At 66.3% G+C, this 461,373-nt stretch carries 400 protein-coding genes, 3 tRNA genes, 2 other RNA genes, 3 pseudogenes and 2 riboswitches (2 of these 410 cut by a window edge); of the genes and pseudogenes, 243 read left to right on the plus strand and 165 right to left on the minus strand.

Annotation, left to right across the window (positions count from 1 at the left end):
- The 12 genes from ACEN98_RS23105 to ACEN98_RS23160 form a co-directional block, all read right to left on the minus strand.
- Nucleotides 1–1,021 carry the 5' portion of a tetratricopeptide repeat protein gene (locus tag ACEN98_RS23105; protein ID WP_413387279.1) on the minus strand. It extends 278 nt beyond the left edge of the window, so the window shows 1,021 of its 1,299 coding nt (coding positions 1–1,021); its start codon is at nt 1,019–1,021; its stop codon lies off the left edge, out of view.
- Between the two features lie 186 nt (nt 1,022–1,207).
- A complete protein-coding gene (locus ACEN98_RS23110; RefSeq protein WP_413387280.1) occupies nt 1,208–2,692 on the minus strand; it encodes a glycoside hydrolase family 3 protein in 1,485 nt (494 codons plus the stop codon).
- A gap of 9 nt (nt 2,693–2,701) precedes the next feature.
- Nucleotides 2,702–3,712 (minus strand): SIS domain-containing protein, encoded by a 1,011-nt coding sequence (locus ACEN98_RS23115; RefSeq protein ID WP_413389072.1) that lies wholly within the window; start codon nt 3,710–3,712, stop codon nt 2,702–2,704.
- Complete coding sequence (gene nagA / locus ACEN98_RS23120; RefSeq protein ID WP_413387281.1) at nt 3,705–4,814, minus strand: N-acetylglucosamine-6-phosphate deacetylase; 1,110 nt, start codon at nt 4,812–4,814, stop codon at nt 3,705–3,707. Before nagA ends, ACEN98_RS23115 begins: the two co-directional genes overlap by 8 nt.
- Nucleotides 4,815–4,825: 11 nt before the next feature.
- Nucleotides 4,826–5,701 (minus strand): BadF/BadG/BcrA/BcrD ATPase family protein, encoded by an 876-nt coding sequence (locus ACEN98_RS23125; RefSeq protein ID WP_413387282.1) that lies wholly within the window; start codon nt 5,699–5,701, stop codon nt 4,826–4,828.
- A gap of 64 nt (nt 5,702–5,765) precedes the next feature.
- Nucleotides 5,766–6,884, minus strand: coding sequence for an AI-2E family transporter (locus ACEN98_RS23130; protein WP_413387283.1), 1,119 nt, complete (start codon nt 6,882–6,884; stop codon nt 5,766–5,768).
- Nucleotides 6,881–7,750, minus strand: a complete 870-nt coding sequence (gene htpX, locus ACEN98_RS23135) for a protease HtpX (protein WP_413387284.1) — start codon at nt 7,748–7,750, stop codon at nt 6,881–6,883. Before htpX ends, ACEN98_RS23130 begins: the two co-directional genes overlap by 4 nt.
- A gap of 123 nt (nt 7,751–7,873) precedes the next feature.
- A complete protein-coding gene (locus ACEN98_RS23140) occupies nt 7,874–8,119 on the minus strand; it encodes a hypothetical protein (RefSeq protein ID WP_413387285.1) in 246 nt (81 codons plus the stop codon).
- Nucleotides 8,120–8,127: 8 nt separating this feature from the next.
- Nucleotides 8,128–10,056 carry a CocE/NonD family hydrolase gene (locus ACEN98_RS23145; protein ID WP_413387287.1) on the minus strand — a complete coding sequence of 643 codons (1,929 nt, stop codon included), beginning with the start codon at nt 10,054–10,056 and terminating at the stop codon, nt 8,128–8,130.
- A gap of 58 nt (nt 10,057–10,114) precedes the next feature.
- Complete coding sequence (locus tag ACEN98_RS23150) at nt 10,115–10,501, minus strand: hypothetical protein (RefSeq protein WP_413387288.1); 387 nt, start codon at nt 10,499–10,501, stop codon at nt 10,115–10,117.
- 10 nt (nt 10,502–10,511) lie between these two features.
- A complete protein-coding gene (locus ACEN98_RS23155; RefSeq protein ID WP_413387289.1) occupies nt 10,512–11,873 on the minus strand; it encodes a GIN domain-containing protein in 1,362 nt (453 codons plus the stop codon).
- 229 nt (nt 11,874–12,102) lie between these two features.
- Nucleotides 12,103–13,071, minus strand: a complete 969-nt coding sequence (locus tag ACEN98_RS23160; protein WP_413387290.1) for a hypothetical protein — start codon at nt 13,069–13,071, stop codon at nt 12,103–12,105.
- 184 nt (nt 13,072–13,255) lie between these two features.
- Here ACEN98_RS23160 and ACEN98_RS23165 point away from each other — a divergent pair, with 184 nt between their 5' ends.
- From ACEN98_RS23165 to ACEN98_RS23200, 8 genes are all read left to right on the plus strand, one after another.
- Nucleotides 13,256–13,441, plus strand: coding sequence for a hypothetical protein (locus tag ACEN98_RS23165; RefSeq protein WP_036238481.1), 186 nt, complete (start codon nt 13,256–13,258; stop codon nt 13,439–13,441).
- Nucleotides 13,423–13,908: a hypothetical protein gene (locus tag ACEN98_RS23170; RefSeq protein ID WP_413387291.1), complete on the plus strand. Its 486-nt coding sequence runs from the start codon at nt 13,423–13,425 to the stop codon at nt 13,906–13,908. The genes ACEN98_RS23165 and ACEN98_RS23170 overlap by 19 nt, the downstream gene beginning before the upstream one ends.
- Before the next feature lie 15 nt (nt 13,909–13,923).
- Nucleotides 13,924–15,513, plus strand: a complete 1,590-nt coding sequence (locus ACEN98_RS23175; RefSeq protein ID WP_413387292.1) for an AAA family ATPase — start codon at nt 13,924–13,926, stop codon at nt 15,511–15,513.
- Between the two features lies 1 nt (nt 15,514).
- Complete coding sequence (locus tag ACEN98_RS23180) at nt 15,515–16,246, plus strand: general secretion pathway protein GspB (RefSeq protein WP_413387293.1); 732 nt, start codon at nt 15,515–15,517, stop codon at nt 16,244–16,246.
- Nucleotides 16,233–16,769 carry a molybdopterin-guanine dinucleotide biosynthesis protein B gene (gene mobB, locus ACEN98_RS23185; protein WP_413387294.1) on the plus strand — a complete coding sequence of 179 codons (537 nt, stop codon included), beginning with the start codon at nt 16,233–16,235 and terminating at the stop codon, nt 16,767–16,769. Before ACEN98_RS23180 ends, mobB begins: the two co-directional genes overlap by 14 nt.
- Before the next feature lie 93 nt (nt 16,770–16,862).
- The gene (locus ACEN98_RS23190) at nt 16,863–17,063 is read left to right on the plus strand and encodes a YjfB family protein (RefSeq protein WP_413345589.1); all 201 of its coding nucleotides are present in this window, start codon (nt 16,863–16,865) and stop codon (nt 17,061–17,063) included.
- A gap of 237 nt (nt 17,064–17,300) precedes the next feature.
- Nucleotides 17,301–17,570, plus strand: coding sequence for a DUF2282 domain-containing protein (locus ACEN98_RS23195; protein ID WP_413387295.1), 270 nt, complete (start codon nt 17,301–17,303; stop codon nt 17,568–17,570).
- Nucleotides 17,571–17,578: 8 nt separating this feature from the next.
- Nucleotides 17,579–19,234, plus strand: coding sequence for a DUF692 family multinuclear iron-containing protein (locus ACEN98_RS23200; protein ID WP_413387296.1), 1,656 nt, complete (start codon nt 17,579–17,581; stop codon nt 19,232–19,234).
- Here the strand turns inward: ACEN98_RS23200 and ACEN98_RS23205 are convergent.
- The 3 genes from ACEN98_RS23205 to fumC all read right to left on the minus strand — a co-directional run bounded on the left by ACEN98_RS23205 (nt 19,225) and on the right by fumC (nt 21,383).
- Nucleotides 19,225–19,488: a DUF883 family protein gene (locus tag ACEN98_RS23205; protein WP_413345057.1), complete on the minus strand. Its 264-nt coding sequence runs from the start codon at nt 19,486–19,488 to the stop codon at nt 19,225–19,227. The genes ACEN98_RS23200 and ACEN98_RS23205 overlap by 10 nt on opposite strands.
- Before the next feature lie 170 nt (nt 19,489–19,658).
- Nucleotides 19,659–19,871 carry an RNA-binding S4 domain-containing protein gene (locus ACEN98_RS23210; RefSeq protein WP_036238457.1) on the minus strand — a complete coding sequence of 71 codons (213 nt, stop codon included), beginning with the start codon at nt 19,869–19,871 and terminating at the stop codon, nt 19,659–19,661.
- 117 nt (nt 19,872–19,988) lie between these two features.
- A complete protein-coding gene (fumC, locus tag ACEN98_RS23215; RefSeq protein ID WP_413387297.1) occupies nt 19,989–21,383 on the minus strand; it encodes a class II fumarate hydratase in 1,395 nt (464 codons plus the stop codon).
- Nucleotides 21,384–21,469: 86 nt separating this feature from the next.
- Here fumC and ACEN98_RS23220 point away from each other — a divergent pair, with 86 nt between their 5' ends.
- Together ACEN98_RS23220 and ACEN98_RS23225 are read left to right on the plus strand one after the other, a co-directional pair.
- The gene (locus ACEN98_RS23220; RefSeq protein WP_413387298.1) at nt 21,470–22,513 is read left to right on the plus strand and encodes a hypothetical protein; all 1,044 of its coding nucleotides are present in this window, start codon (nt 21,470–21,472) and stop codon (nt 22,511–22,513) included.
- A 355-nt stretch (nt 22,514–22,868) separates the two neighbouring features.
- A complete protein-coding gene (locus tag ACEN98_RS23225; protein ID WP_413387299.1) occupies nt 22,869–23,264 on the plus strand; it encodes a winged helix-turn-helix transcriptional regulator in 396 nt (131 codons plus the stop codon).
- A 6-nt stretch (nt 23,265–23,270) separates the two neighbouring features.
- On the opposite strand, the gene ACEN98_RS23230 is transcribed toward ACEN98_RS23225, so the two are convergent.
- Nucleotides 23,271–23,555: a flagellar protein FliT gene (locus ACEN98_RS23230; RefSeq protein WP_091659394.1), complete on the minus strand. Its 285-nt coding sequence runs from the start codon at nt 23,553–23,555 to the stop codon at nt 23,271–23,273.
- Between the two features lie 125 nt (nt 23,556–23,680).
- On the opposite strand from ACEN98_RS23230, the gene ACEN98_RS23235 reads away from it, so the two are divergent.
- The 3 genes from ACEN98_RS23235 (at nt 23,681) to ACEN98_RS23245 (ending at nt 26,828) form a co-directional block, all read left to right on the plus strand.
- Nucleotides 23,681–25,759, plus strand: a complete 2,079-nt coding sequence (locus tag ACEN98_RS23235; RefSeq protein WP_413387300.1) for a M13 family metallopeptidase — start codon at nt 23,681–23,683, stop codon at nt 25,757–25,759.
- A 160-nt stretch (nt 25,760–25,919) separates the two neighbouring features.
- Entirely contained in the window at nt 25,920–26,546 is a 627-nt protein-coding gene (locus ACEN98_RS23240) for a class I SAM-dependent methyltransferase (RefSeq protein WP_413389073.1), read from the plus strand.
- Nucleotides 26,547–26,648: 102 nt separating this feature from the next.
- On the plus strand, nt 26,649–26,828 hold the full coding sequence (locus ACEN98_RS23245; protein WP_413387301.1) for a CsbD family protein: 180 nt from the start codon (nt 26,649–26,651) through the stop codon (nt 26,826–26,828).
- Between the two features lie 51 nt (nt 26,829–26,879).
- Here the strand turns inward: ACEN98_RS23245 and ACEN98_RS23250 are convergent, their stop codons facing one another.
- Entirely contained in the window at nt 26,880–27,947 is a 1,068-nt protein-coding gene (locus ACEN98_RS23250) for an AI-2E family transporter (protein WP_413387302.1), read from the minus strand.
- A 121-nt stretch (nt 27,948–28,068) separates the two neighbouring features.
- Between ACEN98_RS23250 and ACEN98_RS23255 the strand changes: the two genes are divergently transcribed.
- Nucleotides 28,069–28,248, plus strand: coding sequence for a CsbD family protein (locus ACEN98_RS23255; RefSeq protein WP_036237358.1), 180 nt, complete (start codon nt 28,069–28,071; stop codon nt 28,246–28,248).
- Between the two features lie 59 nt (nt 28,249–28,307).
- On the opposite strand, the gene ACEN98_RS23260 is transcribed toward ACEN98_RS23255, so the two are convergent.
- The 3 genes from ACEN98_RS23260 to ACEN98_RS23270 all read right to left on the minus strand — a co-directional run bounded on the left by ACEN98_RS23260 (nt 28,308) and on the right by ACEN98_RS23270 (nt 33,402).
- Entirely contained in the window at nt 28,308–30,527 is a 2,220-nt protein-coding gene (locus ACEN98_RS23260; RefSeq protein WP_413387303.1) for an alpha/beta fold hydrolase, read from the minus strand.
- Between the two features lie 413 nt (nt 30,528–30,940).
- Nucleotides 30,941–32,347 carry an MATE family efflux transporter gene (locus ACEN98_RS23265; protein WP_413387304.1) on the minus strand — a complete coding sequence of 469 codons (1,407 nt, stop codon included), beginning with the start codon at nt 32,345–32,347 and terminating at the stop codon, nt 30,941–30,943.
- Between the two features lie 149 nt (nt 32,348–32,496).
- Nucleotides 32,497–33,402: a c-type cytochrome gene (locus ACEN98_RS23270; protein WP_413387305.1), complete on the minus strand. Its 906-nt coding sequence runs from the start codon at nt 33,400–33,402 to the stop codon at nt 32,497–32,499.
- Between the two features lie 106 nt (nt 33,403–33,508).
- On the opposite strand from ACEN98_RS23270, the gene ACEN98_RS23275 reads away from it, so the two are divergent.
- The 9 genes from ACEN98_RS23275 (at nt 33,509) to ACEN98_RS23315 (ending at nt 48,826) form a co-directional block, all read left to right on the plus strand.
- Nucleotides 33,509–33,853, plus strand: a complete 345-nt coding sequence (locus ACEN98_RS23275) for a hypothetical protein (RefSeq protein ID WP_413387306.1) — start codon at nt 33,509–33,511, stop codon at nt 33,851–33,853.
- 124 nt (nt 33,854–33,977) lie between these two features.
- Complete coding sequence (locus tag ACEN98_RS23280; RefSeq protein ID WP_413387307.1) at nt 33,978–34,916, plus strand: DnaJ C-terminal domain-containing protein; 939 nt, start codon at nt 33,978–33,980, stop codon at nt 34,914–34,916.
- A gap of 3 nt (nt 34,917–34,919) precedes the next feature.
- Entirely contained in the window at nt 34,920–35,228 is a 309-nt protein-coding gene (locus ACEN98_RS23285) for a chaperone modulator CbpM (RefSeq protein WP_258850413.1), read from the plus strand.
- A gap of 86 nt (nt 35,229–35,314) precedes the next feature.
- Complete coding sequence (locus tag ACEN98_RS23290; RefSeq protein WP_413387309.1) at nt 35,315–36,646, plus strand: Nramp family divalent metal transporter; 1,332 nt, start codon at nt 35,315–35,317, stop codon at nt 36,644–36,646.
- 79 nt (nt 36,647–36,725) lie between these two features.
- A complete protein-coding gene (locus tag ACEN98_RS23295) occupies nt 36,726–37,313 on the plus strand; it encodes a type 1 glutamine amidotransferase domain-containing protein (RefSeq protein ID WP_056129148.1) in 588 nt (195 codons plus the stop codon).
- 77 nt (nt 37,314–37,390) lie between these two features.
- Nucleotides 37,391–37,969, plus strand: a complete 579-nt coding sequence (locus ACEN98_RS23300; RefSeq protein WP_413387310.1) for a helix-turn-helix domain-containing protein — start codon at nt 37,391–37,393, stop codon at nt 37,967–37,969.
- Between the two features lie 2 nt (nt 37,970–37,971).
- Nucleotides 37,972–38,487, plus strand: coding sequence for an N-acetyltransferase family protein (locus ACEN98_RS23305; RefSeq protein WP_413387311.1), 516 nt, complete (start codon nt 37,972–37,974; stop codon nt 38,485–38,487).
- 309 nt (nt 38,488–38,796) lie between these two features.
- Nucleotides 38,797–43,158, plus strand: a complete 4,362-nt coding sequence (locus ACEN98_RS23310; RefSeq protein ID WP_413387312.1) for an EAL domain-containing protein — start codon at nt 38,797–38,799, stop codon at nt 43,156–43,158.
- 367 nt (nt 43,159–43,525) lie between these two features.
- Nucleotides 43,526–48,826 (plus strand): hypothetical protein, encoded by a 5,301-nt coding sequence (locus ACEN98_RS23315; protein ID WP_413387313.1) that lies wholly within the window; start codon nt 43,526–43,528, stop codon nt 48,824–48,826.
- Here the strand turns inward: ACEN98_RS23315 and ACEN98_RS23320 are convergent.
- From ACEN98_RS23320 to ompA, 6 genes are all read right to left on the minus strand, one after another.
- Complete coding sequence (locus ACEN98_RS23320; RefSeq protein WP_413387314.1) at nt 48,728–49,396, minus strand: Arm DNA-binding domain-containing protein; 669 nt, start codon at nt 49,394–49,396, stop codon at nt 48,728–48,730. The two genes, ACEN98_RS23315 and ACEN98_RS23320, sit on opposite strands and share 99 nt — an antisense overlap.
- A gap of 209 nt (nt 49,397–49,605) precedes the next feature.
- Nucleotides 49,606–49,964, minus strand: a transfer-messenger RNA (tmRNA) gene (gene ssrA / locus ACEN98_RS23325).
- A 105-nt stretch (nt 49,965–50,069) separates the two neighbouring features.
- A complete protein-coding gene (locus ACEN98_RS23330) occupies nt 50,070–50,660 on the minus strand; it encodes a glycine zipper 2TM domain-containing protein (protein ID WP_413387315.1) in 591 nt (196 codons plus the stop codon).
- A 247-nt stretch (nt 50,661–50,907) separates the two neighbouring features.
- Nucleotides 50,908–51,606: an HAD family hydrolase gene (locus ACEN98_RS23335; protein ID WP_413387316.1), complete on the minus strand. Its 699-nt coding sequence runs from the start codon at nt 51,604–51,606 to the stop codon at nt 50,908–50,910.
- Between the two features lie 10 nt (nt 51,607–51,616).
- On the minus strand, nt 51,617–52,324 hold the full coding sequence (gene ubiG, locus ACEN98_RS23340; protein WP_056129533.1) for a bifunctional 2-polyprenyl-6-hydroxyphenol methylase/3-demethylubiquinol 3-O-methyltransferase UbiG: 708 nt from the start codon (nt 52,322–52,324) through the stop codon (nt 51,617–51,619).
- A 107-nt stretch (nt 52,325–52,431) separates the two neighbouring features.
- Entirely contained in the window at nt 52,432–53,145 is a 714-nt protein-coding gene (gene ompA / locus ACEN98_RS23345) for an outer membrane protein OmpA (protein ID WP_371764796.1), read from the minus strand.
- 395 nt (nt 53,146–53,540) lie between these two features.
- On the opposite strand from ompA, the gene gyrA reads away from it, so the two are divergent.
- The 17 genes from gyrA to cysM all read left to right on the plus strand — a co-directional run bounded on the left by gyrA (nt 53,541) and on the right by cysM (nt 73,756).
- A complete protein-coding gene (gene gyrA / locus ACEN98_RS23350) occupies nt 53,541–56,156 on the plus strand; it encodes a DNA gyrase subunit A (protein ID WP_371764795.1) in 2,616 nt (871 codons plus the stop codon).
- A gap of 278 nt (nt 56,157–56,434) precedes the next feature.
- Nucleotides 56,435–56,986 carry a DUF2059 domain-containing protein gene (locus ACEN98_RS23355; RefSeq protein ID WP_413339425.1) on the plus strand — a complete coding sequence of 184 codons (552 nt, stop codon included), beginning with the start codon at nt 56,435–56,437 and terminating at the stop codon, nt 56,984–56,986.
- A 10-nt stretch (nt 56,987–56,996) separates the two neighbouring features.
- Nucleotides 56,997–58,085 (plus strand): 3-phosphoserine/phosphohydroxythreonine transaminase, encoded by a 1,089-nt coding sequence (gene serC, locus ACEN98_RS23360; protein WP_413387317.1) that lies wholly within the window; start codon nt 56,997–56,999, stop codon nt 58,083–58,085.
- 128 nt (nt 58,086–58,213) lie between these two features.
- Nucleotides 58,214–59,284: a prephenate dehydratase gene (gene pheA / locus ACEN98_RS23365; RefSeq protein WP_413387318.1), complete on the plus strand. Its 1,071-nt coding sequence runs from the start codon at nt 58,214–58,216 to the stop codon at nt 59,282–59,284.
- Between the two features lie 28 nt (nt 59,285–59,312).
- Nucleotides 59,313–60,416 carry a histidinol-phosphate transaminase gene (hisC, locus tag ACEN98_RS23370; RefSeq protein WP_413387320.1) on the plus strand — a complete coding sequence of 368 codons (1,104 nt, stop codon included), beginning with the start codon at nt 59,313–59,315 and terminating at the stop codon, nt 60,414–60,416.
- Nucleotides 60,416–61,324, plus strand: coding sequence for a prephenate dehydrogenase (locus ACEN98_RS23375; protein WP_413387321.1), 909 nt, complete (start codon nt 60,416–60,418; stop codon nt 61,322–61,324). Before hisC ends, ACEN98_RS23375 begins: the two co-directional genes overlap by 1 nt.
- Nucleotides 61,321–62,652, plus strand: coding sequence for a 3-phosphoshikimate 1-carboxyvinyltransferase (gene aroA, locus ACEN98_RS23380; RefSeq protein WP_413387322.1), 1,332 nt, complete (start codon nt 61,321–61,323; stop codon nt 62,650–62,652). Before ACEN98_RS23375 ends, aroA begins: the two co-directional genes overlap by 4 nt.
- 118 nt (nt 62,653–62,770) lie before the next feature.
- Nucleotides 62,771–63,433, plus strand: a complete 663-nt coding sequence (gene cmk, locus ACEN98_RS23385; RefSeq protein WP_413387323.1) for a (d)CMP kinase — start codon at nt 62,771–62,773, stop codon at nt 63,431–63,433.
- A 137-nt stretch (nt 63,434–63,570) separates the two neighbouring features.
- Nucleotides 63,571–65,277 carry a 30S ribosomal protein S1 gene (rpsA, locus tag ACEN98_RS23390; RefSeq protein ID WP_413387324.1) on the plus strand — a complete coding sequence of 569 codons (1,707 nt, stop codon included), beginning with the start codon at nt 63,571–63,573 and terminating at the stop codon, nt 65,275–65,277.
- An 18-nt stretch (nt 65,278–65,295) separates the two neighbouring features.
- The gene (locus ACEN98_RS23395; RefSeq protein ID WP_056450593.1) at nt 65,296–65,601 is read left to right on the plus strand and encodes an integration host factor subunit beta; all 306 of its coding nucleotides are present in this window, start codon (nt 65,296–65,298) and stop codon (nt 65,599–65,601) included.
- Nucleotides 65,602–65,719: 118 nt separating this feature from the next.
- Complete coding sequence (locus tag ACEN98_RS23400; RefSeq protein WP_413387325.1) at nt 65,720–68,134, plus strand: patatin-like protein; 2,415 nt, start codon at nt 65,720–65,722, stop codon at nt 68,132–68,134.
- 165 nt (nt 68,135–68,299) lie between these two features.
- Nucleotides 68,300–68,605 (plus strand): lipopolysaccharide assembly LapA domain-containing protein, encoded by a 306-nt coding sequence (locus ACEN98_RS23405; protein WP_056129565.1) that lies wholly within the window; start codon nt 68,300–68,302, stop codon nt 68,603–68,605.
- A gap of 30 nt (nt 68,606–68,635) precedes the next feature.
- Nucleotides 68,636–69,811, plus strand: a complete 1,176-nt coding sequence (gene lapB / locus ACEN98_RS23410) for a lipopolysaccharide assembly protein LapB (RefSeq protein WP_413344619.1) — start codon at nt 68,636–68,638, stop codon at nt 69,809–69,811.
- Nucleotides 69,812–69,824: 13 nt separating this feature from the next.
- On the plus strand, nt 69,825–71,195 hold the full coding sequence (locus tag ACEN98_RS23415; RefSeq protein WP_413387326.1) for a UDP-glucose dehydrogenase family protein: 1,371 nt from the start codon (nt 69,825–69,827) through the stop codon (nt 71,193–71,195).
- Nucleotides 71,196–71,202: 7 nt separating this feature from the next.
- On the plus strand, nt 71,203–72,204 hold the full coding sequence (rfaE1, locus tag ACEN98_RS23420) for a D-glycero-beta-D-manno-heptose-7-phosphate kinase (protein ID WP_413387327.1): 1,002 nt from the start codon (nt 71,203–71,205) through the stop codon (nt 72,202–72,204).
- A 108-nt stretch (nt 72,205–72,312) separates the two neighbouring features.
- The gene (locus ACEN98_RS23425) at nt 72,313–72,717 is read left to right on the plus strand and encodes a helix-hairpin-helix domain-containing protein (RefSeq protein WP_413387328.1); all 405 of its coding nucleotides are present in this window, start codon (nt 72,313–72,315) and stop codon (nt 72,715–72,717) included.
- Between the two features lie 136 nt (nt 72,718–72,853).
- Nucleotides 72,854–73,756: a cysteine synthase CysM gene (cysM, locus tag ACEN98_RS23430; RefSeq protein ID WP_413343973.1), complete on the plus strand. Its 903-nt coding sequence runs from the start codon at nt 72,854–72,856 to the stop codon at nt 73,754–73,756.
- A 166-nt stretch (nt 73,757–73,922) separates the two neighbouring features.
- Here cysM and ACEN98_RS23435 read toward each other — a convergent pair whose 3' ends face one another.
- The 5 genes from ACEN98_RS23435 to ACEN98_RS23455 form a co-directional block, all read right to left on the minus strand.
- Complete coding sequence (locus ACEN98_RS23435; protein WP_371764786.1) at nt 73,923–74,264, minus strand: hypothetical protein; 342 nt, start codon at nt 74,262–74,264, stop codon at nt 73,923–73,925.
- 445 nt (nt 74,265–74,709) lie between these two features.
- Nucleotides 74,710–75,870 (minus strand): lytic murein transglycosylase B, encoded by a 1,161-nt coding sequence (mltB, locus tag ACEN98_RS23440; protein WP_413387329.1) that lies wholly within the window; start codon nt 75,868–75,870, stop codon nt 74,710–74,712.
- Nucleotides 75,867–77,846: a DUF3488 and DUF4129 domain-containing transglutaminase family protein gene (locus ACEN98_RS23445; protein WP_413387330.1), complete on the minus strand. Its 1,980-nt coding sequence runs from the start codon at nt 77,844–77,846 to the stop codon at nt 75,867–75,869. Before ACEN98_RS23445 ends, mltB begins: the two co-directional genes overlap by 4 nt.
- Nucleotides 77,843–78,838 (minus strand): DUF58 domain-containing protein, encoded by a 996-nt coding sequence (locus ACEN98_RS23450; RefSeq protein WP_413387331.1) that lies wholly within the window; start codon nt 78,836–78,838, stop codon nt 77,843–77,845. The genes ACEN98_RS23445 and ACEN98_RS23450 overlap by 4 nt, the downstream gene beginning before the upstream one ends.
- Before the next feature lie 23 nt (nt 78,839–78,861).
- Nucleotides 78,862–79,782, minus strand: coding sequence for an AAA family ATPase (locus tag ACEN98_RS23455; RefSeq protein ID WP_413387332.1), 921 nt, complete (start codon nt 79,780–79,782; stop codon nt 78,862–78,864).
- 153 nt (nt 79,783–79,935) lie between these two features.
- Between ACEN98_RS23455 and ACEN98_RS23460 the strand changes: the two genes are divergently transcribed.
- Nucleotides 79,936–80,868, plus strand: coding sequence for a histone deacetylase family protein (locus tag ACEN98_RS23460; RefSeq protein WP_413387333.1), 933 nt, complete (start codon nt 79,936–79,938; stop codon nt 80,866–80,868).
- 119 nt (nt 80,869–80,987) lie between these two features.
- Nucleotides 80,988–81,935 carry a ribosome biogenesis GTPase YlqF gene (gene ylqF, locus ACEN98_RS23465; RefSeq protein WP_413344120.1) on the plus strand — a complete coding sequence of 316 codons (948 nt, stop codon included), beginning with the start codon at nt 80,988–80,990 and terminating at the stop codon, nt 81,933–81,935.
- Nucleotides 81,936–82,165: 230 nt separating this feature from the next.
- On the opposite strand, the gene ACEN98_RS23470 is transcribed toward ylqF, so the two are convergent.
- The 4 genes from ACEN98_RS23470 to ACEN98_RS23485 all read right to left on the minus strand — a co-directional run bounded on the left by ACEN98_RS23470 (nt 82,166) and on the right by ACEN98_RS23485 (nt 86,455).
- Entirely contained in the window at nt 82,166–82,438 is a 273-nt protein-coding gene (locus ACEN98_RS23470; RefSeq protein ID WP_413387334.1) for a hypothetical protein, read from the minus strand.
- A gap of 122 nt (nt 82,439–82,560) precedes the next feature.
- Entirely contained in the window at nt 82,561–83,376 is an 816-nt protein-coding gene (locus ACEN98_RS23475; RefSeq protein ID WP_413387335.1) for a DODA-type extradiol aromatic ring-opening family dioxygenase, read from the minus strand.
- 62 nt (nt 83,377–83,438) lie between these two features.
- Nucleotides 83,439–84,335, minus strand: coding sequence for a hypothetical protein (locus ACEN98_RS23480; RefSeq protein ID WP_413387336.1), 897 nt, complete (start codon nt 84,333–84,335; stop codon nt 83,439–83,441).
- A complete protein-coding gene (locus ACEN98_RS23485) occupies nt 84,332–86,455 on the minus strand; it encodes a M1 family metallopeptidase (RefSeq protein WP_413387338.1) in 2,124 nt (707 codons plus the stop codon). Before ACEN98_RS23485 ends, ACEN98_RS23480 begins: the two co-directional genes overlap by 4 nt.
- Nucleotides 86,456–86,501: 46 nt before the next feature.
- Nucleotides 86,502–86,728, plus strand: a riboswitch (cobalamin riboswitch).
- Nucleotides 86,729–86,798: 70 nt separating this feature from the next.
- On the opposite strand from ACEN98_RS23485, the gene ACEN98_RS23490 reads away from it, so the two are divergent.
- The 4 genes from ACEN98_RS23490 to ACEN98_RS23505 all read left to right on the plus strand — a co-directional run bounded on the left by ACEN98_RS23490 (nt 86,799) and on the right by ACEN98_RS23505 (nt 90,683).
- Entirely contained in the window at nt 86,799–88,781 is a 1,983-nt protein-coding gene (locus tag ACEN98_RS23490) for a TonB-dependent receptor (protein ID WP_413387339.1), read from the plus strand.
- 167 nt (nt 88,782–88,948) lie between these two features.
- Nucleotides 88,949–89,611 carry a thiol:disulfide interchange protein DsbA/DsbL gene (locus ACEN98_RS23495; RefSeq protein ID WP_371764772.1) on the plus strand — a complete coding sequence of 221 codons (663 nt, stop codon included), beginning with the start codon at nt 88,949–88,951 and terminating at the stop codon, nt 89,609–89,611.
- Between the two features lie 18 nt (nt 89,612–89,629).
- The gene (locus tag ACEN98_RS23500; protein WP_413387340.1) at nt 89,630–89,962 is read left to right on the plus strand and encodes a hypothetical protein; all 333 of its coding nucleotides are present in this window, start codon (nt 89,630–89,632) and stop codon (nt 89,960–89,962) included.
- 52 nt (nt 89,963–90,014) lie between these two features.
- Nucleotides 90,015–90,683, plus strand: coding sequence for a thiol:disulfide interchange protein DsbA/DsbL (locus tag ACEN98_RS23505; protein WP_413387341.1), 669 nt, complete (start codon nt 90,015–90,017; stop codon nt 90,681–90,683).
- On the opposite strand, the gene ACEN98_RS23510 is transcribed toward ACEN98_RS23505, so the two are convergent.
- Complete coding sequence (locus ACEN98_RS23510; RefSeq protein ID WP_413387342.1) at nt 90,684–92,000, minus strand: ATP-binding protein; 1,317 nt, start codon at nt 91,998–92,000, stop codon at nt 90,684–90,686.
- Between the two features lie 398 nt (nt 92,001–92,398).
- Here ACEN98_RS23510 and ACEN98_RS23515 point away from each other — a divergent pair, with 398 nt between their 5' ends.
- The 4 genes from ACEN98_RS23515 (at nt 92,399) to ACEN98_RS23530 (ending at nt 96,058) form a co-directional block, all read left to right on the plus strand.
- Nucleotides 92,399–93,622, plus strand: a complete 1,224-nt coding sequence (locus ACEN98_RS23515; RefSeq protein WP_413387343.1) for a hypothetical protein — start codon at nt 92,399–92,401, stop codon at nt 93,620–93,622.
- A gap of 73 nt (nt 93,623–93,695) precedes the next feature.
- Nucleotides 93,696–94,556, plus strand: coding sequence for a MipA/OmpV family protein (locus ACEN98_RS23520; protein ID WP_413387344.1), 861 nt, complete (start codon nt 93,696–93,698; stop codon nt 94,554–94,556).
- Between the two features lie 2 nt (nt 94,557–94,558).
- Complete coding sequence (locus ACEN98_RS23525) at nt 94,559–95,272, plus strand: hypothetical protein (RefSeq protein ID WP_413387345.1); 714 nt, start codon at nt 94,559–94,561, stop codon at nt 95,270–95,272.
- A gap of 39 nt (nt 95,273–95,311) precedes the next feature.
- Complete coding sequence (locus ACEN98_RS23530; RefSeq protein WP_413387346.1) at nt 95,312–96,058, plus strand: SDR family oxidoreductase; 747 nt, start codon at nt 95,312–95,314, stop codon at nt 96,056–96,058.
- A 110-nt stretch (nt 96,059–96,168) separates the two neighbouring features.
- Here ACEN98_RS23530 and ACEN98_RS23535 read toward each other — a convergent pair whose 3' ends face one another.
- From ACEN98_RS23535 to xseA, 3 genes are all read right to left on the minus strand, one after another.
- Nucleotides 96,169–96,855: a response regulator gene (locus ACEN98_RS23535; RefSeq protein WP_413339682.1), complete on the minus strand. Its 687-nt coding sequence runs from the start codon at nt 96,853–96,855 to the stop codon at nt 96,169–96,171.
- A gap of 175 nt (nt 96,856–97,030) precedes the next feature.
- Nucleotides 97,031–97,609 (minus strand): superoxide dismutase, encoded by a 579-nt coding sequence (locus ACEN98_RS23540; protein WP_413387347.1) that lies wholly within the window; start codon nt 97,607–97,609, stop codon nt 97,031–97,033.
- A 224-nt stretch (nt 97,610–97,833) separates the two neighbouring features.
- Nucleotides 97,834–99,195 carry an exodeoxyribonuclease VII large subunit gene (gene xseA / locus ACEN98_RS23545; RefSeq protein ID WP_413387348.1) on the minus strand — a complete coding sequence of 454 codons (1,362 nt, stop codon included), beginning with the start codon at nt 99,193–99,195 and terminating at the stop codon, nt 97,834–97,836.
- A 1,187-nt stretch (nt 99,196–100,382) separates the two neighbouring features.
- Here xseA and ACEN98_RS23550 point away from each other — a divergent pair.
- The 7 genes from ACEN98_RS23550 (at nt 100,383) to ACEN98_RS23580 (ending at nt 106,769) form a co-directional block, all read left to right on the plus strand.
- On the plus strand, nt 100,383–100,988 hold the full coding sequence (locus tag ACEN98_RS23550) for a MotA/TolQ/ExbB proton channel family protein (RefSeq protein WP_056127000.1): 606 nt from the start codon (nt 100,383–100,385) through the stop codon (nt 100,986–100,988).
- Nucleotides 100,988–101,440, plus strand: coding sequence for an ExbD/TolR family protein (locus ACEN98_RS23555; RefSeq protein ID WP_056128306.1), 453 nt, complete (start codon nt 100,988–100,990; stop codon nt 101,438–101,440). The genes ACEN98_RS23550 and ACEN98_RS23555 overlap by 1 nt, the downstream gene beginning before the upstream one ends.
- Before the next feature lie 108 nt (nt 101,441–101,548).
- Nucleotides 101,549–102,577 (plus strand): tetraacyldisaccharide 4'-kinase, encoded by a 1,029-nt coding sequence (lpxK, locus tag ACEN98_RS23560; RefSeq protein ID WP_413387349.1) that lies wholly within the window; start codon nt 101,549–101,551, stop codon nt 102,575–102,577.
- Nucleotides 102,558–102,731, plus strand: coding sequence for a Trm112 family protein (locus ACEN98_RS23565; RefSeq protein ID WP_081984107.1), 174 nt, complete (start codon nt 102,558–102,560; stop codon nt 102,729–102,731). The genes lpxK and ACEN98_RS23565 overlap by 20 nt, the downstream gene beginning before the upstream one ends.
- A gap of 16 nt (nt 102,732–102,747) precedes the next feature.
- Nucleotides 102,748–103,500 carry a 3-deoxy-manno-octulosonate cytidylyltransferase gene (kdsB, locus tag ACEN98_RS23570; RefSeq protein ID WP_413387351.1) on the plus strand — a complete coding sequence of 251 codons (753 nt, stop codon included), beginning with the start codon at nt 102,748–102,750 and terminating at the stop codon, nt 103,498–103,500.
- 192 nt (nt 103,501–103,692) lie between these two features.
- Entirely contained in the window at nt 103,693–104,349 is a 657-nt protein-coding gene (gene adk / locus ACEN98_RS23575) for an adenylate kinase (protein ID WP_371758608.1), read from the plus strand.
- Nucleotides 104,350–104,582: 233 nt separating this feature from the next.
- On the plus strand, nt 104,583–106,769 hold the full coding sequence (locus ACEN98_RS23580) for a sodium-translocating pyrophosphatase (RefSeq protein WP_413387352.1): 2,187 nt from the start codon (nt 104,583–104,585) through the stop codon (nt 106,767–106,769).
- On the opposite strand, the gene ACEN98_RS23585 is transcribed toward ACEN98_RS23580, so the two are convergent.
- On the minus strand, nt 106,706–107,230 hold the full coding sequence (locus ACEN98_RS23585; RefSeq protein ID WP_413387353.1) for a DsbA family protein: 525 nt from the start codon (nt 107,228–107,230) through the stop codon (nt 106,706–106,708). The genes ACEN98_RS23580 and ACEN98_RS23585 overlap by 64 nt on opposite strands.
- A 198-nt stretch (nt 107,231–107,428) precedes the next feature.
- Here ACEN98_RS23585 and ACEN98_RS23590 point away from each other — a divergent pair, with 198 nt between their 5' ends.
- A complete protein-coding gene (locus tag ACEN98_RS23590) occupies nt 107,429–107,626 on the plus strand; it encodes a hypothetical protein (protein ID WP_413338446.1) in 198 nt (65 codons plus the stop codon).
- A 50-nt stretch (nt 107,627–107,676) separates the two neighbouring features.
- Here ACEN98_RS23590 and ACEN98_RS23595 read toward each other — a convergent pair whose 3' ends face one another.
- Nucleotides 107,677–108,975, minus strand: coding sequence for an acetyl-CoA hydrolase/transferase family protein (locus ACEN98_RS23595; RefSeq protein WP_413387354.1), 1,299 nt, complete (start codon nt 108,973–108,975; stop codon nt 107,677–107,679).
- Between the two features lie 156 nt (nt 108,976–109,131).
- Here ACEN98_RS23595 and ACEN98_RS23600 point away from each other — a divergent pair, with 156 nt between their 5' ends.
- The 7 genes from ACEN98_RS23600 to ACEN98_RS23630 all read left to right on the plus strand — a co-directional run bounded on the left by ACEN98_RS23600 (nt 109,132) and on the right by ACEN98_RS23630 (nt 121,452).
- Entirely contained in the window at nt 109,132–109,734 is a 603-nt protein-coding gene (locus ACEN98_RS23600; protein WP_413387355.1) for a hypothetical protein, read from the plus strand.
- 105 nt (nt 109,735–109,839) lie between these two features.
- A complete protein-coding gene (locus tag ACEN98_RS23605; RefSeq protein WP_413387356.1) occupies nt 109,840–110,616 on the plus strand; it encodes a 3-hydroxyacyl-CoA dehydrogenase in 777 nt (258 codons plus the stop codon).
- 52 nt (nt 110,617–110,668) lie between these two features.
- Nucleotides 110,669–112,477, plus strand: coding sequence for a gamma-glutamyltransferase (gene ggt / locus ACEN98_RS23610; protein WP_413387357.1), 1,809 nt, complete (start codon nt 110,669–110,671; stop codon nt 112,475–112,477).
- Nucleotides 112,478–112,797: 320 nt separating this feature from the next.
- On the plus strand, nt 112,798–113,943 hold the full coding sequence (locus tag ACEN98_RS23615; protein ID WP_413387358.1) for a patatin-like phospholipase family protein: 1,146 nt from the start codon (nt 112,798–112,800) through the stop codon (nt 113,941–113,943).
- On the plus strand, nt 113,940–118,160 hold the full coding sequence (locus ACEN98_RS23620; RefSeq protein ID WP_413387359.1) for a two-component regulator propeller domain-containing protein: 4,221 nt from the start codon (nt 113,940–113,942) through the stop codon (nt 118,158–118,160). The genes ACEN98_RS23615 and ACEN98_RS23620 overlap by 4 nt, the downstream gene beginning before the upstream one ends.
- A 63-nt stretch (nt 118,161–118,223) precedes the next feature.
- Nucleotides 118,224–118,919 carry a response regulator transcription factor gene (locus tag ACEN98_RS23625; protein WP_413387360.1) on the plus strand — a complete coding sequence of 232 codons (696 nt, stop codon included), beginning with the start codon at nt 118,224–118,226 and terminating at the stop codon, nt 118,917–118,919.
- Between the two features lie 436 nt (nt 118,920–119,355).
- A complete protein-coding gene (locus ACEN98_RS23630; RefSeq protein WP_413387361.1) occupies nt 119,356–121,452 on the plus strand; it encodes an ATP-binding protein in 2,097 nt (698 codons plus the stop codon).
- A gap of 57 nt (nt 121,453–121,509) precedes the next feature.
- On the opposite strand, the gene ACEN98_RS23635 is transcribed toward ACEN98_RS23630, so the two are convergent.
- Nucleotides 121,510–123,708 carry a bifunctional SulP family inorganic anion transporter/carbonic anhydrase gene (locus tag ACEN98_RS23635; protein WP_413387362.1) on the minus strand — a complete coding sequence of 733 codons (2,199 nt, stop codon included), beginning with the start codon at nt 123,706–123,708 and terminating at the stop codon, nt 121,510–121,512.
- Between the two features lie 431 nt (nt 123,709–124,139).
- Between ACEN98_RS23635 and ACEN98_RS23640 the strand changes: the two genes are divergently transcribed.
- From ACEN98_RS23640 to ACEN98_RS23810, 35 genes are all read left to right on the plus strand, one after another.
- Nucleotides 124,140–124,214, plus strand: a tRNA-Arg gene (locus ACEN98_RS23640).
- A gap of 107 nt (nt 124,215–124,321) precedes the next feature.
- On the plus strand, nt 124,322–126,232 hold the full coding sequence (locus ACEN98_RS23645; RefSeq protein ID WP_413387363.1) for an ATP-binding cassette domain-containing protein: 1,911 nt from the start codon (nt 124,322–124,324) through the stop codon (nt 126,230–126,232).
- Nucleotides 126,233–126,286: 54 nt separating this feature from the next.
- Complete coding sequence (locus tag ACEN98_RS23650) at nt 126,287–127,012, plus strand: CAAX prenyl protease-related protein (RefSeq protein ID WP_413387364.1); 726 nt, start codon at nt 126,287–126,289, stop codon at nt 127,010–127,012.
- Between the two features lie 38 nt (nt 127,013–127,050).
- On the plus strand, nt 127,051–128,247 hold the full coding sequence (gene epsL / locus ACEN98_RS23655) for an XrtB/PEP-CTERM-associated polysaccharide biosynthesis outer membrane protein EpsL (protein ID WP_413387365.1): 1,197 nt from the start codon (nt 127,051–127,053) through the stop codon (nt 128,245–128,247).
- Between the two features lie 8 nt (nt 128,248–128,255).
- Nucleotides 128,256–129,635 (plus strand): undecaprenyl-phosphate glucose phosphotransferase, encoded by a 1,380-nt coding sequence (locus tag ACEN98_RS23660; RefSeq protein WP_413387366.1) that lies wholly within the window; start codon nt 128,256–128,258, stop codon nt 129,633–129,635.
- 152 nt (nt 129,636–129,787) lie between these two features.
- Nucleotides 129,788–130,903 (plus strand): GDP-mannose 4,6-dehydratase, encoded by a 1,116-nt coding sequence (gmd, locus tag ACEN98_RS23665; RefSeq protein WP_413337533.1) that lies wholly within the window; start codon nt 129,788–129,790, stop codon nt 130,901–130,903.
- A gap of 3 nt (nt 130,904–130,906) precedes the next feature.
- Nucleotides 130,907–131,887: a GDP-L-fucose synthase gene (fcl, locus tag ACEN98_RS23670; protein WP_413387367.1), complete on the plus strand. Its 981-nt coding sequence runs from the start codon at nt 130,907–130,909 to the stop codon at nt 131,885–131,887.
- Nucleotides 131,888–132,004: 117 nt separating this feature from the next.
- A complete protein-coding gene (locus ACEN98_RS23675) occupies nt 132,005–133,030 on the plus strand; it encodes an EpsD family peptidyl-prolyl cis-trans isomerase (protein WP_413387368.1) in 1,026 nt (341 codons plus the stop codon).
- 34 nt (nt 133,031–133,064) lie between these two features.
- Nucleotides 133,065–133,853, plus strand: coding sequence for a polysaccharide export protein EpsE (gene epsE, locus ACEN98_RS23680; protein ID WP_413387369.1), 789 nt, complete (start codon nt 133,065–133,067; stop codon nt 133,851–133,853).
- Between the two features lie 247 nt (nt 133,854–134,100).
- Complete coding sequence (gene epsF, locus ACEN98_RS23685) at nt 134,101–135,510, plus strand: chain length determinant protein EpsF (protein WP_413387370.1); 1,410 nt, start codon at nt 134,101–134,103, stop codon at nt 135,508–135,510.
- 14 nt (nt 135,511–135,524) lie between these two features.
- Complete coding sequence (epsG, locus tag ACEN98_RS23690; protein WP_413387371.1) at nt 135,525–136,409, plus strand: chain length determinant protein tyrosine kinase EpsG; 885 nt, start codon at nt 135,525–135,527, stop codon at nt 136,407–136,409.
- Between the two features lies 1 nt (nt 136,410).
- Nucleotides 136,411–137,310 carry an exosortase B gene (gene xrtB / locus ACEN98_RS23695; protein WP_413387372.1) on the plus strand — a complete coding sequence of 300 codons (900 nt, stop codon included), beginning with the start codon at nt 136,411–136,413 and terminating at the stop codon, nt 137,308–137,310.
- Nucleotides 137,307–137,999: an exosortase-associated protein EpsI, B-type gene (gene epsI / locus ACEN98_RS23700; protein WP_413387373.1), complete on the plus strand. Its 693-nt coding sequence runs from the start codon at nt 137,307–137,309 to the stop codon at nt 137,997–137,999. The genes xrtB and epsI overlap by 4 nt, the downstream gene beginning before the upstream one ends.
- 6 nt (nt 138,000–138,005) lie before the next feature.
- Nucleotides 138,006–139,472, plus strand: a complete 1,467-nt coding sequence (locus ACEN98_RS23705; protein ID WP_413387374.1) for an O-antigen ligase family protein — start codon at nt 138,006–138,008, stop codon at nt 139,470–139,472.
- Entirely contained in the window at nt 139,469–140,986 is a 1,518-nt protein-coding gene (locus ACEN98_RS23710; RefSeq protein WP_413387375.1) for an oligosaccharide flippase family protein, read from the plus strand. Before ACEN98_RS23705 ends, ACEN98_RS23710 begins: the two co-directional genes overlap by 4 nt.
- Nucleotides 140,983–142,194: a glycosyltransferase family 4 protein gene (locus ACEN98_RS23715; RefSeq protein WP_413387376.1), complete on the plus strand. Its 1,212-nt coding sequence runs from the start codon at nt 140,983–140,985 to the stop codon at nt 142,192–142,194. Before ACEN98_RS23710 ends, ACEN98_RS23715 begins: the two co-directional genes overlap by 4 nt.
- 4 nt (nt 142,195–142,198) lie before the next feature.
- Complete coding sequence (locus ACEN98_RS23720) at nt 142,199–142,975, plus strand: glycosyltransferase family 2 protein (protein ID WP_413387377.1); 777 nt, start codon at nt 142,199–142,201, stop codon at nt 142,973–142,975.
- 366 nt (nt 142,976–143,341) lie between these two features.
- A complete protein-coding gene (locus ACEN98_RS23725; protein ID WP_413387378.1) occupies nt 143,342–145,573 on the plus strand; it encodes a heparinase II/III family protein in 2,232 nt (743 codons plus the stop codon).
- 170 nt (nt 145,574–145,743) lie between these two features.
- A complete protein-coding gene (locus ACEN98_RS23730) occupies nt 145,744–146,601 on the plus strand; it encodes a beta-1,6-N-acetylglucosaminyltransferase (protein ID WP_413387379.1) in 858 nt (285 codons plus the stop codon).
- Nucleotides 146,602–146,925: 324 nt separating this feature from the next.
- On the plus strand, nt 146,926–147,567 hold the full coding sequence (locus tag ACEN98_RS23735; protein WP_413387380.1) for a YidC/Oxa1 family membrane protein insertase: 642 nt from the start codon (nt 146,926–146,928) through the stop codon (nt 147,565–147,567).
- A gap of 118 nt (nt 147,568–147,685) precedes the next feature.
- Nucleotides 147,686–148,894 carry a glycosyltransferase gene (locus tag ACEN98_RS23740; protein WP_413387381.1) on the plus strand — a complete coding sequence of 403 codons (1,209 nt, stop codon included), beginning with the start codon at nt 147,686–147,688 and terminating at the stop codon, nt 148,892–148,894.
- A gap of 3 nt (nt 148,895–148,897) precedes the next feature.
- Entirely contained in the window at nt 148,898–150,184 is a 1,287-nt protein-coding gene (locus ACEN98_RS23745; RefSeq protein ID WP_413387382.1) for a phenylacetate--CoA ligase family protein, read from the plus strand.
- A gap of 86 nt (nt 150,185–150,270) precedes the next feature.
- Nucleotides 150,271–151,359 carry a glycosyltransferase family 4 protein gene (locus ACEN98_RS23750; protein ID WP_413387383.1) on the plus strand — a complete coding sequence of 363 codons (1,089 nt, stop codon included), beginning with the start codon at nt 150,271–150,273 and terminating at the stop codon, nt 151,357–151,359.
- Nucleotides 151,359–153,317: an alginate lyase family protein gene (locus tag ACEN98_RS23755; RefSeq protein WP_413387384.1), complete on the plus strand. Its 1,959-nt coding sequence runs from the start codon at nt 151,359–151,361 to the stop codon at nt 153,315–153,317. The genes ACEN98_RS23750 and ACEN98_RS23755 overlap by 1 nt, the downstream gene beginning before the upstream one ends.
- Before the next feature lie 43 nt (nt 153,318–153,360).
- On the plus strand, nt 153,361–154,491 hold the full coding sequence (gene wecB / locus ACEN98_RS23760) for a non-hydrolyzing UDP-N-acetylglucosamine 2-epimerase (RefSeq protein WP_413387385.1): 1,131 nt from the start codon (nt 153,361–153,363) through the stop codon (nt 154,489–154,491).
- A 13-nt stretch (nt 154,492–154,504) separates the two neighbouring features.
- Nucleotides 154,505–155,254, plus strand: coding sequence for a WecB/TagA/CpsF family glycosyltransferase (locus ACEN98_RS23765; protein ID WP_413337487.1), 750 nt, complete (start codon nt 154,505–154,507; stop codon nt 155,252–155,254).
- A gap of 138 nt (nt 155,255–155,392) precedes the next feature.
- Nucleotides 155,393–156,391, plus strand: coding sequence for a UDP-glucose 4-epimerase GalE (gene galE, locus ACEN98_RS23770; RefSeq protein WP_413337488.1), 999 nt, complete (start codon nt 155,393–155,395; stop codon nt 156,389–156,391).
- 18 nt (nt 156,392–156,409) lie between these two features.
- Nucleotides 156,410–157,576: a sugar phosphate nucleotidyltransferase gene (locus ACEN98_RS23775; RefSeq protein ID WP_413337489.1), complete on the plus strand. Its 1,167-nt coding sequence runs from the start codon at nt 156,410–156,412 to the stop codon at nt 157,574–157,576.
- Nucleotides 157,573–158,991 carry a mannose-1-phosphate guanylyltransferase/mannose-6-phosphate isomerase gene (locus tag ACEN98_RS23780; protein WP_413387386.1) on the plus strand — a complete coding sequence of 473 codons (1,419 nt, stop codon included), beginning with the start codon at nt 157,573–157,575 and terminating at the stop codon, nt 158,989–158,991. The genes ACEN98_RS23775 and ACEN98_RS23780 overlap by 4 nt, the downstream gene beginning before the upstream one ends.
- 127 nt (nt 158,992–159,118) lie before the next feature.
- Nucleotides 159,119–159,823, plus strand: coding sequence for a PEP_CTERM-anchored TLD domain-containing protein (locus tag ACEN98_RS23785; protein ID WP_413387387.1), 705 nt, complete (start codon nt 159,119–159,121; stop codon nt 159,821–159,823).
- 132 nt (nt 159,824–159,955) lie between these two features.
- Nucleotides 159,956–160,984, plus strand: coding sequence for a TIGR03790 family protein (locus ACEN98_RS23790; RefSeq protein ID WP_413387388.1), 1,029 nt, complete (start codon nt 159,956–159,958; stop codon nt 160,982–160,984).
- A 102-nt stretch (nt 160,985–161,086) separates the two neighbouring features.
- Nucleotides 161,087–164,074, plus strand: a complete 2,988-nt coding sequence (locus ACEN98_RS23795; protein ID WP_413387389.1) for an ExeM/NucH family extracellular endonuclease — start codon at nt 161,087–161,089, stop codon at nt 164,072–164,074.
- 14 nt (nt 164,075–164,088) lie between these two features.
- Complete coding sequence (locus ACEN98_RS23800) at nt 164,089–164,649, plus strand: NF038129 family PEP-CTERM protein (protein WP_413387390.1); 561 nt, start codon at nt 164,089–164,091, stop codon at nt 164,647–164,649.
- 192 nt (nt 164,650–164,841) lie between these two features.
- Nucleotides 164,842–165,525 (plus strand): winged helix-turn-helix domain-containing protein, encoded by a 684-nt coding sequence (locus tag ACEN98_RS23805; protein ID WP_413387391.1) that lies wholly within the window; start codon nt 164,842–164,844, stop codon nt 165,523–165,525.
- A gap of 2 nt (nt 165,526–165,527) precedes the next feature.
- The gene (locus ACEN98_RS23810) at nt 165,528–166,292 is read left to right on the plus strand and encodes a LuxR C-terminal-related transcriptional regulator (protein WP_413387392.1); all 765 of its coding nucleotides are present in this window, start codon (nt 165,528–165,530) and stop codon (nt 166,290–166,292) included.
- Here the strand turns inward: ACEN98_RS23810 and ACEN98_RS23815 are convergent.
- Nucleotides 166,247–166,507: a hypothetical protein gene (locus tag ACEN98_RS23815; RefSeq protein WP_413387393.1), complete on the minus strand. Its 261-nt coding sequence runs from the start codon at nt 166,505–166,507 to the stop codon at nt 166,247–166,249. The genes ACEN98_RS23810 and ACEN98_RS23815 overlap by 46 nt on opposite strands.
- 472 nt (nt 166,508–166,979) lie before the next feature.
- Between ACEN98_RS23815 and gspG the strand changes: the two genes are divergently transcribed.
- Genes gspG through ACEN98_RS23880 form a run of 13 tightly spaced genes read left to right on the plus strand, consistent with a single transcriptional unit; the run spans nt 166,980 to nt 176,584 of the window.
- Complete coding sequence (gene gspG, locus ACEN98_RS23820) at nt 166,980–167,423, plus strand: type II secretion system major pseudopilin GspG (protein WP_413387394.1); 444 nt, start codon at nt 166,980–166,982, stop codon at nt 167,421–167,423.
- A gap of 20 nt (nt 167,424–167,443) precedes the next feature.
- Entirely contained in the window at nt 167,444–168,631 is a 1,188-nt protein-coding gene (locus ACEN98_RS23825) for a type II secretion system F family protein (protein WP_413387395.1), read from the plus strand.
- On the plus strand, nt 168,628–170,328 hold the full coding sequence (locus tag ACEN98_RS23830; protein WP_413387396.1) for a GspE/PulE family protein: 1,701 nt from the start codon (nt 168,628–168,630) through the stop codon (nt 170,326–170,328). Before ACEN98_RS23825 ends, ACEN98_RS23830 begins: the two co-directional genes overlap by 4 nt.
- Nucleotides 170,321–171,142: a hypothetical protein gene (locus ACEN98_RS23835; RefSeq protein ID WP_413387397.1), complete on the plus strand. Its 822-nt coding sequence runs from the start codon at nt 170,321–170,323 to the stop codon at nt 171,140–171,142. Before ACEN98_RS23830 ends, ACEN98_RS23835 begins: the two co-directional genes overlap by 8 nt.
- On the plus strand, nt 171,139–171,690 hold the full coding sequence (locus ACEN98_RS23840) for a PilN domain-containing protein (RefSeq protein ID WP_413387398.1): 552 nt from the start codon (nt 171,139–171,141) through the stop codon (nt 171,688–171,690). Before ACEN98_RS23835 ends, ACEN98_RS23840 begins: the two co-directional genes overlap by 4 nt.
- A complete protein-coding gene (locus ACEN98_RS23845; RefSeq protein WP_413387399.1) occupies nt 171,687–172,268 on the plus strand; it encodes a hypothetical protein in 582 nt (193 codons plus the stop codon). The genes ACEN98_RS23840 and ACEN98_RS23845 overlap by 4 nt, the downstream gene beginning before the upstream one ends.
- Nucleotides 172,265–172,525 (plus strand): hypothetical protein, encoded by a 261-nt coding sequence (locus ACEN98_RS23850; protein WP_413387401.1) that lies wholly within the window; start codon nt 172,265–172,267, stop codon nt 172,523–172,525. Before ACEN98_RS23845 ends, ACEN98_RS23850 begins: the two co-directional genes overlap by 4 nt.
- Nucleotides 172,507–172,869, plus strand: a complete 363-nt coding sequence (locus ACEN98_RS23855) for a hypothetical protein (protein WP_413387402.1) — start codon at nt 172,507–172,509, stop codon at nt 172,867–172,869. Before ACEN98_RS23850 ends, ACEN98_RS23855 begins: the two co-directional genes overlap by 19 nt.
- Complete coding sequence (locus ACEN98_RS23860; protein ID WP_413387403.1) at nt 172,866–174,200, plus strand: secretin N-terminal domain-containing protein; 1,335 nt, start codon at nt 172,866–172,868, stop codon at nt 174,198–174,200. The genes ACEN98_RS23855 and ACEN98_RS23860 overlap by 4 nt, the downstream gene beginning before the upstream one ends.
- Nucleotides 174,098–174,997, plus strand: a complete 900-nt coding sequence (locus ACEN98_RS23865) for a type II secretion system protein GspD (protein ID WP_413387404.1) — start codon at nt 174,098–174,100, stop codon at nt 174,995–174,997. The genes ACEN98_RS23860 and ACEN98_RS23865 overlap by 103 nt, the downstream gene beginning before the upstream one ends.
- Nucleotides 174,998–175,004: 7 nt before the next feature.
- Nucleotides 175,005–175,484: a type II secretion system protein gene (locus ACEN98_RS23870; RefSeq protein ID WP_413387405.1), complete on the plus strand. Its 480-nt coding sequence runs from the start codon at nt 175,005–175,007 to the stop codon at nt 175,482–175,484.
- 4 nt (nt 175,485–175,488) lie between these two features.
- Nucleotides 175,489–175,869: a type II secretion system protein gene (locus ACEN98_RS23875; protein ID WP_413346053.1), complete on the plus strand. Its 381-nt coding sequence runs from the start codon at nt 175,489–175,491 to the stop codon at nt 175,867–175,869.
- Nucleotides 175,856–176,584 (plus strand): type II secretion system protein, encoded by a 729-nt coding sequence (locus ACEN98_RS23880; RefSeq protein WP_413387406.1) that lies wholly within the window; start codon nt 175,856–175,858, stop codon nt 176,582–176,584. Before ACEN98_RS23875 ends, ACEN98_RS23880 begins: the two co-directional genes overlap by 14 nt.
- Here ACEN98_RS23880 and murJ read toward each other — a convergent pair.
- A complete protein-coding gene (murJ, locus tag ACEN98_RS23885; RefSeq protein ID WP_413387407.1) occupies nt 176,577–178,121 on the minus strand; it encodes a murein biosynthesis integral membrane protein MurJ in 1,545 nt (514 codons plus the stop codon). The two genes, ACEN98_RS23880 and murJ, sit on opposite strands and share 8 nt — an antisense overlap.
- Before the next feature lie 178 nt (nt 178,122–178,299).
- Between murJ and rpsT the strand changes: the two genes are divergently transcribed.
- On the plus strand, nt 178,300–178,566 hold the full coding sequence (gene rpsT, locus ACEN98_RS23890) for a 30S ribosomal protein S20 (RefSeq protein ID WP_036237481.1): 267 nt from the start codon (nt 178,300–178,302) through the stop codon (nt 178,564–178,566).
- 219 nt (nt 178,567–178,785) lie between these two features.
- On the opposite strand, the gene ACEN98_RS23895 is transcribed toward rpsT, so the two are convergent.
- A complete protein-coding gene (locus tag ACEN98_RS23895; protein ID WP_413387408.1) occupies nt 178,786–178,992 on the minus strand; it encodes a hypothetical protein in 207 nt (68 codons plus the stop codon).
- Between the two features lie 134 nt (nt 178,993–179,126).
- Entirely contained in the window at nt 179,127–179,693 is a 567-nt protein-coding gene (locus tag ACEN98_RS23900) for a pseudouridine synthase (protein ID WP_413387409.1), read from the minus strand.
- Between the two features lie 173 nt (nt 179,694–179,866).
- On the opposite strand from ACEN98_RS23900, the gene icd reads away from it, so the two are divergent.
- On the plus strand, nt 179,867–181,120 hold the full coding sequence (icd, locus tag ACEN98_RS23905; protein WP_413389074.1) for an NADP-dependent isocitrate dehydrogenase: 1,254 nt from the start codon (nt 179,867–179,869) through the stop codon (nt 181,118–181,120).
- A 134-nt stretch (nt 181,121–181,254) separates the two neighbouring features.
- Here the strand turns inward: icd and ACEN98_RS23910 are convergent, their stop codons facing one another.
- Nucleotides 181,255–181,458 (minus strand): cold-shock protein, encoded by a 204-nt coding sequence (locus ACEN98_RS23910; RefSeq protein ID WP_036165387.1) that lies wholly within the window; start codon nt 181,456–181,458, stop codon nt 181,255–181,257.
- Nucleotides 181,459–181,784: 326 nt separating this feature from the next.
- Here ACEN98_RS23910 and clpS point away from each other — a divergent pair, with 326 nt between their 5' ends.
- The 4 genes from clpS (at nt 181,785) to ACEN98_RS23930 (ending at nt 187,592) form a co-directional block, all read left to right on the plus strand.
- A complete protein-coding gene (gene clpS, locus ACEN98_RS23915) occupies nt 181,785–182,087 on the plus strand; it encodes an ATP-dependent Clp protease adapter ClpS (RefSeq protein ID WP_027864722.1) in 303 nt (100 codons plus the stop codon).
- A complete protein-coding gene (gene clpA / locus ACEN98_RS23920) occupies nt 182,084–184,384 on the plus strand; it encodes an ATP-dependent Clp protease ATP-binding subunit ClpA (protein ID WP_056127106.1) in 2,301 nt (766 codons plus the stop codon). Before clpS ends, clpA begins: the two co-directional genes overlap by 4 nt.
- A 114-nt stretch (nt 184,385–184,498) precedes the next feature.
- Nucleotides 184,499–185,824 (plus strand): IS4 family transposase, encoded by a 1,326-nt coding sequence (locus ACEN98_RS23925; protein WP_413380582.1) that lies wholly within the window; start codon nt 184,499–184,501, stop codon nt 185,822–185,824.
- 142 nt (nt 185,825–185,966) lie between these two features.
- The gene (locus ACEN98_RS23930; protein WP_413387410.1) at nt 185,967–187,592 is read left to right on the plus strand and encodes a methyl-accepting chemotaxis protein; all 1,626 of its coding nucleotides are present in this window, start codon (nt 185,967–185,969) and stop codon (nt 187,590–187,592) included.
- A 60-nt stretch (nt 187,593–187,652) separates the two neighbouring features.
- Here ACEN98_RS23930 and ACEN98_RS23935 read toward each other — a convergent pair whose 3' ends face one another.
- The 3 genes from ACEN98_RS23935 to prpR all read right to left on the minus strand — a co-directional run bounded on the left by ACEN98_RS23935 (nt 187,653) and on the right by prpR (nt 191,983).
- Nucleotides 187,653–188,837, minus strand: a complete 1,185-nt coding sequence (locus tag ACEN98_RS23935) for a trans-sulfuration enzyme family protein (protein ID WP_413387411.1) — start codon at nt 188,835–188,837, stop codon at nt 187,653–187,655.
- Nucleotides 188,834–190,210: a pyridoxal-phosphate dependent enzyme gene (locus ACEN98_RS23940; RefSeq protein WP_413387412.1), complete on the minus strand. Its 1,377-nt coding sequence runs from the start codon at nt 190,208–190,210 to the stop codon at nt 188,834–188,836. The genes ACEN98_RS23935 and ACEN98_RS23940 overlap by 4 nt, the downstream gene beginning before the upstream one ends.
- 150 nt (nt 190,211–190,360) lie before the next feature.
- Nucleotides 190,361–191,983 carry a propionate catabolism operon regulatory protein PrpR gene (prpR, locus tag ACEN98_RS23945; protein ID WP_413387413.1) on the minus strand — a complete coding sequence of 541 codons (1,623 nt, stop codon included), beginning with the start codon at nt 191,981–191,983 and terminating at the stop codon, nt 190,361–190,363.
- 168 nt (nt 191,984–192,151) lie between these two features.
- Between prpR and ACEN98_RS23950 the strand changes: the two genes are divergently transcribed.
- Together ACEN98_RS23950 and ACEN98_RS23955 are read left to right on the plus strand one after the other, a co-directional pair.
- A complete protein-coding gene (locus ACEN98_RS23950) occupies nt 192,152–192,481 on the plus strand; it encodes a DUF485 domain-containing protein (protein WP_413340671.1) in 330 nt (109 codons plus the stop codon).
- Complete coding sequence (locus ACEN98_RS23955; RefSeq protein ID WP_413340669.1) at nt 192,478–194,145, plus strand: cation acetate symporter; 1,668 nt, start codon at nt 192,478–192,480, stop codon at nt 194,143–194,145. The genes ACEN98_RS23950 and ACEN98_RS23955 overlap by 4 nt, the downstream gene beginning before the upstream one ends.
- A 51-nt stretch (nt 194,146–194,196) precedes the next feature.
- Here ACEN98_RS23955 and ACEN98_RS23960 read toward each other — a convergent pair whose 3' ends face one another.
- Nucleotides 194,197–195,315: an alpha/beta hydrolase gene (locus ACEN98_RS23960; RefSeq protein WP_413387414.1), complete on the minus strand. Its 1,119-nt coding sequence runs from the start codon at nt 195,313–195,315 to the stop codon at nt 194,197–194,199.
- 205 nt (nt 195,316–195,520) lie between these two features.
- Here ACEN98_RS23960 and prpB point away from each other — a divergent pair, with 205 nt between their 5' ends.
- From prpB to ACEN98_RS23985, 5 genes are all read left to right on the plus strand, one after another.
- A complete protein-coding gene (prpB, locus tag ACEN98_RS23965) occupies nt 195,521–196,426 on the plus strand; it encodes a methylisocitrate lyase (protein ID WP_413387415.1) in 906 nt (301 codons plus the stop codon).
- Nucleotides 196,423–197,583, plus strand: a complete 1,161-nt coding sequence (gene prpC / locus ACEN98_RS23970; RefSeq protein WP_413387416.1) for a 2-methylcitrate synthase — start codon at nt 196,423–196,425, stop codon at nt 197,581–197,583. The genes prpB and prpC overlap by 4 nt, the downstream gene beginning before the upstream one ends.
- 134 nt (nt 197,584–197,717) lie before the next feature.
- On the plus strand, nt 197,718–200,318 hold the full coding sequence (gene acnD, locus ACEN98_RS23975) for a Fe/S-dependent 2-methylisocitrate dehydratase AcnD (protein WP_413387417.1): 2,601 nt from the start codon (nt 197,718–197,720) through the stop codon (nt 200,316–200,318).
- 107 nt (nt 200,319–200,425) lie between these two features.
- Nucleotides 200,426–201,616 carry a 2-methylaconitate cis-trans isomerase PrpF gene (gene prpF, locus ACEN98_RS23980; protein WP_413387418.1) on the plus strand — a complete coding sequence of 397 codons (1,191 nt, stop codon included), beginning with the start codon at nt 200,426–200,428 and terminating at the stop codon, nt 201,614–201,616.
- 139 nt (nt 201,617–201,755) lie between these two features.
- Nucleotides 201,756–204,599 (plus strand): EAL domain-containing protein, encoded by a 2,844-nt coding sequence (locus ACEN98_RS23985; protein ID WP_413387419.1) that lies wholly within the window; start codon nt 201,756–201,758, stop codon nt 204,597–204,599.
- Between the two features lie 11 nt (nt 204,600–204,610).
- On the opposite strand, the gene xth is transcribed toward ACEN98_RS23985, so the two are convergent.
- Nucleotides 204,611–205,375, minus strand: a complete 765-nt coding sequence (gene xth, locus ACEN98_RS23990; RefSeq protein WP_413387420.1) for an exodeoxyribonuclease III — start codon at nt 205,373–205,375, stop codon at nt 204,611–204,613.
- A gap of 447 nt (nt 205,376–205,822) precedes the next feature.
- Here xth and ACEN98_RS23995 point away from each other — a divergent pair, with 447 nt between their 5' ends.
- The 3 genes from ACEN98_RS23995 (at nt 205,823) to ACEN98_RS24005 (ending at nt 206,948) form a co-directional block, all read left to right on the plus strand.
- A complete protein-coding gene (locus ACEN98_RS23995; protein ID WP_413387421.1) occupies nt 205,823–206,173 on the plus strand; it encodes a hypothetical protein in 351 nt (116 codons plus the stop codon).
- Nucleotides 206,173–206,379 (plus strand): DUF1653 domain-containing protein, encoded by a 207-nt coding sequence (locus ACEN98_RS24000; protein WP_413341063.1) that lies wholly within the window; start codon nt 206,173–206,175, stop codon nt 206,377–206,379. The genes ACEN98_RS23995 and ACEN98_RS24000 overlap by 1 nt, the downstream gene beginning before the upstream one ends.
- A 101-nt stretch (nt 206,380–206,480) precedes the next feature.
- Complete coding sequence (locus ACEN98_RS24005; protein WP_413387422.1) at nt 206,481–206,948, plus strand: hypothetical protein; 468 nt, start codon at nt 206,481–206,483, stop codon at nt 206,946–206,948.
- Between the two features lie 58 nt (nt 206,949–207,006).
- Here the strand turns inward: ACEN98_RS24005 and ACEN98_RS24010 are convergent, their stop codons facing one another.
- Nucleotides 207,007–208,503, minus strand: coding sequence for a leucyl aminopeptidase (locus ACEN98_RS24010; protein WP_413387423.1), 1,497 nt, complete (start codon nt 208,501–208,503; stop codon nt 207,007–207,009).
- A gap of 112 nt (nt 208,504–208,615) precedes the next feature.
- Between ACEN98_RS24010 and lptF the strand changes: the two genes are divergently transcribed.
- The 3 genes from lptF to ACEN98_RS24025 are packed head-to-tail and all read left to right on the plus strand — an operon-like array spanning nt 208,616 to nt 211,319.
- A complete protein-coding gene (gene lptF, locus ACEN98_RS24015) occupies nt 208,616–209,767 on the plus strand; it encodes an LPS export ABC transporter permease LptF (protein ID WP_413387424.1) in 1,152 nt (383 codons plus the stop codon).
- The gene (lptG, locus tag ACEN98_RS24020; protein ID WP_413387425.1) at nt 209,764–210,948 is read left to right on the plus strand and encodes an LPS export ABC transporter permease LptG; all 1,185 of its coding nucleotides are present in this window, start codon (nt 209,764–209,766) and stop codon (nt 210,946–210,948) included. Before lptF ends, lptG begins: the two co-directional genes overlap by 4 nt.
- Nucleotides 210,948–211,319: a sirohydrochlorin chelatase gene (locus tag ACEN98_RS24025; protein WP_413387426.1), complete on the plus strand. Its 372-nt coding sequence runs from the start codon at nt 210,948–210,950 to the stop codon at nt 211,317–211,319. Before lptG ends, ACEN98_RS24025 begins: the two co-directional genes overlap by 1 nt.
- Before the next feature lie 3 nt (nt 211,320–211,322).
- Here ACEN98_RS24025 and ACEN98_RS24030 read toward each other — a convergent pair whose 3' ends face one another.
- Nucleotides 211,323–212,957, minus strand: a complete 1,635-nt coding sequence (locus tag ACEN98_RS24030; RefSeq protein ID WP_413387427.1) for a hypothetical protein — start codon at nt 212,955–212,957, stop codon at nt 211,323–211,325.
- Nucleotides 212,958–213,298: 341 nt separating this feature from the next.
- On the opposite strand from ACEN98_RS24030, the gene ACEN98_RS24035 reads away from it, so the two are divergent.
- Nucleotides 213,299–216,544, plus strand: coding sequence for a DUF4214 domain-containing protein (locus ACEN98_RS24035; protein ID WP_413387428.1), 3,246 nt, complete (start codon nt 213,299–213,301; stop codon nt 216,542–216,544).
- Nucleotides 216,545–216,603: 59 nt separating this feature from the next.
- Nucleotides 216,604–217,017 (plus strand): hypothetical protein, encoded by a 414-nt coding sequence (locus tag ACEN98_RS24040; protein ID WP_413387429.1) that lies wholly within the window; start codon nt 216,604–216,606, stop codon nt 217,015–217,017.
- A gap of 124 nt (nt 217,018–217,141) precedes the next feature.
- Here the strand turns inward: ACEN98_RS24040 and cobA are convergent, their stop codons facing one another.
- The 6 genes and pseudogenes from cobA to ACEN98_RS24070 all read right to left on the minus strand — a co-directional run bounded on the left by cobA (nt 217,142) and on the right by ACEN98_RS24070 (nt 223,336).
- Nucleotides 217,142–217,861: a uroporphyrinogen-III C-methyltransferase gene (gene cobA, locus ACEN98_RS24045; protein ID WP_413387430.1), complete on the minus strand. Its 720-nt coding sequence runs from the start codon at nt 217,859–217,861 to the stop codon at nt 217,142–217,144.
- A gap of 171 nt (nt 217,862–218,032) precedes the next feature.
- Complete coding sequence (locus ACEN98_RS24050; RefSeq protein WP_413387431.1) at nt 218,033–219,367, minus strand: sulfate adenylyltransferase subunit 1; 1,335 nt, start codon at nt 219,365–219,367, stop codon at nt 218,033–218,035.
- Nucleotides 219,367–220,305 carry a sulfate adenylyltransferase subunit CysD gene (cysD, locus tag ACEN98_RS24055; RefSeq protein ID WP_413387432.1) on the minus strand — a complete coding sequence of 313 codons (939 nt, stop codon included), beginning with the start codon at nt 220,303–220,305 and terminating at the stop codon, nt 219,367–219,369. Before cysD ends, ACEN98_RS24050 begins: the two co-directional genes overlap by 1 nt.
- 32 nt (nt 220,306–220,337) lie before the next feature.
- Nucleotides 220,338–221,108: pseudogene (locus ACEN98_RS24060) on the minus strand (phosphoadenylyl-sulfate reductase); the annotation flags it as partial.
- Nucleotides 221,077–221,655 (minus strand): DUF934 domain-containing protein, encoded by a 579-nt coding sequence (locus ACEN98_RS24065; protein WP_413387433.1) that lies wholly within the window; start codon nt 221,653–221,655, stop codon nt 221,077–221,079. The pseudogene ACEN98_RS24060 and the gene ACEN98_RS24065, both read right to left, overlap by 32 nt.
- A complete protein-coding gene (locus ACEN98_RS24070; protein ID WP_413387434.1) occupies nt 221,648–223,336 on the minus strand; it encodes a nitrite/sulfite reductase in 1,689 nt (562 codons plus the stop codon). The genes ACEN98_RS24065 and ACEN98_RS24070 overlap by 8 nt, the downstream gene beginning before the upstream one ends.
- A gap of 161 nt (nt 223,337–223,497) precedes the next feature.
- Here ACEN98_RS24070 and ACEN98_RS24075 point away from each other — a divergent pair, with 161 nt between their 5' ends.
- Together ACEN98_RS24075 and ACEN98_RS24080 are read left to right on the plus strand one after the other, a co-directional pair.
- On the plus strand, nt 223,498–224,439 hold the full coding sequence (locus tag ACEN98_RS24075) for a CysB family HTH-type transcriptional regulator (protein ID WP_413387435.1): 942 nt from the start codon (nt 223,498–223,500) through the stop codon (nt 224,437–224,439).
- 4 nt (nt 224,440–224,443) lie between these two features.
- Nucleotides 224,444–225,100 carry a class I SAM-dependent methyltransferase gene (locus tag ACEN98_RS24080; protein ID WP_413387436.1) on the plus strand — a complete coding sequence of 219 codons (657 nt, stop codon included), beginning with the start codon at nt 224,444–224,446 and terminating at the stop codon, nt 225,098–225,100.
- 37 nt (nt 225,101–225,137) lie between these two features.
- Here the strand turns inward: ACEN98_RS24080 and ACEN98_RS24085 are convergent, their stop codons facing one another.
- From ACEN98_RS24085 to ACEN98_RS24100, 4 genes are all read right to left on the minus strand, one after another.
- Nucleotides 225,138–226,160: a porin gene (locus tag ACEN98_RS24085; RefSeq protein WP_371762845.1), complete on the minus strand. Its 1,023-nt coding sequence runs from the start codon at nt 226,158–226,160 to the stop codon at nt 225,138–225,140.
- Between the two features lie 164 nt (nt 226,161–226,324).
- A complete protein-coding gene (locus tag ACEN98_RS24090) occupies nt 226,325–227,476 on the minus strand; it encodes a PAS domain-containing sensor histidine kinase (protein ID WP_413387437.1) in 1,152 nt (383 codons plus the stop codon).
- Nucleotides 227,477–227,554: 78 nt separating this feature from the next.
- Nucleotides 227,555–228,334, minus strand: coding sequence for a LytR/AlgR family response regulator transcription factor (locus ACEN98_RS24095; RefSeq protein WP_413340583.1), 780 nt, complete (start codon nt 228,332–228,334; stop codon nt 227,555–227,557).
- A gap of 70 nt (nt 228,335–228,404) precedes the next feature.
- Entirely contained in the window at nt 228,405–229,802 is a 1,398-nt protein-coding gene (locus ACEN98_RS24100; RefSeq protein WP_413387438.1) for a sensor histidine kinase, read from the minus strand.
- 222 nt (nt 229,803–230,024) lie between these two features.
- Here ACEN98_RS24100 and ACEN98_RS24105 point away from each other — a divergent pair, with 222 nt between their 5' ends.
- Complete coding sequence (locus ACEN98_RS24105) at nt 230,025–230,963, plus strand: exopolyphosphatase (protein WP_413387439.1); 939 nt, start codon at nt 230,025–230,027, stop codon at nt 230,961–230,963.
- A gap of 43 nt (nt 230,964–231,006) precedes the next feature.
- On the opposite strand, the gene ACEN98_RS24110 is transcribed toward ACEN98_RS24105, so the two are convergent.
- The 3 genes from ACEN98_RS24110 to ACEN98_RS24120 all read right to left on the minus strand — a co-directional run bounded on the left by ACEN98_RS24110 (nt 231,007) and on the right by ACEN98_RS24120 (nt 235,386).
- The gene (locus tag ACEN98_RS24110; protein ID WP_413387440.1) at nt 231,007–233,400 is read right to left on the minus strand and encodes an EAL domain-containing protein; all 2,394 of its coding nucleotides are present in this window, start codon (nt 233,398–233,400) and stop codon (nt 231,007–231,009) included.
- 106 nt (nt 233,401–233,506) lie between these two features.
- Complete coding sequence (locus ACEN98_RS24115) at nt 233,507–234,772, minus strand: nitronate monooxygenase (RefSeq protein WP_413387441.1); 1,266 nt, start codon at nt 234,770–234,772, stop codon at nt 233,507–233,509.
- 128 nt (nt 234,773–234,900) lie between these two features.
- The gene (locus tag ACEN98_RS24120) at nt 234,901–235,386 is read right to left on the minus strand and encodes a YajQ family cyclic di-GMP-binding protein (protein ID WP_056127174.1); all 486 of its coding nucleotides are present in this window, start codon (nt 235,384–235,386) and stop codon (nt 234,901–234,903) included.
- Between the two features lie 76 nt (nt 235,387–235,462).
- Between ACEN98_RS24120 and murB the strand changes: the two genes are divergently transcribed.
- Nucleotides 235,463–236,488, plus strand: coding sequence for a UDP-N-acetylmuramate dehydrogenase (gene murB, locus ACEN98_RS24125; protein ID WP_413387442.1), 1,026 nt, complete (start codon nt 235,463–235,465; stop codon nt 236,486–236,488).
- Between the two features lie 3 nt (nt 236,489–236,491).
- Here the strand turns inward: murB and cheB are convergent, their stop codons facing one another.
- The 6 genes from cheB to ACEN98_RS24155 form a co-directional block, all read right to left on the minus strand.
- Nucleotides 236,492–238,543: a chemotaxis-specific protein-glutamate methyltransferase CheB gene (gene cheB, locus ACEN98_RS24130; RefSeq protein ID WP_413387443.1), complete on the minus strand. Its 2,052-nt coding sequence runs from the start codon at nt 238,541–238,543 to the stop codon at nt 236,492–236,494.
- A complete protein-coding gene (locus ACEN98_RS24135; protein WP_413387444.1) occupies nt 238,540–240,732 on the minus strand; it encodes a hybrid sensor histidine kinase/response regulator in 2,193 nt (730 codons plus the stop codon). The genes cheB and ACEN98_RS24135 overlap by 4 nt, the downstream gene beginning before the upstream one ends.
- A 17-nt stretch (nt 240,733–240,749) precedes the next feature.
- Nucleotides 240,750–242,576, minus strand: a complete 1,827-nt coding sequence (locus tag ACEN98_RS24140) for a CheR family methyltransferase (RefSeq protein WP_413387445.1) — start codon at nt 242,574–242,576, stop codon at nt 240,750–240,752.
- The gene (locus tag ACEN98_RS24145; RefSeq protein ID WP_413387446.1) at nt 242,573–243,016 is read right to left on the minus strand and encodes a chemotaxis protein CheW; all 444 of its coding nucleotides are present in this window, start codon (nt 243,014–243,016) and stop codon (nt 242,573–242,575) included. Before ACEN98_RS24145 ends, ACEN98_RS24140 begins: the two co-directional genes overlap by 4 nt.
- Nucleotides 243,013–244,818, minus strand: a complete 1,806-nt coding sequence (locus tag ACEN98_RS24150) for a methyl-accepting chemotaxis protein (protein ID WP_413387448.1) — start codon at nt 244,816–244,818, stop codon at nt 243,013–243,015. The genes ACEN98_RS24145 and ACEN98_RS24150 overlap by 4 nt, the downstream gene beginning before the upstream one ends.
- Before the next feature lie 91 nt (nt 244,819–244,909).
- Nucleotides 244,910–245,224, minus strand: a complete 315-nt coding sequence (locus ACEN98_RS24155; RefSeq protein WP_413387449.1) for a YkgJ family cysteine cluster protein — start codon at nt 245,222–245,224, stop codon at nt 244,910–244,912.
- Nucleotides 245,225–245,401: 177 nt separating this feature from the next.
- Between ACEN98_RS24155 and ACEN98_RS24160 the strand changes: the two genes are divergently transcribed.
- On the plus strand, nt 245,402–247,708 hold the full coding sequence (locus ACEN98_RS24160) for a catecholate siderophore receptor Fiu (RefSeq protein WP_413387451.1): 2,307 nt from the start codon (nt 245,402–245,404) through the stop codon (nt 247,706–247,708).
- A gap of 294 nt (nt 247,709–248,002) precedes the next feature.
- On the opposite strand, the gene ACEN98_RS24165 is transcribed toward ACEN98_RS24160, so the two are convergent.
- The 5 genes from ACEN98_RS24165 to ACEN98_RS24185 form a co-directional block, all read right to left on the minus strand.
- Nucleotides 248,003–249,235 carry an argininosuccinate synthase gene (locus tag ACEN98_RS24165; RefSeq protein WP_413387452.1) on the minus strand — a complete coding sequence of 411 codons (1,233 nt, stop codon included), beginning with the start codon at nt 249,233–249,235 and terminating at the stop codon, nt 248,003–248,005.
- A gap of 92 nt (nt 249,236–249,327) precedes the next feature.
- Complete coding sequence (gene argF, locus ACEN98_RS24170; protein WP_413342953.1) at nt 249,328–250,260, minus strand: ornithine carbamoyltransferase; 933 nt, start codon at nt 250,258–250,260, stop codon at nt 249,328–249,330.
- A 90-nt stretch (nt 250,261–250,350) separates the two neighbouring features.
- Nucleotides 250,351–251,247: a ribosome small subunit-dependent GTPase A gene (gene rsgA / locus ACEN98_RS24175; protein ID WP_413387453.1), complete on the minus strand. Its 897-nt coding sequence runs from the start codon at nt 251,245–251,247 to the stop codon at nt 250,351–250,353.
- Nucleotides 251,244–251,576 carry a 4a-hydroxytetrahydrobiopterin dehydratase gene (locus ACEN98_RS24180; RefSeq protein ID WP_413387454.1) on the minus strand — a complete coding sequence of 111 codons (333 nt, stop codon included), beginning with the start codon at nt 251,574–251,576 and terminating at the stop codon, nt 251,244–251,246. Before ACEN98_RS24180 ends, rsgA begins: the two co-directional genes overlap by 4 nt.
- Nucleotides 251,573–252,838, minus strand: coding sequence for a M48 family metallopeptidase (locus tag ACEN98_RS24185; protein WP_413387455.1), 1,266 nt, complete (start codon nt 252,836–252,838; stop codon nt 251,573–251,575). The genes ACEN98_RS24180 and ACEN98_RS24185 overlap by 4 nt, the downstream gene beginning before the upstream one ends.
- A 152-nt stretch (nt 252,839–252,990) precedes the next feature.
- Between ACEN98_RS24185 and orn the strand changes: the two genes are divergently transcribed.
- Nucleotides 252,991–253,569, plus strand: coding sequence for an oligoribonuclease (orn, locus tag ACEN98_RS24190; RefSeq protein ID WP_413387456.1), 579 nt, complete (start codon nt 252,991–252,993; stop codon nt 253,567–253,569).
- A 73-nt stretch (nt 253,570–253,642) separates the two neighbouring features.
- Nucleotides 253,643–256,186, plus strand: a complete 2,544-nt coding sequence (locus tag ACEN98_RS24195) for an ATP-binding protein (protein WP_413387457.1) — start codon at nt 253,643–253,645, stop codon at nt 256,184–256,186.
- Between the two features lie 32 nt (nt 256,187–256,218).
- Here ACEN98_RS24195 and ACEN98_RS24200 read toward each other — a convergent pair whose 3' ends face one another.
- The 3 genes from ACEN98_RS24200 to ACEN98_RS24210 form a co-directional block, all read right to left on the minus strand.
- A complete protein-coding gene (locus tag ACEN98_RS24200; RefSeq protein ID WP_413387458.1) occupies nt 256,219–257,169 on the minus strand; it encodes an MBL fold metallo-hydrolase in 951 nt (316 codons plus the stop codon).
- Between the two features lie 93 nt (nt 257,170–257,262).
- The gene (locus ACEN98_RS24205; protein WP_413387459.1) at nt 257,263–259,023 is read right to left on the minus strand and encodes a chloride channel protein; all 1,761 of its coding nucleotides are present in this window, start codon (nt 259,021–259,023) and stop codon (nt 257,263–257,265) included.
- Nucleotides 259,024–259,027: 4 nt separating this feature from the next.
- The gene (locus ACEN98_RS24210) at nt 259,028–259,372 is read right to left on the minus strand and encodes a MarR family winged helix-turn-helix transcriptional regulator (protein WP_156403887.1); all 345 of its coding nucleotides are present in this window, start codon (nt 259,370–259,372) and stop codon (nt 259,028–259,030) included.
- A gap of 260 nt (nt 259,373–259,632) precedes the next feature.
- Here ACEN98_RS24210 and ACEN98_RS24215 point away from each other — a divergent pair, with 260 nt between their 5' ends.
- Complete coding sequence (locus ACEN98_RS24215; protein ID WP_413387460.1) at nt 259,633–260,748, plus strand: HPP family protein; 1,116 nt, start codon at nt 259,633–259,635, stop codon at nt 260,746–260,748.
- A gap of 71 nt (nt 260,749–260,819) precedes the next feature.
- On the opposite strand, the gene ACEN98_RS24220 is transcribed toward ACEN98_RS24215, so the two are convergent.
- Nucleotides 260,820–261,506 carry a UPF0149 family protein gene (locus ACEN98_RS24220; protein ID WP_413387461.1) on the minus strand — a complete coding sequence of 229 codons (687 nt, stop codon included), beginning with the start codon at nt 261,504–261,506 and terminating at the stop codon, nt 260,820–260,822.
- A 78-nt stretch (nt 261,507–261,584) separates the two neighbouring features.
- On the opposite strand from ACEN98_RS24220, the gene ACEN98_RS24225 reads away from it, so the two are divergent.
- Nucleotides 261,585–262,586 (plus strand): serine/threonine protein kinase, encoded by a 1,002-nt coding sequence (locus tag ACEN98_RS24225; protein ID WP_413387462.1) that lies wholly within the window; start codon nt 261,585–261,587, stop codon nt 262,584–262,586.
- A 114-nt stretch (nt 262,587–262,700) separates the two neighbouring features.
- Complete coding sequence (locus tag ACEN98_RS24230; protein WP_413387463.1) at nt 262,701–265,229, plus strand: hypothetical protein; 2,529 nt, start codon at nt 262,701–262,703, stop codon at nt 265,227–265,229.
- Between the two features lie 100 nt (nt 265,230–265,329).
- Here the strand turns inward: ACEN98_RS24230 and ACEN98_RS24235 are convergent, their stop codons facing one another.
- The 4 genes from ACEN98_RS24235 to ACEN98_RS24250 all read right to left on the minus strand — a co-directional run bounded on the left by ACEN98_RS24235 (nt 265,330) and on the right by ACEN98_RS24250 (nt 269,079).
- Entirely contained in the window at nt 265,330–266,832 is a 1,503-nt protein-coding gene (locus ACEN98_RS24235) for a tryptophan halogenase family protein (RefSeq protein ID WP_413387464.1), read from the minus strand.
- A gap of 111 nt (nt 266,833–266,943) precedes the next feature.
- Nucleotides 266,944–267,348, minus strand: coding sequence for a hypothetical protein (locus ACEN98_RS24240; protein WP_413387465.1), 405 nt, complete (start codon nt 267,346–267,348; stop codon nt 266,944–266,946).
- An 82-nt stretch (nt 267,349–267,430) separates the two neighbouring features.
- The gene (locus ACEN98_RS24245) at nt 267,431–268,006 is read right to left on the minus strand and encodes a TerD family protein (RefSeq protein ID WP_259452037.1); all 576 of its coding nucleotides are present in this window, start codon (nt 268,004–268,006) and stop codon (nt 267,431–267,433) included.
- Between the two features lie 32 nt (nt 268,007–268,038).
- Nucleotides 268,039–269,079, minus strand: coding sequence for a DUF475 domain-containing protein (locus tag ACEN98_RS24250; protein WP_413387466.1), 1,041 nt, complete (start codon nt 269,077–269,079; stop codon nt 268,039–268,041).
- 175 nt (nt 269,080–269,254) lie between these two features.
- Here ACEN98_RS24250 and ACEN98_RS24255 point away from each other — a divergent pair, with 175 nt between their 5' ends.
- The 3 genes from ACEN98_RS24255 (at nt 269,255) to ACEN98_RS24265 (ending at nt 274,395) form a co-directional block, all read left to right on the plus strand.
- On the plus strand, nt 269,255–269,674 hold the full coding sequence (locus tag ACEN98_RS24255) for a divergent PAP2 family protein (RefSeq protein WP_413387467.1): 420 nt from the start codon (nt 269,255–269,257) through the stop codon (nt 269,672–269,674).
- Between the two features lie 314 nt (nt 269,675–269,988).
- Complete coding sequence (locus ACEN98_RS24260) at nt 269,989–271,179, plus strand: efflux RND transporter periplasmic adaptor subunit (RefSeq protein WP_413387468.1); 1,191 nt, start codon at nt 269,989–269,991, stop codon at nt 271,177–271,179.
- A gap of 15 nt (nt 271,180–271,194) precedes the next feature.
- The gene (locus ACEN98_RS24265; protein ID WP_413387469.1) at nt 271,195–274,395 is read left to right on the plus strand and encodes an efflux RND transporter permease subunit; all 3,201 of its coding nucleotides are present in this window, start codon (nt 271,195–271,197) and stop codon (nt 274,393–274,395) included.
- A 184-nt stretch (nt 274,396–274,579) separates the two neighbouring features.
- Here the strand turns inward: ACEN98_RS24265 and ACEN98_RS24270 are convergent, their stop codons facing one another.
- The 4 genes from ACEN98_RS24270 to ACEN98_RS24285 all read right to left on the minus strand — a co-directional run bounded on the left by ACEN98_RS24270 (nt 274,580) and on the right by ACEN98_RS24285 (nt 278,603).
- Entirely contained in the window at nt 274,580–275,017 is a 438-nt protein-coding gene (locus ACEN98_RS24270; RefSeq protein WP_413387470.1) for a hypothetical protein, read from the minus strand.
- Nucleotides 275,018–275,308: 291 nt separating this feature from the next.
- Nucleotides 275,309–276,286 carry an NAD(P)H-hydrate dehydratase gene (locus ACEN98_RS24275; protein WP_413387471.1) on the minus strand — a complete coding sequence of 326 codons (978 nt, stop codon included), beginning with the start codon at nt 276,284–276,286 and terminating at the stop codon, nt 275,309–275,311.
- Nucleotides 276,287–276,295: 9 nt separating this feature from the next.
- Nucleotides 276,296–277,060: a histidine phosphatase family protein gene (locus ACEN98_RS24280; RefSeq protein ID WP_413389075.1), complete on the minus strand. Its 765-nt coding sequence runs from the start codon at nt 277,058–277,060 to the stop codon at nt 276,296–276,298.
- A gap of 142 nt (nt 277,061–277,202) precedes the next feature.
- Nucleotides 277,203–278,603, minus strand: coding sequence for an L-cystine transporter (locus ACEN98_RS24285; RefSeq protein WP_413387472.1), 1,401 nt, complete (start codon nt 278,601–278,603; stop codon nt 277,203–277,205).
- Between the two features lie 162 nt (nt 278,604–278,765).
- Between ACEN98_RS24285 and ACEN98_RS24290 the strand changes: the two genes are divergently transcribed.
- On the plus strand, nt 278,766–284,486 hold the full coding sequence (locus ACEN98_RS24290) for an alpha-2-macroglobulin family protein (protein ID WP_413387473.1): 5,721 nt from the start codon (nt 278,766–278,768) through the stop codon (nt 284,484–284,486).
- A complete protein-coding gene (gene pbpC, locus ACEN98_RS24295) occupies nt 284,486–286,675 on the plus strand; it encodes a penicillin-binding protein 1C (protein WP_413387474.1) in 2,190 nt (729 codons plus the stop codon). Before ACEN98_RS24290 ends, pbpC begins: the two co-directional genes overlap by 1 nt.
- Here pbpC and ACEN98_RS24300 read toward each other — a convergent pair.
- Entirely contained in the window at nt 286,585–287,598 is a 1,014-nt protein-coding gene (locus ACEN98_RS24300) for a 5'-nucleotidase (RefSeq protein ID WP_413387475.1), read from the minus strand. The two genes, pbpC and ACEN98_RS24300, sit on opposite strands and share 91 nt — an antisense overlap.
- Before the next feature lie 170 nt (nt 287,599–287,768).
- On the opposite strand from ACEN98_RS24300, the gene ACEN98_RS24305 reads away from it, so the two are divergent.
- Complete coding sequence (locus tag ACEN98_RS24305; RefSeq protein WP_413387476.1) at nt 287,769–288,287, plus strand: lytic transglycosylase domain-containing protein; 519 nt, start codon at nt 287,769–287,771, stop codon at nt 288,285–288,287.
- Here the strand turns inward: ACEN98_RS24305 and ACEN98_RS24310 are convergent.
- The 11 genes from ACEN98_RS24310 to ACEN98_RS24360 form a co-directional block, all read right to left on the minus strand.
- Nucleotides 288,284–288,985, minus strand: coding sequence for a penicillin-insensitive murein endopeptidase (locus ACEN98_RS24310; protein ID WP_413387477.1), 702 nt, complete (start codon nt 288,983–288,985; stop codon nt 288,284–288,286). The two genes, ACEN98_RS24305 and ACEN98_RS24310, sit on opposite strands and share 4 nt — an antisense overlap.
- A gap of 73 nt (nt 288,986–289,058) precedes the next feature.
- A complete protein-coding gene (locus ACEN98_RS24315; RefSeq protein ID WP_413387478.1) occupies nt 289,059–289,310 on the minus strand; it encodes a hypothetical protein in 252 nt (83 codons plus the stop codon).
- A gap of 471 nt (nt 289,311–289,781) precedes the next feature.
- Nucleotides 289,782–289,857, minus strand: a tRNA-Lys gene (locus ACEN98_RS24320).
- A gap of 46 nt (nt 289,858–289,903) precedes the next feature.
- Entirely contained in the window at nt 289,904–290,665 is a 762-nt protein-coding gene (gene ybgF / locus ACEN98_RS24325; RefSeq protein WP_413389076.1) for a tol-pal system protein YbgF, read from the minus strand.
- 250 nt (nt 290,666–290,915) lie between these two features.
- Nucleotides 290,916–291,443 (minus strand): peptidoglycan-associated lipoprotein Pal, encoded by a 528-nt coding sequence (gene pal / locus ACEN98_RS24330; protein WP_371767975.1) that lies wholly within the window; start codon nt 291,441–291,443, stop codon nt 290,916–290,918.
- Between the two features lie 24 nt (nt 291,444–291,467).
- Nucleotides 291,468–292,733, minus strand: a complete 1,266-nt coding sequence (gene tolB, locus ACEN98_RS24335; protein WP_413387479.1) for a Tol-Pal system beta propeller repeat protein TolB — start codon at nt 292,731–292,733, stop codon at nt 291,468–291,470.
- A gap of 34 nt (nt 292,734–292,767) precedes the next feature.
- Nucleotides 292,768–293,760, minus strand: a complete 993-nt coding sequence (tolA, locus tag ACEN98_RS24340) for a cell envelope integrity protein TolA (protein ID WP_413387481.1) — start codon at nt 293,758–293,760, stop codon at nt 292,768–292,770.
- Nucleotides 293,761–293,770: 10 nt separating this feature from the next.
- Nucleotides 293,771–294,199 (minus strand): biopolymer transporter ExbD, encoded by a 429-nt coding sequence (locus ACEN98_RS24345; RefSeq protein ID WP_056127297.1) that lies wholly within the window; start codon nt 294,197–294,199, stop codon nt 293,771–293,773.
- Between the two features lie 21 nt (nt 294,200–294,220).
- Nucleotides 294,221–294,904, minus strand: coding sequence for a protein TolQ (gene tolQ / locus ACEN98_RS24350; protein ID WP_036237603.1), 684 nt, complete (start codon nt 294,902–294,904; stop codon nt 294,221–294,223).
- Between the two features lie 27 nt (nt 294,905–294,931).
- A complete protein-coding gene (ybgC, locus tag ACEN98_RS24355) occupies nt 294,932–295,336 on the minus strand; it encodes a tol-pal system-associated acyl-CoA thioesterase (RefSeq protein WP_413387482.1) in 405 nt (134 codons plus the stop codon).
- A gap of 217 nt (nt 295,337–295,553) precedes the next feature.
- Nucleotides 295,554–296,303: an SDR family oxidoreductase gene (locus ACEN98_RS24360; protein WP_413387483.1), complete on the minus strand. Its 750-nt coding sequence runs from the start codon at nt 296,301–296,303 to the stop codon at nt 295,554–295,556.
- 142 nt (nt 296,304–296,445) lie between these two features.
- A riboswitch (ZMP/ZTP riboswitch) is annotated at nt 296,446–296,579 on the plus strand.
- Nucleotides 296,580–296,680: 101 nt separating this feature from the next.
- Here ACEN98_RS24360 and glyA point away from each other — a divergent pair.
- The 10 genes from glyA (at nt 296,681) to ACEN98_RS24410 (ending at nt 305,720) form a co-directional block, all read left to right on the plus strand.
- Nucleotides 296,681–297,928 carry a serine hydroxymethyltransferase gene (glyA, locus tag ACEN98_RS24365; RefSeq protein ID WP_413387484.1) on the plus strand — a complete coding sequence of 416 codons (1,248 nt, stop codon included), beginning with the start codon at nt 296,681–296,683 and terminating at the stop codon, nt 297,926–297,928.
- 42 nt (nt 297,929–297,970) lie between these two features.
- The gene (gene nrdR, locus ACEN98_RS24370) at nt 297,971–298,429 is read left to right on the plus strand and encodes a transcriptional regulator NrdR (RefSeq protein WP_056127307.1); all 459 of its coding nucleotides are present in this window, start codon (nt 297,971–297,973) and stop codon (nt 298,427–298,429) included.
- A 127-nt stretch (nt 298,430–298,556) separates the two neighbouring features.
- Nucleotides 298,557–299,108 carry a type IV pilus modification protein PilV gene (gene pilV / locus ACEN98_RS24375; RefSeq protein ID WP_413387485.1) on the plus strand — a complete coding sequence of 184 codons (552 nt, stop codon included), beginning with the start codon at nt 298,557–298,559 and terminating at the stop codon, nt 299,106–299,108.
- Nucleotides 299,105–300,001 carry a PilW family protein gene (locus ACEN98_RS24380; protein WP_413387486.1) on the plus strand — a complete coding sequence of 299 codons (897 nt, stop codon included), beginning with the start codon at nt 299,105–299,107 and terminating at the stop codon, nt 299,999–300,001. Before pilV ends, ACEN98_RS24380 begins: the two co-directional genes overlap by 4 nt.
- Nucleotides 299,998–300,768 carry a PilX N-terminal domain-containing pilus assembly protein gene (locus tag ACEN98_RS24385; protein WP_413387487.1) on the plus strand — a complete coding sequence of 257 codons (771 nt, stop codon included), beginning with the start codon at nt 299,998–300,000 and terminating at the stop codon, nt 300,766–300,768. Before ACEN98_RS24380 ends, ACEN98_RS24385 begins: the two co-directional genes overlap by 4 nt.
- The gene (locus ACEN98_RS24390; RefSeq protein WP_413389077.1) at nt 300,665–301,201 is read left to right on the plus strand and encodes a type IV pilin protein; all 537 of its coding nucleotides are present in this window, start codon (nt 300,665–300,667) and stop codon (nt 301,199–301,201) included. Before ACEN98_RS24385 ends, ACEN98_RS24390 begins: the two co-directional genes overlap by 104 nt.
- Nucleotides 301,189–301,776 (plus strand): GspH/FimT family pseudopilin, encoded by a 588-nt coding sequence (locus tag ACEN98_RS24395; RefSeq protein WP_413387488.1) that lies wholly within the window; start codon nt 301,189–301,191, stop codon nt 301,774–301,776. Before ACEN98_RS24390 ends, ACEN98_RS24395 begins: the two co-directional genes overlap by 13 nt.
- 96 nt (nt 301,777–301,872) lie before the next feature.
- A complete protein-coding gene (gene ribD, locus ACEN98_RS24400) occupies nt 301,873–302,991 on the plus strand; it encodes a bifunctional diaminohydroxyphosphoribosylaminopyrimidine deaminase/5-amino-6-(5-phosphoribosylamino)uracil reductase RibD (protein WP_413387489.1) in 1,119 nt (372 codons plus the stop codon).
- Between the two features lie 36 nt (nt 302,992–303,027).
- Entirely contained in the window at nt 303,028–303,657 is a 630-nt protein-coding gene (locus ACEN98_RS24405) for a riboflavin synthase (RefSeq protein ID WP_413387490.1), read from the plus strand.
- A gap of 92 nt (nt 303,658–303,749) precedes the next feature.
- Nucleotides 303,750–305,720 carry a prolyl oligopeptidase family serine peptidase gene (locus tag ACEN98_RS24410; RefSeq protein WP_413387491.1) on the plus strand — a complete coding sequence of 657 codons (1,971 nt, stop codon included), beginning with the start codon at nt 303,750–303,752 and terminating at the stop codon, nt 305,718–305,720.
- A gap of 77 nt (nt 305,721–305,797) precedes the next feature.
- On the opposite strand, the gene ACEN98_RS24415 is transcribed toward ACEN98_RS24410, so the two are convergent.
- On the minus strand, nt 305,798–308,674 hold the full coding sequence (locus ACEN98_RS24415; protein WP_413387492.1) for a M16 family metallopeptidase: 2,877 nt from the start codon (nt 308,672–308,674) through the stop codon (nt 305,798–305,800).
- Nucleotides 308,675–308,924: 250 nt separating this feature from the next.
- On the opposite strand from ACEN98_RS24415, the gene ribBA reads away from it, so the two are divergent.
- From ribBA to ACEN98_RS24435, 4 genes are all read left to right on the plus strand, one after another.
- A complete protein-coding gene (gene ribBA, locus ACEN98_RS24420; RefSeq protein ID WP_413339117.1) occupies nt 308,925–310,040 on the plus strand; it encodes a bifunctional 3,4-dihydroxy-2-butanone-4-phosphate synthase/GTP cyclohydrolase II in 1,116 nt (371 codons plus the stop codon).
- A gap of 61 nt (nt 310,041–310,101) precedes the next feature.
- Entirely contained in the window at nt 310,102–310,581 is a 480-nt protein-coding gene (gene ribH / locus ACEN98_RS24425) for a 6,7-dimethyl-8-ribityllumazine synthase (RefSeq protein WP_413387493.1), read from the plus strand.
- Nucleotides 310,582–310,594: 13 nt separating this feature from the next.
- Complete coding sequence (nusB, locus tag ACEN98_RS24430; protein ID WP_413339119.1) at nt 310,595–311,065, plus strand: transcription antitermination factor NusB; 471 nt, start codon at nt 310,595–310,597, stop codon at nt 311,063–311,065.
- Between the two features lie 165 nt (nt 311,066–311,230).
- Entirely contained in the window at nt 311,231–313,399 is a 2,169-nt protein-coding gene (locus ACEN98_RS24435) for a cellulase family glycosylhydrolase (RefSeq protein ID WP_413387494.1), read from the plus strand.
- Nucleotides 313,400–313,471: 72 nt separating this feature from the next.
- Here the strand turns inward: ACEN98_RS24435 and ACEN98_RS24440 are convergent, their stop codons facing one another.
- On the minus strand, nt 313,472–314,245 hold the full coding sequence (locus ACEN98_RS24440) for a transglycosylase SLT domain-containing protein (protein ID WP_413387495.1): 774 nt from the start codon (nt 314,243–314,245) through the stop codon (nt 313,472–313,474).
- Between the two features lie 620 nt (nt 314,246–314,865).
- Between ACEN98_RS24440 and ubiD the strand changes: the two genes are divergently transcribed.
- The 9 genes from ubiD to ACEN98_RS24485 all read left to right on the plus strand — a co-directional run bounded on the left by ubiD (nt 314,866) and on the right by ACEN98_RS24485 (nt 325,655).
- Complete coding sequence (gene ubiD, locus ACEN98_RS24445) at nt 314,866–316,365, plus strand: 4-hydroxy-3-polyprenylbenzoate decarboxylase (protein ID WP_413387496.1); 1,500 nt, start codon at nt 314,866–314,868, stop codon at nt 316,363–316,365.
- 93 nt (nt 316,366–316,458) lie between these two features.
- Nucleotides 316,459–316,557, plus strand: an RNA gene (gene ffs, locus ACEN98_RS24450) — signal recognition particle sRNA small type.
- A 226-nt stretch (nt 316,558–316,783) separates the two neighbouring features.
- Nucleotides 316,784–318,934: a DNA polymerase III subunit gamma/tau gene (locus tag ACEN98_RS24455; protein ID WP_413387497.1), complete on the plus strand. Its 2,151-nt coding sequence runs from the start codon at nt 316,784–316,786 to the stop codon at nt 318,932–318,934.
- A gap of 72 nt (nt 318,935–319,006) precedes the next feature.
- Entirely contained in the window at nt 319,007–319,333 is a 327-nt protein-coding gene (locus ACEN98_RS24460) for a YbaB/EbfC family nucleoid-associated protein (protein ID WP_413344741.1), read from the plus strand.
- A complete protein-coding gene (locus ACEN98_RS24465) occupies nt 319,333–319,623 on the plus strand; it encodes a YciI family protein (protein WP_413387498.1) in 291 nt (96 codons plus the stop codon). Before ACEN98_RS24460 ends, ACEN98_RS24465 begins: the two co-directional genes overlap by 1 nt.
- Nucleotides 319,624–319,666: 43 nt before the next feature.
- Complete coding sequence (gene recR / locus ACEN98_RS24470) at nt 319,667–320,257, plus strand: recombination mediator RecR (RefSeq protein ID WP_413344738.1); 591 nt, start codon at nt 319,667–319,669, stop codon at nt 320,255–320,257.
- A gap of 184 nt (nt 320,258–320,441) precedes the next feature.
- Entirely contained in the window at nt 320,442–321,605 is a 1,164-nt protein-coding gene (locus ACEN98_RS24475; RefSeq protein WP_413387499.1) for a glycosyltransferase, read from the plus strand.
- Complete coding sequence (locus tag ACEN98_RS24480) at nt 321,592–322,896, plus strand: DUF2334 domain-containing protein (protein WP_413387500.1); 1,305 nt, start codon at nt 321,592–321,594, stop codon at nt 322,894–322,896. The genes ACEN98_RS24475 and ACEN98_RS24480 overlap by 14 nt, the downstream gene beginning before the upstream one ends.
- 353 nt (nt 322,897–323,249) lie before the next feature.
- Entirely contained in the window at nt 323,250–325,655 is a 2,406-nt protein-coding gene (locus ACEN98_RS24485; RefSeq protein ID WP_413387502.1) for a penicillin acylase family protein, read from the plus strand.
- Between the two features lie 98 nt (nt 325,656–325,753).
- Here the strand turns inward: ACEN98_RS24485 and ACEN98_RS24490 are convergent, their stop codons facing one another.
- The 4 genes from ACEN98_RS24490 to ACEN98_RS24505 all read right to left on the minus strand — a co-directional run bounded on the left by ACEN98_RS24490 (nt 325,754) and on the right by ACEN98_RS24505 (nt 333,223).
- A complete protein-coding gene (locus tag ACEN98_RS24490; protein WP_413387503.1) occupies nt 325,754–327,892 on the minus strand; it encodes a putative bifunctional diguanylate cyclase/phosphodiesterase in 2,139 nt (712 codons plus the stop codon).
- Between the two features lies 1 nt (nt 327,893).
- A complete protein-coding gene (locus ACEN98_RS24495) occupies nt 327,894–330,731 on the minus strand; it encodes a response regulator (protein ID WP_413387504.1) in 2,838 nt (945 codons plus the stop codon).
- A gap of 219 nt (nt 330,732–330,950) precedes the next feature.
- The gene (locus tag ACEN98_RS24500; RefSeq protein WP_413343761.1) at nt 330,951–331,148 is read right to left on the minus strand and encodes a YbdD/YjiX family protein; all 198 of its coding nucleotides are present in this window, start codon (nt 331,146–331,148) and stop codon (nt 330,951–330,953) included.
- Nucleotides 331,148–333,223, minus strand: a complete 2,076-nt coding sequence (locus tag ACEN98_RS24505) for a carbon starvation CstA family protein (protein ID WP_413387505.1) — start codon at nt 333,221–333,223, stop codon at nt 331,148–331,150. The genes ACEN98_RS24500 and ACEN98_RS24505 overlap by 1 nt, the downstream gene beginning before the upstream one ends.
- Nucleotides 333,224–333,516: 293 nt before the next feature.
- Here ACEN98_RS24505 and ACEN98_RS24510 point away from each other — a divergent pair, with 293 nt between their 5' ends.
- The 8 genes from ACEN98_RS24510 (at nt 333,517) to ACEN98_RS24545 (ending at nt 341,452) form a co-directional block, all read left to right on the plus strand.
- Entirely contained in the window at nt 333,517–334,875 is a 1,359-nt protein-coding gene (locus ACEN98_RS24510; protein ID WP_413387506.1) for a cache domain-containing protein, read from the plus strand.
- Nucleotides 334,876–335,514, plus strand: a complete 639-nt coding sequence (locus ACEN98_RS24515) for a response regulator (protein ID WP_413387507.1) — start codon at nt 334,876–334,878, stop codon at nt 335,512–335,514.
- Between the two features lie 99 nt (nt 335,515–335,613).
- The gene (locus tag ACEN98_RS24520) at nt 335,614–336,774 is read left to right on the plus strand and encodes an EAL and HDOD domain-containing protein (protein WP_413387508.1); all 1,161 of its coding nucleotides are present in this window, start codon (nt 335,614–335,616) and stop codon (nt 336,772–336,774) included.
- Between the two features lies 1 nt (nt 336,775).
- Entirely contained in the window at nt 336,776–338,851 is a 2,076-nt protein-coding gene (locus ACEN98_RS24525; RefSeq protein WP_413389078.1) for a putative bifunctional diguanylate cyclase/phosphodiesterase, read from the plus strand.
- A gap of 24 nt (nt 338,852–338,875) precedes the next feature.
- Nucleotides 338,876–338,965 (plus strand) — tRNA-Ser (locus tag ACEN98_RS24530).
- A 266-nt stretch (nt 338,966–339,231) separates the two neighbouring features.
- The gene (locus ACEN98_RS24535; RefSeq protein WP_413389079.1) at nt 339,232–339,363 is read left to right on the plus strand and encodes a hypothetical protein; all 132 of its coding nucleotides are present in this window, start codon (nt 339,232–339,234) and stop codon (nt 339,361–339,363) included.
- Nucleotides 339,364–339,537: 174 nt separating this feature from the next.
- Nucleotides 339,538–340,086, plus strand: a complete 549-nt coding sequence (locus ACEN98_RS24540; protein ID WP_413387510.1) for an NINE protein — start codon at nt 339,538–339,540, stop codon at nt 340,084–340,086.
- 91 nt (nt 340,087–340,177) lie between these two features.
- The gene (locus tag ACEN98_RS24545) at nt 340,178–341,452 is read left to right on the plus strand and encodes a hypothetical protein (RefSeq protein ID WP_413387511.1); all 1,275 of its coding nucleotides are present in this window, start codon (nt 340,178–340,180) and stop codon (nt 341,450–341,452) included.
- A gap of 14 nt (nt 341,453–341,466) precedes the next feature.
- Here the strand turns inward: ACEN98_RS24545 and ACEN98_RS24550 are convergent, their stop codons facing one another.
- On the minus strand, nt 341,467–342,963 hold the full coding sequence (locus tag ACEN98_RS24550; RefSeq protein ID WP_413387512.1) for an amidase: 1,497 nt from the start codon (nt 342,961–342,963) through the stop codon (nt 341,467–341,469).
- A gap of 131 nt (nt 342,964–343,094) precedes the next feature.
- On the opposite strand from ACEN98_RS24550, the gene ACEN98_RS24555 reads away from it, so the two are divergent.
- Nucleotides 343,095–343,826: a helix-turn-helix domain-containing protein gene (locus tag ACEN98_RS24555; RefSeq protein ID WP_413387513.1), complete on the plus strand. Its 732-nt coding sequence runs from the start codon at nt 343,095–343,097 to the stop codon at nt 343,824–343,826.
- An 8-nt stretch (nt 343,827–343,834) separates the two neighbouring features.
- Here the strand turns inward: ACEN98_RS24555 and ACEN98_RS24560 are convergent, their stop codons facing one another.
- Nucleotides 343,835–345,064, minus strand: coding sequence for an alpha-amylase family glycosyl hydrolase (locus ACEN98_RS24560; RefSeq protein ID WP_413387514.1), 1,230 nt, complete (start codon nt 345,062–345,064; stop codon nt 343,835–343,837).
- Between the two features lie 289 nt (nt 345,065–345,353).
- Between ACEN98_RS24560 and ACEN98_RS24565 the strand changes: the two genes are divergently transcribed.
- The 3 genes from ACEN98_RS24565 (at nt 345,354) to ACEN98_RS24575 (ending at nt 348,405) form a co-directional block, all read left to right on the plus strand.
- A complete protein-coding gene (locus ACEN98_RS24565; protein WP_413387515.1) occupies nt 345,354–346,361 on the plus strand; it encodes a porin in 1,008 nt (335 codons plus the stop codon).
- A 91-nt stretch (nt 346,362–346,452) separates the two neighbouring features.
- On the plus strand, nt 346,453–346,890 hold the full coding sequence (locus tag ACEN98_RS24570) for a hypothetical protein (RefSeq protein ID WP_413340154.1): 438 nt from the start codon (nt 346,453–346,455) through the stop codon (nt 346,888–346,890).
- A gap of 189 nt (nt 346,891–347,079) precedes the next feature.
- Complete coding sequence (locus ACEN98_RS24575) at nt 347,080–348,405, plus strand: ISNCY family transposase (RefSeq protein WP_413382907.1); 1,326 nt, start codon at nt 347,080–347,082, stop codon at nt 348,403–348,405.
- A gap of 76 nt (nt 348,406–348,481) precedes the next feature.
- On the opposite strand, the gene ACEN98_RS24580 is transcribed toward ACEN98_RS24575, so the two are convergent.
- From ACEN98_RS24580 to ACEN98_RS24590, 3 genes are all read right to left on the minus strand, one after another.
- On the minus strand, nt 348,482–349,519 hold the full coding sequence (locus ACEN98_RS24580) for an SDR family oxidoreductase (RefSeq protein ID WP_413387516.1): 1,038 nt from the start codon (nt 349,517–349,519) through the stop codon (nt 348,482–348,484).
- Between the two features lie 9 nt (nt 349,520–349,528).
- A complete protein-coding gene (locus tag ACEN98_RS24585) occupies nt 349,529–350,602 on the minus strand; it encodes an SDR family oxidoreductase (RefSeq protein ID WP_413387517.1) in 1,074 nt (357 codons plus the stop codon).
- 148 nt (nt 350,603–350,750) lie between these two features.
- The gene (locus ACEN98_RS24590) at nt 350,751–351,674 is read right to left on the minus strand and encodes a LysR substrate-binding domain-containing protein (protein WP_413387518.1); all 924 of its coding nucleotides are present in this window, start codon (nt 351,672–351,674) and stop codon (nt 350,751–350,753) included.
- A 109-nt stretch (nt 351,675–351,783) separates the two neighbouring features.
- Here ACEN98_RS24590 and ACEN98_RS24595 point away from each other — a divergent pair, with 109 nt between their 5' ends.
- Together ACEN98_RS24595 and ACEN98_RS24600 are read left to right on the plus strand one after the other, a co-directional pair.
- A complete protein-coding gene (locus ACEN98_RS24595) occupies nt 351,784–352,188 on the plus strand; it encodes a RidA family protein (protein ID WP_413387519.1) in 405 nt (134 codons plus the stop codon).
- A complete protein-coding gene (locus ACEN98_RS24600; protein ID WP_413387520.1) occupies nt 352,178–353,305 on the plus strand; it encodes an NADH:flavin oxidoreductase in 1,128 nt (375 codons plus the stop codon). Before ACEN98_RS24595 ends, ACEN98_RS24600 begins: the two co-directional genes overlap by 11 nt.
- 123 nt (nt 353,306–353,428) lie before the next feature.
- Here the strand turns inward: ACEN98_RS24600 and ACEN98_RS24605 are convergent.
- The 3 genes and pseudogenes from ACEN98_RS24605 to ACEN98_RS24615 form a co-directional block, all read right to left on the minus strand.
- Nucleotides 353,429–353,717, minus strand: a pseudogene (locus ACEN98_RS24605) (sulfate transporter subunit); the annotation flags it as partial.
- A 150-nt stretch (nt 353,718–353,867) separates the two neighbouring features.
- The gene (locus ACEN98_RS24610) at nt 353,868–354,920 is read right to left on the minus strand and encodes an RNA-guided endonuclease InsQ/TnpB family protein (protein ID WP_413340165.1); all 1,053 of its coding nucleotides are present in this window, start codon (nt 354,918–354,920) and stop codon (nt 353,868–353,870) included.
- 111 nt (nt 354,921–355,031) lie between these two features.
- On the minus strand, nt 355,032–355,244 hold the full coding sequence (locus ACEN98_RS24615) for a hypothetical protein (protein WP_413387521.1): 213 nt from the start codon (nt 355,242–355,244) through the stop codon (nt 355,032–355,034).
- Nucleotides 355,245–355,408: 164 nt separating this feature from the next.
- On the opposite strand from ACEN98_RS24615, the gene ACEN98_RS24620 reads away from it, so the two are divergent.
- From ACEN98_RS24620 to ACEN98_RS24630, 3 genes are read left to right on the plus strand one after another with little or no spacing between them, the layout of a single operon-like run.
- Entirely contained in the window at nt 355,409–356,173 is a 765-nt protein-coding gene (locus ACEN98_RS24620) for a phosphatase PAP2 family protein (RefSeq protein ID WP_413387522.1), read from the plus strand.
- On the plus strand, nt 356,170–357,084 hold the full coding sequence (locus tag ACEN98_RS24625; protein WP_413387523.1) for a diacylglycerol/lipid kinase family protein: 915 nt from the start codon (nt 356,170–356,172) through the stop codon (nt 357,082–357,084). Before ACEN98_RS24620 ends, ACEN98_RS24625 begins: the two co-directional genes overlap by 4 nt.
- Nucleotides 357,085–357,100: 16 nt before the next feature.
- Nucleotides 357,101–357,937, plus strand: a complete 837-nt coding sequence (locus ACEN98_RS24630) for a metallophosphoesterase family protein (RefSeq protein ID WP_413341576.1) — start codon at nt 357,101–357,103, stop codon at nt 357,935–357,937.
- Between the two features lie 102 nt (nt 357,938–358,039).
- Here ACEN98_RS24630 and cls read toward each other — a convergent pair whose 3' ends face one another.
- Both cls and ACEN98_RS24640 read right to left on the minus strand, forming a co-directional pair.
- Entirely contained in the window at nt 358,040–359,443 is a 1,404-nt protein-coding gene (gene cls, locus ACEN98_RS24635) for a cardiolipin synthase (protein WP_413387524.1), read from the minus strand.
- Nucleotides 359,440–361,560, minus strand: a complete 2,121-nt coding sequence (locus ACEN98_RS24640; RefSeq protein ID WP_413387525.1) for a site-specific recombinase — start codon at nt 361,558–361,560, stop codon at nt 359,440–359,442. The genes cls and ACEN98_RS24640 overlap by 4 nt, the downstream gene beginning before the upstream one ends.
- Before the next feature lie 124 nt (nt 361,561–361,684).
- Between ACEN98_RS24640 and ACEN98_RS24645 the strand changes: the two genes are divergently transcribed.
- Nucleotides 361,685–362,521 carry a branched-chain amino acid aminotransferase gene (locus ACEN98_RS24645; protein WP_413387526.1) on the plus strand — a complete coding sequence of 279 codons (837 nt, stop codon included), beginning with the start codon at nt 361,685–361,687 and terminating at the stop codon, nt 362,519–362,521.
- A 158-nt stretch (nt 362,522–362,679) separates the two neighbouring features.
- Here ACEN98_RS24645 and ACEN98_RS24650 read toward each other — a convergent pair whose 3' ends face one another.
- The 6 genes from ACEN98_RS24650 to ACEN98_RS24675 form a co-directional block, all read right to left on the minus strand.
- Nucleotides 362,680–363,240 (minus strand): DUF3617 domain-containing protein, encoded by a 561-nt coding sequence (locus ACEN98_RS24650; RefSeq protein WP_413387527.1) that lies wholly within the window; start codon nt 363,238–363,240, stop codon nt 362,680–362,682.
- A 32-nt stretch (nt 363,241–363,272) separates the two neighbouring features.
- Nucleotides 363,273–363,869, minus strand: a complete 597-nt coding sequence (locus ACEN98_RS24655; RefSeq protein WP_413387528.1) for an NUDIX domain-containing protein — start codon at nt 363,867–363,869, stop codon at nt 363,273–363,275.
- Between the two features lie 72 nt (nt 363,870–363,941).
- Nucleotides 363,942–364,613, minus strand: a complete 672-nt coding sequence (locus ACEN98_RS24660; protein ID WP_413387529.1) for an OmpA family protein — start codon at nt 364,611–364,613, stop codon at nt 363,942–363,944.
- A gap of 131 nt (nt 364,614–364,744) precedes the next feature.
- Nucleotides 364,745–364,891, minus strand: coding sequence for a lmo0937 family membrane protein (locus ACEN98_RS24665; protein WP_105378160.1), 147 nt, complete (start codon nt 364,889–364,891; stop codon nt 364,745–364,747).
- 87 nt (nt 364,892–364,978) lie between these two features.
- Complete coding sequence (locus tag ACEN98_RS24670; RefSeq protein ID WP_413387530.1) at nt 364,979–365,209, minus strand: hypothetical protein; 231 nt, start codon at nt 365,207–365,209, stop codon at nt 364,979–364,981.
- A 216-nt stretch (nt 365,210–365,425) separates the two neighbouring features.
- Nucleotides 365,426–366,259, minus strand: coding sequence for a glycine zipper 2TM domain-containing protein (locus ACEN98_RS24675; protein ID WP_413387531.1), 834 nt, complete (start codon nt 366,257–366,259; stop codon nt 365,426–365,428).
- Nucleotides 366,260–366,484: 225 nt separating this feature from the next.
- Here ACEN98_RS24675 and ACEN98_RS24680 point away from each other — a divergent pair, with 225 nt between their 5' ends.
- Entirely contained in the window at nt 366,485–367,216 is a 732-nt protein-coding gene (locus tag ACEN98_RS24680) for a Crp/Fnr family transcriptional regulator (protein WP_413387532.1), read from the plus strand.
- Nucleotides 367,217–367,279: 63 nt separating this feature from the next.
- Here ACEN98_RS24680 and ACEN98_RS24685 read toward each other — a convergent pair whose 3' ends face one another.
- The 3 genes from ACEN98_RS24685 to ACEN98_RS24695 form a co-directional block, all read right to left on the minus strand.
- Nucleotides 367,280–367,501 (minus strand): glycine zipper 2TM domain-containing protein, encoded by a 222-nt coding sequence (locus ACEN98_RS24685; protein WP_036237051.1) that lies wholly within the window; start codon nt 367,499–367,501, stop codon nt 367,280–367,282.
- 28 nt (nt 367,502–367,529) lie between these two features.
- Nucleotides 367,530–367,862, minus strand: a complete 333-nt coding sequence (locus ACEN98_RS24690; protein ID WP_413387533.1) for a BON domain-containing protein — start codon at nt 367,860–367,862, stop codon at nt 367,530–367,532.
- A gap of 125 nt (nt 367,863–367,987) precedes the next feature.
- Entirely contained in the window at nt 367,988–370,048 is a 2,061-nt protein-coding gene (locus ACEN98_RS24695; RefSeq protein ID WP_413387534.1) for an AsmA family protein, read from the minus strand.
- A gap of 186 nt (nt 370,049–370,234) precedes the next feature.
- Between ACEN98_RS24695 and ACEN98_RS24700 the strand changes: the two genes are divergently transcribed.
- Genes ACEN98_RS24700 through ACEN98_RS24725 form a run of 6 tightly spaced genes read left to right on the plus strand, consistent with a single transcriptional unit; the run spans nt 370,235 to nt 373,346 of the window.
- On the plus strand, nt 370,235–370,630 hold the full coding sequence (locus ACEN98_RS24700) for a DUF4398 domain-containing protein (RefSeq protein ID WP_413387535.1): 396 nt from the start codon (nt 370,235–370,237) through the stop codon (nt 370,628–370,630).
- A gap of 40 nt (nt 370,631–370,670) precedes the next feature.
- Nucleotides 370,671–371,588, plus strand: coding sequence for an OmpA family protein (locus tag ACEN98_RS24705; RefSeq protein WP_371762989.1), 918 nt, complete (start codon nt 370,671–370,673; stop codon nt 371,586–371,588).
- A gap of 59 nt (nt 371,589–371,647) precedes the next feature.
- A complete protein-coding gene (locus ACEN98_RS24710) occupies nt 371,648–372,184 on the plus strand; it encodes a ferritin-like domain-containing protein (protein ID WP_413345245.1) in 537 nt (178 codons plus the stop codon).
- A 37-nt stretch (nt 372,185–372,221) separates the two neighbouring features.
- Nucleotides 372,222–372,560 carry a DUF883 family protein gene (locus ACEN98_RS24715; RefSeq protein ID WP_413345247.1) on the plus strand — a complete coding sequence of 113 codons (339 nt, stop codon included), beginning with the start codon at nt 372,222–372,224 and terminating at the stop codon, nt 372,558–372,560.
- Between the two features lie 18 nt (nt 372,561–372,578).
- The gene (locus ACEN98_RS24720) at nt 372,579–372,965 is read left to right on the plus strand and encodes a phage holin family protein (RefSeq protein ID WP_056127481.1); all 387 of its coding nucleotides are present in this window, start codon (nt 372,579–372,581) and stop codon (nt 372,963–372,965) included.
- Between the two features lie 15 nt (nt 372,966–372,980).
- On the plus strand, nt 372,981–373,346 hold the full coding sequence (locus ACEN98_RS24725; RefSeq protein WP_413387536.1) for a hypothetical protein: 366 nt from the start codon (nt 372,981–372,983) through the stop codon (nt 373,344–373,346).
- A gap of 165 nt (nt 373,347–373,511) precedes the next feature.
- On the opposite strand, the gene ACEN98_RS24730 is transcribed toward ACEN98_RS24725, so the two are convergent.
- Entirely contained in the window at nt 373,512–373,988 is a 477-nt protein-coding gene (locus tag ACEN98_RS24730; protein ID WP_413387537.1) for a glycine zipper 2TM domain-containing protein, read from the minus strand.
- Between the two features lie 205 nt (nt 373,989–374,193).
- On the opposite strand from ACEN98_RS24730, the gene ACEN98_RS24735 reads away from it, so the two are divergent.
- From ACEN98_RS24735 to ACEN98_RS24745, 3 genes are all read left to right on the plus strand, one after another.
- Nucleotides 374,194–374,742 (plus strand): hypothetical protein, encoded by a 549-nt coding sequence (locus ACEN98_RS24735; protein WP_413344246.1) that lies wholly within the window; start codon nt 374,194–374,196, stop codon nt 374,740–374,742.
- 67 nt (nt 374,743–374,809) lie between these two features.
- Entirely contained in the window at nt 374,810–375,124 is a 315-nt protein-coding gene (locus ACEN98_RS24740) for a BON domain-containing protein (protein WP_056127494.1), read from the plus strand.
- A gap of 128 nt (nt 375,125–375,252) precedes the next feature.
- Entirely contained in the window at nt 375,253–376,530 is a 1,278-nt protein-coding gene (locus ACEN98_RS24745; protein WP_413387538.1) for an AI-2E family transporter, read from the plus strand.
- 37 nt (nt 376,531–376,567) lie between these two features.
- Here the strand turns inward: ACEN98_RS24745 and ACEN98_RS24750 are convergent, their stop codons facing one another.
- Complete coding sequence (locus ACEN98_RS24750) at nt 376,568–377,488, minus strand: YihY/virulence factor BrkB family protein (RefSeq protein ID WP_413387539.1); 921 nt, start codon at nt 377,486–377,488, stop codon at nt 376,568–376,570.
- Nucleotides 377,489–377,579: 91 nt separating this feature from the next.
- The gene (locus ACEN98_RS24755; protein WP_413387540.1) at nt 377,580–378,626 is read right to left on the minus strand and encodes an OmpA family protein; all 1,047 of its coding nucleotides are present in this window, start codon (nt 378,624–378,626) and stop codon (nt 377,580–377,582) included.
- A gap of 550 nt (nt 378,627–379,176) precedes the next feature.
- On the opposite strand from ACEN98_RS24755, the gene ACEN98_RS24760 reads away from it, so the two are divergent.
- From ACEN98_RS24760 to ACEN98_RS24790, 7 genes are all read left to right on the plus strand, one after another.
- On the plus strand, nt 379,177–379,791 hold the full coding sequence (locus tag ACEN98_RS24760) for a winged helix-turn-helix domain-containing protein (protein WP_198119214.1): 615 nt from the start codon (nt 379,177–379,179) through the stop codon (nt 379,789–379,791).
- A 168-nt stretch (nt 379,792–379,959) separates the two neighbouring features.
- A complete protein-coding gene (locus ACEN98_RS24765; protein WP_413387541.1) occupies nt 379,960–380,718 on the plus strand; it encodes a glutathione peroxidase in 759 nt (252 codons plus the stop codon).
- A gap of 21 nt (nt 380,719–380,739) precedes the next feature.
- On the plus strand, nt 380,740–381,606 hold the full coding sequence (locus tag ACEN98_RS24770) for a zinc-dependent peptidase (RefSeq protein WP_413387542.1): 867 nt from the start codon (nt 380,740–380,742) through the stop codon (nt 381,604–381,606).
- An 84-nt stretch (nt 381,607–381,690) separates the two neighbouring features.
- On the plus strand, nt 381,691–382,245 hold the full coding sequence (locus tag ACEN98_RS24775) for a hypothetical protein (protein WP_413387543.1): 555 nt from the start codon (nt 381,691–381,693) through the stop codon (nt 382,243–382,245).
- 117 nt (nt 382,246–382,362) lie between these two features.
- Nucleotides 382,363–383,109 carry an acetoacetyl-CoA reductase gene (phbB, locus tag ACEN98_RS24780; protein ID WP_413387544.1) on the plus strand — a complete coding sequence of 249 codons (747 nt, stop codon included), beginning with the start codon at nt 382,363–382,365 and terminating at the stop codon, nt 383,107–383,109.
- Between the two features lie 58 nt (nt 383,110–383,167).
- A complete protein-coding gene (locus ACEN98_RS24785; protein WP_413387545.1) occupies nt 383,168–383,572 on the plus strand; it encodes a hypothetical protein in 405 nt (134 codons plus the stop codon).
- Complete coding sequence (locus ACEN98_RS24790; protein WP_413387546.1) at nt 383,569–384,114, plus strand: MerR family transcriptional regulator; 546 nt, start codon at nt 383,569–383,571, stop codon at nt 384,112–384,114. The genes ACEN98_RS24785 and ACEN98_RS24790 overlap by 4 nt, the downstream gene beginning before the upstream one ends.
- Here ACEN98_RS24790 and ACEN98_RS24795 read toward each other — a convergent pair.
- The 8 genes from ACEN98_RS24795 to ACEN98_RS24830 all read right to left on the minus strand — a co-directional run bounded on the left by ACEN98_RS24795 (nt 384,111) and on the right by ACEN98_RS24830 (nt 391,592).
- Complete coding sequence (locus ACEN98_RS24795) at nt 384,111–384,467, minus strand: TraR/DksA family transcriptional regulator (protein WP_413387547.1); 357 nt, start codon at nt 384,465–384,467, stop codon at nt 384,111–384,113. The two genes, ACEN98_RS24790 and ACEN98_RS24795, sit on opposite strands and share 4 nt — an antisense overlap.
- Before the next feature lie 158 nt (nt 384,468–384,625).
- Nucleotides 384,626–385,147, minus strand: a complete 522-nt coding sequence (locus ACEN98_RS24800) for a hypothetical protein (protein ID WP_413387548.1) — start codon at nt 385,145–385,147, stop codon at nt 384,626–384,628.
- A 17-nt stretch (nt 385,148–385,164) separates the two neighbouring features.
- A complete protein-coding gene (locus ACEN98_RS24805; RefSeq protein WP_056127517.1) occupies nt 385,165–386,016 on the minus strand; it encodes a hypothetical protein in 852 nt (283 codons plus the stop codon).
- A gap of 79 nt (nt 386,017–386,095) precedes the next feature.
- The gene (gene otnI, locus ACEN98_RS24810) at nt 386,096–386,872 is read right to left on the minus strand and encodes a 2-oxo-tetronate isomerase (protein ID WP_413387549.1); all 777 of its coding nucleotides are present in this window, start codon (nt 386,870–386,872) and stop codon (nt 386,096–386,098) included.
- A gap of 35 nt (nt 386,873–386,907) precedes the next feature.
- Nucleotides 386,908–388,185 carry an MFS transporter gene (locus ACEN98_RS24815; protein WP_413387550.1) on the minus strand — a complete coding sequence of 426 codons (1,278 nt, stop codon included), beginning with the start codon at nt 388,183–388,185 and terminating at the stop codon, nt 386,908–386,910.
- 74 nt (nt 388,186–388,259) lie between these two features.
- On the minus strand, nt 388,260–388,694 hold the full coding sequence (locus tag ACEN98_RS24820; protein WP_413387551.1) for a MarR family winged helix-turn-helix transcriptional regulator: 435 nt from the start codon (nt 388,692–388,694) through the stop codon (nt 388,260–388,262).
- Nucleotides 388,695–389,024: 330 nt separating this feature from the next.
- Entirely contained in the window at nt 389,025–390,458 is a 1,434-nt protein-coding gene (locus tag ACEN98_RS24825) for a DEAD/DEAH box helicase (protein WP_413387552.1), read from the minus strand.
- A gap of 354 nt (nt 390,459–390,812) precedes the next feature.
- Entirely contained in the window at nt 390,813–391,592 is a 780-nt protein-coding gene (locus ACEN98_RS24830) for an inositol monophosphatase family protein (RefSeq protein ID WP_413345182.1), read from the minus strand.
- Nucleotides 391,593–391,762: 170 nt separating this feature from the next.
- Here ACEN98_RS24830 and ACEN98_RS24835 point away from each other — a divergent pair, with 170 nt between their 5' ends.
- The 7 genes from ACEN98_RS24835 (at nt 391,763) to ACEN98_RS24865 (ending at nt 398,052) form a co-directional block, all read left to right on the plus strand.
- Nucleotides 391,763–392,527, plus strand: a complete 765-nt coding sequence (locus ACEN98_RS24835) for an RNA methyltransferase (RefSeq protein WP_413387553.1) — start codon at nt 391,763–391,765, stop codon at nt 392,525–392,527.
- A 78-nt stretch (nt 392,528–392,605) separates the two neighbouring features.
- Nucleotides 392,606–393,127, plus strand: coding sequence for a twin-arginine translocation signal domain-containing protein (locus ACEN98_RS24840; protein ID WP_413387554.1), 522 nt, complete (start codon nt 392,606–392,608; stop codon nt 393,125–393,127).
- On the plus strand, nt 393,124–394,755 hold the full coding sequence (locus ACEN98_RS24845; RefSeq protein WP_413387555.1) for a GMC family oxidoreductase N-terminal domain-containing protein: 1,632 nt from the start codon (nt 393,124–393,126) through the stop codon (nt 394,753–394,755). Before ACEN98_RS24840 ends, ACEN98_RS24845 begins: the two co-directional genes overlap by 4 nt.
- Before the next feature lie 3 nt (nt 394,756–394,758).
- Nucleotides 394,759–395,682 carry a lipase family alpha/beta hydrolase gene (locus ACEN98_RS24850; protein WP_413387556.1) on the plus strand — a complete coding sequence of 308 codons (924 nt, stop codon included), beginning with the start codon at nt 394,759–394,761 and terminating at the stop codon, nt 395,680–395,682.
- Nucleotides 395,683–395,732: 50 nt separating this feature from the next.
- Complete coding sequence (locus ACEN98_RS24855) at nt 395,733–396,410, plus strand: TetR/AcrR family transcriptional regulator (RefSeq protein WP_413343225.1); 678 nt, start codon at nt 395,733–395,735, stop codon at nt 396,408–396,410.
- Entirely contained in the window at nt 396,407–396,946 is a 540-nt protein-coding gene (locus tag ACEN98_RS24860) for a TIGR00730 family Rossman fold protein (protein ID WP_413343227.1), read from the plus strand. The genes ACEN98_RS24855 and ACEN98_RS24860 overlap by 4 nt, the downstream gene beginning before the upstream one ends.
- A gap of 251 nt (nt 396,947–397,197) precedes the next feature.
- The gene (locus ACEN98_RS24865; protein ID WP_413387557.1) at nt 397,198–398,052 is read left to right on the plus strand and encodes a DeoR/GlpR family DNA-binding transcription regulator; all 855 of its coding nucleotides are present in this window, start codon (nt 397,198–397,200) and stop codon (nt 398,050–398,052) included.
- On the opposite strand, the gene ACEN98_RS24870 is transcribed toward ACEN98_RS24865, so the two are convergent.
- Nucleotides 398,049–400,163, minus strand: coding sequence for a hypothetical protein (locus ACEN98_RS24870; protein ID WP_413387558.1), 2,115 nt, complete (start codon nt 400,161–400,163; stop codon nt 398,049–398,051). The genes ACEN98_RS24865 and ACEN98_RS24870 overlap by 4 nt on opposite strands.
- A 171-nt stretch (nt 400,164–400,334) precedes the next feature.
- Here ACEN98_RS24870 and ACEN98_RS24875 point away from each other — a divergent pair, with 171 nt between their 5' ends.
- Genes ACEN98_RS24875 through ACEN98_RS24885 form a run of 3 tightly spaced genes read left to right on the plus strand, consistent with a single transcriptional unit; the run spans nt 400,335 to nt 406,485 of the window.
- The gene (locus ACEN98_RS24875; RefSeq protein WP_413387559.1) at nt 400,335–403,394 is read left to right on the plus strand and encodes a TonB-dependent receptor domain-containing protein; all 3,060 of its coding nucleotides are present in this window, start codon (nt 400,335–400,337) and stop codon (nt 403,392–403,394) included.
- Between the two features lie 14 nt (nt 403,395–403,408).
- Nucleotides 403,409–404,887 carry a glycoside hydrolase family 28 protein gene (locus ACEN98_RS24880; protein WP_413387560.1) on the plus strand — a complete coding sequence of 493 codons (1,479 nt, stop codon included), beginning with the start codon at nt 403,409–403,411 and terminating at the stop codon, nt 404,885–404,887.
- Nucleotides 404,884–406,485 carry a glycoside hydrolase 43 family protein gene (locus ACEN98_RS24885; protein ID WP_413387561.1) on the plus strand — a complete coding sequence of 534 codons (1,602 nt, stop codon included), beginning with the start codon at nt 404,884–404,886 and terminating at the stop codon, nt 406,483–406,485. Before ACEN98_RS24880 ends, ACEN98_RS24885 begins: the two co-directional genes overlap by 4 nt.
- A gap of 5 nt (nt 406,486–406,490) precedes the next feature.
- Here the strand turns inward: ACEN98_RS24885 and ACEN98_RS24890 are convergent, their stop codons facing one another.
- The 7 genes from ACEN98_RS24890 to ACEN98_RS24920 form a co-directional block, all read right to left on the minus strand.
- Nucleotides 406,491–407,585 carry a diguanylate cyclase domain-containing protein gene (locus tag ACEN98_RS24890; protein ID WP_413389080.1) on the minus strand — a complete coding sequence of 365 codons (1,095 nt, stop codon included), beginning with the start codon at nt 407,583–407,585 and terminating at the stop codon, nt 406,491–406,493.
- A 2-nt stretch (nt 407,586–407,587) separates the two neighbouring features.
- On the minus strand, nt 407,588–410,332 hold the full coding sequence (locus ACEN98_RS24895) for an EAL domain-containing protein (RefSeq protein WP_413387562.1): 2,745 nt from the start codon (nt 410,330–410,332) through the stop codon (nt 407,588–407,590).
- Nucleotides 410,332–410,772: a phosphate ABC transporter substrate-binding protein gene (locus ACEN98_RS24900; RefSeq protein ID WP_413343305.1), complete on the minus strand. Its 441-nt coding sequence runs from the start codon at nt 410,770–410,772 to the stop codon at nt 410,332–410,334. Before ACEN98_RS24900 ends, ACEN98_RS24895 begins: the two co-directional genes overlap by 1 nt.
- Nucleotide 410,773: 1 nt before the next feature.
- Nucleotides 410,774–412,012 carry a porin gene (locus tag ACEN98_RS24905; protein WP_413387563.1) on the minus strand — a complete coding sequence of 413 codons (1,239 nt, stop codon included), beginning with the start codon at nt 412,010–412,012 and terminating at the stop codon, nt 410,774–410,776.
- Between the two features lie 234 nt (nt 412,013–412,246).
- On the minus strand, nt 412,247–412,765 hold the full coding sequence (locus tag ACEN98_RS24910) for a M48 family metallopeptidase (protein WP_413343735.1): 519 nt from the start codon (nt 412,763–412,765) through the stop codon (nt 412,247–412,249).
- 124 nt (nt 412,766–412,889) lie between these two features.
- The gene (locus ACEN98_RS24915) at nt 412,890–413,252 is read right to left on the minus strand and encodes a KGG domain-containing protein (RefSeq protein WP_056127576.1); all 363 of its coding nucleotides are present in this window, start codon (nt 413,250–413,252) and stop codon (nt 412,890–412,892) included.
- Nucleotides 413,253–413,352: 100 nt separating this feature from the next.
- On the minus strand, nt 413,353–414,378 hold the full coding sequence (locus ACEN98_RS24920; RefSeq protein WP_413387564.1) for an NADP-dependent oxidoreductase: 1,026 nt from the start codon (nt 414,376–414,378) through the stop codon (nt 413,353–413,355).
- Nucleotides 414,379–414,504: 126 nt separating this feature from the next.
- Here ACEN98_RS24920 and purU point away from each other — a divergent pair, with 126 nt between their 5' ends.
- The 6 genes from purU to ACEN98_RS24950 all read left to right on the plus strand — a co-directional run bounded on the left by purU (nt 414,505) and on the right by ACEN98_RS24950 (nt 419,615).
- The gene (purU, locus tag ACEN98_RS24925) at nt 414,505–415,371 is read left to right on the plus strand and encodes a formyltetrahydrofolate deformylase (protein ID WP_056127582.1); all 867 of its coding nucleotides are present in this window, start codon (nt 414,505–414,507) and stop codon (nt 415,369–415,371) included.
- 25 nt (nt 415,372–415,396) lie between these two features.
- Nucleotides 415,397–415,939, plus strand: a complete 543-nt coding sequence (locus ACEN98_RS24930; RefSeq protein WP_371766214.1) for a YaeQ family protein — start codon at nt 415,397–415,399, stop codon at nt 415,937–415,939.
- Between the two features lie 91 nt (nt 415,940–416,030).
- On the plus strand, nt 416,031–416,405 hold the full coding sequence (locus ACEN98_RS24935; RefSeq protein WP_413387566.1) for a DUF2946 domain-containing protein: 375 nt from the start codon (nt 416,031–416,033) through the stop codon (nt 416,403–416,405).
- A 37-nt stretch (nt 416,406–416,442) separates the two neighbouring features.
- A complete protein-coding gene (locus ACEN98_RS24940) occupies nt 416,443–416,886 on the plus strand; it encodes a copper chaperone PCu(A)C (RefSeq protein WP_413387567.1) in 444 nt (147 codons plus the stop codon).
- A 10-nt stretch (nt 416,887–416,896) separates the two neighbouring features.
- Entirely contained in the window at nt 416,897–417,337 is a 441-nt protein-coding gene (locus ACEN98_RS24945) for a YcnI family protein (protein WP_413387568.1), read from the plus strand.
- 7 nt (nt 417,338–417,344) lie between these two features.
- Nucleotides 417,345–419,615, plus strand: coding sequence for a TonB-dependent receptor (locus ACEN98_RS24950; protein ID WP_413387569.1), 2,271 nt, complete (start codon nt 417,345–417,347; stop codon nt 419,613–419,615).
- Between the two features lie 68 nt (nt 419,616–419,683).
- Here ACEN98_RS24950 and ACEN98_RS24955 read toward each other — a convergent pair whose 3' ends face one another.
- Together ACEN98_RS24955 and ACEN98_RS24960 are read right to left on the minus strand one after the other, a co-directional pair.
- Nucleotides 419,684–420,454, minus strand: coding sequence for a head GIN domain-containing protein (locus ACEN98_RS24955; RefSeq protein WP_413338624.1), 771 nt, complete (start codon nt 420,452–420,454; stop codon nt 419,684–419,686).
- A gap of 230 nt (nt 420,455–420,684) precedes the next feature.
- Nucleotides 420,685–423,282 carry a glycoside hydrolase family 3 C-terminal domain-containing protein gene (locus ACEN98_RS24960; RefSeq protein ID WP_413387570.1) on the minus strand — a complete coding sequence of 866 codons (2,598 nt, stop codon included), beginning with the start codon at nt 423,280–423,282 and terminating at the stop codon, nt 420,685–420,687.
- A gap of 195 nt (nt 423,283–423,477) precedes the next feature.
- Between ACEN98_RS24960 and ACEN98_RS24965 the strand changes: the two genes are divergently transcribed.
- From ACEN98_RS24965 to ACEN98_RS24980, 4 genes and pseudogenes are all read left to right on the plus strand, one after another.
- On the plus strand, nt 423,478–424,599 hold the full coding sequence (locus ACEN98_RS24965) for a type IV pilus twitching motility protein PilT (RefSeq protein WP_413389081.1): 1,122 nt from the start codon (nt 423,478–423,480) through the stop codon (nt 424,597–424,599).
- A 215-nt stretch (nt 424,600–424,814) separates the two neighbouring features.
- Complete coding sequence (locus tag ACEN98_RS24970; RefSeq protein ID WP_413387571.1) at nt 424,815–425,924, plus strand: FIST signal transduction protein; 1,110 nt, start codon at nt 424,815–424,817, stop codon at nt 425,922–425,924.
- A gap of 7 nt (nt 425,925–425,931) precedes the next feature.
- The gene (locus ACEN98_RS24975; RefSeq protein ID WP_413387572.1) at nt 425,932–427,650 is read left to right on the plus strand and encodes an ATP-binding protein; all 1,719 of its coding nucleotides are present in this window, start codon (nt 425,932–425,934) and stop codon (nt 427,648–427,650) included.
- 99 nt (nt 427,651–427,749) lie between these two features.
- A pseudogene (locus tag ACEN98_RS24980) lies at nt 427,750–429,819 on the plus strand (ATP-binding protein); the annotation flags it as partial.
- 45 nt (nt 429,820–429,864) lie between these two features.
- Here the strand turns inward: ACEN98_RS24980 and ACEN98_RS24985 are convergent.
- Complete coding sequence (locus ACEN98_RS24985; RefSeq protein WP_413387573.1) at nt 429,865–430,722, minus strand: LysR substrate-binding domain-containing protein; 858 nt, start codon at nt 430,720–430,722, stop codon at nt 429,865–429,867.
- 102 nt (nt 430,723–430,824) lie between these two features.
- On the opposite strand from ACEN98_RS24985, the gene ACEN98_RS24990 reads away from it, so the two are divergent.
- From ACEN98_RS24990 to ACEN98_RS25000, 3 genes are read left to right on the plus strand one after another with little or no spacing between them, the layout of a single operon-like run.
- Nucleotides 430,825–431,136, plus strand: coding sequence for a carboxymuconolactone decarboxylase family protein (locus ACEN98_RS24990; protein ID WP_413338608.1), 312 nt, complete (start codon nt 430,825–430,827; stop codon nt 431,134–431,136).
- Nucleotides 431,137–431,146: 10 nt separating this feature from the next.
- The gene (locus ACEN98_RS24995) at nt 431,147–431,542 is read left to right on the plus strand and encodes a tautomerase family protein (RefSeq protein ID WP_413387574.1); all 396 of its coding nucleotides are present in this window, start codon (nt 431,147–431,149) and stop codon (nt 431,540–431,542) included.
- On the plus strand, nt 431,539–432,075 hold the full coding sequence (locus ACEN98_RS25000; protein WP_413387575.1) for a DUF4865 family protein: 537 nt from the start codon (nt 431,539–431,541) through the stop codon (nt 432,073–432,075). The genes ACEN98_RS24995 and ACEN98_RS25000 overlap by 4 nt, the downstream gene beginning before the upstream one ends.
- Here ACEN98_RS25000 and ACEN98_RS25005 read toward each other — a convergent pair.
- From ACEN98_RS25005 to ACEN98_RS25035, 7 genes are all read right to left on the minus strand, one after another.
- Nucleotides 432,065–432,280 (minus strand): hypothetical protein, encoded by a 216-nt coding sequence (locus tag ACEN98_RS25005; RefSeq protein WP_371769966.1) that lies wholly within the window; start codon nt 432,278–432,280, stop codon nt 432,065–432,067. The two genes, ACEN98_RS25000 and ACEN98_RS25005, sit on opposite strands and share 11 nt — an antisense overlap.
- 21 nt (nt 432,281–432,301) lie before the next feature.
- Nucleotides 432,302–433,312: a DUF3667 domain-containing protein gene (locus ACEN98_RS25010; protein ID WP_413387576.1), complete on the minus strand. Its 1,011-nt coding sequence runs from the start codon at nt 433,310–433,312 to the stop codon at nt 432,302–432,304.
- 85 nt (nt 433,313–433,397) lie between these two features.
- Nucleotides 433,398–434,669, minus strand: a complete 1,272-nt coding sequence (locus tag ACEN98_RS25015) for a cytochrome c (RefSeq protein ID WP_413387577.1) — start codon at nt 434,667–434,669, stop codon at nt 433,398–433,400.
- Nucleotides 434,666–435,394, minus strand: a complete 729-nt coding sequence (locus ACEN98_RS25020) for a c-type cytochrome (protein ID WP_413387578.1) — start codon at nt 435,392–435,394, stop codon at nt 434,666–434,668. Before ACEN98_RS25020 ends, ACEN98_RS25015 begins: the two co-directional genes overlap by 4 nt.
- An 83-nt stretch (nt 435,395–435,477) precedes the next feature.
- Nucleotides 435,478–435,855 carry a c-type cytochrome gene (locus tag ACEN98_RS25025; protein ID WP_413387579.1) on the minus strand — a complete coding sequence of 126 codons (378 nt, stop codon included), beginning with the start codon at nt 435,853–435,855 and terminating at the stop codon, nt 435,478–435,480.
- 2 nt (nt 435,856–435,857) lie between these two features.
- Nucleotides 435,858–436,535 (minus strand): 3'-5' exonuclease, encoded by a 678-nt coding sequence (locus ACEN98_RS25030; protein WP_413387580.1) that lies wholly within the window; start codon nt 436,533–436,535, stop codon nt 435,858–435,860.
- Between the two features lie 13 nt (nt 436,536–436,548).
- The gene (locus tag ACEN98_RS25035) at nt 436,549–437,052 is read right to left on the minus strand and encodes a ProQ/FINO family protein (protein ID WP_413389082.1); all 504 of its coding nucleotides are present in this window, start codon (nt 437,050–437,052) and stop codon (nt 436,549–436,551) included.
- A gap of 588 nt (nt 437,053–437,640) precedes the next feature.
- On the opposite strand from ACEN98_RS25035, the gene rpoD reads away from it, so the two are divergent.
- A complete protein-coding gene (gene rpoD, locus ACEN98_RS25040) occupies nt 437,641–440,361 on the plus strand; it encodes an RNA polymerase sigma factor RpoD (protein WP_413387581.1) in 2,721 nt (906 codons plus the stop codon).
- Here the strand turns inward: rpoD and ACEN98_RS25045 are convergent.
- Nucleotides 440,336–440,668, minus strand: coding sequence for a hypothetical protein (locus ACEN98_RS25045; RefSeq protein WP_413387582.1), 333 nt, complete (start codon nt 440,666–440,668; stop codon nt 440,336–440,338). The two genes, rpoD and ACEN98_RS25045, sit on opposite strands and share 26 nt — an antisense overlap.
- Complete coding sequence (locus tag ACEN98_RS25050; RefSeq protein WP_413387583.1) at nt 440,629–440,955, minus strand: hypothetical protein; 327 nt, start codon at nt 440,953–440,955, stop codon at nt 440,629–440,631. The genes ACEN98_RS25045 and ACEN98_RS25050 overlap by 40 nt, the downstream gene beginning before the upstream one ends.
- A gap of 104 nt (nt 440,956–441,059) precedes the next feature.
- Between ACEN98_RS25050 and ACEN98_RS25055 the strand changes: the two genes are divergently transcribed.
- Nucleotides 441,060–441,221: a hypothetical protein gene (locus ACEN98_RS25055; protein WP_413387584.1), complete on the plus strand. Its 162-nt coding sequence runs from the start codon at nt 441,060–441,062 to the stop codon at nt 441,219–441,221.
- Here ACEN98_RS25055 and ACEN98_RS25060 read toward each other — a convergent pair whose 3' ends face one another.
- A complete protein-coding gene (locus ACEN98_RS25060; protein ID WP_413389083.1) occupies nt 441,222–441,722 on the minus strand; it encodes a MarR family winged helix-turn-helix transcriptional regulator in 501 nt (166 codons plus the stop codon).
- Nucleotides 441,723–441,821: 99 nt separating this feature from the next.
- Here ACEN98_RS25060 and ACEN98_RS25065 point away from each other — a divergent pair, with 99 nt between their 5' ends.
- The 4 genes from ACEN98_RS25065 to ACEN98_RS25080 all read left to right on the plus strand — a co-directional run bounded on the left by ACEN98_RS25065 (nt 441,822) and on the right by ACEN98_RS25080 (nt 445,187).
- The gene (locus ACEN98_RS25065; RefSeq protein ID WP_413389084.1) at nt 441,822–442,988 is read left to right on the plus strand and encodes an MFS transporter; all 1,167 of its coding nucleotides are present in this window, start codon (nt 441,822–441,824) and stop codon (nt 442,986–442,988) included.
- 157 nt (nt 442,989–443,145) lie between these two features.
- Nucleotides 443,146–443,922: a transporter gene (locus ACEN98_RS25070; RefSeq protein WP_413387585.1), complete on the plus strand. Its 777-nt coding sequence runs from the start codon at nt 443,146–443,148 to the stop codon at nt 443,920–443,922.
- An 11-nt stretch (nt 443,923–443,933) separates the two neighbouring features.
- On the plus strand, nt 443,934–444,368 hold the full coding sequence (locus ACEN98_RS25075) for a hypothetical protein (RefSeq protein WP_413387586.1): 435 nt from the start codon (nt 443,934–443,936) through the stop codon (nt 444,366–444,368).
- Nucleotides 444,369–444,410: 42 nt separating this feature from the next.
- Nucleotides 444,411–445,187: a transporter gene (locus tag ACEN98_RS25080; RefSeq protein ID WP_413387587.1), complete on the plus strand. Its 777-nt coding sequence runs from the start codon at nt 444,411–444,413 to the stop codon at nt 445,185–445,187.
- An 18-nt stretch (nt 445,188–445,205) separates the two neighbouring features.
- Here ACEN98_RS25080 and ACEN98_RS25085 read toward each other — a convergent pair whose 3' ends face one another.
- The 4 genes from ACEN98_RS25085 to ACEN98_RS25100 form a co-directional block, all read right to left on the minus strand.
- Complete coding sequence (locus tag ACEN98_RS25085) at nt 445,206–445,475, minus strand: PAAR domain-containing protein (RefSeq protein WP_413338270.1); 270 nt, start codon at nt 445,473–445,475, stop codon at nt 445,206–445,208.
- A 30-nt stretch (nt 445,476–445,505) separates the two neighbouring features.
- Entirely contained in the window at nt 445,506–447,137 is a 1,632-nt protein-coding gene (locus tag ACEN98_RS25090) for a DUF2875 family protein (RefSeq protein ID WP_413387588.1), read from the minus strand.
- Nucleotides 447,138–447,265: 128 nt separating this feature from the next.
- A complete protein-coding gene (locus tag ACEN98_RS25095) occupies nt 447,266–449,635 on the minus strand; it encodes a DUF3274 domain-containing protein (RefSeq protein ID WP_413387589.1) in 2,370 nt (789 codons plus the stop codon).
- A complete protein-coding gene (locus tag ACEN98_RS25100) occupies nt 449,632–452,457 on the minus strand; it encodes a type VI secretion system Vgr family protein (protein WP_413387590.1) in 2,826 nt (941 codons plus the stop codon). Before ACEN98_RS25100 ends, ACEN98_RS25095 begins: the two co-directional genes overlap by 4 nt.
- 69 nt (nt 452,458–452,526) lie before the next feature.
- Between ACEN98_RS25100 and ACEN98_RS25105 the strand changes: the two genes are divergently transcribed.
- Nucleotides 452,527–452,787 (plus strand): hypothetical protein, encoded by a 261-nt coding sequence (locus ACEN98_RS25105; RefSeq protein WP_413387591.1) that lies wholly within the window; start codon nt 452,527–452,529, stop codon nt 452,785–452,787.
- Nucleotides 452,788–452,811: 24 nt separating this feature from the next.
- Here the strand turns inward: ACEN98_RS25105 and ACEN98_RS25110 are convergent, their stop codons facing one another.
- Nucleotides 452,812–453,813 (minus strand): zinc-dependent alcohol dehydrogenase family protein, encoded by a 1,002-nt coding sequence (locus tag ACEN98_RS25110; RefSeq protein WP_413387592.1) that lies wholly within the window; start codon nt 453,811–453,813, stop codon nt 452,812–452,814.
- 183 nt (nt 453,814–453,996) lie between these two features.
- Here ACEN98_RS25110 and ACEN98_RS25115 point away from each other — a divergent pair, with 183 nt between their 5' ends.
- On the plus strand, nt 453,997–454,908 hold the full coding sequence (locus ACEN98_RS25115) for a LysR substrate-binding domain-containing protein (RefSeq protein WP_413387593.1): 912 nt from the start codon (nt 453,997–453,999) through the stop codon (nt 454,906–454,908).
- Between the two features lie 27 nt (nt 454,909–454,935).
- Here the strand turns inward: ACEN98_RS25115 and ppc are convergent, their stop codons facing one another.
- Nucleotides 454,936–457,851, minus strand: coding sequence for a phosphoenolpyruvate carboxylase (gene ppc / locus ACEN98_RS25120; protein ID WP_413387594.1), 2,916 nt, complete (start codon nt 457,849–457,851; stop codon nt 454,936–454,938).
- A gap of 77 nt (nt 457,852–457,928) precedes the next feature.
- Here ppc and hemC point away from each other — a divergent pair, with 77 nt between their 5' ends.
- The 4 genes in view from hemC to ACEN98_RS25140 are tightly spaced (at most 17 nt apart) and all read left to right on the plus strand, a layout consistent with a single transcriptional unit that may run on beyond the window.
- Entirely contained in the window at nt 457,929–458,906 is a 978-nt protein-coding gene (gene hemC, locus ACEN98_RS25125; RefSeq protein ID WP_413387595.1) for a hydroxymethylbilane synthase, read from the plus strand.
- Nucleotides 458,899–459,669 (plus strand): uroporphyrinogen-III synthase, encoded by a 771-nt coding sequence (locus tag ACEN98_RS25130; protein ID WP_413387596.1) that lies wholly within the window; start codon nt 458,899–458,901, stop codon nt 459,667–459,669. The genes hemC and ACEN98_RS25130 overlap by 8 nt, the downstream gene beginning before the upstream one ends.
- The gene (locus ACEN98_RS25135; RefSeq protein WP_413387597.1) at nt 459,666–460,817 is read left to right on the plus strand and encodes a uroporphyrinogen-III C-methyltransferase; all 1,152 of its coding nucleotides are present in this window, start codon (nt 459,666–459,668) and stop codon (nt 460,815–460,817) included. Before ACEN98_RS25130 ends, ACEN98_RS25135 begins: the two co-directional genes overlap by 4 nt.
- Before the next feature lie 17 nt (nt 460,818–460,834).
- On the plus strand, nt 460,835–461,373 hold the beginning of the coding sequence (locus ACEN98_RS25140; RefSeq protein WP_413387599.1) for a heme biosynthesis protein HemY. 658 nt of this gene lie beyond the right edge of the window; the window shows 539 of its 1,197 coding nt (coding positions 1–539); the start codon lies at nt 460,835–460,837; its stop codon lies off the right edge, out of view.

Consider the following 461,373-nt stretch of genomic DNA (forward strand, 5'->3'; position numbering starts at 1 on the left):
TGGCCTTGGCGGCGCCCGCTTCGCCCGCGGCGATGTTTTTCGCATCGCTTGCGGCTTCCTTGGTGGCGCGGTCGCGCAGGTGGCGGTCCTTGGCGGCGCCGCTGCCCGTGCCCAGCACGCCGGCGGCGAAGCCCGCGTCGACGACCTTCTTCGCTTCGGTCGGGAAGCCATCCTTCATGGCCAGCTCGGCCAGTTCCGTGTAGGCGTCCGACGACATCTGCTTGACGGCCGCGAATTCGAGACGCAGCACGTCAGGGATGTTGGCGTCCTGGAAGCCCGGCTTGCGCACGATGCCGCGGCTGATCAGGTCGGTCCAGAAATCGTCGGTCGGGTAGTAGGCGGCGAGCTTTTCCAGGCCGCGCAGGTAGGCGGCGTCATCCTTGACCTTGTTCGCGGCCGACGCGTACAGGCGCAGGTCTTCCTGGGTCGGGGTCTTGCCGGCCTGTTCCGCTGCCTGCAGCACCGGTTCCTGGGCTTTCAGCGCCGACGCGTAGTCGCCGCTCAGGTAGTACGCGCGGATCAGCGCCGAGTTGATCTGGTCAGTCGACTTGCCCGATGCCTGGATCTGCTTGTACAGCTCGATCGCCTTCGGATAATTCTTGGCGTTGTAGTACATCGTGGCCAGCGCCTGCGTGAAGTTGCCCTTGTCCGCGTCCGGCAGCTTGCCCGACGCCAGGATCGCTTCCAGCGCGCCGATCGCCATCTGGTCGTCACCCGTCGACGTACCCAGCGACAACTTCATACGGTTCAGCACATAGGTCTCGTACGGCGTCTTGTCCGGGAACGCTTCGGCCTGGGTGATGCGGTTCTTCACCTCGCCATAGTTCTTTGCGTCCATCAGCGGCTTGATCTGCGCCGGGTCGAGCAGCTTGTACAGTTCCGGGCGGACGGAATCAGGCTTCGGCGCGGGCGCCTCGGCTTTCTTGTCCTGCGCCGACGCGCTGTGCATCAGGGCCGGCGCGGCGTTCAGGCCAAGGGCGGCCAGCATCATGGCAAGGCGGGCGAAACGGAATTGGGACATTGAAAAATCCTCTCTTAATGACGATAAAGTTGCACCTATCAGAGACTGCAAATACATACGCCGACGGTGCCGGGTGCCGATCTCGGACAAAGCGTGCATTGTCCCACAAACTGCTGACGGGCGTGGCAATTGTGCCCCAGCGGTGCGAGGTCGGTATGGGGCGTTACAATGCGTTACCGCCCGAGGTCAGAAGCCGGGCACCGGGCACTGTCCCGCCGCCTCGATCCCGCCCGCCAGCCAGGCCCGGACCGCATCCAGCGCGGGCGGTGCGAAGCCATAGGTCATCAGCGCGGGCGCGGCGAAGTCGAGGGCCTGGTACGGATTCCACAACGCGAGGTGCAGGTCCGGCGTCCACGTGCCACGTGCGTGCGGGCCGTAGCGGCGGCGCGAGGTCGACGCGAGGATCGTGAAGCGGCCGTCGTCCGGCAGCGCGTTCCAGTCGAACGTCTCGGCATCGGCGAACGTCACGAGGTCCACGTCGAACAGCGTCGCCAGCATCGCCGCGATGGCGCTGGCCGGCACGCCCGCTTCCGACACGCCGTCGCTGACGACGTCCTGCCGCGCCACGAGGCGCACCTTGCTGCCCGGTGCGGGACGCCGCGGCTTGCCGCGCGCCGTGAGCGCCCGGCGCCATGCGTCCGCCATCAGCGCGCGGTCCGCGTCTTCCGTCGCATACCGCACGGCGCCCGCCGGATGTGCGCGCGCGAGGCGGTCAAGGCGTGCCAGGCGCGCATGCACGTCGGCCAGCGGCAGGCGGCCGTCCTCGATGGCGGCGGCGATCGCCGCGATCGTGCGTTCCTGTGTGTCGCGGCTGCCGATGGCCATCACCATGTCCGCGCCCGCCATCAACGCATTCACGGCGGCGTCGCCGGCGTCGTACCGGTGCGCGATCGCGTGCATGTCCATGCCGTCCGTGATGATCACGCCGTCGTAATTCCATTGCGTGCGCAGCAGGTCATGCAGGATCGCGCGCGACATCGTGGCCGGATTGTCGGCGTCGAGGGCGGGGTAGACGATGTGCGCCGTCATCACCGCCGGCGCGTGCGGCGCGGCCGCGCGGAACGGCGCGAATTCGAAGCGCTCCAGTTCCGGCAAGGGTTTGTCGACGGTGGGCAGGTCGCGGTGCGAGTCGACGTGCGTGTCGCCGTGGCCGGGGAAATGCTTGACGCAGCAGGCCACGCCTTCGCTGTCGCTGCCCGCCATCCACGCGAGCGCGAGGGCCGTGGCGCGATCCGGATCGGCGCCGAACGAGCGTTCCGCGATGACGGGATTGCGCGGGTTATTGTTCAGGTCCAGCACGGGCGCGAAGTTCCAGTTGAAGCCCAGCGCGCGGATCGCGCGCGCCACGGCCGCGCCCACGTCGCGCGCGAGCGGTTCGTCGCCCGCCGCGCCGAGCGCCATCGCGGACGGCGGCGGCGGCACCCACAGCGCGCGCACGACGGCGCCGCCTTCCTGGTCGAGCGCGATCAGGGCGTGCTCGCCCATCGCATCCTTCAAGTCGCTCGTGAAGCGCGTGAGCTGCGCGGCGTCCGTCATGTTCTGGCGGAACAGGCACGCGCCGCGGATGCGGTTGGCGCGGATGAAGTCGGCCGTGTCGGCGTCGAGTGCCGTGCCGAACAGCCGGATCATGATCAGGCGCCCGGCAAGTTGGCGCAAATCGTTCGTGTGCATCAGTGCGGCTCAGTGTGTTTTTGTGACTTTGTTCAGGTGGCGCGGCTTGTCCGGATCGAACCCGCGCGCTTTCGACAGGTGCGCCGCCATCACGTAGAACGCGTTGATCGCGACGATCGGGTCGAGGTCCGCGCAGGTCGATACGGGCAGGTCGAGATCGCGCGAGGCGATGTCGGTCGGCGCCGCCAGCAGCACGCGCGCGCCGCGGCCGCGCATCTCGTCGGCCAGCGCGACGAGGCCCGCTTGCGTCGGGCCGCGCGTCGCGAAGATCAGCAGCGGATAGCCCTCGTCGATCAACGCCATCGGGCCGTGCTTGATCTCGGCGCCGGAGAACGCTTCCGCCTGCAGCGAGGACGTCTCCTTGAATTTCAGCGCCGCCTCCAGCGCGATGGGGAAGCTGATGCCGCGGCCCACGACCATGATGTTGCGCGCCGGCGCCAGCACCTCGAGTGCCGCCGACCAGTCGGTCCGCGCGGCCTGGCGCAGCGCGTCCGGCAGGGCGGCCAGGCCGTCCTTCAACTCTGCATCCTGCTGCCATTCCGCGACGAGGCGCGCGCCGGCCGTCAGGCTCGCGATGAAGCTCTTCGTCGCGGCGACGCTCTGCTCCTTCCCGGCGCGCAGCGGCAGCGCCCATTCGGCCGCGCGTGCGAGCGGCGAATCGATGTCGTTCACGAGCGCTACCGTCGTCGCGCCGCCCTGGCGGAAGTAGCGGACCGGTTCGACGACGTCCGGGCTCTGGCCCGATTGCGAGATCGATATGGCCAGCGTGCCGGACGCCTGCAGCGGCGCCTTGTACAACGTGACGAGCGACATCGGCAGCGACGTCACGAGACGGCCCATGCGCGCCATGATCAAATAGGCGAGGTAGCTGGACGCGTGGTCCGAGCTGCCGCGCGCCACCGTCACCGCGTTATGGAAGGAGGCGCCCCGCAGGTGGTGGCCCAGCGCGGCGTAGCGGTCGGCGTCGTTTGCCAGCTGCAGGGCGACGCAGTCGGCCGCGGACACGGCTTCTTCAAGCATCAGCGAGGTCACACTGTTCTCCTTCGATATGAACGGTTTTCAGATTCAGGTCGCGGTCGAGCACGACGAGGTCGGCGAAGCAGCCCGGCGCGATGCGGCCGCGGCGCGTTTCGCCCAGGTAGTCGGCGGCGTTCGTCGACACGCGACGCGCGGCGTCGGCGAGATCGAGGCCGATCGAGACGAGGTTGCGCAGCGCCTGGTCCATCGTCAGCGTGCTGCCGGCCAGCGTGCCGTCCGCGAGGCGCACGCCGCCCATGCATTTGTGGACGACCTGGCGGCCCAGCATGTACTGGCCGTCCGGCATGCCGGCGGCGGCCGTGGAATCCGTCACGCAGTACAGGTGCGGGATGCAGCGCAGCGCCGTGCGGATCGCGCCCGGATGCACGTGCAACAGGTCGGGGATGATTTCCGCGTACTGCGCATGCGCCAGCGCGGCGCCGACCATGCCGGGATCGCGGTGGTGCAGGCCCGGCATCGCGTTGAACAAATGCGTGAAGCCGGCCGCGCCGTGTTCCAGCGCGCGCACGCCGTCGTCGTAGTTGCCGTTCGTGTGGCCGATCTGCACGCGGATGCCCGCGTCGGCCAGCTGGCGCACGAGCGCGAGGTGGCCGTCGATCTCGGGCGCCACGGTGATCAGCCGCATCGGTGCCTGCGCGTTGAATCGCTCCACTTCCGCCATCGTCGCTTCGCGTGCGAACGGCGGCTGCGCGCCCAGCTTGCCCGAGTTGATGTACGGGCCTTCCAGGTGCACGCCGAGGATGCGCGCTTCGCCCTTGCCCCGTTCCGCGCACGCAGTGCCGATGGCGGTGAGCGCCCGGTCGATATCGTCCAGCGGCGCCGTCATCGTCGTGGCCAGCAGGCTCGTCGTGCCGTGCCGCGCGTGCAGGCGGGCGATCACGTGCGGCGCGTCGCCGCCTTCCATCATGTCGCGTCCCGCGCCCCCGTGCACGTGCAGGTCGATGAAGCCGGGCAGGATGTAGTCGTCGTTGTTCGATGCCGGGTCGGCCGTGTCGCCTTCGATGGCGGCGATCGTCGCCGTGCCGTCTTCGATGACGATGCGGCCGAGGATCCAGCCGTCCGGAGTCAGGATATTGCCTTGCATGGTGGGCCCTTTCATGCCGCGACGTGCAGCTCGATCATCCGTAGTGCGCCGCGTGCGGAATCGCCTTCGGGCGCGCGGGCGCGGGCCGCGAGCGCGGGCGGGAGCCAGTCGCGCAGGGCGCTCCCCAGGCCGCCGCACAGCGCGAGGGGGAGACGCCCGTCCGGGTCGAGCGCGCGGGCGATGGCGGCAGCTTCCTCGCCGGCCTTCGCCAGGATGGCGCGCGCGGCCGGATCGTCCGCGTGCTGCAGCACGAGGGGCGCGAGCGTGGCGTACGTCGTCTGCGTGGCCTGGCCGAGCCAGACCTGGATCGCGGCGCGGTTGCCGCCGCATGCGTCGACGACGGCGTCGGCGAAGGCGCCGCCGGGCCGGCGTCCGTCGAGCACCTGTTCGATATGGTTGATGGCGGCGAGGCCGATCCACCCGCCGCTCGCTTCGTCGCCGGCGGGGAAGCCCCAGCCGCCCACTTCGCGCCGCGTGCCGTCGGGTTGCAGCACTTCGCCGACGCTGCCCGTGCCGATGGCGACGATGGCGCCGGGACGGCCACCGTGCGCGCCCAAAAGGGTAGAAAAAGCATCGGTTTCGAGACGCAGCGCGGCGTAGCCGGGATCCGCTTGCTCGAACGCCTGGGCCCACTGGCGATTGTGCACGCCGGCGAGGCCCAGGCCGATGGCGATGCGGTCAAGCGAAGGTTGTTCGATGCCGGCCGCGGCGAAGGCCTGGGCGACTGCGTCCTGGACGGAAGCCCAGGCGCGGGCGATGCCCAGGCCGAGGCCGGACGGGCCGCTGGCGCCCTGGGCCAGTTCGACGACACCGTGGGGAGAAAAGCGCGCAAGGCGCACGCGGGTGCCGGTGCCGCCGCCGTCGACGCCGATGAGATAGTCGATCATATGAGTGCTGTGCCGGGAAGGTCAGGGCACTATAGGCAGCACTGATAGGCTTGTCAACAGGTATTTAATTGGTATTGTCGCGCCGGTCGGAAGAGACAAGATTGGTCTCGTCCTCTCTGCTGGAGGCATCCATGTCGAAGGGCGAATTGGTATTGAAAGCGGTATTGTCGCGCAGCCACTCGAACAGGATCGCCATCAGGAACGGACCGACGAACAGGCCGAGCACGCCCAGGGTCGAGACGCCGCCGAGAAGGCCGAACAGCACGGCGAGGAACGGCAGGTTGACGCGCCGGCCGATCAGCTTCGGGCGGATGAATTTATCGACGAGGAACAGCTCGAACGCGCCCCAGCAGAACAGGCCCAGCGCGGCACCGGAATGACCCTGGCCCAGCAGCAGCAGCGAGACGAGCGAGAACGACAGCGGCGCGCCGCCCGGCACGAGCGCGAGATAGCCCGTGAGCACGCCCAGCAGCGCCGGCGCCGGCGCGCCCGCGATGGCGTAGGCGACGCCGAGCACGCAGCCCTCGAGGATGGCGACGGAGACGAGGCCCAGCGCGGTGCCGCGCACGGACAGGGGGAACACGCGGCGCAGCATCGGATACTGGCGCGGCAGCGCGCGCATGCCGGCCGTGTCGACGTGGCGGATGGCGGCGGGGCCGTGCAGGTACAGCACGAACAGGGTGAGCAGGGCGAGGAACAGGTACAGCGCATTCGCGAGGATCGTCGAGCCCCACAGGCGCGCGGCGCCCGTCAGGTGCGGAGCGAAGTCGCCGGCCGCGCTGCCGACGAGGCGGTTCAAGCCGCCGGGCAGGGCAAGGTGTTCGTTCCACCACTGGACCGCGTGTTCGGCCACCATCGGCAGGTGCGCGATCCAGGCGGGGACGGGGATGCCCGTCTCGTTGGCGCGGGCCAGGAGGCGCTGCACGCCGGCCAGTTCGCCGCCCAGCGTATTCAGCAACACGATGGATGGGCCGACGAAACCGAGGATCAGCAGGCCCACGAGGCAGGCCGCGCTGGCGGCGGGCGGCCAGCCGCGGCGCTGCAGGTGGACGTGCGCGGGCCAGGTGATCACGGCGAGCAGGCCGGCCCAGGCCAGCGCGCCGAGGAAGTGCTGCAGGAGGACGCCCAGCGCCAGCGCGAACAGCGCCGGCACGAGAAGCCTGGACGCGCGCCGGTCCGTCATGCCTGCTGCAAGGCCGCGATGCGGTCCTCGCACGACGGGTGGCTGCTGAACAGGGCCAGCACGCCGCCGCCGGCGATGCCCGACGCGGCCAGGTTCTTCGGCAGGTCGGCGTGATCCAGGCCGCCCAGGCGACGGAGCGCGGCGATCATCGGACGGGGCGTGCCCATGATCTGCGCGGCGCCGCGGTCGGCGCGGTATTCGCGCTGGCGCGAGAACCAGGCCACGATGATGCTGGCCACGAGGCCGAACAGCAGGTCGCACACGACGGACGTGATCGTGAACGCGATGCCGGGGCCGCGCTCCTCGCCGTCGCGGCGCAGGAACTGGTCGACGGCGTATGCGACGACGCGCGCCAGGAAGATCACGAACGTGTTCACGACGCCCTGGATCAGCGTGAGCGTCACCATGTCGCCGTTCGCGACGTGCGCCACTTCGTGCGCCAGCACCGCTTCCACTTCATCGTGCGTCATCGACGTCAGCAGGCCCGTCGACACGGCGACGAGCGACGCGTTCTTCGTCGCGCCGGTCGCGAATGCGTTCGGCGCGCCTTCGTAGATCGCGACTTCCGGCATCGCGACGCCGGCCTTCTGCGCCTGGCGCGCGACGGTGTCGAGCAGCCAGCGCTCGGTGGGGTTGGACGGCTGCGCGATCACGCGCGCACCGGTCGACCATTTTGCGATGGGCTTCGACAGCCACAGCGAAATGAACGCGCCGCCGAAGCCCATCAGGCCGGCGAAGACGAGCAGGGCGCCCAGGTTCAGGCCCTTGGCCGTCAGGTAATGGTTAACGCCCAGCAGGCTCGCCGTGATGCCAAGCACGAGCATGATGGCGACGTTGGTGGCAAGGAAAAGCAGGATGCGTTTCATGGTCGTATCTCTCATCAATAACAAGAATCGCGGCGCAAGCGGCCGTGGTCAAGGCGAAGGATAGGACAAGGAGGCATCTTGGAAAAGCGAAGTAAACAGAAGGATTTCTTCGAAAAAATGGAATTATAACTGACGCACGTCGACGGGCGGGTTGTCCCAGTCGTCATTGCGGCCGTTCAGGTACGTGACGGGCAGCGTCGCGCGTGCGTCGGCCGCCAGGTCGTCCAGGCAGTGCACGCTGACCGCGACGTAGTCTCCCCAGCGCGGCGACGTGCCCGTGCCGAACGGCCGGATGCCGCACGTGGCGCAGAACAGGTGGCGCTCCGTGCGCACCGCGCCGCAGTGGCAGCTGCCGTGCCAGGTGCGCACGCCGCCCGTCATTGCGCCGCTTTCACGAGCGGCAGTTCGACGTAGCTGCTGTGGTAGACGCGCTGCGTGGCCTTGCGGTAGTCGCCCGGCTGGGCGAAGAAGATGTTCGGCACGAACGTCTGCGGATTGCGGTCGTACAGCGGGAACCAGCTCGATTGCACCTGCACCATGATGCGGTGGCCGGGCAGGAACACGTGGTTCGCCGTCGGCAGGCCGAAGCGGTACGCCAGCGCCTTGTTCGGCGCCAGCGCTTTCGGCTTGTCGAAGCCTTCGCGGTAGCGGCCGCGGAAGATGTCGCCGGCCACCATCAGCTGGTAGCCGCCCATCGCCGGCTGCGACCCCACCTGGTCCGGGTACACGTCGATCAGCTTCACGACCCAGTCGGAATCCGTGCCGCTCGTCGACGCGACGAGGTGCGCGACCGGCTCGCCGCTGATTTTCACGGGCGCCGTCAGGACGTCGGACACGAACGTCGCGACGTCCGTGCGGCCCGACGCCTCGCGCTGGTCGTCGACGAGCCAGCGCGGCCACGTCTGTCCCTTCGCTTCGTCGTAGCCGTATGGCGGAATCGGACGCTGGCGGAACGGCACGGGCTTGGCCGGGTCGGACACGTATTCGTCGTAGCCCTTCGCATCGGCCGCGCCGCCCAACTGGGCCTTCTGGTTCGCGGCCAGGCGCAGCGCGACGGGTTCGATGGCGCCGCCCGGCCACGCGGGCAGGTTGCGCCACTTGTTCGTGCCCGTTTCGAACGCGGTCACCGTCGGAATATCGGGTACACTCGCATCGCCTTTCAGGTAGCGCGCGAGGAACGGTTTCAAGACCTGCTGGCGCCAGTACAGCGCCGTGTCGCTGCCGAATTTCAGGGTGCCGAGCGTGGCGCCGTCGCCGATCGCGCCGCCGTGCGACCACGGGCCCAGCGACAGGAATACCTTGTTCTCCGTGTCGTGCGGCTTGATGGCCTTCCACACGGCGATGGCGCCGTAGATGTCTTCCGCGTCCCAGTAACTGTGCACGAGGAGCGTCGGCACCGTGACGGGCTGACGCGCGAGGATGCCGTCCATCGCCTGCTGCCGCCAGAACGCGTCGTACGCCGGATGCGCGACGACCTTGTTCCAGAAGCCGCTCTGTTCCAGGCCCCGCTCGCGGCCCAGCGCGCCCGCGGAACCGGCGCGCAGGTACATGTCGTAGTCGTCGTAGTTCGTGATGGGCCACTTGGCCGTGTTAGCGCGCGTGACGACCTGTTCGAGCATGTACGACATATTGATCTGCCGGAAGGCGCCGTTGTGGAACCAGTCGTCGCCCTTCCAGCCGTCCACCATCGGATTCATCGGCACCGCGACCTTCAGCGCCGGGTGCGGGTTCACGAGCGCCATCAGCGGCAGGAAGCCGTCGTACGAAATGCCGATGATGCCCACGCGCCCGTTCGTCTCCGCCACGTTCTTCGTCAGCCATTCGATCGTGTCGTACGTGTCGGTCGAGTGGTCGACGGGCGTCGGGTTCAGCGGGCCATGCAGCGGGCGGTTCATCACGTAGTCGCCTTCGGACCCGTACTTGCCGCGCACGTCCTGCACGACGCGGATATAGCCTTCCCCGGCGATGACGTCGGCCGCGTTGTCGTAGCCCGTCAGGATCGTCTCCAGGTCCGAGCTGTCCGCGTGGTTCACGAGGCTGGACGCATCGTACGGCGTGCGCGTGAGCAGGATGGGTGCGTCGTGCACGCCCTTCGGCACGATGATGATGGTGTTCAGCTTCGTCCCGTCGCGCATCGGGATCATGACCGTGCGCTTCACGTAGTTGAAGCCGGCGTCGGGTGGCCTGAATTCGGCCGGGGTCTCGGACGGGAGTTCCGTATACTGCGGCGCCGTCTGCGCGTGCGCGAAACCGGCGAGCGCCACCGCACCGATGAGCGGCGCGAGGCGGACTGGGCATGACGTCATCGATATCCTTGGGCGTGTCGTGGGTGGCGCCCGCTACATTAGCACAAGGACCAGGCGTTCAGCCGTGGGCGGCACGTTGCCTGGCGTGCGGATGGTCGAGCTGGACTTCGCGCAGCGCGGCCTCGAACAGCACCACGCGGCGCGCGCGCGGCAGCGCTTCCCACCACGCGAGCGGGAAGGTGAGGCGGCGGTCGGCCATGCGCACGAAGGCGTCGAAGCCGGGCCGCGTCTCGACGAGCACGATAGCCTCGTCGAGATGCGCGGCGCGCACCTCGATGCGCAGGCCGTCCTCGTTCGCATAGGCCAGCACGCGGCTCACGTCTTCCCACGGCACGACGGTATCGCCGGCGGCGAAGCAGTCCGGGAACACGCGCACGGCGGGGGCAAGCGCCGGCACGAGACGGCGTTTCAGGCGGGCGAGTATAGGCGACATCGTGGACAGCATGGCGACGTCCTTACCGGGCCGTGTGCGAACCGCTGCGGTCGACGAGCAGCAGCTGGCCGCGCGCGCCGGTCTTCGTGTCCGCGCGGTCGGGCTGAGAGACGACGTTGACCGACGCGGTGCCCGGTCCGTGCACGACGATGTCCGCATGGGCGGCCGTCAGGCCATGGCCATCGAGGCTGCCCGAGCCGGCGATCTGGGCGTCGACCTGCGCGACGTTGCCGTCGATGCGGGCGTCGCCCGGACCGTTCATGCGCAACAGCAGGCGCTTGCCGGACATGCTCGCCTTGAGGCCGCCGGAGCCCGACAGGGCCGCGTCCAGCGTATCGCCCACGTTCGCCAGCGTGACGCCGCCGGGGCCGCGGGCACGCACCGTCGCCTTGCCCGCCTTGAGGCCGGCCGCATCGAGATCGCCCGAGCCGGCCAGTTCCACGTCCAGGTCGCCCACCGTGCCGGCCAGCGCGACGTTGCCCGGCCCGTTCATGCGCAGCTGCGCCGTCCCGGCCTGCAGGCCGCGCACGGCCAGTTCGCCCGAGCCGTCCACTTCGCCGTCGAACTTGCGGATGGCGCCCGCGAGGCACGCATTGCCCGGTCCCCGCTGCACGCTGCGCGCGCCGCCGTCGACGCGCAGGTCGCAGCCTTCGAAATCGCCCGAGCCGGACATCTCCAGGTCCAGTTCGTGCGCGCTGCCCGACAGCTTGACGTTGCCCGGCCCGCGCATGCGTGCCGTCACCTTGCTCGCGCGCAGGCCGTCCGCTTCCACGTCGCCGGAGCCGCCGGCCTGCACGGACAGCGTGCCGCTCACGTCGGCCAGTTCCACGTCGCCCGGACCGTTCAGCGCCAGGTCGACGTCGCCGGCTTTCAGGTGCTGCAGCTCGAGGTCGCCGCTGCCGCTGGACGTCACGGTCAGCTGGCGCACGGTGCCGCTCGCGTGGACGTCGCCCGGGCCGTTGCCGGCCAATGTGAAGCGCTCGGCGTTGATGCGGTCGATCTCGACGTCGCCGCTGCCGGCCACCGTCAGGCGTTTCAGGGCAGACGCGCCGATGCGGACGGTGACCGTCTCGCGGCGCTTGCCGAAGTTGAAGAAGAAACCGTTGCGCTGCACGGGCCGCACGACGAGCGTGTCGCCACGCACGACGGTCTCGATCTCGGCCAGCTGCTTGCGTTCGCCGCTCAGTTCCAGCGACGGCTGCGCCTGCGCGTCGATCACGACGTGGTACGGGCCCGCCAGCTCGATCGCGCTGAATGCCGTGACGGCACGCCGTTCCGTGGCATTGCCGGTCTCCTGCGGCTGGGCGAACGAGGCGGGCATCGTGACGAAGGCGCCGGCCGCGAGCGCGGCGGCCAGGACGGTGAGCTTGAGGGCGTTTTTCATGGTGTCGTCGTGGTTGTCTGCGGCAGCGCCGGGAGACTGCACGATACGGCAGGCAGAACGCCGATGCAGCCGGCTTTCGACGAATGCGCGAAAACGGGGGACAGGCTGCGTAAAACAAGGAGTGGATGGCCCGTACCTCGTCGTTCCCGCGCAGGTGGGATAGTTGCGTGCTTTTCGGTAGTGCTACATTGGGCCGCTGCCTTCGCAGGGGCGACGGTCTTCAGGGCGGCTATTTGATCGGCGTAACCGAGAATCCAGCCTGTGCGAGATCGTCCAGCAGCCCGCCGCAATCCGCGTCGTCATGCCGCGCCGCGAACAGGTTGCGCACGGGGACCACGTAGAAATGCGTGCGGCCGTCCGCCACCTTCGCCATGCGTGCGATCCAGGCGCGGTTGCGCGCACACACGAGGCCCGCGTCGAGCGGCGCCAGCCTGGTCAGCGGACTCCCGTCGGACGGCGCGCGGCCGTGCAGCAGGGCGTCGAAGTCGCGCGTGAGGCGCGCCGTGGCCGCCGGGGAGGGCGGCGCACTGTCCACGACGTCCAGCATCATCATCGTGCGGCGCGGGCCGGCGGCGCAGTAGGCGTGCATCATGCCCGTGCGGTAATCGATGTCGTGCACGGGGAGGTCCGGCCGTGCGCGCACGAGGGCTTCGGCGACGGTGCCGCCTTTGTTGTGGTCTGGCGCGGCGGACGCGAGCGCGGCCACCTGCATGCGCGCGAACTGCAGCAGCGTGAATTCGTCGCTCATCTCGACCAGGCGCGCCCAGGACTGCGCCTGCGTGTCCGGATCGGGCGCCTTCGCGAGCGCCTTGACGTCGAGCGCGTCGCGCCGGGCCATGTCGGCCTGCAGCGCGAGCGTGAGGATGCGCTGGCGCGCGTCGTTCAGCATGGCGATGCCTTGCTCGTCGAGCTGGCGCAGGTCGCATCCGGGTGCCGTGGGGCCTTCCTCGCCATCGCCGACGCCCTCGACCGCCAGCGTGGCGGACGCGCGCAGCGCCGGCAGCACGGCGCGCGTGTAATAGGCGTCGAATTCGGCCGGCAGGCCGGCGGGCGTCGCGGCGAGTACGTACAGCGTGGTCGTGCCATGGCCTTCGACCGCATGCGAGGCTTTCCAGAGACGCGGCGTGGCGGCATGCGCCGTACCGGCCGCCAGGGCGAGCAGGCACGCGAAGATGCGAGGGAGGAGGGCGGTCGTCATGCCGGAATTATAGCTACGGATTGCTTGGCAGCATGAAACCGCGACCTGCTGCAGATGTGGCTGGAGCGCAACGACGGCGCCTGCCGGGCCATTGCGCGGCCCCCATCCCGACGCACGCCTGGTGCCCGGCCGTGGCCGGAACGGAGGGCGAATGTCATAATGGGTGCTCGTCAAGGAGATCATCGTGATTCGCTACATGGGCACCCGCAAGAATGCGGAAGGTGCCTCCGTCTATATATTCATCGTCAACGGCATGGAAAAGGAAGTGCGCGAGCACGCGCTCAAGCAGCATCCAGGCTGTTACGAGGCGCTGCCGGCCTCGGTGAAGGCGAAGATCGCCGCCAACCGCGCATGGTTGGGAAAATTGTAGGCCTGCTGGCTGCCGCACTGGCGCTCGCCGGGCCCGTGCACGCGCAGACCCAGGACAAGCCGCCGTCCACGTTCGGCCCCGTCATCGGCGCGGCCCTGCTGTGCCACGACCATCTCGACAACAAGTATTTCTATACCTGGCTGAAGACCCATTTCGGGCCCGCGTACAAGCACGAGGGCGGCGCGTACTGGTTCCGCACGGGCGAGACGACCCTGTGGGGCGCGCCCGTCACCGAGGTGATGGTCAGCGACGACACGAGCGAATGGGTGTTCGTGGGCGCCGTCGCCGACGTGGCGCCGGACGAACTGGAGCAGGCCGTCCGCAAGGCGGCGGGCGTGCGCCACCTGGCGGCGGATGCGTCGCCTTACCCTTTGCGCGTATCCGTCCCCGGCAGCACGATCGCTTACTACAATGCCAAAAGCAAAATATACTGCGCGAAGTTCAAACCGCTGCCCCCGCGCCGGTAAGCTTTTGGTATTGACATGTACACAAACTACTTCCACTTAAAACAGGCGCCGTTTTCCATCGCGCCCGATCCGCGGTACCTGTTCATGAGCGAACGCCATCGCGAGGCGCTCGCGCACCTGCTGTATGGGATAGGCAGCGGCGGGGGCTTCGTGCTGCTCACGGGCGAGATCGGCGCCGGCAAGACGACGGTGTGCCGCTGCTTCATCGAGCAGGTGCCGGACGACTGCCGCCTGGCCTATATCTTCAACCCGAAGCTGACGGTCGAGGAATTGCTGCAGACGATCTGCGACGAATTCCGCATCGCCGTGTCGTCCGCGGCGGGGGTGAAAGCCTATGTGGACGCGATCAACGCCTACCTGCTCGACAGCCACGCGCAAGGCCACAACAACGTGCTCGTGATCGACGAGGCGCAGAACCTGTCGGCCCAGGTGCTGGAGCAGCTGCGCCTCCTGACGAACCTGGAGACCAGCGAGCGCAAGCTCCTGCAGATCATCTTGATCGGCCAGCCGGAACTGCGCACGATGCTCGCGCGGCCGGAACTGGAGCAGCTGGCCCAGCGCGTCATCGCCCGCTACCATCTCGGTCCGTTGTCCGCCGAGGAGACGAGCGCCTATGTCGCGCACCGCCTGGCCGTCGCGGGCGTGCAGGCGGCGACGCCGGTTCCCGCCGCGCTGGCGCCATTGATCCACCGCCTGACGGACGGCGTCCCGCGCCGCATCAACCTGTTGTGCGACCGCGCGCTGCTTGGCGCCTATGTCGAGAACAGCCGCGACGTCACGCCGGCGATCCTGCGCCGTGCCGCACGTGAAGTATTTTCCGGCGACGATGCGAGCGCCGGCGGCGCGCCGCGCAAGCCGCTGCGCTGGCCGCTCGTGGCCGGCGGCGTGCTGGCCGGCGCCGCCATCAGCGCGGCGGCGTGGCAGGCGGTGCCGCATCGTCCGGCGCCTGCGCCGGTTGCGCCCGTGGCCGTGAAAGCGCAGCCCGCGCCCGCGAAGGCGGGCATGCAGCCCAAGCCGCTGGCGCTGTCCACGCAGGACGACGCGCTGCGCGAACTGGGCGCGCTGTGGGGCCAGCAACTGCCGGCCGCCGCCGCGTGCGACGCCGCGCCGCGCGCCGGCCTGCGCTGCTACCAGGGCCGCGGCGGCCTGTACGAACTGCGCCTGCTCGACCGGCCGGCCATCGTCGGCCTGCACGACGGCGCCCGGGTGGGCTACGCCGTGCTGACCGGCATGGACGACGACACGGCCACGCTCGCGATCAACGGCCGGCGCCACACGGTGAGCCTGGGGCTGCTCGCGACCCGCATCGATGGCGATTACACGACCTTGTGGAAGGTGCCGCGCGGTTTCCGCGACCAGGTGGGGCCGGGCGACAGCGGGCCGGACGTCGACTGGATCGCTGCCCGCCTCGCCGAACTGGACGGCCGGCGCGCCGCGCCGCCGGCCGGGCAGGTCCTGGACGAGCCCACGCGGCGCCTGCTGCGCGCGTTCCAGGTCAAGCAGAACCTGAAGGCGGACGGCCTGGCCGGTCCGCGCACCTACATGCGCCTGAACCAGCTGTCGGGCGTCGACGAACCGCGCCTGCTGGCAGCCACCGGGAAGTGATATGTCGTACATCCTCGAAGCTTTGAAGAAGGCCCAGGCCGAACGCCAGCTCGGCAACGCGCCGACGATTCACGCGCCGCAGGCCGCGGCGCCCGCGCCGGCGGCCGCCGGGGCGAGCCGCAAGCCGCTCCTCGTCGGCCTCGGCGCCGGTGCGCTCGTCGTCGTCGCGGGGGTGCTGGTACTGTGGCGGCCGGCGCCGGCGCCTGCGCCGCAGACCGTCACGCAGCGCGCGCCCGCGCCGGCAGCACCTGCGCCGGAGCCGCTGGTGGTGAGCGCGCCGCCCGCGCCGCCGCCCGTGACCGTGCGCGAACGCGCGCCCGCGCCGCCGCCCGTGACCGTGCGCGAACGCGCGCCTGCGCCCACGCCCGTGACCGTGCGCGAACGCGCGCCTGCGCCGCCGCCCGTGACCGTGCGCGAAATCGTACCCGCGCCCACGCCCGCGCCATCCCGCCCGGCTCCGGTGCCGGCCGCGCCGGCGCCCGTCGCGAAGGCGGCGCCGGAAGACAGCCTGCCGTTCCTGCAGCAGCTGCCCGACGCCCAGCAGCGCGACATCCCGCGCGTCACGTTCGGCGGCTACATGTATTCCGCCAACGCGGCCGACCGCCTGCTGATCGTCGACAAGGCGCTGCGCCACGAAGGCGAGGAAGTCGCGCCGGGCCTCGTGCTGGAAAAGCTGCTGCCCAAGGCGGCCGTCATGAACTTCCGGGGAATCCGCTACCGTGTCGCCTACTGATTTCGCCGGCCGCGGGCCCGTGCTGGGCGTCATCGGCTGGTCGGGCAGCGGCAAGACGACGCTGCTGGAACTCCTCGTCGCGCGGCTGGCGGCGTCCGGCCTGCGCGTCAACGTCGTCAAGCACAGCCACCACGACGTCATGCTGGAACCGCCGCACAAGGACAGCGCCCGCATGCGCGCGGCCGGCGCGGCCGAGGTCATGATCGCGTCGCCGTACCGCGTGGCCATCATGCGCGAGCTGCGCGGCGCCGCGGAGCCGTCGCTGGCCGAACACCTGGCACGCCTCGCGCCGGCCGACCTGACCCTGGTGGAAGGCTATAAATGGGAGGCGCTGCCCAAGCTGGAGGTCTACCGGCCGGAGGTCGGCAAGCCGCCGATGTTTCCGGGCGACCCGCACATCGTGGCCGTCGCGTCCACGATGGCGCGCCCGGAAGGGCTGGCGCCGCACGTGGCGTGGCTCGACCTGCTCGACCCGGACGCGGTCTTGCGCTGGGTCAGGCAATTTAATGGTTTGCCCGCCTAAAGTTCCTGCGCGCCCTGTCGATAACAGGGGATAAGCGGCAGTGCGGGCGACCGCCGTGCTGCCCGACTGTCGACACACCCACCAGGAGCGCATATGGACGCCTTAGGTATCGCCAAGCTTGCCACCAGCATCGCCGACACCGGCACCCGCCAGGACGTCGCCGTCGCCGTGCTGAAAAAGACGCAGGACATCCAGGCTGCGGCAGCCACCCAGCTGCTGGAAGCCGTGCAGTCCGCCGCGCCGGCGTCGAACCTGCCGCCGCACCTGGGCAACCACATCAACACGACGGCCTGACGCGCGCGCGTCAACGGAATTCCCGCCGCCCGCGTTATCGGCCCAGTACCCGGCGCGACGGGGGCGGCCACACAATACCATCCGCTCAGCCGCCACCATCGGGCTGCCGCCAGCGACGACAACGTCCGGCGCGCAGCCGACAACGGCCGCCCCGGCCGGGTTACTTTTCCCCTCAGCACGTTCCGACCGGGATAGAATGCCTCCCGCGGTACGTACGCGTATTTTTGGAGAATGCTCATGAACAAACGACAAGCCCTGATCGCCGCCGCGCTCGCGAGCGTCTGCGCCACCCAGGCCACGGCCGGCGGCCAGATGGATGCGCAATCCGGCAACGAAGAAAAATGCTACGGCGTCGCCAAGGCCGGCCAGAACGATTGCGGCACCGCGACCCACGGTTGCGCCGGCATGGCGACGGCCGACAAGGACCCGGGCGAATGGAAATTCGTCCCGAAGGGCACCTGCGAAAAAGCCGGCGGCAAACTCAATCCGCCGAAGCCGGGTAAATAAGCACGACCATGGCCGCCGGCATCGGTCTGCGCGCGCCGCATTACCGCGATTTCCTCGACCGCCGGCCCGACGTTGGCTGGGTCGAGGTCCACACGGAAAACTTTCTCGCGCGCGCGGGCCACGACTGGCGCGTGCTGTCCGCGGTGCGCCGCGACTATCAAGTCAGCCTGCACGGCGTGGGCCTCGGCCTCGGGTCCGTGCACGGCTTTTCCGATGACCACCTGGCCCGCGTGGCCGCCCTCGTGCGTACACTCCAGCCGGTCCTCGTCTCCGAACACTTGTCCTGGGGCGCGCTGCGCGACCGCCAGCTGAACGACCTGCTGCCCCTGCGGCTGGACCATGAGGCGCTCGGCCTCGTCGCCGCGCGCATCCAGCGCGTGCAGGACGTGCTGGCACGGCGCATCCTCGTCGAAAACGTCTCCACCTACGTGCGCTTCGCGGGCGACGCGATGAGCGAAGCGGACTTCCTCGCCGAACTCGCGCGCCGCACGGGTTGCGGCGTGCTGCTGGACGTGAACAACCTGTACGTCAACGAGCGCAATCACGGCGAGGATCCGCATGCCGCCATCGCCGCGCTGCCGGCCGGCTGCGTGGGCGAGATCCACCTGGGCGGCCATCTCGTCACGGCCGATGGCCTCATCGACCACCACGGCGCCCGGGTCGCGCCGCCCGTGTGGGACCTGTACCGCGCGGCGCTGGCGCGCTTCGGCGCCGTGCCCACGCTCGTCGAATGGGACACGGACCTGCCGCCGCTCGACGTGCTGCTCGACGAGGCGGCGCGGGCGGACGCGATGGCGGCGACGGCGGGGCAGGGCATCATCGCCGACAGCGCCGACAGCGCCGCCGCGCCCATCGATCCGGCGCCGGCCGCCGGCCTGGAGGCACTCCAGCAAACGTTCGGCGCGGCGCTGTTCGACAGCACGCACGACGCCGCATTGTCTCCGCTGCTGAAAGGCGATCCGCGTCGCGTCGGCATCTACCGGGGCAACCTGCACGCGCACTGGACGCGCGCGCTGGCGTCGGCATACCCCGTGCTGCGCCAGCTCGTGGGCGGGGAGTTTTTCGACGCGCTCGCCCGGGTCTACGGCCAGGCGTATCCGGCGCGCGATCCGGACCTCAATCGCTTCGGCGCCGCGCTGCCGGACTTCCTCGCCGGTTTTACGCCGGCGGCCGATCATCCTTACCTGCCCGACGTCGCGCGCCTCGAATGGTGTGTGCACGAGGCGTGGTACGCGCCCGATGCGGATGTGGCACCCGCGAGCATCGCCGGCCTCGCGCCCGACGCATTCGAAGCGGCGCGCGCCGTGCTGCATCCGGCGCTGCGCCTGCATGCGTCGCCGTGGGCCACGGTGGCGCTGTGGCGCGCGCACCAGGCGGACGGTCCGGGCTTCCCGGATAAATTGCAGGCGCCCACGCACGCGCTGGTGCTGCGGCCCCGGCTCGACGTGGAAGTGGAAGCCATCGGCGCGGCGGAACATGCGGCGCTGGCGTGCCTGGCGCGCGGCGAATCGTTCGGCGCGGCGCTCGATGCGGCATTCGATGTGGACGAGGACTTCGACGTGGCCATGCACCTGCGGCGCTGGCTTGATCGGGGAATGGTGGCGGGAGTGAAAAGCGGGGCAAACGCGGCGCCGTGGACGGTGGCGCCGCGCGCTCAGTGGTAGAAGGCGCGCAGGATGCGTTCTTCTCCGGTCCTGTCGTGGTGCAGCTCGTTGGCCGCACGCGTCGCTTCCATCATCCGGTTCAACTGGTCCTCTTCGAAGCGGGCCAGTTCCTCATTGGCGGCATTGAGCGCGACGGCCAGCTTGGCGCGGGCGTTCTGGTACACGACACCGGTGTAGTGATCGGTATTCTTGAGCAGCTCTTCCGCGTTTTCGATGACGAGACGCAGGTCGCCGATCAAGCGCTGCTGCGTCATGGGGCTTGATTCTGGGGTTTCCATCTTCCTCACCTTTGGGCCGAATGTTACGACTTCAATATAGAGAAGGGGGACTGCCCAAGTTTGTCAGCGCGCAAACGTCAACCCTACCGTCGGGGACGGCTCGCGGGGTGCAACCGCGGGGCGCGCGCGGTGCGCCTCAGCTCATTTCAGCGTACCTGAATGCGGATATCGCCCAGCGTCACGACCTGGCCGGCACGGATCTTGGCCGTCTTGCGCAGTTCCTTCTTCCCATCGACCGACACGTCGCCGCTTGCCACCACGTGCTTGCCGGCGCCGCCGCTGTCCACCACGCCGACCAGCTTCAGCAGCTGGTTCAGCTCGATGAACTCGGAAGTCAGTTCAAAAGTTGTTGTTTGCATTTTATCCTCTGTTAAAAATGGGCGTCGTATTGTTGTGTTCGTTTAGAAAACACTTTTCAAAAAAACAACGTCGCCTCCACGCGAGCGGGGCGACGTCATGTATCCGATGCGGTACCGTCAGGCCGGGCTGGGCCGCGTCATCTCGATCGGCACGATCCACTGGTCGAACTGCGTCTCGTCGACGAAGCCCGATTGCAGGGCTGCCTGGCGCAAGGTCAGGCCGTTGTGCTGGGCCGTCTTGGCGATTTGCGCGGCGCGATCATACCCGATATGCGGGGCCAGCGCGGTCACCAGCATCAGCGACTGCTCCATCAACTCGCCGATGCGCTTGCGATTCGGTTCGATGCCCTGCGCGCAATGCTCGTCGAACGAGCGCATGCCGTCCGCCAGCAGGCGCGCGCTCTGCAGGAAGTTGTGGGCGATCATCGGCTTGAACACGTTCAGTTCGAAATTGCCCTGCGCGCCGCCGACCGTGATCGCGACGTCGTTGCCGAACACCTGGCAACACAGCATCGTCAGCGCCTCGCACTGGGTCGGGTTCACCTTGCCCGGCATGATCGAGCTGCCCGGCTCGTTTTCCGGGATCGTGATCTCGCCCAGGCCGGAGCGGGGGCCGGACGCCATCCAGCGCACATCGTTGGCGATCTTCATCAGCGCCGTGGCCAGCGTCTTGAACGCGCCGTGCGCCAGCACCATCGCGTCATGGCCGGCCAGCGCCATGAACTTGTTCGGCGCCGACTTGAATTGCAGGCCGGTGCGCGACGAGATCTCGGCCGCGATGCGGTTGGCGAATTCCGGATGCGCGTTCAGGCCCGTGCCCACCGCGGTGCCGCCGGCGGCCAGCAGCAGCAGGCCCGGCAACGTGTTCTTGATCGCGTGCTCGGCGAATTCGAGTTGCGCCACGTAGCCGGAGAATTCCTGGCCCAAGGTGAGCGGCGTCGCATCCTGCAGGTGCGTGCGGCCGATCTTGACGATGTCGGCGAAGTCGCGCGACTTCACTTCCAGCGTGCCGCGCAGCTTCGCCAGCGCCGGCAGCACGTCCCTGGCGACGGCCAGCGCGGCCGCCACGTGCATCGCGGTGGGGAACATGTCGTTCGACGACTGGCCCATGTTGACGTGGTCGTTCGGATGCAGCAGGCGCGCCTCGCCCCGCTCGCCGCCCAGCAGTTCCGAGGCGCGGTTCGCGAGCACCTCGTTCATGTTCATGTTGCTCTGGGTGCCGGAGCCGGTCTGCCACACGGACAGCGGGAATTCGGACGGATGACGGCCTTCCAGCACTTCGTCGGCCGCGCGGATGATGGCGTCGGCCTTGTCTTGCGGGAGCTTGCCGAGCGAGCGGTTGACGGCGGCGGCCGCGCGCTTCACCTGCGCCAGTGCGGCGACCAGTTCCGGCGCCATCTTCTCGCTCGAAATGTGGAAGTGGTGCAGCGAACGCTGGGTCTGCGCACCCCACAGCTGATCGTTCGGTACGTCGATCGGGCCGAAGCTGTCCTTCTCAATCCGGTTTTCCATGGATGCATCCTGTTGGTTTGACAATGGAATTAAAGAGTGTACCGCAACGGCCGTTAACCACGTTGTAGCCCCCATTTTTCCACGCCATGGCCCGCCGCACCCGCCTTCTTCTCTCCAGCCTCGCTCTCGCCGCGCTTGCATCCGCCCACGCGGCCGAGCTGGGCGACCCGCGCGTGTCGTCGCACATCGGCCAGCCGCTCGTGGCCGACGTCGAGCTGACGATGCTCGACGATGCCGCCACGCCCGTGCAGGTGCGCGTGGCCAGCCCGGAGGTCTACAACGGTGCGGGCATCGCCGTCCCGCCCGTGCTGTCCAGCCTGAATTTGTCGGTGATGCGGCGCGACGGCCGCCAGTTCCTGCACGTGACGTCGCCGCGTGCCGTCGACGCGGACCATGTGCACCTGTACCTGGAACTCGTCGACAAGGGCCAGCGTGCCGTGCGCCTGGCCACGCTGTGGCTGACGCCGGATCCGAATCCCGCGCCGCCGCCCGCGCCCGCGCCCGTGCGCGTGGCGGCACCTGCGCCGGCGCCGGTGCCGCCGGCCAACCCCGACGCGGTATTGCTCGCGCAGGTCGAACGGGCCCGCGTGGCGCACGCGGCGCCGGTGGTCCGGCGCGAAGCCGCAAAACCGGTAACGCCGCCGCCCAGGCCGGTGATGCGCCGTCCGCCGCCGGCGCCCGTCGCCAGGCCGGAGGTCCCGCCGCCCGCCTGTGCGCCTCGGGCCGAGGAAGTGCAGGCCTGCGCGGCCCTCGGCGCGAAGAACGACGAGTTGCGTTCCCGCCTCGGCCAGGTCGAGGACCGGATGAAGAAGCTGCAGGTGTCGCTGGCCGCACCGGCCGTGGCGCACGAGGCGCACGAGGCGCCGAAGCCCGAGGCCAAGCCGGAGAGCAAGCCGGAGAGCAAGCCGGCGCCGCCTCCGCCGAAACCCGCCGGCCCGCGCCCGATCTCGTCGATCAAGCCGCTCGTGCCGCACAAGCCGAAGGCGCCGCCGCCGGACGAACGCTTGCCGTGGGGCTGGATCGGCGCCGCCATCGGCGTGCTGGCGCTGGGTGGGGCGGGGGCATATGCCGTCCGTCGCCGCAAGGCGCCGCCCGCGGCAGGCGGGACCGCCGAGCCGACGCTGGAGTAGTGTTCAAAATCTTCGCTCGAGTCGTCTACACAAGTGCGGATTTTGCGTTATACTCAATCCAGAAGTACACGGATCAGGGTCCGCCGCAGCCACCACCGATAGCGTGGCGCGGGGTCGGACGATCGCTGAGGAAGCGCCTGATGCCGGAAGCGGTTCGCTGCCAACAGTGGCAGACGGACGCCGGAGGCAACCGGCAAGAGGCGACGCCAGGGGATGCCTGGTAGTCGCGCTCCCCATTCCCGGAAACCGCGCTGATGACCCACGTCGCTGCGCGGTTTTTGTTTGCGCGGCGCGCGTTGGCCTCTCGCTCGGGTTATCGCTACCATAGGGGCAGATCATCGATCGAGGAGGGGGCATGAACGAGCTGGTACGCGCGGATTTATTCTCCGAATACTGCCCGTCGCGTGAAGTGCTGAAACATGTGACGAGCCGCTGGGGCGTGCTGCTGCTCGTCGCGTTGACGGATGGCACGCACCGCTTCGGCGAACTGCGCCGCAAGGTGGGCGGCATCAGCGAAAAAATGCTGGCCCAGACGCTGTATTGGCTCGAGCAGGACGGCTTCGTGCAGCGCATCGCCCATCCCGTCGTCCCGCCTCACGTGGAATACCGGCTGACGCCGCTCGGCGAGCAGATCGGGCACAAGCTTGGCGACCTCGCCGCATGGATCGAAGGGAACATGGATGGCATCCTGGCCGCGCAGAAAGCAAAAAGCCCCTTGGACGGCAAGTCGAAGGGGCTGCAGGCGGGGTAGGGCGGATCAGTGGGCCGGGCTCAGTGCGCGGTCCAGCTGGCCCATCCACGGCTCGGTGATGTCGCGCACGGCGCGGTCGTTGGCCATGATCTGCTTGAGCAGGTCGATCTTGCGCTTGCGGGCGGCGCCATCCAGCGGCGGGACGCCGCTCTTCGCCGCGCTCGACTGCAGGGCGCACTGCGTTTCCAGGCGTGCCAGGCCGTCCCAATCCCCTTCGCGCGCAGCGACAGCCATGCGGCTGCTGAGGGCGGCGATGTTTTCGTACATTGCGAGGACTTCGTTGGACGTCATGACTGCGCTCCACCAATGAGGCAAACTCCGGCCGGATTGCCGGTTGTCTGCCTTTTACGGCAGCGTTTTGGAGAACTTTAGGGTTGTCGAAAGATTTTTTTTGAAATTTTTTTAGGAGAGGCACCATGAACATCAGCTGGACTCCGGTCAGGACCGTCATCGTCCTCGCGATGTGCGGTACCGCGCTCGTTACCACGGGCGCGGCGGCATCCGGGCAGACCCCGCCCGCGGCCAGGGAGGACGTCAATGCGGCCGGGACGGCCCAGGCCACCTTGCGGCCGGGCGACGATTTCTTTGCCTGGGCCAACAAGGATTGGCTTGCCAAAACGACCATCCCCGAGGACCGCAGCCGCTGGGGCGCGATGGACAACCTGGCGGAAGACACCAACCAGCGCATCGTCAAGCTGATCGAAGGCGTCGACTCCAACAAGAAAGCGGGACCGGAAGCGCGCAAGGTTGCCGATTACTACAACGCCTACATGGACGAGCCCGCGATCGAGGCGCGCGGCACCGCCCCGCTGAAGCCGCTGCTGGCGCAGGTCGGCGCCATCAAGGACAAGGCGGGCCTCATGCGCGCGCTTGGCGCGTCCGTGCGCGCGGACGTCGACCCGCTGAACAATACGCATTTTGCGACCGAGAACATCTTCGGCGTCTGGATCTCGCCCGGGCTGCACGATCCGGCCCACAACTGGCCGTACCTGCTGCAGGGCGGCCTGGGCATGCCGGACCGCGCCTATTATCTGGACAACAACGAGCGCATGGCCGGCCTGCGCAGCCAGTACCAGAAGCACATCGCCGCGATGCTGAAACTGGCGGGTTATGCGGCGACCGATGCGGACGCCGACGCCCGCGCCGCGAAAATCTTCGCGCTCGAAGTCGACATCGCCAACACCCACGGCACCCGCGCCGACTCGGCCGACGTGCTGAAGGCCGACAACACATGGACCCGCAAGGACTTCGCCGCCAACGCGCCGGGCCTGGACTGGGATGCGTTCTTCAAGGCCGCGCGCCTGGGCGGCCAGGACAAGTTCATCGTCTGGCATCCGTCCGCAGTCAAAGGCGAGGCGGCGCTCGTCGACAAGATCGACCTCGCGACCTGGAAGGATTATCTCGCCTTCCACACCATCAACCGCATGGCCAACGTGCTGCCGAAGGCCTTCGTCGACCAGCGCTTCGCGTTCTACGGCAAGGCGCTGTCGGGCACGCCGCAGCAATCGATGCGCTGGAAGCGGGCGCTGGGTGCGACGAACGAGGCGATGGACGAGGCGGTCGGCAAGCTGTACGTCGCCAAATACTTCCCGGCCGAGAACAAGGCGCAGCTGCAGAAGATGGTCGCGAACATCGTCGCGGCGTTCGGCAAGCGCGTCGACAAGCTCGACTGGATGGCGCCCGCCACCCGCGCCCAGGCGAAGGAAAAACTGAAGACCCTGTACGTGGGCGTCGGCTATCCGGACCGGTGGAAATCGTACGCTGGCCTGAAGGTCGATGCCAAGGATGCGTTCGGCAACGCGCTGCGCGCCGAGGCGTTCCACACGGACCAGGAATTCGCGAAGCTGCATGCGAAGCCGGACCGCACGGACTGGTCGATGCCGCCGCAGCTCGTCAATGCCGTCAACCTGCCGCTGCAGAACGCGCTGAACTTCCCGGCCGCGATCCTGCAGCCGCCGTTCTTCGACCCGAAGGCGCCGGATGCCGTCAACTACGGCGCGATCGGCGCCATCATCGGCCACGAGATCAGCCACAGCTTCGACGACCAGGGTTCGCAGTTCGACGCCCAGGGCCGCCTGCGCGACTGGTGGACGAAGGAGGACATGGAGCACTTCAAGGCCGCGTCCCGGAAGCTCGTCGAGCAGTACAACGCCTATAAACCGTACCCGGACCTCGCCGTCAATGGCCAGCTGACCCTGTCCGAAAACCTCGCCGACCTGGCGGGCCTGGAAGCGTCGTATGATGCCTACCGCGCCGCCGCCGGCAAGAACGCGTCGGAGGAGAGCGACCGCCAGTTCTTCACGGGCTATGCGCAGAGCTGGCGCACGAAGGCGCGCGAGGCGGCCGAGCGGCGCGGTATCCTGACGGACGGCCACGCTCCGCCGCAATACCGCACGGCCACCGTGCGCAACCTGGACGCCTGGTACAAGGCGTTCGACGTGCAGCCGGGGCAGGCGCTGTACCTGCCGCCGGACGAGCGCGTACGCGTTTGGTAAGCCGGCGATTTATGTCTGACGGGTAAGCTGCGCCGGTCGGAAAGAGCCCCGGACTAGAATGGTCCGGGCATCTTTCAGCGTGGTTATTGCTTTTGAGACAGCACTTATGAAGCAACAATTTATCGACGTCGACCGGCGCATCATCCATCACTTTGCACCTATGATCGAAGACGACGACTACGAAGACATCACGCGGCGCACGCTGCACCATTACGACGACAACGCGCGCCGGTTCTTCGCCGGCACCATCGACCACGACGTCAGCCAGAACATCGATGCGCTGCTGAGTTCGATCGAGGCGCCGGCCCCGTACACCATTCTCGACTTCGGCTGCGGGCCGGGCCGTGATTTGAAGACGTTCACGGCGCTGGGTCACCACGCCATCGGCCTGGACGGCAGCGAACGATTCGTCGAGATGGCGCGCGACTACAGCGGCGGCGAGGTGTGGCACCAGAATTTCATCGACCTGGACTTGCCGGACGCCATGTTCGACGGCATCTTCGCGAACGCGTCGCTGTTCCACGTGCCGCGCGAGCTGCTGCCGAAGGTGCTGAGGGAATTGTGCGCGGCGCTGAAGCCGGGCGGCGTGCTGTTCAGCTCGAATCCACGCGGCCATAACGAAGAAGGGTGGAACGGGCCGCGCTACGGCTGCTTCCACGACTACGCCGCTTGGGAGCGCTACGTCGTCGAGGCCGGCTTCGTGCCGCTGCGCCACTATTACCGTCCGGAAGGATTGCCGCGCGAGCAGCAGCCCTGGCTGGCCAGCGTGTGGCGCAAGGCAAGTTAATGGTTTGTTAGTTTGCGTACAGAATGAAGGTCGCCATCCAATTATCCTGAATGCATCCCGCTTGATTCGCAAGCGGTCTTACTCATCAAGGAGGATTCCGACATGAACGACGACCAAATCAAAGGTAAAGCCAAGGATATCGGCGGCAAGATTCAGGAGGATGTCGGCAAGGCTGTCGGCAGCAGCGAACAGCAGGCCAAGGGCCTGTCGAAGCAGGTCGAAGGCAAGGTGCAGGAAAAAGCCGGTGATCTGCGTGACGCGATCAACAAGGGCAACCGCTGATACGCGGACCCTGTCCACCTGACCAACGGCCGCCGCGTGCGGCCGTTTTACTTATTCGGCCTGCCGGTCGCCGAGGATGTCTTCCACGTACAGCTTGTCGACGAGCACCACCAACATGGCCGTCAACGGCGTCGCCAGGGCGATGCCCGCGAAACCGAACAGCGTGCCGAACACGAGCTGCATGACGATGGTGAGCGCAGGCGGAATCTCGACCGCGCGCGCCTCGACGAGCGGCTGCAGCACATAGCCTTCGACCGTCTGGATGCCGAGGAACAGCAGCACCGTGTACAGCGCCAGGTCGGGACTGATCGACAGCGCGATCAATACCGCCGGTACGCCCGCCATGATCGGGCCGATGTAGGGAATGAAGTCGAGCAGCCCGGCGATGATGCCGAGGATCAGACCCAGTGGCACGCCCAGCAGCGTGAGCCCGCCCGCCGTCGCGGCGCCGACGATCAGCATCGACAGCGATTTGCCGATCAGCCAGCGCGCCAGCGTGTCGCCGATGTCGTCCATCACCTGCACGGCGCGCTCGCGCTTGCCCTGCGGTACGAGCTTCACGACGCCTTGCTTGTACTGGCGCGGCGACAGCGCAAAATAAATGCCGACGAACACGATGATAACGACGTTGCCGAGCGCGCCGAGCACGCCGCCGAAGAACAGGCCCGCGTTCGGCACGAACTGCTGCATCGATCCGATCAGTTGCTTGGCATCCGGCAGGTCGGCGGCGATGCGCGCGAGCAGCGGCTGGTTCTCCACCATCTGGCGCAGGCGCTGCAGCGATTGCGGAATCTGCTGCGCCAGTTCGGTCGATTGTTCGGCAATCTGCGGCGCCATCGCCCACCCGCCGAGCCCGATGATGAGCAGCAGCGCCAGCACGACGACGACGAGCGCGAGCTTGCGGTTCCAGCCGAAGCGCCGGCACAGGATCGCGCTCAGCTCGTACAACAGCACGGCAAACAGGACGCAGGCAAAGAGCAGCAGCAGCGCGTCGATGGCCAGCACGACGGCCGCGACGAGCGCGAGGAACAGCACCGCGATGCCGTCGACAAGGACGAAGCGGCGCATCAGTTTGCGCTGGGCCGGCTTGACGGCGGGGGAGGTGGACGTGTCGTTCATGACAGAATGCTATCAGCGGCGCCGCGGGGCCGTCGCGCGCGTGGCAATGTGCGTGCGCTAACTGAGCCATACGGGCGCGGGCGCTACGATGGTGTCGAACTTTGAACGAAAGGAGAACACCATGAATTCGGACCAGATCAACGGCAAACTGCAAGACATCGGCGGCAAGATCCAGGAGGAGGCCGGCAAGATCGTCGGCAGCCCGGAGCAGCAGGTGAAAGGCTTGCAGAACCAGGTCGAAGGCAAGACCCAGGAAAAGCTGGGCGACCTGAAGGAAAAAATCCACGACGCCACCAAATAAGCTGGCGCCAAGAAAAATCGGCCGCACTTGCGACCGATTTTTTTATTGGGAAACGAATCTTACTTCGGCGCGGTCCCGCCCAGGTTCTTCTTGAAGAACGCCTCGATCAGGCCATACACGTGACGTTGCCCCGCGCGCGACGAAATGCCGTGCTTGGCACCCGGATACGTCATCAACTCGAAGCGCACGTTGCGGTTGACGAGCGCGTCGATCAGGCGTGTCGAGTTCGTGAACAGCACGTTGTCGTCGGCCATGCCGTGTACCAGCAGCAGCGGCGACTTCAGGCCGTCCAGGTGCGCGAACACGCCGCTGCGCTCGTACGCGGCCGGATCCGCCTGCGGCGTCGCGCCCACGAACTGCTCGGTGTAGTGCGTGTCGTACAGCGCCCAGTCCGTCACGGGCGCCACCGACACGCCCATCGCGATCTTGTCCGAGCCAGCCTCCAGCAGGCGCAGGGTCATGAAGCCGCCATAGCTCCAGCCGAACACGCCCACGCGCTTCGGATCGACGAAGCGTTGTTGCGCCAGCCAGTCGATGCCCGTCAGCTGGTCTTCGACTTCATGCGCGCCGAGGTTGCCGTAGATGACGTCGGTGAACGCGCGCTCGCGGCGCGACGAACCGCGGTTGTCCAGCACGAACACGACGAAGCCCTGCTGGGCCATGTACTGGTTGAACAGGTTGCCCCACTGGCGCGTGACGCGCTGCGAATGCGGGCCGCCGTACGTGAACAGGAAGACCGGGTAGCGCTTCGTGGCGTCGAAGTTGGCCGGCTTGATCATCGAGTAGTACAGTGTCTGGCCGTCGTGCGCCTTGATGCTGCCGTATTCCGTTGGCAGGTGATCCTTCGCGTAGTTCGCGTACGGGTGCTGGGCGTTCAGCTCGTTGTGTTCGAGCCACTCGACCATGCTGCCGTCCGCGCGGCGGATCGACACTTGCGGCGGCGTGTCCGGATCGGAGAACGTGTCCACGAAAATCTTGCCATTGCGGGCGAACACGTCTTCGTGCCAGCCGTCCTGCTTCGTCAGGCGGACCGGCTTGTTCGCATTGCTGCCGTCGAGGTTCAGCACATACGTCTGCTTGTCGATGACGGCATCCTTGTTCGACGCGATATAGACCTTGCCGGCCTGCTCGTCGACGGCGAGGATGTTGTCGACGCCCCATTCGCCGCTCGAGATCGGGTGCAGCAGCTTGCCCGACAGGTCGTACAGGTACAGGTGCTTGCGGCCGCTGCGCTCGGAGGCCCAGATGAAGGCCTTCTGGCGGCCGAGGAAGCGCAGGTCGTCGTGGATGCTGACCCAGGTTTTCGACGTTTCCGTCAGCAGCGGGCGCTGGGTCAGCGTGGCCGCGTCGACGGCGACGAGATCGAGACGCTTCTGGTCGCGCGACTGGCGCTGGTAGACGAGGGTCCTGGCATCCGCGCTCCAGTCGGCGCGCACGAGGTAGATGTCATTCTCGGGACCGAGGTCGACCTTCTTCTGCGCGCCCGTCGCCGGGTTCACGATCATCAGGTCGATCTCGACGTTCTTCGCGCCGGCGGCGGGGTAGCGCTGGTCGATGACTTCCGTGCGGTCCGCGAAGATCTCGAAGCGGCGCGCGACGGGCACCTGCGCCTCGTCGTAGCGGCGGTAGGCGATGGCCGAATCGTCCGGGGCCCAGTAATAGCCCGTGTGCTGGTCCATCTCTTCCTGCGCGACGAATTCCGCTTCGCCGTTGTGCACGGTGTCCTTGCCGTCCGTCGTCAGCTGGCGCTCCTGGCCCGTCGTGAGGTCGATGACGAACAGGTTCTGGTCGCGCACGTACGAGACGTAGCGGCCCTTCGGCGAAATCTTCGGATCGCCGACATTGCCGGACGCGACCTTGCGTGCGCCTTCCGGCCGGTTCACGTCGACGAGGTACAGGTCGCCCGCGATCGGCACGAGCAGCTGCTTGCCGTCCGGCGACCAGCTATAGCTCAGGATGCCGGACAGGCTGGCCGTGCGGGCACGCTCGCGCCTTGCCTTTTCTTCCAGCGACAGGTTTTCGTTCGGGACCAGCTGCTTGGAGTCGACCAGGCGGTGCGTGGTCTTGTCCTTCATGTTGAATTCCCACAGGTCCAGCTGGAACTGGTTGTCGGTGCGTCCGCGCAGGAAGGTCACGCGTTCGCCGTCGGGCGAGACGCGCAGGCTGCGGACGCCTGGACCGGCCAACGCCGGGTCGGCGTGGATACGGTCCAGCGTCAGCCGTTCCGCCGATGCGGGAACGACCGACAATGCGGCTAAAAGGCAGAGAAAAAGGCGCATGGGGGCTCTTGGGTAAAGAATTAAGAAATTATTCTTGTGCAACGGCGGAACGATACCAGAGTCGTCCGCGAAACGCTGTAAAGACGGCGGGCGGGAAGGAAGGGATGATGGACGAACTGTAATGTTTGCATCTGCTGCAATGCACTATGATCATTTCGTCGGCACCCCAATGCCGACAATAGGATGAAACTCTCTCCTAGGGTTACGCCGATGGATTCCCCGTCCATCGGCTTTTTTTTGCTTTAGATTCGGGGTCAGAGCACATTTTCGATCAATGTGTCGCTGGACAAAATCGCTGCGAGGACACCCGGCGCTTGCAACAGGAAGTGCAAGCGGGCTTGGGCCACCATTAAAGCTTGCTTCAAGGATTGTGCACAAAAAAGTGCTCTGACCCCGAATTTATGACCCCGAGTTTATGCGTGGTCGCGGATGCGCAGCTTGGAAAGTTGATTCAGCGACCATGCCAGCAACACGGCGGCCACGGTCAGGCCCAGCACGAGGCCGATCCAGAAGCCGGTCGCGGCCATCGGCTTGCCCGGCGACCACGGGAACCAGTCCGGCGCGAGGCCCAGGATCCAGCCGACGGGCAGGGCCACGCCCCAGAACGCGATCATCTGGATCACCATCGGCGAGCGCGTCACCTTGTAGCCGCGGATGGCCGAGGCGGCCGCGACCTGCGTGGAATCGGACAGCTGGAACAGCGCGGCGAACAGCAGCAGCATCACGCACGTGGCCTGGACGGCCGCGTCGGACGTGTACATCGCCGCGATCTGCCAGCGGAAGAGGGCGATGCCGATGGCCGACATCAGGCCGAACGCGATGCACATGCCCGTACCCACCCAGGCGACGAAACGCGCGCGCACCGGATTGCCTTCACCCATCGCCTGGCCCACGCGCGTGAGCGCGCCGATGCCGAAGCTCAGCGGCACCATGAACACGAGCGACACGAAGTTCAGCGCGATCTGGTGCGCCGACACCTCGATCACGCCGAAGCGCGCCACGAGCAGGCTGATGATGCCGAACGCGCTGACCTCGGCGAAGTGCGTGACGCCGATCGGCAGGCCCAGGCGCAGCATGCTGCCGATCTCTTTCCAGTTCGGGCCTTCCCAGTGCGCGAACGGATACGTCTGCCGGTACGCGCTGGACAACCTGATCCACACGACCATCGCGCCCAGCATCAGCCACATGCCGCTGGCCGTCGACACGGCACAGCCCAGCGCGCCCAGTTTCGGCAAGCCGAACTCGCCGAAGATGAACAGCCAGTTCATGCCGATGTTGTACAGGAGGCCGCAGAGCGCGATGATCATGATCGGCTTGGTCTGGTTGATGCTCGTCGTATAGCCGTACAGCGCGCGGTAGCAGGCGAACGCGGGCATGCCGAGGCTGATGATGTGCAGGAAGCTTGAGGCGCGGTCCGCGACGGCCTGGTCCAGGCCGATGTGATCGAACACGAGCGTGCACAGGTTTGCCGCGAGACAGCCCGCGACGCCGACGCCGAGACCCATCCACAGCGATTCGCGCACGGAGTGGGAAATGCGGTCGAAGCGGGCGGCGCCCATCTCGTGCGAGACGACCGAGTTCACGGCCATCATGATGCCCATGACGGTGACGAGGATGATCGACCACACGGACGTGCCGAGCGACACTGCGGCGAGCTCTTCAGCGCTGACGTGGCCCGTCATGGCGACGTCCGCCACGCCCATGCCGACGGTCGCGAGCTGGCCCACGAGCATGGGCCACGAGAGCCGCCACAAGGTGGCGATCTCGGTGCGGACGGGATGCGGTGCAAGGGCGCCGGCGCTGGACAGGTTGGACGTCATGGATCGGTTTGCTGGGGAAACCGATCATTTTACTTCCAACCCGTCATTCCCGCGCAGGCGGGAATCCAAGCTGAGTTTCCGAAGTCGGCTCAGGTTGCACTGACTAACATGTACAGAATTTTGTTGCTCAGCATGGGCGGGAACGACAACTAGCGCTGCGCCAGGGTCGTCCCCGGTACCGATTTCAGGTAGGCATACAGCGCCCGCATGTCCGTCTCGTTCATCTGCCGGAACGACCCAAACGGCATCACGGGACTGATCGCGCTGCCGTCCGGCCGGTGGCCCGTCCGCAGCATGGCCATGAACGCGTCCGCCGTCGGATAGCGGTTCATCGCGCTGCCCTTGCCGGGTGCCAGCCGCGCGGCGGGCGGCCAGGACGGCGGGGCGCCGGGGACGCGGCCGCCGGCCAGGTCCGCGCCGTGGCAGCCGGTGCACGTGGCGGCGACATAGGCGCCATACGCCGGCGTGACGGCGGCCGGCACGGCCTGCGGCGGCGCGAGGGCGTGGTCGATCTTTTCGGACGCATCCTTGATCACGCCGAACGCGTACAGCGCCTTCACGGGCACCGGCACGTCGATGACGGCCTTCGCGCCGGACACGGGCCGCATCTGTTCCAGGAAGGCGACGAGGGCGGCCATGTCTTCGTCGCTGAGGCGGCTGTAATCCTCGCTGGGCATGATCATGACGGGATTGCCGTTCGGCTTGACGCCATGGCGCACGGTGCGCACCCAGTCGATCACGCGGTAGCGTGCCGTGGTGCCGTTCGGGCCCGCCGTGATGTTGGGGGCGACGACGAGCATGGCGCCGTCGCGCACGACCGTCCTGCCGGCGCCGTCCGCGCCATGGCACTCGGCGCAGCCGCGCGTGTTGTACAGGTAGCGGCCGTGGTCGACGCGGGCGACGTCGGGTACGACGTCGAGCGGACGCGCCTGCAACGCGATGCTGCGCGCCATCTTGCGTTCCCCCAGCACCTTGCCGACGCCAGCCGTGGCGACCCCCAGCAGGGCGAGTGCCGCCAATGCGATGCTCGTGCGCTTGACCCATTTGCTCACCATGACTCTCTCCTTGTTGGACGAACGGCAACACGAGGAATCTAGCACTGCCGTTTTTGGCCGGATACTGGTTGAAATGCTAAGCACGGCCAGAGGGACGTGATGAGGCATGCATCAAGCATGCGTCATTGATTTATTGGGTAGTGAAGTCGCGGCACAACTAAAACATTCGCTTTTTTTGGGTGAGGTGGCCGTGGATCATTCGATAGGCAATCTGGTCAATTCTCCTCGAGTCGTGAATCAGGTCGACCGCCGCAAAGCCTTGGAGGAACTGGGTTTTATTTGTCCGCCCGAGACCGATACACCGTGTTGCTACGACGGAAGTGCAAAATCGATCATCGTGAGCGCGGATCGAAAAGGCACGACAAGATTCGTCACTAAAGTGCATATTCAAGCACTGTTGAGCGATCGTGTGGTTAAGGTGGAGAGCCACATTTCAAAAACTGATTTTTAAGGGAGGCATGCCGGGATACCGAGCTTCTTGTCATCCCGCGCCAGGAAGAGGCGTAGTTGAAAAGCAAGCCCCCCGCCACAACTTACGGGACATTCAACTATCCAACCGATCCAGGAGCAAGCTCGTGGAATACAAGGACTATTACCAGACGCTTGGTGTCGAGAAAACGGCGACCCAGGACGACATCAAGAAGGCTTACCGCAAGCTGGTGCGGCAGTACCACCCCGACGTCAGCAAGCACAAGGACGCGGACGCGAAGACCAAGGAAATCAACGAGGCCTACGACGTGCTGGGCGACGCCGAAAAGCGTGCGGCCTACGACGAACTGGGCCGCGGGCACCGTCCCGGCCAGGGCTTCCAGCCGCCGCCGGACTGGGGCACGCAGTTCGATTTCGGCGGTGCCGGCGGGGACGATTTCTTCAACGACCTGTTCGCCCACGTGGGCCGGCGCTCGCGCGCGGGCGGGGGCGCGCACGCGGGCGGCGGCGGGTTCCAGATGCCCGGCGAGGACATCCATGCGGCGATTTCCATCGACCTGCGCGACGCCTACCAGGGCGCCACGCGCACGGTCAGCCTGCGCGTTCCGCAGCACGATGCACAGGGCCGCACGACGATGCAGGACAAGACCCTCAGCGTGAACATCCCGAAAGGCGTCACGCCGGGCCAGCAGCTGCGCATGCGGGGGCAGGGGCATCCGGGATTCGGCGGCGGGCCGGCCGGCGACCTGTATCTGGAAATCCAGCTGAACCCCGACCCGCGCTATCGCGTCGAAGGGACACACGTGTACCAGGACGTGCCGGTGGCGCCGTGGGAAGCGGCGCTCGGTGCGAGCATCTCGGTGCCCACGCCGTCCGGCACGGTCGAGGTGACGGTGCCGCCGGGGTCGCAGAGCGGACGCAAGCTGCGTTTGAAAGGACGCGGCATTCCGGCCAGGACGCCGGGCGATCTGTACCTGATGCTGAACGTGGTGCTGCCGCCCGCCACCAGCGACCGTGCGCGCGAGCTGTACGAGGCGATGGCGCGCGACCTTGCCTTCAATCCACGCGAACGCATAGGAGCCTGAACGATGCATGACGATATTCTCACCGGCGTGCTGCTGGACGACGTGGCGCTGACGCTCGACGAACTGGCGCGCGCCTGCAACGTGGAGACCGACTGGGTCGTGCGCCACGTGCAGGCGGGCGTGCTGGGCGGCGAGACCAGCGTGCAGGTGACGAGCTGGCGTTTCCGCAGCGGCGACCTGGCACGGGCCCGGCGCCTGCTGCGCGTCGAACGCGACTTCGACGCCAACGAGGACCTCGCCGCGCTCGTGGTCGACATGGCCGACGAGATCCGCCGCCTGCGCGCCCGCATGCGCGTGCTCGGCATCGACTGAAGGTCCGGCCGCCTGCGGGCACCGGCCTTATGGCGGGCGCGGCGGGACACGGTGTGCGCCAGACTCACCGTGCTATCTTGCCCGCTATGCTCAAACTACCGACCAACGCCACCGCACCGTTCTGCCCATCGGAAGTCTCCGGCACCGTCAGCGTGCCCGAGAACGATCCGCTGTGGAAAAAGATCCTGCGCTATGCGGGCCCCGGCCTGCTGGTGTCGGTCGGCTACATGGACCCGGGCAACTGGGCGACCGCCATCCAAGGCGGCTCGCAATTCGGCTACGACCTGCTGTTCGTCGTCGTTCTGTCCAGCCTGGCGGCCATCGTGCTGCAATGCCTGAGCATGCGGCTCGGCATCGTCACGGGCAAGGATCTCGCCGTACATTGCCGCGAACAATATTCGCCGGTGCACGCGAAAGGCTTGTGGGCGTTCGCCGAACTGTCGATCATCGCGTGCGACCTGGCTGAAGTGCTCGGCTGCGCGCTCGCGTTCCATCTGCTGCTGGGCGTGTCGCTGCCCGTCGGCGTGGCACTGACTGCCCTCGACACCATCATCGTGCTGGGCCTGAAAGGGAAGGGCTTCCGTCAACTGGAAGCCATCGTGCTGGGCCTCATCGCGACGATCGCCATCTGCCTGTTCACGGAGCTGTTCCTCGTCGACCCGGACCCGCGCGCCGTCCTGGCGGGCCTCGTGCCGTCGCTGGAAAAGGTGGGCCAGCGCGACGCGCTGTACCTCGCCATCGGCATCCTCGGCGCCACCGTCATGCCGCACAACCTGTACCTGCACTCGTCCGTCGTGCAGACGCGCGTCCTGCGCCACGACCTCAACCAGGACGGCGCCCACCTGGCCGAAGCGATCAAGCTGTCGCGCATCGACACGGTCGTGTCGCTGCTGCTGGCGCTGTTCATCAACGGCGCCATCCTCGTGCTGGCCGCGGCCGCGTTCCATAAACCGGGCGGCGGCAATGTGATGGACATCGACCAGGCCTATTACCTGCTGGCCCCCGTCGCCGGCACGGCGGCCGCGGCGATCCTGTTCGGCCTGGCGCTGCTGGCGTCCGGCCAGAGCTCGACGTTCACCGGCACCATCGCCGGCCAGGTCATCATGGAAGGCTTCCTGAAACTCAGGATTCCCTGCTGGCAGCGCCGCCTGATCACGCGCGGCCTGGCGCTGGGGCCGGCGATGATCGGCGTGCTCACGCTGGGCGACCACGCCATCGGCAAGATGCTCGTCGGCAGCCAGGTCGTGCTGAGCCTGCAGCTGCCGTTCGCCATGTACCCGCTGATCCGCCTGACGGGCCGCCGCGACCTGATGGGGCAGTTCGGCAACAAGTGGTGGACCACGGTGCTGTCGTGGTTCCTGTTCGTCGTGATTTCCTCCGCCAACGCATGGATGGTGTGGCAGGCGCTGTCCGCCTGATTCGCCGCGTGCGACGCGCCCCGCCAGCCCTGCCTAGAATGGTCGATCGTCCTCATACGTTCGACCAAAAGGAGTTTATATGGAACAAGTTGCCAACAAGCCTTTGCAAGGCAAGCGCGTCGCCATGCTCATGACGGATGGCGTGGAACAGATCGAGTACACGAGCCCGCGCTCTTTCCTGGAAGAGCAGGGCGCCACCGTCGTGTTGCTGTCGCCGAAGGCCGCCGGCGACGAAGTGCAGGGTTTTAATCACATGCAGCCGGCCGACCGCTTCAAGGTCGAGATGAACGTGCGCGACGCGAAACCGGCGGACTTCGACGGGCTCGTGCTGCCGGGCGGCGTCGCCAATCCGGATCAACTGCGCCTCAGCAAGGAAGCCATCGATTTCATCCGCGACTTCGATGCCGAGGACAAGATGGTCGCGGCCATCTGCCACGGTCCGTGGACGCTGATCGACGCGGGCATCGCCACCGGCAAGCATCTCACCAGCTGGCCCAGCCTGAAGCGCGACCTGATGAATGCAGGCGCCGAGTGGTCGGATGAGGAAGTCGTGCTGGATGCCCGGCTGGTTACGAGCCGCAAGCCGGATGATCTGCCCGCCTTCAACGACATGTTGTTGAAGGAATTGCTCGTGGCGCCAGGGACGGACCCTGGGCCGACGTCGTAGTCGATGTATCCAATAAACTGGAGAACTAATCCAGAATAGTTGACGTCTTATCTTTCATATTGGAGAATACATCCACTATGAAAGATGACTCTACCGTTAACGAACGCATCGCCCAGCAGGTGCGCCTCCTCCGCAGCGAGCGCGGCCTGTCGCTCGATGCCTTGTCGACCCAGTGCGGCGTGAGCCGTTCGATGCTGTCGTTGATCGAGCGGGGCGAGACGAGCCCGACGGCCGTCGTGCTCGACAAGCTCGCGGCCGGCCTCGGCGTGCCGCTCGCATCGCTGTTCGACGACCCGGCGCGCAAAGCCGAGCCTGTCTCACGCCATGCCGACCAGGTCACGTGGCGGGATCCGCATTCCGGCTATCTGCGCCGCAATGTATCGCCCGAAGGATTCCAGTCGCCGACACGCATCGTCGACGTGGAGTTTCCGCCGCGGACGCGCGTGACGTACGAGGCCGGTCCCCGCACGCCCGCCGTGCTGCAACAGATCTGGATCCTCGAAGGCCGCATGCAGATCACGTACGGCAGCGAATCCTGGCTGCTGGAGACGGGCGACTGCCTCGTCATTCCCCTCGACGCACCGAATTCCTTCCACAACCCCGGGGACGTGCCGGCGCGCTACGCCGTCGTCCTTACCACGCTTGGCAGGAGCTGATCATGAGTTGCCGCGTACGCCGTATCCATTCGCTGACCGATCCCGACATCGAAGGCCTGGCGGCCGTTCTCTTCGACTGTGTCGAGGGTGGAGCGTCCGTCGGGTTCATGCAGCCATACACGCTGGGGCAGGCGCTCGGCTGGTGGCGCGGGCTCGCGGCCGACGTCGAGTCTGGCCGGCGCGCGCTGCTCGTCGCCGAGGACGAGCACGGCATCGTGGGCACCGTCCACCTCGTGCTGGCGATGCCGGACAACCAGCCGCATCGGGCGGACCTGTGCAAGATGCTCGTCATGCGGCGGGCGCGCAAGCAGGGCGTCGGCGCGGCGCTGATGGATGCGGCGGAGCGGGAAGCGCGGTCGCTCGGCAAGACGCTGCTGGTGCTGGATACGGCCAGCGCCGAGGCGGAGCGCCTGTACGCGCGCATGGGGTGGACGCGGTTGGGTGTCGTGCCCGGCTTTGCGTTGCTGCCGGAAGGCGGGCTGTGCGATACGACGTTTTTTTATCGCGAGCTCGTCTGAGTGGAGCGGGTGTCTCCCCAGCGGTTTCATCCTTTGCAAGAATAATATTGAGCATAAATGCGACATTTTTTCTTCTTCGTGGAAAGGCATTTATGTTTCCCGTGGGAATCTATGTAAAATGTAAGCCGTGGTTTTGGCGGGCAATGTGCTGTTGTTGACGATATGACGTGGTCGGAAATGCCATGCAAGATGTCCGTGACTGGACTGCGCCGCCGCCGTCCTGGATAGCGCCGGTCCAATCAAAGGCTATCTAACGGTATCGCGCGGTCGTTGCGCCGGCGATGCCCTTCCGGATAAGAAGGTCGCTGAGTGAGCTCCAAATCGATCGGCCTGCCATTGCAGGTTTTTTCCCGACTTCCGTTGCCTGGACAGCTCGCCCTCATTGCGGCAGTTATCTTGCCTTGCCTGTGGGCCGTCGTGATCGCGTCGTTACACGGCACCTATGAGAAAACCTTGGCCGAGGCCGCCAAGGACAGCAATAACATTGCGCGTCTGTTCGCTGAAGAAGTCAATTCTTCCATCAACATGATCGACCTGGCGGCGATCGACCTGCGCGAACGATGGCTCGACGACCCGGACAGGTTTGATGACCACGTGCGCAAGCGTCAGGCGATTCTCGAAAAACCCGTGGCATTTCAAGTAAGTATCATCGACGCCACAGGGCACCTGGCATATTCGAGCGTGGACCGCTCGGCGCCGCGGCTCGATTTGAGCGACCGCGAGCACTTTCGCACCCATCTGGCCGGGATCGACAAGCTGTTCGTCAGCCGCCCGGTGAAGGGCCGGGTGTCGGGACGGGGAAGTATCCAGTTCACCCGTCCATTGCTGGCCGGCGGGAAGCGTTTCGCAGGCGTGATCGTGTTGTCGGTGGCACCGGAGTACTTCACCCGGTTTTCGGGGAAGCTGCAACTTGGCGCGCACGGGACAGTCGCCCTGGTTCGCTCTGACGGTACAATTGTCGCGCGCGAGCCGGCGGTGTCGTCCGAGCCGCGCAACGTACTGAGGACCATGCCGGACTTCGGCGTGATGGGCACGGAAACACTGATGTATTCACGCGCCTCGCAGATCGACGGTGTCGTTCGACTCTATGCCTGGCGTGTATTGCCGAAGAAGGCCTTGGCCGTGGCGGTCGGCCGTAGCCGCGATGAAATCCTCGAATCGTATGTCCGGCAGCGGAACCTGGTGTTGGGCGGCGCCTGTGGGCTGTCCATCCTGATTGTCCTGATCGGTTACAGCGTGTTGTCCGGAATGCGCGACCGTGCCCGCGCCCGGGCCGCGCTCGAGGAGAGCGAGTTTCGCTGGAAATATGCGCTCGAAGGCGCGGGCGATGGTGTCTGGGATTGGGACGGCCGGACCGATACGGTGTACTTTTCACACCGCTGGCGCGAGATGCTCGGCTATGGTGACGCCGAGATCCGGACCGGGAAACAATGGGAAAGCCTGATCCACCCGGAGGACCGTGGACGGGTTCTCGACGCCACGGCGAGGTTGGTGGCCGGGCTGGTGCCGACCTACGCGATGGAATACCGCATGCGGGCGAAGGATGGTAGCTGGCGCTGGATCTTCAGTCGCGGCATGGCCGTCGGTACCGATGCGGGCGGACAGGCGGCGCGGGTGATCGGGACCCATACTGACTTGACCGATCGTAAGCTGCGGGAAGAGACGCTCCTTCAGATGGAGCAGATGCACGCCGCGCAGGCCCTGTTTCAAAGCGAACAGCGTTTTCACCAGCTTGCCGATGCGATGCCGCAAATCGTATGGACTGCCGACCCTGATGGTGCGATCGATTACGCCAACAGTTGGGTGCATGCCTACACGGGACTGGTCGAGAAGATCGATGCCGACAACTGGGTCACGATACTGCACCCGGACGACGTTGCGCCGACGCTGCGCATCTGGGAGGCGTCGCTCGTCTCGGGCGCCATCTTCGAGACCGAATACCGCGTGTTTCGCAGCGCCGACCAGAGCTATCGCTGGCATCAGGTGCGTGCCATACCGATCCGGGACGAACACGGTACGATCGTAAAATGGTACGGCACCACCACCGACAACCATGACACGCGGTTGGCGAACGACGAAATCCGCAGGCTCGCACACCGGCTCGGCACCACGCTCGAAAGCATCACGGAGGCATTCCTCACAGTCGATCTGGACTGGAGATTTACGTACGTCAATAAGGAAACCGAGCGCCTGCTTCAGCGTGATCGCCAGCAATTGCTTGGACGAATGTTATGGCAGGAATATCCGGCGCTCGTCGGCGGCATCGCCGATACCGAATTTCGAAGGGCCATGCATGAACATTGCACGGTCGAATTCGATATTTACTTCCCGCCGCTGAATCGCTGGTTCAAGGTTCGTGCCTATCCTTCATCGGAAGGGCTTGCCGTATATTGCCGCGACATCAGCGCGAGCCGGCGTCTGCAGAAGTTCAAGAACGAGCAGATGAAATTGCTGGAACGGATGGCACTGGGGGCGCCGTTGCCGGAGCTCCTGGAACTTGCCACGCACATTGTCGAGTCGTCCGGAAATGCAATGCACTGTGCCGTGATGTTGCTGGGTGCGGACGGCGCCGCCTTCGAACACGTTGTCGCGCCAAGTCTTCCGGCTTCGCTACGAGGCATCCTGAACGAATTCGACGTCGATGAGGTATTGCCACCGGACCGACGCGCACGGCTGCAAGCCGGGCCGGTCTTCGTTGCCGACGTGGGGGAAGATCCGGGCTGGACTGGCGCGCACGATGCGGCCGCACTGCATGCGGATCGTGCCTGCTGGTGGTATGGCATTCGCTCCGGGCAGGACCGGCTGCTCGGTACACTCGCGGTGTTCACCGAAGCCGGACGCGTGCCCGATCAGGGCGAAATGGAGATCCTTGGCCTGTGCGCCCACACGGTCAGCATCGCGGTCGAACGACTTCACATTGAACGCAAGGCACGCGCCAGCGAGGACCAGCTTGCATATCAGTCGAATTACGACACCCTGACGGGACTTGCCAACCGTAATCTGCTTTGCGATAGGACAAGTCAAACGATGGCACGGGCCCTGAGCCGGGGCGAACAGGCCTGGCTTGTCTGTATCGATCTCGACCGCTTCGCCCTGGTCAACGAAACGCTGGGCCACGAAGCCGGCGACCTGGTCCTGCAAGAGACAGCGGCGCGCCTGAGAACGGCACTGGGGCCGAACGATACGGCCGCGCGCACCGGTGGCGATGAATTTGTGCTGGTGCTCGCCGATACACCCGACGAGCACGCCGCGATCAATACCGTCCAGCGCGTCATGGCCGCGCTGCGCGATCCGATCAAGGTCGGGGAGCACGAGCATTTCCTGAGCTGCACGTCCGGGTTGTCGGTATTTCCGGCCGACGGCGACACGGCGAACGCCTTGATCAAGAATGCCCACATCGCGATGCAGCGTGCCAAGGAAGCAGGCGGTGGCGAGCTGCAGTTTTATACGGCGTCGATGAAAGCGCGCGCGATGGAACGCCTGCGGCTCGAGGGCGACCTGCGGCATGCCGTCCAGCGGGGCGAATTGCTGTTGCATTACCAGCCACAAGTCGACGTGCGCACCGGTCGGATCGTTGGCGTGGAAGCGCTGCTGCGCTGGGCGCATCCCGAACTCGGCATGATGTCGCCCGACCGGTTCATCGACCTGGCGGAACAAACCGGGCTCATCGTCCCGATCGGCACGTGGGTATTGCGGACCGCGTGCGCGGACGCCAGGCGTTGGCATGATGCCGGCTGGGAGGGCCTGCGCGTGGGCGTCAACCTGTCGGGCAAGCAATTCTACCAGCCGGATCTGATCGAGGTCGTGACAGGGGTCCTGGCGGAATCAGGGCTCGCGGCACGCTACCTGGACATCGAGCTGACGGAAGGCCTGGTCATGACCGACATCGACCACGCACTCGCCACCATGAATACGCTCAAGGGGCTCGGCGTACAACTGTCGCTGGACGACTTCGGCACCGGCTACTCCAGCCTGTCGTACCTGAAGCGCTTCCCGATCGATGTGCTGAAGATCGACAAGTCGTTCGTCAGGGACATTACCACCGATCCGGACGCGGCGGCGATCGCGCGGTCCATCATTTCGCTTGCCCAAAGCCTGCAATTGCAAGTCATCGCGGAAGGCGTGGAAACCCAGGAACAGCTCAGCTATCTGACCACGTACCGTTGCGACCAGATCCAGGGCTATTATTTCAGCCGTCCGGTTCCGGCCGCGGCATTCGAGCAGTTGCTGCGCGAGGAGCGGGCGCTGCCGGTGGCGTGTCCTGACGAACAGGTGCGGACGCTGCTGCTCGTTGACGACGACCCTGGCGTCAGCGCGGCATTGCGCCGGCTTCTGCGCCGCCAGGGCTATCGGGTACTGCACGCGGCAAGCGGAGAGGAAGGTTTGAGCCTGCTTGCCTTGAACGACGTCCAGGTCGTCATCTCCGACCAGCGCATGCCCGGCATGATGGGTATCGAATTCCTGTCGCGCGTCAAGCAGATTCACCCGAAGGTTATCCGGATCATGTTGTCGGGCTACACGGCGGTCGACGCGATCATCGAAGCGACCAATAGCGGCGCCGTATTCCGGTTCCACACGAAGCCTTGGGATGACGAGGCCTTATGTGCGAGTATCGCCGACGCATTCCGTTATCACTGGCTGATGCGCAATGCGGAAACTGCGGAGGCGTGAGGAGCCGGTATCGCATAGAACAAAAGCCCCACCGGCTTGCGCCGGCGGGGCTTTTATTTGAATACCGGTGGAGGCGGAGTCTACCGAACCGTGGCGCGGCAGCGTCTATGAAAACAAGGGGGTAAGTCGGTACAACGATGTTCAAGATACCGCCAAAAATACCACCAAGATCGACTAGCTCGGCCTGTCGGTCGGCCACGACGATCATCGCGCCAAGCAGCGCGACCGGCCACTGTACCCCATGACGGGAACAGTATCGTGCTCACGTGACGCCATCGACGCTACAATTGCCAAAAGTAAACTGGTGCGCGCCAAATGAACCTGACACTGTTGGCGAGCGACATAATAATGACACACGAACATTGCGATGCCCGTGACCAAGTCCTCGAAGCCCGCCCCCAAGAGCAAGAGAACCGCCGCCGAGAAGTCAGGAGCAACTGGGGCCAGGCGTAAGCGGACACCCCGCCGCGCCGATGATGCGCCCGTCGTTGCCAGTCCGGCAGCAACTGGGCCTTCCGGTGCTCTGCTAGAGGGGCATGTCGGCGCGCAGTACCTGCTGCCGCTGCTGTCGGGCGGGGAAGCGCGCGGGCTTCCGGGCGTCGTGGTTACGCGCGTGGCGTTCCAACGGGCCAGCCTTAACAACCCAATGGACGACGTCATCGTCACCGGACACGACCGCCAAGGCCAGCCCGCCACGCTCGAACTGCAGGCGAAGCGCACGATCGACTTCACAGCGAGCGACAAGATTTTCGCGGACGTGGTCGCGCTGGCCTGCAGGGCTGCGGCCAAGCCCGAATTCGCGGCAACGTCGCGCTATGAGCTTGCGGTGGCGATTGCACGCACCAGCACCAAGATCGAGCAGCACATCCAGGAGGTGCTGAAGTGGTCGCGCGAATACAAGGACGCGGAAGGCTTCTTCGGTCGGCTGAACCAGCCAGGTGCCGCGCACCAGGCGATGCGCGAGTTCGTCGCAGCCTTCCGTGGTCACATGCGCACAGCTGGCGCGGAGCACGACGACGCGTCCGTGCTGCGGCTGCTGTCTCGCTTCCAGGTGCTTGCCTTTGACTTCGAGCAGCCGGGCTCGGTCTGCTCGCAGTACGCCCGCGAGCGTTGCGCGCTGCAACTTGCGCCGCAGGACGCAGGGCGAGCGGGCGCACTGTGGGACTCGCTGCAGCAGATCGCATTTCAGGTTAATGCTGCTGGCGGTGATTTGGACGCCACGGCGTTGCGTGAGCGACTTACAGGCGAGCGCAGTTACCGGCTCGCGGGGGACCAGCGATTACATGTCGCGCGCGAGCGGCTGGCCGAGCTCGCGGAGGGCGTGCTGACCACCATTCGCACCAGCGTGCATGGCGTGACGCTTGACCGTGGCGGTCGTGTTGCCGCAGCTCTCTCGGCCCTTGAGCAGGGCAGATACCTCGAGATTCGCGGTGCCGGTGGCGTAGGCAAGTCAGGGGTGCTGAAGGACCTCGCAGGGCGCATTGGCGGCGAGTCCCGCGTCGTCGTCATCGCACCGCACCACGTTCCCGGTGGTGGCTGGGGCGCGTTTGCGGCACAGCTCGGCTGTGAGGTGTCGGCCCGCCAGTTCCTGACCGACTTGGCGGGCGACGGTGGCGGCACGCTGTTCATCGACGGCATCGATCGGTTTGACGATCTCGGTCAGCGAGTCACGGTCGCGGATTTGATCCGTGCGGCGGCGCAGGTGCGTGGATTCAGTGTCGTGGTCACCGCACGCTTGGACTTTGATTCCGACGCGCGCGCGTGGTTGCCTGCTCAAGCGCTGCAGGATCTTGGCCATGCACCGCCGCTGGTTATCGAGGAGCTCGGCGACGACGAGGTGGCTCACCTGCGGGATGCGAACTCTGCGCTCGCTGCGCTGCTGCGGCCCGGACATCCTGCCGAGAAACTGGTGCGCAATCTGTACCGGCTACATCGGCTGGCGCGAGGTGTGGCGGCAGACGTCGCAGCGCCGTTCAGCGAAGCGCAGATGGCGTGGCATTGGTGGTCGAAAGGGGACGCTGCAGATGCGACAGATGCGGCAGCTCAACTAGAGCGGTGCCGGGTGCTTCGGTCGTTGGCGGTGCATTCGCTGGCCTCGGCCGCTCCAATGGACACTGACATCTTGCCAGCGAGGGCGATCACTGCTCTGACCGAGAGTGGCTCGCTGCGTCCACTAAGTTCCGTTCGCGCCGAGCCCTCGCACGACGTGCTTCGCGACTGGGCGATCGGATGCCTCCTGTATGAAGATCCAAAGTACTTCACTGAGTTGGCGTTGGAAGCACCAGCGCCGGTACGTCTGGTGCGCGGCGTGGAGTTCACCGCGCGGTTATACGCGGAGGGCGACAGCGACGTTTTGGGATGGAAGGAACTCCTGGATCGGGTGAGCGCGCCCGGCGCGCATGGCTCGTGGCGTCGCGCCGTACTACTGGCCCTCGCGCGCACGGAGCGGGCGGACGAGGCACTAAATCGGTGTCTGCCAGTACTCGTTACGAACAACGCCGAGTTGCTTGCCGATCTGGTCCGGGCGGCCATCACCATCGATTCCAAACCAGCTGCGCCACTCTGGGCGGCGCTTGGCGCCGACACGAGCAAGCTTACCGATAACTTTGTCGCGCCGCGCGGTCCGGCGTGGGTCAACTTGATTGTCTGGTCGTTCGCAATCGGGGAACGCCTGCCTCACGCTGCCGTGCCGCAGTTCGTCGACCTCTATAACCGCTGGTGCAGCGCGTTTGCGGGCAAAGACGCGTTGTCGCCTCTGCTGGTAGCGCGCCTGTACGCCTGGTTGGTCGAGGTTGAGGCGAAAAAACACCCGGAGGCGTCAGGCTTCAAAGCGCGGATGGCCGCCAAGGAGGCGTCTGGATTAGCGATGACGAAGGCGCAGGAGAGCGACCTTCGCACGGCTTTCCTTCAGTGGTGCAAGCTCTGTCCGGCCGAAGCGGAGTCATACCTGCACGGCGTAGCCACCCATCCGCATCGACACATAGTATTCCGAGAGTTACTGTCGTTCGTTGGCACCGCGCCGTACGCTGCGCCGCGTGCTATGGCCGACCTGTTCCTGCAAGTGTTAGTTGAAGGAGATGATGCAGGGGATGACCGACGGTCGCGGATACGGAACTTGTTTTCGACATGGGACCGGGAGTATTTCCCCGCGTCGCCGGCACGCCCGCCGTTCCTCGCTCTGCTGCAGGCGAACAAGGAGCAGGGGCTGCGGCTGGTGCGCGGTGTCGTCGCGCACGCTGTACGGCGACGCTCTGGCGGCCGTGATCCAGGCGACAACTGCATCGATGTTTCGTTTCTCAACGGTCGACGCTCTTTCCCCTGGTGTGAGTCCTACATGTGGTCCCGCTCGCAGGACAGCCAAATCGCCGCGTCCGCTCTGATGGCCTTGGAAGCGTGGGCGCACCTACGTATCGAGCATGGAGAGCCCGTGTCTGCAGTGATCGAAGACGTTCTCGGCCCCGAAGGAGCTCCAACGGCCTACCTACTCGTCGCGGTCGACGTCATGCTGTCACACTGGTCAAAAGCGCGGGAATGTTTGTGGCCGTTTGCAGCATCGGCCGCATTGCTGGCTTTGGATCGTGACCGGTTTGCCTACGACATCGTGAACAGCAATGACACGGACCCCGGCTGGGTGCGCCCAGAGCCCGCTGGTGCTGTCAGGCTGGACGGCCTGCGGTATCGGCCTTCGCGCCGCACACCGCTTGACGCCGTGCTCACCGAATATGGGCTATATGGGCCTGCCGATGTGCGCGAAATGATGCAGGAGGCGCTGCGGGGTGATGCGGCACGTTTCGGCGCACCGGATGGCGAGAGCCGCGGCATGGCCGATCCAAGATTTGCCGCAATGAGCGCGTTGAACCAGCTCGATCCCGAGAACTACGTGCCGCGAGGCACGGATGAGGGAGGGAGGTCGACCGCCGAGTACGTATCTCCTGCCGAAGAGGCGCGGCTGCGCGCGGAGTTCCAGAGCAAAGGGCAGAGCGGCAGCGTCGAGGCAGGGATTCGTGTGCAACTCTTACAAGCGCTCACGAAACCGTGCTGTGCCGCAGAGCTTCTCGAAGAAGGCGTGCGTTGGGCGATGCGCGATGTGTCAACATTGTTGACCGAACAGGACGAGGACGAACAGGAATGGATCGAGCGCACGCGGTTCATCGTGGCCGCGCTGATTATGCGCGATGGTTCGCCGGAGTTGAAAGCTGTACACGGTGATTGGGCGCGTGCCCAACTGTCACAGGCGGCCATGCGCAAACCGGACGATACTGGGCTCCCGAAGCAATTGCGATATAACGCGGCCGGGATCGCGGCAGTAGGGTTCCTGGCCGCGAATCGGAACGATCCCGAGCGTGCGGACTTGTCGAGTCTCCTTAACTTGGCGGCTAGGCGCGATACCGCCATGGCATCGGTGCTGCGCGTTGAGATGGCAGCGCAGCGGTCGTTGCCCCCAGAACTCACTCGATCGCTGGTTCGACTTGGCTTGGCATCTGCCGTCTATGCCGTACGGCAATACGACGACGACTTTGATAACATCGACGACTATCGTACGCGCCAGCAAGCGGCAGAGACAGCGCGCATGGAGGCCCAGCAATCGAGGCTACAAAGCGCGGTGGCGGCAGAACTGCACTGGCTTGCAGGCGATGGCGCAGAACCGGGCTGGCCTGAGCTGCCCGATCCACGCCCGCCGAAGGGGCGACGAAGGATCACGCGCGGCGGGTTGCAGCGGCGGCATAAGCGATCCGATGTACCGTCGCGTGTCTTCGCGCTGGACGCGATTGCGGCGGCGCAGTGGTTGTCGCTCGCGGGCGAACTCTGGCGTGCGGCTCGCCCTGATCTGTTGTGCGCGTTGGTGCGTCATTGCTGGGCCTGGACCGCCGGAGCCAATGGCGTGGGTTGTGACCCCGATGAGGAGCCTGGCGAGTTGGCGTTTGAATGGAACGATGCCTATTTCACAGCCGCGCTCGCAGCGGCGGTCTCGATCGGCGACGGGGGCATTGAACAGTATGTGCTCGATCCCCTCACTCAATTGCCGGAAGAGCGGTTCCTTGATGCCGTGGAGGCTGTGCTGCATGCGTTGGATCCGCTGTGGCTGAACGACGCCGTGGTAGCGGACAGCACAGCCGTGTCGATCCGCGAGAAGCTGGTGCAACTGCTCGTGGCGACCCGGGCATGGCGTCGCTTGGCGCACAAGCGCTCCTCGAGCACGGAAATTCATCTTGCCGGAGCGGTTGCCGCGATGTTCATAGGGCAGCACAACATCGGACGAGGGCCGCGCTGCTACGTTCATCTCCTCGGGGCCGCGCGTACTGCCTCGCTTCTACCCTTGCTCACGCAATTGACGGAGCAGGCAGCCGGATCCATGTTTGTCGCTTTCGCCTTCCTCGGCCTGCTGGAGGTCGAGCCACACCCGGATCGGCTGATGTTCATGGCCCGTGCAGTGGTGGCGTGGTGGCGAGTGCAGGGCGCGAACGCCGAGTTCTGGATCGATCACGGGATCGCGCAGCGCCTGTGCAACTGGATCGACAAGGCGGTACTCGACGGGCCTGTCTCGCCGACAGTGCTTGACAGGCCGGAACTAAAAGCCATCGTCGACATCCTGGCGCAATGCGGTACGCCGTTGGCGAGGGTGCTCGAAGAACGCCTCGCGGCACGCGGGGCGTGCTGGTGCCAATGATGGTGCCGCGATCGCTTTGTTGCCGTAATGGGCGATGTGGTCGTGGACATACAGAACCCGTTGTTGCCTAGCAGAGCGTGTTCGATGTGCGGGATGGTGATGCAGGCTTTCCGGGAGAAGCACGATGTTGATCCGTACGTTTATGCTGGCGTGTGCGTCGCGCGCGAACGCGCGGGCCGACTTGACGTAGTGCAGGGGACCCCCTTCCTTCCTCTTCCTGGCGAGCCATTCGATGGCAACGACGCCGAACGTCTGGGTCACGGCAGCCGCGCCTTCGGCCCGGCGCAGGCGGCGCTCGCTCACGGGATCCTTGTGCTGGCGGAGCTGCGCCTTGACCTGTTCCAGTTCGGCGCGCGCAGTCGCCAGCGAGATGTCAGGATAGGGACCAGGCGAATAGGTCTTTTCTTTGCCGTCCAGGTGGTACTTGATGCGCCACACCGGGTTGCCTGCCCGCGTGATGAACAAATACAAGCCGCCGCCATCGGTCCGCTTTTTCTGTTTGTTCGACTCTGACTTCGCAATGAAGCCCTTAATCGCCTTGTCCGTTAACAGCCCGATACCCCCAGCCATGGTTCCCCTCCCGGTTGTTATCTGCCTGATGCCACAAATGACACCCCCAAAATTCTCGGCAGCGTAGGGATTGCGTGAGGACAACGTTGGACGACACCTGTTGACTTTATTCGGGTATCGTGCAGAGGGAAAAGCCAAAGAAAAAGCCGTCACGTGGACGGCTTTTCGGATACTTCGGAAGACCTTGGACGACTTCCGAAAAAAAGGTTTGGTGGAGGCGGAGGGAATCGAACCCTCGTCCGCAAGCACTCTACAGACAGTTCTACATACTTAGCACTGTCTTTTAATTTAACCTGGTTGACGGGGACGTGCACCCTGCAGCCAAGCGAGTTACCTAAAGTTTCGGAAGCAACCAGGTAACCCGGTTGAGTCCTAGCCTCTGTAAATGACTCTACTTGCCTTGCGGCACACCCCAGAGGCGAGGTGGTGTAGAGCTAGCAGCGATTAGGCTGCGAGTGCGTACGAGTTATCGTTTGCAGTTATTGATTTCTGGATGTATTTACGAGGTAACCAGTCCTCGGTATGCCCTGTTCTGCTTTGCAACCCACGTCGAAACCAGGTCGCCCCCAGATAGGAATGCTCATTGTACCGCAATCGGCCTCCGAGCGGAGAGCCCTGTAGTGCCCTCACACCCGATATGGGTGCGAGGTGCGGAGAATCAAGGCCCGGGGGATTAACGGCCCTGGTTCTGGTTGGCGATCTGGTTGCCCAGCATGCCGCCGCCGATGATGCCGGCGACCGTCGCCAGTTTGCGGCCGTTGCCGCTGCCCACCTGGTTGCCCAGCAGGCCGCCCACGACGGCGCCCGTGCCGATGGCGACGTAGTTCGGTTGCGCCGGCTGCGGAGCCGGGCGCGGTGCCGGCTCGCGATACGACGGCGCATCGTTGTGGGCGTAGCTCGTGTGGTGCGTCGTGTGGCGCGGGGCCGGTTTCGCCGGGACTTCCTTGATGATCGTTTCCTTGATCACCGTGGGTGCCGGGGCCGGCTGGGCGCTGGCGACGGCCGGCTGTGCATAGGCGCCCTGGACCGGCTGCAGGCCTTGCGGTGCCGTCGCATCCGCAGCCATCGGCAGGGCCGGTGCGGCGGTCGGCGCAGCGGCGTAGGCCGGGTTCACCTGGCTCGGAGCAGCCTCGGGAGCGCTGTGCGAGCTCGGCAGGAGGCCGGTGATCGCGGCCGTGCCAGCGAGGCTGACGACGATGACGGACACCGCGGCAGCTGCAACCAGCGGGTGGATACGGGAGGTGGCGGTCTTGATCGTTTCCATTTTGTATGCTCCTGAGACGTTGTTGTCGTATGGCTGTAGATTACCCAGAGGCATTGTCGAGAGATAGACGTATCCCTGTATCAATCGTAAAGATATGTAAATGACGAGCTGACCGATCGGGATCGCGATCTAACGAAGACGAAGACGAGAGCGTGATATCTGCAACTAACCGACGCGCGCCGCGACAATACAACCGCGCCGCCGGGGCAGGCGGCACGGCCAGGATGAAGCAATGATGAACGCCGGATCAGGCAGTCGTTACAGCAGCGCCCGCCAGCTCGCGCAGCGTGTCCAGCAAATGGCGCGGCGTGTCCAGCTGGTAGTGAGCACCCCACGTCGCCGGATCGACGGCACCGCAATAGCCCCAGTTGCAGGCCACGGTGACCATGCCGGCCGCGCGGCCCGCTTCGATGTCGCGCAGGTCGTCGCCCACGTACCAGCAGTGGGTCGGGTCGATGTCCAGGCGGCGCGCCGCTTCCAGCAGCGGGGCGGGGTGGGGTTTGGCGTGCGGGGTCGTGTCGCCCGAGATCACGCAGCCGGCGTGCGCCAGGCCGATCAGCGGGACGAGCGGGTCCGTGAAGCGGGCCGGTTTGTTGGTGACGATGCCCCAGGCCATGCCGGCCGCCGTCAGGCCGTCCAGCAGGTCGGGGATACCGTCGAACAGCGTGCTGTGCACGGCCATGTTGGACTGGTAGCGTTCGAACCATTCGAGACGCATCTCTTCATAGCCCTCGTCCCCCGGCGCCAGGCCGAAGGCGGCGCCGATCATGCCGCGGGCGCCGGCCGATGCGGTCGGGCGGAGGATGGCGTACGGCGTCGGTTCCAGGCCGCGTTCCGTGCGCATCCAGTTGACGGCCGCCGCGAGGTCGGGCGCGGTGTCGGCCAGGGTGCCGTCGAGGTCGAACAGGACGGCGCGCGGCGCGGACAGGGAAGAAGAAAAGGTCATGAGTCGGTACTTAGAGCGGCTTACTGCAGGCAACCATGTAGTTGACGTCGGTGTCCTGGTTCAGCGAGTAGATCTTGGTCAGCGGATTGTAGGTCAGGCCTTTCAATCCGTCGACGATGAGGCCGGCGTCGCGCACGAAGTTCGACAACTCGGCCGGCGTGATGAATTTGGCGTAATCGTGGGTGCCGCGCGGCAGCATGCGCAACACGTATTCCGCGCCGACGACGGCGAACAGATACGATTTGACATTGCGGTTCAGCGTGGAAAAGAACACGCGGCCGCCCGGTTTGACGAGCGCCGCCGCGGCGCGCACGATGGAAGCCGGGTCCGGCACGTGCTCGAGCATCTCCATGCAGGTGACGACGTCGAACTGGCCCGGCTCTTCCGCAGCCATGTCCTCGGCCGCGATCAGTTTATAGCGCACCTCCACGCCCGATTCCAGGCTGTGCAGGTCGGCCACCTTCAGTGCCTTTTTCGACAGGTCGATGCCCGTGACCTTGGCGCCCTTGCGTGCCATCGATTCGGCCAGGATACCGCCGCCGCAGCCGATGTCGATGACGTTTTTACCGGCCAGCGGCACGCGCGCGTTGATCCATTCCAGGCGCAACGGGTTGATGTCGTGCAGCGGACGGAATTCGGACGTCGGGTCCCACCAGCGGTGGGCCAGTTCACTGAACTTCTGGATCTCTAAGGGATCGGCATTGGTCGTCGTAGTCATAGGACGGAATGATAGCGGAAATGGGTAGCGGTACGGATGGGATCGTGAAAAAAACCGGGCCATAAAAAAACCCCGCCGCAGCGGGGTTGTTCAGGCGTTAAGCCAGATTACTGCTTGTTGCCGCGGGTACCGACGACTTCGATTTCCACGCGGCGGTTCTTCGCACGGCCGGCGGCGGTCTTGTTGTCGGCGACCGGCTGCTTCTCGCCTTTGCCTTCGGTGTAGACGCGGTTCGATTCGACGCCCTTGCTCTGCAGATAGGCCTTGACGGCTTCGGCGCGGCGGACGGACAGCTTCTGGTTGTACTCATCGGTGCCGACCGAGTCGGTATGGCCGACGGCGATGATGACTTCCAGGTTGATGTCTTTCAGCTTCGAGACCAGGTCGTCCAGCGACGCTTTGCCGGCCGGCTTCAGGACGGCCTTGTCGAAGTCGAAGAAGGCGTCAGCCGAGTAGCTCACTTTTTCCGAGGTCGGGACCGGAGCCGGTGCCGGGGCCGGAGCCGGGGTTGCAGGTGCCGGAGCGGCGACCGGCGGCGGCGGCGGAGCGACGCACTTGCCGTTTTCCAGACGCTCGGGTTCCACGCACAGCGGTGCGTCGCAGCCCGGGACCGCGTCGGCCGGGGTCCAGTAGCCCGTGCGCCAGCACAGGCCGAACGGATTACGGGCGATGACACCACGGGCATCCTGCACGTAAGCGCTGTACGGCGTCGGCGCCTTGATATCGGTGGTCAGCGGCGCATACGGAGGCGCACTTTGCGCGGATGCGCTGCCCGCCATCGCGGCCGTAGCTGCGAATACGAGGGTTGCCAATTTGTTCATATTTTTTCTTCCTTTCGGTAAAATCTTCTAGCGGCGAAACTGCCCCAGGGCAATAAGACGTGAGCATAATATTAACACTCGAGACAGCACGTCAGTTCCGCATTGTGAAACAAGCAATTAACGTCTCGGCCATTTTGCCACATACGCCACATCCGCACGACCGACCGGCGACCAATTGCCGTGCATGCTATTTGTCGCGTTGTTTCTGCGCAACAAGGTGTCGGAAGTCGCACGCAAGCTTGACGAAGGTTTATGACAAGCATGTGTCAAAGGGCTAATTGTGCTTGTTTGCTATCGGCGCCGCTTGCCGTTGAAATCGGTTATTGATAGGGCTGCCGTGGTAAAATCATGGGCTTGGAATATCACTTATCAGCCTGAAGGCGCCGACCCGCACAATGGATCAATTCGCAAAAGAAACAGTTCCAATTTCCCTGGAAGAAGAGATGCGCAAGAGCTACCTCGATTACGCCATGAGCGTGATCGTGGGCCGTGCTCTGCCGGACGTGCGCGACGGCTTGAAGCCCGTGCACCGCCGCGTGCTCTACGCGATGCACGAGATGAACAACGTGTGGAACCGTCCTTACCTGAAGTGTGCGCGCGTGGTCGGCGACACGATGGGTAAGTACCACCCGCACGGCGACGCGTCGATCTACGACACCCTGGTCCGCATGGCCCAGGACTTCTCGCTGCGCTACACGCTCGTGGACGGGCAGGGCAACTTCGGCTCGATCGACGGCGACTCCGCCGCGGCGATGCGCTACACCGAGTGCCGCCTGGACAAGATCTCGAACGAGCTGCTGGCCGACATCGACAAGGACACCGTCGACTTCCAGCCGAACTATGACGGCAAGGAAAAAGAGCCGACCGTCCTCCCGACGAAGATCCCGAACCTGCTGATCAACGGCTCGTCCGGTATCGCGGTCGGCATGGCGACGAACATCCCGCCGCACAACCTGTCCGAAGTGATCAGCGGCGCGATGCACGTCCTCCGCAACCCGGATTGCACGATCGACGAGCTGATCGAGCTGATCCCGGCGCCGGACTTCCCGACGGCCGGCATCATCTACGGCGTCTCGGGCGTGCGCGACGGCTATCGCACGGGCCGCGGCCGCGTCGTGATGCGCGCCAAGACCCACTTCGAGGAATACGGCAAGGACGGCGGCCGCATCGCGATCATCGTCGACGAGCTGCCGTACCAGGTCAACAAGAAATCGCTGCTGGAGCGCATCGCCGAAAACGTGCGCGACAAGAAGCTGGAAGGCATTTCCGACATCCGCGACGAGTCCGACAAGTCGGGCATGCGCGTCGTCATCGAGCTCAAGCGCGGCGAAGTGCCGGAAGTCGTGCTGAACAACCTGTACAAGCAGACCCAGCTGCAGGACACGTTCGGCATGAACATGGTGGCCCTCGTCAACGGCCAGCCGAAGCTGCTGAACCTGAAGCAGATGCTGGAGTGCTTCCTGTCGCACCGCCGCGAAGTGGTCACGCGCCGCACCGTGTTCGAGCTGCGCAAGGCACGCGAACGCGGCCACATGCTGGAAGGCCTCGCGGTCGCGCTGGCGAACATCGACGATTTCATTGCCATCATCAAGGCCGCGCCGACGCCGCCGGTCGCGAAGACGGAACTGATGTCGCGCGCGTGGGATTCGTCCCTCGTGCGCGAAATGCTGAGCCGCACCGAACTCGGCGCGTCCGGCGGCATCGAGGCGTTCCGTCCGGAGCACCTGCCGAAGCACTACGGCATGCAGCAGGACGGCCTCTACAAGCTGTCGGACGAGCAGGCCCAGGAAATCCTGCAGATGCGCCTGCAGCGCCTGACCGGCCTGGAGCAGGACAAGATCGTCAACGAGTACAAGGAAGTGATGCTGCACATCGCCGACCTGCTCGACATCCTGGCCCGCCCGGAGCGCGTCACGAGCATCATCGTCGACGAGATGGCGCAGATCAAATCGGACTACGCGGACAACGGCAAGGACACCCGCCGTTCGGCCATCGAGCACAATGCGTCCGACCTGGAAACGGAAGACCTGATCACGCCGCAGGACATGGTCGTGACCCTGTCGCACACGGGCTACATGAAGTCGCAGCCGATTTCCGAATACCGCGCGCAGAAGCGCGGCGGCCGCGGCAAGCAGGCGATGGCGACGAAGGACGAGGACTGGATCGACCAGCTGTTCATCGCGAACACGCACGACTACATGCTGTGCTTCAGCAACCGCGGCCGGATGTACTGGCTGAAGGTGTGGGAGGTGCCGCAGGGTTCGCGCAACTCGCGCGGCAAGCCGATCGTGAACATGTTCCCGCTGCAGGATGGCGAGAAGATCACCGTGATCCTGCCGCTGTCGGGCGAGAACTCGACGTTCCCGGAAGACCATTATGTGTTCATGTCGACGAGCCTCGGCACGGTCAAGAAGACGCCGCTGCGCGACTTCAGCAATCCGCGCAAGGCCGGCATCATCGCGGTCGACCTGGACGACGGCGACTTCCTGATCGGCGCCGCGCTCACGGACGGCAAGCACGACGTGATGCTGTTCTCGGACGCCGGCAAGGCCGTGCGCTTCGACGAGAACGACGTGCGTCCGATGGGCCGGACGGCGCGCGGCGTGCGCGGCATGAACCTGGAAGAGGGCCAGAACGTGATCGCGCTGCTGGTCGCCGAGAACGAGCAGCAGTCCGTGCTGACCGCGACGGAAAACGGCTTCGGCAAACGTACCCCGATCACGGAGTACACGCGCCACGGCCGCGGCACGAAGGGCATGATCGCGATCCAGACGTCCGAGCGTAACGGCAAGGTCGTCGCCGCGACGCTGGTCGACGAGACGGACGAGATCATGCTGATCACGACCGGCGGCGTGCTGATCCGCACCCGCGTGGCCGAGATCCGCGAGATGGGCCGCGCCACCCAGGGCGTCACCCTGATCGCGGTGGAAGACGGCACCAGGCTGTCCGGCCTGCAGCGCGTGGTAGAGACCGACCTCGAGGAAACGGAACTGGAGCCGGCGCCGGAATAAGCCGGATAGCCAGCGACAAAGCCGCCCTGACGCTCGCGTCTCGGCGGCTTTTTTTGCCCTCGGCATGATGATGACCGTCGTTCCCGCGCAGGCGGGAACCCAATTTCGAGCAGCCTGGATGCAAAACTTGGGCCCCCGCCTGCGCGGGGCGACGTGTCATATGCCGTCGAAATGGGACCTGTTGAGGATTTTTTGCAAGTTTCGTGCGAAAATCGAGGAACCCGCATTGTCATGCCGGGATTGCAAGCCCCCCGCACCAGCCATCATCAAGGACATCCGTGAAGAAAACTCTCGTCGCCATCGCCTCCGCCCTCGTCATTTGCTCTCCTGCCGCGTTCGCCGCGACGCCGGTGCCGTCAGCCGATCCGGCCGTCGTCGCCGCCACCAAGCAGATGCTGGCGTCGATGAAGATCCGCGACGTGATGCAGGCGTCGCTGAAGCAGGCGGACCAGCAGATGCCGGCCCAGATCAGCGCGTCGATGAATGCGATGATCGACAGCGACGCCACGCTCTCCGCGGAGAAGAAGGCCGAGGCGCACAAGAAGCTGCAGGAAGCGCTGCCCACGCTGACCGCGCAGATGCACGGCGTATTCAGCGACCCGACCCTCGTCGACGACATGCTGGCCGAAATGGTGCCGCTGTACGCCGAGACCTATACGCTGGACGAGATCCGCCAGCTGTCCGCGTTCTACGCGTCGCCGCTGGGCCAGAAGATGCTGGCAAACATGCCGACGCTGATGACCCGCAGCATGGAGATCAGCAACCGCGTGATGATGCCGCGCGTACAGAAGATGATGGCGCAGAGCGCGCAAAGCATCGTCGGCAAGTAAGGAGGAGACGATGACCCAGGTGTACAACTTCTCCGCCGGCCCGGCCGTCCTGCCGAAAGAAGTGCTGCGCCAGGCGGCCGACGAGATGCTCGACTGGCACGGCAGCGGCATGTCCGTGATGGAGATGAGCCATCGCGGCCCCGAGTTCATTTCGATCGCGAAGCAGGCCGAAGCCGACTTCCGCGAACTGCTGGGCGTCCCGGACAACTACAAGGTCCTGTTCCTGCAGGGCGGTGGCCTGGGCCAGAACGCGATCATCCCGCTGAACATGGTGGGCCGCAAACCCCAGCCCGCGACCATCGATTTCGTCCACACGGGTTCGTGGTCCGGCAAGTCGATCAAGGAAGCGAAGCGCTACGCGAACGTGAACGTGGCCGCATCGGGCGAAGCGAGCCGCTTCACTACCGTGCCGCCGCAGGAGACGTGGAAGCTGAGCGCCGACGCGGCCTACCTGCACCTGTGCACGAACGAGACCATCGACGGCGTCGAGATCGGTTACGTCCCGACCGTGCAAGGCGATACGCCGCTCGTCGTCGACATGTCCTCGCACATCCTGTCGCGCCAGGTCGACGTGTCGAAGTACGGCGTGATCTTCGCCGGCGCGCAAAAGAACATCGGCCCGGCGGGTCTGACGATCACGATCGTGCGCGAGGACCTGCTCGACCACGCCTTGCCGATCTGCCCGGGTGTGTTCAACTGGCGCGCGGTGGCGGAGGCGGAGTCGATGCTGAACACGCCGCCGACGTACGGGATCTATATCGCGGGCCTCGTGTTCGCGCACCTGAAAAAACAGGGCGGCGTGGCCGAGATGGAACGCCGCAACATCGAAAAAGCGCGCCTGTTGTACGCGGCGCTGGACGCCGACGACTTCTACCAGAATCGTGTGGCGCCCGAATATCGCTCGCGCATGAACGTACCGTTCTACCTGCGCGATGAGTCGTTGAACGAACAATTCCTGGCCGGCGCCAAAGCGCGCGGCCTGCTGCAACTGAAGGGCCACAAGTCCGTCGGCGGTATGCGGGCATCGATCTACAACGCGATGCCGATCGAGGGTGTGCAAGCCCTGGTCGATTATTTGAACGAGTTCGCGGGCCGATAACCCGGCCTCTCTCGTTGGGTGGGCACCCCGTGCCCACGCGGATGTTCGTGTCACGCATACGTGACGCGTGGGCACAGGGGTGCCCACCCAACGGACCCAAGGTGCGAACGGCACATCAAGAGCAGACAATGACAGACAAACTCAAACCCCTGCGCGAACAGATCGATGCGATCGACGCGCAAATCCTCGAACTCCTTTCACGCCGCGGCAGGGTCGCGCAGGAAGTCGGCCACGTGAAGGCCGAGACGAACGCCCCCGTGTTCCGCCCCGAGCGCGAAGCGCAGGTGCTGCGCGGCGTCGCCGAGCGCAACCCCGGTCCGCTGAAGAACCAGGACGTGCAGACCATCTTCCGCGAGATCATGTCGTCCTGCCGCGCGCTGGAAAAGCGCGTGACGGTCGCGTTCCTCGGCCCCACCGGCACGTTCAGCGAACAGGCCGTGTTCCAGCAGTTCGGCAGCGCCGTCGAAGGCCTGCCGTGCGTGTCGATCGACGAAGTGTTCCGCGCCACCGAGGCCGGCACCGCCGACTATGGCGTCGTCCCGGTCGAGAACTCGTCCGAGGGCGCCATCAACCGCACGCTCGACCTGATGCTCGCGACCACGACGATCATCAGCGGCGAAGTGTCGATCCCCGTGCACCACAGCCTCATGACGAAGACGGGCAGCATGGACGGCGTGAAGGTCGTGTGCGCGCATTCGCAGGCGCTGGCCCAGTGCCAGGTCTGGCTCAACCTGCACCACCCCGGCATCGAGCGCCGCGCCGTCGCGTCGAACGCGGAAGCGGCCGTGCTGGCGAGCCAGGATCCGGCGATCGCCGCGATCGCGAGCGAGATGGCGGGAGAACAGTACAAGCTGGGCGTCGTGCAGGCGCACATCCAGGACGACCCGCACAACCGCACGCGCTTCCTGATCATCGGCAGCCAGGCCACGGGCCCGTCGGGCAAGGACCGCACGTCGATCGTGCTGGCCGTGCCGAACAAGGCCGGCGCCGTCTACGGCCTGCTCGCGCCGCTCGCGAAGCACGGCGTGTCGATGACGCGTTTCGAATCGCGTCCCGCGCGCATCGGCACGTGGGAGTACTACTTCTACGTCGACGTCGAAGGCCACATCGCCGATGCCGCCGTCGGCCGCGCGCTCGAAGAACTCAAGGACAACGCCGCCTTCTTCAAGGTATTGGGATCCTATCCCGTCGGCCTCTGAATCACACCACTACAGCCAAGAGAATCCCATGTCGCAATTCGGTCCCGATTACGTCCGCGCCATCGCCCCTTACCAGGCCGGCAAACCCATTTCCGAAGTCGCCCGCGAGTTCGGCCTCGATGAAGCCAATATCGTCAAGCTGGCGTCCAACGAAAACCCGTTCGGCGTTCCCGAATCGGCCAAGGCCGCGATGCTTGCTGCCGCCACTGAACTCGGCCGTTACCCGGACGCCAACGGCTTCGAGTTGAAGGCCGCGTTGGCCAAGCGCTACGACGTGCCGGCCGACTGGATCACGCTCGGCAACGGCTCCAACGACATCCTCGAGATCGCGGCGCACGCGTTCGTGCAGAAGGGCCAGGCCGTCGTCTATGCGCAGTACTCGTTCGCCGTGTACGCGCTGGCCACGCAGGGCGTCGGCGCGCGCGGCATCGTCGTCCCGGCGAAAAACTACGGACACGACCTCGACGCGATGGCCGCCGCCATCGATGCCGACACGCGTCTCGTCTACATCGCCAACCCGAACAACCCGACCGGCACGTTCATCTCCGCACCGGAGATCGAAGCGTTCCTGGCCAAGGTGCCGGCGTCCGTCGTCGTCGTGCTGGACGAGGCCTATAACGAATACCTCGAGCAGAAGGACCAGTTCGAATCGACGCAGTGGGTCCGCAAATACCCGAACCTCATCGTCTCGCGCACGTTCTCGAAAGCGTATGGCCTCGCGGGCCTGCGCGTCGGTTTCGCCATCGCCCAGCCGGCCGTGACGGACCTGATGAACCGCATCCGCCAGCCGTTCAACGTGAACTCGCTCGCGCAGGCCGCCGCCATCGCGGCGCTGAACGACAAGGAATTCCTGCGCAAGGGTGCCGAGAACAACCGCGCCGGCTACCAGCAGCTGACGAAGGCGTTCGAAGAACTCGGCCTGGAATACGTCCCGTCGTACGGCAACTTCGTGCTCGTGAAAGTGGGCGACGACGACGGTGCCGGTGCGCGCGTGAACGTGGCATTGCTGAAGCAGGGCGTGATCGTGCGTCCGGTCGGCGCGTACGGCCTGCCGCAATGGCTGCGCATCTCGATCGGCCTGCCGGAAGAGAATGCGAAGTTCGTCGAAGCGCTGAAGAAGGCCCTCGGTTGATGTTCACGAAAGTCGTCATCGTCGGCGTCGGCTTGATCGGCGGCTCGTTCGCGCTGGGCCTGAAGGCGGCCGGCGCCGCGGGCCATATCGTGGGCCTGGGACGCTCCGCGCAGGCGCTGGCGCGTGCGCGCGAACTCGGGATCATCGACGAAGCGGCGGCATCGCCAGAAGTCGCGCTGCGCGGTGCGGACCTCGTGCTGCTGGCGGCGCCCGTCGCGCAGACGGGGACCATCCTCGCATCGCTGCTGCCGCACCTGGAGCCGCAGACGATCGTCACGGACGCGGGCAGCACCAAGTCCGACGTCGTGGCGGCCGCGCGTGCCGCGCTGGGCGATCGCGTCCACCAGTTCGTGCCGGGCCACCCGATCGCCGGCCGTGAATCGAACGGTCCGGACGCGGCGATCCCCGACCTGTACCGCGGCAAGAAGGCCGTGCTCGCGCCGCTGCCGGAAAATGCCCCGCAAGCCGTCGAGAAAGTGGCCGCCGCGTGGCGCACGTGCGGCGCCATCATCCACATGCTCACGCCGCAGGAACACGACAAGGTGTTCGCCGCCGTCAGCCACCTGCCGCACCTCCTCGCGTACGCGCTTGTCGACGACATCGCCAACAAGCCGCACGCGGACCTGCTGTTCCAGTATGCCGCCAGCGGCTTCCGCGACTTCACCCGCATCGCGGGCTCGTCGCCGGAAATGTGGCGCGACATCAGCCTCGCGAACCGCGACGCGCTGCTCGGCGAACTGGACGCCTATCTCGCTCAATTGACACACCTTCGCGCGCGGCTCGCCGCCAGTGACGGACCCGCGCTGGAGGCGACCTACGCCAACGCCCAGCGCGCCCGCCGCGCGTGGACCGAAGCGATCGAAGCCGCGGAAAAACCGCCGGCGCCCGATCAGGAATCTGGAAAATGACACAAGCTAAAATCTATCCCCAGCACATCGACCTCGAACCCGTGATGCGCGTGCAGGGCACCGTACGCCTGCCCGGCTCGAAGAGCATCTCGAACCGCACGTTGCTGCTGGCCGCACTGTCCGAAGGCACGACGACCATCCACGACCTGCTCGCATCGGACGACACGTCCGTCATGCTGGACGCCCTCAGGAAGCTCGGCATCCGGTGGGAAGAAGTCGACGAGCGCACGCACGTCGTCCACGGCGCCGGCGGCAAGCTGCCCGTCGGCCAGGCCGACCTCTTCATGGGGAATGCGGGCACCGCGATCCGTCCGCTGACGGCGGCGCTGGCCGTGATCGGCGGCGATTACACGCTGCACGGCGTCGAGCGCATGCACGAACGTCCGATCGGCGACCTGGTCGACGCGCTGAATGCGGTCGGCGCCAGCATCGACTACACCGGCAATCCGGGCTACCCGCCGCTGCACATCCGCGCGGGCAAGGTCCAGCCGGACCGCATCGCCGTGCGCGGCAACGTGTCGAGCCAGTTCCTGACGGCCCTCCTGATGGCCGCGCCGCTGATGGCGGTTGACAAGCCGGTCACGATCGACGTGGTGGGCGAGCTCATTTCGAAGCCGTACATCGAGATCACGCTGAACCTGATGCGCCGCTTCGGCGTGACGGTCGGCCAGGACGGATGGGCGTCGTTCACCGTGCAGCCGGGCCAGATCTACCAGAGTCCGGGCAGCATCCACGTCGAGGGAGATGCGTCGTCGGCGTCGTACTTCCTGGCCGCGGGCGCCATCGCCGGCGGTCCGGTGCGCGTGGAAGGCGTGGGCAAGGATTCCATCCAGGGCGACGTGCGCTTCGCCGACGCGCTGGAGCAGATGGGCGCGACGATCACGAAGGGCGACAACTGGATCGAGGCGAAGTCGAACGGCGTGCTGAAAGCGATCGACGCCGACTTCAACCACATCCCGGACGCCGCGATGACGATCGCCGTCGCCGCACTGTACGCGGACGGCACGAGCACGCTGCGCAACATCGCCAGCTGGCGCGTGAAGGAAACCGACCGCCTGGCCGCGATGGCGACGGAACTGCGCAAGGTCGGCGCGACGGTGGAGGAGGGCCCGGACTACATCCGCGTGACGCCGCCCGACACGCTGTCGCATGCGACGATCGACACCTATGACGACCACCGGATGGCGATGTGTTTCTCGCTGGCGTCGCTGGATGGCGCCGCGCGCCGCGGCAACGCGATGCGCATTAACGATCCGAAGTGCGTGGCCAAGACGTTCCCGGATTATTTCGAAACGTTTTCCGGAATCGCCCAGGACACCGTATCCTGATGGTTTGATTTTCGGTGGGCACGGGGTGCCCACCCTACGTCCGACGATTGCCGTAGGGTGGGCACCCCGTGCCCGCCATCATGCGAGCATCCCGTCGGCATTTTGGTAACAAATTCACATGCCGAACTCGAATATTCCCGTCATTACGATTGACGGCCCGACCGCCTCGGGCAAGGGCACGGTTGCCCACAAGGTCGCCGACCGCCTGGGCTTCCACCTGCTGGATTCCGGCGCCCTGTACCGCCTGACCGCATTGTCCGCGCTGCGCCGCGGCACCGACCTGCGCGACGAGCACGCGCTCGCCAAGGTCGCCGAACACCTGCCCGTCCGCTTCAACGCCGGCCACATCTATCTCGGCACGGAAGAGGTGAGCAACGCCATCCGCCAGGAAGAAGTCGGCAATACCGCGTCGAAGATCGCCGCGCTGCCGGCCGTGCGCCAGGCGTTGTATGGCTTGCAACTGAGCTTCCGCGAAACGCCCGGGCTCGTGGCCGACGGCCGCGACATGGGCACGGTGATCTTTCCCGGCGCCCAGCTGAAGGTGTTCCTGACCGCAAGTGTTGAGGCACGTGCGCAACGCCGGTATAAGCAATTGATTGACAAAGGGTTTTCTGCTAATATGGACGATCTGCTGGCGGATTTGCAGGCCCGCGACGCGCGCGATACCCAGCGCGCCGTGGCCCCGCTGGTGCCGGCGGAAGGGGCGCACATCCTCGATACCTCGCAGATGACGGCGGACGAAGCCGTCGAACAGGTACTGGCCTGGTACGCGCATCCCTGAACAAGAATTCGTTCCTGAAGGCGTAGGAACTGCCGTGAGAGCGGCGTTTTTTGGTGCCCGGGATGTCCCGGGTGTGGTTCAACTTGACCCAGTTCAGATCGCATATAGCCGATCTGCTGGCTAACATCTCAAAACTTATGGCTACTGCAGCAAATCAAGATACCGGTATGGAAAGCTTCGCAGCACTCTTCGAAGAGTCGCTGGCGCGTCAAGACATGCGTTCGGGCGAAGTCATCTCCGCCGAAGTCGTGCGTCTGGATCACAACTTCGTGATCGTCAACGCCGGCCTGAAATCGGAAGCTTTCATCCCCATCGAAGAATTCAAGAATGACCAGGGCGAACTGGAAGTCAACGTGGGTGACTTCGTTTCCGTGGCCATCGAATCGCTGGAAAACGGTTTCGGCGATACCATCCTGTCGCGCGACAAGGCCAAGCGCCTGGCATCGTGGCTGGCTCTGGAAAAAGCAATGGAATCGGGCGAGATCGTCACCGGTACCGTGAACGGCAAAGTCAAGGGCGGCCTGACCGTCCTGACCAACGGCATCCGCGCATTCCTGCCGGGTTCGCTGGTCGACACCCGTCCGGTCAAGGACACGACCCCGTTCGAAGGCAAGACCCTGGAATTCAAGGTCATCAAGCTGGACCGCAAGCGTAACAACGTCGTGCTGTCGCGTCGCGCCGTCATCGAAGCATCGATGGGCGAAGAGCGTGCGAAGCTGATGGAAACGCTGAAGGAAGGCACCGTCGTCACCGGCGTCGTCAAGAACATCACCGACTACGGCGCGTTCGTCGACCTGGGCGGCATCGACGGCCTGCTGCACATCACCGACCTGGCATGGCGCCGTGTGCGTCACCCGTCGGAAGTCCTGTCGGTTGGTCAAGAGATCACCGCTAAGGTCCTCAAGTACGATCAGGAAAAGAACCGCGTCTCGCTGGGCGTCAAGCAACTGGGCGACGATCCGTGGACCGGCCTGTCGCGTCGCTACCCGCAAGGCACCCGCCTGTTCGGCAAGGTCACGAACCTGACCGACTACGGTGCGTTCGTGGAAGTCGAGCAGGGCATCGAAGGCCTGGTGCACGTCTCGGAAATGGACTGGACCAACAAGAACGTGGCGCCGAACAAGGTTGTCCAGCTGGGCGACGAAGTCGAAGTCATGGTCCTGGAAATCGACGAAGAGCGTCGTCGTATCTCGCTGGGCATGAAGCAGTGCAAGGCGAATCCGTGGGACGACTTCGGCATGACCCACAAGAAGGGCGACAAGGTCAAGGGCCTGATCAAGTCGATCACCGACTTCGGCGTGTTCATCGGCCTGCCGGGCAACATCGACGGCCTGGTGCACCTGTCCGACCTGTCGTGGACCGAGCCGGGCGAAGAAGCTGTCCGCCGCTTCAAGAAGGGCGACGAGCTGGAAGCCGTCGTTCTGGCGATCGACGTCGAGCGCGAGCGTGTCTCGCTGGGCGTCAAGCAGCTGGAAGGCGACCCGTTCAACAACTTCGCTTCGCTGAATGACAAGGGCACCCTGGTCACCGGCACCGTGAAGTCGGTCGAGCCGAAAGGCGCCGTGATCGCCCTGAACGACGAAGTCGAAGGCTACCTGCGCGCTTCGGAAATCTCGCGCGACCGCGTGGAAGATGCCGGCACCCACCTGAAAGTGGGCGACAAGGTCGAAGCCCTGGTCATCAACATCGACCGCAAGGCACGCAGCATCCAGCTGTCGATCAAGGCCAAGGACAACGCCGAGACCCAGGAAGCCATGCAGAAGCTGGCTTCGGACAACAGCGCAGCAACCGGCACCACCTCGCTGGGCGCCCTGCTGAAGGCCAAGTTCGATAACAAAGGTTAATCACCTGAGAATGAGCAGATGACCAAGTCCGAGCTGATCAACCGCCTGGCCGAGCGCTATTCTCAGCTGGTGGCAAAAGACGCCGAGTTCGCCGTCAAGACCATCCTCGATGCGATGACGGGCGCTCTCGCGAGCGGCCAGCGCATCGAGATCCGGGGTTTCGGCAGCTTTGCCCTGAACAGCCGGCCGCCCCGTATCGGCCGCAACCCGAAGTCCGGCGACAAAGTGATGGTGCCCGAAAAACGGGTGCCCCACTTCAAACCGGGCAAACAGTTGCGCGAGCGGGTGGATGCGATGGTCGGGCAACCGATCATCGAAGACTGATTCGTCTGTAACAGGCTCACAAGACGGCGTCCGCAAGGGCGCCGTTTTTTTTTGCGGCCTGGAACCCATGGGAATACAATGAACGTGCCATCTCTCATGCGTTGCGCAGACCTCGGCCATGAAACAGAAAGAATTACGGCTGGCAATCGTATTCTTCGGCGGCGTGTCGCTGGCCGTCTACCAGCATGGCATCAACCGCGAAATCCTCAACCTCGTGCGCGCGTCGAAATGGTATCGCCGGCACGACGGCCCCGCCTCCATGCACGACCACTATCCCGACGAGCCGGAACACTCGACGGGCGACGTTTATCTGCAGTTCCTCGAAACGGTCGGCAAGCAACTCGATTTGCAGGTGATCGTCGACGTGGTGTCCGGGGCCTCGGCCGGTGCGATGAATGGCGTTGCGCTGGGCAGGGCGCTCGCGCACGATCTCAGCCTGGCGCCGTTGACGGACATGTGGCTGGCCGACGCAGATATCGGACAATTGCTGCACGCCGACGCCAGGGCCAGGCGCTGGAGCAAATGGTTTTTCTGGCCCTTCGTCCGGCCCCTGCTGTCCCGGTTGAAACGCGAAGGCCTCATCATCGGACCCATCGATCGCGAAATGCAGGAACGGGCGTCGATGTTCCTCCGTTCGCGGTGGTTCAAGCCGCCGCTTGACGGCTGCCGCCTCGCCAGCCTGATCCTCGACGGCCTCACGGCCATGGAACGTGCCGGTGCAGCCGGCGAATCGCTGCTGCCTCCCGGCACGCGGCTCGACCTGCTGGTCACGGCGACGGATTTCCGCGGCCTCGATCGCGCGATCTTCATCCATGACCCGCCCGTGCTCACCGAGCGCGAGCACAGGCGTCCATTCCACTTTCAGCTCTATCATGAAAAAAGCGGGCACCTGCGCAGCGACTTCGATCTCGACAATGTCCCGTCGCTCGCGTTCGCCGCACGCGCATCCGCATCGTATCCCGGGGCGTTTCCGCCGGCCCGGATTCGCGAAGTGGACGACCTGCTGGCCGCGCGCCACCGGCCATGGCCGACCCGTGCCCAATTCATCAAACACAACTTTGGCGGCTATCGTGACCAGCGCAAGGATCCCGAGGATGCCGTGCTGGTCGACGGGAGCATCCTCGACAACAAGCCGATCAAGGCGACGCTGGACGCGATCCGCACCCACAGCGCGTTCCGCGAGGTCGATCGCCGGCTGATCTTCATCGACCCGCACTCCCAGCTCGACAAGCCGCCGCCCGGAACAGACGTGCCGGGTTTCTTCGCGACCTTGCGTGGGGCATTGTCCGACCTGCCGCGCACCGACCCGACCTACAAGGAACTGGCGGACGTCGGGCGCTACAACAAGCAGGTGCGACGCCTGAAGCAGGCGATCGCCTACGCCCGGCCGCAGGTCGCGAAACTGGTTGACGAGGTCACCGAAGGCAAGGCCAGGGGCCGGTACACCGTCAGCGATCTCCGCCATTGGCGTCTCAGCTCGACCAACGCGCTGTCCACCACGCCGATCGTCTACGATTCGTTCGTCCGGACGCTGGTGTTGGAGGCGCTGGATTTTCTCGCCGAACTGATCGCCGGTGCGTGCGGCTTTGCCCGCGAATCGACGGCATCGCACCGCGTGCAGGAGGCGATCGAACTGTGGGCCGCACGGCATGCCATTCTCCTTGCCGACTCCTACACGGCGGCGGAAAACGCCTATGAAAACGTCGACATGCCCCCGTGGGCCAAGATGACGATCGACTTTGGCGTCGTGTACAAGAAACGCCGCCTGAATTTCGTACTGCACGAGATCAGCGACCTGTATGACGCGACGGCTGCGGAAGACCTCGATCTCATCAAGATCCAGGTCCACAAACTCATCGATGCCTTATCGACGTACGACAATGCCGATTTCCTCAGCGAGCGCGCGGTCGCCATGTGCCGCACGCTGTTCGTGCCCGAGACTCCCAACCGGATGGATGTCGAGCAGTTCGTCGCCGGCCGGGACGCCGAGCTGACCGCACTGGTACGGCGGCTGGGCATCGAATGCGACCTCCCGGGCAAGAACGACGACGCCGACACGCTGTTGTCGTCCGGGCTGGTGCAGAACCTGGAACCGCACTACCGCGCGGCGATCCTCACCGGCTATCTCGGCTATTTTTATTGGGACGTCATCCTTCACCCAGTCGTCACCGCACTGGCGCTGGAAACCGGACCGATCGAAGAGATCCTGGTCGATCGCATCAGCCCCGACGACGCGCCCGGCCTCGCCCCGCCGGGCAACCCGCGCGTCCTGCTGGGCGGGACGTTTGCCGGTTTCGGCGGCTTTCTCAATCGTGCGACGCGCGAAAACGACTATCTGTGGGGGCGGCTGCATGCAGTCGACCGGCTGTTCGATATCTTGTCCAGTACGTTGCCGAACCAGATCCGGAACACGATCGACCTGCATGCCATGAAGAAGGCGGGATTCGAATGCGTGATGGCGGAGGAGGCCGGACGGCTCCATCTGGTGCCGGACCTGGTGTCCCGGCTACGCGCCGCGATCGCCGCGTTCTGACGCCAGGATGGTCAAAATGTAAGCGCGCATTGCAGGGGCGATGCCGTTCGTGCAACCCACGTATAATCACGCCGCATGCGCACAACGGCAGGGCCAGCCGTCCTAGGAATATCGTTACAAATATGCGACACTGCGCATTTGCCGTCTTTTCTTCGGGACCTGCTGATGAAACTCGTCTCCACCATCGTCGGATGCCTGCTGTTCGTCCTGTTCTTCAGTTTCGCCCTGAAGAACACGCATCAGGTCGACCTGCATTTCTTCCTGAATTACGAGGTGCGGGGACCGCTGGTGCTGATGCTGCTCGCGTTTTTCATCGCCGGCGCCTTCCTCGGCATCCTGGCCGTGACGCCGACCGTGTTCCGGCACCGCCGCGAAAGCTCGCAGCACAAGCACACGATCCAGGCCCTGCAGAGCGCGGCCGGTACCGCCGCCAATGCGCCGCAGCCGGACAGCGTCGCGCCGCGCGCCTGACCGTAACTCAGTCATCAATAAGAACAACATATGGAATTTGAAATCTGGTGGCTGCTCGGCATCCCCGTCTTTTTTGCCCTCGGCTGGATCGCCGCCCGCGTCGACATCAAGCAGCTCGTCTCCGAATCGCGCAGCCTCCCGCGCGGCTATTTCAAGGGCCTGAATTTCCTCCTCAACGAACAGCCGGACAAGGCCATCGACGCGTTCATCGAGATCGTCAAGCTCGATCCCGAAACGGCCGACATGCACTTTGCGCTGGGTAACCTGTTCCGCCGCCGCGGCGAGACGGAGCGCGCGATCCGCGTCCACCAGAACCTGCTGTCGCGTCCCGACCTGCCGATCGAGCAGCAGGTGCACGCGCAGTACGAACTCGGCATGGATTACCTGAAGGCCGGTCTGCTGGACCGCGCCGAAGAGACGTTCAACCTGCTCGTCGACACGCAGTACGGCGTGCAGGCCCGCCGCGCGCTGCTGGAGATCTTCCAGCGCGAAAAGGAATGGCGCCGCGCGATCGCCGCCGCGGAAGGCCTGATGGAATCCGGCGCCGGCGCGCACCACAAGGAAATCGCGCAGTTCTATTGCGAGCTGGCGCAGGACGCCCTCGTGCACATGCAGTCCGAGGAAGCGAAGGCGCTGCTGGACAAGGCGCTGCAGGCCGACCGCAAGAACGTGCGCGCGACGATGCTGTGCGGCGATGCGCTCAAGGCCGAAGGCGACATCGAGGGCGCGCTGAAGACGTGGCGCCGCGTGGAGCAGCAAAGCGTGCCGCACGTGGCCCTCGTCGCCGCGCGCCTGATGGATGGCTACCGCACCGTCGGCCGCCCGCAGGAAGGCGTCAACCTGCTGCGCTCCTACCTGGAAGAAGCGTCGTCGATTGATCTGATCGAGGTGGTCTTCAAGGCCGTCATTGAACTCAACGGCGTGGAAGCTGCCAAACAGCTGGTGGTGGAAGAGCTGCGCCGCAATCCGACCCTGCTCGGTCTCGACAAGCTGCTGGAAGCGCGCCTGATGGATGCGCCGGCGAACGTGTGGGAAGAGCTGTCGATGGTGAAGAACCTGGTGCACGGGTACACGCAGAAGCTGGCGCGCTACCAGTGCAGCCATTGTGGTTTCAAGGCGCGCCAGTATTACTGGCAATGCCCGGGGTGCAGCAAGTGGGAGACTTACCCGCCGCGCCGCACCGAAGAACTGAACGTGATGAACTAAGCTAAAGCGAACCATGAAGATTACGATTATCGGCACCGGCTACGTCGGCCTCGTGACCGGCGCCTGCCTGGCGGAACTCGGCAACGACGTCTTTTGCCTCGACGTCGACCAACGCAAGATCGACCTGCTGAACAACGGCGGCATCCCGATCCACGAGCCGGGCCTGGAAGAAGTCGTCGCGCGCAACCGCGCCAGCGGCCGCCTGCAGTTCTCGACCGACGTCGCCGCCAGCGTCGCGCATGGCCAGCTCCAGTTCATCGCCGTCGGTACCCCGCCGGACGAAGACGGTTCCGCCGACCTGCAGTACGTGCTGGCCGCCGCCCGCAACATCGGCCGCCACATGGACGGCTACAAGGTCATCGTCGACAAGTCCACGGTGCCCGTCGGCACGGCCGACCGCGTCGCCGCCGCCCTGCGCGAAGAGCTGCGTGCGCGTGGTGAAGAAAGCATGGAATTCGCCGTCGTGTCGAACCCGGAATTCCTGAAGGAAGGCGCCGCCGTCGACGACTTCATGCGCCCGGACCGGATCGTCATCGGCCACGACGACAGCCCCGCGGGCCAGCGCGCGCGCGACCTCATGAAGCTGCTGTACGCCCCGTTCAACCGCAACCACGAACGCGTCTACTGGATGGACGTGCGCTCGGCCGAGTTCACGAAGTACGCGGCCAACGCGATGCTCGCGACCCGCATCTCGTTCATGAACGAACTGGCCAACCTCGCCGACCAGGTGGGCGCCGACATCGAAGCCGTCCGCCACGGCATCGGCTCCGACCCGCGCATCGGCCACAGCTTCCTGTACGCGGGCGCCGGCTACGGCGGCTCGTGCTTCCCGAAAGACGTGCAGGCGCTCGAGCGCACCGCGCGCCAGTACGACCAGGAACTCCTGATCCTGCGCGCCGTGGAAGCCGTCAACGACCGCCAGAAGCAGGTGCTGGGCCGCAAGGTCGTGCAGCGCTTCGGCGACGACCTGGCGGGCATGACCTTCGCCGTCTGGGGCCTCGCATTCAAGCCGAACACGGACGACATGCGCGAAGCGCCGTCGCGCGTGCTGCTGAAGGAATTGATCGAGCGGGGCGCCAGCGTCGCCGTGCACGATCCGGTCGCGATCGAAGAAGCGCGGCGCGTGCTGGCGCTGGACCTCTCCGAAGCGCAACTCGCGCGCGTCGACTTCAAAAAGACGCCGATGGAAGCGCTGGACGGCGCCGAAGCCCTGGTGATCGTCACCGAATGGAAGGCGTTCCGCAGCCCGGACTTCGAGCAGATCAAGGCGCGCCTGAAGCACCCGGTGATCATCGACGGCCGCAACCTGTTCGAGCCGCCGCTGATGACGGGCCTGGGCATCGAGTACCACGGCATCGGCCGTTCGGTCCTGACGGGCAAGTGAGGCACGCATGACCGCTACGATCCCCAGCCGCCTGCTGCCGACCGACAGCTACCGCCAGGCCGAAGCGCCCCAACTGGAGAGCGTGCGCCTGCTCGTCGTCGGCGACGTCATGCTCGACCGCTACTGGTTCGGCGACGTCTCGCGCATTTCGCCGGAAGCGCCGGTGCCCGTCGTGCGCATCGAGCGCCGCGAGGAGCGCCTGGGCGGCGCCGCCAACGTGGCGCGCAACGCCGCGGCCCTCGGCACGCATTGCGGCCTGCTGGGCGTCGTCGGAGCCGACGAGGCGGGCGACCACGTCGAACGCATCCTGCGCGAATCGAGCATCCACAGCTACCTGAAGCGCGACGAGGCGATCTCCACGATCATCAAGCTGCGCGTGATCGGCCGCCAGCAGCAGATGGTGCGCATCGACTTCGAGGACGCGCCCACCGAAACGACACTGCGCGACAAGCTCACGCAGTTCAAGGCGCTGCTGCCGGACTACGACGTGATCATCCTGTCCGACTACAACAAGGGCAGCCTCGTCAACGTGGCCGAGATGATCCGCGCCGCGCGCGCGGCCGGCAAGACCGTCATGGTCGACCCGAAGGGCGACGATTTCACGCCGTACGCGGGCGCCACGGTGCTCACGCCGAACAAGTCGGAACTGAAACGCATCGTCGGCAGCTGGAAGACGGAAGAGCAGCTGACGGAAAAGGCGCAGAAGCTGCGTGAGGACCTCGGCCTGGAAGCGCTGCTGCTCACGCGCTCGGAAGAGGGCATGAGCCTGTACACGGCGAACGAGGTCCTGCACGTGCAAGCGGACGCGCGCGAGGTGTTCGACGTCTCCGGCGCCGGCGACACCGTCATCGCGACGATGGCCGCCATGCTGGGTGCCGGCGTATCGCTGCCGGAAGCGCTGGCGACGGCGAACCGCGCGGGCGGCATCGTCGTCGGCAAGCTGGGTACGGCGACCGTCACGCGCGACGAGCTGTTCGCGCAACGCCGCAAGGACGACGGCCACGCGTGATTGCGTGGTCGCAAACCAGGACGTCAACCCATCGCCGTATTTATCCGTTAAGGCAACAGGCGGCCATCCCCGGCCGCCAACCAAGCCAACGATAACGGAGAATACGAGATGATCAAGAAGCTGATGCTTGCAGTCGCCACGCTGGTGGCGTCGATGGGCTTTGCATTCGCCCAGGTGGACGTCAACAAGGCCGATGCCGCCGCGCTGGATTCGGTCAAGGGCGTCGGTCCGGCCATGTCGAAGGCAATCATCGACGAGCGCACCAAGGCCGGTCCGTTCAAGGACTGGGCCGATTTCCAGAAGCGCGTGAAAGGTGTGGCCGACAAGCGCGCCGCCCAGCTGTCGAAGGCCGGCCTGCAGGTCAATGGCCAGGCCAGGGACGGCGCGCCGATGGCCGCCGCACCGGCTGACAAGACCGCCAAGACCGCCAAGCCCGCCAAAGCCGGCGCCAAGCCGGCCGACGCGAAGGCCAAGCCGGAAGCCAAACCCGAGGCCGCCAAATCGGCGACCTGATCCGGCTCCTGCCGCATGAGAACCCCGCCCCGCGCGGGGTTTTGTGTTTGTACAAAAGTATTTCGCTTGCCGGTCCCATACGCGCCCCGTCAACTCGGATTAGAATGTCGGTTTCGCGTTCGCAAAAGAGTAGGCAATGGCATACAAGACCATCGAAGACACGATCGGTAATACCCCGCTGGTGCAGCTGGTGCGCATCCCCGGGCCGGAAGCGGCGGCCCGCAACAACGTCATCCTCGGCAAACTGGAAGGCAACAACCCGGCGGGTTCCGTGAAGGACCGCGCGGCGATGTCGATGCTGCGCGGGGCCGAGGCACGCGGCCAGATCAAGCCCGGCGACACGCTGATCGAAGCGACGAGCGGCAACACGGGCATCGCGCTGTCGATGGCGGCCGCGATCCGCGGCTACAAGATGGTGCTGGTCATGCCGGACAACCTGTCCATCGAGCGCCGCCAGAGCATGGCCGCGTACGGCGCCCAGATCATCCTGACGCCGAAGACGGGCGGCATGGAATACGCGCGCGACCTGGCCGAGCAGATGCAGAAGGATGGCCAGGGCATCATCCTCGACCAGTTCGGCAACCAGGACAACCCGCGCGCCCATTACGAAACGACGGGTCCGGAGATCTGGCGCGACACGGAAGGCCGCGTCACCCACTTCGTCAGCGCGATGGGCACGACCGGCACCATCATGGGCGTGTCGCACTACCTGAAGGAACGGAACGAAGCGATCCGCATCATCGGCGCGCAGCCGGAGGAGGGATCGTCGATCCCCGGCATTCGTAAATGGCCGGAAGCCTATATGCCGAAGATCTTCGATAAATCGCGCATCGACCAGGTCGAGAATGTGACCCAGGCCGCGGCGGAACAGATGGCACGCCGCCTGGCGGCCGAAGAGGGTATTTTCTGCGGTATTTCCGCGGCCGGCGCGTGCGAAATCGCCTTGCGTATCTCGCAAACGGTGGAGAATGCGACGATCGTGTTCATCGTCTGCGACCGCGGTGATCGTTATCTGTCGACGGGTGTGTTCCCCGCCTGATTGCTTGCTTGCCCGGCGCGGGTTCCCGGCGCTGGGTCTTCCCCATCCCGCATCCGCTGCGGGGAAATACTATCCCTGACCCGGCAATCCGATCATTCGGGAGGCCGGCAGAGTCGGGCGGTGCGGCGGCATCAATGGCCGCCGTCCGGTCCGGTGCGTGCCATTATTACTCGCTGCCGCCCGCGTTGCTGTCCTTGTCTTTCGGCTTGAACTGCTTGTCGCTGATGCGGAACTTGGCACGGCGGTCGCCCATCAGGTAACGCAGGTCGCGGATCGACAGATCGGAGACTTCGTGCATGCGGATCAGCAGCGAAGCGCCGACCGGCAGACGGTGGTGGCGGATTTTCGAGATCACCGGCGGCGCAACTTCCAGGGCGCGCGACAGTGCGGCGTCGTTCTTCAGGCGCAGGTTCTCGATCAGGGTGTCGAGCAGGCGATTCGGGTTGTATTGCAGCAGTTCGTCGTTTTCCGAATCGCTGTTCATATCGATACCGACTTGGTTCGTCATGATTCACTATTCCTATGAGGGTTTGTCAGAGCTCGCGGCGGAACTTCCACTCCTGTAAGGATATGAAAGTTTCTACTAAATTATACAACTAATTTCCAATTTAGTACTTAAGAGCAATAAGGATCAGTGGCTTTCGTTGAGTTCGTTGTCCCATCGCAACAATAGCCGCAATGCAATTCTCTCACAAACTCACTGAGAATATCATTGTTTTTTATTTAAACTTAAGTGTAGAGCAATTAACGATGCGCTGCCGCACAATTAGGAATTGAGTAGTGGAATGACAACTTGAGAGGGGGTATCGGGGAGGATGCTATGTTTCTCAGGAGAACTGTCTAGAAGAAATAAGCATACCCCCGGGGAGTATAAGGTTGTCACGACTGCATGACTCAGCCGTACTTATGACAATCCTGTTACAAACTGATACAAAGTTGTTGGTTGGAGGACACTAGATTCCGCGCGCCAACCGCACCGCACGGCCTAATTCGATCACGGACATGGCATAGAAATAACTGCGATTGTATTTAGTGATAGCAAAAAAGTTAGCGTTCGCTACCCAATACTCCGTCGGGTCCGCCCCGTTTTGTAAATCGACGAGGCCGTACAGGCGGCCGTCCGGCAGGGCCGTGCGCGTCGCGACGCCGGCACCGTCCAGCTCGCCCGGACGGTAGCGCGCTTCCAGGCCGCCCAGCAGCCCTTGCCAGGCGAGACTGGGGGCCACGTTGGCCGGGAACACGGCCGGCCCCGTGTTGTTGCGATCCCAGCCGTGCTCGACGAGGAAGTTGGCCACGCTGCCGATCGCATCGGCGGCCGAGCCGCGCAGGTCGACGATGCCGTCGCCGTCGAAGTCCACGCCATATTTCAGGATATTGCCTGGCATGAATTGCGGCATGCCGACGGCGCCCGCGAACGAGCCCAGCAGCGAGAACGGGTCGATGTTTTCCTTGCGCGCGAGCAGCAGCGTGTGTTCCAGCTCGCTGCGGAAGAACGCCATGCGGTTGGCGCGGTTCGGCGCTTCCGGATAGGCGAAGGCGAGGGTGGTCAGCACGTCGACGACGCGGAAGCGGCCCGTGTCGCGGCCATAGATCGTTTCCACGCCGAGGATGCCGACGATGATTTCGGCCGGCACGCCATACGTCGCCTCCGCGCGGGAGAGGAGGTCGGCGTTCTCGTTCCAGAAGCGCACGCCCGCGTTGATGCGGATCGGCTCGATGAAGCGGTCGCTGTACGCCTGCCAGTTCTTCGGCTTGCCGGGCGGCGCCGGTTTTACGAGCTGGACGGCGGAATCGATGAAGCGTGCGCGTTTGATCACATCCTCGATCTGCGCGCGCTCGAATCCGTTGCGGGCGACGATGTCGTCCTCGAAATCGCGCACGGCCTGCCAGTCGCTGAAATTGACGGCCTCGCCGTCGTAATCGATGGCGGGGCGGGCGGGGGCGGCGGCTTGCGCCTTCCTGCCGGCCTTTCGCCCCGCCTTGGCGGCCTTGGCGGCCTTGGCCGTGGTCTTGGCCGTGGTCTTGGTGTGATGGAGCGAGGATGCGGCGAGGGCATCCGCCGCCGGCCCGGCGCCGATGGCCAGGGCAAGCAGCAGGGGAGCGAAGGATTTCATCGAACTCGGGACAGCAAATCTCTCAGGATGGGAACGAGGCCGGTGCCCGGACTCTGCGGTCCGTAGCGGTAAGCGCTGTAGCGGCGCAGGAATTCCGTCGCGGCCGCGCCAGTCTCGGGAGCCAGGTCGGCGGCGGCGAGGCGCTGCGCGTACGCGGTCGGCCCTTCGTCCGGCGCACGCGGCACGCCAAGCTGGCCGAGGCGCTGGCACAGGAGCGAGTATAGCGCATCGGCGGGGTCGGCTTTCCGCCTCTGCGAGAATTTTTTTACCAGGAACAACATGGCGCAGAGCATGGCAATGAGCGCCAGGCTTTGCCAATGGGACAATCCTTCTTGTAAGCGTTGCACGAGATGCCGCTGGCGTTGCGGCGTGTAATTCAGCACCCACTGGTTCCAGCCATTGTTGACGGCGCCGAACATGTACCGGATGCGGCCGGGGAGCGAATCCGGATCGGGCTGCAGCAGCCGGCCCAGGCCCTCGAGGCCGAACGGCGCCGGCGGCGGCAGCGCGCGCGCCAGGCTGCGCTGCACGCGCTCCGGCGCCACGGCGGCCGTCGGGTCGATACGTACCCAGCCGCGCCGCGGCAGCCACACCTCGGCCCACGCATGCGCGTCCGATTGGCGCACGGTGAGGTAGCCGTCGATCGGGTTCATTTCTCCGCCCTGGTAGCCCGTGACGACGCGCGCCGGCACGCCCGCCGCGCGCATCAGGAACACGAAGGCGCCCGCGTAATGCTCGCAAAAGCCCGCGCGCGTGCCGTACAGGAAATCGTCGATCGAATCGCGGCCGGGCAGCAGCGGCGGCTGCAGCGTGTAGACGAAACCGCCTTCCGCAAACAGGCGCAGCACGGCCGCCACGCGGCGCGCCGGATCGGGCTCGGACGCCAGCGCCTGGCCGGCCGCGCGCGTGCGCGGATTCAGGCCGTAGGGCAGCATCAGCCATTGCCCGTCGACGGGCGACGCATCCGTCTGCAGGCTGTAGTGCACGAAGGAGACGAGGTCGTAGCGCACGCGCTCGCCGATCGGGTCGAGCGACCGGAATTCCAGTTCGCCGGACAGCGTCACGCCATGCCCCGGCAGCTCGGGGATGGCGCGCGGCATCTCGAGGGCGAACAGCCAGCGCGTGTTCGACGGTTCCAGCGTGACCTGGTAGCCGACCGGTGTGCCGCCCACGGACAGCGACAGCGCCTGCGGGCGCGTGTGGCGGGAGGGGTGCACGCGCGTCCAGGTGCGGCCGTCGTAGCTGCCCAGCACGGGGCCGCGCCAGTACAGTTGCGGCTGCGCGGGCACGGGGCCGTCGAATTTCACGCGGAACGCGACGTCTTCCGACTGCGCCAGGTTCGACATCTGGCCGGGCGCCATCGTGTCGGACAGGCCGCTCTGCGCGCTGTGCGACGCGTCCGGCATGCCCCACAGCGGTCCTTCGACGCGCGGGAACAGGACGAACGCGGCGCCCGCCAGCGGCAGCGCCAGCCCGAGCAGTTTCGCGCCCATCCACAGGCGCGTGCGCAGCGGGGGCACGGCGCCCGTCAGCTGGAACGACAACTGCGTGGCCAGCAGCGCGACGAGCGAGGCCAGCATCAGCAGGGCCGTCGGGATCGTCTGCGAATAAAAGAAATTGGTGAGCACCAGGAAGTAGCACAGGAACACGACGACGAACAGGTCGCGCCGCGCATGCATCTCCAGCATCTTGAAGGCGACGAGGAGGACGAGCATGGCGACGCCCGCATCGCGCCCCAGCAGGGTGTGATAGCTCTGCAGCACGCCGAACATCGCGGCCGCCGCGATCGGCACGAGGAGCGCGTTCGACGGCATGCGCCGGCCCAGCAGCGTGACCGCGGCGCGCCATGCCAGCGTGGCGCCGCACAGCAGGCTCACCCACACGGGCAGGTGGGCCGCGTGCGGTACCAGCACGAGCAGGCTGCTGGCGATCAGCAGCAATGTATCCTGCTTGTCCCGTGACAGGAGGATCTTCACGCCGGCTCCTCCGGCAAGCCGTACAGCGCCAGCGCGCGCAGGCACGCCGCCTGGTGCGCCGTGCCGAGCGCCACGGGGTAACGGATGTGGCCGAGGATAAAGCCATAGGGCAGGGCGCGCTGCTCCGCTTCCAGCACCCAGCGGGCCATGCGCGCGAGGCGCACTTCGACGTCGAGTTGGGCGGGCAGCGCGCCGAAGTCGAGCACGAGTTTGTCGACCGTGCCGCCCTCGAAATGCTTGGTGACGAGCTGGCCGCCCAGTTCCGGATCGAGGCGCGCGATCTGGCGCCACGCGAGGTGGCGCAGCGGGTCGCCCGGCTGGTAGCTGCGCACGCCGGCGAAATCATCGCTGCCCGTGCTGCCCGCGCCGTCGGGGCTGGGACGGCCCAGCATCGGCAGCGGCGGCGCGTCCTGCTCGGGGAACGGGTAGACGAGGGCGCGGCTGTCCGGCTGCCACCAGCTCCACGCGCGGAACAGGCCGAGCGGGAAGTGCGTGGCCAGGCGCACGCGCGGCGGACGCATCCACCCGCGCGTGCGCGTGGCCGTGCGCAGCGCGAGCGCCGTGCTGCCGCCGGCCGGCACGTCGATGGCCTGCCGCGGTTCGGGCATGTGCTCGAAATCGATCCAGACGGCGTAGCGGGCCAGGCGCGTCGGGTTCTCGACGCGCAGCTCGAACGGCGCGTCCTCGCCCGCGTGCACGTCCGGCGCGCGGCCGGGGCTGAGCACGAGGCCGGCCAGGTTGCGCGTCGTCTGCACCATGTCGACGATGGCGCAGGCGCCGGCGACGAACGTGAGGCCGAAGCCGAGGCCCAGGTTGTAGTTGATCGAACCGATCAGGAGGACGAGCAGCAGCGCGCAAAACGCGAGGCCCGCGCGCGTGGGCAGGATGTAGACGCGCCGCTGGTTCAGCAGCACGCTGCCCGTGTCGCGGGCCGTCGTCTTCGTGCGCCACTGTGCGCGCTTGCGGTTCAGCCAGCCATCGGGTCGTGCCATCGCTGGATCGGCTGCCGGGGGCATCAGACCGGGACCGATTTCTGCAACTGCAGAACGAGGTCGCGGCTGGCCATCGCCACGCCCTGCGCGGAACGCAGCGGCCGCAACCGGTGCGCGCATACGGGCACGAGCAGGGCCTGCACGTCTTCCGGGATCACGTGGTCGCGGCCTTCCAGCGCGGCCCACGCGCGCGCGGCCTGCAGCAGCGCGAGCGTGGCGCGCGGCGACAGGCCTTCCGCGAACAGCTTGCCGGAGCGCGATGCCAGTGCGAGCGCCTGCAGGTAGTCGATGAGCTTGTCGGAGGCGTGGATCGCGCGCAGCGAGCGCTGGGCGTCGAGCAGATCTTCCGGCCGCATCACGGGCTCGATGGTTTTCAGCATCGCGCGCCGGTCCTCGCCCATCAGCAGGGCGCGCTCGGCGGCGGCGTCCGGATAACCGAGCGACAGGCACATCAGGAAGCGGTCGAGCTGGGATTCCGGCAGGGGGAACGTGCCGACCTGGTGCGCGGGATTTTGCGTCGCGATGACGAAGAAGGGTTCCGGCAGCGCGCGGGTGACGCCGTCGGCCGTGACCTGGCGCTCTTCCATCGCTTCCAGCAGGCCCGACTGCGTCTTGGGCGTGGCGCGGTTGATCTCGTCCGCGAGCAGCACCTGGGTGAAGATCGGGCCGGGGTGGAAGACGAAGCCGTTCTTTTCGCGCTCGTAGACGGAGATGCCGGCGACGTCGGCCGGCAGCAGGTCGCTCGTGAACTGGACGCGGTTGAACTTCAGGCCCAGCGCCAGCGCGAGCGCATGGGCGAGGGTCGTCTTGCCGACGCCGGGCACGTCGTCGATGAGCAGGTGGCCGCCGGCCAGCAGGCAGGTCAGCGCGAGGCGGACCTGCTGGTCCTTGCCGACCACGATCTGGTTGACCTGGCGGGCGGCGGCGTGCAATTGATTGAACATGGATGGCTTCCGATGGTCGTTCCGGGCGGCGGGGCACCCGGGCGTGGTAGATTAACGCTGTTAGCAATCCTGATATGCCTGCGGTTGCCTTTCGCATCGATTCTATGCGAGAACGGAGGGACTTGCGGTATCGATGAGCATCAACCAGGAATCATGAGTACAGCCATTTACAGCCACCCGGACTGCACCTTGCACCAGATGGGCAGCTGGCATCCCGAAGCCCCCGAGCGCCTGCGTGCCATCGAGGACCAGCTGATCCTCGCGCGCCTGGAGGGGCTCGTCGAGCAGGTGAGCGCCCCGCTGGCCGACGAAGCCGACATCCTGCGCAACCACACGCAGGGTGCGCTCGACCTCGTGCGCGACAACCTGCCGCAGGCAGCAGGCGAGTTCTATCCGCTCGACGGCGACACCCTGCTGTGCAAGGACAGCTACCGCGCCGCCCTGCGCGCGGCCGGCGCCGCCGTGGCCGCGACGGATGCCGTCATCGCCGGCACCGTCGACAATGCCTTCTGCGCCGTCCGCCCGCCGGGCCATCACGCGCGGCCGACGGTGCCCATGGGCTTCTGCCTCTTCAACAACGTGGCCATCGCCGCGCGCCGCGCGCTCGACGTGCATGGGCTGGAGCGCGTCGCCATCGTCGACTTCGACGTCCACCACGGCAACGGCACGGCGGAGTCGTTCAAGGACGACCCGCGCGTATTGATGGCCAGCTTCTTCCAGCATCCGTTCTATCCGTACACGGAGCCGGAACCGATCACGCCGACCTGCGTCAACGTACCGGTCCCCGCGTACTCGGGCGGCGACGTCGTGCGCAAGCTCGTCGCCGAACAATGGCTGCCCGCGCTGCACGCGTTCCGCCCGCAGATGATCTTCATCTCGGCCGGCTTCGACGCCCACAAGGAAGACGACATGGGCGGCATGGCCCTCGTCGAGGCGGATTACGCCTGGATCACGCACCAGGTCGCCGACATCGCCCGCCGGTACGCGGGCGGGCGCATCGTCAGCTGCCTGGAGGGCGGCTACGCGCTGTCGGCGCTGGGACGCAGTGTCGTGGCCCACGTCAAGGCCCTCGCGGAACTCGACTGAAGCGCCGTCGACAGGAGGGCAGTCGACCCGGACGGCCCTGCGGCACCGTCCTGGCTGTCGTCGATTTGCGTGGACTAGGGTAAAATAGCCGGTTGCACGCAAATTTTTGAAGGTAGAGCATGTCGATTCAATGGTTCCCGGGCCACATGGCCGCCGCCCGCAAGCAGGCCGCGGAGCAGATGGAAAACACCGATGTGGTCATCGAGGTCCTGGACGCCCGCCTGCCGCAGGCGAGCAGCAACCCGATGGTCGAAGAGTTGCGCAAGTTCCGCCAGCGTCCCTGCCTGAAGGTGCTGAACAAGACCGACCTCGCCGACCCCGCCGCCACCGCGGCCTGGGCCGCGTGGTATGACGCCCAGGAGGGCGTGACCGCGTACCCGATGACGACCAAGAAGCCGTCGGACGTGGCGCGGATCCCCGACCTGTGCAAGGCGCTGGCCCCGCACCGCGGCGTGCCGACGAAGCCGCTGCGCATCATGATCATGGGCATCCCGAACGTGGGCAAGTCGACGCTGATGAACGCGCTGCTGAAAAAGCGCGTGGCCAAGGTCGGCGACGAACCGGCCGTCACGAAGTCCCAGCAAAAGCTCTACCTGGACAAGTTCACGGTGCTGGTCGACACCCCGGGCATGCTGTGGCCGAAGATCGCGATGGAAAGCGACGGCCTGATGCTGGCCGCCAGCCACGCGATCGGCACGAACGCCGTGATCGAGGAAGAAGTGGCGGAATACCTGGGCGGCCTGCTGCTGCAGCGCTATCCGCAACTGTTGACGGCGCGCTACGGCATCAAGACGGACGGGCTGGACGGCTTCGGCGTGATCGAAGGCGTCGCCCAGCGCCGCGCGTTCCGCGTGCGCGGCGGCGACTACGACTACGAAAAGGCGGCCCACGTGCTGCTGCAGGATTACCGCCAGGGCGCGCTGGGCCGCATCAGCCTGGAAACCCCGCAGACCCGCGCCGAGGCGCTGGAGCGCCACCGCATCGAGATGGAAGAAAAGGCGCGCATCGCGGCCGAGAAGGCGGCGCGCAAGGCGGAAGAGGCGGCGCGCGGGAAGCGCGGGTCTTAGTGAGTGTAGACAAAATCGTCTACACCTTGTTAGGGCGCCTGACAAAAAGATGAGTGGGCAGGCAGGCGGCGGAACGCCTGATGAATGTCTGCTCGTCGCTCATGCCGGATGCATCGCAGTCCGCGATAAGTGGAGCGCACAAACGTTCGCTGGGTCCGCTTCTGGCCGGCTCCTGTCCTTCAGCTTGGGCGGCTTTCGACCTGGGACAATCGCTGGTGACGAGGGGCAAGCTATTCACTGCGCGGCGCTGGCTCGGACGACAAGTAGCGCATAAACTCAATGAGTGAAAGCCGGACCTCGTTGGCGACAGGATCGAAATTCAGCTCGTCTTCGATCAGGACGGTATCGCTGACGAAATCAAGGGTAATATCAAAGCGGTTGAAATTGAAATAAGTTTGCTCCCGCGCGGGATTTGATTCGCGCTCACGTACCGCTTCCAGAATAAGCCCGCGAACATAAGGTGTCGCCTCCTCCCTGGCGAACTGCTCAAGTAATGAAGCCATCAGGTCACCTTTCGTCTGCCAGGTCGTGAGGGAGGAACGAAATACGTTAATGAAGATCGACTTGCGTTCTTAAAATCGAGTGCTGGCAACCGGTGCCGGTTCGACGCCGGCTCCGGGCACCATCATGAGGCGTTTGGCCCGCCAAACCTGAAACTCGACACCGTCAACGCCCCAAAGAAACTCTCCTCGTGATACACGCACGCGGCCGCCTCCTGCTCGGCCGCACCCAGCGCCACCCACAGCGGCACGAGGTGATCCTCGCGCGGATGCGCCATGCGCGCATACGGCGCCTCGCTCCAGTGCAGCAGCGCCTGCTCGCGGTCGGCGGGCGATAATTCCAGCAGCACGTGCTGCAGCCACGTATCGAACGCGTTCGACGCCAGCGCGCCGCCCGCGCCGAACTGGCGCAGGTTGTGGAACGACAGGCCGCTGCCCAGGATCAGCACGCCCTCGTCGCGCAGCGGGGCCAGCGCGCGGCCGGCCGCCAGGTGCACCGCCGGGTCGTAGCCGTGGCGGATCGACAGCTGTACGACCGGCATGTCGGCCTCGGGATAGATCGGCGCCAGCATCGAGAACGTGCCGTGGTCGAAGCCGCGTTCCGCATCCAGGCGGGCAGGCTGGCCGGCATCGTTCAGCAGTTGCGCGACGCGCGCCGCCAGCTGCGGCTCGCCCGGCGCCGGATAACGGATCTGGTACGTGTGCGGCGGGAAACCGCCGTAGTCGTAGATCATGCCGGGGGCCGTGCCGGACGATACGGTGAAATCGTCCGTCTCCCAGTGGCTCGTCACGACGAGCACGGCCTTCGGACGCACGCCGACCTGGCGCTTGATGTCGACCAGCGACGCTTCCAGCTCGGCATATGTGGGGCCGTACTGGTCCTTCATCCACGGCCACGGGCCGCCTCCGTGCGAGACGAAATAAGTGGGCAAACGGGACATGGCGGCTCCTTCAGACGGCAATCGAAGCGTTCATGGTAGCCGATCCACAGTGATTGCGTGGATCAGCGCAGCAGCGCCACCAGCGCGAACAGGCGCGCCATCCGCATCCACCCGAGCACGAGCACGACGAGCTGGGCCAGCACGACGGCGCCGACGGTGCCGGCCGTCCCCAGCGCGGGCACGTGCACGCGCGCGAACGCGAGCACGGCCGCGAGCGCGAGACCCGCCGCGGTGATGCCCAGATAGGTGCCCAGCAGCGCGAGCGGCCGGCGTGCCAGCTGCCCGCAGCCGCGCCACCACGCGCCGATGGCGGACGTACGGCGGCGGTCGGCGGCCAGCATGGCGCGGCCGATGTCGACCGTCGCGTGGGCCAGCACGAGCAGCACGACGGTCGCGAGCGTGGCCAGGTGCGCCGCGCGTTCGGCGTCGGTTTCCAGCCGCGCCGTCTCGGCGATCCGACCGGCCAGATGGTGGGCCGAGCTGCCGATCAGTCCCGCCACGCCCAGCGGGACGACCGACCACGCGAGCATGCGCGCGAGGCGCGGGTAGCACTGCGCGCCGGCGGTCAGCAACGCGCCCGACGCCAGCGGTTCCGGCGCGCGCGCGGCGGCGAGCGCCATGCCGGCCAGCAGCGGCGACAGCAGCAACGTCAGCGCCAGGGCGACGAGGCTGCCCGCGCCCAGCGCCGGCGCGTACTGGTCGCGCGCGGCGTGCAGGATGTCGGCGTACGCGATCATGTCGAGGCGTTCCGCCAGACGTCCCGCGTACACCGAGTGATCGAGGCTGGCGGCCAGCAGCTCCCACACCGGCAGCGCGGCGACGACGGTCGGCAGCAGCAGGAGCACGGCCCACCACAGCAGCAAGCGCCATTGCAGCGCGGCGCGCGCCGCGTGCAGTACGCCGTGCGGGCCGGCCGCGCGCGGCGCGAGCGAAGGGGGCGTGAGCGTTTCGGTCGTCATAAGGTGGCGATCAGGGCAAGGAGGTAGTTGACGACGGCCGCGAACTCGAAGCCCCAGCGGTGCGAGGCGCGCGCATCCGGTGCGAGCGTGCGGCTGTCGTCGAGCTTGTTCACGTCCAGGTAGTGCAGGCGCTGCGGATCGAGTTCGGCGGAGACGGCCTTCGCCGGCTTCGTCCAGGTGAACTTGTGCCAGCGTTCGTCGGCATCCCAGCGCGCGGTCTCGGTGCTGCCGTCGGCGAATTTCACGACGAGCGTCTGCGGCACGGGCGCGCCGTGGCGGCGGACCGTGACATCGGTGCGGTACGGGTACGGCCCGGTGCCGCCCGGATGCGTCTTGCGCCATGCCGCGCGCGCCGCGTCGATGCGCTTGTCGACGGCGGACTGGCTGGCGTGCGCGCCGGGGAGCGGCACCAGTTCCGTGCTCGTGAGGTCGGCGATGCCGTCGTCGACGCGGGAGACGGCGTAGACCTGGCGCTCGAACGCGTCCTCGATGACGGCGCGCTGGCCCGTCACCTCGGCGAGCGTTGCGCGCAGGTCGGCGGTGCTCGGGTGGCGGAATTTCCAGCGCCGGTAGTATTCCTTGAACGCGCGCTCCATCGGTGCGCGGCCGATGCGCGCTTCCAGGTCGCGCATCAGGATCGCCGTGCGCGTGTAGACGGGGCCGATGTCCTGCAGGCGGTGCCACGCGTTGGCGCCGGGCGGGTCGGCCGGGTCGTGGCGCGGCGTCGCGGTGCGTTCGGCGTCGAAGGTCGGATAGCCCGGCGCGAAGCCGAGACGGGCGAGCAGCGGGGTCGCGATGTACGCGAGCTGGCCCTGGTCGCGCATCATGCGGTTGTCCCAGTATTCGTTGAGGCCTTCGTCCAGCAGCGGTTCCTCGAATTCGTTCGACGCGAGCAGGCCGTAGAAATAGCCGTGGCCGAATTCGTGGATCGTGACGAAGGCGAGGGCGAACTGGTTCGCGGTGCGCGGTTCGACGGTCCGGTAGGCTTCGGCCGTGAAGAACGTCGGGTATTCCATGCCGCCCGCTTCCTCCGCGTTGTAGGGCGGGATCACGATGGTCAGCGTCCGGTACGGGTACGGACCCAGCGTGTTCGAGAAGTACGTCAGCGATGCTTTTGCCGCCTTCAGCGCGGGCGCCGCGCTGGCGGCGAATTCGGGCGGGTACAGCACGGTCACCGTCACGGTCGGGCTGCCCGGGCCGGTCCACGTGTCGACGAGCGGCCTGGCTGTCTGGTTGTCCGCCGTCCAGGCGAAGTCGTGGACGTCGCCCTGCACGAAGCGCCACGTGCGCATGCCGTCCTTGTCGACGGGGGCGCCTTGCGGTTCGCCCGTCGCGCCCACCGTGTAGTCGCGCGGGACGGTGAGCTTCACGTCGTAGCTGCCGAAGTCCGCATAGAACTCGGAATTCAGGTGGTACTCGTGCACGTTCCAGCGCGGGGACGTCGCCCCCCGTTCGCCCGGCAGTTCCAGCACGCCGATCTTCGGGAACCACTGCGCGACGAGGTGGAACGTGCCGAAGTAGCCGGCGCGCGCGACGACGCGCGGCGACTGCGTGACGAAGTCGATGTCGAGCGTCGTCGATGCGCCCGGCGCCACGGCCTGCGGCAGGTCGAAGCGCACGACCGTATGGTCCGTCGCCGGGCCGTTGTCCGGATGGACGAACGTCCACGGCACGTTGGCGCCGCCTTGCGCGACGCGGCGCAGGGCGATGTGGCCCCACGCATCCTTGATGTCGACGCCGGAGCGGAAGGTGCCGTCGCGCTCGCGCCGCTCGGTGAAATACGTGCTGCCCGCGCTCTCGAACGCGTTCATGTACAGGTGCAGGTAGACCCTGCTGACGGCGACGTTGCTGCGGTTGCGCCACGTGAGCCGCTCGCGGCCCGTGACCGTGTGTTTGACCGGGTCGAGCGTGGCGGCGATGTCGTAATGGACGACGCGGTCCGACAGCGTGGATTCGCGGCCCGTGCGCGGGCCGCCCCAGGCATCCGCGCTGCTGGGCACGCGCACGGCGGCGGCATCCGGCGGGGCGAGGGCGATGCCGTCGGATGCAGGTGCGGCGACCACCGCGCCCGCCAGCAGCAGCGCGGCGAGGGCGAGGTGAAATCGGAAACGAGGAAGCATGCGGGATCCCGGCGTGGCTGTTATTTTTGTGCCTACACTATACAGGTTATAATCTCGGGGTTCTGGTGCCCGCATGCGCGTCTGCGCGTGCAGTTAAACGGGAAACACGAAGCGGCGTCGCCTACGGCGGCGTGCCAACGTGTGCTGCCCCCGCAACGGTAAACAAGCGTCGCCGCATGGCGACAGGCCGCCCCGACAGCCACTGTGCTTGCATAGGAAGGTGGGACGGTCCGTCTTGGAGCCCGGAGACCGGCCAGACAGGGGAAGCCGGCGTTACGCCGCGCTTTTGTGTAAGCCGGCGTGCGGGGACGCTTGCCGGCGCCAAACGAACACTGAACATCCAATGCATACTGCCGCCTCCACCCGCGGCGCGCCGGCTATCAAGCCGCTCGCGCTGGCCTGTGCCATCGTCCTGTCCTTCTCCACCGGCGCCGTGCGCGCCCAGGACGGCAACCCATCGACCGTCGTCATCACCGGGGCCCGTTTCCCGAGCGTGGAAACCCTGCGTCCGATCGGCGCCACCGTCATCACGCAGGACGACATCCGCCGCGCCGGCGTCAACGACGTCAATAGCGCGATCCGCAAGATCGGCGGCGTGTTCGGCCGCCAGAGCCTGGATTCGTCGCCCGACTTCGCGCTCGACCTGCGGGGCTTCGGCACCAACAGCGCGCAGAACATGGTGATCATGGTCGACGGCGTGCGCCTGAACGAGAACGAACTGGCGAACACCGTGCTGTCGACGATCCCGATCGACACGGTCGAACGCATCGAGATCACCCGTGGCGGCGGCAGCGTGCTGTATGGCGAAGGCGCCACCGGCGGCATCATCCAGATCACGACGCGCCGCAACGTGGCCGGCGGCCTGCACGGTTCCGTGTTTGCGGAAGGCGGCTCGTTCCACGAGCACGACGTGCGCGCGCAGCTGTCGCAGACGGCGGGCAACGTCAGCGCCGACATCGCCGTCGCGCGCCAGGGTTCGAATAACTACCGCCGCAACAGCGATTTCGACCAGACGACCGCCTCGCTGAACCTGCAGACCCGCTTCACGGGCGGCCGCGCCGGCATCCACGTCGAAAGCGCGCGCCAGGACTCGCGCCTTCCCGGCGCGCTGTCGCTGGCCCAGTTCGACGCGGACCCGCGCCTGGCCGCGACGCCGAACGACTTCGGCTCGCTGAACACGGACCGCGCGAACGTCTTCGCCGAATACCGCCTGGGCACAGTCGACCTGGCGGCCGACCTGTCGCACCGCGAGCGCAACGTGCGCTCGAACTACCTGTCCTTCGGCTCGAACAATGCGTACGACGGCCGCCAGGACCAGTTCTCGCCGCGCGCCCGCTGGCTGTCCGACGTCGGCGGCATGCTCAATGAACTGGTGGGCGGCGTTGACCTCACGCGCTGGAAGCGCAAGACGACGGCCTCGTTCTCGAGCGCCGACGCGAGCCAGTCGTCGAAAGCCGTGTACCTGCGCGACGAGCTGCGCTTCGATTCGGCCCACGACGGCCGCATCGCCCTGGGCGCGCGCCACGAGAACTTCGACAAGAACGTCGTGGACGTCGTGGGCGGCGTCGCGCCGGAATACCGTTCGCAATCGCAGAACGCGTGGGAAGCGCAGGCCAGCTACCGCGTGCACCCGCTCGTCGAGGTGTACGCGAAGGCGGGCCAGAGCTACCGCGTGGCCAACGTCGACGAGAACGGCTACCGTGCAAGCAGAGACATCCTGAAGGCGCAGACGTCGCACGACCTGGAACTCGGTACGACCCTGCGCCATGCGCCGGGCGACGACAGCCGCACATTGACGGCGCGCGTATTCCGCCATCGCCTGGACAACGAGATTTTCTATGATCCGACGCTGAACGGCGGCTGGGGTGCGAACACGAACCTCGATCCGACCGAGCGCAAGGGCTTCGAGATCGACGCCGAGGCGGCGCTGGCCGCAGGCTGGCGTGCGAGTGCGCATCTGCAGCACGTGATCGCGCACTTCACGGATGGCCCGAACACCGGCCGCGAACTGGCGCTCGTGCCGAAGAACGTCGTGACGGCGCGCCTGGCATGGGTGCCGGCCAACGGCCAGTCGGCCGACGTGGGCGTGCAATGGGTCGACCGCCAGCGCTACGGCGGCGACTTCAGCAACACCTGCGGCGCACGGATCCCGTCTTACACGACGCTCGACGCGCGCTACAGCATCAAGGTGGGCGCATGGGACGTCGCCGCGACGGGCCTGAACCTGGCGGACCGTCGTTACTTCAGCAATGCGTTCTCGTGCAAGGGCGGCATCTACCCGAGCGACGGACGTCAACTGAAATTGTCGGCCCGGTACGACTTCTGACAAACCGGGGTCAGAGCCCTTAATTTGGAAATTGCCCAAAATCGGGCTCTGACCCCGGTGTTGGTTACGGCGGTAACCAATTGCAAGAAATAAGCCCTGGCTAAGGTTCGCGACCGAAAAAGTGGTAATCTCGCGTCGTTTGCTTAACCAACCCTAGAAGGAAAACTATGCGTTCCCTGCGTTTTGCCCTGCTCGCCACCGTCCTCGCCGCCAGCACCGCGTTCGCGTCGCCGACCGACCCGAAGAGCGGTGTCGAGTACGTGACGCTCGCTCAGCCGCAACCGGTGCAGGCCACGGGTAAAAAGGTCGAGGTGATCGAGTTCTTCATGTACCACTGCCCGCACTGCAACGCGCTGGAACCGCAGCTCGAACAGTGGGTCAAAAAGCAGGGCGACAACATCGTGTTCAAGCGCGTCCACCTGCCGTCGTCGGGGCCGAACGATCCGGAAGCGCACCTGCGCCTGACGCTGGAAGCGCTGGGCAAGGCCGAAGAGTTCCAGCCGAAGGTCTTCAAGGCCTGGCACGTCGATCGCCTGCGCCTGAACACGGACGCGGCCATCATCGACTGGGCCTCGAAGAATGGTCTCGACCGTAACAAGTTCCTGGACGCGTGGAACTCGTTCGGCGTGACGACCAAGCTGCGCCGCCTGCCGCAGATCACCAGCGACTACAAGGTCGACAGCGTGCCGACCATCGTCATCGACGGCAAGTACCAGACGTCGCCGGCATTGGTCTACAATTCGGTCAAGACCCAGAACGAGCCGGCCCTGTTCGGAGCCACGCTGCAAGTAATGGATGCCCTGGTCGCGAAAGCCGCCAAGTCGAAATAAAAAGGTAGAAACAGCGCAATGAGTGATGCCGAAGGCAAGATCCTGAAGATGTACGACAAGTCCAAGCCGGACGAGGAGCATCTGTTCGATTCGAGTAACTGGAATCACGCGGCCTGGATCCTCGTGATCGTGCTCGCAGGTCTTGCATTCTGGCTCGCCATTGCGCTCGTGAACGCCGAAAACCAGCGCAATGCGCTGGTGACGAATCAATGCGCGGACCCCGTGTTCAAGGGCGAGATCGACCGGCAATGCCTGCTGACCGTGCATTCGCGCGAGCACTGGTGGGACCACCTGTTCTATGCCATGCGCCACGTGAAGCCGGAACGCCCGGCGCCGGTCGGACGTCGATAATTCCTTAAGGAAATGGTAACCTTCAGGTTTTCCACGACCTGAAGGATTGTCCATGCCGCTCCTGCGTGCCGCCGCCCTCGGCCTGCTGCTGTCCCTGTCGCTGTCTCTCGCGCATGCGTCGCCCGCTGTTCCGCAGAATGGCGTCGACTATGCCACGCTTGCCCGTTCGCAGCCCGTGCAGGCGAACGGCGACAAGGTCGAGGTCATCGAATTCTTCATGTACCACTGCCCGGTGTGCAATGCACTGGAACCGTTACTGGAGGAGTGGGTCAGGAAGGAAGGCGACCGCATCACGGTGCGCCGCATCCATTACCCGTCGACGGGACGGGCCGATCCGGAAGCGCATTTGTTCCTGACGCTCGAAGCACTGGGCCGGCTGGGCGACATGCACGCGAAAGTGTTCAAGGCGGTGCACACGGACCATATCCGTTTGAATAAAGACGACGTCATCATCGACTGGGCGGCGAAGAACGGCATCGACCGCGCGGCCTTCCTCGACGCGTGGAATTCGTTCGGCGTGACGACGCGCCTGCGCCAGCTCGACAAGGTCGCGGCCAACTACCAGGTCGATTCCGCACCCACGCTCATCGTCGGCGGCCGCTTCCTGACGAACCCCGGCCTGCTGTCGCGCCAGATGGAAGGCGCCGACCGCGCCGACGTGTTCAAGGCCACGCTGCAGGTGGCGGACAAGCTCGTCGACAAGGCCGCGCAGGCGAAGTAATCAGGCCGACAGCACGCCGTCCGGCAGGCTGATCACGAAGCGGGCGCCGCCCAGCGTCGACTGCTCGACTTTCAGGTTGCCGCCATGCAGGGCGATCGCCTTGTGCGCGATCGACAGGCCGAGGCCGAAGCCGCCGGTGGCGCGGTCGCGGCTGCGGTCGAGGCGGTAGAACGGCTCGAAGATGCGTTCCCGTTCTTCTTCGGGAATGCCGGGGCCGTCGTCCTCGACGGCGATCTCGATGCGGCAATCGTCGCGCCGCACGCGCAGCGCGACCTCGTGCGCCGCGTACTTCTGCGCATTCCGCAGCAGGTTGCCGATGGCGCGGCCGAGCAGGCGGCGGTCGCCGTCCACGCTGCCCAGGCGCTCGCCCAGGTCCACGTGCAGGCGCTGAGGCCGCGGATGCAGGCCGTCCGTGCATTCGCGCAGCAGCGGCTCCAGCTCGAACAGGGCGCGCTGCGGACCCTGCGCGTTGTCCAGCTTGCTCATCGACAGCAGTTCGTTGACGAGATCGTTCAACTCGGTCAGGTCGCCTTCCATCGCCGCGATGCGCTTGGTCAGCGCGGGGTCGCCCGCGCGCTCGGCCAGCAGTTCCAGCGCGAATTCGAGCCGCGCGATCGGCGTGCGGAGTTCGTGCGACACGGAGTGGAGCAGGTTCTTCTGCGCTTCCAGCAAGCCCTGGATGCGCTCGGCCATCGCATTGATGCGTTCGGCCAGCGGAAACACGGCGTCCGCCGGTTTCAGGTGCGCCCGTGCGGTCAGCTGCCCGGCACCGAATTCATCCGCCACGCGCGACAGCGTCTGCAATGCCTGCCAGTGCGAGCGCGACCACAGCGCGATCGGCACGAGCAGCGCCAGCGCCACGACGACGTAGCGCACCACCTCCATCGCGAGCGCCTGGCCGAGGTCGATCGGCAGGTTGTACGCGCGGATCACTTCCTCGTTGCTGCCGATGTAGCGGTCGCCTTGCAGGTCGACGCGCCGGAAGAATGCCTTGTGCTGCGGATCCAGCACGACGTCGCCCCGCTCCAGCGCCTCATGCTGGCGGGCAGGCAGGGCGGCGCGCGCCTGGTCCAGCGGGATCAGGTCGAAATGGGCTTCGGACACCTCGCGCACCTTGTTCAGGCGGCCGAGCCACTCGTCGGCCGGCGCCCGGTCGACATATTGTTCGAGCAGGAAGATCTGCGCCGACGCCTGGCGCCGCGCGATGTCGTCCAGCGGATCGCCGAACAGCCGGGCGAACACGAAATAGATGACGAACGTCGCCGCCGTGATCGACAGCATCACGAGCACGAAGAAGCGGAAAAACAGGCGATTCACGCCGCCGTCCTCCGGTCGTGGGCACTGTCTGGGGCTGAATTTGTCTTACACATCTCGAAATTGTATAGGAGCAATGATCTAAAAAACCATCCCTTACAAATTGAGGACAAATGCTGGACAGTCCGCGGATGAAGTTCTTGACCGGACTGCGTACGATGTCTACACGTCAGGACACGTCGAAAACCGTCGCGAGCGGCAGCGGTGCCGTTCGAGAGGCGCTGCTGTGCGTGAGTACAGTGAGCATCGCAGGACGGCAATGCAACGCGCAGCAGGTTTTCGACCTGTCCTCATTGGGTTTTCCGTTTGGGTCCGTCCGATGCGCGAGAGAAGGCGGACCCTTTTTTTATTCGGGATGCGTGCCGGGCACACGGCGCCATCGTTTCCAGGAGAGGGAGAGTATGAGCATGTTTGGACGCGTGATGACGCCGCTGGGCGCCATGATCGTCGGCGCGGCACTGGCCGCCTGCGGTGGAGGAAGCACGATGCATGACCAGCAAGCCAGCCCGGGAATCGCGGTCGGCGAGCCGCACCCGGCCGTCCTGGCCACCGCCCCGTTCGTCGAGATGGCGCGCACTGCCGCCTGCAGCGAGACGAAGAACCGTTTGTTCGTCATCGACGGCAAGCAAGTGTTCTGGGACCATGCCGGTCGCTGCGCGGACGCGTCCTATGAGCAAGTCCTGTTCGGCAACAAGCCGGAAGCCCGCCTGTGCTCGTACGGCGACACGATCGCCGGACCGAAGACCTATTGCCAGGACGAGAGCGCCCGCGCGCTGTTCGAGACGATCGTCAAGCATGCCGACCAGCCGGACCTGGGCCTGGGCAGCAGCCACAAGGTCGAACAACTGGCCTTCCTGCCGGCGGCCGGCACGGCGGTCACGTTCGAAACCGTCGCGAAGGACACGTTCTCGGGCGTGACGGCGCCGCAAACCGTCGTCATCAAGGACCAGGCGGCCTGGGACAAGCTGTGGGCCCAGCACACCGCCGGCCGCACCTCGGTCCCGGCCCAGCCGAAAGTGGATTTCACGCGCAAGATGCTCCTCGCCGTGTTCGCGGGCGAATACGCCAGCGGTTGCCGCAGCATGGTCGTCGGCCGCGTGGCGGCGGGCGCCAGCAAGCTCGAAGTCGAGATCGACGAGCGCGACGTGACCACGGTCGCCATCTGCCTGCCGGTCGTGACCCAGCCGATGCAGGTCGTGGCCGTGGATCGCGTGGATGCCGACGTCGCGTTCAACAAGGTGGCCGCCGCGGACATCTTCTTCCAGACCGCGGATGCGACGAGCCTGTCGGGCGTCCACGACGAACGCACGGTCGTCGTCAAGGACGAGGCTGCCTGGACCCGCCTGTGGAACGAACACGCGCCGGGCCGCGCCAGGCCCGCCGTCGATTTCGCGTCGCAGATGGTCGTCGGCGTCTTCATGGGCAGCGGCGCCAACAGCTGCTACTCGACTGCCATCGACGGCATCCTGCGTGCGGGCGACAGGATCCTCGTGCGTGAGGTGCGCTCGGTGCCGGGACCGGACATCATGTGCGCCATGCACGTGACGACCCCCGCGCACCTGGCCGTGATCCCGCGCAGCGATCTGCCGGTGGTATTTTCGACTGAAGTGGCAACGAGGCATTAAAGCAGGAAAGGATATGGGAGGAAGGAAGACAAGGACGTAGAATGTTGTCTTCCCGAATCTTTCAACCCCGAACATGAACAAGCTTCTCTTCCTCGCGCTGGGCGCTGCCTGCGGTACGGCGTGGGCCCAGACGCCGGCGACCAACCCCATGCCCGACGGCAGCCGCGACATGTACGTGGGCCTCGGCGTGCAGTCGGCGCCGCGCTGGGACGGGACGGGAAGCCGCAAGGTATCAGCGTTGCCGGTGCTCCAGGTTCAATGGAGCAACGGCCTTTTTATTTCCGGCATGAGCGCCGGCATGCACCTGACGGACAGCCCGACGTTCGAATACGGCCCGCTGGTGGCCGTGCAGCCCGGCCGCGACGAGTCCGGCACCGGCCAGACCGTCGACGGCGCCAGCGCATGGGGTACGACCCTGATTGGCCCGGTCCCGGATCCGATCGACAAGCGCCACATGGTCGCCACGCGTCTCGAGGGCATGGACAAGATCGGCGCCCGCTTGCAGGGCGGCGTCTTCGCGAACTATTACCTGACGCCGCAATGGCGCCTGACGAGCAGCGTGCTGTACGGCGCCGGCAACGACCACGACGGCGCGCGCCTGGACCTGGGCGTGCAGCGGCTCGCGTTCGAGCTGGGCAGCCAGCACCGCGTGTCGGTGTCGGCGGGCGTGTCCATCGTCAACCGCAACTATAACCAGACGTATTTCGGCATCTCGCGGGAAGAAGCGTCGCGTAGCCGCTTTTCGTATTACGACGCGGGCGGCGGCCTGCAGGAGGCGCACGTCGGCGTGCGCTGGAACTGGGCCCTGTCGCCCTCGTGGATGCTGACGTCGAACCTGCAGGCCAAGGGCCTGCTGGGCAATGCCGCCAAGAGCCCGCTCGTCGAGCGGTCCACCAACCTGACGGTTTCGACCGCCTTCGCCTACCGGTTCTGACGATGCGCGCATCCCGCCACCTCATCGCTGCCTTTGTCGCGCTGCTCGCGGCCGCTCCAGCCGTCGTGCAGGCGCAGGCACAGGCCGGCGAATGGGTGAGCTACCGGGATGCGTACCGGGCGATGGTCCAGTTCGAGAAATACGGCGGTCCGAAGAACCTGCTGCAAAGCCAGCTGCAGGTGCAGGCGCGCGACCACGCCGGACTGGGCGAGGGCGCCCAGCTCACGCTGACGGGCAAGACGACGCAGCTGAACCTGCCGCTGGACGCCCTCGGCCGCACGGTGTTTCCGCTGACGAAGGCGGCGTACGACGAGAACGCGGCGCTCGTCCTGAACCGCAAGGGCATGCCCTTCGTGCTGCGCCCGCAGGTGACGATCGCGCCGCGCGCCGACGGCCAGTACGATGCCGCCGACCTGCGCACGGCCTGCGCCCAGGCGCTCGGCTTCGTGCGCTACGTGGATGCGTCGCAGCGCGCGCGCCAGTGTGCCGGCGTGCGCTTCGTGTTCCCACGGAAGGGATCGCCCGAAACGGCCGGTGCCCGCCTGCGCCACGCGGACGGCGGCGAGCAGGCGTTGCCTGTCACGTCCGGCGCCGCCTTCGCGGGCGATCCCGACGAAGGCTTCCCCATCGTGACCTGGCGCTTCGCCACGGCGCCCGGACGGGCCCAGGTCGTCACCTACAATGCGCCGCTCGCGATCGTCCCGATCTTCGAATAACTTGGTATGCTCGTCCGGTTGCATACAACGAGGACGAGCATGGACAAGACAATCCTGATCACGGGCGCCAGCCGCGGCATCGGCGCCGCCTGCGCACTGCTGGCCGGGCGACGCGGCTATACGGTCTGCGTGAATTACCGGGAGAATGAAGCGGCGGCAAACGATGTCGTGCGCGCCATCGAAGCGGCCGGCGGCCACGCGTTCGCGGTGGCGGCCGACGTGGCAGACGAAGGCGACGTGGCGCGCCTGTTCGCCGCCATCGATGCGCGCTGCGGCCGGCTCGACGCCCTCGTCAACAATGCCGGCATCCTCGCGCGCCAGTCGCGGGTCGAACACATGGACGCCGCCCGCATCAACAGCATCCTCGCCACCAACGTCACAGGCAGCTTCCTGTGCGCGCGCGAAGCCGTGCGGCGCATGTCCACGAAGCACGGCGGCAACGGCGGGGCGATCGTGAATCTGTCGTCGCGCGCGGCCGTGCTCGGATCGGCCAACGAGTACGTCGATTACGCCGCGTCGAAGGCGGCCGTGGATGCGCTGACGATCGGGTTGGCCAAGGAAGTGGCGCAGGAGGGCATCCGCGTGAACGGCGTGCGGCCGGGGCTGATCGATACGGACATGCACGCCAGCGGCGGCGAGCCGGGGCGCATCCAGCGCCTGCAATCGTCCGTGCCGATGGCGCGGGGCGGCACGGCGGAAGAAGTCGCGGCTGCCGTGCTGTGGCTGCTGTCGGACGAGGCGTCGTATGCGACCGGCACGTTCATCGACGTGTCGGGCGGCCGCTGAGACGCCGGTTGGGCTTGCATTGACCGTCATTCCCGCGAAGGCGGGAATCCAAGTGCTGCATGCGTCGCGTTAACGCGTAAAGTGGGTCTCCGCCTCCGCGGGGACGACGTTCAGTTCCAGGCCGAGGGCGAGAACAGGTAACCCTCGCCCCATACCGTCTTGATTTTCTCGGACAGGTTGTCGTCGAACTTGCGGCGCAGCTTGGAGATGCAGTTGTCGATGCTGCGGTCGAGGCCGTCGAATTCGATGCCGCGCATCTTCTTGAGCAGTTCGTCGCGCGACAGCACGCGCCCGGCGGCCTCGGCCAGCACGAGCAGCAGCTTGTATTCGGTGTTGCTGAGCACGCACGGCTGGCCGCGCCACGTGACGCTGCGGTCGCTCGTCATGATGCGCAGCGCGCCGAACTCGAGCACGCGGGAATCCGTCGTCGTCTTCGTCTGCGTACGGCGCAGCAAGGCGCGCAGGCGCGCCAGCAGCACGCGCGGCTGCACGGGCTTGTTGACGAAGTCGTCCGCACCCTGTTCCAGGCCCGAGACTTCATCATAGGTATCTTCGCGCGCCGTGAGGATCAGGATCGGCACGTCCGATACGTCCCGGATCTGGCGGCACACGACCATGCCGTCCATGCCGGGGAGCATGAGGTCGAGCACGACGATGTCCGGCGCGGCCGTCTTGAAATGTTCCAGCGCGGCGTCGCCGCGCGTGACGAGGTCGACCGAGAATTCATAGCCGGACAGATATTCCGTCACCAGTTCCGCGAGGCGCGGATCGTCTTCCACCAACAGTACGCGATACATGATGTTCTCCTTGAGCCCGACATTTTATAAGAGTGGGCAAGGTTGGAGCATGTTTGGTGGGTCGTCATGACAAAAACGTACAGTTTCGCGACAAAGCTGTCGGCGACAGGCAAAAAAAGATCCGCCGCAGCGGATCCTTGCGCGCATGGCGGAGCAGGCTCCGCCAAGCAGGACATTACGCGAAGTTCTTGTTCACGAAGTCCCAGTTGACGACGTTCCACCATGCCTCGACGAACTTCGGACGGGCATTGCGGTAGTCGATGTAATAGGCGTGTTCCCAGACGTCGCAGGTCAGCAGGGCCACGTTCTCGGTGGTCAGCGGGGTGCCGGCGTTCGAGGTGTTGACGATGTCGACGGTGCCGTCGGTTTTCTTGACCAGCCAGGTCCAGCCCGAACCGAAGTTGCCGACGGCCGACTTCTGGAATTCTTCCTTGAACTTGTCGAACGAACCCCACTTGGCGTTGATCGCATCGGCGACCGGGCCGGTCGGCGCGCCGCCAGCGTTCGGAGCCATGCAGTTCCAGAAGAAGGTGTGGTTCCACACCTGGGCCGAGTTGTTGAAAATGCCGCCCTGCGATTTCTTGATGATCTCTTCCAGCGACAGGTTTTCGAACTCGGTGCCCTTGATCAGGTTGTTCAGGTTCGTGACGTAAGCCTGATGGTGCTTGCCGTAGTGGTATTCCAGCGTCTCGGCCGAGATGTGCGGCTGCAGGGCGTCCTTAGCGTACGGCAGTGGGGGCAGGGTATGTTCCATGTCTTGTTCCTTGGTAAGTTGACGGGAGAGCTCGATAAACCTGCTGCGCGTTGCATTGTTGGCCTGCGATGCTCGCTGTACATCACGTACAGCTGCGCTTCTCGGCCAACACTGCTGCCGCTCACTACGGTTTCTCGAGGTCTCGGTTTTGCTGCAATTCGGGCGCTTATTCTAAACCGGTTAGCTAAACGTTGCAGATATGACTTTGCGAATACACCAGATTGTCATTCGAGTAAGGCCTGTACGCCGGCGACACTGACCTCGGCACTGCCTTCCGCCAGGCGGATATGCAACACGTCGCGCGGCTTGATCTGGCCCGGCGCATGTAGAACTTTGCCTTTCGCGTTGCTGACGATCGCATAGCCGCGCTCCAGCGTCCGCTGCGGGTTCAGCAGTTCCAGTTGCGCCGCCAGGGCGTTCAATGCCTCGCGCCGCGCGCGCAACTGGTTGCCGACGCTGGCCACAAGATGGCGCCGGTCGGATTCCAGCCGCGTGCGCAGGCCGCTCCAGTCGGGGCGATGGCGGGCCCAGCGCTGCTGCAACTGCGCCAGCAGCACGCCGTGACGGTTCACCGGCGCGCGGACGGCATGCGTGAGACTGCTGGCCATGCCGAGAAGTTTCAGGCGCTGGTGCTGGATCTGGCTCGATGGGCTCAACAGGCGGCGCGACAGGTTGTCGAGGCCCTGGCTGGCGTCGGACAGGACGCGGTCCATCGCGCGGCGTAGGTCGCCCGCGTCCGCCTGCAGCGATGCGACCCAGTCCGCGCGCGCGGTGGCGGCGAGCTCGGCGGCGGCCGTCGGCGTGGCGGCGCGCAGGTCGGCGGCGAAGTCGGCGATGGTGAAATCCGTCTCGTGGCCCACGCCCGAGATCACGGGCATGCTGCACGCCGCGATCGCGCGCGCGACCGCTTCCTCGTTGAAGCTCCACAGGTCTTCGATCGAGCCGCCGCCGCGGCACACGATCAGCACGTCCACTTCGCGCCGGTGCGACGCGACCGCGATGGCTTCCGCGATCTTCTGCGCCGCCAGCTGGCCCTGCACGGGCGCCGGATACAGCACGATGTGCACGTGCGGCACGCGCCGCCTGAGGGCCGTCAGCACGTCGCGCAGCGCGGCCGCCTGCGGGCTCGTGACGATGCCCACCGTGCGCGCGAACAGCGGCAGCGGACGCTTGCGGCCTTCGTCGAACAGGCCCTCGGCCCCCAGCTTTTCCTTCAGGCGCATGAACGCTTCGTACAGCGCGCCCACGCCCGCGCGGCGGATCGCCTCCACGTTGATCTGGTAATCGCCGCGCGCGCCGTACAGCGTGACGAGGGCGCGCACCTCGACCTTATCGCCTTCGCGCGGGGTGAAGCCCGCGTACTGGGCACGGCCGCGGAACATGACGGCGCGCACCTGGGCCGCGTCGTCCTTCAAGGTGAAATACCAGTGGCCGCTGGCCGCGCGCGTGAAATTCGAGATCTCGCCGCCGATCCAGACGAGGGGAAAGGTGCGCTCCAGCAGGCGTGCCACCTGCTGGTTGAGGGCCGTGACGGTCAGTACGGGCGGGGCGGCGTAGGCGGGATCGGCGTCTTCGGTGGGGAACATAGGGTTGGGCTCGTTTGAACTGTCCACAAAAACATGGCTGCGCGAAGTGTAAGACACATCTGCTGTAAAACAACAGGTAGTTTTTGTAAACACCTGATTTTTATAGTAAAACGATGCTGCCTGATTTCGATGCAGCAACCAAATTACCTTACGGATCAATGGCTTGGGTGCATCTTGGGATACTTGGCCACAATCTTATCCACAGTTTATGTGTGAAAGTGGACAAGTCGGCGGTGCTTAAATATTCAGCTTGGATACATTTTTCCAAAGCAATCAAACACTTAGGGCGCTGTCCGAGGCCTTGCTCACACCGTTTTCCACAGTTTATGTGAACAGCCGCCCTTCGCGGCGCGTCGCGGGACCGGTTTTCCACTGCTTAAAAAATCTGCACGGCAAAAATACTGTTTAAATTCAAGGACTTTGTTTGCGATCAAGGATCTTGCTCACAATCTTTTCCACAAAATGTGTGAAGAAGACCGGTTGCGCCTGGACGCGACGATAACCTGGTGGCTGCGCGCAGGGAATAGCCGGCCGTCGAAGCGGTTTGCTGTGCACAAGTCGAAGATGCCTAAAAATTGGGCTTGGCTAAGAATGATGAGAAAAATCAAATAGTTAATAACCGATCGATGCGCTTGCTCACATCTTTTTCCACAGTTTGTGTGAAAAATCCTGCGGTTGGCGGTCGTGGCATGTGGACAAGCACCTGCTTAAAAAGCGGGCGACAGTTCTTTTCGTTTAAGAATCAAAGGCTTAAGGTTCGGTCTGTGCGCTTGCGCACAATTTTGTCCACAAAAAATGTGCAGAACGGCAGGGTAGAGCTAGACCTGTAGTCAAGCACAACCGTGCCTATTTTTTGGACTCGGGAATTTCTCTGATTAAAATCAAATACTTACCGTTGGGAAAGCTGATTCCTCACAAATTTATCCACAGAAATTGTGGGCAACTACATGCGTACAGACTCCTCGCTGGCCTGGCAAGTTCCTTCCGGGATACGCGCTCCGACCCTGCCAAGTTTTTATGCACGGAAAAATATCCCTTAAGAATCAAGCCACTTAGCGTCACTGGACGGTCTTGCGCACACTTTTATCCACAGAAAGTGTGCAGAACTCTACTTGCCGCAATCCGGGCAACACGTTACATTGCGCAACTAACTTGTTTCATTGTTTTTTACTTATCCAGGAGTTCCCTTGCTCGCCATTCTTCAAGCCGCCGGCTGGCCCATCTGGCTGTTGCTGATCGCCTCGATCATTGCCCTGGCCCTGATCATCGAGCGCCTGATCTACCTGCGCCGCGAAAAGATCCTGCCGCGCCAGCTGCTCGATGAAGTCATCCAGGTCTATCGCAGCGGCAAGGTCACTCCGGATATCGTCGACAAGCTACAAACGAATTCCCCGCTCGGCACGGTGCTGGCCGCCGCGCTGCGCAATGTCGACGCGCCGCGCGACGTGATGAAGGAATCGATCGAGGAAGCGGGCAGGGGCGTGGCCCACGTGCTGGAACGCTTCCTGACGACACTCGGCACGATCGCGTCGCTGGCACCGCTGATGGGCCTGTTCGGCACCGTGGTCGGCATGATCGAGATCTTCGGCGCGCAGAACGCGAGCGGCACCAATCCCGCCCAGCTGGCGCACGGTATCTCGGTGGCGCTGTACAACACGGGCTTCGGCCTGGCGATCGCGATGCCGGCCCTCGTGTTCTACCGCCACTTCCGCGCGCTGGTCGACAGCTTCATCATCGACATGGAACTGCAGGCCGTGAAATTCGTCGACGTCGTCCACGGTGCCCGCAAATGATCGACTTCCGCCGCGGCCGCAAACGCGAGGATCCGGAAATCAACCTGATCCCGTTCATCGACGTGCTGCTGGTCGTGCTGATCTTCCTGATGGTGACGACCACGTACAGCAAGTTCACCGAACTGCAGATCACGCTGCCGACGGCCGATGCCGAGAAGGCGATCGAGAAGCCGTTCGAGATCAACGTCACGGTCGACGCCAAGGGCAACTACACGGTGAACAACGTGCCGGTCGCGTTCCACGGCGTGGCGAGCCTCGCCGACGACCTGAAACGTGCGGCCAGCACCGGTCCGAACGGCCAGCCGCTGGCGGCGCCCGTGAAGGATCCCGTCATCATCGTCAACGCCGACCAGTTCGCGATGCACCAGATGGTCATCAACGTGCTGGAAGCGGCGCGCATGGCGGGGTACGACAAGCTGACGTTTGCGGCGCAGACGGGCGGGCAGAAGTAAGCAGAAAGCAGCGTCGCCCCCGCGCAGGCGCGGGCCTAATTTTGCCGGCGTATCGACAGCGCATGCAGAACTTGGGTCCCCGCCTTCGCGGGGACGACGGATCATCATATGGCATCTTCCCTCGAATCGACACTCACCCGCGCCTGGCTCCGGCGCGGGCCGCTCGCCATCGCCCTGTTGCCGCTCGCGCTGCTGCTGCGCGTGCTGGTTGCGTTGCGCGTCGCCCTGTACCGCATCGGCGTGCTGAAGGCCGGACGCCTGCCCGTGCCCGTCATCGTCGTCGGCAATATCTTCATCGGCGGCACGGGCAAGACCCCGCTGACGATCTGGCTGGCGCAGCAACTGCGCGCGGCCGGTATGCGGCCCGGCGTGATCTCGCGCGGCCACGGCGGAGCCGAAGAGGCACCCCGTGAAGTGCTGGCGGCGTCGCGTGCGCAGGATGTCGGCGACGAGCCCCTGCTGATCGCGGCGCGTGCCGGCTGCCCGGTCGTCGTCGGCCGCAAGCGCGTGGAAGCGGGGCGCCGTCTGCTGGACCTGCACCCCGACGTGGACGTGCTGATCACCGACGACGGCCTGCAACACTATGCGCTCGCGCGCGACGTGGAAATCATCCTGTTCGACGGCCGCGGCACCGGCAACGGCTGGACCCTGCCGGCCGGCCCGCTGCGCGAACCGCCGTCGCGCCGGCGCGATGTCACGGTCGTCAACGCGCCTGAGATCACGCCGGCGCTGGCCGCCGCGGTGGGCGGCGATCCCTGGCAGATGCGCCTCGCGGGCGACCACGCCGAGCGCCTGATGAACGCCGGTGAGCGCGTGCCGCTGGCTGCGCTGCGCGGGAAACGTGTGCTGGCGGCGGCCGGCATCGGCAATCCGGGGCGCTTTTTCGCGCTGCTGCGCGCCGCCGGCCTGGACGTCGCCGAGCTGCCGCTGCCCGACCATCACGACTTCCTCGACGACCCGTTCCGCGCCATCGACGCCGACGTCATCCTGGTGACGGAGAAGGATGCAGTAAAATGTCGGCAACTTGAAACAATCAACAACGACCCGCGCGTGTGGGTCGTGCCGGTCGGCGCGCAGATCGATGCCGCGCTGGCTGCCCAAATCGTGGAGAAATGTCGTGGACGCCCGACTGCTTGATATCCTGGTCTGCCCGCTGTGCAAGGGACCGCTCGAATATGACAAGAAAGCGCAGGAACTGATCTGCCGCCCGGACCGCCTCGCGTATCCGATCCGCGACGGCATTCCGATCATGTGGGCCGAAGAGGCGCGCAAGGTCGAGCCCGCGCTTTGACGCATTGGCTATTCCTGTGAGTTTCGTTGTCATCATCCCGGCACGCCTGGCGTCGACGCGGCTGCCGAACAAGCCGCTCGCGGACCTGGGCGGCAAGCCGATGGTCGTGCGCGTGGCCGAACGCGCACAGCAGTCGGGCGCGTCCCGCATCATCGTCGCCACCGACCACGCCGACATCGCCGCCGCCTGCGCCGCGCATGGCGTGGAAGCCTGCATGACGCGTTCGGATCACCCGTCCGGCACGGACCGCATCGCGGAAGTGGCGCACCTGCTCGGCCTCGCGCCGGATGCCGTCGTCGTCAACCTGCAGGGCGACGAACCGCTGATCGACCCCGCGCTGCTGGCCGCCTGCGCCGCGCGCATCGAAGCAAGCGTGCCGATGGCCACCTGCGCCCATCCGCTCTCCGACATCGCCGACGCCTTCAACCCGAACGTGGTGAAGGTCGTGCTGGACAAGCTCGGGCGCGCGCTGTACTTCTCGCGCGCCACGATCCCCTGGCACCGCGACGGCTTTGCCGCCACCCGCGAGCAACTGCCTGCTGGCTACGTACCCCTGCGCCACATCGGCCTGTATGCGTACAGCAATGCGTTCCTGCAACGCTACCCACAGCTGGAACCGTCGCCGCTCGAATCCATCGAAGCCCTGGAACAATTGCGCGTGCTGTGGCACGGCGTGCCGATCGCCGTGCACGTGACGGCCGAGGCGCCCCATGCGGGCGTCGACACGCCGGCCGACCTGGAGCGCGTGCGACTTTTCTACACGTCTTGATCCGCGTAGAAACTACTCTTCAGGCTGCTTGCGCCAGGTCAAACGGCTGAGAGATCGGCCGCCGTCAGTGGCGTTTGATGCTGCTTTTGTGGTAAGTTTCGTATCAGCTAGTCAGACATGCATCAATGCGGTTATCTGTTCCCAAACTAACCGCATCTACAAGAATTATTAAATACCTTTAGGAATCCCTTCATGCGTCTCATTTTGTTAGGAGCCCCCGGCGCCGGTAAAGGCACCCAGGCGAACTTCATCAAAGAAAAATACAACATCCCCCAAATCTCTACCGGCGACATGCTGCGTGCGGCCATCAAGGCCGGCACCGAGCTGGGCCTGGCTGCGAAAAAAGTGATGGATGCGGGCCAGCTGGTGTCGGACGACATCATCATCGGCCTGGTGAAGGAGCGCCTGAAGGAATCCGACTGCGCCAACGGCTACCTGTTCGACGGCTTCCCGCGCACGATCGCGCAGGCCGACGCCATGAAGGACAGCGGTGTGAAGATCGATTACGTGCTGGAAATCGACGTGCCCGACGAACTGATCGTCGAACGCATGAGCGGTCGCCGCAGCCACCCGGCATCGGGCCGCGTCTACCACGTGAAGTTCAACCCGCCGAAGGTCGAAGGCAAGGATGACGTGACGGGCGAACCGCTGGTCCAGCGCGACGACGACACGGAAGAAACGGTCAAGAAACGCCTGGCCGTGTACCACAACCAGACCGAAGTCCTGCTCGGCTATTACAACAAGTGGGCCGAATCGGGCCTGCCGGGCGCGCCGAAGTACCGCAAGATCTCGGGCGTCGGCCCGGTCGAACAGGTGCGCGACGCCGCATTCGCGGCACTCGCAGGCTGAGCGCCAGGGCGGCGCAAGCCGCTCTTTTTGGCTCCGGATGACTAATGCCATCCGTCCAGGTTTTTAGATCAAAGTTTTGTCGCACGCTTGTGCGGCGAATGCAGCAAGGTTGGCCGTACCGCAGATCAGCTCAACGTAGCTCAACGTAGCTCAACGTAGCTCAACGTAGCTCAACTAAGCGCACGCGGCCTTTCGACTCTGTGGTGGTTTGATCGAAGAACGAGGGGGACGACATGGCATCCGCGCAGCTCATCTTCGCCGTCGCGTGCGGCGTCATCGCGGTATTCTACGGCTTGTGGTCGCGCAGTTGGGTCCTGCACCAGGATCCCGGCAACGGCCGCATGCAGGAAATCTCGCTGGCCATCCAGCAGGGGGCGTCGGCCTACCTGGCGCGCCAGTACCGCACCATCGGCATCGTGGGCGTCGTCCTGCTGATCGCCATCTACTTCCTGCTCGGCGCGGCCACCGCGGGCGGCTTCCTGGCCGGCGCGGTGCTGTCCGGGGCCTGCGGCTTCATTGGCATGAACGTGTCCGTCCGCGCCAACGTGCGCACGGCGCAGGCGGCGGCGACCGGGCTCGACCAGGCGCTGAACGTCGCCTTCCGCGGCGGTGCGATCACGGGCATGCTCGTGGTCGGGCTGGGCCTGCTGGGTGTGGCGCTGTTCTATTGGATCCTGATGCTGCGCGCCGACGCTGCCCTCACGCAGCATGAGGTCATCCAGCCGCTCGTGGGCCTCGCATTCGGCGCGTCGCTCATTTCGATTTTCGCACGCCTGGGCGGCGGCATTTTCACGAAGGGCGCGGACGTCGGCGCCGACCTCGTCGGCAAGGTCGAGGCCGGCATTCCCGAGGACGATCCGCGCAATCCCGCCGTCATCGCCGACAACGTGGGCGACAACGTCGGCGATTGCGCCGGCATGGCGGCCGACCTGTTCGAAACGTACGTCGTCACGCTGGTCGCCACGATGCTGCTCGGTGCGCTGGTGATCCCCGGGATGGGCGGCACCGGCACCGTGTATCCGCTGCTGCTGGGCGGGATCTCCATCCTCGCGTCCATCGTCGGCTGCTCGCTCGTGAAGAACCATCCGGGCCACAAGATCATGTACGCGCTGTACACGGGGCTGTGGTGGTCGGCCGCGCTGTCGCTGATCGGGTTCGCCGCCGTCACGTGGCTCGTGTGGCCGGACGATGCGATGCGCTGGCGCATGCTGGGCTGCGCCACGGTCGGCATCGCGCTCACGGGCCTGATGGTCTACATCACCGAGTACTACACGGCCACGGAGTTCGCCCCCGTGCGGCACATCGCGGAAGCGTCGACGACGGGCCACGGCACCAACATCATCGCGGGGCTGGGCGTGTCGATGAAGTCCACCGCGTATCCCGTGCTGGTCGTGTGCATCGCCATCCTCGTCGCGTTCCAGCTGGGCGGCCTGTACGGCATCGCGATCGCGGCCACCGCCATGCTGTCGATGGCCGGCATCATCGTCGCGCTGGATGCCTACGGCCCGATCACCGACAACGCCGGCGGCATCGCCGAGATGAGCGGCATGCCGGACCAGGTGCGCGCCGTGACCGACCCGCTGGACGCCGTGGGCAACACGACGAAGGCCGTCACCAAGGGGTACGCCATCGGCTCCGCGGGGCTGGCGGCCCTCGTGCTGTTCGCCGACTACACGCATGCGCTGGAGGCGCACGGCACACATATCGCGTTCGAGCTGTCGAATCCGATGGTGATCGTGGGCCTGTTCATCGGCGGCCTCGTGCCCTATCTGTTCGGCGCGCTGGCGATGGAAGCGGTGGGGCGGGCGGCGGGCGCCGTCGTGATCGAGGTGCGGCGCCAGTTCCGCGACATCGTCGGCATCATGACGGGCGCCGGCAAGCCGGAATACGACAAGGCCGTCGACATGCTGACGGCGTCCGCGATCCGCGAAATGGTGCTGCCGTCCCTGCTGCCCGTGATCGTGCCGATCCTCGTCGGCATGCTGCTGGGGCCCGCGGCGCTGGGCGGCATGCTGATGGGGACGATCGTGACCGGACTCTTCGTCGCGATCTCGATGACGACGGGCGGCGGTGCCTGGGACAACGCCAAGAAATATATCGAGGACAACCACTACGGTGGCAAGGGCTCCGATGCGCACAAGGCGGCCGTCACGGGCGACACGGTGGGCGATCCGTACAAGGACACGGCCGGGCCGGCCGTGAATCCGCTCATCAAGATCATCAACATCGTGGCGCTGCTGCTCGTGCCGCTGTTGCCGGCCGGCGGCTGGCTGGCCGTGTCGGAACCGCAGGCGCTGTACGGCAAACCCGCCGCGACCGTGCAGGCACCCGCAGGGGCAGCCTCGAAAGCAGCGGTTCAGCGCCCGAGTGCTTCGCTGAGCGCACTTTCCAGCGATGCGCGGTCCGAATCGCCGCGGTAGCGTACGCCGTTGATGAACAAGGTCGGGGTGCCGGTCGCGCCGTCGTGGTGGGCGCGTTCGGCATCCGCTTGCACGCGTGCGCGGTGGCGGCGCTCCAGGACCTCGGTGCGGAAGCGCTCGATGTCGAGATCGAGGCTTTCCGCCAGCACGGCGAGATCCTGCTTGTCGAACACCTGGCGCTGCTGTTCGTACAGCGCGTCGTGCATGTCCCAGAACCGGTCCTGGCTGCTGGCGGCCTCGGCCGCTTCCGCCGCCAGTTCGGCGAGCGGGTGCAGGTGCGCCAGCGGCAGGTGGCGGTAGACCAGGCGGATGCCGCCGAACCGCTCGTCCAGGTCGCGCAGCGCGACGTGGGCGCGCGCGCTGTACGGGCACTGGAAGTCCGCGTATTCGATCACCGTCAGCGCCGCATCCGCCGGGCCGCGCACGTGTTCGTCGTTGCCGATCTCGTCAACTCGTTTCATACATGTCTCCTGGTCGCGTCGAGGCGCCATCATGCCACGGCATGGGGGATTGTGTAGTAAATTTTCACCCGGAAAGAAGATAGGTGTAAAAACAAAACAGATGGCGACGAGTTAGCCTCCGTTGCGGTACAGTAGCGTCATCAGCGGTTTTGTTTATTGAACAAGCCGCGCCAGCTTACTAACCAAATGGAGAAAACCATGACGACCAATCTGCGAGGAAAGGGCGTAACCGACGCCCTCGGCCTTGAGCCCACCGACGCACCGCGCCAGGACAGCATGCAGCAGGCCGACGTTGCCGAACGCGCCGAACTGCAGCGCGCGCTGCTGGTCTACGGCATGGCCGGCGCGCTCGGCGCCGGGCAGGCCCGCGGCGCCATCGGCGAACTGCCCAACTGACCGGTAACGCCGGTCACACGAACGGGACCCGCGCGGTCCCGTTTTTCATTTCAGAACACGCACATGCGGTCCGCTTCCTCGCGCAGCCACGGCCGGAAGTCCGGATGGGCGATCCCGATCAGCGCCTGCGCGCGCTGCTTCGCCGACTTGCCGCGCAATTGCGCCACGCCCCATTCCGTGACGACATAGTTGACGTCGTTCTTGCTGGTGGTGGCGTGCGTGCCGGGCGACAGGGTCGGCACGATGCGCGAGACCGTGCCGTCCTTCGCCGTGGACGGCAGCACGATGAACGACTTGCCGCCGCGCGAACGGTTCGCGGCGCGCACGAAATCGACCTGGCCGCCCGTGCCGGAATAGGGCAGGTGCCCGATGCTTTCGCTGCCGCACTGGCCGAGCAGGTCGACCTGCAGGCTGGCGTTGATCGACACGAGCTTGTCGTTCTGCCCCGCGACATACGGATCGTTCGTGAAGTTCGACGGATGCATCTCCAGCATCGGATTGTGGTGCATAAATTCGTACAGGCGGCGCGAGCCGAGCGCGAACGTCGCTACCATCTTGCCCGGCAACAGGGTCTTGCGGCGGTTGTTGACGGCGCCCGCTTCCACGAGCCGTAAAATGCCGTCGCCGATCATCTCCGTGTGGATGCCGAGGTCGCGCTTGTCGGTCAACTGCATGACGACGGCGTCCGGAATGCCGCCGTAGCCGATCTGCAGGGTGGAACCGTCTTCGATGTGCTCGGCCACGAGACGGCCGATCGCTTCCTGCACGGGACCGATGTGGGGCAGGCCCACTTCCATGATCGGGTCTTCGCTTTCGACCAGCGCCGTCACCTGCGAGATGTGCACGTGGCACTGGCCGTGCGTGAACGGGACGTGCGGATTCACTTCCAGCACGACGGCGCGCGCCCTGGCGACGGCGGCCATCGTGTAATCGGTGCCGAGACTGAGGGCGAAGTTGCCGGAGGCGCTCATCGGCGACGCCATCGCGAACACGACGTCGGATGGCATCAGGCCCCGTTCGATCAGCATCGGGATCTCGGAAAAATAATTCGGGATGAAGTCGCACCAGCCGCCCTGGCCGCCCGCGCGCGACGCGCCGCCGAAGAACAGCGCCGCGTGGCGCACGTGCGGCCGGCATTCGGGCGCGAAGTAGCCGTATTTGCGCATCGCGAGGATCTGCGCCACCTGGACGTCGTGGAAGCCCCGGCATTCCTGCGACAGCGCGTGCAGCAGGGTGGGCGGTTCGCCGACGCCGGTCGGGACGACGATCATGTCGCCATCACGGACGTGGTTGAGGGCATCGAAGGCACTGCCGCGTTTGGCGCGATACATCTCCTGCAGGGTCTGCATGGTCGTCTCCTGTCGTTTTTGTTTGAAAAACATGCATCGTGGCAGCTTGACAGCGTGGCGCAGGAAACTGACGCTCACCTGACACCCATCCGACGCACAGCAGCGCGCCGGCAAGGCGCCGTGCGGCCGATAATGGAACGCGAGGAGCGACCCATCATGGAACCGAAACGATATGTACTGACTGCATGCGTGCTGCTGGCGTGGTCGTGCATGGCGCACGCGCAGAACCAGGTCCAGCGTACGGAGCAGGCCAACCGCGACGCCGCCGTGGCCGATGAAGCGAGCACGGCCAAGCCGGCGCGCACGCCGCCGCCGGCGCCGCTGAGCTATGGCCCCGTGCTGAATCCGCGTGCGCAGCAGGGCGCCGACGCCGTCCGCAAGGACCCGGCCGAGGTGCACGACGAAGCGGATACGCTGGCCCGCCAGGCCCAGCCGCAAGACAAGCAACTCACCGACAAGCAGATCGAGGAATTGCGCCGCCGCGCCGCGCGCCGCCACCCGGCCTGGCAGGGAGAAGGCGCGATGGCGCCGCGGCCGCTGCGGTCCGGCGCGACACCGCCCGCGACGGCCTCCGTACCGATTCCGCCGCCCGCGACGGCGCCGCAGCCCACCGTGCCCAGCACCAGCGTCATCCGCGGCTGCCAAGGCATCGTTTGCACGGATGGGGCCGGCAATACCTTCAACGCGGGCGGCAATGCCGGCGTCAGCAGCACGGGCCGCGCTTGTGCGCGGAACGGGACCACCGTCACATGTTTTTGACGTGTTTGCCCAACCCCGCTAGAATCCGCTGGTTGACGTTTACGTAAACGGAAATAAGCGGAAAATAAGCGGAAATTAACGCGGAACATATCGAAAGGGAGACAGATGCAAATCCAGAATAACGTGTTCATCGTGACGGGCGGCGCCTCGGGCCTGGGCGCGGCCACCGCGCGCACCATCGTCGAGGCGGGCGGCAAGGTCGTGCTGGCCGACGTGCAACAGGAAGCCGGCGCGGCGCTGGCCGCCGAGCTCGGTGCTCGGTTTCCCGGTTCTGCACGTTTCGTGGCATGCGACGTGACGTCGGAAGCGGACGGCCAGGCCGTCGTGGCGGCGGCGCTCGAACTGGGCAGCCTGCGCGGCCTCGTCAACTGCGCCGGCGTCGCACCGGCCATCAAGACGGTCGGCAAGGACGGCCCGCATCCGCTGGACGCGTTCCAGCGCGCCATCAACATCAACCTCGTCGGCACCTTCAACATGTGCCGCCTGGCGGCCGATGCGATGGGCAAGGAAGAGGGGCTGGAACACGGCGAGCGCGGCGTGATCGTCAACACGGCGTCCGTCGCCGCGTTCGACGGCCAGATCGGCCAGGCGGCATACGGCGCATCGAAGGCGGGTGTGGCCGGCATGACCTTGCCGATGGCGCGCGACCTGTCGCGCAGCGGCATCCGCGTGATGACGATCGCACCGGGCATCTTCGAGACGCCGATGCTGATGGGCATGCCGCAGGAAGTGCGCGATTCGCTGGGCAAGATGGTCCCGTTCCCGCCGCGCCTCGGCATGCCGCGCGAGTACGCGCACCTGGCGAAGACCATCATCGAGAACGTCATGCTGAATGGCGAGACGATCCGCCTGGACGGCGCCATCCGCATGCAGCCGAAGTGAGCCCTTGAGCGATTTCGGGTACGATGCCCTCTGGTATTCCCGGAGAAATCGTATGACGAAGAAGTTGCTCGCCCCGAAGTTAATAGCTCTCCTTCTGGGCGGTGTGTTGACCGCCGCCCTGAACCCCGTCGCTGCATTCGCCCAGGATGCTTCGGCGCTGCAGCAGTCCCCCGAGGCCGCCAGCGGCTATACCGAGAAGGCCGGCTGGACCGCCCGCAAGTACATGGTGGCGGCGGCGAATCCGCTGGCCGTCGAAGCGGGCTACGAGATGCTGAAACAGGGCGGCACGGCGATCGACGCCGCCATCGCGACGCAGCTGGTGCTCACGCTCGTCGAGCCGCAATCGTCCGGCATCGGCGGCGGCGCGTTCCTGATGTATTACGACGGCAAGAAGGTGCAGGCGTTCGACGGCCGCGAGACGGCGCCGTCGAAGGCGGACGAGCATCTGTTCCAGCATGCGGACGGTACGCCGATGTCGCGGGCCGAAGGCATCGTGGGCGGCCGTTCGACGGGTGCGCCGGGCGTGCTGCGCATGCTGGCGCTGGCCCATCGCCAGCACGGCAAGCTGGCGTGGAAGACGCTGTTCCAGCCCGCGATCCGCCTGTCCGAGCAAGGCTTCGCGGTGAGCCCGCGCCTGAACAGCCTGCTGGCCGAGGACCGCTATCTGCGCAAGGATCCGACCGCGCGCGCCTACTTCTATGCGCCGGACGGCAAGCCCTGGCCCGTCGGCCACGTGCTGAAGAATCCCGAGCTGGCGCGCACCCTGCGCGAACTGGCCGCCGGCGGCGCCGAGGTGTTTTATACGGGCCGCATCGCGCGCGATATCGAGGCGAAGGTCAAGAGCCACCCGACCAATCCCGGCCTGCTGACCGCAGCCGACATCGCCGCGTATCAGCCCAAGCTGCGCGAGCCGGTCTGCAACGACTACCGCGCGTACACGGTGTGCGGCATGCCGCCGCCGTCGTCGGGCGGGATCGCCGTCGCGCAGATGCTCGGCATGTTCGAGACGCGCGACATGAAGGCGCTGGCGCCCGCGAACGGCATCCCGGGCGCGGACGCCGTGCACGTGTTCTCGGAAGTGGGCCGCCTCGCGTATGCGGATCGCGACCGCTACGCCGCCGACACGGATTTCGTCCCGCTGCCGGGCCGCGGCATCCCCGCGCTGCTCGACAAGGCCTATCTGTCGCAGCGCGCGAGCCTCGTCAAGCAGCGGTCGATGGGCAAGGCGCAAGCCGGCCATCCGCCGGGCGTGGAGACGGCGTGGCACTGGGGCCTGGACAATTCGATCGAGGCGCATTCGACGTCGCACATCGTCGCCGTCGATCCGTATGGCGCGGGCCTGTCGATGACGACGAGCGTCGAGGACGCGTTCGGCTCGCGCCAGATGGTCGACGGCTTCATCCTCAACAACCAGCTCACCGATTTCTCGTTCGATTCGCGCGATGCGAACGGGCCGATCGCCAACCGCGTGGAACCTGGCAAGCGCCCGCGCAGCGCGATGAGCCCCACGATCGTGTTCGACAAGAAGACGGGCAGATTCGTCGAGGCGGTCGGTTCGCCGGGCGGTCCGCTGATCATCAATTACGTGGCCAAGGTCCTCGTCGGCACGCTCGACTGGGGCCTCGACATGCAGCAGGCGATCTCGCTGCCGAACTTCGGCAGCCGCAACGGCCCGACCGAGCTGGAGGCCGGGCGCTTCCCGCTGTCCGAGGTGAAGGCCCTTCAAGCGCGCGGCCATGACGTGCGCGTGTTCGAGCAGACGTCCGGCCTGCAGGGCATTGCACGCATGGAGATCCACGGCGTTCCCTTGTGGTTTGGCGGTGCCGACCCACGCAGGGAAGGTGTGGCAAAAGGCGATTGAACGTTCGCGTGGGCGGGGGCCGCCCACCCTACGATGATTGCGTTTGCCGTGGGGTGTGGGCACCCGTGTCCACGCGAACCACGATGATTGCGTTTGCCGTGGGGCGGGCACCCGTGTCCACGCGAGCGCCAGCAGTTGCCGTAGGGTGGGCACCCCGTGCCCACGCGAGCGCCAGCAGCGAGCGCCAGCCGGTTGTGGAACGTTTTGATTGTTTGTCGAGGCCGCAAAACAACGAAGTGTTTGTCGAAGTGCTATTTATTCAACGCAAGTTAAGCAGAGTTTGCTAATCTTGCTCTGTGGATATTGAATGTAAAACGGGTTTGATCCTCAGCGGTGGCGGCGCGCGTGCGGCCTACCAGGCGGGGGTCCTGCAGGCGATCTCCCGCATCCTGGGGGAGGCGGGGTGGCCCGCTGCGCGCAATCCGTTTGCGATCATCTGCGGCACGTCCGCCGGCGCGCTCAACGCGGCCGGCCTGGCCTGCCGCGCCGACGACTTCGGCGACGCCGTCGACCAGTTGGCGGACGTGTGGGAGGGCATCGATGTCACGCAGGTCTACCGCGCCGATTCGCTGGGCGTGCTGCGCTCCGGCGCGCGCTGGCTGTCGCTGCTGTCGTTCGGCTGGATGCTGCGCCAGTGGCACGCCGCGCCGCCGACGTCGCTGCTCGACAACACGCCGCTCGTGGGCCTGCTGCACCGCATGCTCGACCTGCCGCGCCTGGACGCGGCGCTGGCCAGCGGCTGCCTGGACGCCTTCGCGGTCACCGCATCGTCGTACAGCGGCGGCCAGCACGTCACGTTCTACCAGAGCGAACGCGAGATCGCACCGTGGAAGCGGCACCAGCGCCTCGCCCTGCAGGGACAGATCGGCGTCGAGCACCTGCTCGCGTCGAGCGCCTTGCCGTTCATCTTCCCGGCCGTGCCGTTGTATTTCGACGGCCATCTGGAATACTGCGGCGACGGTTCGATGCGCCAGCTGGCGCCGATCGCGCCCGCGATCCACCTGGGCGCGCGCCGCGTGCTCGTCGTGGGGGCGGGGCGCATGAACGAGACCGTGAACCACCTGCCGGCGCACGTGCGCTATCCGAGCCTGGCGCAGATCGCCGGCCACGCGCTGTCGTCGATCTTCCTGGACGGCCTCGCGATGGATATCGAGCGCCTGCAGCGCGTCAACGAGACGCTGTCCATGCTGCCGGAGGAGGCGCTGGCGAAGACGCCGCTGCGCCGCATCGACCTGCTCGCGATCGTGCCGTCGGAACGCCTGGACGACATCGCGGCGCGCCACGCGGTCAACCTGCCGGGGCCCGTGCGCACGCTGCTGGGCGGGATCGGGGCGATCGAGGCGCGCGGCGCCTCGCTGGCGTCCTATTTGCTGTTCGAAGGCGGCTATACGCGCGAACTGATGGCGCTGGGCCAGCGCGACACCTATGCCCGGCGCCGCGACGTACTGGAGTTTTTCGAAGCATGAAACGATGCCTGTTCCTGGTCCTCGCGCTGTTGTGGGCCGTTGTCGCCCATGCGGCGCCGACCCCGACCCTGCGCTTCGAGCACCTGTCGGTGGACGACGGCCTCGCGCAGGAATCCGTGCTGTCGATCGTCCAGGACCCGGACGGCTTCATGTGGTTCGGCACCCAGTCCGGCCTGTCGCGCTACGACGGCTACCGCTTCACGAATTTCCGCAACGTCGTCGGCGATCCGAAGACGCTCGCCAACAACTGGGTGCGCGTGCTGTACGCCGACCGCAAGGGCCGGCTGTGGATCGGCACGGACGGCGGGCTCGATCGCTACGAACCGAAGACCGGCACGTTCAGCCATTTCGTGCCCGACGAACCGGCCAAGCGGGGCAACGGCAACCGCCACATCCGCGCCATCCTCGACGACGGCAAGGAAGGCCTGTGGCTCGCGACGGCCGACGGCCTGCAGCACTTCGACATCCCGACCGGCCGCTTCGACACGTGGCACCACGTGCCGGGCGTGCCGGACAGCCTCGCGTCCGACAAGCTGACGGCCCTCGCGCGCGGGCGCGACGGCCGCCTGTGGATCGGCACCGCGGCGGGCCTCGACAGCCTCGACCCGGAGCGGATGCACTTCCGCCACCACCCGTCGCCGCGCGGCGGCAAGTACGACTTCGTGCAGACGCTGATGGTCGACGCGGGCCAGGGCCTGTGGGTCGGCAGCATGGGCGGCCTGGAACGCCTGTCGCTCGGGCCGAAGGGCGACGTGCGCACGTTCGGGCTTGACGACGGCATGCCGCCCGGCGAGATCAGCGTGTTGTACGAGGACGCCGAGCGCCAGGTCTGGGTCGGCTCGCACGACCGCGGCCTGTACCGCTGGCTGCCCGCGCTGGGCCGCTTCGAGCGCCATCCGCACCGCATCACCGACAGCTACAGCCTCGGCGACAACCAGGTCACGGCGCTGTACGGCGACCGCGTGGGCACGTTCTGGGTCGGCACGTGGTACGGCGGCGTGTCGCGCGCGGACATGGGCAGCGGCGGCTTCGCGCGCATCGTGCGCGGCGACGACACGCCGCTCGCGCTCGAAGACAACAAGGTGCGCGGCATCGCCGGCGACGGCGGCGGGAAGCTGTGGCTCGCCACGAACGGCGGCCTGCACCTGTTCGATCCGGCGACCGGCGCGGACCAGGCATGGCGCCTCGCGCCCGTCGAAGCGGGGCTGACGGGCGACGCGATGGCGACGTCGGTGGCGCGCGGCCGCGACGGCACGGTGTGGCTCGGCACGCGCAACGGCCTCGCGCACTTCGATCCGAAGACCGGGCGCATCACGCGGCGTCCGCTGTCCACCGACGACGTCGATGCCAACTACGTGCGCAACGTGCACGTCACGCGCGACGGCACCTTGTGGGCCGCGACCCGCGGCGGCCTGCACCGCATCGACCCGGACGGCAAGCAGACGACGTACCAGCACGATCCGACCGCGGCCGCGAGCCTGGCCGACAACATCGTGCGGCCGATGCTGGAAGACCGCCACGGCCGGTTCTGGGTCGGCACGTTCGACGGCCTGGACCTGCTCGACCGCGCCACCGGCAAGTTCCGCCACTTCCGCCACGATCCCGACGATCCCACGAGCCTGTCGCACGACGAGGTGCATTACCTGCTGGAAGACCGGCGCGGCGACCTGTGGGTCGGCACGGCCGTGGGCCTGAACCGCATGGTGATCGGCAGCGACGGCACGCCGCGCTTCCAGCGCTACACGGTGCGCGACGGCATGGCGGACGACGTCGTGGCCGCGATGCAGGAAGACCTCGACGGCTTCATCTGGGTCTCCAGCTCGAGCGGCCTGCACCGGCTCGACCCGACCAGCGGCGCCTGGCGCAACTACAACGCGACCGACGGCACGATCGAAGGGGCGTACTTCGACGCCTCCGCGCTGCGCGTGGCCGACGGCACGCTCTACTTCGGTGGCAACAACGGCATCACCGCATTCAATCCGCGCGCGCTGCACGACAACCTGATCGCGCCGCGCGCCGTCATCACGGGCCTGCAGATCTTCGGCCAGCCGTGGCAGGACGTCCGGCCGGGCATGCTGCCGGGGCCCATCGAACGGCTGTCCGGCATCACGCTCACGCCGCAGGATTCCGTGTTCTCGCTGGAGTTCTCGGCGCTGCACTTCGCCGCGCCGGGCCGCAACCGCTTCGCCTACCGCCTCGTCGGCTTCGACCAGGACTGGATCGGCGTCGACGCCAGCAAGCGCTTCGCCACCTACACGAACCTCGATCCGGGCAGCTACACGTTCCAGGTGCGCGCGGCGAACAAGGACGGCGTGTGGAGCGATGCCGCCGCCACGCTGGAAGTGACCGTGCTGCCGCCGTACTGGAAGACATGGTGGTTCCGCACCCTGTGCGCGCTGGTGGTGATCGGCTGCGGCTACGGCGCCTACCGGATCCGCGTGGACGTCCTGCGCCGCCAGAAGGCCATGCTGGAACAGCAGGTCAGCGCGCGCACGGAACGCATCGAGCAGCAGAACCGCCTGCTGGAACGCCAGACCGAGGAACTGCGCGAGCAGGAACGGCAGGTGCGGCGCCGCACGAACGAGCTGGCGCTCGCCAACGGCGCGCTGCAGGAAAACGAGGAACGGCTGTACCAGGCCAAGCAGCGCGCGGAAGACGCGACGCGCCAGAAGTCCGAATTCCTCGCCAACATGAGCCACGAGATGCGCACGCCGCTGGCCGGCGTGATCGGCATGCTGGGCTTCGCGCTGCGCGACACGGCGCTGCGCGACTGCACGCGCGAGCAGATCCTGCGCGGCCAGGCGAATGCCCAGTCGCTGCTGGCGATCATCAACGACCTGCTCGACTTTTCCAAGATCGAGGCGGGCAAGCTGACCATCGAGAACATCGACTTCGCGCTCGACGAATCGATTTCGCACGTCGGCACGCTGTTCGAGGAGCAGGCCGGCGCGCACAGCGTGGGCTTCGCCGTGCGCCTCGATCCGGACCTGCCGCGCTTCGTCGTGGGCGACCCGACCCGGCTGCGCCAGATCCTCGTGAACCTCGTCGGCAACGCCTTCAAGTTCACCGAGAGCGGTTCCATCACCGTGCGCGTCGAGCGCCGTCCGGAAGACCAGCACGACCGCGCGGGCCGCAACATGATCCGCTTTTCAGTCGAAGACACGGGCATCGGCATCGCGCCGGACGCCTTGCCGCGCCTGTTCCAGAAATTCGAGCAGGCCGACGCGACGACGACGCGCCGCTACGGCGGCACTGGCCTGGGCCTGGCGATCTGCCGCCAGCTCGTCGAACTGATGGGCGGCACGATCGGCGTCGCCAGCACGCCCGGCGTGGGCTCCACGTTCAGCTTCGTGTTGCCGCTGGCGGACGGCGTGCAGCCGCACTCCGTCGTCGACCAGCCGCGCGCGCCGCACACGCACCGCCTGCGCGTGCTGTGCGCGGAAGACTATCCGACCAACCAGATCATCGTGCGCATGATGCTGGAGGAGCTGGGCCACCAGGTCGACGTCGTCGAGAACGGCGTGCTGGCCGTGGCGGCCTGCGCGCGCACGCGCTACGACCTGATCCTGATGGACGGCCGCATGCCCGAGATGGACGGCGCCTCGGCCACGCGCCTGATCCGCGCCGGCGGTCCGCTGGAAGCGCCCGTGCTGGACCAGCACCTGATGATCGTCGCGCTCACCGCCAACGTCAGCGAGGAAGACCGGACGCGCTACCTGGCCTGCGGCATGGATGCCTTCATCACCAAGCCCATCGACGACTCGCAGCTGCACTACCACCTCACGCGCGCCATCGAGCGCCAGCTGCAGCGCGGCATCGAACTCGCACCGATGCCGGAGCCGGCCGCGCGCGCGCCGTCGACGGCCGAGCTGGACGCGATGTTCGACGTGCCGGGCGACGCCGTTGCTCCCGCCGCGCCGCCGCCGCCGATCCTGCGCGCGAGCGACCTGAAGGACCGCCTGCGCGGCGCCTTCCTGGCCGACCTGCCGCGCCGCCGCATCGAACTGGACAAGGCGTTGGCGACGGGCGACCGCGACACGGCCGGACGCGTCCTGCACGGCATGAAGGGCAGCGCCGGCTACCTGGGCGAGGATGGGCTGCGCGCGCTGTGCGCCGAACTCGAGGCCCTGGCGGACGCGGGCCAGCTCGACGCCGTGCGCGCCGGCCTGCCGCGCCTGTGGGACCTGCTGGCCCGCTTCGAGGCGGCGACTGCCTGAATCGTGCGCGCGTCTCACAGCTGTATAATTGCCATTTAACAATTGCGACACAATGGGGCAGGGATGAAGGTTTTGATAGTCGACGATGACGTGGTGTCGCGCATGATGCTGATGCACATGATCGACAGCACCGCGAGCGGCGTGTTCGACGTGCTGGAAGCGGAGGATGGCGAAGACGCCTGGGCGCAGTTGGATGCCGGCGCGAACCCCGCGCTGCTGTTCTGCGACCTGCGCATGCCGCGCCTGTCCGGCATGGAATTGCTGGCGCGCGTGAAAGCGGACGCCCGTTTCGCCGGCCTGCCGTTCGTCCTCGTCTCGGCCGCGGCCGACGGCGCGACGATGGAGCAGGCGCTGTCGCTGGGCGCCGCCGGTTACATCGTCAAGCCGTTCGACGCCGCGCGCGTCGCGCACCACCTGCAACCGCTGATGCGTGCGCCGGACGAGCAGCCCGACGCCACCCTGCGCCGCCTCGGCATCGACGCCACGCGCCTGCTGCTGTATCTCGGCGGCCTGCAGCGCCAGCTCGTCAGCGCGGGCACCGACCTGGCCGCGCTGCTGGCGACGAGCCAGCTCGACGCCGCCCGCGCCCACCTCGCGCGCCTGTGCGAAGGGTGCCGCACGCTGGGCCTGTACGGTGCCGCGAACGGCTTCGACGCCTTGCGCTCCGCCCCCGACGGCGCCGCCCTGGCGCGCGAACTGGAAGCCGCACACCGCGCCGTGCTGCGCCAGACCAACGCCACCCGGCACCTGGCGATGTAAGGTTGCGCGCCTGTCCGCAACGTTAAATTCCTGCTGGAAAACGCGAAAAATTGTTGTCGAAAATGTTGTAAATCACCCCTCCACACGGCAGCGGAATCCGGCATACTGATCCTTTGCCGTGGCCGGCATGCAGCACCTCCCAGGCAGAACGGCAACTTGTCGGGCGTCTTTTTTGCCCCGTACGGACCGCGCCAAGCGCGCGCCGTCCGTCATGAGCTTGTCATTAAAATAGTCGACTTTTTCGGGCACGTCGCAAACCTGCTGCGCGTTGCAGCTTCGGCGGGGACGCCGAGTCCTGTGATGCTCGCTGTACTCTCGTACAGCTGCGCGTCTCGGCCAAATCTGCGGCCGCTCGTGACGGTTTGCGAGGTACCCTTTCACGGCAGCGCAGACTGCTGGGACGGAGCTTTGACCAGGGATTGCATGAGCGAGGACTATGAAGACCACGGTTTCCCCCAGCCTGACCTTCCTTACCGGCGGCGGCCAGATGGCCGCGCATATCGCCGCCCATGACTGGCACATCACGCCCCTCGGCCCCGTCGAGGACTGGCCCGCCGCACTGCGCACGGCACTGAGCCTGGCGCTGAATTCCCGGTTCCCCACCTGGCTGTGCTGGGGCGCCGACCTGATCAGCTTTCCTAATGACGCCTGCATGCCGTTGCTCGGCGACAAGGCCGCGCTGGGCCGGCCGTTGCGCACGGTCTGGCCGGACATGTGGGACACCATCGGGCCGATCGCGACGAAAGCCTATGCGGGCGAAGCCTGCCACCACGAAGACATGCCCGTGCCGATGGCGCGCCACGGCTATCCGGAACAGGCCTGGTTCACGTTTTCGTACAGCCCCGTGCGCGACGACGACGGCACCGTCGGCGGCATCCTGTGCACGGCCGTCGAGACGACGGACAAGATGCGCGCGCTGGAGTCCCTGCGCCGCCTGAACGGGGCGCTGACGCACCAGGTGGCGTCGCACGCGAGCGACCGCGAACGCCTGTGGCGCATCTCGCCCGACGTGATGGCCGCGGCGTCGCTGGCGACGGGGCGCTTCCTGACCGTGAACCCCGCGTTCACCGCGTGCTTCGGGTGGAGTGCCGAGGAAGCGACCACGCGCCCGTTCATGGACATGGTGTACCCGGACGACCGCGAGGACGTGCTGCGGAAAATGCAGATCCTGGCCGAGGGAACGCCGCTCGTCGGCTACGAGACGCGCGTGCTGCACAAGGACGGCTCGTACCGCTGGGTGTCGTGGACGATCTCCCCGGAAGGCGAGCTGCTGTACGGCGTCGCGCGCGACATCACGGCGGAAAAACACCAGGCCGACGCGCTGCGCCAGGCCGAGGAAGCGCTGCGCCAGTCGCAGAAGATGGAAGCCGTGGGCCAGCTCACGGGTGGCCTCGCGCACGACTTCAACAACATGCTGGCGGGAGTCACGGGCCACCTGGAACTGATGAAGCTGCGCCTGCGCATGGGCCAGAGCGGCGACCTGCTGACGCGCATCGACGCGGCCCTCGGCGTGACCCAGCGCGCGGCCGCCCTGACGCACCGCCTGCTCGCGTTCTCGCGCCGCCAGGCCCTCGATCCGAAGCCGACCAGCGTCAACGCGCTCGTGATGTCGATGACGGACCTGATCGAGCGCGCGGCCGGCCCGTCGATCGCCGTGCGCACGCGTCTCGCGGCCACGCTGTGGACCACCCTGTGCGACCCGAACCAGCTGGAAAGCGCGCTGTTGAACCTCGCGAACAATGCGCGCGACGCGATGCCGGAAGGCGGCCTGCTCGTCATCGAGACGGAGAACGTCACGCTGACCGCCGCCCAGGCGCGCCGCCACGGCGACCTGCGGGCTGGAGAATATGTGCAGGTGAGCGTGCGCGACAACGGCGCCGGCATGGCGCCCGACGTCGTCGCGCGCGCGTTCGACCCGTTCTTCACGACGAAGCCGATGGGGCAGGGGACCGGCCTGGGCCTGTCGATGGTGTACGGCTTCGCGCACCAGTCGGGCGGCAACGTGCGCATCGAATCGCGGCCGGGACAGGGGACCGAAGTGCGCCTGCTGCTGCCGCGCCACCTCGTGGAGACGCAGCCCGCCGCGGGACCGGACGTCGAACCGCCGCTGGAAGCAGGCACGCGCAAGGGTGTCGTGATGGTCGTCGACGACGAGGCGGACATCCGCGCCGTGATGACCGAGGTGCTCGAATTGCAGGGCTACACGGTGCTCGTCGCCTGCGATGCGCCGCAGGCCCTGCGCCTGTTGAAGGACACGCGGCCGGACATGCTCGTGACGGACGTCGGCCTGCCCAACGGCATGAACGGCCGCCAGCTGGCCGACCACGTGCGCGTGCAATGGCCGCAGCTGCCCGTGCTGATGGTGACGGGCTATGCGGAAAGCACGGTCATGAAGAACGAGAAGCTGCCCGCGCAGATGGAGATCCTGACCAAGCCTTTTGCCATGAACGCGCTGGTGGACAAGGTCGGGTGCATGCTGGCGCAGAGTATGGGTACTGAGGTGAATGCGGAGACGGGGGCCGAAGCCGCGTAGGGTGTGGGCACGGCGTGCCCACACGTGATATTTGCGATATGTTGGCGTTACCGGCCATCAGGCGGCCAGGTCGTTCCGGCCGTCGTCCAGCGTGACCAGTTCCCCGAAGTGCACGGTGCGCGTGGCGATGTCGTGGTACGCGCCCACGAGTCCCATCTCGCCGCGCGCGATGCGCTCGCGCAGGAAGGCGCTGCCGGCGATGATCTCGTCCAGCGAGTTCTCGATGTTGCGGCGCGTGACCGCCTCGAGCATTGCCTTGCCCTCGGGCGGATGATGGGCGCCGCACTTGCACTGGTCGACCGCCTTGCGGATCTTGCCCGTGATCGCCCCCATGCTGTGCGCGCCTTCATTCTGCAGCGCGAGGCCGATCGCGCCGCAACTCGAGTGGCCTTTCACGACGATCAGTTTCGCGCCCAGTTTATGGGCGATCTCCAAACTGCCGATGATCTCGCGGCTGATCACGTTGCCCGCGATGCGGATCGTCAGCAGGTCGCCCAGGCCGGCATCGAAGATGATTTCCGGCGACGTGCGCGAGTCGATGCAGTTGACGACGACGGCCATCGGGTGCTGCCCGCCCGCCGTCGCCTCGACCTGGTGCAGATAGTATTTCTTCGTCGTGCGGCCGGCACGGAAGCGCTCGTTGCCGTCGCGCAGCAACTGCAGCACGTCTTCCGGAGCCAGCCTGGTCTGCGTGTCCTTGTCGAGGGCGGGGACGAACTGGATCGGATCGTGCAGGCTGTACTTGTCGCGCAGGCCCACGACGTTCAGCTTGACGTTGCGTTCCGCCGCGACGACGCGGTAGTCGTTGATGACTTCCAGCACGTCGTGGTCGATGTAATCCGAGTTGGCCGCGTCGATCAGCACGTTCGCGTTCTCCGGGATTTCCCACAGCGCGCTCTTGATCGTGGCCTTGTTCAGGAACGACACCTGGTTCGGCAATTCCATCTTGACGACCTCGCCGATGTGCAGGCGGTACTGTTCCATCGAGAACGGATTCTTGAAGTGGCTGCGCATCAGGTAGAACAGGCTGGCGGCCAGGCCGATCAGTACGCCGGTCAGCAGGTCCGTCAGCACGATGGCGGCCACGGTGACGGCGAACGGCACGAATTGCGACCAGCCCTTCTGGTACATGTCGCGGAACAGCGAGACCTTGGCCAGCTTGTAGCCCGTCACGATGAGGATCGCGGCCAGCGCGGCCAGCGGAATCAGGTTCAGCATGGGCGCCAGCACGAGCACGCTGGCCAGCAGCAGCACGCCGTGGAGGATGGTCGAGGCCTTGGTCCGGTTGTCGTTCTGGATGTTGACGGAGCTGCGCACGATGACGGACGTGACGGGCAGGCCGCCCAGCAGGCCGGCGCAGATGTTGCCGACGCCCTGCGCGACGAGTTCGCGGTTCGTGGGCGTTTCGCGCTTGTGCGGATCGAGCTTGTCGACCGCTTCCACGTTCAGCAGCGTTTCCAGCGACGCGACGATGGCGATCGTGAAGCCGACGATCCAGACGTCGTGGTTCGTGAAATGGGCGAGATCCGGGACATTCAGGTAAGCACCGAGGTTACCGATATCGAGGGGCGGAATATCGACGAGATGTTCCGGATCGATACTCAGTGCGGGAAAGAAACGATCGAATGTCACATTCAGTGCAACACCCAATGCCACGACGAACAATGGCGCCGGCAGCAATTTGATGTTCTTGAATGGCGTCCTGTCCCAATACACGAGAATCAGCATCGACAGGAGACCAATGATCATGGCGCCGGGCGTGATCGCATTGAATGCATGCGCAATGGCGGAAAACGTATTTTCTCCATTGGCCTGGATGAACGACGTATCATCGGCCGGATTGGCGTCATAACCGATCGCATGGGGAATCTGTTTGAGAATCAGCAGAATGCCGATCGCGGCGAGTAATCCCTTGATGACGTTCGAGGGAATGTAATTGGCGATAAAGCCGCCACGGGCGACACCCATGGCCAATTGCATTACGCCGGCAATCAATATGGCCGCGAGCAGGATTTCGAAGGCGCCGAGTTTCGTGATCGAGGCGAGGACGACGGCCGCCAGCCCGGCCGCGGGGCCGCTGACGCTCGTATGGGAACCGCTGATGGCACCCACGACGATGCCGCCGATAATGCCGGAAATAATCCCTGAAAACAAAGGCGCGCCGGAGGCGAGGGCAATACCGAGACACAGGGGCAAGGCGACAAGAAACACTACTATGCCGGCCGGCAAATCGTACTTGAGGGTATTCGTATGCATGGGAATCTCACGGAAGAACGATGGTTGTCAGTCAGAATGCGCTTGTTTATTTTGCGCATGGCGATATAACGATTTACATCGGTTGATAGCCGATGAACCGGATTCATGAACGTTTGATTTGGATTGAACCAAAACGGTGCAATGCACCGTTTCGATGCATTTTCAGGAGCGTCGATTGTTAAAGCGACGGGGAAAAAATATAACATGCAGTTTGCAAATGCGTCCAGCATGCACGGTCAACCGTTACAATTCTTTCGCGCGAAATAGATTTGAATAAAAGCGGTTTTAATCGGGTTATTTTTATTGCCTTGAATAACACCGAATTACGAATCTGATAAACGTGCGGATGAGGTCGTATAGACGTCCGGCGGCGCCGAACATTGTGGGAGGAGCTCGCGTCCTGTAGAATAGCTGGCTGCAGTACGCAGAGTGTCGCCATAGTACAATGGATAGTACAAGGTCCTCCTAAGACTTAGATGCAGGTTCGATTCCTGCTGGCGACACCAGTTTCACCATCCCCCAGCCGCATCAGGCCGTCCCCCTTCGGTACAATGCCTGCTTTCTCACACTCTTACCGATATCCGCGCCGACAAGCGTCGCGGCCGCTCACACCATGGCTGTCATTTCCCTCTCTTCCGCGCAACTGGCTTTCGGCCACGTCGCGCTGCTCGACCATGCCGATTTCTCGCTGGAAGCCGGCGAACGCGTCGGCCTCATCGGCCGTAACGGCACCGGCAAATCCTCGCTGCTGAAAATCATTTCCGGCCGCTCGAAGCTGGACGACGGCCTGCTCGTGATGCAGCAGAGCGTCAAGATCGCGTACGTCGAGCAGGAGCCCGTGTTCGATCCGGAGATGACCGTGTTCGACGCGGTCGCCGCCGGCATGGGCGACCAGCAGGCGATGCTGGCCGAGTACGAATCCCTGACCGGGCAATTTGGTCACGGCAACGATGACGCGATCATGGAGCGCATGCACGATCTGCAAGTGAAACTCGATGCGACGGATGCCTGGAACCTCGGCAACCGGGTCGAGACCACGCTGGGCCGCCTGGGCCTCGCGGGCGCTGCGAAGATGGGCACGTTGTCGGGCGGTATGCAGAAGCGCGTGGCGCTGGCTGTCGCGCTCGTGTCCGGCCCCGACGTGCTGCTGCTGGACGAACCGACGAACCACCTGGACTTCACGTCGATCCAGTGGCTGGAAGGCCTGCTGCGCGAATTCCGCGGCTCCGTGCTGTTCATCACCCACGACCGCCGCTTCCTCGACAACGTCGCCACGCGCATCGTCGAACTGGACCGCGGCCGCCTGCTCTCGTTCCCCGGCAATTTCAGCAAGTACCAGGAACGCAAGAAAGAACTGCTCGCGATCGAAGAGGTCGAGAACGCCAAGTTCGACAAGGTGCTTGCACAGGAAGAAGTGTGGATCCGCAAGGGCGTGGAAGCGCGCCGCACCCGCAACGAAGGCCGCGTGCGCCGGCTGGAAGACCTGCGCCTGCAGCGTTCCGCGCGCCGCGACCAGCAGGGCCAGGTCCGCATCGACGTCGCGACCGGCGAGCGCTCGGGCAAGATCGTCGCGGAACTGGAAAACATTTCGAAGTCGTATGGCGACAAGGTGATCGTGCAGGACTTCACCGGCACGATCATGCGTGGCGACAAGGTCGGCCTGATCGGGCCGAACGGCGCCGGCAAGACAACGCTGCTGAAAATCATCCTCGGCGAAGAGACGGTGGACAGCGGCAACGTCAAGCTGGGCACGCGTTTGAACGTCGCGTACTTCGACCAGATGCGCGCGCAACTGAACGAAGAAGCGACGCTGGCCGACACGATCGCGCCGGGCAGCGACTGGGTCGAGATCAACGGCCAGCGCAAGCACGTGATGAGCTACCTGGGCGACTTCCTGTTCGCGCCCGAGCGCGCGCGCTCGCCCGTGAAATCGCTGTCCGGCGGCGAGCGCAACCGCCTGCTGCTGGCGCGCCTGTTCGCCAAGCCGGCCAACTGCCTCGTGCTCGACGAGCCGACCAACGACCTCGACATCGAGACGCTCGAACTGCTCGAAGAACTGCTGACGGATTACTCGGGCACCGTGTTCCTCGTCAGCCACGACCGCACGTTCCTCGACAACGTCGTTACCCAGGTCATCGTTTCCGAAGGGCAGGGGACGTGGCGCGAATACGTCGGCGGCTACAGCGACTGGGAGCGCGTGAAAGCGGCGCCCGCGCCCGCGGTAGCACAAAAGGCCGCGCCGGCGAAAGCGCAGGATATGTCATCCAACGCACAGAACGCGTCGGGCAAGAAGGTAAAGTTGAGCTACAAGGAACAGCGAGAGCTGGAGGAGTTGCCGCAGCTTATCGCCAGCCTTGAAGACGAGCAGTCGGCCATCACGGCACAGCTGAATGCGCCCGACTTCTACAAGACCAATCCCGCTGACGCGCGCCGGATCAATGCGCGTTACGCGGAAATCGAGGAGCTTCTGCTCGACGCCCTGGAGCGTTGGGAAGTCCTCGAAGCGCGCTCGCGGGGAGAATAGCCCATGCGTTAGCGCATCGCTGAGCGCGGGCCAGGCGCCCGCTGACGGAGAGACATGACTGAGCATGACGACCGCTACGCCGTGCCCGCCACGGCAGCCATCCCCGCCGACGCTCCCATGTTCAACCGCGCGGCCTGGCTCCGCATCCTGCCCTTCGCCGCCTACCTGGCCTTCATCGTCATCGGCGACGTGCTGCAACGCCTGGGTGTCCCGCAGGACGCCCTGCGCTGGCTGTACCCCGCCAAGATCGCCCTCGTGGCCCTGTTGCTGGCGCTGTCCTGGCGCCAGTACAAAGAACTTTCCCGCTTTCATCTCGCACCGTTGCACGCGTTGACCGCGCTTGCGACGGGCGTGCTCGTGCTCGTCCTATGGATCAGCCTGGACGCCGGCTGGATGGTGTTCGGTTCCCCGTCCGGCTTCGATCCGCGCGTCGGCGGCCGTGTCGACTGGCTGCTCGTGGCGATCCGCATCGCCGGCGCCGCGCTCGTCGTGCCCGTCATGGAAGAGTTGTTCTGGCGCTCTTTCCTGATGCGGTGGGTGGATGCGCCCGACTTCGAGTCGGTTGAGCCCTCTCAACTCTCCATCAAAAGCTTCGTCATCACTGTCGTGCTGTTCGGTGTCGAACATAACCTCTGGCTTGCGGGGATCGTCGCGGGCGCGGCCTACAGCCTGCTGTACATGCGTCACCGCAACCTGTGGTCGCCGATCCTGGCACATGCCGTCACCAACGGCCTGCTGGGCGTGTGGGTGGTTCGGACCGGCAGCTGGTCTTACTGGTAAGCCGTCCGCCATTAACTTCAAGAAAAAGACAAACCATCATGCTGAATTTCCGCGTGCGTCCCCTTGCCCTGTTGCTCTGCACCCTGTTCACGCTGCCGGCCGGCGCCGGCCCCAGCGATGCGCTCCACCTGTATGCCGGCGTCGGCTACGGCCACGACGACAACCTGCTGCGCGTACCGGAGGGCCAGCCCGCGTTCGACGGCACCCGGGCCGATTCGTGGTGGATGCGGGAGGGAGGATTGATCTTCGATAAGACCTATAGCCGCCAGCGGATTTCCATCGTGGCCAAGCTGTCGAAGTACGACTTCGACCACTTCAAACAGCTGAATTACGATGGCAAGGACTTGCAGGCAACCTGGTTCTGGCAACTCGGCAACCACCTCGAAGGCAAGGCCGGCACCACCTATCAACAAGTGCTGGCGCCGTACACCGATTTCCAGAGCAACGAGCGCAACCTGCGCCGCAGCCGCAGCCACTTCGCGGAAGGCGCGTGGCGCTTTCACTCGTCCTGGCGCGTGCGCACGGGCTTCCAGCGCGACAAGTACGACTACGAGCTGTTCGCCCAGCGCTACAACAACCGCACGGAAGATTCGAGCGAGGTCGAACTCGATTACCTGCCCAGCAGCGGCAGCACGGTCGGCCTCGTGGCGCGGCGGGTCAAGGGCAAGTATCCGTATCCGCGCCCCGTCGGTCCGAATCTTCTCAACGACAACTTCACGCAGGACGAACTGAAGGCGCGCGTACTGTGGATAGCGACGGGTTCCACGACGTTCGATGCACTGGTCGGCTACACGCGGCGCGACCAGCCGTCGTTCGGCACGGGCAAGACGAGCGGCGTGGCCGGCAAGATCAAGGCCACGTACCAGCCGCGCGGCAAGATGACGTACCGGGCCGCCGTCTGGCGCGACTTCGCGCCGCTGGAAAGCACGGTCGTGAGCTATACGCTGAACAAGGGCGCCAGCGTCGGCGCGCAATGGGATGCGACGGCCAAGATCAAGGTGAATGCCGACGCCGTCTACGAACGGCGCAACTACAACGCGCGCGCGTCGTTCGCCAGCGCGGGCGACATCCGCGATTCCATCCGCACGCAGAGCCTGTCCGCGACGTGGACGCCCCGGCCGACCATCCAGGTGTCGGCGGGGCTGGCGCACCAGGCGCGCAGCGGATCGCCCGTGCTCGGTACGGGCAGCTTCAAGTCGAACAGCGTGTCGCTGTCGGCCAATGCGCAGTTCTGAATGCTTTTATGACGGTCAACGACATACCGCTGATCTCGTTCTTCCAGCGCGTACTCGATCCCCTGATCATCATGGGCACGCTGTACCTGTCGGCGGTGCTGTTCCATGAACCGTTCTCGGGCTACCTGCTGGTATTGATGGTGTTGGCCTTCTTCATTTCGTCGGCCGTGTACCAGCACGTCGATCCGTACCGCACGTGGCGCAGCGGGCGCATGTGGGCCTATGCGCGCGACACCGTGTTCGGCTGGTGCGTGACGATCGCCGTGCTGATGTTCCTCGGCTCGTCCAGCGGCCTCAAATACTATTACGACGAGCGCGTGCTGCTGGCCTGGGCCGTCGCCACGCCGCTCATCCTGCTGGGCAGCCACATTGCCGTACGCATTGCGAACCGGCCCGGCAAGAGCAAGGAAGTGCGCTCGGTCGTCGTGGTCGGCGTCAACGACGTGGGCCTGAAATTCGCCGGCATCTGCGACCGCCATCCGAACCTGTTCATGCAGGTGCGCGGCTTCTTCGACGACCGCGACGGCGAACGGCACCCGGCCGAGCTGCCGCATCCGATGCTGGGCAAGACGAGCGAGCTGGTGCAGTACGTGCGCGACAACGGCATCAAGATGATCTTCATCAGCCAGCCGATCTCCGCGCAGCCGCGCATCCGCAAGCTCATCGACGAGTTGCAGGACACGACCGCGTCCGTCTATTTCCTGCCGGACGTCTACATCTTCGACCTGATGCAGGCGCGCTTCGACAACGTGGGCGGCATGCCCGTGATCGCGATCTGCGAGACCCCGTTCATGGGCCTGAACAGCACCATCAAGCGCGGTTCCGACATCGTGCTGTCGAGCCTGATCCTGCTGTTGCTGGCGCCGCTGATGCTCGTGATCGCCGCGGTCGTCAGGATGAGTTCGCCTGGCCCCGTGATCTTCCGCCAGCGCCGCTACGGCCTGTATGGCGAAGAGATCATCGTCTACAAGTTCCGTTCGATGAAGGTGATGGAGAACGGCGATGCCGTCGTGCAGGCGCGCAAGGAAGACGACCGCGTGACGCCCATCGGCCGCTTCCTGCGCCGCACGTCGCTCGACGAGTTGCCGCAGTTCGTCAACGTGCTGCAGGGCAGGATGAGCATCGTCGGGCCGCGTCCGCACGCGGTCGCGCACAACGAGCAATATCGCAAGCTGATCAAGGGATACATGCTGCGCCATAAGGTCAAACCGGGCATCACCGGTTGGGCGCAGGTCAACGGGCTGCGTGGTGAAACTGCCACGCTGGACAAGATGGAAGCGCGCATCCAGTACGACCTCGATTACCTGCGCAACTGGTCGCTGTGGCTGGACCTGTGGATCGTTCTCAAGACCGTGAAAGTCGTGCTCACGCGCGAGAACGCGTTTTGAAACGCGCGCACATGTGGGGTCGCTTAGCTTCCGCTTAAAGACGCCGATTCAATCGGATCGGCGCTTGCGGCGCCCGACGGGCTGCGTGAAAATAATTGCTGAGATTGCAATTTTTTATTGATTTTGCATAACATTCGCCAGGACAACTGCCAATGAAGAAAGCGTTGATCACGGGTGTCACCGGCCAGGACGGTTCCTATCTCGCGGAACTGCTGCTGGCCAAGGGTTACGAAGTGCATGGCATCAAGCGGCGCGCCTCGCTCTTCAATACCGAGCGGATCGATCACATCTACCAGGATCCGCACGTCGAGGACAATCACTTCCACTTGCATTACGGCGACCTGTCCGACACGTCGAACCTCAACCGCATCCTGTGCGAAGTCCGGCCGGACGAAGTCTACAACCTCGGTGCGATGAGCCACGTGGCCGTGTCGTTCGAATCGCCGGAATATACGGCCGACGTCGACGGCCTCGGCACCCTGCGCCTGCTGGAAGCGATCCGTTTCCTCGGCATGGAAAAGACGACGCGCTTCTACCAGGCGTCGACGTCCGAACTGTACGGCCTCGTCCAGGAAACCCCGCAGCGCGAGACGACCCCGTTCTACCCGCGCAGCCCGTATGCCGTCGCGAAGCTGTACGCCTACTGGATCACCGTGAATTACCGTGAGGCGTATGGCATGTACGCGTGCAACGGCATCCTGTTCAACCACGAGTCGCCGCGCCGCGGCGAGACCTTTGTCACGCGCAAGATCACGCGCGGCCTCGCGAACATCTCGCAAGGCCTGGAGCAGCAACTGTTCCTGGGCAACCTCGACGCGCTGCGCGACTGGGGGCATGCGCGCGACTATGTCGAGATGCAATGGCTGATGCTGCAGCAGGACACGCCCGAGGATTACGTCATCGCGACGGGCCGCCAGTATTCCGTGCGGCATTTCGTCGAAGTTGCGGCACGCGAGCTGGGCATCGAGATCGCGTGGCAGGGCGAGGGCGTGCACGAACGCGGCGTGATCGCCGCGATCCATGGCGACAAGGCGCCCGGCGTCGTGGTGGGCCAACCGATCGTCGCCGTCGACCCGCAATACTTCCGTCCGACGGAAGTCGATACGCTGCTCGGCGACCCGGGCAAGGCGCGCCGCCGGCTGGGCTGGGAGCCGCGGACCTCTTTCGAAGCGATGGTGCAGGAGATGGTGGCGCACGACCTCGAGACGGCGCGTCGCCACAAGCTTCTCGCCTCGCATGGCTACAACGTTGCAATTTCATTGGAGTGAACGTTGAATACACAACCCCGCATCTATGTGGCCGGCCATAACGGGCTGGTCGGCTCGGCCATCGTGCGCGTGTTGCGCGCGCAAGGCCACACGAACATCGTCACGCGCAGCCACGCGGAACTCGAACTGACCGACCAGGCCCAGGTCCGCGAGTTCTTCCGCAACGAGCGCATCGACCAGGTCTACCTGGCCGCCGCCAAGGTCGGCGGCATCCATGCGAACAACACGTATCCGGCCGACTTCATCTACGACAACATGATGGTGCAGGCGAACGTCGTGCACGAAGCGTGGCGCAACGGGGTGAACAAGCTGCTGTTCCTCGGCTCCTCGTGCATCTATCCGCGCCTGGCCCAGCAGCCGATCAAGGAAGAGTACTTGATGAGCGGCATGCTGGAGCCGACGAACGAGCCGTATGCGATGGCAAAGATTGCCGGTATCAAACTGTGCGAAAGCTATAACCGCCAGTACGGCACGGATTACCGCAGCGTGATGCCGACGAATCTGTACGGTCCCGGGGACAACTATCACCCGGAAAACAGCCACGTGATCCCCGCGCTGATGCGGCGCTTCCACGAAGCGAAGCTCGCCGGCGCGCCCGAAGTCGTGATCTGGGGCAGCGGCAAGCCGATGCGCGAATTCCTGTACGTCGACGACATGGCGGAAGCGAGCGTGTACGTGATGAACCTCGACCATGCCACGTATGCGTCGTACACCGACCCGATGCATTCGCACATCAACGTGGGCACGGGCGAGGACGTCACGATCGCGGAGCTCGCGCGGCTCGTCGGCGAGACCGTCGGCTACCGTGGCCGCATCGCGTTCGATCCCACCAAGCCGGACGGCACGCCGCGCAAGCTGCTCGACGTGTCCAAGCTGAAATCCCTCGGCTGGCAGGCGCGCACGCCGTTGCCGGAAGGATTGCGGCGCGCTTACGCGGCCTTCGTCGACCTGGTGGCGGACCAGGAAAAGCGGGCCGCCGCCTGAGCGGTCGCGGCGGGAGCCGTACGGCAGAGTGTTAATTGACGAACAGAGTCCGAGTCGTGCGGCTCCCAGAATGAGCAGGCTATAACAAGAGTTCCACCCCATCCCCAAGGAAACCCATTGAACAACAACCACGTGGCTGCCAACATGAACACATCCTCTCCTACGACTCCGAAGCGCGTGCTGTGCGCCGCGCTGATCCTGGTTGCGGCAACCTTGAGCGCGTGCGGCGACAAGGCGAAAGAAAAGAAACCCGGCCAGGCGCTGGCGAGCGTGAATGGGGAAGAGGTTACGGTACTCCAGCTCAACGAGGAGCTGCAGCGCGCAGGCGTCTCCGCCGCCCAGCAGGATGCCGCCAGCAAGCAGTTGCTGCAGGTTCTCATCGACCGCCAGTTGCTGCAGGAAGCGGCCGCCAAGGAAAACCTCGACCGCGATCCCAAGGTCATGCAGGCGATCGACCGCGCCAAATCGCTGATCGTCGCCCAGGCCTATCTGCAAAAGCGCGTCGGCAACGTGGCGAAGCCGACGCCGGCGGAAGTCGAGGACTACTACAACAAGCATCCCGAATTCTTTTCCAACCGTAAGCAGTTCAGCATGAACGAACTCGTGATCTCCGCCAACGACCTGACGCCCGAGGTGCGCAGCGCGGCCGACAGCGCCAAGTCGCTGGAAGAGGTCGCCGTGTGGCTGGACACGCACAAGATCAAATACGGCCGCAACCAGGTCACGCGCTCGACGGCCGACGTGCCGCCGCAGCTGTCCTCGAAGTTGCTGGGCATGCCCAAGGGGCAGCTGTTCGTCGTCAAGGAAGGGCCGCGCGCGATGTTCATTTCCGTCGCCGAAGTCAAGGATGCACCGGTCTCGCTGCAGGTCGCCTCGAACCAGATCGAGCAATTCCTCGTGAACCGCAAGAACAAGGAACTGGCCGCGGCCGAGCTGCAGCGCCTGCGTTCCACCGCAAAGATCGAGTACCTGAACAAATCGATGGTGCCCGATCCCAAGGCCGCGCCGGCGAGCGCCGTGGCGAATGCCGATCCCGCCGCGGCGGCACCCGCCGCCATGCCCGCGGCCGACAACGCACCAGCCGACAACGCATCCGGCGCCGACAAGGCAGCGCTGGACCGCGGCGTCGCCGGACTGAAGTAATCCCAACATTGACGACCCATAAGGAGTGAAGAAGATGAAACGACTCGTACACTGGATGGTTGCGGCAGTCCTCATGCTCGGCGCGGGCGTGGCGGGTGCGGCGGAAATCCTGCTGGGCCCGGGCGACGTGGTCAAGGCATCGGTCTACGGCAGCCCCGACCTTGCAATCGAGACGCGCGTCTCGGAAGGCGGCACCATGACGTTCCCGCTGCTGGGCGAAGTGCAGGTCGGTGGCCTGACGACGCAACAGGCGGAAAAGAAAATCGGCGGCCTGCTCGAAAAGGGCGGCTACCTCAAGAAGGCCCAGGTCAACCTCCTGATCACCACGCTCGCGAGCCAGCAGGTGTCGGTGCTGGGCCAGGTCAACCGTCCGGGCCGCTACCCGGTCGACGGCCCGCGCAAGGTGCTCGATCTGCTGGCGCTGGCCGGCGGCATCGGCCCGGAAGGCGGCGACATGGTCAGCCTCGTGCGCACCCGCAACGGCGTCACCACGCGCGAAACCATCGACGTCGTCGACATGGTGCGCAAGGGTGAACTGAACCGCGATTACGAAGTCGCCGGCGGCGACATCATCTTCGTCGAGCGTGCGCCGCGTGCCTACATCACGGGCGAAGTGCAGCGTCCGGGACCGTTCCGCCTGGAACGCGCGATGACCGTCCAGCAGGCGCTGTCGGCCGGCGGCGGCCTGACCCAGCGCGGCACGCAGCGCGGCCTGCGCATCACGCGCCGCGACGCGAACGGCGCGGCGCACACGATCGAAGCGAAGGCCGACGACCTCGTGCAAGTGGACGACGTCATCACCGTAAAAGAAAGCTGGTTCTGATGGTGGGGACCTTGATAAACCTACTGCGCGTCGCATGGCGGCGGGGGCGCCGAGCCCTGCGGTGTTCCGCTACGGCGGACCGGCCGTACCGTAAGTACGGCTGCGCTTCTCGGCCAGCTCTGCTTCCGCTCGCTACGGTTTCTCAAGGTCCCGATATGGCAGTGGTATGCAAAGAGTTTTTGAGGTTGTCTTGAAGTACTGATTGCGGCTTTTGGGTTTTTGTTCCACTCCGTTTTAAAGGTTCATCATGAACGTTCATCAATTCCTGCTGATCTTGCTTGCACGGAAGAAGATCATCCTGACGACCCTGCTGGTCACGGTCGCGCTGGCCCTCGGGTTCAGCCTGATTCAGGCCAAGACGTACAAGGCAACGGCATCCGTTCTGTTGAACTACAAAGGCGTGGATCCATTGACCGGGCTGACGATGCCGGGGCAACTGCTGCCGGGCTACATGGCGACGCAAATCGACATCATCAGCAGCAAGAACGTGGCGCTGCGGGTCGTCGACGCGCTGCACCTGGCGAATAGCCCGGCCGTCGTCGAACAGTTCAAGGATGCAACGGAGGGCAAGGGTTCGGTGCGCGACTGGCTGGCCGACCTGCTGCTGAAGAAACTGGAGATCGTCCCGTCGCGCGAATCGTCCGTCGTCGAGATCAGCTTCAAGGGCGCGGACCCCGCGTTCGCGGCCGCGGTGGCGAATGCGTTCGCCGACGAGTACCAGAAGATCACCGTCCAGCTGAAGACCGATCCGGCCAAGAAAACGGCGTCGTACTTCAACGAACAGACCAAGCAGTTGCGCGACAACGTCGAGGCCGCGCAGGCCCGCCTGTCCAAGTACCAGCAGGAGAAGGGCATCGTCAGCCTCGACAACAACCGCGTCGACGTCGAACTGGCGCGCCTGAACGACCTGTCCGCGCAGCTGGTCGCGGCGCAGACGGCCGCGATGGAAGGAAACTCGCGCCAGGCTGCCGCCGGCTCCGCGCTGACGTCGCCGGACGTCGCCAACAACGCCCTGATCCAGACGATGCGCGCCAACGTCGCCCAGGCGCGCGGCAAGTTCGCCGACACGTCGCAGCGCTACGGCAAGAACCACCCGCAATACCAGGCCGCCAAGGCCGAGCTCGACAAAGTCCAGGCCGAGCTGAATGCCGCGCTGGGCACCGTCTCGCGCAGCGTGGGCGCGAATGCCCAGGTGCTGCGCCAGCGCGAGGCGGAACTGCGTGAAGCGGTGGCCCAGCAAAAAGCGAAAGTGCTGGAAATGAACCGCGCCCGCGACGAACTGGGCGTGCTGCTGAAAGACCTCGACAGCGCCCAGCGCGCGTTCGATTCCGCGTCGCAGCGCTTCTCGCAGACGCGCATCGAGGCGCAGTCCGAGCAATCCGATATCTCCCTGCTGAACCCGGCCGTGGCGCCGACCCAGCCGTCGGGCCCGCGCGTGCTGCTGAACACGCTGATCGCGTTCTTGCTGGGCACGATCCTCGGTGTCGGCCTGGCGCTGCTGCTGGAACTGCTGAACCGTCCGGTGCGTTCGGCCAGCGACGTCAAGGACATGCTGGGCATCCCCGTGCTGGGCACGATCGAATGGAAGTCGCCGCGTGGACGGACGGGGGGCATCCGCTCGCTGATGACGCCGCGCCGCCTGCTCCGTCTTAACTGATCCTGGATTCCACCATGAACTCTCCGATATTCAACACGCTGCCCGCCGATCATGGGCTTGAACGTCTGGGTCCCGAGACCAGCATGGGTGCCTTGCTGCTCGACTCGGGCAAGCTCAAGCCTGAAGACGCCGAACGCGTGCTGCGCATGCAAAAGGAGACCGGCATCCGCTTCGGCGAAGCGGCCGTGCGGCTGGGCCTGGTCAGCGAGGACGACATCCAGCAGGTGCTGGCGCGCCAGTTCTCGTACCCGTATCTGCAGAAGGGCCAGGCCGGCCTGTCGCCGAAGCTGCTCGCCGCGTACGATCCGTTCTGCCCGCAGGTCGAATCGCTGCGCGCGATCCGCAGCCAGCTGATGCTGCGCTGGTTCGCGCGCGGGCGCCGCGCGCTGGCCATCGTCGGCGTGGATCCGGAAGACGGATCCGCGCTGTTCGCGTCGAACCTGGCGATCGTGTTTTCCCAGCTGGGCGAGCAGACCCTGCTCGTGGACGCGAACCTGCGCGCCCCGCGCCAGCAGGACGCGTTCGCGCTCAAGCCGCGCCAGGGCCTGTCCGACCTGCTGGCCGGCCGCGCCGACCTCGACGTGATCGCGCGGGTGCCGGCGTTCATCGAGCTGTCGATCATGCCGGCCGGGACGCTCCCGCCGAACCCGGGCGAACTGCTGGCACGCGAAGGCTTCCGCAACCTCAACACGCAGCTGGAAAGCCGCTACGACGTCGTGCTGTACGACGTGCCGCCATTCCAGCTCGGCATGGATTCCGTCGCGGTGGCGAGCCGCGCGGGCGGCGCGCTGCTCGTCACGCGCAAGAACTACACGCGGATCTCGCACATCGGCCGCGCCGCCGAGCAACTCGTCGATGCCGGCTGCGAAGTCCTCGGCTCCGTGGTGATGGAGTTCTGACATGGACACCGGAGCACGCGCCAGCACCGTGCGGCAGCATGCACCGGACCTGCGTGCGCTGCGCGGCGTCCTGCCCGAATGGTGGCCGGTCTTCCTGGGCCTGGCCATCCTGTTCGTCCCCACGTTCTACGACCTGTTCACCGGCGCCTGGGTCGGCGAGGAGCAGGGCCACGGGCCGATCATCTTCGGCCTCGCGCTGTGGCTCATCTACCGCAAATGGCCGGACGTGCTCGAGGCGACGACACCCCCGCGCGCCAGCTGGGCCGGCTGGCCCATCCTCGCCATCGGCCTGGTCGCCCACCTGCTGGGCCGGTCGCAGAACATCCTGATGCTGCAGATCGTCGCGATCATCCTCGTGATGGCGGCCGTGCTGCTCGTCAAGCGGGGCGGCCGCGCCCTCCGGGTGCTGTGGTTCCCGTTCTTCTTCATGCTGTTCATGGTGCCGCTGCCCAGCGAATTCGTCGCCGCGGTGACGATGCCGATGAAGATGGCCGTGTCGTGGGCGACGGAACACCTGCTGTTCGCGTTCGGCTACCCGATCAGCCGCTCCGGCGTGATCCTGCAGATCGGCCAGTACCAGCTGCTCGTGGCGGACGCGTGCGCCGGCCTGCAGACCCTGCTGACCCTGGAAGCGCTGGGCCTGTTCTACCTGAACCTGATGCGCCACCCGTCCGCGTTCCGCAACATCGGCCTCGCCCTGTTCATCGTCCCGATCTCGTTTTCCGCCAACGTCATCCGCGTCGTCGTGCTCACATTGATCACGTATTACTTCGGCGACGCGGCGGGGCAGGGTTTCCTGCATGGGTTCGCCGGCATGGTCCTGTTCGTCACGGCGCTCGTGCTGATCCTGTCCATCGACTCCGCGCTGCAATGGTGGGCGCGGCGCAGGGAGGTGGCATGAACCGCAGATTCATGGCCAGCGTGGTCCTGGGCGTGGCAATGGCGGGCACGTCCGCGCTGACGGGCGCACTCACGCCGAAGCAGAAGGTGGCCGCCGTGCAGGAGCGGTTCGACCTCGAGGCGATGATCCCGAAACGGTTCGGCAACTGGACGGTCGACAACACCGTCGTGCCGCTCACGCCCGACGAGACGCAGAAGGAACTCATCGCCACGCTGTATGACCAGACCCTGGCGCGCACCTACGTCAACGATGCGGGCCAGCGCGTGATGCTTTCGATCGCATACGGCGGCGACCAGAGCAAGCAGCTGCAGCTGCACCTGCCCGAAGTCTGCTACGTGGCGCAGGGCTTCGACATGGTGCAGGATCACAAGGCCGAGCTCGCCACGCACTACGGCAGCGTCCCCGTGAAACGCCTCGTCGCGCGCCAGAACGCGCGCAACGAACCGATCACGTACTGGGTGACGGTCGGCGACAAGGCCGTGATGTCCGGCCTGGGCCAGAAATACCAGCGCTTCCTGTACGGCCTGACGGGCAAGATCCCCGACGGCATGCTCGTGCGCGTGTCGACCATCGAGGCCGACGAACACAGCGCCTACCGCGTGCAGGACCGCTTCGTGAACCAGATGCTGGATGCCATGTCCCCGCACGACCGCACCAAGCTGCTGGGCGCGGCCACCAACAAGGGCTGACGGGACATGCAGAACTTCCTCCTGGTCTTCTATACCTCGCTGCCGTTCATCGCCGTCGTGGTGCTGGCCATCATGGCCGTGGCCGGGATGGGCGTCGGAATGGTGTGGCCGCGCTTCCTCGCGTACGTGTACATCGCCGTGTTCTTCTTCAAGAATTCGACGAGCTACGGTTCGCTGGCGACCGCCGCCGCGCCAGGCATCTACAGCCGTGGCTCCGGGGTACTGTTCTTCCCGCTGCTGCTGTGGTGCATGGCGGGGGCGTGGTGCTGCGCGCGCGTGTCGGCCGGCTTCCAGCGCTATCCGGCCCCGCCGTGCAACCTGCGGCCGTGGTTCCTCGCCTGGAGCCTGCTGCTGGGTGGCCACGTCGCGGTGGCGCTGTTCTCCAACGTGACCCTGGCGGAAGCGCTGGCCCCGTCCGGCTTTTCCAACATCATCTGGATGGCGCCGCTCGTTTCGCTGATGCTGCTGGCGTTCCGTACCCGCGAGCACGCGATCGAACTGTCGCGCTTCATCATGCTGGCGGGCCTCGGGCGCGCCCTGTTCGGCCTTGCGCGCTGGGCCTTCCTCGGCGGCGACCCGAACAACGTGTATGCGAACATGAACGCCATCAAGATCAAGCTGACGTTCTTCGACATCAACGACAGCCTGCTGTGCACGATCGCGTTCGCCATCGCCGCCGTCAACCTGTTCCAGGTGGTGAAAAACAGGCGCTCGCTGTTCTGGACCGCGATCGACTGGTCGACCCTGCTCGCGACGGCCGCGTGCATCGTGCTGTCGTACCGCCGCAGCGCGTGGATCGGCTTCGTGCTGGCCTTCCTGATCATCATGATGCGTTTCCCGCTGCAGCGCCGCATCCACATGATGGCGCTCGGCGCGCCCGTCCTCGGCGCCGGCCTGCTGTACGCGGCGTTCAAGCGCCTGGGCCATACGAAGGGCGCGGGCGGCGGATTCTCGAGCCTGTTCTACGACATGGAATCGAAGCGCTTCGGCGCCGAAAGCGAGCGGGTGCTGGAATTGAAATTCGCGCTGGCCGATTTCATCTCGCACCCGCTCACCGGCATCGGCACGTGGGGGCGCTACACGGGCTACCAGCACATCTCGTGGCAGGCGGGGCAGGACGGCGGCCTGTTCCTGCACAGCGGCGTGCTGCACATCGCCCTGAAGGCCGGGCTGCCCGGCCTGATCCTGCTGGGCGGCACGATCTGGGCGTTCACCCGGCTCGCGCGCCGCGCCCTGCGCACGTTGCCGCCCGACCTGCTGGGCCTGGCGACGGCCGGCGCCGCGGGCCTCGCGTTCATGCTGCCCGACCTGCTCGTCGGCACGCCGTTCCCGCAGGTGCGGACGACGCAGATGCTGGCGATCTGCCTCGCGCTGCCTTACGTGGCGATGGCCGTGGCCAGCGCGCAACCGGCCGTGCAGCCCGTCGAGTCCCGCAAGCGCCGCCACGTCAACCTGGTGCCGGCGCACGTATGAACCTCAGCCTCGTCCGCAATGCCTTCTCGAACCTGCTGGGCGCCGTGATCCCCGCGCTGGTGGCGCTGGGCACCGTGCCGCTCGTCGTGCAAGGGCTGGGCGACGCGAACTATGGCGTGTACTCGCTCGTGACGGCGATCGTCGGCTATTTCGCCGTCATCGACATCAATGTCACGGCCGGCTCCGTGAAATACATCGCGGAATTCAACGCCCACAAGGATCAGGAACGCATAGCCGAGACCCTTTTCTTCGGCCTGTCCGTGTACTCGCTGCTGGGCCTCGTCGGCGGGCTGGGCCTGTTCTTCGGCGCCCACTTCTTCGTCACCCGCGTGTTTTCCGTGCCGGCGGCGCTGGAGCACGAAGCGGTCGCGACACTCCAACTGGCCGCGCTCGGCTTCTTCCTCGGCCAGTTGCAGAGCTATCTGCAAAGCGTGCCCCAATCGCTGATGCGCTACGACATTGCGAGCCGCATCGAAATGCTGTTCGGCACCGGCGTGCCGCTGTTGACGGTGGCCGTGCTGATGCTGGGCTATGGCTTGTTTGAAGTAATCCTGCTGCGCGTCATCATGAGCGCGATCAATTGCGCCGTACTGTGGCGCAGCATCCGCCGCCTGCTGCCGGACCTGCGCTACCGTAAGCCGGGCGCGGCGATCCGCAAGGAATTGCTGGGCTTTTCCGCGTACTCGTTCCTGAGCCGCTTCGCCACCTTGTCCTACGCATATGCCGACAAGCTCATCATCGGCGCGCTGGTCGGCGTGACGGGGCTCGCCTACTTCACCGTCGCGTCCACGCTCGCGAACCGTATCCTCAGCCTCACGTACCGCCTGTCCGGCGTGTTCTTCCCGGCCGCGAGCGCGCTGGCGGCCCGTGGCGAGCTCGAGCGTTTGAACCAGTTGTACCTGAAGGCGAGCCGCTACGTCGTGTTCATCAACGCGTCCGTGCTCGTGCTCGTCGCCGTGTTTTCGTACCAGATCCTGTTCTACTGGATGAACCCGCAGTTCGCCCGCGCGGGGCAGGTCGTGCTGGCCGTGATGGCGCTGTCGCAATTCATCGATTCGCTGACGAGCCTGCCCTCACTGGTGAACGACGGCATGGGCCATCCGCGCTTTTCCGGCATGTTCGCGCTGGCGCGCGCCCTGTTCGGCCTGCTGGTCGTCTACGTGGGCGTCGCGGGCTGGGGCATCGACGGCGCCGCGTGGGGCCATCTGATCGCGTCGATGCTGCTGACGTGCGCCTTCCTCGTCGCCGTGCACGGCCGCACGGTGCCCGCGCGGCTTGGCGAGCTCGTCCGTAAAGCCTATCTGCCCAGCGTGGCGGGCGTGGCCGTCGTCGCGGCCGTCGCCAGCGCGGGCAACCGCCTGTTCGACGGCGGCCCGGTCGATCTGCTCCTGCTCGTGCTGCTGACGGCGGGCCTGCTGCTCGCGTACGGCAGCCTGTTCGTGATCGACCGCGACGACAAGAACCTGGCATGGACGCGGGTGAAGGGGTTGTTATCGATGAGGAAAGCGGCTTGAAAGTCTTGATGGTGTCGGAAGACTTGCCGGGCACGCAGGTGGGCGGCCTGGGCAAGCATGTCGTGACGTTGTCGAACGCGCTGCTCGAGCTGGGGCACGAGGTCGACATCATGGGACGCAGCGACCGGTTCCACGGTGGCAGCGCGGCCGAGATCGGCTTCAAGGGACGCGTGCTGCCCGGCTTCGATTTTTCCCGGCCGGGGTGGAAAGAGTCGCAGCTGGGTTTCTTCAATCCCGTCAAGCGGCCATGGTTTGCGCGCAGCATCGCGCGCGCGCTCTTGCGCGAGGCGGGCAAGTACGACGTCGTGCACTACCACGGCCACTTGCCGATGGCGGGGCGCTACGTGCCGCGCAGCGTCAACTTCGTGCAGACGCGCCACGACCAGGGCAGCGAATGCGTGATCCATTTGCGCTTCAGGCAGGAACACGTGTGCACGACGCTCGACGCGCGCGACTGCGCCGCCTGCATCCACCCGGCGCCGAACGCGGTGCGGCGCGAGATGTCCGGGCTGGCCGTGCGCCGCTACCGGTCGGAGACGGCGGAAGCGTTCTCGCGCCACAAGACGATCTTCGTGTCCGACTTCCTGCGCCAGGCATTCCTGCGCGCCGTGCCGGACGCGGACCTGTCGCGCGCGCGCGTGATCCACAACTTCATCCGCTACCCGTACCTGCGCGAGCGCGCGGCGCGGCCCGACGAGGTGAGGGCGGGGGAGGTCCTGCTCGTCGGCCGCATCGATGCCGGCAAGGGCTTCGGCGAATTCCTCGCGCAGGTGCAGGGCTGGCTGCCGAAGCATGCGCGCGTCACCATCATCGGCGACGGTCCGCTGCGGGGCCAGCTGGAGCGCCGCCATGCGAACGGGCAGGTGCGCTTCCTCGGCTGGCTGCCCTACGACGAGGTGATCCGCATGTCGGCGCGCAGCCACGTGCTCGTGATCCCGTCCGTGTGGGAAGAACCGTGCGGCACCACCGTGCTGGAAGCGCTGGCCCTCGGCAAGCAGTGTCTCGCGCTGGCACGCGGCGGCACGCCGGAGCTGGCCGCGTACCAGTATTACGACGGCCAGCTGCAACTGGCCGAGACCATGCCGCGGCTCGTGGAGCGGCTGGCCCACATCCTGGGCCGTGCGCCGGTGACGGTGCCGCTGCCCGATGCCTTCCCGATGGACGTGTTCCACGCCGTCCCCCAGATCCTGGACTTCTATCACGAGTGATCCCATGAACAAACCGACCTTTTCGATCGTCACGTGCACCTGGAACAGCGCCGCCACCCTGGCCGACACCCTCGCATCCGTCCAGCGGCAGACCTGCCAGGACGTCGAGCACATCTTCGTCGACGGCGGTTCCACCGACGGCACGCTGGAGATGATCGCGGCGTACCCGGGCCGCAAGCGCGTGCTGCGCGACGTGGGCGGCGGCATCAGCCGCGCCATGAACCAGGGCATCGAGGCGGCCACCGGCGAGTACGTGGCGCACCTGCATTCGGACGATTACTACGCCAGCGACGACGTGCTGGAACTCGTCGCCGAGCGCTTCGCCAGCGAGCGCGTGGACTGGGTGTTCGGCACCGTGCAGGTGTTGAAGGATGGCCAGCTGATTCCGCCGTACCGCATGGTGCCGTTCAGCTACCACGCGTTCGCGGCGGGCCGCGCGTCGGTGCCGCATCCGGCCGTCTTCATCCGCCGCAGCGCGTTCGGTCGCGTGGGCATGTTCGACGAAACGCTGAAATACGCGATGGACATCGACCTCTGGCTGCGCCTGGGCAAGGTGGCGCGGCCGGCCACGATAGCCCGGCCCTTGACCGTGTTCCGCGACCATGCGGGCAGCGTCTCGTCCGCCAACAAGATCAAGGCGCGCCAGGAGGAGTTCCAGGTCCGGCGCCGCTACCTGAAGGAGGCGCCGCTCGCGTTCGGCATCTATTGCCTGCGCTACGCCAGGCGCATGCGCGCTCTGCGCGCCGAGGCGCATGCCGGCGTACCGGTAATGCAATCGTAATGTCTGTTCCAGATCAGATAAATAACATGATTGTCGAAGTGATTAAATCGATGGCGAATTCATAAACTTTGCCGAAATAGCCGCACAGTTTTCAAAAAGTCTTTTCTGTAAAAAAACGGCTTTTAGCTGCCTGGAAATATTACCGTTAATAAGGGGTCTACAGGGTCGTCCGATTTGTGGGGTATACGAGAAAAATCTTTGATTTCTAAGGGAATTTTTCCGCGAGAAAATTTATTTGCGGTACTATTTCTCGTATCGAACAGCGCTCATTTGCATCAGCAGAGCGCTTCAAGCAAATCGGGCCCTGGCTTCCTGCCGACGGGCTGACCCTCTAGTCGTCCAGTTAATATTTCTCGGAGCAAGCACATGAAATTTCACCGGAAGGGCGTTGTCGCCGTCGCCGCACTGTCGTCGCTGTTGATGTCGTTCAGCGCGCGCGCCGACTGGGCCCAATCCACCGATCCCCTGGTCGTCCAGCCCGCGCCGGCCAATGGCGCCGTGCAGGCACAGAACCCGCCGGGTTTCGCCTGGGCGCGTCATCCGACCGGCCCGGCCAGCTACGAGATCGAGATCACCCCGTCGGGCGGCTCGCCGGTGAAGGCGACGGTCGAGCGCAACTGGTACCTGCCGACCAAGGCGCTGGCACTGGGCAATTACACGTGGCGCGTGCGCGCGGCCGGTTCGACGGAATGGTCGACCCCGCGCGCGTTCGCGATCACGAGCAAGTCGACCGTGTTCGAAGTGCCCGACAACGCCACGCTGCGTTCGCGCATCCTGAACAAGGCGCGCCCCCGTTCGCTGGCCCCGTCCTTCACCGCGTACTCGACGTGGAGCTCGGCCAAGAAGGCCGACCTGGATCCGTACGTCAGCCGCCTGATCAACGAAGTCAAGCTGCAGATGACGGCGCTGCCCGAGCTGTCGGATTCGCGCTGGCCGATCGTGATCGCGTCGCCGCTGACGGCGCAGATGGCGTCGCAGCAGACCGACGTGCGCAACCGCATCAACGAATCGTCGCGCCAGCTGGAAGCGGCCGCGGTGCTGTGGCGCCTGAAGAAGGACCCGGTCCACCTGGCCGAAGCGCTCAAGCGCGGCGACCAGCTGGCCGCGCTGAATCCGGCCGGCCCCACCAGCTACGCCAACCAGGACCAGGCCACGCGCCAGATCGCGCTGTCGCTGCTGAAGGGCATGGACCTGCTGGCCGGTGACCTGGACGCGACCCGCAAGGCCAGGTGGCTCGCCGTCGTCAAGACGCGCGTGACGGAAATGTACGGCAACATCGCAGGCGACAACGGCCGCCTCGACCAGTACCCGTTCGATTCGCACGGCAATACGCTGATGATCTACATGGCGCTGATCTCGACCCTGGCGCTGGGCGACATCCCGGAAGCGCAGACGTGGTTCGACTTCACGTTCCGCTCGTACGTGAACACCCCGTCGCCGTGGTCGGGCGCGGAAGGCGGCTACGCCAACGGCACCGCCTACGCCGAGTACGCGGCGGGCTACATGACGGCGCTGTGGGACCCGATCGTCCAGGCGACCGGCGTGAACCTGTACGCCAAGCCGTGGACCTTGGGCTTCCTCGATTTCGCGACGCAGTTCACGCCGCCGGGCTCGAAAGTCCACGCCTTCGGCGACGGTTCCGAGACGAAGCCGGACCCGCGCGTGTTCCGCGCCTTCGCCAACCGCATGGTGTCGCCGCGCGCCGCCTGGTACGTGGCGAACCTGCCGGGCCTCGAGGATTCGCTGTCCGTGGTCGAAGCGCCGTATCCCATGCCGGTGACCGGCACGACGCTGAAGATCCCGCCGTCGAACTCGGCCTACTACCCGAGCACCGGCTGGGTGGCGATGCACAGCGACATCGGCTCGACGGGCCGCACGTCGTTCTACTTCAAGTCCAGCCCGTACGGCTCGTTCAACCACAGCCACGGCGACCAGAACGGCCTGCTGCTGTCGGTCGCCGGCCAGCCGCTGCTGGTGAAGGCCGGCTGGTACGACTGGTATGGTTCGCCGCTGTGGACCGACTGGTACCACCAGACCAGGTCGCAGAACGCGGTCACGTTCGACGGCGGCAAGGGCCAGGTAGTCACCGGCTACCGCGAACAGCTGCAGCGCAACGGCCGCGTCACCGGCTTCTCGGCCCAGTCGACCTACGACTACGCCGAAGGCGACGCGACCCCGTCGTACGGCGGCCAGTTGACGATGGCCAAGCGCCAGATCTGGTACCTGCACGGCCAGAACGCGATGGTGGTGCGCGACAGGATGCAGGCGGTCGTCGCCCACACGTACGAGTGGAACTTCCACGCGCCGGTGGCGATGACGGTCGAAAGCCCGTCGAGCGTCAAGATCGCGGCGGGCGGCCAGTCGGTGTGCCTGCGCGACCTGAACGGTAATGCGCCGTTCGCCAAGTGGAGCGGCCCGGCGCCCAAGTCCGGCGTGACGGAAGACCACGGCGCGTTCTACCTGAAGAACGACGGCAAGTCGGCGGCCGAGTTCCTCGTGCTGATCGACGTCGGCTGCAAGCGTCCCACCACCAAGGTCGCCACGTCGGGCACGACCCGCACGCTGACGGTCGGTACGCAGTCGGTGAACCTGAACTAATTGGAACCTCGAGAAACCGTCGCGAGCGGCAGCAATGGCGTCTGAGAAGCGGAGCTGTACGCGAGTACAGCGAGCATCGCAGGACGACGTTGCAACGCGCAGCAGGTTTATCGACGTTCCAAACTCAGGCGTCACGTGGTGTCGTAACGCGCCGTGCTAGACTCGGCGCGATGACGACACAGGTATTCCTGATCCAGGCACACAAGGACCTGGACCAGCTCAATGCGCTGGTCGAGCAACTGCGCGACGACGAGTTTCGCGTGGTCGTGAACCTCGACCGCAAGTGCGCGCTCGACCCGGCCGCCGTGCACCCGTTCGCGCGGCTCGTGCGCGACCGCGTCGACGTCCACTGGGGCACGTTCAGCCAGGTGCAGGCGGTGCTCAACGCCCTCGCACAGATCGTGGCCGAGGTGCCCGATTTCGACAAGGTCGTCTTCCTGTCCGCCCAGGACTTCCCGTTGCTGTCGAATGCGCGCCTGAAAGAAGCGCTCGCGCGCCACGCCCACCAGGAACTGCTGGACACCGTCGCCATCGGCACCGGACCGGGCCAGTGGGCGGCCGGCTTCCGCTACCAGTATTTTTACTGCGACGACGGCCCGCGCCTGCTGCGCACCGCCTGCCGCATCGCCAACCGCGCGATGCGCGCGACGGGGATCGTGCGCCGCCTGCCGGGCGGCATGCGGCCGTACGGCGGCTCGTCGTGGTGGGCGCTGTCGCGCGCCTGCGTGCAGGACATCCTCGCGCGCGTCGCGCGCGACCCCGGCCTCGTGCGCTTCTTCCGCCGCTGCGCGTGTCCGGACGAGATGTTCTTCCAGACCCTCGTGATGAATTCGCCGTTCGCATCCCGCGTGCTGGGCCAGAACTTCCGCTACGTCCAGTGGCCCGAACACGGCGCCCGCAACCCGAAAATCCTCGACGAAGGCGACTTCGAGCGCATCGCCGCGTCGCGCGCCCACTTCTGCCGCAAGATCGACAGCGAGGCCAGCGCCGCGCTGCTGCCGCGCCTGCTCGCGCTCAGGGCGGCTTGATATCCACGGGTCACCGACCCGACAGTCCAACGATGCGCGGGGGGCGCATCCCGGCCAGCGCCAGCGCCGCATCGAACGCGTCCAAGCGACGTCTGGCCCGGGCCTGCGTGGCGGGCACATCGTCGACTCCTCGCACGTGGCGCGGCCCGCCTGCCGCCTGAACATGGCCCGCGTCGCAGTGTTACGCGTTCTTTCCGACCTCTGCCATGCTGCGGAAAAACTGAACTCAACGTCCCAGAAATCCTGAGAATACGGATCGTTTTGATCTTTATAATTCTGGCCAGATTTCGAACGATTATTGGTTTCGGCTTATTGAGGACGTATATGGATAAATTTCTTGACGGGCTGATGTCCGCGCTTGCTTCACTCTTCGAGGGCAATATGGGATGGGCTATTTTGGTGCTCGCCCTTACGGTACGGTTGGCCCTGCTGCCTCTGACGCTGCACCTGTCCCGCAAAATGCTCGTCAACCAACGAAAAATCCGCGACCTCCAGCCCCAGGTCGACGCGATCAGGGAACGCATGAAGCACGATCCGCAGGCGATGTTCGCCGCGGTTTCAAAGCTGTACAGGCAGAACGGCGCGCACGTGATCGACCGCTCCAGCATCCTCGGCGCATTCGTGCAGTTGCCAGTCTTCGGCTTGCTCTACAAAACGGTCAGCAACGCAAGCGCGGCAGGCGGATCCTTTCTCTGGATGAGGAACCTGGCGTCGTTTGACGCGGTGCTGACAGCTGTCGTGCTGGTGCTCACCGGCATCGCAGCGTACTACCTGCCGTCCGGCTCGAACGCCCCGTCGACCGTGATGGTTGCGGTGCAAATCGCCATCACGGCCATCTTTCTGTGGAAGATGTCGGCCGGCCTGGGCCTGTACTGGGTAGCATCGTCCGGTGTCAGCATCGTCCAGAATGTCGTACTGCGCCGCGAACAGAAACGCGTCCCGCAGTCGTCCGTTTCCGACCGATGACGGACGCTCGACAAGTTCCAGCCACGCGTACCAGCATGCCTTAAGACTCGCGCAATTGTGCGCAGTGACGAGTAAGCTAGAATCGGATTCCATGCGTTGTTCATAAGGCAAGGAATCCATGCGCTCCATCCTCTTTGTCGTCCGCGATCCATTGCCCCCCATCCGCGCCGACGTGCGCACCCTGTTCGGCACCGAGATGCCCCGCTATGGCGTGGCGACGGAACTGGTGGGGCAGGGCGGCAGCGGCGACGCGTCGCCGTGGCCGGCCGGCGGCATGCACGTCGTCGGCTCGCTGCGCAGCCGCTTCGCCAGCGTGTGCGCGCCGCTGTGGGACCTGCTGGGCCTCGTGCGCGCGCTGCGTCACGGCCGGCCCGACTGCATCCAGGTGCGCGACAAGATCGCCAGCGGCGTGCTGGGCCGCATCGTGGCCGCGCTGCTGCGCGTGCCGTTCCTTTACTGGATGTCGTTTCCCATCGTCGAAGGCTTCGAGGTCCGGCGCGACGATATCGGCCGCTCGGGCCGCGGTTTGACATGGATGGGGCATGCGCTGCGCGCGTGGGCATCGCGCGTGGTCATCTACCGCTTCGTGCTGCCCGGCGCGCGCCACGTGTTCGTGCAGAGCGATGCGATGGCCGACTGGCTCGCCGCGAAAGGTTTCGACCGGTCGACCATGACGGCCGTGCCGATGGGCGTGGACGCCCAGTTGTTCGACCGCGCCAATGTCGACCCGGTCGACGATCCGCGCCTGGATAACCGCCGCGTCGTGCTGTACCTGGGCCGCATCGCCCGTTCGCGCCGGTCCGACTTCCTGCTCGACGTGGCGGACAAGTTGCGCGAGAAAAAACCCGACGTGCTGCTCGTGATCGCCGGCGACGCCCCCTCCGACGACGAGATGGCGTGGATGCGCCGCGAAATCAAGCGGCGCCGCCTCGACGACCATGTGTTGCTGACGGGCTGGCTGCCGCAGCGCACGGCGCTCGGCTATGCCGTGCGGGCCGAGGTGGGCCTGTCGCCGATCCCGCGCGGCACCCTGTTCGACGTGTCGTCGCCCACGAAGCTCGTCGAATACCTGGCGCTCGGCATCCCCAGCGTCGCCAACGATATTCCCGACCAGAAACTTGTCATCGACGAGAGCGGTGCCGGCCTGTGCGTGACGATGGAGCCGGTGCCGTTCGCCGATGCTGTGCTGCAATTGTTAAATGACGCAACGCTTGCTGCCGAGTTCGCATTACGTGGGCCACCGTACGTAACAAGCCATCGAACCTATGATATTCTCGGTAACAATGTTGCAAAAATTTATAGGAAAATCCTGGCGGAGTCGACCTAAACCATGTCGATGTGGACCTACTCGCTGAAGTGCTCGCTGCGTTCGCTCGTGCGCGAAGTGGTCCGCAACGTCTGGGGCAGGGCGTTCGTCTATCCTGGCCTCGCCGCGAACGAACGCTCGCGCGAGGCGCTCGCCGCCTACGTCGCGCGGCGCGCCCGGCAGGTCGGCGTGCCGCTGGACGGCGACGGCACGTCGCTGCCGCGGCTGTCTCCCGGCAGCGCCATGCTGACCAAGGCCGACGTGCGCCAGCGCCCGGAACAGCTCGTGCGCCCGCGCGGCCCCGGCTCCTGGGTCCGCACGACCATCAAGACGAGCGGCACGTCCGGCTCGCCGCTGACCATCGTGCAGTCGCTCGGCAACCTCGTGCGCGAAGAGGGTTTCGTGCACCGCCAGCTGCAATGGATAGGCTGGCGCAAGGGCCAGCCGCGCGCGTGGATCCGCGGCGACATCGTCTGCCCCGACCATCCCGCGGACGGCCGCTACTGGTGCCGCGACTGGGTGGGCAATATGCTCATGATGTCGTCGTACCATTTGTCGAACGAGACGATCGGCCGCTACATCGCCGAACTGGAACGCTTCGATCCCGTCGTGATCCACGCGTACCCGTCGTCGATCGCGGCGCTGGCCGCGTGGCTCAACGCGGCCGGTAGAAGCTATCGCGGACGCGCGTTGCGCGGCGTGATGACGTCGTCCGAGACGCTGGAACCAGGCGTGCGCGCGGCCGTCGAGCAGGCGTTCGGCGTGAAGGTGTTCGACTGGTACGGCCAGGCCGAGCGCGTGGCCGCCATCGGCACGTGCGAGGAGGGCCGTTACCACGTGCTCACGGATTATTCCGGCGTCGCCCTGCTCGAGACCGAGGGCGGTGCCTGCGAGCTGGTCGGCACGTCGCTGAACAATGCCGCGATGCCGCTCGTGCGCTACCGCACGGGCGACACCGTGATCCCGGACGGAGCGCCTTGCCCGTGCGGCCGGGTGTTCCCGACGATCAAGGCCGTGATCGGGCGCCAGGAAAGGATCGTGACCCTGCCGGACGGCCGCATCATCGCCCGGCTCGACCGCGTTTTCCAGGGCCATGACCGGCACCTCGTCGAAGGGCAGGTGCTGTACCGCGGCGACGGCGAGTTCGTGCTGCGCGTCGTGACGGCCGACGGTTTTTCCGATGCGGACGAGCGGGCGCTGGCCGACAAGTTCCTGCTGCGCGTGCCCGGCGTGAAGGTGCGCGTCGAGCGGGTGGCGGCGATTCCGCGTGGGCCGAACGGCAAGTTCGAGTTCGTCGCGATCGAGAGTTGAAGCGTGCGCACGGCCGAAAAATCATGATGTACTATCGAAATATTGTCCATTTTATAAGGGCTTGAGCGTTGGAACGACCAGCACAGATGCGGACGAAGGCCCCGCCACGGGTCCTGATGGTCGGCACCGCGCTCGAAGGCAGGGGCGGGGTGGCGGCGGTGGTGTCCGTGCTGCGCCGTCATGGCCTGTTCGAGCGCGAAGCGGTGCGCTACGTGGCCACCCACCGCGACGGTTCGCCCCTGGTGAAGGCGCAGGGCGCGCTGGCCGGGTTCTGGCACACGCTCGTCGCCTGCCTGGTGCGGCATCCGGCCGTCGTCCACGTGCACGCGGCGTCGCACGCGAGCTTCCTGCGCAAGTCGGTCGTGCTGCTGATCGCGCGCCTGGCCGGTTGCAAGACCATTTTCCACTTGCACGGTGGCGGCTTCCGCACCTTTGCCACCGAAGAGTCGGGCACGCTGCTGCGGCGCTGGATCCGCCACACGCTGGAAGCGAGCTCGCTCGTGATCACCCTGTCCGAAGGCTGGGCCCAGTTCGTGCACGCGTTCGCGCCGCGCGCCCGCGTGGCCGTCGTGCCGAATGCCGTGCCGCTGCCGGTGCTGCCATCCCGCGACGCCGCCGTGCCCGGCCGCATCCTGTTCCTCGGCCGGCTGGAAACCGCGAAGGGCGTCCATGAATTGCTGGAAGCGGGCGCCCGTATCGTGCGCGAGGCGTCCGGTCCGACGCCGCTGCGTCTCGTGTTCGGCGGCGAAGGCGATGCGCAAGGGGTGCGCCGGCGCGCGGCCGAGCTGGGCATCGCCGAACGCATCGAGCTGCTGGGCTGGGTCGGCCCGGAGGCGCGCGACGCCGAGCTGGCGAAGGCCAGCGTGTTCTGCCTGCCTTCCCACGCGGAAGGCTTGCCGATGTCGATGCTGGAAGCGATGGCGGCACGCAAGGCCGTCGTGGCGACGCACGTCGGCGGCATTCCCGAAACCCTGCGCGACGGCGACAACGGCCTGCTGGTGCCGCCGCGCGACGAACGGGCGCTCGCCAGGGCGCTGGCACGACTCCTGGGCGATACCGCCCTGCGCGACCGGCTGGCCGACCGTGCGCGCGCAACCATCGAACAACAATACTCAACCGAGGTGGTGTGCGGGCAATTGTCCGCTATCTACCGTGAACTGGCGGGGACACGATGATGAGCGAAGCGACAGGGATGGTCTGGCTGGTCAACCGATTGCGCTGCATGTCCGTGGCCGAGGTCGGCTATCGGATCCAGCAGGCGGCGCTCACGCGCGTGGCGAAACGCATGCGCGCCCGCGCCGCGCCGCCGCTGCCCCGGGCCCGCACGTTCAGTGTCCACGGTGCCCCGACCCTGTCCCAGGCCGAGCGCGACGCGCTGCTGGCGGACGCCGACAGCATCTGCGCCGGCCACGTCGTCCTGTTCGCCAACCGCCGGTTCGACGTCGGCATGCCGCCCGTGTGGAACCGCGATCCGGACACCGGCGTCGTGGGGCCGAGCATCTACGCGGGCGACATCACGATCACGAACCGCGAACAGGTCGGCGACATCAAGCACGTGTGGGAACTGAACCGCCACCTGCACCTCGTGCGCCTCGCGCAGGCGTGGGCCGTGACGAACGACGTCGCCTGGCTGCACGCGCTGCAGACGCAGCTGCGCAGCTGGCTCGACCAGTGCCCGCCGCTCGTCGGCCCCAACTGGACGAGCTCGCTGGAACTGGGCATCCGCCTCATCAACTGGGGCCTCGTGTGGCAAATGATCGGCGGCGAAGGCAGCGGCCTGTTCGCAGGCGAGGAGGGCCAGCGCCTGCGCGCCGACTGGCTGGACAGCATTCACGCCCATTGCAGCGCGATCGCACGGCACCTGTCCCGCCATTCGTCGGCGAACAATCATTTGATCGGCGAACTGGCCGGCCTGTACGTGGGCGCGTCGATCTGGCCGTGCTGGAAGTCGTCGGGCGCGTGGCTGGAACAGGCGCGGCGCGAACTGGAGCACGAAGCGCAGGCGCAGTTCTCGCGCGACGGCGTGAACCGCGAGCAGGCGTTCGCGTACCACATCTTTTCCTCCGAATTCCTGTTCGTGGCGGGCCTCGTCGGCCAGGCCTGCGACCACCCGTTCTCGCGCGCCTACTGGACCGCCTTGCTGCGCGCGCTGCGTTTCCTGCGCTCCGTGCGCGACCTGAAAGGCAACGTGCCAATGGTCGGCGATGCGGACGACGGCATCGTGTTCCGGCTGGATTCTCCCGCCAACGACCGCGCCGAACAATTGCTCGCGCTGGGCGACGCTGTGCTGCGCCGCATGCCGCCCACGCACCCCGGCGTGCGCTGGCTGCTGCACACCTTGCCCGGCAAGCGGCCGGAAGCGGATCCGCACGAATCGGAGACGGGCTGGGCGTTCCCGGACGGGGGTTATTTGCTGTTCGGGTCGCACTTCGGCGAGCCGAACGAAATCAAGGGCATGGTCGATTGCGGCCCGCTGGGCTATCTCGGCATCGCCGCGCACGGCCACGCGGACGCGCTGGCGCTGACCCTGTCCATCGGCGGCGAAGAGTGCCTCGTCGATCCCGGCACGTATTCGTACTGGCAGGAACCCAAGTGGCGCGATTACTTCCGCGGCACGTCGGCGCACAACACGGTGCGGATCGACGGGCTCGACCAGTCGGTCTCGGGCGGACGCTTCATGTGGCTGAAAAAGGCGCGGGCCTCGATCGAGCGCATGCCGCAATCGCCGCACGAATTCGATTTCCGCGGTTCGCACGACGGTTACGAGCGCCTCGCGGATCCCGTCCGGCACATGCGCAGCGTCCGGTTCGACGCGGCGAGCGCAACTCTGGTGGTGCGCGACGAGATCGCCGCCAAGAAACATCACCAGGTCGAGCTGTTCTGGCATTTCGCGCCCGGCCTGGACGTGCGCCTGAACAGCGCCGGCCTGCACGTGCGGGGCAAGCGCTTCGCGCTGCAGATGCATGCGCACGGCGCGGACCTGAAGCTGGAACTGGTGCGCGGCAACGAAAACCCGCCGCTCGGCTGGTACTCGCGCTGCTATGAAAGCAGGCAGCCATGCGACGTTCTGAAGGTCAGCACCGTATCGTCCGCCGTTCCGGTCGAGTGCAAGTTTACAATAACGTTTTTCTAACAGCGTTTTTCCATAATTTCCATAACTAAAGGGATTGTTTCAAATGCTCATCTATCTGGTCGCAGGTGCCCGCCCGAACTTCATGAAAATCGCGCCGATCGTGCGCGCGCTGCAGGCACGCGCGGATGCGCCGGCGTTCAAGATCATCCACACGGGGCAGCACTACGACCGCGAGATGAACGACGTGTTCTTCGAAGAACTGGGCATCCCGCAGCCGGACGTGTTCATGGCGGCAGGCGGCGGCAGCCACGCCCAGCAGACGGCCAAGATCATGATCGGCTTCGAAGAGCTGTGCCAGGGCGAGCGCCCGGACGCCGTGCTCGTCGTGGGCGACGTGAACTCGACGCTCGCGTGCTCGATCGTCGCCAAGAAACTCAATATCCCGGTCGCCCACGTCGAGGCCGGCCTGCGCAGCGGCGACATGGCGATGCCGGAGGAAATCAACCGTCTCGTCACCGACAGCATCTCCGACTGGTTCTTCGTCACGGAACCGTCGGCCGTGGAACACCTGCGCCGCGAAGGCAAGAAGGACGGCGCGATCCACTACGTCGGCCACGTGATGGTCGACAACGTGCTGTACCAGGCCGAGAAATTGAGCAGCGCGGACACGTCCGCATTCGAGACGAGCAAGTGGAAGGCCGAACGCAAAAAAGGGGGCAACGGCGCAGGCGAGCGCTACGGCGTGGTGACCCTGCATCGTCCGAGCAACGTCGACGATGCGGCCACGTTCACGCGCATCGCCGGCGCGCTGAAGGAGATCGCGGCCGACCTGCCGCTGATCTTCCCCGTGCACCCGCGCACCCGCGCGAACCTCGAGAAATTCGGCATCGACCTGGGCCCGAACGTCACGCTGGCGGGCCCGCAGGCGTACATGGCCTTCCTGAACCTGTGGAAGGACGCGGCCGTCGTGCTGACGGACAGCGGCGGCCTGCAGGAAGAAACGACGGCGCTGGGCGTGCCCTGCGTCACGATCCGCGAGAACACGGAACGTCCCGTGACCGTGGACGAAGGTTCGAACGTGCTGGCCGGCACCGACCCGGCCGCGATCCTCCTCGAGGCGCGCAAGATCCTGCGCGGCGAGGGCAAGCAGGGCCGCCGGCCGCATCTGTGGGACGGCCGTGCGGCGGAACGCATCGTGGACGTCCTGACGAAGGAAATCCGCGGGCAAAGTTAATCATGAGGTAGACATGAACGAGCGCATCACGCTGATGGGGTGCTCCATCGACAACCTGACGATGGAAGAGACATTGCAGACGGTCGAGGGGTTCATCCATACAGGACGGCCCCATCAACACGTGGTGGTCAACGTCGACAAGCTGGTCAAGGCCAGCCGCGATCCGGAACTGCGCCGGATCATCAACGATTGCGCGCTCGTGAATGTCGATGGCATGCCGGTCGTGTGGGCGTCGCGCCTGCTGGGCCGGCCGCTGAAGGAACGGGTCGCGGGCTGCGACCTGTTCGAGGCGCTGATGCGGCGCGCGGGCGAGAAGGGCTGGCGCGTGTTCCTGCTCGGCGCCAGGGAAGACGTGGTGGGCAAGGTGGCGTCCACGTACCGGCACAGATATCCGAACCTGGTGCTGGCCGGCTACCGCAACGGTTACTGGAAGGGCGAGGCGGAAGAGGCGGACGTGGTCGAACAGATCCGCGCCGCGCGCCCCGACCTGTTGTTCGTGGCGATCAGTTCGCCGAAAAAAGAGCAGTTCCTCGGCCGCTGGCAGGCCGAGATGAAGGTGCCGTTCGCCATGGGCGTCGGTGGTACCTTCGACGTGGCGATCGGACACGTGAAGCGCGCGCCGCTCTGGATGCAGAAATCCGGGCTGGAATGGTTCTACCGTTTCCTGCAGGAGCCGCGCCGTATGTTCCGTAGATATTTTATCGAGGACATGGCCTTCATCTGGCTGTTCCTCAAGGAGTTGAAGTTGAAGGGCGCACGATAGCGTCCACGAGGTTGTAGTACACCAAAACACCAGACAGGGATGGCGCGGGGGACTCTTTCCGCGCCGACAACATAACGATGCGCGCCGGCTCCAGCAAGAGCACGGCGGCAGCAACACTTTTACGAAAGAAGAGCATTCATGAAGATTCTCGTTACTGGCGGCATGGGTTACATCGGTTCGCACACCGTCGTGGAACTGCAGAACGCCGGCCACGACGTGGTCGTGTACGACAACCTGTACAACGCGGTGCGTTCCGTGCAAGACCGCGTGCAAAAGATCACCGGCAAGCCGTTCGTCTTCGTCGAAGGCGACATCCGCGACCGCGCGGCCATGGAAGCCGTGTTCGGTGCCCACAAGATCGATGCCGTGATCCACTTCGCCGGCCTGAAGGCGGTCGGCGAATCGGTGGCGCAGCCGCTGCGCTACTACGACAACAACGTCTACGGCAGCGTCGCGCTGTTCGAGACGATGGCCAAGTTCGGCTGCAAGACGCTCGTGTTCTCGTCGTCGGCCACCGTGTACGGCGATCCGGCCTCGGTGCCGATCAAGGAGGACTTCCCGCTGTCGGCCACCAATCCGTATGGCCGCAGCAAGCTGATGATCGAAGACATCCTGCGCGACGTGTTCAAGGCCGAGCCGGACTGGCGCATCGCCCTGCTGCGCTATTTCAACCCGGTGGGCGCCCATGAAAGCGGCCTGATCGGCGAGGAGCCGAACGGCATCCCCAACAACCTGGTGCCGTACATCGCCCAGGTCGCCAACGGCCAGCGCGAAAAACTGTCCGTGTTCGGCGGCGACTACCCGACGCCGGACGGCACCGGCATGCGCGACTACATCCACGTCGTCGACTTGGCCATCGGCCACGTCAAGACCCTGGACAAGCTGGCACAGGGTGCCGGCCTGCACACGTACAACCTCGGCACCGGCAACGGCAATAGCGTGCTGGAAATGGTGCATGCCTTCGAGAAGGCCTGCGGCAAACCGATTGCCTACCAGATCGTTGACCGTCGCCCCGGCGACATTGCCAAGTGCTACGCCGACCCGACGAAAGCGCGCGAGGAACTCGGTTGGACCGCGCAGCGTGACATCGCTCAGATGTGCGCTGATTCCTGGCGCTACCAGACTACTCCAAAATAAACGTATGAGGACCGAACCATGAAAGCGATGATTCTTGCAGCAGGCAAAGGTACGCGTGTACGTCCGTTGACCTATGACCTGCCGAAACCGATGATCCCCGTGCTGGGCAAGCCCGTGATGGCCTACCTGATCGAGCACCTGCGCAAGCACGGCGTGACCGAGATCATGGTGAACGTCAGCCACCTGCACGAAAAGATCGAGGAATACTTCGGCGAGGGCGAGCAGTACGGCGTCCAGATCGGCTATTCCTTCGAAGGCTACACGAAGGAAGATGGCGAAGTCGTTGCCGTGCCGATCGGTTCGGCCGGCGGCATGAAGAAGATCCAGGAATTCGGCGGCTTCTTCGACGACACGACCATCGTCCTGTGCGGCGACGCGCTGATCGACCTGGACCTCAAGGCTGCCCTGGCGGAGCATCGCCGCAAGGGCGCCGTGGCGTCCGTCATCACGAAGGAAGTCCCGTGGGACAAGGTGTCGAGCTATGGCGTCGTCGTGACCGACCAGAATGGCCGCATCACCCAGTTCCAGGAAAAGCCGAAGCAGGAAGAGGCGCTGTCGAACTTCATCAGCACCGGCATCTACATCTTCGAGCCGGAAGTGATCGACCTGATCCCGTCGGGCGTGGAGTTCGACATCGGTTCCCAGCTGTTCCCGCTGCTGGCCGAAAAGGGCATGCCGTTCTATGCCCAGGGCCGTCCGTTCAACTGGCTGGACATCGGCAGCGTGAGCGATTACTGGGAAGTGCTGCAGAACGTGCTGACTGGTGAGGTCAACCATATGGATGTGCCGGGCATCCAGATCGAGCCGGGCCTGTGGACCGGCCTGAACACGAGCATCGACTGGCGGGGCACGACGATCAAGGGCCCCGTCTACATCGGTTCCGGCGTCAAGATCGAGGCCGGCGCCACGATCATCGGCCCCACGTGGATCGGCCATGGCAGCCACATCTGCGAGGGTGCCGAGGTCGTCCGTAGTGTGCTTTTCGAGTACACTCGCGTGCTGAACGACGTGACTTTACATGAAATGATCGTTTTCAAAGACTACAGCATCGACCGTGCCGGGGAGATGAAGCATTCCTCCGAGTACAGCTCGTCGGAGTGGCTGAACGCGCGCGACCGTCGCCGCAGCCGGCGCAAAGAGCAGGCCGAAGAAACAGACAAGACATTAGAGAAAGCCAACGCATGAAAATTTACCCAGTCATCCTCTCCGGCGGTGCCGGTACCCGTTTGTGGCCGCTGTCGCGGGCAGTGATGCCCAAGCAGCTGCTGCCGCTGGTGACGGACAAGACGATGCTGCAGGAAACCGCGCTGCGGGTCCGCGGCTGGCCGGGGTTGATGGCGCCGCTGGTGGTTTGCGGCAATGAGCACCGCTTCCTCGTGGCCGAGCAGCTGCGCGGCGTCGGCATCACGCCGCACGGCATCCTGCTCGAGCCGGCGGGCCGCAACACGGCCCCGGCCGTGGCAGCTGCGGCCGCCTTCCTGAAAGCGCAGGATCCGGACGCCGTGATGCTCGTGCTGCCGGCCGACCACGTGATCGAAAAGAACGAAGCGTTCCGCCTCGCGGTGGAACGTGCCGCGGTCCAGGTGGAGCAGGGCGCGCTGGCCACGTTCGGCATCGTGCCGAGCGCCCCGGAAACGGGCTATGGCTACATCCGCCGCGGCGAACCGCTGCCGGGCTGCGACGATTGCTACAAGATCGAGCGCTTCGTCGAAAAGCCCGACCGCAACACGGCCGAAGGCTTCGTCGCCGACGGCGGCTTTTACTGGAACAGCGGCATGTTCATGTTCCGTGCCGACCGCTTCCTGGCCGAGATCGGGAAGCACGCGCCGACGATCGCCGAGGCCGCCGGCGCCGCCGTGCAGTCGGCGTACCGCGACCTGGACTTCTGCCGCCTGGACGAAGCCGCGTTCGCCGCGAGCCCGTCCGATTCGATCGACTACGCGGTGATGGAACATACGCGCGACGGCGTCGTCGTCGCGGCCGACATCGGCTGGAGCGACGTCGGTTCCTGGTCGGCGCTGGCCGACGTGCAGGACAAGGATGCCAACGGCAATGCGATCCGCGGCGACGTCTACCTCGACAGCACGAGCAACACGCTCGTGCGCGCCGAGAGCCGCATCGTGGCCGTCGTGGGCGTGAAGGACCTCGTCGTCGTCGAGACGAACGATGCCGTGCTCGTCGCGCACAAGGACCAGGTCCAGCGCGTGAAGAACGTCGTCGACCACCTCAAGGGCAACGAGCGCACGGAACACCTGTATCACACGAAGGTGTACCGTCCGTGGGGCTATTACGAAGGCATCGACGCGGGCGAGCGCTTCCAGGTCAAGCGCATCTGCGTGAAGCCGGGCGAAAAGCTGTCGCTGCAGATGCACCACCACCGCGCCGAGCACTGGATCGTCGTGTCCGGCACGGCCCGCGTCACGTGCGGCGACAACGTCACCCTGCTGTCCGAGAACGAGTCCACGTATATCCCGATCGGCATGACGCACCGCCTGGAAAACCCGGGCAAGCTGCCGCTGCACCTGATCGAAGTGCAGTCCGGCAGCTACCTCGGCGAGGACGACATCGTCCGCTTCGAGGACATCTACAAGCGGGCGTAAGCCCACATCCCCGCGTCCGCATTTCTCGTGCGGACGCGTCTTTTCCTTTAGTTCCGTAGCGCTACAGTGCGTATGGCCGCGCGCATGCGGCATACAATGCATCGTCGAAACCCATCGGGGGAACATCATGAAGATGAAGACGATCATCGCGGCATGCGCGCTCGCCGGCGTCGGCGGCACGGCGGCGGCAGGCGATATCATCGGCGGATCTGCTCTGCTGGACGCGGACAGCCACGCCCAACTCGAACGCTGGCTCGGCGCCGGCGAATTCAACCTCAACAATGTGTACACCCTGCGTCCCGGCGATACGTCGGACGCCTTCCACGCCGGCGCGGACGGGAAGGGCGCGACCTTCACCCTGTTCGACGTGACGAACGACGCCGGCGCCAGCTACCTCGTGGGCGGCTACAACCCGCAGGGCTGGGCGTCCGATGAAGGCTGGCACGAGACCCAGCGCGACTGGCAGCGCACGGCCTTCCTGTTCAACATGACGACCCCGGCCGTGTACCGCCAGGTCCTGACGGACTACGTGCTGCCGAGCCAGGGCTTGCGCCAGACCTATAACGAGGCCGGCTACGGTCCCATTTTCGGTTCCGGACCGGACCTGTACGTCAACGACGCGTTGACGGCGGCCACGTCGTGGCAACTGAGCTATGGAAATCCGGCAAACGAAGGCTACAGCATCATCGACGGCAGCCTGCACGGCGAGATCGTCAAGTTGAATGCAATGGAAGTGTTCGCGATTTCGCCGGTGCCGGAGCCCGGGAACGTCGCGATGCTGCTGGCCGGCATCTGCATCCTGGGGACCACGGTGCGCAGGCGCGCACGGTAGGGTGGGCGGCCCCCGCCCACGCGTCACGCCAACACGTCACCTGCGTCACGCGTGGGCACGTACTTGATGCCCCCGGTATCAATTACCCCACCCCACCGTTGTCTTCGTTGCAAGTTGTGGCATGATGTGTTCATGATCTGGATCCCAAGACTCTGCCTATCCCTGTTTTTCGCTGTCTTCCTTGCGGCACCTTCTCATGCCCAGTTCGTCAGCGCCTCCCACCTCCAGCCGGATCAACTGGCGATCGTCATCAATGATGCCGAACCGAACAGCGTCAAGGTCGGCGAGTATTACCGCAAGCGGCGCGGCATCCCGGCGGCCAATGTCGTGCACGTGCGCATACCCGGCAAGCCGCACGAGATCAGCCCGGAACGCTTCGCGCAACTGAAGGAAGAGATCGACGCGCACCTGCGGCCCGAGGTGCAGGCGGTGCTGATGGTGTGGACCGCGCCGTACAAGGTCGCGTGCAATTCGATCACGGGCGCGTACAGCCTCGGGTTCGATCCCGACCAGTGCATCAAGACGTGTTTGCCGGGGCGGCCGAGCCCGTACTTCAATTCCAGTTCCCCCCGTCCGTACACCGACCTGAACATCCGCATCTCGATGCTGCTGCCGACGGAATCCGTGGAGCAGGCGAAGGCCCTGATCGACCGCGGCGCCGGTGCGGGCTTCCGGATCGTGCCGGCCACCGCCTACTTCCTGGCAACGTCGGAAAAGGTGCGCAATTCCCGCGCCCAGTTCTTCCCGCCGGCCGGCAGGATCGCCGCGCGCAAGCTGGCGACGAAGACGATGCAGGCCGACGTGCTGGAGGGCGCGCAGGACGTCATGGTCTACGAGACGGGCATGGCCGAGGTCGCCAAACTGGACACGCTGCACTTCCTGCCCGGCGCGCTGGCCGATCACCTGACGTCGCTGGGCGGCGACCTGCTCGGCGGCGAGCAGATGAGCAGCCTGCGCTGGCTGGAGGCGGGCGCGACCGCGAGCTATGGCACCGTCAGCGAGCCCTGCAACCACTGGCAGAAATTCCCGAATCCGGCGGTGCTGCTCAAGCACTATGTGCAGGGCAATAGCGCAATCGAGGCCTACTGGAAAAGCGTCGCCTGGCCCACGCAGGGGCTGTTCATCGGGGAGCCGTTGGCTGCGCCTTACCGCAAGCGCTGAATTGGTCCGTTCGGACTAATCCGTGGTCATGATGTTGTCAATTTGTGCATTTAATATACATTTGTTAAGTGTTGCATTGACAAATCATTTCCAGGATAACCCATGACACATTTGCATTCTCCAGGACGCATGACCGTGCTGGCCGCGCTGCTGGCCGGCTTGTCGGCACCCGTGTTCGCCGCGCCGGGCGGCGTCGTCATCAGCCAGGTCTACGGCGGCGGCGGCAATTCAGGCGCCACCTACAAGAACGATTACATCGAGCTGCTGAACACGGGCGACACGGCCGTCACCCTGACGAACTGGAGCGTGCAATACGCATCGGCCACCGGAACGAGCTGGCAGGTGACGAAGCTGCCCGCCAGCGTCACGCTGGCCGCCGGCCAGTACTACCTCGTGCATGAGGCGCTGGGCAGCGGCGGCACGGACGCGCTGACGCCGGATGCCACCGGCACCATCACGATGAGTGCGACGGCCGGCAAGGTCGCGCTCGTCAACTCGGTGACGGCCCTGGCCGGCGGCAAGCCCGTCGACAACGTCGTCGACCTCGTCGGCTTCGGCACCACCGCCGGCTATTACGAAGGCTCGGGCGCGACGCCGGCGCCGTCGAACACGCTGGCCGTGTTGCGCAAGAACAATGGCTGCCTGGACTCGGACGACAACAGCAGCGACTTCGTCACCGGCGCAGCAAGCCCGCGCAACACGTCCAGCGACCGCGTGTCGTGCAGCGGCGCGCCGCTGCCGCAGCCGATCGTGCTGGCGTGCCCGGGCAGCGTCGGCATCGAAGTCGGCACCGGCACGACCGCGCCGCTGCAGGCGAGCGACGCCGACAGCCTCGTCAACAGCGCCGTCATCAGCAAGGGCGCCGTGGCCGGCATCAGCCTGACGGGCTTCACGCCGGCCACTGCCGACAACCGCACGGCGACCGCGAACCTCGTCGTCGCCGCGAGCCTGCCGGCCGGCACGTATCCGGTCGAGATCACGTTCGCCAACGACGCGAGCCAGAGCGCGAGCTGCACCGTCAACGTGGCTGTCAGCGGCCTCGTCAAGATCCCGCAGATGCAGGGCCGCGGCCTGGCGAGCCCGTACGTGAACACGGTGCAGACGACGTCCGGCGTCGTCACGAAGAAACTGGGCAGCGGCTTTTACATCCAGGACCCGCAGGGCGACGGCGATCCGGACACGTCCGACGCGATCTTCGTGTTCGGGGCCACCGCGGCAGCCGCCGTCAAGGAAGGCGATCTCGTGCGCGTGACGGGCACCGTGACGGAGTTCACGCCGAACGGTGCGAAACGCTCGTACACGGAACTGAAGGACGTCAGCGCCGCCACGGTCCTCGGCAGCGGCAACACGATAGTCCCCGTCAACATCGACCTGCCGACCGAGCTGAGCCACTACGAAGGCATGCTCGTGCGCTTCACGAATCCGCTGACCGTCAACGGCAACAGCTATCTGGGCGACCGCGGCGAGCTGGTGCTGGCCAACGGCCGCCGCGAGACGCCGACGAACCGCTACCGCGCCGGCACGGCGGAGGCAAACGCGCTGATCGCCGCCAACGCGCAGAACATGGTGATCCTGGACGACGGCATCTTCACCGTGCCGCCGCACATCCCTTATCTTGCGGCGGACAAGACCGTGCGCGCGGGCGACACGGTGACGGACCTCGTCGGTGTGCTCGACTTCGGCGCCATCGGCGGTGGCGGGGGCTGGTACAAGCTGCAGCCGACCGAGACCCCCGTGTTCAGCCGCACGAACGCGCGCGACGATGCGCCGACCGTCGTCGCGGGCAATGTCCGCGTGGCCAGCGCCAACGTGCTGAACTTCTTCACGACGTTCACGGACGGCACCGACGCGTGGGGCCGCACGGGGCAGGGCTGCACGATCGGCTCGTCCGCACCGTCCAGGCGCAATTGCCGCGGCGCCGACAATCTCGCCGAGTTCAACCGCCAGCGCGACAAGATCGTCAATGAGCTGAAGGCGATGAACGCGGATGCCGTCGGCCTGATGGAAATCCAGAACAACGGCGACATCACGGTGAGCTACCTCGTCGACGCGCTGAACCAGGCGATCGGCACGCCGACGCCAACGTACGCCTACGTGGCGAAGCCGGCCGCGACGGGCACGGACGCGATCCGCGTGGCGATGATCTACAAACCGGCCGTGCTGACGCCGGTGGGCGGCGCGCTGTCCGACGGCGACGCCGTCAACAACCGTCCGCCGATGGCCCAGACGTTCAAGGTCAACGCGAACGGCGCGAAGTTCTCGCTGATCGTCAACCACCTGAAGTCGAAAGGCAGCTGCGGCGGCGCCGGTGCCGGCGACACGGACAGCGGCGACGGCCAGGGTTGCTGGACCGCGACCCGCGTGCTGCAGGCCCAACGGTTGTTCACCGACTTCATCCCGACCGTCGTGGCGGCCGCGGGCGATCCGGACGTGCTGGCCGTGGGCGACTTCAACGCATACGGCCATGAGGACCCGATCGCGTACCTGACGGACAACGGCATGGTCAACGAACTGGAGCGCTTCGTGCGGCCGAACGGTACGCCGTATTCGTACGTGTTCGACGGCCAGAGCGGCTACCTCGACCACGCGCTGGCCAGCAGCGCCCTCGACCCGCAGGTGGCCGGCGTGACCGAGTGGCACAACAACGCGGACGAGCCGGACGCGATCGACTACAACCTCGGCGACACGGCCGACGACCCGTACGTGAACAATCCGTTCCGCGCGTCCGACCACGATCCGGTCGTCGTGAGCCTGAACCTGGCGCCGGCCTACGCCGACGTCACGGCCAGCGTGAAGATCGTGCCGGGCACGCTCGGCTACAACCGCGTCACCGGCAAATTCAGCGGCAACGTGACGTTCACGAACACGAGCGGCGGCGCACTGTCCGGCCCGCTGCGATACGTGCTGCAGGGCCTGCCGGCCGGCGTCACGCTCGACAACAGGAGTGGCGCTTTCAATGGCGCGCCCTACGTGACCCTGCCGGGCACGACCCTCGCACCGGGCGCGACCGTGACCGTGGCGCTGACGTTCACGAACCCGTCGAAGACGAACATCACGTTCACGTCCAAACTGTATTCCGGCACCTTTTGATTGAGAGATCGCACATGATGAACCTGAAAACCTTCTTCTCCCGCGCGCTGCTGGCGCTGTCCCTGCTGGCCGGCGCCGCGAGCGCGACCCCGGTCTACCACGTGGCCCTCGACACGACGGGTACGAGCGGCGACGGCTATATGCAGATCGACTTCCTGCCGTTCGCCACGAGCGCGGTGCTGACGGCGACGATCAGCGGCCTGGACGGCGCCTTCACGGGCACGCCGTCGCTCGACAACGTGGTGCGGTCGGGCGGTTCGTACACGTTCTCGAGCGACGCGTTCTCGGAGTTCTTCCAGTCGATCACGTTGGGTGGAAAATTCGGCTTCGACGTGACGTTCGGCGGCGCGCCGACGGACGGCGGCAGCATCGGGCTGTCCGTCAGCCTGCTGGACAGCGTGGGCGACTACCTGTCGTTCCAGGCGGCGCAGATCAGCCTGGTGGCGGGCGAGCCGGCGGCGATTGCCGTCGATCCCGGCTTCGCGACCGTGAATCCGGTGCCGGAGCCGGCGGACTGGCTGGTCGTCGCGACGGGTCTCGTCTTGCTGGGGGCGATGCAGCGGCGCCGGGCCTGAACGTCATCCCCGCGCACGCGGGGATCCATGCTGAGCGTGTTAAGCCAGCCCGGCATGGGTTCCCGCTTCCGCGGGAACGACGGGGTGTCGATTTATTCGATAAACATATGAATTTCCAATAGAAATCATATTGTTCAGAGGACTTTGCTTAGTGCATATTCGATCCTGTTGTCGCCGAGACAAGGATCTTATATGCGCGCACATGTCCTCGCGGCGGACCCCGACCCGGCCGTCCGCCAGCTGCTCGAACTGAACCTGACCCGTGCCGGCCACGACGTGCGCCTGTGCGCGGACGCCGAGTCGGCGCTCGTCCTGCTCGACGATGCCGTCCCCGACATGCTGCTGCTGGAGTGGGACATGCCCGGCCAGTCGGGCGAAGCGCTGATCCGGCGCCTGCACGCGCAGGCGCGCACGCGCGGGATCGCCATCATCATGGTCTCCGCGCGGGCAGGGGAGCACGACAAGATCCTCGCGCTGGAAGCCGGCGCCGACGATTACCTGACGAAACCGTTCAACCCGCGCGAACTGCTGGCCCGCATGCAGGCCGTGCTGCGCCGGCGCGCGCCGCATGCGTCCGTCGATGCCGTGCAGATGGCCGGCCTGCACCTGGATCCGTACACGCAGCGCGTGGTGGCCGGCGCGAGCACCGTCGCGCTGGGACCCGTCGAATTTCGTTTACTAAACTTCCTCATGCACCATCCGGAGCGGGTGCACACGCGCTCGCAATTGCTGGACAAGGTCTGGGGCCGGCACGCCGTGCTGGAGGAGCGCACGGTCGACGCCCACGTGGGCCGCCTGCGCCACGCGCTGCAGCCGAGCGGTCACCAGGAGCATATCGAGACGGTGCGCGGCACCGGCTACCGCTTCGTCGCCTGACCGTGGACCCCGTCGTCATCCTCAGCCGCCAGGAGCAGGAATACCTGCTGTGCGCCATCGAGTCCGGCCTGCGCGTGGCCGGCCCGCACCAGTTCTTCCTGTGGACCCAGGGCCAGGTGCAGGCGCTGCTGCCGCACCGGGTGCTCGTGTGCCTGCAATTCGGCCATGGCGGTGTCCTCACACGGGTGGACTGCCTGCACGGCACCGTGCTGGCGCCGGGGGTGCGGCAGGCGTTGACGGATCTGGCGCTGCGCATCGCGCGGGGTGGACGGCTAACGGTCGCGATCGATGCGCGCGCGGCGCCGGACGGCCTGGGCGACGAGATCCTGCGGCTGGGGTTCGACAATGTGCTCGCGCACGGCACGGGGCCGACGAGCGCCGGGGGCAGCGTGTTTCTGCTGTTCGGCCTGGCGGTGCGGCCGACGACGCGTCACGCGTATTTCCTGGAATTGTTGCTGCCGCACCTGCACCTGGCGCTGGGGCGCCTGCCGGCGGCGCGGACGGCCGTGGACGGGGCGCCGGCACGTGCGCTCTCCGCGCGCGAGACCGAGATCATCGGCTGGCTGCGGGCGGGGAAGAGCAATGACGAGATGGGAAGGCTGCTGGGGATCAGCGCGCTGACCGTCAAGAACCATTTGCAGCGGATCTACCGCACGCTCGGCGTCAACAACCGGGCGCATGCGCTGGCGCGCTGCATGGATTTACGGCTGCTGGGGGACGATCAGGACTGCGGTGCGTCGGCCGCCGCGCGGCGCATGGCTTCGTAGCGGTAGGCTTCGGCGTTCGCGTCGATGATGCGCAGGCCCTTGCAGCCATCGGCCGCGCAATCCGGCGCGGGCGAATTGGCCGAGGCGACCTGGGCGGCGCTGCCCGTCATCGCGGCGGTCTGGACCGGCTGGTCGATCTGGGCGCCACTGCCGCAGGCGGCGAGCATGGCGGCGAGGGTGACGGCGATAGCGGTACGGAAAGCGGAGATTTTCATGATTCAAGGCAACGCAAAACTGATCGATGCGTCACTGTAACGGCAGTTTTTCCGTAGCTCAATATTTTTGTTGTTAATTTCGTGCAAATATTATCATTTCGAAAGATTTTCGTACGGAAATAAGCGAAGATAAGCGATGATGTTGGGAAATATCCTCACGGAAACTTTAAATGAAAGTGAGAAAAATTCGCGCGAAAACGACACAAATCCTTCCCCCATTAACGAAAAAACATAAAGGATTTCACACAGATAACGAGGTATGCTAGGTATTCCGTCACCCCTGACCCGAGGGATGGGCGAACAATTGCGCAACAGTGTTCAGGCGAGCAGAACAAGGTTAGAATTTTGCGAACAAGAAATCCGTTTGCGAATTTGACCGACGATCGATGCAGGAAAATGATTTGTCGCCATGACGGGGCCATGGTAGCCTTCATGCATGGCTTTACACTAAAGCAATAGAGGAGTCGGTTGGATGTATCGTGTGCAGAACCAGGACACCGCCGCGCGGGTCCGTCAGGCTGGTTTTACCCTGCTTGAACTCTTGGTAGTTATCGTTATCATCGGTTTGCTGGCGGCTTACGTCGGCCCGAAATATTTCTCCCAACTGGGCAAATCCGAGGTCACCGTGGCCAAGGCCCAGATCGAAGCGTTCGAAAAATCGCTGGACACGTACCGCCTCGACGTCGGCCGCTATCCGACGACGGAAGAGGGCCTGGCCGCGCTGCTCACGGCGCCGTCGACGGCGTCCGGCAAGTGGAACGGCCCGTACCTGAAGAAGGGTGTCCCGCTCGATCCGTGGGGCCATGCCTACCAGTACCGCGCGCCCGGCACGAAGGGCGAGTATGAAGTACTCTCGCTCGGCAAGGACGGCCAGCCGGGCGGCGAAGGCGAGAACGCCGACATCAGCTCCCAATAACGCTCCGGCCTGTCGCTCCCATGCAGTTCGCGGTTCGCACCCTTGCGCCCGACATGCGCATCGCCAGCGTGCTCGTCGACGCCCTCGACGAGGCGGACGCGCGCCGCCAGGTCGAGGCGCGCGGGCTGTTCGTCAGCGCGATCGAACCCGTGCAGGCGCCGCTGCTGCGGCGCCAGCGCGGCGGCAAGCTGTCGCTCGTGCTGTTCAGCCAGGAGCTGCTCGCGCTGCTGACCGCGGGCCTGGGCATCGTCGAAGGCCTGGAAGCGCTGCTGGAAAAGGAAGCCAGTCCCGCCACGCGCAGCGTGCTGGAACGGCTACTGGCCGGCCTGCGCGAAGGCAAGCGCCTGTCCACCGTGATGGCCGCGCAGCCCGCGCTGTTCCCGCCGCTGTACGTGGGCATCGTGCGCGCGGCCGAGGGAACCAGCGACCTGCCGCGCGCGCTCGAACGCTATATCGAATACCAGCAGCGCATCGACACCGTGCGCGCCAAGGTCGTCAGCGCGTCGATCTACCCCGCGATCCTGCTGCTCGTGGGCGGCGGCGTGTCGATCTTCCTGATGTCGTACGTGGTGCCGCGCTTCGCCGAGGTGTACCAGGGCGCGGGCCGCAACCTGCCGTGGATGTCGCGCCTGATGCTGGACTGGGGCCAGTTCGCGGGCCGGCATGCGGGAGGACTCTTCATCGGCTTCGCGGCGTTCGTCGCACTGGCCGCGTGGGCCATCCGGCGCGCGCTGAAACAGGGCGGCGCCGCGCGCCTGCTGGCGAAGCTGCCCGGCATCGGCGAGCGCGCCCGCATCTATGAACTCTCGCGCCTCTACCTCACGCTGGGCATGCTCAACGAAGGCGGCATCACGCTCGTGAACGCGATCGACACCGTGCAGGGCATGGTGTCGCCCGGTATCGCCGGCGGCCTGAAAGCGGCGCGCGCCGCGATCGAGGCGGGACGGCCGATGTCCGACGCGTTCGAGGCGAACGGCCTGACGACGCCGATCTCGCTGCGCATGCTGCGCGTGGGCGAGCGCACGGGCTCGATGGGTACGATGCTCACGCGCTCGGCCGCGTTCTACGACGGCGAGATCGGCCGCTGGATCGACCGCTTCACCCGTACTTTCGAACCCCTGCTGATGGCGGCCATCGGCCTCGTCGTCGGCGCCATCGTCGTGCTGTTGTACATGCCCATTTTCGACCTCGCCGGAGACATGTCGTGAACGCGCCGGAAGCAATCCTGGATGCCGCATTGCTGGCGCGCGCCCGCGCCCAGAGCCGGCAATCGCGCCGTTCCCTCGTCGAAGAGCTGCAGGGCCTGTCGGGCCGGGAGCCGCGCGAGATCGTACGCCTGCTCGCCGAGCCGTTCGGCCTCGCCACGATGGAAACGCCGGAGATGTTCGGCCAGCAGCCGGCGTTCGACCTGCTGCCGCTGGCGCAGGCGCTCGCGCGTCACTGCGTGCTGCTGCGCGACGATGCGAAACACCTGACGGGCGTGATCGCGGACCCGTTCGACCTCGACCTGCAGACCTGGCTGCAGGCGCAGGCCGGCGCGACGGCGGCGGCGCCGCTCCACCTGCGCCTCGCGCTGCAATCGGACATCCAGGCGTACCTCGGCAAGCAGGAGGAATCCGCGCGCGCCGTCGACACGCTCGCCGGCGACAGCGGCGCGAATTTGCATGATCGCCGCGACGGCAAGAGCGCGACGGTGCTGTCGTTCGCGTCGGTGTCCGAAGCCGCGAGCCCCGCCGTCAAGCTCGTGAACTCGACCCTGTACGACGCCTTGAAAGCGGGTGCTTCCGACATCCACCTGGAAAGCACGGCGGGCGGTCTCGCCGTCAAGTACCGCGTGGACGGCGTGCTCGATCACGCGGCGTCCGTCGGCGGCATCGAACTGGCGGAGCACATCATCTCGCGTTTGAAGGTGCTGGCGGAGCTGGACATCGCCGAGCGCCGCATCCCGCAGGACGGCAGCTTCCGCGTCGAATCGGCCGGGCGCGAGATCGACCTGCGCGTGTCGATCATGCCGAGCATCCACGGCGAGGATGCCGTCATCCGTATCCTCGACAAGCGCGCGATGATCGAAGCGTACGGCTCGCTCACGCTGGAAGCGCTGGGCTTCGACGCGCCGTCGCTGGCGACGCTGCGCATGCTCGCGCAGGAGGCGTACGGCATGCTGCTCGTGACGGGGCCGACGGGCTCCGGCAAGACGACGACCTTGTACGCGGCCCTGACCGAAATCCACAACGGCCGCGAAAAGATCATCACGATCGAGGACCCCGTCGAATACCAGCTGCCGGGCATCCTGCAGATTCCCGTCAACGAAAAGAAGGGCCTGTCGTTCGCGAAGGGCCTGCGCTCGATCCTGCGCCACGACCCGGACAAGATCATGGTCGGCGAGATCCGCGACCGCGAGACGGCGGAGATCGCGGTGCAGTCGGCGCTGACGGGCCACCTCGTGCTGACGACGGTCCACGCCAACAACGTGTTCGACGTGTTCGGCCGCTTCACGCACATGGGCATCGACCCGTACGCGTTCGTGTCGGCGCTGAACGGCATCTGGGCCCAGCGCCTGATCCGCATGAACTGCCCGCGCTGCCTGGTCCAGTACACGCCGTCCGACGACGAGCTGGCGTCCGCGCACCTGACGCGCGCCGACGTCCACGATTACCAGTTCATGCACGGCCTGGGGTGCGGCGATTGCCGCGGCACCGGCTACAAGGGCCGCCGCTCGATCGCCGAGATCCTGACCTTGAACGACGAGATCCGCGAGCTGATCGTCGACAAGCAGCCGATTCGCCGCATCAAGGCCGCCGCCGCCGCCAACGGCACGCGCAGCCTGCGCCTCGCGGCGCTGGATCTCGTGAAGCGCGGGGCCACCACCATCGAGGAAATCCGGAGGGTCACGCTGCATGCTTAATGGTTTCAAGTCGAGCTTCGGCCAGTCGCTGCGCATCGGCATCGCGCCCGACGCGCTGGCGCTCGTGCGCACCAGCATCTGGCCGCACGAGCGCGCGCGCCTGCTCGGCCAGGTGGCGGCGACGGGCGCCGATCCGGTGTCGCTCGGCGCGGCGCTGGGCATGCTGCTGGGCGAGCATGACGTGGCCGGCCTGCCGGTGACGGTGGTGCTGGCCGACGACCTCGCGCGCCTGTGGCAGGTGACGCCGCCGGAAGGCGCGACGCGCCTCGCCGACCTCGAAGCGGCGGCCATGCTGCGCTACCAGGCGCTGTTCGGCGGCGGCGTGTCCGGTTGGAGCATCAGCGCGGACTGGGATGCGGCGCGCCCGTTCCTCGCGGCCGCGGTGCCCCTGTCCCTGCTCGAACAACTGACGACGGCAGCGATCTCCCAGCGTTTCAGGCTGGTCGAGATCGTGCCGCAATTCGTCGCCGCACTGAACCAGCACCGCCGGGTGCGCCGCGCGGGCGCGTGGTTCGGCGTCGTGCACGGCGGCGTGTTGAGTATTGCCGCGTTCGACGGCGACCTGCTCGCGGCCGTGCGCACGGCGCCGATCCCGGCCGGCGCGGACCGCGACTGGCTCGAGGGCCACGTGGCGCGCGAGGCGCTGCGGGTGGGCCTGTCGCGGCCGGAGCGCCTGCAGATCTGCGGCCCGGCGCCGAAAGGCTGGGCGAGCAGCGCGGGCCGGCTGAAATTCGCCTGCACGCTGTTCGAGGACGAAACCGATCCGCTGTGGCCCGATTGCGCCCGGCTCGCGCTGACGGGGAGGGCGCCATGAAGAAGGTCCGCATCGATTTCGCGCCGCCCAGCCTCGCGCGCACGTGGCACCGGGCGCCGCGCGGGACGTGGAGCCTGTTGATCGCCGCTCTGGCACTGGCGGGGCCGCTCGCGAGCACTGTCGCGCAATACCGCGGCCTGCAGCGCGTGGAAGCGGAGCGGACGGCGCAGGTCGCGCAGGCGCAGGCACGCGCCGTCGCGCGCGCGCCCGTCGCCGCACCGGCGCGCACGGTGCCGCCCGCGCAGGCCGGTGCCGTGAACGCGTCCGTGCAGCAGCTGAACCTCCCGTGGCGCGGCCTGCACGACGCCGTCCAGGCGGCGACGCCCGCCACCATCGCGCTGCTGGCGCTGGAACCGGACGCCAGGAAGAGCAGCGTGCGCATCACTGCGGAAGCGAAGACCAGCGACGACATGATCGCCTACGTCGAGGCGCTGCAGCGCGTCGAGTGGTTCACGACCGTCCTGCTGGCGCGCCACGAGATCAACGAACAGGACGCGAACCGGCCGATCCGCTTCCAGATCGATGCGCAGTGGAGGTCTCCGCGATGAAGACGACCTTGACGTCGCCCCTGCTGCGCCTGCGCCTGGTGCTGCTGCGCGCGAATCCGCTCGTGGCGGCGGCCGGCATCCTCGTGTTCGTGATGGCCGGCGCGCTGGCGTGGACGCTGCATGCCGTGTGGGCGATGGAACGGGCGCAGGAGGCACGCGCCGCGCAGGCGAAGCAGAAGGCGCAGGTGGCCACCGCACCCGCATCCGCGCCGGCACCCGTGCCTCCGCAGGCTCCGGACAACCTCGCCGCCTTCTACGGCGCACTGGGCGTGCGCGGCAGCGCCGAGCAGCAGGTCAAGACGCTGTTCGACCTCGCGGCCAGGTCGGGCCTCGTGCTGCGCCAGGGCGAGTACAAGCCGGGTTATGACCGTAATGCGAAGGTGTACACGTACCAGGTCAACCTGCCGGTGAAAGGCAGCTACGCGGCGATCTGGCAGTTCGCGATGGCGGCGCTGCGCGCGATTCCGTTCGCGTCGCTGGACGAGATCACCTTCCACCGCGACGCCATCGGCGACGCGACGGTGGACGCGCGCCTGAAGCTGACCTTGTACCTGCGCGACGGGACGGATCCGTCATGAAGAAGGCCGACATCAAGCCGCGCCACGCGATCCTCGCGCTGGCCCTCGTCGGCGCCGCGCTGCTGGCCGCGTTCGGCGACCGGGCGCCGCAAGGCGACATCGCCGAGCCGGTCGAGCGTCCCGTCGCGAAGGCGGCGCTCGTGCGCACGGCCGCGCCGGCGCCGGCGCCGGCGCCGGTGCCCGTCGTGCCCGCGGCCAAGGCCGGCGATGCGCCCGCGGACAGCCGATCCTCGCGCTGGTGCCGCGCGACACGCTGATCGGGGACGGCGATGCCGCGTTCGGCCAGGGGCAGAATGGCGCCGGTCCGTTCGGGCGCCATGACTGGACGCCGCCACCCCCGCCGCCGCCGCCGCCGCAACCCGCGCCGCCGCCACCGCCGCCCACCGCGCCGCCGCTGCCGTTCACCTTCATCGGCAAGTCGGTCGGCGACGGCGCCTGGGAAGTCTACCTGGCGCGCGGCGACCGCACGTACGTCGTGCGCGAGAAGGGGGCCGTGATCGACGGGACGTACCGCGTCGAGTCCATCGCGCCGCCGGTCCTGACCCTGACCTACTTGCCGCTGAACCAGGTTCAGCAGCTTAATATTGGAGTATTCGATTGATTGCTCGCCCAACTCTGGCCCGGCGCCTGCTCCCGGCGCTGCTCGCCATCCTGCTGTCCGGCTGCGCGGCCCAAATGGCCTACCGCGAAGGGAACGAGCTCGTGGCCCAGGACAAGGTCGAGGCCGGGCTTACCAAATACCAGGAAGCGCTGGCCGCCGATCCGACCAACGTCCAGTACAAGTCCGCGTACCTGCGCGCCCGCGACGCCGCCACGAACCGCCTGCTGCCGCAGGCCGACCGTGAACTGGCCGACGGCAAGGTCGACCTGGCCGTGGCGGACTACCGGCGCGTGCTGGCGATCGATCCGCTCAACGACCGCGCCCGCGCCGGCCTGCGCCAGGTGGATGCCGACCGCCGTCACGGTGTGTTGATGGGAGAAGCGCGCGCCGCGCTGGAGCGCAAGGATTACGACACGGCGAAAACGAAGCTGACCGCCATCCTGACGGAGCGCCCGACGCACGAACCGGCGCGTCAATTGCTGGCCGAAGTGAACGACAAGATCGCGGCGAACTCCCCCGAGGCGGCGCTGGCGGCCGCGTTCCGCACGCCCATCAACCTGGAATTCCGCGACGCGCCGATCAAGCAGATCTTCGAAGTCATCGCGCGCCACTCGGGCCTGAACTTCCTGTTCGACAAGGACGTCAAGACGGACCAGCGCGCGTCGGTCTTCCTGAAGAACAGCACGGTGGAAGCGGCCGTGTACTATCTCCTGATGACGAACCAGCTGGAGCGCCAGGTCATGGACGGCAACACGATCCTGATCTACCCGAACATCGCGGCCAAGCAGAAGGAATACCAGGAGATGACGGTAAAGACCTTCTACCTGGCCAATGCGGAAGCGAAGTCGATCGGCAACACGCTCAAGACGATCCTGAAATCGAAGGACGTCGTCGTGGACGAGAAGCTCAACCTCGTGATCCTGCGCGACACGCCGGAGGCCGTGAAGCTGGCGTCGCAGCTCGTGGCGCTGCAGGACGTGCCGGAGGCCGAGGTGATGCTGGACGTCGAGGTGCTGGAAGTGCAGCGCAACCGCCTGCTCGACCTGGGCATCGACTGGCCCACGAGCCTGTCGTTCGCGCCGCTGACGACGGCGGCCGGCGGCGCGATCACGATCGACCAGCTGCATCACCTGGACAGCACGACGATCGGCGTGACCGGTGTCGCCGGTTCGATCACGGCCAGCAAGACGGACGGCGATTCCGACACGTTGGCCGCGCCCGCATCCGCGTGCGCAACAAGGAAAAGGCCAAGGTCGTCATCGGCGACAAGCTGCCGACCATCACGACGACCATCTCGTCGGGCGTGGGCGGCTTCGCGTCGGAGTCCGTGAACTACGTCGACGTGGGCCTGAAGCTGGATGTCGAGCCCACGATCTACCTGAACAACGAAGTGGGCATCCGTATCTCGCTGGAAGTCAGCAACCTGGTCGACACGGTCACGACGAAGGGCGGCACGACGGCATACCGCATCGGCACGCGCTCGGCCTCCACGATGCTGCAGCTGAAGGATGGCGAGAACCAGGTGCTGGCGGGCCTGATCAAGAACGAAGACCGCTCCAGCAGCACGAAGCTGCCGGGCATCGGCGACCTGCCGATACTGGGCCGCCTGTTCGGCAGCCAGCAGGACACGCGTAACAAGACCGAGGTCGTGCTGTCGATCACGCCGCACCTGATCCGCACCCTGCAGCGCCCGCCGGCATCGAGCTCCGAATTCAGCGCCGGCACGGAGGCCAGCTTCCGGCGCCGTCCCGACACGAATGTGCGCACGCCGGTGCAGATTCCGGCGCAGGGTGCGCGCGCGGCGCCGGCCGCTGCGCCCGCGCGCCCGCCGGTGCCGCCCGCGGGCGCCGTGCAGCCGCCCGCCGCGCAGCCGCAAGCGCAGTCGCCGGCGCCGTTGCCCACGCCGTTGCCCGTGATTGGCGAAACCGGCATGGTGCCGGCCACCAGCGTCGGCAGGACCGGCACGCTGCCGCCCGCGCCGGCCTCCAGCTCGCCGTCGGAACTGCCGGCCGCGCCCGCGATCGACATCACGCCGCTGCCGCAGCCGGAGGTGACGCCGGTGCAGCCCGGGCAGCCGGCGGCCAACCGCGTGCCGGCGTCGCAGGCCGCGTTCCCGAACCAGAAGTAAGCGTGCGATGAGCACCCGGCGCCGGCGCGGCTTTACCCTGATCGAGCTGCTCGTCACGCTCGCGATCCTGGCGCTGCTCGGCACGTTGGTGGTGCCGACCGCGCAGATCGCGCTGCAGCGCCGCCACGAACAGGAATTGCGCGTGGCGCTGCGCGAGATCCGTGCCGCCCTCGACGCCTACAAGAAGGCCGGCGACGAAGGCCGCGTGGCCCGCCAGGCCGGCGCCAGCGGTTATCCGCCGAAGCTGGAAGTGCTGGTCGAGGGCGTGCCGGACCAGCGCAGCCCGAAGAAGGCGAAGATTTATTTTCTGCGCCGCCTGCCGCGCGACCCGTTCAACGGCGACCCCGACCTGAAGGATGCCGAGACGTGGGGCAAGCGCAGCTACGCCAGCGAGCCGGACGAGCCGAAAGAGGGCGACGACGTGTACGACGTCTACTCGACCTCGGGCAAGGTCGGGCTGAACGGCATCCCTTACAACCGCTGGTGAAGACATGAACCTCGAACGACAACGGGGTTTTACCCTGATCGAACTGCTGGTGGTGCTGGGCATCGTGGCGCTGCTGCTCACGCTCGCGGCGCCGCGTTTCTTCCCGAAGGTCGACAGCACCAAGGAGACCATCCTCGCCGAGAACCTGCGCAACACGCGTGCCGTCATCGACCAGTTTTACGAGGACACGGGGCGCTACCCGGATTCGCTGCAGCAGCTCGTCGAGAAAAAATACCTGCCGGCGCTGCCGTTCGATCCGATCGCGGACAGCGATTCGGCCTGGACGGTTGTCCCGCCCGAAGATGGCGACAAGGGCGGCATCCACGACATCCACAGCGGCGCGCCGGGCACGGGCCGCAACGGCAAGCCGTATGCGGAATGGTAGGACGCCGCGGCGCGAGGGCGGTTTTACTTACCTCGGCCTCATCATCCTCGTGACCGTGATCGGCCTCGTCGGCGCGGCCACGCTGAAGGTCGACGCGCTGCTGCGGCGCGCGGCCGCCGAGGAAGAACTGCTGGACATCGGTGCCGCGTTCGGCGAAGCGCTGCGCACGTACGCCGAAGCGACGCCGAAGGGCCAGCCGGCGCAGCCGCCGTCGCTGCAGGAACTGCTGAAGGATCCGCGTTTTCCCGGCGTGCGCCGGCATCTGCGCAAGATCTTCGTCGACCCGCTGACGGGCAAGGCCGAGTGGGGCATCGTGTGGGCCAATCCCGGCGACCGGCGCGGCGTGCTGGCCGTATACAGCCTGTCGAAGGCGAAGCCGCTGAAGGTGGCGAATTTCGACAAGCGCTTTTCCGGTTTCGAGAACAAGCAGCACGTGTCGGACTGGAAGTTCGCGGCGACCGGACAGGCGCTGATGCAGGGGCAGGTCCTCGCGCAGGGCAAGCCGCAGATGCCCGGCCAGCCGTCGCTGTTCCAGGACCCGCCCGCGGGCACGCCGCAGCAGCCGTCGCTGTTTCCCGAGCGGGACGCGCCGCCGCCACCGGCGCCCGGCGTGGATGCGCCCGGCGTGGATGCGCCGGGCGCCGATGCGCCGCCTCCTGACAAGGAAGAGAAAGAGCCCGAGGCGGAGAACCGCCAGGCTACCCCGGCTACTTAGCGCGGCGCATGAAGTGGCGCGGCCGGAAGCCCAGCGCCAGCAGCACGGCAAAATACACGACGGCGGAGGCGCCGATGATGAGGAACAGGGCGCCCGCGCGCAGCAGGGGATGGGCGCGCAGTGCGGCCCAGTCGAGCTGCGCCTGGCTGAACCAGGCCACGGCGCCCATCAGCGCGACGGCCACGACGACTTTGAAAAAGAACGGCAGCCACCCCGCATGCGGCACGTAGATCGCACGCCGGCGCAGGCCCGTGAACAGGAAGCTCGCGTTGATGCACGCACCGAGACCGATCGACAGCGCGAGGCCGGCGACGCCCAGTACCGGTACGAACACGAGGTTCATCAACTGCGTCGCGACGAGCACGCCGACGGCGATCTTGACCGGCGTGCGGATGTCCTGGCGCGCGTAGAAGGCCGGGGCCAGGATCTTGACGAGGATGATGCCGAGCAGCCCGGCCGCATAGGCCATCAGCGGCGCCGTGGCGGCCGTGACGGCGCGGGCGTTGAACGCGCCGTAGTTGAACAAGGTGGCGATCAGCGGTTCGGCCAGGGTCGCGAGGCCGACGGCGGCCGGCAGCGCGAGCAGGAACGTCAACCGCAGGCCCCAGTCGAGCAGGGAGGAGTATTCGACGGGATCGCCGTCGGCATTCGCCTTCGACAGGCTGGGCAGCAGCACCGTGCCCAGTGCGACGCCCAGCATGCCGGTCGGGAACTCCATCAGGCGGTCCGCGTACTGCAGCACGGAGACGCTGCCGGCGCCCAGGCGCGACGCGATGTTCGTGTTGATGAGGAGGCTGATCTGCGCGGCCGACACGGCGAACACGGCCGGGCCCATCTTCTTGAGGATGCGGCGCACACCCGGGTCGGACAGGCCGGCGAACGGATTGACCGACAGGCGCGGCAGCATGCCGATGCGCTTCAGCGCGGGGATCTGGATACCGACCTGCAGCACGCCGCCGACCATCACGGCCACCGCCATCGAATAAATCGGCACGTCGAAATACTTCACCATGAACAGCGAGAAGAAGATCGACGACAGGTTCCACAGCACGGGCGTGAACGCGGGAATCTTGAATTCGCGCCAGGTATTCAGCACGGCGCCGGCCAGCACGACGAACGACATGCACAGGATGTACGGGAACATCAGCCGGGTCATGACGACGCCGGCGTCGAACGCGGGGCCTTCGAGGCCGCTGGCGATGACGTACAGGACGACGGGTGCGCCGATGATGCCGACGAGGCTCGTCGCGAGCGTCGCCCACACGAGCGTATTGGCGACGTGGTCGACGAGGGTGCGGGTGGCGGCGTCGCCTTTCTGGCTCTTGTACTCGGCCAGGATCGGCACGAACGCCTGCGAGAACGCGCCTTCGCCGAACAGGCGGCGCAGCAGGTTGGGCAGGCGGAAGGCGATGTTGAAGGCGTCGGTATAATCGCTGGCGCCGAACGCGCGGGCAAACAGGGAGTCGCGCAACAGGCCGGTGATACGGGACAGCATCGTCATGCTCGAGATGGCTGCCAGGGTCTTGAGTAGGTTCATAGCCCGCGATTATAGCTGGGCTATTGCACAAAAACGAACCAGGATTTGCCCTTCGATGAAACCTTCGCTATAATCGAGGGCTGTATTGAATTCTGTTAGCAGACACTCGTTTGGCAGGCACTGGAATGGGCCGGTTTGAATGTTTGCAAACGCAACTTGACCCCGATTAGGAAATTCCATGGCAAATACCGCACAGGCGCGCAAACGCGCTCGTCAAGCAGTCAAGCAAAACGCACACAACTCGGCTCAGCGCTCGACCCTGCGTACCGCAATCAAGGCCGTCAAAAAGGCCATCCAGGCTGGCGACAAGGCCGCTGCTTCGCAAATCTTCCAGCAGTCCGTGTCGACCATCGACAGCATCGCTGACAAGAAAATCATCCACAAGAACAAGGCCGCTCGCCACAAGAGCCGCCTGGCTGCCGCCATCAAGGCCCTGTCGGCTTAATACACCCGACAGCAACGCCCGCGCGGCCCCGGCTGCGCATGGAGTTATTGAGTCCGGGGGACTCAATAACAACGACCCGCACGACGCAAGTCCGGCGGGTTTTTTGTTGCCCGAATTCTCTGTTGACTAAAGGCTGTTGCCAAAAACCGGGCTCTGACCCCGGTTTTTGGCAACAAAAAGGCAGCCCGCAGGCTGCCTGGGTGAGCGTCGAGCGCTCGCTTACTTGGCTGCCGGTTCGGCCGGAGCGGCTGCGTCGGCGGCCTTCTTGGCCTTCTTGTGGTGCTTCTTCACTTTTTTCGCGGGTGCGGCGGGCTGCTCGGCGGTGGCCGATGCGGCCGGGGCGGCTGCGGCTGCGGCCGGGGCCTGGGCGGCGAAAGCGGAAACGGCGAACAGGGAAGCAACCAGGCCAGCGATCAGTTTGGACATTTCGGGTTCCTTTAAAGAAGAAGGTGATCCACAACGGTGAATCTGTCCCCTTAACGGTGCCTAGGAATTGCCGGTTGACAGTTTTCTGCCCATCCTACATTAACGTTTGGAAAGGTTGATCTGCCTCAAGCGTGTCACCGCTTCCCGCCTACGGCAGCGGCCGGCACTTCCATCCACTCGCCCGGCAGCAGCGGATGCGTCGCCAGCGAAAACGGCCCGATGCTCGAGCGCACGAGGCGCAACGTGGGCAGGCCGACGGCGGCCGTCATCCGGCGCACCTGGCGGTTTTTCCCCTCTTCGAGCGTGATCGCGATCCAGCTGGTCGGCTTGTCCTGGCGCACGCGGATGGGCGGGTTGCGCGGCCACAGCCACTCCGGCTCCGCGATCAGCGCGGCGCGGCACGGCTTCGTGATGAAGTCGCCCAGGTCGATCGGCGCCTGCAGGCGGTCGAGGGTGGCGCGGTCGGCGATCCCCTCCAGTTGTACTAGATAAGTCTTCGCTTCCTTGTGGTCCGGATGGGCGATCTGGTGCTGCAGGCGGCCGTCGTCCGTCAGCAGCATCAGGCCTTCGCTGTCGGCGTCGAGCCGGCCGGCGGGATAAATGTTCGGGATGTCGAGGTAGTCGGCGAGGGTTTCGCGCTCGTCCTCGCGCGAGAACTGGCACAGCACCTGGAAGGGTTTATTGAACAGGATGAGGGACATGAAGGATGGATTTTGGAGCAAAATAGCGAGCCTCTGGCCCGTCGCGATCAATACTGGTGCATAATGTTGTGCCAGTGTTGCGTCTTAGACAAGACGACGGCCAGCCCACTATTCTAATGGAGATCGCAGACCTGGCGGTCCGCCGCCGCCGCGTGCCCACTTCGGAGAACATGATGTATCAACATATCAAAGTACCTACCGATGGTCAAAAGATTACCGTCAACGCGGACTTCTCGCTGAACGTCCCCGACCAGCCGGTCATTCCCTATATCGAAGGCGATGGCACCGGCGTCGACATCACCCCGGTGATGCTGAAGGTCGTCGACGCGGCCGTCGCGAAGGCATACGGCGGCCAGCGCAGGATCGCGTGGATGGAAGTGTTTGCCGGCGAGAAGTCGACGCAGGTGTATGGCCCGGACGTCTGGCTGCCGACCGAAACGCTGGACTGCGTGCGCGAGTACGTCGTGTCGATCAAGGGCCCGCTGACGACGCCGGTCGGCGGCGGCATCCGCTCGCTGAACGTGGCGCTGCGCCAGGAACTCGACCTGTACGTCTGCCTGCGCCCCGTGCGCTATTTCACCGGCGTACCGTCGCCGCTGCGCGAGCCGCACAAGACGGACATGGTGATCTTCCGCGAAAACTCGGAAGACATCTATGCCGGCATCGAATGGGCGGCCGAGTCGCCTGAAGGGAAAAAGGTCATTGAGTTCCTGACCCGCGAGATGGGCGTGCGCAAGATCCGCTTCCCGGAGACCTCCGCGATCGGCATCAAGCCGGTGTCGCGCGAGGGTACGGAACGCCTCGTGCGCAAGGCGCTCCAGTACGCGATCGACAACGACAAGCCATCCGTCACTATTGTCCACAAGGGCAATATCATGAAGTACACGGAGGGCGGCTTCCGCGACTGGGGTTATGCGCTGGCGCAACGCGAATTCGGCGCCGAGCTGATCGACGGCGGCCCGTGGTGCAAGTTCAAGAACCCGCGCACGGGCAAGGACATCGTCGTCAAGGATTCGATCGCGGATGCGTTCCTGCAGCAGATCCTGCTGCGTCCGGCCGAATACAGCGTGATCGCCACCCTGAACCTGAACGGCGACTATGTGTCGGACGCGCTGGCGGCCCAGGTCGGCGGCATCGGCATCGCGCCGGGCGCGAACATGTCCGACTCCGTCGCGATGTTCGAAGCGACGCACGGCACGGCGCCCAAGTATGCGGGCAAGGATTACGTGAACCCGGGGTCGCTGATCCTGTCGGCCGAGATGATGCTGCGCCACATGGGCTGGACGGAAGCGGCCGACCTCATCATCAGCTCGATGGCGAAGGCGATTGCGTCCAAGCGCGTCACCTACGACTTCGCGCGCCTGATGGAAGGCGCGACCCAGGTGTCGTGCTCGGGCTTCGGCGACGTGATGATCGAGAATATGTAAGCGCGGCCTTATTGACGCAGATCAAGCCCCGTATTTGTACGGGGCTTTTTTGTTTCCAGGAGACGGATGATGCGTGGCGGCGGGACCATAAAAAAAACCCCGCCGAAGCGGGGTTCTTTGCTTCCGGAGGGTGCTTACGCGCCGACGATGTTAGAAGCTTGCTTGCCTTTCGGGCCTTGCGTGACTTCGAATTGGACTTTTTGACCTTCTTTGAGGGTCTTAAAACCGTTCATATTGATCGCGGAGAAGTGCGCGAACAAATCTTCGCCGCCGTCATCAGGGGTGATGAAGCCAAAACCTTTGGAATCATTGAACCACTTAACAGTACCTGTTGCCATAAAATAACCTTCGATTAAAAACAAATCACACGAGCCATAAAAGCAAGAAGCTTCTTGCCCCCTCCTCAGCCTGCTCACTTCTTATCAACAAGTACATAAGTACATGTCAATAACTGCATTGTTGGCGCAAGAATCCTGTAAGTCAAGCGGTTTTGAACACGCGTTGTAAAAATTAACATAGTGGCTGAAAATCAACCTCTTGATTTTGGCAATGGAACCGCCATCTGCACTCCAACTGGAAAACGCGTAAGATGGAAAGCAAATGGGATTACCCTGAGCGTTAGTTTCCGCACACACGAAGATCGAAAGCAATTTAGAATACCCCTATGGCAACCAAGCACGATACCGAACAGCTGCTGGAGCGGCAGACAGTCAAGCCACCTCCCTTGTATCAGGTGGCGTTGCTCAATGACGACTACACGCCGATGGAGTTCGTGGTCGCCATCATCCAGGAGTACTTCAACAAGGATCGCGAGACGGCGACGCAGATCATGCTTTCTGTACACCGCCATGGTAAAGGGGTGTGCGGCGTGTTTTCCAAAGATATAGCGTGTACCAAAGTGGAGTTTGTATTAACGCATGCGCGCAAGGCAGGCCATCCCCTGCAGTGCGTGATGGAGGAAGTATGATTGCGCAGGAATTGGAAGTATCTCTACACATGGCCTTTGTCGAAGCGCGGCAGGCTCGGCACGAGTTCATCACGGTCGAACACCTGCTGCTGGCGCTGCTCGACAACCCGTCGGCCGCTGAAGTCCTGCGTGCGTGCGCGGTCAATATCGAAGACCTGCGTAAGACCTTGACGAATTTCATCGGCGATAACACTCCGACCGTGCCGGGTACCGGCGAAGTCGACACTCAACCGACGCTGGGCTTCCAGCGCGTGATCCAGCGCGCGATCATGCACGTCCAGTCGGCGTCGAACGGCAAGAAGGAAGTCACCGGCGCGAACGTGCTCGTGGCGATCTTCGGCGAGAAGGACTCGCATGCCGTTTACTACCTGCACCAGCAGGGCGTGACCCGTCTCGACGTGGTCAATTTCATCTCGCACGGCGTGCGCAAGGACCAGCAGATCGATAGCCAGAAGGCGTCGGAAGGCGTGGAAGAAGCGCAGGTCGAAGGCCAGGCCAAGGAAAGCCCGCTGGATCAGTTCACCACGAACCTGAACAAGGCTGCCGCCGATGGCCGCATCGATCCGCTGATCGGGCGCGAAGAGGAAGTGGATCGCGTGATCCAGATCCTGTGCCGCCGCCGCAAGAACAATCCGCTGCTCGTGGGCGAGGCCGGCGTCGGCAAGACCGCGATCGCCGAAGGCCTGGCATGGCGCATCGTCCAGGAAGACGTGCCCGAGATCCTGCAGAATGCCGTCGTGTATTCGCTGGATATGGGCGCACTGCTGGCCGGCACCAAGTACCGCGGCGACTTCGAGCAGCGCCTGAAGGCGGTGTTGAAGCAGCTCAAGGACACGCCGAACGGCATCCTGTTCATCGACGAGATCCACACGATCATCGGCGCCGGTTCCGCATCGGGCGGCACGCTCGACGCATCGAACCTGCTCAAGCCGGCCCTCGCGAACGGCCAGCTGAAGTGCATCGGCGCGACCACGTTCACGGAATTCCGCGGCGTGTTCGAGAAGGATCACGCGCTGTCCCGCCGCTTCCAGAAAGTGGACGTGAACGAGCCGTCGGTCGAGCAGACCGTGCAGATCCTGCGCGGCCTCAAGTCGCGCTTCGAAGAGCACCACGGCGTGAAGTATTCGGCGTCGGCGCTGTCGACCGCGGCCGAGCTCGCTGCTCGCTTCATCAACGACCGTCACCTGCCGGACAAGGCGATCGACGTGATCGACGAAGCGGGTGCGGCTCAGCGCGTGCTGCCGAAGTCGAAGCAGAAGAAGACCATCGGCAAGACCGAGATCGAGGACATCATCGCGAAGATCGCGCGGATTCCTCCGCAGACCGTCAACCAGGACGACCGCAGCAAGCTGCAGACCATCGACCGCGACCTGCGCAACGTCGTGTTCGGGCAAGACCCGGCCATCGAAGCGTTGTCGGCCGCGATCAAGATGGCCCGCGCCGGCCTCGGCAAGCAGGACAAGCCGATCGGTTCGTTCCTGTTCTCCGGTCCGACCGGCGTCGGCAAGACGGAAGTCGCGAAGCAGCTGGCGTTCATCCTCGGCATCGAGCTGGTGCGTTTCGACATGTCCGAGTACATGGAGCGCCACGCCGTGTCGCGCCTGATCGGTGCGCCGCCGGGCTACGTCGGCTTCGACCAGGGGGGCCTGCTGACCGAGGCCATCACCAAGAAGCCGCATGCGGTGCTGCTGCTGGACGAGATCGAGAAGGCCCATCCGGACATCTTCAACATCCTGCTGCAGGTGATGGACCATGGCACCTTGACCGACAACAACGGTCGCAAGGCGGACTTCCGCAACGTGATCATCATCATGACCACGAATGCAGGTGCGGAAAGCCTGACCAAGCGTTCGGTGGGCTTCGTGGATTCGAAGGCGCAGGGCGACGAGATGGCCGACATCAAGCGCATGTTCACGCCCGAGTTCCGCAACCGCCTGGATGCGATCATCAGCTTCCGCGCGCTGGACGAGGACATCATCCTGCGCGTCGTGGACAAGTTCCTGATGCAGCTGGAAGAGCAGCTGCACGAGAAGAAGGTGGAAGCCGTCTTCACCGAGAAACTGCGCAAGTTCCTCGCGAAGAAAGGTTTCGACCCGCTGATGGGTGCCCGTCCGATGTCGCGCCTGATCCAGGACATGATCCGCAAGGCGCTGGCCGACGAACTGCTGTTCGGCCGTCTCGTGAACGGTGGCCGTGTCACGGTCGACCTGAACGAGAAGGACGACGTGTTCCTCGAGTTCCCGGAAGGCGACGTCCCGCCGCCGCCGGAGCCCGTCGAGACCGTCGAGATCGAATAAACGATCGCTCTGACGAAAAGCCCGCCTCGTGCGGTAATGCCGTTCAGTTAAGACTGAACGGCATTTTTATTTAATCGTTGTAAACGCCGGGCATCGCTGTTAACCTTCGTCGCCATGTTCGACGACACTCTGCATTTTCTGGCAAATCATCTTGAGGCTCCCGACTGGGCAAGGTTGGGGGAGCATTTGCCATACGAATGGATCGAGCAGGCCGTCATGAGCACGGAAGCGACGAGTATCCGACATCGTCGCCTGCCTGCCGAGCAGGTTGTATGGCTGATGGTGGCACTGGCTTTGTATCGGCACAAATCGATCAGCGAAGTGCTGGATGATCTTGGTTTGGCGCTACCGGACGCGCAGACGCCGTTCGTCAGCAAAAGCGCTGCGGCCCAAGCGCGCCAGCGCGTCGGACCTGAGCCCTTGAAGTGGCTATTCGAGCGCTCGGCAAGGCATTGGGTGACGCAGGACAGGAAGGCTTACCTGTTCAAAGGACTGCAGCTGTTCGCCATGGACGGGACGACCTTGCGCACGCACGACACTGCGGAAAATCGCAATCACTTTGGCGCCCAGAGTTACGCCAGCGATACGGTCGCCAGCTATCCGCAAGTGCGCGGTGTCACCCTCACGTCGCTGCCCACGCACCTGGTGCATAGTGCCGCGTTCGGCCCATACTCGACCAATGAAATGCTGTACGCAAAGCAGCTTGTCGAGGCTATTCCGGATGAATCGCTGACGGTCTTTGATCGAGGCTTTCTCTCGGCCGAAATCTTGTGCGGCCTGACAGGCAGCGGCGCCGAACGGCACTACATCATTCCAGCCAAATCGAACACCAAGTGGGAAGCGCTCGAAGCCGAAAGCGACGATATGCTGGTGCGCATGCGTGTGTCGCCCCAGGCCAGGGCCAAGTGCGCAGAATTGCCCGAGTTCTGGGAAGCGCGCGCGATCACCGTCGTCGACGCACAGGCGCGCAAACGCATCCTGCTGACCTCGCTGCGCGACCGTCGTCGCTACAAGCCAAGCGATATCGCCGCCTGTTACGACAAGCGCTGGGGGATTGAAACGAGCTACCGGGAGCTCAAGCAAACGATGCTCGGCACGGCACTGACGCTGCGCTCGAAAACAACGGATGGCGTATATCAGGAAATCTGGGGAACGCTTATCGCCTACAACCTGATCCGGCTCGAGATCGCCAAGGCTGCGCTGGCGGTGAAGTGCGAGCCGACCGAGGTCAGCTTCATCCGGGCATTCCACCTGATCCAATTCGAACTGCACTGGGCCGGCGTCACGAGATCGTATGGAAAATTGCCTGCGTCGATGAGACACTTGCGGGAAAGGCTGGTTAGCCTCCTGAAAGACGAACGGCCCGGCCGCAAATGCGACCGGGCCGTCAAGGCAACGCCAAAGCGTTATGCCGTCCGGAAGGTCAAGAAGCTAGCTTAACTGAACGGCATTACGCCTCGTGCGGGCTTTTTTTTCGTCATGCCCATGTCACAAAAGAATGCATGGGTGTCACACATCGTCATTTTGTTGTCATACGGCATTTGTATCATCGGTCGCATCCCTCCCTTCCGGACATAACCCCATGCGACTCGCCCAGCTCTCCACCGGCACCAAGATCATCGGCGCCTTTGCCGTGGTGTCCCTCGCCATCGTCATCATTTCCATCGTCGCGCTGTGGCGCATGCATGCGGCCGCCGCCATCACGAACGACCTCGTCAATAACAAGCTCGCCCGCCAACAGCTGACGGCCGAGCTGCTGGGCGTCACGCGCCTGAACGGCGTGCGCGCCGTGGCCATCGCCCGCAGCGACAGCCTGGAGGCGGGCGACTACTTCCAGGCCATGCTCCAGCAGGGCGAAAAGAACGCGGCCGCGCTCGAGGCGAAGCTGGGCGCGCTGCCGGCCGTACCGGACGAGCGCGCCCTGATCGACGCCGTTGCACAGCGCAAGGCTGCCTACGTGAGCGTCCGCAAGCAGGTGTTCCAGGCGAAGGACTTCGGCAAGACGCAGGAGGTCGAGCAACTGGCGTCCGGCGAGCTGACCACGACCTTCGACGCTTACACGCAAGCCCTCGACGCGCTGCTCGCATGGCAGACCCGCGCAGCGCACGCGCTGGCGGCCACCTCCGCACAGGCATTCGCCCTCAGCCGCGTCCTGCTGCCCGCATTCGGCCTGGCCGCGCTGCTGGTCGGCTGCGCCGCCGGCTGGCTGCTCACGCGCAGCATCGTGACGCCGCTGCAGGATGCCGTCGTGCTGGCCGAGCGCGTCGCGACGGGCGACCTGTCCGCCACCATCGAGCATGCGCGCGGCGACGAGATCGGGCGCCTGTTCGATGCGCTGAACCACATGACGGACGGCGTGTCGGCCACTGTCGTGAAAGTGCTGGACAGCGCCCGCATGATCGACGGCGCGTCGGCCGAGATCGCGGCCGGCAACAGCGACCTGTCGCACCGCACGGAAGCGCAGGCGCGCAGCCTGCATGCGACCGTGCAGGCGATGGCCGACCTGACCGAGGCCGTCGAACAGAACCACGTGAATGCCCACGATGCGAACGAGCTCGCGCTGGCCGCGTCCGGCGTCGCGAAGGACGGTGCCGGCGCGGTCGGGCAGATGGTCGAGCGCATGGAGACGATCCGCCAGTCGGCCGCCCGCATCGGCGACATCACGGCGATGATCGACGGGATCGCGTTCCAGACGAATATCCTCGCGCTGAACGCGGCCGTCGAAGCGGCGCGTGCGGGCGAGCAGGGCCGCGGTTTTGCGGTCGTCGCGGGAGAAGTCCGTAACCTGGCCCAGCATTCCGCGGCGGCGGCGAAAGAAATCAAGCACCTGATCGGCGAGTCGACGCTCGCCATCGCGTCCGGGGCCGGCATCGCCAGCGCGGCGGGCGACACGATGCGCGAGATCCTCGACCGCGTGCAGCAGGTGGCCGATCTGCTGCATGCGATCGACGGCGCCAGCGCCGAGCAGGCGGCCGGCATCGCGCGCGTGCGCGGCGTCATCGCCGAGATGGACGAGGCGACGCAGCAGAATGCGGCGATGGTCGAGCAGGCCGCGGCCGCGGCGGCCACGATGCGGGCGCAGGCGGAGGAGTTGACGGACGTGGTGTCGACGTTCCGGGTGCGCGGCAATGAGGTGTCGCGACACGTGCCCGTCGAGCAGGGCGAGGATGAGTGGGGCCTTGCGCTGCCGGCACCGGCATATGCCTGAATAGCCGGCGGCCTCTACATGCCTCGTCCCTGCGCGGGGACGACGCATGTAGTGCGCGTCTTAAATCGCCGCCAGCGCCCGCGCCAGGTCCGCCCGCTGGTCCTCCACGTGCTCGATGCCGACCGACAGCCGGATCAACCCGTCGCCGATCCCCAACCTGGCCCGCTGATCCGCCGGAATGGTCGCATGCGTCATGATGGCCGGATGCTCGATCAGGCTCTCGACGCCGCCCAGGCTCTCGGCCAGCGTGAAGATCTCGCACTGCTCCAGGAAGCGGCGCGCGCCGGCGATGTCCGTGTCGAGGTCGATGGAGATGATGCCGCCGTAGCCGTGCATCTGGCGCCGCGCCAGTCCATGCTGCGGGTGCGACGTCAGGCCAGGATAGTAGACGTGGCGCACCCTGGCCTGGCCCTGCAGCCACTGCGCCAGGTCGAGCGCGTTGCTGTTGCTGCGTTCCACGCGCAAGGCCAGCGTCTTGATGCCGCGAAGGACGAGAAAACTGTCGAACGGGCCCTGGATCGCACCGACGGCATTCTGGATGAAGCCGAGGCGCTCGCGCCATGCCTGCTGGTGCGCATGGCCGCCCACGACGGCAATGCCGCCGATGACGTCCGAGTGGCCGTTCATGTACTTCGTCGTCGAGTGCACGACGATGTCGATGCCAAGTTCCAGCGGGCGCTGGTTGATGGGGCTCGCGAACGTGTTGTCGCACACCGTCATCACGCCGCGCTCGCGGCACAGTTGCGCGATCGCGTGTAGATCGGCGAGCTTGAGCATCGGGTTCGTCGGCGTCTCGACCCACACCATCTTCGTTTCCGGGCGCAGCGCGTTCGCGAGCGCGAGCGGGTCCGTCAGGTCGACGTACGTGAACTCGTGGCCGGCGCTCGCGCGGCGCACGCGCTCGAACAGCCGGTAGGTGCCGCCATACATGTCGTCGCCGGCCACGATGTGCGAGCCGGCCGGCAGCAGTTCGAGCACGGCCGCGATGGCCGCGAGGCCGGACGCGAACGCGTAGGCGGCGCCGCCGCTTTCGATGTCGGCCACGCAGCGCTCCAGCGCCCAGCGCGTCGGGTTGTGCGAGCGGCCGTAGTCCAGGCCCTTGTGCACGCCCGGGCTTTCCTGGGCAAAGGTCGACGTCGCGTAAATGGGCGGCATCACGGCGCCCGTCGTGGGGTCGGGCGCCTGGCCGCCGTGGATGACGCGCGTGGCGATGTGGCGCTGATGGGTATCGTCTGAATGGCTCACGTGAGAGTCCTGCGCAGATGGTTGAGAAGGTCGAAGCGGGTGATCAGCCCGTAGAACCGGTCGCCGTCGACGATGACGGCCGTCAGGCCGCGGTCGAGGATGTCGCGCAGCTGTTGCATGCCGGCGCTTGGGGCCAGCGTTTGCAGGTCGGACGTCATCGTGCCGGAGACCGGCGCCTTGAAGTGTTCCCTGTCGCCCGTCACGTGCAGCAGCAGGTCGGACTCGTCGATCAGGCCCACGAGCTTGCCCTTGTCGATGACGGGCATCTGCGCGAGGTCGGCGCTGCGCATGCGGTTGAAGGCGGTGAGCAGGGTGTCGGTCGGGGACACGGTGATGACTTCGCCGTCGTCGAAGCGGCGGCCGATCAGGTCGCGCAGGTCGCCCGTGCGGGGGCGGTGCAGCAGGCCCTGGTCGACCATCCAGCCGTCGCTGTACACCTTGGTCAGATAGCGCGTGCCCGTGTCGCAGACGAAGGTCACGACGCGCTTGGGCGTCGTCTGCGCGCGGCAGTAACGCAGCGCGGCCGCGAGCAGGGTGCCCGTCGACGAACCGGCCAGGATGCCTTCCTGGCGCAGCAGTTCGCGCGCCGTGTTGAAGCTCTCCTCGTCGCTGATGGAGTAGGCCGTCTTCACGCGCGACATGTCGGCGATGGACGGGATGAAGTCTTCGCCGATGCCCTCGACGGCCCAGGAGCCGGAGACGTCGCTGACCTTGCCGGTCTTGATGTAGTCGGCCAGGATCGAGCCCTGCGGATCGGCCAGCACGAATTCCAGGTCCGGCTGCACGCGCGCGAAAAAGCGCGACAGGCCCGTCAACGTGCCGGACGAACCGACGCCCACGACGATCGCATCCAGCTCGTGGCGCATCTGGTCCCAGATCTCGGGCGCCGTGGTGGTTTCGTGCGCGGTCGGGTTGGCGGGATTGTTGAACTGGTCGGCGAACCAGGCGCCGGGGATCTCGCGCGCGAGCCGCGCCGCGTAATCCTGGTAGTACTCGGGGTGACCCTTGCCGACGTCGGAGCGGGTCAGGTGGATCTCGGCGCCGAGGGCTTTCAGGTGCAGGATCTTTTCGGACGCCATCTTGTCGGGCACGACGAGCACGACGCGGTAGCCCTTGATCCGGGCGACGAGCGCGAGGCCGAGGCCCGTGTTGCCGGCCGTGGCCTCGACGACGGTGCCGCCGGGCTGCAGGCGGCCGTCGCGTTCCGCCGCCTCGATCATGGCGCGGCCGACGCGGTCCTTGATGGAGCCGCCGGGGTTCTGGGATTCGAGCTTGAGGAACAGGCGGCAGGGGCCGGTGTCCATGCGGGTGACTTCCACCATGGGGGTGTTGCCGATCAGCGAAAACAGTGCAGCTTGCGACAAGTCTTGCATATTGCCTCCGTGCGGACGGGCGGTGCGCCGCTTCATGGGCGACGCGTGCAAAAGCTGGCACCGATCGGGCGCCAGGCCGTATTAAAAAAATAATACTACGGCTTTTGATTGGCGTGTGCGTTGGGGCGCATTAAGGCAGCCCCAGGCTGATTAGCTGCCGGCTTTTAACCTGCGCCACAAGGTGGTCCGGCTGATGCCCAGGTGGCGCGCGGCCGCGTCGCGCTGGCCGTTGAAGCGCGCCAGGACGTCGGCCACGGTTTCCTGCGCCGGGGCTGCGGACGCCGGCGCGGCATTGGCCGCCAGGCCAGGGCCGGCGCCCAGCTCGGGCGCCACCGACAATAAAAATGCGGGCGTCAGCGCCTGCAGCGGCTCGGCGGCGAGGAACAGCGCCAGGCGTTCCATCAGGTTGCGCAGTTCGCGCACGTTGCCCGGCCAGGCGTACGTCTGCAACACCGGTGCGCACGCCGCGATCTCGGCCGCCAGGTTCGGATGCGGCCGGGCGCTCAGCGCGGCGAGGGCGTTCTTCAGTGCCCACTCGGCCAGTTGCGCGACGTCCTCGGGGCGGGCGCGCAGCGAGGGCAGGGCAAGGCGCAGCACGGCCAGCCGATAGAACAGGTCGGCGCGGAAGCGCCCCTCGCGCACTCTCGCTTCCAGGTCGCAATGGGTCGCACTGATCACGCGCACGTCGATGGGCACGGGCCGCGTGCCGCCCACGCGCATCACTTCGCGCTCCTCGAGCACGCGCAGCAATCGGGTCTGCAGCGCGAGCGGCATTTCGCCGATCTCGTCGAGGAACAGGGTGCCGCCGTCCGCCGCCTCGAACAGCCCCGCGTGGCCGCCGCGGCGCGCGCCCGTGAACGCGCCTTCCTCGTGGCCGAACAGTTCCGATTCCAGCAGCGACTCGGCGATCGCGCCGCAGTTGACGGCGATGAACGGCCGGTTCGCGCCGCGCCGCGGGCTTTCGCGGTGGATGGCCTGGGCGACGAGTTCCTTGCCGCTTCCCGTCTCGCCCTGGATCAGCACCGTCGCCGGCGAGCGCGCGTACAGCACGACGGTCTGGCGCAGCCGTTCCATCGCGGAGGAGTCGCCGCGCAGGTCGGCGAGGCCGCGGCGCGCGCGCCGGCTGTCGGTGGCGGCCACGCGCCGTCCGCGTCCGCTTTCGAGACGGGTGAGGCGCGCCATCTCGAGGGCGTCGTCGAACGCGCGCCGGATCGATTCGAGCGAGTACACGAACACGGGCTTGAGGCCCGCTTCCTCGGCCAGGTCGGTGATCAGGCCGGCGCCCACGATCACCTCGACCCCGGCCGCCTTCAGCTCGGCGATGCTGGCGCGCGCGTCGTCCTCCGTGACGTACGTGCGCTGTTCGACGGCGAGGCCGAACGTGGCCGCGAACTCGGCCAGTTCCGCCACGGGACGCTGGTAGTGGACGAGGCCGATGCGCGCCGACATGCGGCGTGCGCGGGACAGGGCCTGCATGACGTCGAAGCCGCTCGCCGTCGCGACGACGACCGGCACCGACACGCGTCCTTTCAGGTAGGCGGCATTGGAGCCGGCCGCGATGACGACGTCGCAGTGTTCCGTCGCCATGCGTTCGCGGATGTGGCGCGCGGCCTCGTCGAAGCCCAGGTGCAGCGGTTCGATCTGGGCCAGGTGGTCGTATTCGGGCGTGATGTGGCGGAACAGGTCGGACAGGCGCGACACGGAGACCGTCCAGATGACGGGCTTGCCGGGGCCCTGGTCCGGCGCGGGCGCGGGACGGGTGGGGTAACTCATGTTGCAAGTGTACATGAATGTGCAACGCATGTTTCAACGCGGTTTCACGCTGAAACGGTTGGGCGCAAACATTTCGGCGAGCCGTAAGAATCGGGTAAGGCGGCCCACTTAGGATCGATACCAGCCCGTCAACCTGAGCGGCGCATTACTAGAAGATTGGAGACAAAAGTGGAAGATGACATCGTCCAGCGGGTCAAAGCCGACCCGAATTACCAAAAGCTCGTCAAATCGCGCTCCAGCTACGGCTGGTTGCTGACCTGGGCCGTGATGATCGTGTATTACGGCTTCACGCTGCTGAACGCGTTCGACAAGGAGTTCATGGCCTCGAAGATCGGCGCCGGCGTCATGTCCTGGGGCGTGCCGCTGGGTCTGTTCGTGATCCTGTTCACCGTCGCGGTCACCGGCATCTACGTGCGCCGCGCCAACAGCGAATTCGACGCGCTGACCGACGCCATCCAGCGTAACGCCGCTTCGGGCAAGGAAAAGGTGCGCGCATGAAGAACACGACCCTCATGAAGAGCGCCGCCGCCGCGGCGCTGCTGGCCGCCACCGGCGCCGTCATCGCCGCGCCCGACCTGGGCCAGGCACAGAAACAGCCCACCAACTGGACCGCGATCATCATGTTCGTCGGGTTCGTGATCTTCACCCTATTCATCACGAAGTGGGCCGCCAAGCGCACCCGTTCCGCCTCCGACTTCTACACGGCCGGCGGCGGCATCACCGGCTTCCAGAACGGCCTGGCGATCGCCGGCGACTACATGTCGGCCGCATCGTTCCTCGGCATTTCCGCCGCCGTGTTCGCGAACGGCTTCGACGGCCTGATCTATGCGATCGGCTTCCTCGTCGGCTGGCCCGTCATCACGTTCCTGATGGCCGAGCGCCTGCGCAACCTGGGCCGCTTCACGTTCGCCGACGTGGCCGCCTACCGCTTCGCGCAGAAGCCGGTCCGCATGTTCGCGGCCTCGGGCACGCTCGTCACCGTGCTGTTCTACCTGATCGCGCAGATGGTCGGTGCCGGCCAGCTGATCAAGCTGCTGTTCGGCCTGGATTACTGGATCGCCGTCGTGATCGTGGGCGCGCTGATGATGGTGTACGTGCTGTTCGGCGGCATGACCGCGACGACCTGGGTGCAGATCATCAAGGCCGTGATGCTGCTGGGCGGCGCCACGTTCATGGCGTTCTCCGTGCTGGCCCTGTACAACTTCAGCCCGGAAGCGCTGTTCGCCAAGGCCGTCGAAGTGCACAGCAAGAAGGATGCGATCATGGGCCCGGGCGGCTTCATCAAGGATCCGATCTCCGGCATCTCGTTCGGCATGGCGCTGATGTTCGGTACGGCCGGCCTGCCGCACATCCTGATGCGTTTCTTCACCGTTCCGAGCGCCAAGGAGGCACGTAAATCGGTGCTGTGGGCCACCACCTGGATCGGCTACTTCTACATCCTGACCTTCATCATCGGCTTCGGCGCGATCGTGCTGGTCGGTACGAACCCGGCGTTCAAGGACGCTGCCGGCAAGCTGCTGGGCGGTAACAACATGGCGGCCGTGCACCTTGCCAACGCCGTTGGCGGCGACGTGTTCCTCGGCTTCATCTCGGCCGTCGCGTTCGCAACGATCCTGGCCGTCGTGGCCGGCCTGACGCTGTCCGGCGCCTCGGCCGTGTCGCACGACCTGTACGCCACCGTGGTCAAGAAGGGCCAGCCGGCCCCGGGCAGCGAACTGCGCGTGTCGCGGATCACGACGGTCTTCCTGGGCATTGCCGCGGTGCTGCTGGGTATCGTGTTCGAGAAGATCAACGTGGCCTTCATGGTCTCGCTGGCCTTCGCGATCGCGGCCTCGGCCAACTTCCCGGTGCTGTTCATGTCCGTCCTGTGGAGCAAGTGCACCACCCGCGGCGCGACCGTGGGCGGCTTCCTGGGCCTGGCTACCGCCGTCATCCTGACGCTGCTGTCGAAGTCCGTGTGGGTCGACGTCTTCCACAATACGCACGAGATCTTCCCGTACACGTCGCCGGCACTGTTCTCGATGACCGTCGGCTTCGTCGGCGTGTGGCTGTTCTCGGTCACCGACAAGAGCCAGCGTGCCGCCATCGACAAAGCTGGTTTCGAAGCGCAGGAAGTGCGTTCGGAAACCGGTATCGGTGCCTCCACCGCATCGGCACACTGATCGAACCCCGATCCATGCAACCCGCACGCGCCCGCGTGCGGGTTGTTGCGTTTACGGCGCCACGTCGCCGGCCTTTTCCGCGAACGGTCGCGCATACTTCACGAGCGACACGAGTGTCTTGCCCGGCTCCTCGTTGAAGATCTCGTGCGCCGAATCCTCGAACCACACGAGCTGCTTGGCCGGCGCCTTCACCTTTTCGAACCATTCTGCCGTGGCCGATGCCGATACGTTGTAGTCGTGGCGGCCGTTGAAGATGACGATGGGGCAGTCGAACTTCGTGTAGACGCTGAAGTCCTGCGCGAGCACGTCCGTCAGCATGCGGCTGGACGAGAATTCCGTGCCGTCCCACATGGTCTTCAGGTCCGCATCCGTGTATTCCGGCGCCAGCTTCGCGGCCGCGGATTCGGCGTCGGACCCGTTCCGGCCGTACACGGCGCCGCCGTAGCGGGCGAGCCATTTGCGCTGCAGGTACAGATCCTTCAGCACGAGCGGCTTGCCTGGCGCGGCGTACGGCGCGATCGATTCCAGTTCGCGGATCGCCTGCCGGTTGCCCTCGCGCTTCGCCGCATCCATCGTGTACTGCCAGCCGCGGCGTTCGCTCTCCATGCCGTCCGTGATCTGGCCGATGCCGATATACGCGTGCAGCCAGTCCGGATGGCGCTGCGCCAGCTGGATGCCCAGCGACGAGCCCCACGAATGGCCCAGCACGAAGATGCGGTCCTTGCCGAATTCCTTGCGCAGCCAGGCCACCATCTCCTCGGCGTCCGCCAGCATTTGCGCGCGCGTCATCGTGGGCGCGACCTTTGCCGGATCGTTGGCGGCATACGTCTTGCCGGCGCCGCGCTGGTCCCACTGCACGACCGTGAAGTATTCTTCCCAGCCGCGCTGGAAGTACCAGCTGGTCGGCATCGCGACGAAGCCCGGGCCGCCGTGCAGGAACAGCAGCACCGGATTGCGCCGGTCCGTGCCGCGCACGCTGATCCACTGATCGATGCCGCCGATGCGCACGGCCCGCGTCTGCTCGATGCCTTGCGGGGTGACGATGCGGCGCATGTCGGCGATGATCTTCACGGCGTCGGCCCGGCTGTCCGGGCCGGCGCCATGGGCGAGCGTGGTGATGGACAGGCCGGCCAGCAGCGCGGCGCACAGCCTGGATGAGCGTTCGAACATGGTTGTCCTTGTCGTTGTGGATAGGGTCGCGCGCAGTCTGTTCAATTTTCTTCGGCGTGTCAACGATGTTTCATTCTGAAACGCCGTGAAACATGAACTGGCGGGACGGCGTGCCCAAGTCCTTGAATATCCTGGAAATCTCCGTTGGCACGGTCCTTGCAAACCCATGGACCACCATCACAGACCGCATCACGAAAGGGTAGACATGAGCCAACAATCCGCCGGCGCCAAATTCCGCCAGGCCGTCCAGGAAGAACATCCGCTGCAGGTCATCGGCGCCATCAACGCCAATCACGCGCTGCTGGCCAGGCGGGCCGGCTACCGCGCGATCTACCTGTCGGGCGGCGGTGTCGCGGCCGGATCGCTGGGCCTGCCGGACCTCGGCATCTCCGGTCTCGAAGACGTGCTGATCGACGTGCGCCGCATCACCGACGTGTGCGACCTGCCGCTGCTCGTCGACATCGACACGGGCTTCGGCGCGTCCGCCTTCAACGTCGCCAGGAGTGTACGCTCGCTGATCAAGGCCGGCGCGGGCGCCTGCCACATCGAGGACCAGGTCGGCGCCAAGCGCTGCGGCCACCGTCCGGGCAAGGAGATCGTCAGCCAGGGCGAGATGGTCGACCGCGTGAAGGCCGCCGTCGACGCGCGCACGGACGACAACTTCGTCATCATGGCGCGCACGGACGCGCTGGCCGTCGAGGGCCTGGATAAAGCCGTCGAGCGCGCGGTCGCGTGCGTGGAGGCGGGCGCCGACATGATCTTCCCGGAAGCCATCACGAGCCTGGAGATGTACGCGCAATTCAAGCAGGCGGTCAAGGTGCCGATCCTCGCGAACATTACGGAATTCGGTTCGACGCCGCTGTTCAGCGTGGACGAGCTGCGCGGCGCCGATGTCGACATCGTGCTGTACCCGCTGTCCGCGTTCCGCGCGATGAACAAGGCCGCGGAAAACGTCTACGAAGCCATCCGCCGCGACGGCACGCAGAAGAACGTCGTCGACACCATGCAGACCCGCGCCGAACTGTACGAGCGCATCGATTACCACAGCTACGAACAGAAGCTCGACGCGCTGTTCGCACAAAATAAAACGACACAGGAGACGAAGAAATGACTGACGTGAAGACCGATACGCCCACTTTCAAACCGAAGAAATCCGTCGCGCTGTCCGGCGTCGCCGCCGGCAATACCGCGCTGTGCTCCGTGGGCCGCTCCGGCAACGACCTGCACTACCGCGGCTACGACATCCTGGACGTGGCGGGCAACAGCGAATTCGAGGAAATCGCCTACCTGCTCGTGCACGGCAAGCTGCCGAACGAGGCGGAACTGCGCGGCTACAAGGCCAAGCTGAAATCGCTGCGCGGCCTGCCGCATGCCGTGAAGGCCGCGCTGGAAGCGCTGCCGGCCGGCGCGCATCCGATGGACGTGATGCGCACGGGCGCGTCGGTGCTGGGCTGCGTGCTGCCGGAAAAGGACGACCACAACAGCGCCGGCGCGCGCGACATCGCCGACCGCCTGATGGCGTCGTTCGGCTCGATGCTGCTGTACTGGTACCACTACAGCCATAACGGCAAGCGCATCGACGTGGAGACCGATGACGATTCGATCGGCGGCCACTTCCTGCACCTGCTGCACGGCGTCGAGCCGTCCGACGAGTGGGTCAAGGCGATGCACACTTCCTTGATCCTGTATGCGGAACACGAGTTCAACGCGTCGACGTTCACCGGCCGCGTCATCGCCGGCACCGGTTCCGACATCTATTCCGCGATCACGGGCGCGATCGGCGCGCTGCGCGGTCCGAAGCACGGCGGCGCCAACGAAGTCGCGCTCGACATCCAGAAGCGCTACGAGAACGCGGACGAGGCGGAAGCGGACATCCGCAACCGCGTGGCGAACAAGGAAGTCGTCATCGGCTTCGGCCACCCGGTCTATACGATCTCCGACCCGCGCAACAAGGTGATCAAGGAAGTGGCGCGCACGCTGTCGCAAAGCGCCGGCTCGATGAAGATGTTCGACATCGCCGAGCGCCTCGAAACCGTGATGTGGGAAGTGAAAAAGATGTTCCCGAACCTCGACTGGTTCTCGGCCGTCTCGTACCACATGATGGGCGTGCCGACCGCGATGTTCACGCCGCTGTTCGTCATCTCGCGCACGTCCGGCTGGTCCGCGCACATCATCGAGCAGCGCATCGACAACAAGATCATCCGCCCGAGCGCGAACTATGTCGGGCCGGAAGACCTGACCTTCGTGCCGCTGGCCGAACGCAAGTAAACATACATGCGGCCCTAAAGCCGTCGTTCCCGCGCAGGCGGGAACCCAATCACGTCGCGTACCGGCCGACTGAAATTGGATCCCCGCCTTCGCGGGGAAGACAATGCAAGGGCCGCGGACTACGGAGTCGCAAAATGAACAGCCAATATCGCAAGCCCCTGCACGGCACCAATCTCCATTACTTCGACGCGCGCGCCGCCGTCGAGGAGATTCAGCCCGGCGCCTGGGACACCCTGCCGTACACCTCGCGCGTGCTGGCCGAAAACCTCGTGCGCCGCTGCGAACCGATGGCGCTGGTGCCGTCGCTGAAGCAGATCGTCGAGCGCAAGCGCGATCTCGATTTCCCGTGGTTTCCCGCGCGCGTCGTGTGCCACGACATCCTCGGCCAGACGGCGCTCGTCGACCTGGCCGGCCTGCGCGACGCCATCGCGCAGGAGGGCGGCAATCCGGCCCTCGTGAATCCGGTCGTGCCGACGCAGCTCGTGGTCGACCACTCGCTCGCCGTCGAATGCGGCGGCTTCGATCCGGACGCGTTCGCGAAGAACCGCGCGATCGAGGACCGCCGCAACGAAGACCGCTTCGACTTCATCGAATGGACCCGCAAGGCGTTCGAGAATGTCGACGTGATCCCGCCGGGGAACGGCATCCTCCACCAGATCAACCTGGAGCGCATGAGCCCCGTCGTGCAGGTGAAGGATGGCGTCGCATTCCCCGACACCCTCGTCGGCACGGACTCGCACACGCCGATGGTCGATGCGCTGGGCGTCATCGCGATCGGCGTCGGCGGCCTGGAAGCGGAGAGCGTCATGCTGGGCCGCGCGTCGTACATGCGCCTGCCGGATATCGTCGGCGTCGAGCTGACCGGCAAGCCGCAACCGGGAATCACCGCGACCGACATCGTACTGGCGCTGACGGAATTCCTGCGCAAGTCGAAGGTCGTCTCGGCCTACCTCGAGTTCCATGGCGAGGGCGCCGCGAATCTCACCCTGGGCGACCGCGCGACGATTTCCAACATGGCCCCGGAATACGGCGCGACCGCGGCGATGTTCGCCATCGACGAGCAGACCATCAAATACCTCAAGCTGACGGGCCGCGACGACGACCTCGTGAAACTGGTCGAGCTGTATGCGAAGGAAACGGGCCTGTGGGCGGACACGCTTTTGAACGCGCAGTACGAGCGGACACTCCATTTCGATTTGTCGACGGTCGTGCGCAACATCGCCGGCCCGTCGAATCCGCACAAGCGCGTGGCGACGTCGGAGCTGGCGCAACACGGCATCACGGGCACGGTCGAGAACGAGCCGGGCAAGATGCCGGACGGCGCCGTCATCATCGCCGCCATCACGAGCTGCACGAACACGAACAACCCGCGCAACATGGTGGCCGCGGGTCTCATCGCGCGCAACGCGAACGCGCGCGGGCTCGCGCGCAAGCCGTGGGTGAAGTCGTCGCTGGCGCCGGGTTCCAAGGCCGTGCCGCTGTACCTGGAAGAGGCGGGCCTGCTGCCGGAGCTGGAGAAACTGGGCTTCGGCGTGGTCGCCTTCGCGTGCACCACCTGCAACGGCATGTCCGGTGCGCTGGACCCGGCGATCCAGCGGGAGATCGTCGAGCGCGACCTGTACGCGACCGCGGTCCTGTCGGGCAACCGCAATTTCGACGGCCGCATCCACCCGTATGCGAAACAGGCGTTCCTCGCGTCGCCGGCGCTCGTCGTCGCGTACGCCATCGCGGGCACGATCCGCTTCGACATCGAGAAGGACGTGCTGGGTGTCGATGCCGACGGCAATCCGGTGCGCCTCGCGGACATCTGGCCGAGCGATGCGGAGATCGACGCCGTCGTCGAGCAATCGGTGAAGCCGCAGCAGTTCCGCAAGGTCTACGACATCATGTTCGCGCGCCGCGAAGGCGGCGACGATGCCGTGGCGCCGCTGTACGACTGGCGCCCGATGAGCACCTACATCCGCCGTCCGCCGTACTGGGAAGGCGCGCTCGCCGGCGCGCGCACCTTGACCGGCATGCGTCCGCTGGCGGTCCTGGGCGACAACATCACGACGGACCATTTGTCGCCGTCGAACGCGATCATGCCGGACAGCGCCGCGGGCGAATACCTCGCGAAGATGGGCCTGCCGGAAGAAGACTTCAATTCGTACGCGACGCACCGCGGCGACCACCTGACGGCGCAGCGCGCCACGTTCGCGAACCCGACGCTGAAGAACGAGATGGTGCGCAACCCGGACGGCAGCGCGCGTGCCGGGTCGCTCGCGCGCATCGAGCCGGAAGGTACCGTAACGCGCATGTGGGAAGCGATCGAGACGTACATGGAGCGCAAGCAGCCGCTGATCGTGATCGCGGGTGCCGACTATGGCCAGGGCTCGTCGCGCGACTGGGCCGCGAAGGGCGTGCGGCTGGCGGGTGTGGAAGCCATCGTGGCCGAAGGCTTCGAACGCATCCACCGCACGAACCTCGTCGGCATGGGCGTGCTGCCGCTGGAATTCCAGCCGGGCACCACGCGCCTCACCCTCGGGATCGACGGTACGGAGACGTTCGACGTCGTGGGCGAGCGCACGCCGCGCGCGACCCTCACGCTGGTCATCCATCGCCGCAGCGGCGAATCGGTCGAGGTGCCGGTGATCTGCCGTCTCGATACGGCCGAGGAAGTGTCGATCTACGAGGCGGGTGGCGTGCTGCAGCGGTTTGCGCAGGACTTCCTCGCGTCTTCCAAAGTGGCAGCATAAAACCGTCGCCCCTGCGAAGGCAGGGGCCCAATTTGCAGGCGTCTCGACGGCGCATGCAGAACTTGGGTCCCCGCCTGCGCGGGGACGACGTGTCAGGGACAACACATATGACTCACGTACCTCAAATCAAAGTTCCCGCCGTCTACATGCGCGGCGGCACCAGCAAAGGCGTGTTCTTCCGCCTCCAGGACCTGCCGCAAGCCGCGCAAGTCCCCGGCGAGGCGCGCGACAACTTCCTGCTGCGCGTGATCGGCAGCCCCGACCCGTACGCGAAGCACATCGACGGCATGGGCGGCGCCACGTCGAGCACGAGCAAGACCGTGATCGTCGCGCCGGGCACCCGTTCCGGCCACGACGTGGACTACCTGTTCGGCCAGGTCGCGATCGACAAGCCGTTCGTCGACTGGAGCGGCAACTGCGGCAACCTGTCGGCCGCGATCGGCCCCTACGCGATCGCCAACGGCTTCATCGATCCCGCGCGCATCCCGGACAACGGGACCGTCGTCGTACGCATCTGGCAGGCCAACATCGGCAAGACGATCGTCGCCCACGTGCCCATCGCGGACGGGCAGGTGCAGGAGACGGGCGACTTCGAGCTCGACGGCGTCACGTTCCCGGCGGCCGAGGTCCAACTCGAATTCATGGACCCGGCGGCCGAAGAAGGGGAGGGCGGCAGCGCGATGTTCCCGACCGGGAATCTCGTCGACGACCTCGAGGTGCCCGGTGTCGGGACGCTCAAGGCCACGCTGATCAACGCCGGCATCCCGACCGTCTTCGTGAACGCCGCCGACATCGGCTACACGGGCACGGAGCTGCAGGATGCGATCAACGGCGACCCGAAGGCGCTGGCCATGTTCGAGACGATCCGTGCCTACGGCGCCATGCGCATGGGCTTGATCGCGCACGTCGAGGAAGCCGCGCGCCGCCAGCACACGCCGAAGGTGGCCTTCGTCGCGCCGCCGGCGGCCTATGTCGCGTCGAGCGGGAAGCAGGTCGGGGCGGGCGACATCGACCTGCTCGTGCGCGCCCTGTCGATGGGCAAGCTGCACCATGCGATGATGGGCACGGCGGCCGTCGCCATCGGCACGGCGGCCGCGATCCCCGGCACGCTCGTGAGTCTCGCCGCGGGCGGAAGGGCGCACGAAGCGGTGCGATTCGGCCATCCGTCCGGCACCTTGCGCGTGGGCGCCGAGGCGCGCCAGGAGGACGGCGACTGGGTCGTCACGAAGGCCGTGATGAGCCGCAGCGCGCGCGTTTTGATGGAAGGCTGGGTACGCGTGCCGGGTGACGCGTTCTGAGACCGTTGCTGCGCCGCATCACACGCTGAATTTCATCTTTCCATAACGTTAAATTACGTTGATTTTCAGCTATCATCCATTCAAAAATCGATAAGGCGCCACGTCGGCAGGCGTACTGGACATAGGGATGGATCGGGGAATGAGCACAGCGGCCTTGGTGGCCGACGCATTGGTATTGATCGCCGCGCCGGCCTGCGCCTGCGACGGCGAGGGTACCATCTGGGCCGCGAACGCGGCGCTGGTCGAACTGGCCGGCGGCGACGTGGTGGGGCGGCCGCTGGTGTCGCTGTTCTGCCCGCGTACGGCGGCAGCGATGGCGGTCGAGATCCGCCTGTCGCAGTCCGGCGAACGCCGCTGGGACGGTTTGATCGAACACGGCACCACCGGACGGCCCGTCGAGGTACGCGCGAAGCCACTGTCTCCGGAGGGCGCCACCTTCGTCTTCGGCGACGTGCTCACGTTCGGCGACGGCCAGGCCGCGCTGCGCGGGCGCCTGCTGGAACAGGCGGCCGTCGTCGAGCATGCGCCCGTCGGCATTGCCGTCACCTTGCCGGACCTGGTCAAGTCGTGCAATCCGCGCATGGCGGAGATGCTGGGCTACGCGCCGGAAGAACTCATCAACCACAGCCCGGCGCAGGTGTTCGCCTCGCGTGCCCAGTACGACGCGTTCATCGGCGAAGCCGTCCTCGTGCTGACGACCGGCAGCCTGTTCGAAAAGAGCGAGGTGCCGCTGCGACGGCGCGACGGCAGCGCGATCTGGTGCCGCATCCGCGCCAAGGCCGTCGACATGAGCGCGCGCGAGGCGGGCACCGTGTGGATCGTGGAGGACGTCACGGACGCGCGCCAGGCGCTCACCGAGATCCAGTCGATCATGACCAATGCCACGATCGGGATCTTCTTCACGCGCGCCCGCACCATCACGCGCTACAACCACTGTTTCGGCTCGATGTTCGGCTATGCCCCCGGCGAGGTGCTGGGCCGTTCGACGCGCGTGCTGTACACCGACGATGCCGCGTTCGACGCCATGGGCCGCACCGCATACGGCGTGCTGGGGCAGGGCGGTTCGTTCAAGACCGAAACGACGATGGTGCGCCGCGACGGCACGCGGATGTGGGTGAACATGATCGGCTACGCCGTCAATCCCGAGGAACTGGGCACCGGCACGATGATCTGGATGATCGAGGACCGCACCGGCCAGAAGGCGGCCGAGGAATCGCTGCGCAACGCGCTGCTGGAGAACCAGGCGATCCTCGACAACGCCGTGCTGGGCATCGCCGTCGTCGAGAAGGGGCGGACCTTGCACTGCAACCGCAAGATGGAAGAATTGTTCGGCCACCGGGGCGGCAGCATCGAGGGACTGCCGGTGCGCGAGCTGTATCCCGACGACGCGGGCTGGATCGCCGCGCGCGAGCAGACGCGGCGCGATTTCGAGGCGGGCCGCGTGCACATGGCCGAGTACGAACTGGTGCGGCGCGACGGCAAGCGCTTCTGGGCGCGGCTGTCGGGCCGCCCGTTCGACATGGCGGACCGGGGCGGGCGCAGCGTCTGGCTGATCGACGACGTCACCGCCCAGCGCGAGGCGGCGGACGCGCTGCGCCGCGCGCGCGACGAGCTCGAAGTGCGCGTGCAGGAACGCACGGCGGAGCTGCAGGCCGAGATCGTCGAGCGGCGCCAGGCCGAGGCGCGCGTGCACCACATGGCGTATCACGACGCGCTCACGGGCCTGCCGAACCGCGCGCTGCTGTCCGACCGCCTGGACCGCGCGCTGCTGGCGGCGCGGCGCGACGGCACGAAGCTGGCCTTGCTGTTCATCGACCTGGACCGCTTCAAGACCATCAACGACTCCCTCGGCCACCTGGCGGGCGACCACCTGCTGAAGGAAGTGGCGCAGCGCCTGTGCCGCGTCGTGCGCGCCAGCGACACCGTCGCGCGCCTGGGCGGCGACGAATTCGTCGTGCTGGTGCCGGACGTGCGCGCGGCCGAGGAGTGCGGCCTCGTGGGCGACAAGATCATCGCGGCGCTGGCGGCGCCCGTCGAATTCGAAGGCCACAGCCTGCACATCTCGCCGTCGATCGGCATCTGCCTGTACCCGGACGACGGCGACGACGCGGCGGGCCTGATGCGCAAGGCCGACGCCGCGATGTACTACGCCAAGGCGGCGGGCCGCAACAATTACCAGTATTACGCGGAGCCGATGAACGCGGCGGCCGCGCGCCATTTCGAGATGGAGACGCGCCTGCGCGGCGCGCTGCTGCGCGAGGAGTTCGTGCTGTTCTACCAGCCGATCGTGGGCGTGCAGGACGGCCGCGTGCACGGCCTGGAAGTGCTGCTGCGCTGGCGCCATCCGGAGCAGGGCCTCGTGGCGCCCGACGACTTCATCCCGATCCTGGAAGAGAACGGCCTGATCGTGCCGGTCGGCGAATGGGTGATCCGGCGCGCCTGCGAACAGGCGATGGCGTGGCAGCGGGCCGGGCTGCCGGCGCTGCCGCTTGCGGTGAACCTGTCCGCGCGCCAGTTCATGCACCGGGGCCTGATCCAGTCGATCCGCGCCATCGTCGACGACACCGGCATCGAGCCGGGCCTGCTGGAATTCGAGATCACGGAGACGGCGCTGATGCAGCACGGCGGCCAGACGCTGGAGACGCTGGGCCAGATCTACCGCATGGGCATCCGCCTGTCGATCGACGACTTCGGCACCGGCTATTCGAGCCTGGCGTACCTGAAGCGCTTCCCGGTCCGCAAGATCAAGATCGATCGTGCCTTCGTGCGCGACCTCGAGACGAGCAGCGAGGACCAGGCCATCGTCGCGGCCATCATGGCGCTCGCGGGGAGCCTCGGCATGGCCGTCGTGGCGGAGGGCGTCGAGAACGAGGCGCAGCTGGCGCTGCTGCGCCGGCACGGGTGCCGGTATGCCCAGGGCTATCTGTTCGCGCGGCCGGTGGATGCGAAAGCGATTGCAGGTCTGCTGCAAGACGTTTGGTAGGGTGGGCCGTATCAAGCGAGCGTCGCGATCACCGGCGTGTGATCGGACGGCTGCTCCCACTTGCGCGGTTCGCGGTCGATGACGCACGCCTCGCAGCGCTTCGCGAGCGCCTGCGACAGCAGGATGTGGTCGATGCGCAGGCCGCGGTTGCGGCGAAACGCCATCTGGCGGTAGTCCCACCAGCTGTACTGCTTCTCGGGCTGTTCGAACAGGCGGAACGCGTCGACGAGACCGAGGCCGCACAGTTCGCGCAGCTGCTCGCGTTCCAGGTCGGAGCAGTGGATCTGGCCGGCCCACAGTGCCGGATCGTGCACGTCGCGGTCTTCGGGCGCGATGTTGTAGTCGCCCAGGATCGCGAACTGGTCGTGGATCTCGAGCTCTGCGCCGACCCAGGTGCGCAGCGCGGCCAGCCAGCCCATCTTGTAGGCGTATTTGTCGGAGCCGACGGCCTGGCCGTTCGGCACGTAGGCGCAGATGAAACGCACGCCGCCGATGGTGGCCGCGATCAGGCGCTGCTGCTCGTCCTGGTAATGCGGGTTGTTGCGCACGACGTCGGCGATGGGGAGGCGCGACAGGATCGCCACGCCGTTGTACGTCTTCTGGCCGCTGAACACGACTTCATAGCCGGCCTCGTTGATCGCGGCGACGGGGAATTTGTCGTCGGTGAGCTTGGTCTCCTGGATGCAGAGGACGTCGACGGGATTGGCGGCGAGCCACTGAAGCAGGTGCGGCAGGCGCACTTTCAGCGAGTTCACGTTCCAGGTTGCGATTTTCATGGGCTATCTTGGTACGGAGGCCGGACCGTCCGGCACAATCCGGGCAGTATCGTGTCTTTGAGTCATTCTTGCAACATAAGTTGGCCTGTGACGCCATGACACGATCGTCATTATTTGTTTCGATTGCAACAAAGATGTCGTAAAATTATTGTCCGTGGAGTAAAAAATCGTAACGACGCTGGAAAGTTGGGCCGAACTGTGACAAGATGTAACAATCACAGCAAGAGACGGGACATTTACGTATTGTCTCCTTCTCGAAAGAAAAAAATTGCAGTAGGCCAACTTTGGTTGTACTATTGGCATATTGCTCTGGAACCAAGTATTCATTAGCAATTCGTTGCATTGATCAGATGGTTGCCGTGGTCGGTCGAGCGGCCGGCTTAGGCAGGTGTGTAACGATCGCGGATCCGAGAGCAGGATTTGCACACAGCTTTGTAAAGGACAACAATGCGCCAAGCATTTGAAGCATGGGCCCAACGCGATGGCCACATTGTCCGGCGTCGTGAAGACAAGCCGGAAGAGTACCTCGTGTACGAAACCCAACGCCGCTGGCTGATCTGGCAGGCCGCGCTGGCACACGGACAGAAGGCTGCGGCGGAAGCGCCGCAGAAATTCGCGCCGTCCGACAACCAGCCGCAGAAGATGCAGGCCGACGAGGCGAGCGTGCGCAATCGCGTCCTCAACGAGGTGCTGGACGCGTTCAGCGAACTGGATGACAACGCCGGCATCGAAGGCATCGTCAAGGTCATCCAGAACCTCAAGAAGAGGAATCGCGCCACGGCCGAAGAAAAGGCCTGATGCGTTACCGCCACTACAAGGGCGGTGTGTACGACGTGGTCTGCGAGGCTGTCCTCGAGGCAGACCACACGGCCGTGGTCGTGTATCGCGGGCAGGACGGCAAGACCTGGGTCCGCCCGCGGGATGCATTTTTCGGACTGGTCGACGTGGACGGGAAGCGCATGCCGCGCTTCGCGCCCATCGACCCGGTGCCGGCCGCAGCTTGACCCCGCCATCCCGGCAAATCCCGGGATGCGCTTCGCCTCATGTCTTCCCGATTGCCGCCGTAAACGGATGGGTATGCTCTGTATGCATGACCGGTGAAGACATGTCCCTGATTCTTTTTCGTACCGCCTGCGCGCTTGCGCTGTGCACCGTCACGGCCGGCTGCGTGACGGCGCCGGCCGTGGCGCCGACGCAGCAGCTGGAAGTCCATACCATTCTCGGCCACCGCGAGGTGACGGGCGTGGGCTGCGTGCTGTCCAACGCGGCGGGGCGCTGGTTCGTCGTGGCGCCGGGACGGGTCACGGTCGAGCGCAGCAGGAGTCCCCTGACGATCGACTGCGCGCGCGACGGCGCCGGCAGCGCGCGCGAAGTCGCCGACGCGCATGCCACTTCGTTCTTCGACACCGACCGGCTGATCGGCAACATCATCGTCAGCGCCGGGGGCGACGGCTACGTCAATCCGTACGACGGCAACGGCGTCGCCTACCAGTCGACCCTGACCGTGCTGATGCGGCCCGCGCTGCCGCGCGCCGCGGCGGGGGAGTCGGCGCCCGGCAACGTCGTGTTCTGATGCCCGGATAAAAAACGGACGCCCGCGGGCGTCCGTTGTGCATGGAGCGGAAAAACGCTTACACGCGGTTCAGCAGGAACGTGGTGAGCAGCGGCACCGGACGGCCGGTCGCACCCTTGGCCGCGCCCGATTTCCATGCCGTGCCGGCGATGTCCAGGTGCGCCCAGGTGTAGTTGCGCGTGAAGTTCTCCAGGAAGCAGGCCGCCGTGATCGATGCGCCGCCCGGCGTGCCGATGTTGGCCAGGTCGGCGAAGTTCGACTTCAGCTGCTCGTTGTACTGCTCGCCGATCGGCAGGCGCCAGGCCGGGTCGCCCGCCTGCCTGCCGGCGTCCAGCAGTTCCTGGGCGAGCGCGTCGTGGGCGTCGTCGTGGCGCGTGAACACGCCCGACGTGTGGTGCCCCAGCGAGACGATCACGGCGCCCGTCAAGGTGGCGATGTCGACGACGGCGGCCGGCTTGAAGCGCTCGGCGTAGGTCAGGGCGTCGCACAGGATCAGGCGGCCCTCGGCGTCCGTATTCAGGATCTCGATGGTGGTGCCGTTCATCGCGGTGACGATGTCGCCCGGCTTGGTGGCGCGGCCCGACGGCATGTTCTCGCACGCGGCCACGATGCCGACGACGTTCAGCTTCAGGCCCATCTCGCCGATGGCGCGGAAGGTGCCCAGCACCGAACCGGCGCCGCACATGTCGTACTTCATCTCGTCCATGTTCGGGCCCGGCTTCAGCGAGATGCCGCCCGTGTCGAACGTGATGCCCTTGCCGACGAGGACCACCGGCGCGTCGTTCTTCTTGCCGCCGTTGTGCTTCAGGACGATGAACTTCGGCGGCTCTTCGCTGCCGCGCGTGACGGACAGGAAGCTGCCCATCTTGAGGGCTTCGAGCTGCTTGCGGTCCAGGACTTCGATGTCGAAGCCGTAGTCGCCCGCCAGCTTCTTCGCCGTGTTCGCGAGGTAGGTCGGGGTGCACACGTTCGGCGACAGGTTGCCCAGCTCCTTCGTCAGGTTCATGCCGTTGGCGACGGCCTGCGCCTGCGCCAGCACGGCCTTGATCTGCGGCGTCGCGGCGGGGACGGCGATGGCGAGCTTGCGCACGCCGGTGGGTGCCGGATCCTTCTTGCTCTTTTGCGCGTCGGTGCGGAATTCCGCTTCGTTCGCGGCGATGACGATGCTGCGCAGCGCCCAGTTCAGGTCGCGGGCTTTCACATTCTCCAGCGGGAATGCGATAATGGCATCCTGCGCGCCCAGCGAAGCGAAGGTTTTCAGGGCAGCGGTCACGGCACCGGCAAAGCTTTTCTCGCTCACGGCTTCGTCGGCACCCATGCCGACCAGCAGCACGCGGGCAGAGGTCACGCCGGCCACGCCGCGCAGCAGCAGGGTGGAGCCGGGCTTGCCGGAGATGTCACCCGACTTGACGGCGGCGCTGATCGCGCCGTTCAGATCGAGGGCTTTCGCCGCCTCCGACAGTTTCTTGTTTTCGAACACCGCGACTGCCACACAGCCCGATTTGGCTGCGGCCAGCGTGTTTTTTGTGTCGAATGCTTTTATGCTAAAGTCCATTTGATTCTCCGTTTCGAGTTTTTGACGCGCGTGCTGTCCGAGGAACCTTCCAAATGGCGCCCGCTTGTGACGGTTCCCGGGGTTCCTTCCAACCAGCAATTATAACTATCGAATGATTTTCCAACGCGCCCTACAGCGTGAATTGGCCAGCGTGGCCGGTGCCACCTTCACGGTCCTGTTTACGATCTTCGTCACCTGGACCCTGATCTCCATCCTCGGCAAGGCCGCCGGCGGCAAGGTCGCCTCGGGCGACGTGCTGGCGCTGATCGGCTTTTCGGTGCTGAATTATCTGCCAACAATCATCATTCTTACCAGCTTTATCGCGGTCATCGCCACCGTGACGCGCAGCTATCGCGACTCGGAAATGGTCGTGTGGTTCGCGTCCGGCCAGTCGCTGATGCGGTGGGTGCCGCCGGTGCTCGTGTTCGGCCTGCCCATGGTGGCGATCGTCGCCGCGCTGTCGTTCGTCGCGACGCCGTGGGCGAAGATGAAGAGCGCGGAATTCGTCGAGCGTTTCGAAAAGCGCGAAGACCTCAAGCGCGTGTCGCCCGGCCAGTTCCGCGAATCGCCGTCCACGAACCGCGTGTTCTTCGTCGAAGGCAGCACGAGCGGCGCGACCGTCGTGCAGAACGTGTTCGTGAATTCCGTCGACGCCGACGGCAATTCCATCGTCGTCGCCAAGGAAGGCGTGATCGAGCCGGACGGCAAGGGCGGGCAATACCTCGTGCTGAAGAACGGCCGCCGCTACCTGGGCCGGCCGGGACGCGCCGATTTCCAGTCGATGGAGTTCGAGCGCTACCGCATGCGCGTCTCCAGCCAGGCGCCCGTGATCGGCACCGAGACGCCGGCCGACGCCTTGTCCACGCCGGCGCTGCTGGCGCTGCCGGACAACCGCTACACGAACGCCGAACTGCTGTACCGGGTGTCGGCACCGATCTCCTGCCTCGTCCTGATGCTGCTGGCGATCCCCCTCGGCTTCGTCAATCCGCGCGCCGGCAGCTCCGCCAACCTGATCCTCGCGCTGCTGATCTTTTTCACGTACAGCAATCTGTCGAAACTGTTCGAAGCCAGCGTCAAGCAGGGCAAGATGAACTTCGGCGTGGCTTGGTGGCCGCTGCACCTGTTCGCGCTCGTGGTCGTGGCCGGGCTGTTCGCATGGCGCCTGAACGTCAACCATCCGTGGCATCCGCTCGCCCTGCTGGGCGCCTTCAAGCGGCGCCGCCTGCTGCGCGGCGGTGCGGTGACGCAGGAGGGCGCGCAATGAAGATCCTGCAGCGCTACTTCTTCGTCAACATCGCGCAGGCCGTCGCCTTCGTGCTCGTGGCGTTCCTGGGCCTCATCGCCTTCATGGACCTGACCCAGGAACTGCCGTCGGTGGGCAAGGGCGGCTACATGATGCAGCACGCGATCCTGTACGTGCTGCTCCTGCTGCCCGGCCACGTGTACGAGGTGATGCCGGTCGCCGCGCTGATCGGCACCATCTACACGATGGCGCAGTTCGCGCAGAGTTCGGAATTCACGATCATGCGGGCGTCGTCGATGTCGACGCAGCAGGCCGGCATCATGCTGGCGAAGATCGGCGTGCTGTTCGTTGTCGTCACGTTCCTGTTCGGCGAATTGATCACGCCGCGCACGGCGCCGATCGCGGAACGCGTGCGCCTGTCCGCGAAGGGCGCGACGGTGTCGGCCGAATTCCGCTCGGGCATGTGGACCAAGGACACGATCCATGCGGGCGGCGTGAAGGGGCCCGTGACGGGGTCGCGCTTCTTCAACGCGCGCCAGATCCGCCCGGACGGCCAGCTGATCGACCTGCGCCTGTACGAGTTCGACAACAGCATGCGCATGCGCTCCCTGATCACGGCCGCGAGCGCCACGTTCAGCGGCAACAGCACCTGGCGCCTGAACGACGTCACCGAGACCCTGTTTTCGAATAGCCGCGAACTGCCCGCGCCGGGCACGCCGATTCCTGCCGGCCAGACCATCCAGAGCACGTACGGCCAGGACTCGGCGTCCGTCTCCACGCGCAAGGTCGCGAGCCTGGACCTCGTGTCCGAGATCACGCCCAAGATCCTGTCGGTGTCGCGCTCCGATCCGGAGCGGATGTCCGCGAACGAGCTGGCCGTGTACACGCGCCACCTGGCGGAGAACCGCCAGGAGACGGAGCGCTTCAAGATCGCATTCTGGAAGAAGCTGTTCGACCCGCTGTCGATCTTCGTGCTGATGGCGCTCGCGCTGCCGTTCGGCTACCTGCACACGCGCAGCGGCGGCGTGAGCCTGAAGATCTTCATCGGCATCATGATCGGCGTGAGCTTCCTGTTGATTAACTCGTTGTTTTCGCACGTGGGCATGTTGTCGACCTGGCCGGCCTTCGTGACGGCCGCCGCGCCCAGCCTGCTGTTCCTGCTGCTGGCGATCGGGGCCCTGCGCTGGGTGGAGAGACACTGATGGAAAAAGCACTCGTATTGTTCGCCCACGGCGCCCGTGCCGCCGCCTGGGCCGCGCCGTTCCGGCGCCTGCGCGACCTCACCGCGGCGCAGCGCCCGGACTGCGCGGTGTCGCTGGCGTTCCTCGAACTGATGACGCCGAGCCTGCCGGACGAAGTGGGCGCCCAGGTGGCGCTCGGCGCGCGCGACATCACCATCGTCCCCGTGTTCCTGGGGCAGGGCGGCCACCTGCTGCGCGACCTGCCGCTGCTGCTGGAGCAACTGCGCGCCACCCATCCGCAGGTGACGTTCCGCACCGTCCCCGCCATCGGCGAGGACCCCGGCGTGCTGGCGGCGATGGCCGCCTACTGTGCCGGGGCGGACGCCGCCTGAGTCTTACTTGTTGACCGTCACCGGACACATCAGGACCGGCGACGGGGTCGTGCCGATCGCCGCCGGATAACGCTTGCAGCCGGCGGGGTCGAGCGTCAAGCCATAGCGGGCCAGGTTCTGCGTGGCCGCCTTGACCACGGCCTCGTCCTTCTCGACCTGGTCGCGGGGATCGGCGGCCAGCATCGCGTAATGCGGACCGGGCCGGCTCGCGATCACGGACTGGATTCGCTCGAGGTAGGCGGGCGACTCCGGGAAGCCGGCGCCGAGCGAAATGACGCGCACCTCGCGCGGGACGAAGGTCGAGACCCAACCCATCGGCGGATCGCCGTGCGCGGTGAAGACGAGCGTCGACTCCGGATGTTCCATCGGCGGCAGCTGCGCGCTGAAACTCTTTTCGGCCCAGCCGGCGTGCCCCCACGTGATGAACGGATAGACGTAGAGCGACGTGAACAGCAGCATGGCGCCGGCCAGGTACGGGCCGACGCGCGGCCCGGTCAGGCGCGGGACCAGCACCCACACCATCAGCGGTCCCAGCAATTCGATGGGCACCAGGTAGCGGTAGATGCTGAACAGCTTCAGCCACACGAGATAGCCGACGAGCCCGAACAGCAGCAGGAAGCGCGCACGCGGCGCCAGGCGCTCGGCCGGCGCGCCGCCGCGCACCGTGTCGTACAGCCAGCGCGCGACGAACGCGAGGGCCAGCGCGTACAGCAGCGGCACGATCGCCTGCTTGAACGGCAGTTCCGAGACGCGGGCGAACTGGCGGCTGAACACGAACGGCCAGAACAGGGCTTCCAGCGCGCCGTGCGGCAGGTGATCGGTGTCCATGACGGCGACCTGCTGCGCCAGGGGGCTCTTGAAGATGCTGTTAAATTGCGGGAACAGCGGATTGCCGAACGTCTTCCACATCCGCCACCACCACGGCCCGGCCGCGATCGCGACACCGGCCAGCGTGCCGCACCCGTACGTGAACGCCGCCGCGATCCCGCGCCCGAACGTGGCGGGCACCGCCAGCAGCGCGACGCACAGCGCCAGCGCATACGACGCATTGGTGAGCTTCAGCCCGGCGCCCAGTCCCATCACGAGGCCCGCCAGCACCAGCGTGGCGACGGCGCCGTTCGACAGGGCCTGTAACCGGTCCCAGCCGCGCATGACGATGCACAGGGAGGCCAGGATGAACAGGGCGCTCAGGTTGTCGCCCATCGTATTGCCGACCTGCGACAGGAAGCTGGGGCCGCACATGCCCGCGAGGGCCAACAGGATGCACAGGCGGTTGTCGGCCTTGTCCCGGGGCAGCATGAGGCGCGCGAGCGTCAGCAGCAGGATGAAGTTGAGTCCATGGACGAATCCCATCACGAACCCGACGGCCCGGCCCGGCAGCCACTGGTTCAGCAGGTAATAGGGGACGTCGATCGCCGGATTGAAATAGCTTTGCCAATTCCCGGCCGCCATGTCGACGTGCAGCCGGTCGTTGAACAAGGCGTAGGGGTTGTACCAGTGGTAATTGCGCAGGTCCCAGTTTTCATCCTGGCCCAGCCACACGGAGAGCAGGCCGAACAGGACAGGGACGAGCATCGACATGAGCACGGGTGCGCGCTCGTGCCGCAGGAATGCGGTACAGCGATTCAGAAAACGCATGTTGATCCTTCAGGTGTATCGGTAAATCGTGTGAAGCCATGAACAGGACGGCTCGCAAAGGGCGCTGGGAAGCAGGTGCGGGGGAATGCCAGACTGTTGCTCCAAAGATTATAACTGCTCACGGGCATGGCCGATTCGGCAAGCTGGCGGGTTCGCTATCTGTGTTGTCACCGTTGAATTTATTCTTGGCAATTCGATTGCCTCAGTAGACATGTTCCGTTGGTTTACGCGCGTCTTTACTCTCGAAAAGCAATTTCCTCATTGAATTTAAGTTTTCCATAGGGAATCATATGCGACTGGGGTAGCGACGCTCCCAGCCACCCGCCATCGATACCGACGCCATGACCACTCCCACGACCTCCCACTACGTCCGTCCGGGCCAGGCCAGCCCGGCCTGGAGCTATGCCGGCGCCCCGGCTTCCGCCGTCACCGCCGTCGCCTTCGACGCGGCCAGCAGCCTGGGCCAGGCATTCGCCCGCGGCGACATGCAGTACAGCCAGGACTACGGCCGGACGTGGCTCGCCTACACGATGCCGGTCGACGGCCAGGGCGCGTACGTGGCCACGGCCGGCACGCTGTGGCGGTTCCAGGACCGCCTGGCCGGCGATGGAACGACGCCGGACACGTTCGGCGTCCACTACAAGCTGGCGGACGGCAGCGTCGTCACGGCCGAGGACACCGTGTTCCCGGACAGCCAGCCCGTGGGCATCGTCGGCGGCGGCGGCATCGTGTTCACGACCGCGCACGCGGGCGACATCGTCGACGTCGTGGCCGGGATCGACACGGGCGACCTGACGGGCGGCCGCTGGGTGATCGAGAGCCAGTCGCAAGCGGGCCTGTTCGGCATCAGCTACAACCCCGCCGTCGACACGGCTGCCCGGCTGGTGGTCGCCGACGCGAGCCAGTTGCCGGCCGGCGGCCTGTCGGCCGCGGTGACCGTGCACTACTACGACCGCTACCAGGTCGACGCCAACGGCAGCCCGCTCCCGAACACGGGCGTCACGCAGGTCCTCACGTATGCGGTGGAAGACGGCGCGACGGACGGCCTGCCCGGCTTCGCCAACGAATCGAAAGCCGGCGCCGCGCTGGACGCGTGGACCTCCGCCCCGGCGCTGGCCACCCTGGCGGGCGGCGGCGTCGTCGCCGTCTGGCAGGGCCAGGGCGCGGGCCTGTGGGCGCAGCTGCGCGACGCGGCGGGCAATCCGCTGGGCGCCGCGTTCGCGCTCACGCCGAATGGCGATGCCGGCGCCGAAGGCCAGCCGGCCGTCGCCGCGCTGGCCGGCGGGCGCTTCGTCGTCGCGTACACGCTGAACGACGGCGGCGCGAACAAGATCGCGTATCGCGTCGTCGACGCCGGCGGCAGCGCGGGCGCCGGGCACGTGCTCGACACGGGGGCGTCCGGCGATGCCGCCATGCCGGCCGTGGCGACGCTCGCCGACGGCTCGTTCGCCGTCGGCTGGCGCAGCGGCGCCGCCGTGCACGTGCAGCAGGCCGCCGCGGACGGCACCCCCGCCGGCGCGCAGCAGGTTTACAACGCCCTCGGTTCGGCCTACAGCCCGGCGCTGGCCGCGCTCGCGGATGGCGGCTACGTCGTGTCGTGGGGGGAGATCAACGACGGCAACGTCTACGCCGCGTTGAGCCGCGCACCGGCGTCCGTGTTCGTCGCGAGCGGCGACGGCTACGCGGCCAGTACGACGACGGCCGCGCCGCTGCCGCACGTGGCGGCGCTCGCGGGCGGCGGCTTCGTCGTCGCGTGGGACAGCTATGTCAACGACCCGTGGGGCTTCGCGAACAGCGACATCTTCTTCCAGCGCTTCGACGCCGCCGGCCATGCCGTGGGCGCCGTCACGCAGGCCAACGTGGCGTCGGGCGGCGGGCATGACGATGCCGACGTCGCGGCCCTGTCCGACGGATCCTTCCTCGTCGCGTGGCAGGGCGCGGACGGCGACGGCAATGGTATTTTCGGCCGCCGGTTCGACGGGGACGGCAACGCCATCGACAGCCAGGAATTCGGCATCAGCCAGCTGCGCAGCGGCGACCAGGCCAGCGCGGACGTGACCGCGCTGGCCGGCGGCGGCTTTGCCGGCGCGTGGATCGATACGGGTGCGTCCGGCACGGCCAGTGTCGAGATGCGCGTGCTGCCGGGCGTCGCCCCGGCCGCGGCGCCCGCGGGCGTGCCCACGGCCGGCGTCCAGGATGTGCCCGCGCCGGCACCTGCACCTGCACCTGCACCTGCACCTGCACCTGCACCTGCACCTGCACCTGCACCTGCACCTGCACCTGCACCTGCGCCCGTGGCGAGTCCTCCGGCCGCCGGCACGTCAGCGGCGCTGTCGAAAGTGGCCAGCGTCGCCATGACCAACAGTACGCACGTGCTGGCGGCCGTGGCGGGCGAGAGCAAGGTGACGGGGACGTCCGGCGTCGACACGCTCGTGTACACGACCGCGCGCGCCGGCGCGACCATCGTCGCCACCGACGGCGCGGTGTCCGTGACGGACGCCGTCGGCAACCACGCGACGCTGGCGGGCGTCGAGCGCATCCAGTTCAGCGACGGCGTGGTGGCGCTGGACGTGAACGGCAGCGCGGGCGCGGCATACCGCCTGTACCAGGCCGCGTTTGCGCGCACGCCGGACAAGACGGGCCTCGGCTTCTGGATCGACGCGCTGGACAAGGGCACGCCGCTGGCGCAGGCCGCCTCCGGTTTCATCGGCAGCGCCGAGTTCGCCAAGCTGTACGGCGGCAACGTGAGCGACGCGCAGTTCGTGGATGCCCTGTACCAGAACGTGCTGCACCGCGCGCCGGACGCCGCCGGTTACGCATTCTGGACGGACGCCCTGCATTCGACGTCGCGCGCGGACGTCCTCACCGGTTTCAGCGAGAGCGCCGAGAACAAGGCCCAGGTCGCCACCAGCATCGGGAACGGCATCGATTACGTGGCGCCGGCCGGCGGCACCCTGTCGGGTTCGGGGGCGCAGAAGATGGCCAACGTCGCGTTCAACGGCAATGCCCACGTGCTGCGGGCCGTGGCGGGCGACAGCAAGGTGACGGGAACCGCCGGCGTCGACACGCTCGCCTACACGACCGCGCGCGCCGGGGCGACCGTCGTCGCGGACAACGGTGTCGTGTCCGTGAAGGATGCCGTCGGCAACCACGCGACGCTGACGGGCGTCGAGCGCCTCCAGTTCGGCGACGGCATGGTGGCGCTGGACGTGAACGGCAATGCGGGCGAAGCGTACCGCCTGTACCAGGCCGCGCTGGGCCGCACGCCGGACAAGACCGGCCTCGGCTTCTGGATCGATGCGCTGGACAAGGGCACGCCGCTGGCGCAGGCCGCCTCCGGCTTCATCGGCAGCGCCGAGTTCGGCAAGCTGTACGGCACCCACGTGAGCGATGCGCAATTCGTGGAAGCCCTGTACCAGAACGTGCTGCACCGCGCGCCGGACGCCGCCGGCTACGCGTTCTGGACGGATGCCCTGCATTCGACGTCGCGCGCCGACGTCCTCGTCGGATTCAGCGAGAGCACGGAAAACCAGGTGCAGGTCATCGGCAGCATCCAGAACGGCATCGACTACCTGCACTGGGGCTGAGTCGACGTAAGTTTGTCGCGCATCATGGCGATCGGCGAGGGGAGCGCCACACTGCTTCGATGTCCGCCAAGCTCACCGCCCTGTTCGCCCGCCTGCGCGCGGTCCTGCCTCAGCTGCCTCCCATGCCGCGTGCATGGGTGGAACTGCGCTGCGCCCGCCGCCTCGACCGCATCGCCGGCCGCCTGCAGCGCATGCACGCGCGCATCGCCGGCATGCAGGACCATCTGACGGGCGCCGGAGCACCAGGCGGTCCGGTATCCGATGCGGATGGCGCATTACGGCGCATGCTGGCCGGCCTGCGCGCGGAACTGGCGCGCATGCGCTGCGACCTCGCGGTCTGGCATGTGCGCGAATGCGGGGGAGAGTGCGGGACGCGGCTGGCGGCGGCGCTGGCGCGCCTGAACCGCATCGCGGTGGATACGCATGCGGCCGCGCAGCGGCTCGAGGCCGAGCTGGAGGCGCGGGCGGAATAAGCCACCCAAGCGTCGTTGCCGCGGAGGCGGGAGCCCCATTTTGCATGCATTACGATAGCGCGTAAACCTTGGGGGGGGGCCCGCCCGCCAAGGCGGACGGCAAGTCCGGGGGCGACGGCACGCATCAGATGGTCTGGTGCGGCCGGTGTCCCATCGCCTCGCCGATCATGACGAGCACGGGACCGTGCGCCACCTCGAGACCGTGCGCCAGGTCGGCCAGTGTCAGGCGGCGCACGCGCTGGTCCGCGCGGCTGCAGTTTTCCACGACGACGACGGGCAGGTCCGGCCGGCGGCCTTCGGCCAGCAGGCGTTCCGCCGTGGCCGCGGCTTCGCGGCCGCCCATGTACTGGACGAGGGTATCGGTTTCCGGCAGCGCAGGATGATCCGGCTCGTCCGGGGCCGTGCTGGACGTGAAGAACGCGACGCTGCGCGCCACGCCGCGCTTGGTCAGCGGCTGCAGCGTGGCCGCGGCGGCGGCGACGGCCGTAGTGATGCCGGGGACGACTTCGACCTCGATGCCCGCTTCCTCGAGGGCGCGGAGTTCTTCGTCGGCGCGGCCGAACAGCATCGGATCACCGCCCTTCAGGCGCACGACGCGCTGGTAGCGCTGTGCGGCATCGACGAGTTTTTCATTGATGACGGTTTGCGCCGTGGAGCGCTGACCGGAGCGCTTGCCGACCGGAATCAGCTCGGCCTGCCTGCACAGGGCCAGCATCTCGGGAGTGACGAGGGCGTCGTACAGCACGACCTCCGCCTCCCCGAGCAGGCGCGCCCCGCGAACGGTAATGAGATCAGCAGCGCCGGGACCGGCTCCAACCAGATAAACTTTTCCCAGCCCAGCCATACGATCCCTTGGTACTAAAGGTGTTATTAAGACTTTTACATCGCATCAGGGCCTCGAGAAACCGTAGCGAGCGGAAGGAGTTTCGTCCGAGAAGCGCAGCCGTACTAACGGTACGGCGAGCATCGCAGGACGAAAATCCGACGCGCAGTAGGTTTATCGAGGTCCCACTGCTTAAATACGGATCATACCTGCTGCGACCGTTTGATGGGTAACTTCATCGATGAGGATGAAGGCACCCGTTGCGCGGATCGCATCGTAGGCGTCGGCGGCCAGCGGCTGCTGCACGGTCAGTTCGATCCGCGCGATGTCGTTCAGCTTCAGGCCTTCGGCCGGGTTGTCGACGGCGCGGCGCGTCTGCGTGTTGACGTCCAGGACGGAATCGATCGCCTTCACCTTGGCCATCGTCTGGCGCGTGCCGTGCTTGATCCAGTACTTGCGGCGCACGTCCAGGGGCTCGTCGGACATCCAGCACACATCCGCTTTCACCTGCTTCAGCAAGGTGGCCGGTTGCTCGGCCGGGGCCAGCACGTCGCCGCGCGAGATGTCCACGTGCTCGTTCAACGTGATGGTGACCGACTGGCCGGCGACCGCTTGCTGCAGCGGGCCGTCGAACGTCAGGATTTCCTTCACGGTCGCGCTGTGGCCGGACGGCTGCACGACGAGCTTGTCGCCCACGGCAACCTTGCCCGACTCGATGCGCCCCATGTAGCCGCGCAGGTCGTTGGCTTCGTGGCCGTTGTGGCGCGCGACCAGCTGCACCGGGAAGCGGAACGGGGCGGCGTGCGTCTCGTCGTAGACCGACAGGCCTTCCAGCAGTTCGATCAAGGTCGGGCCTTCGTACCAGGTCATGTTGTCGCCGCGCTCGACGACGTTGTCGCCCGCGAGTGCCGACAGCGGGATCGCGGTGATGTCCTTCAGGCCCAGCGTGTCCGCGAACTTCGTGTATTCCGCGACGATGCGGTCGTACACGGTGCGGTCGTAGTTCACGAGGTCCATCTTGTTGACGGCGACGATCACGTGCTCGATCTGGAGCAGCTTGGCGATGGTCGAGTGGCGCTTCGTCTGCACCAGCAGCTCCACCGAGCCGTCATCGCCCAGCTTCACCTTCGACACGTCGACCAGGATGATGACGGCGTCCGCGGTCGACGCGCCCGTCACCATGTTGCGGGTGTACTGTTCGTGGCCCGGCGTGTCGGCGATGATGAACTTGCGCTTCGGCGTGGCGAAATAGCGGTACGCGACGTCGATCGTGATGCCTTGCTCGCGCTCGGCTTCCAGGCCGTCCGTCAGCAGCGACAGGTCGATCGTGTCGCCCACGGTGCGCTTGTGCTTGGAGCGCGACACGGCGGCCAGCTGGTCGGCGAAGATGCCCTTGCTGTCGAACAGCAGGCGGCCGATCAAGGTGCTCTTGCCGTCGTCGACGGAGCCGGCGGTGATGAAGCGCAGCAGACCGGCCTGGCCGCTCTGGTCGTTATCGTGGTTCAGGTTGTCGTTCAGGGCGTTCATCAGAAATATCCTTGTTTCTTGCGCTTTTCCATCGAGGCTTCCGACGTCTGGTCGTCCATGCGGGTCGCGCCGCGCTCGGTGATCTGGGTGATCGCCGTCTCGGCGATGATGGCGTCGACGGTCGACGCATCCGATGCAACCGGGCACGTGCACGAGATATCGCCCACGGTGCGGAAACGGACGACGCGTGTCTCGACTTCCTCGCCGTCGCGGGCCGGCGTCAGCGGCGTCAGCGGCACCAGCAGGCCGTTACGCGGGATCACCTGGCGCTCGTGCGCGAAATAGATCGGCGGCAGGGCCAGTTTTTCGCGGGCGATGTATTGCCAGACGTCGAGCTCGGTCCAGTTCGAGATCGGGAACACGCGCATGTTCTCGCCCGGGTGGACGCGGGTGTTATACAGGTCCCACAGTTCCGGACGCTGGGCCTTCGGGTCCCACTGGCCGAATTCGTCGCGGAACGAGAAGATACGCTCTTTCGCGCGCGCCTTTTCTTCGTCGCGGCGGGCGCCGCCGATGCAGGCGTCGAAGCCGTATTCGGCGATCGTTTCCAGCAGCGTGACGGCCTGGGCCGCGTTGCGCGAATCCGTCTGCGGGTTGCGCAGGCGGACGGTACCTTTCTTGATCGAGTCCTCGACGGAACCGACGATCAGGCGCTCGCCCAGTTCGGCCACGCGCGCGTCGCGGAACTGGATCACTTCGTCGAAGTTGTGGCCCGTGTCGATGTGGACGAGCGGGAACGGGAATTTACCCGGACGGAACGCCTTCTCGGCCAGGCGCAGCAGCACGACGGAGTCCTTGCCGCCCGAGAACAGCAGCGCGGGGTTCGAGCATTCCGCCGCGACTTCGCGCAGGATGTGGATGGCTTCGGATTCGAGCGCGTCCAGGTGGCGCGCATTCACGTCGCTGAGGGCGAGCGGGGTGTCACTAAAAGTCGTCATTTTGCTGAGCCTGTGATGTCTTGATTGGCCAATTAGGCCGGGGCTACGGATTTGATTCGAATGAGCTTGCCGTCCACGAGGTGCAATCCGCATTCCTTGGAGTCGGCGTTTTCCCACCACCAGCGGCCGGCGCGCACGTCCTCGCCCGGCTGGATCGCGCGGGTGCAGGGTTCGCAGCCGATCGACGGGTAGCCGCGGTCGTGCAGGTCGTTGTACGGCACGTTATTGGCGCGGATGTATTCCCACACGTCCTCTTCGCTCCAGTCGGCCAGCGGATTGAACTTGGCCAGGCCGTGCGCCGTATCGTCTTCCTGCACCGGCAGGTCGCTGCGCGTCGTCGACTGCGCGCGGCGCTGGCCCGTGATCCATGCCTTGTTGCCGGCGAGCGCGCGGCCCAGCGGTTCGACCTTGCGCACGTAGCAGCAGCCCTTGCGCATCTCGACGCTGTCGTAGAACGCGTTCAGGCCGTTTTTGCTCACGTATTCGTCGACCAGTTCCTGCTTCGGACGCATCACGACGATGTCGTAGCCGTAGTGGGCCTTGACCTTGTCGATCATGGCCAGGGTTTCCTTGTGCAGGCGGCCGGTCTCCAGCGAGAAGATGGTGATCGGCAGGCCGGCCTTCAAGATCAGGTCGGTGAGGACCATGTCCTCGGCCGCCAGGCTGGAAGCGAACACGGCAGGCGAAAAATCGCGCGCAATGCGCTCCAGGATGCCGCGGGTTTCATTCACCCGCGCGTTCAGGTCGCTCATGGGTTTCCTTGTTTGATCGTCAGATGCCGGCGCCGACGTCGCTGTGCTCGGGCAACGCGCCGCGCTCGTGGCGGCGGAACAGCGGCAGCGGGTTGTCGACCGCCGCCTGGTACGTTTCCGAGAATACCGTCAGGCCTTTCAGTGCGTCATGGATGTTGCGGTCCTGGCGCGTCGCATAGGCATTGAAGCCGCAGCGGACCATCTGGAACAGCTGGTCGCGCAGCACGTCGCCGATCGCGCGCAGCTCGCCCTGGTAGCCCAGGCGCTTGCGCAGGTTGTAGGCGATCGAGTAGCCGCGGCCGTCGCTGAATTTCGGGAAGTCGACGGCGACGACGGCGAACTTGTCGAGGTCGTCCTTGACCGTCGTGGCCAGCTCGTCCGATGCGAACCAGATGCCCAGTTCCCGACGCTCCGCGCGGCCCAGCAGCTGTTCGCGCTGCGCCAGCCAGACCTTGACCGGGACGATGATCTTGCCGGCCGGGACTTCAACGGTTTCCGGGGTGCCGTCTTCGACGAGTTTCAGGACGCTCCAATCGTCATCCACCACCTCGCGGTGCTTGATGATCTGCTTGTGCGAGTGCAATTCGAAATTAGGCATATTCGTCTTCCCCAACCAATGCGCCGGCCGGGATCGGCGTGGCATACACATGTTCCTTGAACGGCGCGACACCGAGGCGCTGCGCCACGTCGACGAAGCGTTCGCCCTCGACGCGATTCTTCACATAAACCTCGAGCAGGCGGCCGATGACTTCCGGCATCTGCGGTGCGGAGAACGACGGGCCGATGATCTTGCCGATGGCCGACTCGTTGCCCTGTGCGCCGCCGATCGATACCTGATACCACTCGGAACCGTCCTTGTCCACGCCCAGCACGCCGATGTGGCCCACGTGGTGGTGGCCGCAGGCGTTGATGCAGCCCGAGATGTTCAGTTCGATGTCGCCGATGTCGTGCTGGAAGTCCAGGTTGTCGAAACGCTCGGCGATGGCGGCCGCGATCGGGATCGACTTCGCGTTCGCCAGCGAGCAGTAGTCGCCGCCCGGGCACGAGATCATGTCGGTCAACAGGCCGATGTTCGGCGTCGCGAGGCCGCGGGCCTTCGCCTGCTGCCAGATCTCGAACAGCTTGGCCTGCTCGACGTCGGCCAGCACGAGGTTCTGCTCGTGCGTCACACGCAGTTCGCCGAAGCTGTACTTGTCGGCCAGCTCGGCCACGAAATCCATCTGCTCGGCGGTCGCGTCGCCCGGCGGCACGCCGGTTTTCTTCAGCGACAGCACGACGGACGCATAGCCCGGCACCTTGTGCGGCTTGACGTTGCGCTGCAGCCAGTTGGCGAACGCCTTGTTGTCGGCATGCTCCGCACGGGGATCGATGCTGGGCAGGGTCAGGTAGGGCTTCGGATTGAACCATTGCGCCACGCGTTCGACTTCCTCGCGGGTCAGTGTTTCCGGACCATCCTTCAGGTCGGCGAATTCCGCCTCGACCATGCGCGCGAATTCCTCGGCGCCCACGGCTTTTACCAGAATCTTGATGCGGGCCTTGTACTTGTTGTCGCGGCGGCCGAACTGGTTGTACACGCGCATGATCGCTTCCGTGTACGTCAGCAGGTGCTGCCAGGGCACGAAGTCGTTGATCACGCTGCCCAGGATCGGCGTACGGCCGAGACCACCCCCCACCATGAACTTGAAGCCGACTTCACCGGCGTCGTTGCGCACGGCGGTCAGGCCGATGTCGTGGACGGCGATCGCGGCGCGGTCTTCCACGGCGCCATTGATCGCGATCTTGAACTTGCGGGGCAGGGCGATGAACTCGGGGTGGAACGTGCTCCACTGGCGGATGATTTCCGCGTATGGGCGCGCATCGACGATCTCGTCGGCGGCGACACCGGCGAATTCGTCCGTCGTCGTGTTACGGATGCAATTGCCCGACGTCTGGATCGCGTGCATTTCGACCGAGGCCAGGTCGGTCAGGATGTCCGGGGTCTGTTCCAGCTCGATCCAGTTGAACTGGATGTTCTGGCGCGTCGTGAAGTGGCCATAGCCGCGGTCGTACTTGCGGGCGATGTGGGCGAACATGCGCATCTGCGCCGTCGACAGCAGGCCGTACGGCACGGCGATGCGCAGCATGTAGGCATGACGCTGCATGTACAGGCCGTTCTGCAAGCGCAGCGGCAGGAATTCTTCTTCGGTCAGCTCGTCGGCGAGACGGCGCCGTACCTGGTCGCGGTACTGGGCGATGCGTTCACGTACGATGAGATGGTCGTATTGGTCGTAACGGTACATGGGCAAGATTCCTAAGGGGGCGGGCCAATCCTGACCCAAACTATCCCGAATATTAATAAAATCCAGCTATATTCCAAACGACGGAGAATTTATTTGCTTATATGAGCCTGCGGTATAAGCATCCTTGTAAAATGCGGCATCAGATTGACAAGATAAGGGCAATGAACCTACACCAACTACGTTTCGTGCGCGAAGCGGTCCGCCAGAACTACAACCTGACCGACGCCGCCAAGGCGTTGTTCACGTCGCAACCCGGGGTGTCGAAAGCCATCATCGAGCTGGAAGAGGAGCTCGGGGTCGACATCTTCACCCGCCACGGCAAGCGCATCCGCGGCCTGACGGAACCGGGCCGCCTCGTCCTGCAATCGGTCGAGCTGATCATGCAGGAGATCGACAGCCTCAAGCGCATCGGCAAGGAATACGCCGCCCAGGACAGCGGCAGCTTCACCATCGCCACCACGCACACGCAGGCGCGCTACATGCTGCCGAAGGTCGTGCAGGCGTTCATGCAGCGCTTCCCGAAAGTCAGGTTGTCTTTATTGCAAGGCAACCCGCGCCAGATCGCCGACATGGTCAAGAACGACCAGGCCGATCTCGCCATCGCGACGGAATCGATCGCGGCGGTCGACGGGCTGATCACCTTGCCGTGTTATCAATGGGAACACGTCCTCGTCGTGCCGCACGAGCACCCGCTGACGAAATCGAAGGCGATCTCGCTGGAAGAGATCGCGGGCTACCCGCTGATCACGTACGACGCCGCCTTCGCGGGCCGTAGCAAGATCGACCATGCGTTCGAACTGCGCAATCTCAAGCCGGACGTCCTGCTGGAAGCGATCGACGCCGACGTCATCAAGACGTACGTGGAGTTGGGCATGGGGATCGGCATCATCGCCGGCATGGCCTTCGACCAGGAACGCGACCGCAACCTGCGCGCGATTCCCGTGGGCCATCTGTTCGGCATGAACATATCGCGCGTGGCCGTCAAGCAGGGCGCCTATCTGCGCAGCTATATTTATACGTTCATCGAGCTGCTGGCCCCCACGCTCAACCGCAAGATGGTCGAGTCCGCCATGCGCGGCACCAGTGAAAATTACGAGCTTTAATACCATGAATCGACAGAATGACCCCGTCGCGCGTTACTACGCGAGCAGCACGCAGGCGGCCGACGCCGCGCTGTCGCGGGCGGAACGCGCCAACGACTTATCGAAGGTACGCGAACGCATCGCGCAACTGGTACGCGGGCAGACCGTGCTGGAACTGGCCTGCGGCACCGGCTACTGGACGGAAGTGATCGCGGCGAACGCCGACAAGGTGCTGGCCACCGATATCCTCGACGCCATGCTCGCCCGGGCCCAGACGCGCCGCTTCCCAGAGGGCAAGGTCGCGTTCCGCAAGGTGGACGGCCTCGATCTGCCCGAGGACCTGGGTACGTTTACTTGCGTGTTCATCGGTTTCTGGTGGTCGCACCTGAAGCGCGACGAGCAGGATGCGCTGCTGGCCCAGCTGCGCGCGAGGCTCGGCCACGACGTTTCCCTGATCCTGCTGGACGACGCCTACGTCGAGGGCAGCAGCACGACGATCGCGCGCACGGATGCGCAAGGCAATACGTATGAAATCGTCGCGGCGCCGGACGGCGAGCGGTTCGAGTTGCCGAAGAATTATCCGGCCGACAGCGCGCTGCGCAAGCGGCTGGGCGGCGAGGTGAGGGAGATCCGCATCGAGCGCCTGACGTATTACTGGTTGTTGACCTGCCGGCTGAAATGACGCGTGGGCACGGGTGCCCACGCGAATGACGGCGTACTTAGAACGAGTGGCGCATGCCGACGGTGAACACCGACGGATCGCCACCCAGCGACGTCGCGGCCGGGGTCAGGTTGTTCGAACCCGAGTTCAGGCCGAAGGTGGCCAGGCCGTTGTTGTTCATGTTGGCGTACGACGCGTACAGGTTCGTGCGCTTCGACAGCGAGTAGCTGTAGGCCAGTGCCCAGGCATTGCCCTTGGCGCCGTTTTCCAGCTTGTTCTGCTGCAGGTTCACGTAGACCTTGCTCGGGCCGAACGGGTAGCCGGCGCCCAGGTTGTACTGCTTGAACTTGTTGTTCGCGCCGTCCGGATCGGCCGACAGGTAGTTGGCCTTGATCTCCAGGCCGCCGACGTCGGCGAACGTGTAGGCGGCGCCCGCGCCGTATTCCTTGTCGTTGCCCGACGAAACGCGCTTCAGCGTGTGGTAGGCGGCGCCCAGGTACAGACCGCCCATCTTGTATTCGGCACCGATGCCTTTCAGGTCGCCCGACGGACCCGTGGTTTTTTCGCCGGCGGAATACGTGGCCAGCAGGTCGAAGCCGTTGAACGACGCGCTCTTGTAGTTGACCGAGTTGGCCAGGCGGCGGGTTACCTTGCCCGAACCGAAGGCCGACAGGTTGGTGCCGTAGAAGCCCTGGCCGAATTCGTCGGAGGCGCCGGCCACGACGGCGATCGGCGAGTATTCGCGGCCCAGCGTCAGGGTACCGAAGGCGCCTTCCAGACCGACGACGGCGCGGCGCTGGAACAGGCCGGAGGAATCCTGCGCGCCGGTGTCGACGGCAACGCCCGCTTCCAGGTTGAAGATGGCCTTCAGGCCGTTGCCCAGGTCTTCCGAACCGCGGAAGCCGAAGCGGCTGCCCGACTGGTTGCCCGACTGGACGTTGGTGTGGCGGCCGTCCGGATTGCCGGCGTCGCCGGACTCGATGGCGGCGTCGACGACACCGTACAGGGTCACGTTGGTCTGGGCGGCGGCGAACAGGGGGGTGAGGGCGACCACGGCTGCGGCCAGGCGTTTGACTTGCATTCAGGATTCTCCAATAAGATGTCGGACGATTCAAACAATGTGGTCTATTGCTTGATTGGCAGGCATCTTATCGAAGCGATATGTCGATTTGATGACACAGTGAAATGTTGCGAAATTACCACGCTTACTTTCACTTCTGTTGTCATCAATGTGTGACGACAGGGTTACACGAGGTGATCGTGCAGCGGCAGCACGATGTCGATACGGGTGCCGTGCGGCTCGTCGGCGCCGATCGAGATCTCGCCCTTCATCGCCCAGACCCGTTCGCGCATGCCGATCAGGCCCAGGGATTCCGCCTTTTCCATGTCTTGCGGACGGATCCCGCGGCCATCGTCGCGGATCGTGATGAGCAGGTCGCTGTTCAGCCGGAACAGATTCATCATGACGCGGGTGGCCTGCGCATGGCGGGCGATGTTCGTCAGCGCTTCCTGCACGATGCGGAAGATGGCCGTGCTGGCCGTGTCGTCCAGGCGCAGCTCGGCCTCGTCGGCCAGCAGGGTGGTGGGGATCGCGTAGCGTTCGATGAAATCGTCGCGCAGGCCCTGCAGCGCGAAATACAGGCCGCCTTCGTCGAGCGCGCGCGGACGCAGGTTGGTGGCGATGCGGCGCAGCGACGTGATCGCGGTCAGCAGATTGTCTTCCATGCCGCGCATCAGCCGCAGGCTTTCGCTGGGCGTGCCGTCGGCGTGTTGCAGCAGGGTGAGGTCCATGCGCAGCGATGCGAGCAGCTGGCCGAGGTCGTCGTGCAGTTCGCGCGCGATGTGGGTGCGCTCTTCCTCGCGGATGGTCTGCAGCGCGGCGGACAGCTGGCGCAGCTGGTCGTGCGAGCGCGTGAGTTTTTCCTGCACGCGGCGGCGGTCGCTGACGTCGCGCATGACGACCGTGTAGAACGGTGCGTTGCCGTTGGTGCGTGAAATGGAACCCTCGATGGGGAAGCGTTCACCATCCCCGCGCAGGCCCATGACCGTGTAGTCGGTGGCGCGGCGGCCCGCGCGGCCGCTGCCGGGGCGGAAATAGTCCACGGGTTCGTCGACGTCCGCGTTCGGCGGCTCGATGTAGCGTCCCAGCGGACTCCCCACCATTTGCTCGACGCTCGTGCCGAACAGGGCTGCCGCGGCCGGATTGGCCATGACGATGGTGTTCGACTGGTCGGCGGAAATGATGGCTTCGCTGACGTGGTTGACGATCTGGCGGCTGGCCTGCACGGTGTCGGGCTCCTGTCGGAAGCGCCGGCCCAGCCAATAGCCGGCCGCGAACCCGGCCAGAAGCCAGGTTGCGGTCCTGCCGGAAGCGCGGGGGCGGCGCGGGCGTTTCATTCAACTTGCTTGATAGAAAACAACCCGCTGTGCGGATCTGGCATCTACCTTACCCGCCGTGCAAACTGCTGGCTTGACTTACATCTGCTTGAAGAGGTGCAGGAAGCTGCGGCTGACTTCCAGTTTTTCCGAGCGGCCCTTGATCAGCACCAAGTGGCGGCCACGGATGTCGCGCGTCACGCCTTCGATGGCGTTGACGTTCACGAGCGTGGCGCGGTGGATCTGCCAGAACAGCGACGGATCGAGTTCTTCGGCCAGGTCGCGCACCGGCTTGCGGATCAGTGCTTCGAATTTCTCCGTTTGAACGCAGGTATATTTTTCGTCGGAACGGAAAAACAGGATTTCCTCGACCGGGATCATGCGCAGGTCCTGGCCGATGCTGGCCTGGATCCATTGCAGGTATTTCGGCTTCGGCGCCGCGATCTTTTCGGCGAGCTGGGACAGCATCGCGGTCACCGTGTCGCTGACGTTGACGGACGCGGTGGCCGCCTGCGCGGGCGTCGCCAGGCGTTCCTTCAGGCGCTCGACGGTGATCTTGAGGCGCTCGGGCTCGGGCGGTTTCAGCACGTAGTCGATGGCGCCCCGCTCGAACGCTTCCACGGCGTACTGGTCGTATGCGGTGACGAACACGACCTGGCTGGCGTCGCCGATGTCGCGCGCCGCTTCCATGCCCGTCTTGCCCGGCATGCGGATGTCGAGGAAGGTCAGGTCGGGCTTCAGGTCGTCGACGAGTTGCACGGCCTCGTCGCCGTTCTTCGCTTCGCCGATGATCTCGAGATCCGGCCACACCTGGGACAATCGGGTGCGCAGCAGGTCGCGCATCAGTCTTTCGTCGTCGGCAATGATAGCGGTAGGCATGGTCGGGGGCAGGCAGTGAAGGAGTGTCGATTATTCAACGAATCGTCGGTACAGGCAATACCCGAAATGCTTACTTCGGTGCAAGCTGGTACGGGACCTCGATGGTGGCGATGACCCCGGTCGGGCTGTTGGCCGCGATGTGCAGCTGGCCCGCCTCGCCGTGCAGCAATTTCAAACGCTCGCGGATGTTCGACAGCCCGAGGCCGGTGCCCTTGCTGGGCATGACGCCGAAGCCGACGCCGTCGTCCGCGACCGTCACGCGCAGCTTGCTGTCGACCACTTCCGCCCTGACGGCCAGGTGGCCGCCCTCGGGTTTGCATTCGAGGCCGTGCTTGATCGCGTTCTCGACCATCGATTGCAGCATCATCGGGGGAAACGCCGCGCTGCGCAGGCCGTCCGGCACGCTCAGTTCGACCGTCAGGCGTTCTTCCATGCGCATCTTGAGCAGGTCGAGGTAGGACTTGACCATGTCGACTTCGCGGCCCAGGTTCGTGACGAGGTTGTTGTCGCGCATCTGCGGCAGCACGGCGCGCAGGTACTGGATGAGTGTCCGCTGCATGGCGGATGCGCGCGGCGGATTGGTCTCGATCAGGTGCTCGACGGAAGCGAGCGTATTGAACAGGAAGTGCGGCTCCACTTGGGCCTGCATGGCCTGCATCTTCGCTTCGGACAGCTGGCGCTGCATCGACTCGCGCTCGGCGGCGGCCGTGGCCGACTGCATCTCGGCCTCCGCGCGCTTCTTGCCGCCCACCAGCGCCTTCGTGCCGAACAGGGCGAGGATCAGCAGCCAGACGAAGCTCGTGAACCACGTCGACGCCTGCTTGTGATAGCTGCGTGCCTTTGCTTCGGCCGCGTCGTCGACGGCCGCTTCGATGGCGTTGGACAATTCTTCGCCGATTTGCGGCGGCAGGTCGATGTGGACCTCTTCGCCGTTGGCGCCGCGCAGGGTCTTCGTGACCGGCGCCTTGGGCGGGGCGGGCGGTGCCGGCGGCGCGGGCTCGGCGGGTGCGGCGGGTGCGGCGGGGTCGGCCGCGTGTTGCGCCTCGTCGGCCGCCTGTTCCGCGGCGTCGGCCTTCGCCTGCGCCTCGTCGGCCTTGCCCTCGGCCGCCGCGTGTGCCGCTTCCGCGGCCTTGGCTGCCGCTTCCGCCTTGGCCGCCTCGATTTCCGGATTGATCGTGATCGTGCCGCGCCGGCTGTTCTTGCCCGGATTGATGTGGATGCCGCTGTCGTCGATCGTGACGGTCGGTTCGGGCCGGCGTGCGCTGTGTTCCGTGCGCGTGATCTCTTCTTCGCTGCTGGAGAACAATTCGTCCTGCAGAATCTTGCCGGAGACCAGCATCAGCGCGGCGAACAGGAAGAACTTCCACCACGACAGTTGCGTCACCCACGTCGCGACCGCGTCGAAGGCCCGGTACAGTGCCGACAGGGTATTCGAGAAAGTTTGCTGGGTAGAACGCCGTGTTTGCATGAAACTTATCTTTTTCAGAAGGTGCGGCGAGTGTAACCGCTGGCATGAGCGCCGGCCATCGCTTTGCGACAGCCTGCACGTTTCGGGCCCTGGAATGCACAGGTTGATGACGCCGTGATGACGTATAGAAAAACTGTTAATTAGCAATCTTGCGCGGTATGATGACCGACGTCCTGGCTGCGCCAGCCCATGCTTCGTTCTCGACATGAAAGGGGTTTGCCGATGTCTGCCGTTCCCAAGCGTTACCGCCTCGTTACCCGCAGCGATTTCGACGGCCTCGTCTGCGCCGTCCTCCTCAAGCACCTGGACCTGATCGACGAGATCCTGTTCGTCCACCCGAAGGACATGCAGGATGGCAAGATCGCGATCAGTGCGCGCGATATCACGACGAATCTGCCGTACGTTGCCGGCGCGCACCTTGCATTCGACCATCACTTATCGGAAACGCTCCGCAACACGGGCCGGCGCGACAACCACGTCATCGACCCGAAGGCGCCCTCGGCCGCAAGAGTCGTCTACGACCACTACGGCGCCACGCGGGCGTTCCCGGCCGCCTGGCGCGACATGATGGATGCCGTCGACAAGGCCGACGCCGCGCGCTTCACGCGCGAGGAAGTGCTCGATCCGCAGGGCTGGAACCTGCTGAATTTCCTGATGGATGCGCGTACGGGGCTGGGCCGCTTCCACGACTTCCGCATCTCGAACTACCAGCTGATGATGGACCTGATCGATTACTGCCGCAACCACACGATCGCCCAGATCATGCAGCTGCCGGACGTGCAGGAGCGTACCCGGCTGTACTTCGAGCACAGCGAGCTGTGCAAGGAGCAGATCCGGCGCTGCGCGCACGTCCACGGCAACCTCGTCGTGCTCGACCTGCGCGAGGAACCCGTGATCTATGCGGGCAACCGGTTCATCATCTATGCGCTCTTCCCCGAGACGAATATCTCGATCCACGTGCTGTGGGGCCTGAAGAACCAGAATACGGTGTTCGCGACGGGCAAATCGATTCTCAACCGTACGTCGAAGACGAATATCGGCGCGTTGATGCTCGAGTACGGTGGTGGCGGGCACGAGAATGCGGGGACGTGCCAGGTGGCCAACGACATGGCGGAAGACGTGCTCGGCGCGCTGGTCGGGCGGATTACCAGCGAAGGTTAGGCCACCGGTGTGCGTGGTGGGCACCCCGTGCCCACCTTTGCGCTTATGCGGGCTGCTGCTCTTCCAGCATGCGCTGTGCCGCCTCCGCCGCGAGGGGCTCGCTGATCCAGATGCCCTGGATGTGGTCGCAGCCATGCGAGGTGAGGAAATCCAGCTGGGGCCGTGTTTCCACGGCCTCGGCCACCACTTCCATGTTCAGGTTGTGCCCGATGTCGATCAGGCTCTTGGCCACGGCCCGGCCGCCGTCGTCCAGCGTCTGGACCGTCGTGTGCGCCAGCTTGACCTGGGTGGCCGCCAGCTGCTGCAGATAGCCGAGGTCGCACAGGCCCGCCCCAAACCCGTCGACGGACAGGTCGACCCCCATCGTATGGAGTTGTTCCGCCAGTTCCTGGCCCAGTGCCGGATTGCGGATCAGCGCCTCGATGCGCAGGTCGAGCTGCAGGCTGCGCGGCGGCAGGCGGTGGCGCGTCAGCCGGTCGGACAGGCCGGCGAGAAATCCCGGCTGGCTGTATTCGCGGTGCGAGACGTTGACGGTCACGGGCACGTTCACGTACCCGGCCGCACGCAACCGGGCCGCGAAGGCGCAGGCCTGGTCGAGCACGCGCTGGCCGATGGGCACGATCACGCCGCTTTCCTCGGCCTCGGCGAGGAAGCAGGCGGGGGACAGCACGCCCTGGTCCGGGTGGCGCCAGCGCAGCAGCGCCTCGAAGCCCGCGACGCGCCGGGTCGCGACGGCCACGCGGGGCTGGTACAGCAGGAACAGGTCGTCGTGGTCGAGCGCGTCGCGCAGCGCCAATTCGATGCGGTGCTTCGCTTCCGTGGTCGACTTCATGTCGGCCGAGAAGAAATGGACGTCGTTGCGGCCGCTGCCCTTGCCGTGGTACATCGCGAGGTCGGCCGCGCGCACGAGCTCCGCCGCCGTGACGCCGTCGTGCGGGTACAGCGACACGCCCACGCTGGCGCCGACGGGGATCTCGCGGTTGTTGAAGGCGACGGGAATCGCGAAGCTCTGGCGCAGCCGTTCGACCATGCGCAGGGTGAAACGCAGCGACGGCTGGTTGGCGAGGATCAGCACGAACTCGTCGCCGGACATGCGCGCCACCGTGTCGCTGTCGCGCACGGACGCCTGCAGGCGGCGCGCGACGACCTTCAGCACGACGTCGCCCGCCTCGTGGCCGAACGTATCGTTGATGGTCTTGAAGTTGTCGAGGTCGATCAGCACCGTGGCCACGAGCGACTTGTGGCGCTGCGCGAGATGCAGCGCCTGCTCCAGCCGGTCCCATAGCAGGTTGCGGTTGGCGAGGCCCGTCAGCGGATCGTGGTTGACCTCGTGCTCCAGGTGCGCCGTGCGCAGCATGGTCGCGGTGACGTCGGTGAGCACGCCGATGTAGTGCGTGACTTCGCCATGCTCGTCCTGCACGGGCGTGATGGAGAGGTCGTTCCAGAACAGCTCGCCGTTCTTGCGCAGGTTGCGCAGCACGACCTTGGCGCCCGTGCGCGCCGCGATCGCGTCGCGCAGCTGGGCCCGCTCCGCCAGGTCCATGCCGGGTGCCGCCATGAAGCGCGGGTCCGTGCCGATGATTTCGTCCGCCGCGTAACCGGTGATGCGCTCGAAGGCCGGGTTCACGTATTCGATGAAGCTCTGGCCGTGGTCCAGCCGGGTGATCAGGATGCCGTTGCTGGCCGCGTGCAGGGCACGTTCGCGCAGGCGCAGTTGCTGTTCGTGCGCGCGTCGTTCGGCCAGGTCGACGCCCGTCCCGAACAGATATTCGCCGCCGTTGCAGCGGATCTTCGTTCCGTTCAGCAGCACGGGCGTCTCGCGGCCGCTGCGCGACACGAAGTCGATCTCGAGCTTCAGTTCGCCGCCGTCGTCGAACGCGGCGCGGATGCCGTTGGCCAGCGGCGCGCGCTGGGGCAGTTCGATGAGGTCGAGGGCGCGCGTGGCGCCCAGTTCGTCCGGCGTCATCTCCGTGACCTTTTCCAGGTTGTGGTTCCAGAGAACGAAGCGGCCGTCACGGTTGAGCACGTAAAAGGTGCCGGGGAAGGTATCCACGATGTCGGACAGCGGCGTGCGTGCGACCCGTTCGGCTTCCGTGCCGCCCCGCATGCGGCCCGTGGCGACGGCGACGGCGCACCCTCGCAAGTGGCTTTCGCCGTCGACCAGCGGCGCCAGCGTCAGCGTGCCTTCGAATACGCGTCCCCGCGCGCACATGAGCTCGACGTGGACTTCGGCCCCTTCGGGATGGCCGGTGAGGGCGCGCCAGCCGACGCTCCAGGCATCGCGTCCCGGCGGCGTGAACAACGTGGTGACAGGGCGGCCGAGAACCTGCCCGGCCGCCACACCGAACACCGCGGCGGAGCCGTCGTTCCAGGCCTCGATGGTGCCGGTCTCGTCGGTGAGAAAGACGCACCGGCTGGGCGGTTCGGATTCGTGCATGCCGGCTCCCGGTGTCGATGGAACCCGTTGGACCGCCTGGCCGTACTTCCGTTCCGCCAAAAGAAAAGGCGTGCCGCAGCACGCCTTTCGTCGATGATGGTAGCGGTCAGGCGGCCGCTTCCTGGCGCGGCGGCAGCGCGACCTGGTTGTCCACGCTGAACAGGTAATCCTTGAACACGTGCTCGGCGGACAGGATCTGGTAGGTGCCGTCCGACAGCTTGTGCGTCGTGTCCTTCAGGCGGTACGTCGTCGAGCCGCAGGTCCAGCAATTGAAGTTGCGCATGTGGGTGCACAGGCACGTCTTGTCGAACACCTGGATGTTCTTCTGGCCCGGATTCGCCTGCACCTCGCGGTTGTACGAATTGATGTAGGCGCAGTTGCCCGTCGCGTCCAGCAGGTAGCCATACGATTCGCAGCCGGGACGGATGCCCGAGCCGATCGCCGGCGTCTGCTTCAGCATGCGCATCGGATAACCCGTCGGCGAGACGCCGTTGACGATGATGTCTTCTTCGCTGGCGCGGAAATATTCCTGCTTGACGGAATCCGGCAGGCCGCATTCGCGGGTGACAGTGAAGCGGGTCGCCACCTGTACGCCGCCCGCGCCCTTTTCGAGGAACGACACGGCGTCGCTGCCCGTGAAGATGCCGCCGGCGGCGATCAGCGGGATATCGAGTTTTTCGGCGGCCAGGTACGCATGGATCTCGTCCATGATCGTGTGCAGGTCGTAGTCTTTCCAGTCTTCCATGCCGAAGCCCAGGTGGCCGCCGGCCAGCGGGCCTTCCACGATCACGTAGTCGGGCAGGCGGTTCAGGCGCGACACCTTGCGCAGGAACAGTTGCAGGGCGCGGACGGACGAGACGATGATGCCCAGCTTGGCGTCGCGGAAGCGCGGATGGTCCTTGATGAGTTCGAACGAGCCCAGGTGCAGGCCGGCCGACATCGTGATGCCGTCGATGCCCGCGTCCAGCGCGGCCGACAGGCGGGTGCGCAGGGTTTCCTTCGGCGCGTTCATCGTCAGCTTTTCCATGCAGTTCACGAAGATCAGGCCATCGCCTTTCTTCGCCGCCATGGTCGCGCCCACGTGCAGGCGCGTCGCCTCGGCCAGGCGGTCGAGGTCGAACTGGACGACGGACTTGTCCATGTTGTTGATGTTGAACTTGTACAGCTTGGTCTTTTCCTTGACGAAGCTGGTGTCGAACTTGCGGTCCGACACGTCCGGCACCATCGCATCGGAAATGTGGCCGATACCGCCCAGACGGGCCGCTTCCAGGGCCAGCTCCGACGTGGAAATGTCCACGCCCATTCCGCCGATCATGATGGGCACATATTCCTTGTTGCCCAAACGCAGGCGGAAATCATCAACACGTTTCATTGCTATTCAACTCGTTGTTATAGGTAACGCCGCCGACTGGCGTGCTCGCTCGCCCGCATTTTACCCCACGCGCGGACGGGCGGAGAGCACCATTTCCCGCACGATCGTGCGGTGCCGGCGGAGGGCGATCAGTCGCGGAAGTTGTTGAATTCCAGCGGCAGATCCTTCACGTCCTTGCGCAGCAGCGCGATCGCTTCCTGCAGCGTATCGCGATCCTTGCCGGTGACGCGCACGGTTTCACCCTGGATCGAGGCCTGCACCTTCATCTTGCTTTCCTTGATGAGCTTGGTGATCTTCTTCGCGTCTTCCGTCTCGATGCCGTTGCGCACCTTGAGGACCTGCTTGACCTTGTCGCCGCCGATCTTCTCGACCTTGCCTTCGTCGAGGAAGCGCACGTCGACCTTACGCTTGGTCATCTTGTTCAACAGCACGTCGCGCACCTGGCCGAGCTGGAAGTCGGAATCGCCGAACACGGTGATCTCGCGTTCCTTCTGCTCGACCTTGGCCGAGCTGCCCTTGAAGTCGAAGCGGGTGCCGATTTCCTTGTTGGATTGCTCGACGGCGTTCTTGACTTCGACCATGTCTGCTTCGCAGACCACATCAAACGATGGCATCTTGTTTTTTCCTTGCACAGTAATGAATGGCGATATTGTAACCACTATAATGCGCCAAACACTACCCGCCCCAGCCATGCCAGCCGACCTGTCCCTGTCCACCGACGTTTCCCTCGCTCCTTTCAACACGTTCCGCATTCCCGCGCGCGCCCGGCGCTACCTGCGCGTGACCGATCCGGCCCAGCTGCAGGCCGTCGCCGCCGATGCGCAACTGGCCGCGCTGCCGCGCCTCGTGCTCGGCGGCGGCAGCAACCTCCTGATCGCGCGCGACGAGGTCGATGCCCTCGTGCTGCACATGGGGCTGGAGGGCAGGGAGATCGTCGGCGCGACGGCCGACGCCATCCTCGTGCGCGCGCAGGCCGGGGAGAACTGGCATGCGTTCGTGGAATGGACGATCGCGCAGGGCCTGGGCGGCCTGGAGAACATGGCACTGATCCCGGGCACGGTCGGCGCGTCGCCGATCCAGAACATCGGCGCGTACGGTGCCGAGGTCAAGGACTGTTTTCACTCGCTGACCGTGTTCGACTTCGCGGACGGTTCGATCCGCACCATGGACGCCGCCGCCTGCCGCTTCGGCTACCGCGACAGCGTGTTCAAGCACGCGGAAGGCAGCACGCTCGTCGTGCTGGACGTGACGTTCGCACTGCCGCGCGCGTGGACGCCGAACCTGCGTTATGCGGAACTGGCGCAGGCGGTGCGAGACACCGCCGCGCCGACCGCGCGCGCGGTGGCGGATGCCGTGATCGCGATCCGGCGCCGCAAGCTGCCCGATCCGGCCGAGATCGGCAACGCGGGCAGCTTCTTCAAGAATCCGGTCGTGCCGCGCGAGCACTGCGCGCGCCTGCTGGCCACGTGGCCGGACCTCGTGCACCACGCCCAGCCGGACGGCAGCGAAAAGCTGGCCGCGGGCTGGCTGATCGACCGTTGCGGCTGGAAGGGGAAAAACCTGGGACGCGCGGGCGTCTATCCGAAGCAGGCGCTCGTGCTGGTCAACAATGGCGGCGCGACGGGGCACGAGATCATGGCGCTGGCACGCGCGATCCAGGCCGACGTCGAGGCGCGCTTCGGCGTGCGGCTCGAGCCGGAACCCGTGCTGGTGTAAGGCTCACCCGGCCGCGGACACCCGGTTGCGGCCGCTGCGCTTGGCGTCGTACAGCGCGGCATCGGCCCGCGCGATGAAGTCGTCCGGGCCGTCGGCCTCGCCCGGCACGATGCAGGCCACGCCCATCGACATCGTGACATACCCGCACGGCGCCCCCGGATGCGGCAGCGCCAACTGTTGGAGTCCCGCGCGGCATGCCTCGCCCACGCGCAGGGCGCCGGCGACGTCGGTGTCCGGCAGCAGCAGCGCGAATTCCTCGCCGCCATAGCGCGCCGCCAGGTCGGCGGGGCGCTTCAACTGGCCGGTCAGCACGGCGGCCACCTTCTTGAGGCACAGGTCGCCGGCCGGATGGCCCAGGTGGTCGTTGTACAGCTTGAAATGATCGACGTCGCACAGCAGCAGCGCCAGCGGCAATTGCTGGCGCCGTCCGCGCTGCCATTCGACGTGGACGGCTTCGTCGAAACGGCGGCGGTTGGCGATGCCCGTGAGGCCGTCCAGCGCGGCCAGGCGGCGCAGTTCCTCGTTGACGCGTGCCAGGTTCTCCTGGCTCGCGCTCAGGGACCGGTAGGCGGCGTCGCGCTGCAGGCCGCTGATGTAGCCGGCGGAATGGTGGCGGATGCGGGCCACCAGTTCCAGCTCGTCGGGCAGCTTGACGAGGTAGTCGTGCGCGCCGATGGCAAACGCGTGCGCCTTCAGCTTCGCTTCGTCGCGCGTGGACAGCACGACCACGGGAATGTCGCGCAGCGCCTCGTCCTCCTGGTACGCCTGGATCAGCTGGAAGCCGTCGGCGCCCTGCATGACGAGGTCCTGCAAGATCACGGTCGGCCGGTGCCGCAGCGCGGCCGCATGCGCCGCGCGCGCGTCGGTGACGAACCGGAATTCGATGTCGTCGTGGCGCGCCAGCATGCGGCGGACGGCTTCGATCATGATGAGTTGGTCGTCGACGAGCAGGACGCGCACCTTGTAGTCGGCGTCGTCTCGTTCGCGGCCCTGGAAGTGGCTGACTGCGGACATCGGGAATCGTTGGCGGGACTGAAATGAATGTCGGTCATCATTTTGCCCTAATGCGGTAGGGATATTGTTGAGCGGCAAAATTTTCTCCGCGGCGCCCAGTTCGGCCGCCGCGCGCGGCATGCCATACACGGCGCAGCTGGCTTCGTCCTGCGCGATCGTCGCCTGGCCGGCCTGGCGCATGGCGAGCAGGCCCGCGGCGCCGTCGCGACCCATGCCCGTGAGCAGGACGCCGGTGGCGTTCCGGCTCCAGTACCGCGCCACCGAGTGGAAGAACACGTCGACCGATGGCCGGTAGACCTCGTCGCGCGGATGGGCATCGTAGACGAGGCGGCGTTCGGGCGTGAGGCGCAGGTGGTCGTCGCTGGCCGCCACCTGCGCGATGCCGCCTTCGACCGGCTCGCCGCCCGCGATGGCGCGCACGGGCACGCCGGCCTGCTCGCCCAGCCAGCGCGCCAGCTGGCCGGCGAAGGCGGGATCGATGTGCTGCACGACGACGACGGCCGTGTCCGCCGGCGGGTGCCACCGTGCCAGCAGCCGCGCCAGCGCGATCGGCCCGCCGGTGGAGGCGCCGATGGCGACCAGGCGCGCCACCGGTGAACCGGAGGGCGCGGCCGGCGCCGGGGCGGGCGCGCTGCCGATGGGCACCGGCGCCCCCGCGATCAGCTTCGCCATGGTGCGGATCTTCGCGAGCAGGGCCGCCTCGCCGCCGGGGCGGCCGAGCAGCACGGGCGTCGCCGTCACGTCCAGGGCGCCGGCGCCCAGCGCGCGGAACACCTGGCCCACGTTGTCCTGGGGCGCGGCCGTGACGACGAGAATCGCGCACGGCGCCTCGCGCATGATGCGGCGGGTGGCCTCGACGCCATCCAGCACCGGCATGGCGAGGTCCATCAGCACGAGGTCGGGCGGCAGGTCGCGGCACAGGCGCACGGCGTCGGCGCCCGTGCGCGCCACCCACGCGACCTGGTGCTCGCCGCCGATCGCCAGCGCGCGGCGCAGCGCTTCGGAAGCGGTGGCACTGTCGTTGGCGATGCCTATCCTCATGGCGTCCTGTCTCCGTGGGCGCCGCCGACCAGGTCGCGCACGGCATCCAGCAACGTGGCGTCGTGGAACGCGCCCTTGGCCAGGTAATAATCGGCACCGGCCTCCAGGCCGCGCGCGCGATCTTCTGGACGGTCCTTGTACGACACGATCATCACCGGCAGGCGCGCCAGGCGCGGGTCGCGCCGGATGCGTTCCGTGAGGCCGATGCCGTCCAGGCGCGGCATGTCGATGTCCGTGATCACGAGGTCGTAGTCGGTCCCGCGCAACTGGTTCCAGCCGTCCAGGCCATCCAGCGCCACGTCCACGTGGTAGCCGCGCGCGGCCAGCAGCTTGCGCTGCATCTCGCGCACCGTGAGCGAATCGTCCACCACGAGCACCCTTCGGGCGCGGCCGGCCGGGGACTCTTCCGCGGCGATTCCCAGGCGCAGCGCGGCGCCGTCGTCCAGCAGGCGCGCGATCGAGTGCAGCACGTCGGGCACGTCGAGGATCAGCACCGGCGTGCCGTCGTCGAGCAGGGCGGCGGCCGCGATGTCGCGCAGCTTGCCGAACGTCGGCTCGAGCGGCTGCACGGTCAGGCTCTGTTCCCCGCGCACTGCATCCACGACGAGGCCGTAGCGCTCGCGCCCCGTCCCGATCGCGACCAGCACGAGGTCGGCTCCCGCCACGGCTTCGCCCAGCTCCAGCAACTGGCTGGCGGCGACGAGGCCCAGCTGCCCGCTGCCGTCCGGCGCGTCGACGTACTGGCGGCCGTGCAGGGTACGCACGGCGCCGGCCGGCACACGGCGCACGCCTTCGATGCGCGCGATGGGCAGCGCGTAAGCCTCGCCGGCGACGTCGACGACGAGGGCGCGCACGATCGATTGCGTGAGCGGCAAGGTGATCACGGTGGTAAAGCCCGCGCCCGGCGCCGATTCCGCGCGCACGGTGCCGTTCAGGCCTTGCACGGCGTCGCGCACGACGTCCAGGCCCACGCCGCGCCCGGACAGTTCATTCGCGCTCTCCTTCAGCGAAAAGCCGGGCAGGAACAGGAATTCCATCAGCTCCGCCTGGGACAGCTCGGCCGCGAACGCGGGCGCCGCCACCTGGCGGCGCATGGCGGCCGCGCGGATGCGCTCCGGATCGACGCCGCGGCCGTCGTCCGCGCCGGCCCGCGCCAGCCTGCCGCCGCGGTGGCGCGCGTCCAGGCGGATCGTCCCGTGGGCGGGCTTGCCGGCGGCGGTGCGCTCCGCCGGCAGCTCCATGCCGTGGTCGACCGCGTTGCGCAGCAGCTGGTGCAGCGGTCCTTCCATGCGCGCCAGCACGGCGCGGTCGACGAGCGTGTCCGCGCCCGCGATCTCCACGCGCACGTCCTTGCCGAGGCCCCGCGCCAGGTCGCGCACCATGCGCGGCAGCGCGTGCACGCCTTCCGCGAAAGGACACATGCGCAGCGCCAGTACCTCGTCGGCGAGGCGCGTGGAGACGGTCAGCGCCTGCCGTTCGTAGTGCTCGGCGCCCTCGATCGTGCGGTGCAGGGTGTCGCGCAGCGGCGCGGCGCGGTCGGCCACGCGCTGCGCCAGTTCGGCCAGGCGCGCGTCGCCCGTCGCGCGGATCGCGTCCTGCAGTTCGCCCAGCGCCTCGTAGACGGCGCGCTGGTGGCGCTTGTAGCGCTGCAGCCCGGCGATCCACGGCCGCAGCTGGCCCGCGTGCAGGCGTGCCTGGCCGGCCAGCGTGAGCAGCTCGTCGCTGCCCGCTTGCGGGGAGGGCGGGGCCACTGGCGTGGGTACCGGTGGCGGCGGCGGGGCGGCGGGTGCCGCCTTGCCCTGGCCGTGCAGGGCGCCCAGGGCCGCGACCGTGGCCGCGATACGGTTGCCGCGCGGGGCGTTGGCGCCATCGGCTTCCGCCAGCTGCTGCAGCACGTCGACGGCGCCCAGCAGCACGTCCACGCCGCTCGCGTCGAGCTGGACCTTGCCTTCCTGCGCCGCGACCAGCACGTCTTCCAGCGCATGCGCGAGGCGCACGGCCGGCTCCAGGCCGACGATGGCGGCCGCGCCCTTGACCGAATGCGCCGCGCGCATCATCGATTCCAGCCGGGCCGTGTCGACCGCGCCCTGTTCGAGCAGCAGCAGGCCTTCCGTCAGCACGCGCATCTGCTCGCGCGTCTCCATGCGGAACAGGTCCAGCATCGAGTAGCCGCTCAGGTCTTCACTCATGGTCTCGTCCTTCGTGCTCATCGCAGCTGTGCCTCCAGCTCGGCGCGCAAACGCGCCGTGTCGAGCAGGCCCGCTTCGATGGCGCCGGCGGCGAACACGCCGGCGACGAGGCCGGGCGGCGCGCGGCCCACGTTGGCGGCGGGCGGGCGCATGGCGTCCTGCGCGTGGCGCATCACGCCGTGGACTTCGTCGACCGGCAGCGCGTAGCGGTGGGGGCCGAGGGCCAGCACGAGCAGGCGCGCGAACGCGTGGCGGCCCGGCGGCGGCGGGACGTCGTCCGTGTCCACGTTCAGCAGGCGCGCGAGCGACACGGCCGGCAGCAGGCGGCCGCCGACGTTGACGATGCCGAGCAGGGCGCCGCGGCCGCGGTGCGGCAGGCGGTGCGCCGGCGCCGGCGGGGCGACTTCGACGGCGAGGGCCATGGCCACGGCCAGCCACTCGCGGCCGACGCGGAATGCCAGCGCGGCGGCGTCCGTGCGCGCCGGCGGCGGTTCGGGACGGGCCAGCTCGCGCGCCCAGGCATCGCGGTAGTCGGCGGCGACGGGACGCTGCAGGTTGTGCTGGGCGGCGCCCGCGTACACGGGGCAGTTGCGGCAATGGACATGGGTTGCCAGCTCGGGGCAGCTGCGGTCGCCCGCGACGCCGATGCCGCGCCAGCAGGCCACCTCGTCCCACGTGCGGACCGGCAGGTGCTTCATGCGTGCTGCCTCCCGCGCCGCGCATGCACGCGCGCGCGCGCGCGCGCAGGCTCCCACCCTGGGCGAGGTCGCCGCGCTGTTCGGCGAGCAGCGCCAGCCCGCACAACGCTTCGTAATGGTCGGGATCGAGGTAGACGCAGCGCCGCCAGCAGTCTTGCGCACCCTGCGGCCGGCCCGTGCATTCGGCCGTGAGTCCGAGCAGGAACCACGCTTCGGCATCGTCCGCGCGCACGGCGAGCAGCGCGCGGCACGCGTCTTCCGCATGCGCCAGCCGGCCGGCGTCGGCGTGGGCCTTCGCTTCGGCCAGCAGGTCGCGCGGGGGCGCGGACGGACGCGGTGCCGGGCGCGCGGCGGGGCGGGCGGCGCGCGCAGGACGTCGGCCGCGCGCCGGCCATGCTTGCGCAACGCGAACGTGTCGTGCGGCGTGCGCGGCGCGAAGCCGGCGCGGCACAGCGCGGGCGCTTCGGCATAACCGGCCAGCAGCAGGCCGTCGTCGGCCAGCAGCGCGGCGAGGCGCGCGGCCGCCCGCTGCTGCGTGGCCAGGTCGAAGTAGATCAGCAGGTTGCGGCAGAACACGAGGTCGTAGGTGCCCGTGACGGCCGGGTCGACGTCGAACAGGTTCGCCTGGACGAACGCGACGTAGGCGCGCGGCGCCGCGCCGATCACGTGCTCGTCGCCGTCCTCCGTGAAGAAGCGCGCGCGCAGGCCCTGGTCGTCGCCGCGGAACGCGTTGCGGGTGTACCTGCCGGCGCGGGCGCGGGCGATCGCGGCGCGCGACAGGTCGAACGCGTCGATGCGGCAGTGTTCGGGTTCGATGCCGGCGTGCGCCAGCAGCATCGCGAGCGAATACGGTTCCTCGCCGCCGGCGCAGGGCAGCGACAGCACGCGGACCTGCCGCCCGGGCCGCGTCAGGAGGCGCGTCTGCACGAAGCGCAGCGCGGTCTCGAACACGGCGGGGTCGCGCAGGATCCAGGACTCCGGCACGACGACGAGGTCGACGAGCGCGTCGAATTCGGGCGTGCCCGGCTGCGGATCGTAGTCGATGCCGGCACCCGTGGCGCGCATGCGCTCGCGCACGGCCCGTTCGACCGCGGCGACGCCCAGGTCGAGACCCGTGGCGGCGCGCAGGCGCAGCGTGAGATTCACGTGCCTGCTCCGAACAGCAGGGCCTCGACCTCGGGCGCGAGCAGGCGGTCCGGGGCGAGCAGCTGCAGCATGCCGTCGGCGCCGGGCGCGACCTGGCCGAGCCACGGCGCGCTCGCGACGCCCGCGTCGGCCAGTTCGCCGTCGAGGGCCGCCACGCCGATCACGCGCTCGGCCTTCAAACCCAGGCGGCGCCGGCGCCCGGCAGCAATGATCTCGACGAGCAGGATGCGGGTGTCGTAGCGCACGGCGTCCGGCGGCGTGCCGGCCAGGCGCGAGAGGTCGATCACGGGGATCGCCGCGCCGTGCAGGTCCAGCAGGCCGGGCACGAAATGCGGCGCGCCCGGCAGCGCCTTCAGGCGCGCCGCCGGCAGCACGCGCAGCACGCTCGCCAGCGGCAAGGCGTAGCGTTCGCGGCCGATGTGGAACACCATCGCCTTCATGCGGTATTCACCGAGAACGTGGCGACGGACTGCTGCAGGTCGGTGGCGGCGTACTGCAGCTGGTGCACGGCCTCGCTCGTGGCTTTCAGCGAGTCGACGGTCTGCTGGCTGGCGTCGGACAGCTGCGTCATCGTCGCCGTGATCTGCGACGCGCCCACGGCCTGCGACTGCATCCCCTGCAGCACGAGGTCGAAGCGGGGCGCCAGCTTGCGCACCTGCTCCGTCATGCCGGACAGCTGCTCGGCCACGTGGCGCGCCTCGCCCACGCTGCGGCGGATGTCCTCGGTAAACTTGTCCATGCCCATGACGCTGGCCGACACGGCGGACAGCATCTCCTTCAGCATCTGCTCGATGTCCCACGTGGACACGGACGTCTGGTCGGCCAGGCGCCGGATCTCGGCGGCGACGACAGCGAAGCCGCGGCCCGCCTCGCCGGCCTTCTCGGCCTCGATCGCGGCGTTCAGCGACAGGATGTTGGTCTGGTCCGCGACCTTGGTGATCGTGGTCAGCACGCTGTTGATGTTGCTGGCCTTTTCCGACAGGGTCGCGAGCTTGGCGGTGATGGCGTCGGTGGCCGCGACCATCTGCTGCATCGACTGGTCCATGCGCTTCAGGTTGTCCTGCGCCTCCGCGGTGGCGGCCGTCGTGTAATCGGCGACTTCGCCCGCTTCTTCCATCGTGCGCAGCAGCTGCGACGTGTTGGCCGAGATCTCGCGCGTGGTCGACAGCACCTCGACGCTCGTCTGCGCCTGCTCGATCCCGGTCGCCTCCTGCTGGCGCGCGGACGCGGCGATCTGCGTGGCCGACGTGGTCACCTGGATGCCCGCGCGCTGCACGTTGCTGACCAGGGTGCGCAGGCTGCCCAGCATCGTGCCCAGGCCTTCGCCCAGGCGGCCGATCGCGTCGCTGCCGGCGATCGTGACGGTGCCGGTCAGGTCGCCGCGGGCGGCGCGCGAGACGACGTCCAGCAGCATGTCGACCTTGGCGCGCAGTTCGTTCGTCGCCGCCAGTTCTTTCGCCTGGCTGTCTTCGATGGCCTGGGCCATGCGGTTGAATTCCAGTGCTACCTGGCCCAGGTCGTCGCGCGACAGCACCTCGGCGCGGGCGCCGTGCACGCCGCCGGCGATCTGGCCGGCAGCACTCATCAGGCTGTGCAGCGGCCGCGAGACGGCGCGCACGAGCAGCGTCGAAATGAGGACCGCCAGCACCACGCAGATGACGGCGCCCCCGGTCAGCAGCGTCTTCATGGTCTGGCGTAGTTCGTCGGTGTCCTTCTGGCGCTGGACCAGCAGGCGGTTTTCCTCGGCTTCGACGTCGTCCAGCACCTCGCGCACGCTGGCCACGGAACCCGTGCCGGCCAGTACCCCGGCCTCGGTCTGCGCCGTCACGGCCGCGCCGGTGGTCCGGCGCCGTTCGATCTGCGGGGTGACCACCTGGTCCATCCACGTGACGAGCAGCTTGTCCAGGCGGCGCAGGCGGTCCTGCTGCTGGGCGTTGTCGGTGGTGATCGCCTGCGCGCGCTTCACGTGCGCGCGCGCCGTCGCGTATTCGTTGCGGATCGGCGTCACCAGGTTCTCGTTGCCCGTCAACAGGTAGCCGCGTGTGGACGACTGGATCTGCAGCACCGACGTCGCGATGGTGTCGAGTTCGCGCAGCACCTCGAGGGTGTGGCGGTTCCACAGATTGGCATCGGACAGCCGTGCGAAATTGTCATAGGCGAGGATGAGCAGGCTCAGGATGATCGCGACGATCGCGCCGAAGCCGGCGACCAGTTTGTTCCTGATGCTCAAGTTGTGAAACATGCGCGCTCCAAATGGCGTGAAGACATGGTGAATGTAACATTTCCGCCCGGAGGCAAGGGGCTCTGCGTGCACCAATCCGGGGATTGCCCGTTCAGGCCAGGGCGGACAGGGCGTGGCGCGCGCGTGCCTGCAGGCATTTGGCGTCGCCGATCTGGACTTCGCGGCAGGGCTCGGGCCGCTGTTCGTACACGCTGCACGCGTACCTGCCGCCGGGCTCGCCCCGCAGGGCGGCGCACCGGGGCGCTTTCGCATTCGTACCGGCCATGCACGAGAAATGCGCGTTCACCTGTTCCGTGAGCGCGGGCGGCAGGCCGCGCGCGTCCGCGTCGGCCCAGTAGAAAGAGACGCGGTAGGTCATGCAGCAGGCGCCGCACGACAGGCAGGGGTTCTCGCGGGTGTCGCTCATGCGCGCTTCGTAGGCGGAAAACGAAGACGCGATGGTAGCGCGCCGGCGTCCGGCTGAAAAGAGTGAAACCTGTATTGTTAACGCAAATGAGAATGATTCGCGTTTACTTATGCGTTGAAACTTGATACAGTTCGTGGCGTTCCGACAAACATTCAAAAACAACATTCAACGACCACGATGAGAACCTCGATCACCAGCCGTAAGCATCTGTCTCCTTCCACGCCGCGCCGCGCGGGCGCCGCGCTCGCCATGCTCGTGCTGCCGCTCGCCGGCCACGCGGCGCCCGATCTCGACGCCGCCGCCGATGCGGACGCCGGCGCCGGCCGCCCGCACCGCGTCCACGTCAACGGGGCGCGCGAGAACGACTACAAGGCCGAGCATGCACAATCGGCCAAGTACACGGAAAAGCTGGTGGACACCCCGCAGACCGTCATCGTCATCAAGAAGGACCTGTTCGAGCAGCAGGGCGCGACCACGCTGACGGAGGCGTTGCGCAACACGCCCGGCGTGGGCACGTTCTTCCTCGGCGAGAACGGCAGCACGAACACGGGCGACGCGGTCTACATGCGCGGCTTCGATACGTCCGGCAGCCTGTTCGTCGACGGCATCCGCGATATCGGGTCGATCTCGCGCGACGTCTTCAACATCGAGCAGATCGACGTGCTGAAAGGCCCGGCCGGCACCGACACGGGCCGTGGCGCCCCCACCGGTTCCATCAACCTGAACACGAAGCAGCCGACGCTGAAGAACACCGGCGACGTCAGCCTCACGGTGGGCAGCGCCGACCGCGTGCGCGGCACCGCCGACATCAACCGCGTCATCGACCGCGAGTCCGGCATCGCGTTCCGCCTGAACGTCCTCGACCAGCGCGCCGGCAATCCGGCACGCGACGAAGTGCGCGACAAGCGCTGGGCCATCGCGCCGTCGCTCGCGTTCGGCCTGCACGGTCCGACCCACGTCTACCTCGACTACCTGCACGTGAAACAGGACAACCGCCCGGACGGCGGCGTGCCGACGATCGGCCTGCCCGGCTACCGGAGCCCGGACGCGACGCGGCCTTTCCTCACCGGCGCCGCGCCCGTCGATCCGCAGAATTTCTACGGCGCGCTGTCCGACTACGACAAGGTGACGGCCGACATGGCGACGGCCATCATCGAGCACGAGTTCCGCAATGGCATGCGCCTGAAGAACACGAGCCGCTACGGCAAGACGAAGCAGTTCTACCTGCTGAGCGCCTTCACGGGTTCGGCCGCGAACGTCATCGCGCCGGGCGCCGCCGACCCGTCCACGTGGTCGCTGGCGCGCACGATCCGTACGGTCAAGGACCAGGAAAACACGGTGCTCGCCAACCAGACGACGCTGACGGCCGATTTCGACACGGGCACCTTGCGCCACACGCTCGTCGCGGGCCTGGACCTGTCGAGCGAGAAGCAGTCGAACCGCAGCTACGTGGGCGGCGGCACGCTGGCGCCGACGAATTTGTACCACCCCGACCCGGCGCTGCCGATCCCGGGCCTGAACCTGCAGCCGAGCGGCGCCCGCACGCGGGGGGAATCCGCGACGGAATCCGGCTATCTGCTCGATACGATCAAGCTGGGCGACCAATGGATCTTCAACGCGTCCGCCCGTCTGGACCACTTCGACACGACGTATGACGCCATCGCGCTGTCGACGGCCACGTCGGCCCCGGCGCTCCCCGTGGGCACGCCCGTGCCGACGCATATCGAACTGTCGGACAACCTCGTGAGCGGCAAGGTGTCCGCGCTGTACAAGCCGACGGCGAACAGCAGCGTGTACGCGCTGTGGGCCAGCTCGAAGAACCCGCCGGGCTCGAACCTGGCGCTCTCGGGCAATGCGAACAGCGCGGCGAACCCGATCTATGACCCGCAGGTCAGCACGACGACGGAGCTGGGCGCCAAGTGGGAAGTGTTCGACCGCCGCCTCGGGCTGAACGCGGCGCTGTACCGCACGGACGTGAAGAACGAGGTCGAGCAGGATCCCGTCGACCTGAAGTACTACCAGACCGGTAAAAAACGCGTGCAGGGCGTCGAGCTGGCCGTGACGGGCGAGATCACGCGCGCGTGGTCGATCAACGCGGGCTACACGTACATGGACACGAGCATCGAGGCGGGCAAGCTCGTCACGGCGAGCGGCGCCAACGCGCTGTCGTACACGCCGAAGCAGGCCTTCACGAGCTGGACGACGTATAAACTGCCGCACGGCCTGACGCTCGGCGGCGGCGTGCGCTACCAGGGCAAGCTGCTGCGCGGGACGGACGGCGCGGTCGGCACGCCGGCGTACGCGGACAGCTACTGGGTGGCGGATGCCGTCGCGGACTACCAGGTCAACCGCTGGCTGGACCTGCGCCTGAACGTCTACAACCTGTTCGACAAGGAATACGTCGCCTCGATCAACAAGAGCGGCTACCGCTACACGCCGGGCGCGCCGCGCTGGGCGAGCTTGACCGCCAACTTCCATTTCTGAGTTGTTAGCCGGCGCTGGCCGCTTCCGCCGTACGCCGCAGCCGTGGGGGCAATGCGGGGTGGGGCGGGGGTCAAGCGGTGCGCCTCCCTTTGCCGTCCTTCCGCGCAAGCAGAAGGGCGGCTTTTTTTATTACCCAGCCGTCGTCCCCGCGGAGGCAGGGACCCAATTTTTACGCGCTGCCGAAACGCGTGCAAATTGGGCCCCTGCCTTCGCAGGGGCGACGGTCTTGAGGGTACGTAAATGAAAAAGCCGCCGGCCCTCGCAGACCGGCGGCTTTTACGCGACCTTCAAAACTTATTGGCCGCGTTTCTTGCGCGCGTTCGCCGCGATCCGCATGCGCAGCGCGTTCAGCTTGATGAAACCGCCCGCATCCGCCTGGTTGTACGCGCCGCCGTCTTCGTCGAACGTGGCGATGGTCTGGTCGAACAGCGAATCCGTCTTCGAATCGCGCGCGACGACGATCACGTTGCCCTTGTACAGCTTGACGCGCACCCAGCCGTTCACGCTCTTTTGCGTGTGGTCGATCAGCGTCTGCAGCGCAACGCGTTCCGGTGCCCACCAGTAGCCGTTATAGATCAGCGAGGCGTAGCGCGGCATCAGGTCGTCCTTCAGGTGCGCCACTTCGCGGTCCAGCGTGATCGATTCGATGGCGCGGTGCGCCTTCAGCATGATCGTGCCGCCCGGGGTTTCGTAGCAGCCGCGCGACTTCATGCCGACGTAGCGGTTCTCCACCAGGTCCAGGCGGCCGATGCCGTGCTTGCCGCCCAGGCGGTTCAGTTCCGTCAGCACGGCGGCCGGGGTCAGCTGCTTGCCGTTCAGGGCCACGATGTCGCCGTTCTGGAATTCGATGTCCAGGTATTCCGCCTGGTCCGGTGCCGCTTCCGGCGACACGGTCCAGCGCCACATCGATTCCTCGGCTTCCGCGCTCGGGTTTTCCAGGTGGCGGCCTTCGAACGAGATGTGCAGCAGGTTGGCGTCCATCGAGTACGGCGCGCCGCCGTTCTTGTGCTTCATGTCGATCTCGATGCCGGCGTCTTCCGCATACTTCAGCAGTTTTTCACGCGACAGCAGATCCCACTCGCGCCACGGGGCGATGATCTTGACGTCCGGCTTCAGCGCGTACGCGCCCAGCTCGAAGCGCACCTGGTCGTTGCCCTTGCCGGTCGCGCCGTGCGACACGGCGTCGGCGCCGGTTTCGTTGGCGATCTCGATCAGGCGCTTGGCGATCAGCGGACGCGCGATCGACGTGCCCAGCAGGTATTCGCCTTCGTAGACGGTGTTGGCGCGGAACATCGGGAACACGAAGTCGCGCACGAATTCTTCGCGCACGTCGTCGATGTAGATGTTTTCCGGCTTGATGCCGAACTTCAGCGCCTTGGCGCGCGCCGGTTCCAGCTCTTCACCCTGGCCCAGGTCGGCGGTGAAGGTGACGATTTCGCACTTGTAGTTATCCTGCAGCCATTTCAGGATGACGGAGGTATCGAGGCCGCCCGAGTAGGCGAGGACTACTTTGTTAATGTCGCTCATGGAGATTCCAGTGGTGTCAGATGTGGAGGGGGATGATGGTCAGCCGGCCCTCGGCGGGCCGACGATCAGGCTCAATGGTCGTGGTCGTGCGATTATTTATCTTCGATGCGGCCCAGCAGCAGGTATTCGATCAGCGCCTTCTGCACGTGCAGGCGGTTCTCGGCCTCGTCCCAGACGACGGATTGCGGACCGTCGATGACGCCGGCCGATACTTCCTCGCCGCGGTGCGCGGGCAGGCAGTGCATGAACAGCGCGTCGCCGCTCGCGCGCGCCATCTTCGCTTCGTCGACGATGAAGCCGTCGAATGCCTTCAGGCGCTCGGCGTTTTCCTTTTCGTAGCCCATGCTCGTCCACACGTCGGTGTTGACGAGGTGCGCACCGGCGCAGGCGTCGGACGGGTTCTCGAAGAAGGTGTAGTTCTTCGTGGAGACCAGCTGCGGATCGATGTCGTAGCCCTTCGGCGTGGAGACGTTCAGGTGGAAGCCGAACACTTCCGCCGCCTGCAGCCAGGAATACAGCATGTTGTTGGCGTCGCCGATCCACGCGACCGTCTTGCCGACGATGGAGCCGCGGTGCTCGTAGTACGTGAAGATGTCGGCCAGCACCTGGCACGGATGGTGTTCGTTCGTGAGACCGTTGATGACCGGCACGCGCGAGTTGGCCGCGAAGCGCTCGATGATGTCCTGGCCAAACGTGCGGACCATGATGATGTCGCACATGCGCGACATGACCTGGCCGGCGTCTTCGACGGGCTCGCCGCGGCCCAGCTGGCTGTCGCGCGTGTTCAGGTAGATCGCGGCGCCGCCCAGTTGGTGCATGCCCGCTTCGAACGACAGGCGCGTGCGCGTGGAATTCTTTTCGAACACCATGACCAGCGTGCGGTCGACGAGCGGGTGGTAGATCTCGTAGTTCTTGAACTTGCGCTTGATGACGGTCGCGCGCTCGATCAGGTACTCGAACTCGTCGCGGGTGAAGTCGGAGAACTGCAGGAAATGCTTGATGTTGGTGGGAGTCGTGCCAGCCATTTTTGTGCCTGAGATACGATAATCTCTTGGATTATAAGCGTTTTTGCTTGCTTTCCGGGAAATTGCATTTAGAGCCAAGCGGAAAAGTTGTCAGTACAACGTCTGCGCGGACTCGTGCAGCAGCTGCGCGTACAGCTCGTGGCGCAGCTTCGCGATCTTGCCGTCCGCGACCGCCTGCAGCACCGCGCACTGCGGTTCCGCCAGGTGGCGGCAGTTGTAGTACTTGCAGCCGCCCAGGTAGGGCTTGAACTCGACGAACGCCCGTTCCAGCATGCCTTCCGTCAGGTGGTACAGGCCGAATTCCTGGAAGCCCGGGGAGTCGATCAGGGTGCCGCCGGCCGGCAGCTTGTACAGGCGCGTAAAAGTCGTCGTGTGCTTGCCGGTGTCCAGCGCTTCCGAGATTTCGCGCACGGCGATGTCGGCGTCCGGCACGAGCAGGTTCACGATCGACGACTTGCCCATGCCCGACTGGCCGATCAGGATGGAAGACTGGTCCTGCAGCAGCGGCGTCAATGCCGCGACGGTGTCGTCGGGATGCGTCTTCGCCGACACCTCGTGCAGCGGGTAGCCGAGGCGCGTGTACAGGCTCGCGCGTTCGCGCGCGCGGGCGAGGTTGGGCTCGAGGTCGACCTTGTTCAGGATGAGGTGGGCGTCCACGCCGGCCGCCTCGCAGGCGACGAGGGCGCGCGACACGAGGTCGTCGGCGAAGCTGGGTTCCGTCGCGATGACGATGAACAGGCGCGTGATGTTCGCCGCCAGCAGCTTGCTCTTGTACTGGTCGGAGCGGTACAGCAAGGTCGTGCGCTCGGCGATCTTTTCGATCACGGCCTGGTCGTTCGACGTGCGCTTCAGGTGGACGATGTCGCCCACCGCCACGTTGGTCTTCTTGCCACGCGTGACGCATTGGAGGAATTCGCCGTCGACGTCGGCGAGGTAATGGCGGCCGTGCGCGGCGACGATCGTCCCTGTAAATTCATGCTTGCTCATGCGCCGGCCCGTCCCGCGTACAGCGCGTCCGCTTTGGCCGCGCAAATGAAATCGTTGTCGGACAGGCGGTTGCCGGCCGAATGCGTCGTCCACGACGCCGTGCAGCGGCGGTAGCCGACGGTCAGTTCCGGGTGGTGGTCTTCGCGGTGGATCATGAAGGCGAGGGCGTTCACGAACTCCATCGTCTCATGAAAATCGCGGAACACGAATTCGCGTTGGAGACGGTTGCCATCGATGCGCCAGTCCGGCACCTCGGTCAACAAGGACTGGATCGTCGCGTCGTCCAGCGCGGGCGCGCCGTGCATGCAGTGGCGGTCGATCAGGCTCATGCGGCCCCCGCCAGGCGCAGGTGACGGATGCGCACCGAGGCCGGCGGGTGCGAATCGTAGAATGCGGAGTGGATCGGGTCCGGCGTCAGCGTGGAGGCATTGTCCTCGTACATCTTGACGAGGGCCGACACGAGGTCGCGCGCATCGCTGTGGCTCGCGGCGAACGCGTCCGCCTCGAATTCGTGCTTGCGCGACGTGATCGACGTCAGCGGCGAGAACGGGAACGTGAACACGGGCAGCACGAGGGAGAACAGCAGCAGGGCCATCGCATCGTTCGACTGGCCCAGCAGCGGCAGCACGCCCAGGCCCGTGTAGAACCACACCTGCGTCTTGAGCCAGCCGAGCAGGGCGAGGAACGCGAGCGACAATGCGAACAGCACGCCGATGCGCTTGATGATGTGCTTCAGCTTGAAGTGACCCAGCTCGTGCGCCAGCACGGCCTCGATCTCTTCCGGGGCCAGGCGCGACAGCAGGGTGTCGAAGAACACGATGCGTTTATTCGAACCGAAGCCGGAGAAATAAGCGTTGCCGTGCGCGGAGCGCTTGCTGCCGTCCATCACGAACAGGCCCTTGGCCGCGAAGCCGACGCGCGTCATGAGGCCTTCGATGCGGTCCTTCAGCTTGTCGTCCGTGAGCGGCGTGAATTTGTTGAAGATCGGCGCGATGACGGTCGGGTACAACACCATCATCAGCAGCTGGAAGCCGCTCCACACGAGCCAGGCGTACAGCCACCACAGGGCGCCCGTCCTGTCCATCAGGGTGAGGACGACCCACAGCAGCGGCAGGCCGATGACGGCGCCGACGAGGCCGCCCTTGACGGCATCGGCGATCCACAGCCCGACCGTCATCTTGTTGAAGCCGAAGCGCTCTTCCAGCACGAACTGGCGGTAGTACGAGAACGGCAGGTCGAGCGCACCGGAGACGACGGCGAACGCGACGATCAGCAGAATCTGGTGCACCATACCGGGGCCAAGCGCGTGCAGCAGCGCCGTCGACAGCGCCTGCAGGCCGCCCAGCAGGGTAAAACCGGTCAGCACGAGCGTGTTCCACAGCGCGGCCCACAGCCCGAAGCGGGTCTTGGCGACCGTGTAGTCGGCGGCCTTCTGGTGGGCGGACAGGGGAATCCTGGCGGCGAATTCGGCCGGCACCTGGTCGCGGTGCCGCAGGACGTGACGGATGTGGCGGCGCGCCAGCCAGTACCGCAGGCCGAGCGTGAGCAGGAGAAAGACGACGAACAAAACCGAAAACGCGGATGAAAGCATTCTATGCCTGTGAGAAAATCCTGTTTTTCGGGGTCAGAGCACCTTTTTTGATCAGCGGGGTCAGAGCACGGTTTTCACGGTTGCGCTCCGACCTCGCCAAATTAATGCTCTGACCCCGACTGATTAAAAGCTTTTAAAGCAAAGAGAGAATTATGTCACAAGCTACCACTACTGAAGTGCCCACCCAACGTCCGAACGAATTCAACCTCGTCTGGATCGACATGGAGATGACCGGCCTGGACCCGGACAACGACCGCATCATCGAAGTGGCCGCCGTCGTCACGGACGCCAACCTCAACGTGCTGGCCGAGGGGCCCGTGATCGCCGTCCACCAGAGCGATGCGACGCTGGACAAGATGGACAACTGGAACAAGGGCACGCACGGCCGCTCGGGCCTGATCGACCGCGTCAAGGCGTCGACCATCGACGAAGCCCAGGCCGAGGAACAGCTGATCGCCTTCCTGAGGCAGTGGGTGCCGGCGAACAAGTCGCCGATGTGCGGCAACTCGATCTGCCAGGACCGCCGCTTCATGGCGCGCGGCATGCCGAAGCTGGAAGCGTTCTTCCACTACCGCAACCTGGACGTGTCCACCTTGAAGGAACTGTGCCGCCGCTGGAAGCCGGAGCTGGCGTCCGGTTTCAAGAAGGCGCAGAAGCACACGGCACTGGCCGACATCATCGAGTCGATCGAAGAGCTGCGCTACTACCGCGAGCATTTCATCAAACTGTAAATCCCTCGGGTGGGCTCGGACACGAAGTTGCAATCGTGCATGGGCCCCGCCGCCAGGTATGCGAGAATCGGCCATGGCTGACATTCTGCGTACCACTGCCGGTCTCGGCGGAGAGAGCGAAGTCCGGCGTCTCCTGCAGGAGCACGACTGGCGCACGTCGCCGCTCGGGCCGCCGGAAGACTGGCCGCCCGAACTGGCGACCGCCGTGTCGATGACGGTCAGCTCCGCGTTCCCGATGTTCCTCGCCTGGGGCGCGGACCTGCGCTTCCTGTACAACGACGCCTACGCCACGATCCTCGGCGCCAAGCACCCCGCCGCGTTCGACGCGCCGTTCCAGCATGTCTGGGCCGAGATCTGGCCCGACCTCGTGCCGCTCGTCGACCGCGCGCTGTCCAATAAATCCGCGTATTTCGAAGACCTGCCGCTCACGATGGAGCGCCACGGCTTCCGCGAGCAGACCTGGTTCACGTTCTCGTACTCGCCCCTGCACGACGGCCACGGCCGCGTGGCGGGCCTGTATTGCACCGTCATCGAGACGACGAACCGCGTGCAGGCGGAGCGCCGCGCCGCGTTCGAACTGACGGTGGCCGACGCGCTGCGCCCGCTGGCGTCCGCCGACGAAGCCATCCGCACCGGCTGCACGCTGCTGGGACTGGAGCTGGGCATGGCGCGCGTGCTGTACGGCGAAGTCGACGAGGCGCTCGATACGCTGGCCGTCGCGCGCGACTGGCACCGGCCCGACCTCGCCAGCGTGGCCGGGCACGCGTTTTCCATCGACGCCTTCGGCCCCGGCCTCGCGCACGCGGGCCGCGCCGGCGAGATCGTGCGGCTGGCCGACGTGCGCACCGACCCGCGCGCGGCCGCCCGCCAGGGCACCTATCTCGCACTGGACATCCAGGCCTGCCTCGCCGTCCCGCTGCGCAAGAGCGGACGCCTGCAGGCATTCCTCGTGCTGGGCCTGGACCGGCCGCACCCGTGGACCGACGCCGAGGTGGCGCTGGCCCGCGGCACGGCCGAGCGCATCCGGGCCGCCGTCGACCTGGCGCGCGTGCAGGGCACCCTGCGCGCGGAACGCGACCGCGGCCGCACGATCCTCGACACGATCGCGGAAGGCTTCATGCTGCTCGACCGCGACTGGACCGTCCTGCAGATGAATCCCGCCGGGCTGCGCATCGCGCACATGGATCCGGCCGGGTTCATCGGCCGCAACCACTGGGACGTGTGGCCGGAAGCGATCGACAGCGACGCGGGACGCATGTACCGCCGCGTGATGCGCGACCGCGTGGCCGGAACCGCCGAGTACCGCCAGCGCACGCCGGACGGCGTCGAGATCTGGTGCGAAGTACGCGCCTATCCGACGCCCGACGGCGGCCTCGTCTCGTTCTTCCGCGACATCACGGAGCGCAAGGCCGCCGAGGACAAGCTGCGTGCCGCCGACCGGCGCAAGGATGAATTCCTCGCGATGCTGGCGCACGAACTGCGCAATCCGCTGGCGCCGATCAGCGCGGCCGCCGACCTGCTGCGCATCGGCCGCCTGGACGAAGCCCGCGTGCGCCAGAGCAGCGCCATCATCGGCCGCCAGGTGCGCCACATGACGAGTCTCGTGGACGACCTGCTCGACGTCTCGCGCGTCACGCGCGGCCTTGTCACGCTCGCGCGCGCGCCCGTGGCGGTCCGCGCCATCGTCGACGAGGCCATCGAGCAGGTGCGTCCCATGTTCGAGGCGCGCCGCCAGCACCTTGCCGTCGGGATCGGCGACCCGGATGCCCTGGTGCTGGGCGACAAGCCGCGTCTCGTGCAGGTGCTCGCCAACCTCCTGAACAACGCGTCCAAGTACACGCCGGAAGACCGCCGCATCGACGTCGCGGCCACGGTCGACGATGCGCGCGGCCGGTTGCTGCTGACGGTGCACGACGAAGGCATCGGCATGGAACCGGAGCTGACGGGACACGTGTTCGACCTGTTCACGCAGGGCGAGCGCTCGGTCGACCGCGCGCAGGGCGGGCTGGGTCTCGGCCTGGCGCTCGTCAAGAACCTCGTCGAGCTGCATGGCGGTACCGTCGCCTGCACGAGTCCGGGGCTGGGGCAGGGCAGTACCTTCGAGGTGGCGCTGCCGCTGATGGAAGGGGGTTCCCCACGCGTGGCGCCGGCCGCTGACGGTGCCGGCGCAGGCGGGACAGTGGACGGTGCGCGGCGTCCGCTGCGCGTGCTGGTGGTCGACGACAACGTCGACGCGGCGGCCACGCTGGGCATGCTGCTGGAAGCGTGCGGCTACCTGGTCGACGTCGAACACGATTCGCACCGCGCGCTGGAGCGGGCGCGGCACCAGCGGCCGGACGTGGCGCTGCTGGACATCGGTTTACCGGACATGGACGGCAACGAACTGGCCCGCCGCCTGCGCGCGGATGCACAGACGGGGGCCATCGTGCTGGTGGCCGTCACGGGATATGGCCAGGAACAGGACCGCCGCGCGGCGTTCGAGGCGGGCTTTGATCACCACTTCGTGAAGCCCGTCGACATGGACGAGCTGGCGGCGCTGCTGGCACGAATCGATTCGCCCGTGCCCACGGGTGGCGCGCGGGCGGAGGGCCGCCCACCCTACTCGACGGAATCGTAGGGTGGGCACCCCGCGCCCACGCGCGACGCCATTCAGCGCATCTGGGTGTAGTTGACGGGCACCCAGCGATACCCCTTGCCCTGCGTCTGAAGATGACCCAGACCCGGGAACTGCAGGTGCGCCCCGCCCACGAGCCAGCCGTTCCTGGCCGCGTCGTCGAACACTTTCTTGCGTGCCGTTGCGGCCGCCTTCTCGTCGCTGTCGAACGCGATCGTCACCTGCGGATTGTCGAACTGGACGGACGCCAGGTGGATCAGGTCGCCGATCAGCACGAGCTTCTGGCCACGGCTTTCGACCGCGTACACGGTGTGGCCGGGCGTATGGCCATGCTCGGCCTGGGCGGAGACGCCCGGGACCAGTTCGCCATCCTTCTCGATGGGCTTGAACTTGCCCGCCTGGATGTACGGGTTGATCGACGCCATCGCACCCTTGAAGAAATCCTTCTTGTCGGCCGGGGCCTTGTCCATGTTCGCCTGGCTCAGCCAGTAGTCGGCATCGGCCTTGCCGGCGCGCACGACGGCGTTCGGGAACACGCGCTGGCCATTGTTGACGAGGCCGCCGACGTGGTCGCCGTGCATGTGCGTGATGTAGATTTCGTCGATCTGCTCCGGCCGGTAGCCGGCCGCCTTCAGGTTGTTGACGAACTTGCCGACGGTCGGGCCGAACAGCGCGCCGGCGCCCGTGTCGACCAGCACCAGCTTGCTGCCGGTGTTGATCAGGAAGGCGTTGTCCGAGGTCTCAACGGGCAGCTTCAGGAAGTTTTTCGTGATGGCTGCGCGCGTCAGTTCCGGCTTCTGGTGCATGAACTGGTCCATCGGCAGGTCGAAGGTGCCGTCGCTGATCGGCGTGATTTCGACGTCGCCCAGCATCACGCGGAAGAAACCGGGGGCCGGGGTCTTGACCATCGGTGCGGCGGCCTGGGCGCCAACGGTGGCTGCGGCGAGGGCGGCGGCGAGCAGGGTGTGCTTGAGTGCTTTGATCATGTTCTTATCCTCTCTAGGTGACACAACGCGCGAACGCGCGTTGCTTATCGTACATGATTGTTCAGCAACACGCTGGACCCTGCTTGCCTTATCTCAAGGACGGCGCACCAGCGGCAGGGTGCGCAACGTGCGGCGCTCGTGTTCCTCGTCGTGCAAGGTCGCACTCGCCTTGATCAGGTCGCTGCGGCTGACGACGCCCAGCAGTTGCGCATGCCCCGTCTGCGCGACGACCGGCAGGCGCTCGATGCCGTGCACGGCCAGGCGCGTGGCCACGGCGCGGCAGGTTTCGCCGGGAAGGGCGACGAGCGGCGGGTTGGCGCCGAACAGGTCGCCGACGCGCAGCGCCGGCGGGTGGCCGTTCAAGGTGTCGCGCTCGACCATGCCGACGACGAGCCCGGCGCGCGTGACGGGAAAGCCGCGGTGCTTCTGGCCCGGGCCGAACTGCGTGGCGAGGACGTCGCCGATCGTGGCATCGGCATCGATGTAGTGGACGTCAGAGCTCATCACCTCGGCCACGCTGTGGCGCTCGAGCGGGTCGATACCGTATTCGCGATAGATGTGGTGGCCGCGGCGGGCGATCTTTTCCGTCAGGATCGAGCGGCCCATCGTCAGCACCGTGAAACCGTAGGCGCCGGCCGCGGCGGCCAGCAGCGGCAGCAGGGCGTTGGCGTCGTGCGTCAGCTCGAACGCGAACACGACGGCCATCACGGGTGCGCGCATCATGCCGCCCAGCGTGGCGGCCATGAACACGAGCGGCCACAGCGCGGGTTCGGCGCCCGGCAGGTACGGGCCCAGCAGGGCGCCGAGGCCCGCGCCGAGCATCAGCAGCGGGGCCAGCACGCCGCCGGACGTGCCGGAACCGAGTGCGATCAGCCAGATCACCAGTTTCACCGCCAGCAGGCCGACGATGGCGCTGGCCACCATGTGGTTGTGCAGCAGATCGCCGATGACGTCATAGCCGACACCCAGCGCGCGCGGCTCGAAGTAGCCGCCGATGCCGACGGCGAGACCGCCCAGCGCCGGCCACCACATCCAGTGGATCGGCAGGCGGTGAAAGCCGTCCTCGACGCGGTACAGCGCCGTCGACATCAGCCACGCGAGCGCGCCGCATGCGATGCCGGCCGCGAGGCAGGAGAGGAGGGCGATCGGTGCGACGGGAGCCGTCGCGACCGGGAACAGCGCGCCGGAACCGATCGCGAGCGGACGCAGGAAGCCGGCCACGGCGCACGCGGTCGCCACCGGCAGCAGGCTGCGCGGACGCAGTTCGAACAACAGGAGCTCGACGGCCATCAGCACGGCGGCCACCGGCGTGCCGAACACGGCGGTCATGCCGGCCACGGCGCCGGCCACGAGCAGCGATTTGCGCTCGCCGCCCGTCAGGTGGAAGTGCTGGGCGATCAGCGAGCCGATCGCGCCGCCCGTCATGATGATCGGCCCTTCCGCGCCGAACGGGCCGCCGCTGCCGATCGCGATGCCCGACGACACCGGTTTCAGCACGGCCACCTTCGGCGACATCGCGCTGCGCTTGAACAGGATCGCCTCGATGGCTTCGGGAATGCCGTGGCCGCGGATTGCCTCGGTGCCGTAGCGGGCGATCAGGCCGATGATCAGGCCGCCGATCACGGGGATGCCGATGACCCACGGGCCCAGGGTATTGTCGGCGGGAGACAGCTCGGCGAACGAGAATTTCCCATAGAAGAACAGGTCCGTGAAGAAGCGGATCATGCCCAGCAGGACGTGCGCGGCGGCCGTGCTGAGCGCGCCGATGACGGCGGCGAGGGCGGCGATGCGGATCAGGCTGGCGTCGCCTGAAAAATCGCGCCGCGGCGTGGAGGGGTGCGTGGCAGTTTTCATTTTGTTATGCAAGATTAGGAATAGTAAAGACGCCCTGCAGGGCGCGCAGCTCGGCGCGGTGGACGGCGGCCAGCCGCGTCAACAGCGCCTCGCCCTTGGGCAGCAGGTGCACTTCCACACGGCGCCGGTCCTCGGCATTCGTGCGGCGCACGACCAGTTCGCCCGCCTCGCAGCGCGTGACGAGCGCGACGACGCCGTGCTGCTTGGCCTGCAGGCGCTCGGCCAGATCGCCGACGGTGGCCCATTCGCGTCCGGGAAAACCCTTGATGTGCAGGAGCAGCAGGTATTGCAGCGGCGTGATGCCCTCGGCCTGCACGGCGTTTTCGGAGAAGCGCTCGTAGCGCCGCATCTGGTAGCGGAATTCCGACAATGCGGCGAAATCCGTCTTGGACAGCGGGGGGGATTCGTCTTTCACTGGCTTGTTGTGCAAGGGGCGTTGGCTTCGGGAACCAAATAATATATCATAACGTGATACATTTTTTTAGCAAAAGCGTGCGATGCCCCGGCGTTGCCGTTCTTTTACAATCGACAGGAATGATGCTGGAACACAGTTTGGAATGGTTGCGCTCGTTCGTACCGCAACCGAATACAGTGCCGCGCGGGGAACGCATGCGCGCGGTGGCAGGGGCCCTCGTGGGGCTGTTCGTGACGGCGATCCTCAGCGACATGCTGACCAGGGGCTCGGGCATCGGGTCGCTGGCCCTCGTCGCGCCGATGGGCGCATCGGCCGTGCTGCTGTTCTGCGTGCCGGCCAGCCCGCTGGCCCAGCCGTGGTCGGTGATCGGGGGGAACACGATTTCCGCGCTGATCGGCATCATTTGCGCCAAAAGCGTCGCCAACCCGGCCCTCGCGGCCCCGCTGGCGGGTGCCTGCGCGATCTTCGTGATGTTCCTGCTGCGCTGCCTGCATCCGCCCAGCGGCGCGGTCGCGCTGACGGCCGTCCTCGGCGGCCCGGCCATCCACGCGGCCGGCTTCGAGTTCGCGTTCCTGCCCGTGTGCCTGAACTCCACGCTGATCGTGCTCGCGGCGCTCGTCTTCAACAACCTGACGGGCCGGCGCTATCCGCACAACCAGAAATCGGCGCTGCGCACGGCGCAACAGACCGCGCACGCGACGCGCGATCCGGCCCCGATGGCGCGCCTGGGCTTTACCGCCGAGGACCTCGATGCCGTGCTGGCCCGCTACGGCCAGGTGCTGGACGTCAGCCGCGACGACCTGGAAGACATCCTGCTGCAGACGGAGCAACGCGCCTACGCGCGCCGCTTCGGCACGGTGAACTGCGGCGCGATCATGTCGAAGGACGTCGTGACCGCCACGCCGACCATGCCGCTCGACGAAGCGTGGCGCCTGCTGCGCCACCACAACCTGCACGCGCTGCCGGTGCTGGATGCGTCGCGCCGCGTGGCCGGCATCATCGGCCAGGGCGATTTCCTGCACCATGCGGGCCTGGACGATTACCAGACGTTGGGCGAACGCCTGCGCGGCCTGTTCGCCCACGTGCTGGGCGTGCGGCCGGAACGGGCGGGGACGGTGGGGGAATTGATGTCGACGAAGGTCGCGGTCGTCAGCAAGGACGAACCGATCGCCACGCTCGTGCCGCTGATGAGCAACGGCGGGTTGCACCACATTCCCGTGGTGGACGAGCGGGCGGTGTTCCTGGGGGTGGTCAGCCAGTCGGACCTGCTGGCCGCGCTGTTCGAAAGCCGCCTGGCGGAGGCGGCCTGATTGCGCCAGCACAAACCGGGGTCAGAGCCCGATTTTGAGAAATTGCCTAAAACCGGGCTCTGACCCCGGTTTTAGTCATCGGCTCCGCAGCATTTTTTGTATTTCTTGCCGCTGCCACACGGGCAGTCGTCGTTGCGGCCGACCTTCGGCTCGTCGCGGCGCACCGTCTCGACGGCGGCCTTGCGGCGCGGCAGCCAGAAGCGGTGGATGCCCGGCAGGTTGGCCTCGATCTCCAGCGCCAGCTTGTGCGCCTTCTTCGGGTCCTCGACTTCCTTCAGCTCGCTTTCGTCGATCTCGTCGGCGCCCAGCAGGTAGATCGGGCGCATCAGAGGGCCCGCTTCCGAGTCCCAGATTTCTTCCCACGAGCCGGGACGCAGTTCCATGCCTTCCCAGAAACCCCAGCACCACGCCTCGGCGTCGATCAGCGTCTCGCCGTTGATGTGGTGCTCGACGTACAGCGGCTCGAATTCCTTCGGCGCGACCTCGAAGGTGACGAGCACCTCGTTCATGAAGCGCATGATCAGGTTGACGATGCGTTCTTCTTCCTTCGGGTTTTTCCACTTGGGCACGGCGCCTTCCTCGCCCCACACGCGCGGCAGCCATTCGGCCGGCATGATGGTTTCCGGACCGATCGCGATGGCGGTCAGGTAGCCGTGCAGCGTGTCCATCGTCATCGCGTCGTCGGAGCAGCGATCGGACAGGAGGAAGTTGTCGAGGTCGTCGAATTCTTTTTCGGAGAGGGGCTGGTCGAGTTGCATTGTTTCTGTTTCCCTTGCGTTGAAGGCGCCAGTGTAACGCTTCCGCCTCCTGGCCGGCGAAAACCTTACAATGGCGGGATGGATAATCCCTCTGATAACACCTCCGGCCATCCCTTCTCGCGTCTCGATCCGGCGATGGTGCTCGATGCCGTCGACAGTGTGGGCCTGCGCGGCGACGGCCGCCTGCTCGCGCTGAACAGCTACGAAAACCGTGTGTACCGCGTGGGCCGCGAAGAAGGCCAGCCCGTCGTCGTGAAGTTTTACAGGCCCGGACGCTGGAGCGATGCCGCCATCCTCGAAGAGCACGCATTCGTGCAGGAACTGGCCGACCAAGAAGTCCCGGTCGTGCCGGCCCGCGTCCTCGACGGCCGCACGCTGCACGAGCACGGCGGCTTCCGCTTCGCCGTCTTCCCCAGCCGCGGCGGCCGCGCGCCGGAGCTGTCCGACCCGGCCACGCTGGAATGGATCGGCCGCTTCATCGGCCGCATCCACGCGGTAGGCGCCGTGAAGCCGTTCGCGGAGCGGCCCCGGCTCGACCTCGACACGTTCGGCAGGGAGCCGCGCGCCTGGCTGATCGGCCACGGTTTCATCCCGCCCGAATTGCTGACCGCTTATACGAGCGTGCTGGACCAGGCCCTGGACGGCGTCGCGCGCTGCTACGACCGGGCCGGGCAACTGTCCCTGCTGCGCCTGCACGGCGATTGCCACGCGGGCAACGTGCTGTGGACGGGCGACGGTCCGCACTTCGTCGACTTCGACGACAGCCGCATGGGCCCGGCCGTGCAGGATCTGTGGATGCTGCTGTCGGGCGAGCGCCAGGAGATGGTGGGTCAACTGGCCGACGTGCTGGCCGGCTACGAAGACTTCTGCGAATTCGATCCGCGCCAGCTGTACCTCGTCGAGGCGCTGCGCACGCTGCGGCTCATCCATTATTCGGCGTGGCTGGCGATGCGCTGGGACGATCCTGCTTTCCCCGCGGCATTTCCCTGGTTTAATACCCAGCGTTACTGGCAAGACCGCATCCTCGAATTGCGCGAGCAGGTGGCGCTGATGGATGAACCGCCGTTGTTCCCGGTCTAACGCCGGAATTGACAGAGGTTTACGATTCAGCTCGGCGTGACACGAAACAGAACCGTGTCGCATAATTAAGTGCGGATTCGCCCGGGTCCGCAAAAGCCACTTGACGAGCCATCCATGACCGACGCCGACCGCACCGATCCATCCGCACAGAAAGACGACGCCGACTTCACGATCGACCTGATGCCCGCCGCGCAAGACCACGCGGCGCCGCAGGTCGAGCCACAGCGCGAGCATCTGGAACAGCGCGCGATCAAGGAAGGCATCGCGCGCGTGGAGGCGGAAGCGAAGGCGGCGGTGGCGGCGGAGAACCGCGCCCACGCGGAAGCGCGTGCGCGCAGCCTGGCCGAGGAGCGCGCCGCGATCGACGCGGAAGCGGCGGCCGCTGCCCTCGCGAACGCGCAGGCTTCGGAAGAGGCGATCGAGGCGAACCGCGACCGTATCGAAACCCTGCGTGCCGCCGCCAAGGCCGCCGCCGAGCGCCTGGAAGCGATCCGCCAGGAGACGGCCGGGCTGCGCGCCCGCGTCGAATCGGACACGCAGATCCGCATCGCGGCCGAAGCCCGCACCCGCGCCGAGGACGATGCCCGCAAGCGCGCGGCGGAACAGGCGCGCATCGATACCGAGATCGCCGCCCGCGCCCAGCGTGACGCCGACGATCTCGCGATCCACGCTGAACAGGCGCGCCTGCAGGCGGCCGAACGCGTGGCGGCCGTGCATGCGGCGCGCGAGGAAGTGCACCACAGCGCCAGCGCCGACGCCCGTGTGGCGATCCTCGCGCGCGAACGCGAACGGGCCGAGCGGGCCGCGCGCCAGACCGCGGAGAAACTGGCGCAGGCCGAAGCCGAGGCACTGGAACTGGCGCAGCAGCGCGAACGCGCGGACCAGGTGGCGCTCGCGTCCGCGTTCGCGCGCGCGTCCGCGGAGGCACGCGCAATCGAGGAAGCCCGCGCCCTCGCGCACATCGAACAGGAACGGGAAGCGATCGCGCTGGCCCAGGTGGAATCGGAGCGGACGGCCGCGCAATCGCTGCGCATGCGCCTGCAGACGGAGAAGGAATTGCGCGACGCGGCCATCCACCGCGAACGCCTGGAACAGATGGCGGCCGACGCCGCCGCCGCGCGGCGCGAAGCCGAAGCCCGCATCCTGGCCGCGACGGAAGCCCGCATCGAAGCGGACCGCAAGCTGCGCGACGTGGCCATGGCCCGCGCCGCCGCGGAAGAGGAAGAGTCCCAGCAAAGCCAGGCCCGCCTGGACGCCGAGCGCGCAGCCACCGAACAGGCGCGCCTGCGGATGGAAGCCGACCGCGTCGCGCAGGAGGCGGCGCAGCGCGATCTGGACACCCAGCAGCGCGAGCGCCAGCTGGCCGAGGAGCGCGCAGCCTTGACTGAAGCGGCCGCCGCCGCGCGCGCCGCGCAGAACGCGGCAGCCGAGGCGGAACGCGCGGCCGAGGCGGAGCGGGTCGAACACGAGCGCGAAGCGGCGCGGCTGGCGGAGGAACGCGCCGCGCAGGCGCAGGCGCTGGCACAGGCCGAACAGGCGCGCGTGCAGGCGGAGCAGGAGGCGCTGGCGCGCCAGCAGGCCCGCATCGAGGCGGAACGCGCGCTGGCCGCCGCCGCCGAAGCCCGCGCCGCCGCGGAACAGGAGCAAACGATTCAACTGGCCGAACGGCTCGAAACGCAGGAGCGCGAGATCGCCGCGCTGCGCGCCGAGACGGAAGCGCGCTTCGCCGCGGCCGAACGGGAGCACGCCACCCGGCTGCAGGCCCAGCGCGATGCGTTGGCGGCCCAGCAGGCCGAATTCGACGCGCGCCGCGTGGCCGCCGAACAGGAACACGCGGCGCTGCTGGCCGCGCAGGCCGGGCACGAGCAGCGCGCCGCCGCCGAGCGCCAGGCTGCAATCGAGGCCCAGCGCGCGATCACGGAACAGGCGGCGCGCCAGGCCGACCACGAGCAGGCGATCGCCGACGCCCAGCGCGAGCAGGCCGCCCGCGCGGCCGAACTGGCGCAGGCGCAGGCCGACCGCGCCGCCCATGAACGCCGCCAGCAGGCCTTGACGGAAGAATTGCTGGCGGCCGAACGCGCGGCCGCCGATGCCGCGCACGACGCCTTGCTGCTGCTGGAACAAAAGCTGTCGTCGCAACAGCAGCAGACGGCCGCCGACGTGCGCGCCAACGAAGCGGCCGCCGCCCGCATGGCGTCCGAGCGCGCCGCGGTGACCGCGGCGGAAGCCCGCGCGGCCGCCGAAGCGGAGCGCGCGCAGCTGGCGAAGATGCGCGAGGCGGCCGAGCAGGCGGCGGCGCAGGCCGCGATCGACAAGCGCGACGCCCAGCGCGCGCTGCTCGCGAACGCCCAACTGGCGGCGGAAATGCAGCGCAAGACGGCGCTCGCCACGCAGGAAATGGCGGAGGCGAAGAAGCGCCTCGTGGAGCTGGAATCCGTGCGCCAGGAAGATCAGGTGGCGGAACTGGCCGCGCTGCGCGAACAGATCGAGGCGCGCCAGGCCGAAGCCAAGCAGCGCGCCGAATCGGAAGACCTCGCGCGCGAGGTGCTGGGGCGGTTCTCGCAGCAGCCCTCGAAAGTGCAGGCGGCGCTGCGGCTCGCGGATGCGGTGGCCAAGCAGCGGGCCGACCGCGATCACGAGTGATCGCCGGCTGCCGAGCTTCGTAGGGTGGGCGGCCTCCGCCCACGCGTAACGCCAACTAACCGCGTACGTCGCGTGGGCACGTGGTGCCCACCCTACCAGCTTATGCTTTCGCGTTCTTCTCCAGATACGCGCCGTGCCCCGGCATCTTCGCCACCGTCTGCACGATCAGGTCGCGCAGTCCCGCGAAGTGCCCGTGCAGCTGGCGCATGTCGACATCGTCCACGAACGGATCGTAGCGCTTCGGCTCGACACCGAGGCCGACCAGCATCGCGACGAACGAGGGGAGGAGAAAACTGTCGCGGTCGAGGATCGCGACGCGGCCCGTCTCGCGGAACAGTTCGATCTGGTGCGCGAGCGAATCGGGGATCGTCATGTTCGCGCAATAGCGCCAGAATTCCGTGTCGTCGCGCTTCGTCAGCTTGTAGTGCATGACGATGAAGTCGCGGATCGACTCGTAGCGGCTGCCGATGATCCGGTTGAATTCGTCCGCCAGCTCGGGACGGAAATCGCGGTCCGGGAACTGTTCGATCAGGGTGCCGACCGCCGTTTCGATCAGGCTGATGCTGGTCGATTCCAGCGGTTCGACGAAGCCGGCCGACAGCCCCATCGCCACGACGTTCTTGACCCACGATTTCTTGCGCTTGCCGGTGACGAAGCGCAGCTGGCGCGGCTCGTCCAGCGCGGCCCCGTCGAGGCCGTCGAGCAGGTCCTGGCGCGCTTTCTCGTCGGTCGTGAACGCGTTGCTGTACACGTGGCCGTTGCCGGTGCGGTGCTGCAGCGGGATGCGCCACAGCCAGCCCGCGCCCTTGGCCGTCGAACGGGTGTACGGCGTCAGGGGTTCGACGCGCGCGCACGGGACGGCGAGGGCGCTGTTGCACGGCAGGTGCTCGCTCCAGTCGTCGTAGCCGGCCTTCAATGCCCCTTCGATCAGCAGGCCGCGGAAGCCCGAGCAGTCGATGAACAGGTCGCCGTCGAGCGTGCGGCCATCCGCCAGGCGCACGGCCGTGACGAAGCCCGTTTCCGGATGCTGGTCGACGCTGGTGATCGTGCCTTCGACGCGCTTGGCGCCGCGCGCCATCGCGTAATCGCGCAGGAAGGCGGCGTACAGGCCGGCGTCGAAATGGTAGCCGAACGAGTAGGCGTCCGTGGCGCCCGGCTGCGCGTCGTTCGGCATCGTGAACTTGTTCTCGCGCGCCATGACCGATGCCATCGACCAGTTTTCCAGGGCCGGCATGTGATCGAAGGTGCGCGCGAGGCGCAGCCAGTAGTGGTGCGCCTGGATGCCGTTGATGGGCGGACCGAAGTCGCCGAAGCCGTGGAAGAAGCGGTTGCCGACGTGGCCCCAGTCCTTGAATTCGATGCCGAGCTTGAAGCTGGCCTGGGTCTTCTTGATGAAGTCCGCGTGGTCGAGCTGCAGGGCCGCGTTATAGAAGCGGATCGTCGGCAAGGTCGCTTCGCCCACCCCGATCGTGCCGATGTCCGGCGATTCCACCAGCACGATCTCGCAGCGCTGGCCCATGCGCTGGGCCAGCGGGGCCGCGGCCATCCAGCCGGCCGTGCCGCCCCCCACGATGACGATTTTACGGATGGGGTTTTGTTGCATGTCGTCTCCTGTCGTATTGCTTTCTCAGGAGAGTGTAGGGCAGGGACTTGCGGCCCGCAACAGAAATGTTTGCGTATAACATTTCTTTAACAAAATGGACGCAACAACGCATCACATATTGCTGGGGGCCACCGGATTCGACCCGCCGACGACGGCCTTGTCGACGAAGTACCCGGTCTCGCCGAAGCAGGTGCTCGGAACGCCGACGTGCTGCGAATAGGTCAGCTGCACGCGCTGCCCCATGGCCGCCTGCAGCTGGCGCACGACGTTCTCGTCGCGCACGGTGAAGTTGAAGCGCTCGGGAATGGCGCCCGGCATGCTGGACAGCAGGATCTCGCCTTCCCAGGTCTTGCACAGCCAGCCCTTGCGCGACAGTTTCTGCAGGTAGCCGGCCCGTTCGCCTTCCGAGTACGACCAGTTCAGCACGATCCACGTGTACAGGGCGAACAGCGCCACGGCGGCGATGACGACGGAGGCGAGGATGGCGATGGCGCGGCGCGGCAGGGTCTTGGGCATGGTCGGAGTAAGGTAAGGTAACGGGGCGTGACGAAGCGCGCCCATTCTGACATGGGCGCCCGGATTGTCAATTAGGCTAATCTTAGACCTGCACCCCGAACGAGCGGGCGAGGGGCCCGAGGCCGCCGTTATAGCCCTGGCCCACAGCGCGGAATTTCCATTCGCTGCCATAGCGGTACAGTTCGCCGAAGATCATCGCCGTCTCCGTCGAGCTGTCTTCCGACAGGTCGTAGCGGGCGATCTCGCGCTCGCCGTCCGCGTTCAGGCAGCGGATGAAGGCGCGGGCGACCTGGCCGAAGCTCTGGCGGCGCTGGTCCGCTTCATGGATGGTGACGGCGAACGCGATCTTTTCCACCTCGGGCGGCACGCGCGTGAGGTCGACCATGAGGCGTTCGTCGTCGCCTTCGCCCTGGCCCGTGCGGTTGTCGCCCGTGTGCTTGACGGAGCCGTCGCTGGACTGCAGGTTGTTGTAGAAGATGAAGTCGGCATCGCCGCGCACCTTGCCGTCGCCGCGCAGCAGGAAGGCGCTGCCGTCGAGGTCGAAGGTGGCGCCGTCGGTCGCGCGGGGATCCCAGCCGAGGCCGATGATGACCTTTTTCAGGTTCGGATCTTCCTTGGACAGGTTGACGTTGCCGCCTTTTTGCAAACTGATCGCCATCTTGCTTCCTTTCTATTAATGTCTACGGGTTTTCAGGTCGCCGACTCGAGTTGCTCGCGCTTCTTGTAGCGGATCGACGACCACAGCGATACCAGGATGAAGGCCACGCCGGACAGGCCGGTGAACCATTCGGGAATCTCGTACTCGACGCTGGCGAACATGATCAGGGCCAGGATGCCGATCGCGTAGTGCGCGCCGTGCTCGAGGAAGACGAATTCTTCCAGCGTGCCCTTGTGCACGAGGAACACGGTCAGCGACCGCACGAACATGGCGCCGATGGCGAGGCCGAGCATGATCACGACGACGTCGTTCGTGATGGCAAATGCGCCGATCACGCCGTCGAAGCTGAACGACGCGTCCAGCACTTCCAGGTATAAAAAGCCGCCGATACTGCCCTGCGAGATCAGTTTGCCGACGGCCGGGTCGGATTCTTCTTCCTCCAGCAGTCCGGAGAACCAGTTCACGCCCACGTACACGAGCACGCCGACGACCCCCGCGATGAGCGTGGACAGCTTGCGCTCCTGCGGCACGAGGCTCATGCAGCCGAACACGGCGAGCAGGGTGAGCAGGACGGCGAGGCCTTCCGAGCCGTACTTGCCGACCTTTTCTTCGATCCAGCCCAGCCAATGGAGTTCCTTTTCCTCGTCGAACAGGAAGTTGAGGAAGACCAGCAACAGGAATGCACCGCCGAACGCGGCCACTTCGGCATGGCGCGACGTCAGGTTGCGGGCGTACTCGTCCGGGTTGTTGACGGCCATGTGCCAGACGTCGATCAGGCCCAGGCCCGTCGCCACCGACACGATGAGGAGGGGGAACAGCAGGCGCATGCCGAACACGGCGACGACGATGCCGACCGTGAGGAACAGTTTTTGCCAGAACGCGTTCCAGTTGCGCAGCACGGACGCGTTGACGACCGCGTTGTCGAACGACAGCGAGATCTCGAGCACGCCCAGCACCGCCGCGATCCACAGCGCTTGCAGGAGGCCGGCGCTGCCACCGTGGGAAAAGCCCCACCAGCCGGCCAGCGCCAGCAGGACGGCGGTGACGACGAACGACAACCTGAAATGTTGCATGTACCTCTCCAGTTCTTATCTACGCATTGTCTGAATGACCACACCGCGCATATTAACCCGTTTCCCGCTTTGGCGGGCGCATCGATCGACACAGCGTGAATTGCTCACGTGACATCGCATCTGCCATAATGCCGCCCGGCGTCATGCCTCCCGTTTCCCCTTGAATGGATTTCACATGGATGTCTCTTATCTGGTCACCCCGGTGCTGACCTGGCTCGTGGTCGGCCCGATCAAATTCCTCATCAACAGTGCGCGCCAGGGGCGCTGGGCGTTCAACCTGGTCGGCAATGGCGGCTTTCCCAGCAACCACAGCGCCACCGTCACCAGCATGGCAACCCTGATCGCCCTGCGCGAGGGCATCGGCCATCCGGCGTTCGGCGTGGCCGTCACCCTGTGCTTCATCGTGATGATCGACGCCAACAGCCTGCGCCAGCACGTCGGCCGCCAGGCCGCCGCCATCAACCGCCTGGCCGCGGGACAAGCCGGCCACACGACCTTGCGCGAGCGGATGGGGCATACGCTCGTCGAGATCGGCGGGGGGATCGTGACCGGGATTCTGATGGGGAACCTGGTCTACCATCTGTTCAGCAAATGAAATTGGGCCCCTGCCTTCGCAGGGGCGACGGTCTTGTGGCCGTGTAATGAAGCACGGCCGCTCCCGCCAAGTTTGCGTGCCAACCCCTTCACCCGTCCACCCGGACGTCCGCCTGTCCGCGCGTTGTCCCTTTTTTCGCGCAATTCAACCTCGGCCAAACGCATTTCATCCCGCCTATCTGCAGTTCATCCCACCAAAACCGCGCTTTGCCGAAACGTCAATTGACGGTCAAGACCGCCTATTCGATACTGCGCGCTGGCCTTTTATATTCTTATTTTTACAGGTAACGAGTCCATCCTCGGGGGAACCAAGAAATGCTGCGCAAAACTATAATCTTCCTTGCTATTGCTTCCGCACTCAGTGCGTGCGGCAAACATGACAAGGACCCTGCAAAGCCCGACGCCGCTAACGCGCAGGCGGATGCGAAGCAGAAGGATGGCAAGGCCGTCCAGCTGCTCGTCGCTCCCGAGGATGTCCTGACCGTACAGAGCAGTGCGCTCGCGAACGGTCCGGTGATCACGGGCTCGGTCCAGCCGGAACGTAAGGCCGACCTGCGCGCGGAAGTGTCCGCCATCGTGCTGCAGGTACTGAAAGAGAACGGCGACCCGGTCAAGAAAGGCGACGTGCTCGTCAAGCTGGACGAGACGTCGATCCGCGACAGCCTGATGTCCGCCCAGGAAGCCCAGCGCGCCGCCTCCCAGGCCCTGGAGCAGTCGAACCGCGCCCTCGAGCGCCTGAAGACGCTGCGCGCGTCCGGCATGACGTCCGCCCAGGCGCTGGACGACGCCGAAGTGCGCCGCAACAGTGCCCAGAGCGAGCTGTCCGCCGCGAAGGCACGCCTCGTGGCCGCCCAGCAGCAGGTGACCCGCACCGTCGTGCGCGCGCCGTTCGACGGCATCGTCTCCGACCGTAAAGTCTCCCCCGGCGACACGGCCGCCATCGGCAAGGAATTGCTGAAGGTAATCGATCCGACGAGCATGCGCTTCGAAGGCCGCGTGTCGGCCGACAAGATCGCCGCCGTCAAGGTCGGCCAGCCGGTCTTCTTCCGCGTCAACGGTTACGGCGAGCAAAAGTTCACCGGCATCGTCAAGCGCATCGACCCGTCCGCGAACGACATCACGCGCCAGGTCGAGGTGCTCGTCGGCTTCACGAACGAGGCCCGTCCGCGCGTGGCCGGCCTGTATGCCGAGGGCCGCATCGACGCCGTCCTGTCCGACGCGATCACCTTGCCGGAATCCGCGATGGTCAAGGCCGGCGACAAGACGTATGCCTGGAAAGTGAAGGGCGGCCAGCTGGCGAAGATCGACCTGACGGTGGGTTCGCGCGATCCCCGCACCGGCAATTTCGAAATCAAGAATGGCCTGGCGTCCGGCGACACCGTGCTGCGTCACCCTGGCTCGACCCTGAAGGATGGGCAGAAGGTGGAAATGGCGGCCGCTGCGCGCGTCGCCAGCGCCGCAGGTACCGCCAACAGCGCCACCAACAGCGCACCCCAGGGTAAATAAGCGGGATTAACCACCATGTTCCTGTCCAATTTCAGTGTCAAGAAGCCCATCGCGACACTCGTGCTGATCATCGGCATGATGTGCATGGGCCTGCTCGCGCTCAATCACTTGCGCGTGAACCAGAACCCGGACGTCGAGATTCCGATCATCGTCGTGACGATCCCGTATCCGGGCGCGTCGCCGGAAACGTCCGAACGCGAACTCATCGAACGCCTCGAGAAGCAGATGCTCGCCATCACCGGCGTGACCGAGGTGAACGCGTACGCCAACGAGGGCAGCGCGACGATCGTGCTGCGCTTCGACTTCAAGCGCAACCTGATCGAGGCGTCGGACGACGTCCGCAACGCCATCGCGTCCGTCCGCTACAAGCTGCCGATCGAGATGCGCGAACCGGTGCTGCGCCGCGTCGACCCGTCCGCCCAGCCGATCATGAACCTGGCGCTGTCGTCGAGCACGCAGAGCCATGCCGAGATCTCGCGCCTGGCCGAAGACCAGCTGGCCGACCGCTTCCGTGCGATCGACGGCGTGGCCAACGTGCAGGTGAACGGTTCGCTGCGCCGTGAGCTGTCCGTGCTGCTCCATTCGGAAAAGCTGCGCGAATACAATGTCTCCGTCAGCGACGTCACGAATGCGCTGTCGCGCCAGAACACGAACGCGCCGGTCGGCAAGGTGCGTAGCGAACTGGACGAGAAGGGCATCCGCCTCGTCGGCCGCATCGAGCGTCCGGAAGATTTCTCGCAGGTGGTCGTCAAGCGCAACGGCGACACCGTCGTGCGCCTGAACCAGGTGGCCGACATCAAGGACGGCTTCGCCGACATCGACAGCGTGTCGATGCGCAGCGGCAAGCCCAACGTCGGTATCCAGATCGTGCGGTCGCGCGAAGGATCGACCGTCGGCATCGCCAAGAAGGTGCGCGCGGAAATCGAGCAGATCCGCAAGGAATTGCCGGCTGGCACCAAGCTGGACATTTCGTACGACGGCGGCGAAGACGCGCAGGACAGCCTGAACAACGTCATCGAATCGCTCGTGTTCGGCGCCGTGCTGACGATCTTCGTCGTGTACGCTTTCCTGAACTCGTGGCGTTCCACGCTGATCACCGCACTGTCGCTGCCGACGTCCGTGCTGGCCGCGTTCATCGCCGTGTGGCTGTGCGGCTTCACCCTGAACTTCATGACGCTGCTGGGCCTGTCGCTCGCGATCGGCGTGCTGATCGACGATGCGATCGTCGTGCGGGAAAACATCGTCCGCCACATGGAAAACGGTTCCGACCGCCGCACGGCCGCCCTCGAGGGTACCGCGGAGATCGGCATGGCCGTCGCGTCCACGACGTTCTCGATCATGGCCGTGTTCATCCCCGTCGCCTTCATGCCGGGCATCTCGGGCGAATGGTTCCGTCCGTTCGCACTCACGGTCGCCTGCTCCGTGATCGTGTCGCTGTTCATTTCGTTCACGCTCGACCCGATGCTGTCCGCCTACTGGGGCGACCCGCCGGGCCACCACCATGCGCCCAAGAAGGGCATCGAGAAATATCTCGCGCGCTTCAACACGTGGTTCGATCACCAGGCCAACCGCTACGGCCATGTGATCGCCTGGGCGCTGCACCACCGCCGCTGGATGGCCATCATCGCCGTCGCCAGCCTCGTCGCGGCGCTGGGCCTGCAGGGCAAGTTCGGCGGCACGTCGTTCCTGCCGAAGCAGGACAGCGGCCAGCTGCTGATCGAAGTGCGTACGCCGGCGTCGTCGTCGGTGGGCTATGCCCGCATGAAGATGGAAGAAGCGGCCACGCTGGCGCGCACGATGCCGGAGACGAAGGACACGAACGCCTCGATCAACTCGGGCGGCGGCCGCATCTACGTCGACATCGGCAAGCGCGGCGAACGCAAGCGCAGCGCCTCCGAGATCGCCGTCGAGTTGCGCGACAAGATCGCGCGCCTCGTCGGTGCCGAGTACACGGTAACGGACGACCTGAACGGCAACGGCAAGCCCGTGCAGATCGAATTCACTGGCTCGGATTCGCGCAAGCTGATGGACCTGACCAACGCGTACATGGACAAGCTGCGCCAGGTGCCGGGCGCCGTGGACGTCACGCTGTCCCAGCAGGATCCGAAGGACGAGCTGCAGATCGAGCTGGACCGCGGCCTGTCGAACATGATGGGCATCTCGGTCGGCGACGCCGCCACCGCGCTGCGCGTCGCGTTCGCCGGCATCGAGGTCGGCGACTGGGTCGACCCGACGGGCGAGACCCGCGACGTGGCCGTGCGCCTGGCGCCGGAAGACCGCGTGGGCCTGGAGAACATCGAGCGCCTGCCGATCGCCGTCACCGGCAGCAACATGATGGTGCCGCTGGACCAGATCGCCAAGATCACGATGGGCAAGGGCCCGTCCGCGATCGAGCACAAGGACGGCAAGCGCGTCGTGCGCGTGTCGGCCAATGCCCAGGGCCGCTCGAATGGCGAAGTCATGGACGACGCCCTCAAGCTGGCGAAATCGATGGACTTCCCGCCGGGCTATGGCCTGTCGTTGGGTGGCCAGAGCAAGGATCAGCAGGAAGTGTTCACGCAGATGACGATCGCGCTGGTCTCGGGTATCGGCCTCATGTACCTGATCCTGGTGATGCAGTTCGGCTCGTTCACGGCGCCGCTCGCCGTGATGCTGTCGCTGCCGCTGTCGCTGATCGGCGTCGTCGTCGCGCTGCTGCTCACGAACGGCACGCTGAACCTGATGAGCTTCATCGGCATCATCATGCTGATGGGTCTCGTGGCGAAGAACGCGATCCTGCTGCTGGACGCCGCCCGTACCCGGGAAGCGGAAGGCATGGACCGCGAAGACGCGCTGATGGCCGCCGGCCGCGCCCGCCTGCGTCCGATCCTGATGACGACGTTCGCGCTGATCGCCGGCATGCTGCCGGTGGCGCTGGCCCTGGGCGACTCGGGCGAGTTCTACCAGCCGCTGGCCATTGCGATCATCGGCGGCACGATCACGTCGACCGTGCTGACCCTGCTGGTCGTCCCGACCTTCTACGACAGCATCGAGATCGCCCGCGACCGCATGGTGGCCAAGTTCCACCGCCGCGCGGCCCGCTTCACGGCGCTGCCGGCGTTCGTGATGACCTTCGTCGAAGCGATCCTCACGCTGGTGCTCGTGCGCCTGGTCTTCCGCCTGATCGTGAAGGCCGGCCGCTTCGCTACCGGCCGCGGCCGCCCGGCGACGGCGTAACGGTGTGGTGCCGGCTGCGGCCGGCATGCAATGAGAAGGGCCTGCAAGCGCAGGCCCAAGAAGACCTGCCCCGCAGGTCTTTTTTTTCATCGTGTCACGGCATGCACTAGGGCCGCATCCGCCGCGCCCAGTGCATGCCGGTGCCAAGGGCCGTTCCCGACCCTTGGCCGGTGCGCCACGGCGATCAGCGGCCCGAGGTACCGGTCCCCGAGGTGCCGGTGCCCGACGTGTCGCTGCCGGTCGTGCCCGACGTACCCGACGTGCCCGACGAGCCGGTGCCGCCGGTCGTGCCCGTTGCGCCGGTACCGGTGGTGCCGGTTGCGCCCGTGCCGGTGGTGCCGGTGCCCGTTGCGCCCGTGCCGGTGTCGCCGGTGGTGCCGGTCGCGCCGGTTGCGCCGCCCATCGTGCCGGTCGCGCCGGTGCCGGTGCCGGTGGTGTCACCCGTCGTGCCCGTGCCGGTGGCACCGGTCGTGCCGCTGGTGCCGGAGCTGCTGCTCGGCGCGGTGGCCGACGTGTCGCCGGTACCGGTCGTGCTGGTGGTGTCATTCTTCTTGCAAGCGGCCAGGCTGGCCATCAGGGCTGCAGCAAACAGAATTTTCGATGCGTTGTTAAGAGCTTTCATTTGTTTTACTCCTCGTTCACGTCTATCGTTTACCGCCGTCTCCCGGTGAGCACTGGAAGTGAGGCGGGGCTTGGGTTCCCGATGGACCATGCGGTCCAAGCGTGAACCATCAGGGAACCGACGCAATACGCGGCCCCGGTGGCGTACGAATCCGACTGTCAGCATTTGACCGGCAGCGTGCCGGCCGGTTCGTCGGATTGCACGCCTTCTGCTTTGGGAAACCGGAGTTTCCCTTGTTCCGCCGTGCCGCCTGCAACTTCGACACATGCGGATTGGATAAGAGCCGAACCGTCATCGTTCAACCCTTTGTCCCCCGGCGAAGCTGCCGGATGGTCGTGACGCCGCATCGGCGCTGTCGCCGGCGGCCTGTTCGAGCAGGGCGGGAATGACGTCGCACAATTCCCGCGCCAGGTAACCCAGTCTGCCGAAGCGTTCGGCGAGGCGCTCGCCCGCGCGCGCGTGCAGCGCGACGCCCCAGGCGGCGGCCTGCGCGAGCGTGGCGCCGCGCGCCGCGAGCCCCGCGATGATGCCGGCCAGCACGTCGCCCGAACCGGACGTGGCGAGCCCGACGTTGCCGCCTTCGTGCTGCCATCGTTCGCCGCCCGGCGCCGCGATCACGGTGCGCGCGCCCTTCAGCGCGACGACGGCGTTCCAGTGTTGGGCCGCTTCGATGGCATGGCGGTCCGGTGCCGCGCCGATCTCGTCTTTCGCGATGCCGGTCAGGTGGGCCATCTCGCCCGCATGCGGCGTCAACAGGACCGGCACGTTGAAGCGGAAGGGTGGGTTGCCCACGGGCGGATGCAACACCGCGCCCATCGCCTCGGCGTCGAGCAACACGTTCGTGTCGGTGCCGTCGAGACGCGGCAGCAGCGCGTGCACGAGACGGGCCGTCGCGACCTCGTCCCGCATGCCGGGGCCGATGAGGATGGCGCTGATCTTGTCCGCAAGCGGATCGAGCGCGGCCACGGCTTCGACCGTGAAGCCGCCGGCATCGTTTTCCGCCAGCCCCAGCACGCGCGATTCCGGAATAGCGAGCGCTACCAATTGGGCCACGCTGCGGCCGGTGGCGATGGTCAGCTTGCCGGCGCCGGCGCGCAGGGCTGCCGTCGCGGCCAGGATCACGGGGCCCGGCATCTCGCGCGAGCCGCCGAGGACGAGCACGTGGCCGCGGTCTTCCTTGTCGGCGTCGTTCGAGGGCACGGGCAGCGGCCAGCTGCGCAGCAGGCTCGTATCGACGTCGCGCGGGCGGGCATGGGTGTGCAGCGTCATGAAAGGACCTCAGGCCTTGGCGGCGGTGGGCTGGTCTTTGGCGACCGTGACCGGCGTGCCGGTGGCTTCGAGCGGGGCGACGAAATTGACCAGGCGGACGGCCAGCTTGCCGCGCTTGCCCAGCGTGGGATCGAACGCGTAGGACGTGACGGAGCAGTTCGGCACATCGCCGGCGCGGTCCTGCTCGAGGATCGTCGCCTCGTCCATCCGCTCGATCAGGTAGCGGAAGCAATTGACGATGACCTGGTGCGCGACGATCAGCACGCGCTCGCGCGGGTACTCGCGCGTGATGGTGTCGAGGACGCTGCGCAGGCGCAGGATGACGTCGCACCAGCTCTCGCCGCCCGGCGGGCGGAAATAGAACTTGCCGACGTGGTGGCGTTGCTCATGCAGCTCGGGATATTTCTCGGCAATACCGCGCACCGTCAGGCGGTCGAGGATGCCGAACTCTTTTTCGCGCAGGCGTTCGTCGGCGTGGACGGCCAGCAACTCGTCGCGGTTCAGGCGCTGCATCAGGATATTGGCGGTCTCGGCGGCGCGCACGTACGGCGAATGCAGCACGACGTTCGGCTGGCCGCCGGGCGGCAGCGCGGCGAACCAGCCCGACAGGGCCTGCGACTGGCGCACGCCCAGCTCGGACAGGGGCACGTCGACGTCGCGCTCGGCAATGTCGATGAGCAGGCCCGCCGCCGCTTCGGCGGCATCGCGCGCGACATTACCGGCGCTTTGCCCGTGCCTGACGAGCCAGATTTCCTGTGGCCACTTTTGATCCATCATCCGACCGTTTGTGATTTTGACATGACGCGATCATAGACGGATTCGGCGGGATTTCCGCGCACGATTCCGGACGAAAACGTGTGCCAAAACGACGTGTAGGCGGGCTCTTACGTGGACAGGAGAAAGGTTTGCACCACCTTTACGCCACTTGCTCCTCGCTGTCGAGGTTGACTTCGGCGTCGCTGTCGAACACGGTCATGTCGGTCTGGCCGAGCACGCGGCTGGCGAACGTGCCGGCCGTGATGGACCCGCTGACGTTGAGGGCGGTACGGCCCATGTCGATCAGTGGCTCGATGGAAATCAGCAGGCCCGCCAGCGCGACGGGCAGGTTCAGCGCCGACAGCACGATCAGGGCGGCGAACGTGGCGCCGCCGCCCACGCCGGCCACGCCGACGGAACCGATGGTGACGATGCCGACCAGGGGCAACAGGAAGCTGCTCGTGAACGGATCGATGCCGACGGTGGGCGCGATCATGACCGCGAGCATCGCCGGATAGATGCCGGCGCAGCCATTCTGGCCCATCATCGAGCCGAACGACGCGGCGAAGTTGGCGATGCCTTCCGGCGTGCCGAGGCGCGCGGTCTGCGTCTGCACGCTCATCGGGATCGAACCGGCCGACGTGCGCGACGTGAACGCGAAGGCGAGCACGGGGAAGATCTTCTTCACGTAGCGGCCCGGGTTCAGGCCCACGGCCGCGATGATCAGCAGGTGCACCCCGAACATCAGGATCAGCGCGCTGTACGATGCCGCCACGAAGCCGATCAGCTTCAGGATGTCTTGCACGCTGGAGCTCGCCAGCACCTGCGTGATCAGGGCGAACACGCCGAACGGGGTCAGGCGCAGCACGAGCGTCACCATGCGCATCACGATCACGTGGGCGACGTGGACGAACTCGCTGAACTTTTCGAATACGTCCGGCTTCTTGGCGGCAATGCCCGTGGCGGACACACCGATGAAGATCGAGAACAGCACGACGGCAATGGTCGACGTCTTGCGCGCGCCCGTCATGTCGAGGAAGGGATTCTCGGGAATGAACGACAGGATCATGGTCGGCAGCGACACATCCTGCGCCGTCGCCAGCTTGCCTTCTAGATAGTGGCCGCGCGCGACTTCGGCCGCGCTCGACGTCAGGCCGACGGCGGACAGGCCGTACAGCTTGGCCATCAGGATGCCGATCGAGGCGGCGATGGCCGTCGTGACCATCAGCGTGCCGAGCGTCAGCGCACTGATCTTGCCGAGCGACGAGGCATCGCGCAGCTTGAGGATGGCCTGGATGATGGAGACCATGATCAGCGGCATGATGATCATCTGCAGCAGCTTTACATAGCCCGTGCCGACGATGTCGAGGTACGCATTCGTCTGTGCAATGACCGGTGAACCGTTGCCGTAGAACGCCTGGAACGCCGCGCCGAGGACGATGCCCAGGCCGAGGCCCGTGAACACGCGTTTCGTGAAAGACAGGTGGCGTTGCTGCATGACGTACAGCAGGCCGCACGCGGCCAGGGCGATGGCCAGGTTCAGGATCAGGGGAAGACTCATGGTCTTATATGCGTACAGGAAATATAAGATCCGCATTCTATATCCAATCATGCACGTTTGCATGACGCTCACGATGCGTTGCAATTGTTAAACGTTGTTGACACTGCAAGCCGAGTTTGCAACACTCAGCCGTCGTCCGTCCGCCATCTCCCGGGAGAAACCATGGCCGTCCTGCGCCGCCTGCTGTGCTTCGTCTTGTTGTGCTGCTGGTCCGGCGCGTGGGCGCAGACCGCTGTCTCCGGTTTTTCGCCCGAAGGGCAGGTGCGGCGCGTGCGCCAGGCCGTGGCACGTTTTTCGCAGCCGATGGTCGCGTTCGGCGATTTGCGCGCCGAGACGCCGTTCGACGTCGCGTGCGCCGTGCCGGGCAGCGGCCGCTGGGTCGATGCGCAGACGTGGAGCTATGACTTCGAACGCGACCTGCCGGGTGCCACGAGCTGCCGTTTCACGCTGAAACCCAACGTGCGCGACCTGGCCGGCCAGCCGCTGGCGGGGCCACAGGCATTCACGGTTGCCACGAGCGGCCCGGCCGTGCTGGAGACGCTGCCGCACGAAGGGGCGTCCGGCATCGACGAGAAACAGGCCTTCGTGCTCGCGCTGTCCGCGCCCGCGTCGGCCGACAGCATCCTGAAACAGGCGTGGTGCCGCGCGGACGGCGCCAGCGACAAGATCGGCGTGACCCTGGTGCAGGGCGAGCAGCGCGCACAGGTGCTGGCTACGTCCCGCTGGTTCGTGCGGCAAATCGTCGCCGAGGACCGCGGCAAGGAAGACATCGGACCGTACCCGGACGCGCAGCTGCGCGCCGACGACAAGGCCGGCCGCCTGGCCCGCATCGTCGTGCTGCAATGCCGCCGCACGTTGCCGTCGAATGCGGACGTGGCGCTCGTCTGGGGCGCCGGCGTGGCTGCGCCGAACGGCATCGCGACGGCCGAGGACCAGACGCTCTCGTTCAAGACGCGCGCCGATTTCACGGCCCGCTTCAACTGCGAGAAAGTCAACGCGCGGTCCCAGTGCATTCCGTTCCAGCCGATGCGCGTGGACTTCAGCGCGCCCGTGCGCGCGGCCGACGCGGCCAGGGTCTACCTGGAAGGGCCCGGCGGCAAGCGCTGGCCGGCGCGCATCGACAAGGAAGGCGGGCAGACGCCGGGGTTCGTGGACCAGGCCAGCGTGCCGGGGCCGTTCCCGGAACAGGCAAGATTCACACTGCACCTGCCGGCCGACCTGCGCGACGATGCGGGTCGGTCCCTCGTCAACGCGGGCCGCTTCCCGCTCGCCGTGCGCACGGGCGAGCAGCCGCCGCTCGTCAAGTTCGCGGCGCCGTTCGGCATCATCGAGGCGAACGGCGACCGCCTGCTGCCCGTCACCGTGCGCAACGTCGAGGCGCGCCTGGCCGGCCGCGTGCACACGAACGGCGTCGCCATGCGCCTCGACGCCAGCCGCACGGCCGACGTGCTCACGTGGCTGCGCAAGGTCGCGGGGCCGCATGGCGGGCTGAATCCCAGCCAGCCGGAAGGCGATCAGCTGAAGGTGTCGATCTTCAAGGGCGCCAGGCCGGACGCACTGCAGCGCTTCACGCTCCCGAAACCGCTCGGCCGGCGCGCGTTCGAAGTGATCGGCATCCCGCTGCGCCAGCCCGGCTTCTACGCCGTCGAACTGGAAAGCCCGCGCCTGGGCGCCGCGCTGAATCCGAAGGGCCGCACGGCCTACGTGCGCAGCGCGGCCCTCGTCACGAATCTCGCCGCGCACTTCAAGCTCGGCGCGCAATCGTCGCTCGTGTGGGTGACGTCGCTCGACAAGGGCCAGCCCGTCGCGGGCGCCCGCGTGGAAGTGCGCGACTGCGGCGCACGGCTGCTGTGGAGCGGCACGAGCGACGCCGCCGGCATCGCGCGCATCCGCCAGGCGCTCCCGCGTGCGCGCTGCAAGGAAGGCGACATCTACGTCGTGACGGCCGCGCGCGGCGACGACTTCACGTTCACCCTGTCCGACTGGCAGCAGGGCATCGAGGCATGGCGTTTCAACCTGCCCACGGGCAGCCGCGACGAGGACAGCCGCATCGTCGCCACCGTATTCGACCGTACCCTGCTGCGCGCCGGCGAAACCGTCCACATGAAGCACTACCTGCGCCGCCGCACGCAGCAGGGTTTTGCCTTCGTGCGCGCGAAGGATCCGGCGCCATCGGCGCTCCGCGACTGGCGCGCGCAGGAACTTGGCACGGACAAGACGGCGCTGCCGGCGCGCGGCTTCCTCGTCCACCAGGGCAGCGGCGAAAAGGTCGAATTCCCGCTGCGCTGGGACGCGAACGGCAGCGCCGAAGGCGAGTGGGCGATCCCGGCGGAAGCGAAGCTCGGCGGGTACGACGTGCTGATCGGCGGCCAGGTGGCGGGCGATTTCCGTGTCGAGCAATTCCGCGTGCCGACGATGAAGGCGCAACTGGCGGGACCGAAGCATCCCGCCGTGGCGCCGCGGGCCGTCACGCTCGATGCGCAGGTGAGCTATTTGTCCGGCGGCCCGGCGGGTCTCGCACCGGTGAAATTGCGCAGCGTCGTGCAGGATACCGGCGTGCAGTTCGCCGACCACGACGAGTTCGCGCTGGGTGCGGGCGATGTGCGTGAGGGCGTCGTCGACCAGGGTAGCGAGGGCGAGGAAGAGACGGCATCGGAAGGCACGCCCGGCCAGGAAGTGGCGCGCACGCAGAGCCCGCAGCTCGACCGCGCGGGTGGCGCGCGCATCGTCGTCGACAAGCTGCCGGCGATCGAGCGCCCGAAAAGCCTGCTGGCGGAATTGTCGTACCAGGACGCCAACGGCGAGACCTTGACGGTCTCCACGCGCGTGCCGCTGTGGCCATCCGCGTACGTCGTCGGCATCAAGCCCGATGGCTGGCTGCTGCGCCGCGATGCGCTGAAATTCCAGACCGTCGTGCTGGACGTCGCCGGCAAGCCGGTGGCGAACGTGCCGGTGACGGTCGACCTGCTCAAGCGCGCGACGTATTCGCACCGGCGCCGTCTCGTCGGCGGCTTTTACGCCTACGAGCACAGCGCCGAGATCAAGCGCATCGGCGAGGCGTGCAGCGGCACGACGGACACGCGCGGCCTGCTCGTGTGCGACGTGAAGGCGCCGGTTGACGGTGACCTGATCCTGCGCGCCCGAGCGACCGATCCGCAGCAGCGCGTGGCGGCCACGCACCGCGAAGTCTACGTGGCGGGCGATGAAGAGCAGTGGTTCGCGAACGCGGACCACGACCGCATCGACCTGCTGCCGGCGCAGAAGCGCTACGAGCCGGGCGAGCAGGCGCGCTTCCAGGTGCGCAGCCCGTTCCGCCGCGCGACCGTGCTCGTGACCGTCGAGCGCGAGGGCATCCTCGACACGTACGTGCGGCGCCTGTCCGGCCGCGACCAGACGATCTCGATTCCCGTGAAAGCGAGCTATGCGCCGAACGTGTTCGTGTCGGCCCTCGTCGTGCGCGGGCGCGTGGCGGGGGTGCAGCCGACGGCGCTCGTCGACCTGGGCAAGCCCGCCTATAAACTCGGGATCGCGCCGATCCGCGTGGGCTGGAAGGGGCACGAACTGAAGGTCGACGTCGCGGCCGACAAGCCCGTGTACAAGGTCCGCGAACGTGCGCGGGTGACCATCCGCGTGCGCGACCCGGACGGCACGCGGCCGGCGGCCGGCACGGAAGTCGCCGTGGCCGCCGTCGATGCCGGCCTGCTGGAACTGATGCCCAACACGAGCTGGAATCTGCTCGAGACGATGATGCACGAGCGCAGCCTGCAGGTGGAGACGTCGACGGCGCAGATGCAGGTCGTCGGCAAGCGCCACTTCGGCCGCAAGGCGTTCCCGCACGGCGGGGGCGGCGGCCGCGGCGCCGGGCGCGAACTGTTCGAGACGCTGCTGCTGTGGAAGGGCAAGGTCGTCCTCGATGCGAACGGCGAGGCGAAAGTCGACGTGCCGCTGAACGATTCGCTGACGTCGTTCCGCGTCGTCGCCGTGGCGAGCAGCGGCGCGGGCCGGTTCGGCACGGGCGGCACGGACATCCGCACGTCGCAGGACCTGATGCTCGTCTCCGGCCTGCCGCCGCAGGTGCGCGAAGGAGACCGCCTGCGCGCCGGGTTCACGCTGCGCAACGCGTCCGAACGGCAGCTGGCCATCCGCCTGGATGCCGGCGTGGCGGCCGATGGCGGCAGGGCGCAGGCGCTGCCGCGCCAGGACGTCGTGCTCGCGCCGGGCGAATCGCGCGAAGCGGGCTGGGATTATGCGGTGCCGGCAGGCGCGGCGAAGCTGCAGTGGGACGTCATGGCGGCAGGCGAGGGCGCGAGCGACCGCATGCGCGTCACGCAGCAGGTGAACGTCGCCGTGCCGGTCCGCACCCTGCAGGCGACGCTCGTGCAGATCGACGGCACGAAGACGATGCCCGTCGAGCGCCCGGCCGACGCGCTGCCGGGACGCGGCGGCATCCGCACGACCCTGCAGGCGCGCCTCGGCAGCGACCTGCCGGGCGTGCGCGACTACATGACGGCGTACCCGTACACGTGCTTCGAACAGCGCACGTCGCGCGCCGTGGCGCTGCAGGACAAGGCGATGTGGGACACGGTCGTCACGACCTTGCCGTCGCACCTGGACGGCGATGGTCTCGTCAAGTATTTCGCGCCGATGGACCAGGGCAGCGACGTGCTCACGGCCTATGTGCTGTCCGTGACGCATGAAGCGGGCTACGCGATTCCCGACGAGCTGCGCGGCCGCATGGAAGCGGGCCTCGCCGCGTTCGTCGAAGGGAAGATCGTGCGCGGCAGCGGCCGCGCGACGGGTGAACTGGCCGTGCGCAAGCTGGCGGCGCTGGAAGCGCTGTCGCGCGACACGCAGATTCAGCCGGCCCTGCTGGACTCGATCGAGGTGCGGCCGAACCTGTGGCCCACGTCCGCCGTCATCGACTGGTATTTGATCCTGAAACGCACGCCGGCGCTGCCGCAGCGCGACCAGCGCCTCGCGCAGGCCGGCCAGGTTCTGCGCGCGCGCCTGAACCTGCAAGGCACGACGATGGGCTTTTCGACGGAGCGCGCGGACGGTTGGTGGTGGCTCATGACGTCCGTCGACGTGAACGCCAACCGCCTGCTGCTGGCGACGCTGGACGATCCCGCGTGGAAGGCCGACGCCGGCCGCCTCGCGCGCGGCGCCCTGGGCCGCCAGCAGCACGGCCACTGGGACACGACGACGGCCAACGCCTGGGGCACCGTCGCGCTCAAGCGCTTCTCCGAGACCTACGAGCGCGAGCCGGTGACGGGCAGCGCCAATCTCGTCGTCACGGGCGCGGATGCAAAACCCGTCAGCTGGACCGGGACCGTGCCCGCGACCGTGCTGCAGGCCTGGCCGCAGGGCCGTGGCACCTTGACCATGCGCCAGCTGGGCAGCGGCAAGCCGTGGGCGACGGTCCAGAGCCTGGCGGCCGTGCCGCTGAAGGCGCCGCTGTCGTCCGGCTACCGCATCGCACGCACCGTCACGCCGGTCGAACAGAAGGTCAAGGGCACGTGGTCGCGCGGCGACGTCTACCGCGTCCACCTCGACATCGACGCGCAATCGGACATGACGTGGGTCGTCGTCGACGATCCGATCCCGGCCGGCGCCAGCGTGCTCGGTTCGGGCCTGGGCCGCGATTCGCAGATCGCGACGGCCGGCGAACGCCGCACCGGCTGGACGTGGCCGGCGTTCGAGGAGCGCCTGCACACCGGCTACCGCGCGTACTACGAATGGGTGCCGAAGGGCCGCTTCACCGTCGAGTACACGGTGCGGCTGAACAACGAGGGCCGCTTCGCGCTGCCCACCACGCGCGTGGAAGCCATGTACGCGCCGGAGATGTTCGGCGAAGTGCCGAACGCGGGGATGACGGTGCAGTGATGAAGTATGTGCTCTGGTTGCTGCTGGTGTTGGCGATGCCGGTGCATGCCGCCGTGCCGACGCCGCAGGAAGTGAAGGCAGCCTGGCGCTCGTCCGACACGACGCTGCTCGACCGCCACGGCGAGACCCTCGCCACGGTGCGTGTGGACATGGCGGGCCGGCGGCTCGGCTGGGTGGCGCTGGACGACATCTCGCCCACGCTCGGCCGCGCCGTGCTGCAGGCCGAGGACCAGCGCTTCATGGAGCACGGCGGCATCGACTTCCAGGCCATCGGCAAGGCTGCGTGGGACAATTTGTTCAGCAGCGGCCAGCAGCGCACGCGGGGCGCGTCGACGATCACGATGCAGCTCGCGGGCCTGCTCGATCCGAAGCTGGCCCCGCGGTCAAAGGGCCGCACGTGGGCGCGCAAATGGGACCAGGCGCTCGCCGCGCGCGAACTGGAAGCCGGCTGGAGCAAGCGCCAGATCCTCGAAGCCTATTTGAACCTGGCCAGCTATCGCGGCGAGCTGCAAGGCATCGGCGCCGCCGCGCGCAACCTGTTCGGCAAGGCGCCGTCCGGGCTGGACGCGGGCGAGGCCGCGATCCTCGCGAGCCTGTTGCGCGCACCGACGGCGCCGCCGCGGACGGTCGCCCGGCGCGCCTGCGCGCTCGCACGCGAGCTCGCGGGTGAGCTCGAACCGCGCACGGATTGCGCGGCCATCGAGTGGGAAGTCGACGCGGCGTTCGCGCGCACCGCGTCCGCGCCGGTATCCGCGCCGACGGGTGTGACGCCGCAGTTCGTGCGGCGCCTCGGCGGCGCAGTGGGCTCCAGTTCGGGCAGCGTCGTGCGCAGCACGCTCGACGCAAGCTTGCAGCGCTTTGCCGTCGCCGCGCTGCGCCGCCACCTCGCCGAACTGGCCGAACGCAACGTCGGCGACGGCGCCGTGATCGTCATCGACAACGCCAGCGGCGACGTGCTGGCGTATGTCGCGAACGGCGGCGCCGGCGAAGTGGATGGCGTGACGGCGCTGCGCCAGGCCGGGTCCACGCTGAAACCGTTCTTGTACGAGCTGGCGCTGGAACGGGGGCAGTTGACGGCGGCGTCGCTGCTGGACGACACGCCCGTCGACATTCCGACCGTCGGCGGCCTGTATGTGCCGCAGAACTATGACCACCAGTACCGCGATGCGGCGTCGGTGCGCACGAGCCTTGCCGGCTCGCTGAACGTGCCCGCGGTGCGCACGCTGATGCTGACGGGACTGGAGCGCTTTCACGAGCGCCTGCGGCAGCTGGGCATCACGAGCCTGACCGAGGCGCCGGAGTTCTACGGCTGGTCGCTGGCGCTGGGCTCGGGCGACGTCAGCCTGCTGGAACTCGCGCACGCTTATCGCACGCTCGCGAACGGCGGCGTGCAGGACGGCAAACGACGCGTGCTGGATGCGCGCGCCAGCTTCATCGTGGCCGACATCCTGTCCGACCGCGCGGCCCGCAGCACGACGTTCGGCCTTTCCAACGAACTCGCCACCGGATTCTGGAGCGCCGTCAAGACGGGCACCAGCAAGGACATGCGCGACAACTGGTGCGTGGGCTTTTCGGACCGCTACACGGTCGGCGTGTGGGTCGGGAATTTCGACGGCGGCTCGATGTGGGACGTGTCCGGCGTGTCGGGCGCGGCGCCCGTGTGGCGCGACGTGATGGACTACCTGCACCGCGACCGCCCGAGCCGGCCGCCCGCCGCCCCGCCGGGCATCGTGCGCCAGACGGTCCGCTTCGCGCCGGCCGTGGAGCCCGAGCGCGGCGAATGGTTCGTGCGCGGCACGGAAGTCGCGCTGGTCGAGATGCTGCCGCCGGCGAAGCGCGCGCCGCGCATCGTGTATCCGGCCGCGGACAGTGTCATCGCGCTCGATCCGGACATCCCGGCACCGCTGCAGCGCGTGAGCCTGCGCGCCTACGGCGGCGCGGGCCTGCGCTGGGAACTCGACGGCGCGGATGCCGGCCCGGCCGACAGGGGCGCCACGTGGGCGCCGCTGCCGGGCGAGCATGAAGTGAAGCTGGTGGGAGAAGATGGCCGGGCGGTGGCCGCCGCCCGGTTTGAAGTACGTGGAGCGGCGGCTCCGGGTCAGCTGGCTTCCACTTTTTCGACCAGCACCGGCGGTTCCGCGATCAGGTCGAGCGGCAATGGCGAGAACAGCGGCGAGTCCGAGCGGTAGGGTACGCGTCCGGACGGAACGTGGCGCGCGGCCGGGTCCAGGTGCAGGTCCTGGTCGTCGAAGAACAGGTGCGCGCGGAATGCCTTGACGACCTTCGACTTCGGCACGCCGCCGAGGAAGAAGATCTCGTTCACGTACACGCCCCAGTGGCGCAGGGTATTGATGACCCGCATCTCTGCCGGCGCGCTGCGCGCCGTCACGATCGCGATGCGCACCGGCGACACGTCCGCGCCGAACGGCAGCCGTTCCTGCAGGCGCGCGAGCCGGCGCAGCAGGATCGCGTACGGACCGTCCTTCATCGGTTCGTTCTGCTTCTCGTCCTCGATCGTGTGGAAGCGGTCGAGGCCCTCGGTTTTGTAGACCAGTTCACTGGAATCGTCGAACAGCACGGCATCGCCGTCGAAGGCGATGCGCACCTGGTCTTCCGGTGGCGCCTCGGCCGCGTGCGGCGGCGGCTTCAGGACCGCGGCGGCGCAGGCCTGCGCATCGATCACGCGCTGGGCGTCTTCGACATTCGTCGTCAGGAACAGGTCGACGGCAAAGGCGTCCAGGTAATCGACGACGGACTCGCCGCCGGTGAACGCATGGCGCGAAATCGGCAGGCCGCGCGACCGGATGTTGTTGAAGACGCGGACACCGGTCTCCGGGCTGTTGCGCGACATGACGACGACTTCGACGAGCGGCTTCGATTCGGACGGCGCATAGCGGTTCAGGCCGAGCAGGGCGCGCACGAGGGCCATGCCGGTGCCGTCGCGCAGCGGTTCGTTCTCGCGCTCGAGCATGTAGGCGCGGTATTCCTCCAGTGCGCTCTGGGGATTCTTGATGGATCTGGCTTTGTAGATAGCGTCGGCTTCTGCCAGGTCGAACAGGGCGGTGGCGGAGATGCCGACCACGAGGGTATCGGAAAGGTCGAGGGGAGGCATGGCGGTCGGATTCCTTGGTGGCGGAACGGGAGCATTCCAAACGGAAATTATCGAGGGCAGGGCTAAAGGATACTTGAGTTCAATCGATCACCCCGCCTGAGCGAGCGCAAACTGCTCATGCGGTACGGGTAAGACCATGAAGCGCATGACGTAACGAGACAGGTGACGACATGGCCGACCAGATGGTGTGCACCGAACCCCTCGCGCGCCTGCGCGAGATCCGCCGGCTCGTGCACGAGAACAACCGCTCCTGCCTGCCGGACGAGGTGATCGTCTGCCAGATCTACATGGAATCGCGCTTCGACTCGTGCGCCCAGCCGGCAGGCAGCAGCGCACGCGGTTTGATGCAGTTGCTGAAGGTGGCGAACCGCGAACTGTTCCGGCTCGATAACCTGTGCAAGCCGGCCACCCAGCGCTGCGCGGAGCCTGCGCTGTATGCCGAAGCGGATGCATTTCACGCGAGCCCGGCGTTCATCGACGAGGCCACCAATATTCAGATGGGTACGCGCTACGTGCAGGCGTTGATCGACCGGGCCAGGCGCGAAAAGCGGGCGGATCCGATCGTGGAAGCGTACATGGATTATCGCGGCGTGCGGAACGGGATCTATTACCGCAAGATCCGCGCGGCGGCCGACAGGCTCAAATGCGATCCGGACGATATCGGGGCGTTGCGTGCGATGACTGCCTAACCGTGATAGTCGCGGAGCGGCCGGCAAGACAGTCCGAAGTCGACGTGATAATGCTCGTCGTGCCGGATCCAGGGACGTTCCTTCATGAACGGCAGAATGCGTTGCAGTTCGGCGCCATGCCGGCTGCTGTTGAACAGCCTCTCCGCCAGGCGCGGATCGAAGATCACGCGCGCGATGGTGAGGCCATACCGGCGGGACGTCATTGAAATCTGATACAACTGCTCGGCCATCGCATCGAAGTCGATTCGATAGCCGGGAATCCGGCCCTGGTCGTCAAACTCGAGCGCGTACCCAAATTTGTTCGCGGGCGATGACGGCATCGGTACCGAACGGTCCGCATCATCCAGAACCGGCACCATGAAGTCGACGGAGAGACCCGCCTGATGTGTCCGATGAGGTGGTATCGGCCCTCCGTGCGCGAGTCCGGTTTCTCCATAGACGTATGTCCTGTCGGGTAAGGTGGTTCGCACGTTCGCATACGCTTCCAGCATGACCTGGCGTACCTGGTCGTGAACATAGGTTCGCCCCATCTCGACACCTGTCGAGCTGTAGGCGGCGAAATTAACACCTTGGGGCGGTAACTGCACGCCTCCCGAAAGCCGTCCTTTGCCGACAGTGCCGTAGCACGTGCTTGCATCGGCTACGCATGGCATGCACGTGGCGAATATGGAAACAACAACCGGCAACGAAAATTTCATGAATGCAGAGCCAACATCTGCATTAGCCGGAATGGTGTACGCACGCCAGGCTTCAATGTAATGTTGAGCTGCATTATTTGAAAACACAGCCTTGAAAAGACATATATTGTGTTCCTGAAGAGAACGCCAAATCACATATGGTCTTGAATTTCGCACCAGCTTGCAAGGCCTTTAGCTTGTTTTCCTGAGCATCGTCGGCGGCGGTCAGCCTCGCCAATTCTTGTGAGCCGGCGTGTGCACCAATTTTCAGAATTGAATCGCCACTGAATGATTGGCCGACATCTAGCGCTATATCTGAAATTAGTACTTGTTTTGTGGTCTCCATAAGCTCTAGGGACGTATATCCGGCTTTTCAAAACGTCCATAAAGTTTGACCAAATCGATTACTTTTGGTGTCGACTCAGCTGTTGCCATGGAAGCTGCGAAGGTAACGCTTCCAGCCACAATGATTTTTTTAAACTGCATTGTGAGCTCCTTGATATTTTAACGAAAAACGTTTCGGTTAAATTTGGCTCATTACTATTTCACCGTAGTCCGGAGGCGCCTCTAATCCGTTCCACAACGCCTCGTACGGGTCCGCGCTGTCGGAGCGCCGTTAACTTGCGACGAACTTCTGACTGTAGTTATTAAATCGAGAGTGACCAATGACGAAACGCAAGTCTTTGCATCGCGCAGTGGTAACAGATGGGCGGCTGCGCCGCAAAACGGCACAGCAGATAAGAGAAGAGAACTGCAACGCAAAACAAAAAAGGCGTCACGATCACTCGTAACGCCTTGCTTTGCTACTGCTGAATTCTGGTAGGCCGTGCTGGGCTCGAACCAGCGACCAACGGATTAAAAGTCCGCTGCTCTACCAACTGAGCTAACGACCCGAAAGAAGCAAGATTATATGGGGTAACTGCGGTCGTGTCAAACGGCTTACTTCAGCGCCGCCAGCCGGTCCTTGGCTGCCTGCGCCGCGGCCGAGTCCGGGAACTTCGACACGAGCTGCTGCAAGGCCTTCTTGGCGTTTTTCTTGTCCTTCAGTTCGGTATAGCTGGAGGCGATGTTGAGCATGGCGTCCGGGGCCTTCGCGCTCGTGCCGTAGTTGGCGACGACGGCTTCCTGGGCGGCGATCGCGTTCTTGTAGTCGCGCTGCGCGTAATAGGCGTTGCCGAGCCAGTACTGGGCGTTGGCGGCATAGGCCGAGTCGGGGAAGCGGCGTACGAATTCCTGCAGGGCGCCGGCGGCGGCCTTGTAGTCGCCCGATTTGAACAGGTCCATCGCGCCGTCGTAGGTTCTCTTTTCGCTCGGCAGGACTTCGGCGGTCTGGCCGTCGATCGTTTCCTGGCGCGGTTCGAGTTTCTTGATGCGGGCGTCGAGATCCGCGTACAGGTCTTTCTGGTTCTTCTGGGCGTTGGCGACCTCGTTCGCGAGGACTTCGACCTGGCCGCGCAGGCGCGAGATTTCCTGCATGGTCTGTTCGTGCTGGTTCAGCATGTCGACGCCGATCGATTTGTCGGCCTTCGTGTCGACGCGGGCGTTGATGTCGCGTGCCAGTGCATCGACCTTGGCGCGCAGGTCGAGGATCGCCTTGCGGGCTTCATCGTCGTCGAGCAGGCCGGCGTTTGCCTGCAGGGGCAGCCAGGCGGTCAGGGCGAGGGCGACGGCGGCGAGGCGGAACTGGGACAGTTTGATCATCATGACTCTTTCTAAACTTAAAGGGAGCCTCGAAAAACCGTCGCGAGCGGCCGCAATGTCGGCCGAGAAGCGCAGCTGTACGAGCAGTACAGCGAGCATCGCAGGACGGCAGTGCAACGCGCAGCAGGTTTGTCGACGCTCCCAGGGAATCCAAATGGAAACGGGGCGGGATGCAGTCTGCACCGCATCCCGCCCCGCTGTCAAATCTGCCGGGAGCGCCAGCTCTCAGGCAGGCAAGACAGCGTCCCGATTATTGGTAGACGATGTCCGCGCGGCGGTTTTCAGCCCAGGCAGCTTCGTCGTGGCCGGTGGCCTTCGGCTTTTCCTTGCCCAGCGAAACAGCTTCCATCTGGCTGTCCGACACGCCCAGGGCAGCCATCGACTTGCGCACGGCTTCGGCGCGCTTCTGGCCCAGGGCCAGGTTGTATTCGGTGCCGCCGCGCTCGTCGGTGTTGCCCTGGATCAGGACCTTGCGCTGCTTGTTCTTGGTCAGGTAAGCCGAGTGGTTCTCGACGACCGGCTTGCCGTCGTCACGGACAACGTAGCTGTCGAAGTCGAAGTACACGCTGCGGTTCGCCAGAACGCCTTTCGGGTCGTTCAGCGGATCGACGCTGCCGGTTTCGACCGGCTTGATTTCACGTGCCGGTTCGGCCGGCGGCGTTGCCTGAGCGACCGGCTTTTCTTCGACTTTCGGGGCTTCCTGCAGCTTGGTCGACGAGCATGCCGACAGCAGGGCGGCAGCAGCCACGATGAACGCTACACTTTTTACATTACGCATGGTTTTTCTCCTGGTCAAAAGTTTTTACTTCATAAACGGGCCCCAGCTGGGCTCCCGAATGTTTCCCGCTTGGGTGCTCAGGCGCTGCTTGACACGTCCGTCGACCGACACCACGGCCAATGCGGTACGCCCGCCACCCTTCGTCGCATACATGATGTATTTGCCGTTCGGCGAAAAACTCGGTTCGGTGGCCCCATCGGCCAAGCGTTGTTCCTGACCGGAAGCCAGGTCCATCGCATACAGGGAAAAACCCCCATCGCGTTGCGAAATCCACGCCAGCGTCTTGCCGTCCGGGGATACACGAGGGCTGATATTGTAGTTGCCGTTGAACGTGACGCGGGTTGCCTGCCCGCCGTTCACGCTCATCTTGTAGATCTGCGGACCGCCGCTGCGGTCGCTGGTGAAGTAGATCGACTGGCCGTCATGCGAGAACTGCGGCTCGGTGTCGATGCCGTTGCTGTTCGATACGCGGCGCAGGCCGCTGCCGTCCGCGTTCACGATCCAGATTTGCGTATTGCCGGTCTTCGACAGGGCGAGGGCCAGCTTCGTGCCGTCCGGCGACCAGGCCGGTGCGGAGTTGTTGCCCTTCTCGTTGGCGACGACGGTACGCTGGCCCGTCACCAGGTTCTGCACGTAGATCACGGGCTTGCGCAGTTCGAACGAGACGTACGCGACCTTCGTGCCGTCCGGCGACCACGACGGCGAGATGATCGGCTCGCGGCCGTGCGCGGCGACTTGCTCGCCTTCGCCGTCCGCGTCGGCCACGACGAGCTTGTAGTCGCGCGCGGCCGGGTCCTGCTTCACGTACGTGATGCGGGTCGAGAAGATGCCGCGCACGCCGGTCAGTTTTTCGTAGACGTCGTCGGCGATGCGGTGGCCTTCCAGGCGCGTATTGCGCGCCGTGACGGCATCCGACAATTGCGACAGCTGCGACTGCTTGACGGTGTCGAGCAGTTTATAACGCACCTGGAAGCGGCCGTCCGCGAGACGCTGCACGGAGCCCACGACAAGCGCGTCGGCACCGCTGGCCTTGAAGGCGGCCAGGTCGATGTTGGCGGTGTCGGAAATGGTCTGGCGCGCGTCGATGACCTTGAACACGCCGCTGCGTTCGAGGTCGGCGCGGATGATGGCGGACACCTGTTCGGGTGCCACCGATTCGTCGGCGAATGCCGCGACTGCGACCGGGATCTGGTTGCTGCCCACGCCGGCGATTTCGACTTTCAGCTGGGCATGTGCAGCCACGCCCATCAGGAGGGTGGCCGAAAACAGCAGGGTATGTAGTTTCTTCATGTTTCTCTCAGCAATGGTTAAGGTCGGAACGCGATCACTGCAGATCCTTCATATGGAACTCGATCACGAGGGAACGCTCTACCGTACCATCTTTCTTCTTTGGCAGTGGGGACGATTTGGTGATGCCTTTTTCGACGGCATCGTCGAATGAAGGCACACCGCTGCTCTTGATCTTCCTGACCGAAATGATCTCGCCGGTCGGTAACTGCTCGACGCGGAACGTCGCCGTCGGATTGCCCGGTTCGTCGAGGCTGCCCGCATACGACGTATTGCCCTTTACCTTGGCCGTGATGGCCGCGGTATAGCCCTTGTCGATGCGCGGCGCCGTCGATTTCTCGGCCGTGCCCGTACTGGTCGGATTGCCGGCCGCGCCCGTGATGCGGCGCATTTCCTCGGCGCGGGCGGCTTCCAGTTTCTTCTGTTCGGCGGCTGCCTTTTTCTTCTTCTCGGCTTCCTCTTTCTTTTTCTTTTCCGCTTCTTCTTTTTTCTTCTGCTCGGCTTCTTTCTTTTCAGCGTCGGCCCTGGCTTTCTTCTCTTCGAGTTCGCGTTCCTTTTTCTCGGCGAGCGCCTTCGCTTTCTTTTCTTCCGCGCGCTGCTGTTCCGCGCGCTTCTGTTCCTCAAGCTTGCGTTCGCGCTCTTCCTCGATCTGCTTGCGCTTCAATTCTTCCTTGCGTTTCTTCTCGCGCTCGAGGGCGATGTCCGGCGCCTTCGGCTGCGGTTTTTCGACGACGGGCGGCGGCTCCACGGCTTTCGGCGCGGGTTGCGGCGGCGGGGTCTCGGGTTCGGGTTCCGGCTCGGGCGCCGGGGCAGGCGCGGGCGGCGGCGCGGCGGTCTGCGTCGTCACGTCCCAGATTTCCGCCTCGACGGCGACGGGCGCATTGTTCTGCCAGCTCACGCCGATCCACAGGAACGCCAGCAACATGGCGTGCACGCCCACCGCCAGGCCGATGGCCGGCCAGCGGTTCGGTTCAGGCGGCACGCTGTAAGGCGCGCCGTTGCCGATGTTGGTCTGCTTCGTTGCTGACATCAGTTCGTCTTCACTTCGTGGCCAGGCCGACGCGGTTGATACCCATCTTCTTGGCTTCCGAAATCAGCTGGATGACGTCGTCGTATTTGCTGTCGCGGTCGCCAGCTATCAAGACCGGATAATCCGGATGCTCGGCGTGCAGGTCGCGCAGGCGCGTGACGAGCGTCGACCGGCTCGATACGTCTTCCAGCGGCTGCGGATTCTTGCCCGTGATGCCGATCTGCAGCTGGGCGTTCTCCTTGATCGCGATCTGGATGTAGTCGTCCGGCGGCTGCGTCGAGCGCTCGGCGCTGGGCAGCTTGATCTCGCTGGGGTTCTGCGTCGGCGGCACCGCCATGAAGATGATGAGCAGCACCAGCATCACGTCGATGTACGGCACGACGTTGATCTCGGACTTGAGCTTGCGACGGCTGCCCCGCAGGCTGCTGTTGAAGGCCATGTCGGTTCCTCGTGACGGCGATCAGCGCGACTGGCGCTGCAGGATGTTCGAGAATTCCTCGACGAAGCTTTCGAAGCGGATCGCGAGGCGGTCGATGTCGTGGGTGAAGCGGTTGTACGCGACCACGGCCGGAATGGCGGCGAACAGGCCGATGGCGGTGGCGATCAGCGCTTCGGCGATGCCCGGTGCAACCGTGGCCAGCGTGGCCTGCTGCACGTTCGCGAGGCCGCGGAACGCGTTCATGATGCCCCACACGGTACCGAGCAGGCCGATGTACGGCGAGACCGAACCGACCGACGCCAGGAAGTTCAGGTGCGTGTCCATCTGGTCCAGTTCGCGGTGGAACGCGGCGCGCATCGCACGGCGGGCGCCATCCAGCACGGCACCCATGTCGAGCGCGTCGCGCGACGCTTGCTTGCCCTTGATGAACTCGCCCATGCCCGCTTCGAAGATGCGGGCCAGCGGGCCGCTCTGGTCGCGCTGGCTGCTGGCGCTCTGGTGCAGGGTGTGCAGGTTGCCGCCGGCCCAGAAGCTGCGTTCGAACTGTTCCGTCTGGCGGCGTGCCGCGCGGATCGCGAACAGCTTGCGGAAAATATATGTCCAGCTCATCAGGGAAATCGCGAACAGCAGGGCCATCAGCAACTGCACCAGCACGTGGGCATGGCGGATCAGTTCAATGAATGAGAGGTCTTGGACTGCGTTCATTGGATATATATTTGGTCAAATGGATGATCAGGCGGCATGCATTTTAGCAGCGGCAAGGTCGGGGAGGGAACGTGGACGCATCGTGACGGCATCGATGCAGCCGACTTTCACGTCGGCGCTGGCGAGCAGCGTATCGCCGCGCCAGGCTTGCTGGGCGAACTCGACGGACGCGCGGCCGAGCTTTTCCACGTTCAGGGTCAGTTTCACTTCATCGTCCAGGCGCGCGGACGCGACGTAGTCGACGCTGGCATTGCGCACGACGAACAGCGCGCCGCCCTCGTCGCGCAGGGTTTGCTGATCGATGCCGAGCGAACGCAGCCATTCGGTGCGCGCACGTTCGAAGAACTTCAGGTAATTGGCGTAGTACACGATGCCGCCGGCGTCCGTATCCTCGTAATAGACGCGAACTGTCCAGGTGAAAACTGAAGGCATTTCAGCTGCCATAAATGAAAATGGGAAACATTTTACGCCATTTATACCCGTTATATGTGCGCCAGGGTACGTATACCTGGGTATGAGTGGCCGGCGTGAGAATGTGAGAGGCTCATGCCAAGCCAGCAACTGTAGCACTTTTTCATTTTGGCCGGCGCCGCTGTTACAAAGCGAAAACAATTCGTTCGCCGGTCGGCCGATTTTTGTGCTTGGCGCGTCAGCCCAGGTTGCGCTTGATGTTGAGCGGACCGTAGCCCTGGCAGGTCGGCATCATCTCGATCTGGTTGATGTTGACGTGCGGCGGCAGGGAGGCGACCCAGTAGGCGGTCTCGGCGATGTCTTCGGCCGTCAGCGGCTGCGTGCCTTCGTAGACCTTGGCCGCGGCCGCATCGTCGCGCAGGCGCACGTTCGAGAACTCGGTGCCGCCGCACAGGCCCGGCGCGATGTTCGTCGCGCGCACGCCGGTGCCGGCGAGGTCGGCGCGCAGGTTCAGCGTGAACTGCTCGACGAAGGCCTTGGTGGCGCCGTACACGTTCCCGCCCGGATACGGGGTGCGGCCGGCCACGGAGCCGATGTTGATGACCAGGCCACTGCCGCGCTCGACCATCGCCGGCAGCAGGGCGTGCGTCATCGTGACGAGGCCCTTGATGTTCGTGGCGATCATCGTCTCCCAGTCTTCCAGCGGCACCTCGTACGCCGGCTTCGTGTTCAGGGCCAGGCCGGCATTGTTGATCAGGACGTCGATCTGGCGCCAGGATTGCGGCAGCATCGACAGCGCTTCCTCGATCGAATTCTTGTCGGTGACGTCCATCGCGATCGGCAGGGCGGATTCGCCCAGTTCCCGGGCCAACGCCTCCAGACGGTCCTTGCGACGCGCCGCCAGCACCACCTGGTGGCCGTTCTTGACGAAAGTGCGCGCCATGGCGGCGCCGAATCCGGCCGATGCGCCGGTGATGAAAACGATCATTTTGGTTTTTGCCTGGCAGGTGGTAACCGTGAGATTGTAGCTGAAATGACCACGCGGGGCAGCGCCGGAAGCCGGGTTGACAGGTCGGCATCGGTTTCCTTGCCTGGCAGCCGCACAATCCCGTACAATCCGGAGTTCCATTTACATCTCACGTGACTGGCGAAAACCGTGCGCTGCCGTCCGATCAGGAGCGATCGGCCTGCCGGCGCGTGGCGAAGGTGGGCACCCACCGGGGAACGTGAGATTTCAAACTTGCCGTTCGCCTGGGCAGCCACCGACTGGTACGCGTTGGTATCGCGGCTGCCCCGCATGTGTTTCGGCTCCCGCCTGTTCAGCGCTGACCGTTGCCTGGTTCTCTTATCGATTGGAGTTTTTTCATGTTTGCAAAAGATCACACGCTCGCCAAGGTTGACCCGGAACTGTTTGATGCCATCCAGAAGGAAAACAAGCGCCAGCAGGACCACATCGAGCTGATCGCATCCGAGAACTACACGTCGCCGGCCGTGATGCAGGCCCAGGGCTCGCAGCTGACCAACAAGTATGCCGAAGGCTATCCGGGCAAGCGCTACTACGGCGGCTGCGAATACGTCGACGTCGCCGAGCAGCTGGCGATCGACCGTGTGAAGGAACTGTTCGGCGCCGAAGCCGCGAACGTCCAGCCGAACTCGGGTTCGCAGGCGAACCAGGGCGTGTTCTTCGCGATGCTGAAGCCGGGCGACACCATCATGGGCATGTCGCTGGCCGAAGGCGGCCACCTGACCCACGGCATGGCGCTGAACATGTCGGGCAAGTGGTTCAACGTCATCTCCTACGGCCTGACCGAGCAGGAAGACATCGACTACGAGCAGATGGAACGCCTGGCGCGCGAGCACAAGCCGAAGCTGATCATCGCCGGCGCCTCCGCCTTCGCCCTGCGCATCGACTTCGAACGCTTCGCCCGCGTGGCGAAGGAAGTCGGCGCGTACTTCATGGTCGACATGGCCCACTACGCCGGCCTGATCGCCGCGGGCGAATACCCGAACCCGGTCCCGCACGCCGACTTCGTCACGTCGACGACGCACAAGTCGCTGCGCGGCCCGCGCGGCGGCATCATCCTGATGAAGGCCGAGCACGAGAAGGCCATCAACTCCGCGATCTTCCCGGGCATCCAGGGCGGTCCGCTGATGCACGTGATCGCCGGTAAGGCGGTCGCCTTCAAGGAAGCGCTGTCGCCGGAATTCAAGGCCTACCAGCAGCAGGTCGTCAAGAACGCCAAGGCACTGGCCGAGACCCTGATCTCCCGCGGCCTGCGCATCGTCTCGGGCCGTACCGAATCCCACGTGATGCTCGTCGACCTGCGTTCGAAAGGCCTGACCGGCAAGGAAGCGGAAGCGATCCTGGGCCAGGCGCACATGACCTGCAACAAGAACGGCATCCCGAACGACCCGCAGAAGCCGTTCGTGACGTCGGGCATCCGCCTGGGCAGCCCGGCCTTCACGACCCGCGGCTTCAAGGAAGACGACGCCGTCAAGGTCGGCCACCTGATCGCCGACGTGCTGGACAACCCGCACGACGCCGCGACCATCGAGCGCGTCAAGGCGGAAGTCAAGCAACTGACCGACAAGTACCCGGTCTACGAAGCGTAATGCGATAGGGAGGGCGCCCTTGCGGCGCCCTCTACAAGCCCCATGAAATGTCCGTTCTGTCAGCATGAAGACACCCAGGTCCTCGATACCCGCGTATCCGAGGAAGGCGACGCCATCCGCCGCCGGCGCCGCTGCGTCGCGTGCGACAAGCGGTTCACCACGTACGAACGGATCGAGCTCTCGATGCCGTTCATCGTCAAGAAGAACGGCAGCCGTACCGAATACGAATCCTCCAAGCTGCGCGGCAGCCTGATGCTCGCACTGCGCAAGCGCCCGGTGGCGGCCGAAGCCATCGACCGCGCCGTCGCCTCCATCGAAGAGAAACTCCTCACCAGCGGCCGGCGCGAAGTCGACACGGGCCATGTGGGCGAACTCGTGATGCAGGAACTCAAGCGTCTCGACAAGATCGCCTACATCCGCTTCGCCTCCGTCTACAAGAACTTCGAAGACCTGGCCGAGTTCCAGGAAGCCATCGCGGAAGTGGGCCAGCCGCGCAAGTAATCGAGTAAATAAGCGCGTCACTTTTCCCGGTTTTTAGTTCCCTCCTCACGGTTGAGTCGTCACACGGCTTGCCGGAGCTCGACTGTTACCTTCTCAGCTCTGTTCAACGCAATGCTGGAGGTCGTCGATGCGGTCGCTGTCGGGTTCACTGAGCGTGCGCGCGGGCTTTACGCTGGTCGAAGTGCTTGTCGCCCTGTTCGTCGTCGCGCTCGGCATCGCCGGCGCGGCCGCGCTGCAGACGCTGGCCGTGCGCTCTGCGCGCGACGCGGCCCGCCTGTCCGACGGCACCCGCCTGGCGCGCTCGCTGGCCGAGCGCATGCGCGCCAATCCCCGCGCGCTGGCGCAGTCCGACAACCCCTATCTCCATCTCGATTACGACGCCAGCGGCGGCGCGCCCACCGCACCGGCGCCGTGCTATGCGGACGCGGACTGCGACGCGGACGACCTGGCGCGTTTCGACGTGTTCGAAGTGGCCGAGGCCGTGGCTGCCGGTTTCCCTGGTGGACGCCTGCGCGTATGCCGTGATGCGGGCTCGCCCGATGCGGCCGGCGTGTTGCCCTGGACCTGCGACGAGGAAGACGGCGCGCCCGTTGTGGTCAAGCTCGGCTGGCGCGCGCAAGACGATCGCGAGACCGGCGCGCCGAAGCTGATGATGCCGCTGGCGGGAGCGGCGCCATGAACGCATTGCGCCATCAGCGTGGCCTGACGCTGGTCGAACTGATGGTGGCGCTGACGATCGGCCTCGGCATCGTGCTGATGGCCGGACGTCTGCTCGTGCTCGCGAACGGCGCGTACGCGGCCCAGGCCGAGTCGGGCGGCGTGGAGGACGGCGGACGCTTCGCCATCGACCTCATCGGCCGCGCCATACGCCAGGCCGGCGCCGTCGACCCCGACATGCTGGCCGACCCTGCGGCGGACAATGCCCCGGCCCGCCTCGCGGGACTGGATGCGCGCACCTTGTCCCGCGCCACGGCCGGCATCGACGATCCGCTGCCGGCCGCCGTCAACGGCAGCGACGTGCTGGCCGTCCGCTTTCCCGGCGACGCCAGCGCCGTCGATTGCGCCGGCTTCCCGGTCGCGGCGGGCGAGGAGGGCTGGAGCATCTTCTACGTGGCGCGCAACGGTGAAGGCGAGGCCGAGCTGCACTGCAAATACCGCGGCGCCGCGCACTGGAGCGCGGACGCGGTGGTGAGCGGCGTGGACGGCTTCCAGGTGCTGTATGGCGTCGATACGGACGACCCGCCGGACGGCACCCCCAACCGCTATGTGAACGCGACGGGGATCGACGCGCTCGATGCCGGCTTCGCCGGCCTGCCTCCGGCCGAGTTCAACCGGCGGACGCACTGGAAACGCGTCGTCGGCCTACGCGTCGGCCTGCTGCTGCACGGCAACCGTCCCACGCGTACACCCGGCGGCGCGCGCTACGACCTGCTGGGCACCGGGTATGCGACCGCGGCGGGCGTTGACGATCCCGGCAGCTCGCTCGACGAGGCCCGCATGACGCCGGACCTGCGCCGGCGCGAGCGGCGGCTGTTCACGTTCACGGCCGCGGTGCCGGCGCCGCCATCATGAGAACGCCCGCACACGAACGCGGACTGGCCCTCGCCTGCGCGCTGGCCATGATGCTGGCGACGATGGTGATCGGCGTGGCCGTCGCGCGCGGGGCATTCGTCCTGCTGGCGTCCGCGCGCAACGAGCGCGACCGCGACGTGGCGCAGGCGGCGGCCGAGGCGGCCCTGCGCGACGCCGAGCACGACATTGCCGGCGCGGCCGGCGTGCCGGCGGAGCGCACCGCGCACTTCGGTCCCGCGGGCGGCCAGGCGTTCGCGGAGGACTGCGGCCGCGGCGCGGACGACCTTGGGCTGTGCCGCGAGCGTTCGCCGCCGGCGTGGCAGGCGCTCGACCTCGCGAACGCCGGCAACCCGGCGCTCGTGCCCTATGGCCGGTTCACGGGCGCCGTGCTGGCGGCCGGCCGTGGGGGCTTGACCGCGCGGCGGCCGGCCTACGTCATCGAAAGGATCGCGCCGGCGGCGGGGGCGACGGCGCAACTGGGCAGCTTTTATCGCGTCACGGCCATCGGCTTCGGGACCCGGACGTCGACGCGGGTCGTATTGCAGTCGCTGGTCCGGGTGCCGCCGCCGGCGGGTGGTACCGGAGGCGATCACGGACATGGAAACGACGATGATGAAGGACATGACAATGGCAACGAGGACGCACGCGGCGGCGGCAACGGCGATGGGCAGCCGTCCCGGCCGCCGGAGCGCCGGCTTCCGGCCGGCCGGATCGGCTGGCGCGAGATCGCGAACTGGGACGAGCTGCACGCCCGTACCCGGCCATGACGCGGGATTCACGCTCGTCGAACTGATGATCGTCCTCACCATCGTCTGCATCCTTGGCGCGCTCGCATACCCGTCCTACGCCGGCTACACCGTGCGCGTCAGGCGCGTCGAGGGCCAGGTGGCGCTGATCGACGCCATGCAGCGCCAGGAGCGCTACCGCCTCCAGCATCAAACGTATGTCGAGTTCTCGGCGACCGAGCCCGGCGCGGACGGCTTCGCGTGGTGGTCGGGCTCGAGCGCGTCCGCCAGCGCCTACGAGCTCGACGCGCATGCCTGTCCCGGCCGCGAGATCGGGGACTGCGTCGAGATCCGCGCCCGTCCCGGCACGGCCCGCGTCGACATGCGCTTCCGCGATCCCGATTGCGGTGCGCTGACGCTCGACAGTACCGGGCACCAGGGCGCGGAACACCCGGAGGTGCGATGTTGGCCGTGACATCCATTCCCGGGCGCGCCCGGCGGGCGGACGGGGTGACGCTGCCCGAACTGGGCATCGTCCTCGCCGTGTCCGCCATCGTGCTGGCCATCGCCGTGCCGGACCTGCGCGATCTCGTGCGGACGCAGCAGCTGAAGGCGGCCACCGGCGACCTGTTCGCGGCGATCGACCTCGCGCGGGCGCAGGCGCTCGCGCGCGGGCGGCGCGTCAAGGTGGTGCCGCGCGATCCGCTCGGGGCCGACTGGCGCCTGGGCTGGCAAGTGCTCGGTGACCCTGACCGCGACCGCGACGGCGGCGGCCAGCCGGGGGAGGGCGAGCTGATCGCGGAGCACGGGCCGCTGGCGCCGGGGATCGCCATCGACTTCGCTTTCACGAATGTCGCACGGCCGTACTATATCGCCTACAATGGCGCGGGACGCAGTTGCGCCGACGGTAACAGCGCGGCGGCGCGCTGGGGAACGGTGTCGCTGTTTCATGGCGGGCACATCCGCCGTATTAAAATCAACATGCTGGGCCGGGCGCGCGTGTGCGATCCGGCGCGCGATGCGGGTTGCGACGGCGCACCGGCGCCATGACGTTTGGCGGCGAGAGGCCGCCAGCGTGAACCTTCGGGCGGCGGGACGCCGCCGGTGCGAACCTGGCAACACAACGTAGCGAGACCGGAAACGAGAGTGCAGATACAGAGCGATACCGACGGCATGGCGCTGGCCCTGGAATGGGCTGCGAAGGGCATGTACATCACCGCGCCCAACCCGCGCATCGGCTGCGTGATCGTGCGCGACGGCACCGTCGTCGGCGCCGGCCACACGCAGGCCGCCGGCCAGGCCCATGCCGAGATCCAGGCGCTGCGCGACGCCCAGGCGCGCGGCAACGACGTGCGCGGCGCCACCGCCTACGTCACGCTGGAGCCGTGCAGCCATTACGGCCGCACGCCGCCGTGCTCGAACGCGCTGATCCAGGCGGGGCTCGGCCGCGTCGTCGCGGCGATGGTCGATCCGAATCCGCTCGTCGCCGGGCGCGGCCTGGCGCAGCTGGAAGCGGCCGGGATCGAGGTCAGCGCGGGCCTGCTGGCCGAACCGGCCCACGAATTGAACATCGGCTTCTTCACGCGCATGCGCCACGGGCGGCCGTGGGTGCGCCTGAAGACGGCGGCCAGCCTGGATGGCGTCACGGCGCTGGACAATGGCGAGAGCCAGTGGATCACGAGCCCCCAGGCGCGCGCGGACGGCCACGCGTGGCGCGCGCGCGCGAGCGCGATCCTGACCGGCATCGGCACGATCAAGGTCGACAACCCGCAGCTGACGGTGCGCGGCATCGACACGCCGCTGCAGCCGCGCCGCGTGATCGTCGACAGCCGCCTCGACATCGACCTCGACGCGTGCATCCTGCAGGGCGAGCCGTGCTGGATCGTGGCCGCCGTGCCGAACGCGGACAAGGAAGCGGCGCTGCAGGCGCTGGGACACGAGATCCTCATGTTGCCGAATGCGTCCGGCAAGGTCGACCTGCCGGCGCTGATGCGCGAGCTGGGACGGCGCGAGATCAACGAGCTGCACGTCGAAGCCGGTTCCAAGCTGAACGCGTCGCTCGTGCGCGAGGGCTGCGTGGACGAGCTGCTCGTCTACCTGGCGCCCAGCCTCGTCGGCCCGGGGCAGGGGATGTTCGCGCTGCCGCCGCTCGCGCACCTGTCCGACAAGCTGCCGCTGCATTTCCACGGCGTGGCCCAGGTCGGGCCGGACCTGCGCATCCTGGCGCGGTTCAAGCGGGACGAGGATCCGAACCGCCACGCGTAATACCGCACCGATATTGTCAAAACAAAGGAAGAGATCATGTTCACCGGAATCGTCGCTGCCGTCGGCAGCATCAAATCGGTTACCCCGCTGGCGGACGGCGCGGATGCCGGCGTGCGCCTGGACATCGACGCGGGCGGCCTGCCGCTGGCCGACGTCGCGCTGGGCGACTCGATCGCCATCAACGGCGCCTGCATGACCGTCGTCGAAAAGACGGACAGCGCGTTCGCCGTCGACGTCTCGCGCGAGAGCCTCAACCGCACCGTGGGCCTCGACCAGCCGGGCGAAGTGAACCTGGAAAAGGCGCTGACCCTGGCCGAGCGCCTGGGCGGCCACCTCGTCTCGGGGCACGTCGACGGCCTCGGCGACGTGCACAGCTTCGAGCAGGTGGGCGAGTCGTGGAAGCTCGTCGTCGACGCGCCCCGCGACCTGGGCAAGTACCTGGCCTATAAAGGTTCCGTCGTCGTGAACGGCGTGTCGCTGACGGTCAACAGCGTCGAGGACATCGACGCCGCCGGCAGCCAGTGCTGCCGCTTCTCGATCAACCTGATTCCGCACACGATCGCCGTCACGACGCTGAAGCACCTGCGCGCCGGCAAGAAGGTCAATCTCGAGATCGACCTCATCGCACGCTACGTGGAACGCATGCTCAGCGCCGCCAGGGCCTGAGCGGATGGCGTAGACTCCCTGCTGGCCTCCGTGCCAGCGTAGCCGGCCTGTCCGTCTTTACGTTGGCATCACAACGATAACAAGGACGAGACATGACCCGGCACCTTTCCCTCGATGGCAAGACCGTCGCGCGCGGCGCGGCATTGACCGTGCTGCTGGCGGCGGCCGCGTTGGCACATGCCGACCCGGCCGGCATGCGCACCTACCGCACGCTCGCGATGACGGCAAACGGCGAGCGCATCGCGGCGGTGGAGGCGGTGGAAGGGGTAGCGAGAACGGGGCCGCGGATCGTCGTGCGCGACACGGCCACCGGCCGCATCGCATCGACGTGGCAGAAGGCCGATTGCGCGCCATGCCGCCTGGAGTCCCTCGCGTGGTCGCCGGACCAGAAGACACTGGCCGCCATCGTCGCCGACCCGAGGGCCGGTACCGCCGGCGTCGTGCTCGTGCGCGATGGGCGCGTGACGCCGCTGGCCACGATCAGGGGCGTCGCCGGCACGGTGCGCTGGTCGCCGGACGGCCGCCAAGTCGCCTTCCTCACGACGGTCGGCGCGAAAAAGCTGACGGGCGCCGTCGAGGCGGGCGCGCGCCAGGTCGGCGAGATCGGCCTCGCGCAGGACGAGGACGAGCAGCGCATCGCCATCGTGCCGGCGGCGGGTGGCGACTACCGTCTCGTGTCGCCAGCCGACACGTTCGTCTACGAATACGACTGGACGCCGGACGGCAAGGGCTTCGTCGTCACGAGCGCGAAGGGGAACGGCGACAACAACTGGTGGATCGCGACGCTTGGCCACGTCGACGCGGCGAGCGGGCGCCTGCGCGTCATCGCCGCGCCGCACATGCAGATGAATATGCCGCACGTGTCGCCGGACGGGCGCACGGTCGCCTTCATCGGCGGCCTGATGAGCGACTTCGGTTCCGTCGGCGGCGACGTGTACACCGTGCCGCTGGAAGGCGGCGAGCCGGTCGACGTCACGCCGGACTACAAGGGCACGTTCAACGGCATCACGTGGCGCGGCAAGGAGTTGCTCGCGTCCGTGCTGGGCGGCAGCGACGCCGGCATCGCCGCGATCGATCCCGCGGCGCGCAGCGCGCGCATGCTGTGGCAGGCCCCCGTGGGCCTCTCGGCGGGACGCGACGGGCGGGTCGTGTTCAGCGCGGACGGCCGCGTGGCCGCGTCGGTGACGGAAGACTTCGAGCACGCGCCGCGCATCGTCGCCGGACGGCTGCCGGAACTGGTGCCCATCACCCGCGACAACGACGGGTTCCTGCCGCAGGTCGCCGCGCGCAGTATCGGCTGGACCAACGACGGGTTCAACGTGCAGGGCTGGCTGTTGGGGCCGCGCAGCGTCGAGGCGGGCCGCACCTACCCGATGATCGTGCAGGTGCATGGCGGCCCGGCGGCGGCCGCGTCGCCGCGCTACGTGGCGGCCGGCGACAACGGCAACCCGCTCGTGCGCGACCTCGTGAAGGAAGGGTATTTCGTCTTCATGCCGAACCCGCGCGGCAGCTATGGCCAGGGCGCAGCGTTTACGCGCGCGAACCGGCGCGACTTCGGCGGCGGCGACTGGCGCGACATCCTGGCCGGCGTCGACGCGGTCATCGCCCGCGCGCCCATCGACGGCAACCGCCTCGGCCTGATGGGGCATTCCTACGGCGGCTTCATGACGATGTGGGGCGTCACGCACAGCCAGCGCTTCAAGGCCGCCGTGGCCGGCGCCGGCATCGCCAACTGGATCAGTTACTATGGCCAGAACGGCATCGACCAGTGGATGGTGCCTTACTTCGGCGCGACGATGTACGACGATCCCGCCGTCTACCGCGCCGCGTCGCCGATCGCATCGATCAAGGCGGCGCGCACGCCGACCTTCATCTACGTGGGCGAGCGCGACGTCGAGTGCCCGCCGGCGCAATCGTTCGAGTTCTGGCACGGCCTGAAGGCGATGGGCGTGCCGACCACGCTGCTCGTGTATGACGGCGAGGGACACGCGTTCCGCAGGCCGGAGAACCAGCGCGACCTGCGGGCGCGCGAGGTCGCGTGGTTCAACAAATACCTTGAATGAACGCGTTGGGTGGGCACCCCGTGCCCACGCGATCGTCTGCGTCACGCTGACTTTCGCGTGGGCGGAGACCGCCCACCCTACGATTTGTCCGGCTTCTTCTCCGTGTCGTTCCTGGCCTGGGCCGCGGCGGCACTGGCCTCGGGATTCAGCACCACCTGCACATAATTCTCCGTGTTCAGGTAGCGCTGCGCGGCCCGCTTGACGTCGTCCACGGTGAGGTTCTGGATGTCCTTGTCGAACGTGAGGATGGTGCCCGGATCGGTCCCTTCCGTCAGCGAGGTTTGCAGGGCGGCCAGCCAGTACGCGTTTTCCTGCAGCGACTTGCGGTAGGTCTGCTGCCAGTTCGTCTTGACCTTGTCCAGGTCTTCCTGCGTGGGGCCTTCCTTGCGCATGCGGTCGATCTCCGCGAACGTCGCCGCCAGCACCTTGTCGACGTTGTCCGGGCCCGTCGGCAACTGGACGCCGATCGTGTAGTGGCTGTACGGGATGCGCGTCATCGACGCTTCCATGCCGCCGCCGTAGATGAGGCCCAACTTTTCGCGCAGGATATCGATGATGCGGATGTTCATCACTTCCGCCAGCGCGGACAGGCGCAGTTCTTCCAGTTCCGTGACCTCGCTGGGGCCAGTGAACGTCAGCGACACGTTGCTGCGGTCTTCCGAGCCGCTCTTGATCTCGCGCTTGACGACGCCCGTCACGGGACGGATGCCGAGGTCGCGGTAGGCGGTCGGGATGTCCGGCGTGGGCAGGCTGCCGAGGTAAGTCGCGATCAGCGGCTTGATGGCGGCGACGTCGAAACTGCCCACGAAGATGAACGTCAGGTCCTTGGCACTGGAAAAGCGCTGGCGGTAGATGGCGATCGCGCGGTCGAGGTCGATCTTGTTGATGTCCTCGGGGCGCAGCGCGCGCGGCGCACGCGGGTTATTGTCGTACAGCGTGGCCAGCACGGTGTCGCCGAACAGGGCGCCCGGCTGCGACAGGCGGTTGCGCGCCAGTTCCATCTGCTTGCCGATGAAGGATTTGTACAGGTCTTCGTCGCGGCGCACGCCGGCGAATTTCAGCCACACCATCTGCAGCATCGTCTCGACGTCGGTGGCGCCCGCCGTGCCCGCGACGACATCCGTGTTGTTGCCCAGGCCCGCGCTCACGGAGGCGGCCTTGCCGGCCAGGATCTTGCGCATGTCGAGCGGCGAGAAATCCTTCAGGCCCATCGCGGCGACGATCGTGTCGGCGTAGCGGGCGTTGAACATGTCCTTGTCGTCGAACAGGCTCTGGCCGCCGAAGCGCGCGGCGCTCATCAGGACCTGGTCGTTGCGGAACGTCGTCGGCTTGAGGATCACCTTGACGCCGTTCGACAGCGTCAACCGGGTGAGGCCAAGGCTCGCATCCCGGCTTTCGTCGACGATCTTGCCGGGCGCGGGCGGCTGGTCCATCAGGTGCGCGGCCACGGCCTTTTCGTCGTGCGCCTTCACGTCGCGCTTCTCGGCGTTGGTGACGGCCGCCAGCAATTGCTCGCCGGTGGGAATCGGGGCGTCGCCTTCCGTCTTGGTCGAGCCCGTGTAGATCACGAGCTTGCCGGAGTCGGCCGGGATGGTCCTGGCGGCATAGGCATTGATCTCCGCGAGCGTGATCCCGGGCGCCAGTTCCTTCACGTAGCGGTACTCCGCATCGATGCCGGGAATCGATTCGCCTTCGAGGAAGTTGCGCATCAGTTCGGCCGCGTGGACGGCGGAATCCGTCTTGTCGCGCTCGTTCCAGGCGCGCTCGTAGGTGCGCATCATCGTTTTCTTCATGCGCTCGAGTTCGGCCGTCGTGAAGCCGAAGCGGCGGGCCCGCTCGTTTTCCTGCACGAGCGCGTCGATGGCGACGGTGGCGCCGTTCATGCCCAGCGCGGCCATCGCGTTGTACGACCGGTAGCGCGGCGTCAGGCGCGACAGGGCGCTGCTGGCGCCGATGAACGGCGGGGAGGGCAGCGCCGACAGTTCCTGCAAGCGCTGGTTCAGCATGCCCGCGAACAGCGCTTCGACCAGTTGCTCGCGGTAGCCGCGCAGGGTGGCGCGCTCGTGGAACGGCTGCAGCGGGTAGCGGATCAGGATCGATGCCGGGCCCGCTTCCTTGTCGGTGACGACGAGTGCCTCGTTGTCCGTGCGTGCCGGGATCTTCGCGTAGTCGCGCGGACGCGCGTGGACGGGGTTCTTCAGGCCGGCGAAATGACGGCGGATCAATTTCTCGGCCTGGGCGGGATCGATGTCGCCCACGGCGACGACCGCCATCAGGTCCGGGCGGTACCAGTCCTTGTAGAAGCGGCGCAGCGTGTCCGGCTTGAAGGTGCGGATGACGTCTTCCTGGCCGATCGGCAGGCGGTCGGCATAGCGCGAGCCGTTGTAGATCTTCGGCATCAGCACTTTCTGCATGCGGTCGCCGGCGCCCTTGCCGAGGCGGGCTTCCTCGAGGACGATGTCGCGTTCCTTGTCGATGTCGGCGTCCGTCAGCGTGAGGCCGTGGGCCCAGTCTTCCAGCACGAGGAAGGCCTTGTCGAGTTCGTCGTTGCGGTCGGACGGCACGGGCAGGATGTAGACGGTTTCGTCGAACGACGTGTAGGCGTTCAGGTCGGCGCCGAACTTCACGCCGATCGACTGCAGGTAAGAGACGAGCTCGTGCTTCTTGAAATGGCGCGAGCCGTTGAAGGCCATGTGCTCGGTGAAGTGGGCCAGGCCCTGCTGGTCCTCGTCCTCGAGGATCGAGCCGGCCTTGACGACGAGGCGCAGTTCCAGCTTGTGCTCTGGCATGCGGTTGCGCTGGATGTAGTAGGTCAGGCCATTGTCGAGCTTGCCGACCTTGACCTGGGCCCCGACCGGCAGCGGATCGTCGAGCTTGAGGGACGCGCCCGGCGCCACGCCCTGCACGAGCAGGGCGGCGACGAGAAAAGTGATGCGGGCGATACGGATGAGCATGCGACGACGTCCTCGGCACGGAAAAAAATCATTCTACCTTGCCCGACTTGGGCCACACTTGTAAATGAGCATGATGTAATGCAGGCCGAACAAAGCGGGCCGTTGTCATTATGCAACGAAACAATGCCGCGGCAGTGGTAGCGGGACTCTAGAGTGCGCGGCCCCCCGACGGGGATACGGCCGAGGACTGGCAAATCCTTTAAAATAGCGGATTTCCGCACCAGCCGGTCCGTACTCTCGAGGAATCCACATGCCCATCTCCACCACCCAGGAAATCGTTGACGAACTGCGCGCCGGGCGCATGGTCATTTTGGTCGACGAGGAAGACCGCGAGAACGAAGGCGACCTGGTGCTCGCCGCCGAACACGTCACGCCCGAGGCGATCAACTTCATGATCCGCCACGCGCGCGGCCTCGTCTGCCTGACCCTGTCCGAGGAGATCTGCGACCGCCTCGAACTGCCGATGATGACGACCCGTAACGGCACGTCCTTCGGCACCAACTTCACCGTCTCGATCGAGGCGGCGGAAGGCGTCACGACGGGCATCTCGGCGGCCGACCGCGCCCGCACCATCCAGGTGGCGGTGGCGAAGGATGCGAAGCCGGAGGACCTCGTCCAGCCGGGCCACATCTTCCCGCTGCGTGCCGTCAAGGGCGGCGTGCTGATGCGCGCCGGCCATACGGAAGCGGGCTGCGACCTCACGGAAATGGCGGGCCTGACCCCGGCGTCCGTGATCTGCGAGATCATCAAGGAAGACGGCACGATGGCGCGCCTGCCGGACCTGCTGGAATTCGCGCAGGAGCACAACCTCAAGATCGGCACCATCGCCGACCTGATCCATTACCGCAGCCAGAACGAGACCCTCGTCGAGCGCGTGGCGGAGCGTTCGCTGGCCACCGTGCACGGCGAGTTCAAGCTGGTCGCCTTCCGCGACAAGCCGAGCGGCTCGGCGCACCTGGCGCTCGTCCACGGCAATCCGCAGGAAGACCGCGAGACGCTCGTGCGCGTGCACCAGCCGGTGTCGATCCTCGACCTGCTGGACAGCGCCTCGACGTCGCACTCGTGGAATCTCGCGGCCGCGATGCAGGCCGTGCAGCGGGCGGAGGCGGGCGTCATCGTCCTGCTCGACTGCGCCGAGACGGCCGACGAACTGTTCGCCCAGTTCCAGGACAAGCCGACGCGCCCGGTGGGCCGCGCGGCCAACCTGGACCTGCGCACCTACGGTATCGGCGCGCAGATCCTGCGCCAGCTCGGCGTGCGCAAGATGAAGCTGCTGGCCAACCCGCGCAAGATGCCGTCGATGGCCGGTTTCGACCTTGAAGTCACCGGCTACCTGGCCAAGCCCGGATGCGAGGTGAGCTCGTAATGCGTCTGCATAACGCGGTACCATTGAACTATTCATCAACGAAAGAACAAGAGGCATAGCCATGACGGTAGGAACTTTTGAAAGCAATCTGACAGGTGAAGGCCTGCGCATCGGTATCGTGCAGGCACGTTTCAATGCCGATGTCGGCCATGGCCTGCTGTCGGCATGCCTGGCAGAATTGAAGCACCTGGGCGTGGCCGACGAGGACATCCTGCACGTGACCGTCCCGGGCGCGCTGGAAATCCCGCTGGCCCTGCAAAAGATGGCCGAGACGCAGCAATTCGACGCGCTGATCGCGCTGGGCGCCGTCATCCGCGGTGAAACCTACCATTTCGAGCTCGTGTCGAACGAGTCGGGCGCCGGCATCACCCGCATCGGCCTGGATTACGGCATGCCGATCGCCAACGCCGTGCTGACGACGGAAAACGACGAGCAGGCGGAAGCCCGCATGGCCGAGAAGGGCACCGACGCGGCACGCGTCGCGGTCGAGATGGCCAACCTGCTGCTGGGCCTCGAAGAACTGCAGGCCGAAGAAGAGTAAATCGAGTACAACCATGACTGACAAGACATCGCACGCCAATCCCATCAAGAACCGCACGCCGCGCCACCGCGCGCGCGAGTTCGCACTGCAGGGGCTGTATCAATGGCTGCTGAACAATGAACCGGCCTCCACGGTCGTCACCAACATCCGCACCGCGCACGGCTTCGACAAGGCCGACGGCGAGTACTTCACGGAACTGCTGAACGGCGCGATCGCCCAGTCGGTCGAGCTGCGCGAGGTGATCGCACCCACCGTCGACCGCCCGATCGCGGAAGTGTCGCCGATCGAACACGCCGTGCTGCTGCTCGGCGCGTACGAGCTGAAGAACCAGATCGAGATCCCGTACCGCGTCGTGATCAACGAAGCCGTGGAACTGGCCAAGTCGTTCGGCGGTATCGATGGCCACAAGTACGTGAACGGCGTGCTCGACCGCCTGGCCGGCGAGCTGCGTCCGGACGAGGTGGCGGCGGATTCGCGACGCTGATCCGTTACCCACTATATATATAGTAGTAAAAAAGCCGCCCCGGGAGACCGGGGCGGTTTTTTTACGTCACTGGTTTTACTTGGGACCTTACGGGAAAACGAGATTGAGTTCATGGCCGCGACTGCGAATGATGTCCACTCACCCAACAACATTGAAGTGGAGACCATGAAAACACATTTCGTTCTTGCAGCGATGGCGGGTGCCATCCTGCTGGCGGGCTGCGGCGGCAGTGGCAGGGACACCAGCATGGCCGTCAGCGCCGGCGGCGGCGCGCACGTGTCCCAGGACCAGGCCGGCAAGCGCGCGACCGGTACCGTCGGCACCGTCAACTCGACCGACCCAAGCTTCACGACGCTGTCGACGCTGCACGTGGGGCAGACCGCTTATTTCCAGATCCTGGGCACCAACCTGCCCGCCGCGCTGGCGCTCGACGTCACCGATTGCGCCCATCCGGCGAAGCTGTCGGTCACGCCCACCGAAGTCCGCTTCCGCTGCACGCCGGGTGTCGCGGACGGCATGAAGACGATCTCGGTCCGGGACAAGTCCAGCGATACGGTGCTCTACACGGGCGCGGTGTACGTGCAGGCGACGACCCCGCCGCCGATCACGACGGCGCTGCCGATGCCTACCCGCGGCTTCAACCTCGGGAATTCGCTGGAAGCCATGTGGGGTTATGCATTCCCGAGCCAGGCCGTGTACACCGCCGCCGCCAACGCCGGCTTCAACGCCGTGCGCATCCCGTGCGCGTGGGTGACGAATTCCGATGCCACCGGCAAGATCGATCCCGCCTACATGGCCAAGGTCAAGCAGGCCGTCGACTACAGCATCGCGGCCGGCATGTATGTGGTCATCAATGATCACTGGGACGGCGGGTGGTTCGAGAACCATATCGGCGACACGGTCGATCCGGCCGTCGACGCGCAGATGCGCAACCTGTGGACGCAGATCGCGACCGCCTTCGCGGGGTACGACAACCACCTGCTGTTCGCGGCCGCCAACGAGCCGAACGTGTACAAGCCCGCGCACATGGCGACGGTGGCGAAGTACTACCAGACCTTCGTCGATGCGGTGCGCGGCGCCGGCGGCAAGAACACCAGCCGCTGGCTCGTGCTGCAGGGCCAGGGCGACCCGTCGTGGTTCACCAACTTGCCGTCCGATTCGACTCCCGGCCGGCTGATGGTCGAATACCACAACTACACGCCGTCGCTGTTCACGATCATTCATGGCGACCAGTCGTGGGGCAAAGCCATCTGGTTCTGGGGCCAGTCCTACCACTATGCAGGCGATCCGACGCGCAACGCCACCTGGGGCGAGGAAGGCAATATCGACGCCGGCATGCAGCAGTTGAAGGACCAGTTCGCCAGCAAGGGCGTGCCCGTGATGATAGGCGAGTTCCATGCGGCCGCCACCCCGGGCCTGACGGGCGACGAACAGGTCTGGAACAATGCGTCCCATCTCTACTGGAACAAGTATGTAGGCGAATCCGCCCGCGCCCACGGTCTGAGCCCGTTCTACTGGAGCACGCCGAACGCCCCGTTCGTGTATGACACGGGCGCCATCACCGATCCGGCCCTGGTTACCGCGCTGACCGACGGCGCCGTTCCGCCGCCGCCGAACGGCGCACCGTACGCGGTCGCGGGTGTGGTCGCCACGGCCGCCGCCGGCCAGGTGACCGTGCAGTGGAATGCCGTGCGCGGCGCCACCGGTTACCAGCTCTATCGCACGGCGAACTCCGGCAGCGAACCGGCGACGCCTTCCGTCACCGGCCTCACCGGCACGACGTTCACGGACACGGGCCTGAATCCCGGCACGACGTATTATTACCGCGTGGTGGCGGTGAACGGCGCGGGCGCATCCGGGTTCTCGACCGAAGCGAGCGCGCGTACGCCCGGCACCAACCCCGACCCGACGAAGTTCCATTTCGAGACCGACACCCAGTTGTGGACGCCCAGCGGTGCGCTGATCAGCGGCATCGCGACATCGACCGCACGGCACTACGCGGGCCAGCGGTCGCTCGCCGTGAACGTCGCGGGCACGGCGGCGGGGTCGGCGTCGCTGGAGCAGAGCGGCGTGATCGTGCCGCCCGGCGCGACGATCACCTTCCACGTCTTCATCCCGGCCGGCAGCCGGATCACGAAGGTCGAGCCCTATCTGATGGACTACAACTGGGGCTGGTTCTCGAATCCGTCGACGACGTTCACGCCGGGCACCTGGAATACGTTTACGCTCACGGTGCCGGCGACGTCGGTCACGCCGCTGCAGCGCCTTGGGCTGAACCTGACGACGGGGGGCGCGTGGACGGGCACCGTCCATGTCGACTCGATTGACTGGTAATCCATAAATGAAAGCCACCGTAGCTTGCGCCGACGGTGGCTTTCGACCAGGAAAGGAGTGTAAGGGTGAGGCTCAGAGTCCGGCGACGGTCTCGCCGGTCTGGGTGCTGCCGTGGGCCGTATCCGGCGCCGCGGTGTCCGGCTTGGCCGGCGCGCTGGCCGCTTTCTGGGCCAGGGTCGTGCTCGGGGCCGCAGCCGATGCCGGCGGGAAGTAGATCGGGACGTTCTTGCCGCTCGCGACCTGTTTCAGGCGCTTGTATTCGGTCAGGACCTTGGAGCCGTAGCCGGAGTCGTCGTCGGCTGCCGCGGCGCCGACGTAGCTCTTGAGGGCGCCTTCGACGGAGCCCGTGCGCTTCACGTAATCCTTCAGGATCAGGGCGCCGACACGGATGTTGGCAACCGGATTCAGGGCAGCCTGCGAGCCGCCGACTTCCTCGAACTTGTCGCTGTGAACCTTGGACATCACCTGCATCAGGCCCTGCGCGCCCATCGGGCTTTCCGCGAACGGATTCAGGCCCGATTCGATGGCCATCACGGCCAGGATCAGCAGGGGATCCAGCTTGATCTCGTGCGCCGTGCTGTACGCGGTCGTGACGAGCATGTTGGCGGCGTCGCCGGCCACGCGGTAGCGGCGCGACAGCCAGTCCGTCACGTACTTCTGCTGACGGGTGGGGCGGTTCGCCGCCTTGTCGTCGTTCGCGATCTCGACGGCGTCCGCGCCGCGCGCCGCGACGAGTTGGACCGCGGGATTGGCGGTGGCAACCTGCGCCGGCATGGCGTGTTGCGGGCTCAGGAAATCCGACACCCGTTTTGCGAAATCGGGGCGGCTGTACAGCAGGGCAATCATTGCTACTGCGGAAAGACCGAAAACGGTCAAGGTATGTTGTGCGGTGGTCAAAACACCACGTGCCGCTTTGATCACGGAAGACCACGTGACTGGCTGGCTGGCCATCTGTTGGACGAGCCTTGCGCTCGTGCCGATGAAGCGATGGATCATCGTCTCTCCTTTGTCGCGGAAAAAGTCATCCCGTCGCAGCGCTGGAAGCGCAGCGTTCGAACGAACTCATGCCGTGCATCAGAAAACCGTCCGTCGCCGCCTGTAGCGGTCGAGGAACGCCGTCATTGCTTGCTTCAGCTGGGCCGCGCTGCAGTGGAGGCGCCCAGTAGCTAACAACTGTCTCGGGGTTGGTTGGGCAGACGCCCAGTGAAAACACTCCTAAAATGTCGCTGGGGCCCCGACCCCGTGAAAGAATGAGACCGGCTAGAATCACGTCTTGGACGGGCCTGCCTCACTTGATACGGCGGATTGTAGAAGCTCGTTTATATCAAGTCAATACTAGCACTCACGCGTTCTATTACTTTTAGATCTAAAGAACGTACAGGCGCTCATCAATTCTTTGGCAAATCAACCACTTGCCGGCGATTGTTAGCACTCATCAAAAGATGTAAAAAAGAATTAAAAATTCAATGAACTACTCTGATCTGCGGGATTTTATTGCTAAGTTGCAAGAAAACGGTGACTTCAAGCGCGTATCCGCGCCTATTTCACCGAATCTTGAAATGACGGAGGTGTGCGACCGGACGTTGCGTGCCGGCGGGCCGGCGCTGCTGTTCGAGAACCCGGTCGATGCCGCCGGCAAGCGCTATCCGATCCCCGTGCTGGCCAACCTGTTCGGCACGCCGCAGCGGGTGGCGCTGGGCATGGGCGCCGACGACGTCGGCGAGCTGCGCAAGATCGGCCACGTGCTGGCGCGCCTGAAGGAGCCCGAGCCGCCCAAGGGTTTTCGGGACATCATGGACCTGGGTTCGCTCGTCAAGGCCGTGTGGGACATGGCGCCCAAGGAAGTGAAGGGCGCGCCGTGCCAGGAAATCGTCTGGGAAGGCGCCGACGTCGACCTGGCCCGCCTGCCGATCCAGCATTGCTGGCCGGGGGACGTCGCGCCCCTGATTACCTGGGGCCTCGTGATCACCAAAGGACCGAACAAGAAGCGCCAGAACCTGGGCATCTACCGCCAGCAGGTGCTGGGGCCGAACAAGGTCATCATGCGCTGGCTCGCGCATCGCGGCGGCGCGCTCGACTTCCGCGAACACTGCATCGCCAACCCCGGCAAGCCGTATCCGGTGGCGGTGGCGCTGGGCGCCGACCCGGCCACGATCCTGGGCGCGGTGACGCCCGTGCCGGACACGCTGTCCGAATACCAGTTCGCCGGCCTGCTGCGCGGCCAGCGCACCGTCCTGACGAAGGCGATCGGCAGCGAGCTGCGCGTGCCGGCGTCGGCCGAGATCGTGCTGGAAGGCCATATCTATCCGGACGAGACCCACCCGTCCGGCTTCGAGCACGCGCTGGAAGGCCCGTACGGCGACCACACCGGCTATTACAATGAGCAGGACTGGTTCCCGGTGTTCACGATCGACCGCATCACGATGCGCCGCGACCCCATCTATCACTCGACCTACACGGGCAAACCACCCGACGAGCCGGCCGTGCTTGGCGTGGCGCTGAACGAAGTGTTCGTTCCGCTGCTGCAAAAACAGTTCACCGAGATCACGGATTTCTACCTGCCGCCGGAAGGCTGCAGCTACCGCATGGCCGTCGTGCAGATGAAGAAGCAGTACGCCGGCCACGCCAAGCGCGTGATGTTCGGCGTGTGGAGCTTCCTGCGCCAGTTCATGTATACCAAGTTCATCGTCGTCGTGGACGAAGACGTCGACGTGCGCGACTGGAAGGAAGTGATCTGGGCCATCACGACCCGCGTGGACCCGACCCGCGACACGGTCCTGGTCGACAATACGCCGATCGACTACCTCGACTTCGCGTCGCCGATCAGCGGCCTGGGCAGCAAGATGGGTATCGATGCCACTAATAAATGGCCGGGCGAAACGAACCGGGAGTGGGGCACACCCATCGTCATGACGCCGGAAGTCAAGGCGCGCGTGGACGGGATCTGGCAGCAGCTGGGGCTGTGACGTCCGCTTGATGCGGGGCACTCTATATAGGTATGCGCGGCGCATCCCGGCGGTGGTTTGCCGGTATGCCCGTAACCGGTTATAATGCGAGCTGGCGGGCCCCTGCGCATTGTGGCATGGTTTACCTGGTCAGGTCGGGAACGAAGCAGCCAAAGCCGTTCACCGCAAGTGCCGCAGATCAGGCTCGCCTACTACCTTCCTTGTTCATCGATCTCCGCTTCCAGCGGGCGCATCGACACCTCCACCAGCGGATTTTCCTTCAGCATGTGCTCGTCGAGCTTGAGCCTGGCATGGCGCTTGTCGTCGCCGGCATCGGGCGGCGAGAGTACCTTGTTGAAAGAAAAATATCAGTGCAGGGGAAGTCCCGATGAGCGTCTAATGTTGCCGCGCCTCGCCCGGTCTACGGTAAAATCCCGGTATGTCCTATCAAGTCCTCGCCCGCAAATACCGTCCCCGGAACTTTGAAACGCTGGTTGGCCAGGAGCACGTCGTCCGTGCGCTGACCCATGCCTTGCGTACCGGACGGCTGCACCACGCCTATCTGTTCACCGGCACGCGCGGGGTGGGCAAGACCACGCTGTCGCGCATCCTGGCCAAGTCGCTCAACTGCGTCGGGCCGGATGGCAACGGGTCGATCACGGCCGAGCCGTGCGGCCAGTGCGAACCGTGCCGCGCGATCGACGCCGGCCGCTTCGTCGACTACGTCGAGATGGACGCCGCGTCGAACCGCGGCGTCGACGAGATGGCCCAGCTGCTGGAGCAGGCGGTCTACGCGCCGAGCAATGCACGCTTCAAGGTCTACATGATCGACGAGGTGCACATGCTCACGAACCACGCCTTCAACGCGATGCTGAAGACGCTGGAAGAACCGCCCGAGCACGTGAAATTCATCCTCGCGACGACGGACCCGCAAAAGATTCCCGTGACCGTGTTGTCGCGCTGCCTGCAGTTCAACCTCAAGCAGATGCCGCCCGGCCACATCGTGGGTCACCTGGAAAACATCCTCGGCCAGGAAGGCGTGACGTTCGAACAGCCCGCGCTGCGCCTGCTCGCGCAGGGCGCGCACGGGTCGATGCGCGACGCGCTGTCGCTGACCGACCAGGCCATCGCGTATGCGGCCGGCGCCGTCACGCTCGACGCCGTGCAGGGCATGCTGGGCGCGCTCGACCAGTCCTACCTGGTCCGCCTGCTCGATGCGCTCGCGAACCAGGATGGCGCCGACCTGATGGCCGTCGCCGACGAGATGGCCAGCCGCAGCCTGTCGTACAACGGCGCGCTGCAGGACCTGGGCACCCTGCTGCACCGGATCGCGCTGGCGCAGACCGTGCCGGCCGCGCTGCCGGACGACCTGCCGGAACTGGCCGACATCCAGCGTCTCGCCACGCAATTCGATCCGCAGGAAGTGCAGCTGTATTACCAGATCGCCGTGATCGGCCGCAACGAGATCGGCCTCGCGCCGGACGAGTACGCGGGCTTCACGATGACCCTGCTGCGCATGCTGGCGTTCCGCCCCGGACAGGGCGGGGCCGAGCAGGCCGCATCGCCGGCACCGGCCGGGCTGGCGCGCACGATGCCGCAGGCGGCACCCGCGCGTCCCGCTGTTGCTGCCTCCACGGCGCCGGCCGCCGCGGCGCGTCCGGCCGGCCCGGCGGCTTCCGCGGCTCCCGCATCCGCGCCGGCTTCCGCGCCGTCCGCACAGGGTGCCGGCCGCGCCATGACGTCGGCCCGTGCAGCCCTCGATGCCGCGCTGGAAGCGGCGCGCGCCGGTTCCCGCATGGGTGGCGCGCCACGCCGTCCGGCACCGGCCGCGGATCCGGCGCCCGCTGCCGCACCTCCCGCCGCGCCGGCTGCGACCGCCCCGAGCGCGCCCGCGCGCGCGGCCGCGCCGGCACCATGGGACCAGGGCGCGCCGAACGGCGCCGCCGCTGCCGCCACGCGCACGCAGCCCCAGGCCGCCGCCCAGCCGCAGCCGGCGATGATGCGCCAGGCCGCCCAGGGGCACGCCGACGAGCAGGCCGTCGCCGACGACGAACCGCCGGCCTGGGTCACCGAGTTTTCCGACGACAGTGCCGTGGCCATGGACGCCCCGGCTGTGCAGGCGCCGCCCACCCCGGCCCGCGTCGCGGCACCGTCCGCGCCGCCGTACGCCTACGTCATCACGCCCGTGCCGGCCATCGACTGGGACGGCAACTGGCCCGCGCTGGCCGCCTCGCTGCCGCTGCGCGGCGTGGCCCAGCAGCTCGCCTTCCAGACCGAGCTGGTCGAGTGCGTGGCGGATGGTGCCGCCGCGACTTTCCGCCTGCGCGTCCCCGTCGACACGCTGCGCGCCAGCGGCAACAGCGAAAAACTGTGCGCGGCGCTGCAGGAACGCTTCCCGGCCGTGCGCGTGAACGTCGAGACCGAGATCGCGCCGACCTGGTACACGGCCAGCGCCGAAGCCAAGGCGCGGCGCGAGCGGCTGCAGCGCGAAGCGGAAGCGACCGTCGATGCCGATCCGTTCGTGCAGGACATGGTGCGCACGTTCGACGCGTTCGTCGTGCCCGGTTCCGTGCGGCCGATCGCGTCCTGAGCCGGGTCCGTGCCCGCGCCGGTATAAACTGTATAAACGATTTACCCATCCGACTTTTTTGGAGAACACATCATGATGAAAAACCAGCTCGCAGGCCTGATGAAGCAGGCGCAGGCCATGCAGGACAACATGAAGAAGGCGCAGGAGCAGCTGGCCCAGATCGAAGTCGAAGGGCAGTCGGGCGCCGGCCTGGTGAAGGTCGTCATGACGTGCAAGAACGACGTCAAGCGCGTGTCGATCGACCCGTCGCTGCTGGGCGATGACCGCGACATGCTGGAAGACCTGGTCGCCGCCGCGTTCAACGACGCCGTGCGCAAGGCCGAAACCACCGCCCAGGAAAAGATGAGCGGACTGACCGCCGGCCTGCCGCTGCCGCCGGGCTTCAAGATGCCGTTCTGATGTTTATTGTTACCCTCACTTATACGGCGCCGCTCGAGCGCATCGACGCTTACCTGCCGGCGCACCGCGCCTGGCTGCAGGAGCACACCGCGCGTGGGCTGCTCCTGATGGCGGGCCGCAAGGAGCCGCGCGACGGCGGCATCCTCGTCGCCCATGCGGCCGACCGCGCCACGCTCGACGCCGCGCTGCGCGACGATCCGTTCGCGCAGGCGGGCCTCGCGACCTATGCGGTCACCGAATTCGTTCCCACCATGACCGCCGAGGCGCTGTCCGCCTGGCGCGCACAGTAAGCACCGGCGGAGGCTCGGCGTCCCCGGGGTCCAGGAGTCAATTATGTCCAAATCGCTCGACTTCCTCACCGAGGCACTGCGCCGCCTGCCGGGCGTCGGGCCGAAGTCGGCGCAGCGCATGGCCTTCCACCTGCTGCAGCACGACCGCGAAGGCGCCGCGATGCTGTCGCGCGCGCTGTACCAGGCCGTCGACGCGGTGCATCATTGCGCGCTGTGCAATACGTTCTCGGAGACCGAGGTCTGCGACCTGTGCGCCGACGAGCAGCGCGACCGGACACTCCTGTGTATCGTCGAGACGCCGGCCGACCAGATGATGATCGAGCAGACCCTGACGTACAAGGGCCTGTACTTCGTGCTGATGGGCCGGCTGTCGCCGCTGGACGGCATCGGCCCCAAGGACCTGCACCTGGAAAAACTGATCGGCCGCGCGGCCGATGGCGACGTGAAGGAAGTCGTACTCGCCACCAATTTCACGAACGAGGGCGAAGCGACCGCCCATTACATCAGCGAAATGCTGAAGGCGCGCGGACTCACGGTCAGCCGCCTCGCACGCGGCGTTCCCGTCGGGGGCGAGCTCGAGTACGTGGACGCGGGCACCATCGCGCGCGCCATGCTCGACAGGCGCAGTGCATAATGGGCCTCCCCACAACGGGGAGCCCTCGCACCGTCACGCAACAGTGACGGCATCGTAGCGGCGCCGGACGGCGCCTGCGCGGCCAGGACGGCTCCCGGCAGCAGGCGGTGTTCGCTTGACAGTGCGCAAACCCGGCGCACCGTCTACGCTGCTATTGTGGGGATACTTTGACCGGACCCCAAGCATGCATCTCGTCGACATCACGATGTTCTACGCGGCCGAAGGAGGCGGCGTCAGCACCTATCTGAATGCCAAGGCCCACTGGCTGGCACGGCGCAGCCGCGTCCGGCACACGATCATGAGCTCCAACGTGGAGACATGCGACGACACGGTGCCCGCGCTCGTCAAGATACCGTCCGCCGGCCTGCCGGGTTTCCACGGCTTCCGCATGCCGCTGTCCGTCGAAGGGCCGGTGCGTCTGCTGGAATCGGTCCACCCCGACGTCGTCGAAGCGGGCGACGCCGGCCACTGCGCCTGGGCCGCGCTGCGCATGCGCCGGCGCTACGACATCCCGGCCGTCGCCTTCTACCACTCCGACCTGCCGCGCCTCGTGCAGCCGCGCTTCGGCCGCTGGATCGCGCGCGGCACCTGCCGCTACCTCGCCAACCTGTACCGCCAGTTCGACCTCGTGCTGGCACCCAGCCGCGTCATGGTGCAGCAGCTGGACGCGATCGGCGTGTCCGGCGCGGTCCACCAGCCGCTCGGGATCGACAGCAGCGTGTTCCGTCCGCAGCGCCGCGACGGGACCCTGCGCGAACACCTGGGACTCGCGCCGGACGCGCGCCTGCTCGTCTACGCGGGCCGCTTCACGCCGGAAAAGAAGCTGCACGTCCTCATCGAAGCCGTGCGCAAGCTGGGCGACCCGTACCACCTGGTCCTCGTGGGCGGCGGCGGCGTGCTGCCGTATTGCGACCGCGTCACGCACATCCCGTTCCGGCGCGACCAGCGCCAGCTCGCCCGCCTGCTGGCCAGCTGCGACGTGCTCGTCCATCCGGGCGATTGCGAGACGTTCGGCCTGATCGTGCTGGAAGCGATGGCGTGCGGCCTGCCCGTCGTCGCCACGAACAAGGGCGGCGTGGCCGAGCTGGTCGACACGGAGACGGGCATCCTGGCCGAGCCGAACCGCGTCGACAGCCTGGCCGGCGCGATCGAGGCGATCTACCAGCGCGACCTCGTCCGCATGGGGCAGGCCGCACGGCGCAGGGCAGTCGAACGCTACGACTGGAACGAGATCCTGCCGCAGGTGATCGGCCGCTACGAAGGCCTGCTGCACGGGTATCCGCACGCGGCCGCCGACATCGCCATCGACCTGATCCATGAACGGGAGCGCATCCGTGTCACAGACTGACTGGTCCCCTGACGAGCACATGCTGTGCGTCTCGATCCACGACGTGGCGCCGGCCACGTGGAGCGATTGCCTGCGTCTCGTGGAAGCGGTGCGCGCCGTGGCGGACATCCCGCTGACGTGGCTCGTCGTCCCGCATTACCATTTCCGCCCCGAGCAGTCGCCCGCGATGGAAGCCTGCCTGAACGTGGCCCTGGAGCGCGGCGACGAGCTGGCGCTGCACGGCTACAGCCATCTCGACACGGAGGCGGGCACCGGCGGCCTGCGCGCGCGCTTCCTGCGTAACGTGTACACGCGGCGCGAGGGAGAATTCGCGGCGCTCATGGAGGCGGAAGCGCGGCGGCGCCTGGAGCTGGGCCTCGACTGGTTCGCGGCGCGCGGCTGGACACCCACCGGCTTCGTCCCCCCGGCCTGGCTGCTGGGCGAGGGCGCCTGGCGGGCGCTGCGCGACGCGCCGTTCACGTACACGACCACGTTCAGCCATTTTCATTGCCTGCCGGCCCGCGAGCGCCACCCCGCCGCGCGGCCGCAGCGCCAGCAGGTTTTGCATGACACCGGTGATCGGCCAGGTTACCGCGGCGAGAATGTGCAATACGGCGGCGCGAGTGTCCAGTATGGCAGCGGGACTGTCCAGGCCGGCGAAGGCAACCAGTCTGCCCGCGGCCCGGGCAACAGGCAGTTCGATGCGCGCAACTGGACGGGCGCGACCGGCCCCGACCGGCGTCACGATGTGCCCGGCCGCGCCGATCCGGCGCTGCCGCAAGATTGGCCGCAAGGTCTGCGGCAAGGTCTGCCGCAAGATCAGTCGCAAGATCAGTCGCAAGATCGGCCGCAAGATCGGCTGGAAGACGAACCGAACCCGGACATCTCTCCCGCGACGTCTACGCCATTCACGCAAAACAACCGCCACGGCACGCACGCGATCCTGTCGCCGTCGCTCGTGTACGCGGCACGCAACCGCGGTGGGCGCATCCTCTCGCCGCGCGTCGCGGACGCCACGGCAGCCATGCTGGCGCGCTCGCCGCTCGTGCGTTTCAGCCTGCATCCGCCGGATGCGCGCTATCCGGAACTGGTCCGCCACATCCAGCGGTCGCTGGAGCGCCTGCTGGAAGGTCGTGAAGCGGTGACGAAAGCCGAGTTTGCGCGCCGCGTCGTTCAGCGCTTTACCCCGCGCCTCACCCCGCGCGTTACCAATACGGATCCCACCAGCCACCCCGCCAGTAACCCGGACCCCAGCCGTAGTAGCCCGCAGGCGGTCCATAGTGCTGCAGATCGTACTTCGCACCCAGGCTGATCACGCAACTGCGCCACGCATCCGTCTGGGCCGCATAGCCCAGCCGGACACAGGCAGGGCCGTAGACCGCCATCATCCGCTCGACATCGGCTTGCGCCTGGGCCGCGCGCTCCTGTGGTGTCGTGCACGCGGCGAGCGTGAGCACCAACCCAATACCCAGCACCCGAATCATGGTGCTTCCTCCAACCAACACGCGCGTCTTGCGCGCCTTTCCACAGCTTAGAAGACAGTAAAAGCCTACGAGAGAGCCAGCTCAATCGCGCACGGGGAACCATCGCGGGTAACGGTTGTCGCGTACTCGCCCGCACGTGCAATTTCTGGCAAGATGCCGCTTTCTCCAAAGGGATGAGCGCATGCGACAACGTGGATGGGGCAAATGGGGGCGGCGGGTTGCGGTCGGGGTCGTGGTGCTGCCGGTGCTCGTCGCGGGCGGCGCCTGGATGGCCTTGCGCGCGAGCCTGCCCGAGCTCGACGGCCAGCATCGCTCGCCGCTGCTGTCGGCGCCCGTCACCGTGGAGCGCGACGCGAACGGCGTGCCGACCATCAGCGGGGCGAACCGGCTCGACGTCGCGTACGCCACCGGGTTCGTGCACGGCCAGGAGCGCTTCTTCCAGATGGACCTGCTGCGCCGCAGTGCCGCCGGCGAACTCGCCGAGCTGTTCGGCGCCAAGGCGCTGCCGCTCGACCGTGCGCACCGCCTGCACCGTTTCCGCGCCCGCGCCGAACAGGCCGTGCAGCGCATGGCGCCGGCCGAGCGCGCGTTCCTGGACCGCTACGCCGCCGGCGTCAACGACGGCCTGAACGGCCTGCGCGCGCGCCCGTTCGAATACCTGCTGAGCCGCGCGACGCCGCGTCCGTGGACACCCGCCGATTCGCTGCTGGCCGTGTGGGCCATGTACTTCGATTTGCAGGGGAACCAGGAACCGCGCGAACTGGCGCGGGGCTGGCTCGCCGCGCACCTCGATCCGGCCCAGCTGGCCTTCCTGCTGCCCGAGGCGACCCGCTGGGATACGCCGATGGATGCGGACGCCGTCGCGCTGGCGCCGGCCCCGATTCCGGCCACGGCGCCGGCCTGGTGGGGCCGCAGGGCGGGCGTCCCTGCGCGCCAGGTGGCGGGGATCGCGTTCACGGATTCCGTGGGCAGCAATAATTACGTCATCGCCGGGACGCGCACGGCCAACGGCGCCGCCATCGTCTCCGACGACATGCACCTGGGCCTGCAGCTGCCGAACACGTGGTACCGCGTCGCGCTGCGCTTCCCGGACGCGCAGGGGCAGCCGCGCCGCGTCGTCGGCGTGAGCCTGCCGGGGACGCCGCCGGCCGTCATCGTCGGCAGCAATGGCCATGTCGCCTGGGCCTTTACCAACAGCTATGCGGACACGCTCGACCTCGTCCGCCTCGGCCTTGATGCCGACCATCCCGGCCAGGTGCGCACGACGAACGGCTGGGAAACGCCCGTCGCGCACACGGAAACGCTGCTCGTGAAGGGCGAACCGGCGCAGACGATGACCGTGGTCGAGACGAGCCTCGGTCCGGTGCGCACCGTCGACGGCGTCCAGTACGCGGTGCACTGGGTCGCGCACGATCCCGGCGCGCTGAACCTGAACCACCTGAAGCTGGAAGCGTCGACGAACCTCGACGAGGCGCTCGCCGCGGCCGCCGGCGACGGCATCCCGGCGCAGAACGTCGTCCTCGGCGACGACCGCGGCGGCATCGCGTGGACCATCGGCGGCGCGCTGCCGCAGCGCGCGCAGGGCGGCCCCAGGGTGTCGTTCCCGCTCGCGGCCGACGGTGCCGTGCCCACGTGGAGCGGCCTGCTCGCGCCGGCGCAGCATCCGCGCGTCGTCAATCCGCCCGGCGGCCAGCTGGTGACGGCGAACAGCCGCCAGCTCGCGGGCGAGGGCGCCGGCATCATCGGCGACGGCGGCTTCGACCTGGGCGCGCGCGTGCACCAGTTGAGCGGCAACGTGCGCCAACTGGGCGACAGGACGGACGTGCCGGCCGCGTTCCAGGCGTCCCTCGACGACCGCGCACCGTTCATCGCCGGCTGGCGCGAGCGCGCCCTGGCCGCGCTGGATGCCCAGGCGCTGGACCGGCATCCGGAGCGCGCCGAGTTCCGCCGCCTGCTGGAGACGAGCTGGGACGGCCGCGCGAGCACGACGTCCGTCGGCTATCGCCTCGCGCGCCAGTTCATGTGGTCGCTGCACGAGCTGTTGTTCGCCGGCGTCGATGCGGAGCTGGCGAAACTCGATCCGAAGGCCAGCATCGTGGTCGCGACGTCGCGCTGGCCGGACGTCGTGGCGCGCCTGCTGGACGAACGTCCGGCCGCGTGGCTGCCGGCCGGTTACGCGAGCTGGCAAGACCTGCAGCTGGCGGCCATCGACCGCGCCATCGCCGAGATCAAGGAAGACGGCACGCCGCTCGCGCAGGCCACCTGGGGCCAGCGCAACACGGCGACGATCGCGCATCCGTTCACGATCGCGCTGCCGGCGCTGCGCCGTTGGCTCAGCGTCCCGCCGGACCAGTTACCGGGCGATGCCAACATGCCGCGCGTGGCGGGGCCGAAGTTCGGGCAGTCGGAGCGCCTGACGGTGGCGCCGGGGCGCGAGGAAGAAGGGCTGTTCGACATGCCCGGCGGGCAGAGCGGGCATCCGCTGTCGCCGTACTTCCTGAAAGGACACGAGGATTGGGTGCGCGGGAAGCCGACCCCGCTGCTGCCGGGGGCGGTGGTGCACACGTTGAAATTCACGAAGCAGTAACCCGTCGTTCCCGCGAAGGCGGGAACCCAAGTTTGGCGTATCGACGGCGCTAAATTGGGCCCCCGCCTTCGCGGGGGCGACGTTGTTTTACTGTGCGGTTACCGGGCCGCCATCGGCACCCACAACTTCTGCAGCATGCCGGTCACCGCTTCCGGCGGCGCCGGCCGTCCGAGGTAGAAGCCCTGCACGAGATCGCAGCCGTATTCTTCCAGCAGCACGAGCTGTTCTCCCGTCTCGACGCCTTCCGCCACGACGATCATCTTGAGACCGTGCGCCATCGCGATGATGGCGCGCGTGATCGCGGCATTCTCGGAATCCTGCGGCAGGCCGCTGATGAAGCTGCGGTCGATCTTCAACGCGCGCACGTCGAAGCGCTTCAGGTAGTTCATCGATGAATAGCCGGTGCCGAAGTCGTCGATCGACAGGTACACGCCGATGCCGCGCAGTTGCTCCAGGGTGGCCAGCGTGGCCTTCGCATCGTCCATCAGCGTGCCTTCCGTCAGCTCGAGTTCGAGCAGGCGCGGGTCGAGGCCCGTGTCGTGCAAGGCCGAGAGCACGATCTGCGACAGGTTCTCGTCCTTGAACTGCTTGGCCGACAGGTTCACGGCGATGCGCACGGGACGGCGCCCCAGTTTCTGCCAGTGGCGCGCCTGGCTGCACGCGGTACGCAGCACCCATTCGCCGATCGGCACGATCAGGCCCGTTTCTTCGGCCAGCGGGATGAACTCGTTCGGCGAGACGACGCCCCGTTCCGCATGGCGCCAGCGCACGAGGGCTTCCACGCCGACGATCTCGTTCGAGCGCACGTCGAGCTGCGGTTGATAGAGCAGGTACAACTCGTCGTTCTGCAGCGCGCGGCGCAGGCCGACTTCCAGCTTCACGTGGCTCATGATCTGCATCGTCAGCGACGACGAGTACAGCTTGGCGTTGTTCTTGCCGCAGTTCTTCGCGTGGTACATCGCGGTGTCCGCGTACTTCAGCAGCGACGTGCAGTCGTCGCCGTCTTCCGGGAACAGCGAAATGCCGATACTGGCCGTCACGAAGATCTCGTTGCCTTCGATGGCGAAGGGGCGGCGCATGGCATCCTTCACGCGGTGCGCCACGTTGAGGGCGTGTTCGACCCGTTCGAGGTCGGGGATCAGGATCGTGAATTCGTCGCCGCCCAGGCGCGCGAGGTTCGTGCCCGTGCTGTTGGGAGTGTCCGCGCGCGGGACCAGGTCGCCGCGCGACAGCAGGTCGTTCGGGCGGATCGTCTCGCGCAGGCGGTCCGACACCTGCTTCAGCAACTGGTCTCCCACGTCGTGGCCCAGCGTGTCGTTGATGCGCTTGAACGCGTCCAGGTCCATGAACAGCACGGCGAATTTCTTGTTGCCGATCTTGGAGCGCTGCAGCTCGCGTTCCAGCATTTCCAGGAAGGCCTGGCGGTTCGGGATGCCGGTGAGGCTGTCGCAATAGGCCAGGCGCCGGATCTGTTCTTCCGCGCGCTTTCGCTCGCTGATGTCGCGCACGAGGCCCAGCACTTCGTTCGGACCGGTGGCGACGAGGCGCGCCTCGAAGTGCTGGGCCTCGCCGAAACGGATCAACTCGTATTCGACCGAGCGCACCTGCTGCACGTGCAGGGCCATGCCCACCTGCTCGAACAGGCGCTCGGCGATGTCGCGCGGCAGGACGTCCGTCACGTGCCGGCCGACGATCTGTTCGTCCGCGCCGGCGTCGCGCACGCCGCGTCCCGGCCCGTCGCGGCCCGGCTCGTAATCGAGATAGAAGCCGTCGCGCGACATGCGGAAGAAGGTGTCGGGAATGGCGGCCAGCACCGCGCGGTTCTGGGCGTCGGCGATGCGCAGGCGGACGATGGCATCGCTTGCACGGAGCACGTACAGCACGCGGTGGCCGAGGATGGGCCAGTTGATCGGCTTCGAGACGAAGTCGGTGGCGCCGGCCTCGTACGCATTGGTGACGGCTTCCAGGTCGTCGCCGCCGGTCACCATCACGATCGGGACCATTGCGCCGTTCGGCAGGTCGCGGATCGCGCGGCATGCGGCAAAGCCGTCCATCTTCGGCATCTCGACGTCCAGCAGGATCAGGTCGGGCGCGCGCGCGTGCGCGAGGGCCACGGCTTCCCGGCCGTCCGCGGCTTCGATGCCTTCCAGCCCGACGCCTTCCAGCATCTCGAGCATCAGGAGGCGCATCACCGGATCGTCGTCCGCGACCAGGACGGTAGCAGTTAGGGCTGGCATGTCAGGTTTCCTTTTCGAGGATGGCGGTGAGCGAATGCCGGACGGCCTGGAACTCCTGTTCCATGTCGGTCAGGATCGCGTCCGCGCCTTCGGTGGTGTCGGCGCGGCCCAGGTGCTCGAGTTCCTTGCACAGGGCGGCGAGGGCCTCGGCGCCGACGTTGGCGCTGGCCGATTTCAGGGTGTGCGCGATGCGGCGCACGTTGCCCGTGTCGAGACCGTCGATGGCGGAGCGCAGGGTGCGCAGCTGCTGCGGCGTGTCGTCGACGTAGGCGGCGATCACCTTCTGCACGAGCGCGTCGCCGCGGTCGCGCGACAGGGCGCGGATCTTGTCCAGCGCCACGCGGTTGATGACGTCGCGCTGGATCACTTCGACGGATGCGGGCGGCAGCCGCGGCGGCTCGTCGTCATGGTGCACGGTGGCCGCGAGCGGCAGCGCCATCCAGCGCCCGATCACGGCCGCGATTTCCTGCTGGCTGAACGGCTTCGACAGGTAATCGTCCATGCCGGCGGCGAGGCAGGCTTCGCGGTCGCCCTGCAGCGCGTTCGCCGTGATCGCGATGATCGGCAGCACGCGGCCACGGCCCGCTTCGCGCTCTTCGCGCCGCATCGCGGCCGTCGCGGCGAAACCGTCCATCACGGGCATCTGGCAATCCATCAGCACGGCGTCGTAGGAATTCGTGCGTACGGCCTGCAATGCATCTTCGCCGTTGCGCGCGCAGTCCACTTGCAGGTCGAGGCTTTCCAGCATCGCCCGGGCCACCTCGATGTTGACGGGATTGTCCTCGGCCAGCAGCACGCGCCGCGTGCGCGGGCGGTTGGCGTCCAGTTGCAGCGGGCGCGGCGGCATGAATCGCGGCGCCGGCGCCACCTGGCCGCGCGGCGGCGTCGCCAGGCACGCGAACAGATCGGCCGCGCGCGCGGGTTTGATGAGCTGGTAGGCGACGCCGGCCTCGCGCCGCTGCACCGGATCGGCGGCCAGCCGTTCGGGGCTCAGCAGTACGAGCCGCGTGGCGCGCGCGGCCGCATCAAGCTTGATCTGCGCGGCCAGCAGCAGGCCGCTCGTGTGCGCGAGCTCCATGTCGAGGATCGCGGCGTCGTACGGCCGGCCCGCGCGCGCCGCCTCGTCCAGCCGCTCCAGTGCTTCGTCCGCGCTCTCCGCCGCGTCGCATTCGACGCGCCACGTGGCCAGGTGGCGTTCGAGGCCGATGCGGCTCGTTTCGCTCTCGTCGACGAGGAGCACGCGCAGGCCGTCGATCGTGTGCTGGTGGTCGCCCGGCGCATCCGGATCGACGCGGCGCTTGTCGAAGGCGACCGTGAACCAGAACACGGATCCTTGCGTGAGGGCGTTCTCGACCCCGATGGAACCGCCCATCAGTTCGACGAGCTGTTTCGAGATCGCCAGGCCCAGGCCCGTGCCGCCGTATTTGCGCGTCGTGGAATCGTCGGCCTGCGAGAACGCCTCGAAGATGCGGCTGCGGGCTTCCCGCGAGATGCCGATGCCCGTGTCGTGCACTTCGAAGCGCAGCATCACGGCCTGGTTGTCCTCGCTCGCGATGCGCACCCTGGCGAGGATGCGTCCGTGGTCGGTGAACTTGACGGCGTTGCCGAGCAGGTTGGCCATGATCTGGCGCAGCCGGTTCGGGTCGCCGCAGATGGCGACGGGGATGTCGTTGGCGATGTCGAAATGGAGCGGGATGTTCTTCGCCTCGGCCTGCGGCGTGTAGACGGTATGGATGTCGTCCAGCAGGTCCCACAGGTTGAAATTGATGTACTCGACGGTGAGCTTGCCCGCCTCGATCTTGGAAAAGTCGAGGATGTCGTTGATGATCACCAGCAGGTGCTCGCCCGACTGCTTCACCAGCCGTGTGTAGTTGCGCTGTGTTTCGGTGAGCTCCGTCCCCAGCAGCATTTCCGTCATCCCCAGCACGCCGTTCATCGGGGTGCGGATCTCGTGGCTCATCGTGGCGAGGAAGGCGCTTTTCGCGCGGCTCGCCGCCTCGGCCGCGTTCTTCGCCTTTTCCAGCTGCTCGGTGCGCACGCCGACCTGGCGTTCCAGTTCGTCGCGGTGGTGCGTGAGCGCGGCGCCGCGGCCTTCGATCTGCGCGAGCATGTTGTTGAAGCTGTCGATCAGCACGCCCAGCTCGTCGTTGCGGTTGTGGGCGATGCGCAGCGTGTAGTTCTGGCTGGCGGAGACTTTTTGCGCCGCGTTGATCAACTTGCCGATCGGGTCGCTGATGCTGCGCCGCAGCCGCCGCACGAGCACGAACGCCGTCAGCAGCGCGGCGGCCAGCGCGGCGGCCATCACGCCCAGTGCGCGCGCGATGTCCAGCCACAGGGGCACGAGGTCGCTCTCGATCATGACGGCGCCCACGGGCGGCAGTGCGCGGCCGTCGGCGGCGGCCGGCGCGCCGAGCACGCGGTAGACGCGCAGCACGGGCAGCCAGGGGCGGCTGCCGGCATCGGCGGCCGCGGCGACGGTGTCGGGATCGAGCCCGCCGAGCGCTTCGACCTTGTCCGCGGCATCCTGGCCGCTTGCACGCCAGGTGGCGAACGGTTGCCCCTTGCGGTCGTACAGGACGGCCGAGGCGAGACCGCGGCGCGCTTCCAGCGCGGCCAGCAGCTGCGTGGCGAGGCGGCGGTCGTTGAACTGCACGGCATCGAGGCCGCCCTGCGCGAGCACGGCGGCCAGCGCCTCCAGTTCCTGCCGTTCCTCGCGGCGCTGGCCGGTCACCGTCGCCAGGGCAAAGGCGACGTACACGACGAGCAGCGCGCTGGCGGCGGCCTGCAGGCACATCGACGTCAGTTTTCGGTTGAGGCTTGAGCGCTCGAGAGTCTGCATGGGTTGGGCGGATCCGGCGGTCGGCGCTGCGAACGAACCTGTCGCACAGGTTCACCATGCAAGAAAGCAAATTCTTGCAGGAACTGACTATAGGTGAGGGATATGGGGCGCCGTTTGTGCTGGCGCAAAGCGGGGGCGCGGGGAAGGGGAGGGCCGATAAAACATCGCCCCCGGCGAAGCGGGGGCGACGATATATTGCCTTACGGTAAAAGTGCTAGCTCAGCAACAACCCCCGCGCTTGCCGCTACCGTACCGCGCTTCCTGGCGCTCGCGGAAGAATTCCTCGTAGCTCATGACCGGCTGATCCGGATGGTTCTTCTCCATGTGTGCCACATAGGTGTCGTATTCCGGCAGGCCGACCATCAGGCGCATGCTTTGCCCGAGATAGCGGCCAGCCTGTGCGAGCGCGCCGAGCATCACTGCACCTCGGCCATCGAGGCGGCAGGCGCCGCGACGAAAGGCGTCTCCTGGGCGCTCGGTTTGGCGTTCTTGCGCGCCGCCAGCGCCGTGCGGATGCCGTACAGCAGCACCGCGATCACGACGACCATGAAGAATCCGCACAGCGTGGCATCGACGTAGTCGTTGAAGATGATGCGGCTCATCTGGTCGAGCGACTTGGCCGGCGCCAGCACCTGGCCCTGGTCGAGCGCGGCCTGGAACTTGTGGGCGTGGGCCATGAAGCCGACCTTGACGTTCGGGTCGAAGATCTTCAGCCAGCCGGCCGACAGCGTGCAGATCAGCAGCCAGATGGTCGGCACGATCGAGACCCACGCGTACTGGCCGCGCTTCATCTTGAACAGCACGACGGTGCCCAAGGTGAGGGCGATACCGGCCAGCATCTGGTTGGCGATGCCGAACAGCGGCCACAGCGTGTTGATGCCGCCCAGCGGATCGACGACGCCCTGGTACAGGAAGTAGCCCCACGCGGCGACGCACAGGCCGGTGGCGATCAGGTTCGCCGGCAGCGACTCCGTGCGCTTGAACGACGGGACGAAGGCGCCCAGCAGGTCTTGCAGCATGAAGCGGCCGGCGCGCGTGCCCGCGTCGACGGCGGTCAGGATGAACAGTGCTTCGAACAGGATCGCGAAGTGGTACCAGAACGCCATCATGACCTTGCCGCCGATGACGTTCGACAGGATGTGGGCCATGCCGACGGCCAGCGTCGGGGCGCCGCCGGCGCGCGAGATGATGGTGTGCTCGCCGACGTCCTTCGCGATCTGCGTCAGCTGGTCGGGTGTGATCACGAAGCCCCAGTTCGAGACCGCGGCGGCGGCCGTCTGGGCGGTGGTGCCGATCACGGCGGCCGGGCTGTTCATCGCGAAATAGACGCCCGGGTCGATGGTCGACGCGGCGACGAGGGCCATGATGGCGACGAACGATTCCATCAGCATGCCGCCGTAGCCAATGAAGCGGGCGTGCTGCTCGTTCTCGATCATCTTCGGCGTGGTGCCCGACGAGATCAGCGCGTGGAAGCCGGACACGGCGCCGCATGCGATGGTGATGAACAGGAACGGGAACAGCGAGCCGGACCAGGCCGGACCGGTGCCGTCGATGAAGCGGGTGATCGACGGCATCTGCATCATCGGGGCGACGAACACGATGCCCAGCGCGAGGCCGACGATGGTGCCGATCTTGAGGAAGGTCGACAGGTAGTCGCGCGGCGCCAGCAGCAGCCACACGGGGATCACGGAGGCGACGAAACCGTAGCCGATCAGCATCCAGGTCAGCTGGGTGCCGTTGAACGTGAACATCGGACCCCAGGTGGCGGAATCGTGCACGTACTGGCCGCCGACGATGGCGCCGATCAGCAGCACGAAGCCGATCAGCGACACCTCGCCGATGCGGCCCACGCGGATGTAGCGCGAATAGATGCCCATGAACAGCGCGATCGGGATCGTCGCCATCACGGTGAACGAACCCCAGGGCGAACCGGCCAGGGCCTTCACGACGATCAGCGCCAGCACGGCCAGGATGATCACCATGATCATGAAGGTGCCGAACAGGGCGATCACGCCGGGGATCTCGCCCATTTCCGACTTGATCAGGTCGCCGAGCGAGCGGCCGTCGCGGCGCATCGAGATGAACAGCACCATGAAGTCCTGCACGGCGCCCGCGAACACGACGCCGGCCAGGATCCACAGCATGCCGGGCAGGTAGCCCATCTGCGCGGCGAGCACGGGGCCGACGAGCGGACCGGCGCCGGCGATCGCGGCGAAGTGGTGGCCGAACAGCACGTAGCGGTTCGTCGGCACGAAGTCGAGGCCGTCGTTGTACTTGTACGCCGGGGTTTGCCGGCGCGGGTCGAGGCCCATCACCTTGTCGGCGATGAACAGGCTGTAGAAGCGGTACGCGATCAGGTAGACGCAGACGGCGGCCATGACGACCCAGACCGCGTTGATGGATTCGCCGCGCTTGAGGGCGACATAGGCGAGCGAGACGGCGCCCACGAGCGAAAGCGCAGCCCATCCGAGCTGGCTTGTTAGACGTTTCATGTTGACTCCTCCGATTATGTTGCGCTGCGCGACCGGTCGATGCCGGCTTGCACGAACAGCAGCGTGCCTGTCAGTATCTTGCACGGGTCCGTGACTCACAAGCGCATGATTACGCAGGCTTCTACGTGATACTACGTAGGGTGGGCGGCCCCCGCCCACGCGAAGGCGTACGTTGCGTCGACATCACGCGTGGGCGCGGGGCCCCCCACCCAACGGGGAACGGCAATTCCGGCAAGCAGCAACAGTAGATCAGTCGTACAATTTCATGTTACGACTATTTCGACGCGCACGGCATGCAATTACGGCAGAAGGTCATCTTTCTCGCGATCGCCCCGCTGATCGTGGCGCTGTGCGCGATCGCCCTGTTCGTCCGGCAGCAGGCGATCGCGCTCGCGCACGAGCAGCACGCCACCATCCAGCGGGCCTACCTGGCCAGCAAGCAGGCGGAACTGCGGCACTACGTGGATCTCGCGTCGCACTCGATCGCCCACCTGACCGCGTCCGGGCGCGACGACCCGGCCACGCTGGCCGAGGCCAAGCGCATCCTGCAATCCCTGAGCTTCGGCGACGACGGCTATTTCTTCGTCTACGACATGGACGGCCGCAACCTGATGCATCCGCGCCAGCCGGAGCTGGTCGGACGCGACCTGTGGAACCTGCACGACCAGTTCGGCGCGCCGACCATCCAGAACATCGTCGCCGTCGCGAAGCAGGGCGGGGGACTCGTGCGCTACAACTGGGTCAAGCCGTCCACGAACAAGTCCGCGCCCAAGCTCGGCTACGTCGTGCCGGTGCCGCAATGGGGCTGGATCATGGGCAGCGGCCTGTATCTCGACGACGTACAGGCCGCGCTCGACCAGGTCGACGCCCAGCAGTCGCGCAACATCGAGACGACGATGTGGTGGATCGCCGGCCTCGCCATCCTCGCCACGCTCGTCATCGGCGGCGCCGGCCTCGCGCTGAACATCAGCGAATCGCGCGTGGCCGACACCAAGCTGAAGGCGCTGGCGCAGCGCGTCGTCGATTCGCAGGAGCAGGAACGGGCGCGCCTGTCGCGCGACCTGCACGACGGCATCAGCCAGTGGCTCGTGTCGATCAAGCTGCAGATCGAGGCCGGCATCATCCGCATGAAAGGCACGCCGGACCAGCAGCGCCAGGCCCACGCCAGCTTCGAGCGCACGGCGGAAGAACTCAACAAGGTGCTGGGCGAGGTGCGGCGTATTTCGCACGACCTGCGGCCGACCTTGCTGGACGACCTCGGACTCGCGGCGGCGCTCGACCACCTGGCCGAGGAATTCTCGCAGCACAGCGGCATGCCCGTGACGTTCGACGTAACGGGCGACGCCGAGCACCTGCCGCAGACCGTCGGCACGGTGCTGTTCCGCATTGCCCAGGAAGCGCTGACGAACATCGAGCGGCACGCGGGCGCGCGCCACATCGACCTGGCGCTGCATGCCGGCGACGGCCGCGTGCTTTTAACCATCGCGGACGACGGCGCCGGCTTCGACGCCGAGGGCGTGGCCACGCACCCGCAGCGCGGCATCGGCCTGCGCAACATGATGGAGCGGCTGGACGCGATCGGCGGCCACCTCGACATCGCATCGTCCGCGGCCGGCACCACCGTGCGCGCGAGCGTCGAACTGGAGACCTGAATGACCGAGAAGACCGTCCACATCATGCTGGTCGACGACCACCCCCTCGTGCGCGACGGCCTGCGCGCGCGGCTGGAAGCGGTATCTCACTTCCGCGTCGTGGCGGAAGCGGATTCCGGCTTTGATGCCCTGGCGCTCGCGGGCAGCACGCGCATCGACCTCGTGCTGATGGACATCACCATGCGCGACGGCAGCGGCATCGAAGCCACCGCGCGCCTGTACGCGAACTATCCCGACATCGCGGTGCTGATCCTGTCCATGCACGACAAGCTGGAATACGTCACGCAGGCGATGCAGGCGGGGGCGCGCGGCTACGTGCTGAAGGATGCGCCGGGCAAGGACATCGTCCTCGCCATCGACACCGTCGTGGCCGGCGGCATCTACTACAGCGCCGCCGTCGCGCGCCAGCTCGCGCGCCCGGCCGCGCAGGACAACCAGCTGACCTCGCGCGAACAGGAAGTGCTGCGCCACATCGCCAACGGCGAGTCGAACAAGCAGATCGCGAAGGCGCTCGACCTGTCCGTGCGCACCGTCGAGACGCATCGCCTGAACATCAAGCGCAAGCTCGGCATCGAAGGGCAGGCGGAGCTGATCAAGTTCGCCCTGCAGCATGGCCGCGTCGGCGGCACGGGTACGTAAATATATCTGTAAAACCGTGTCCTAGAGGAAACAGAAACAGTTGCTTTCCAATAAGCCGTGCTCTACCATTAGCTGGTTACTATCAATGCATATCCGCTAATGTCCAGCGCCCCGTTCCCGGTGGTTGAAGTACGCTCCGTCGCCAACGCGCAGAACGAGTGGGTCGCTCTGTTGCTTGGCACGCCGGGGACAGGACTCGACGATCCCGCGTTGCAGGGCCTGTTCGGCACGCCGGACCTGCTGGCCGCCATCGCCCCCCTCGACTGCATCGTGCTGCTGGACGATGCGGCTGTCCTGACGCCGCCCGTCCTGAACGTGCTGCCGGCCAGCCGCGTGCTGCTGGCCGTGCGCGCGGACGCGCTGGCGACGGACGGCACGGCGCGGCGCCTGGCGGAACTGCAGATGGCCGGCTACCGCGTGCTGATCGACGGCGCGCTGCCCGAAGGCGTCGCCGCACCGATCGCGCTGCGCACCGTGGCGCGCGATGGCCGCACGGCGCTGCCGCGCGCCGGCGCGCTGCCGACGTTGTTCGGACCGCACCTCGCCTACAACGTCGACGACGCGGACGCGTACCGCGCCTGCGAGAACGCGGGCTTTTCCTGGTTCAGCGGCGACTACGCGCTGGAAGGCAGCGTGGGCGAAGGCGACGACGGCACGTCGCGCCGGCGCATGCTGACGATGCTCGCGCTGCTGGCGCGCGACGCCGACTCGCGCGAACTGGAAGCGCAGCTGAAAGCGGATCCGGCGCTGTCTTATCACCTTTTGAAACTGGTGAACTCCGCCGCGTTCTCGGTCGGTACCCAGATCACGAGCTTCGGCCAGGCGATCAGCCGCCTGGGCCGGCGCCAGCTGCAGCGCTGGCTGCAACTGCTGCTGTACGCGCGCCAGCATCCGGACAGCCCGCCGAACCTGATGCTGCCGGTGGCCGCATTGCGCGGCGCCGCGCTGGAGTCGCTGTGCAAGCGCGACGGCGGCGACCGCGACGAGCAGGACCTCGCCTTCATGGCCGGCGTGTTCTCGCTGCTGGATCGCCTGTTCCAGATTCCGATGGCGGAGATCGTGCAGGACCTGAACCTGCCCGGGCACGTCGAAGCGGCCCTGCTGCGGCGCGAAGGGCAACTGGGCCAACGGTTGCGGCTCGCCGAAGCGGGGCGGCCGGATCCGGAGACGCTGGAGGCAGCGGGCGTCGACGGGCCGGACTGGTGGCAGAGCCAGTTGCACGCCTATCACTGGGCCATCCAGGTAGCCCGCAATGTCTAGGATGCCAGCCGCTGCGCCGATCGATTTCGCGGGCGGCAGCGCTGCCGTCTGCGACGCCGTGTTGAAACTCCGAGGGGACGACCTGTGGGCCGAGCTGGGACGCATCGCCGGCGCGCTGCTCGCGAGTCCGCACTGCGCATACATCCCGGAAGGCGTCCTGCATCCGCACATGGTGGAGGGGGCGCTGCTGCAGGAAGTGCGCGCCGACGGCGTCTGCTTCGGCCGCTACGAAGTCGCCGGCCGCGCCTACACCGTGGAAGACCTGCGCCAGCTGGAAGCGCTGGCCGGCCTCACCGGCACGCTGATGCAGGTGCATTCGCTGGCCCAGCGCACGACGCACGCCTATGCCCAGGTCGAAGCGCAGCTGGCGCACCAGTCGCAGATCCTCGACCAGATCCACGAATCCGTGCTGACGCTGGACCGCATGGGCTACATCACCAGCTGGAACAAGGGCGCCGAGCGCCTGTTCGGCTACACGGCGCTGGAAGCCGTCGGCCGCAACATCCTGTTCCTGTACGCGGACGAGGACCAGGACTTCCAGGACGCCTTCGCGGAGCAGGGCGGCCGCATGATGGAAGTGCGGCGCCGTAAGAAATCGGGCGAGATCTTCTGGGCGAGCCTGTCGCTGTCGCCGCTGTGCGACCTGGAAGACCGCCCGACCGGCCTGATCGCGTATCTCACCGACATCACGGAACGCAAGCTCGCCGAGGAACGCCTGCACCACCTGGCCTACTACCAGGAGCTGACCGGCCTGCCGAACCGCACGCTGTTCGGCCGCCTCGTCGACCAGGCCCTGATGGTCGCCCAGCGCAACGAATCGACGGCCTGCGTGCTGTACCTGGACCTGAACCGTTTTAAGCTGATCAACGGCACGTTGGGCCGCCGGGTCGGCGACGACCTGCTGCGCCTGGTCGCCGAACGCCTGCGCAACGCGCTGCGCGACGAGGACGTCGTGGCGCACCTGTCCGGCGACGAATTCGCCGTCGGCCTGTTCGACATCCGCCAGCACTTCGAGGCCACGACGGTCGCGCAGAAGCTGCAGACCGCGCTGGAAGCGCCGTTCCTCGTGCAGGGCCACGACCTGCGCGTGGGCGCGAGCATCGGCATTTCCGTCTACCCGCAGGACGGCCAGGATGCGGAGACGCTGCTGCGCATGGCCGACATCGCGATGGAGCGCGCCAAGGAACACGCGGAAAACCCGGACCGCAGCGTCGCCTTCTACCGTCTCGACATGAACGAGGGCATGCAGCAGCGCATGCTGATCGAATCGGGCCTGCGCCACGCGCTCGGCAACGGCGAACTGATCCTGCACTACCAGCCGAAATTCGAAATCGGCTCGAGCCGCGTGGTGGGCGCCGAAGCCCTCGTGCGCTGGAGTCATCCGGTGCGGGGCATGGTCCCGCCGATCGAATTCATCCCGCTGGCCGAAAGCACGGGCCTGATCGTGCAGGTGGGCGAGTGGGTGCTGGAACAGGCCTGCGCCCAGGCCGCGATCTGGCAACGCGCGGGCCTGCCGCCGTTCCGCCTGGCGGTGAACGTGTCCGCACGCGAGTTCACGCCGTCGCTGCCGGGCCGCGTCGCGGAGACCCTGCGCCGCTACCGCCTGGATCCGCACTGGCTGGAACTGGAGATCACGGAAAGCACGCTGATGCACGACATCGAGCACGTGATCGCCATCATGGACCGCATCAGCGCGCTGGGCGTGGCGCTGTCGCTGGACGATTTCGGCACGGGCTATTCGAGCCTGTCGTACCTGAAGCGCTTCCCGATCGACACCTTGAAGATCGACCGCTCGTTCACGACGGGCATCCCGCTGGACCCGAGCGATTGCGCGATCGCGAGCACCATCATCGGCATGGGGCGCAAGCTGGGACACCGCGTGATCGCGGAAGGCGTGGAGACGCTGGAGCAGCTGGAATTCCTGCGCCAGGCGGGGTGCGACGAGGTGCAGGGCTACCTGTATGGGAAGCCGTTGCCGGCGTATGAGTTCGAGAAGAGTTTGCGGGAGAACTGGTTGTTGATGGGCATGGGGGAGGCGGCATCGTCGACCGTCCGTTTGCTGCCCGTGGGGCAATGATTTATGTATAATGCCGGTTCCTCAGGAAGCGTGGCCGAGTGGTTGAAGGCAGCAGTCTTGAAAACTGCCGACGGGGGAACCCGTTCGTGAGTTCGAATCTCACCGCTTCCGCCAGGAAACAAAAGAAACCGCCCGAAGGCGGTTTTTTTGTTTCCTGGCGGAAGCGAGGAAGCGCCTGCGCGCTTCCGTGTGAGATTCGAAGGGCTGCGCTTGCAAGCGCAGCCCTCTTCGAATCGCCCATTTGCTGTCCGCAACGCGGACAGCGCGCCGCAGGCGCATACCAAAAGCAAGCAAGCCGCAACAGCCACCAAAACGCCAGAAGACCACAACCAATGTCATTCGAATGTCATTGCACCGCCTGCGGCCAAACCCACCACGGCATGCCCGCGCTCGACGCCGCTGCGCCGCTGAGCTATTACGCCGTGCCGGAAGACGAACGCGGAACACGGTGCCAGCTGGATTCGGATGCGTGCATCATCGACCGACCATCCGCTGGCAGTCAAACAGCGTGAAGGCATTTCCGTCCAGCGCGTGGCCGAATTGTATACGCGTGTCGTTCATGAGTAATCGTCAGCATTCGGAATGCACTGTTCGTCTCTGCTGATCGATATTTCATTGCCAACATGAAATACATGCGGTACCCTGAGGCAATAGTTGTCATTTCGAAATCAGCTGTTGGAGGAAGCATGGCAATGGTGTTTTGCAGAGGCTGCGGAAAAGAAATCCACGAAACGGCGATCTCGTGCCCTCATTGCGGATGTCAGCAAGCAGCCGCTGTCGCCGGCAACGTCAAAAGCCAGAGCGTGGCCACGGTGCTGGCGGCGTTCGTAGGTGGCGTCGGCATTCACCGGTTTTATTTGCGGAGTCCGGTCACTGGCATTTTCTACATCCTGTTCTGCTGGACAGGCATCCCGGGACTGATCGCTCTCATCGAAACGTTCGTGTACGCCTTCATGAGCCAGCAGAGCTGGGCCAGGAAGTACAACAATGGCGTGATCAGCGAGCCCGTCCACATCGCGATCAGAGTCCTCGTCCTGATCTTCCCTGTGGCCTTCGTCGTCGGTGTGCTTGCAGCGATCGCGATCCCCGCGTACCAGAGCTATCGGATCCGGGCCGAGGCAGCGAAGTCCACTGTGTCCATCGAGGTGCCCATGCACGTCACTCCGGCCGCGCAGCGCCATGACATTTCTCGACAAGATCAAGTCCTGGTTTACACAGCCGCATCCCGCGCCTGACGCACCGGCCCAGCCGCCCCCAGCACCGACATTGTCTGCATACATGAGACCTGTCGCCGGGTTGATTGTCAAAGTGCGCCGGCGGAATAGCGTGGACGCGCTGAGCGCCGACATGTGCCATTACAGCGGCTTTGTGCGCGAAGTGGCATTGGAACGCGCGGCCGAATTGCGCTCGCCGGACCTGCTCCCGGCCATCGTCGACCGCCTCAACGACTGGGTGCCGCAGGTCCGCCAGCGCGCGCAAGCACTCGTGCTGGATTGGCTGCCGCTGCTGGATGCCGATGCGGGTATTCGTCTGCTCGGCACGGTCCAGCATCTGCGAGTGGCCAGACGGACCGATCACTCCGCGTGGCTGCAGGCGTTCGAACAGGCGGTCGTGGCGCAGGTCGGTGCCGACCGCATCGCCGCGGCGGTCTCGGGTGGCGACGCGATCGTTGCGCGCACCTGCTATCGCCTGCTGGCGGAGCATGGCCTGGTGGATCCCGCCGCGCTTGTCCGCCTGGGCTTGTCGAACGGCATGGATATCGTCCTGGCACACAAGGCCGCCGAGTCGCTCGTCCGGTTGAGTGCGGACGACCGCGAGGCGCTGGGCCGTCTCGCATTGCGTTCGCACTTCGGCATGGTCCGCGCGAGCGCATTGCGAAGCCTGTTGTCCGACGGGACCGAGACGCATCGGACGCTTGCCACCGATATGCTCGCCGACCCGAATAGCTGGGTAAGACTCGTCGCAAACAGCTGGCTCGAACGCCACGGCATCGACAGCGGGCCGTTGTTCGCGGCGCGGTTGGCAGCGCCCGACAGCGCCATTGCCGTGCTGCGCGCTTGCCTGATGGGACTGGCCGAAACCGGGAAACGCGATCATGTCGACCTGGTGCTGCGGATGACGATGCACCCGTCGGCGCGCGTGCGCAGCTACGCATTCTCCGCTTGGCGCCAACTTGCACCTGGGGACAAGGATCACATCGCACAGCGTGTGCTGGCGGACGAGTCGCCCCGCGTGCGCAAGGCCGTGCTGACCTTGAGCCGCAAGCATGGCGCATTCGTTCCCGCCGACGTCGCATTGTCGTTGTTGCGGGAGCGCGGCGACGTCGACCTGATGCTGCGCTACGTCCAGAGCGAGCCGTGGCACCATCTCGCACTCATCGCGGAATTGGAGACCGCATCGCGGTCGGATGCGGCACTTAGGGAGCGTTTGCGTCATGAATTGATTGCCTGGATCGACAACAGCCGTCTCCATTACACCCGGCCGACGGACGACCTCCGCGCACGCTTGGCGCAACCGGATGCCAAGGCCGATTTGCTCGCACTGCTGGGTGGTGGCGACGCGCGTGTCCGAGAGATCGTGTCCCAGCTCGACAGCATGTAAGAGCCGCGGGTCCGTCACCCGCGCGCCATCCCCGGCATGCGTTCGAACCACGGCTGTACGTCCTCCAACTGTCTTGCCACCTGCAACAACCGCTCCTCGCTCCCGAACGGCCCCATGAACTGCACCCCGAGCGGCAATCCCTCCGCCGTCCAGTGCAACGGCACGCTCATCGCCGGCGTCCCGGTCAGGTTCGACAACTGGGTAAAGGGCACATAACGCAGGTTGTCGGTCGCAATCTTGTCGACCGTCCTGTCAAGCAACCCAAGCCGCGCCAGCACACCGAGGATGCCCGTCCCGTGCAGGAACCCCAGCACGCGCTGCTCCGCCGCCGACGGATCCCCGGTCCCATGCGTAATCGGCGGATGCGCCAGCGTCGGCGTCAGGAACAGATCGTAGCGACCAAAGTAATCGCCCAACAAACGCGAAAACTCGTTCCAGCGATTCAGCTCCGTGGTCAGCCGCGTCGCCGACACACTGTCGCCCAGCGTAACGAGAATCCGGTTCATCAGTTCCACGTCATCGCGCCGCGCCCCCAGCGCCTGCGCGCGTCGTACGGCCGCCGGGATCTGCCCGAAGTACACGTGCAAATAACTCTTCGCGAGGGCGGCGCCATCGATAGCAGGCGCCGCTTCCTCGACGTCGTGGCCCAAATGAGCCAATAACTCGGCCGTCCGCGACACAGCAAGCACGGCCTCCGGATGCACCTCCGTGCCAATCGGCGACACCGTCGAATACCCGATGCGCAGCCTGCCCGGATCGCGCCGCATCAGCTCGACGTACGGCGCGGCCGGCGGCGCAATGACGAACGGATCGCCCGGCTCCGCACCCTGCAGCACGTCCAGCGCGAGCGCGGAATCGCGCACGCTGCGCGAAATCACGCCTTCGCTCGACGCACCGAACCAGACTTCGCCGATGCCCGGCCCGGACGACACGCGCCCGCGCGACGGCCGCAGCGTGAACAGCCCGCAGCACGCGGCCGGGATGCGCAGCGACCCGCCGCCGTCGTTGCCGGCCGCCATCGGCACGATGCCGGCGGCGACCGCCGCCGCCGCGCCACCGCTCGATCCGCCCGGCGTGCGCGCCAGGTCCCACGGGTTGTTCGTGCGCCCGTACAGCACCGGATCGGTGACGCCGCGCGTCGCGAATTCCGGCAAATTCGTCTTGCCGAAGATGACGAGGCCCGCGTCGAGATAGCGCTGCACGACGTGGGCGTGGCGCGTCGGCACGTTGTTCGTCATGCTGTGGCTGCCGTAGGTCGTCGGGATGCCCGCATAGTCCTGCACGCCGTCCTTGATGAGGAAGGGGACGCCCGCCAGCGGGCCGGTCAATGGTCCCGCGACCCGGGCCCGCGCCTCGCGTTCCATCAGCCGCACGACGGCGTTCACGCGGCCGTGCACGCGCGCGTGTTGCCCGAGGGCGAGGTCGAGCAGTGCGGCGGGCGTGACGTCGCCGGCGGCCACGCAGGTGGCGAGGGCGGTGGCGTCGTGGGCCAGGTAGTCGGCGTGATTCATCGTGTCTCTTTCATGTCGTGCTGGCCAGCTGGCCATCTTGTCATGAAGGAATTGTTGCCGCAAGGCCGGACATGCTACGATCGCAGGAATCCGAGGCCATCTTCTAGACCTTCGTATCGGAATCCGCGACCATGTCCGAAGTCACGCAAATCATCAGCACGATCAAGCGCCAACTGAAGCTGCAAGGCAAGACGTATCGCGACGTGGCCGGCGCGCTGGGCCTGTCGGAGGCGAGCGTCAAGCGGCTGCTGACGTCGGACACGCTCGGTGTCGACCGCCTCGTCGAGATCAGCAACATGCTGGGCTTTACGCTGGCCGAGCTCGCGCAGGAGGCCGCGCTCTCCGGTACCCGCCTGCACACCTTGAGCGCCGAACAGGAAAAGGAGCTCGTGTCCGATACGAAGCTGTTGCTCGTGGCCGCGTGCGCGCTGAATCACTGGACGCTGGCGGACATCCTCGCCGTCTACCGCCTCACGGAAGCCGAGTGCCTGCAAAAACTGCTGCACCTCGACCGCCTGCACCTGATCGCGCTGATGCCCGGCAACCGCATCCGCCTGAACGTCGCGCGCGATTTCGACTGGCTGCCCGACGGCCCCATCCGCCAGTACTTCCGCACGCAGGGCCTGGCCGATTTCCTCGACGGCCACTTCGACCGGTCCGACGAGACGCTCGCCTTCACGCACGGGATGCTGACGGAGAGCGCGCTCGCGTCCATGCAGGTGGAACTGCGCCGGCTGCGTGCGCGCTTCGCCGAGCTGCACGAGGAAAGCCTCGCGTCGCCGCTACCCAAGCGGCGGGGAAGCGGGCTGTTGCTGGCGCTGCGCGAGTGGGAGCCGGCCGGCTTCACCGCGCTGCGCCGCTGAGCCGCTGATTACTTGCCGCGCGCGTCGATGCGGTAATCCCACGCCGCCAGCGTCTGCTGCTTGCCCCCCGGCAGGCTGAAACGTTGCGCCTCGTTCGACACGTTGACCGTCACCTGCACGCTGTTGCCCTTCAACGCGCGGCGGAACGCGAACACCTTCTCGTTACCCGTCTGCAGCACCTGCACGGGACCACCGTACTGGCCGTTCCACAGCGCCGGATTGGCGTGCTTGAGCGCGAGCAGTTTCGTGTAGAAGGGCGCGTAGGCGTAGTCTTTCCACTGGATAGGATCCTTTTCGAAGAACGCGATGCGCTTGTCGAGGCCGGCTTCCTGGCCGCCATAGATCAGCGGCATGCCGGGCAACGTGGCGGCCAGCACGGCCATCGCCTTGAAGGCCGGACCGTACAGCTCGACGTCGCTGCCGGCCCAGGAATTCTCGTCGTGGTTGCTCGTGAAGCGCATCCGATACGCGCCCGGCGGGAACGCTTTCGGCGGGTGCTCGAGGAAGTTTGCCAGCGTGCGCGCGTCCGCCTCGCCTTTCGCAATGGCTTTGAACAGGTCTTTCGTGTCCCAGCCGTACGTCATGTCGAAGGCGTGCTCGTGCAGGTCGGGCTTGTCGGCCTCGGCCAGCATGAACACGGGTTTGACGCGGTCGAGTTCGGCGCGCGCCTGGTTCCAGAACGGCGTCGGCACCTTGCCGGCGACGTCGCAGCGGAAGCCGTCGATATCGGCTTCGCGCACCCAGTACAACATCGCGTCCGTCATGCCTTTCCACAGGCCGGGTTTGCTCCAGTCGAGACCCGTCACGTCGGTCCAGTACTCGGGCTCGGCGCCGTCCGTGTAGGTGACGGGATAGATCTCGTCCTTGTCATTCTTCAGATACCAGTCGCTGTGTTCCTGCGTCCACGGGTTGTCGAATGCGGTGTGGTTTGCCACCCAATCGATGATCACGTGCATGCCCAGCCCGTGCGCCTGCTTCACGAGTGCCTTGAGGTCGTCGAGCGTGCCGAATTCCGGGTTCACGGCCGTGTAGTCGCGCACGGCGTAATAGCTGCCCAGCGTGCCCTTGCGGTTCTTTTCGCCGATCGGCTGGATCGGCATCAGCCACAGGATGTCCACGCCCATCTTTTTCAGGCGGGGCAGGTGTTGCGTAAATGCCTTGAACGTTCCCTCGGGAGTGTATTGCCGGATGTTCACTTCGTAGATATTGGCGTTGCGCGACCAGCTCACGTGCGGCATCGGCGCTGCGTCTGGCGCGGCGACTGCGGGCAGGACCGCGCATAACGCCAAGGAAAGTGTAGTCAGGGTACGGCGTAGCTGTCTCATCGTTCTAGTTTTCCTGTAGTTTAGTTACAAAACCTGCCGATGCGATTCTAAAGCGGAATTCCCAGGCTGTCATCTTGCCGACATGCAGATGTCAGAATATGCTGACAACAACGCGGGATAAGATGAGAGTCGATTTGTGCGATATTGGACAGATAGGACCGCGGTGTAACAGCTAATGTTAAGGCGTAGAGAGGGACACGCCATGAACAAGGGTTTCGTTGCGTGCGTATTGCTGGGCGGATGTGCGTCGCTCGCATGTGCACAGGATTCGGGAAGCGCTGCCGGCGCCGGCAAGCGCTCGGGACTGGACTACGTCGGCGAAACGCCGGGCGGCCACGATATCGCCGTCTTCACGGGGCAGCCGAGCAGGAGCAATGGCGCCGCCGTCTGGCATTCGGTGCCGCGCCGCACGTACGGTCGCCTCGACGATATCGGTGTCAACCCCGGCACCGGCGGCTTCACGCTGGGCCACCAGTACAATTTCGAATACCTCGCGCGCCCGGACGTCGGCGATCCGTTCCACGCCGGCACGGCCGGCAAGGCCAGCAATCTCGTCACCCAGAACGGCATGCCCATCGACAGCGGCGTGCGCTACTACAACACCCAGTTCAAGCACCTGAGCACGGGCGCGTCGTACACCATCGACACGCTCGGCGGCGACCCCATGGCCGACCGCGCCTGGGGCATGACGATCGGCCTCGACTACGGCCCGCTGTCCCTGCGCGCGGCCCACCAGAACCGGCACGTGGCCCAGGTCCATTTGTACGACTTGGCCGGCAGCAACATGGATGCCAAGAATTCCCTGATCGCGGCCAACCTGCGCACGCGCTGGGGCACCGCGTATGCCGCGTACTCCGCCAACCGCGGCTGGGGCAGCTCGCCGCTGTACAACCCCGACAATCCCTACGGCGCGGGCGTCGCGAGCACGTCGTCGACCGACAGCCGCGACACCCTCGTCGGCGTGGCCGTCCCGGTAACGCGCTCGACGACCTTCCTGGCCTCGTTCATCCACAAGAACGACCGCGACTTGGCCAACCGCGACGCGAACCAGTTCGCGATCGGCGCCAGCTACGTCGTGTCGCGCAGCACCGACTTCTACGCCGCGTTCTCGCGCACCGTCAACACGAACGGCACCGGCATCCTGATCGGCGGCGCGGCCCGCCCGAGCGGCAGCTCGGCCGTGAACGTCGGCATGCGCCACGCGTTCTAGCCTTTCCCACCGAGGCTGCCCTGCGTTGCGCCGTCGCGCGACAAAAGCAGGTAGCCTGTCCTCATGATTTTTGCATTATTTTGGAGGCAACATGACTGGCACGAGCACACTTGATCCGGATAACTTTCCGGAAGCACCCGACCGCAGCCTGGGCAAGGGCCACGGCGTCGATTCGCTCGGCCCGAGCGATATTTCGGACACGGGCAGCGACGTCGTCGGCGGCCCCGGCTTTGCTGCGAACCTGGATGATGACCAGAAGATCGACCTGGACACCGGCACGACGTCAGACAACGAAGCGAGCTACGCGCACGACAGCGCGGGCGCCGACGTTGGCGACCCGAACTTCGAAAGCGACAGCGACTTCGGCGGCACGGGAGAACGGGCGGCCGCGGGCCGCGACATCCTGGCACGGGACGGTGCCGACATCGACACGGACCACATCGAATCGATTCCGAACCTGCCGCTGACGGACGAGGATGTCGACTTCCTCGGCAGCGAGCCGCCGAAGGGGCCGGCGCCGGGCAAATAAGCGGGGGGAACCAAACGACCAAAGGCCGGCTTTCCGGCCTTTTTTATGTAGGGTGTGGGCACACCGTGCCCACGCGAATGTCAACCCGACGCAAGCCTCGCGCGTGGGCACGGGTGCCCACCCTGTAAGAGCAAAGTTGTAATGTCCGCTTCTAGCAAAGTAGAAATGTCCGCTTTTGCTAGATAGTTCATGCTGTCGATTCCGAACGGTTTGGAGTCGAGTGTGGGCAAAGTCGGGAGCATTACGATGGAAGAGTTGGAGCGCGCCGATATCATCGCGGCTTGTGCCAAAGGTGAGATCACGGCGGTCATTGCAGCGAAGCGGTTGGGAATCACGACGCGGCAGGTTCGACGGCTGCAAAAGCGATTTGACGAAGACGGCGAACGTGGAATGATCTCCAGGCACAGGGGCAAGCCGAGCAATAATCGGCTTGCGCCCGAGTTGGCGCAAAAGGCATTGCAGCTGGTGCGCGAGCGCTATGCCGATTTTGGGCCGACGCTGGCGTGCGAGCAGTTGCGGGAGCGGCACGACTTGTGCCTATCGAAGGAAACTTTACGCAACTTGATGATTGAGGCCGGCTTATGGATTCCGAAAGCGGCCCGAAGTGCACGCTTGTACCAGCCGCGGGAACGACGGCCTTGCGTCGGCGAGTTGGTCCAGATAGACGGTAGCCGTCATCACTGGTTTGAAAAGCGCGACAACGCTTGTACCTTGCTGGTTTATGTCGACGACGCGACGGGAAAGATCCTGCATCTGCACTTCGCGGAGACTGAAACGACCGCCAGCTATTTCGCGGCCACTCGGCGATACATCGAACAGCATGGCAAGCCGCAAGCCTTCTATGCTGACCGAGCAGCGGTGTTCCGCTCGCCGTCGGCAACGAGTCGTACGAAGACCCAGTTCCAGCGTGCGCTCGACGAACTCGGCATCGAACTGATCTGTGCGAATTCCCCGCAAGCCAAAGGCCGCGTGGAACGTCTCAACCGTACTTTGCAAGACCGGCTGGTCAAGGCCCTGCGATTGGACGGCATCAGTGACATCGAAGCCGCCAACGTCTGGAGTGGCGACTTCATTCAACGTTACAACGCGACCTTCTCCCGGGTTCCGCGCAGCTCGCTCGACGTCCATGCGCCACTGCGTCCCGACGAGGATCTGGCGCTGATTCTGTCACTGTGCGACCACCGTAAGCTCACTGCCAAACTCACCCTGCAGCATGGCAAGCGGCTCTATCGCCTCGAAGACAAGCCAGCGTTACGTCAGCTGATCGGGCAGTCCATCAATATCCATACGTATGCCGATGGCCGAGTTGAGATTCGGGCAGACAGTCACGTACTCGCATACACCGCTATCGAGCAGCCTGACCGGGCCAACGTGACTTATGTCGATAGCAAAACTATTCATCACACCCTCGACAAGAAGGCGCGCAATCGTAACTACCGCCATGACCAACCTGCTACCGTCATCGCACAGGGTGTGACGGCAGCAAAGAAAATGTCCGCTCAAAAGCGCATTTGAACGCCCCAAAAAGCGGACATTTCTACTTTGCTGAAAGCGGACATTTTAACTTTGCCTTTACACACCCTACGCGGCGTTATGCATGCCACACCGTCCGCTGCCGCGGCCTGCGCGTCAACGCCCACGCCGCCAGCAGCGCCCCGCCGAGCAGCACGGTCTTCGTGGACGCCGACCGCATCTCGAACGACGTGTACGGACTCCGCTCGACGACCCGACGCTCGCCATTGTTGCGCTGGCGGAGCTCCTGCTCGGCGACCGGTGCGTACAGGCTGTCGCGGCGCGCGCTCGAGTTCGGGCGCTCGGATTGCTGCTGGCCGAACATCGTGCGGCTCATGAAACGGTCCAGCGCGCGCGGCATCAGGTAGCCCGCCACCGACGTCAGCTTCGAGTGGCCGCCCACGTACAGGTCGCGCTCGGGCACCTGGGCCGCGTGCACGATGGCCTGCGCCACCAGTTCCGGCGCGTAGTTCGGCGGCGGCAGGTCGGGCTCGTGTTCCATGTAGCTCTTGGCGTGGTTCGGGAATGGCGTCGCGATCGCGGCCGGCTTGATCACCGTGAGCGAGATGCCGGCGTCTTCCTTGTCCAGCTCCATGCGCAGCGATTCCGTGAAACCCTTGATCGCGTGCTTGGACGCCGAATAGGTGCCCTGCAGCGGCACCGAGCGGTCCGACACTTCGCTGCCCAGGTTGATGAGGGCGCCGCCGCCGCGGCCCTTCATGAGCTTGACGGCTTCCAGCGAGCCGTGCACGACGCCCCAGAAATTCGTCTGCATGACCTTGCGCATGTCTTCCAGCGCGACGTCCTCGTTCCGGCCGTAGACGCTGATGCCCGCGTTGTTGACCCACGTGTCGACGCGCCCGAAGCGCTCCATCGCCGCCTGGCTGATGCGGGCGACGTCCGCCGGGTTGCCGACGTCCGCCGTGACGGTCGCCACTTCCACGCCGCGCTGGCGCATTTCGTGGGCCAGGGTGTCGAGGGCGTCGCCGTCGCGCGCGGCAAGCACGAGATGGGCGCCGCCTTCCGCCGCCATGCGGGCGGTGGCCAGGCCGATGCCGCTCGTCGCGCCCGTGATCACCATGACTTGTTCATTCAGTTTTTTGAGCTTGATCGACATGTTGCCTCCTCACAGCGCCTGGCGCAGACGGTTGGATGACCAGATTCGGCTGGCCGAGGTGCGGCTGACCGGACGGCCCGCCAGCTTCCATGCGGCGAACAGCGCGCCGGCGCCCAGCAGCACGCCCACCACCTTGCCCTTGCGCAGCGACAGCGCGGTGTACGGACACGTCTCGACCACGTGTTCCGAGAGGCCCTGGCGTTCGCGCAGTTCGTGCTGCGGGTTCGGGGCGTGCAGGGCGTCGCGGCGGTTCGGGGCGCTCGGGATGTCGGTCTGCTGCTGCTTGAACATCGTCGCGCGCATCATGCGGTCGAGCACCGAGGGCATTGCGAAGTTGCCGACGGAGAAGGCCTTGGCCGCGCCGCCGACGAACACGTCGCGCTTCGGATGCTGGGCCGCGTACAGGATGGATTTCGCGACCAGTTCCGGCGCGTAGATCGGCGGCGGCAGGGTCGGTTCCTTGTCCATGTAGTTCTTCGCGTGCGCGACGAACATCGTGTCGACGGCGGCCGGCTTGATGAGCGTGACGGCGATCGGCGCCTTGTCCTTGTCCAGTTCGACGCGCAGCGAATCCGTGAACGCCTTCACCGCGTGCTTCGACGCGGCGTAGATGCCCTGCAGCGGGATCGAGACGTCGGACAGTTCGCTGCCCAGGTTGATGATGGCGCCGCCGCCGCGCGTCTTCATGTGCTTGACGGCTTCCAGCGAGCCGTGGACGACACCCCAGTAATTCGTGTCGAACAGGCGTTGCATGTCTTCCAGCGAGACGTCTTCGTTGCGGCCGAAGATCGAGATGCCGGCATTGTTGACCCAGGTGTCGATGCGGCCGAAGCGCTCCATCGCGGCCTGGCCGATGCGTTCCACGTCGGCTGGGTTGCCGACGTCGGCCACGACCGTCGCGACTTGCGTACCGGTGCGGCGCAGTTCGCTCGCCAGCTGGTCGAGCGCGTCGGCGCTGCGGGCTGCGAGTACCAGTTTGGCACATTGCTCGGCGGCCATACGGGCCGTCGTGAGACCGATGCCGCTCGTGGCGCCGGTGATGACCATCACCTGCTCGTTAATCTTGCGTAATTGCACTGACATGAATGCTCCTTCGCTCAGGTTGGAGAAAAGCCGCCGCAGTGCGCGTCAAGCGATCCGTGCGGCTCCGTGATTACGAGTTCGTTGCTGAACACGACAATCGTAGCCGCACAGCGGATTTCAAGTCATTTGTTACAAGATTGCGCCTTGTTCAGGATTTGCAAGCCTCCGCCTCGCGGCGCAGCCAGTGGGCGACGGCCAGCGCCGCAGGGCCCGGCGGCGGGTCGGCGCGCATTGCCAAGTGGTATGTGTACCCGGGGATGGCCGGTCCGAACGGTTGCACGAGATAGCCCGCCGCGATCTCTTCGGCCACCAGGGCAAGACTCAGCAAGGCGACGCCCTGGCCTGCGACGGCGGCCTGGATCGCATGGCCTTCGTCCGAATACCGGAGTTGTCCGCGCGCAGGTTGCCATGCGAGCCCCGTGCGCGCGAACCATGTTTCCCATGTGGGATTGGCCGGGGACGCTTTTTGCCAGTCGAAGTGGATGAGCGGCACGGATTGCAGATCCTCGATCGAGCGGACGCCCAGCATCGGGTTGACGACCGGCGCGTACGTGTCGGCGAACATGACCTCGGTCATCAGTCCGGGGTAGGGGCCGCTGCCGTAGCGCACGGCGACGTCGATGCCGTGCGCGTCGAAATCGACCGTCGCATCGGACGCATGCAATTGTAGGTCGATGTCCGGATGCAATGCGTGAAAGCGGGCGACCCGCGGTACGAGCCATTTCGCGGTGAACGCGTGCGTCGCGGACACCGTGACCCTGTCTCTCCGGTTCGGCTGCGTGAGGCGCGCCAGCATGGCTTCGATGGCATCGAAGCCCTGGCGCAGCACGGGATACAGCTGCGCCCCCGCGTCGGTCAGCGTGACTTGCCGCACCTGGCGCACGAAGAGTTTCAGGCCCGTGAAGTCTTCGAGGGCGCGGATGCGGTGGCTGATCGCCGTCGGTGTCACGGCGAGCTCATCGGCAGCTCGCTTGAAGCTGCCGTGCCGCGCCGCCGCCTCGAACGCGCGCAGGGAGGAGAGCGGTGGCAGCCGGCGTGTCGTCCGTTCGCCGAATGGGTGATTTGAAGTCATCTGATGCGTGAAAAACCATCGTTTGTCGTAAGGGCTGCTGGGGGCGATTATTCCATATATGGGTGAGTTGATCTCATCCCGTTCTTCTTTTCGAATTCAGGAGGCAGACATGCTCGAACGTATCATCACGCAGCCGGATCCGTATGAACCCTATCTGCTGTCGCAGGGCATTCGGTTCGGCGATTTGCTGTTCATCTCCGGCCAGGCCGGTGCCGGCGACGACGGACGCATCGTCGCCGGCGGCTTCCTCGCCCAAGGCGAGCAGGCTTTTGCCAACCTGCGGCGCGCGCTGGAAGCAGGCGGATCCAGCCTGCGCGACGTCATCAAGGTGACGATCTTCGTGACCGACATGGGCCATTTCCAGGACGTCGTGGCGCTGCGCAGGAAATTTTTCTCGGCGCCGTATCCCGCCGATACGATTGCCGAGATCAAGGCGCTCTACGATCCGCGGGCGATGATCGAGATCGAGGCGATCGCGGCCGTACGCAGGGAGGGCGGCGGCGATGCGCGATAACGGTCACGTTGCCATTCTCTTCGAACCGCTGGCCCTGGGTTCGCTGGCGTTGCCCAACCGTCTGGCCGTCGCGCCGATGACGCGCGTGAGTGCGGGCGCCGATGGCGTGCCGACGACGTGCATGGCCGGCTATTACGCGCAGTTCGCGGACGGCGGCTTCGGCCTCGTCATCACGGAAGGCCTGTACACGGATGAGGCGTACTCTCAGGGTTATCTGCACCAGCCGGGGCTCGCGAACGCGGCGCAGCGCGATGCGTGGCGACCCATCGTCGCAGGCGTGCAGTCACGCGGCGGCCGTGTAATCGCGCAATTGATGCATGCGGGCGCACTGTCGCAGGGGAACCCATACCGGACGGGCACCATCGGTCCGTCGGCCGTGCAGCCGAAGGGCAAGCAGATGACGTTCTATCGCGGGACGGGTGAGTACGCCGTGCCTGCCGCGATGACACCGGAGGATATCGACACGGCCGTGGCCGGCTTCGCGCGGGCAGCCCTCCGAGCTCGTGAAGCGGGGTTCGATGGCGTCGAGATCCATGGCGCGAACGGGTATTTGCTGGACCAGTTCCTGTCGGAAGGCATCAATCTGCGCGACGACCGCTACGGCGGCGGCCTCGACGGTAGGTTGCGTTTGCTCGTGGAAGTCGTCGACGCGGTGCGGGCCGCGGTGGGGACGAACTACGTCGTCGGCGTGCGCCTGTCGCAGGCGAAGGTCAACGATTTCACGCATCGCTGGGGAGGAGAGGAAGAGGCCGCCGCGATCTTCCGTACGGTTGGCGGACTGGACGTCGACTACGTGCACGTGACCGAGTACGAAGCATGGAAGCCCGCCTTCGAGACAGGGCCGAGCCTGGCCGCACTGGCGAAGCGCCACGGCGGCAAGCCGGTCATCGCCAACGGTTCGCTGCACGATCCGGCGCAGGCCATGGGCATGGTCGAGCGGGGCGAGGCGGACGTCGTGTCGCTCGGCCGCGGCGCGCTGGCCCAGGCGGACTGGCCGCGGCGCGTCAGGGACGGCGCCACGCTCGCATCATTCGATCCGGCCATCCTGTCGCCGCTCGCGGATCTCGCGAACGCGGTCCGGTGGCGTACGCAGGCGGAGTACCTGCGGCCCGGCTAATAGATCTGGTCGAACAGGCCGCCGTCCGCGACATGGGTCTTGTGCGCTTTCGTTCAGCCGACGGCGAGTTCGCCGATCGTGCATAGCTTGATCGCCGGGAATTGCACCGTGTACTGCTCGGCCCTGTTGCCAGTTGTGCGCGATAAGGCCGCGTTCGCTGATAGCATCGATGTCGTACGCGAGGGCCCAGCGTGACGAGGTCGGCCTGCAGTCTGCCGATCACGGAATGCGCTTGCTTGCCGGAGGCGCCATGCGACTGCCTGACCGTCACGTCGTCGCCCGTCTTGACCTGGTACTGCCGCGCGAACGCGGCATTACGGTCCTGGTACAACTCGCGCGTCGGGTCGTAGGACACGTTCTGCAGGGTGATGTTCGTCGCCCTTGCGGCGGACGAGCCTAGCGCAGCGGCCACGAAGAACGCAACGGCGAAAACAGTGGCGAACGCGGAGGCGACTTTTTATTGCACATCGTTTTCTTTCGGTTGAGTGTCTATAAGCAGCGCCGTAAGGTAGGTGCCTGCCCAGCGAAAGAAAACGATGAAGCTTTTGACGTCCTCCCCACCTTAAAGGACGGGGATTCCTGCAGCCAGCGTCGCACGTCCGCGACGGAGAATGTTTATCGCAGCATTGATATCGCGATCATGTGCACAACCGCAAACATTACACTGCCACTCTCTTATTCCAAGGTCTGCGATACCTTTCGGCCGCGAATCTGGCATGGCGCCACAATTCGAACAGACTTGGGAAGTAAAGCTTTCGTCGACTTCCTCGAACCACGCGCCATGCTTAACAGCCTTGGACGCCAGTTGATGTCGGAAGCGCGACCAGCCAGCATCAAGTACAGACTTGGCCATGCTGGTCCTGGCAAGTCTGGCGGCCGCCACATTGCCGACCGCGATATAGTCGAATTGCCGGACAATGCGGTCCGAGAGCTTGTGCAGAAAGTCGTTGCGACGGTTCGCTATCTTTGCGTGGATCGCCCTGACGCGCCGCTTCTTGTGGGCGCGCTGCGCCAGCGCGAGCGCTTGCTCGGCACCACGATAGATACGCTGCGCTTCAATCTTTTCGCCGGTGGAAAGCGTCGCGAAGTCTTTCAGTCCAAGGTCGATACCGACACCGCGCAACGGTTGGCGGGCATGGATATCGGGCGTGACCACATCGATCACGATATTCAGGTACCAGTTCCCTCGCGTGTCACGCGAAAAGTTGGTGCCGTCCTTGATCTTCCCTTCGGGCAGCGGCCGGCTGTTAAAGACGCGAAAAGTATTGCCTGCGAAGCGAAACGCATCACCTTCCCGCTTCAGTTCCCGTCCCTTGATCGGCACCCAGCCCAAGGAACGCTTGCCGCGATAGCGAAGATAAGGTCGCTTCTTTTGCGAACGCGATCTTGCATACTGTTCGCAGACCGCATTCACGGTCCCGGAATGCAGGCCCAGTTCCTTGCTGCTGCCGGTCGTCAACTTGTTCAGGTCAAAGCCCGAAAGCCAGGGGCGGCCGAAACGCAGCGCATCCTTTTGCCGATCGTTGCAGTAATTCCAGACGACGTTACACGCACGCGACTGCCTGTCAAGCAGCCCGTTCAGGGATTTCACCCGGTAACGATAAACCAGAATCATGCTCCGATTATATGCAGCGTTTTTAGCAACCGAAAGGCATCGATTGACGCGCAATCGTCTTCTTTCTTCCCCGCCCTGAAAGACGGGGTTTCCTCGGAGAACCTGATGAACTTAATGCGCTTTGGACAGGATGAGCAGCCAACGGCGCAGCAGCAGCACTTCCACGTGGCCCGGCTCGACGCCGGTATCGCACTCGATGATCGGGTTGACCGGGTAGAAGCGCTTGCGGAAGTCGCGCGTTACCAGGATCTCGCGGCGACCAAAGCGCACGAGGAAAGGCGTCGGAGCATATTCAAGGCCGAAGGAGCTGTTCAGAGTCGACATGACGATCCCTTTATCGAGTTAGGTTGCGTTAGCGTTGGCAAGTTGTCTTGCTCGAGTAGGCACAGAATAGCACAACTACTGTATAAATACACAGGTACTGTACAAAAAAACAGTTGTTGCATTTTTGTGTGGTTTTTTCGCCAATTCGCCCCATCTGGAGCGGTATGCTGAACACCGCTCCATCACGCCTGCGCCGCTTCATCGCCGCCCGCCTGTCGCCCGAAGGGCAGATGGGCCTGCACCTCACCGCCGGCCTCGCGCTGCTGGTGCTGGCGGCCTGGATCTTCGGCGAGATCGCCGAGGACGTCGTCACCGGCGACACCATCACGCTCGTCGACGTCCAGCTCGCGCACTGGTTCCACGAGCGCGCCACGCCGGGTTTCACGCGCGCCATGCTGGTCGTCACGCACTGGAACGGCATCGCCGGATCGAGCATCATGGCCGCGCTGCTGGCGCTGTGGTTCTGGCGCCGCCATGCGCATTACTGGCTGATCGTCTGCCTTGTCGCCGTGCCGGGCGGCATGCTGCTGAACGTCGCGCTGAAGCACGTGTTCCGGCGCACCCGCCCCAGCTTCGACGATCCGCTGCTGAGCCTGATGACGTACAGCTTCCCCAGCGGCCACACGGCGGCCGCCACCGTGTTTTACGGCCTGCTCGCGTGCTACCTCGTGCGGCGGGTGCGGACGTGGCGCGCGCGCGCGCTGGTCATGCTCGGCGCCGTCGTGATGGTGATGCTCGTCGCGCTGTCGCGCATGTACCTCGGCGTGCACTACCTGTCCGACGTGCTGGCCGCGGCGGCGGAGGGGGCGGCCTGGCTCGCGATCTGCATCACCGCCGTGTCGACCCTGCACCGGCGTCGGCTGGCGCGGGGGCAAACGTCGTGGAGCGAGCGCGCGCATCGCGCCGCTGCGGCGGAGGACCTGCAATGAATCCCGTGACCGTGATTGTCAACGCGGGCGCCGGCACCGGCCACGACGAGGCCGCGTGCGATGCGCTGAGAACGCAACTAACCGACGCGGGGCTGAACGCCGAGCTCGTCCGGGCAGACGGCGGCGACCAGATGATCGGTGCGGCACGGCGCGCGTTGGAGCAGGGCGCGCGCCTGGTCGCGGCCGGTGGGGGCGACGGCACCATCAATGCCGTGGCCTCCGTGATGGTCGATTCCGGCGTGCCGTTCGGCGTGCTGCCGCTGGGCACGCTCAACCACTTCGCCAAGGACCTCGGCATTCCGCTCGACCTCGGCGCGGCCGTGCGCAACCTCGCGACGGGGCGGCCCGTGCAGGTCGACGTGGGCGAGGTGAACGGCCGCATCTTCCTGAACAATTCCAGCCTCGGCCTGTACCCGGACATCGTGCGCGACCGCGAAAAACAGCAGCGCCGCCTCGGCCGCGGCAAGTGGCCGGCCGCCGCCTGGGCCGCGCTCGCGGCGCTGCGCCGCTATCCGTTCCTGTCGATGCGCCTGACCGTCAACGGCGAGCGGCTCGCGCGGCGCACGCCGTTCGTCTTCATCGGCAACAACGCCTACACGATGCAGGGCCTGGCGATCGGCGAGCGGGCGCGCCTCGACGAGGGCGTGCTGAGCCTGTACGTGGCGCAGCATCCGACGCGCCTGGGCCTGCTGCGCTTCGCGTTCGACGCGCTGCTCGGCCGCCTCGGCCAGGAGCGCGACTTCGACGTGCTGACGGCACCCGAGTTCGACATCGACACGCACCGCCATCGTCTGCTCGTGGCGACCGATGGCGAAGTGACGGAAATGCACCCGCCGTTACGCTACCGGATGCGGCCTGGCGCACTGACGGTGCTGGTGCCTCCGGTAGAAAATGGCGTCAATCAACCATAACGGAAAGGGGAACCCCATGCGCACACTCGTCCACCTGTCCGACCTGCACTTCGGCCGCGTCGACGCCATGCTGCTTGACCCGCTGCGCGAACTGGTCCACAAGCTGGCGCCGAACGTCGTCGTCGTGTCCGGCGACCTGACGCAGCGCGCCAGGAGCGAGCAGTTCGAGGAAGCGAAGGCCTGGCTCGATACGTTGCCGGGCCCGCAGATCATCGTGCCGGGCAACCACGACATTTCGCTGTACAACGTGTTCCGCCGGTTCCTGCTGCCGCTCGACCGCTACAAGCGCTACATCACGGACGACCTCGACCCCGTCTATATCGACGACGAGATCGCGGTGCTGGGCGTGAACACGGCGCGTTCGCTCACGTTCAAGGACGGCCGCGTCAACAAGGAACAGGTGGACAAGATTCGCGCGACCCTGTCCGGACTGCCGAAGGAGGTTACGCGCGTCGTCGTCACGCACCATCCGTTCGACCTGCCGAAGGGCGCTGAAGAGGATGACCTCGTCGATCGCGCACAAATGGCGATGGACGTGTTCGCGGAACTGGGCATCGACCTGTTGATGGCGGGCCACCTGCACATGAGCCATGCGGGCAACACGCAGGCCCGCTACAAGATCAGCGAATACGCCGCGCTCGTCGTGCAGGCCGGCACGGCGACCTCCACGCGCGGGCGGGGTGAAGTGAATTCGTTCAACGTGCTCCGTATCGAGCCCCAGCGTATCGAAGTCGACCGCTACGGCTGGGACAGCGTGCACAACCAGTTCCAGGTGCTGAACACGGAGAAGTTCATGCGCAGCGGGAACGTCTGGACGGAAGTGCCGGATGGGATGATGGCGGCCGGAATTTAGCCGCAGGCGCATGGCAACGTCGTCCCCGCGCAGGCGGGGACCCAAGTACGCGTATCGACGGCTCATGCAAAATTGGACCCCCGCCTTCGCGGGGGCGACGGGTCAGATCCAATATTCTCCGAGCCGCGCCATCCATTCCTTGATCCGGTCGGACCACGGCCGGTGCCGCCACCTTTCCAGCGTGACTTCCTTCGAGTCCCTCAAATCCTCGTTGAACGCGCTTTCCATCGCCGCGCCGAACGCCGGATCGATGACAACCACGTTCAGTTCGTAGTTGTGGATGAAGCTGCGCCGGTCGATGTTGGCGGAGCCGATCGTCGACCAGCCGCCGTCGATCACGGCCGTCTTGGCGTGCAGCACCGCGATCTGCAGCTCGAAGATGCGCACGCCGCCGGCCAGCAACTGGTCGTAGAAGCCCTGGCCGGCGTAGCGGATCAGGCTGTGGTCCGACACGCCCGGCAGCACGAGCCGCACGTCCACGCCGCGTTTCGCCGCGGCGATGAGCGCGTCGACGATCTGCTGGTCCGGCACGAAATAGGCCGACGTGACGTGGATCGATTTCTTCGCCTCGCTGATCGCGACGACGAGCGCCTTGTAGATGTCGGATTCGTGAGCCGGGTCGGACGCGAGCACGCGGACGATCTTGTCGCCGACGGGCGCCAGCGTCGGGAAATATTCGGCCTGCGGCAGCTCGCCGCCTTCCTGCTGCACCCACAGGTTCACGAACGACCACTGCAGCGGCGCGACGGCCGGGCCTTCGATCTTCACGTGCGTGTCGCGCCAGCCGACCTTGTCGCCGTCGACCTGGTCCGGCTTCTGGCGCGAGCGGAACAGCGAGCTGTTCGCATACGTGCTGCTGATGTTGATGCCGCCCGTGAACGCGACCTTGCCGTCGACGACCATCAGCTTGCGGTGGTTGCGGTTGTTCAGCTCCCACTTGCCGCGCGCCTTGGCGGGATTCACCGGATTGAAGACCAGCACGCGGATGCCGGCCTGGCGCATGCGGTCGAAAAAGGCGGCCGGCGTCGCGAGGGCGCCGACGGCGTCGACCATCACGTTCACGGCCACGCCCTGGCGCTGCTTCTCGATCAGCACGTCGGCGAATTCGATCCCGACCTGGTCCTGGTCGAAGATATAGGTTTCGAGGTTGATGGAACTGGTGGCGGCGCGCGCGGCGGCCATCATTTCGCGCATCGTCGCGGGGCCGTCGAACAGCAGCATGACCTTGTTGCCCGCGATGAGGGGGACGCCCGTCGCCTGTTCTTCCAGCGCCGCCAGCGCCTTCAGGTTGCCGCTCGCATTGGCCCAGCGCCGCGCCACGAGGGCGGACGCCTGCTTCGGCGCCAGGGCGCCCTTGGTCGTCGCGATCGTGGGCACGGCCTTCGCGGGCGCTTCGGGTTCGACATCCGGCAGCGACTTGCACGCGACGACGCCGCAACTGAGGCACAGGGCCATCAGCCAGGCGAACGGGGAACAGTAACGTGCAAAGCGCTGTCGGAGTCTCATTTGAAACCTCTCGGGTTGGCAACCGCGGCCTCGTCGAGGTCGCGCGGTCCGATGAAAAAGTCGAGCGGCGCCGCCCGCAGGCGGCGGCCCAGTGCGCGCAGCAGGCGGAATCCGTTGCGGAAGCGCACCTTGCGCGCCCGCAGCGCCACCCACAGCGCGAGGCCGAAGCTCACCAGCAGGTTGACCATGCCGATGAGCGCGATGCCGAGGAACGTGATGGCGATCGTTTCCGGATCGACCTGCTGGCCGAGCCCGACGAAGCCGATGGCGAGATTGGCGGATGAAAAGGTCACGTGGCGTACGTCCAGTGGCAGGCCGAGGAGGTAGCCGACGGTGCCCGTGATCCCCATCAGCACGCCGAACACGAAGTTGCCCATCAGGCCGCCCAGGTTGTCCTCGACGTAGCGGGCGAAGCGGGCGCGCCGTTCCTCGCCGAGCAGGCGGCGCAGCCAGCGCAGCTGCTGCACGCGCTGGCCCATGCGCGTGTACAGGGCCTTGTTGTCGTAGTAGCCGGACACGAGCCCCGACACGAACAGCCACACGCCCGCGATCGCGGCATGCAGCAGCGCGAGCGAATGCCACGGGTGACTGTCCGCGATCAGGTGCTCCGCCTTGGCGGGGTTCACGAGGTGCGTGCCGAAGATCCAGTACCAGGCGAGGGCGATGGCCCACGCGACCGGGATCACGGTCGCGAGATTGCCCAGCACGGCGACGATCTGCGTCCGGAACACTTTATTCACGAGGGCCGCCATGCTGTCGACGTCGACCTGGCGCCGGCTCGAGCCCCGCTGCGCCGTATCGTGCAGGGCGGCGGCGATGCGCGCGGCCGTCATCGCCGGCTGCTTGGTCGCGATGGTGAAATGCAGCACGTGCACGAGCATGAAGCCGGCCGCGTAATTGAGGCTGTAGAGCAGGGCTTCGATCAGCGGGGCGCGGTGCTGGTACGAGATCAGGATCTTGATGAGCGCCATGAAGCCGATGATGATGCCGGCCCCGGCCGACGACGCGAACATGCCGCGCAGGTCCGCGCGCCGCTCGGCAATGTAGTGCTCGCCCGTGCGGCTCGCGTTCTCCGTGACGTTGCGGGCCAGCAGGTCGATGTTGTCGCGCAGCAGGCCGCGCACCTCGTACTTCGTGTTGTGCGCTTCCGCGAGTTCCTGGGCGAGGTCGACGGCCGCCGCGCGGCGCAGGCTCGTCGGCGGCTCGGTGGGCGGCGTCGCCTCGTTCGCGAGCGTTTCCACGTCCACGGTGGGCGCGGACGGCAGTTCTCCGCTCGTGTCGACGAGGAACAGCAGCTTTCTCAGGCGGTCGATACTCTGGGTCAGCGCGACGAGCAGATAGGTCAGCGCGACGCTCGTGCCGGAGGCGAGGGCCTTGCTGCGGATCTTCAGCACGACCGCTTCGCACTGGTCGAGCATGACGAGCAGGTGGCGCGCGTCTTCCATCGTGTCGACCTCGCCGCACATCAGGCGGCCGTAGTCGTCGAGGTATTTGTTCGCCTCGATGTTCTGCATGAGGAAGGGCGAGTCCACTTCCTCGATTTCCATGTGCGCGTGAATCAGGCGCGGCTCCAGGCCCAGCGCGCAGACACGGCACGACAGGGTGCGGATGGCGTCCAGCAGGCCCGCCAGCACGATCCTGCGCGCGCGCGAGGACTCGGCGGATTCGTGCTCCGCGCCGTCCGGCGGCGCGGCGTTCGCGACCACGTCGAACAGCTCGAGCCAGTCGGCGTTCGGTACGGCGCGGATCCACTGGTAATCGTCTTCGCGGCACAGCACGCGGTCGAGCGTGTCGGACAGGTATGAATCGTCCAGCGCGGGCGGCAGGATGCGGTAGGCGATGCGTTTTTTCAGTTCCGTGAAGAAGCCGTCGTTCGACAGGATGCCGACGTCGGAATACAGGCTCGTGTGGCGGCGCGTTTCGAGCAGCCGGGTCAGGTAGCGGCGCAGCGTCCAGGCCTGGCCGGGATGACCCTTCAGCAGCTGGGTCAAGGTGCGCACCTGGGCGCGCGCGTAGTCGTGGTCGCTTGCGCGGCGTGGGCGCAACCGGTCGACCAGCTCGACCAGCAGGTCGATGCGGTCGCTGTCCGGGTCGAGATGTTCGAGAATCGAGAGCATGGGAATCTTCGCAGCTAGGAAAGGTCAGTGTACGCGCGGATACGCGGCGGCCACTGTACGGTGACGAACCGAGCAGGCAGGCCTGCGTTACACTTGATGCTTGACGTCAGCACTGGGGAGCAGCATGTATCTGACTTACTATAACGGCCAATGGGCCGAAGGGAATACGCCGTTGTTCGGTGCCATGGACCACAGCGTCTGGCTGGGTTCGTCCGTCTTCGACGGCGCGCGGGCGTTGCGCGGCCATCTGCCGGACCTGCGTCCGCACCTGGAGCGCGTGATCGCGTCGGCGGACAAATTGGGCTTGCAGTGCCCGCTGAACGTGGACGAGATGGAAGCGCTCGTGCGCGAAGGCGTCGCGCGCTTTCCGGCCGACGCGGAGCTGTACATCCGTCCGCTCGTGTTCGCCTCCGAAGGTTTCCTGATCCCGACGCCGGAAGCGGCCGCCTTCGCGCTGACGCTGTTCGACGCGCCGCTGCCGCCGTTCTCCGGCTTCTCGGCCTGTTTGTCGGCGCTGCGCCGTCCGGAGCCGACGATGGCCCCGACGGATGCCAAGGCGTCCGCGCTGTACGCCAACACGGCGCGCGCGCTGCGCGAGGCAAAGTCACGCGGCTTCGACAACGCCGTCCTGCTGGACGCGGCGGGCAACGTGGCCGAGTTCGCGACGTCGAACCTGTTCCTCGTCACGGCCGACGGCGACGTCGTCACGCCCGCGCTGAACGGCACGTTCCTCGCCGGCATCACGCGTGCCCGCGTGATCGCGCTGCTGGGCGAGGCCGGCCTGAAGGTCGTCGAGCGCACCGTCAAGCCGGAAGAGCTGGACACGGCGCGCGAAATCTTCAACACCGGCAACTACGGCAAGGTTGCGCCGTGCACGCGCTACGAATCGCGCGAACTGCCGGCCGGCCCGATCGCGAAACAGGCGCGCGACCTCTACCTCGCGTTTACCGAGACGACCTGACACAAAAAATCGGGGTCAGAAAATTCGGGGTCAGAGCAATGTGCTCTGACCCCGAATTTGCAAACGAATGGGCTCTGACCCCGAATTGGAGAAATAGGTTGACGAAAAAAAGCCAGGCGCGCGGCCTGGCCCGGAGATCCCATTGGGGTCAATCGCTACTACTTTGCGCGGGGGATGGGGATCGCACGGATGGTGCCGCAGTCGGCCGACAGCCACTTGCCGCTGACATCCACGTCCACGGTCTGGTTGCGCCCCTGTTCTTCGCTCCGGATCTTCATGCGGGCACGGTAACTCGTGTCGTTGTCGGCGACCAGGTCGCCTTCGCCGCTCACCTTCGGTGTCGTGCAGGTGAACGTGATGTGGCCGCGCGTCGCCGATTGCTGCGTGAACGACTGCCTGCAATCGCCCTGCTGGACCGGGAATTCCTTGCGCTCGGCCATCTCGCGCGTCAGGCACAGCTTGGTCTGCAGCGCGCCGTTGGCGCCGACGTCGAGCTGCACGCCATTCTGCCGCATCATCTTCTGCATCTGCTGGCGCTGTTCGGGCGACATGTTGGCCATGTGCTGCTGCATGGCAGACATCGCTTGCGATATCTGCGGGTCGCTCGACGTCATCGTGTTCGACAGCGACCACAGGCCGGGTTTCAGCGCCTGTGCGCCGGCCGGGAGCGCGGCGCAGGCACACGCCAGCACGAGCGCGGATGCAATGGATTTGTTCATCGTTATTCCTTCCTTTTAAACATTGGGCGGCATCACGACGCCTCGCCATGCCGTCCCAGCACCTTGCGCTCCAGGTACATGAGCAGCAGGACGGTCTTGGCATCGACGATGTCGCCCGTCTCGACCATCGCGAGGGCGTCGTCGAAATCCAGTTCCACGACCTCGATGTCTTCGCCTTCCCCGGGATTGCCGCCGCCGGCGTCGCAGCGCCGCGCGCGATCATACTCCGCGACGAACAGGTGGATGCGTTCCGTCGTCGATCCCGGGCTGACGTACAACTGCAGCGCGGACTGCACGTGGTCGATGTCGTAGCCGGTTTCCTCGCGCGCTTCGGCGATGGCGCGTTCGGCCGGGTCGGCGCCGTCCAGCATGCCGGCCGCCGCTTCGAGCAGGTAGCCATCGTGGCCAGCCAGGCGGGCGCCGAGGCGGAACTGGCGCGTCAGCACCACCGACCGGTGGGCGCGGTTGTACAGCAGCACGGCGGCGCCGTCCGCGCAATCGTAGATTTCGCGCGACTGGACTTGCAGTTCGCCGTCCTGGCGACGCTGGGCATAGGTGACGTTCTTGAGAGGCAGATAATGGTCCGAGAGGATCTCCTCGCGGACGATGCGCACGGTGTCGCGGGTCATGGCATCTCCTGTGGTTGGCCTTGCCCGAGGATACACCGTGCGCGTCATGGACGGGCGCGCGCGCCCGCGCGGTCAACCCTGGCGGGCCGGTTCGCTGACGTAGATCTCGACGCGGCGGTTGCGCGCGCGGCCGGCCGGATCGTCGTTGGTGGCGATCGGTTCGCGGGAGGCGCGGCCTTCGACGGTGATGCGGGCCGGATTGATGCCGCGCGCCGTCAGGTAGTCGCGCGTGTGGGCGGCGCGGTCCAGCGACAGCGGCTGGTTGATCTGGTCGCTGCCCGTGTTGTCGGTGTGGCCGATGATGGTGACGTTGGTGGCCGGATTCTCGTTCAGCGTCTGGGCGAAGCGGTCGAGGATCGGGCGGAAGTTCGGCTTGATGTCGGAGCGGTTCGTGTCGAACGAGACGTCGCTCGGGATCTCGAGTTTCAGGCGGTTGTCCGAGGTCTGCGACACCTGCACGCCGGTGCCGCGCGTGGCCTGTTCCATCTGCTGGCGCTGCTGTTCCATGTGGCGCGACCAGACGTTGCCGACGACGGCGCCCGCCGCCGCGCCCAGCACCGCGCCCCGGGTGGCCCGGCCGGAACCGCCGCCGCCCGTCGTGGCGCCGAGAATCGCGCCGAGGCCGGCACCGACGCCGGCGCCGGTCGCAGTGCCGCGCTGGGTCTGGCTCATGTCGGCGCAGCCGGTGGCGGCCACGGCAAAGGCGGTGGCGCACAGGGTGGAACGGATCAGGGTTGTTTTCATGGTGGTCTCCTTCAAAAAAAAATATCCGTTTCGTAGTCGCACCCGCAGCAGTGGGCACGACCGCGAAACGGATCGGTCAGGTCCGCAGGTCACTGCGGTCCGGCACGACGCCGCGTGCCGCTATGATACTGCTATATGCCTCGACCACTGATCAGGCGCACCAGGATCATGATGACGGCGACGACCAGCAGGATGTGGATGAAACCGCCGACGGTATAGGAAGTTACCAGACCGAGCAGCCACAGAATGATGAGAATGACGGCAATTGTGTAGAGCATGATAGTGTCCTCATGGTTGACCGGCGTTGCTGTGCCGTGAATCCAGTATCGAACTAACAAGCTTTGTATTCCGTACGATGCCGTACATTACGTCGCGCTTTTTTGTTCCTTGTGCAAGCCGGGAATCCAGCCCATGAAGCCCATCAGGCCGAGACAGCCGATCAGGCAGGTCAGGAGGCCGCCCGTGATCAGGAAAAAGACGTCCTGCGCCGCCAGCTCGGCCGCCGTCGCCTGCGGTGCCGGCTCCGCGCTTGCCAGGCCAAAGCCCGTCAAAAGAAGTCCCCAGAGAATGATGCCGATCCATGCCAGACTGTTCATGTCGCGTCCTTTCGCTTGAGTGAGCTCTGCCGTACGAAGCCGATACTGCTGTGCGGAGGCAAACTCATCCGTGCGCCAACGCACATTGCGAAAAAGAAAACTTAGTGAGCGATCGTGCAAGGTGCAAACGCCGCGCACCCGTCTCCAACATAGCACGCGGCTGGACAAAACAAAACCGGGGCCGAAGCCCCGGTTGACCGGTTGATGCGGGTTCCCTCACGCCGAACGCAGCGATCCTTTCACGATGCGCACGCGGTCGCCCGTGCGCCACGGCGGGGCGCTGTGCTGGTGGAACGTGCGCAGCGTGCCGTCGTCGAGGCGGACACGGATCTCGTAGCTGATGTCGGCCTTCATGTTGCCTTCCACCTGGTTGCCGACGACGGCACCGCCGACCGCGCCGGCGACCGTCGCCAGCTGCCGGCCGTGACCGCTGCCGACCTGGTTGCCCAGCAGGCCGCCGAGGATGGCGCCGCCGGCCGCGCCCACGCCGCTGCCCTGGGCGCGCGTCTTGATCTGGCGGATCGACTCAATGTTGCCGCAGTTGTTGCACCAGTTGCTGCCGCTGTCGTTGGATGCCAGCTTCGTCGATTTATGCGTGACCTTCGGCGCCGGGGCGCGCTCGACCGGCGCGTATTGCGGGGCCGGGGCCGGGGCGGGCGCGTAGTCGGCGCCGGCACTCGTCGATCCCTGGCTGCCGCCGTCGCCGTATGCGGTGGTCGGCGCGGCATAGGATTGCGCGCCGGCCGGGACGGGGTAGGTGGGCTGCACCGGCGTTTGCACCGGGTAGGTGGTTTGCGGCTGGCCCGCCAGCGGTGCGGCGGGCGCCGTGGCCGGGGCCACGTAGCCCGGCTGGCCCGGCTGTTGCAGGCCGGCCGACAGGGCCGCGCGGTCGGCGTCGCTCAACTGGCCGCGGTTGTGGCCGGTCGACGACGGCAGCCAGCCCATGATGGCCGCCGTGCCGATGGCGCAGAACAGGATGACCGCGATCGCGGCGGCGATCAGCAGCGGGTGTTGCTTCGCCCGGGCGGGCGGGGTGGGGTGCGTGTCCATGGCTTTCCTTTCCGGTGTCGGTGGGGACGAGGGCGTGTCGCGAGCCTCGAGTCCGGTACGTTTCCATTGTCCCTGGCAACAACACCCCGTTCCGTGCGTCACCGTACATACTTGCCCTGGCGCGGCCGGTACGCTGACTGAAAGTTGTCAGTAAATGTTTCCGGGCAGTGTAAATAGCCAATCTCCCAAACGTGTGAACCGATGAAGTCCAACCGCGAGGGTCCGATGAATTCAGCCGCTCCACCTGTGATCGCCGAGCACAATGCCAACCTGCTGCTGGCTGCGCTCCCGCCGCAGGAGATGGCACGGATGCTGCCGGCGCTCGACCAGGTCAAGGTGGACGTCGGCGCCGTGTTGTGCGAGCCGGGCGACATCATCCGTCACATCTATTTTCCGCACGATTGCCTGATCTCGCTGATGGCCGTGGCCGAAGGCCGCATGACGCTCGAGGTGGGCCTCGTGGGCCGCGAAGGCATGCTGGGCGCCACCGTCGGGCTCGGCCACGAGACGACGCAGGTGCGCGCCGTCGTGCAGCGTGCCGGCAACGCCAGCCGCATCGACGCCGACCGCCTGCGCATCGAATTTGCCCGCAACCCGGCCCTGCAGCGCGTGCTGTACCGCTACACGGATGCGCTGCTGGCCCAGGCCATCCAGATCGCGGTGTGCAGCCGCTACCACGTGCTGGAGGCGCGTCTCGCACGCTCGCTGCTCGTCACGCGCGATCGCCTGCAGTCCGACAAATTCCACCTGACGCACGAATTCCTCGCCCATGCGCTGGGCGTGCGCCGCGTGGGCGTCACCAAGGCCGCCAGCGCGTTGCAGCAGCAGGGGCTCATCAACTACAGCCGCGGCAATATCGAGATCCTCGATCCGGAACGTCTCGCCGCCGCTGCCTGCACCTGCTACGAGATCGTGCGCGAAGCGGGGGCCGGTGTCGGCGCGCCCGTGCTGGCCTGACCGTCGTCGATCCAAAGAAAAATGCCCCGGCAAGCGGGGCATTGTCTTTTGGTGCAGACGCGATCAGTGCGTGGTCTTCACCTGGTTGCCGATCACGCCGCCGACGGCTGCGCCACCGACGGTACCGACGGCGCTGCCGCCCGTCAGTGCGCCGCCGACGACTGCGCCGGCGCCGGCGCCGATGGCGGTGTTACGGTCCTGCTTCGACATGCCGGCGCAGCCGGTCAGGCCCAGGGCCACGGTTGCCAGCGTTGCGGTCGCGATGATGTGCTTGATGGTCTTCATGTTGATCTCCTTAAGGTGGGTTACATACTCACTTCAGGCGCAGCTCATTCCTGACCGATCTGACGCCCCTCACGGTGCGCGCGGCCGCGGCGGCCGCCGCCACGTCGTCCGCGGAGCTCACGAATCCGCTCAGCTTGACGACCCCCAGGTCCGTGTCGACGTCGATCTCGTTTGCCTTCAGGCTGGCATCGCCGAGGAGGGCGGCCTTCACGCCGGCCGTGATGCCGGCGTCATCGGTTTGCCCTACGACAGCCGTCGGGCTGTTCGTCGCGCATCCCGCGATCCCGCACAGGGCCAGAGCCGCCAGCAATGCCGATGTCGACAGTGCTGCCGGGGTCCTGCCTGTACCGAATCGTTTCATGCCTTCTGCGCTTCCTCGCGATGCCGGCCTGCTGTTCGGGAACGGCGCCGGCCTTACCATGACTCCAGCATAAATGTCGTTCGCATAGCGGTCTGTACGACAAATAACACTGTGACATGCCGGGCTCAACGTTTGGCGCTTTTCCCGGGCGGCGGCGCAACGGGTTTCGCGCCCGCCTTGGCCAGCAGTGCATTGCACGGGCTGTCCTTGCCCGGCCCCGTGTTGATCAGCGGGAGCAGGGCGGCGGCCGGTGCCGCGACGACGGCCAGCGCGGCCGCCGCGCCGCCTTTCAGCGCGAGCACTTTCTTGTCGAGCGACAGGTCCGGATTCTTGAACGTGCCGCGCACATAGAACGGCGTGCGCAACGTGAACAGGCGCAGGCCCTTGGTCTCCGGCTTGATGCGCAGGTCCATCTGTTCGGTCGACATGTTCACCCAGCCATTGATGTCGACGATGGCTTCCTCTGTGTCGAGCACGAAGGTGCGGGTCTGCGCCACGCCATCCTTCACGCCCAGGTCGGCGGCGAGGCAGTTCAGCTTGACCTCCTTGTCGCCGAACAGTTTCGTGATGATGATGTTGCCGACGTTCAGGCCGGCCTCCTCGAGCAGCAGCTTGCTGACGACGCCCTGGCTGACGAGACCTTTCACTTCGCCGTTCGCACCGGCCAGCATCGCGCCGACGGAATCGCCCGTTGCCGAGAGCTTCGCTTCGCCATAGATCGAGCCCACGGTCGCCTGCATCTTTTCGATTTGCGGGAACAATTCCTTGATGTGGATGTCGCGCGCCTTGACGTCGGCGGTCGCCTTGATCGGGCTGTTGGCGTTGCTGCCGTCGAGCTTGATGTTCGAGTTGACGTTGCCGCCGGCCATCACGAAATTCAGCGGCTCCAGCGTGAGCACGCCATTGTTCATTACGACATGGCTTTGCAGCTTGCTGATGGGCAGGTCCTTGTCCTTGACGATGCGGTCGGCCGTGAAGCGGACGTCGGCGTCCAGCACCTTCCAGCGCTCCGTATGGAATTTCTCGACGGGGAGGGCCTTGTTTTCCGGCTGCACGGCCTCGACGCCCCGCGCGCGCTTGCTCGCGTTGGAATCGGCGCCGATCAGCGGGCCGAGGTCGGCAAAGCGCAGCTGGTGCGACACGACGTTGCCGGTGAGCTTGTTGCGCGGCTTGCCCGTCGCGAATTCGAGGCGGCCCGCGATGTCGGACTGGCCCACCTTGCCCTTGAACTTGTCGTACACCCAGCGGCTCTTGTTCTCGCCCAGTTCGCCCGTCAGGTGGCCGTCGGTCGAGAACGCGGGCGTCTCGGGCAGCAGCACGCCCGTGAACGGATACAGCCGCGCCATCGACGGCGCCGCCAGCGTCAGTTTCACATCGATGCCCGCGAGGTGGGCGGGGCGGGTGACCGTCCCTTCGACGGCGACGCGCGTATTGGCCGAGTGCACGTCGGCCTGGACGGGGAACGGCTCGTCCTGGTCGCGCAGCGACAGCACGGAACCCGTCTTGCCGCCGCCGCCCACAGGCGCGCCGTTGTACTCGCCGCGCAGCTTGAAGGCGATGCCATAGGTCGGGTCGTTCGCGATCGTGTCGATGTCGGCCGTGACGTCGGCCTTGGTCACGGCGTCGATCACGTGCACCGTGCCCTTGTTCAGAACGACCCGTTCGAGGTCGAGCGTCCACTTCGATTTCTTTTCCTCGCGCTTGTAGACCCAATTGTAGTGCGTGGCGTCCACGCGCAGCAGCTCGGCCTGCGGGCCGTCGAAGCGCAGCACGGGCACGTGGATGCGGTGGCCCAGCAGCGCGAACGGATCGAGCGAGAACGAGAACTGGCGCACGCTGGCCATGTCGCGCTGGGGCAGGCCTTGCGGGTTGCCCACGTGGACGTCGTCCGCGTACAAATGCGGCCACGGAATGTAGTCGCGCCACGTGCGCTGCGCTTTCGGTATGCTTTTCGACGGCTGCTCCCAATGCACGGCGAGATTGCCGCGAATGGCGAACGGACGGTCGATCGCGTCGCTGACCTTGTCGTTGAGCCAGGGCTTGGCGCGGTTCCAGTCGAACGTGAGTACGATGATGATGGCGATGACGGGAATCGCCACCAGCACGCCGACGATGCCGAGCGTGATCTTCACCGGACGCGACATGCGCGCGCCCTGCCTGGGCTGTTGGGTGGGCTGGGTTGTCATGGCCTTCCTTCTGGTGGGACGGGTTGATCGCAGATTAACGTAAAGGTCCTTGCGTCAATGTGCGGTGCCGCACCTTAGCCCGGCCGCAGGGGGGCCGAGGCCGTGTCTATGTGCGCCAGCGAACCGATCTCGTCCGGCGCGAGGGTTATAACGTTACCAACACAATCTAAAAACAGGAGTCGCAAGATGGATACGAAATCGATGAACCTGCTGACGCGGGTCGGCGCAGCCGCCGTGGTGCTTTCGCTGGCTGCCTGCGCCAGCCCGGAAAAGACCCCGGCCACGGCTGCCGTCGCGGTTTCGCACAATGCCGTCGAAAACGCCGTGTCGGCCGGCGCACCCGAGCTGGCGCCGACGGAGATCTCGGCTGCGCGCGACAAGATGATGCGCGCCAACCAGGCCCTGGCCGCCAAGGATTACAAGACGGCCCGCGAACTCGCGATCCAGGCCCAGGCCGACGCCAAGCTGGCGCAGAGCAAGGCCAATTCGGCCAAGGCCACGGCCGCCGCCGACGCGCTCAACGAGGACCTGCGCGTGCTGCGCCAGGAAGTCGACCGCGCCAATTCCGACCAGCAGCAATAAAGCCCAATAACAAGAACCGCAGAAAGGAAGCATCATGAAAATGAATTTCCTGAAGGCCCTCGTCGTTGCCGGCACGATCGCCCTGGCCGGCTGCAGCACCGTCCCGACCACCACACCCACGCTGGACGAGGCGCGCGCCGACTTCGTCGCGGCGAACAACAATCCGCAGGTCGCGACGTACGCGCAAATGGAATTCAAGCAGGCCGGCGAAGCACTCGACCGCGCCAACCAGGCCGCCGCCCAGCGCGAGAGCCTGGATACGATCGACCGCCTGGCCTACATCGCCAAGCAGAAGATCGCCACCGCCCAGGAAGTGGCGAAGACGAAGTCCGCCGAGGCGGAGGTCGCGAATGCGGCCCGCGAACGCGACCGCGTCCAGCTGGAAGCCCGCACCGCCGAGGCCGACCGTGCCAAGCGCGACGCGGCTGCCGCCCAGGCCCAGGCCGCCGCGGCCCAGGCTCAGGCCCAGGATGCGCAGGCCCAGGCCGCCGCCGCCCAGCAGCAGGCCGCCCAGCAGGCCGACCGCGCAGCGCGCCTGGAAGCCCTGCTCGTCGAACTGCATGCGCAGAAGACGGAGCGCGGCATGGTCGTCACCATCGGCGACGTGCTGTTCGCCACCGACCGCGCGGAACTGAACGCGAACGGCATGGCAACCGTGAAAAAACTGGCCGAGATCATGACGCAGAACCCCGACCGCACTGTCATGGTCGAAGGATTTACCGACAGCACGGGCACCGCGGCCCACAACAAGGACCTGTCCGAGCGCCGCGCGGCGTCCGTGGCCCAGGCCCTCGTCGGCCTCGGCGTGCCGCGCGAACGCATCGGCATGCGCGGCTATGGCGAGGCATTCCCGGTCGCGTCGAACGACACGGCCGCGAACCGCCAGCTGAACCGCCGCGTGGAGATCGTGCTGTCGAACGCCGGCGCACCGATCCCGCCGCGAGCGGCACAGCGCTGAATGGGGGCCTCGCAAATCTCGAGCCCCCGGATTGAAAACTCACTGAAAGAGGAAGATTCATGGAACAGAACGCATCCAACCTGGCGCACGGCTTCGACATCGCGGAAATCCGCCGCGCGGCCGCGAATCTCGAAGACGGCGCCGTCACCGAGGGCTACGCGGCCGACCGCGAAGCCGTCATCGGCATGCTCAATGCCGCACTGGCGACGGAACTGCTGTGCGTGCTGCGCTACAAGCGCCACTACTACACGGTCAGCGGTCCGAACACGGGGCACATCAAGGCCGAGTTCCTCGAGCATGCGCAGCAGGAGCAGGACCACGCCGACCGCATCGCCGAGCGCATCGTCCAGCTGAACGGTTCGCCGAACTTCAACCCGGCCACGCTGACCCAGCGCAGCCATGCGGAGTACGACGATTCGGAAGACGTGCAAGCCATGATCCGCGCCGACCTGATCGCCGAGCGCGTGGCGATCGAATCCTACCGCCAGATGATCCAGGCCATCGGCGACAAGGATCCGACCACCACGATCATGCTGACCGAGATCCTGGCCACCGAGGAAGAGCACGCCGACGACATGCGTGACCTGCTGGCCTGAACCCTTACCCACCACTACCTACAACAAGGAGTACATCATGTTAGAGTCCATCCGCGCCAATGCCAACGCCTCCCAACTGAACGGCGCAGCGAACAATGCTTCCGGCGACATGAAAGCGCTCGTCAAGGACGCACAGTCGCTGCTGAGCGCCGCCGCTTCCCTCACCGGCAACAAGGCCGACGAACTGCGCGAGCGCGGCATGGAACTGCTCGACCAGGCGCTGGGCAAGGCCGGCAAGTACCAGGATCAAGCCCTCGTCAAGAGCAAGGAACTGGCGCGCGCAACCGATGTCTACGTGAAGGACAACCCATGGCGCACCGTGGCCGTGGCGGCCGGCGTCGGCCTGCTGCTGGGTGTCATTCTGGGCCGCAAATAATTCGGGTCGGGGGCAGCCATGGATAACAATGAAACCGTCGTGCATAGCCCCGGCCTCATGGGTGGGATCACGGGCCTGGCCAAGAACCTGTTCGGGCTCGTGGTGTCGCGCGTGGAACTTGCCGCGCTCGAGCTGTCGGAAGTACGCAATCACGTGATCGAACTCGTGGTCATCTTCGCGATGGCCGCCCTGGCCACGTGGTTCGCGCTGGCGTACGGTACCGCGACGATCGTGGCGCTGGCCTGGGAAGAAATGGGCTGGAAGATCCTGCTCGTCATGTTCGTCGTGTTCGCCGTAATCACCCTGATCCTCGTGATGAAGGGACTCTCGCTGCTCAAGCAGGGCAAGCTGGCGTTCCCCGAGACCATGAAGGAATTGCGCAACGACCGCGACATGCTGTTGTAACCGGAGGAACGAGCTATGGAAAAAACGATCGGCCATCACACGCATGGCTCCCTTGAAGAGCGCAAGCGGGCCCTGTTGCGCGACGGCGAGTTCTACCGCAGCGGCGTCGCCCACGCGCGCGCCCAGATCAAGCACGCGGCGCGCCCCGAAGTGATCTTTCATTCGGCGCTCGACCACGCGACCTGGGTGCTGCGTACCCGCGCCGATGCATTGCTCAAGCCGACCGGCACGAGCATTTCGGTCCTGGCCCCGTATGCGCTGACCGTGCTGGGCTTCATCCGCAAGCGCAATCTCGGCAAGCCGGCACTGGGCGTGGCCGCCGTCCTGGGCGCGCTCGGTTGGTACTTGCAGCGCAAACGCGCGCAGCAAGTGGCATACTAAGGACAACGCGGCGCGATTCGCCACCGGATCGCGCCTTCACGAATATGGTGGGGCTTGAGCGGCGTCGCAATCTTCGATTGGACGCCGTCTTTTTATGCCTTCGCCGCATCCTTCCCATTAAAAAAGCCGGCAGAGCCGGCTTGAAGTGTGCACGGGGCGCGCCGCTCAATAGCGATAGACGCGGCCGTCGACGATGCGCACGCGGTTGCCCACGCGCAGGTCGTACACATTGTCCTGGACGATGGTGCGGTATTCGCCATTGTCTAGACGGATATTGACTGCGTACTGCTGTTGTCCTGCTCCCTCGCGGTTCGCTTCCACACGGTTACCGATCGCTGCGCCCGCCACGCCGCCGGCGACGGTTGCCGCCGTGCGGCCGCCGCCGCTGCCGACCTGGTTGCCGGCCAACGCACCGACGAGGCCGCCGACGATCGCGCCGGCACCGCTCGTGCGGCCTTCACCACTGGTCACCTGGATCGATTCGATCGTGCCGTAGCCCGTCGAAGCCGTGTTGTCGTAGCCGTTGGTGTAGCCATTGTTGTAGCCGTTGTTGGCGTAGCTGGGCTGGGACGACTGGCTGGCGCAGCCACCGAGGAGCGCACTGGCCGCGACGAGGGCGGCAAGGGTACGAGTAGCTTTCATGACTTGTTCTCCTGGCAAAGATGTGGGACCAGATTACGCAGTCATGCGTATGGGGTCTGTGCGATGACGCACTCACCTGCGGGTGCTCATCCGATGCTTTTTCATCATCTTTTTTCGTGTGTTCGGCAGCGAACAGAAATCGTCCTTACGGCAGAGTAAAACATCAACATCGATTGAAAAAAAGAGTGTCAAAAGGAGAACAAGAATGCGCACACCACACATGATCCTGTTATTGGCCGCTGCCCTGATGTGGGCTGCAGGCCATGTCCGCGCGGCGACGCCGGAAGCGAAGCTGGCTTACCAGCAGGCACGCGACACGGCGGCGGCCGAGTACAAGAACGCACGCGCCCGCTGCGATGCCATCACCGGCAATCCAAAGGACGTCTGCGTGCTGGAAGCGAAGGCCGCGCGCGTGCGCATGGAGGAAGAAGCGCGCGCCAAGTACGAGGACACGCTGAAGGCCTATACGCGGGCACGGATGCGCATTGCCTCCGCCAACTATGACCTCGACAAGGCACGCTGCGCCGGCCTGACGGGCAACGACAAGGACGTGTGCCAGGAACAGGCCAAGGCCCGTCTGGTCGCCGCGCAGGCCGACGCGAAGGCCGACCAGAAAACGATCGAAGCGCGCAACGAAGCGCGCGAGGACAAGCTGTCCGCCGCGTACCGTGTCGCCATGGAGAAATGCGACGCGTTCGCCGGCGCCGCCAAGGATCAATGCGTCTCGGCTGCGAAGGCCGAGTTCGGAAAATAGCCGGCTGATAACCGCACCCCGCTCATGAAGAGCACAACCAAGTACCACCACTAACAAGGAGTTCACCATGAACGCAACCAAACGCATCGCCACCGCCATCTTCACCGCCGCTGTCGCCTTCACCGTCGTCGGCTGCTCGTCGAGCCCGACCAAGGAAAGCACCGGCGAGTACATCGACGACGCCGCCATCACCGCAAAAGTGAAGGCTGCGATCTTCAACGAGCCGACCCTGAAGGCCACCGAGATCAATGTCGAGACCTACAAGGGCGACGTGCAGCTGTCGGGCTTCGTGGCCCAGCCGCAGGATGCGCAGAAGGCCGCCGACGTCGCACGTGGCGTGAAAGGTGTGTCGTCGGTCAAGAACGACATCCGCGTAAAATAAGCTGACCGGGCGGCTCGTGCGCGGGCCGGCCCGACAGTCGTGTCGATTGCCGCGCCACGCGGCATCCGCCCTGGCAGGAGACTGCCGGCGGGTGCCCGGGACCGGCTGTTTTTTTTCAGGCAGGTACCATGCAGCTCGCCCAATCCGGCTCCGCAACATCCGAGGCATCCAACCCAGTCACGCCGGTTGCCGCGGCGCCCGCGGATGTCGAACAGGCGGCGCGTGAAGCCGGCCTCGTCAACACCGATGGAGCACCGACGGGCGAAGAGCTCGGCGCTGCCCACGGCAACCTGCGCCTGCCCGTCCACGTCAACGCGCGTGGTCTCACGCTCGGCGTGATCGCCACCGTCGCGTTCGTCTTCGGCCTGCAGTGGGCCAAGAATTTCTTCGTGCCGCTCTTGCTCGGCATTTTTATCGCCTACACGCTGAGTCCCGTCGTGCGCTGGCTCGAGCGCTGGCACATCCGGCGCGCCATCGGCGCGACGCTCGTCACGGGCCTGATCCTCGTCGGCATGGCGCTCACCATGCACCGGGTGCAGGGCGAGTTCCTCAACATCGTCGATGAACTCCCGACCCTGACGCACAAGGTCACGCGCATCCTGACGGATGGCTCGGACGGGCCGTCGACGATCCAGCAGGTCCAGGCCGCCGCGGCCGAACTCGAACAGGCCGCCGCCAACGCGGGCAGTGCGAAGCGGACGGCGGCGCCGCGGCGTGCAGCGGCACCGGCCGTCGCCCAAACGCCCGGTGGCAGCAATTTCCGCATCATGGACTGGTTGCTGGCCGGTTCCGTCGGCCTGGCCAGTTTCATCTCGCAAGCCACGATGGTCGTGTTCCTCGTGTTCTTCCTGCTGCTGGCCGGGGACACGTTCAAGCGCAAGCTCGTCAAGCTGACAGGGCCGTCGCTGACGCAGAAAAAAGTGACGGTGCACATCCTCGAGGACATCAACACGTCCATCCAGAACTACATGTTCATGCTGCTCGTCACGAACGTGCTGCTGGCGCTGCTGATGTGGGTGGCGCTGCGGTTCATCGGCCTGGAAAATGCGGGCGCGTGGGCAATCTTCGCCGGCGTCGCCCACATCATGCCTTACTTCGGCCCGCTGTTGATCACGTCGGCCACGGGCCTCGTCGCCTTCCTGCAGTTCGAATCGCTGCAGATGGTGATCCTCGTGGCGGGTGCGTCGCTGGGGATCGCGACGCTCGTCGGCATGGTGGTCACGACCTGGATGACGGGCAAGATCGCCAAGATGAATCCGGCGGCCGTGTTCGTCAGCCTGCTGTTCTGGGGCTGGCTGTGGGGCATGTGGGGATTGCTGCTCGGCGTGCCCGTCGTCGTCGTGATCAAGGTCGTGGCGGAACGCGTGGAAGGGATGGAAGTCATCGCCGAACTGCTTGGCGAATGACGGCGCCGTCCCGCCGGGGCAACGGCGCCGCGGTGGTTCAGTGCACGGGCGACGGGCGCGCATCCGGCGGCGGCGCACCTGGGACGTGCTTGTCCTTCAGGCTGCCCATCTGCAGCGCGTACTGGCGGGCGAATTCCGCGCCCAGGAAAAAAATCTGCGCCGAGTAATAGACCCATAGCAGCAGCGCGATCAGCGAACCGGCCGCGCCGAAGCTGCTCGTCGTGCCGCTGTTGCCGATGTACAGGCCGATCGCGAACTTCCCCACGGTGAACATGATCGCGGTGCCGAGGGCGCCGATGGTCACGTCGTGCCACGACAGTTTTACGCGCGGCAGCAGCTTGTAGATCGCGCCGAACATCACGGCGATGACGAGGAAGCTGACGGCCCAGGCCACCCAGCCCAGGATGATCGTCGCGGAGTGCCACATGCCGCCCAGGTATTTTTCCAGCACGGTCAATGCGGCGGACACGACCAGCGTGAACATCAGCAGCAGGCCCAGGGTCAGGATCAGGCCGAACGACAGCAGGCGGGTGCGGACGGTGTCCCACCAGGTGGCGTCCTTCGACGGCGGAACGTCCCAGATTTCGTCCAGGCTGTCCTTGAGTTCCGCGAACGCACTCGTCGCACCGACCAGCAGCAGGACCGTCGCGATGATCGTCGCCAGCTTGCCGCTTTCCTTGTTGCGGGCACCGGCCAGGATCGCCTGGATGGTTTCCGCGCCCTGGGTGCCGACGAGGCCGCGCAGCTCGTCCAGCAGTTGGCCTTGCGCGGCGTCGGTGCCGTAGAAAAAGCCGGCTATCGCGATAACGAGCACGAGAATGGGAGCCAGCGAGAACAGCGTGTAGAACGCGAGGGCGGCGCCTTTGCTCGATGCGCGGTGGTCCAGCCATTCGGTCACGGCGCAGCGCATCACATGGACGACCTGGCGCGAGAAGGGGATCCAGTTTTGTACTGCCATCAGGTAACCTCCAAAAAGACGAACGCGCCCGAAGGCGCGTTCCGGGGCCTACGCCCAGCGGTAGGCGGGGACGAAGCCCCGCGTCGAGGCGTTACTGTACGCGGCGCTCGATAGTGATCGGCTCCACTTCCACGCGGCGGTTCGGTGCCAGGCAGGCGATCAGCTCCGAACGTTTCTTCTGGTGGCAGTCGGTCACGACCGGATTCTGCTCGCCCTTGCCGTAGGCCTTCAGGCGGTTGGAATCGACGCCTTTGGCGATCAGGTACTCGCGCACGGCGTTGGCGCGGCGCTCCGACAGCTTCTGGTTGTACTTGGTCGAGCCCAGGCGGTCGGTGTAGCCGGTGATGTCCACGTCGGTGATCGACGGGTCGGCCTGCAGCGCGGCGGCGATGTCGTCCAGCTTCGGCTGCGGCGACGAGAGGGTGGCGCTGTCGAAGGCGAACAGTTCGCTGGCCGACAGCGTCACCTTCTCGAAGCGGGCCGGCGGCGGCGGCGGAGCGGCCGGTGCCGGGGCCGGCGCCTCGACGACCGGAGCCGGGGCAGGTTCCGGCGCCGGTGCCGGTGCCGGGCGCGGCGGCGGGTTGAAGGCGTAGTTCAGGCTGAACGTCGCGTACTTGGTGTTGGCGCGCGAGAAGCCGAACTTGTCGTCGTCGCGCAGGTGGGCGCGCACGTCGCGCACGTCGGCCTGCAGGGACCACTGCTCGTTCATGCTGACCTGGAAGCCGACGCCGGCCTGGTAATACGGCGACCAGCCGGAGACGTTACGGATCGGATTGCTCTCGTGGTCGCGTTCGCCGCCGACACCGATCAGCAGGTACGGACGGAAGGTCTTGCGCGACAGCATCAGCAGGGCGTCGACGCCGACGAGGGTCTGGCGGTAGTTGTAACCGTTGTCGTCGACGCGTGCCTGGGTGGCACCAATCTGGATATCCCACAGCGGATGCACGGCCTTACCAAACTTCAACCCGCCGCCCCAGTCCTTCTTCGAGGTCAGGAAATCATGGTCGGGCTTGATGCCGACGATCGTCGGGGCGATGTACCACGACGGATTGATGACCTCGGTGGTGTCCTGAGCCAGGGCCGTTCCGGCGGAGCACAGAATGGCGGCGGCCAGAGCGATCTTCTTCGTATTATTCACAGGTAACTCCCATAAGTTGTAAAGGTACTTGACATCGCAAGACTTGCAGTGATGTTGATGTCAAGCTTACAAGTCGGCCATTTTTCGGGTCAGTGCGTTAGCGCACCTAACAGCCGGTTGTTGTGGCGATTTTACAACGTAGCCATTTATGCCATGATTGCGGTTTGTTTCAGGATGTTACTAACTGCGCGTTAACCGTCGCTTACTTCTTATAACGTCGCCCTTCGTGCATGCGCGTCTCCTTTTATTACGGAATTGTCATGTCACGCGGTCAGGTCGATACCGCTTCGATTGCAAGCCGTGCGGGCGGTTCCCGTTGAGCCCTACCAATTTGTCGAGCGTCAATACGCAATCGCGTTTCTCTTGCTTTTAGGGATGAATAACTTTTCAGAAATTTTTAGAAATGTTGGATGGCGCACAGACCGGGGGTGATGAGGCAGGCAATCTTGTATCCAGTTAAGCGGAACCGGCGTGTTGTCAGGTGGTCATACACGAATACGGCGGTCCGGGCCATACACAGAACATCGTCCTTTTCACGGAGTAAACCAATATGCATGCAGCGACTCACCATAATGCGGTACAAGGCGAACTCAACGCGGTGCACACTTCCAGTAACTCTGCACTGATCGAACGCGTCCCACCGCAGCCGACCGAGCGCGCTCCGATTTCGCTCGCGCCGATCGAGCGGGTGCGGTCGACGTCGGCTACCCAGCGCCGTATCGAAAACATGCAGAAGCTGATCGGCGAGCTGCAGACCCACGAGATGCTCGCCGACGAAATCGCCTGGTTCCTCAAATTCTCGCCGTCGGGCGCCCGCAAATACATCCGCGACCTGCGCGAAGCCGGCGTCATCGAACTGGCCCGCTACATCGAAGGTACCGCCACCTACCTCGGCAAGGCCGTGTACCGTATTTCGCCGGATCCGGAGCGCGTCAAGGCCTTCCTGGGCGCGATCTGCCAGCCCAAGCGCGAAGGCGCCGCCCCGCGCAAGGAGCGTCCAGGCCTGCGCGAGCAGAGCATGGCCGGCACCGGCCGCCACTTCCACATCCTGGCCGACGACACCCATTACGCGATCCGCGTCAACCGCAGCCCGGTGACCCGCGACCCGCTCGTCGCCGCACTGTTCGGCCCGCCGCCGAGCCAGGTCGCCAAAGAGCGCGTCTGAGCGCGCTGGCGTTGATAGCGGTCGCACGACGTGGCCGCTATCAGCTGCGCCACCCCGCCGAGAGGCCGGGTGGCGCTGTTTTTTTTGCAGGATTCCAATTGAAAAGGCGACAAGCGTGCTCATATGCCGGGTGCGGCACCCCGACCGCTTACCCATCAAGGAGACTCCATGCTGCCGAGTGCCGAATCCCTGGAAGGCCAACCCGTTCCCCAGGTGACGTTCAAGGCGCGCCCCGACGACCAGTGGCGCGACCTCACGACCGATGAACTGTTCAAGGGCAAGACCGTCGTCGTGTTCGCCTTGCCCGGCGCCTTCACGCCGACCTGTTCCTCGGCACACCTGCCGCGCTACAACGAGCTGGCACCCGCCTTCCGCGAGAACGGTGTCGATGAGATCGTCTGCATTTCCGTCAACGATGCCTTCGTGATGCAGTCCTGGCAGGCCGGCCAGGAGGCGGGCAACATCACCATGATCCCCGACGGCAATGGCGACTTCACGGAAGGCATGGGACTGCTCGTCGACAAGCGCGACCTCGGCTTCGGCAAGCGGTCGTGGCGCTATTCGATGCTCGTCAAGGACGGCATCATCGCCAAGGCGTTCATCGAGCCGGACAAGGAAGGCGATCCGTTCGAAGTGTCGGACGCCGATACCATGCTGCGCTACCTCAACCCGGACGCCACGCCGCGCGAGCCCGTCGTGATGTTCTCCAAGCCGGGCTGCCCGTTCTGCGCGCGCGCCAAGGCCGTGCTGAAGGCAAATGGCATCGTCTTTACGGACATCCCGCAGGATGCGAAGATCACCACCAGCGTGCTGCGCGCCGTCGCCGGCGCCACCACGTGGCCGCAGGTCTTCATCGGCGGCAAGCTGATCGGCGATGCGGAGGCGGTCGCCGCATATTTCGCGCCGCGCGCACAAGAGGCCCAGTAACGCCGGTATCGGGAGAACACGATGGAAGCCGCTATCGTCTGCGCCGTGCTCGCGCTCGGCGTGCTGTTCGCGTGGCTGCTGCCGCGCTGGCGTCTGCGGCGCGTGCTGGCGCGTCCGCTCACCGCGGCCCAGCTCGGCATCATCGAGCGCAACGTCGACCAGTACCGGGGCATGCCGCCCGACCTGCGCGCGCAGTTGCAGCGCCTCGTCAAGCAGTTCCTGCACCAGAAGACGTTCGTCGGCTGCGCCGGACTCGAGGTGACGGAAGAGATGCGCGTGACGATCGCCGCGCAGGCGTGCCTGCTGCTGCTGAACCGGCACAGCCGCGTGTATCCGGGCCTCCACGCCGTGCTGGTCTACCCGGGCGCGTTCCTCGTGCCGCGGCGCGAGCACGACGCGGCCGGCGTCGTCACGGAAACGCGCCAGGATCTGCTGGGCGAATCGTGGGGCGACGGGCGCGTCGTGCTGTCGTGGGAACACGTGCGCCGCGCCGGCCTGGCGGCCGAGGGCACGCACAACGTCGTGCTGCACGAGTTCGCGCACCAGCTCGACAGCGAATCGGGCAGCAACAACGGCGCGCCCTTCCTCGGCAGCCCGGAGCGCTACCGGAGCTGGTCGGAAACGCTGTCGCGCGATTTCGCGCTGCTGCGGCGCGATGCCTACTGGGGCCAGCGCGACGTGCTCGATCCGTACGGCGCCACGAATCCGGCCGAGTTCTTCGCCGTGGCGACGGAGAGTTTCTTCGAGCAGCCGCACGAGCTGGCCGCGCGCCATCCGGATCTGTATGCGGAGTTCCAGGCGTATTACCGCGTGGACCCGCGCGACTGGTTTCCCGCGCCGGCGCCGGAACCGGAGCACTACGGCATGGTCTACGGACAGTGGCGCTAGCGGCTACGCTGCGTGCGCTCGCGTACAGAGACCGAGCCCAGCGGGAGGCATCATGGCCACACCTTTATATGCAGGAGGTCATCCATGTCCACGATCATTGCAGGGCACTTCCAGCTGCAGGATGACGTCGAGCGGGCGCGCCATGCCCTGATCGACGCCGGGTTCCCGAGCGAACGCATCAGCGGTTTCTACCTGAGCCAGCCGGGCCAGCACGACCTGACGCCGATTGGCGGCGACAACATCCACTCGCCGGGCGCCAAGGAATCGCCGGAAGGCGTGGCCCAGGGCGCCGGTGCCGGTGCGGCGGTCGGTATCGTGGCCGGCGCCGCGACGGCGCCCGTGACCGGACCGCTGGGCCCCGTGGTCGGCGGCCTGCTGGGCGCCCACGTCGGCTCGCTGTTCAGCTTTACGAAGATGAAGGATCCGGGCGAACGCGAGGAGGGCGGCCGCGCGCCGATGGAAAACCGTCCGGCCGGCATGCTCATCGCGGTCGCCTTCGACGATCCCGGCCTCGAGTCGCGCGCCGTCGACCTGCTGCGCGGCCTGGGCGCCCACCACATCGAGCGCGCCAAGGGCAATATCGTCGATGGCGACTGGGCCGATTTCGATCCGGCGTCGCCGCCCGACATGATTCACTGAGTCCGCGCCCCCCCGCGTCTATTTGCGTTTCGTCAACGACGTCTTTGTCCATCGCCCTAGACTCGATGTTTCGTGCTGCGCACCCGGCGCGGCAGGTTGATGAAGGACGACGAAACCATGCACGACAACAAAGTAGCCTTGGTGACTGGAGGGATGGGGGGACTGGGCACGGCGATCTGCCGGCGCCTGCAGGCGGAGGGGTTCCGCGTGGCGGCAACCTATTCGCCCGGCAATGCCACGCCTGACGCGTGGCAGGCCGCCCAGAGAGACGAAGGGTACCGATTCACGACGTATCGCGTCGACGTCACCGATTACGGCGACTGCGAATGGATGATGCAGAAACTGCTGGCCGAAATGGGCAGGCTGGACGTGCTGGTGAACAACGCCGGCATCACGCGCGACCGCAGCCTGCGCAAGATGACGCTGGAGGACTGGCAGGACGTCCTGCGTGCCGATCTCGACAGCGTGTTCAACATGAGCAAGCAGGCGATCGAACCGATGATGGCGCAGCAATTTGGCCGCATCGTCAATATCTCGTCCGTCAACGGCCAGCAGGGCGCCTTTGGGCAGGCCAATTATTCGGCCGCCAAGGCCGGCATGCACGGCTTCACGAAGGCACTGGCGCTGGAGATGGCGCGCCATGGGGTCACCGTCAACACGGTGTCGCCCGGTTATCTGCGCACGAAGATGGTCGAGGCCGTACCGGCCGAGGTGATGAATGGCAAGATCCTGCCGCAGATCCCGATGGGGCGGCTGGGCGAGCCGGACGAGATCGCTGGCCTCGTCGCCTATCTCGTGTCGGAAGACGCCGGTTTCATGACGGGCGCCAACCTGGCCATCAACGGCGGGCAACACATGTATTGAGCTTGACCTGACGGTGGCCGTAGGGTCGACCATGGCGTTCTTTTGCGAAGGAGCGACCATGTCCGACCCCGCCCTGTCATCGAACGACTCTTTTCTCGCGGCATTCCTTGAGGCCCGCCTGGCGCCTGCCGCATTCGCCCACCGCGAGCACGTGCGCGCCGCCTGGCTCCTGCTGCAACACATGCCGCCGGACCGCGCCGCCGGCCGGATGTGCGACGCCCTCGTCATCATGACGCGGCGCTGTGGCGCACCCGAGAAGTTCCACCGCACCGTCACCGAGGCATTCGTGCGGCTCATCGCCGGCCGCGGTGGCGCGGCGTCGTGGGAGGCGTTCATTGCCACCAACGGCGACCTGCTGCTGGATGGCCGCCGCGTCTTGGCGCGGTATTATTCGGACGCGCTCCTGAATTCGACGGTGGCCCGGGAACGCTTCGTGCCGCCCGACCTCGAACCATTGCCATGACGCCAGTTTCCCGTGCCGCCCCGTTCAATCTCGGACAACTCTGCAAGGAGGTCGGGTTGGCGCGCAGCTCCGTGCTGCATTACGAAGCGATCGGCCTGCTCCTGCCGCAAGGGCGCAGCCCAGCCGGCTATCGGCTCTATGGCGACGCGCAACTGGAGCGCCTGCGCACGATCCGGCGCTTGCGCGAAGCCGGCCTGTCGCTGGAGGATATCCGCGGGCTGCTCGACCGGGGCGACGCGCCGGAACCGGCCGCGCTGCTCGAGCAACGGCTGCTGGGGCTGTGCCGCGACGCGGAGCGGATACGTGCCCAGCAGCGCAGCGTGGCCCGTCTGCTGGCGCTGGCCGGCAGCGGCGGCGGGCGGGTCCATGACAAGGCATCCTGGGTCGCCCTGCTGCGCCGCGCCGATTTCGACGACGCGGCCATGCGTGCCTGGCATACCGAATTCGAACGCGACGATCCGGCTGGCCACGCCACCTTCCTGGCCGCGCTCGGGCTCGCGCCGGCGGACACGGACGCGATTCGGCGCGACGCGAAGGGTTAGCGCCGCTCGGCCCGCGTCTGGCAGTCGATGCACAGGCGCGCCTCGGGCCGGGCCAGCAGCCGCGATGCGCCGATCGGCTGGCCGCATTCCTCGCAATAGCCGTAGCTGCCGTCCTCGATCCGGGCGAGCGCCTGGCGCAGCTGGCGCATCTCGGCCGAGTGATGGCCGGCCGCTTCGCGCGACAAGTCGTTCAGCAGACGGACGGTGGCGCGGTCCAGCGGCGACGTCTCCACATCTTCCACAGGCATTTCTCCCGCGTCCGGGCGCGGTTCCTCGATGCTGGACAGCGCGGCAAGACGCTGCTCCAGCATGGTCTTGAGCAGCGCCAGCTGCTCGGGTGTGAGGGGTTCCATGGTCACGCGACAGCGAACACGTGACGACAGGCGCCGGAAGCGGCGTGCGGATTGGCTTTCATGGATGTCCCCTCGTTCGTGTCGTTGGAAGCCGCGCGGCGGCGATTTCAGTGTAGCGCGGAACGAGGGGCGTGGATACCGCCGCACGGCGGCCGCATTCAGGCCGACGATGCGGGCAGGGACGGCGCGTTGTCGATGGCGACGATGTCGAGCTGGGTCTTGAGCCCGTCGAGGGCCGCGAGGATGGGCACGACCTGGCCCGTGCTGGCGGCCGCGGCCAACCCCAGCAGGCGCGCGACGAGCGTGATGCCGTCGCCGATGCGGGTGATGCGCTTGATCTTGTCGGCGGCGTCCACCGTCAGCTGGATCAGGTGCGCTTGCGGCTGGCCCAGCGACGACACGATGCATGCGGCCGCCTCCGTATACAGCCGGTTGGCGCGCTGGCGCAATTCCATCTCGGCATTCAACAGGGCGCGCGCGGCCATCTGCTCCGGTTCCGGCACGTCCTGGCCCTGGTGGCGGCGGATGTCGCGCATGACGCGCTGATGGATGCTGTCCGCGCACGCCGACAGCTTGTCGGCCAGTTCCTCGACCTGGTGCGCGGTCGACAACGCCTCGGCCGGGCTGGGCGGCGGCGCCGCGGCGGGCGCAGCCTGTTTCGGTTTCTCGTCGTTTGCCATGATCTCTCCTCGTGCGCTCAATCGGACAGGGCGTCGCGCAGTTTCGTCAGGTCGCGCGCATAGACGGCCAGCAACTTGCGCACTTCGTCGCCGTGCAGGTTATTCAGGTTTTCGCGCAGTTTCTGGTGGCCCAGGGCGACCTTCGTCAACCCCTGGAGGGCCAGGTCGTAGCGTTTGTCGACCAGTTTGTACTCGGTCGACTTGTTGAGATAATGGACCTTGGCCAGGGTCACGAGCATGCGGTCGGACGTCTTGGTGGAGAAGGGGATTTCGACGTCGAAGATGCCGAGCACGGTCTTCTTCTCGTTGTCGTTGGTCTTCGCGTACAGGCGGGTCAGCTCGATCATGGCTTCCAGCAAGACCTGCACGTCGGCGTCGCCGTCGCGCACCATTGTCTCGACGCTGCGGTTCTGGTAGCCGGATGCAATCACCCGCGTCAGCAGCCGCGTCAGGCCCGTGTACGCGGCGATCTGGCGCTGCTGCAAGCCGGATTCCGCGTTCGCCTTGAGACCATTGCCGAGGTCGTCGATGCGGTCGGACAAGTCGTAGCGCGCGTCGCCCGCCAGCACGCTCAACGTCTGCATGTACAGCACGACGGTCTTCTGGATGCTGACGAAGTCGTCGTACACGGCACGCCGGCGGGCATCGTTTTCCTTCGCGATGCGGTCGGCGGCGGGAGAGAGGTACGGTTGTTCGCGCTCGTAGGTGTCGCGATAGCGGCGCGACAGTTCGCCGTAGCCGCCCAGTTTGGCCGACGCGTCGGCAAATTGCCGCACCTCCGCCAGGCTCACGGGGCCGGTACTGGCGCAGCCGCCGAGCACCAGGGTGGCGGCGAGGACGATCAGGGTAAAACAGCGTCGCAGGTCCATGGGTCCTTTCTGGACGGCAAAAGGCCGGCCCGAAAAGCCCTCATTCTTTCAAACTGGCGGATGCTGTCATTGCCAATGCTCAAGTCAAGGCCGTGCGCCAACCCAGGCCGGCCACGGTATCGCCCAGCGGGATGTATTCGCAGCCGACCCAGCCGTCGTAGCCCAGCGCGTCGAGCGTGCGGAACAGGAAGGGAAAATTGATCTCGCCGGTGCCCGGCTCATGGCGGCCCGGCACGTCGGCCAGCTGGATGTGGCGGATCAGCGCCATGCGCTCGCGCAGCGTGTTGGCGAGGTCGCCCTCCATGCGCTGCATGTGATAGATGTCGTATTGCAGGAACAGGTTCGGCACGGCGGCTTCCGCGATGATGGCGGCGGCTTGCGCACTCTTCGTGAGGAAATAGCCGGGGATGTCGCGGTCGTTGATCGGCTCGATCAGCAGGTCGATGCCGTGCGGGGCCAGCGCGGCGGCGGCGAAGCGCAGGTTGTCGACGAACGTCGCGTGCGCGCGCTCGGGGGCGACGTTCGGCGGCAGCTTGCCCGCCAGGCAGTGCAGGCGCTTCACGCCCAGGTCGAGCGCGTATTCCAGCGCCAGCTCGACGGTGTCCTGGAATTCGCCCACGCGGCGCGGATCGCACGCCATGCCCCGTTCGCCCGCCGCCCAGTCGCCGGCCGGGAAATTATGCAGCGCCAGTTCGAGCTGGTAGCGTTGCAGGCGGCCGGCGATCTGCTCCGCCTCGAAGGCGTAAGGAAACAGGAACTCGACGCCGTCGAAACCGGCCGTACGGGCGGCGGCAAAGCGTTCCAGGAAGCCGAGCTCGTTGAACATCAGGCTCAGGTTGGCGGCGAAGCGGGGCATGCGAATTCCTCTTGGCGGTGAAACAACCCGCTATCCTAAACCATCGTGCCGGCCGGCGCAGCGCGCAGCGCGCGCATCGGCGTGAACAGCCAGGCCAGCAGCGCGGCGCCCACGAGGAACAGGCCAGAGCCGCCGAACAGGGTCGCCAGGGTGACGCGGCTGGCGATCCAGCCGGCCGCGACGGCCGCCAGCGGCGCCAGGCCCATGAAGATGAACATGAACAGGCTCATCGTCCGGCCCAGCAGTTCGCGCGGCACGCGCTGCTGGATCCACGTGAACACGGCGACCTGCACGAACCCGCCCAGCACACCGATGGCGACGTTGATCAGCATGCCCTGCCAGCTGGCCGTGATCAGGCCCAGCGGCATCAGCAGGACGCCGGCGATGCCGTCGATCAGCAGCAGGGTCATGCCGAGGTTGCCCGCACGCCGTTTTCCGGCGACACCGCTCGCCGCCATGCCCAGCAGCGCGCCGGCGCCGTGCGCACCCATCAGCAGGCCCAGCGCGGACGCACCGTGCAGGCGGCTGCTCGCCAGCAGCGGCAACGCGACCTGCATCACGCCGCCGATCACGCAGGCGCACAGGCCCCAGTAGATGAAGCACGTGCGCATCATCGTGTCGCGCCAGACGGCCGCGAGACCGTCCGCGACGGACTTGAATACCGGCTGCCTGGCCGCCGGCGCGAACGGGCGCGGCTGGACCTTGGCGAGCGTCCAGGCGGACAGGGCGAAGCTGATGCAGTCGAAGCCGAACGCGAGCGCCAGGCCGCGCATGTGCTGCGGACCGTCGCTGCCGTCGCCGGCCAGCGCGAACAGCAGGCCCGCCAGCAGCGGCCCGGCCAGCATCGTGATCTGGCGCAGCCCCATCATCATGCCGTTCGCGGCCTGCAGGTGCTGCGGGGCGACGGCGTGCGGCAGCATCGACGTGCCGGCCGGGATACTGAACGCCGACGCAAGCGACAGGCCCAGCGCCAGCGCGAGCACGACGGGCAGGTGCGCCTGGCCGGTGTAGACGAGGACCGCGAGCACGGCCAGCAGCACCGTGTTGACGTGCTTGGTGAGCATCAGGATGCGCTTGGGCGAGTGGCGGTCGACGAGCGCGCCGCCGAACAGGATCAGGATCGCGCGCGGGATGCCCATCAGCGCGACGGCCATGCCCAGCGCAACGGCATCGCCGGTCAGCTTGAGCACGAGCCAGGGCAGGGCGATCTGGGTGAACTGGTCGCCGAGGGTGGAGATGACGCCGCCGCTCATCAGCCACGTGAAATTCCGGTCGCGCAGCAGGGCGGTGCGCGGGTTCTGTGCGTCTTGCATGCTCGTCTCCTTGTCGTCGTGCGGGCGCGCGCGGGCCTGGCCGGCACGCCATCGTGTTGGTGGTGCGAAGTGGATCAGCGCTGGAGGCCGGCGATCTGCGCGAGCAGGTCGGACGTCGCGCGCAACTGGTCGCCGGACGGTGCGCCCAGCATGGTGCGGCTGATGTTGTCGACGACGGTCGTCGCGTTCGTCACGAGTTCGTCGCCCGTCGGCGTGATCAGGGCGTAGCCGACGCGGGCGTCGCGCGGATCGCTCTGGCGCGTGACGAGACCGATCTTTTCCAGCGGCAGCAGCGAGCGGGTGACGCCGGACGCGGTCAGTCCCAACCGGTCGGCCAGGTCGACACGGCGCAAACGCCCGCCCGGTGCGCGCTGCAGGTGCAGTAGCAACTGGTAATCGGCAAAGCTGATGCCGTGATGGCCGCCGAGGGCGCTGTCGAGCCGGCGGGCGAGCGTCGCCCAGGCCCGCGCGAGGCGCAGGCAGAATTCGGTGGTGAGACTGTCGGACATAATGACTCCTGGTACTTAATGGTTACTTGATTCGTCAAGTATATGGAGAATGTCGACCCTTGGCAAGTACTTGAGTGCGCAAATAAATTCGGGGTCAGGTCCAATTTTTTTGTAACTTCGGGGTCAGAGCTCATTTTGGTGGATGATCTTCGAAGCAAGTTCTGCCGGCGGACGCCGATTTACTCATGGGTGCAACGGGCGAACCGCACGAAATCTTGGCTTACCGGACATTGATCGAAAAAGTGCTCTGACCCCGAATTTGAGCCTTTGTTATGGGTAAAAAAAACCGGGAGCAGGTCCCGGTCTTTGTGATGTCGGCAGTATTCCGTATCAGCGCTCGCCGCCCGAACGGGCTGCCGATGCCGGGCGCGGACCGCGGCCCTGGCCGCGACCGCCGCCGTTGCCGCCGTTGCGGTTGCCCGGCTGGCCGGTGCGTGCGCCGCCGCCGCTGTTTCCACCGTTGCCGCCGTTGCCGCCAGTGCGTTGGCCCGCGCCCTGTGCGCGCGCACCGCCCGCGCTGTTGCCGGCGCCACGGTTGCCGCCCGGGCGGCCGCGGCTCGGATGGCCCGGCACGCCGCTGCGCAGCTGGATCGGTTGCGGCTTCGCCGTCGGATCCGGCTCGAAGCCCGCGATGACCTGGCGGGGCAGCGTCTGCTTGATCAGCTTTTCGATGTCCTTCAGCATCTGGTGCTCGTCGACGCAGACGAGCGACACGGCCTCGCCGGTGGCGCCGGCGCGGCCCGTGCGGCCGATGCGGTGCACGTAGTCTTCCGGCACGTTCGGCAGGTCGTAGTTCACCACGTGCGGCAGCTGGTCGATGTCGATGCCGCGCGCCGCGATGTCGGTGGCGACGAGCGCCGTCAGGCTGCCGTCCTTGAACTCGGCCAGCGCCTTGGTGCGTGCCGACTGGCTCTTGTTGCCGTGGATCGCCATCGCGCCGATGCCGTCCTTGCCCAGCTGCTCGACGAGTTTATTTGCGCCGTGCTTGGTGCGGGTGAACACGAGCACCTGTTTCCAGCCGTGCGTCTTGATCAGGTGGGCCAGCATCGGGTGCTTCTTGTCGCGGTCGACCGGGTGGATCTTCTGGGCGATGACTTCGACGGTCGAGTTGCGCGGCGCGACTTCGATCATGGCCGGGTTGTCCAGCAGGCGGTCGGCCAGGGCCTTGATCTCGTCCGAGAACGTGGCCGAGAACAGCAGGTTCTGGCGCTTCGGCGGCAGCACGGCCAGCACTTTGCGGATGTCGTGGATGAAGCCCATGTCCAGCATGCGGTCGGCCTCGTCCAGGATCAGGATCTCGATCTTGTCGAGCTTGATCGTGCCCTGGGCGACGTGGTCGAGCAGGCGGCCCGGCGTGGCGACGAGGATGTCGACGCCGTTCGCGAGCAGCTTGATCTGCGGGTGGATGCCGACGCCGCCGAAGATCACGGCGGAGTTCAGGTTGGTGTGCTTGGCGTACATGCGCACGTTTTCCTCGACCTGGGCCGCGAGTTCGCGGGTCGGGGCGAGCACAAGGGCGCGGATCGGGCGCTTGGACGTCTTGCTGGTCAGCGCGGCGCCGAATTTGTCGGTCGACAGGCGGTGCAGCACGGGCAGCGTGAAGCCGGCGGTCTTGCCGGTGCCCGTCTGGGCGCCTGCCAGCAGGTCGCCGCCTTTCATCACGGCGGGGATCGCCTTGGCCTGGATCGGAGTCGGGGCGGTATAGCCCGCTTCAGTGACGGCGCGCACGATGGCGTCGGACAGACCGAGAGTATTGAATGACATAGTTATCTGGTAGGGATCGGCCCGTCGCTCCTGGGAGCGCCAGTCCAGCCGATCGGATTACACAACAGGGCGCCCGGTACTGGAGCCGGTACGCCGAGACGCAAACGTAGACACAAACGTCAACGGTCACGCGACATTATAGTTAAATATGTTTCGCTATGGAAATTTTAGCGCGGCCTGTGTCGTTTATGACAGGACCGGTGGAAGCGGGGGCGCGGCACCTCGTGGGTACCGGAGGCAATCTTGACAGGCCGACAACGCCGCCTGACGCGGGAACGCCGCGCGGCCAGCAAGGCCCGCGGCATTCCCCGGACTTACACAGGGCGTATTTTACGCGAAACGGCGGGAGGCCGCTCAGGCGAAGGGCTTCAGCAGCGCGACCATGCCGGCGAAGACCTTCGGGCCGGCGGCGATGATGTCGCCCTTGTTGAGGTATTCGGACTCGCCGTTGAACTCGCCGACGATGCCGCCCGCTTCGGTCACGAGCAGCGAACCGGCGGCGATGTCCCAGATTTTCAGGTTCTTTTCGAAGTAGCCGTCGACGCGGCCGGCGGCCACGTTGGCCAGTTCCAGCGCGGCCGAACCGCTCGAGCGCAGGCCGTGGCAGCGCGGGGCGACCACTTCGTACATGCGCAGGTATTCGGCCAGGTCGCGCGGCTCGGCGCCGTGGCCGGAGCCGATCAGGGCCTTGTTGATGCGGTCCGCATTGCGCACGCGGATACGCTTGTCGTTCAGGTAGGCGCCGGCGCCCTTGGTGGCGGTGAACAGGTCGTTGCGGACCGGGTCGTAGATGACGGCCTGCGTGATCACGCCGCGCTGTTGCAGCGCGATCGAGATGCAGTAGTTCGGGTAGCCGTGGAGGAAGTTGGTGGTGCCGTCGATCGGATCGATGATCCAGACGTATTCGCTGTCGTCGTTCAGGTTCGCGGTGGGGCCCGATTCTTCGCCGAGGATGGCGTGGTCGGGGTAGGCTTTCAGCAAGGTTTCGACGATCGCCTGTTCCGACGCCTGGTCGATGTCGGTCACGAAGTTGTTGTGGCTTTTTTCGCTGACGGTGATGCGGTCGAGGTCGAACGATGCGCGGTTGATGACGGTCGCGGCGCGGCGGGCGGCCTTGATGGCCGTGTTGAGCATGGGATGCATAGAGGGCTTCCGTAAAAAAATGCTGACGCCCACCGCGCAAGGGCGCCGTGAACGATCTGAACGAGAAATAATTAAAGAGCAAAGCGGTGCCGAAGCCGTTAAAATCGCGAACTTCTTGCCCGCATTTCAACGCTCGTCACCGCGCGATGGCGTTATTTTAAATGAACCCGACCGAAACTGTCTCTTCTCTTTTCACTCGTCTACGCTTCGTCCTGGTGGAAACGAGCCGCGCCGGCAACGTCGGCTCGGTGGCGCGCGCCATGAAGACGATGGGATTTTCCGACCTCGTGCTCGTCGCGCCGCGCTGCAACGACCCGTTGCACGATCCGGAGGCCGTCGCCTTCGCCAGCGGCGCCATCGACGTGCTCCAGGGCGCGCGGATCGTGGATTCCATCGGCGAGGCGCTGGACGGCTGCAATTTCGCGGCGGCCGTGTCGGCCCGCCTGCGCGAGTTCTCGCCCCCTGTATGGACGCCGCGCGAATTTTCCGCGCACGCGGCAGGGACGGAAGACCTGTATCCAGCGCTCATCCTCGGCAACGAGCGCTTCGGCCTGCCGAACCAGATCGTCGAGCAGTGCAACGTCCTGATCAACATCCCGGCCAATCCCGAGTATTCGTCGCTGAACCTTTCCCAGGCCGCGCAGGTGCTGGCCTACGAATGCCGGCTGGCCGCGCAAGGGGAGAACCGGACGCAGGAAGGCATCGGCTTCCACGGCGAGGCGGCGAGCGTCGCGCAGATCGAGGGCATGTACGCCCACCTGGAAGAGGCATTGGTCGCGATCGGCTTCCTCAACGCGAGCAACCCGAAAAAGCTGATGCCGCGCCTGAAGCGCCTGTTCGCGCGCACGCAGCTGGAGACGGAAGAAGTCAACATCCTGCGCGGCATTGCCCGCCAGATGATGAAATCCACGGGGCGGGATTCCTAGACGGCTTGCTCTAGTCCGAGTTGGTCGCCTGACCTGTTCTTTCGCTTACACTTTGAAAAACACATACAAAGGGTAGGCATGGAGACAACCCGCAGAACCTTCCTGAAAGCCGGCCTGCTGTCCGCCGCGGTCCTGGCCGCGGGCGGCGGCTGGTACCGGCACACGCATCCGGCGCCCCCGCGCGGCTTCGTGCTCGACGGCGAGGCGCGCGCCGCGCTCGACGCCATCGTCGCCGCGATCCTGTCCGGGGCCTTGCCGGATGCGCCCGCCGACCGGGCCCGCGCCATCGCCGCGACGACGGCGCGTGTGCACCAGACCATCCTCGGCCTGCCGCTGCCGGCCCAGCAGGAAGTGCAGGACCTGTTCGGCCTCCTCGCGCTCGGTCCGGCGCGGCGCCTGCTGACGGGCATCCCGGACGGCTGGGCCGCCGCGAACGAGGCGGACGTCGCCGCGTTCCTGCAGGACTGGCGCGTGCACCGCCTGTCGCTGCTGCGCACGGCGTACGCGGCGCTGCACGACCTCGTGCTGGGCGCCTGGTACAGCGAGCCGGCGCACTGGGACGCCATTGGCTATCCCGGCCCGCTGAAGGAACTGGCATGAGCAGCCAGAACGTGATTCCCGATCCGATCGCAGCCGGTCTCGCGCGCGGCTGGAAGGTCATCGATGGCGCGCGCGAAGACAAGGACCGCGATCTCGGCGCCGACGTCGTCATCGTCGGCAGCGGCGCGGGCGGCGGCGTGACGGCGGAGATCCTCGCGCTGTCCGGCCTGTCCGTGATCGTCGTGGAGGAGGGCGCGCTGAAGTCCTCGCGCGACTTCACGATGCGCGAGGCGGACGCCTACCCGGCGCTGTACCAGGAATCGGCCGCCCGCAAGACGCGCGACAAGGGCATCAACATCCTGCAGGGCCGCACGGTGGGCGGGTCGACGACGGTGAACTGGACGTCGAGCTTCCGCACGCCACCATCGACGCTGGCGTTCTGGCGGCAGCGCTTCGGCCTGTCGACGTATGGCGAGGCCGAGCTGGCGCCGTGGTTCGCGCTGATGGAAGCGCGGCTGCACGTGGCCGACTGGCCCGGCGCGCCGAACGAGAACAACGACCTGCTGCGGCGCGGCGCCGGCAAGCTCGGCATCCCGACGGGCCTCATCCGCCGCAACGTCAACGGCTGCTGGAACCTCGGCTATTGCGGCATGGGCTGTCCGACGAACGCGAAGCAGTCGATGCTCGTGACGACGATCCCGTCCGCGCTGGACCACGGCGCGACGCTCGTCACGCGCGCCCGCGCCGAACGCCTCGTATGCACAGGCGACCAGGCCGACGGCCTCGATTGCACGCTGCTCGACGCGGGCGGCCTGCGCGCCACCGGACGCCGCCTGCGCCTGCGCGCCCGCCACTACGTGCTCGCGGGCGGCGCCATCAACACGCCGGCGCTGCTGCTCCGGTCGAAGGTGCCCGACCCCAGCGGGAAGCTGGGCAAGCGCACGTTCCTCCATCCGACGCTCGTGTCGGCGGCGCTGTTCCCGCAGCGCGTCGACGGCTACGCGGGCGCGCCGCAGACGGTCTATTCGGACCACTTCCTGCACACGCAGGCGATCGACGGCCCGCTCGGCTTCAAGCTGGAAGCGCCGCCGCTGCACCCCGTGCTGCTGGCGACGACGATGCAGGGCTTCGGCCGCGAACACGCGGAGATGATGCGCCACTTCCCGCACCTGCAGGGGATGCTGGCGCTGCTGCGCGACGGTTTTCATGCGGAGTCCCAGGGTGGCACCGTGGGCCTGAATGCGGACGGCTCGCCCGTCCTCGACTACCCGCTGAACGATCCGCTGTGGGACGGCGCCCGGCGCGCCCTGCTGACGATGGCCGAGATCCAGTTCGCGGCCGGTGCCAGCGGCGTGCAGGTCGCGCACGAACGGGCGCCGCGCTACGCCAGCTGGGCCGAGGCGAAGGCCGGCATCGCCGCGCTGCCGTTCGAGCGCCACCTCACGCGTGTCGTGTCGGCGCACGTGATGGGCGGTTGCGGGATGGCGGACGGAGACCAACATCGCGGGGTGACGGGGCCGGATGGCCGTTACCGCGGGCTGGCCAACGTGTCCGTGCACGACGGCTCGTTGTTCCCGACGTCGATCGGCGCCAATCCGCAGCTGTCGATCTACGGCATCACGGCACGCCTCGCCAGCGACCTGGCGCACTCCCTCACGGGCCGGCCAGCCGCGCGGCCGCAGGCGTAAGGCATGCCGGCCAGCGCCCGCACCCTGCTGCGCCTCGTCCTGTTCGTGCAGCTGGCCGCGGCGCTGCTGATCGCGTGGACGCTGCAGCACCGGGGCGTGCCGGTGTGGGGCGCGCTGCTGGCGGGCGCCGGCGCCGTCGTGCTGGTGCGTCTCCTGATCAACATGAACAATTTTGTCATGGCGGCGCGCGCGGCGAGCCATACGCCGCCCGAGTTCCGTCTCGGACCCGCGGCACGCCTGCGCATGCTGGCCGAGGAATTCCGGGCCAGCATGCTGGTGACGTCCTGGCACGTGCCGCGCGGCTGCGCGCGCATGTCCCTCCATCGAGACAGTGGCCGCGTGCCGGTGCTGCTCGTGCACGGCTACGGCTGCAACAGCGGCTTCTGGGCGCACCTGGAACCGTTGCTGGACCGCGAGCGCATCAGCCACGCCACCATCGACCTGGAGCCGGTCGCGGCAAGCATCGACGCTTACGCGCCGCTGATCGAGGCGCGCGTGCGGGAGTTGTGCGCCGCGACGGGCGCCGCGCGCATCGCCATCGTCGCCCACAGCATGGGCGGGCTGGCGGCGCGGGCGTGGATGCGCTCGTACGGGAGTGCCAACGTGGCGAAGTTGATCACGCTCGGCACGCCGCACCACGGCACGGTGCTGGCGAACCTCGGCCTGGGCGAGAACGCCGCGCAGATGCGCCGCGACAGCGCGTGGCTGCGCGACCTCGCAGCGGGCGAGACCCCGGACGTCCGTGCACGCATCGTCTCCCTCTTTACCCACCACGACAACATCGTCGCGCCACAGGATTCGAGCATCCTGCCGGGCGCGCGCAACGTCGCATTCGGCGGCGTGGGGCACGTGGCGCTGGGCAGCAACCCCGGCGTGCTGGCCGAGGTGTTGCGCGTTCTGAGAGAACTGCAGCCGGCCATGGCCTGAGGGTCCGGTCGATGATATCCTTGCACGTGAGTCCACCCATACTTGTTTCCATGCAACAGAAAGCCCCGCGCCGAACCCGCGAACGCATCCTCGAGCTGTCGCTGCGGCTGTTCAACGAATTCGGCGAACCGAACATCACCACGACCGTGATCGCCGACGAGATGAACATCTCGCCGGGGAACCTGTACTACCACTTCCGCAACAAGGACGACATCGTGAATTCGATCTTCGTCCAGTTCGAGGCGGAGATCGAGCGCATGCTGACCGTCCCGGCCGGCCGCCGCTCGAACATGGAAGACGTGTGGCTGTACCTGCACCTCATGTTCGAGTTGATCTGGAAGTACCGGTTCTTCTACCGCGACCTGAACGACCTCCTGTCGCGCAATCGCAAGCTGGAACTGCACTTCAAGGCGATCCTCGCCCACAAGATCAAGGTCGCGCGCCAGCTGTGCGAAGACCTGCGCAGCGAAGGCTCGCTGGAAGCGGGCGACGCGCAGATCGGCGCCATGGCCACGAACATGGTCGTCGTCGCCACGTACTGGCTGTCGTACGAATACGTGCGCAATCCGCGCAAGTACAGCGAGCAGCAGGCCATCGCGGATGCGCTCGCGCGCGGCTGCTACCAGGTGCTGTCGATGCTGGGGCCTTACCTGCGCGGCGACACGCTCGCGCTGTTCCAGCGCCTGTCCGACGACTTCCTCGCCAAACTGCCACCGGAAGCGCCATGAAATCCATCGCCGTCTACTGCGGCGCCTCGCTGGGCGCCGATCCTGTCTATGCCGACGCCGCCCGCGGCCTGGCGCGCGCCCTCGTCGAGCACAACATCGGCCTCGTCTACGGCGGCGGCAAGGTGGGCCTGATGGGCGTGATCGCCGACGAAGTATTGCGCCTCGGCGGCGACGCGACGGGCGTGATCCCGAAGCACCTCGTCGAGCGCGAAGTGGGCCACGCCGGCCTCACGCGGCTGTTCGTCGTGAAGGACATGCACGAACGGAAGGCGATGATGTCCGACCTGGCCGAAGGCTTCATCGCCATGCCGGGCGGGATGGGCACGCTGGAAGAACTGTTCGAGATGGTCACGTGGGCCCAGCTGGGCATCCATGCCAAGCCCATCGGCCTCCTCAACGTGGACGGCTTCTACGACGGCCTCGCGTCCTTCATCGACCATCTCGTCGGCACCGGCTTCGTGCGGCCCGCGCACGCGGAGTTGCTGGTGCGCGACGCCGACCCCGACACGCTGATCCGTCGCCTGCGTCAAGCCTGATCCAATCGCTCGATGTTTGCGGAAACATTGAGCGTTTCCTGATCGCTACACGAGCGAATCGGGCTGTCTCCCTGCGCCTTGAAATGATATCGATCGCGTGTCCCTAACATCATTGTTGTGCGCTATCATTATTCGGTAGCACAAGGCGATTCGGCATGTGCACGATGAACGCGATACGCGTCGATCCCCATCCACCACTAAAACGGGGCCGCCGCACGCCGGATCGATTTCGATATCGAGAAGGAGACACCATGATCAACAAGCGTCGCAACCGCCTGCTCAAGCTGCTCGACGAGCGCAAGGCGGCCACCGTGCACGAGCTGGTCGAATCGCTGGACGCGTCGCCGTCCACGATCCGCCGCGACATCAGCTGGCTCGCCGCCCGCAACCTCATCCACCGTACGCGCGGCGGAGCCGAGACGACCCCGCGGAAGAAGCGCCTCGGCGGCCTCGCCAACGACACCTTCGCCGACAACCTGCGCGCCAACGCCGCGCGCAAGTACGCCATCGCCCGCCACGCCGCCGCGCTGTGCGAGGACGGCGAAACGATCATCATCAACGGCGGCACGACGACGTTCATGATGGCCGACTTCCTGGCCGACCGCAGCCTCAAGATCATGACCAATTCGTTCCTGATGGCCGACCGGCTGCTGGCGACGAGCCAGAACGAAGTGCTGATCCCGGGCGGGACCGTCTACCGCGACGAGAACGTGATCCTGTCCCCGTTCGACAACGATGCGACGGGCGACCAGTACGCGTCGAAGATGTTCATGAGCGTGTCCGGGCTGTCGATGCTGGGCCTCGTCGAGACCGACCCGCTGCTGATCCGCGCCGAACGGCGCCTGATCGGCCAGGCCGAGAAGCTCGTCGTGCTGGTCGACAGCTCCAAGTTCGCGCGCCGCGCGGGCCTGATCCTGTGCAACCTGAAGCAGGTGCACACGGTGATCACGGACAGCGGCGTCGCCGACCTGTCCGTGCAATGGCTGGAGCAGGCGGGCGTGAAGGTGATCGTTGTCGAGCCGGAGACGCCGCCGGCGCAGGATTGCATTGCGTTGGATGGGGTGCAGTTCGGGCTGCACGGGACCATGTGCGCGATGCTGGCCTAGGGTAGCGGCTTCAACCCTTCCGCCCGCACGACCCAGGTCCCATCGTGTGGAAAGCCGGGCGCCGCCCCGGCCGGCGCGCCATCCCAGCCGCCCGCCATCATCGCGACGGCGGCCAGCAGCGCGCCGTTGCCGGGCAGGTAGACGGGCAAGTCCGTGTTCGGATTGTGCCCGGCCGCCGTGTAGCCGTTGTTCGGCACGCCCGTCTTCATCAGGACGTCGACGGCCGTCTCCGGACGGCCCAGGCGCGCCGCCGTCATCGCGATCATCGGATAATCCCAGCCCCAGATCTTCGCCTTCCAGTCCCATGCTGCGAGCACGGCGTCCAGGGTGCGGTCCATGACGGCGCGGTCGACGCCCGCGCCCGGCAGCTGGCCCAGCGCCATCAGGAACGACGGGTGGTCCTGGCGGCTGGCGACGTCGTCCCACGTGTCCGGGATCGATTCGAGCGCGACGTATTTGCCGTCCTTGACCGGGAGGGCGGACAGGTGCCGGCGTTTCTCGTCCCAGTCGCCGCTGCGCGGCAGGCCGAGGCGCGTGCGCCAGGCCTGCGCGATGTCCAGCGCCGTCGACCAGTACGACAGTTCGTACGCCGGATTCATGCTGGCGGCCGGATCGTGGATCTCCTGCGCGATCCACAGCGGCGGGCCCAGGACCCAGCGCTTGTTCCTGTCGTCCCACGCGAGCATCGACGCCATCGCATCGGCCGTCGCGAACACGAGGTCGCGGTAACGCTGGAGCGTCGCGGGCGAGGGATCGTCGCGGTACAGCAGTTCCGCGAGGTGGATAGGATGCGGCTGGTTCCACACGATCAGCGGATTGCCGCCGGGGCTTTCGCGCCCCTGCGGACTCGTCATCTTGGGCCAGCGCGCACCCTGCAGCCCGCGCGAGGCCGCGATGGCGCGCGCGGCGGGCAGCGTGGCCCGGAACCAGTCCAGCGCCCGCGCCAGATACGCCGGACGGCCCCACAGCGCGAAGTGCGCCGTGTGCCACCAGATCATCTCCGTGTGGTGCTTGCCGTACCAGGTGGACGTCGTCAACCCGCTTTCCTGCGGCGGAACATCACCGCCCGCCTGGATCGCCGTGAGGTATTGCGACAGCACGACGCGCCGTTCCAGCTCGGCCGCGCGCGGGTCCGTGCTGCCGCTGAAATCGACGGCCCCGCCGCTGCGCCAGAACGCGGGCCAGTGCGCGGCACTGCGCGCGAAGACGTCCGCCGCATCCGGCGCCGGCGCATCCGGCGCATACGCCAGCGTGAAAGCGAGCACCCGCCCGGACTTCGGCCGCAGCTCGAACGTGTGCGGCGCCGGTGTCGCAATGGTCAAGGGCGTCGAGGCGCGCAGCGCCGCGCCGTAGCGATAGCCGTCGCGCGCATGCGCGAGCACGAGGGTGTCGGCCGTGCGCGTCACGATCGTCGTCGTGTGCGACGCCGGCTGCGACCAGTCCAGCGGCGGATTCTGCTTGATACCCGCGACGTAGCCGCGCGGGAGCGCGAGCCTCACGGCCAGGCCGCGCGCGAGCAGCGTCGATTCGATGCGCACGGCGAGCGTGTCGCGGTCCGGGTCGACGGCCGTCGTCACGACGACCCGTTCGCCGTCGATGGTGTACGCGCTCGTGAGCACGCCGCGCCACAGGTCGAGGCGCTGGTCGATCGCGCCCACGTCCGCCAGCGCGAGCGGTTGGCCGTCGCGGTGCGTGTAGGCGATGGCGAGTTGTGCGAGCGGCTGCGGGTGCGGATTCTCGCGCAGCCAGGCGGCGGCCGGCACGTCCATCCGCGTCGGATAGTCCACGGTCTTGCCGTGCGCCGTGTAAGCCTTGTTCGCATCGGCGAGCTGGTACCCGTGCGGATTCGGATCTTCGTGCCACGCCCACCGTGCCTGCGTTTCGAGGCCGATGCCGTTGGCGCGGTAATGGTCGGCGAAGGTCTGCAGGCCCGTCACGTCGGCGGTGAAACAGAAGCGGCCATTGCCGACGCTGAGCGGCGCCCACGGGTCGGGCGCCGCCAGGTGCGGTGAATGACGCGCGACGAGGGCCTGGCGGTCGATGCGGTCGGCCGCGTGCGCGGGCGGGACCGTCACGAGCAGGAGCAGGGCGGCGAAGGCAAAGGCGGGCATGGCGTCTCCAGGGATGCGACAGCCGATGATAACCGCCGGTTTTCGCAATTGCGATCACGTTTTTGACCAGATTTCCTTTCGGTCAGTCCACTGAGCGGTCGCCGATTGACCCTGTTCGCGGCGGCTGTCTACCATCTTTACGCCCATCGATAATCCATAAGGAAAAACGGCATGAAGACGAGACGCAAGCACAAGCGGGCCCGCGCCCACCACACCACAACGATGTCCGCGTTACTGATCGCGGCAAATCTCGGTTGCCACGCGAACGCGCAGGAAGCCGACGTATCGAAACCCGAGGAGAACAAAGTCGTCGTGACCGGCTCCCGCCTGGTCAGCCGCGGCTTCCTCGCCCCGACGCCCGTGACGACGGTCGACGCGCAGGAACTGAAATTGACCGGCACGCAGAACCTCGAGGTGATGCTGTCGGATACGCCGCAGTTCACCGCGAACCAGCTCAGCAGCCCGACGGCGAACACGGTGCAGCCGGGCCAGCCGTCCGGCACGTCCACGCTGAACCTGCGCAACCTGGGACCGACCCGCAACCTGGTGCTCGTGAACGGCCGCCGCTTCGCCATCACGGGTCCGGACTTCACCACCGACGTCAACACGATCCCCGCGGCGCTCGTGAAACGCGTGGAGACGGTGACGGGCGGTTCGTCCGCCGTGTACGGCTCGGACGCCATCTCCGGCGTCGTCAACTTCATCCTGCGCGATAACTTCGAAGGCGTGGAGATCAACGCGCAGAGGAGTATCGACCAGCCCACGCGCACGCCGAACGACTCTCTCGACCTGACCGTGGGCGGCAATTTCGGCGGCGGCAAGGGCAATGTCGTCGTCTCCGTCAACTACATGGACCGCGACGGTTTTACCCGCGGCGAGCGTGGCGGCTGGGCGCTGCCGTCGCTGGGCGATGGCTGCGTGACGGCAGCGTCGTGGTCGTCCACGCGTCCCGGCACGCCGCTCGCCGTGCCGGCGGGGCAGACCTGTGTGTCGGCGGGCGGGCGTCCGGGCCTGATCTTCAGCGGCTCGTCGAACGTGCCGACGGGACGCATCGGCAACCTGCCCGTCGTCGGTTCCGCCGCGTCGAATCCGGCCCTGAACGCGGCGCTCATCGCGGCCGGGCTGCAGAACATGTCGACCCTCGGCGCCATCTTCGACCCGGCCGGCAGGAGTGTCCGGCCATACGCGGCGCCGGGCGACGCGTACGACCTCGGCCCGCTGTCGTACATGGTCACGCCGCAGAAGCGCTGGATGAGCAATGCGTTCGCCCACTACGATTTCAGCGAGCGCGCCACGGGCTACATGGAGGCGCACTTCAGCAGCAATTCCGCGAGCGTGCAGATCGGCCCGACGAGCGCCAGCGGCAACTTCCTCTTCAATACCAACAACCCGTATCTGAGTCCGCAGATGCAGGAGGTGCTGCGCCAGCTCGACCTGCGCGAGACGGGCACGACGCGCGTCACGAACGGCACGTCGAGCCTGACCACGACGCCGGGCGACGGCCTCGCCGTGTTGAACTACAACCGCCGCTTCTTCGACCTGGGCGGACGCGTGGCGGACACGGACCACCAGGTCTACCGCATCGCGCTGGGCCTGCGCGGCAGCCTGCCGGACGTGTCGGACCGCTGGCTGCGCGACCTGAAGTACGACGTGTACTACACGAAGGCGCGCACGACGGAGACGCAGGACCAGGCGGGAACCATCTCGCTGAGCCGCTTCCAGAACGCGATCCTGGCGCAGAACGGCGCGGCGCCCGTGCTGAACCCGTTCGGCCAGAACCTGACGGAGGCGTCGGCCAATGCGATCTCGGTGGCGTCGAAATCGAAGATCACGGCGGAGCAGAACGTCCTCGCCGGTAACGTGGCGGGCTCGCTGATGGACGTGCCGGCCGGCGCCATCGACTTCTCGACCGGCTTCGAGCGCCGCTACGCGTACAGCGCCTACAGCCCGGACGTGTTCCTGTCGTCGGGCGACGTCTCCGGCTGGAACGCGGCCCGTGCGACGAAGGGTTCGACCACGGTGAAGGAGCTGTACGGCGAGGTGCGCGTGCCGCTGCTGGCGGACAAGCCGTTCGCGAAAAGCCTGTCGGTATCGGGCGCGTTCCGCCGGTCCGATTACGACGTCGCTTCGGTCGGCAAGGTCTGGACCAGTTCCATCGGCTCGGAATGGGCGCCCACGCGCGCACTGACGTTCCGCGCGCAGAAGCAGAAATCGATCCGCGCGCCGAACGTGGGCGAATTGTTCGGCGGGCAGGGCACGAACGGCCCGACGGCCACGGACCCGTGCTCGAGCCGCGCCCCGCTGGCGCAGCAGACCCAGGCCGTGCGCGTGCTGTGCGAAGCGACGGGCGTGCCCGCCAACCTCGTGTTCGACCCGGCCGTGCAACCGTCGCCGTTCATCACGCAGGTCGTCGGCGGCAACCCGGACCTGTCGGCCGAGAAGTCGCACACCGTCACCGTCGGCGCCGTGTTCATGCCGCCATCGGTGAAAGGCCTGCAGCTGAGCGTGGACTGGTACCGCATCACCGTCGACGACGCCATCTCGACGCTGGGCGGCGGCGGCATCCAGTCCGTGCTCGACCTGTGCTACAACACGATCCGCAACGCGGCCAGTGTGTACTGCCGCGCGATCAACCGGGACCCGATCACGGGCCAGATCGCGGCACCGACGTATGTGATGACGACGAACGCCAACATCGGCGGCATCGCGACGCGCGGCGTGGACCTCGCCGGCCACTACAATTTTACGAGGGACGGCATCCAGTGGACGCTCGATTCCAACTGGACGTACGTGAACGAGCTGACGTTCACGCCGATCCAGGACCTGCCCGAGCTGAAGAACCGCTGCGTGGGCACGTGGGGCGCCACGTGCGGCCAGCCGGTGCCGCGCTGGAAGGGTACGACGCGCGTCAGCATGAAGCGGGGACCGCTGCTGCTCTCGGCCCGCGCACGCTATACCGGCCCCGTGACGGTGGACTCGTACGCGCTGGCCGCGAACCCGCCCGCGCTGGAATCGCTGACGAATCCGAAGATCAAGTCCTATACTTGGCTGGATTTGACCGCCGGCTGGGAATTCAGCCGCATGGTCAACCTGACCGGCGGCGTGCGCAATGTGCTGGACAAGGATCCGCCGATCCTCGGTTCCGCGCAGCTGCCGGCGAATAACACGATCCCGGCCACGTACGACACGCTCGGACGCCAGCTGTTCGTGACCCTGAACGTGAAGCTGTGAAGGAGGCCCGCACGATGATGGAACGACGTACCCTGCTGCAGGCGGCGCTGCTGGCGCCGTGGCTGCTGCCCGCCGTCGCGCGGGGCGCGGCGTGCGCGACGCCCGGCTGGGCGGACGCGCTGCGGCGCGACCTGGATGCGATGGCGGACGAGCTGACGCGCACGCTGCACCCGTGGCCCGTGCCGGACAAGGTGTTCGTGCCGGAGGCTTACGGCCTGCGGCCCGGAGAACCCGCGACGGCCGCGATCCGGCGCGCCGTCGACGCCTGCGCGGCGGCCGGCGGCGGCGTGGTCCGGTTGGCGCAGGGCGACTACGTCAGCGGCACCATCGACCTGCGCTCCGGCGTGATGCTGGAAGTGGCCGAAGGTGCGCGCCTGCTGGCCAGCACGGACCTGAAGGACTATCCGGAGCGGCGCGCGCGCCGGCCCACGGTCCAGGACAGCAATATGGGGATGAACCAGTCGCTGATCTTCGCCGAGGGCTGCACGCGCGTCGGCGTCCGCGGCAAAGGGCTCATCGACGGGCGCGGCACGCCGGCCAACTTCCCGGGCGAGGAAACGACCGGCGCCACGCCGGGCCGGCCGTTCCTCATCCGCATGCTCGATTGCAGCCGGGTCGTCATCGCGGACGTCCGGTTGAAGGATTCGCCGTGCTGGATGCAGAACTACCTGAACTGCGAGGACCTGATCGTGGACGGCATCCACGTCGAGAACCAGGTGAACCACAACAACGACGGCATCGACATCGACGGCTGCCGCCGCGTCATCGTGCGCAACTGCTTCATCAGCGCCGAGGACGATGCCCTCTGCTTCAAGGGTGCGAGCCAGCGGCCGATCGACCAGGTGCTCGTCGAGCACTGCCGCCTGTACAGCACGTGCAATGCACTGAAGTTCGGCACGGATTCGCAGGGCGATTTCCGCAACGTGCTCGTGCGCCACGTGGAGGTGGGCGGGCCGGCGGCCGACATGCGGGCCATGAAGCGCCGCAAGGCCGACGGCGGCATCTCGTGGGAATCCGTCGACGGCGCTACGGTCGAACGGGTGCTCGTGCACGATGCGCGCATCGTGCGCGCCGAGAGCCCGCTGTTCCTGCGTCTGGGCGACCGCGGGCGCGTGCGGCCGGAACAGGCGCGCCCGCAGCCGGGCCGCCTGCGCCGCATCGTGTTCGACCGCATCACGGGCAGCGACAACGGCAGGCGCGGCTCGTTCTTCACGGGCGTGCCGGGCCACGCGATCGAGGACGTGCTGCTGCGCGACGTCGCCCTGCCCATGACCGCGACGACCGAACCCGCCGTGCGGCAGCAGGACATCCCGGAAGCACCCGCGGCGTATCCCGATCCGCACATGTTTTCGACCGTGATGCCGGCCTACGGCCTGTGGACCCGCCACGTGCGCCGCCTGACCCTGCAGCGCGTGCGCTTCACCACCACCGACCCCGACCCGCGCCCGATGCTGCTGGCGGGCCCCGACGCCGACTCTCCCTGTACACCATGAAACGACTCGTCTTCCTGCTGGCCGTCCTGCTGGGCACCGCGCACGCGGCGGAACCCGTGCGCACCTACCGCAACCCGATCCTGTACGCCGACTACTCCGATCCGGACGTGATCCGGTCCGGCGACGATTACTGGCTCGTCGCGTCGAGCTTCCACTTCTCGCCGGGCCTGCCCGTGCTGCGTTCGAAGGATCTCGTGCACTGGACCATCGCCGGCCACGTGCTGCCGCGGCTCCCGTTCGACCCGGCCTACGACATGGTGCCGCCGTACACGCTGACGGACGCCACGTCGAAACCCGTCACGGGCCAGCGCTACGCCCGTGGCGTGTGGGCGCCGTCGCTGCGCGAGCACGCCGGCAAATTCTATGTGTACTGGGCGACGCCGGACGAGGGCATCTTCATGAGCACGGCGAATGACCCGGCCGGGCCGTGGAGCGCGCCCGTCGCCGTCATCGCCGGTCCCGGCTACGAAGACCCGTGCCCGTTCTGGGACGACGACGGCAAGGCCTACCTCGTCCACTCGAAGGTCGGCGCCGGGCCGTTGATCCTGCATGCGATGCGCGCGGACGGTACCCGCGTGCTCGACGCAGGCAGGACGATCGTCGAGGACAAGGTCAACCTGCCCACGCTGGAAGGCCCCAAGGTCTACAAGCGCAACGGCTATTACTACATCTTCGCGCCCATCGGCGGCGTGGGGCACGGACCGCAGGCCGTGCTGCGCGCGCGCCGCATCGACGGGCCGTACGAGGCGCGCAAGGTGCTGGTGCCGGGGAACGGCATCGAGGGGCCGCACCAGGGCGGCTGGGTCGAGACGCCGTCGGGGCAGGGCTGGTTCATCCACTTCAACAGCACGGGCGCGTTCGGGCGCGTCGCGCACCTGCAGCCGGTCGTGTGGAAGGACGACTGGCCGGAGATCGGACAAGCCGGCCTGCCCGTGCTCGAGGGACCGGTCCCGGACACGGGCCGCAGCACGCCCGCGGACCGGCTGCAGGACTCGGACGAATTCGCCGCGCCGGCGCTGGGCCTGCAATGGTCGTGGAACCACAATCCGGACGATGCGCACTGGAGCCTCACGCAGCGGCCCGGCTATCTGCGCCTGCAGGCCAACGAGGCGAAGTACCTCGTCGGCGCGCGCAACGTCCTCACGCAGATCCTGCAGGGCCCCGCGTCCGAGATCACGACGCGGCTGGAACTGAAGGGGCTGGGCGAGCGCCAGCGCGCGGGCCTCGTGCTGTTCGGCGTGGGCGTGCCGTGGGTCGGTGTCGTGCACGAGGATGGCAAGGATTATGTGACGGTGGCGAACGGCGGCGTGGAGACGCGGGTGGGCAAGGTCGACGGCAAGGCCATCGTCCTGCGCGCGGCCGTGGCGGAAGACCAGACCGTGCGCTTCTCGTATGCGCGGGACGAATCGGACGAGTTCCACGCGGCCGGTACGCCGGTGAAGCTCGCGCCGTTCTCGTGGTGGAAAGGCAGCCGGCCCGCCGTGTTCACGTGGATCAAGGGCGACACCGACGCGCCGCGCGAGGGCGGCGGCCCGCGGCCGATCGTGCGCGATTACGTCGACGTCGACTGGTTCCGCGTGACCCGGTCCGGACGCTGACGGCGTCAGGCCTCGATCACCCGGTTGCGTCCCGCCACCTTGGCCGCGTACAGGGCCTTGTCGGCGCGGTTCACGGTCTCGACGATGGGCTCGTCGGGATGCCAGATGCTCAGGCCGGCCGAGAAGCTGACGTGCCCTGCGGCGCTATCGCAGGGCTTCAGTGCGGCCACGCGCGCGCGCATGCGCTCCAGCACGGCGCGTGCGTTGGCGGGCGTCGTGTTCGGCAGCATCAGCAGGAATTCCTCGCCGCCCCAGCGCGCCAGCGCGTCGCCTTCGCGCAGTTCGGCGCGCGTGGCCTGCGCGAAGTCGCGCAGCACGCTGTCGCCCGCCGCATGGCCGAAGCTGTCGTTGATCCGCTTGAAGAAGTCGATGTCGAGCACGGCGATGCAGGTCGGTCCGCGCGCGGCGTCGCGCCGGCGTTCTTCCTGCGCCAGCAGCTCGTTCATGTGGCGGCGGTTGGCCAGCTTGGTCAGCTCGTCGATGGTGGCCAGCGTGCGGATCGTGTCGAGCGCCGTCAGCAGCTCGTCCTTCTGGGTCTTCAGGCGTGCGCGCAGCTTGCTCATTTCGCCGGTCAGCAGGGTGACCGCAAGCGAGGCGACCGTCACGAACACGAAGTTCACGGCCTCGGCCTCAGGCGGAAAATGCAGCGGATCATGCGCTGCGTGCCACCACATCGTGGCGCCCATGACGGACAGGTTGAAGGCGGTCAGCATCAGGGTCTGGCGCGGACGCAGGGCGAAGACGCAGAACACGACGATGACCGGCAACCCCACCAGGGTCGCGCCGCGCAGCGGCCCGGCGATCGAATAGCCCCAGACGTGGCAGCTGATGCTGAAGATGCCCTGCAGGCCCGCCAGGATGGTCGGCGCGAGCCCGATGCGGGCGCCGATGCGCACCAGCGGGTAGAACACGGCCACGCCCGCGGTGACGTAGAGGCAGATGGCACGGGCCTGCGGCTGTCCCGCGAGCGCCGCGGGGCCGAACAACATGCCGATGACGATCGTGTACATGATGGCCGTGCCGGCCCAGTATTGCAGCATGCGGTGCAGCTTGCGGTCCGCGCCGAACAGCATGCGCGCGGTCTGGTGGCGGGTGATCATGCTCACGCCCTCGCCAATTGCGTGACGTCGCGCGGCTGGCGTTGCTGGGCCTGCAGCATCTCCGTGATGCGCTCGGCCGGCACCGGAGGGCTGAACAGATAGCCCTGCATCTCGTCGCAGTCGTTCGCCACCAGGAAGTCGCGCTGTTCGACCGTCTCCACGCCCTCGGCGATCACGCGCAGGTGCAGGCGGTGGCCCAGCGAGATCACGGCCAGGGCGATCGCCTGGTCGTCCGAGTTGGAGGCCAGGTCGCGCACGAACGACTTGTCGATCTTGAGCGTCGAGATCGGGAACGATTTCAACGCGGACAGGCTCGAATAGCCGGTGCCGAAATCGTCGATCGACAGCGTGACGCCCATCTCCTTCAGTTCGCGCATGCGTTCGATGGCCTGGTTCAGGTCGCGCATCAGCAGGCTTTCCGTCACTTCCAGGTCCAGCGCGCAGGGCGGCAGGCCGGTGTCGCGCAGGGCGCCGGCGATGCGTTCGACGAGGCGCTTTTCCTCGAACTGGCGGGCCGACACGTTCACCGACACCGTCAGCGGATCCAGCCCCGCCGCGCGCCACAACTGGGCCTGGCGGCATGCGGTGCGCACGACCCATTCGCCCAGGCCGACGATCAGGCCCGACTCCTCCGCGAGCCCGATGAAGCGCATCGGCGGCACGATGCCGTGTTCCGGATGGCGCCAGCGGATCAGCGCTTCCACGCCGAACAAACGGCCCGTGCGCAGGTCGACCTTCGGCTGGTACAGCAGGTGGAAGCGCCCCGCGGGGGCTTGCAACGCGGGCGCCTGGCCATCGGTGGCGTCGTGCGTGTCGTCCGCCAGCGTGGCGTCCAGCGCCCTGCGCATGTCTTCCAGCATCACGAGCTTTGCCTCGACGCTGGCATTCATCTCGCGCGTGTAGAACTGGAAGTTGTTGCTGCCCAGGTCCTTGGCGCGGTACATCGCGGCGTCGGCGTTCATCATGAGGGTCTTCGGATCCTCGCCGTCGCGCGGGTACACGACGACGCCCATGCTGCAGCTCACGCGCACCGCCTGGTCGCCGATCTGCACGGGTTCGGTCACGGCTTGCCGGATCTTTTCCAGCACGGGCGTGAGCGCGAGCGGACTTTCGCCGGCCTCCGGCAACAGGATCACGAATTCGTCGCCGCCCAGGCGGCCGAGGGTGTCCGTGCGGCGCAGGCAGGCCTGCATGCGGCCGCCCACGACCTTCAGCAATTCGTCGCCGGCATTGTGACCGAGGCCGTCGTTGACGAGCTTGAAACCGTCCAGGTCGACGAAGGCGAGGGCGAGATGGCCGCCGTTGCGCTGGGCGTTGCGCACGGCCTGGTCCAGGCGGTCGCGGATCAGGCTGCGGTTCGGGAGGCCGGTCAGCTCGTCGTGGTGGGCCATGTGGCGGATGCGTTCCTCGGCCAGCTTGCGCTCCGTGATGTCGCGCACCATCGCGACGGCGCCGCCTTCGACGGGCACGATCTGGCGCTGCAGCCAGCGCCCGGCCGTCGGACCAGCGGTCGCCTGCCACTCGGCCTCGATGACGCGCTGTTCGAGCACCACCTGCACGAGGTGTTCCCACATGCCGTTCGTGCGGTAAAACGGCAGCGCATCGTCCAGCAGCTGGCCGCGCAGCGCCTCGCTGGCGATGCCGGTGAAGAGTTCGGAGCGGCTGTTGGAGTCCTCGACGAGGAAGTCGACGATGGTGCCGTTCATGTCCGTCACGCTGCGCAGCACGAAGAACGCGTCCGGGCTCGCTTCCGACGCGGCCGCATAAGTCTGCTGCGCCTGGCGCTCGCGCCGGCGCGCCTTGGCCACCTGCCACGACCACGCGCTGATCATCGCGACGACGGCGACGAGCAGCGAACTCGCGGCCGTCGCGCCGACGAGGTAGGTGCCGTAGTGCTGCTCGTACTGCGCCATCTGTTCGCTGTCGGCCAGGCCGACGACGGCCGTGAGCGGGAAGCCCGACAGGCGGCGCGCGCCCGCATAGCGCTCGATGCCGTCCGGCGCCGTCGGATGCGGGGCGACGGCTTCCTCCCCGATGCCGTCGAGCGCGATCGGCTGGCCCCACGACACCTTGTCGCCGATGCGCACGGCGCGCGCGACGCCGTCGCTGCCGACGAGCGCCAGCAGGCCCAGTTCGCCCCCGCGCGAGCGTTCGTACGAGCTGGTGAAATACGCCGGATCGACTTCGACGATGGCGACGCCGGCGAAGCGCCCGTGGCCGTCCTCGATGCGGCGCGTGAAGTGCAGGTGCGGCTCGGACCGGGCGCTGTCGCCGACGGTCTGGCTGACGAATACCCCGTGGCCGCCGCCGTTCGCGTGCACGGTGAAATACGGCGCGCGCGACACATCATGCGCCGGCATGGGGGGATTGCTGTCGACGATGGTGCCGTCGCGGTCCGCCACGCTGACCTGGAACACGAGGCCGGGCGGCAGCAGTTCCTCGGCGCGCAGCGTGGGCAGCGCGGCGTGGGGGCCGTTCAGTTCGACCGAATACTTGATCACCTTCAGCGTCTGGTCGATGGCGTTCAGGTTGCGCGCGACCTGCGCCTCGTACGTCTCGAGCTGCTCGCGCACGGCATCGCGCGCCGCGTCGACGGCCGCGCGCCGCTCCGTTTCGACGAAGTGGAAACAGGCGGCCCAGATGGCCACCAGCGGCAGCAGGGCGAACAGCGGCAGCGCGATGTGCGTCTCGAGGGCGCGCGCGAGCCAACGGGGACGGCGGCGGTCGGAGTCGGCGGACGGCGTCATCACTGCACCATGAGGACCGGGTGCACGCTCGCGTCGAGCGCGCTGCGTTCGATGTAGCCGATCGCTTCCGGATCGCCGGCCACCTTGCGCCGCACGGCCGCGCTGTCCGCCAGCTCCGAGGGCGGCTGGCCGCGGCCCGTGAAGACAATCTTCGACCAGTGCGCCTTCAGCAGCGCGGGCGTCTTGTTCGTCACGCGCGCATAGAATTCGTCGCGCGTCGGCGCGCCGAGGCGCAGGTCGAACGGCACCGCTTCCGTGCCGTCCGGGAAGCGCACGGACTGGCCGAGGAAGATCGCGGCCACCTGGTCGGCGCGCAAGGTGGCGACGGGATTGCGCGCGGAGACGATCACGACGAGATCGGCCGCCGTCGCCGGCGCGCCGGCCAGGATGCCGAACAGCAGGGACGTGCCCAGCAGGCGGGAATACTTGAGCGTCGCCATGCTAGTACACGAAGTCGAGTGCGACGCTGGCCACGTGGACCGGGTGGCCTGGCACGAAGCGCATCGTCGGGTTGATGAACGTGCCGCGCGAGCCTTCCTGCGGCGTCACGCGGTCGTATTGCAGCTTGAGGGCCATGTTCGTGCGCAGGTCCCAGCGCACGCCCGCCGCCTGCGACGTCTGTTGCGGGATCGTCCACAGCAGGGTGTTCAGGCCGGCGTTCAGCGCGGCCGCCGTCGGCGCCAGCGCCGGGGGCAGGGCGGCGACCGGCAGGCCGGAATCCGTCGTCGCGTTGGTGGCGCGCACGCGCGCATACGTCGCGTACGGCGTGAACGCCCGCCAGCGCCAGCCCGCGCTGACGTAGGCGCTGCGCGTCGAGCCCAGGAAGGAAGGGCTGACCGTGCGGCCCGCTTCGGCCATCACGAACCACGCGCCCGGGTCGTAGTTCACGCCGATATTCGCGAGCATCATGCGCTTGTGGTCCAGCGCGTAGCGCCGGGTCAGGTCCTGGCCGATTGGGCCGAAGGCGTCGAACGCGCGGAACAATTCGGCGCCGATGTCGCTGGAGATCTCGGCGCTGGCCACGTTGGCGCGCACGCTGAGCGCGCCCCAGTCGCTCGTGTTCGAGATGCCGATGCTGCGGCGACCGTACACGTGCAGCGGTTCGATCAGCGAAACGGAATTGTGGCCGTAGAACACCTGCGATGCATTGCGGACCCGCCCCACGCTCCAGCGCAGGGTAGCGTCGATGCCGTCGCTGCTCGTCACGGGCAACACGTTATAGCCTTCGACGGGCGGGCGCACCCACGGATACGCATAGCCGACCTTGCGGTAGTCGGCCGTCAGGAAGACGGGGAGCGCGATGCGGCCGACGCGCAGCGCCAGTTCGGGCGTCGCCTGGTACTTGATGTTGGCCCATTCGACGCGCGGCCGGTAAGTGTTGTCGAGGCCTTGTTCGCTGACCACCTGCAGCACGGCCGACCAGTGGCGCGCGAGCGTGGCGTCGAGTTGCACGCCGAGGCGGCTGTCGACGTCGGTGCTCCAGCGGCGCGTGGCGCCGGCACCGTTGGCCTTGAAGACGGACGACGTGTAATCGGCCTCGCGTTCGCCGGTGTGCACGACGCCCAGCGTGCCGAAGCCGGAAATGCGCCAGTCCGGCATGTCCTGGGCGCGGGCGGCGCTGGCGACGGCAAGTCCGGACAGCGAAAGAAACAGGAATTGGGCGAGGCGTTGTCGCTGCATGGGTCTCGTCGGGATCGGCCGACCGGCCGGAGTTCATTCAGCCTGCGCGGATGGCAGGCACTGGGCGCAGGAAGCGCGGATCTCGACTGTAATCGGTGCGCATGCGGAAGTCGACAGCTTTTGGCCCGCGGCGGCTGATGTTCAATAACTTGTTGTGCTACGGCAACGAGGGATGGTGGTCATTTCGGCCATCCATGGTGCATATTGCAATTTCCGTGGGCCGCTCGGGATCGGTCACGCCCACAACCGTTCGCCGCCCAGCTCCAGCTGGGTGAGATAGAGGCGCACGTCGAATTCGAACTGGTGGTAGTCGGGCTCCATCCAGCAGCACAGTTTATAAAAGGCCTTGTCGTGGTCCTTTTCCTTCAGGTGCGCCAGTTCGTGCACGGCAATCATGCGCAGGAAGGCCGGCGGCGCGTCGCGGAACACGGTGCCGATGCGGATCTCGTGCTTGGCCTTCAAACGGCCGCCCTGCACGCGCGAGATCGCGGTGTGCAGGCCGAGGGCCTGCTGGACGATGCCGATCTTGCTGTCGTACGCCACTTTCGAAACGGGCTCGGCGTTGCGCAGGTATTCATCTTTCATATCCTGCACGTAGCCGTACAAGGCCTTGTCGGTGCGGACGTCGTGCGCGTCGGGATAGCGCTGGCGCAGGTGGTCGGCCAGGCGGTTGTCGGCGATCAGGCGCTCGACCTGGGACAGGATGTGCGCGGGATACGCGGCCAGGTATTTGAGGTGGGAAGCGGTGGACATAAGCGTGGAACTGTAGCACGTCCATGTTCCAGGCGCATCTCCCGGCAATGCGATGAGCAACCGCGCCCGGCACGGCGGCGCGGTCGGCGCTTGCGCGCTGTGGTGAGGGGAACCGCCCCAAAGTTCAAGACTCCTTGCTGCCCTGGCGGTTGCCCGCCTGAGTGCCCGCCTGGTTGCCCGATTTCGCGGCGGCGGCGGCGCGGTTGGCCGATTGCCGGCTTTCCCCGCCCTTGCGGCCGATGTCGGCCATGTGGGCGCGGTTGCGGCTGACCACTTCCCCGCCTTTCTGGCCCGCCCGGCGCGCTTCTTCTGAATCGAATTCGTGCGCCGTCCCCTTCTGGTGGGCGGCCTGGCCGCCCTTGCTGGCGATTTGACGCTGCTGGTTCTGGTCCATCGCAGCGAAACCGCGCTTGGCCGGCTGGCTTTTCTGCTCGTTGCCGCCGGCGTCGGCCGCGCTCTTGTGGCCGCCTTCCTTGCTTGTCGCCATATCGATCTCCTTGTGCCTGAACTATCAACGAGCGTTCATGGATGCGCTCGTGCGGTTAGAGAGGCAGGGGATCAAATGGTTCCGGCGGCGTGCGGTTGGTTCAATGTGCGTCGTCTGCCACCTTCAGCACCAGCTTCCCGAAGTTCTTCCCTTCGAACAGCATCGTGAGGGCGTCCGGGAAGTGATCGAGGCCTTCGACCACGTGCTCGCGGCTCTTGATCGCCCCTGCCCGCAGCCACGCGCCGAGCCGTTGTACGCCTTCCGGATAGCGCGCCGCATAGTCGAATACCACCATGCCTTCCATGCGCGCCCGGTTCACGAGCAGCGACAGGTAATTGGCCGGGCCGCGCACCGGCGTCGTGTTGTTGTACTGGGAGATCGCGCCGCAGATCACGATGCGCGCCTTCAGGTTGATGCGGGCCAGCACGGCGTCGAGGATGTCGCCGCCCACGTTGTCGAAATAGACGTCCACGCCCTGCGGGCAATGTTCCCCGAGTCCCGCCGGCACCGGCCCCGCCTTGTAGTCGATGCACGCGTCGAACCCGAGTTCCTCGACGACGTAGCGGCATTTGTCCGGCCCCCCGGCGATGCCGACGACGCGGCAACCCAGCTGCTTCGCCACCTGGCCGACGGTCGCACCGACGGCGCCCGCCGCCGCCGACACGACGACGGTTTCTCCCGCCTTCGGCTGGCCGATGTCCGTGAGGCCGAAGTAGGCGGTCATGCCGGGCATGCCCAGCACGTTCAGCCAGGCCGGCAGCGGGGCGAGGGCGGGATCGATCTTCATGGCCGCGGCCGCCTTCGCGTCGACGGGGCCCGTCCAGTACCGCTGCACGCCGAAGCTGCCGGTCAGGGTGTCGCCGACGGCCACATGCGGCGAGTTGGACGCCTCGACGAGGCCGATCCCGCCCGCGCGCATCACTTCGCCGATCGCGACGGGACGGATGTACGACTTGCCTTCGTTCATCCAGCCGCGCATGGCCGGATCGAGCGACAGGTACAGCACCTTCACGCGTACCTCGCCGTCCTGCAGCGGGGCGAGGGGTTCCTCGGTTTGTTGCCAGTCGGTGGGCCTGGGCATGCCGACGGGACGGGCGGCGAGGCGGAATTGCCGATTCGTTGTCATTTGCGTCTCCTGTTGAAACCGGGGTCAGAGCCCGGTTTTGGGCAATTTCTTTAAATCGGGCTCTGACCCCGGTTATGCGACAATGGTCGGGCTCAGTCAACCTCAACCATTCTGAAGTTTTTAGCAATGTATCCAGAATATATCCTGACCTTGTCCTGCCTGGACCACCGCGGCATCGTGCTGCGCGTCTCGGGTTTTCTGGCCGAACACGGCTGCAACATCATCGACTCGGCCCAGTTCGGCGATCCGGAATCGAAGCTGTTCTTCATGCGCATCCACTTCGCGCTGGAAGACGACGCCATCTCGGACGAATTGCTGCGCGCCGGTTTCGGCTCGCTGTGCGGGGACCTGGGCGCGGACGGCGCATTGCACGACGCCGGCGCCAAGCCGCGCGTGCTGATCATGGTGTCGAAGATCGGCCATTGCCTCAACGACCTGCTGTTCCGCTACCGCAGCGGCCTGCTGCCGGTGGAGATTCCGGCCATCGTGTCGAACCACATGGACTTCTACCAGCTCGCGGCCAGTTACAATATCCCGTTCCACCACTTGCCGCTCGAGGCGGGTGCCAGCGAATCGGCCAAGCTCGCCCAGGAGGCGCGCATCATCGACTTGCTGGATACCCACCGCATCGACCTGGTCGTGCTGGCGCGCTACATGCAGATCCTGTCGCCGGGCCTGTGCGATGCCTTGAAGGGCAGGGCGATCAATATCCACCACTCGTTTCTGCCCAGCTTCAAGGGCGCGCGTCCGTATGCGCAGGCGCATCGCCGCGGCGTCAAGCTGATCGGTGCGACGGCCCACTTCGTCACGGGCGACCTGGACGAAGGCCCGATCATCGAGCAGGACGTCGAGCGCGTCGACCACGCCATGAGCGTGGAGCAGTTGACGGCCATCGGCCGCGACGTCGAGAGCGTCGTGCTGGCCCGTGCGGTCAAGTGGTTCGTGGAACACCGTATCCTGCTGAATGGCGACAAGACTGTCGTGTTCAGCTGAACCGACCGAAAGAAAAGATTACCTGATGGCCCTGAAAGCAACGATTTACAAGGCAGACCTGAACATTGCGGACATGGACCGCAACTATTACCAGGAGCACGCGCTCACGATCGCGCGGCATCCTTCGGAAACCGACGAGCGCGTGATGATCCGCCTGCTCGCCTTCGCCTTGCACGCCGACCCGGCGCTCGCGTACGGCAAGGACCTGTTCGACGTCGAGGAGCCCGCCCTGTGGCTCAAGGACCTCACCGGTGCGATCGACCTCTGGATCGAGGTCGGCCAGCCCGACGAACGCCGACTCATGAAGGCGGCCGGCCGTGCCGAACACGTGGTCGTGTACTGCTACAGCGCCACCAGCAACATCTGGTTCAAGGGCCTGGCCAGCAAGCTCGAACGTACCAAGAAAATTTCCATCATCAACATCCCGGCGGAAACGAGCGCCCAGCTGGAGCAGATGGCCCAGCGTTCGATGCAGCTGCAATGCACGATCCAGGACGGCCAGGTGTGGCTGACGGACGGCGAGCGCACCGTGCAGGTCGAGCGCGAAGTCCTGATGGCCGAGCGCTGATCGCACTGGACAAAATGTCACAGGGGCCGCGTGCGCCACACCGTGCATACGCGGCTATAATCGGAACATGTCGATTCTGCCGATTCGTTCGATGACAAAGCGCCTGCGTTTCGTGTGGCTGGCACTGTTCGCCGTGCTGCTGAACGCGCTCGCGCCGACGGTCTCGCATGCGCTGGCCGCCAGCCGGCCGACGATTCCGCTGGACGTCTGCAGCGTCGACGGCGGCGCCGCGTTCGCCGCCGCGGCCGCGCTGCTCGTGCAGGACGAGCATGCCGGCATGCGCGTCCTCGACGATTGCGGCTACTGCCTCGCCCACGCGGGCAGCCACGGCCTGCCGCCCCCCGTGCACGCGCCGCTCGCGCTCATGGACGGCGCGGAAGCCCGTCCCTTCCTGTTCCATCACGCCCCCCGCCCGCTGGCCGTCTGGCTGGCGGCCGTGCCGCGCGGCCCGCCTGTCTTTGCCTGACCTTCATTCCGCTTATTCATTCTTGTCAGGTAAAGTCATGTACAACAAATTTATCGTGCTGGCCGCGGCCAGCCTCGTTACGACCGCCGCGTTCGCCCAGGTGACCGTCGGCGACCCGTGGATCCGCGCCACCGTGCCGGCCCAGAAGACGGCCGGCGCCTTCATGCAGCTGCGTTCGCCCAAGGCCACGCGCCTCGTCGACGTGCAAAGCCCCGTCGCGGGCCGCGCCGAAGTCCACCAGATGGCCATGGACGGCCAGACGATGCGCATGCAAAAGGTCGACGGCATCGACCTGCCGGCCGGCCAGGGCGTCAACCTGTCGTCCGGCGGCTACCACGTCATGCTGTTCGACCTGAAGCAGCAGCTCAAGGAAGGCCAACAGGTGCCGCTGACCTTGACCTTCGTTGGTTCCGACAAGAAGCGCGAGAACGTCACCGTGCAGGTGCCGGTCAAACCGCTGACTTACATCGCTGCTCACTGACGGAGGCCACATGAAAGCTCTCTGGATCGCTGCCTTGCTCGCGGCGCCGCTGGCGCACGCCCATATCACCGTCGCCCCGGCCACCGCGCCGGCCGGCGCCCATCAAACCCTCGTGTTCAAGGTCGGCCACGGCTGCGCCGGCAGCGCCACGACCGGCATCACGGTGCAGCTGCCGGAAGGCGTCACCGCGAAGCCGATGCCCAAGCCGGGCTGGACCATCACGCTGGCCCCGCGCGAGATCAACTGGCGCGGCGGCCCGCTGCCGGACACGTACTACGACGAGTTCACGCTGCAGGCCAGGCTCCCCGAGGCGCCGGGCCACCTGGTGTTCAAGGTCGGCCAGCAATGCGAGAAGGGCCGCGTGGACTGGGCCGACGTCGCCCCCGAATCGAAGACGCCCGCGCCGGTGCTGGAAGTGCTACCCGCCGCGATGCCGATGCACCATCACTGAGGTGCCCATGCGATTCCAACATCATCGCCTCGCGCTCGCCGCGCTGGCGTGCTTGACGACGCACGTCCATGCGGACGACACGCACCTGGAAACCGTGGTCATCACCGGGGGCCGCCCGACGTCGCTGCCCGCGCAGATCCCGACGACGATCGAAGGCATCACGGGTGCCCAGGTCGAGGACCGGATCAACGCGGTCGACAGCGAAGACGCGCTGAAATACCTGCCCAGCCTGAACGTGCGCAAGCGCTACACGGGCGACTACGACCACGCCGTGCTCGCGAGCCGCGCCTCCGGCACGGGCAACAGCGCGCGCTCGCTCGTGTACGCGGACGGCATCCTGCTCTCCAACCTGCTCGGCAACGGCGCCACGTACACGCCGCGCTGGGGCCTCGTCACGCCGGAAGAGATCGAGCGCGTCGACGTGCTCTATGGCCCGTTCGCGGCCGCGTACCCGGGCAATTCGGTCGGTGCCGTCGTCGACTTCCAGACGCGCATGCCGACGAAGCGCGAAGCCCACGTCAAGCTGTCCGGCCATTCGCAGGGGTTCACGTTGTACCGCACGGATGACCGCTACGACGGCTGGCAGGGCAGCGCATCGCTGGGCGACCGCAGCGGCGCGTGGTCGTACTGGATCGACGTGTCGCGCCTGGACAGCGATGCGCAGCCCATCGGGTTCGCCAATAAACTGCTGTCGGCCGGCGTGCCGGGCGGTGGCGGCATCCCGGTGACGGGCGCCGTCGCCGGGCGCAATCCGTCGAACAGGGACTGGTGGCTGATCGGCGCGACGAGCCAGACCCACACCGTGCAGGACCACGCGAAATTCAAGCTCGCGTGGGACATCACGCCGCAGCTGCGCGCCAGCTACACGTTCGGCTGGTGGCGCAACGAGGCGAAGCGCGTGGCCGATTCGTATCTGCGTGATGCGGCCGGCAACCCCGTCACCACGGCGACGCGGGTGAACATCGACGGCCGCGCGTACGACATCCGCGCCTCCGATTTCGCACCCAGCCGCGGCACGCTGGAACACGCGATGCACGGGCTGTCGCTGAAGAAGCACAGCCGCGACACGTTCGATTGGGAGATCGCCGCCAGCGTGTACGACTATGCGCGCGACCTCGTGCGCACGCCGACCGTGCTGGTGCCGGACGCCGGCACGAACGGCGCGGGCCAGGTCACGGACATGCACGGCAGCGGCTGGAACACGCTGGCGCTGAAAGGTATCTGGCGGCCGGAGGACCACACGGTCGAATTCGGCCTGCAGTCGGACCACGCGAAACTGCGCACGCGCGTGTTCGGCAGCGCGGGCGACTGGCTGCACGCGGGCGACGGCCGCCAGGTCTCCGTCTTCAACGGGAACACGTGGCTGGAAAGCCTGTATGCGCAGGACAACTGGCGCATCGGCGACGCGTGGCGTGCGACGGTCGGTGCCCGCTTCGAACGGTGGCGCGCCTATGGCGGCGAGTTGTCGAACGCCGTGCTGGCGGCGCCGCTGGGCTTTCCGTCGCGCAGCGAGACGGCATGGTCGCCGAAGGCCGCGCTGTCGTGGCGCGTCAGTCCCGACTGGACCTTGAAGGCCTCGACGGGCCGCGCCGTGCGCAACCCGACGGCGGCCGAGCTGTTCCAGGGTTCCATCGTCGACAATGCGATCGTCAACAGCAATCCGAACCTCAAGGCCGAGAAGTCGTGGACGAGCGAGCTGTCGGCCGAGACGCTGAACGACAAGGGTTCGCTGCGCGTCACGCTGTTCCGCGAAACGACGCGCGACGCACTGTATTCGCAGCCGCTGCTCGTGTCTGCCGGCACGACCGTGAACACGGTGCAGAACGTGGGCCGCATTCGGACGAACGGCCTGGAGGTATCGGCGCAGGCGGACGACGTCGGGGTAAAAGGGGTCGACCTGACGGGGAGCCTGACGTTTGCCGACTCCATCATCACGGAGAACGCGGGCTTCCCGGGAAGCGTGGGCAAGTGGCAGCCCCGCGTGCCGCGCTGGCGCGCGACGATGCTGGCGACTTGGAAGGCGAACGACCACTGGACCGCGACCTTGGGAGGTCGCTACAGCGGCCGCCAGTACGGGACGCTGGACAACAGCGACCCGAACGGCGATGCGTACATGGGGGTGTCGGACTATCTCGTGTTCGATGCGCGGGTGCGCTACCGGTTCGGCCGCCACTGGAGCGCGGCGGTCGGGGTGGACAACCTCAACGACCGTACCTACTGGGCGTTTCACCCGTACACGCAGCGGACCGTGACTGGCGAAATACGTTGGGATCTGTAATTGGTGCGCCGACACGGGGTGTGTTCAGCACATGGCCGTAGGGTGGGCACCCCGTGCCCACGCGAACGTCAGCGGGGAGAGGCGCCCAGGCGTTTCACATTGCCCGAGCCGACCACCGAGCGGGTGACCTGCGGATCGCCATAGTAATTGACATCGCCGGAACCGGCCACGGTCAGGCTCAGGCTGTCGCGCACCCACAAGGTCGCGTCGCCGGAGCCGGCCACGGTGACGCTGGCGTTCTCGGTGCGCACATGGCCCATGTCGACGGTGCCCGAACCGCCGATCGAGATCGACGTGCTGCGCGCCGTGCCGTCCAGCGCCTGCAGGTTGCCGCTGCCGCCCAGGGCGACGTTGACGGATTCGCCTTCCAGCTTGCGGACCTTGATGGAGCCGGAGCCGCCCACGTCGAAGCGCACGCGGCTGCCGCGTACGACGTCCGCATCGATATTGCCGGAGCCGCCCAGCGCGAGGCGGTCGATGTCGCGCGCCTGCACGACGACTTTCAGGTTGCGGGTGCGCAGGTTCGTGTTGCGCTTGGCGCGGATCTTCAGGGTGCCGTCTTCGACGACGGTCTCGATCAGCGGCAGCAGGTTGTCGTCCGCTTCGACCGTCACGCCTTCGCGGCCGCTGCCGCTCCTGATCTCGACGTTGCCCGGCAGGGACATCGCGAGACCGCTGAAGTGGGCGACTTCGCGTGCCTGGCTTTGCACGCGGCCGCTGCCCTGCACCTGTTCGCTCCTGCTCCAGGGCCAATCGCCCGCTTCGGCCTGCGGCGCGAGGGCGATGCAGGCAAGGGCGCAGGCGGCGAGGAGGAAACGGCGGGTGGTATGGTGGGTCATGGTGGTCTCCCTGATGTGCATGGTGTCGATGTGCACATCGTATGCGGGAGCCGGCGGGCGGGGTACCGGTTTGCGACAAAACGCATGAAAACCGGACCGGAATGCACGCAGGCGGGGTGAAACGCGCAATAAATACGTCGTCCCCGCGGAGGCGGGGACCCAATTTTGCACGAGCTATCGAAACGCATGCAGCACTTGGGTTCCCGCCTTCGCGGGAACGACGCTGAGAGTTATTTCGGCAATTCGGACGCCGCCCCCGTCACCGTCAGCGCCGCCTTGACCGTCTGCGCATGCCCCGGCTGCCCGCCGCCCAGGTACACGGTGTACGCCCCCGGCACGACCTTGCGCGCGCCGGCCGCGTCGACCTGCGACAGGGCGCGCGCATCCAGCGCCAGCGAGACGCGCTGGCGTTCTCCGGCCTTCAGGTGGATGCGGCGGAAGCCCGCGAGGGTCGGGTTGGCGGCATCGCCCGGCTTGGCCACGTACAGCTGGACGACTTCGTCGCCGTCACGCTTGCCCGTGTTGGCCACCTCGACGTCCACGTTGACGGGGCTGCCCGCCGCGACGGACGGCGCCGACAGCGCCGGCGTCCCGTAGCGGAACGTCGTGTACGACAGGCCGTGGCCGAACGGGTACAGCACGTCGCCCTTGAAATAGCGGTAGGTGCGGCCGTCCATGCGGTAGTCGGTGAACGCGGGCAGGCCGTCCACGCCGCGGTAGAACGTGACGGGCAGGCGGCCCGCCGGGCTGTAGTCGCCCGCGATCAGGCCAGCCACGGCATGGCCGCCTTCGCCGCCCGGATACCAGGCCTGGACGATCGCCGGCACGTGCTTGTCGGCCCAGTTGACGGACAGCGCGCTGCCGCTCATCAGCACGAGCACGGTCGGCTTGCCGGTGCCGACGACTTTTTCCAGCAGGCGTTCCTGCGGCGCAGGCAGGTCGAGGCTCGTGCGGTCGCCGCCCGCGAAACCTGGCACCTGCAGCTTCAGTTCCTCGCCTTCCAGGTTGGCGGACAGGCCGGCCACGAACACGACGAGGTCCGCGCGGCGGGCCAGGTCGACGGCTTCCTTGCCGCCGTCGATGGGCGTGCTCCACACCAGTTTCTGGTCGCCGCGCGCGCCGCGCTGCACGGCCTCGATCCGGATCGGATAGGTTTTACCCGCCTGCAGCTTCGCCTTGCCCGCTTCGATCGACGGCGAATCGGTCACGTCCCACGCATCCACGACCTGCTTGCCGTCGACCCAGATGCGGTAGCCGGCATTGCTCAGGTAGCGCAGGCTGTAATCGCCCGTGCGCGGCGCCTTCAGGTAGCCGGTCCAGCGCGCCGACGCATTGTGGCCGCCTTCCTGCCACGCGGCGCGGGCATTCTTTTCGACGGCACCGTGCGCGGTGCCCGCCAGGTCCGGGCCCTCGAAATGCTCGGCCTTCAGGCCCGGTGTGCGGCACGCGGCGTCGACGCACAGGTTCGCGTCGGGCACGGGCGGTTCGGCCGGTCCGACGAGGCCCGTGCCCGGCGCATACACCACCTTCGCATCGGGGAAGCGGGCGCGGATGCCGGCCAGCACCGTCACCGGATGCGACGGCTGGCCGTTGTAGTTGCCGACCAGCGCATCCTCGCTGTCCGCGTTCGGGCCGATGACGGCGATCGTCTTCGGCGTCTTTTTCAACGGCAGCAGGCCGTCGTTCTTCAGCAGCACCATCGCCTCTTGCGCCGTCTTCAGCGCGACGGCGCGGTGGGCCGGGGTGTCGTTGTCGGTCGGCTTGATGCCGGCGTACGCCTGCGGCGGGTTCGCATCGAGCAAGCCCAGGCGGATGCGGTATTCGAACAGGCGCACGAGCGCGCGGTCGACGACGGCCTCTTTCAATTCGCCCTGGCGCACGGCGTTGACGATGGGGCCAGCCTCCGTCGTCATCTTGTTGCGGTAGTCGCCGCAGATCAGGTCCATGCCCGCGCTGAACGCGGCGGCCACGGCCTGCTCGGGCGTCTTCGTGTAGTGCAGGCTGTCGTCGCGGTAGATGTTGGCGGCCGCGCCGCAGTCCGACACGACGAAACCCTTGAAGCCCCAGGCGCGGCGCAGGTGCTGCTCCATCAGGTCGTCGCTGGCGCACGCGGGGATGCCGTTGACGGCGTTGTACGCGCACATGACGGAGGCCACTTTACCTTCCGTGACGGTGGCGCGGAACGCCGGCAAATACGTGTCCTCGAGGTCGTGCGGCGACGGGTGGACGTCTTCGCGGTGGCGGTTCGATTCCGGCCCGCTGTGCACGGCGAAGTGCTTGGCGGTGGCGATCGTCTTGAACGATTGCGCGTCGTCGCCCTGCAGGCCGTGGATGAAGTTGATGGCGATGCGCGACGTCAGGTACGGGTCTTCGCCATAGGTTTCCTGGCCACGGCCCCAGCGCGGGTCGCGGAAGATGTTGATGTTGGGCGACCACACGGTGAGGCCGCGGTACCAGTCCGTACCGCCGTCGGGGGCGCGCGTGGCGAGGTACTTCGCGCGGAATTCCGTCGCGATGACGTCGCCCACGTCGTGCATCAGCGGCTCGTCCCAGGTCGCGGCCATGCCGACGGCCTGCGGGAACACGGTCGCGTAGCCGGCGCGCGCGACGCCGTGCAGGCCTTCGTTCCACCAGTTGTATTTCGGGATTTTCAAACGCGGGATCGCGGGGGCGTCGTTGCCCAGCTGCGCCGCTTTTTCCTCCAGCGTCATCTGGGCGACGAGGCTGGCCGCGCGGGCTGCCGGATCCTGCTGGGCCACCGCGGGTGCCGTGGCGAGCAGGGCAGCCAAGGCGACTGGTGCGAGTGCGAAGGGAAGATGGCGAGTCATCGTAGTCTCCTGTTATAAGTTTTCAAAGATGCTAACACGAAAATGTCGTGCGCTAACAGTCGAAACGATGTGGCGGCGAAGGCACGGTCGAAGCTTGGTGCCAGAAAAAATATCTTTCCAATTGGAATTTGGACAGGATGCCGGTTTTATAATGAATGGATCGCTCATCCGGGCCCGTTTGCCATTCGACGCATGATGGAATACCACCAGTCCTCGCAGATCCCCACCCTGTCGTATATCGAAAACGAAGACCATCCGGTGTTCGGCACCCTGGTCGAGCAGATATTGCACCTGCTGAATTCGAAGCTGGTGTTTTCCGACATCATCATCCACCAGAACAGTCCGCTGATGCTCCGGCAGCCGAAGGGCCTCGTCGCGGTGACGGACTCGCCCATCACGAAGGAAGAGCTGGAAGAGTTCTTCGACGTCATCGAACCGAACTGGGCCGAGCGCATCGCCGACCGTGCCTTCGACCGCTCGATCGACCTGCACACGGCCCGCATCCGCGCCAACTGCTTCAGCTTCCAGGGCAAGAAGCGCCTGGGCTGCGTGATCCGCCGCTTTCCGAAGGAGCCGCTGGCGCTGGACACGCTCGGCCTGCACGCGGACGAGCGCGAATTCGCGCGCCTGACCAGTGGCCTCGTGCTGATCATCGGCGACACGTGCCAGGGCAAGTCGACCACGATCGCTTCCATCCTCGACGAGATCAACCGGCAGCGCTCGGGCCATATCATCACCATCGAGGATCCGGTCGAGACGCTGATCCCGCAGCGTAAATGCATCATCACGCAGCGCGAGGTGGGTGTCGATGGCGACGTCGAAAGCTATTACCTCGGTGCGCTGGACGCGCTGCGCGAGCGTCCGGACGTGATCGTCATCGGCGAGATCCGCGATGCGCAGACCGCGCAGGAAGCGCTGGCGCTGGCCGAATCCGGCCCGCTCGTGCTGGCGACCTTGCACGCGCGCTCGACGGAACTGGGCCTGCAGAAGATGCTGCGCCTGCTGGGCAATTCCGAGGCGCAAAGCCAGGCCCTCGCGCACGCGCTGCGTGGCGTGCTGTGCCAGGCGCTGCTGCCGTCGAAGCAGGGCAACCGCTACCACCTGGCCACGGAATGCCTGACCATCGATCCGGCCGTCGCGGCGATGATCGAAGAGGGCGACCTGGGCGCCATCCGCGCGCACATGAACGCGGGGCGCGGGCCGGGCTGCCACACGATGAACAGCGTGCTGGAAGCGCTGCTGGCCGCGCACGTGGTCGGCGTGGACGAGGCGCGGGCGGCGACCACGGACCGGATCGGGTTTGCCGAGATGGTGTGACGGGGCGCTGAGCCGGCTGGAATTGTTGCCGCACGGACAAACTTTGCACGGTTTTCCTGATTACACTATTGTATGCAGACAGCCAAAGTTTGTTGAGCTGTTCGGTAACTCTCCAGTCATTCCTCAGCGTTTACCCACTGTATCGATCACCCATGGCATATACCAAAGTGGCGGTCAGCCATACTCTCCTATGCTCGCCGGAAACGGCAAGCCGCGTGCTGGCCGATTCTCTCCTTGAAAAACTGGACGGCGGCCGCCCCGACGTGCTGATCGTCTTCGCATCTCCCGAAATCGATTACCATCCGCTGCTGGCCGCACTCGAGGCTGCCTGCCGGCCGCACGTGCTTGTAGGCTGCTCGTCGGCGGGCGAGTTTTCCGGCTGCGCCACGGGGGACGGTTCCGTTTCCGTGATGGCCATCCGCACGGACGAGATCCTGTTTCGAGCCGGACTGGGCACGGGACTCCGTCAAGACTTCAGCGGCGCCCTCGAACAGGTCATGCCCGTGTTTACCGGCAGCGACCATCCCGATTTCCCGTATCGCAGCGCGCTCGTGTTGACCGATGCGCTGGCAGGCTATGTCGACGAGATCATCCACGAGATGATGCTGCGTACCGGCGGCACCTACCAGCTGTTCGGCGGCGGGGCGGCCGATGATGCCAGGTTCAGGCAGACGCATGTTTTCATCGGGACGGAAGCCCATACGGATGCGATCGTCGTACTTGAAATGCTGTCGAAGAAGCCCATCGGTCTCGGCGTTCGTCATGGCTGGCGACCGGGCAGCCCCCCGCTGCGTGTCACCGAAGCGCAAGGCACCCGCCTGGTCAGCCTCAACGCCACGTCTGCGGTGGAAGCGTTCGAAGAGCATGCCCAGGCCACGGGCCAGACGTTCAACCGTGCCGATCCGCTCCCGTTCTTCCTTCATAACGTGATCGGCATCGACACGGGCGACGGCTACAAGCTGCGCGTACCGCTTGCGCTCGATGACGACGGCTCGATTTCCTGTGCCGCCGAGGTGCCGGTCGGGGCCACCGTGCACATCATGGTCGCGGACGCCGCCTCTGCTTGCGACGCGGCGCGCGAGGCGGCCCAGGCGGCGCTGGCGGGTCTGGATGGGGGCGAACACGCCGGCTCGCTGCTGTTCGATTGCGCCGCCACCCGGCTGCGCCTCGGGCGTGGATTCGACGACGAACTGAAAGCCGTGGGCGAGGCGCTCGGGTCGGAAAATTTCGCCGGTTGTAACACGTATGGCCAGATCGCCCGGAGCACCGGACAATTTAGCGGATTCCACAACTGTACTGCCGTCGTATGTGCGATCCCGCGCTGAGCATGTGATGATCCCGTTCGAGCTGGTGTCCATCTTTGGCGAGCTGCAGAACGCCGGGACGAGACTTGTCGGGACGACCAACCTTGCACGTTATGCCGGCGTCGCACAGGTTCTATTGTTTGGAAGGGACGCGGAAGTCGGGATATTCCTGCCTGCGCCCGGATTGCCCCAGACGTTGCGTGCCGGTGGACGCTGGCAGGCGTTCCTGCGCCGTTGTGCGGACATGGGCAGCGCGGAGGCGGCCCTGCCGTGGGCCGGATCCGATACGGACGCGCCGGCATGGGGGCAGTGCGATACGGACGGCAACGTCATCGTCGTGTTCCTTGGGGCGGAGCCTGCCGCGCCGACCCGTGCTGCCATTGTCGCCCTGCTGCCCCTGCTGGGTGCGAAGCTGGCCGGCGAGCGGGCTGAAATCGCCGCCGTGGGGCTCGCCGCCGCCGCACGTGAAAGCCACCGCCGTGCCAACGAACTCAATACGGCCCTCGACGTCAGCCGGCGCGAACTGCAGTCGGCCTACCAGCGCATCGAAGACGAACTGGTGTTCCGGCGCGAGGCGGAGACAAAGCTGCGCGATGCCGACCGCCGCAAGGACGAGTTCCTGGCGATGCTGGCGCACGAGCTGCGCAATCCGCTCGCGCCGATCGGCATGGCGGCCAGGATCCTGAGGCTCGGGCACGTCACGCCCGATCGGGTGAAGCAGACCTGCGAGATCATCGACCGCCAGATCGGGCACATGACCAAACTGCTCGACGACCTGCTCGATGTCTCGCGCGTCACGCGCGGCCTCGTGGTGCTGGCGGAGGGACTGCACGACATCGTGACCATCGTGCGCGATGCGGTCGAACAGGCGCGGCCTCTCATCGACGCGCGCCGTCACCATCTGGCACTGTCGGTGCCGACGCCAGCCGCGTACGTGCACGGCGACGGCACCCGGCTGGTGCAGATCGTCACGAATTTGCTCAACAACGCCGCCAGGTACACACCGCAGGGGGGCCGCATCGAGCTTGAACTGAGCGCGGATGCGGGCACGGTGCAACTGGTCGTGCGGGATAACGGCATCGGTATCGATGCCGCGCTGCTGCCTCATGTCTTCGATCTGTTCGTCCAGGGCGAACGTTCGTTCGATCGCGCCCAGGGGGGATTGGGGATTGGGCTGGCACTCGTGAAAAGCCTGGTCGAGCAGCACGGGGGATGCATCAGCGCGGCGAGCAGAGGGCCTGGCGCCGGCAGCGAATTTACCGTTTGGCTGCCGCGGGCGCAGGCGACATCCGTCCCGGACATGCCGCGGCACGGCGATACGGCACCAGGCCGACCGCTGAACATCCTGATTGTCGACGACAATGCCGACGCGGCCGACATGCTGTCCATGTACCTGGGTTCGATCGGGCATCAGGTGCATGTCGCCTACGAGGGACGCCGCGGGCTGGCGCTGGTGGAAGCGGCTGCGCCCGACGTGCTCCTGCTGGATATCGGCTTGCCCGATATCGACGGCTACCAGCTGGCGCAACGGTTTCGCGCATTGCCGCAGACCGCACAGGCCACGTTGATCGCGTTGACAGGCTACGGCCAGGCGGCGGACCGCGAACGTTCGATCGCTGCGGGCTTCGACCATCACCTCACCAAACCAGTCGATATCACGGCGTTGTTGCGCCTGCTCGCGAACGGGGCGGACAGCGCGCCGGGACGCGCCGGAGACCGTCCCCGAGGCCTCCTCAAGTTGCAATAATGGCTGCGTACCGACGCGCGCGCCAATGGATCTGTACGCCATGTAAAATCCCGGCACTATTTTTTTTGGGTATGGCAGCCAGTGGAAAGCCAGCGCTTAGTGGACTTGGAAGATCTGTGTAACAACGCGACGGTTGCACTGTTCGTCATGGACAACCGCCAGCATTGCGTCTACATGAATCCGGCGGCCGAACGCTTGACGGGATATACGCTTGCCGAGGTCCAGGGGGCACCTCTGCATGACTTTGTCCATCACACGAAACCCGAAGGAACACCTTATCCGCTGGAAGCGTGTCCGATCGATCGCGCCGCCCCCGCAAATATGCAGGAGCAGGGCGAAGAAACCTTCGTTCACAAGGACGGGCATCATTACGCCGTAAGATTCACCGCCAGCCCGATCCGGCGGGAGGGCGAGGTGGTGGGTACCGTCATCGAAGTCCAGGATGCCAGCGCCGCCCGCAAACAGGAGAACGAGCGCGAGGCGCTGTACCAGATCGGCCTGCTGATCCTGCAAGAACTCGACCACGAGAAAATCGTGCAGGCGGTGACCGATACCGCGACCAGGCTGACCGGTGCGCAGTTCGGCGCGTTCTTTTACAACGTACGGAACGAAGAGGGGGAGTCCTATACCCTGTACACCATCTCCGGGGTACCCAAGGAACGCTTCTCCAGATTCCCGCTGCCCCGCAATACCCCAGTCTTCGGCCCGACGTTTCGCGGCGAAGGCACGATCCGCAGCGACGACATCCGCCTCGATCCCCGTTACGGCAAAATGTCGCCCCATCATGGCATGCCGCCGGGGCACCTTCCGGTACGTTCCTACCTGGCCGTTCCCGTCAAGCTCGGCACCGGCGTCGTGATCGGCGGGCTGTTCTTCGGGCATGGGGAGACGTGCGTCTTCAAGGAAGAGCATGAGCGGATCGTGGAAACACTCGCCGCCCAGGCGGCCATCGGCTTGAACAAGGCGTCGCTCTACCAGGAGGCCGTGTTCGCCCAGCGTCGGGCGCAGCAGGAAGCCCAGGAGAAGCAGGGCCTCTACGAAGCGGCCTCGCGCGCCAGTGAAGCAAAGGACCAGTTTCTCGCGACGGTATCGCACGAATTGCGCACGCCGCTCACCTCCATTCTCGGGTGGTCGCAAATGCTGACGTCGGGCCGCCTCGACAGTGCGATGACCCAGCGTGCGATCGAGACGATCGAACGTAACGCCCGTGCGCAAGCCCAGATTGTCGAAGACTTGCTGGACATCTCGCGTATCGTGAGCGGCAAGCTGCGCCTGAATGTCCGGCTGTTTTCGCCGCAGGCCTCCGTGGAGGCGGCGATCGAAGCGCTGCGCCCGGCGGCGATGGCCAAATCGGTGGCATTGCAGTTGGTGATCGATCCGCTGGCCGGTCCGATCTCGGGCGATCCCGAGCGGCTGCAGCAGATCGTCTGGAACCTGGTCTCCAACGCGATCAAGTTCACGCCCAAGCACGGTCGCGTGCACCTCGCCCTGCAACGTCACGAGTCCAGCGTACACATCGTCGTGACGGATAACGGCGCAGGCATCCCGGCGGAATACCTGCCGCGCGTATTCGACAGCTTCACGCAGGTGGACTCGTCGTCGAGCCGCAAGCATGGCGGCCTGGGCCTCGGACTGGCCATCGTCAAGAAACTGGTCGAACTGCACGGGGGACAGGTAAGCGCCCATAGCGATGGCCTCGGCAAGGGGGCGTCGTTCACCGTGAGCCTGCCCATCGCACCCCTGGCCACGCGCTCGGCGGCCACCGAACAAGAGCTCTCGGTCCAATCCGACCGGGTGCCGCTGAATACGGATGAGTTCGGGCTATCGGGCGTGGTCGTGCTCCTCGTCGAGGACGATCACGATGCGCGCAACATGCTCGCATCCGTCCTGTCGAGCGCGCATGCCGTTGTCGAGACCGCATCGAACGCGGAAGAGGCATTGATTCTCTGGGACGGCATGCGCCCGGACCTGATCGTGAGCGATATCGGCATGCCCGGCATGGATGGTCATGCGTTCATCGCGGAGGTAAGGCGGCGCGAAAAGGAGCGCAACCTGCCCGGCGTACCGGCCGTGGCGTTGACCGCCTATGCGCGCGTCCAGGATCGCATGCGGGCGCTGACGAGCGGTTTTCAAATGCACGTCGCCAAACCCGTCGAACCGGCCGAGCTGTTGACGGTTCTCTCGACACTTCGGTCGTGGCGGCTGCCGTCGCCGCTAGCCCGGCGCCGCCACGACGTGTTCCCTGATCAGCGCCCGCATGCGCTCGCAGGCCGGCGTGGGCGTCGCGGCCCCGCTGTACAGCGCGAGCCGGATGCCGGGCAGCGCCGGCAAGCCATCGAGCACGCGCACGTCTCCGGGTAATCCCAGGCTGGTCCGCACCGTCACGCCGAGCCCCGCCGCGACCGCAGCCCAGATGCCCGCCAGGCTGGCGCTCGTGTAGACGACGCGCCAAGGGATGCCGGCCCGGTCGAGCGCGTCCGTGGCCGCCTTGCGCATCAGGCAGGGCGCCTGCAGCACGACGAGCCGCACCGGTTCGACGACGGGGTCGTGCGCGGCCGCGCCCACCCAGCGCATCGGATACTCGCCCAGCAAGTCCGCGTACGGCAAGTCGAGACCCGTGTGCCACGCGAGGGCGAGGTCGATCTTCCCGGCCTGCAGCTGCGCGACGAGTTCGCTGTTGCGTGCGATGACGGCTTCGATCTGCAAGTCCGGATGGCTGCGCATGAAGCGGCCGAGCACGTTGGGCAGCAGGCGTTCGCCGAAATCTTCCTGCAGTCCCAGCCTGACCGTGCCTGCGAGCTCCAGGCCGGCCAGTGCCGTGCGCGCCTCGTCGTTCAGGTCGAGGATGCGGCGCGCGTAACCGAGCAGCGTTTCGCCGGCCGGGGTCAGCTCCAGGCCGCGCCCCGACTTGCGCAGCAGGTCCGTGCCGGCCTGTCCTTCCAGCTTCTTCATCTGCATGCTGATGGCCGACGTCGACCGCCCGAGCCTGTCGGCCGCCTTCGCGAAACTGCCGAGGTCCACGCCTTCGCAAAAGCTGCGCAGCGCGTCCATGTCGAAATTCGTTCGCCGCATGATTGTCCCGTTTTATTGAATGGTTGATTCAAATATATTCGATTTTCAGAATAGTTTGACGGCGTTACGATGGCCGTGTCAACCATTCAAGGAGCCAAGACGATGACGACCACGTTGAAAGGCCAGGGCCAGCGTGCCCTCGGCAATGTGCCGCCGCTGGCCGATCTTTCGGACCGCGTGCTGTTCGGCGAAGTGTGGGAGCGGGACGCACTGAGCAAACGGGACCGCAGTCTCGTGACGGTCGCCTGCCTGGTCGCGCTGTGCCGCGACGGCCAGCTGCCGTTCCACCTGCAGACCGCGCTCGACAACGGCGTCACCCGGCAGGAACTCGAAGAGGTCGTGACGCACCTGGCCTTCTACGCCGGCTGGCCCGCTGCCGCCACCGCCGCGCGCCTGCTCGGCGATCCGAAGTGAGGAGACCGCCATGCCATTCGTCCGCATCTCCCTGCGCCGCGGCAAGCCGCGCGAGTACCTGCGTGCCGTGTCCGACGCCGTGCACCGGGCCCTGGTCGACGCCTTCCGCATCCCTGTCGCGGACCGCTTCCAGGCCATCCACCAGCACGACCCCGAGGAACTGGTTTTCGACCGCGATTACCTCGGCGGGCCGCGCAGCGACGATTTCATCCTCGTCTGCGTCACCGGCGGCAAGCCGCGCGACGCGGACACCAAGCAGGCGTTTTACAAGCGCCTTGCCGACCTGCTGGCCGATGCTCCCGGGCTGCGGCCGGAGGACCTGATGGTCATCGTCCAGACGACGGACTACGCCGACTGGTCGTTCAGCAACGGCATCGCGGCGCCGCTGGCGGAGCAGAAACCATGATCGCCATGCAGTACCGCTTTGCGCTGCCGGCCGACTACGACATGGCGATCATCGACCGGCGCATCGCGGACAAGGGCCACCTGATGGACGGTTTTCCGGGGCTGCTGTTCAAGGCCTATCTCAGCGCGCGCAAGTCGGGGCCGGCGCAGGACAATGCGTACGCGCCGTTCTACGTCTGGAACACGGTCGACGGGATGCACGCGTTCCTGAACGGCCCCGGATTCGCGGGCGTGGCGCAGGCGTTCGGCCGGCCGTCGGTGGCGACGTGGCTCGTGTGGCAGGCACGATGTGCGCCGGGCTTCGAGCGCGCGCGCTTCGCGTCCGTCGAGCGGCGGACGATTCCGCCCGGTGCCGACCTGGAAGCGTTGCGCGGGGAAGAGACGGCCGACGGCGGCCGCGCGCTCGCGGTGGTCGTCGGCTACGAGCCGGGAACGTGGACGCTGGTGCGCTTCCGCCTGTGGGACAGCGAGCCGGTGGCCGACGCCGCGACGCTGGTCTATGCGGTCGGCCACGTGTCCACGGCTAGCCGATGACGTTCATCTCGCTTTCGTCTTCGGTGTAGCGCACGGGCGCCAGGCCGTGGCTGGCGATGAGCGCCTGCACGGTCGTCGGGCCCGTGGGCTCGATGCCTTCGTGCGCGAGGACCTGGTCGAGCATCTCCGCTTCGCTGATGCGGCCGGGCGTCGTGAATTCCAGCGGTTCCTCGTTGTTGCGGTACCAGACGCGATAGTTCGGCATATCGTTCTCCTTGTGATGGGGTTATCCGTGCCGGAGGATCGCAATGATCTCGGCCCCGACGACGAGGCCGCAAATCACCATGACATGCACCGTCATCAGCACGAGGGATCGCCCAACGGCGGCCCATCTGCCGCCGCCGTAGACAGTATGCATCGCGGCAGGCACATAGGCCACGATCCACGCGACGGGCAGCAACTGCACAATATCCCAGGCCGATACAAGGGCGAAGTTCCCTTGCGCCACGCAGGCGATCAGCCAGCCCAGATTGCCCGGTATCACGATCATCACGCTGGCGAGCACGAATGCAAACGTCGTGGTGTGCAGGGCGAAGACGAGGTGGTCACCGTAGTGGCGGCGCGAGCGCCACCAGATCAGCTTGAGATAACAGGCGAACAGCGGAAGCGCGCCGATCAGCATGTAGGGCAGGTTGGCCAGGAAACCGTGGTTGACGATGTCAGCCTGTTCTTCCGGCGCGGCAGCCATGAAGCGCTGGGCGTTCATTGCCCAGGTCCGGTCGACACTGCCGAGAGTCATGAGCGCTTGCCCCACCGTGTGTGTCCCACTGTCCGATTCGCCTTTGATGGACAGTGTCGCGACAGGGAATGTACCGTCGTTCCTCGCCAGACCGGGCATCGCGTGGCTGTAGGAGGCGCCGAACGACCGGTCGTCGAACGTGACCTGGGGAAGGTCGACGCCATACAGTTTGATCAGCCCGAACATCACCAGGCTCAGCGTCAGATACAGGCGCAAAGGGTCAATGTAGGGCACGCGCCGTCCGCGCAGGAAATCCACCGTCAACTGCCCCGGCCTGCACATCAGTAGGCGCAGCGTACGCCATAGCCTGCCTTCCAGCGCCACGTAATGACCGATGAACTCATGAATGAACTCCCCCGCCGTCGGCGAGTGGACGGTGAGTGTCTCGCCGCACAGGGAACAAAAATGATCCCGTGCGCTGGCCTGGCAGTTGGGACAGCAGCGTGGCGCTTTGTGTTCCGCTGCGTGGTGATGCGCGATTTCAAGGCTGGGTTTCAAACGGTCTGACTCCTCGGGCAATATCCCCGCAAGGTTACACGACCGATACCGATGCAAAATGCGTGAATTCTCACGCGGTCGCGGCTCAATCCAGCGGCACCGCCCGCCACCGGTTGACTTCCGGCGGCGTGACGGCAGGTGCCGCATTGCCCCAGCTATTCCTCACATAGGTCACGACGGCCGCCACCTCCGCGTCGTCCAGCAGGGGACTGTACGGCGGCATGCCGAACGGCCGCGGATTCCCCGCGGTCGTGGGCGGGAAGCCGCCGTTCAGCACGACGCGGATGGCGTTCACCGGATCGATCATCGTCAGGGCGCCATTGCCGGCCAGCGGCGGATACGCGGGATGGCCGGCGACGCTCGTGCCGCGGCCGTCGCTGCCGTGGCAGTCGGCGCAGTGGTGTTCGTACAGCTTCCTGCCCGCCTTCATGATCTCCTCGGGCGGCGGCGTGATTGGCCGCCGCGGCGCCGGATCGGCCGGCAGCGATTTCAGGTACGTCGCCAATGCCCCCGCATCCGCGTCCGTCAGGTATTGCAGGCTTTGTCCCACGACTTCCGCCATCGGCCCGAACACGGCACCGCGCGGCGCGACGCCCGTGCGCAGCAGCTGGACGATGTGCGCCCGGTCCCAGTTGCCGAGGCCTGCCTCGTTGTCGGCGTCCAGCGCGGGCGCGTACCAGCCGACGATCGGAATGTGGCCGCCGGACAGCCGGGCGCCCGTCGCACCGAGACCGTTGCGCGGGCTGTGGCAGGCGCCGCAATGGCCCAGGCCCTCGACGAGGTAGGCGCCCCGGTTCCACTCGGCGCCTTTCGCTGGCTGCGGCGCGTACACGCCCGGCTTGAAATACAGCAGGCGCCAGCCGGCCAGCACGATCTGCCGGTCGTACGGGAAGCGCAATGCATGTGGACGATTCGGCTGGTTGACGGGCGCGAGGCTGCGCAAGTACGCGTACAGGGCGTCGGCGTCGTCGCGCGTGACCTTCGTCGTGTTCGGGTACGGGAAGGCCGGATACAGCAAGCGGCCGCCTGTTCCGATGCCGTTGTGCAGGGCATTCCAGAAATCGTCCGCGGTCCAGGCGCCGATGCCCGTCTGCGCGTCCGGCGTGATGTTCGGGGCGTAGACGGTGCCGAACGGCGTGGCCAGCGCGCGTCCGCCCGCGTACGGCGTGCCGCCGCGCGCGGTGTGGCACGCCATGCAGTCGCCCGCGCGGGCGAGATAGGCGCCGCGGGCGATGTTGGCTTGTGTCGCCGCCCACGCTGCCTGCGAGCGCGACGGGATGAATTCGGCGCGCGGCCACGCGACGAACAGGGCGGCCAGCGCCGCCACGATGAGGACCAGGATGACGATGCGCTTCATGGCCGCCGCTCCGGCTCGCTCCCGCACGCCAGCGGCATCGGGTGTGGCACGTCGGGCGCGGGCGTGGCATCGTCCGGCACCGGTTCGCTCGCGAGCCACCCCGAGATCGCGGCCACGTCCGCCAGCGACAGGCGCCCGGCGATCGTCGCCATGCAGTCGGGCGCGTGGGCGCGGCGGGTGCCGTTGCGCCAGGCGCCGAACTGGGCGTTGATGTAGTCGCGCGGCAGGCCGAGCAGGCCCGGGATGGCGGGCAGGGCGCCCGTCAGGCGCCGGCCGTGGCATGCGATGCAGGCCGGCACCTTCAACGTGGCGTCGCCGCGCGTGACGAGTTCGTGCCCCCGCTCGAGCTGGCCCGCCGGCAGGCTGGAGCGCGCCAGCACGGGCGCGGGCACGTGCTGCGTCGAGAACCATGTCGCGATCTCGCGCAGGTAATCGTCGGACATGTGCTCGACCATGTAGGTCATCAACGGGTACTGGCGGCGCCCCGCGCGGAAGTTCTGCAACTGGTTATACAGGTAGCCGGCCGGCTTGCCGGCGATGCGCGGGTAGTAGTTCGGACCCGCCGACGGCTGCGGCGCCGGCGCGGACTGGCTGCCGTGGCACGACGTGCACGCGGCCACGCGGCGTTCCAGCGTGTCCGGCACGGCTTGCCGGGCCCGTGCCGGCGCCGCGTGCAAGCTTGCCAGCAATAGCAATGGCAACAGCGGGGCAGGGCGCAAATGCATGACGTTCCTGTGGTCGACGAGAAAGTACAAGCGGCATGATACCGCGTCGACTTGAACTTCACGCAATCTTTTGAGAAAGCTAACTAGCGCGCGTCCTGGAACGTGCGCAGGTAAGCCAGCAGCGCGGCCATCTCTTGCTCGTCGTGGATGCCCCAGAAGCGCATCTTCGTGCCCGGTACCATCTTGTCCGGATCGCGCAGGTACGCGGCCAGCGTGCGTTCGTCCCACACGATGCCCGACGCTATCATTGCATCCGAGTATTTGAAATCGGGCGTGCTGCCGGCGCGGCGGCCGAACAGGCCGTTGAGCTGCGGACCAAAACCGCCGCGCGCGTTCGGGCCGATCTGGTGGCAGGACGCGCATGGTTTGAAGACTGTGGCGCCGTCGACCGGACCCTCGTGGCGCGAGCAGCCGGCCAGCAAGAGGGCCGCCAACAGCGGCCGGACGACGATGACACGCATGCTCAGGTGCGCGGCTTGGGCTGCGCGGCGCGCCGCGGCCCGCCGGCGATGGGCTTCGGCGGCAACGGCGGCGGCGGATTCGCGCGCCAGTGGCGGTAGATGCGCAGGGCGACGTGGGCGTCGTCGGCCGCGTACAGGATCTGCTTGTCGGACAGGCGCGGCAGGGCCCAGTTGGTCGTCGTGATCTTGCGCGATTTCTGCAGGCGCTTGCCGAAGAAGCGCGCGACGGCCGTCTTCGCGCCCAGCGCATTGCGCTCGCCGCGGCGCAGGGCCGTGGACAGGTCGAGCACGTTGCACGTTTCGATGCCCAGCTTGGCGCGCAGGCGGCGCAGGTCGTCGCCGAGGCCGAAGCCGACTTTCAGGATGGCAGGCGATTCCAGCACGGCGCGCAACACGTCGACGCCGGGCGGCAGCTCGGGAGTCGCGTCCGGCGCGCGCGGCTTGAGCACGCCGATCTGGAACAGATAGGCGTGCTGGTCGGTAGCGAGCTGGACGAGGTGCGGCCCCGTCGATTGCTCGCCCTTCTGGAACGTGGGTTTCGATTCGGTGTCGAAGCCGATGACGTCGGATGCCAGCAGCGCGGACAGCGCACCGTCCGCATCCTGGCGCGTGCGTACGAGACGCACGTCGGCCAGGGTGATGCCTTCGTAAGGGGGGAGGGCGTCCTCGGCCTCGCTCATCCGTGCTGCCGGATCAGCGTTTCGCGAACTTGGAGGCCAGCTGCTGCAGCTTTTCCTGGCGCTTGCGGTCGGCCTCCATCTGGGCGGCGGCGTCGCGCTCGGCCTTCTTGCGCTCGGCTTCTTTCTTGAAGCGTTCCTGCAGGAGTTCCTTGGCGTGCTGGCGGTGCGTGTCGGTCACTTCGGCGCCCGGATTGCCGTCCAGGTCGTAGCGCACGGTGGCTTTTTCCATTGCGCGCAGGTAGCGCATCGAGCCCGTGTGGATGCCCAGCGCGGCGCGCATGGTCTTGCGGTTCAGGCCGGGCAGGCGGGCCAGCACCTGCTTGTCGATGCCGATCGCCAGCGGCAGGCAGTCGCGGAAGGCCTTGAACTCTTGTTGCAGCTGCTTGAGCAGGGCGCGGGGCGACTGGGCGGCTTCCGGGGCCGCAGCCGGCGCGTCATTCGCAGGCGCGTCGGGCGTGGCGGGGGTGGCGTTTTCGGTGGCCTCGGGGAGCTCGGCGACAGGACTCATCGTATTCATTGACTTCATGGTAAGAACGGGAAGCGGAAGGATAGCATGGCCGCGCCGCGCGCGTGCCGCTCAGCCATGTAACGTATCGTTTTATTGAGTCGACGACTGCGATTTCACGCATGTACAGCGGCGCGCGGGCAAGAAATCGTGTATGATCCGCCCCTTTCCTTGCGCACGGTTTGCGCCGACGCAGCCAGGGTCAGGAAGAGGAAAAGGAAATATGCGTCTGAGTGATATCCCATATCGGATATTTCAATTATCGCTAAAAATTTCCTTAAGGCATAATGCCTCCGTCTCCTCTATTTCTTCTCTGGAAAATAGATTCAAGCCCGTTGTCTGACGGGCTTTTTTTCGTTCCGACATGTTAACCCGCGATTTCGACCACGTTCCGTTCCGCTTGAACCCACTGTGCACGCGCGCCGCAGCCCATCCCGGCTGCCCGGGGCGCCCGCCGGGCAGCGGCAGGAGTGCTTGATATCGGGCTTTCCGCCCCTAGCTAGGGCCTTCCCCTCATCCCCGCCCACAAGGACCGCCAAGCGGACCAGGTGGGTTATTGACTTCGCAGGCACCGCGCCACGCCTCGACTGGAGAAAGACTATGAAAAACACCGCCAAGACCCTGACACTGACAGCGAAGAAAGCGCCGGCCAAGAGCACGGCCCAGCTGTCGGTGCCGAAGACCGCGACCTCGTATTTCCTCGAAACGGAAGCGGCAGCCAAGGTGACGGTGGTGAAGACGCGTTCGCGCCTGGCGTCGCTGAAGGCAGTGCAGGCCGAGGAAGCGCCGCGTCTGCAACCGGAACAGTTCGACGACGCCGCCGCCGCGGACGAAGCGCAGGCCGAGGCCGTCGCTGCCGACGTGCAGGCATCGGAAGACGTTGCCGAGCCTGTCGCAGAGGCTGCCGAGCCCGTCGTCGCGCCCGTCGCCGCCGTGGCCTTCGATGAGACGGACGACGTGATCCCGGCGCCGACCGCGCCCGCCGCGCCGCCGGTGATCGTCAAGAAGCGCATCTCGCGCCTGGCCGCGCTGAAAGCCGACACCGCGCCTGCCGCCGCAGCCGTTCCGGAACCGGTCGCCGCCGCGCCGCAGGCGCCGGCCGTGGCCGCGCCCGCCGCCGAGCCGGCCGCCCGCGTCGTGCGCACCCGCACGGCGCGCCGCATCGAGCCGTCCGCCGCGACGACGTCCGCGCAGCCGACCGGCACCGTCAGCACGACGACGGACGCCGCCGCGCTGGCCGCGATCGACACGTCCGGCTACCTGCTGCCGCAAGTGAAGGTGCCGGGCCGCCGCGGCCGCAAGCCGAGCGAATTCGTGCCGGAGAACGACGAGATCGCGGCGCTGAACGCCGTCGAGCGCGCCGAGCTGAAGGCCGCGTCGAAACTGCGTGAGCGCAAGGCCAAGGGCAGTGCCAACCTGTTCGGCGCCGCGGAAGGCTTTTCGGCCGAGGAACTGGAAAAGCGCCGCCAGCAGCTGAAGAACCTGATCAACATGGGCAAGGAGCGCGGCTACCTGACCCACGCGGAAATCAACGACCAGCTGCCGGAAAACATCATCGATCCGGAAGCGATCGAAGGCATCATCGCGACGTTCAACGACATGGGCATCGCCGTCTACGAGCGCGCGCCGGAAGCGGAAATGATGCTGCTGTCGGACGCCGTCGTCACGCCGACCTCCGAAGACGAAGTGGAAGCGGCCGCCGCGACCGCGTTGTCGACCGTCGACTCCGACTTCGGCCGCACGACCGATCCGGTCCGCATGTACATGCGCGAGATGGGCGCCGTGTCGCTGCTGACGCGCGAAGGCGAGATCGCCATCGCCAAGCGCATCGAGGATGGCCTGAAGGACATGGTGCAGGCGATCTCCGCGTGCCCGGTGACGATTTCCGAGATCATCGCGCTGTCGCACAAGATCGCCAAGGACGAGCTGAAGATCGATGACGTCGTGGACGGCCTGATCGACCACAACGAAGGCGCCCCCGCCACCGCGCCGGTGACCGGCGCGAGCGACGAGGACGAGGACGAGGAAGACGACGACGTCGAGGAAGAGGAAGACGACGGCGGTGCCGGCGGCAGCGCCGCGGCGGGCTACTCGGCCGAACAGCTGGCCGCGCTGAAGAAGGGCGCGCTGGAGAAGTTCTCCCTCATCGAGAAGCAGTTCGACAAGATGGGTCACGCGTTCAAGACGCAGGGCTATGGCTCGCCGGCCTACACCGCCGCGCAGGAAGTGATCTCGTCGGAACTGCTGGGCATCCGCTTCACGGCGAAAGTCGTGGAAAAGCTGTGCGACACGCTGCGCCACCAGATGGACGAGGTGCGCTCGATCGAACGCGCCGTGCTGGACATCTGCGTGAACCGCTGCGGCATGCCGCGCGCCCACTTCATCAAGGTCTTCCCGGGCAACGAGACGGACCTGGAATGGGTGCAGCGCGAAGTCGATTGCGCGTATCCGTACAGCGCCGTGTTGAAGCGCAACGCCCCGGCGATCCTGGAACTGCAGCAGCGCATGATCGACTTGCAGGCGCGCGTGGCGCTGCCGCTGGCGGACCTGCGCACCATCAACCGCCAGATGGCGGCCGGCGAAAAGCGCGCCCGCACGGCAAAGCGCGAAATGACCGTGGCCAACCTGCGTCTCGTGATCTCGATCGCGAAGAAGTACATCAACCGCGGCCTGCAGTTCCTCGACCTGATCCAGGAAGGCAACATCGGCCTGCTGAAGGCAGTCGACAAGTTCGAGTACCGTCGCGGCTATAAATTCTCGACGTACGCGACGTGGTGGATCCGCCAGGCGATCACGCGTTCGATCGCCGACATGGCCCGCACGATCCGCGTGCCGGTGCACATGATCGAGACGATCAACAAGATGAACCGCATCTCGCGCCAGATCATGCAGGAAACGGGCACCGAGCCGGACATGGCCACGCTGGCGACGAAGATGGAGATGCCGGAATCGAAGGTCCGCGAGATCATGAAGATCGCGAAGGAGCCGATCTCGATGGAAACCCCGATGGGCGAGGACGGCGATTCGCAGCTGGGCGACTTCATCGAAGACAACGCGACCCTGGCGCCGCTGGACGCCGCGATGCACGCGTCGATGCGCAACGTGATCAAGGAAGTGCTGGACTCGCTGACCCCGCGCGAAGCGAAGGTGCTGCGCATGCGCTACGGCGTCGAGATGTCGAACGACCACACGCTGGAAGAAGTGGGCAAGCAGTTCGACGTGACCCGCGAGCGTATCCGCCAGATCGAAGCGAAGGCGATGAGCAAGCTGCGCCAGCCGTCGCGCTCGGACAAGCTCAAGACGTTCCTGCAGAACCAGTAAGCGTTACGCGAGTCTCGAACAGCCGCGCCGCCCGTCCGGGCCGCGCGGCTTTTTCATTGCGCGGGCAGAAGTCCTGTGAGGAAAGCCTGCACCGGGCGGGACGCCTTCCCGGTCTCGGAGCAGACCAGGCCGAATTCGCGGTGAACAGGCGCGTCAGCTGCATGACGCGTAGGCCGCGCCGGTCTTCAGGCAACGTCGATTCGGGCACGAGGGCGACGCCCATGCCTTCGCGCACCAGCATGCAGGCGCTGGCCCAGTCGCGCACGGTCACGCGGATGTCGGGCAGGCGCAGGCCCGCCTGTTCCACGAGACTCCGGCCGTGCATGGCGCAGCCGCCCGTCCCGGGGCGGGATTCAGCACCACGCGCAACTCCACCGTGCCGGCGGCCAGCCACGCTTCCACTTCCTCGTTCGTGCCTACCAGTGCCACCAGTGCACGGGCCTGCTCCACGACCTGCTCGCCCAGCGCCGTGATGCCGATGTGCCGCCGCTCGCGCGTGAACACCTTGAATCCCAGCGACGCTTCCAGTTGCGCGATGGCCTGGCTGGCATCGGCCATGGCGACCAGCAGGCGCCAATGCAAGAGGTTCATCATGGGAATCAGTAGCTCAGCAATACGTGGAAAATCAAGCGTTAATTTAACGGACTAATGGGCCACGAGGATGCTGCTCGACTGTGTCCAACGTTCCGAGTAGCTCCATGAAGCTGTACTACGCCCCCCGATACCTGTTTACCGTGCTGGGCTGGTGCAGGTTCTTTGCCATCGATCTCGGCCACTGGCCCGCGTTGCAGGCCTATGTGGGGCGGATTGGCGCGCGGCCCGCCGTGCTGGCGTCGTTGCGTGCCGAAGCCGCGACGTGATCAGCCTGGCGCCTTGCCGCTGGTCGAGGCGAGGAGCTTGGCCAGGAGCGTTGAAAGTTGCGCCTGCTCCTTGTCCGTCAACCCGCTGACGATCGCCTGCTGGTTGGCGACATGCTCGGCAACAGCCTCGTCGATGAGGGCAAGTCCCGCGGCGGAGAGCGCCACCAGGGTGCCCCGGCCATCCCTTGGATTGGGCTGCCGTTGCACGAGCCCGGCCTTTTCCAGCCGATCGATGCGGTTCGTCATGCTGCCCGACGAGATCATGGCCGCTTCGTAGAGGTCGGTCGGCGTCAGCGCAAAGGGCGGTCCGCTGCGCCTCAGCGTTGCCAGCACGTCGAATTCGCCCGGCTGCAAGCCGAAGCGCGCGAATAGCGGATTGAGGTGGTCGCGCATGATCACCACGCCCGCTTCGCCCAGTCGTCCCAACAGGATCATGGGTCCCACGTCGAGATCCGGGCGTTCGCGCGCCCATTGTTCCGCTGCTTTCTGCGCTCTGTCCATGTTTGCAAGTATCTTGATGTAGAGATAAAATATCTTCACATCAAATTATATGGAATGCCGATGGCGCAGCCAAGCGCCGAACGCTTCCAGGAATTCATCATGGTAAAACCACGCGGCGCATTTGCATTTCCGGCAGCGGTAGTGCTCGTTGGAATCAATCTTCGTCCCACGATGGCGACGATCGGACCCCTGCTCGACGTGATCCAGCGCGAGACGGGGCTGGGCGATACCGGGGCCAGCCTGCTGACCACGCTTCCGGTCGCATTGATGGGCGTGTGCATGCTGGGCGCGTCCCGTCTGCAAGCCGTATTCGGCGCGCGCCGGGGCATCGCGTCCGGCGTGCTGCTCGTCGTGCTGGCCTGCCTTGGACGCTGGGTGTGGAGCGGCCCCACGGCGTTACTCGCGACGGCGATCGCAGGCGGCATCGGTATCGCGCTGGTCCAGGCTTTGATGCCGATGGTGATCCGGCACCGCGCGGGAGGGCACACGGCAACGGTGATGGGGATTTATTCGACGGCAATCATGGGCGGGGCGATGATCTCCAGCGCAGCCAGTCCATGGCTGGCGCAAGGCATGGACTGGACCGCAGCCCTGGGCGTATGGGTGTTTCCCGCCCTGGTGGGACTGGCGGCCTGGTGCCTGGCCACGTCGCGACCCGACGTACTTCCTGTGCCCACGGCACGGCGCCCGGTCCACCGGAAGCCGCGCGGCTGGCTCCTGCTGGGTTTTTTCGGCCTGGGCACCGGCGCCTATACCCTGGTACTGGCGTGGTTGCCGCCGTTTTACACCCAGCTCGGCTGGTCGCCGGAAGCGGCGGGGGCGTTGCTTGGCGCCCTGACCTGCGCGGAAGTGGCGGCAGGGATCGCCGTGTCCGCCGTGGTCGGCCGGACGCCCGACCGGCGCGTGGTGCTGCTCCTGGCGATCGGCGCGCTCCTCGCGGGGATGCTCGGCTTGTCCGTCGCCCCGGCCGCGCTCGCATGGCCGGCGGCACTGCTGGCCGGGTTCGGCATCGGTGCCCTGTTCCCCCTGTCGCTCATCGTCGCGATGGACCATGGCGATAACCCGGCGGATGCCGGTGCCATCGTGGGTTTCGTCCAGGGCGGCGGCTATCTGCTGGCGGCGATCCTGCCGCTCGTTGCCGGACTGCTGCGCGAGCATCTCTCGAATCTCGCACCCGCATGGTGGTTGATGGCCGCGCTGTGCCTCGTGCTGGCGCTCATCGCCATTCCGTTGCGCCCTGGTCATCGCATTTCTTTCCAGGGCTGATGCACGGCGTTCGACATGGCGGTCCGGCAAGCTGTGTTGTGCCGCCCCGACACAAGTTATCAAACGAAAAATGGTTCTATCGAGAAATTCACAATCCGTCTGGTATTGCTGAGCCAGCTTGCGGATACTGGGCACATCGACTGTTCCGAATATCCGCATGGATCGCTTTTCTTCCCTTTTGTTAGCCGCCGTCTGCGGCCTGCCGCTCGCCGCATCGGCCGGCGCTGACGACACGATGACCTCCGACCGTCCCGACGTCGTCGAATCGAGCCAGGTCGTCGGCAAAGGCCGCCTGCAGCTGGAAACGAGCCTGCAGTGGGAGCGCGACCGCGCCGGCGGCGCCACGGTACACACGCTGACCATGCCGACCCTGCTGCGCATCGGCCTCGGCGAGACGATGGAACTGCGCTTCGAAACGGACGGCCGCACCATCGAGCACGCGGGCGGCGCGACGATGACCGGTTACGCCGACACGTCCGTCGGCATCAAATGGCACACGGCCGGCCAGGATGGCGCCACCCCGTCGCTGGGCTGGCTGCTGCACGCGGACCTGCCCAGCGGCAGCAAGGCGTTGCGGGGCGCCGGCGTGCGCCCGTCGCTGCGTGTCGCCGCCGAGTGGGAGCTGGCGAATGGCGTCGAAATCGGCATCATGCCCGGCGTCGGGACCGACAACGACGAGCGTGGCGCCCGCCGCGGCTACGGCATCCTCGCCGCCACGGTCGGCCGCGACATCACGGAACGCCTGCACGGCTTCGTCGAACTGGCCGCGCCGCGGATCGCCCGCGCCAACCGCGGCGGTACGCAGGCGGTCTTCGACGCCGGCGTGACCTGGCTGGTCACGAACGACATCCAACTGGACGCCGCGGTGAGCCGCGGCCTGAACCGCCGCACGCCGGACCTGGGCATCGGCCTGGGCCTGTCGGTGCGCCGCTGAAGGAGTATCCCATGCTGGCCTGGAACGTCACCGCCATCGCCTTCGTCGTGATGGTCGGCGGCATCGGCGAACTGGCCGTCGGACAGCTCGACGGCGCCGTGGACGCCATCACCGGCAACGGCAGCGCCATCCGCCACCAGATGCAGGCCGACCAGGCGCATGACGCCCTCCGCGCCGCCGTGCTGGCCGCGCTGCTGGCGGGCGATGCCGACTCGGCCGCACGCGATGCCGCCGAACACACGGCCCAGTTCCACGAGATGATGGCGAACCTCGACAGGCAGGTGAAGGATCCTGCGATCCGCGCGGCCGTCGACAAGGTGAAGCCGGACGTTGACGCTTACCTGCACAGCGTCGGCGGCATCCTGGCGTTGTCCGATCCGGCCGCCGCGCGCGCCGCTGCCGCCAGTCGGGGCCGCGCGCCTGGCCCTGCAATGATTACGATGTAGACAGGTTGGGCCGCGCCGGCCCGGTCTTGGCATACTGTCGGTATGCAAACTTCGATCCGCTCCGCTTCCCTGGCCTGCCTGCTGGCAGGCGTCCTGTCCGTCCCGGCCGCCCATGCGGACGACGACACCATCAACCCCGACCGTCCCAACATCGCCAACTCGAGCCAGGTGGTGGGCAGCCACCGCGTCCAGCTCGAGACGGGCGTGCAATGGGACCGCCAGCGCGACCTTGACGCGCACGTGCGCACGCTCACGACGCCGACCCTGCTGCGCATCGGCGTGGCCGACGCGTTCGAACTGCGCGTGGAGACGGACGGGCGCACGATCGAGCACGCGAGCGACCCCGCGTCCGGCGCGCACACGGTCAGTGCGGGCTGGGCCGATCTGTCCGCCGGTGTGAAGTGGCACGTCGCCGACCAGGACGGCATGCGGCCATCCGTCGGGATGATCGCCGAGGTGGCGCTGCCCACGGGCAGTGCGGCGCTGCGCGGCAGCGGGTTCCGGCCCGCGGTCGAGCTGCCGGTGGAGTGGGATCTCGGGCACGACTGGTCGCTGGGCGTGATGCCGGGCATGGCGCGCGATAGCGGCGTTACGTACGGCGTGTTCGCGGCGTCGGTGGGGAAGGCGTTCAGCGAGCGGCTGCACGGTTTCGCGGAAGTGGCCGCGCCGCAGATCGGGCACGGGACGCAGGCGATCATGGACACGGGCGTGGCGTGGCTGGTGAACAGGGATTGCCAGATCGACGCGATGGTCGTGCATGGGGTGAATCGCCAGACGCCGGGGCTGAGCCTGGCGTTTGGCGTGTCCGTCAGACGCTAACGTCGTAGGCGACTTACGCTATATCTTTGTGCTGAAATGCTGAAAGCTTGAGATCAGCTTCGCTCCACAACTCAGACTGTCGCCATCGAAAGCGATGTGCTTGCCGCTGATTGTGTGGTGCGGAGAACCGCTGGTGATCGTGCAGCCTGAGTGGCCAGGGATGGGACAGCTGCACGTGTCGCCCACGCAGGCTACTGGAATCCCGTGAACTTTGAAATGCGACGCGCTGGCGCTGATCACTTTGCCGCCGTGGGTCGTAGCGTCGCCCAGTCTGATGACGTTTTTCATGCCGGTATCCTTGCTCGAATGTGAGGATATCTATTTGACGGCCGTCGCGGCCTCGCTCTCAGCAGGGGGCGTCATCGATCTGATGCTCCGGAATACGTCACCGCGTGATTCTTGCTGCGCCTTACGTTTTTCTTCGGGAGGCGGGCTGATGAAAATGAAGGTAGCCTCATGCGGATCCCGCAAGTTGACGGCGAGGCTCGGGCCGCCGGCACGGTAGCTGCCCATTACGCCAATCGCCATCTGCATGAACAAGGTGGCGGCGCCGGTATTGCCGAGGCGGCGGTCGATGTTGATGAACTGGTCCAGTTTGCCGCTGTCGACTTCGGGACCGCCTTGCGCGGCATATTGATGCAGCATGCCTTCGAGGGCGACCAGTTGCTCGGTTTGATTGTTCGTGGCTGCGATCACGCGCGCCGGGCCCTTGGCGCGCTCGGTCTCGGGGAGCGTGCGCAGTGCTTCCTGCAGGCCTTCCACTAATGCTTTTTGCCGCGCGTCGCGCCGGGGGAGCGGTTTGCCGTGTTCGTCCGTGGTCTTGACGAAAACTGGTCGGTGGATGAAGCCGAGCGTTGCCATGCTGTCGAATTGATTGAGCTGTAGTTTGCTCCACGGGATCGGGAACCACGGCGTTGGTTTCCAGTCGAGTGGTGGGCGGTGCTTCGCGTTGAACTCGCGGTCCAGGAGGCTGATCTGGCCGGTGCCGCGGATGTCCGGGCGCTTGCTGAATTTGGCGGCGTATTCGAGCCATTCGGCAGCGGTCACTGTTCGGCTATCCGCAAAATTGGGGTCGTTGACCCGCGGCACCAATTTTTGTAAATCGAGATAGCCCAAAAATAGACGCCTCGCGACCCCATCGTGATTGAGTACCTCCATTGGCGTCCGATAATCGTCGATATCCTCGTACGCAAAAGGACGGATTGGATCGACGCGCTCGCGGCGGGCCAGGATGAAGAGAGCCGACGAGTCGGGCATTTCGGGGACGTAGTAGCCATCCTTGACGAGTCGTGGCGAGCCGAGTGGTCGAAAGCTGTCACGAACATCCATGCCGTCATCGGAGTTCAATACTACGTACGGTATGTCAGGATTGGCGTCGAAGAAATCGAAAACGTCGTCGAGAATATGGTCGGGCCGCTCGGCAAGCCGTGTCGCGCCGGCTACGAACAGGCTGGTAGCCATCCCGGATGATTCCGTCGACGCGGCGACTCCAATGTCGGGCATAAGCGGGTTTCCCGCATACTTGCTCCTGTCGGGCGGCCTGGCATTAAACACGGGCGTGCCCCATTCCGTGACGGTATAACCGGCGCCATTTTCGAGCGTGGCGCCAGTTCGCCCGCCGCTCTGCCCAAGCTTGTCAAACATCGTCCATGGATATTTTCTTGGGTCTTGCTCGCGGAGCGTCGTGTACGGGTTACCGGATTGCAGTGCCTCCCAAAGTTTGCCCTGCCGGTACTTGTCCAGGGTGACCCCCAGATTGATCACCTCCAAAACGTATTCACGCCGACCTTGCTCCGTATGGGCTGCTGCCGCCTGTTCACGTGCCCGTGCATCCGCAGCCACCGCTTGGAGCTGCCGGGCGTTCGCTTCGCGTGCCACCAGAACCCAGCGCCCACCGAGTATGAGTCCAATTCCTAATGAAACTGCCAGAAGCCACCACGGTTTACTCATAATTTTCTCCGTTTGCTTGGAGCCGCAATTGAAGGCACTAAAGACGTAAGAGAGATGCAGACATCAGACGGACGGCTGTATTGGACAATATTCGTTCTGCTGTCGGATCAGTTTGATAGCTGATGTGATCATGACGTTACCCGTTCAGCCTTCCCAATCGTTCCATCCATCGATTCCACGACAAGGCACTGCGGGAGCCCATCTGGTGGGAGTGGCAGGCTGGTAGGCAATTTGCCGGTTGAGTAATAAATTTGGTTACCTTCGATCAGCTCTTTTCTCCAGGAACGCTCGTCTGCCCAGTAGTCTGCGAACTGTTCTAAAAAATCCTTCCATTCGAGAATTCCGGATCGTGGCTTTTCGGGGGGGCGTGGCTTTTTCAGTCTCCAGTCGGCTACCGCGCACAAGTACTTGTAAAACAGCGGATGCGTCGGTGCCTTGCCTCCCCCAATCGCTACGTCGTACGCGGTCACCTGACTATGATTCTTGCGACCGCCATAGATTGCGCTGTGGAACGAGCGTGACGTGCTCGCCTTTTGCCAGCGCAATCTTGCCTCGTTCGGCGTTTCGGTTCTCTCGATTAACAGCTTGGACGGATTGAGCGGACGCTCAAAGCCGACGTCAAGGCACACGTAGACGCTCTTGACCTCGCACCTGTCCTCGACTTTCTTTTCGTGGTTTAGCTTTTCCGTCAGCACCCGGCATCGCTCGTTCAGCTTGGCGACTCTAGCGCCATGAAGGTCTGGGCGCGGGCTTGTGATCGGTTGGTAGCCGCGCAAATTCATGGCGATGCCGAACGAATCAACAATGCATTCCCAATGATGGCCGTCGATGCCGTATCTGCTGGTCACGGAGATCGCGGCGTCAATTTGGTCTACGTTTTCTCTCGCTCCATAGCGGTATTTCTCGTCAGGGAGCGCGCCTTCGCCCATGCTCGCCACCACCGGCTTCGGCAGGGCCTCGCCGGTGATGCGGCGCAGACCAAATCGGCCGCGCTCTTCGGGAGACACGTCGCTAGGGGCACCTCCTGCCGTCGGCAAATGCTCGCGCAGGGAGTGATTACTCATCCACGAGTCACTGGCGGCCGTGTGGCCTTGGTCGTCCTCGCCTGGAACCCGCAACGCAAAGTCGTGGGGTGGCTGCCCGACCATAACGAAGTTTCCGCTCCGAAAATCCGGCCGGCGTTTCAGCGTGAAAACGCGCTGGAAAAAGCCAGCGCCTAATTCTGCAAGAGGTCTGTAAGTTGTGGGAGTCGCTACCCCTATTGTATTGCCTTGCCGTGTTAAGGCATCCTTGAACCCGGGACGTGAGGGAATCTCACGATTTTGGAGACGGTGGCCCCGCAGGAAATCAGGCACCCCCTGCCAGCCGATTCCTTCGACACCGGCAAACGCGACTGTCATGTCCTCAGGCGAAAAATATAAATAAACCTTGCCGCGGTTATCGCGGTCCTTAGCCGCGTCCCACTTTGGGCCGACCGCACCAACATGTTTTTTTGTATCGGCCAATTCCGCTATCTTCGGCGTTTGATGCTTTTTGGTGTGCACACCGTTCACGATGTTTGCCAGCGTCATGAGACGGGCCCGCAATGTCTGTCCGCCAGTAATGTACTTGTAGCGATCGCCGTTTGCGGTCATCTGCACATCCTCGCCGGAATAGCCGTTGACAAGCGCTGCTGACGTCGGCAATTCATCGATCAAACTGTAGGGTGGGTTGCACAGGATGAGTGTATCGGCAGGACGCGCGCCTGGCTGTTCGTTCTGCATTTTTGGGTCGAGCAGAAACGCCTGCGCCAGCAGGCTGAGCAAGCATCCCTGGCTGTGAGCGACGATAGACACTGTCTCGTTCTCATCGTAATCGCGGATCATCGAAATAAGTGCCGCCAACCGACGTGCCGCCAAGATCATGTAAAGCCGGCCCGGATTTTTCAGGATGGGGTGCGTCGCATCGTGCGATGCTCGATCCAGAACGCTGTACGCATCGGTCTTTCCGCGGTTCCACATCTCTGCGAGCGACGATGTCGCGTTGGCGAACGGCCCGCCTTCCTTCGAATAGTCCCTATCTAACCGGTTCCCGTAGCGGTCCGTTGCTTGACCGTGTGGCGTTTTCCTCCAGTCGTTGACGTAAGCGGACTCCTCACGAAACCCCCAATAAAAAGGGATGATCGGGCTGTGCGTATCGTCGTCTATTTTGCGCTTGTAGAACACGGCATCGGGGTCTTCTTCCAGTTTGTCGCGGTCGGCGGCTTGCGGCATTCGATATGTACCCGGCGTCAGCTCGCCGCACAGCCGTTCCGCCAGCCCTTCGCACAAACCCGATTCCACCGCGTCGTAACTGACCCCTACATCGTTCACGCCATGCACGAGAATGATCGAACCGGGCAAATTGTGTCTGACGCCGACGATTTTCTTATTGCCTTGCCCCGGTAACGTTACGCCTTCTCCCTTCCCCCGGCTGAATGGCAGTTTCTTGTAAAGCGAAGCGCTCTTTGCGTCAGTCATGGCTGGCCTCCCTCCTTGAGATCAATGCTTGCAACGTGCATCTGGTCGTGCTTCAAGATCGTGGTGGTCCCTTGAGCGTCAGTGCTACCCGCGCCGCCGCCGGCCGCCGATTCGATCTCGTAAGCCAAGCCGGCCGCCGGCACGCCGCCGTCGAGGTGCGGGTAGAGTCGAGGTTCGAACTTGAGATCCGTCCCGTCCTTCTTGAACGTGGGGAACTGCGCGGTCATCGTCTCCGGCCCATCCCAAATGAAATCGGGCCCGTGGAACTTGAGGGCCTCCTTGCTCCCGAGGACCGGGGATCCATCCCCGAGCTTGAGGAATGATCCATCTTGTGCGACCAAGAGGATGGTCTTGGCCGATACCGTGATCGCGCCTTCGCTGGCCGTCACCTGAACGTCCTTGGCCGAGTTGACAGCGATGTCGTCATGCTGGCTTTGCACAAGCAGTTTGCCGACGTGGGCGATCGCACTGAGTCCGGCGCCGCGGGCAAAGAGCGAGATGCCGTTGCCGGCATTGACTGCAAAGCGTTGGCCCGCCGTGAGTTGCAGGTGCTGCAGGGCGGTTGTGTCGACATTGGTGGCCGAGTAACTGACGATAGCCTTCGAGCTCGCGAAGCCGATGCCGGCTGGTGAGGTCACCGCGATGACGGGCTCTCTTGGCTCGGCGGCTTCGGGCGCGGTGTTGCTTCCGTCCTCCCAATTCTTGAATCGCGCGCGCAGTGCATCCTGTTCCTTGGCATCGATCGCCAGGCCGTTGTGCTCTGCGGCGTAGTTGCCGAGTGAAGTGCACAGTTCACCGCATTCGCGCAGCAGGTCGAGGTATTCGTTGCGTGCGAGCTGGGCACCCTTGCTGTCAGAGCCGTCGAGCAGTTTCCAGGCACTCAGCAAGATACCGCGTGCCGCGCGCAGGGCAATCGCTTCGTTGGTGCGTAATTCCGCGCCGTCACCGCGCGGCCGCGCACCGTTCTCTCGGCGCGGCTCAGTGAGATAACCAAGGTTCAGCTCCGTTTTGCCATGGTCGCTGGCCAGCTGCGCACTGATCTGGCCGGTCGTATCGTCGAGCCGAACCTGGTTACCGCGCCGGCCACGTATCTCCCGGCTGCGCAGGCCGGACTGATAGCGTGTATCGGGCAACGCGTCCTCTCCGACGAACATGGGCGGAGGTGAATCGCCGTTGTACATTTGGCCGATGATGACTGGCTTGTCGGGATCGCCGCCTGCAAATTCAATCAGCACTTCGGTGCCGACAGGGGGCAGGAGGCGAGCCCCGAGACCATTGCCGGCCCAACTGGACGAGACACGGACCCAGGCCGAGTCGCGATCGGAATCGGAACTGCCGGCACCCGCCGCATGGGCATGCTCTTCCCGGCGCGTGGCCAGAAAGCGGACTTTGACACGGCCCAGTGAGTCGCACCACACAACTTCGTTCTCGGGGCCGACGACGATTGCCGACTGCAGCTGCGGGCGCGGAAGAACGGGGCGAGGTGGAACGATGCGGATGCTTCTACGAACACACGTGAAGCTTGTCTTGTAGCGCAGCGTCCGGTTTTCGTCGGTCCGCTGCTGCGCAGTGGTGTCGCGGGCCCAGCCGCTGCGTTCGAAGAGCCGCTCCACACGTGCGCCAATGTCCACCGGTAGGTTGTTCTCCGCAGCGATATGCTGGGATGTGACGACGAACTGCCGCTCGCTGTCGGGATGGGTGTCGATTTCTGGATGGCCTTTCAGGCCGAACCACTCGCCGACGGCCAGGTCGCGTACGCTGCCTTCGCCTTTGAACCATTTGGCGGCGTACTCGTGGTAAGCCATTTGCGCGTCGTTCAGGTCCGACAGATCGCGCGGACTGTCGCCGATGTGCGGGGCTGCGACCTGGTAGTCGTCCAGTCCGGCGGCCAGTTGGTTGCCTTGTTCGCCCTGATCGGCCTGAGCCGGTACCTGGGCTGTCATGAACATCGTATTGCTGGGCTGAAGGTAGTCCCAGCTGAATAATGACGTACTCCCCGAACGGAGCGCACGTACCGCGCTCCAGCCGGTGATGGTGTCGCGCTGCTCAGTTGCATCGTCGCGATGAAATCGCACCAACCCAGCGGCATTTTGATCGAGTTGACTCGAGTCGGCGAACAATACCAAGGTATGTCCGATCCTTGACGGCGTCCGACCGGTTTCGGATGACCCGGCTCCCGTCGTCAGCCCGGGACGAAAAAACCAGGCGATGCCGCGTCGTTGCAGCAATCGACGGACGAAGTCCGCGTCTGACTCGTTATGCTGCATGATGAACTGGCGCTTGGGCAAACGGCGATTGGCGAGGCTGGCGTCGATTGCCAAATCGAAGGATGCTCCCAAAACCCCCATACTTTTCTGCCATTCGGCGACCAGTATCTGCACGATATCCAGTTCGCTTTTATCTCGGAACACACGTGTGTTGAATTTGTTTTCCAGCACCGACAGCGCATCGCTCATGACTATTTGATACGTGGCGAGCCCGCCGTCGCTTTGGCCCGAAGCAGCCTCAGTGAGGAGCCCGCATATACGGCGTAGCTGGCCGCGGTCGGTGACGATTTGCAGTTCGGCAGGGACGCCGATGAAGTTCTTGAGGGGCAGGGTCGCGTTCTCGGACACACACAGCATCCGGAATTTGAATCCGCCGCAGATCGCTTCGTAACCGATTACTCGTTGCGGCAGGAGCGACTCTCTTCCGGCCTTGATCATTCCATCAAGAAGCAGGCGAAGCGGCCGGTGGCGATCTCTCAGCACGTATTGAATTTCGGCGAACGTTCTTGCGATGTCGGGATCAGCCATCGGTCGTACCCCTTTCAGGATGTTCACGCTCTGTGTACGGTGGGTACCCCAAACGTTGCGCTGGGGAACCTTGCAATTATTCAAGCTCATGCTTGAGTGACATTTGAGCGAACTCAACCTGACGACCGTCGCGAGAGCGCGCCGTACAACCTGGAGAGCCGCGCTGAAAACGAACAGGGCCAGCGGCATCGCGAAGTCGGGAAAGCGTTCAGCGGAAGGCTGCACGGCTTCGCGGAAGTGGCCGCGCCGCAGATCGGGCACGGGGCACAGGCGATCGTGGACACGGGCGTGGCGTGGCTGGTGAACAGGGATTGCCTGGGGCTCAGCCTCGCGTTCGGGATCTCGGTGCGGCGCTGATCCCGGACGCGACGTGTCCCCTGCTCAGGCCACCGACACGACCAGTTTGCCGGCGGCGGTGCCGTCGGCGATGGCGCGATGCGCGTCGGCCACGTTGGCGAGCGTGTACTCGGTCGGGTCGATGCGAATATTGACCTTGCCGGCTTCCACCAGCCGGGTGGCTTCGCGCATGATGGCGCCGTGCGCGGCGCGACGCTTGCCGCTGATGAGGGGCAGCAGCGTGAAGACGCCCGAGTACGTCGCGGCCCGGAAGGACAGCGGCGCCAGCGCATGGGTGCCCCAGCCGAGGGCGCTGACGACGTGGCCCCCGTACAGGCGCGCGGCGCGGAACGAGGCGTCGAGGGTGGCACCGCCGACCGTGTCGAAGACGATGTCGAAGCCTGCGCCGTCCGTGTACTGCGCCACGTAGTCGTCCACGGTGCGCGTGCGGTAATCGATCGCGGTGGCGCCGTATCCTTCGATGGTCTCGCGCTGGCTTGCCGAGCCGGTCGCATACACGTCGGCGCCGAAAGCGCGGGCGATCTGCACGGCGATGTGGCCGACGCCGCCCGCGCCGCCGTGGACCAGCACTTTCATGCCCGCGCCGACCTTGGCGCGATCCACCAGGCCTTCCCAGGCCGTGATGAACACGAGGGGCAGCGCCGCGGCTTCGCGCATCGACATATTGCGCGGTTTGTGTGCCAGCAGGTCGGCATCGACTGCGGCGTATTGCGCCAGCGATCCTTGCACGCCCGCGATGCCGCCCGTCATGCCGTAGACCTCGTCGCCGGGGCGGAAGCCTTCCACGCCGGGGCCGACGGCTTCCACGACGCCGGCCATGTCGATGCCGAGGATCGCCGGCAGGACGGTGCGTGCGTGATCGGCCTTGCCGGCCACGATCTTGGTGTCGAGCGGATTCACGCCGCTCGCCGCGACACGGACCAGGACCTGGCCGGGACCGGCGACCGGACGGGCGACGTCGCGCAGCACGAGGGGTTCGTTGTACGCGGCCAGGACAACGGCTTGCATGGTGGTCGGGTTGCTCATGATATTTCCTTTCGGGCGGTTGTGGTTGGCACCAGCTTCGATCGCAGCGCCAGTGAACCCAGTGTAGGAAAAATGCCCAGCCGGAAAAATGGCTCGGCCGCCAATGCAGAATTTCGGATTCGTGGATAATCGGATTGCCACTGTTACAATACCCGCCTGTCACTCATGCCGGGACGAGGACGCATGGACCGCCTGGATGCATTGAAAGTCTTCTGTTGCGTCGTGGAAGCTGGAGCGTTCAGCCGTGCGGCCGACCGGCTGGGGATTTCCACGTCTTCGGTGACGAACCAGGTGGCGTCGCTCGAGAACCATTTTCAGGTGAAGCTGCTGCACCGCACGACGCGCCGCATGTCCCTCACCGACGAGGGGCGCCAGTGCTACGACAACGCGGTTCGGCTGCTGGGCGACATGGATGAACTCGAAAGCGCGCTGCGGCAGTCGAATGCGACGCCCAGCGGTGTCCTGCGGGTCGACATGCCGGGCATCGTTGGCGACCTGATTGTCGCGCCGGCGCTGCCGCTGTTCTTCCGCGACTATCCGGATATCACGGTCCGGATGACGGCCAACGACCGCTTCGTCGACATGGTCGAGGAGGGCATCGACGTCCTCGTGCGGATCGGGAACCTGCCCGATACGTACCTCGTCGCACAAACCCTGGCGACGACGCGTTATGTCTGCTGTGCCGCGCCGGATTATCTGGCACGACGCGGCACGCCGCAGTCGCCCGACGATCTCACGACGTTCGACTGCCTGAACTTCGTTTATCCGAAATCGCGTCGCATCCGCCCGTGGTTCTTCGAACGGGATGGACAGCCCGCGCCGCTGGCGCTGCGCGGTGTCTTCGGCACGGATCACGTCGAAACGCTGGTGGCGGCCGCGGTGGCCGGGGGCGGCATCATCCAGGTCTTGTCGTTGTCCGTGCAGGACAAGATAGCACGAGGTGTTCTCGTTCCCGTCCTGGCGGATTACGCCGCCGCCGGGCCGGACGTCTCGGTGCTGTTCCAGCGGCAGCACCTGCGCGCGGCGAAGGTCAAGGCGTTCGTCGACTTCCTGCGCGAGACGTTCAGGCGGCGGGAGCCCGGCGGTTCGGGGTGAACCGCCGGACGATGGGCGGGCGGTCCGTCAGCCCGTGTTGCGCAACCCGGCCGCCACGCCGTTGATGGAGAGATGGATGCCGCGGTGCACCCGCTCGTCGACCTTCTCCTCGGCCGACAGCGCGCGATGCCGCTGGATCAGCTCCACCTGCAAGTGATTGAGCGGATCGAGATACGCAAACCGGTTCTGGATCGAGCGCGCCAGCAGCGGGTTGTTCACGAGGCGTTCCTTCGTGCCCGTGACGAGCGTGAGGCAATGCAGCGTCTCCGCATACTCGGCCGCGATGCGCTTGAAGATGCGCTCGCGCAGATCGGCGTCCGGCACCAGTTCCGCGTAGCGCGACGCGATGGCGAGGTCGGTCTTGGCCAGCACCATGTCCATGTTCGACAGCAGCGTCGCGAAGAACGGCCAGTGCTCCCCCATCTCGCGCAGCAGCGCCAGGCGCTGGTCACTGTCGCCTTCCGCCAGCCAGCCGGAGACGGCGGCGCCGAAGCCGAACCAGCCCGGCAGCAGCAACCGGCACTGGCCCCACGAGAAGCCCCACGGGATCGCGCGCAGGTCTTCGATGCGGCGCGTCGACTTGCGTGACGCCGGGCGCGAACCGAGGTTCAGTTCCGCGATTTCCGCGATCGGCGTGGCGGCGAAGAAGTAGTCCGTGAAGCCCGGCGTCTCGTACACGAGGTCGCGGTACGCCTTGTAGGCGCGCTGCGACAGCTCGGCCATCACGGGCTCGAAGCGGGACAGGCGTTCGATCTGTTCGCGGTCCGCGTCGTGCGGCATCAGGCCCGCTTCCAAGGTCGCGGCGACGAGCAGTTCCAGGTTGCGGCGGCCGATTTCCGGATTGCTGAACTTCGACGAGATGATCTCGCCCTGTTCCGTCAGGCGGATCTGGCCGTTGACGGTGCCCGGCGGCTGCGCGAGGATCGCGTCGTAGCTCGGACCGCCGCCGCGGCCCACCGTGCCGCCGCGGCCGTGGAACAGGCGCAGCTTGACGTTCGCGTCCGCGAACACCTTCACCAGCTTCAGCTCGGCCTGGTACAGCTCCCAGTTCGACGTCAGGAAGCCGCCGTCCTTGTTCGAGTCCGAATAGCCCAGCATGACTTCCTGCAGGCGGCCCTGGCGCTCGATCACGTCCGATACGATCGGCAGCGCCATCCACGTGCCCATGATCTCGGCCGCGCGCTGCAGGTCGGGGATGGTTTCGAACAGCGGGATCACCATCGCGTCGCTCTGCTTCTCGCTGGGGCGGAAGAGCCCCGTTTCCTTTTGCAGCAGCAGGACTTCCAGCAGGTCGGACACTTCTTCCGTGTGCGAGATGATGTAGTTGCGGATCGCGCGCGTGCCGTAGCGCTTGCGGATCTCGCGCGCCGTGCGCAGGATCTGCAGTTCGGAATTCGTGATGTCCGAATAGCTTTCGTACGGCGTGTACAGCAGGCGCGGCTGCGCCAGTTCGTCCAGCAGCAGTCTGACTTTCGCGTCCTCGGACAGCGCGGCGTAATCGCTTTCCACGCCCGCGCGCGCGAACAGCTCGGCCAGCACTTTCTCGTGCACGTCGGAGCTCTGGCGCATGTCGAGCGAGGCGAGGTGGAAGCCGAAGATGCGCGCGGCGCGTACGAGGCCGTTCAGGCGCGGCACGGCGAGGATCGCGCCGTGGTTTTCGTTCAGCGAATCGACGAGCACCTGCAGCTCGGCGCGGAATTCGGATGCGTCGCGGTACGCGTCCGCATGGCCCACTTCCTTGCGCAGGATGTTGGTGGCGCCCAGTTCGCGCGCCGTCGACGCGAGGCGGGCGTAGACGCCGATCAGCGCGCGGCGGTACGGCTCGTCGCTGCGGTGCGGGGAGTGGTCGGGCGACGCATCGGCCAGCGCCAGCAGCGCGGGGCTCGCGGACACGAGCAGCGTGGACGGCGACAGCTCCGCGCCCAGCGCGTGCACTTCGTCGAGATAGAAATCGAAGATGGTCGTCGAGTGGCGCACGAGCGCGCGCTGCATCGTCGCGGCGTTGACGTTCGGGTTGCCGTCGCGGTCGCCGCCGATCCAGCTGCCCATCTGCATGTAGGCCGCGTCGTCCAGGCCGGCGGCCGCCATGCCGTACTGCGCCGCGATCTCTTCCTCGACGTCGTCGTACACGGCCGGCAGCTCGCGCAGGAATGTCGTCCGGTAGTAGGACAGGGCGTTCTCGATCTCGTCCGCCACCGTCAGTTTTTCGTAGCGCAGCATGCGGGTCTGCCACAACGTCGCGATGCGGGCCTGCAGCAGTTGCAGGTTGCGCGCGCGTTCCTTCGGCGTCAGCGGCAGGTCGCGCTCGGCCAGCAGGCGGGCGATGTCGTGCTCGGCGTCGAGAGTCGATTTGCGCTGGACTTCGGTCGGGTGCGCCGTCAGCACGGGCGCGATCAGGGCTTCGCGGAGAAAAGCCTCCACCGCACTCTGCGCGACGCCGGCGTCCTTCAACCGGGTGAGGGCGTAGGCGACGCTGGACGGTTGCGGCTTCGAACCGGCCAGCAGGTGGGCGCGGCGGCGGCGGATGTGGTGCTGGTCTTCCGCGATGTTGGCCAGGTGCGAGAAGTACGAGAAGGCGCGCACGACGGAGTTCGTCTCTTCGCGCGACAGTTTGGCCAGCAGCGTCTTGAGTTCGGTGCCGGCTTGCTCGTCGTCTTCGCGACGGAAGCGCACGGCGGTCTGGCGAATCGTCTCGACGACGTCGAACACGGCTTCGCCTTCCTGGTCGCGCAGCACGTCGCCGAGGAGGCGGCCGAGCAGGCGGATGTCTTCTTTCAGCGGCGCGTCCTTGTCGACGTTGCCGGGCGGTTGGGGGGAGAGTGCAGCGGGATTGTCCATATCGACCATGGTTGAATTGTTGAAACTGCAGATACAACGAATCGGTATTACCAAAGGTCCTGCGGGGCGCGCTGGCGGTTTGCCATGGCCTGCGGGTAGGCCCATGCTAGAATTTGTGATCTCAGGTATGGGCTTAACCGGCGCTGCCCGATCCGGGCGCAACGACAGTGAAAGAAACCGTTTTGAACTCCAACGACACGACGCAGCACGTTCCCGCGCAACTGATTATCGCATCGCGCGAAAGCCGCCTGGCCATGTGGCAGGCCACGCATGTGCGCGACCGCCTCGCAGCATTATATCCGCAGTGCCAAATCGACATTCTCGGCATGACCACGCGCGGCGACCAGATTCTCGACAAGACGCTGTCGAAGGTCGGCGGCAAGGGTTTGTTCGTGAAAGAGCTCGAAGTGGCGATGGCCGACGGCCGTGCCCACCTGGCCGTGCACTCCCTCAAGGACGTGCCGATGGAATTGCCGGAAGGCTTTGAATTGGCCGCCATCCTCGAACGCGAAGACCCGCGCGACGCTTTCGTCTCCAACGATGTCGACAGCCTGGCCGCGTTGCCGGCCGGCAGCATCGTCGGCACGAGCAGCCTGCGCCGCCAGGCCCTGATCGCCGCGCGCTATCCGCAGCTCGTGATCAAGCCGCTGCGCGGCAACCTCGACACGCGCCTGGGCAAGCTCGACCGTGGCGACTACGCGGCGATCATCCTCGCCGCCGCCGGCCTCAAGCGCCTGGGCCTCACGCGCCGCATCCGTGCCTACCTCGAGCCGGAAGACAGCCTGCCGGCCGCCGGCCAGGGCGCGATGGCGATCGAGATCCTGTCCGGCAATGCCGCCGGTTTCGACGTCCGCGCACTGCTGGCGCCGCTGAACCACACGGCGACCGCGCAGGCCGTGCAGGCCGAACGCAAAGTGTCGCAAGTGTTCGGCGGCAGCTGCCAGATCCCGCTGGCGGCGCACGCGACCGTCGACGGCGATACCTTGCACCTGCGCGCCATGGTCGCCACGCCGGACGGCCGCCGCAGCGCGTTCGCGGACGCCAGCGGCCCGGCCGCGTTGCCGGAAGCCGTGGGCGAGCAGGTGGCGCAGAAGCTGGCCGCGCAGGACGCCGCCGGGATCCTCGCCGAATGCAAGGCGACCGCCGCGGGCGATGCCTGACGCGGTCGTCATCACCCGTCCGCGCCAGCAGGCCGAGCCGTTGGCCCGCGCGGTGGCGGCGCTCGGCCGCACACCGTTCATCTTGCCATTGCTGGAAATTTCTCCGCTGCTTGATGCCACCCCGCTGCGCGCCGCGCTCGCCCGCCTGCGCGAGTATGCGCTGGTCGCGTTCGTGTCCCCCAACGCCGTCGACGCCGCGTTCGCCCATCTCGAGGCGTGGCCGGCCGAGGTGGCGCTCGCCGTCGTGGGCGAGGGCAGCCGGGCCGCGCTGGCCCGCCACGGCATCGCCGGCGACGGTTACCGCGTCCATGTGCCGCTCGACCCGGCCCGCAGTGATTCCGAACACCTGCTGCAGGCACTCGACCTGGCCGCGCTGGCGGGCCGCAAGGTGCTCGTCGTGCGCGGCGAGACGGGGCGCGAAGTGTTGCCGGATGCGTTGCGCGCGGCCGGCATCGAGGTCCAGACCGTTGCCGCCTACCGCCGTGCCGTTCCCGTGCTGACGCCGGACCTGGCCGCGTCGCTGCGTGCCTTGCTGGCCGGCCCGAACGACTGGATAATCACGAGCTCGGAAGCCCTGCGCGGGCTGGCCGGTCTCGTCGAGCAGCTTGACGGTGGAATAAGTGTGGCAAATTTGCAACGGCAGCGCCTGATCGTTCCGCATGCCCGCATCGCGGAAACGGCCTCCGCACTCGGTTTCACCACTGTGACGCTCACAGGGTCGGGCGACGAGCGGCTGCTTGCCGCGTTACAATCACGAGCATGAACGAATTGCCCAACAATCCAGAAAAACCAAACATGGGCGGTCCGGTCGTTCCGCCGGAAAGCTATGTGACGCCGGCGCCGATGGGCCCGGGCGAGCCCCGCGTTCCCGAGGGGGGCCGCGTCGGCGGGTTGCTGCAGAAGCCGCAGAACGTCGCGATCCTCGCGCTGGCCATCCTGCTTGCCCTCCAGACGTATTCCACGCACAGCCGTTTCAACAAGCTGCGCGAGGATGTCGCGCGCACGCTGCAAAAGGACAATGCCTCGAACGCCGAGACGGCGCAGACCGTGCGCGAGATCCAGGAGACGGCCAAGGAATTGCAGGTGAAGGTCGGCGTGCTGGAAAACCGCCAGACCGAGGCGCAGAGCCAGCAGGCCGCGCTCGAGCAGATGTACCAGGACATCTCGAAGAACCGCGACGAATGGGCGCTGTCCGAGATCGAGCAGGTGCTGTCCACCGCGAGCCAGCAGCTGCAGCTGGCCGGCAACGTGCAGGGCGCGCTGATCGCGCTGCAGAACGCCGACCGGTCCCTATCGCGCTCCGACAAGCCGCAATTCATCACGATCCGCCGCGCCATTGCGCGTGACATCGAGAAACTGAAGGCGCTGCCGTCCGTCGACCAGCCCGGCATGGCGCTGCGCCTCGACAACGTCATCTCGCAGATCGACAATCTGCCGCTGCTGTCCGACGAAAAGCCGGCCGAGCCGATCGCGCCGTCGCGCGTCAACGCGCCCGCCGCCGGGAAAACGGCGGCGCCGGCCGAGCGGACACTGGCCCAGCGCGCCGTCGAGACGTGGCGCAACTGGAGCCACGAGATGTGGGACGACATCCGGCAATTGATCCGCGTGCGTACGGTCGACAATCCGGATGCGCTGATGCTGTCGCCGAGCGAATCGTATTTCGTGCGCGAGAACCTCAAGTTGCGCCTGCTGAACGCGCGCCTGGCGCTGCTGTCGCGCAACGAAGGCACGTTCCGCGACGACATCAATACCGCACAGCAGCAGCTCGTGAAGTACTTCGACACGAAGGCACGCTCGACGCAGGCCGCGCAGGCCCTGCTGCGCCAGGTGCAGGCCAACAACGTCACCATCGACGTGCCCGACTTGTCGGAGAGCCTGAACGCCGTGCGCAATTACAAATCGAAGCCGTGAAGCGCGGGGCCTGAACGATGCGTTTATTACTCTGGTTAGTCGCCTTGATGGCTGCGGCGATCGGCATCGCCGTGACCGCGCGCTTCAATCCCGGCAACGTCGTCTTTTTTTATCCGCCGCACCGGATCGACTTGTCGCTGAACCTGTTCGTCGTGCTGGCGTTCCTGCTGTTCCTCGTGCTGTACGGCCTCGTCCGCGCCGTGCGTGCCACGCTGGGCATGCCCGAGCGCGTGGCCCAGTACCGCTACCGCAAGCGTGAACGCGAAGCGAATCGCGGTCTGCGCGAAGCGTTGAAAGCCTTGTTCGAAGGCCGCTTCGGCCATGCCGAGAAGGCCGCCATGCGCGCCGCCGACCTACCCGAGAACGCCGGCCTCGCCGCGCTGATCGGCGCCCGCGCCGCGCACCGCATGCGCGAACCGGCGCGCCGCGATGCCTGGCTCGCGGGCATCGTGCACGACCAGTCCCTCAAGACGGCGCGCCTGATGACGGTCACGGAACTGCTCGTCGACGACCACAAGCCGGAAGGCGCGCTGGAAGCCGTCGCCGAACTGAACGC

This window comes from Massilia sp. CT11-137, assembly GCF_047302885.1.
In the GTDB taxonomy this organism is placed as follows: Bacteria; Pseudomonadota; Gammaproteobacteria; order Burkholderiales; family Burkholderiaceae_D; genus Telluria; species Telluria orientalis.

Coding starts and splice junctions, on each gene's coding strand:
- ACEN98_RS23110 (WP_413387280.1), bottom strand. CDS start 2,692: ATGCACACGAACGATTTGCGCCAACTTGCCGGGCGCCTGATCATGATC.
- ACEN98_RS23115 (WP_413389072.1), bottom strand. CDS start 3,712: ATGCTTGAAGAAGCCGTGTCCGCGGCCGACTGCGTCGCCCTGCAGCTG.
- nagA (WP_413387281.1), bottom strand. CDS start 4,814: ATGCAAGGCAATATCCTGACTCCGGACGGCTGGATCCTCGGCCGCATC.
- ACEN98_RS23125 (WP_413387282.1), bottom strand. CDS start 5,701: ATGATCGACTATCTCATCGGCGTCGACGGCGGCGGCACCGGCACCCGC.
- ACEN98_RS23130 (WP_413387283.1), bottom strand. CDS start 6,884: ATGACGGACCGGCGCGCGTCCAGGCTTCTCGTGCCGGCGCTGTTCGCG.
- htpX (WP_413387284.1), bottom strand. CDS start 7,750: ATGAAACGCATCCTGCTTTTCCTTGCCACCAACGTCGCCATCATGCTC.
- ACEN98_RS23145 (WP_413387287.1), bottom strand. CDS start 10,056: ATGACGTCATGCCCAGTCCGCCTCGCGCCGCTCATCGGTGCGGTGGCG.
- ACEN98_RS23150 (WP_413387288.1), bottom strand. CDS start 10,501: ATGCTGTCCACGATGTCGCCTATACTCGCCCGCCTGAAACGCCGTCTC.
- ACEN98_RS23155 (WP_413387289.1), bottom strand. CDS start 11,873: ATGAAAAACGCCCTCAAGCTCACCGTCCTGGCCGCCGCGCTCGCGGCC.
- ACEN98_RS23160 (WP_413387290.1), bottom strand. CDS start 13,071: ATGACGACCGCCCTCCTCCCTCGCATCTTCGCGTGCCTGCTCGCCCTG.
- ACEN98_RS23170 (WP_413387291.1), top strand. CDS start 13,423: ATGGTTGGGAAAATTGTAGGCCTGCTGGCTGCCGCACTGGCGCTCGCC.
- ACEN98_RS23175 (WP_413387292.1), top strand. CDS start 13,924: ATGTACACAAACTACTTCCACTTAAAACAGGCGCCGTTTTCCATCGCG.
- ACEN98_RS23180 (WP_413387293.1), top strand. CDS start 15,515: ATGTCGTACATCCTCGAAGCTTTGAAGAAGGCCCAGGCCGAACGCCAG.
- ACEN98_RS23190 (WP_413345589.1), top strand. CDS start 16,863: ATGGACGCCTTAGGTATCGCCAAGCTTGCCACCAGCATCGCCGACACC.
- ACEN98_RS23195 (WP_413387295.1), top strand. CDS start 17,301: ATGAACAAACGACAAGCCCTGATCGCCGCCGCGCTCGCGAGCGTCTGC.
- ACEN98_RS23200 (WP_413387296.1), top strand. CDS start 17,579: ATGGCCGCCGGCATCGGTCTGCGCGCGCCGCATTACCGCGATTTCCTC.
- ACEN98_RS23205 (WP_413345057.1), bottom strand. CDS start 19,488: ATGACGCAGCAGCGCTTGATCGGCGACCTGCGTCTCGTCATCGAAAAC.
- ACEN98_RS23210 (WP_036238457.1), bottom strand. CDS start 19,871: ATGCAAACAACAACTTTTGAACTGACTTCCGAGTTCATCGAGCTGAAC.
- fumC (WP_413387297.1), bottom strand. CDS start 21,383: ATGGAAAACCGGATTGAGAAGGACAGCTTCGGCCCGATCGACGTACCG.
- ACEN98_RS23220 (WP_413387298.1), top strand. CDS start 21,470: ATGGCCCGCCGCACCCGCCTTCTTCTCTCCAGCCTCGCTCTCGCCGCG.
- ACEN98_RS23225 (WP_413387299.1), top strand. CDS start 22,869: ATGAACGAGCTGGTACGCGCGGATTTATTCTCCGAATACTGCCCGTCG.
- ACEN98_RS23230 (WP_091659394.1), bottom strand. CDS start 23,555: ATGACGTCCAACGAAGTCCTCGCAATGTACGAAAACATCGCCGCCCTC.
- ACEN98_RS23235 (WP_413387300.1), top strand. CDS start 23,681: ATGAACATCAGCTGGACTCCGGTCAGGACCGTCATCGTCCTCGCGATG.
- ACEN98_RS23240 (WP_413389073.1), top strand. CDS start 25,920: ATGATCGAAGACGACGACTACGAAGACATCACGCGGCGCACGCTGCAC.
- ACEN98_RS23245 (WP_413387301.1), top strand. CDS start 26,649: ATGAACGACGACCAAATCAAAGGTAAAGCCAAGGATATCGGCGGCAAG.
- ACEN98_RS23250 (WP_413387302.1), bottom strand. CDS start 27,947: ATGAACGACACGTCCACCTCCCCCGCCGTCAAGCCGGCCCAGCGCAAA.
- ACEN98_RS23255 (WP_036237358.1), top strand. CDS start 28,069: ATGAATTCGGACCAGATCAACGGCAAACTGCAAGACATCGGCGGCAAG.
- ACEN98_RS23260 (WP_413387303.1), bottom strand. CDS start 30,527: ATGCGCCTTTTTCTCTGCCTTTTAGCCGCATTGTCGGTCGTTCCCGCA.
- ACEN98_RS23265 (WP_413387304.1), bottom strand. CDS start 32,347: ATGACGTCCAACCTGTCCAGCGCCGGCGCCCTTGCACCGCATCCCGTC.
- ACEN98_RS23270 (WP_413387305.1), bottom strand. CDS start 33,402: ATGGTGAGCAAATGGGTCAAGCGCACGAGCATCGCATTGGCGGCACTC.
- ACEN98_RS23275 (WP_413387306.1), top strand. CDS start 33,509: ATGCATCAAGCATGCGTCATTGATTTATTGGGTAGTGAAGTCGCGGCA.
- ACEN98_RS23285 (WP_258850413.1), top strand. CDS start 34,920: ATGCATGACGATATTCTCACCGGCGTGCTGCTGGACGACGTGGCGCTG.
- ACEN98_RS23290 (WP_413387309.1), top strand. CDS start 35,315: ATGCTCAAACTACCGACCAACGCCACCGCACCGTTCTGCCCATCGGAA.
- ACEN98_RS23295 (WP_056129148.1), top strand. CDS start 36,726: ATGGAACAAGTTGCCAACAAGCCTTTGCAAGGCAAGCGCGTCGCCATG.
- ACEN98_RS23300 (WP_413387310.1), top strand. CDS start 37,391: ATGAAAGATGACTCTACCGTTAACGAACGCATCGCCCAGCAGGTGCGC.
- ACEN98_RS23305 (WP_413387311.1), top strand. CDS start 37,972: ATGAGTTGCCGCGTACGCCGTATCCATTCGCTGACCGATCCCGACATC.
- ACEN98_RS23315 (WP_413387313.1), top strand. CDS start 43,526: ATGCCCGTGACCAAGTCCTCGAAGCCCGCCCCCAAGAGCAAGAGAACC.
- ACEN98_RS23320 (WP_413387314.1), bottom strand. CDS start 49,396: ATGGCTGGGGGTATCGGGCTGTTAACGGACAAGGCGATTAAGGGCTTC.
- ACEN98_RS23330 (WP_413387315.1), bottom strand. CDS start 50,660: ATGGAAACGATCAAGACCGCCACCTCCCGTATCCACCCGCTGGTTGCA.
- ACEN98_RS23335 (WP_413387316.1), bottom strand. CDS start 51,606: ATGACCTTTTCTTCTTCCCTGTCCGCGCCGCGCGCCGTCCTGTTCGAC.
- ubiG (WP_056129533.1), bottom strand. CDS start 52,324: ATGACTACGACGACCAATGCCGATCCCTTAGAGATCCAGAAGTTCAGT.
- ompA (WP_371764796.1), bottom strand. CDS start 53,145: ATGAACAAATTGGCAACCCTCGTATTCGCAGCTACGGCCGCGATGGCG.
- gyrA (WP_371764795.1), top strand. CDS start 53,541: ATGGATCAATTCGCAAAAGAAACAGTTCCAATTTCCCTGGAAGAAGAG.
- serC (WP_413387317.1), top strand. CDS start 56,997: ATGACCCAGGTGTACAACTTCTCCGCCGGCCCGGCCGTCCTGCCGAAA.
- pheA (WP_413387318.1), top strand. CDS start 58,214: ATGACAGACAAACTCAAACCCCTGCGCGAACAGATCGATGCGATCGAC.
- hisC (WP_413387320.1), top strand. CDS start 59,313: ATGTCGCAATTCGGTCCCGATTACGTCCGCGCCATCGCCCCTTACCAG.
- ACEN98_RS23375 (WP_413387321.1), top strand. CDS start 60,416: ATGTTCACGAAAGTCGTCATCGTCGGCGTCGGCTTGATCGGCGGCTCG.
- aroA (WP_413387322.1), top strand. CDS start 61,321: ATGACACAAGCTAAAATCTATCCCCAGCACATCGACCTCGAACCCGTG.
- cmk (WP_413387323.1), top strand. CDS start 62,771: ATGCCGAACTCGAATATTCCCGTCATTACGATTGACGGCCCGACCGCC.
- rpsA (WP_413387324.1), top strand. CDS start 63,571: ATGGCTACTGCAGCAAATCAAGATACCGGTATGGAAAGCTTCGCAGCA.
- ACEN98_RS23395 (WP_056450593.1), top strand. CDS start 65,296: ATGACCAAGTCCGAGCTGATCAACCGCCTGGCCGAGCGCTATTCTCAG.
- ACEN98_RS23400 (WP_413387325.1), top strand. CDS start 65,720: ATGAAACAGAAAGAATTACGGCTGGCAATCGTATTCTTCGGCGGCGTG.
- ACEN98_RS23405 (WP_056129565.1), top strand. CDS start 68,300: ATGAAACTCGTCTCCACCATCGTCGGATGCCTGCTGTTCGTCCTGTTC.
- lapB (WP_413344619.1), top strand. CDS start 68,636: ATGGAATTTGAAATCTGGTGGCTGCTCGGCATCCCCGTCTTTTTTGCC.
- ACEN98_RS23415 (WP_413387326.1), top strand. CDS start 69,825: ATGAAGATTACGATTATCGGCACCGGCTACGTCGGCCTCGTGACCGGC.
- rfaE1 (WP_413387327.1), top strand. CDS start 71,203: ATGACCGCTACGATCCCCAGCCGCCTGCTGCCGACCGACAGCTACCGC.
- ACEN98_RS23425 (WP_413387328.1), top strand. CDS start 72,313: ATGATCAAGAAGCTGATGCTTGCAGTCGCCACGCTGGTGGCGTCGATG.
- cysM (WP_413343973.1), top strand. CDS start 72,854: ATGGCATACAAGACCATCGAAGACACGATCGGTAATACCCCGCTGGTG.
- ACEN98_RS23435 (WP_371764786.1), bottom strand. CDS start 74,264: ATGACGAACCAAGTCGGTATCGATATGAACAGCGATTCGGAAAACGAC.
- mltB (WP_413387329.1), bottom strand. CDS start 75,870: ATGAAATCCTTCGCTCCCCTGCTGCTTGCCCTGGCCATCGGCGCCGGG.
- ACEN98_RS23450 (WP_413387331.1), bottom strand. CDS start 78,838: ATGGCACGACCCGATGGCTGGCTGAACCGCAAGCGCGCACAGTGGCGC.
- ACEN98_RS23455 (WP_413387332.1), bottom strand. CDS start 79,782: ATGTTCAATCAATTGCACGCCGCCGCCCGCCAGGTCAACCAGATCGTG.
- ACEN98_RS23460 (WP_413387333.1), top strand. CDS start 79,936: ATGAGTACAGCCATTTACAGCCACCCGGACTGCACCTTGCACCAGATG.
- ylqF (WP_413344120.1), top strand. CDS start 80,988: ATGTCGATTCAATGGTTCCCGGGCCACATGGCCGCCGCCCGCAAGCAG.
- ACEN98_RS23470 (WP_413387334.1), bottom strand. CDS start 82,438: ATGGCTTCATTACTTGAGCAGTTCGCCAGGGAGGAGGCGACACCTTAT.
- ACEN98_RS23475 (WP_413387335.1), bottom strand. CDS start 83,376: ATGTCCCGTTTGCCCACTTATTTCGTCTCGCACGGAGGCGGCCCGTGG.
- ACEN98_RS23480 (WP_413387336.1), bottom strand. CDS start 84,335: ATGACGACCGAAACGCTCACGCCCCCTTCGCTCGCGCCGCGCGCGGCC.
- ACEN98_RS23485 (WP_413387338.1), bottom strand. CDS start 86,455: ATGCTTCCTCGTTTCCGATTTCACCTCGCCCTCGCCGCGCTGCTGCTG.
- ACEN98_RS23490 (WP_413387339.1), top strand. CDS start 86,799: ATGCATACTGCCGCCTCCACCCGCGGCGCGCCGGCTATCAAGCCGCTC.
- ACEN98_RS23495 (WP_371764772.1), top strand. CDS start 88,949: ATGCGTTCCCTGCGTTTTGCCCTGCTCGCCACCGTCCTCGCCGCCAGC.
- ACEN98_RS23500 (WP_413387340.1), top strand. CDS start 89,630: ATGAGTGATGCCGAAGGCAAGATCCTGAAGATGTACGACAAGTCCAAG.
- ACEN98_RS23505 (WP_413387341.1), top strand. CDS start 90,015: ATGCCGCTCCTGCGTGCCGCCGCCCTCGGCCTGCTGCTGTCCCTGTCG.
- ACEN98_RS23515 (WP_413387343.1), top strand. CDS start 92,399: ATGAGCATGTTTGGACGCGTGATGACGCCGCTGGGCGCCATGATCGTC.
- ACEN98_RS23520 (WP_413387344.1), top strand. CDS start 93,696: ATGAACAAGCTTCTCTTCCTCGCGCTGGGCGCTGCCTGCGGTACGGCG.
- ACEN98_RS23525 (WP_413387345.1), top strand. CDS start 94,559: ATGCGCGCATCCCGCCACCTCATCGCTGCCTTTGTCGCGCTGCTCGCG.
- ACEN98_RS23530 (WP_413387346.1), top strand. CDS start 95,312: ATGGACAAGACAATCCTGATCACGGGCGCCAGCCGCGGCATCGGCGCC.
- ACEN98_RS23535 (WP_413339682.1), bottom strand. CDS start 96,855: ATGTATCGCGTACTGTTGGTGGAAGACGATCCGCGCCTCGCGGAACTG.
- ACEN98_RS23540 (WP_413387347.1), bottom strand. CDS start 97,609: ATGGAACATACCCTGCCCCCACTGCCGTACGCTAAGGACGCCCTGCAG.
- xseA (WP_413387348.1), bottom strand. CDS start 99,195: ATGTTCCCCACCGAAGACGCCGATCCCGCCTACGCCGCCCCGCCCGTA.
- lpxK (WP_413387349.1), top strand. CDS start 101,549: ATGGCATCTTCCCTCGAATCGACACTCACCCGCGCCTGGCTCCGGCGC.
- adk (WP_371758608.1), top strand. CDS start 103,693: ATGCGTCTCATTTTGTTAGGAGCCCCCGGCGCCGGTAAAGGCACCCAG.
- ACEN98_RS23580 (WP_413387352.1), top strand. CDS start 104,583: ATGGCATCCGCGCAGCTCATCTTCGCCGTCGCGTGCGGCGTCATCGCG.
- ACEN98_RS23585 (WP_413387353.1), bottom strand. CDS start 107,230: ATGAAACGAGTTGACGAGATCGGCAACGACGAACACGTGCGCGGCCCG.
- ACEN98_RS23590 (WP_413338446.1), top strand. CDS start 107,429: ATGACGACCAATCTGCGAGGAAAGGGCGTAACCGACGCCCTCGGCCTT.
- ACEN98_RS23595 (WP_413387354.1), bottom strand. CDS start 108,975: ATGCAGACCCTGCAGGAGATGTATCGCGCCAAACGCGGCAGTGCCTTC.
- ACEN98_RS23600 (WP_413387355.1), top strand. CDS start 109,132: ATGGAACCGAAACGATATGTACTGACTGCATGCGTGCTGCTGGCGTGG.
- ACEN98_RS23605 (WP_413387356.1), top strand. CDS start 109,840: ATGCAAATCCAGAATAACGTGTTCATCGTGACGGGCGGCGCCTCGGGC.
- ggt (WP_413387357.1), top strand. CDS start 110,669: ATGACGAAGAAGTTGCTCGCCCCGAAGTTAATAGCTCTCCTTCTGGGC.
- ACEN98_RS23620 (WP_413387359.1), top strand. CDS start 113,940: ATGAAACGATGCCTGTTCCTGGTCCTCGCGCTGTTGTGGGCCGTTGTC.
- ACEN98_RS23625 (WP_413387360.1), top strand. CDS start 118,224: ATGAAGGTTTTGATAGTCGACGATGACGTGGTGTCGCGCATGATGCTG.
- ACEN98_RS23630 (WP_413387361.1), top strand. CDS start 119,356: ATGAAGACCACGGTTTCCCCCAGCCTGACCTTCCTTACCGGCGGCGGC.
- ACEN98_RS23635 (WP_413387362.1), bottom strand. CDS start 123,708: ATGCATACGAATACCCTCAAGTACGATTTGCCGGCCGGCATAGTAGTG.
- ACEN98_RS23645 (WP_413387363.1), top strand. CDS start 124,322: ATGGCTGTCATTTCCCTCTCTTCCGCGCAACTGGCTTTCGGCCACGTC.
- ACEN98_RS23650 (WP_413387364.1), top strand. CDS start 126,287: ATGACTGAGCATGACGACCGCTACGCCGTGCCCGCCACGGCAGCCATC.
- epsL (WP_413387365.1), top strand. CDS start 127,051: ATGCTGAATTTCCGCGTGCGTCCCCTTGCCCTGTTGCTCTGCACCCTG.
- ACEN98_RS23660 (WP_413387366.1), top strand. CDS start 128,256: ATGACGGTCAACGACATACCGCTGATCTCGTTCTTCCAGCGCGTACTC.
- gmd (WP_413337533.1), top strand. CDS start 129,788: ATGAAGAAAGCGTTGATCACGGGTGTCACCGGCCAGGACGGTTCCTAT.
- epsE (WP_413387369.1), top strand. CDS start 133,065: ATGAAACGACTCGTACACTGGATGGTTGCGGCAGTCCTCATGCTCGGC.
- epsF (WP_413387370.1), top strand. CDS start 134,101: ATGAACGTTCATCAATTCCTGCTGATCTTGCTTGCACGGAAGAAGATC.
- epsG (WP_413387371.1), top strand. CDS start 135,525: ATGAACTCTCCGATATTCAACACGCTGCCCGCCGATCATGGGCTTGAA.
- xrtB (WP_413387372.1), top strand. CDS start 136,411: ATGGACACCGGAGCACGCGCCAGCACCGTGCGGCAGCATGCACCGGAC.
- epsI (WP_413387373.1), top strand. CDS start 137,307: ATGAACCGCAGATTCATGGCCAGCGTGGTCCTGGGCGTGGCAATGGCG.
- ACEN98_RS23705 (WP_413387374.1), top strand. CDS start 138,006: ATGCAGAACTTCCTCCTGGTCTTCTATACCTCGCTGCCGTTCATCGCC.
- ACEN98_RS23710 (WP_413387375.1), top strand. CDS start 139,469: ATGAACCTCAGCCTCGTCCGCAATGCCTTCTCGAACCTGCTGGGCGCC.
- ACEN98_RS23720 (WP_413387377.1), top strand. CDS start 142,199: ATGAACAAACCGACCTTTTCGATCGTCACGTGCACCTGGAACAGCGCC.
- ACEN98_RS23725 (WP_413387378.1), top strand. CDS start 143,342: ATGAAATTTCACCGGAAGGGCGTTGTCGCCGTCGCCGCACTGTCGTCG.
- ACEN98_RS23730 (WP_413387379.1), top strand. CDS start 145,744: ATGACGACACAGGTATTCCTGATCCAGGCACACAAGGACCTGGACCAG.
- ACEN98_RS23735 (WP_413387380.1), top strand. CDS start 146,926: ATGGATAAATTTCTTGACGGGCTGATGTCCGCGCTTGCTTCACTCTTC.
- ACEN98_RS23740 (WP_413387381.1), top strand. CDS start 147,686: ATGCGCTCCATCCTCTTTGTCGTCCGCGATCCATTGCCCCCCATCCGC.
- ACEN98_RS23745 (WP_413387382.1), top strand. CDS start 148,898: ATGTCGATGTGGACCTACTCGCTGAAGTGCTCGCTGCGTTCGCTCGTG.
- ACEN98_RS23750 (WP_413387383.1), top strand. CDS start 150,271: ATGCGGACGAAGGCCCCGCCACGGGTCCTGATGGTCGGCACCGCGCTC.
- ACEN98_RS23755 (WP_413387384.1), top strand. CDS start 151,359: ATGAGCGAAGCGACAGGGATGGTCTGGCTGGTCAACCGATTGCGCTGC.
- wecB (WP_413387385.1), top strand. CDS start 153,361: ATGCTCATCTATCTGGTCGCAGGTGCCCGCCCGAACTTCATGAAAATC.
- ACEN98_RS23765 (WP_413337487.1), top strand. CDS start 154,505: ATGAACGAGCGCATCACGCTGATGGGGTGCTCCATCGACAACCTGACG.
- galE (WP_413337488.1), top strand. CDS start 155,393: ATGAAGATTCTCGTTACTGGCGGCATGGGTTACATCGGTTCGCACACC.
- ACEN98_RS23775 (WP_413337489.1), top strand. CDS start 156,410: ATGAAAGCGATGATTCTTGCAGCAGGCAAAGGTACGCGTGTACGTCCG.
- ACEN98_RS23780 (WP_413387386.1), top strand. CDS start 157,573: ATGAAAATTTACCCAGTCATCCTCTCCGGCGGTGCCGGTACCCGTTTG.
- ACEN98_RS23785 (WP_413387387.1), top strand. CDS start 159,119: ATGAAGATGAAGACGATCATCGCGGCATGCGCGCTCGCCGGCGTCGGC.
- ACEN98_RS23790 (WP_413387388.1), top strand. CDS start 159,956: ATGATCTGGATCCCAAGACTCTGCCTATCCCTGTTTTTCGCTGTCTTC.
- ACEN98_RS23795 (WP_413387389.1), top strand. CDS start 161,087: ATGACACATTTGCATTCTCCAGGACGCATGACCGTGCTGGCCGCGCTG.
- ACEN98_RS23800 (WP_413387390.1), top strand. CDS start 164,089: ATGATGAACCTGAAAACCTTCTTCTCCCGCGCGCTGCTGGCGCTGTCC.
- ACEN98_RS23805 (WP_413387391.1), top strand. CDS start 164,842: ATGCGCGCACATGTCCTCGCGGCGGACCCCGACCCGGCCGTCCGCCAG.
- ACEN98_RS23815 (WP_413387393.1), bottom strand. CDS start 166,507: ATGAAAATCTCCGCTTTCCGTACCGCTATCGCCGTCACCCTCGCCGCC.
- gspG (WP_413387394.1), top strand. CDS start 166,980: ATGTATCGTGTGCAGAACCAGGACACCGCCGCGCGGGTCCGTCAGGCT.
- ACEN98_RS23825 (WP_413387395.1), top strand. CDS start 167,444: ATGCAGTTCGCGGTTCGCACCCTTGCGCCCGACATGCGCATCGCCAGC.
- ACEN98_RS23835 (WP_413387397.1), top strand. CDS start 170,321: ATGCTTAATGGTTTCAAGTCGAGCTTCGGCCAGTCGCTGCGCATCGGC.
- ACEN98_RS23840 (WP_413387398.1), top strand. CDS start 171,139: ATGAAGAAGGTCCGCATCGATTTCGCGCCGCCCAGCCTCGCGCGCACG.
- ACEN98_RS23845 (WP_413387399.1), top strand. CDS start 171,687: ATGAAGACGACCTTGACGTCGCCCCTGCTGCGCCTGCGCCTGGTGCTG.
- ACEN98_RS23850 (WP_413387401.1), top strand. CDS start 172,265: ATGAAGAAGGCCGACATCAAGCCGCGCCACGCGATCCTCGCGCTGGCC.
- ACEN98_RS23870 (WP_413387405.1), top strand. CDS start 175,005: ATGAGCACCCGGCGCCGGCGCGGCTTTACCCTGATCGAGCTGCTCGTC.
- ACEN98_RS23875 (WP_413346053.1), top strand. CDS start 175,489: ATGAACCTCGAACGACAACGGGGTTTTACCCTGATCGAACTGCTGGTG.
- ACEN98_RS23880 (WP_413387406.1), top strand. CDS start 175,856: ATGCGGAATGGTAGGACGCCGCGGCGCGAGGGCGGTTTTACTTACCTC.
- murJ (WP_413387407.1), bottom strand. CDS start 178,121: ATGAACCTACTCAAGACCCTGGCAGCCATCTCGAGCATGACGATGCTG.
- rpsT (WP_036237481.1), top strand. CDS start 178,300: ATGGCAAATACCGCACAGGCGCGCAAACGCGCTCGTCAAGCAGTCAAG.
- ACEN98_RS23895 (WP_413387408.1), bottom strand. CDS start 178,992: ATGTCCAAACTGATCGCTGGCCTGGTTGCTTCCCTGTTCGCCGTTTCC.
- ACEN98_RS23900 (WP_413387409.1), bottom strand. CDS start 179,693: ATGTCCCTCATCCTGTTCAATAAACCCTTCCAGGTGCTGTGCCAGTTC.
- icd (WP_413389074.1), top strand. CDS start 179,867: ATGTATCAACATATCAAAGTACCTACCGATGGTCAAAAGATTACCGTC.
- ACEN98_RS23910 (WP_036165387.1), bottom strand. CDS start 181,458: ATGGCAACAGGTACTGTTAAGTGGTTCAATGATTCCAAAGGTTTTGGC.
- clpS (WP_027864722.1), top strand. CDS start 181,785: ATGGCAACCAAGCACGATACCGAACAGCTGCTGGAGCGGCAGACAGTC.
- clpA (WP_056127106.1), top strand. CDS start 182,084: ATGATTGCGCAGGAATTGGAAGTATCTCTACACATGGCCTTTGTCGAA.
- ACEN98_RS23925 (WP_413380582.1), top strand. CDS start 184,499: ATGTTCGACGACACTCTGCATTTTCTGGCAAATCATCTTGAGGCTCCC.
- ACEN98_RS23930 (WP_413387410.1), top strand. CDS start 185,967: ATGCGACTCGCCCAGCTCTCCACCGGCACCAAGATCATCGGCGCCTTT.
- ACEN98_RS23940 (WP_413387412.1), bottom strand. CDS start 190,210: ATGCAAGACTTGTCGCAAGCTGCACTGTTTTCGCTGATCGGCAACACC.
- prpR (WP_413387413.1), bottom strand. CDS start 191,983: ATGAGTTACCCCACCCGTCCCGCGCCCGCGCCGGACCAGGGCCCCGGC.
- ACEN98_RS23955 (WP_413340669.1), top strand. CDS start 192,478: ATGAAGAACACGACCCTCATGAAGAGCGCCGCCGCCGCGGCGCTGCTG.
- ACEN98_RS23960 (WP_413387414.1), bottom strand. CDS start 195,315: ATGTTCGAACGCTCATCCAGGCTGTGCGCCGCGCTGCTGGCCGGCCTG.
- prpB (WP_413387415.1), top strand. CDS start 195,521: ATGAGCCAACAATCCGCCGGCGCCAAATTCCGCCAGGCCGTCCAGGAA.
- prpC (WP_413387416.1), top strand. CDS start 196,423: ATGACTGACGTGAAGACCGATACGCCCACTTTCAAACCGAAGAAATCC.
- acnD (WP_413387417.1), top strand. CDS start 197,718: ATGAACAGCCAATATCGCAAGCCCCTGCACGGCACCAATCTCCATTAC.
- prpF (WP_413387418.1), top strand. CDS start 200,426: ATGACTCACGTACCTCAAATCAAAGTTCCCGCCGTCTACATGCGCGGC.
- ACEN98_RS23985 (WP_413387419.1), top strand. CDS start 201,756: ATGAGCACAGCGGCCTTGGTGGCCGACGCATTGGTATTGATCGCCGCG.
- xth (WP_413387420.1), bottom strand. CDS start 205,375: ATGAAAATCGCAACCTGGAACGTGAACTCGCTGAAAGTGCGCCTGCCG.
- ACEN98_RS23995 (WP_413387421.1), top strand. CDS start 205,823: ATGCGCCAAGCATTTGAAGCATGGGCCCAACGCGATGGCCACATTGTC.
- ACEN98_RS24000 (WP_413341063.1), top strand. CDS start 206,173: ATGCGTTACCGCCACTACAAGGGCGGTGTGTACGACGTGGTCTGCGAG.
- ACEN98_RS24005 (WP_413387422.1), top strand. CDS start 206,481: ATGTCCCTGATTCTTTTTCGTACCGCCTGCGCGCTTGCGCTGTGCACC.
- ACEN98_RS24010 (WP_413387423.1), bottom strand. CDS start 208,503: ATGGACTTTAGCATAAAAGCATTCGACACAAAAAACACGCTGGCCGCA.
- lptF (WP_413387424.1), top strand. CDS start 208,616: ATGATTTTCCAACGCGCCCTACAGCGTGAATTGGCCAGCGTGGCCGGT.
- lptG (WP_413387425.1), top strand. CDS start 209,764: ATGAAGATCCTGCAGCGCTACTTCTTCGTCAACATCGCGCAGGCCGTC.
- ACEN98_RS24025 (WP_413387426.1), top strand. CDS start 210,948: ATGGAAAAAGCACTCGTATTGTTCGCCCACGGCGCCCGTGCCGCCGCC.
- ACEN98_RS24030 (WP_413387427.1), bottom strand. CDS start 212,957: ATGCGTTTTCTGAATCGCTGTACCGCATTCCTGCGGCACGAGCGCGCA.
- ACEN98_RS24035 (WP_413387428.1), top strand. CDS start 213,299: ATGACCACTCCCACGACCTCCCACTACGTCCGTCCGGGCCAGGCCAGC.
- ACEN98_RS24040 (WP_413387429.1), top strand. CDS start 216,604: ATGTCCGCCAAGCTCACCGCCCTGTTCGCCCGCCTGCGCGCGGTCCTG.
- cobA (WP_413387430.1), bottom strand. CDS start 217,861: ATGGCTGGGCTGGGAAAAGTTTATCTGGTTGGAGCCGGTCCCGGCGCT.
- ACEN98_RS24050 (WP_413387431.1), bottom strand. CDS start 219,367: ATGAACGCCCTGAACGACAACCTGAACCACGATAACGACCAGAGCGGC.
- cysD (WP_413387432.1), bottom strand. CDS start 220,305: ATGACGACTTTTAGTGACACCCCGCTCGCCCTCAGCGACGTGAATGCG.
- ACEN98_RS24065 (WP_413387433.1), bottom strand. CDS start 221,655: ATGCCTAATTTCGAATTGCACTCGCACAAGCAGATCATCAAGCACCGC.
- ACEN98_RS24070 (WP_413387434.1), bottom strand. CDS start 223,336: ATGTACCGTTACGACCAATACGACCATCTCATCGTACGTGAACGCATC.
- ACEN98_RS24075 (WP_413387435.1), top strand. CDS start 223,498: ATGAACCTACACCAACTACGTTTCGTGCGCGAAGCGGTCCGCCAGAAC.
- ACEN98_RS24080 (WP_413387436.1), top strand. CDS start 224,444: ATGAATCGACAGAATGACCCCGTCGCGCGTTACTACGCGAGCAGCACG.
- ACEN98_RS24085 (WP_371762845.1), bottom strand. CDS start 226,160: ATGCAAGTCAAACGCCTGGCCGCAGCCGTGGTCGCCCTCACCCCCCTG.
- ACEN98_RS24090 (WP_413387437.1), bottom strand. CDS start 227,476: ATGAAACGCCCGCGCCGCCCCCGCGCTTCCGGCAGGACCGCAACCTGG.
- ACEN98_RS24095 (WP_413340583.1), bottom strand. CDS start 228,334: ATGCCTACCGCTATCATTGCCGACGACGAAAGACTGATGCGCGACCTG.
- ACEN98_RS24100 (WP_413387438.1), bottom strand. CDS start 229,802: ATGCAAACACGGCGTTCTACCCAGCAAACTTTCTCGAATACCCTGTCG.
- ACEN98_RS24105 (WP_413387439.1), top strand. CDS start 230,025: ATGTCTGCCGTTCCCAAGCGTTACCGCCTCGTTACCCGCAGCGATTTC.
- ACEN98_RS24110 (WP_413387440.1), bottom strand. CDS start 233,400: ATGCACGAATCCGAACCGCCCAGCCGGTGCGTCTTTCTCACCGACGAG.
- ACEN98_RS24115 (WP_413387441.1), bottom strand. CDS start 234,772: ATGAAACGTGTTGATGATTTCCGCCTGCGTTTGGGCAACAAGGAATAT.
- ACEN98_RS24120 (WP_056127174.1), bottom strand. CDS start 235,386: ATGCCATCGTTTGATGTGGTCTGCGAAGCAGACATGGTCGAAGTCAAG.
- murB (WP_413387442.1), top strand. CDS start 235,463: ATGCCAGCCGACCTGTCCCTGTCCACCGACGTTTCCCTCGCTCCTTTC.
- cheB (WP_413387443.1), bottom strand. CDS start 238,543: ATGAGGATAGGCATCGCCAACGACAGTGCCACCGCTTCCGAAGCGCTG.
- ACEN98_RS24135 (WP_413387444.1), bottom strand. CDS start 240,732: ATGAGTGAAGACCTGAGCGGCTACTCGATGCTGGACCTGTTCCGCATG.
- ACEN98_RS24145 (WP_413387446.1), bottom strand. CDS start 243,016: ATGAAGGCGATGGTGTTCCACATCGGCCGCGAACGCTACGCCTTGCCG.
- ACEN98_RS24150 (WP_413387448.1), bottom strand. CDS start 244,818: ATGTTTCACAACTTGAGCATCAGGAACAAACTGGTCGCCGGCTTCGGC.
- ACEN98_RS24155 (WP_413387449.1), bottom strand. CDS start 245,224: ATGAGCGACACCCGCGAGAACCCCTGCCTGTCGTGCGGCGCCTGCTGC.
- ACEN98_RS24160 (WP_413387451.1), top strand. CDS start 245,402: ATGAGAACCTCGATCACCAGCCGTAAGCATCTGTCTCCTTCCACGCCG.
- ACEN98_RS24165 (WP_413387452.1), bottom strand. CDS start 249,235: ATGAGCGACATTAACAAAGTAGTCCTCGCCTACTCGGGCGGCCTCGAT.
- argF (WP_413342953.1), bottom strand. CDS start 250,260: ATGGCTGGCACGACTCCCACCAACATCAAGCATTTCCTGCAGTTCTCC.
- rsgA (WP_413387453.1), bottom strand. CDS start 251,247: ATGAGCAAGCATGAATTTACAGGGACGATCGTCGCCGCGCACGGCCGC.
- ACEN98_RS24180 (WP_413387454.1), bottom strand. CDS start 251,576: ATGAGCCTGATCGACCGCCACTGCATGCACGGCGCGCCCGCGCTGGAC.
- ACEN98_RS24185 (WP_413387455.1), bottom strand. CDS start 252,838: ATGCTTTCATCCGCGTTTTCGGTTTTGTTCGTCGTCTTTCTCCTGCTC.
- orn (WP_413387456.1), top strand. CDS start 252,991: ATGTCACAAGCTACCACTACTGAAGTGCCCACCCAACGTCCGAACGAA.
- ACEN98_RS24195 (WP_413387457.1), top strand. CDS start 253,643: ATGGCTGACATTCTGCGTACCACTGCCGGTCTCGGCGGAGAGAGCGAA.
- ACEN98_RS24200 (WP_413387458.1), bottom strand. CDS start 257,169: ATGATCAAAGCACTCAAGCACACCCTGCTCGCCGCCGCCCTCGCCGCA.
- ACEN98_RS24205 (WP_413387459.1), bottom strand. CDS start 259,023: ATGAAAACTGCCACGCACCCCTCCACGCCGCGGCGCGATTTTTCAGGC.
- ACEN98_RS24210 (WP_156403887.1), bottom strand. CDS start 259,372: ATGCGGCGCTACGAGCGCTTCTCCGAAAACGCCGTGCAGGCCGAGGGC.
- ACEN98_RS24215 (WP_413387460.1), top strand. CDS start 259,633: ATGCGCGCGGTGGCAGGGGCCCTCGTGGGGCTGTTCGTGACGGCGATC.
- ACEN98_RS24220 (WP_413387461.1), bottom strand. CDS start 261,506: ATGCAACTCGACCAGCCCCTCTCCGAAAAAGAATTCGACGACCTCGAC.
- ACEN98_RS24225 (WP_413387462.1), top strand. CDS start 261,585: ATGGATAATCCCTCTGATAACACCTCCGGCCATCCCTTCTCGCGTCTC.
- ACEN98_RS24230 (WP_413387463.1), top strand. CDS start 262,701: ATGACCGACGCCGACCGCACCGATCCATCCGCACAGAAAGACGACGCC.
- ACEN98_RS24235 (WP_413387464.1), bottom strand. CDS start 266,832: ATGCAACAAAACCCCATCCGTAAAATCGTCATCGTGGGGGGCGGCACG.
- ACEN98_RS24240 (WP_413387465.1), bottom strand. CDS start 267,348: ATGCCCAAGACCCTGCCGCGCCGCGCCATCGCCATCCTCGCCTCCGTC.
- ACEN98_RS24245 (WP_259452037.1), bottom strand. CDS start 268,006: ATGGCGATCAGTTTGCAAAAAGGCGGCAACGTCAACCTGTCCAAGGAA.
- ACEN98_RS24250 (WP_413387466.1), bottom strand. CDS start 269,079: ATGCAACATTTCAGGTTGTCGTTCGTCGTCACCGCCGTCCTGCTGGCG.
- ACEN98_RS24255 (WP_413387467.1), top strand. CDS start 269,255: ATGGATGTCTCTTATCTGGTCACCCCGGTGCTGACCTGGCTCGTGGTC.
- ACEN98_RS24260 (WP_413387468.1), top strand. CDS start 269,989: ATGCTGCGCAAAACTATAATCTTCCTTGCTATTGCTTCCGCACTCAGT.
- ACEN98_RS24265 (WP_413387469.1), top strand. CDS start 271,195: ATGTTCCTGTCCAATTTCAGTGTCAAGAAGCCCATCGCGACACTCGTG.
- ACEN98_RS24270 (WP_413387470.1), bottom strand. CDS start 275,017: ATGAAAGCTCTTAACAACGCATCGAAAATTCTGTTTGCTGCAGCCCTG.
- ACEN98_RS24275 (WP_413387471.1), bottom strand. CDS start 276,286: ATGACGCTGCACACCCATGCCCGCCCGCGCGACGTCGATACGAGCCTG.
- ACEN98_RS24280 (WP_413389075.1), bottom strand. CDS start 277,060: ATGGATCAAAAGTGGCCACAGGAAATCTGGCTCGTCAGGCACGGGCAA.
- ACEN98_RS24285 (WP_413387472.1), bottom strand. CDS start 278,603: ATGAGTCTTCCCCTGATCCTGAACCTGGCCATCGCCCTGGCCGCGTGC.
- ACEN98_RS24290 (WP_413387473.1), top strand. CDS start 278,766: ATGGCCGTCCTGCGCCGCCTGCTGTGCTTCGTCTTGTTGTGCTGCTGG.
- pbpC (WP_413387474.1), top strand. CDS start 284,486: ATGAAGTATGTGCTCTGGTTGCTGCTGGTGTTGGCGATGCCGGTGCAT.
- ACEN98_RS24300 (WP_413387475.1), bottom strand. CDS start 287,598: ATGCCTCCCCTCGACCTTTCCGATACCCTCGTGGTCGGCATCTCCGCC.
- ACEN98_RS24305 (WP_413387476.1), top strand. CDS start 287,769: ATGGCCGACCAGATGGTGTGCACCGAACCCCTCGCGCGCCTGCGCGAG.
- ACEN98_RS24310 (WP_413387477.1), bottom strand. CDS start 288,985: ATGAAATTTTCGTTGCCGGTTGTTGTTTCCATATTCGCCACGTGCATG.
- ACEN98_RS24315 (WP_413387478.1), bottom strand. CDS start 289,310: ATGGAGACCACAAAACAAGTACTAATTTCAGATATAGCGCTAGATGTC.
- ybgF (WP_413389076.1), bottom strand. CDS start 290,665: ATGATCAAACTGTCCCAGTTCCGCCTCGCCGCCGTCGCCCTCGCCCTG.
- pal (WP_371767975.1), bottom strand. CDS start 291,443: ATGCGTAATGTAAAAAGTGTAGCGTTCATCGTGGCTGCTGCCGCCCTG.
- tolB (WP_413387479.1), bottom strand. CDS start 292,733: ATGAAGAAACTACATACCCTGCTGTTTTCGGCCACCCTCCTGATGGGC.
- tolA (WP_413387481.1), bottom strand. CDS start 293,760: ATGTCAGCAACGAAGCAGACCAACATCGGCAACGGCGCGCCTTACAGC.
- ACEN98_RS24345 (WP_056127297.1), bottom strand. CDS start 294,199: ATGGCCTTCAACAGCAGCCTGCGGGGCAGCCGTCGCAAGCTCAAGTCC.
- tolQ (WP_036237603.1), bottom strand. CDS start 294,904: ATGAACGCAGTCCAAGACCTCTCATTCATTGAACTGATCCGCCATGCC.
- ybgC (WP_413387482.1), bottom strand. CDS start 295,336: ATGCCTTCAGTTTTCACCTGGACAGTTCGCGTCTATTACGAGGATACG.
- ACEN98_RS24360 (WP_413387483.1), bottom strand. CDS start 296,303: ATGATCGTTTTCATCACCGGCGCATCGGCCGGATTCGGCGCCGCCATG.
- glyA (WP_413387484.1), top strand. CDS start 296,681: ATGTTTGCAAAAGATCACACGCTCGCCAAGGTTGACCCGGAACTGTTT.
- nrdR (WP_056127307.1), top strand. CDS start 297,971: ATGAAATGTCCGTTCTGTCAGCATGAAGACACCCAGGTCCTCGATACC.
- pilV (WP_413387485.1), top strand. CDS start 298,557: ATGCGGTCGCTGTCGGGTTCACTGAGCGTGCGCGCGGGCTTTACGCTG.
- ACEN98_RS24380 (WP_413387486.1), top strand. CDS start 299,105: ATGAACGCATTGCGCCATCAGCGTGGCCTGACGCTGGTCGAACTGATG.
- ACEN98_RS24385 (WP_413387487.1), top strand. CDS start 299,998: ATGAGAACGCCCGCACACGAACGCGGACTGGCCCTCGCCTGCGCGCTG.
- ACEN98_RS24390 (WP_413389077.1), top strand. CDS start 300,665: ATGGGCAGCCGTCCCGGCCGCCGGAGCGCCGGCTTCCGGCCGGCCGGA.
- ACEN98_RS24395 (WP_413387488.1), top strand. CDS start 301,189: ATGTTGGCCGTGACATCCATTCCCGGGCGCGCCCGGCGGGCGGACGGG.
- ACEN98_RS24405 (WP_413387490.1), top strand. CDS start 303,028: ATGTTCACCGGAATCGTCGCTGCCGTCGGCAGCATCAAATCGGTTACC.
- ACEN98_RS24410 (WP_413387491.1), top strand. CDS start 303,750: ATGACCCGGCACCTTTCCCTCGATGGCAAGACCGTCGCGCGCGGCGCG.
- ACEN98_RS24415 (WP_413387492.1), bottom strand. CDS start 308,674: ATGCTCATCCGTATCGCCCGCATCACTTTTCTCGTCGCCGCCCTGCTC.
- ribBA (WP_413339117.1), top strand. CDS start 308,925: ATGCCCATCTCCACCACCCAGGAAATCGTTGACGAACTGCGCGCCGGG.
- ribH (WP_413387493.1), top strand. CDS start 310,102: ATGACGGTAGGAACTTTTGAAAGCAATCTGACAGGTGAAGGCCTGCGC.
- nusB (WP_413339119.1), top strand. CDS start 310,595: ATGACTGACAAGACATCGCACGCCAATCCCATCAAGAACCGCACGCCG.
- ACEN98_RS24435 (WP_413387494.1), top strand. CDS start 311,231: ATGAAAACACATTTCGTTCTTGCAGCGATGGCGGGTGCCATCCTGCTG.
- ACEN98_RS24440 (WP_413387495.1), bottom strand. CDS start 314,245: ATGATTGCCCTGCTGTACAGCCGCCCCGATTTCGCAAAACGGGTGTCG.
- ubiD (WP_413387496.1), top strand. CDS start 314,866: ATGAACTACTCTGATCTGCGGGATTTTATTGCTAAGTTGCAAGAAAAC.
- ACEN98_RS24455 (WP_413387497.1), top strand. CDS start 316,784: ATGTCCTATCAAGTCCTCGCCCGCAAATACCGTCCCCGGAACTTTGAA.
- ACEN98_RS24460 (WP_413344741.1), top strand. CDS start 319,007: ATGATGAAAAACCAGCTCGCAGGCCTGATGAAGCAGGCGCAGGCCATG.
- ACEN98_RS24465 (WP_413387498.1), top strand. CDS start 319,333: ATGTTTATTGTTACCCTCACTTATACGGCGCCGCTCGAGCGCATCGAC.
- recR (WP_413344738.1), top strand. CDS start 319,667: ATGTCCAAATCGCTCGACTTCCTCACCGAGGCACTGCGCCGCCTGCCG.
- ACEN98_RS24475 (WP_413387499.1), top strand. CDS start 320,442: ATGCATCTCGTCGACATCACGATGTTCTACGCGGCCGAAGGAGGCGGC.
- ACEN98_RS24485 (WP_413387502.1), top strand. CDS start 323,250: ATGCGACAACGTGGATGGGGCAAATGGGGGCGGCGGGTTGCGGTCGGG.
- ACEN98_RS24490 (WP_413387503.1), bottom strand. CDS start 327,892: ATGCCAGCCCTAACTGCTACCGTCCTGGTCGCGGACGACGATCCGGTG.
- ACEN98_RS24495 (WP_413387504.1), bottom strand. CDS start 330,731: ATGCAGACTCTCGAGCGCTCAAGCCTCAACCGAAAACTGACGTCGATG.
- ACEN98_RS24500 (WP_413343761.1), bottom strand. CDS start 331,148: ATGCTCGGCGCGCTCGCACAGGCTGGCCGCTATCTCGGGCAAAGCATG.
- ACEN98_RS24505 (WP_413387505.1), bottom strand. CDS start 333,223: ATGAAACGTCTAACAAGCCAGCTCGGATGGGCTGCGCTTTCGCTCGTG.
- ACEN98_RS24510 (WP_413387506.1), top strand. CDS start 333,517: ATGCAATTACGGCAGAAGGTCATCTTTCTCGCGATCGCCCCGCTGATC.
- ACEN98_RS24515 (WP_413387507.1), top strand. CDS start 334,876: ATGACCGAGAAGACCGTCCACATCATGCTGGTCGACGACCACCCCCTC.
- ACEN98_RS24520 (WP_413387508.1), top strand. CDS start 335,614: ATGTCCAGCGCCCCGTTCCCGGTGGTTGAAGTACGCTCCGTCGCCAAC.
- ACEN98_RS24525 (WP_413389078.1), top strand. CDS start 336,776: ATGCCAGCCGCTGCGCCGATCGATTTCGCGGGCGGCAGCGCTGCCGTC.
- ACEN98_RS24535 (WP_413389079.1), top strand. CDS start 339,232: ATGCCCGCGCTCGACGCCGCTGCGCCGCTGAGCTATTACGCCGTGCCG.
- ACEN98_RS24540 (WP_413387510.1), top strand. CDS start 339,538: ATGGCAATGGTGTTTTGCAGAGGCTGCGGAAAAGAAATCCACGAAACG.
- ACEN98_RS24550 (WP_413387512.1), bottom strand. CDS start 342,963: ATGAATCACGCCGACTACCTGGCCCACGACGCCACCGCCCTCGCCACC.
- ACEN98_RS24555 (WP_413387513.1), top strand. CDS start 343,095: ATGTCCGAAGTCACGCAAATCATCAGCACGATCAAGCGCCAACTGAAG.
- ACEN98_RS24560 (WP_413387514.1), bottom strand. CDS start 345,064: ATGCCGCACGTGAGCTGGTCGCGCAACGCCAATATCTACGAAGTGAAC.
- ACEN98_RS24565 (WP_413387515.1), top strand. CDS start 345,354: ATGAACAAGGGTTTCGTTGCGTGCGTATTGCTGGGCGGATGTGCGTCG.
- ACEN98_RS24570 (WP_413340154.1), top strand. CDS start 346,453: ATGACTGGCACGAGCACACTTGATCCGGATAACTTTCCGGAAGCACCC.
- ACEN98_RS24575 (WP_413382907.1), top strand. CDS start 347,080: ATGCTGTCGATTCCGAACGGTTTGGAGTCGAGTGTGGGCAAAGTCGGG.
- ACEN98_RS24580 (WP_413387516.1), bottom strand. CDS start 349,519: ATGTCGATCAAGCTCAAAAAACTGAATGAACAAGTCATGGTGATCACG.
- ACEN98_RS24585 (WP_413387517.1), bottom strand. CDS start 350,602: ATGTCAGTGCAATTACGCAAGATTAACGAGCAGGTGATGGTCATCACC.
- ACEN98_RS24590 (WP_413387518.1), bottom strand. CDS start 351,674: ATGACTTCAAATCACCCATTCGGCGAACGGACGACACGCCGGCTGCCA.
- ACEN98_RS24595 (WP_413387519.1), top strand. CDS start 351,784: ATGCTCGAACGTATCATCACGCAGCCGGATCCGTATGAACCCTATCTG.
- ACEN98_RS24600 (WP_413387520.1), top strand. CDS start 352,178: ATGCGCGATAACGGTCACGTTGCCATTCTCTTCGAACCGCTGGCCCTG.
- ACEN98_RS24610 (WP_413340165.1), bottom strand. CDS start 354,920: ATGATTCTGGTTTATCGTTACCGGGTGAAATCCCTGAACGGGCTGCTT.
- ACEN98_RS24615 (WP_413387521.1), bottom strand. CDS start 355,244: ATGTCGACTCTGAACAGCTCCTTCGGCCTTGAATATGCTCCGACGCCT.
- ACEN98_RS24620 (WP_413387522.1), top strand. CDS start 355,409: ATGCTGAACACCGCTCCATCACGCCTGCGCCGCTTCATCGCCGCCCGC.
- ACEN98_RS24625 (WP_413387523.1), top strand. CDS start 356,170: ATGAATCCCGTGACCGTGATTGTCAACGCGGGCGCCGGCACCGGCCAC.
- ACEN98_RS24630 (WP_413341576.1), top strand. CDS start 357,101: ATGCGCACACTCGTCCACCTGTCCGACCTGCACTTCGGCCGCGTCGAC.
- cls (WP_413387524.1), bottom strand. CDS start 359,443: ATGAGACTCCGACAGCGCTTTGCACGTTACTGTTCCCCGTTCGCCTGG.
- ACEN98_RS24640 (WP_413387525.1), bottom strand. CDS start 361,560: ATGCTCTCGATTCTCGAACATCTCGACCCGGACAGCGACCGCATCGAC.
- ACEN98_RS24645 (WP_413387526.1), top strand. CDS start 361,685: ATGTATCTGACTTACTATAACGGCCAATGGGCCGAAGGGAATACGCCG.
- ACEN98_RS24650 (WP_413387527.1), bottom strand. CDS start 363,240: ATGAACAAATCCATTGCATCCGCGCTCGTGCTGGCGTGTGCCTGCGCC.
- ACEN98_RS24655 (WP_413387528.1), bottom strand. CDS start 363,869: ATGACCCGCGACACCGTGCGCATCGTCCGCGAGGAGATCCTCTCGGAC.
- ACEN98_RS24660 (WP_413387529.1), bottom strand. CDS start 364,613: ATGAAAACAACCCTGATCCGTTCCACCCTGTGCGCCACCGCCTTTGCC.
- ACEN98_RS24665 (WP_105378160.1), bottom strand. CDS start 364,891: ATGCTCTACACAATTGCCGTCATTCTCATCATTCTGTGGCTGCTCGGT.
- ACEN98_RS24670 (WP_413387530.1), bottom strand. CDS start 365,209: ATGAACAGTCTGGCATGGATCGGCATCATTCTCTGGGGACTTCTTTTG.
- ACEN98_RS24675 (WP_413387531.1), bottom strand. CDS start 366,259: ATGGACACGCACCCCACCCCGCCCGCCCGGGCGAAGCAACACCCGCTG.
- ACEN98_RS24680 (WP_413387532.1), top strand. CDS start 366,485: ATGAATTCAGCCGCTCCACCTGTGATCGCCGAGCACAATGCCAACCTG.
- ACEN98_RS24685 (WP_036237051.1), bottom strand. CDS start 367,501: ATGAAGACCATCAAGCACATCATCGCGACCGCAACGCTGGCAACCGTG.
- ACEN98_RS24690 (WP_413387533.1), bottom strand. CDS start 367,862: ATGAAACGATTCGGTACAGGCAGGACCCCGGCAGCACTGTCGACATCG.
- ACEN98_RS24695 (WP_413387534.1), bottom strand. CDS start 370,048: ATGACAACCCAGCCCACCCAACAGCCCAGGCAGGGCGCGCGCATGTCG.
- ACEN98_RS24700 (WP_413387535.1), top strand. CDS start 370,235: ATGGATACGAAATCGATGAACCTGCTGACGCGGGTCGGCGCAGCCGCC.
- ACEN98_RS24705 (WP_371762989.1), top strand. CDS start 370,671: ATGAATTTCCTGAAGGCCCTCGTCGTTGCCGGCACGATCGCCCTGGCC.
- ACEN98_RS24710 (WP_413345245.1), top strand. CDS start 371,648: ATGGAACAGAACGCATCCAACCTGGCGCACGGCTTCGACATCGCGGAA.
- ACEN98_RS24715 (WP_413345247.1), top strand. CDS start 372,222: ATGTTAGAGTCCATCCGCGCCAATGCCAACGCCTCCCAACTGAACGGC.
- ACEN98_RS24720 (WP_056127481.1), top strand. CDS start 372,579: ATGGATAACAATGAAACCGTCGTGCATAGCCCCGGCCTCATGGGTGGG.
- ACEN98_RS24725 (WP_413387536.1), top strand. CDS start 372,981: ATGGAAAAAACGATCGGCCATCACACGCATGGCTCCCTTGAAGAGCGC.
- ACEN98_RS24730 (WP_413387537.1), bottom strand. CDS start 373,988: ATGAAAGCTACTCGTACCCTTGCCGCCCTCGTCGCGGCCAGTGCGCTC.
- ACEN98_RS24735 (WP_413344246.1), top strand. CDS start 374,194: ATGCGCACACCACACATGATCCTGTTATTGGCCGCTGCCCTGATGTGG.
- ACEN98_RS24740 (WP_056127494.1), top strand. CDS start 374,810: ATGAACGCAACCAAACGCATCGCCACCGCCATCTTCACCGCCGCTGTC.
- ACEN98_RS24745 (WP_413387538.1), top strand. CDS start 375,253: ATGCAGCTCGCCCAATCCGGCTCCGCAACATCCGAGGCATCCAACCCA.
- ACEN98_RS24750 (WP_413387539.1), bottom strand. CDS start 377,488: ATGGCAGTACAAAACTGGATCCCCTTCTCGCGCCAGGTCGTCCATGTG.
- ACEN98_RS24760 (WP_198119214.1), top strand. CDS start 379,177: ATGCATGCAGCGACTCACCATAATGCGGTACAAGGCGAACTCAACGCG.
- ACEN98_RS24765 (WP_413387541.1), top strand. CDS start 379,960: ATGCTGCCGAGTGCCGAATCCCTGGAAGGCCAACCCGTTCCCCAGGTG.
- ACEN98_RS24770 (WP_413387542.1), top strand. CDS start 380,740: ATGGAAGCCGCTATCGTCTGCGCCGTGCTCGCGCTCGGCGTGCTGTTC.
- ACEN98_RS24775 (WP_413387543.1), top strand. CDS start 381,691: ATGTCCACGATCATTGCAGGGCACTTCCAGCTGCAGGATGACGTCGAG.
- phbB (WP_413387544.1), top strand. CDS start 382,363: ATGCACGACAACAAAGTAGCCTTGGTGACTGGAGGGATGGGGGGACTG.
- ACEN98_RS24785 (WP_413387545.1), top strand. CDS start 383,168: ATGTCCGACCCCGCCCTGTCATCGAACGACTCTTTTCTCGCGGCATTC.
- ACEN98_RS24790 (WP_413387546.1), top strand. CDS start 383,569: ATGACGCCAGTTTCCCGTGCCGCCCCGTTCAATCTCGGACAACTCTGC.
- ACEN98_RS24795 (WP_413387547.1), bottom strand. CDS start 384,467: ATGGAACCCCTCACACCCGAGCAGCTGGCGCTGCTCAAGACCATGCTG.
- ACEN98_RS24800 (WP_413387548.1), bottom strand. CDS start 385,147: ATGGCAAACGACGAGAAACCGAAACAGGCTGCGCCCGCCGCGGCGCCG.
- ACEN98_RS24805 (WP_056127517.1), bottom strand. CDS start 386,016: ATGGACCTGCGACGCTGTTTTACCCTGATCGTCCTCGCCGCCACCCTG.
- otnI (WP_413387549.1), bottom strand. CDS start 386,872: ATGCCCCGCTTCGCCGCCAACCTGAGCCTGATGTTCAACGAGCTCGGC.
- ACEN98_RS24815 (WP_413387550.1), bottom strand. CDS start 388,185: ATGCAAGACGCACAGAACCCGCGCACCGCCCTGCTGCGCGACCGGAAT.
- ACEN98_RS24820 (WP_413387551.1), bottom strand. CDS start 388,694: ATGTCCGACAGTCTCACCACCGAATTCTGCCTGCGCCTCGCGCGGGCC.
- ACEN98_RS24825 (WP_413387552.1), bottom strand. CDS start 390,458: ATGTCATTCAATACTCTCGGTCTGTCCGACGCCATCGTGCGCGCCGTC.
- ACEN98_RS24830 (WP_413345182.1), bottom strand. CDS start 391,592: ATGCTCAACACGGCCATCAAGGCCGCCCGCCGCGCCGCGACCGTCATC.
- ACEN98_RS24835 (WP_413387553.1), top strand. CDS start 391,763: ATGAACCCGACCGAAACTGTCTCTTCTCTTTTCACTCGTCTACGCTTC.
- ACEN98_RS24840 (WP_413387554.1), top strand. CDS start 392,606: ATGGAGACAACCCGCAGAACCTTCCTGAAAGCCGGCCTGCTGTCCGCC.
- ACEN98_RS24845 (WP_413387555.1), top strand. CDS start 393,124: ATGAGCAGCCAGAACGTGATTCCCGATCCGATCGCAGCCGGTCTCGCG.
- ACEN98_RS24850 (WP_413387556.1), top strand. CDS start 394,759: ATGCCGGCCAGCGCCCGCACCCTGCTGCGCCTCGTCCTGTTCGTGCAG.
- ACEN98_RS24855 (WP_413343225.1), top strand. CDS start 395,733: ATGCAACAGAAAGCCCCGCGCCGAACCCGCGAACGCATCCTCGAGCTG.
- ACEN98_RS24860 (WP_413343227.1), top strand. CDS start 396,407: ATGAAATCCATCGCCGTCTACTGCGGCGCCTCGCTGGGCGCCGATCCT.
- ACEN98_RS24865 (WP_413387557.1), top strand. CDS start 397,198: ATGATCAACAAGCGTCGCAACCGCCTGCTCAAGCTGCTCGACGAGCGC.
- ACEN98_RS24870 (WP_413387558.1), bottom strand. CDS start 400,163: ATGCCCGCCTTTGCCTTCGCCGCCCTGCTCCTGCTCGTGACGGTCCCG.
- ACEN98_RS24875 (WP_413387559.1), top strand. CDS start 400,335: ATGAAGACGAGACGCAAGCACAAGCGGGCCCGCGCCCACCACACCACA.
- ACEN98_RS24880 (WP_413387560.1), top strand. CDS start 403,409: ATGATGGAACGACGTACCCTGCTGCAGGCGGCGCTGCTGGCGCCGTGG.
- ACEN98_RS24885 (WP_413387561.1), top strand. CDS start 404,884: ATGAAACGACTCGTCTTCCTGCTGGCCGTCCTGCTGGGCACCGCGCAC.
- ACEN98_RS24890 (WP_413389080.1), bottom strand. CDS start 407,585: ATGATCACCCGCCACCAGACCGCGCGCATGCTGTTCGGCGCGGACCGC.
- ACEN98_RS24895 (WP_413387562.1), bottom strand. CDS start 410,332: ATGACGCCGTCCGCCGACTCCGACCGCCGCCGTCCCCGTTGGCTCGCG.
- ACEN98_RS24900 (WP_413343305.1), bottom strand. CDS start 410,772: ATGGCGACGCTCAAGTATTCCCGCCTGCTGGGCACGTCCCTGCTGTTC.
- ACEN98_RS24905 (WP_413387563.1), bottom strand. CDS start 412,012: ATGCAGCGACAACGCCTCGCCCAATTCCTGTTTCTTTCGCTGTCCGGA.
- ACEN98_RS24910 (WP_413343735.1), bottom strand. CDS start 412,765: ATGTCCACCGCTTCCCACCTCAAATACCTGGCCGCGTATCCCGCGCAC.
- ACEN98_RS24915 (WP_056127576.1), bottom strand. CDS start 413,252: ATGGCGACAAGCAAGGAAGGCGGCCACAAGAGCGCGGCCGACGCCGGC.
- ACEN98_RS24920 (WP_413387564.1), bottom strand. CDS start 414,378: ATGACAACGAATCGGCAATTCCGCCTCGCCGCCCGTCCCGTCGGCATG.
- purU (WP_056127582.1), top strand. CDS start 414,505: ATGTATCCAGAATATATCCTGACCTTGTCCTGCCTGGACCACCGCGGC.
- ACEN98_RS24930 (WP_371766214.1), top strand. CDS start 415,397: ATGGCCCTGAAAGCAACGATTTACAAGGCAGACCTGAACATTGCGGAC.
- ACEN98_RS24935 (WP_413387566.1), top strand. CDS start 416,031: ATGACAAAGCGCCTGCGTTTCGTGTGGCTGGCACTGTTCGCCGTGCTG.
- ACEN98_RS24940 (WP_413387567.1), top strand. CDS start 416,443: ATGTACAACAAATTTATCGTGCTGGCCGCGGCCAGCCTCGTTACGACC.
- ACEN98_RS24945 (WP_413387568.1), top strand. CDS start 416,897: ATGAAAGCTCTCTGGATCGCTGCCTTGCTCGCGGCGCCGCTGGCGCAC.
- ACEN98_RS24950 (WP_413387569.1), top strand. CDS start 417,345: ATGCGATTCCAACATCATCGCCTCGCGCTCGCCGCGCTGGCGTGCTTG.
- ACEN98_RS24955 (WP_413338624.1), bottom strand. CDS start 420,454: ATGACCCACCATACCACCCGCCGTTTCCTCCTCGCCGCCTGCGCCCTT.
- ACEN98_RS24960 (WP_413387570.1), bottom strand. CDS start 423,282: ATGACTCGCCATCTTCCCTTCGCACTCGCACCAGTCGCCTTGGCTGCC.
- ACEN98_RS24965 (WP_413389081.1), top strand. CDS start 423,478: ATGGAATACCACCAGTCCTCGCAGATCCCCACCCTGTCGTATATCGAA.
- ACEN98_RS24975 (WP_413387572.1), top strand. CDS start 425,932: ATGATCCCGTTCGAGCTGGTGTCCATCTTTGGCGAGCTGCAGAACGCC.
- ACEN98_RS24985 (WP_413387573.1), bottom strand. CDS start 430,722: ATGCGGCGAACGAATTTCGACATGGACGCGCTGCGCAGCTTTTGCGAA.
- ACEN98_RS24990 (WP_413338608.1), top strand. CDS start 430,825: ATGACGACCACGTTGAAAGGCCAGGGCCAGCGTGCCCTCGGCAATGTG.
- ACEN98_RS24995 (WP_413387574.1), top strand. CDS start 431,147: ATGCCATTCGTCCGCATCTCCCTGCGCCGCGGCAAGCCGCGCGAGTAC.
- ACEN98_RS25000 (WP_413387575.1), top strand. CDS start 431,539: ATGATCGCCATGCAGTACCGCTTTGCGCTGCCGGCCGACTACGACATG.
- ACEN98_RS25005 (WP_371769966.1), bottom strand. CDS start 432,280: ATGCCGAACTATCGCGTCTGGTACCGCAACAACGAGGAACCGCTGGAA.
- ACEN98_RS25015 (WP_413387577.1), bottom strand. CDS start 434,669: ATGAAGCGCATCGTCATCCTGGTCCTCATCGTGGCGGCGCTGGCCGCC.
- ACEN98_RS25020 (WP_413387578.1), bottom strand. CDS start 435,394: ATGCATTTGCGCCCTGCCCCGCTGTTGCCATTGCTATTGCTGGCAAGC.
- ACEN98_RS25025 (WP_413387579.1), bottom strand. CDS start 435,855: ATGCGTGTCATCGTCGTCCGGCCGCTGTTGGCGGCCCTCTTGCTGGCC.
- ACEN98_RS25030 (WP_413387580.1), bottom strand. CDS start 436,535: ATGAGCGAGGCCGAGGACGCCCTCCCCCCTTACGAAGGCATCACCCTG.
- ACEN98_RS25035 (WP_413389082.1), bottom strand. CDS start 437,052: ATGAATACGATGAGTCCTGTCGCCGAGCTCCCCGAGGCCACCGAAAAC.
- rpoD (WP_413387581.1), top strand. CDS start 437,641: ATGAAAAACACCGCCAAGACCCTGACACTGACAGCGAAGAAAGCGCCG.
- ACEN98_RS25050 (WP_413387583.1), bottom strand. CDS start 440,955: ATGATGAACCTCTTGCATTGGCGCCTGCTGGTCGCCATGGCCGATGCC.
- ACEN98_RS25055 (WP_413387584.1), top strand. CDS start 441,060: ATGAAGCTGTACTACGCCCCCCGATACCTGTTTACCGTGCTGGGCTGG.
- ACEN98_RS25060 (WP_413389083.1), bottom strand. CDS start 441,722: ATGGACAGAGCGCAGAAAGCAGCGGAACAATGGGCGCGCGAACGCCCG.
- ACEN98_RS25065 (WP_413389084.1), top strand. CDS start 441,822: ATGGTAAAACCACGCGGCGCATTTGCATTTCCGGCAGCGGTAGTGCTC.
- ACEN98_RS25070 (WP_413387585.1), top strand. CDS start 443,146: ATGGATCGCTTTTCTTCCCTTTTGTTAGCCGCCGTCTGCGGCCTGCCG.
- ACEN98_RS25075 (WP_413387586.1), top strand. CDS start 443,934: ATGCTGGCCTGGAACGTCACCGCCATCGCCTTCGTCGTGATGGTCGGC.
- ACEN98_RS25080 (WP_413387587.1), top strand. CDS start 444,411: ATGCAAACTTCGATCCGCTCCGCTTCCCTGGCCTGCCTGCTGGCAGGC.
- ACEN98_RS25085 (WP_413338270.1), bottom strand. CDS start 445,475: ATGAAAAACGTCATCAGACTGGGCGACGCTACGACCCACGGCGGCAAA.
- ACEN98_RS25090 (WP_413387588.1), bottom strand. CDS start 447,137: ATGAGTAAACCGTGGTGGCTTCTGGCAGTTTCATTAGGAATTGGACTC.
- ACEN98_RS25095 (WP_413387589.1), bottom strand. CDS start 449,635: ATGACTGACGCAAAGAGCGCTTCGCTTTACAAGAAACTGCCATTCAGC.
- ACEN98_RS25110 (WP_413387592.1), bottom strand. CDS start 453,813: ATGAGCAACCCGACCACCATGCAAGCCGTTGTCCTGGCCGCGTACAAC.
- ACEN98_RS25115 (WP_413387593.1), top strand. CDS start 453,997: ATGGACCGCCTGGATGCATTGAAAGTCTTCTGTTGCGTCGTGGAAGCT.
- ppc (WP_413387594.1), bottom strand. CDS start 457,851: ATGGGCCTACCCGCAGGCCATGGCAAACCGCCAGCGCGCCCCGCAGGA.
- ACEN98_RS25130 (WP_413387596.1), top strand. CDS start 458,899: ATGCCTGACGCGGTCGTCATCACCCGTCCGCGCCAGCAGGCCGAGCCG.
- ACEN98_RS25135 (WP_413387597.1), top strand. CDS start 459,666: ATGAACGAATTGCCCAACAATCCAGAAAAACCAAACATGGGCGGTCCG.